Origin of the sequence: Maritimibacter dapengensis (genome assembly GCF_019218265.1) — a bacterium.
GTDB lineage: Bacteria > Pseudomonadota > Alphaproteobacteria > Rhodobacterales > Rhodobacteraceae > Maritimibacter > Maritimibacter dapengensis.
Map to the genome: position 1 here is coordinate 96302 of NZ_JAHUZE010000004.1, position 451784 is coordinate 548085.

General features: G+C 61.0%; 458 protein-coding genes, 5 tRNA genes, 2 pseudogenes and 2 riboswitches (2 of these 467 running past the window's edge). Of the genes and pseudogenes, 247 read left to right on the forward strand and 218 right to left on the reverse strand.

Translation table 11 applies throughout. From position 1 onward, the window contains the following. The 7 genes from KJP28_RS15630 to KJP28_RS15660 all read right to left on the reverse strand — a co-directional run. Positions 1–131, reverse strand: the 5' end (the start) of a protein-coding gene (locus KJP28_RS15630; RefSeq protein ID WP_218393568.1) for an AAA family ATPase. It extends 1114 nt beyond the left edge of the window; only the first 131 of its 1245 coding nucleotides appear in the window; the start codon lies at positions 129–131; its stop codon lies off the left edge, out of view. Positions 132–193: 62 nt separating this feature from the next. Next, positions 194–610, reverse strand: coding sequence for an alternative ribosome rescue aminoacyl-tRNA hydrolase ArfB (arfB, locus tag KJP28_RS15635; RefSeq protein WP_218393569.1), 417 nt, complete (start codon positions 608–610; stop codon positions 194–196). Between the two features lie 356 nt (positions 611–966). Continuing rightward, positions 967–1608, reverse strand: coding sequence for a queuosine precursor transporter (locus tag KJP28_RS15640; RefSeq protein WP_218393570.1), 642 nt, complete (start codon positions 1606–1608; stop codon positions 967–969). Between the two features lie 67 nt (positions 1609–1675). Next, entirely contained in the window at positions 1676–2605 is a 930-nt protein-coding gene (locus KJP28_RS15645) for an esterase-like activity of phytase family protein (RefSeq protein WP_218393571.1), read from the reverse strand. Further along, positions 2578–3411: a penicillin-insensitive murein endopeptidase gene (gene mepA / locus KJP28_RS15650; RefSeq protein WP_255552460.1), complete on the reverse strand. Its 834-nt coding sequence runs from the start codon at positions 3409–3411 to the stop codon at positions 2578–2580. Before mepA ends, KJP28_RS15645 begins: the two co-directional genes overlap by 28 nt. A 116-nt stretch (positions 3412–3527) precedes the next feature. After that, positions 3528–4901, reverse strand: coding sequence for an MFS transporter (locus tag KJP28_RS15655; protein ID WP_218393573.1), 1374 nt, complete (start codon positions 4899–4901; stop codon positions 3528–3530). A 72-nt stretch (positions 4902–4973) separates the two neighbouring features. Further along, positions 4974–5507 (reverse strand): acyl-CoA thioesterase, encoded by a 534-nt coding sequence (locus tag KJP28_RS15660; protein ID WP_218393574.1) that lies wholly within the window; start codon positions 5505–5507, stop codon positions 4974–4976. Positions 5508–5630: 123 nt separating this feature from the next. Here KJP28_RS15660 and KJP28_RS15665 point away from each other — a divergent pair, with 123 nt between their 5' ends. The 3 genes from KJP28_RS15665 to yaaA are packed head-to-tail and all read left to right on the forward strand — an operon-like array spanning position 5631 to position 8788. Then, the gene (locus tag KJP28_RS15665) at positions 5631–5918 is read left to right on the forward strand and encodes a YggT family protein (RefSeq protein ID WP_218393575.1); all 288 of its coding nucleotides are present in this window, start codon (positions 5631–5633) and stop codon (positions 5916–5918) included. A gap of 36 nt (positions 5919–5954) precedes the next feature. Then, complete coding sequence (recQ, locus tag KJP28_RS15670; protein WP_218393576.1) at positions 5955–8021, forward strand: DNA helicase RecQ; 2067 nt, start codon at positions 5955–5957, stop codon at positions 8019–8021. Then, on the forward strand, positions 8015–8788 hold the full coding sequence (yaaA, locus tag KJP28_RS15675) for a peroxide stress protein YaaA (protein WP_218393577.1): 774 nt from the start codon (positions 8015–8017) through the stop codon (positions 8786–8788). Before recQ ends, yaaA begins: the two co-directional genes overlap by 7 nt. Here yaaA and KJP28_RS15680 read toward each other — a convergent pair. Continuing rightward, positions 8773–11088, reverse strand: coding sequence for an ATP-binding protein (locus KJP28_RS15680; protein ID WP_218393578.1), 2316 nt, complete (start codon positions 11086–11088; stop codon positions 8773–8775). The two genes, yaaA and KJP28_RS15680, sit on opposite strands and share 16 nt — an antisense overlap. Positions 11089–11227: 139 nt before the next feature. Between KJP28_RS15680 and KJP28_RS15685 the strand changes: the two genes are divergently transcribed. Together KJP28_RS15685 and pbpC are read left to right on the forward strand one after the other, a co-directional pair. Continuing rightward, positions 11228–16657: an alpha-2-macroglobulin family protein gene (locus tag KJP28_RS15685; protein ID WP_218393579.1), complete on the forward strand. Its 5430-nt coding sequence runs from the start codon at positions 11228–11230 to the stop codon at positions 16655–16657. Then, positions 16654–18699, forward strand: coding sequence for a penicillin-binding protein 1C (pbpC, locus tag KJP28_RS15690; protein ID WP_255552434.1), 2046 nt, complete (start codon positions 16654–16656; stop codon positions 18697–18699). Before KJP28_RS15685 ends, pbpC begins: the two co-directional genes overlap by 4 nt. A gap of 111 nt (positions 18700–18810) precedes the next feature. Here the strand turns inward: pbpC and KJP28_RS15695 are convergent, their stop codons facing one another. Further along, positions 18811–19434: a ribonuclease T2 family protein gene (locus KJP28_RS15695; protein WP_218393580.1), complete on the reverse strand. Its 624-nt coding sequence runs from the start codon at positions 19432–19434 to the stop codon at positions 18811–18813. 124 nt (positions 19435–19558) lie between these two features. Between KJP28_RS15695 and KJP28_RS15700 the strand changes: the two genes are divergently transcribed. Together KJP28_RS15700 and KJP28_RS15705 are read left to right on the forward strand one after the other, a co-directional pair. Continuing rightward, positions 19559–20305, forward strand: a complete 747-nt coding sequence (locus KJP28_RS15700) for a DUF1013 domain-containing protein (protein ID WP_218393581.1) — start codon at positions 19559–19561, stop codon at positions 20303–20305. Positions 20306–20413: 108 nt separating this feature from the next. Further along, positions 20414–20974, forward strand: a complete 561-nt coding sequence (locus KJP28_RS15705) for a DUF4453 domain-containing protein (RefSeq protein WP_218393582.1) — start codon at positions 20414–20416, stop codon at positions 20972–20974. A 21-nt stretch (positions 20975–20995) separates the two neighbouring features. Here KJP28_RS15705 and KJP28_RS15710 read toward each other — a convergent pair whose 3' ends face one another. After that, positions 20996–21919, reverse strand: coding sequence for an AEC family transporter (locus KJP28_RS15710; RefSeq protein WP_218393583.1), 924 nt, complete (start codon positions 21917–21919; stop codon positions 20996–20998). 37 nt (positions 21920–21956) lie between these two features. Then, the gene (locus KJP28_RS15715) at positions 21957–23606 is read right to left on the reverse strand and encodes a Y-family DNA polymerase (RefSeq protein WP_218393584.1); all 1650 of its coding nucleotides are present in this window, start codon (positions 23604–23606) and stop codon (positions 21957–21959) included. Between the two features lie 193 nt (positions 23607–23799). On the opposite strand from KJP28_RS15715, the gene KJP28_RS15720 reads away from it, so the two are divergent. Beyond that, complete coding sequence (locus KJP28_RS15720) at positions 23800–24228, forward strand: c-type cytochrome (protein WP_218393585.1); 429 nt, start codon at positions 23800–23802, stop codon at positions 24226–24228. A 51-nt stretch (positions 24229–24279) separates the two neighbouring features. Here the strand turns inward: KJP28_RS15720 and KJP28_RS15725 are convergent, their stop codons facing one another. The 3 genes from KJP28_RS15725 to KJP28_RS15735 are packed head-to-tail and all read right to left on the reverse strand — an operon-like array spanning position 24280 to position 25503. Beyond that, positions 24280–24900, reverse strand: a complete 621-nt coding sequence (locus KJP28_RS15725) for a LysE family translocator (RefSeq protein WP_255552435.1) — start codon at positions 24898–24900, stop codon at positions 24280–24282. Positions 24901–24952: 52 nt separating this feature from the next. Continuing rightward, positions 24953–25222: an I78 family peptidase inhibitor gene (locus tag KJP28_RS15730; RefSeq protein WP_218393586.1), complete on the reverse strand. Its 270-nt coding sequence runs from the start codon at positions 25220–25222 to the stop codon at positions 24953–24955. Next, entirely contained in the window at positions 25219–25503 is a 285-nt protein-coding gene (locus KJP28_RS15735; RefSeq protein ID WP_218393587.1) for an I78 family peptidase inhibitor, read from the reverse strand. Before KJP28_RS15735 ends, KJP28_RS15730 begins: the two co-directional genes overlap by 4 nt. A 101-nt stretch (positions 25504–25604) precedes the next feature. Between KJP28_RS15735 and KJP28_RS15740 the strand changes: the two genes are divergently transcribed. The 4 genes from KJP28_RS15740 to mbfA all read left to right on the forward strand — a co-directional run bounded on the left by KJP28_RS15740 (position 25605) and on the right by mbfA (position 29263). Next, the gene (locus KJP28_RS15740; RefSeq protein WP_218393588.1) at positions 25605–26735 is read left to right on the forward strand and encodes an S-(hydroxymethyl)glutathione dehydrogenase/class III alcohol dehydrogenase; all 1131 of its coding nucleotides are present in this window, start codon (positions 25605–25607) and stop codon (positions 26733–26735) included. A gap of 39 nt (positions 26736–26774) precedes the next feature. Further along, positions 26775–27497, forward strand: coding sequence for a heme-dependent oxidative N-demethylase family protein (locus KJP28_RS15745; RefSeq protein WP_218393589.1), 723 nt, complete (start codon positions 26775–26777; stop codon positions 27495–27497). Positions 27498–27505: 8 nt separating this feature from the next. Beyond that, on the forward strand, positions 27506–28207 hold the full coding sequence (locus KJP28_RS15750; RefSeq protein ID WP_218393590.1) for an NYN domain-containing protein: 702 nt from the start codon (positions 27506–27508) through the stop codon (positions 28205–28207). Between the two features lie 75 nt (positions 28208–28282). After that, the gene (gene mbfA, locus KJP28_RS15755) at positions 28283–29263 is read left to right on the forward strand and encodes an iron exporter MbfA (protein ID WP_218393591.1); all 981 of its coding nucleotides are present in this window, start codon (positions 28283–28285) and stop codon (positions 29261–29263) included. 2 nt (positions 29264–29265) lie between these two features. On the opposite strand, the gene KJP28_RS15760 is transcribed toward mbfA, so the two are convergent. Genes KJP28_RS15760 through KJP28_RS15775 form a run of 4 tightly spaced genes read right to left on the reverse strand, consistent with a single transcriptional unit; the run spans position 29266 to position 32245 of the window. After that, positions 29266–30177, reverse strand: a complete 912-nt coding sequence (locus KJP28_RS15760; protein WP_336245354.1) for an OmpA family protein — start codon at positions 30175–30177, stop codon at positions 29266–29268. Between the two features lie 37 nt (positions 30178–30214). Next, positions 30215–30781 (reverse strand): peroxidase-related enzyme, encoded by a 567-nt coding sequence (locus KJP28_RS15765; protein WP_218393592.1) that lies wholly within the window; start codon positions 30779–30781, stop codon positions 30215–30217. 1 nt (position 30782) lies between these two features. After that, positions 30783–31523, reverse strand: a complete 741-nt coding sequence (locus tag KJP28_RS15770; RefSeq protein ID WP_218393593.1) for a GNAT family N-acetyltransferase — start codon at positions 31521–31523, stop codon at positions 30783–30785. Beyond that, the gene (locus KJP28_RS15775) at positions 31520–32245 is read right to left on the reverse strand and encodes a competence/damage-inducible protein A (protein WP_218393594.1); all 726 of its coding nucleotides are present in this window, start codon (positions 32243–32245) and stop codon (positions 31520–31522) included. The genes KJP28_RS15770 and KJP28_RS15775 overlap by 4 nt, the downstream gene beginning before the upstream one ends. Before the next feature lie 247 nt (positions 32246–32492). On the opposite strand from KJP28_RS15775, the gene sfsA reads away from it, so the two are divergent. Further along, positions 32493–33200, forward strand: coding sequence for a DNA/RNA nuclease SfsA (gene sfsA, locus KJP28_RS15780; RefSeq protein ID WP_218394021.1), 708 nt, complete (start codon positions 32493–32495; stop codon positions 33198–33200). Here the strand turns inward: sfsA and KJP28_RS15785 are convergent. Then, positions 33197–33841 carry a hypothetical protein gene (locus KJP28_RS15785; RefSeq protein ID WP_218393595.1) on the reverse strand — a complete coding sequence of 215 codons (645 nt, stop codon included), beginning with the start codon at positions 33839–33841 and terminating at the stop codon, positions 33197–33199. The two genes, sfsA and KJP28_RS15785, sit on opposite strands and share 4 nt — an antisense overlap. Positions 33842–33968: 127 nt before the next feature. Here KJP28_RS15785 and map point away from each other — a divergent pair, with 127 nt between their 5' ends. Then, positions 33969–34775, forward strand: coding sequence for a type I methionyl aminopeptidase (gene map / locus KJP28_RS15790; RefSeq protein ID WP_218393596.1), 807 nt, complete (start codon positions 33969–33971; stop codon positions 34773–34775). Between the two features lie 9 nt (positions 34776–34784). Here the strand turns inward: map and KJP28_RS15795 are convergent, their stop codons facing one another. Next, positions 34785–35645, reverse strand: a complete 861-nt coding sequence (locus tag KJP28_RS15795; RefSeq protein WP_218393597.1) for a DUF2189 domain-containing protein — start codon at positions 35643–35645, stop codon at positions 34785–34787. Between the two features lie 232 nt (positions 35646–35877). Here KJP28_RS15795 and KJP28_RS15800 point away from each other — a divergent pair, with 232 nt between their 5' ends. Further along, complete coding sequence (locus KJP28_RS15800; RefSeq protein ID WP_218393598.1) at positions 35878–36795, forward strand: oxygenase MpaB family protein; 918 nt, start codon at positions 35878–35880, stop codon at positions 36793–36795. On the opposite strand, the gene KJP28_RS15805 is transcribed toward KJP28_RS15800, so the two are convergent. The 3 genes from KJP28_RS15805 to KJP28_RS15815 form a co-directional block, all read right to left on the reverse strand. After that, the gene (locus KJP28_RS15805; protein ID WP_218393599.1) at positions 36796–37440 is read right to left on the reverse strand and encodes an HAD family hydrolase; all 645 of its coding nucleotides are present in this window, start codon (positions 37438–37440) and stop codon (positions 36796–36798) included. 68 nt (positions 37441–37508) lie between these two features. Next, positions 37509–38081 carry a 16S rRNA (guanine(966)-N(2))-methyltransferase RsmD gene (gene rsmD, locus KJP28_RS15810; protein WP_218393600.1) on the reverse strand — a complete coding sequence of 191 codons (573 nt, stop codon included), beginning with the start codon at positions 38079–38081 and terminating at the stop codon, positions 37509–37511. Further along, positions 38078–39286 carry an NAD(P)/FAD-dependent oxidoreductase gene (locus KJP28_RS15815; protein WP_218393601.1) on the reverse strand — a complete coding sequence of 403 codons (1209 nt, stop codon included), beginning with the start codon at positions 39284–39286 and terminating at the stop codon, positions 38078–38080. Before KJP28_RS15815 ends, rsmD begins: the two co-directional genes overlap by 4 nt. 82 nt (positions 39287–39368) lie before the next feature. On the opposite strand from KJP28_RS15815, the gene KJP28_RS15820 reads away from it, so the two are divergent. The 3 genes from KJP28_RS15820 (at position 39369) to KJP28_RS15830 (ending at position 42319) form a co-directional block, all read left to right on the forward strand. Next, positions 39369–39857: a peroxiredoxin gene (locus KJP28_RS15820; RefSeq protein ID WP_218393602.1), complete on the forward strand. Its 489-nt coding sequence runs from the start codon at positions 39369–39371 to the stop codon at positions 39855–39857. A gap of 150 nt (positions 39858–40007) precedes the next feature. Further along, on the forward strand, positions 40008–40349 hold the full coding sequence (locus tag KJP28_RS15825; protein ID WP_218393603.1) for a hypothetical protein: 342 nt from the start codon (positions 40008–40010) through the stop codon (positions 40347–40349). Next, the gene (locus tag KJP28_RS15830) at positions 40346–42319 is read left to right on the forward strand and encodes a pyrroloquinoline quinone-dependent dehydrogenase (protein WP_218393604.1); all 1974 of its coding nucleotides are present in this window, start codon (positions 40346–40348) and stop codon (positions 42317–42319) included. The genes KJP28_RS15825 and KJP28_RS15830 overlap by 4 nt, the downstream gene beginning before the upstream one ends. A 6-nt stretch (positions 42320–42325) precedes the next feature. Here KJP28_RS15830 and KJP28_RS15835 read toward each other — a convergent pair whose 3' ends face one another. The 7 genes from KJP28_RS15835 to KJP28_RS15865 form a co-directional block, all read right to left on the reverse strand. Beyond that, the gene (locus KJP28_RS15835) at positions 42326–42712 is read right to left on the reverse strand and encodes a DUF302 domain-containing protein (protein WP_218393605.1); all 387 of its coding nucleotides are present in this window, start codon (positions 42710–42712) and stop codon (positions 42326–42328) included. Positions 42713–42767: 55 nt separating this feature from the next. Beyond that, the gene (locus tag KJP28_RS15840; RefSeq protein WP_218393606.1) at positions 42768–43934 is read right to left on the reverse strand and encodes a GNAT family N-acetyltransferase; all 1167 of its coding nucleotides are present in this window, start codon (positions 43932–43934) and stop codon (positions 42768–42770) included. Between the two features lie 30 nt (positions 43935–43964). Beyond that, positions 43965–44729 carry a glycerophosphodiester phosphodiesterase family protein gene (locus KJP28_RS15845; RefSeq protein ID WP_218393607.1) on the reverse strand — a complete coding sequence of 255 codons (765 nt, stop codon included), beginning with the start codon at positions 44727–44729 and terminating at the stop codon, positions 43965–43967. Next, positions 44726–45187, reverse strand: coding sequence for a RidA family protein (locus tag KJP28_RS15850; RefSeq protein WP_218393608.1), 462 nt, complete (start codon positions 45185–45187; stop codon positions 44726–44728). The genes KJP28_RS15845 and KJP28_RS15850 overlap by 4 nt, the downstream gene beginning before the upstream one ends. A gap of 95 nt (positions 45188–45282) precedes the next feature. Beyond that, the gene (locus KJP28_RS15855; protein WP_218393609.1) at positions 45283–46668 is read right to left on the reverse strand and encodes an HlyD family type I secretion periplasmic adaptor subunit; all 1386 of its coding nucleotides are present in this window, start codon (positions 46666–46668) and stop codon (positions 45283–45285) included. After that, on the reverse strand, positions 46668–48416 hold the full coding sequence (locus KJP28_RS15860) for a type I secretion system permease/ATPase (protein WP_218393610.1): 1749 nt from the start codon (positions 48414–48416) through the stop codon (positions 46668–46670). The genes KJP28_RS15855 and KJP28_RS15860 overlap by 1 nt, the downstream gene beginning before the upstream one ends. Positions 48417–48487: 71 nt before the next feature. Then, the gene (locus KJP28_RS15865; RefSeq protein WP_218393611.1) at positions 48488–50701 is read right to left on the reverse strand and encodes a transglycosylase domain-containing protein; all 2214 of its coding nucleotides are present in this window, start codon (positions 50699–50701) and stop codon (positions 48488–48490) included. Positions 50702–50969: 268 nt separating this feature from the next. Between KJP28_RS15865 and KJP28_RS15870 the strand changes: the two genes are divergently transcribed. Together KJP28_RS15870 and KJP28_RS15875 are read left to right on the forward strand one after the other, a co-directional pair. Continuing rightward, a complete protein-coding gene (locus KJP28_RS15870; RefSeq protein ID WP_218393612.1) occupies positions 50970–51308 on the forward strand; it encodes a P-II family nitrogen regulator in 339 nt (112 codons plus the stop codon). Between the two features lie 28 nt (positions 51309–51336). Next, on the forward strand, positions 51337–52659 hold the full coding sequence (locus tag KJP28_RS15875; protein WP_218393613.1) for an ammonium transporter: 1323 nt from the start codon (positions 51337–51339) through the stop codon (positions 52657–52659). 55 nt (positions 52660–52714) lie between these two features. Here the strand turns inward: KJP28_RS15875 and KJP28_RS15880 are convergent, their stop codons facing one another. The 4 genes from KJP28_RS15880 to KJP28_RS15895 form a co-directional block, all read right to left on the reverse strand. Then, positions 52715–53281: a hemerythrin domain-containing protein gene (locus KJP28_RS15880; protein ID WP_218393614.1), complete on the reverse strand. Its 567-nt coding sequence runs from the start codon at positions 53279–53281 to the stop codon at positions 52715–52717. Between the two features lie 238 nt (positions 53282–53519). Then, positions 53520–54704, reverse strand: a complete 1185-nt coding sequence (locus KJP28_RS15885) for an amino acid aminotransferase (protein WP_218393615.1) — start codon at positions 54702–54704, stop codon at positions 53520–53522. A 31-nt stretch (positions 54705–54735) separates the two neighbouring features. After that, positions 54736–55593: a 3-mercaptopyruvate sulfurtransferase gene (gene sseA, locus KJP28_RS15890; RefSeq protein WP_218393616.1), complete on the reverse strand. Its 858-nt coding sequence runs from the start codon at positions 55591–55593 to the stop codon at positions 54736–54738. Positions 55594–55657: 64 nt separating this feature from the next. Next, entirely contained in the window at positions 55658–56236 is a 579-nt protein-coding gene (locus KJP28_RS15895) for a TetR/AcrR family transcriptional regulator (protein WP_218393617.1), read from the reverse strand. A gap of 49 nt (positions 56237–56285) precedes the next feature. Here KJP28_RS15895 and KJP28_RS15900 point away from each other — a divergent pair, with 49 nt between their 5' ends. Further along, a complete protein-coding gene (locus KJP28_RS15900; protein WP_218393618.1) occupies positions 56286–56720 on the forward strand; it encodes a VOC family protein in 435 nt (144 codons plus the stop codon). On the opposite strand, the gene KJP28_RS15905 is transcribed toward KJP28_RS15900, so the two are convergent. The 9 genes from KJP28_RS15905 to KJP28_RS15945 form a co-directional block, all read right to left on the reverse strand. Further along, the gene (locus tag KJP28_RS15905) at positions 56717–57775 is read right to left on the reverse strand and encodes a permease (protein WP_218393619.1); all 1059 of its coding nucleotides are present in this window, start codon (positions 57773–57775) and stop codon (positions 56717–56719) included. The genes KJP28_RS15900 and KJP28_RS15905 overlap by 4 nt on opposite strands. Next, positions 57772–58140 (reverse strand): ArsR/SmtB family transcription factor, encoded by a 369-nt coding sequence (locus tag KJP28_RS15910; protein ID WP_218393620.1) that lies wholly within the window; start codon positions 58138–58140, stop codon positions 57772–57774. The genes KJP28_RS15905 and KJP28_RS15910 overlap by 4 nt, the downstream gene beginning before the upstream one ends. Before the next feature lie 184 nt (positions 58141–58324). Beyond that, entirely contained in the window at positions 58325–58768 is a 444-nt protein-coding gene (locus KJP28_RS15915; RefSeq protein ID WP_218393621.1) for a YaiI/YqxD family protein, read from the reverse strand. Continuing rightward, positions 58765–59595, reverse strand: a complete 831-nt coding sequence (fghA, locus tag KJP28_RS15920) for an S-formylglutathione hydrolase (protein WP_218393622.1) — start codon at positions 59593–59595, stop codon at positions 58765–58767. Before fghA ends, KJP28_RS15915 begins: the two co-directional genes overlap by 4 nt. Before the next feature lie 77 nt (positions 59596–59672). Continuing rightward, complete coding sequence (gene rlmN, locus KJP28_RS15925; protein WP_218393623.1) at positions 59673–60857, reverse strand: dual-specificity RNA methyltransferase RlmN; 1185 nt, start codon at positions 60855–60857, stop codon at positions 59673–59675. A gap of 114 nt (positions 60858–60971) precedes the next feature. Then, positions 60972–61493, reverse strand: a complete 522-nt coding sequence (locus KJP28_RS15930; protein WP_218393624.1) for an invasion associated locus B family protein — start codon at positions 61491–61493, stop codon at positions 60972–60974. A gap of 187 nt (positions 61494–61680) precedes the next feature. Further along, a complete protein-coding gene (gene serB, locus KJP28_RS15935) occupies positions 61681–62559 on the reverse strand; it encodes a phosphoserine phosphatase SerB (protein WP_218393625.1) in 879 nt (292 codons plus the stop codon). Positions 62560–62615: 56 nt separating this feature from the next. Then, on the reverse strand, positions 62616–63302 hold the full coding sequence (locus KJP28_RS15940; protein WP_218393626.1) for a flagellar hook capping FlgD N-terminal domain-containing protein: 687 nt from the start codon (positions 63300–63302) through the stop codon (positions 62616–62618). A gap of 17 nt (positions 63303–63319) precedes the next feature. Then, positions 63320–64930, reverse strand: coding sequence for a flagellar hook-length control protein FliK (locus KJP28_RS15945; protein WP_218393627.1), 1611 nt, complete (start codon positions 64928–64930; stop codon positions 63320–63322). Between the two features lie 120 nt (positions 64931–65050). Between KJP28_RS15945 and KJP28_RS15950 the strand changes: the two genes are divergently transcribed. The 3 genes and pseudogenes from KJP28_RS15950 to KJP28_RS15960 form a co-directional block, all read left to right on the forward strand. Then, on the forward strand, positions 65051–65347 hold the full coding sequence (locus KJP28_RS15950) for a rod-binding protein (RefSeq protein ID WP_218393628.1): 297 nt from the start codon (positions 65051–65053) through the stop codon (positions 65345–65347). Further along, positions 65334–65687 (forward strand): flagellar protein FlgN, encoded by a 354-nt coding sequence (locus KJP28_RS15955; RefSeq protein WP_218393629.1) that lies wholly within the window; start codon positions 65334–65336, stop codon positions 65685–65687. Before KJP28_RS15950 ends, KJP28_RS15955 begins: the two co-directional genes overlap by 14 nt. Before the next feature lie 227 nt (positions 65688–65914). Further along, a pseudogene (locus tag KJP28_RS15960) lies at positions 65915–66055 on the forward strand (flagellin N-terminal helical domain-containing protein); the annotation flags it as partial. Here the strand turns inward: KJP28_RS15960 and KJP28_RS15965 are convergent. The 6 genes and pseudogenes from KJP28_RS15965 to KJP28_RS15990 form a co-directional block, all read right to left on the reverse strand. Next, positions 66016–67323 (reverse strand): annotated as a pseudogene (locus tag KJP28_RS15965) (flagellar hook protein FlgE); the annotation flags it as partial. The pseudogenes KJP28_RS15960 and KJP28_RS15965 overlap by 40 nt on opposite strands. 93 nt (positions 67324–67416) lie before the next feature. Next, positions 67417–68262, reverse strand: coding sequence for a flagellar motor protein MotB (locus tag KJP28_RS15970; protein WP_218393630.1), 846 nt, complete (start codon positions 68260–68262; stop codon positions 67417–67419). Positions 68263–68374: 112 nt separating this feature from the next. Continuing rightward, positions 68375–69148, reverse strand: a complete 774-nt coding sequence (dapB, locus tag KJP28_RS15975) for a 4-hydroxy-tetrahydrodipicolinate reductase (protein WP_218393631.1) — start codon at positions 69146–69148, stop codon at positions 68375–68377. 4 nt (positions 69149–69152) lie between these two features. Continuing rightward, positions 69153–70256, reverse strand: a complete 1104-nt coding sequence (locus tag KJP28_RS15980) for a THUMP domain-containing class I SAM-dependent RNA methyltransferase (protein WP_218393632.1) — start codon at positions 70254–70256, stop codon at positions 69153–69155. Between the two features lie 98 nt (positions 70257–70354). Further along, entirely contained in the window at positions 70355–70729 is a 375-nt protein-coding gene (locus tag KJP28_RS15985; protein ID WP_218393633.1) for a SpoIIAA family protein, read from the reverse strand. Between the two features lie 94 nt (positions 70730–70823). Then, positions 70824–71411: a TetR/AcrR family transcriptional regulator gene (locus KJP28_RS15990; RefSeq protein ID WP_218393634.1), complete on the reverse strand. Its 588-nt coding sequence runs from the start codon at positions 71409–71411 to the stop codon at positions 70824–70826. A 70-nt stretch (positions 71412–71481) separates the two neighbouring features. Between KJP28_RS15990 and KJP28_RS15995 the strand changes: the two genes are divergently transcribed. Further along, positions 71482–71907 carry a VOC family protein gene (locus tag KJP28_RS15995; protein WP_218393635.1) on the forward strand — a complete coding sequence of 142 codons (426 nt, stop codon included), beginning with the start codon at positions 71482–71484 and terminating at the stop codon, positions 71905–71907. 70 nt (positions 71908–71977) lie between these two features. On the opposite strand, the gene KJP28_RS16000 is transcribed toward KJP28_RS15995, so the two are convergent. Continuing rightward, complete coding sequence (locus KJP28_RS16000; RefSeq protein ID WP_218393636.1) at positions 71978–72631, reverse strand: peroxiredoxin; 654 nt, start codon at positions 72629–72631, stop codon at positions 71978–71980. 246 nt (positions 72632–72877) lie between these two features. On the opposite strand from KJP28_RS16000, the gene KJP28_RS16005 reads away from it, so the two are divergent. Both KJP28_RS16005 and KJP28_RS16010 read left to right on the forward strand, forming a co-directional pair. After that, positions 72878–74326, forward strand: a complete 1449-nt coding sequence (locus KJP28_RS16005; RefSeq protein WP_218393637.1) for an aldehyde dehydrogenase family protein — start codon at positions 72878–72880, stop codon at positions 74324–74326. Positions 74327–74481: 155 nt separating this feature from the next. Then, positions 74482–74856: a DoxX family protein gene (locus KJP28_RS16010; RefSeq protein WP_218393638.1), complete on the forward strand. Its 375-nt coding sequence runs from the start codon at positions 74482–74484 to the stop codon at positions 74854–74856. Here KJP28_RS16010 and KJP28_RS16015 read toward each other — a convergent pair. The 4 genes from KJP28_RS16015 to KJP28_RS16030 are packed head-to-tail and all read right to left on the reverse strand — an operon-like array spanning position 74853 to position 78055. After that, positions 74853–75182, reverse strand: coding sequence for a DUF1491 family protein (locus KJP28_RS16015; RefSeq protein ID WP_218393639.1), 330 nt, complete (start codon positions 75180–75182; stop codon positions 74853–74855). The two genes, KJP28_RS16010 and KJP28_RS16015, sit on opposite strands and share 4 nt — an antisense overlap. Continuing rightward, on the reverse strand, positions 75179–76087 hold the full coding sequence (gene era / locus KJP28_RS16020; RefSeq protein WP_218393640.1) for a GTPase Era: 909 nt from the start codon (positions 76085–76087) through the stop codon (positions 75179–75181). Before era ends, KJP28_RS16015 begins: the two co-directional genes overlap by 4 nt. Positions 76088–76140: 53 nt before the next feature. Then, a complete protein-coding gene (locus KJP28_RS16025) occupies positions 76141–77403 on the reverse strand; it encodes a M24 family metallopeptidase (protein ID WP_218393641.1) in 1263 nt (420 codons plus the stop codon). Positions 77404–77431: 28 nt separating this feature from the next. Next, the gene (locus tag KJP28_RS16030; RefSeq protein ID WP_218394022.1) at positions 77432–78055 is read right to left on the reverse strand and encodes a TetR/AcrR family transcriptional regulator; all 624 of its coding nucleotides are present in this window, start codon (positions 78053–78055) and stop codon (positions 77432–77434) included. Positions 78056–78141: 86 nt separating this feature from the next. Between KJP28_RS16030 and KJP28_RS16035 the strand changes: the two genes are divergently transcribed. Both KJP28_RS16035 and KJP28_RS16040 read left to right on the forward strand, forming a co-directional pair. Beyond that, positions 78142–78645: a GFA family protein gene (locus KJP28_RS16035; RefSeq protein WP_218393642.1), complete on the forward strand. Its 504-nt coding sequence runs from the start codon at positions 78142–78144 to the stop codon at positions 78643–78645. Between the two features lies 1 nt (position 78646). Next, entirely contained in the window at positions 78647–78940 is a 294-nt protein-coding gene (locus KJP28_RS16040) for a DUF6958 family protein (protein WP_218393643.1), read from the forward strand. Here the strand turns inward: KJP28_RS16040 and KJP28_RS16045 are convergent. Next, positions 78928–79821, reverse strand: coding sequence for a DMT family transporter (locus tag KJP28_RS16045; RefSeq protein WP_218393644.1), 894 nt, complete (start codon positions 79819–79821; stop codon positions 78928–78930). The genes KJP28_RS16040 and KJP28_RS16045 overlap by 13 nt on opposite strands. Before the next feature lie 223 nt (positions 79822–80044). Here KJP28_RS16045 and KJP28_RS16050 point away from each other — a divergent pair, with 223 nt between their 5' ends. Further along, entirely contained in the window at positions 80045–80626 is a 582-nt protein-coding gene (locus KJP28_RS16050; RefSeq protein ID WP_218393645.1) for a thermonuclease family protein, read from the forward strand. Here KJP28_RS16050 and KJP28_RS16055 read toward each other — a convergent pair. Together KJP28_RS16055 and rnc are read right to left on the reverse strand one after the other, a co-directional pair. Further along, positions 80623–81045: a group III truncated hemoglobin gene (locus KJP28_RS16055; protein ID WP_255552437.1), complete on the reverse strand. Its 423-nt coding sequence runs from the start codon at positions 81043–81045 to the stop codon at positions 80623–80625. The genes KJP28_RS16050 and KJP28_RS16055 overlap by 4 nt on opposite strands. A 41-nt stretch (positions 81046–81086) precedes the next feature. Next, complete coding sequence (gene rnc / locus KJP28_RS16060; protein ID WP_218393647.1) at positions 81087–81767, reverse strand: ribonuclease III; 681 nt, start codon at positions 81765–81767, stop codon at positions 81087–81089. A gap of 134 nt (positions 81768–81901) precedes the next feature. On the opposite strand from rnc, the gene KJP28_RS16065 reads away from it, so the two are divergent. Genes KJP28_RS16065 through KJP28_RS16075 form a run of 3 tightly spaced genes read left to right on the forward strand, consistent with a single transcriptional unit; the run spans position 81902 to position 84179 of the window. Further along, positions 81902–82759 carry an ABC transporter ATP-binding protein gene (locus KJP28_RS16065; RefSeq protein WP_218393648.1) on the forward strand — a complete coding sequence of 286 codons (858 nt, stop codon included), beginning with the start codon at positions 81902–81904 and terminating at the stop codon, positions 82757–82759. After that, on the forward strand, positions 82756–83454 hold the full coding sequence (locus KJP28_RS16070) for a fluoroquinolone export ABC transporter permease subunit (RefSeq protein WP_218393649.1): 699 nt from the start codon (positions 82756–82758) through the stop codon (positions 83452–83454). The genes KJP28_RS16065 and KJP28_RS16070 overlap by 4 nt, the downstream gene beginning before the upstream one ends. Continuing rightward, positions 83451–84179, forward strand: coding sequence for a hypothetical protein (locus KJP28_RS16075; RefSeq protein WP_218393650.1), 729 nt, complete (start codon positions 83451–83453; stop codon positions 84177–84179). The genes KJP28_RS16070 and KJP28_RS16075 overlap by 4 nt, the downstream gene beginning before the upstream one ends. Positions 84180–84209: 30 nt before the next feature. Here the strand turns inward: KJP28_RS16075 and lepB are convergent, their stop codons facing one another. Genes lepB through KJP28_RS16090 form a run of 3 tightly spaced genes read right to left on the reverse strand, consistent with a single transcriptional unit; the run spans position 84210 to position 85857 of the window. After that, entirely contained in the window at positions 84210–84995 is a 786-nt protein-coding gene (gene lepB / locus KJP28_RS16080) for a signal peptidase I (protein WP_218393651.1), read from the reverse strand. Between the two features lie 54 nt (positions 84996–85049). Next, positions 85050–85451 carry a holo-ACP synthase gene (gene acpS / locus KJP28_RS16085; protein WP_218393652.1) on the reverse strand — a complete coding sequence of 134 codons (402 nt, stop codon included), beginning with the start codon at positions 85449–85451 and terminating at the stop codon, positions 85050–85052. 1 nt (position 85452) lies between these two features. After that, the gene (locus KJP28_RS16090; RefSeq protein ID WP_218393653.1) at positions 85453–85857 is read right to left on the reverse strand and encodes an ABZJ_00895 family protein; all 405 of its coding nucleotides are present in this window, start codon (positions 85855–85857) and stop codon (positions 85453–85455) included. A gap of 277 nt (positions 85858–86134) precedes the next feature. On the opposite strand from KJP28_RS16090, the gene KJP28_RS16095 reads away from it, so the two are divergent. Continuing rightward, positions 86135–87034, forward strand: coding sequence for a LysR substrate-binding domain-containing protein (locus KJP28_RS16095; protein ID WP_218393654.1), 900 nt, complete (start codon positions 86135–86137; stop codon positions 87032–87034). Here the strand turns inward: KJP28_RS16095 and KJP28_RS16100 are convergent, their stop codons facing one another. The 6 genes from KJP28_RS16100 to folK all read right to left on the reverse strand — a co-directional run bounded on the left by KJP28_RS16100 (position 87035) and on the right by folK (position 92076). Further along, complete coding sequence (locus KJP28_RS16100; protein WP_218393655.1) at positions 87035–87481, reverse strand: hypothetical protein; 447 nt, start codon at positions 87479–87481, stop codon at positions 87035–87037. After that, positions 87478–88221, reverse strand: a complete 744-nt coding sequence (locus KJP28_RS16105; RefSeq protein ID WP_218393656.1) for a pyridoxine 5'-phosphate synthase — start codon at positions 88219–88221, stop codon at positions 87478–87480. The genes KJP28_RS16100 and KJP28_RS16105 overlap by 4 nt, the downstream gene beginning before the upstream one ends. Beyond that, positions 88218–88862 carry a DUF2062 domain-containing protein gene (locus KJP28_RS16110; protein ID WP_218393657.1) on the reverse strand — a complete coding sequence of 215 codons (645 nt, stop codon included), beginning with the start codon at positions 88860–88862 and terminating at the stop codon, positions 88218–88220. The genes KJP28_RS16105 and KJP28_RS16110 overlap by 4 nt, the downstream gene beginning before the upstream one ends. A 20-nt stretch (positions 88863–88882) precedes the next feature. Next, the gene (locus tag KJP28_RS16115; protein ID WP_218393658.1) at positions 88883–91006 is read right to left on the reverse strand and encodes a RelA/SpoT family protein; all 2124 of its coding nucleotides are present in this window, start codon (positions 91004–91006) and stop codon (positions 88883–88885) included. Positions 91007–91029: 23 nt separating this feature from the next. Continuing rightward, positions 91030–91386 (reverse strand): DNA-directed RNA polymerase subunit omega, encoded by a 357-nt coding sequence (gene rpoZ, locus KJP28_RS16120; protein ID WP_218393659.1) that lies wholly within the window; start codon positions 91384–91386, stop codon positions 91030–91032. A 135-nt stretch (positions 91387–91521) separates the two neighbouring features. After that, on the reverse strand, positions 91522–92076 hold the full coding sequence (folK, locus tag KJP28_RS16125; protein ID WP_255552438.1) for a 2-amino-4-hydroxy-6-hydroxymethyldihydropteridine diphosphokinase: 555 nt from the start codon (positions 92074–92076) through the stop codon (positions 91522–91524). Positions 92077–92217: 141 nt separating this feature from the next. Between folK and KJP28_RS16130 the strand changes: the two genes are divergently transcribed. Then, complete coding sequence (locus KJP28_RS16130; RefSeq protein ID WP_218393661.1) at positions 92218–92799, forward strand: LabA-like NYN domain-containing protein; 582 nt, start codon at positions 92218–92220, stop codon at positions 92797–92799. Positions 92800–92862: 63 nt separating this feature from the next. Here the strand turns inward: KJP28_RS16130 and KJP28_RS16135 are convergent, their stop codons facing one another. Next, a complete protein-coding gene (locus KJP28_RS16135) occupies positions 92863–93207 on the reverse strand; it encodes a VOC family protein (protein WP_218393662.1) in 345 nt (114 codons plus the stop codon). A gap of 26 nt (positions 93208–93233) precedes the next feature. Then, positions 93234–93743, reverse strand: a complete 510-nt coding sequence (locus KJP28_RS16140; protein WP_218393663.1) for an anthrone oxygenase family protein — start codon at positions 93741–93743, stop codon at positions 93234–93236. 87 nt (positions 93744–93830) lie between these two features. On the opposite strand from KJP28_RS16140, the gene KJP28_RS16145 reads away from it, so the two are divergent. From KJP28_RS16145 to rnhA, 5 genes are all read left to right on the forward strand, one after another. Continuing rightward, positions 93831–94427, forward strand: a complete 597-nt coding sequence (locus KJP28_RS16145) for a TetR/AcrR family transcriptional regulator (protein WP_218393664.1) — start codon at positions 93831–93833, stop codon at positions 94425–94427. A 122-nt stretch (positions 94428–94549) separates the two neighbouring features. Further along, entirely contained in the window at positions 94550–95182 is a 633-nt protein-coding gene (locus KJP28_RS16150) for a TetR/AcrR family transcriptional regulator (RefSeq protein ID WP_218393665.1), read from the forward strand. A gap of 90 nt (positions 95183–95272) precedes the next feature. Continuing rightward, entirely contained in the window at positions 95273–96235 is a 963-nt protein-coding gene (gene ispH / locus KJP28_RS16155; RefSeq protein WP_218393666.1) for a 4-hydroxy-3-methylbut-2-enyl diphosphate reductase, read from the forward strand. Positions 96236–96275: 40 nt separating this feature from the next. Continuing rightward, positions 96276–96863, forward strand: a complete 588-nt coding sequence (locus KJP28_RS16160) for a class I SAM-dependent DNA methyltransferase (RefSeq protein ID WP_218393667.1) — start codon at positions 96276–96278, stop codon at positions 96861–96863. Then, complete coding sequence (gene rnhA / locus KJP28_RS16165) at positions 96856–97305, forward strand: ribonuclease HI (protein ID WP_218393668.1); 450 nt, start codon at positions 96856–96858, stop codon at positions 97303–97305. Before KJP28_RS16160 ends, rnhA begins: the two co-directional genes overlap by 8 nt. Positions 97306–97377: 72 nt before the next feature. Here the strand turns inward: rnhA and KJP28_RS16170 are convergent, their stop codons facing one another. Continuing rightward, the gene (locus tag KJP28_RS16170) at positions 97378–98379 is read right to left on the reverse strand and encodes a glutathione S-transferase family protein (protein ID WP_218393669.1); all 1002 of its coding nucleotides are present in this window, start codon (positions 98377–98379) and stop codon (positions 97378–97380) included. A 303-nt stretch (positions 98380–98682) separates the two neighbouring features. Here KJP28_RS16170 and KJP28_RS16175 point away from each other — a divergent pair, with 303 nt between their 5' ends. The 9 genes from KJP28_RS16175 (at position 98683) to KJP28_RS16215 (ending at position 106605) form a co-directional block, all read left to right on the forward strand. Beyond that, a complete protein-coding gene (locus tag KJP28_RS16175; protein WP_218393670.1) occupies positions 98683–98916 on the forward strand; it encodes a DUF6732 family protein in 234 nt (77 codons plus the stop codon). A 1-nt stretch (position 98917) separates the two neighbouring features. Further along, positions 98918–100114 (forward strand): sirohydrochlorin chelatase, encoded by a 1197-nt coding sequence (locus KJP28_RS16180; protein WP_218393671.1) that lies wholly within the window; start codon positions 98918–98920, stop codon positions 100112–100114. Then, the gene (locus KJP28_RS16185) at positions 100111–101037 is read left to right on the forward strand and encodes a hypothetical protein (RefSeq protein WP_218393672.1); all 927 of its coding nucleotides are present in this window, start codon (positions 100111–100113) and stop codon (positions 101035–101037) included. Before KJP28_RS16180 ends, KJP28_RS16185 begins: the two co-directional genes overlap by 4 nt. Beyond that, the gene (locus KJP28_RS16190) at positions 101034–101672 is read left to right on the forward strand and encodes a precorrin-8X methylmutase (protein WP_218393673.1); all 639 of its coding nucleotides are present in this window, start codon (positions 101034–101036) and stop codon (positions 101670–101672) included. The genes KJP28_RS16185 and KJP28_RS16190 overlap by 4 nt, the downstream gene beginning before the upstream one ends. Then, positions 101669–102871: a precorrin-6y C5,15-methyltransferase (decarboxylating) subunit CbiE gene (gene cbiE / locus KJP28_RS16195; RefSeq protein ID WP_218393674.1), complete on the forward strand. Its 1203-nt coding sequence runs from the start codon at positions 101669–101671 to the stop codon at positions 102869–102871. The genes KJP28_RS16190 and cbiE overlap by 4 nt, the downstream gene beginning before the upstream one ends. Next, complete coding sequence (gene cobI, locus KJP28_RS16200) at positions 102868–103569, forward strand: precorrin-2 C(20)-methyltransferase (RefSeq protein WP_218393675.1); 702 nt, start codon at positions 102868–102870, stop codon at positions 103567–103569. Before cbiE ends, cobI begins: the two co-directional genes overlap by 4 nt. Then, the gene (gene cobJ / locus KJP28_RS16205) at positions 103560–105392 is read left to right on the forward strand and encodes a precorrin-3B C(17)-methyltransferase (protein ID WP_218393676.1); all 1833 of its coding nucleotides are present in this window, start codon (positions 103560–103562) and stop codon (positions 105390–105392) included. The genes cobI and cobJ overlap by 10 nt, the downstream gene beginning before the upstream one ends. Next, positions 105389–106180: a precorrin-4 C(11)-methyltransferase gene (cobM, locus tag KJP28_RS16210; RefSeq protein WP_218393677.1), complete on the forward strand. Its 792-nt coding sequence runs from the start codon at positions 105389–105391 to the stop codon at positions 106178–106180. Before cobJ ends, cobM begins: the two co-directional genes overlap by 4 nt. 188 nt (positions 106181–106368) lie before the next feature. Next, positions 106369–106605, forward strand: coding sequence for a hypothetical protein (locus tag KJP28_RS16215; protein WP_336245355.1), 237 nt, complete (start codon positions 106369–106371; stop codon positions 106603–106605). Between the two features lie 3 nt (positions 106606–106608). On the opposite strand, the gene KJP28_RS16220 is transcribed toward KJP28_RS16215, so the two are convergent. Next, positions 106609–107784: a MalY/PatB family protein gene (locus KJP28_RS16220; protein WP_218393679.1), complete on the reverse strand. Its 1176-nt coding sequence runs from the start codon at positions 107782–107784 to the stop codon at positions 106609–106611. Between the two features lie 92 nt (positions 107785–107876). On the opposite strand from KJP28_RS16220, the gene def (KJP28_RS16225) reads away from it, so the two are divergent. Genes def (KJP28_RS16225) through fmt form a run of 3 tightly spaced genes read left to right on the forward strand, consistent with a single transcriptional unit; the run spans position 107877 to position 109798 of the window. Continuing rightward, positions 107877–108398 (forward strand): peptide deformylase, encoded by a 522-nt coding sequence (gene def / locus KJP28_RS16225; RefSeq protein ID WP_218394023.1) that lies wholly within the window; start codon positions 107877–107879, stop codon positions 108396–108398. A 3-nt stretch (positions 108399–108401) separates the two neighbouring features. Further along, positions 108402–108899 (forward strand): peptide deformylase, encoded by a 498-nt coding sequence (def, locus tag KJP28_RS16230; RefSeq protein ID WP_218393680.1) that lies wholly within the window; start codon positions 108402–108404, stop codon positions 108897–108899. After that, the gene (fmt, locus tag KJP28_RS16235; protein WP_218393681.1) at positions 108896–109798 is read left to right on the forward strand and encodes a methionyl-tRNA formyltransferase; all 903 of its coding nucleotides are present in this window, start codon (positions 108896–108898) and stop codon (positions 109796–109798) included. Before def (KJP28_RS16230) ends, fmt begins: the two co-directional genes overlap by 4 nt. On the opposite strand, the gene KJP28_RS16240 is transcribed toward fmt, so the two are convergent. The 6 genes from KJP28_RS16240 to KJP28_RS16265 form a co-directional block, all read right to left on the reverse strand. Then, complete coding sequence (locus tag KJP28_RS16240) at positions 109795–110547, reverse strand: molybdopterin-binding protein (RefSeq protein ID WP_218393682.1); 753 nt, start codon at positions 110545–110547, stop codon at positions 109795–109797. The two genes, fmt and KJP28_RS16240, sit on opposite strands and share 4 nt — an antisense overlap. After that, the gene (locus KJP28_RS16245) at positions 110544–111425 is read right to left on the reverse strand and encodes a cytochrome b/b6 domain-containing protein (protein ID WP_218393683.1); all 882 of its coding nucleotides are present in this window, start codon (positions 111423–111425) and stop codon (positions 110544–110546) included. Before KJP28_RS16245 ends, KJP28_RS16240 begins: the two co-directional genes overlap by 4 nt. Positions 111426–111532: 107 nt before the next feature. After that, entirely contained in the window at positions 111533–112105 is a 573-nt protein-coding gene (locus KJP28_RS16250; protein ID WP_218393684.1) for a cob(I)yrinic acid a,c-diamide adenosyltransferase, read from the reverse strand. A 2-nt stretch (positions 112106–112107) separates the two neighbouring features. Beyond that, complete coding sequence (locus tag KJP28_RS16255; protein WP_218393685.1) at positions 112108–112311, reverse strand: twin transmembrane helix small protein; 204 nt, start codon at positions 112309–112311, stop codon at positions 112108–112110. A gap of 63 nt (positions 112312–112374) precedes the next feature. Further along, positions 112375–113208 (reverse strand): SDR family NAD(P)-dependent oxidoreductase, encoded by an 834-nt coding sequence (locus tag KJP28_RS16260; RefSeq protein WP_218393686.1) that lies wholly within the window; start codon positions 113206–113208, stop codon positions 112375–112377. Positions 113209–113261: 53 nt separating this feature from the next. Further along, the gene (locus KJP28_RS16265; RefSeq protein ID WP_218393687.1) at positions 113262–113762 is read right to left on the reverse strand and encodes an SH3 domain-containing protein; all 501 of its coding nucleotides are present in this window, start codon (positions 113760–113762) and stop codon (positions 113262–113264) included. A 211-nt stretch (positions 113763–113973) separates the two neighbouring features. On the opposite strand from KJP28_RS16265, the gene KJP28_RS16270 reads away from it, so the two are divergent. Genes KJP28_RS16270 through KJP28_RS16280 form a run of 3 tightly spaced genes read left to right on the forward strand, consistent with a single transcriptional unit; the run spans position 113974 to position 119090 of the window. Continuing rightward, positions 113974–116427, forward strand: a complete 2454-nt coding sequence (locus KJP28_RS16270) for a DNA topoisomerase IV subunit A (RefSeq protein ID WP_218393688.1) — start codon at positions 113974–113976, stop codon at positions 116425–116427. A gap of 3 nt (positions 116428–116430) precedes the next feature. Then, the gene (locus KJP28_RS16275; RefSeq protein WP_218393689.1) at positions 116431–117618 is read left to right on the forward strand and encodes a DUF898 family protein; all 1188 of its coding nucleotides are present in this window, start codon (positions 116431–116433) and stop codon (positions 117616–117618) included. Next, positions 117615–119090, forward strand: coding sequence for a M48 family metallopeptidase (locus KJP28_RS16280; RefSeq protein ID WP_218393690.1), 1476 nt, complete (start codon positions 117615–117617; stop codon positions 119088–119090). Before KJP28_RS16275 ends, KJP28_RS16280 begins: the two co-directional genes overlap by 4 nt. Here the strand turns inward: KJP28_RS16280 and KJP28_RS16285 are convergent. Beyond that, positions 119064–120461 (reverse strand): cytochrome P450, encoded by a 1398-nt coding sequence (locus KJP28_RS16285; RefSeq protein ID WP_218393691.1) that lies wholly within the window; start codon positions 120459–120461, stop codon positions 119064–119066. The genes KJP28_RS16280 and KJP28_RS16285 overlap by 27 nt on opposite strands. A 98-nt stretch (positions 120462–120559) precedes the next feature. On the opposite strand from KJP28_RS16285, the gene KJP28_RS16290 reads away from it, so the two are divergent. The 4 genes from KJP28_RS16290 to KJP28_RS16305 all read left to right on the forward strand — a co-directional run bounded on the left by KJP28_RS16290 (position 120560) and on the right by KJP28_RS16305 (position 123765). Continuing rightward, the gene (locus KJP28_RS16290; protein ID WP_218393692.1) at positions 120560–121306 is read left to right on the forward strand and encodes a hypothetical protein; all 747 of its coding nucleotides are present in this window, start codon (positions 120560–120562) and stop codon (positions 121304–121306) included. A 159-nt stretch (positions 121307–121465) separates the two neighbouring features. Beyond that, the gene (gene tuf, locus KJP28_RS16295) at positions 121466–122641 is read left to right on the forward strand and encodes an elongation factor Tu (RefSeq protein WP_218393693.1); all 1176 of its coding nucleotides are present in this window, start codon (positions 121466–121468) and stop codon (positions 122639–122641) included. A gap of 163 nt (positions 122642–122804) precedes the next feature. Further along, the gene (locus KJP28_RS16300) at positions 122805–123344 is read left to right on the forward strand and encodes a GNAT family N-acetyltransferase (RefSeq protein WP_218393694.1); all 540 of its coding nucleotides are present in this window, start codon (positions 122805–122807) and stop codon (positions 123342–123344) included. 25 nt (positions 123345–123369) lie between these two features. Then, positions 123370–123765: a GFA family protein gene (locus KJP28_RS16305; RefSeq protein ID WP_218393695.1), complete on the forward strand. Its 396-nt coding sequence runs from the start codon at positions 123370–123372 to the stop codon at positions 123763–123765. Positions 123766–123774: 9 nt separating this feature from the next. Here the strand turns inward: KJP28_RS16305 and KJP28_RS16310 are convergent, their stop codons facing one another. Next, positions 123775–124578 carry an MmyB family transcriptional regulator gene (locus KJP28_RS16310; RefSeq protein ID WP_218393696.1) on the reverse strand — a complete coding sequence of 268 codons (804 nt, stop codon included), beginning with the start codon at positions 124576–124578 and terminating at the stop codon, positions 123775–123777. Between the two features lie 57 nt (positions 124579–124635). On the opposite strand from KJP28_RS16310, the gene KJP28_RS16315 reads away from it, so the two are divergent. Together KJP28_RS16315 and KJP28_RS16320 are read left to right on the forward strand one after the other, a co-directional pair. Further along, positions 124636–125016, forward strand: coding sequence for an MAPEG family protein (locus tag KJP28_RS16315; RefSeq protein WP_218393697.1), 381 nt, complete (start codon positions 124636–124638; stop codon positions 125014–125016). 63 nt (positions 125017–125079) lie between these two features. Next, a complete protein-coding gene (locus KJP28_RS16320; RefSeq protein ID WP_218393698.1) occupies positions 125080–126081 on the forward strand; it encodes a zinc transporter ZntB in 1002 nt (333 codons plus the stop codon). On the opposite strand, the gene KJP28_RS16325 is transcribed toward KJP28_RS16320, so the two are convergent. Further along, positions 126078–126920: a hypothetical protein gene (locus KJP28_RS16325; protein ID WP_218393699.1), complete on the reverse strand. Its 843-nt coding sequence runs from the start codon at positions 126918–126920 to the stop codon at positions 126078–126080. The two genes, KJP28_RS16320 and KJP28_RS16325, sit on opposite strands and share 4 nt — an antisense overlap. A 94-nt stretch (positions 126921–127014) precedes the next feature. Here KJP28_RS16325 and KJP28_RS16330 point away from each other — a divergent pair. From KJP28_RS16330 to nusG, 4 genes are all read left to right on the forward strand, one after another. Continuing rightward, positions 127015–127090, forward strand: a tRNA-Trp gene (locus tag KJP28_RS16330). A gap of 142 nt (positions 127091–127232) precedes the next feature. Beyond that, positions 127233–129752: a hypothetical protein gene (locus KJP28_RS16335; RefSeq protein ID WP_218393700.1), complete on the forward strand. Its 2520-nt coding sequence runs from the start codon at positions 127233–127235 to the stop codon at positions 129750–129752. Between the two features lie 77 nt (positions 129753–129829). Beyond that, the gene (gene secE / locus KJP28_RS16340) at positions 129830–130027 is read left to right on the forward strand and encodes a preprotein translocase subunit SecE (protein WP_218393701.1); all 198 of its coding nucleotides are present in this window, start codon (positions 129830–129832) and stop codon (positions 130025–130027) included. 285 nt (positions 130028–130312) lie between these two features. Next, positions 130313–130846: a transcription termination/antitermination protein NusG gene (gene nusG / locus KJP28_RS16345; protein WP_218393702.1), complete on the forward strand. Its 534-nt coding sequence runs from the start codon at positions 130313–130315 to the stop codon at positions 130844–130846. Positions 130847–130932: 86 nt separating this feature from the next. On the opposite strand, the gene KJP28_RS16350 is transcribed toward nusG, so the two are convergent. Next, complete coding sequence (locus KJP28_RS16350; RefSeq protein WP_218393703.1) at positions 130933–131556, reverse strand: YdeI/OmpD-associated family protein; 624 nt, start codon at positions 131554–131556, stop codon at positions 130933–130935. A gap of 232 nt (positions 131557–131788) precedes the next feature. Here KJP28_RS16350 and rplK point away from each other — a divergent pair, with 232 nt between their 5' ends. The 3 genes from rplK to KJP28_RS16365 all read left to right on the forward strand — a co-directional run bounded on the left by rplK (position 131789) and on the right by KJP28_RS16365 (position 133810). Beyond that, positions 131789–132214, forward strand: a complete 426-nt coding sequence (gene rplK / locus KJP28_RS16355) for a 50S ribosomal protein L11 (protein WP_218393704.1) — start codon at positions 131789–131791, stop codon at positions 132212–132214. 1 nt (position 132215) lies between these two features. After that, the gene (gene rplA / locus KJP28_RS16360) at positions 132216–132914 is read left to right on the forward strand and encodes a 50S ribosomal protein L1 (protein ID WP_218393705.1); all 699 of its coding nucleotides are present in this window, start codon (positions 132216–132218) and stop codon (positions 132912–132914) included. Between the two features lie 215 nt (positions 132915–133129). Continuing rightward, positions 133130–133810, forward strand: coding sequence for a hypothetical protein (locus KJP28_RS16365; protein WP_218393706.1), 681 nt, complete (start codon positions 133130–133132; stop codon positions 133808–133810). A gap of 69 nt (positions 133811–133879) precedes the next feature. Here KJP28_RS16365 and KJP28_RS16370 read toward each other — a convergent pair whose 3' ends face one another. Then, on the reverse strand, positions 133880–134599 hold the full coding sequence (locus KJP28_RS16370) for a dimethylsulfonioproprionate lyase family protein (RefSeq protein ID WP_218393707.1): 720 nt from the start codon (positions 134597–134599) through the stop codon (positions 133880–133882). Positions 134600–135050: 451 nt separating this feature from the next. Here KJP28_RS16370 and rplJ point away from each other — a divergent pair, with 451 nt between their 5' ends. The 19 genes from rplJ (at position 135051) to KJP28_RS16465 (ending at position 158557) form a co-directional block, all read left to right on the forward strand. Further along, positions 135051–135563, forward strand: coding sequence for a 50S ribosomal protein L10 (gene rplJ, locus KJP28_RS16375; protein WP_218393708.1), 513 nt, complete (start codon positions 135051–135053; stop codon positions 135561–135563). A 72-nt stretch (positions 135564–135635) separates the two neighbouring features. Beyond that, positions 135636–136013: a 50S ribosomal protein L7/L12 gene (rplL, locus tag KJP28_RS16380; RefSeq protein WP_218393709.1), complete on the forward strand. Its 378-nt coding sequence runs from the start codon at positions 135636–135638 to the stop codon at positions 136011–136013. A gap of 245 nt (positions 136014–136258) precedes the next feature. Then, positions 136259–140410: a DNA-directed RNA polymerase subunit beta gene (rpoB, locus tag KJP28_RS16385; protein WP_218393710.1), complete on the forward strand. Its 4152-nt coding sequence runs from the start codon at positions 136259–136261 to the stop codon at positions 140408–140410. A 51-nt stretch (positions 140411–140461) separates the two neighbouring features. Beyond that, positions 140462–144709, forward strand: coding sequence for a DNA-directed RNA polymerase subunit beta' (gene rpoC / locus KJP28_RS16390; RefSeq protein WP_218393711.1), 4248 nt, complete (start codon positions 140462–140464; stop codon positions 144707–144709). Between the two features lie 153 nt (positions 144710–144862). Continuing rightward, positions 144863–145882, forward strand: a complete 1020-nt coding sequence (locus KJP28_RS16395) for a TRAP transporter substrate-binding protein (protein WP_218393712.1) — start codon at positions 144863–144865, stop codon at positions 145880–145882. A 65-nt stretch (positions 145883–145947) separates the two neighbouring features. Beyond that, complete coding sequence (locus KJP28_RS16400) at positions 145948–146496, forward strand: TRAP transporter small permease (protein WP_218393713.1); 549 nt, start codon at positions 145948–145950, stop codon at positions 146494–146496. After that, positions 146493–147785 carry a TRAP transporter large permease gene (locus KJP28_RS16405; RefSeq protein ID WP_218393714.1) on the forward strand — a complete coding sequence of 431 codons (1293 nt, stop codon included), beginning with the start codon at positions 146493–146495 and terminating at the stop codon, positions 147783–147785. Before KJP28_RS16400 ends, KJP28_RS16405 begins: the two co-directional genes overlap by 4 nt. Beyond that, positions 147785–148264, forward strand: a complete 480-nt coding sequence (locus KJP28_RS16410; protein WP_218393715.1) for a MarR family winged helix-turn-helix transcriptional regulator — start codon at positions 147785–147787, stop codon at positions 148262–148264. The genes KJP28_RS16405 and KJP28_RS16410 overlap by 1 nt, the downstream gene beginning before the upstream one ends. Continuing rightward, entirely contained in the window at positions 148261–150075 is a 1815-nt protein-coding gene (locus KJP28_RS16415; RefSeq protein WP_218393716.1) for an AMP-binding protein, read from the forward strand. Before KJP28_RS16410 ends, KJP28_RS16415 begins: the two co-directional genes overlap by 4 nt. Then, entirely contained in the window at positions 150072–150878 is an 807-nt protein-coding gene (locus tag KJP28_RS16420; RefSeq protein WP_218393717.1) for an enoyl-CoA hydratase/isomerase family protein, read from the forward strand. The genes KJP28_RS16415 and KJP28_RS16420 overlap by 4 nt, the downstream gene beginning before the upstream one ends. Before the next feature lie 51 nt (positions 150879–150929). Next, complete coding sequence (locus KJP28_RS16425; RefSeq protein WP_218393718.1) at positions 150930–151787, forward strand: glycosyltransferase; 858 nt, start codon at positions 150930–150932, stop codon at positions 151785–151787. A 330-nt stretch (positions 151788–152117) separates the two neighbouring features. Next, positions 152118–152489: a 30S ribosomal protein S12 gene (gene rpsL, locus KJP28_RS16430; RefSeq protein WP_150446916.1), complete on the forward strand. Its 372-nt coding sequence runs from the start codon at positions 152118–152120 to the stop codon at positions 152487–152489. Between the two features lie 12 nt (positions 152490–152501). Beyond that, positions 152502–152972 (forward strand): 30S ribosomal protein S7, encoded by a 471-nt coding sequence (gene rpsG / locus KJP28_RS16435; RefSeq protein WP_218393719.1) that lies wholly within the window; start codon positions 152502–152504, stop codon positions 152970–152972. A gap of 23 nt (positions 152973–152995) precedes the next feature. Next, positions 152996–155119, forward strand: coding sequence for an elongation factor G (gene fusA / locus KJP28_RS16440; protein WP_218393720.1), 2124 nt, complete (start codon positions 152996–152998; stop codon positions 155117–155119). 83 nt (positions 155120–155202) lie between these two features. Beyond that, a complete protein-coding gene (tuf, locus tag KJP28_RS16445; protein WP_218393693.1) occupies positions 155203–156378 on the forward strand; it encodes an elongation factor Tu in 1176 nt (391 codons plus the stop codon). Positions 156379–156458: 80 nt separating this feature from the next. Continuing rightward, entirely contained in the window at positions 156459–156767 is a 309-nt protein-coding gene (rpsJ, locus tag KJP28_RS16450; RefSeq protein ID WP_044028221.1) for a 30S ribosomal protein S10, read from the forward strand. A 13-nt stretch (positions 156768–156780) separates the two neighbouring features. After that, the gene (rplC, locus tag KJP28_RS16455; protein WP_218394024.1) at positions 156781–157650 is read left to right on the forward strand and encodes a 50S ribosomal protein L3; all 870 of its coding nucleotides are present in this window, start codon (positions 156781–156783) and stop codon (positions 157648–157650) included. Continuing rightward, positions 157647–158264, forward strand: a complete 618-nt coding sequence (gene rplD / locus KJP28_RS16460; protein ID WP_218393721.1) for a 50S ribosomal protein L4 — start codon at positions 157647–157649, stop codon at positions 158262–158264. The genes rplC and rplD overlap by 4 nt, the downstream gene beginning before the upstream one ends. After that, positions 158261–158557, forward strand: coding sequence for a 50S ribosomal protein L23 (locus KJP28_RS16465; protein ID WP_218393722.1), 297 nt, complete (start codon positions 158261–158263; stop codon positions 158555–158557). The genes rplD and KJP28_RS16465 overlap by 4 nt, the downstream gene beginning before the upstream one ends. 76 nt (positions 158558–158633) lie before the next feature. Here the strand turns inward: KJP28_RS16465 and KJP28_RS16470 are convergent, their stop codons facing one another. The 3 genes from KJP28_RS16470 to KJP28_RS16480 are packed head-to-tail and all read right to left on the reverse strand — an operon-like array spanning position 158634 to position 159908. Continuing rightward, positions 158634–159056 carry an SRPBCC domain-containing protein gene (locus tag KJP28_RS16470; RefSeq protein ID WP_218393723.1) on the reverse strand — a complete coding sequence of 141 codons (423 nt, stop codon included), beginning with the start codon at positions 159054–159056 and terminating at the stop codon, positions 158634–158636. Positions 159057–159067: 11 nt separating this feature from the next. Beyond that, entirely contained in the window at positions 159068–159571 is a 504-nt protein-coding gene (locus KJP28_RS16475; protein WP_218393724.1) for an SRPBCC family protein, read from the reverse strand. After that, the gene (locus KJP28_RS16480; protein ID WP_218393725.1) at positions 159561–159908 is read right to left on the reverse strand and encodes an ArsR/SmtB family transcription factor; all 348 of its coding nucleotides are present in this window, start codon (positions 159906–159908) and stop codon (positions 159561–159563) included. Before KJP28_RS16480 ends, KJP28_RS16475 begins: the two co-directional genes overlap by 11 nt. A 236-nt stretch (positions 159909–160144) precedes the next feature. Here KJP28_RS16480 and KJP28_RS16485 point away from each other — a divergent pair, with 236 nt between their 5' ends. Beyond that, entirely contained in the window at positions 160145–160891 is a 747-nt protein-coding gene (locus KJP28_RS16485) for a L,D-transpeptidase (protein WP_218393726.1), read from the forward strand. Positions 160892–160993: 102 nt separating this feature from the next. Here KJP28_RS16485 and KJP28_RS16490 read toward each other — a convergent pair whose 3' ends face one another. After that, positions 160994–161281, reverse strand: coding sequence for a hypothetical protein (locus KJP28_RS16490; protein ID WP_218393727.1), 288 nt, complete (start codon positions 161279–161281; stop codon positions 160994–160996). Between the two features lie 285 nt (positions 161282–161566). Here KJP28_RS16490 and rplB point away from each other — a divergent pair, with 285 nt between their 5' ends. From rplB to rplP, 5 genes are read left to right on the forward strand one after another with little or no spacing between them, the layout of a single operon-like run. Continuing rightward, positions 161567–162409, forward strand: a complete 843-nt coding sequence (rplB, locus tag KJP28_RS16495; RefSeq protein WP_218393728.1) for a 50S ribosomal protein L2 — start codon at positions 161567–161569, stop codon at positions 162407–162409. A 3-nt stretch (positions 162410–162412) separates the two neighbouring features. Next, positions 162413–162691 (forward strand): 30S ribosomal protein S19, encoded by a 279-nt coding sequence (rpsS, locus tag KJP28_RS16500; protein WP_218393729.1) that lies wholly within the window; start codon positions 162413–162415, stop codon positions 162689–162691. Between the two features lie 3 nt (positions 162692–162694). Further along, a complete protein-coding gene (rplV, locus tag KJP28_RS16505) occupies positions 162695–163075 on the forward strand; it encodes a 50S ribosomal protein L22 (protein ID WP_218393730.1) in 381 nt (126 codons plus the stop codon). Continuing rightward, positions 163075–163782, forward strand: coding sequence for a 30S ribosomal protein S3 (rpsC, locus tag KJP28_RS16510; protein ID WP_218393731.1), 708 nt, complete (start codon positions 163075–163077; stop codon positions 163780–163782). The genes rplV and rpsC overlap by 1 nt, the downstream gene beginning before the upstream one ends. Before the next feature lie 12 nt (positions 163783–163794). Beyond that, on the forward strand, positions 163795–164208 hold the full coding sequence (gene rplP, locus KJP28_RS16515) for a 50S ribosomal protein L16 (RefSeq protein WP_218393732.1): 414 nt from the start codon (positions 163795–163797) through the stop codon (positions 164206–164208). Positions 164209–164352: 144 nt separating this feature from the next. On the opposite strand, the gene KJP28_RS16520 is transcribed toward rplP, so the two are convergent. Both KJP28_RS16520 and KJP28_RS16525 read right to left on the reverse strand, forming a co-directional pair. Beyond that, entirely contained in the window at positions 164353–164766 is a 414-nt protein-coding gene (locus KJP28_RS16520) for a hypothetical protein (protein ID WP_218393733.1), read from the reverse strand. Positions 164767–164927: 161 nt separating this feature from the next. Further along, entirely contained in the window at positions 164928–165548 is a 621-nt protein-coding gene (locus KJP28_RS16525) for a TIGR02466 family protein (RefSeq protein WP_218393734.1), read from the reverse strand. A gap of 284 nt (positions 165549–165832) precedes the next feature. Between KJP28_RS16525 and rpmC the strand changes: the two genes are divergently transcribed. The 15 genes from rpmC to KJP28_RS16600 all read left to right on the forward strand — a co-directional run bounded on the left by rpmC (position 165833) and on the right by KJP28_RS16600 (position 173818). Next, positions 165833–166039 (forward strand): 50S ribosomal protein L29, encoded by a 207-nt coding sequence (gene rpmC, locus KJP28_RS16530; protein WP_218393735.1) that lies wholly within the window; start codon positions 165833–165835, stop codon positions 166037–166039. 12 nt (positions 166040–166051) lie between these two features. Then, positions 166052–166282 (forward strand): 30S ribosomal protein S17, encoded by a 231-nt coding sequence (gene rpsQ / locus KJP28_RS16535; protein WP_218393736.1) that lies wholly within the window; start codon positions 166052–166054, stop codon positions 166280–166282. A 79-nt stretch (positions 166283–166361) separates the two neighbouring features. Further along, positions 166362–166730 carry a 50S ribosomal protein L14 gene (gene rplN, locus KJP28_RS16540; protein ID WP_007118848.1) on the forward strand — a complete coding sequence of 123 codons (369 nt, stop codon included), beginning with the start codon at positions 166362–166364 and terminating at the stop codon, positions 166728–166730. Beyond that, the gene (gene rplX / locus KJP28_RS16545; protein ID WP_218393737.1) at positions 166730–167035 is read left to right on the forward strand and encodes a 50S ribosomal protein L24; all 306 of its coding nucleotides are present in this window, start codon (positions 166730–166732) and stop codon (positions 167033–167035) included. The genes rplN and rplX overlap by 1 nt, the downstream gene beginning before the upstream one ends. Continuing rightward, positions 167035–167598, forward strand: coding sequence for a 50S ribosomal protein L5 (gene rplE / locus KJP28_RS16550; protein WP_218393738.1), 564 nt, complete (start codon positions 167035–167037; stop codon positions 167596–167598). The genes rplX and rplE overlap by 1 nt, the downstream gene beginning before the upstream one ends. 17 nt (positions 167599–167615) lie before the next feature. After that, positions 167616–167921 (forward strand): 30S ribosomal protein S14, encoded by a 306-nt coding sequence (gene rpsN / locus KJP28_RS16555; protein ID WP_218393739.1) that lies wholly within the window; start codon positions 167616–167618, stop codon positions 167919–167921. Between the two features lie 12 nt (positions 167922–167933). Then, positions 167934–168326, forward strand: a complete 393-nt coding sequence (rpsH, locus tag KJP28_RS16560; protein ID WP_218393740.1) for a 30S ribosomal protein S8 — start codon at positions 167934–167936, stop codon at positions 168324–168326. Between the two features lie 12 nt (positions 168327–168338). After that, entirely contained in the window at positions 168339–168872 is a 534-nt protein-coding gene (gene rplF, locus KJP28_RS16565; RefSeq protein ID WP_218393741.1) for a 50S ribosomal protein L6, read from the forward strand. A gap of 11 nt (positions 168873–168883) precedes the next feature. Continuing rightward, complete coding sequence (rplR, locus tag KJP28_RS16570) at positions 168884–169243, forward strand: 50S ribosomal protein L18 (protein ID WP_218393742.1); 360 nt, start codon at positions 168884–168886, stop codon at positions 169241–169243. A gap of 111 nt (positions 169244–169354) precedes the next feature. Further along, the gene (rpsE, locus tag KJP28_RS16575; RefSeq protein WP_218393743.1) at positions 169355–169933 is read left to right on the forward strand and encodes a 30S ribosomal protein S5; all 579 of its coding nucleotides are present in this window, start codon (positions 169355–169357) and stop codon (positions 169931–169933) included. 5 nt (positions 169934–169938) lie between these two features. Further along, positions 169939–170127, forward strand: a complete 189-nt coding sequence (gene rpmD, locus KJP28_RS16580; RefSeq protein ID WP_218393744.1) for a 50S ribosomal protein L30 — start codon at positions 169939–169941, stop codon at positions 170125–170127. A 202-nt stretch (positions 170128–170329) separates the two neighbouring features. Continuing rightward, positions 170330–171115, forward strand: a complete 786-nt coding sequence (locus tag KJP28_RS16585; protein ID WP_218393745.1) for an MBL fold metallo-hydrolase — start codon at positions 170330–170332, stop codon at positions 171113–171115. Positions 171116–171307: 192 nt separating this feature from the next. Then, positions 171308–171769, forward strand: coding sequence for a 50S ribosomal protein L15 (gene rplO / locus KJP28_RS16590; RefSeq protein WP_218393746.1), 462 nt, complete (start codon positions 171308–171310; stop codon positions 171767–171769). 100 nt (positions 171770–171869) lie between these two features. Next, positions 171870–173246, forward strand: coding sequence for a preprotein translocase subunit SecY (gene secY / locus KJP28_RS16595; protein WP_218393747.1), 1377 nt, complete (start codon positions 171870–171872; stop codon positions 173244–173246). Then, on the forward strand, positions 173243–173818 hold the full coding sequence (locus KJP28_RS16600) for an adenylate kinase (protein ID WP_218393748.1): 576 nt from the start codon (positions 173243–173245) through the stop codon (positions 173816–173818). Before secY ends, KJP28_RS16600 begins: the two co-directional genes overlap by 4 nt. A gap of 74 nt (positions 173819–173892) precedes the next feature. Here KJP28_RS16600 and KJP28_RS16605 read toward each other — a convergent pair whose 3' ends face one another. Continuing rightward, positions 173893–174288: a BLUF domain-containing protein gene (locus KJP28_RS16605; protein WP_218393749.1), complete on the reverse strand. Its 396-nt coding sequence runs from the start codon at positions 174286–174288 to the stop codon at positions 173893–173895. A gap of 332 nt (positions 174289–174620) precedes the next feature. Between KJP28_RS16605 and rpsM the strand changes: the two genes are divergently transcribed. The 4 genes from rpsM (at position 174621) to rplQ (ending at position 177094) form a co-directional block, all read left to right on the forward strand. After that, on the forward strand, positions 174621–174989 hold the full coding sequence (rpsM, locus tag KJP28_RS16610; protein ID WP_218393750.1) for a 30S ribosomal protein S13: 369 nt from the start codon (positions 174621–174623) through the stop codon (positions 174987–174989). A gap of 15 nt (positions 174990–175004) precedes the next feature. Further along, the gene (gene rpsK, locus KJP28_RS16615) at positions 175005–175397 is read left to right on the forward strand and encodes a 30S ribosomal protein S11 (protein ID WP_218393751.1); all 393 of its coding nucleotides are present in this window, start codon (positions 175005–175007) and stop codon (positions 175395–175397) included. A 112-nt stretch (positions 175398–175509) separates the two neighbouring features. After that, the gene (locus KJP28_RS16620) at positions 175510–176526 is read left to right on the forward strand and encodes a DNA-directed RNA polymerase subunit alpha (RefSeq protein ID WP_218393752.1); all 1017 of its coding nucleotides are present in this window, start codon (positions 175510–175512) and stop codon (positions 176524–176526) included. Between the two features lie 139 nt (positions 176527–176665). Beyond that, entirely contained in the window at positions 176666–177094 is a 429-nt protein-coding gene (gene rplQ, locus KJP28_RS16625; protein WP_218393753.1) for a 50S ribosomal protein L17, read from the forward strand. 53 nt (positions 177095–177147) lie between these two features. Here rplQ and KJP28_RS16630 read toward each other — a convergent pair whose 3' ends face one another. Further along, positions 177148–177339, reverse strand: coding sequence for a hypothetical protein (locus tag KJP28_RS16630; protein WP_218393754.1), 192 nt, complete (start codon positions 177337–177339; stop codon positions 177148–177150). A gap of 122 nt (positions 177340–177461) precedes the next feature. Here KJP28_RS16630 and KJP28_RS16635 point away from each other — a divergent pair, with 122 nt between their 5' ends. The 10 genes from KJP28_RS16635 (at position 177462) to KJP28_RS16680 (ending at position 187081) form a co-directional block, all read left to right on the forward strand. After that, positions 177462–178073 (forward strand): helix-turn-helix transcriptional regulator, encoded by a 612-nt coding sequence (locus KJP28_RS16635; protein ID WP_218393755.1) that lies wholly within the window; start codon positions 177462–177464, stop codon positions 178071–178073. Positions 178074–178184: 111 nt separating this feature from the next. Beyond that, a complete protein-coding gene (locus tag KJP28_RS16640) occupies positions 178185–179492 on the forward strand; it encodes a replication-associated recombination protein A (RefSeq protein ID WP_218393756.1) in 1308 nt (435 codons plus the stop codon). A gap of 30 nt (positions 179493–179522) precedes the next feature. After that, the gene (gene crcB, locus KJP28_RS16645; protein WP_218393757.1) at positions 179523–179900 is read left to right on the forward strand and encodes a fluoride efflux transporter CrcB; all 378 of its coding nucleotides are present in this window, start codon (positions 179523–179525) and stop codon (positions 179898–179900) included. After that, positions 179897–180949, forward strand: a complete 1053-nt coding sequence (locus KJP28_RS16650; RefSeq protein WP_218393758.1) for an RluA family pseudouridine synthase — start codon at positions 179897–179899, stop codon at positions 180947–180949. Before crcB ends, KJP28_RS16650 begins: the two co-directional genes overlap by 4 nt. After that, positions 180937–181611 carry an HAD-IA family hydrolase gene (locus tag KJP28_RS16655; protein ID WP_218393759.1) on the forward strand — a complete coding sequence of 225 codons (675 nt, stop codon included), beginning with the start codon at positions 180937–180939 and terminating at the stop codon, positions 181609–181611. Before KJP28_RS16650 ends, KJP28_RS16655 begins: the two co-directional genes overlap by 13 nt. Continuing rightward, positions 181608–182324: an ATP12 family chaperone protein gene (locus KJP28_RS16660; protein ID WP_218393760.1), complete on the forward strand. Its 717-nt coding sequence runs from the start codon at positions 181608–181610 to the stop codon at positions 182322–182324. Before KJP28_RS16655 ends, KJP28_RS16660 begins: the two co-directional genes overlap by 4 nt. 203 nt (positions 182325–182527) lie before the next feature. Continuing rightward, positions 182528–183544 (forward strand): amino acid ABC transporter substrate-binding protein, encoded by a 1017-nt coding sequence (locus KJP28_RS16665; protein ID WP_218393761.1) that lies wholly within the window; start codon positions 182528–182530, stop codon positions 183542–183544. 125 nt (positions 183545–183669) lie between these two features. After that, entirely contained in the window at positions 183670–184974 is a 1305-nt protein-coding gene (locus tag KJP28_RS16670) for an amino acid ABC transporter permease (protein WP_218393762.1), read from the forward strand. A gap of 1 nt (position 184975) precedes the next feature. Beyond that, entirely contained in the window at positions 184976–186277 is a 1302-nt protein-coding gene (locus KJP28_RS16675) for an amino acid ABC transporter permease (protein WP_218393763.1), read from the forward strand. Between the two features lie 12 nt (positions 186278–186289). Then, positions 186290–187081, forward strand: coding sequence for an amino acid ABC transporter ATP-binding protein (locus tag KJP28_RS16680; protein WP_272490530.1), 792 nt, complete (start codon positions 186290–186292; stop codon positions 187079–187081). Positions 187082–187090: 9 nt separating this feature from the next. Here the strand turns inward: KJP28_RS16680 and KJP28_RS16685 are convergent, their stop codons facing one another. The 8 genes from KJP28_RS16685 to yidD all read right to left on the reverse strand — a co-directional run bounded on the left by KJP28_RS16685 (position 187091) and on the right by yidD (position 194959). Continuing rightward, positions 187091–187633 carry a SixA phosphatase family protein gene (locus tag KJP28_RS16685; RefSeq protein ID WP_218393764.1) on the reverse strand — a complete coding sequence of 181 codons (543 nt, stop codon included), beginning with the start codon at positions 187631–187633 and terminating at the stop codon, positions 187091–187093. Positions 187634–187714: 81 nt separating this feature from the next. After that, a complete protein-coding gene (argB, locus tag KJP28_RS16690) occupies positions 187715–188578 on the reverse strand; it encodes an acetylglutamate kinase (RefSeq protein WP_218393765.1) in 864 nt (287 codons plus the stop codon). Positions 188579–188652: 74 nt separating this feature from the next. Then, on the reverse strand, positions 188653–189306 hold the full coding sequence (gene yihA / locus KJP28_RS16695) for a ribosome biogenesis GTP-binding protein YihA/YsxC (RefSeq protein WP_218393766.1): 654 nt from the start codon (positions 189304–189306) through the stop codon (positions 188653–188655). A gap of 7 nt (positions 189307–189313) precedes the next feature. Then, positions 189314–191149: a membrane protein insertase YidC gene (yidC, locus tag KJP28_RS16700; protein WP_218393767.1), complete on the reverse strand. Its 1836-nt coding sequence runs from the start codon at positions 191147–191149 to the stop codon at positions 189314–189316. 163 nt (positions 191150–191312) lie between these two features. Then, positions 191313–192809, reverse strand: a complete 1497-nt coding sequence (locus KJP28_RS16705) for a putative bifunctional diguanylate cyclase/phosphodiesterase (RefSeq protein ID WP_255552439.1) — start codon at positions 192807–192809, stop codon at positions 191313–191315. 139 nt (positions 192810–192948) lie between these two features. Further along, positions 192949–193815, reverse strand: coding sequence for a tRNA 2-thiocytidine(32) synthetase TtcA (gene ttcA, locus KJP28_RS16710; protein WP_218393769.1), 867 nt, complete (start codon positions 193813–193815; stop codon positions 192949–192951). A 52-nt stretch (positions 193816–193867) separates the two neighbouring features. After that, positions 193868–194701: a hypothetical protein gene (locus tag KJP28_RS16715; protein ID WP_218393770.1), complete on the reverse strand. Its 834-nt coding sequence runs from the start codon at positions 194699–194701 to the stop codon at positions 193868–193870. A gap of 12 nt (positions 194702–194713) precedes the next feature. Beyond that, the gene (gene yidD, locus KJP28_RS16720) at positions 194714–194959 is read right to left on the reverse strand and encodes a membrane protein insertion efficiency factor YidD (RefSeq protein ID WP_218393771.1); all 246 of its coding nucleotides are present in this window, start codon (positions 194957–194959) and stop codon (positions 194714–194716) included. A gap of 121 nt (positions 194960–195080) precedes the next feature. On the opposite strand from yidD, the gene KJP28_RS16725 reads away from it, so the two are divergent. Then, the gene (locus tag KJP28_RS16725; RefSeq protein ID WP_218393772.1) at positions 195081–195545 is read left to right on the forward strand and encodes a hypothetical protein; all 465 of its coding nucleotides are present in this window, start codon (positions 195081–195083) and stop codon (positions 195543–195545) included. Here KJP28_RS16725 and rnpA read toward each other — a convergent pair. Next, positions 195542–195946, reverse strand: a complete 405-nt coding sequence (rnpA, locus tag KJP28_RS16730) for a ribonuclease P protein component (RefSeq protein ID WP_218393773.1) — start codon at positions 195944–195946, stop codon at positions 195542–195544. The two genes, KJP28_RS16725 and rnpA, sit on opposite strands and share 4 nt — an antisense overlap. A gap of 23 nt (positions 195947–195969) precedes the next feature. Further along, positions 195970–196104, reverse strand: coding sequence for a 50S ribosomal protein L34 (gene rpmH / locus KJP28_RS16735; RefSeq protein ID WP_218393774.1), 135 nt, complete (start codon positions 196102–196104; stop codon positions 195970–195972). 271 nt (positions 196105–196375) lie between these two features. Between rpmH and KJP28_RS16740 the strand changes: the two genes are divergently transcribed. From KJP28_RS16740 to KJP28_RS16755, 4 genes are all read left to right on the forward strand, one after another. Further along, the gene (locus KJP28_RS16740) at positions 196376–197089 is read left to right on the forward strand and encodes a TVP38/TMEM64 family protein (RefSeq protein ID WP_218393775.1); all 714 of its coding nucleotides are present in this window, start codon (positions 196376–196378) and stop codon (positions 197087–197089) included. After that, a complete protein-coding gene (locus KJP28_RS16745) occupies positions 197086–198453 on the forward strand; it encodes a dihydrolipoyl dehydrogenase family protein (RefSeq protein ID WP_218393776.1) in 1368 nt (455 codons plus the stop codon). The genes KJP28_RS16740 and KJP28_RS16745 overlap by 4 nt, the downstream gene beginning before the upstream one ends. Before the next feature lie 16 nt (positions 198454–198469). Then, positions 198470–199891 carry a sensor histidine kinase gene (locus KJP28_RS16750; RefSeq protein WP_218393777.1) on the forward strand — a complete coding sequence of 474 codons (1422 nt, stop codon included), beginning with the start codon at positions 198470–198472 and terminating at the stop codon, positions 199889–199891. A 55-nt stretch (positions 199892–199946) separates the two neighbouring features. After that, positions 199947–200023, forward strand: a tRNA-Arg gene (locus KJP28_RS16755). 212 nt (positions 200024–200235) lie between these two features. Here KJP28_RS16755 and KJP28_RS16760 read toward each other — a convergent pair. The 4 genes from KJP28_RS16760 to KJP28_RS16775 all read right to left on the reverse strand — a co-directional run bounded on the left by KJP28_RS16760 (position 200236) and on the right by KJP28_RS16775 (position 202509). Continuing rightward, positions 200236–201297, reverse strand: coding sequence for a tyrosine-type recombinase/integrase (locus KJP28_RS16760; RefSeq protein WP_218393778.1), 1062 nt, complete (start codon positions 201295–201297; stop codon positions 200236–200238). Further along, complete coding sequence (locus KJP28_RS16765) at positions 201294–201545, reverse strand: helix-turn-helix domain-containing protein (RefSeq protein WP_218393779.1); 252 nt, start codon at positions 201543–201545, stop codon at positions 201294–201296. The genes KJP28_RS16760 and KJP28_RS16765 overlap by 4 nt, the downstream gene beginning before the upstream one ends. 163 nt (positions 201546–201708) lie before the next feature. Further along, the gene (locus KJP28_RS16770; protein ID WP_218393780.1) at positions 201709–202035 is read right to left on the reverse strand and encodes a hypothetical protein; all 327 of its coding nucleotides are present in this window, start codon (positions 202033–202035) and stop codon (positions 201709–201711) included. A gap of 96 nt (positions 202036–202131) precedes the next feature. Then, positions 202132–202509, reverse strand: a complete 378-nt coding sequence (locus KJP28_RS16775) for a hypothetical protein (protein ID WP_218393781.1) — start codon at positions 202507–202509, stop codon at positions 202132–202134. A gap of 556 nt (positions 202510–203065) precedes the next feature. On the opposite strand from KJP28_RS16775, the gene KJP28_RS16780 reads away from it, so the two are divergent. Continuing rightward, on the forward strand, positions 203066–204730 hold the full coding sequence (locus KJP28_RS16780) for a plasmid recombination protein (RefSeq protein ID WP_218393782.1): 1665 nt from the start codon (positions 203066–203068) through the stop codon (positions 204728–204730). Here KJP28_RS16780 and KJP28_RS16785 read toward each other — a convergent pair whose 3' ends face one another. From KJP28_RS16785 to KJP28_RS16815, 7 genes are all read right to left on the reverse strand, one after another. Beyond that, the gene (locus KJP28_RS16785; RefSeq protein WP_218393783.1) at positions 204731–205387 is read right to left on the reverse strand and encodes a DNA-binding protein; all 657 of its coding nucleotides are present in this window, start codon (positions 205385–205387) and stop codon (positions 204731–204733) included. Positions 205388–205569: 182 nt separating this feature from the next. Beyond that, on the reverse strand, positions 205570–207573 hold the full coding sequence (locus tag KJP28_RS16790; protein ID WP_218393784.1) for a 3'-5' exonuclease: 2004 nt from the start codon (positions 207571–207573) through the stop codon (positions 205570–205572). Beyond that, positions 207570–207977 carry a hypothetical protein gene (locus KJP28_RS16795; RefSeq protein ID WP_218393785.1) on the reverse strand — a complete coding sequence of 136 codons (408 nt, stop codon included), beginning with the start codon at positions 207975–207977 and terminating at the stop codon, positions 207570–207572. Before KJP28_RS16795 ends, KJP28_RS16790 begins: the two co-directional genes overlap by 4 nt. A 36-nt stretch (positions 207978–208013) precedes the next feature. Beyond that, entirely contained in the window at positions 208014–208475 is a 462-nt protein-coding gene (locus KJP28_RS16800) for a hypothetical protein (RefSeq protein ID WP_218393786.1), read from the reverse strand. A gap of 1 nt (position 208476) precedes the next feature. After that, on the reverse strand, positions 208477–211359 hold the full coding sequence (locus KJP28_RS16805) for a site-specific DNA-methyltransferase (protein ID WP_218393787.1): 2883 nt from the start codon (positions 211357–211359) through the stop codon (positions 208477–208479). Next, on the reverse strand, positions 211356–212069 hold the full coding sequence (locus KJP28_RS16810) for an NYN domain-containing protein (protein WP_218393788.1): 714 nt from the start codon (positions 212067–212069) through the stop codon (positions 211356–211358). The genes KJP28_RS16805 and KJP28_RS16810 overlap by 4 nt, the downstream gene beginning before the upstream one ends. A 130-nt stretch (positions 212070–212199) precedes the next feature. Beyond that, positions 212200–215211, reverse strand: a complete 3012-nt coding sequence (locus KJP28_RS16815; protein ID WP_418887939.1) for a BPTD_3080 family restriction endonuclease — start codon at positions 215209–215211, stop codon at positions 212200–212202. A gap of 702 nt (positions 215212–215913) precedes the next feature. Here KJP28_RS16815 and KJP28_RS16820 point away from each other — a divergent pair. From KJP28_RS16820 to KJP28_RS16865, 10 genes are all read left to right on the forward strand, one after another. Beyond that, entirely contained in the window at positions 215914–219003 is a 3090-nt protein-coding gene (locus KJP28_RS16820; RefSeq protein WP_218393789.1) for an AAA domain-containing protein, read from the forward strand. Next, positions 218975–220579, forward strand: coding sequence for a coiled-coil domain-containing protein (locus KJP28_RS16825; protein ID WP_218393790.1), 1605 nt, complete (start codon positions 218975–218977; stop codon positions 220577–220579). Before KJP28_RS16820 ends, KJP28_RS16825 begins: the two co-directional genes overlap by 29 nt. A gap of 12 nt (positions 220580–220591) precedes the next feature. After that, positions 220592–222595: an McrB family protein gene (locus KJP28_RS16830; RefSeq protein ID WP_218393791.1), complete on the forward strand. Its 2004-nt coding sequence runs from the start codon at positions 220592–220594 to the stop codon at positions 222593–222595. Between the two features lie 152 nt (positions 222596–222747). Beyond that, the gene (locus KJP28_RS16835; protein ID WP_255552441.1) at positions 222748–224100 is read left to right on the forward strand and encodes a hypothetical protein; all 1353 of its coding nucleotides are present in this window, start codon (positions 222748–222750) and stop codon (positions 224098–224100) included. Positions 224101–224414: 314 nt separating this feature from the next. Then, positions 224415–226475 carry a hypothetical protein gene (locus tag KJP28_RS16840; protein WP_218393793.1) on the forward strand — a complete coding sequence of 687 codons (2061 nt, stop codon included), beginning with the start codon at positions 224415–224417 and terminating at the stop codon, positions 226473–226475. A 501-nt stretch (positions 226476–226976) separates the two neighbouring features. Next, complete coding sequence (locus tag KJP28_RS16845) at positions 226977–227666, forward strand: NnrU family protein (protein WP_218393794.1); 690 nt, start codon at positions 226977–226979, stop codon at positions 227664–227666. 941 nt (positions 227667–228607) lie between these two features. Beyond that, entirely contained in the window at positions 228608–230215 is a 1608-nt protein-coding gene (locus tag KJP28_RS16850; protein WP_218393795.1) for an ABC transporter substrate-binding protein, read from the forward strand. A 182-nt stretch (positions 230216–230397) separates the two neighbouring features. Then, positions 230398–231354, forward strand: a complete 957-nt coding sequence (locus tag KJP28_RS16855; protein ID WP_218393796.1) for an ABC transporter permease — start codon at positions 230398–230400, stop codon at positions 231352–231354. A 12-nt stretch (positions 231355–231366) separates the two neighbouring features. Continuing rightward, positions 231367–232431: an ABC transporter permease gene (locus KJP28_RS16860; RefSeq protein ID WP_218393797.1), complete on the forward strand. Its 1065-nt coding sequence runs from the start codon at positions 231367–231369 to the stop codon at positions 232429–232431. 1 nt (position 232432) lies between these two features. Further along, a complete protein-coding gene (locus tag KJP28_RS16865) occupies positions 232433–234136 on the forward strand; it encodes an ABC transporter ATP-binding protein (protein ID WP_218393798.1) in 1704 nt (567 codons plus the stop codon). Between the two features lie 378 nt (positions 234137–234514). On the opposite strand, the gene KJP28_RS16870 is transcribed toward KJP28_RS16865, so the two are convergent. The 4 genes from KJP28_RS16870 to KJP28_RS16885 form a co-directional block, all read right to left on the reverse strand. Continuing rightward, complete coding sequence (locus KJP28_RS16870; protein ID WP_218393799.1) at positions 234515–235288, reverse strand: cyclase family protein; 774 nt, start codon at positions 235286–235288, stop codon at positions 234515–234517. 211 nt (positions 235289–235499) lie between these two features. Then, a complete protein-coding gene (locus KJP28_RS16875) occupies positions 235500–236300 on the reverse strand; it encodes an SDR family NAD(P)-dependent oxidoreductase (RefSeq protein WP_218393800.1) in 801 nt (266 codons plus the stop codon). Between the two features lie 58 nt (positions 236301–236358). Beyond that, on the reverse strand, positions 236359–236847 hold the full coding sequence (locus KJP28_RS16880) for a VOC family protein (protein ID WP_218393801.1): 489 nt from the start codon (positions 236845–236847) through the stop codon (positions 236359–236361). Continuing rightward, the gene (locus KJP28_RS16885; protein ID WP_218393802.1) at positions 236840–237454 is read right to left on the reverse strand and encodes a cupin domain-containing protein; all 615 of its coding nucleotides are present in this window, start codon (positions 237452–237454) and stop codon (positions 236840–236842) included. Before KJP28_RS16885 ends, KJP28_RS16880 begins: the two co-directional genes overlap by 8 nt. Positions 237455–237591: 137 nt before the next feature. On the opposite strand from KJP28_RS16885, the gene KJP28_RS16890 reads away from it, so the two are divergent. The 3 genes from KJP28_RS16890 to KJP28_RS16900 are packed head-to-tail and all read left to right on the forward strand — an operon-like array spanning position 237592 to position 239851. Further along, a complete protein-coding gene (locus tag KJP28_RS16890) occupies positions 237592–239184 on the forward strand; it encodes a phytoene desaturase family protein (RefSeq protein ID WP_218393803.1) in 1593 nt (530 codons plus the stop codon). After that, a complete protein-coding gene (locus tag KJP28_RS16895) occupies positions 239184–239426 on the forward strand; it encodes a hypothetical protein (protein ID WP_255552442.1) in 243 nt (80 codons plus the stop codon). The genes KJP28_RS16890 and KJP28_RS16895 overlap by 1 nt, the downstream gene beginning before the upstream one ends. Beyond that, on the forward strand, positions 239423–239851 hold the full coding sequence (locus KJP28_RS16900) for a nuclear transport factor 2 family protein (RefSeq protein WP_255552443.1): 429 nt from the start codon (positions 239423–239425) through the stop codon (positions 239849–239851). The genes KJP28_RS16895 and KJP28_RS16900 overlap by 4 nt, the downstream gene beginning before the upstream one ends. Positions 239852–239866: 15 nt before the next feature. Here the strand turns inward: KJP28_RS16900 and KJP28_RS16905 are convergent, their stop codons facing one another. After that, positions 239867–240994 carry a DUF3089 domain-containing protein gene (locus KJP28_RS16905; protein ID WP_218393804.1) on the reverse strand — a complete coding sequence of 376 codons (1128 nt, stop codon included), beginning with the start codon at positions 240992–240994 and terminating at the stop codon, positions 239867–239869. A gap of 147 nt (positions 240995–241141) precedes the next feature. Between KJP28_RS16905 and KJP28_RS16910 the strand changes: the two genes are divergently transcribed. After that, the gene (locus KJP28_RS16910) at positions 241142–241612 is read left to right on the forward strand and encodes a winged helix-turn-helix transcriptional regulator (protein ID WP_218393805.1); all 471 of its coding nucleotides are present in this window, start codon (positions 241142–241144) and stop codon (positions 241610–241612) included. Here KJP28_RS16910 and KJP28_RS16915 read toward each other — a convergent pair. Then, entirely contained in the window at positions 241609–242304 is a 696-nt protein-coding gene (locus KJP28_RS16915) for a TetR/AcrR family transcriptional regulator (protein ID WP_218393806.1), read from the reverse strand. The two genes, KJP28_RS16910 and KJP28_RS16915, sit on opposite strands and share 4 nt — an antisense overlap. Before the next feature lie 134 nt (positions 242305–242438). Between KJP28_RS16915 and KJP28_RS16920 the strand changes: the two genes are divergently transcribed. The 5 genes from KJP28_RS16920 to KJP28_RS16940 are packed head-to-tail and all read left to right on the forward strand — an operon-like array spanning position 242439 to position 247541. Further along, on the forward strand, positions 242439–243245 hold the full coding sequence (locus KJP28_RS16920) for an ABC transporter ATP-binding protein (RefSeq protein WP_218393807.1): 807 nt from the start codon (positions 242439–242441) through the stop codon (positions 243243–243245). 53 nt (positions 243246–243298) lie between these two features. Continuing rightward, entirely contained in the window at positions 243299–244270 is a 972-nt protein-coding gene (locus tag KJP28_RS16925; protein ID WP_218393808.1) for an ABC transporter substrate-binding protein, read from the forward strand. A 20-nt stretch (positions 244271–244290) separates the two neighbouring features. Further along, positions 244291–245061 carry an ABC transporter permease gene (locus tag KJP28_RS16930; RefSeq protein WP_218393809.1) on the forward strand — a complete coding sequence of 257 codons (771 nt, stop codon included), beginning with the start codon at positions 244291–244293 and terminating at the stop codon, positions 245059–245061. Then, on the forward strand, positions 245061–245837 hold the full coding sequence (locus tag KJP28_RS16935; protein ID WP_218393810.1) for an ABC transporter permease: 777 nt from the start codon (positions 245061–245063) through the stop codon (positions 245835–245837). The genes KJP28_RS16930 and KJP28_RS16935 overlap by 1 nt, the downstream gene beginning before the upstream one ends. A 15-nt stretch (positions 245838–245852) precedes the next feature. Next, positions 245853–247541 (forward strand): sulfatase-like hydrolase/transferase, encoded by a 1689-nt coding sequence (locus KJP28_RS16940; protein ID WP_218393811.1) that lies wholly within the window; start codon positions 245853–245855, stop codon positions 247539–247541. 13 nt (positions 247542–247554) lie between these two features. On the opposite strand, the gene KJP28_RS16945 is transcribed toward KJP28_RS16940, so the two are convergent. Then, complete coding sequence (locus KJP28_RS16945; protein WP_218393812.1) at positions 247555–248319, reverse strand: SDR family NAD(P)-dependent oxidoreductase; 765 nt, start codon at positions 248317–248319, stop codon at positions 247555–247557. After that, entirely contained in the window at positions 248319–249650 is a 1332-nt protein-coding gene (gene hisD / locus KJP28_RS16950) for a histidinol dehydrogenase (protein WP_218393813.1), read from the reverse strand. Before hisD ends, KJP28_RS16945 begins: the two co-directional genes overlap by 1 nt. Before the next feature lie 188 nt (positions 249651–249838). On the opposite strand from hisD, the gene KJP28_RS16955 reads away from it, so the two are divergent. The 4 genes from KJP28_RS16955 to KJP28_RS16970 all read left to right on the forward strand — a co-directional run bounded on the left by KJP28_RS16955 (position 249839) and on the right by KJP28_RS16970 (position 254140). Beyond that, the gene (locus tag KJP28_RS16955; RefSeq protein ID WP_218393814.1) at positions 249839–250750 is read left to right on the forward strand and encodes an SDR family oxidoreductase; all 912 of its coding nucleotides are present in this window, start codon (positions 249839–249841) and stop codon (positions 250748–250750) included. Between the two features lie 15 nt (positions 250751–250765). Continuing rightward, entirely contained in the window at positions 250766–251731 is a 966-nt protein-coding gene (locus tag KJP28_RS16960) for a fumarylacetoacetate hydrolase family protein (protein WP_218393815.1), read from the forward strand. Between the two features lie 139 nt (positions 251732–251870). Then, on the forward strand, positions 251871–253550 hold the full coding sequence (locus KJP28_RS16965; protein WP_218393816.1) for an FAD-dependent oxidoreductase: 1680 nt from the start codon (positions 251871–251873) through the stop codon (positions 253548–253550). Between the two features lie 41 nt (positions 253551–253591). Continuing rightward, positions 253592–254140: a TetR/AcrR family transcriptional regulator gene (locus KJP28_RS16970; RefSeq protein ID WP_218393817.1), complete on the forward strand. Its 549-nt coding sequence runs from the start codon at positions 253592–253594 to the stop codon at positions 254138–254140. Here KJP28_RS16970 and KJP28_RS16975 read toward each other — a convergent pair. Together KJP28_RS16975 and KJP28_RS16980 are read right to left on the reverse strand one after the other, a co-directional pair. After that, complete coding sequence (locus tag KJP28_RS16975; RefSeq protein WP_218393818.1) at positions 254137–255273, reverse strand: FAD-dependent monooxygenase; 1137 nt, start codon at positions 255271–255273, stop codon at positions 254137–254139. The two genes, KJP28_RS16970 and KJP28_RS16975, sit on opposite strands and share 4 nt — an antisense overlap. A gap of 101 nt (positions 255274–255374) precedes the next feature. Continuing rightward, complete coding sequence (locus KJP28_RS16980) at positions 255375–256280, reverse strand: LysR family transcriptional regulator (protein WP_218393819.1); 906 nt, start codon at positions 256278–256280, stop codon at positions 255375–255377. 93 nt (positions 256281–256373) lie between these two features. Between KJP28_RS16980 and KJP28_RS16985 the strand changes: the two genes are divergently transcribed. Next, positions 256374–257138, forward strand: a complete 765-nt coding sequence (locus KJP28_RS16985) for an SDR family NAD(P)-dependent oxidoreductase (protein WP_218393820.1) — start codon at positions 256374–256376, stop codon at positions 257136–257138. Between the two features lie 9 nt (positions 257139–257147). Here KJP28_RS16985 and KJP28_RS16990 read toward each other — a convergent pair whose 3' ends face one another. Genes KJP28_RS16990 through KJP28_RS17000 form a run of 3 tightly spaced genes read right to left on the reverse strand, consistent with a single transcriptional unit; the run spans position 257148 to position 259208 of the window. Next, positions 257148–257876, reverse strand: coding sequence for an SDR family NAD(P)-dependent oxidoreductase (locus KJP28_RS16990; RefSeq protein ID WP_218393821.1), 729 nt, complete (start codon positions 257874–257876; stop codon positions 257148–257150). Beyond that, positions 257873–258310, reverse strand: coding sequence for a Rieske (2Fe-2S) protein (locus KJP28_RS16995; RefSeq protein WP_218393822.1), 438 nt, complete (start codon positions 258308–258310; stop codon positions 257873–257875). The genes KJP28_RS16990 and KJP28_RS16995 overlap by 4 nt, the downstream gene beginning before the upstream one ends. Beyond that, the gene (locus KJP28_RS17000) at positions 258270–259208 is read right to left on the reverse strand and encodes a VOC family protein (RefSeq protein ID WP_218393823.1); all 939 of its coding nucleotides are present in this window, start codon (positions 259206–259208) and stop codon (positions 258270–258272) included. The genes KJP28_RS16995 and KJP28_RS17000 overlap by 41 nt, the downstream gene beginning before the upstream one ends. 175 nt (positions 259209–259383) lie before the next feature. On the opposite strand from KJP28_RS17000, the gene KJP28_RS17005 reads away from it, so the two are divergent. From KJP28_RS17005 to ggpS, 6 genes are all read left to right on the forward strand, one after another. Beyond that, a complete protein-coding gene (locus KJP28_RS17005) occupies positions 259384–260544 on the forward strand; it encodes an alpha/beta hydrolase family protein (RefSeq protein WP_218393824.1) in 1161 nt (386 codons plus the stop codon). A 196-nt stretch (positions 260545–260740) separates the two neighbouring features. Beyond that, positions 260741–261859: a GDP-mannose 4,6-dehydratase gene (gmd, locus tag KJP28_RS17010; protein ID WP_218393825.1), complete on the forward strand. Its 1119-nt coding sequence runs from the start codon at positions 260741–260743 to the stop codon at positions 261857–261859. Positions 261860–261861: 2 nt separating this feature from the next. Further along, entirely contained in the window at positions 261862–262800 is a 939-nt protein-coding gene (gene fcl / locus KJP28_RS17015; RefSeq protein WP_255552444.1) for a GDP-L-fucose synthase, read from the forward strand. Positions 262801–263099: 299 nt separating this feature from the next. Beyond that, complete coding sequence (locus tag KJP28_RS17020; RefSeq protein WP_218393826.1) at positions 263100–264221, forward strand: NAD(P)H-dependent glycerol-3-phosphate dehydrogenase; 1122 nt, start codon at positions 263100–263102, stop codon at positions 264219–264221. After that, positions 264218–265000, forward strand: a complete 783-nt coding sequence (locus KJP28_RS17025) for an HAD family hydrolase (RefSeq protein WP_218393827.1) — start codon at positions 264218–264220, stop codon at positions 264998–265000. Before KJP28_RS17020 ends, KJP28_RS17025 begins: the two co-directional genes overlap by 4 nt. Before the next feature lie 5 nt (positions 265001–265005). Next, positions 265006–266511: a glucosylglycerol-phosphate synthase gene (gene ggpS, locus KJP28_RS17030; RefSeq protein WP_218393828.1), complete on the forward strand. Its 1506-nt coding sequence runs from the start codon at positions 265006–265008 to the stop codon at positions 266509–266511. Positions 266512–266542: 31 nt separating this feature from the next. On the opposite strand, the gene KJP28_RS17035 is transcribed toward ggpS, so the two are convergent. Further along, positions 266543–267142 carry a LuxR C-terminal-related transcriptional regulator gene (locus KJP28_RS17035; protein ID WP_218393829.1) on the reverse strand — a complete coding sequence of 200 codons (600 nt, stop codon included), beginning with the start codon at positions 267140–267142 and terminating at the stop codon, positions 266543–266545. A 101-nt stretch (positions 267143–267243) separates the two neighbouring features. Here KJP28_RS17035 and KJP28_RS17040 point away from each other — a divergent pair, with 101 nt between their 5' ends. The 6 genes from KJP28_RS17040 to KJP28_RS17065 all read left to right on the forward strand — a co-directional run bounded on the left by KJP28_RS17040 (position 267244) and on the right by KJP28_RS17065 (position 272869). Further along, on the forward strand, positions 267244–268437 hold the full coding sequence (locus tag KJP28_RS17040; protein WP_218394030.1) for a substrate-binding domain-containing protein: 1194 nt from the start codon (positions 267244–267246) through the stop codon (positions 268435–268437). Positions 268438–268503: 66 nt separating this feature from the next. Then, positions 268504–269268, forward strand: coding sequence for an ABC transporter ATP-binding protein (locus tag KJP28_RS17045; RefSeq protein ID WP_218393830.1), 765 nt, complete (start codon positions 268504–268506; stop codon positions 269266–269268). Continuing rightward, on the forward strand, positions 269265–269978 hold the full coding sequence (locus KJP28_RS17050; RefSeq protein WP_218393831.1) for an ABC transporter ATP-binding protein: 714 nt from the start codon (positions 269265–269267) through the stop codon (positions 269976–269978). The genes KJP28_RS17045 and KJP28_RS17050 overlap by 4 nt, the downstream gene beginning before the upstream one ends. Continuing rightward, on the forward strand, positions 269975–270967 hold the full coding sequence (locus KJP28_RS17055) for a branched-chain amino acid ABC transporter permease (RefSeq protein WP_255552445.1): 993 nt from the start codon (positions 269975–269977) through the stop codon (positions 270965–270967). The genes KJP28_RS17050 and KJP28_RS17055 overlap by 4 nt, the downstream gene beginning before the upstream one ends. 10 nt (positions 270968–270977) lie before the next feature. After that, positions 270978–272033 (forward strand): branched-chain amino acid ABC transporter permease, encoded by a 1056-nt coding sequence (locus tag KJP28_RS17060; RefSeq protein WP_218393832.1) that lies wholly within the window; start codon positions 270978–270980, stop codon positions 272031–272033. After that, a complete protein-coding gene (locus KJP28_RS17065) occupies positions 272033–272869 on the forward strand; it encodes an alpha/beta fold hydrolase (RefSeq protein WP_255552446.1) in 837 nt (278 codons plus the stop codon). The genes KJP28_RS17060 and KJP28_RS17065 overlap by 1 nt, the downstream gene beginning before the upstream one ends. An 18-nt stretch (positions 272870–272887) precedes the next feature. On the opposite strand, the gene KJP28_RS17070 is transcribed toward KJP28_RS17065, so the two are convergent. Then, positions 272888–273883 carry an LLM class flavin-dependent oxidoreductase gene (locus KJP28_RS17070; RefSeq protein WP_218393834.1) on the reverse strand — a complete coding sequence of 332 codons (996 nt, stop codon included), beginning with the start codon at positions 273881–273883 and terminating at the stop codon, positions 272888–272890. Between the two features lie 21 nt (positions 273884–273904). Beyond that, on the reverse strand, positions 273905–274678 hold the full coding sequence (locus tag KJP28_RS17075) for a LytTR family DNA-binding domain-containing protein (protein WP_218393835.1): 774 nt from the start codon (positions 274676–274678) through the stop codon (positions 273905–273907). Between the two features lie 162 nt (positions 274679–274840). Here KJP28_RS17075 and KJP28_RS17080 point away from each other — a divergent pair, with 162 nt between their 5' ends. From KJP28_RS17080 to KJP28_RS17105, 6 genes are all read left to right on the forward strand, one after another. Then, positions 274841–276442 (forward strand): GMC family oxidoreductase, encoded by a 1602-nt coding sequence (locus KJP28_RS17080; protein WP_218393836.1) that lies wholly within the window; start codon positions 274841–274843, stop codon positions 276440–276442. A gap of 229 nt (positions 276443–276671) precedes the next feature. Then, positions 276672–277175 carry a type III secretion system chaperone family protein gene (locus KJP28_RS17085; RefSeq protein ID WP_218393837.1) on the forward strand — a complete coding sequence of 168 codons (504 nt, stop codon included), beginning with the start codon at positions 276672–276674 and terminating at the stop codon, positions 277173–277175. A 135-nt stretch (positions 277176–277310) separates the two neighbouring features. Beyond that, the gene (proC, locus tag KJP28_RS17090; RefSeq protein ID WP_218393838.1) at positions 277311–278126 is read left to right on the forward strand and encodes a pyrroline-5-carboxylate reductase; all 816 of its coding nucleotides are present in this window, start codon (positions 277311–277313) and stop codon (positions 278124–278126) included. After that, positions 278123–278461, forward strand: coding sequence for a tRNA-binding protein (locus KJP28_RS17095; RefSeq protein ID WP_218393839.1), 339 nt, complete (start codon positions 278123–278125; stop codon positions 278459–278461). The genes proC and KJP28_RS17095 overlap by 4 nt, the downstream gene beginning before the upstream one ends. Then, positions 278461–279414: a 2-hydroxyacid dehydrogenase gene (locus tag KJP28_RS17100; protein WP_218393840.1), complete on the forward strand. Its 954-nt coding sequence runs from the start codon at positions 278461–278463 to the stop codon at positions 279412–279414. The genes KJP28_RS17095 and KJP28_RS17100 overlap by 1 nt, the downstream gene beginning before the upstream one ends. A gap of 131 nt (positions 279415–279545) precedes the next feature. Beyond that, positions 279546–279974 carry a DUF1801 domain-containing protein gene (locus KJP28_RS17105; RefSeq protein ID WP_218393841.1) on the forward strand — a complete coding sequence of 143 codons (429 nt, stop codon included), beginning with the start codon at positions 279546–279548 and terminating at the stop codon, positions 279972–279974. Here KJP28_RS17105 and KJP28_RS17110 read toward each other — a convergent pair whose 3' ends face one another. Beyond that, positions 279975–280331: a metallopeptidase family protein gene (locus tag KJP28_RS17110; protein ID WP_336245356.1), complete on the reverse strand. Its 357-nt coding sequence runs from the start codon at positions 280329–280331 to the stop codon at positions 279975–279977. 174 nt (positions 280332–280505) lie between these two features. On the opposite strand from KJP28_RS17110, the gene gltX reads away from it, so the two are divergent. Next, entirely contained in the window at positions 280506–281831 is a 1326-nt protein-coding gene (gene gltX / locus KJP28_RS17115) for a glutamate--tRNA ligase (protein ID WP_218393843.1), read from the forward strand. Positions 281832–281968: 137 nt separating this feature from the next. On the opposite strand, the gene trpS is transcribed toward gltX, so the two are convergent. Beyond that, on the reverse strand, positions 281969–282988 hold the full coding sequence (gene trpS, locus KJP28_RS17120) for a tryptophan--tRNA ligase (protein ID WP_218393844.1): 1020 nt from the start codon (positions 282986–282988) through the stop codon (positions 281969–281971). Positions 282989–283060: 72 nt separating this feature from the next. On the opposite strand from trpS, the gene KJP28_RS17125 reads away from it, so the two are divergent. After that, the gene (locus KJP28_RS17125) at positions 283061–283759 is read left to right on the forward strand and encodes a rhomboid family intramembrane serine protease (protein ID WP_218393845.1); all 699 of its coding nucleotides are present in this window, start codon (positions 283061–283063) and stop codon (positions 283757–283759) included. 4 nt (positions 283760–283763) lie between these two features. Here the strand turns inward: KJP28_RS17125 and murJ are convergent, their stop codons facing one another. Genes murJ through KJP28_RS17140 form a run of 3 tightly spaced genes read right to left on the reverse strand, consistent with a single transcriptional unit; the run spans position 283764 to position 289262 of the window. Further along, positions 283764–285308, reverse strand: a complete 1545-nt coding sequence (murJ, locus tag KJP28_RS17130) for a murein biosynthesis integral membrane protein MurJ (RefSeq protein WP_218393846.1) — start codon at positions 285306–285308, stop codon at positions 283764–283766. Continuing rightward, complete coding sequence (locus KJP28_RS17135) at positions 285308–288091, reverse strand: [protein-PII] uridylyltransferase (protein WP_218393847.1); 2784 nt, start codon at positions 288089–288091, stop codon at positions 285308–285310. Before KJP28_RS17135 ends, murJ begins: the two co-directional genes overlap by 1 nt. After that, positions 288078–289262, reverse strand: a complete 1185-nt coding sequence (locus KJP28_RS17140) for a penicillin-binding protein activator (protein WP_218393848.1) — start codon at positions 289260–289262, stop codon at positions 288078–288080. Before KJP28_RS17140 ends, KJP28_RS17135 begins: the two co-directional genes overlap by 14 nt. Before the next feature lie 122 nt (positions 289263–289384). On the opposite strand from KJP28_RS17140, the gene rsmI reads away from it, so the two are divergent. The 4 genes from rsmI to KJP28_RS17160 are packed head-to-tail and all read left to right on the forward strand — an operon-like array spanning position 289385 to position 292517. Further along, positions 289385–290230, forward strand: a complete 846-nt coding sequence (gene rsmI, locus KJP28_RS17145) for a 16S rRNA (cytidine(1402)-2'-O)-methyltransferase (RefSeq protein ID WP_336245357.1) — start codon at positions 289385–289387, stop codon at positions 290228–290230. Further along, positions 290230–290580 carry a YraN family protein gene (locus KJP28_RS17150; RefSeq protein ID WP_218393850.1) on the forward strand — a complete coding sequence of 117 codons (351 nt, stop codon included), beginning with the start codon at positions 290230–290232 and terminating at the stop codon, positions 290578–290580. The genes rsmI and KJP28_RS17150 overlap by 1 nt, the downstream gene beginning before the upstream one ends. Before the next feature lie 60 nt (positions 290581–290640). Beyond that, positions 290641–291582 (forward strand): glutathione synthase, encoded by a 942-nt coding sequence (gene gshB, locus KJP28_RS17155; RefSeq protein WP_218393851.1) that lies wholly within the window; start codon positions 290641–290643, stop codon positions 291580–291582. Further along, positions 291579–292517 carry an alpha/beta hydrolase gene (locus KJP28_RS17160; protein WP_218393852.1) on the forward strand — a complete coding sequence of 313 codons (939 nt, stop codon included), beginning with the start codon at positions 291579–291581 and terminating at the stop codon, positions 292515–292517. The genes gshB and KJP28_RS17160 overlap by 4 nt, the downstream gene beginning before the upstream one ends. Here the strand turns inward: KJP28_RS17160 and KJP28_RS17165 are convergent. From KJP28_RS17165 to cobU, 4 genes are all read right to left on the reverse strand, one after another. After that, positions 292514–294028, reverse strand: coding sequence for a YifB family Mg chelatase-like AAA ATPase (locus KJP28_RS17165; RefSeq protein WP_218393853.1), 1515 nt, complete (start codon positions 294026–294028; stop codon positions 292514–292516). The genes KJP28_RS17160 and KJP28_RS17165 overlap by 4 nt on opposite strands. A gap of 53 nt (positions 294029–294081) precedes the next feature. Continuing rightward, on the reverse strand, positions 294082–294777 hold the full coding sequence (locus KJP28_RS17170) for a glutathione S-transferase (protein ID WP_218393854.1): 696 nt from the start codon (positions 294775–294777) through the stop codon (positions 294082–294084). Positions 294778–294854: 77 nt separating this feature from the next. Further along, positions 294855–295427: a histidine phosphatase family protein gene (locus KJP28_RS17175; protein WP_218393855.1), complete on the reverse strand. Its 573-nt coding sequence runs from the start codon at positions 295425–295427 to the stop codon at positions 294855–294857. Next, entirely contained in the window at positions 295424–295966 is a 543-nt protein-coding gene (cobU, locus tag KJP28_RS17180; protein WP_218393856.1) for a bifunctional adenosylcobinamide kinase/adenosylcobinamide-phosphate guanylyltransferase, read from the reverse strand. Before cobU ends, KJP28_RS17175 begins: the two co-directional genes overlap by 4 nt. Before the next feature lie 85 nt (positions 295967–296051). On the opposite strand from cobU, the gene KJP28_RS17185 reads away from it, so the two are divergent. The 5 genes from KJP28_RS17185 to KJP28_RS17205 are packed head-to-tail and all read left to right on the forward strand — an operon-like array spanning position 296052 to position 301641. Next, on the forward strand, positions 296052–296831 hold the full coding sequence (locus KJP28_RS17185; RefSeq protein WP_218393857.1) for a ChaN family lipoprotein: 780 nt from the start codon (positions 296052–296054) through the stop codon (positions 296829–296831). Positions 296832–296877: 46 nt separating this feature from the next. Then, positions 296878–298074 carry a bifunctional phosphopantothenoylcysteine decarboxylase/phosphopantothenate--cysteine ligase CoaBC gene (coaBC, locus tag KJP28_RS17190; protein ID WP_218393858.1) on the forward strand — a complete coding sequence of 399 codons (1197 nt, stop codon included), beginning with the start codon at positions 296878–296880 and terminating at the stop codon, positions 298072–298074. Continuing rightward, the gene (dut, locus tag KJP28_RS17195; protein ID WP_218393859.1) at positions 298071–298538 is read left to right on the forward strand and encodes a dUTP diphosphatase; all 468 of its coding nucleotides are present in this window, start codon (positions 298071–298073) and stop codon (positions 298536–298538) included. Before coaBC ends, dut begins: the two co-directional genes overlap by 4 nt. A gap of 1 nt (position 298539) precedes the next feature. Beyond that, positions 298540–299613: a HesA/MoeB/ThiF family protein gene (locus tag KJP28_RS17200; RefSeq protein WP_218393860.1), complete on the forward strand. Its 1074-nt coding sequence runs from the start codon at positions 298540–298542 to the stop codon at positions 299611–299613. Beyond that, positions 299614–301641, forward strand: coding sequence for a M3 family metallopeptidase (locus tag KJP28_RS17205; RefSeq protein WP_218393861.1), 2028 nt, complete (start codon positions 299614–299616; stop codon positions 301639–301641). A 29-nt stretch (positions 301642–301670) separates the two neighbouring features. On the opposite strand, the gene KJP28_RS17210 is transcribed toward KJP28_RS17205, so the two are convergent. From KJP28_RS17210 to KJP28_RS17220, 3 genes are read right to left on the reverse strand one after another with little or no spacing between them, the layout of a single operon-like run. After that, positions 301671–302576, reverse strand: coding sequence for a cation diffusion facilitator family transporter (locus KJP28_RS17210; protein WP_218393862.1), 906 nt, complete (start codon positions 302574–302576; stop codon positions 301671–301673). A 43-nt stretch (positions 302577–302619) separates the two neighbouring features. Further along, positions 302620–303591: a capsular polysaccharide export protein, LipB/KpsS family gene (locus tag KJP28_RS17215; RefSeq protein ID WP_218393863.1), complete on the reverse strand. Its 972-nt coding sequence runs from the start codon at positions 303589–303591 to the stop codon at positions 302620–302622. 26 nt (positions 303592–303617) lie between these two features. Next, the gene (locus KJP28_RS17220) at positions 303618–304127 is read right to left on the reverse strand and encodes an SH3 domain-containing protein (protein WP_218393864.1); all 510 of its coding nucleotides are present in this window, start codon (positions 304125–304127) and stop codon (positions 303618–303620) included. Between the two features lie 131 nt (positions 304128–304258). Between KJP28_RS17220 and KJP28_RS17225 the strand changes: the two genes are divergently transcribed. The 5 genes from KJP28_RS17225 to KJP28_RS17245 all read left to right on the forward strand — a co-directional run bounded on the left by KJP28_RS17225 (position 304259) and on the right by KJP28_RS17245 (position 309888). Next, the gene (locus KJP28_RS17225; protein WP_218393865.1) at positions 304259–305245 is read left to right on the forward strand and encodes a 2-hydroxyacid dehydrogenase; all 987 of its coding nucleotides are present in this window, start codon (positions 304259–304261) and stop codon (positions 305243–305245) included. A 48-nt stretch (positions 305246–305293) separates the two neighbouring features. After that, positions 305294–305962: a hypothetical protein gene (locus KJP28_RS17230; RefSeq protein WP_218393866.1), complete on the forward strand. Its 669-nt coding sequence runs from the start codon at positions 305294–305296 to the stop codon at positions 305960–305962. Between the two features lie 114 nt (positions 305963–306076). Further along, positions 306077–308578, forward strand: coding sequence for a GcvT family protein (locus tag KJP28_RS17235; protein WP_218393867.1), 2502 nt, complete (start codon positions 306077–306079; stop codon positions 308576–308578). Positions 308579–308647: 69 nt separating this feature from the next. Further along, the gene (locus KJP28_RS17240; RefSeq protein WP_218393868.1) at positions 308648–309016 is read left to right on the forward strand and encodes a GFA family protein; all 369 of its coding nucleotides are present in this window, start codon (positions 308648–308650) and stop codon (positions 309014–309016) included. Continuing rightward, positions 309013–309888 carry an oxygenase MpaB family protein gene (locus KJP28_RS17245; protein ID WP_218393869.1) on the forward strand — a complete coding sequence of 292 codons (876 nt, stop codon included), beginning with the start codon at positions 309013–309015 and terminating at the stop codon, positions 309886–309888. The genes KJP28_RS17240 and KJP28_RS17245 overlap by 4 nt, the downstream gene beginning before the upstream one ends. 12 nt (positions 309889–309900) lie before the next feature. Here the strand turns inward: KJP28_RS17245 and KJP28_RS17250 are convergent. Together KJP28_RS17250 and trxC are read right to left on the reverse strand one after the other, a co-directional pair. Then, positions 309901–309976, reverse strand: a tRNA-Ala gene (locus tag KJP28_RS17250). A gap of 55 nt (positions 309977–310031) precedes the next feature. Further along, positions 310032–310478: a thioredoxin TrxC gene (gene trxC, locus KJP28_RS17255; RefSeq protein WP_218393870.1), complete on the reverse strand. Its 447-nt coding sequence runs from the start codon at positions 310476–310478 to the stop codon at positions 310032–310034. Between the two features lie 170 nt (positions 310479–310648). Here trxC and KJP28_RS17260 point away from each other — a divergent pair, with 170 nt between their 5' ends. Continuing rightward, positions 310649–311839: a geranylgeranyl reductase family protein gene (locus KJP28_RS17260; protein ID WP_218393871.1), complete on the forward strand. Its 1191-nt coding sequence runs from the start codon at positions 310649–310651 to the stop codon at positions 311837–311839. 3 nt (positions 311840–311842) lie between these two features. Here KJP28_RS17260 and KJP28_RS17265 read toward each other — a convergent pair whose 3' ends face one another. The 4 genes from KJP28_RS17265 to gcvT all read right to left on the reverse strand — a co-directional run bounded on the left by KJP28_RS17265 (position 311843) and on the right by gcvT (position 317815). Then, on the reverse strand, positions 311843–312832 hold the full coding sequence (locus KJP28_RS17265; protein ID WP_218393872.1) for a class I SAM-dependent methyltransferase: 990 nt from the start codon (positions 312830–312832) through the stop codon (positions 311843–311845). A gap of 75 nt (positions 312833–312907) precedes the next feature. Continuing rightward, the gene (gcvP, locus tag KJP28_RS17270; RefSeq protein ID WP_218393873.1) at positions 312908–315754 is read right to left on the reverse strand and encodes an aminomethyl-transferring glycine dehydrogenase; all 2847 of its coding nucleotides are present in this window, start codon (positions 315752–315754) and stop codon (positions 312908–312910) included. A 579-nt stretch (positions 315755–316333) separates the two neighbouring features. Beyond that, positions 316334–316693, reverse strand: coding sequence for a glycine cleavage system protein GcvH (gene gcvH / locus KJP28_RS17275; protein ID WP_218393874.1), 360 nt, complete (start codon positions 316691–316693; stop codon positions 316334–316336). A gap of 18 nt (positions 316694–316711) precedes the next feature. Further along, the gene (gene gcvT, locus KJP28_RS17280; RefSeq protein WP_218393875.1) at positions 316712–317815 is read right to left on the reverse strand and encodes a glycine cleavage system aminomethyltransferase GcvT; all 1104 of its coding nucleotides are present in this window, start codon (positions 317813–317815) and stop codon (positions 316712–316714) included. A gap of 88 nt (positions 317816–317903) precedes the next feature. Next, a riboswitch (glycine riboswitch) is annotated at positions 317904–317965 on the reverse strand. A 4-nt stretch (positions 317966–317969) separates the two neighbouring features. Continuing rightward, positions 317970–318059, reverse strand: a riboswitch (glycine riboswitch). A gap of 71 nt (positions 318060–318130) precedes the next feature. On the opposite strand from gcvT, the gene KJP28_RS17285 reads away from it, so the two are divergent. From KJP28_RS17285 to KJP28_RS17295, 3 genes are all read left to right on the forward strand, one after another. Then, positions 318131–318697, forward strand: coding sequence for a gamma-glutamylcyclotransferase family protein (locus KJP28_RS17285; protein WP_218393876.1), 567 nt, complete (start codon positions 318131–318133; stop codon positions 318695–318697). A gap of 225 nt (positions 318698–318922) precedes the next feature. Then, positions 318923–319783: a branched-chain amino acid aminotransferase gene (locus KJP28_RS17290; RefSeq protein ID WP_218393877.1), complete on the forward strand. Its 861-nt coding sequence runs from the start codon at positions 318923–318925 to the stop codon at positions 319781–319783. A 172-nt stretch (positions 319784–319955) separates the two neighbouring features. Further along, on the forward strand, positions 319956–320411 hold the full coding sequence (locus KJP28_RS17295; RefSeq protein ID WP_218393878.1) for a universal stress protein: 456 nt from the start codon (positions 319956–319958) through the stop codon (positions 320409–320411). On the opposite strand, the gene KJP28_RS17300 is transcribed toward KJP28_RS17295, so the two are convergent. Continuing rightward, positions 320404–321294, reverse strand: a complete 891-nt coding sequence (locus KJP28_RS17300; protein ID WP_218393879.1) for a DMT family transporter — start codon at positions 321292–321294, stop codon at positions 320404–320406. The two genes, KJP28_RS17295 and KJP28_RS17300, sit on opposite strands and share 8 nt — an antisense overlap. 105 nt (positions 321295–321399) lie before the next feature. Between KJP28_RS17300 and KJP28_RS17305 the strand changes: the two genes are divergently transcribed. The 8 genes from KJP28_RS17305 (at position 321400) to ychF (ending at position 327366) form a co-directional block, all read left to right on the forward strand. Next, positions 321400–321957, forward strand: coding sequence for a NifU family protein (locus KJP28_RS17305; RefSeq protein ID WP_218393880.1), 558 nt, complete (start codon positions 321400–321402; stop codon positions 321955–321957). Beyond that, positions 321947–322540: a tRNA (adenosine(37)-N6)-threonylcarbamoyltransferase complex dimerization subunit type 1 TsaB gene (gene tsaB / locus KJP28_RS17310; RefSeq protein WP_218393881.1), complete on the forward strand. Its 594-nt coding sequence runs from the start codon at positions 321947–321949 to the stop codon at positions 322538–322540. The genes KJP28_RS17305 and tsaB overlap by 11 nt, the downstream gene beginning before the upstream one ends. After that, positions 322537–322950, forward strand: a complete 414-nt coding sequence (locus tag KJP28_RS17315) for a GNAT family N-acetyltransferase (protein WP_255552448.1) — start codon at positions 322537–322539, stop codon at positions 322948–322950. The genes tsaB and KJP28_RS17315 overlap by 4 nt, the downstream gene beginning before the upstream one ends. A 91-nt stretch (positions 322951–323041) precedes the next feature. Then, on the forward strand, positions 323042–323839 hold the full coding sequence (locus KJP28_RS17320) for a purine-nucleoside phosphorylase (RefSeq protein WP_218393882.1): 798 nt from the start codon (positions 323042–323044) through the stop codon (positions 323837–323839). 3 nt (positions 323840–323842) lie between these two features. Then, positions 323843–324295, forward strand: a complete 453-nt coding sequence (locus tag KJP28_RS17325; RefSeq protein ID WP_336245359.1) for a methylated-DNA--[protein]-cysteine S-methyltransferase — start codon at positions 323843–323845, stop codon at positions 324293–324295. 47 nt (positions 324296–324342) lie between these two features. Further along, the gene (locus KJP28_RS17330; protein WP_218393883.1) at positions 324343–325260 is read left to right on the forward strand and encodes a sulfite exporter TauE/SafE family protein; all 918 of its coding nucleotides are present in this window, start codon (positions 324343–324345) and stop codon (positions 325258–325260) included. After that, positions 325260–326024, forward strand: a complete 765-nt coding sequence (locus KJP28_RS17335; RefSeq protein ID WP_218394034.1) for a TIGR02186 family protein — start codon at positions 325260–325262, stop codon at positions 326022–326024. The genes KJP28_RS17330 and KJP28_RS17335 overlap by 1 nt, the downstream gene beginning before the upstream one ends. A gap of 244 nt (positions 326025–326268) precedes the next feature. Further along, positions 326269–327366: a redox-regulated ATPase YchF gene (gene ychF, locus KJP28_RS17340; protein WP_218393884.1), complete on the forward strand. Its 1098-nt coding sequence runs from the start codon at positions 326269–326271 to the stop codon at positions 327364–327366. Positions 327367–327369: 3 nt separating this feature from the next. On the opposite strand, the gene KJP28_RS17345 is transcribed toward ychF, so the two are convergent. From KJP28_RS17345 to KJP28_RS17360, 4 genes are all read right to left on the reverse strand, one after another. After that, positions 327370–327606, reverse strand: a complete 237-nt coding sequence (locus KJP28_RS17345; RefSeq protein WP_218393885.1) for a YdeI/OmpD-associated family protein — start codon at positions 327604–327606, stop codon at positions 327370–327372. A gap of 7 nt (positions 327607–327613) precedes the next feature. After that, positions 327614–328267, reverse strand: a complete 654-nt coding sequence (locus tag KJP28_RS17350) for a sugar transferase (protein WP_255552449.1) — start codon at positions 328265–328267, stop codon at positions 327614–327616. A gap of 247 nt (positions 328268–328514) precedes the next feature. Then, positions 328515–329849: a polysaccharide biosynthesis/export family protein gene (locus tag KJP28_RS17355; protein WP_255552450.1), complete on the reverse strand. Its 1335-nt coding sequence runs from the start codon at positions 329847–329849 to the stop codon at positions 328515–328517. Positions 329850–329985: 136 nt separating this feature from the next. Beyond that, positions 329986–331350 carry a phosphohexomutase domain-containing protein gene (locus tag KJP28_RS17360; RefSeq protein WP_218393886.1) on the reverse strand — a complete coding sequence of 455 codons (1365 nt, stop codon included), beginning with the start codon at positions 331348–331350 and terminating at the stop codon, positions 329986–329988. A 380-nt stretch (positions 331351–331730) separates the two neighbouring features. Between KJP28_RS17360 and KJP28_RS17365 the strand changes: the two genes are divergently transcribed. Next, positions 331731–331820, forward strand: a tRNA-Ser gene (locus tag KJP28_RS17365). A 380-nt stretch (positions 331821–332200) separates the two neighbouring features. Here the strand turns inward: KJP28_RS17365 and clpA are convergent. Both clpA and gloB read right to left on the reverse strand, forming a co-directional pair. Beyond that, a complete protein-coding gene (clpA, locus tag KJP28_RS17370) occupies positions 332201–334525 on the reverse strand; it encodes an ATP-dependent Clp protease ATP-binding subunit ClpA (protein ID WP_218393887.1) in 2325 nt (774 codons plus the stop codon). 154 nt (positions 334526–334679) lie between these two features. Further along, the gene (gene gloB / locus KJP28_RS17375) at positions 334680–335447 is read right to left on the reverse strand and encodes a hydroxyacylglutathione hydrolase (protein WP_218393888.1); all 768 of its coding nucleotides are present in this window, start codon (positions 335445–335447) and stop codon (positions 334680–334682) included. A gap of 108 nt (positions 335448–335555) precedes the next feature. On the opposite strand from gloB, the gene KJP28_RS17380 reads away from it, so the two are divergent. From KJP28_RS17380 to KJP28_RS17405, 6 genes are all read left to right on the forward strand, one after another. After that, a complete protein-coding gene (locus tag KJP28_RS17380; RefSeq protein ID WP_218393889.1) occupies positions 335556–336311 on the forward strand; it encodes a class I SAM-dependent methyltransferase in 756 nt (251 codons plus the stop codon). 263 nt (positions 336312–336574) lie between these two features. Beyond that, positions 336575–337141, forward strand: coding sequence for a F0F1 ATP synthase subunit delta (locus KJP28_RS17385; RefSeq protein ID WP_218393890.1), 567 nt, complete (start codon positions 336575–336577; stop codon positions 337139–337141). Positions 337142–337145: 4 nt separating this feature from the next. Further along, positions 337146–338684: a F0F1 ATP synthase subunit alpha gene (atpA, locus tag KJP28_RS17390; protein WP_218393891.1), complete on the forward strand. Its 1539-nt coding sequence runs from the start codon at positions 337146–337148 to the stop codon at positions 338682–338684. A gap of 29 nt (positions 338685–338713) precedes the next feature. Continuing rightward, the gene (locus KJP28_RS17395; protein WP_218393892.1) at positions 338714–339595 is read left to right on the forward strand and encodes a F0F1 ATP synthase subunit gamma; all 882 of its coding nucleotides are present in this window, start codon (positions 338714–338716) and stop codon (positions 339593–339595) included. Between the two features lie 19 nt (positions 339596–339614). Then, a complete protein-coding gene (atpD, locus tag KJP28_RS17400) occupies positions 339615–341057 on the forward strand; it encodes a F0F1 ATP synthase subunit beta (protein ID WP_218393893.1) in 1443 nt (480 codons plus the stop codon). Positions 341058–341109: 52 nt separating this feature from the next. Then, positions 341110–341520, forward strand: coding sequence for a F0F1 ATP synthase subunit epsilon (locus tag KJP28_RS17405; RefSeq protein WP_218393894.1), 411 nt, complete (start codon positions 341110–341112; stop codon positions 341518–341520). A gap of 95 nt (positions 341521–341615) precedes the next feature. On the opposite strand, the gene KJP28_RS17410 is transcribed toward KJP28_RS17405, so the two are convergent. After that, complete coding sequence (locus KJP28_RS17410; RefSeq protein ID WP_255552451.1) at positions 341616–342185, reverse strand: DUF760 domain-containing protein; 570 nt, start codon at positions 342183–342185, stop codon at positions 341616–341618. 64 nt (positions 342186–342249) lie between these two features. Next, positions 342250–342915 (reverse strand): DUF1194 domain-containing protein, encoded by a 666-nt coding sequence (locus KJP28_RS17415; protein ID WP_255552452.1) that lies wholly within the window; start codon positions 342913–342915, stop codon positions 342250–342252. Between the two features lie 291 nt (positions 342916–343206). Here KJP28_RS17415 and KJP28_RS17420 point away from each other — a divergent pair, with 291 nt between their 5' ends. The 3 genes from KJP28_RS17420 (at position 343207) to KJP28_RS17430 (ending at position 345184) form a co-directional block, all read left to right on the forward strand. Continuing rightward, positions 343207–343473: a hypothetical protein gene (locus tag KJP28_RS17420; protein ID WP_218393895.1), complete on the forward strand. Its 267-nt coding sequence runs from the start codon at positions 343207–343209 to the stop codon at positions 343471–343473. A gap of 70 nt (positions 343474–343543) precedes the next feature. After that, a complete protein-coding gene (locus tag KJP28_RS17425; RefSeq protein WP_218393896.1) occupies positions 343544–344749 on the forward strand; it encodes an MFS transporter in 1206 nt (401 codons plus the stop codon). Positions 344750–344824: 75 nt separating this feature from the next. After that, complete coding sequence (locus tag KJP28_RS17430; RefSeq protein WP_218393897.1) at positions 344825–345184, forward strand: H-type lectin domain-containing protein; 360 nt, start codon at positions 344825–344827, stop codon at positions 345182–345184. Between the two features lie 42 nt (positions 345185–345226). Here the strand turns inward: KJP28_RS17430 and KJP28_RS17435 are convergent, their stop codons facing one another. After that, on the reverse strand, positions 345227–346240 hold the full coding sequence (locus tag KJP28_RS17435) for a ribose-phosphate pyrophosphokinase (protein WP_218393898.1): 1014 nt from the start codon (positions 346238–346240) through the stop codon (positions 345227–345229). A gap of 255 nt (positions 346241–346495) precedes the next feature. Between KJP28_RS17435 and KJP28_RS17440 the strand changes: the two genes are divergently transcribed. Continuing rightward, the gene (locus KJP28_RS17440) at positions 346496–347314 is read left to right on the forward strand and encodes an alpha/beta fold hydrolase (protein WP_218393899.1); all 819 of its coding nucleotides are present in this window, start codon (positions 346496–346498) and stop codon (positions 347312–347314) included. Here the strand turns inward: KJP28_RS17440 and KJP28_RS17445 are convergent. Both KJP28_RS17445 and KJP28_RS17450 read right to left on the reverse strand, forming a co-directional pair. Beyond that, positions 347304–348353 carry a threonine aldolase family protein gene (locus KJP28_RS17445; RefSeq protein ID WP_218393900.1) on the reverse strand — a complete coding sequence of 350 codons (1050 nt, stop codon included), beginning with the start codon at positions 348351–348353 and terminating at the stop codon, positions 347304–347306. The genes KJP28_RS17440 and KJP28_RS17445 overlap by 11 nt on opposite strands. Then, on the reverse strand, positions 348353–348805 hold the full coding sequence (locus KJP28_RS17450) for a YcgN family cysteine cluster protein (RefSeq protein ID WP_218393901.1): 453 nt from the start codon (positions 348803–348805) through the stop codon (positions 348353–348355). Before KJP28_RS17450 ends, KJP28_RS17445 begins: the two co-directional genes overlap by 1 nt. 480 nt (positions 348806–349285) lie before the next feature. Between KJP28_RS17450 and KJP28_RS17455 the strand changes: the two genes are divergently transcribed. From KJP28_RS17455 to KJP28_RS17480, 6 genes are read left to right on the forward strand one after another with little or no spacing between them, the layout of a single operon-like run. After that, positions 349286–350860, forward strand: coding sequence for an ABC transporter substrate-binding protein (locus KJP28_RS17455; protein WP_218393902.1), 1575 nt, complete (start codon positions 349286–349288; stop codon positions 350858–350860). 56 nt (positions 350861–350916) lie between these two features. After that, on the forward strand, positions 350917–352005 hold the full coding sequence (locus KJP28_RS17460; RefSeq protein ID WP_218393903.1) for a M24 family metallopeptidase: 1089 nt from the start codon (positions 350917–350919) through the stop codon (positions 352003–352005). Then, positions 352005–353012, forward strand: a complete 1008-nt coding sequence (locus KJP28_RS17465; RefSeq protein ID WP_218393904.1) for an ABC transporter permease subunit — start codon at positions 352005–352007, stop codon at positions 353010–353012. Before KJP28_RS17460 ends, KJP28_RS17465 begins: the two co-directional genes overlap by 1 nt. Position 353013: 1 nt before the next feature. Further along, on the forward strand, positions 353014–353931 hold the full coding sequence (locus KJP28_RS17470) for an ABC transporter permease subunit (protein ID WP_218393905.1): 918 nt from the start codon (positions 353014–353016) through the stop codon (positions 353929–353931). Between the two features lies 1 nt (position 353932). Beyond that, on the forward strand, positions 353933–354907 hold the full coding sequence (locus KJP28_RS17475; protein ID WP_218393906.1) for an ABC transporter ATP-binding protein: 975 nt from the start codon (positions 353933–353935) through the stop codon (positions 354905–354907). Next, positions 354904–355854, forward strand: coding sequence for an ABC transporter ATP-binding protein (locus tag KJP28_RS17480; protein WP_218393907.1), 951 nt, complete (start codon positions 354904–354906; stop codon positions 355852–355854). Before KJP28_RS17475 ends, KJP28_RS17480 begins: the two co-directional genes overlap by 4 nt. Here the strand turns inward: KJP28_RS17480 and KJP28_RS17485 are convergent. The 4 genes from KJP28_RS17485 to KJP28_RS17500 all read right to left on the reverse strand — a co-directional run bounded on the left by KJP28_RS17485 (position 355851) and on the right by KJP28_RS17500 (position 360439). Further along, a complete protein-coding gene (locus KJP28_RS17485) occupies positions 355851–356456 on the reverse strand; it encodes a sugar transferase (protein WP_218393908.1) in 606 nt (201 codons plus the stop codon). The genes KJP28_RS17480 and KJP28_RS17485 overlap by 4 nt on opposite strands. Next, complete coding sequence (locus tag KJP28_RS17490; protein WP_218393909.1) at positions 356443–357342, reverse strand: NAD-dependent epimerase/dehydratase family protein; 900 nt, start codon at positions 357340–357342, stop codon at positions 356443–356445. Before KJP28_RS17490 ends, KJP28_RS17485 begins: the two co-directional genes overlap by 14 nt. Then, a complete protein-coding gene (locus KJP28_RS17495) occupies positions 357339–358499 on the reverse strand; it encodes a glycosyltransferase family 4 protein (protein ID WP_218393910.1) in 1161 nt (386 codons plus the stop codon). Before KJP28_RS17495 ends, KJP28_RS17490 begins: the two co-directional genes overlap by 4 nt. Before the next feature lie 95 nt (positions 358500–358594). Next, positions 358595–360439 carry a polysaccharide biosynthesis protein gene (locus KJP28_RS17500; RefSeq protein ID WP_218393911.1) on the reverse strand — a complete coding sequence of 615 codons (1845 nt, stop codon included), beginning with the start codon at positions 360437–360439 and terminating at the stop codon, positions 358595–358597. A gap of 351 nt (positions 360440–360790) precedes the next feature. Between KJP28_RS17500 and KJP28_RS17505 the strand changes: the two genes are divergently transcribed. Next, positions 360791–362992 carry a right-handed parallel beta-helix repeat-containing protein gene (locus KJP28_RS17505; protein WP_218393912.1) on the forward strand — a complete coding sequence of 734 codons (2202 nt, stop codon included), beginning with the start codon at positions 360791–360793 and terminating at the stop codon, positions 362990–362992. 28 nt (positions 362993–363020) lie between these two features. Here KJP28_RS17505 and KJP28_RS17510 read toward each other — a convergent pair whose 3' ends face one another. The 17 genes from KJP28_RS17510 to KJP28_RS17590 form a co-directional block, all read right to left on the reverse strand. Continuing rightward, positions 363021–363761, reverse strand: a complete 741-nt coding sequence (locus KJP28_RS17510) for an SDR family oxidoreductase (RefSeq protein WP_218393913.1) — start codon at positions 363759–363761, stop codon at positions 363021–363023. Between the two features lie 23 nt (positions 363762–363784). Further along, entirely contained in the window at positions 363785–364954 is a 1170-nt protein-coding gene (locus tag KJP28_RS17515) for a winged helix-turn-helix domain-containing protein (RefSeq protein ID WP_218393914.1), read from the reverse strand. Between the two features lie 81 nt (positions 364955–365035). Further along, positions 365036–366487 carry an aldehyde dehydrogenase family protein gene (locus tag KJP28_RS17520; RefSeq protein ID WP_218393915.1) on the reverse strand — a complete coding sequence of 484 codons (1452 nt, stop codon included), beginning with the start codon at positions 366485–366487 and terminating at the stop codon, positions 365036–365038. Next, on the reverse strand, positions 366480–368063 hold the full coding sequence (locus tag KJP28_RS17525; RefSeq protein ID WP_218393916.1) for an ABC transporter ATP-binding protein: 1584 nt from the start codon (positions 368061–368063) through the stop codon (positions 366480–366482). Before KJP28_RS17525 ends, KJP28_RS17520 begins: the two co-directional genes overlap by 8 nt. Further along, a complete protein-coding gene (locus KJP28_RS17530) occupies positions 368060–368881 on the reverse strand; it encodes an ABC transporter permease (protein WP_218393917.1) in 822 nt (273 codons plus the stop codon). Before KJP28_RS17530 ends, KJP28_RS17525 begins: the two co-directional genes overlap by 4 nt. Further along, a complete protein-coding gene (locus KJP28_RS17535) occupies positions 368878–369825 on the reverse strand; it encodes an ABC transporter permease (RefSeq protein WP_218393918.1) in 948 nt (315 codons plus the stop codon). The genes KJP28_RS17530 and KJP28_RS17535 overlap by 4 nt, the downstream gene beginning before the upstream one ends. A 133-nt stretch (positions 369826–369958) precedes the next feature. Next, a complete protein-coding gene (locus tag KJP28_RS17540) occupies positions 369959–371428 on the reverse strand; it encodes an ABC transporter substrate-binding protein (protein ID WP_218393919.1) in 1470 nt (489 codons plus the stop codon). A 119-nt stretch (positions 371429–371547) separates the two neighbouring features. Then, entirely contained in the window at positions 371548–372225 is a 678-nt protein-coding gene (locus KJP28_RS17545) for a DUF1523 family protein (RefSeq protein ID WP_218393920.1), read from the reverse strand. 7 nt (positions 372226–372232) lie between these two features. Beyond that, positions 372233–372508, reverse strand: coding sequence for a hypothetical protein (locus KJP28_RS17550; RefSeq protein WP_218393921.1), 276 nt, complete (start codon positions 372506–372508; stop codon positions 372233–372235). A gap of 3 nt (positions 372509–372511) precedes the next feature. Further along, on the reverse strand, positions 372512–373873 hold the full coding sequence (locus tag KJP28_RS17555; protein ID WP_218393922.1) for a DUF6638 family protein: 1362 nt from the start codon (positions 373871–373873) through the stop codon (positions 372512–372514). After that, on the reverse strand, positions 373870–374562 hold the full coding sequence (locus tag KJP28_RS17560) for an HNH endonuclease (RefSeq protein ID WP_218393923.1): 693 nt from the start codon (positions 374560–374562) through the stop codon (positions 373870–373872). Before KJP28_RS17560 ends, KJP28_RS17555 begins: the two co-directional genes overlap by 4 nt. A 195-nt stretch (positions 374563–374757) precedes the next feature. Next, positions 374758–375090 carry a hypothetical protein gene (locus KJP28_RS17565; RefSeq protein ID WP_218393924.1) on the reverse strand — a complete coding sequence of 111 codons (333 nt, stop codon included), beginning with the start codon at positions 375088–375090 and terminating at the stop codon, positions 374758–374760. Next, positions 375087–375377 carry a hypothetical protein gene (locus KJP28_RS17570; RefSeq protein ID WP_218393925.1) on the reverse strand — a complete coding sequence of 97 codons (291 nt, stop codon included), beginning with the start codon at positions 375375–375377 and terminating at the stop codon, positions 375087–375089. The genes KJP28_RS17565 and KJP28_RS17570 overlap by 4 nt, the downstream gene beginning before the upstream one ends. A gap of 4 nt (positions 375378–375381) precedes the next feature. Continuing rightward, entirely contained in the window at positions 375382–377319 is a 1938-nt protein-coding gene (locus KJP28_RS17575; RefSeq protein ID WP_218393926.1) for an AAA family ATPase, read from the reverse strand. Positions 377320–377433: 114 nt separating this feature from the next. After that, entirely contained in the window at positions 377434–378576 is a 1143-nt protein-coding gene (locus KJP28_RS17580) for a hypothetical protein (protein WP_218393927.1), read from the reverse strand. Continuing rightward, the gene (locus KJP28_RS17585; protein ID WP_218393928.1) at positions 378569–378787 is read right to left on the reverse strand and encodes a hypothetical protein; all 219 of its coding nucleotides are present in this window, start codon (positions 378785–378787) and stop codon (positions 378569–378571) included. Before KJP28_RS17585 ends, KJP28_RS17580 begins: the two co-directional genes overlap by 8 nt. Continuing rightward, positions 378788–379867, reverse strand: coding sequence for a hypothetical protein (locus tag KJP28_RS17590; protein WP_218393929.1), 1080 nt, complete (start codon positions 379865–379867; stop codon positions 378788–378790). Positions 379868–380009: 142 nt separating this feature from the next. Between KJP28_RS17590 and KJP28_RS17595 the strand changes: the two genes are divergently transcribed. Beyond that, on the forward strand, positions 380010–381299 hold the full coding sequence (locus KJP28_RS17595; RefSeq protein WP_218393930.1) for an acetylornithine deacetylase/succinyl-diaminopimelate desuccinylase family protein: 1290 nt from the start codon (positions 380010–380012) through the stop codon (positions 381297–381299). 80 nt (positions 381300–381379) lie between these two features. On the opposite strand, the gene KJP28_RS17600 is transcribed toward KJP28_RS17595, so the two are convergent. The 4 genes from KJP28_RS17600 to KJP28_RS17615 form a co-directional block, all read right to left on the reverse strand. Continuing rightward, on the reverse strand, positions 381380–382855 hold the full coding sequence (locus tag KJP28_RS17600) for an inorganic phosphate transporter (protein ID WP_218393931.1): 1476 nt from the start codon (positions 382853–382855) through the stop codon (positions 381380–381382). Positions 382856–382966: 111 nt separating this feature from the next. Next, on the reverse strand, positions 382967–383425 hold the full coding sequence (locus KJP28_RS17605; protein WP_218393932.1) for an NUDIX hydrolase: 459 nt from the start codon (positions 383423–383425) through the stop codon (positions 382967–382969). An 88-nt stretch (positions 383426–383513) separates the two neighbouring features. Beyond that, positions 383514–385928 (reverse strand): ATP-dependent helicase HrpB, encoded by a 2415-nt coding sequence (hrpB, locus tag KJP28_RS17610; protein WP_218393933.1) that lies wholly within the window; start codon positions 385926–385928, stop codon positions 383514–383516. 36 nt (positions 385929–385964) lie between these two features. Then, positions 385965–386615, reverse strand: coding sequence for a DUF3108 domain-containing protein (locus KJP28_RS17615; RefSeq protein ID WP_218393934.1), 651 nt, complete (start codon positions 386613–386615; stop codon positions 385965–385967). A 169-nt stretch (positions 386616–386784) separates the two neighbouring features. Between KJP28_RS17615 and meaB the strand changes: the two genes are divergently transcribed. The 3 genes from meaB (at position 386785) to KJP28_RS17630 (ending at position 391748) form a co-directional block, all read left to right on the forward strand. Then, positions 386785–387771, forward strand: a complete 987-nt coding sequence (gene meaB / locus KJP28_RS17620) for a methylmalonyl Co-A mutase-associated GTPase MeaB (protein ID WP_218393935.1) — start codon at positions 386785–386787, stop codon at positions 387769–387771. 214 nt (positions 387772–387985) lie between these two features. Then, positions 387986–389815: an ABC transporter ATP-binding protein gene (locus KJP28_RS17625; protein ID WP_218393936.1), complete on the forward strand. Its 1830-nt coding sequence runs from the start codon at positions 387986–387988 to the stop codon at positions 389813–389815. A gap of 100 nt (positions 389816–389915) precedes the next feature. Continuing rightward, a complete protein-coding gene (locus tag KJP28_RS17630) occupies positions 389916–391748 on the forward strand; it encodes an ABC transporter ATP-binding protein (protein WP_218393937.1) in 1833 nt (610 codons plus the stop codon). Positions 391749–391830: 82 nt separating this feature from the next. Here KJP28_RS17630 and KJP28_RS17635 read toward each other — a convergent pair whose 3' ends face one another. The 6 genes from KJP28_RS17635 to KJP28_RS17660 are packed head-to-tail and all read right to left on the reverse strand — an operon-like array spanning position 391831 to position 398722. Further along, the gene (locus KJP28_RS17635) at positions 391831–392799 is read right to left on the reverse strand and encodes an NAD(P)H-dependent flavin oxidoreductase (RefSeq protein WP_218393938.1); all 969 of its coding nucleotides are present in this window, start codon (positions 392797–392799) and stop codon (positions 391831–391833) included. Positions 392800–392802: 3 nt separating this feature from the next. Then, on the reverse strand, positions 392803–393573 hold the full coding sequence (locus KJP28_RS17640; RefSeq protein WP_218393939.1) for an enoyl-CoA hydratase/isomerase family protein: 771 nt from the start codon (positions 393571–393573) through the stop codon (positions 392803–392805). A 9-nt stretch (positions 393574–393582) separates the two neighbouring features. Further along, the gene (locus tag KJP28_RS17645) at positions 393583–394710 is read right to left on the reverse strand and encodes a CaiB/BaiF CoA transferase family protein (protein ID WP_218393940.1); all 1128 of its coding nucleotides are present in this window, start codon (positions 394708–394710) and stop codon (positions 393583–393585) included. Further along, positions 394707–396854 carry a 3-hydroxyacyl-CoA dehydrogenase NAD-binding domain-containing protein gene (locus KJP28_RS17650; RefSeq protein WP_218393941.1) on the reverse strand — a complete coding sequence of 716 codons (2148 nt, stop codon included), beginning with the start codon at positions 396852–396854 and terminating at the stop codon, positions 394707–394709. Before KJP28_RS17650 ends, KJP28_RS17645 begins: the two co-directional genes overlap by 4 nt. 11 nt (positions 396855–396865) lie before the next feature. Then, positions 396866–398074, reverse strand: a complete 1209-nt coding sequence (locus tag KJP28_RS17655; RefSeq protein WP_218393942.1) for an acetyl-CoA C-acetyltransferase — start codon at positions 398072–398074, stop codon at positions 396866–396868. Between the two features lie 27 nt (positions 398075–398101). After that, positions 398102–398722 carry a TetR/AcrR family transcriptional regulator gene (locus KJP28_RS17660; RefSeq protein ID WP_218393943.1) on the reverse strand — a complete coding sequence of 207 codons (621 nt, stop codon included), beginning with the start codon at positions 398720–398722 and terminating at the stop codon, positions 398102–398104. A gap of 142 nt (positions 398723–398864) precedes the next feature. Here KJP28_RS17660 and KJP28_RS17665 point away from each other — a divergent pair, with 142 nt between their 5' ends. The 9 genes from KJP28_RS17665 (at position 398865) to KJP28_RS17705 (ending at position 409320) form a co-directional block, all read left to right on the forward strand. Next, complete coding sequence (locus KJP28_RS17665) at positions 398865–399740, forward strand: branched-chain amino acid ABC transporter permease (protein ID WP_218393944.1); 876 nt, start codon at positions 398865–398867, stop codon at positions 399738–399740. Between the two features lie 3 nt (positions 399741–399743). Further along, positions 399744–400841, forward strand: coding sequence for a branched-chain amino acid ABC transporter permease (locus tag KJP28_RS17670; RefSeq protein ID WP_218393945.1), 1098 nt, complete (start codon positions 399744–399746; stop codon positions 400839–400841). Further along, positions 400838–401614: an ABC transporter ATP-binding protein gene (locus KJP28_RS17675; protein ID WP_218393946.1), complete on the forward strand. Its 777-nt coding sequence runs from the start codon at positions 400838–400840 to the stop codon at positions 401612–401614. The genes KJP28_RS17670 and KJP28_RS17675 overlap by 4 nt, the downstream gene beginning before the upstream one ends. Next, positions 401611–402372 carry an ABC transporter ATP-binding protein gene (locus KJP28_RS17680; protein WP_218393947.1) on the forward strand — a complete coding sequence of 254 codons (762 nt, stop codon included), beginning with the start codon at positions 401611–401613 and terminating at the stop codon, positions 402370–402372. Before KJP28_RS17675 ends, KJP28_RS17680 begins: the two co-directional genes overlap by 4 nt. After that, positions 402363–404186, forward strand: coding sequence for an AMP-dependent synthetase/ligase (locus KJP28_RS17685; RefSeq protein WP_218394039.1), 1824 nt, complete (start codon positions 402363–402365; stop codon positions 404184–404186). The genes KJP28_RS17680 and KJP28_RS17685 overlap by 10 nt, the downstream gene beginning before the upstream one ends. A gap of 27 nt (positions 404187–404213) precedes the next feature. Continuing rightward, on the forward strand, positions 404214–405374 hold the full coding sequence (locus tag KJP28_RS17690; RefSeq protein WP_218393948.1) for an ABC transporter substrate-binding protein: 1161 nt from the start codon (positions 404214–404216) through the stop codon (positions 405372–405374). A gap of 84 nt (positions 405375–405458) precedes the next feature. Continuing rightward, positions 405459–406616, forward strand: a complete 1158-nt coding sequence (locus KJP28_RS17695; RefSeq protein ID WP_218393949.1) for an acyl-CoA dehydrogenase family protein — start codon at positions 405459–405461, stop codon at positions 406614–406616. Then, positions 406616–408163, forward strand: coding sequence for a long-chain-fatty-acid--CoA ligase (locus KJP28_RS17700; RefSeq protein ID WP_218393950.1), 1548 nt, complete (start codon positions 406616–406618; stop codon positions 408161–408163). The genes KJP28_RS17695 and KJP28_RS17700 overlap by 1 nt, the downstream gene beginning before the upstream one ends. Further along, complete coding sequence (locus KJP28_RS17705) at positions 408163–409320, forward strand: acyl-CoA dehydrogenase family protein (RefSeq protein ID WP_218393951.1); 1158 nt, start codon at positions 408163–408165, stop codon at positions 409318–409320. The genes KJP28_RS17700 and KJP28_RS17705 overlap by 1 nt, the downstream gene beginning before the upstream one ends. Here KJP28_RS17705 and KJP28_RS17710 read toward each other — a convergent pair. From KJP28_RS17710 to KJP28_RS17770, 13 genes are all read right to left on the reverse strand, one after another. Further along, the gene (locus tag KJP28_RS17710; RefSeq protein ID WP_218393952.1) at positions 409317–410534 is read right to left on the reverse strand and encodes an MFS transporter; all 1218 of its coding nucleotides are present in this window, start codon (positions 410532–410534) and stop codon (positions 409317–409319) included. The two genes, KJP28_RS17705 and KJP28_RS17710, sit on opposite strands and share 4 nt — an antisense overlap. Positions 410535–410638: 104 nt before the next feature. After that, complete coding sequence (hypE, locus tag KJP28_RS17715) at positions 410639–411682, reverse strand: hydrogenase expression/formation protein HypE (protein WP_218393953.1); 1044 nt, start codon at positions 411680–411682, stop codon at positions 410639–410641. Further along, positions 411679–412827 carry a hydrogenase formation protein HypD gene (gene hypD / locus KJP28_RS17720; RefSeq protein WP_218393954.1) on the reverse strand — a complete coding sequence of 383 codons (1149 nt, stop codon included), beginning with the start codon at positions 412825–412827 and terminating at the stop codon, positions 411679–411681. Before hypD ends, hypE begins: the two co-directional genes overlap by 4 nt. Beyond that, positions 412824–413120, reverse strand: coding sequence for a HypC/HybG/HupF family hydrogenase formation chaperone (locus KJP28_RS17725; protein WP_218393955.1), 297 nt, complete (start codon positions 413118–413120; stop codon positions 412824–412826). Before KJP28_RS17725 ends, hypD begins: the two co-directional genes overlap by 4 nt. A 1-nt stretch (position 413121) precedes the next feature. Further along, positions 413122–414588, reverse strand: a complete 1467-nt coding sequence (locus tag KJP28_RS17730) for a sigma-54-dependent transcriptional regulator (RefSeq protein WP_218393956.1) — start codon at positions 414586–414588, stop codon at positions 413122–413124. Then, positions 414588–415466, reverse strand: a complete 879-nt coding sequence (hypB, locus tag KJP28_RS17735; protein WP_218393957.1) for a hydrogenase nickel incorporation protein HypB — start codon at positions 415464–415466, stop codon at positions 414588–414590. The genes KJP28_RS17730 and hypB overlap by 1 nt, the downstream gene beginning before the upstream one ends. Next, on the reverse strand, positions 415466–415807 hold the full coding sequence (gene hypA, locus KJP28_RS17740; RefSeq protein ID WP_218393958.1) for a hydrogenase maturation nickel metallochaperone HypA: 342 nt from the start codon (positions 415805–415807) through the stop codon (positions 415466–415468). Before hypA ends, hypB begins: the two co-directional genes overlap by 1 nt. Continuing rightward, complete coding sequence (locus tag KJP28_RS17745) at positions 415800–416675, reverse strand: hydrogenase expression/formation protein HupK (protein WP_218393959.1); 876 nt, start codon at positions 416673–416675, stop codon at positions 415800–415802. The genes hypA and KJP28_RS17745 overlap by 8 nt, the downstream gene beginning before the upstream one ends. Next, positions 416675–417481: a [NiFe]-hydrogenase assembly chaperone HybE gene (gene hybE / locus KJP28_RS17750; protein ID WP_218394040.1), complete on the reverse strand. Its 807-nt coding sequence runs from the start codon at positions 417479–417481 to the stop codon at positions 416675–416677. Before hybE ends, KJP28_RS17745 begins: the two co-directional genes overlap by 1 nt. 8 nt (positions 417482–417489) lie before the next feature. Then, complete coding sequence (locus KJP28_RS17755; protein WP_218393960.1) at positions 417490–418323, reverse strand: hydrogenase expression/formation protein; 834 nt, start codon at positions 418321–418323, stop codon at positions 417490–417492. Positions 418324–418333: 10 nt separating this feature from the next. Continuing rightward, positions 418334–418762 carry a thioredoxin domain-containing protein gene (locus KJP28_RS17760; RefSeq protein ID WP_218393961.1) on the reverse strand — a complete coding sequence of 143 codons (429 nt, stop codon included), beginning with the start codon at positions 418760–418762 and terminating at the stop codon, positions 418334–418336. After that, positions 418759–419079 (reverse strand): HypC/HybG/HupF family hydrogenase formation chaperone, encoded by a 321-nt coding sequence (locus tag KJP28_RS17765; protein ID WP_218393962.1) that lies wholly within the window; start codon positions 419077–419079, stop codon positions 418759–418761. The genes KJP28_RS17760 and KJP28_RS17765 overlap by 4 nt, the downstream gene beginning before the upstream one ends. Next, complete coding sequence (locus tag KJP28_RS17770) at positions 419079–419690, reverse strand: HyaD/HybD family hydrogenase maturation endopeptidase (protein ID WP_218393963.1); 612 nt, start codon at positions 419688–419690, stop codon at positions 419079–419081. The genes KJP28_RS17765 and KJP28_RS17770 overlap by 1 nt, the downstream gene beginning before the upstream one ends. 333 nt (positions 419691–420023) lie before the next feature. On the opposite strand from KJP28_RS17770, the gene KJP28_RS17775 reads away from it, so the two are divergent. Together KJP28_RS17775 and KJP28_RS17780 are read left to right on the forward strand one after the other, a co-directional pair. Further along, positions 420024–420668, forward strand: coding sequence for a DUF1236 domain-containing protein (locus KJP28_RS17775; protein WP_218393964.1), 645 nt, complete (start codon positions 420024–420026; stop codon positions 420666–420668). 148 nt (positions 420669–420816) lie between these two features. Then, positions 420817–421572 carry a hypothetical protein gene (locus KJP28_RS17780; protein WP_218393965.1) on the forward strand — a complete coding sequence of 252 codons (756 nt, stop codon included), beginning with the start codon at positions 420817–420819 and terminating at the stop codon, positions 421570–421572. A gap of 88 nt (positions 421573–421660) precedes the next feature. On the opposite strand, the gene KJP28_RS17785 is transcribed toward KJP28_RS17780, so the two are convergent. The 9 genes from KJP28_RS17785 to KJP28_RS17825 form a co-directional block, all read right to left on the reverse strand. After that, positions 421661–423280: an ankyrin repeat domain-containing protein gene (locus tag KJP28_RS17785; RefSeq protein ID WP_218393966.1), complete on the reverse strand. Its 1620-nt coding sequence runs from the start codon at positions 423278–423280 to the stop codon at positions 421661–421663. Positions 423281–423550: 270 nt separating this feature from the next. Continuing rightward, positions 423551–424327, reverse strand: a complete 777-nt coding sequence (cybH, locus tag KJP28_RS17790) for a Ni/Fe-hydrogenase, b-type cytochrome subunit (protein ID WP_218393967.1) — start codon at positions 424325–424327, stop codon at positions 423551–423553. A 1-nt stretch (position 424328) separates the two neighbouring features. Next, a complete protein-coding gene (locus tag KJP28_RS17795) occupies positions 424329–424517 on the reverse strand; it encodes a hypothetical protein (protein WP_218393968.1) in 189 nt (62 codons plus the stop codon). Between the two features lie 13 nt (positions 424518–424530). Continuing rightward, a complete protein-coding gene (locus KJP28_RS17800) occupies positions 424531–426321 on the reverse strand; it encodes a nickel-dependent hydrogenase large subunit (RefSeq protein ID WP_218393969.1) in 1791 nt (596 codons plus the stop codon). 2 nt (positions 426322–426323) lie between these two features. Continuing rightward, the gene (locus KJP28_RS17805) at positions 426324–427412 is read right to left on the reverse strand and encodes a hydrogenase small subunit (protein ID WP_218393970.1); all 1089 of its coding nucleotides are present in this window, start codon (positions 427410–427412) and stop codon (positions 426324–426326) included. A 356-nt stretch (positions 427413–427768) separates the two neighbouring features. Continuing rightward, entirely contained in the window at positions 427769–429955 is a 2187-nt protein-coding gene (gene hypF, locus KJP28_RS17810) for a carbamoyltransferase HypF (RefSeq protein ID WP_218393971.1), read from the reverse strand. A gap of 100 nt (positions 429956–430055) precedes the next feature. Then, positions 430056–431474, reverse strand: coding sequence for a nickel-dependent hydrogenase large subunit (locus tag KJP28_RS17815; RefSeq protein ID WP_218393972.1), 1419 nt, complete (start codon positions 431472–431474; stop codon positions 430056–430058). Next, positions 431471–432463: an NADH-quinone oxidoreductase subunit B family protein gene (locus tag KJP28_RS17820; RefSeq protein ID WP_218393973.1), complete on the reverse strand. Its 993-nt coding sequence runs from the start codon at positions 432461–432463 to the stop codon at positions 431471–431473. The genes KJP28_RS17815 and KJP28_RS17820 overlap by 4 nt, the downstream gene beginning before the upstream one ends. Further along, complete coding sequence (locus tag KJP28_RS17825; protein WP_218393974.1) at positions 432460–433791, reverse strand: ATP-binding protein; 1332 nt, start codon at positions 433789–433791, stop codon at positions 432460–432462. The genes KJP28_RS17820 and KJP28_RS17825 overlap by 4 nt, the downstream gene beginning before the upstream one ends. Before the next feature lie 261 nt (positions 433792–434052). Here KJP28_RS17825 and rpmB point away from each other — a divergent pair, with 261 nt between their 5' ends. The 4 genes from rpmB (at position 434053) to KJP28_RS17845 (ending at position 437486) form a co-directional block, all read left to right on the forward strand. Then, positions 434053–434340 carry a 50S ribosomal protein L28 gene (rpmB, locus tag KJP28_RS17830; RefSeq protein ID WP_218393975.1) on the forward strand — a complete coding sequence of 96 codons (288 nt, stop codon included), beginning with the start codon at positions 434053–434055 and terminating at the stop codon, positions 434338–434340. Positions 434341–434600: 260 nt separating this feature from the next. Beyond that, positions 434601–434939 carry a hypothetical protein gene (locus KJP28_RS17835; RefSeq protein WP_218393976.1) on the forward strand — a complete coding sequence of 113 codons (339 nt, stop codon included), beginning with the start codon at positions 434601–434603 and terminating at the stop codon, positions 434937–434939. A 40-nt stretch (positions 434940–434979) separates the two neighbouring features. Beyond that, positions 434980–435450 carry a copper chaperone PCu(A)C gene (locus tag KJP28_RS17840; RefSeq protein WP_218393977.1) on the forward strand — a complete coding sequence of 157 codons (471 nt, stop codon included), beginning with the start codon at positions 434980–434982 and terminating at the stop codon, positions 435448–435450. A gap of 116 nt (positions 435451–435566) precedes the next feature. Further along, complete coding sequence (locus tag KJP28_RS17845) at positions 435567–437486, forward strand: calcium-binding protein (protein ID WP_218393978.1); 1920 nt, start codon at positions 435567–435569, stop codon at positions 437484–437486. Here KJP28_RS17845 and KJP28_RS17850 read toward each other — a convergent pair. Beyond that, positions 437476–438177, reverse strand: a complete 702-nt coding sequence (locus KJP28_RS17850; protein ID WP_218393979.1) for an NAD-dependent deacylase — start codon at positions 438175–438177, stop codon at positions 437476–437478. The genes KJP28_RS17845 and KJP28_RS17850 overlap by 11 nt on opposite strands. A gap of 72 nt (positions 438178–438249) precedes the next feature. On the opposite strand from KJP28_RS17850, the gene KJP28_RS17855 reads away from it, so the two are divergent. Together KJP28_RS17855 and KJP28_RS17860 are read left to right on the forward strand one after the other, a co-directional pair. Continuing rightward, entirely contained in the window at positions 438250–438687 is a 438-nt protein-coding gene (locus KJP28_RS17855) for a hypothetical protein (protein WP_218393980.1), read from the forward strand. Positions 438688–438728: 41 nt separating this feature from the next. After that, complete coding sequence (locus tag KJP28_RS17860) at positions 438729–439175, forward strand: low molecular weight protein-tyrosine-phosphatase (RefSeq protein ID WP_218393981.1); 447 nt, start codon at positions 438729–438731, stop codon at positions 439173–439175. On the opposite strand, the gene KJP28_RS17865 is transcribed toward KJP28_RS17860, so the two are convergent. Together KJP28_RS17865 and KJP28_RS17870 are read right to left on the reverse strand one after the other, a co-directional pair. Then, the gene (locus KJP28_RS17865) at positions 439172–439492 is read right to left on the reverse strand and encodes a hypothetical protein (protein ID WP_255552453.1); all 321 of its coding nucleotides are present in this window, start codon (positions 439490–439492) and stop codon (positions 439172–439174) included. The genes KJP28_RS17860 and KJP28_RS17865 overlap by 4 nt on opposite strands. A gap of 59 nt (positions 439493–439551) precedes the next feature. Continuing rightward, positions 439552–440499 carry a 1-phosphofructokinase family hexose kinase gene (locus KJP28_RS17870; RefSeq protein ID WP_218393982.1) on the reverse strand — a complete coding sequence of 316 codons (948 nt, stop codon included), beginning with the start codon at positions 440497–440499 and terminating at the stop codon, positions 439552–439554. Between the two features lie 206 nt (positions 440500–440705). On the opposite strand from KJP28_RS17870, the gene KJP28_RS17875 reads away from it, so the two are divergent. Then, entirely contained in the window at positions 440706–441908 is a 1203-nt protein-coding gene (locus KJP28_RS17875) for a glycerophosphodiester phosphodiesterase family protein (protein WP_218393983.1), read from the forward strand. A gap of 113 nt (positions 441909–442021) precedes the next feature. Here the strand turns inward: KJP28_RS17875 and KJP28_RS17880 are convergent, their stop codons facing one another. Then, entirely contained in the window at positions 442022–442180 is a 159-nt protein-coding gene (locus KJP28_RS17880; protein WP_218393984.1) for a hypothetical protein, read from the reverse strand. Positions 442181–442306: 126 nt separating this feature from the next. Here KJP28_RS17880 and lepA point away from each other — a divergent pair, with 126 nt between their 5' ends. The 9 genes from lepA to KJP28_RS17925 all read left to right on the forward strand — a co-directional run bounded on the left by lepA (position 442307) and on the right by KJP28_RS17925 (position 447098). Continuing rightward, on the forward strand, positions 442307–444109 hold the full coding sequence (gene lepA, locus KJP28_RS17885; RefSeq protein ID WP_218393985.1) for a translation elongation factor 4: 1803 nt from the start codon (positions 442307–442309) through the stop codon (positions 444107–444109). 19 nt (positions 444110–444128) lie between these two features. After that, positions 444129–444704, forward strand: a complete 576-nt coding sequence (locus KJP28_RS17890) for a DUF6308 family protein (protein WP_218393986.1) — start codon at positions 444129–444131, stop codon at positions 444702–444704. A gap of 250 nt (positions 444705–444954) precedes the next feature. Continuing rightward, positions 444955–445164: a dodecin gene (locus KJP28_RS17895; protein ID WP_218393987.1), complete on the forward strand. Its 210-nt coding sequence runs from the start codon at positions 444955–444957 to the stop codon at positions 445162–445164. Between the two features lie 39 nt (positions 445165–445203). After that, positions 445204–445581, forward strand: a complete 378-nt coding sequence (locus tag KJP28_RS17900) for a DUF4112 domain-containing protein (RefSeq protein WP_218393988.1) — start codon at positions 445204–445206, stop codon at positions 445579–445581. Between the two features lie 180 nt (positions 445582–445761). Further along, positions 445762–445983, forward strand: coding sequence for a hypothetical protein (locus KJP28_RS17905; protein WP_218393989.1), 222 nt, complete (start codon positions 445762–445764; stop codon positions 445981–445983). A gap of 74 nt (positions 445984–446057) precedes the next feature. Continuing rightward, positions 446058–446543, forward strand: coding sequence for a cytochrome b (locus KJP28_RS17910; protein ID WP_218393990.1), 486 nt, complete (start codon positions 446058–446060; stop codon positions 446541–446543). Further along, positions 446540–446716 (forward strand): CTP synthetase, encoded by a 177-nt coding sequence (locus KJP28_RS17915; RefSeq protein ID WP_218393991.1) that lies wholly within the window; start codon positions 446540–446542, stop codon positions 446714–446716. The genes KJP28_RS17910 and KJP28_RS17915 overlap by 4 nt, the downstream gene beginning before the upstream one ends. A gap of 80 nt (positions 446717–446796) precedes the next feature. Next, positions 446797–446973 (forward strand): CTP synthetase, encoded by a 177-nt coding sequence (locus KJP28_RS17920; RefSeq protein WP_218393992.1) that lies wholly within the window; start codon positions 446797–446799, stop codon positions 446971–446973. 48 nt (positions 446974–447021) lie between these two features. Further along, positions 447022–447098, forward strand: a tRNA-Arg gene (locus KJP28_RS17925). A 448-nt stretch (positions 447099–447546) separates the two neighbouring features. Here KJP28_RS17925 and KJP28_RS17930 read toward each other — a convergent pair. The 5 genes from KJP28_RS17930 to KJP28_RS17950 form a co-directional block, all read right to left on the reverse strand. Continuing rightward, positions 447547–449058 carry a tripartite tricarboxylate transporter permease gene (locus tag KJP28_RS17930; RefSeq protein ID WP_218393993.1) on the reverse strand — a complete coding sequence of 504 codons (1512 nt, stop codon included), beginning with the start codon at positions 449056–449058 and terminating at the stop codon, positions 447547–447549. A 9-nt stretch (positions 449059–449067) separates the two neighbouring features. Then, complete coding sequence (locus tag KJP28_RS17935; protein ID WP_218393994.1) at positions 449068–449526, reverse strand: tripartite tricarboxylate transporter TctB family protein; 459 nt, start codon at positions 449524–449526, stop codon at positions 449068–449070. Beyond that, entirely contained in the window at positions 449523–450461 is a 939-nt protein-coding gene (locus tag KJP28_RS17940; protein WP_218393995.1) for an alpha/beta hydrolase, read from the reverse strand. Before KJP28_RS17940 ends, KJP28_RS17935 begins: the two co-directional genes overlap by 4 nt. Next, complete coding sequence (locus KJP28_RS17945; protein WP_218393996.1) at positions 450458–451438, reverse strand: Bug family tripartite tricarboxylate transporter substrate binding protein; 981 nt, start codon at positions 451436–451438, stop codon at positions 450458–450460. The genes KJP28_RS17940 and KJP28_RS17945 overlap by 4 nt, the downstream gene beginning before the upstream one ends. Before the next feature lie 96 nt (positions 451439–451534). After that, positions 451535–451784 carry the end of an AraC family transcriptional regulator gene (locus KJP28_RS17950; RefSeq protein ID WP_218393997.1) on the reverse strand. 764 nt of this gene lie beyond the right edge of the window, so only the last 250 of its 1014 coding nucleotides appear in the window; the start codon falls outside the window, past its right edge — the gene reads right to left on this strand; the stop codon is at positions 451535–451537.

Here is a 451784-nt window from a genome sequence, read left to right on the forward strand (position 1 = left end):
AAGAATTCAAGCGCGTCTAACGCATTTGATTTTCCGCTAGCATTTGTGCCAATCAAAATTGTCAACTGATCGAAGTGCAGCTTCGATTCACGAAAGCTCTTCCAGTTTCGAAATGTGATATTGCGGAGCATCGTGCTTTATCCTTGGTCAGTGGCGCGAAAGATAGTGGTTTCTTGACCAACATAGCAATCCCTCACTCCTCCACCTTCCCCCTTAACGCCTTCACCTCCCCGCGCTTCTTCTTCGCGTCCACGCGCTTCCGCTTCTGATTGGCCGACACCCGCGTCGGGATGCGCCGCTTCGGCTTCTCGGTCGCCTTGCGGATCATCTCGGCCAGACGCTCTTCCGCGATCTCTCGGTTCCTGGCCTGTGAGCGGGTCTCCTGCACCTGGATGACCACGGCGCCGTCGGTCGTCCATTTCCGGCCCGCGATCCGTCTGAGCCGCTTCTTCACGGGATCGGGCAGGTTGGGGGAGCGTTCCGCCTCGAACCGAAGCTCCACCGCCGTGTTCACCTTGTTCACGTTCTGACCGCCGGGGCCGGACGCGCGCATGAATTGCTCGGTCAGTTCCCAGTCTTCGATGGTGATCTGTTCGGTGACGTTAATCATTTGCTTCGGTTTTCCATGCCGATACGAAGCCATACGCGATACATACGTGTTCCATACGTGATACATATGTGCGGGTTTCGCGGATGTCGCCCCGGTAACGATGCGTTCTGCGCGAATATCCGTAATCGAAAAGGGCCACCCGTTCTGGATGGCCCTTCGAGAAGTCTGGAGGTGGGGCCGGTTAGGTGGGTCATTCCACCAGCCTAGCCCGCAATCCATGCCGAGGGCTGCCCCGGCACGTCGCGACTACTTTGTCCCGGCACCTCGCACCATAGTTTCTCTAGACATGGACACCTCCTTTCAAAAAAGTTTCGATAGGTTGAGCCTGCCATAGATTTCGTGTCGGTCAACAAAAATTACGCAGGATTTGGTGAAAGTTTCGTAACGAGCACACGAAACGGGATAAGTGCCACCAAAGCGAGCGAAAGTTTGACGAGCCAGTCGGCGACGGCCAGCGAGACCCAGAGCGGAACCACGCCGCCGACCCCGAGGAACGGCACCGCTTCCCAGGCCCAGTTGATCTCCATGTTGATGTTTTCGCTGAAGAAACCGGCGAGCGAGGCGGAAAAGGCGATGGAGAAGAACAGGAACGTATCCACCGCCGACCCCACCAGCGTCGACGCCAAAGGCGCCGTCCACCAGCGCCCGTTACGAAGCCGATCGAACACCGCAACGTCCAGCAATTGTGCAGTCAGAAATGCAACACCCGACCCGATCGCCACACGAAGCGAAACGGCGGCATATTCATAGCCGTCGCCCTGCAGCATGATCTGGCTCCCAATGAGCGAACAGATGACGCCAACGACGAAGCCCACGAAGACCACGCGCCGCGCGGCCTGCGCCCCGTAAACGCGGTTCATAACGTCGGTCACGAGGAACGCGATCGGGTAGGTGAACGCCCCCCATGTCAGCCAGTTGCCCAGCAGGAATTGAACGAGAATGTTGGAGGCCACCACCACGGCAGCCATGGCGACGACGCCAGGAAGAAGTCGAGACATGTTTTCGGTCCGTTTTTACAAGGTGCTCGGAGACTTGGCCCTGCGCGCATCGCAGGACGGGCGGCGTTTAGTTGGTTTCGTTCTCGCGATCAAGCCCCGGCATCGGATCGACGACGTATTCGACGATTTCCGAGGCTTGGAAGAACCTGAAATTGTCGTCCGAGATCATGGTCAGGTGGATGATCTCGAACGCATCCTGCCATACGGCGAGACCTTCGAGATTGTCGTGCTGCCGCACCTCGGAGGTGAACAGCGTGACCTCGTTGGTCAACGCATCTTCGCCAAGGTCGAACCGGCGCACGCGTGAGGCGAAGCCGAGCTGGGACGAGGCGAGCCGCCGTTCCAGCAGGTAGAAGCGGTTGTCCGGGCCGATGTCCGCGCCGACGGGGAGGAAATCATCCCGCCGGGGCAGGGTGAAGGGCTGCTGCCACGCGCCATCGCGGTAACGGTAAACCGGAAAGGGGCGGTCGAGTTCGCCCGAACGTTCCGGCAGGGTGTAGAGCGCGCCGTCCGGCCCGATGGCGAGTGCTTCCATCGCGGAATTGTTCTGGAACCCCTCGAAATCGGGGTGACGTGGAAGCTCGGTCGCCTTGTCCGCCGCGGCATCGGCATAGACGTTGATCCGGTCTTCCGCCTCGAACGAGACATAGACGCGCCCGTCCGGTCCGACGGCAAGACCTTCGCTGTCGTTCCAATAGCGGGGAAATTCGCCTCCGTCCGTATGTGCCATCGACACGATCGGCCCGGCATCAACGCCGACGAGCCAGCCGCGGTCGTTGCGCAGGAGCCGGCCGGAAACTATCAGGCCGCGGTCTGATATGGCGGTGAAGCCGACCCCGTCCGGGTCCACGTCGAGCCCGGACCACCCGCCAAACGCTTCGTCCGCGATGGACCAGAGCGTATTCGAAGCGAACGTCGCCAGGGGCGCGTCCTGTGCGTAACTGAACGAGGCCCAGAGCCCCGCCGCGATTATTGCGAGGCCAGAACGGCGGCGCATTGCTGCGGCAGGTCCGCGAGGGTCAGTTCACGGCGAGGTTTCGGAGCGGGCGCGTTCGGGTCCGGCGGGGGCGGGTTCAGGATATTGTTCACCCATTGCTGTGCGTCTTCGCAGCCATCGCCGGGCGGCGGCGGATCCTGGTTCACGCAACCGGACATGCCGGGCGGGCAGGAAAGCCGCACATGGAAATGATAATGGTGGCCATACCAAGGTCGGATCTTGCGGAGCCAAGACCGGTCGCCGGTCTCGTCCTTGCACATCTGCACCTTGGCGCCGGGGAAGACGAAGATGCGCGCGACCCGCGGGTCAGACGCGGCGGCCTTGAGGACCTGATGGTGCTGCGCTGTCCAATTGTCGTTGACGTAGGCCCCGCGCGCGCGGCGGGTCGAGATCGAAGACAGGTTTTCACGTTCCGTCGCGGTGAGGTTCAGGCGCGAGGGCGGAAGCATCCAGATGTCTGCATCCAGCCCGATCTGGTGACTGGCGTGGCCGGTCAGCATCGGCCCGCCACGTGGCTGGCTCATGTCACCGACATATAGCCCTTCCCAACCCGGAAGCCGCGCGACCTTGGCCGACAGGGTCTGCACATAGTCGATCAGCGTCGGATGGCCCCAGTTGCGATTGCGGCTGAGGCGCATGGCCTGCCACGTCGGGCCGGTTTCCGGCAATTGCACCGCACCTGCGAGACAACCCTTGGAGTAAGACCCCCAGGATGCGCCCGTCTGTTGCGACCCGGAGCGCTTGGCCCCGAACAACCGCTTTGCCGGTTCGTTGGATGTCGAGATGATCTCCCGCGCGGCTGTCATGTTGTATTCGCTGGCGGGCGGTGCGTTGCCGGTCGCGGCGCGATTGGTCTCACCGCAGGATGCGAGCAAGGCGGTCAGGGCGAGCGGAAGGGCGACGGCACGAACAATCGGGCGGATCATGGGGTGGAATACTCCTCACCATTCGGTCGCACCCAGACTAGCAGAACCAGACCGAGAAGAAAGAGCAGGATCAGGGGCGATACGCCAAGACGCGCCGAGCCAGTGATCGAGGTCATCAGGCCGATCAGGGCCGGCGCGATGAATGACGTGGCGCGGCCCGACAGGCCATAAAGCCCGAAACTTTCTGTCGGGGAAACGGGATCTGCGTGCCGCACCATGAGCGAGCGCGAGGCGGCCTGAAGGATGCCGCCCATACCGCCGATGGCGACACCGGCCGAGAACATCACGATGTCGGGAAGTTTCGAGCCTTCGGCGAGCGCGACCCCGAAGAATTGCTCACGGTCCATGAAGACGATGGTGATGACGACCCCCATGAGCAGGATGATCGCACCGATAATGACGGGTTTGGGGCCGAGCGAGCTGTCGATCTTGCCGCCGAGCCACGAGAAGATCACGGCGGCGATGGCCGAGATGATCCCGAAGATGCCGATGGACGTCACTTGCCAGTCGAGCACCAGCGTCGCGTAGACGCCGCCGAAACCATAAAGCCCGTTGAGTGCGTCCCGGTAGAACATCGACGACAGCAGGAAGGCCGAGAGCGACCGGCGCTGCCCGAGCTTTGAGATCGAACGTCCGAGGAGCTTCATGCCCTTCGAGAAGGAGACCCGATTGCGCGGCATGTGGTCTTCGCGGACCCACAGGAAATAGGGGATCATGAAAACGGCGAACCAGATCGCGACGAAGGGACCGACCGCGCGGGTGCCTTCGGATGCTTCGGGGTCCAACAGGCCGAAGGCGGGGGGCAGGCCGATGATCGTGCGCCCGCCGCTCTGTTCCACGAGGAGCGCGAGTACGAAGATGAGCGACACGACCCCGCCGAGATACCCGAAGGCGAAGCCGGAGCCGGAGGTTTTGCCTACATCCTCTTCCGCCACGAGGCCGGGAAGCTGGCTGTTGATGAAGATGAGCGCGAATTCCGCGCCGATGAACCCGATGCCGAACATGATCAGCATGGCCCACATGTTCGAACCGTCCGGGTTCGTGTTCCAGAGCGACGCCGCGCCGAGGACGTAGAGGATCGAGAACGCCCAGATCCACGGACGCCGTCGCCCGGAACTGTCAGCCAGCGCGCCAAGGATGGGCCCGCCGAAGCCGATGATAAGGCCGGTGATGGTCAGCCCGGTCGACCAGACCGTCTGTGCCTGCGCATCGGCGAGTTGTTCCTCCAACCCGGCTTGCATGAAGAACGCGGTGGCGACGGTCGCGAAGAAGGGACCGAAAATGAACGTGAGAAGAACTGTGTGATAGGGTTGGCTGGCCCAATCGAACCAATACCATCCCCAGACCCTCCGGCTTTCCAGTTTGGTCATCCATGTCCCTCCCTTTGAATAGGTTATGGGGCGGATGTGACCGGTCTGGCAACCGGCAAGCGACGGCCTGCGCTACATTTCCGGGGGCCAGGGACGGTGGCGGTCAGCCTCGATCCAGCCGGTGACCCAGTCGGGCATGTCCGGTGACGGTATGTCTTCGATCCCCATCGCCGACAGGACGCGGGCCGGCGCAACGATGCCGTTCTTGTCCGTGACTGCGGACCGATAGAGCACGTGGGACGTGCAGGTGTCGCCCTTCCACATGCTTTGTTCGAGATAGATGAACTTGTCGTCCCATCCGAGCGCGCGCGAACGTGTCTCGACCCTGTCGAACATGCGCACGCGCTTTCGGTACATGACCGTCGCCCCCGCCATCGTCAGGCCCCAGCGATTGCGCGCGAGCGCCCGGATGAGGCCAACGCGCTGAGCCAGTGGGATGCGCCCGAGGTCGAAAATCGTCAGGGTCCGTCCGTTGTTCAACTCCATCCAGATGTCGAGATCCCAGGGCCAGCAGATATGGTGGCTCACATGGATATCGGTCAGCCCGAGCGGCTCGGACCGGGCGTGGACGACCATTTCCTTGATCATGCGCAGGAAGGGATACATCGCGTCACTCCTTTCCTCTGCATGTGCGAAAGGGTTACGCGGACGTCAACCGTTCCCTCGCGTCGCACTTGCACATCCGTGGTCGTGCCCCTAGGTCATGCGACGGACAATCAAGGACGGCCCATGCTTTCGCTTCTGCAAATTCTCTATGCGATTACCAGTGTGCTCTGGTTCATCGTGATCGTGCACATCATCATGTCGTGGCTGATCAACTTTCAGGTGCTCAACCTTCGTCAGCAATTCGTGGCGCAGGTCTGGTATGGGCTGAACCGGCTGGTCGACCCGGTCTATTCGCGTATCCGGCGGTTCCTCCCGGATATGGGCGGGCTGGATTTGTCGCCAGTCATCGTGCTTCTGGTGCTGTTCGCGATCCGCACGGTGATCCAGAACAACATGTACAACTTCTACTAGCTTGAGATTGGCGGGGCGGCTGGCTAAACCCGGCCCATGCTTCGTGACCCTGCGCCCCGCGACCTCGACCTCCTCAAATCCGTTTTCGGCTTCGACGCGTTCCGACCCGGTCAGGACGAAATTGTCGCCGCGGTAACGGCGGGCGAAGAGACGCTCTGCATCATGCCGACGGGCGGCGGCAAGTCGCTCTGCTACCAGCTTCCCGCGCTGATGCGCGAAGGCGTGACGCTGGTGATTTCGCCCCTCATTGCCTTGATGCGCGACCAAGTGAGGGCGCTTCGGGCGGCCGGGGTCGAGGCGGGCGCGCTGACGTCGGGCAATACCGAGGATGAAACGGATGCCGTGTTCTCGGCCCTGTCCGAAGGGCGGCTGAAACTCCTTTACATGGCCCCCGAACGGCTTGCGTCCGGCGGCACCGTGAACCTGTTGCGCCGGGCGGGTGTCAGCCTGATCGCCGTTGACGAAGCCCATTGCGTGAGCCAGTGGGGCCACGATTTCCGCCCGGACTACCTTCGGATCGGTGAGCTCAAGGCGGCGCTGGGCGTACCCGTCGCGGCCTTCACCGCGACCGCGGATACCGAGACGCAGGCCGAGATCGCCGGAAAGCTCTTCGGCGGCGCCGAACCACGCACGTTTCTGCGTGGTTTCGACCGACCCAACATCCACCTCGCTTTTGCCGTGAAAGACGGGCCGCGTGGCCAGATCCTCGATTTCGCGGGCGCACGCAAAGGCCGCTCCGGGATCGTTTACGCCGCGACCCGTGCGAAGACCGAAACGCTTGCGCAGGCGCTTCGCGAGGCGGGGCATGTTGCCGTGGCCTATCACGCGGGCATGGAGCCGGACCAAAGGCGCGAGGTCGAGCGGCGGTTCCAGACCGAGGACGGGCTGATCGTGGTCGCCACGGTTGCCTTCGGAATGGGGATCGACAAGCCCGACATCCGCTGGGTCGCCCATGCCGACCTGCCGAAAAGCATCGAAGCCTATTACCAGGAAATCGGTCGGGCGGGCCGTGACAGCGCGCCTGCGGAAACGCTCACACTTTATGGGCCGGACGATATTCGCCTGCGCCGAAGCCAGATCGACGAGGGGTTGGCTCCGCCTGAACGCCGTTCCGCCGATCATGCTCGGCTCAACGCGCTTCTGGGGCTTGCGGAAACCTCTGGATGCCGCCGCCAGAAGCTCCTCGCGTTTTTCGGAGAAGAGGCCGAGGGATGCGGGAATTGCGATACCTGTGATCGTCCGCCGGAAACCTTCGATGGCACGGTCCACGTCATGAAGGCGCTCTCTGCGGCGCTGCGCACAGGCGAAAATTTCGGTGCGGGCCACCTGATCGACATACTTTTGGGGAACGAGACCGAAAAGGTCCGGGCGCGCCGACATCAGGAACTTCCGACATTCGCCGTCGGGCAGGACCTTTCGAAAGGTCAGTGGCAGGCGGTCTTTCGGCAGATGATGGGGCTCGACTTCGTTCGTCCGGACCCTGAACGCCACGGCGCGCTTCGGGTGACGGAACGTGCGCATCCTGTCTTGAAGGGCGAAGAGGAGGTGATCCTTCGCCGCGACCTCGTATCGAACAAGAAATCGCGACCTGCGGTGAAGGCGCTCGTATCCGAGGAAGACGCGCCGCTTCTCTCCGCGCTCAAAGCCAAACGCCGGGCGCTGGCCGAAGCGCAGCGCGTGCCCGCGTATGTCGTGTTCACCGACCGGACCTTGATCGAGATGGCCGAAGCCCGTCCACAGACACTGGACGATATGGCGCGGATCGGTGGGATCGGGGCGAAGAAGCTCGATCGGTATGGCACCGCGTTCCTGGGCGTGATCGCCGGGGAAGTCGCTGATATGCATCCGGCCCGAAAACGGCTCGCCGGGAAAGCCTCGGGTGATCTTTACGACGCGCTTTCGCGTATCGCACTCGACCTTGCGCGGGGCGCGGACGGGACGGAAAAGCCGCTGTCGATGTCGCCCACGCTCCTGCGGCAGATCGCCGAGCGGCGACCATCGGACGCGGGGGATCTGGCCCGCATCAAAGGTATGGATGGGCCGCGCATGTCCCGGTTCGGGACGGCCATGCTGGAAGAAATAAGGGAGAGAAACGCATGTTGATCGTGGTGTCCCCCGCCAAGAAGCTGAACGAAACCGCGCCGTCCACGACCGGCGGTACCGAGCCATACTTTGCGGACGAAACCGCGAAACTGGTCGCCACCGCGCGACGGTTGAAGGCGGGCGATCTGATGAAGCTCATGCATATCTCGGAGAACCTCGGGAAACTGAACGCCGCGCGTTTCGCTGGTTTCGGTGAGGCCGAGGTGAAGCAGGCAATCGAGTTGTTCGACGGCGATACTTATACCGGGTTCGATGCGGCAAGCCTTGACCCGGATGCGATGGATTACGCGCAGGATCACCTGCGTATCCTGTCGGGGCTATACGGTCTGTTGCGACCCCGCGACCTGATCGCGCCGCATCGGCTTGAAATGGGCACCCGGCTCAAGACGCGTCGTGGCGGGTCGCTTTACGATTTCTGGGGCGACCGGGTTGCGAAACGTCTGAATGAAGAAGCCGGGGCGCTGGGCACCAAGACGCTCGTGAATTGCGCCTCGGTCGAGTATTTCACGGCGGCGGATCGCAAGGCTCTCAAGCTCGAGGTCGTGACGCCGAAATTCTTCGAGACGAAGAACGGCGAACCCCGGATCGTGAGTTTCTACGCCAAGCAGGCGCGGGGAGCGATGGCGCGGTTCGTCTGTGAAAATCGGTTGACCGAGCCTGCCGATCTCGCCGCGTTCACCGCAGGGGGCTACGAATACCAACCGGAATTGAGCAGCCCGTCCGAGCCGGTTTTCCTGAGGGGCGAGTTGGCTCAGGACGCCGCCTGAGCGGCCTCGTCTGGGGCAAGAGCAATCGCCGGCCTCGCGGCGCTTGGGCAGTTTTCCTGAAGTTCCGCCAAAATGCGATCTTTCGGAAACGGCTTCGTCAGGTGGGCGTCCAGCCCGTGTTGCATGATGTCCGTGCTGTCTCCGGCCATCGCATGAGCGGTCAGGGCAACGATGCGTGTCCGGGGAATGCCTTCGGCCTGTTCGAAGTCACGGATCGCGCGGGTGGCCTCTTTACCGTCCATTCCCGGCATTGAAATATCCATGAAAACGATATCAGGCCTGTGGGTGCGAAAACGCGTCACTGCTGACTCGCCGTCATGGGCGTAGATCAGGTCGATATCGCAGGATTTGACCAGCTTTGAGAACACGAACCGATTGGTCTTGTTGTCTTCGGCCAGCAGCACGCGCATCTGGCGCAGCTCAGGTTCCTTGGGTTCGGCGCTGTCCGGGCTGCTATCCTGGGCAAGAACGGCGGCGTCGATCGCGGAGGCGAGGTCCCGATCCGCACGGGCCTCGCGCTCGGCGGCTTCGACGAAGGGGCGGGCGATGTCGTCCGCTGGTTCCTCGACAATCTCCGATATCGGCGCATCGTCGTCCCGCTGCTCTGATCGGCGAGAGTGGAAGCCGGGCATGGCGGGTTCGGGCAGGCCGCACAGGATTTCCAGAAGGGCCGGACGGGAGTGGGGTTTGTGCAGGATGCGGCCATCAGGGCTTTCGGGAAGCAATGGCAGCATGGGGTCGGCCACCGTGACGACCGGTGCGGGCGCCGCGCGGCACAGCGCCTCTTCTTGACTGGCGCAGATGCGCTGGTCCACGAAAATCGCCTGAACCCCATCCGCCCGCGCCAAGCCTTCGTCTGCGGTCTCGGCGGTGCTCACGGCGATCCCAAGGGCGATCAGCCGCTTCTCCAGGATCGAGCGGTTCAAACCGTCGGACATCACCAGGAGCACACGAGCGATCCAGCCCGGAACCGGGGGCGTCTCTTCCTCTTCGACCATCGGGAAGCTGAGCGATATGCCGAAGCAGGAGCCGACGCCGGGTTCGCTTTCGACCCAGATCTCTCCTCCCATCAGTTCCACCAGTTGACGCGTGATGGCCAAGCCCAGGCCCGTGCCCTCGAACGAGCGGTTGCGCTCATCCTCGACCTGGCTGAACTCGCCGAACACATGGGCCTGCATATCGCTTGAGATGCCGATGCCGGTATCCTCCACGGCGATGTGGACGTGATGCCGAATGCCGTCCGGAACGCCCAGAACGCGCACCAGCACGTGGCCTTCGGTCGTGAACTTCACGGCGTTTCCGATGAGGTTGGTCAGGATCTGTCTCATCCGGACCGGATCGCCTTCGTACCGTGTGGGCAGGAACATGTCGTAATCGAGGTTGATCCTGAGGCCCTTCTCGCGGACCGAGGGCATCAGGAGCGCGATAACGTCGAGGATGGTTCGTTCGAGGTCGAAGGGCTCGACATGCAGGTCCATCTTCGAGGCCTCGATCTTCAAGTAGTCCAGAACATCATTGATGATCGTGAGGAGCGCGCGGCCAGACGAGCGGATGGTGTCGACATAAGTCGAAAGCTCTTCGTCCAGCTCGTGTTCGGCCATCAAGTCGGCCATGCCCACGACGCCGTTCATCGGTGTGCGGATTTCGTGCGACATGTTCGCAAGGAAAGCCGACTTCGCGCGGTTCGCGGCTTCGGCCCTGTCGCGGGCGTCGCGCAGAAGCGTTTGCCTGCGGATGGAACGCGTGATGTCCATGCCCATCGACACCGTGTCTCCGCCCGGTGCGCGGCGGTCCACAAGTCGCACGCTGGCCCCGTTCCAGAGCCGGATTTCCCGTGGTTCCGGCGCGTCGCACCGCCACCGTTCGAGCATCCAGTCGCGCCACTCCGGCGCGGACCGCTCGCCTATATCCACGACGCCTTCGGAAAGGGCGGCTTCGACGATCTCCTCATAAAACGCCCCGGGTCGAATGCACTCCAACCCGTCGAAGGGTGCGAGGTAAGCCGGGTTCGCGACGACCAGCCGGCTTTCGGAATCGAAGACCGCGAACCCATCCTGTATCGTTTGGATCGAAGACCAGAGCCGCCGCTTGGCGATGTCCACCTCGTGATTGACCCGCTCGAGATTGCCGCGCACTTCCACGACTTCTTCCCGTGTCTCGACAAGGTCCTCGGACAAGGTGATCGCGTGCCGCGATAGCATTCTGTTCGCGGCCGACAATTCTGCCTCTTTCTGCGCAAGACGCCGTTCCGCGGCCATCCGGGCGCGGCGTTCTTCGGTCAACAGGTCATCTGTCGGCATCGTGTGCTCCTGTCTTCGGTTTTTCCGACCATCCCCGAACAAGGTGAACGCGGGCTTAACGGATGCAGGCCCGAGGTGGGAATCGTTGCCAGCCCGAACCCTTCGGTGCAGCATGAGAGGGGCACAGGAGGATGGTCAGATGAGAAAATTACTGGTTTTCATTGCGGTATTCGGCGGCTTGGCGACGTCGGCGATGTCACAGGACCTTGTTCCGGACCGGAGACTGATCCTGAACCGGAACGTCGATTTCTACGGTTCGGACCTGCAATCCATCTTCGATACGACGCTCGAACAATGCGAATCGGCCTGCCTGTCGCAATCAGCCTGTTCCGCGATGACCTTCAACACGCGCAATGCCTCCTGTTTCCTGAAGCGCGAAGTGTCGGACCGCGTTGCCTACGACGGTGCATTCTCGGGCGAAGTGGTCGAAACGGACCCCGCCATTCTCGAAACAGCCGAGACCCGCGCGGATGAGTTGCGCGGTTTTCTGCGGGCCGCCGATTTCGATGCCGCAAAACGACGTGCCGAAGGTCTGACGAACGAGTTCGTGGCGGGGGGATGGGACCGCGACAACCTTGCCGATCTCGCGCTGGAGGCTGAGCGGAGTGCGAACTTCATCGGCGCGATGCGTTATTGGGGCGCTGCGACGGTCGTCGGGGACAATGGTGGCGACTGGTCGGAATACGGTCGCCTCGCACTGGCCGCCGGGAACGTCACCGATGACCGAAGCGAAAAGCGGAACCTCATGGCAGTCGCACTCGAGGCGTCCATCGCCGGATACCTGCGCCTCGAAAACCCCGGTCAGAGGGCGAATACCCTTCTGACGATGGCGCAGGCGCTGGAAAACCTCGGCCGTGGGCGCGAGACGGTGCCGGCGCTTCGGCTTGCGAACGAGATCGCGCCGCGTGACGACATTGCAGAAGCGCTCGATCGCGCCATCGGCATGTTCGGCTTTCGTGTGACCGAAACCGAAGTCACGTCCGACAACGTGCAGCCCGCGATCTGCGCGACCTTCTCGGAACCGCTCATCCAAACCGGCCACGACTATGCCGATTTCGTTCAGTCGGACACCTCGGGTCTGGCCGTTGAAGCCTCCGGCGATCAGCTTTGTATCAAAGGCGTCGAGCATGGAGGCCGCTATTCCATAACGCTCCGTTCGGGGCTGCCGTCCGGGTCGGGCGAGGAACTTGCGCAGCCTGTGCAGATCACCCAATACGTACGCGACCGGTCCCCCGCCGTTCATTTTCCCGGGCAGGCCTATGTCCTTCCGGCAACCGAGAATGCAGGGCTGCCGATCGTCGCCGTGAACACCGACGAAGTCGCGCTGTCGCTTCTGCGCATTTCGGACCGCAACCTGATACGCACGTTGCAGGAAAACGTGCTGGGCCGGAACTTCGATCAGTGGCAGGCGCGATACCTGACCGACCAGATGGCCGAAGAAGTCTGGACGGGGAAGGGCGTGGTCGCTTCGGAACTGAACCGCGATGTCACCACTCGACTGCCCATTGGCGAAGCGATTGCCGATCAGCCACCGGGCATCTACGCGCTTCAGGCTTCGGTGCCCGGAGCGGACCCCTACGCCAGCCCGCCTGCGGTGCAATGGTTCGTGATTTCCGACATCGGGCTATCGTCGCTGTGGGGGGCGGACGGTGTTCACGTGTTCGCGCGGTCGCTCGCAAGCGCCGAACCGATGGCGGGCGCGGAGGTCGACCTGCTCAATACCGCGAATGACGTGCTTGCGACCCTGACCACAGATGACATGGGATACGCGCACTTCGGCGCGTCGCTTGCGGCCGGTCAGGGGTCGTCCGCCCCCGCAATGCTCGTGGTGCGACAGGGTGAGGACGATATGGTCTATCTCTCGCTGAAGGGGCCGGAGTTCGACCTCTCGGACCGTGGGGTCGAAGGTCATCCCGCAGCGCCCCCTATCGACCTGTTCGTGACGACCGACCGGGGCGCCTATCGCGCGGGCGAGACCATATATGCCACGGCGCTCGCAAGGGATGGGGAAGCGGAGGCGATAGAAAACCTGCCGATCACCGCGATCCTGACACGCCCTGACGGGGTGGAATACACGCGCGACCTGTCGACCGGGTCCGTCGCTGGTGGACATGTCTTCGACCTGCCGGTCGGGGGCAACGCACCGCGCGGCACGTGGCGGATTGATTTTCATGCGGACCCCGAAGCACCTGCGTTGGCATCGACGACACTCCTGGTCGAGGATTTTCTGCCGGAGCGGATCGACTTCGACCTGACCCTGCCCGAGGGCCCACTCTCGCTGGACAGCGCGCCACAGATGTCGGTGGATGCGCGCTATCTGTTCGGTGCGCCGGGTGCGGACCTGCCCTATGAAGGCGACATCCGCTTGACGCCGGTGACGCAAATCGAGAGCCTGCCCGGCTACCGCTTTGGTCTGTGGCAGGACACGCCTCGCCCTCAATTCGGCTCCATCGTTTCGGGGCGCACGGACGGGGAAGGACTTGCGCAGGTGCCGCTGAGTTTTCCCGAAATCGAGTCTGCCGGTCGTCCACTTCTCGCCGATGTCACACTTCGCGTGAAAGAGGGATCGGGCCGCCCCGTCGAACGCTCGATCTCGCGCGCGGTCAGCGCAGGCGGTATGATGATCGGGATCAAGCCTGCCTTCGACGGCGAATTGCCCGAGAACAGCGAGGCGGTGTTCGATCTGGTCGCGCTCGCCGAGGATATGGCGGAAGTGCCGATGGAGGTCTCGTGGACGTTGAACCGCGTCACCACCCGGTATCAATGGTATTCGCGCGACGGGTATTGGGATTGGGAGCCGATCACCACCCGTTCGCGGGTCGATGGCGGTGCGCTGTCGCTCGATGGTCCGACGCGGGTGTCCGCGCCTGTGGAATGGGGGCGCTATGAGCTTGTTGTGAACCGCGAGGGCGGTGCCCACCTCGCGTCGTCGGTGGATTTCTACGCGGGCTGGTATGTGCCGGCCGACGTGTCCGAAACGCCCGATATGCTCGAAGTTTCGCTCGACGCTCAAGAATACGCGGTGGGAGACACGGCGCGGCTCAGGATCGTTCCGCGTGAGCCGGGCAAGGCGATGGTGACCGTCATGTCGAACAGATTGATCGACATGGTGCCGGTCGAAGTTGAGGGCGAAACCATCGTGGACCTTCCCGTGACCGAAGAATGGGGCGCGGGCGTCTATGTGGCGGCGACACTCGTCAGGCCGCTTGACGAGGCGCAAGGGCGCAATCCGACACGCGCACTCGGTCTCGCGCATGCGGGCGTCGATCCAGGCGCGCATCAGCTGTCTGCCAGCATCGACGCGCCGGAAATGGCGAAGCCGCGTGGGACCGTGGAAGTAAGCGTGGTCGTCGATGGACTTGCCGAAGGCGATACGGCCTATGTGACGCTGGCCGCGATTGATCAGGGTATTCTCAATCTCACAGGTTTCACCGACCCGGACCCATCCGATCATTATTTCGGCCAGAGAAGGCTCGGGATGGGGATACGCGATGTCTATGGTAAGCTTATCGACGGCATGACCGGCGACATGGGGCAGATCCGCTCGGGCGGCGATGCTTCGGCACAGATGCGGATGGAAGCCCCGCCCCCGACCGAAGAGCTGATGGCGCAGTTCTTTGGTCCCATCGAGGTGCAGAACGGGCGGGCGACCGCAACGATCGACTTGCCGGATTTCAACGGCTCAGTTCGGCTCATGGCGGTGGCCTGGTCGGAAACCGGCATCGGACAGGCGGGTGCGGATATGCTCGTGCGGGATCCGGTGGTTCTTTCCGCGTCCGTGCCGCGTTTCCTGGCACCGGGTGACCGCGCGCGGATGCTTCTGGAACTCACCCATGCGTCGGGACCGACCGGAGAGGTCGAGGTCACGGCGACCAGCGCCGGGCTTCAGATCGGCGGCGGTGTGCTGGCCGAAAGCGTGCGGCTTTCAGATGGTGCGACCGAACGCCTGTCTGTCCCGATACAGGCGGACACGGAAGGAACATACCGGATTTCAGTCGTGGTGACGCCGCCCGACGGCGAGCGCTTGACGAAAACCCTGACGATACCCGTTCAGTCGCTCGACCCGGACGTGGCGCGGACGTCGCGGTTCCAACTGGCCGCAGGCGACAGGTTCACCTTCACCAGGGATGTGTTCGACGATCTGCGACCGGGATCCGCCCGTGCGACGCTCGCTGCCGGTCCCCTGGCCCGGATTGACGCGCCGGGGCTGCTGGAACGTCTCGACCGCTATCCCTACGGCTGCACGGAACAGACGACATCGCGTGCGCTGCCGCTGCTCTACATGGGCGCTGTGGCCGAGGCGATGGGGCTCGCGGACCGCGACGATCTGCCGGCCCGGATCACCGACGCCATCGAGAACGTGCTGGCCAACCAATCCGCAAGCGGGAGCTTCGGGCTGTGGCGGGCGGGTTCAGGCGATCTGTGGCTCGATGCCTTCGTGTCCGATTTCCTGAGCCGGGCCCGTGCGCAGGGGTACGCCGTGCCGGATACGGCGTTCAGGACCGCGATGGACAACCTTCGAAACCGGGTGAACTACTACCCGGAATTCGACGAAGGCGGACGCGATCTTGCCTATGCGCTTTACGTTTTGGCGCGCGAAGGCGCGGCGGCGATGGGTGATCTGCGTTACTATGCCGATGTGAAGGGCGAGGCATTCGACACGCCGCTCGCGACCGCCCAGATCGGTGCCGCACTTGCCGCCTATGGCGATCCGACCCGTGCTGACAGGATGTTCTCGCAAGCGTCACGGCAACTGGCAACGGCGACGCCGGAAGGGCAGGTCTGGCGGGCGGATTACGGTACGAATCTGCGCGATACCGCGGCGGTGCTGACGCTCGCGGTGGAGGCCGGAAGCGACGTCGTCGACCGTGATGCCTTGACGACCCGTATCGCGCAGGCAGATCGTCATTGGTCCACACAGGAGGCGACATGGTCGCTCCTGGCCGCGAACGCGCTGTTGACGGATGCCGCGAATGCCGCACTCACGATCAACGGAGAGGCGATGGGAGGGCCGCTGGTCGAGGTGATGAACCCGGTGACTCTCGCCTCGCCCTGGCTGGTCGAGAATACCGGGAGTGCGCCCGTCGACCTCACCCTGACGACCTTCGGCGTTCCGCTCACGCCGGAGCCGCCAACGTCGAACGGCTACACCATCGAGCGACAGTATTTCTCGATGGAGGGTGAACCTGTTCGCGTCGATCAGGTCGCGCAAGGCGAGCGTTTTGTGACGCTGGTCACCGTGACGCCGCTGGGCGGTTCTGACGGCCGCCTGATGATCGCGGACCCACTGCCTGCCGGTTTCGAGATCGACAACCCGAACCTGATAAGAGGCGGTGATATCCGGGCGCTGGACTGGCTCGACCTGACCGCGACCACGGAAAGCACCGAGTTTCGGCAGGACCGGTTTCTTGCCGCGGTGAACTGGCAAGCCGACACACCGATCCGACTGGCATATATCGTACGGGCCGTGACACCGGGCGAGTTTCACCATCCGGCGGTTTCGGTCGAGGATATGTATCGCCCGGAATACCGCGCGACCGGATCGGCCGGACGGGTCGTGATCGAATGAGACTGCGCTGGGGCATAGCCCTAGTGGCCGCGATGTGGGGTGCTGCTGCGTCGCGGGACCGTGTGGACCATTGGGTCGACGCCACTGTTCTCCCGCCTCTCAAGGTGGAAACCTCGGATGAGATACTGGACCGGAACGGCGAACTTCTGCGCGCCTATACGGTGGCGGATGGTCGATGGCGACTGGCGGTTGAAGAAGCTCAGGTCGATCCGCTCCTCATCGAAATGCTGATCGCTTACGAAGACAAGCGGTTCCGCGATCATTCCGGTGTCGATGCGCGTGCTGCACTGCGGGCCGTCGCTCAGGCTGTCACACATGGAGAGATCGTATCGGGCGCATCGACGCTGACGATGCAGGTCGCGCGGCTTCTGGAGGATGGGCCGACCGGGACACTGGACGGAAAGCTTCGCCAGATCAGGGTGGCGCTCGCGCTGGAGCGCCAGCTGACCAAGGACCAGATCCTCGCACTCTATCTCGACCGCGCGCCTTATGGCGGGAATACGGAAGGGATCCGCGCTGCGACGCGAATGTGGTTCGCAAAAGAGCCGGTTCGACTGACGGTCGCAGAGGCTGCGCTGCTCGTCGCGTTGCCCCAATCGCCTGAGACGCGGCGACCCGACCGCCATGCGAAAGCTGCTGAAATTGCGCGGTCCCGGGTCGTCGAAAGGGCCCGGGCCGCAGGTATCCTGACGGACGAACGCGCCGCCACCGCGCGCGCCGCGCCCTTGCCATTGCAGCGTCGCGATATGCCTCGGAACGCCCCGCACCTGTCCGATCGCTTACGCGCGGAAGGGCCGGGATCGGACGGGCGCTTCGTCGCGACACTCGACCGTGGCGTGCAGCTTCGGCTGGAGACCCTAGCGGCGCGGGCTGTCGCGGATCACGGGGGCGGACGTCTTTCGATCGCGATCGTCGCCGTCGACCATCAAAGCGGCGAGCTCCTCGCGTCTGTCGGGTCGGCGGATTATGCGGCGGATGCCCGGCAGGGTTTCGTGGACATGACCCGCGCCGTGCGTTCTCCGGGATCGACGCTCAAACCGCTGGTCTATGCGATGGCTTTCGACGACGGCCTGGCCCATCCCGAAACCCTGATCGACGACAGTCCGATCGCTTTCGGACGCTACGCGCCCGAGAATTTCGACGGTGCGTTTCGCGGACCCGTTACGGTGGCGGAGGCGCTGCGCTTGTCTCTGAACATCCCCGTGGTCGCGCTGACATCGGAGATTGGTCCGGCACGCCTGTTCGCCACGCTCGAACGCGGTGGTGCCGCGCCCCGTCTTTCGTCCGGTGCGCCGGGACTCGCGATTTCGCTTGGCGGGCTCGGGGTTACACCGGAGGGACTTGCGACGCTCTATGCCGGACTGGCTTCTGGCGGTCGGGCCATGTGTCTGTCCCATCGCGCCGATCAGGCGCCTCCGGTTCCCGGCCGGCTCGTCTCGCCCGAAGCGGCCTGGCAGGTGGGGCATATCCTGACCTCCATCCCGCCGCCGCCCAACGCGCCGCGCGAACGGATCGCTTACAAGACCGGGACGAGCTACGGCCACCGCGACACGTGGGCAGTGGGATATGACGGGCAATACGTGGTGGTGGTCTGGATGGGTCGTGCGGACGGGACTCCGGTGCCGGGCGCGTTCGGCGCGGACATGGCAGCACCGATCCTGTTCGAGGCGTTTTCGCGTGTCTCGCCGCGCGTCACCCCCCTTGGCCCGCCGCCACCCGGTACCCTGATGATCAGCCATGATGCGCTCCCCGCTCCTTTGCGGGAGTTTCGTGCCCGCAACGCGGTCTTCCGCCACGCCAAGGGCAGCCCCGAACTGGCCTTTCCCCCCGACGGTGCGACGATCGAAACCGCGGGCGGCGCGGTTGCGGTCAAGATCCGCGACGGGCGTCCGCCGTTCACCGTCCTTGCCAACGGCGCACCCGTTATCGTGGCCAGCCATGCCCGCGAGACAATGCTGGACCTGTCTGCTCCGGGCCACGTCATGCTGTCCGTCATAGACGCCGACGGGCGCGCGGCCCGTGCGCGCGTCGAACTGCGGTGAGGCTGACAAGCGGAGCGGGCTGACGCCCGCACAGGGTTTGCGCGGTCCGGCCTACGGCCAGCCCGCGCGGGTTTTGCCTCGGGCGGGGATATTTCAGGACCGGAAACAGGGTTATCGGATCGGCTCCAGAAGGGCGCCCTGCATCGTGCAGTCGCGCCGCGTATCAGGGGCGCAGGGGCGCGGGGCGAGGTCTTTCGTGAGGCAGATGCGCGCCTCCTGGATATGGCCGGATTTGCAGGTGATCGTCACCATGTCCGGGTTCCAGTCCGGGTTGGCCTGAAGAAAGGCGTCTTCGATCACCTTCGCGGGGATTTCGAAAGCGCGGTCGATTTTGCGCAGCACCTCGGGCCGGTTCACGCGGCCGAAGGCATTTCGTGCAAGGTCGTAATAGGCAGGGGCCTCGAGCCCTGAGCAGACGCCATGCTTTTTCCACTGGTACCATGCCGCACCGCCCGCACCGAAGATGTCGGCCTGTGCGCGCGTCATCTGGCGCGAGGGCGCGCGGGCGGTTGTGGGGCAATAGGCGGGCCAGCCCTGTTCGTATTGTGGCCAGAGACCGTGGACGACCCAGCCGAAATCCTCTTCGCATTGCTCGGATCGCCGCGCGTCGCCTTCGAGCTTGCACCAGTTCGGCGACCACGACAGGGCGAGGACGTAATAGTCGAAATCTCCTGCCTTCTCACCATCGGCCCAGGCCGCTCCCATGCTCATGAGCAGGATCAACAAGACGCGCATTCACTCTTTCCTCATCCATTTTCCTGCACTATATAGCCGCCAAGTTTCCCGACAACGGTAGCCCAGCCTGAGACAGGCGCCCCTTTCCGGGGACCGGCACCGGCGTATCCAAAGGAGTGTCATCATGGACAAACCGATCATGGCAAAGGCGACCGCCGTCTGGCTCGTCGACAATACGACGATCAGCTTCAAGCAGGTCGCGGATTTCTGCGGGCTTCACGAGCTCGAGGTGCAGGGCATCGCCGATGGCGAGGTTGCGCAGGGCGTCAAAGGGTTCGATCCGATCGCCAACAACCAGCTTACGCAGGACGAGATCGAAAAGGCGCAGGCCGATCCGTCCCACAAGCTCAAGCTCAAGTTCAACCCGGCTGCGGTCGGCGAGGAAAAGCGCCGAGGTCCGCGCTACACGCCGCTGTCCAAGCGTCAGGACCGGCCGAATTCGATCCTGTGGCTGGTGAAATTCCACCCCGAGCTGACCGATGCGCAGATCGCCAAGCTCGTGGGCACCACCAAGCCGACGATCCAGTCGATCCGCGAGCGGACGCACTGGAACATTCAGGCGATGGAGCCGATCGACCCGGTTGCGCTGGGCCTGTGCAAGCAGACCGAGCTGGACGCCGCCGTGCAGAAGGCAGCGGCGAAGCGCGCCAAGGAAGGCGAGGCGATGTCCGACGACGAGCGCCGCAAGCTGCTCTCGACCGAGCAGTCGCTGGCCGCCGATGACGAGCCGAAGATCCCCACCGCCATCGAGGGGCTCGAAGCCTTCACGCTGAGCGGTAACGACGACAAGAAGGAAGAAGAGGCGACGCCGGATGCGGACAGTTTCTTCAACCTCCCCGACTCGGACGACGAGGACGAAGACGACAAGTAAGCCCGGCGCTTTCTTGCCGGTTTGGGCGCGGGCTTCGGTCCGCGCCCTTTTTTGTTTCGTGGACTCGCGCGCCCGCCTCGCGTTCAATGGGGCGAAGGAGACCACGTCATGCGCATCGTCCCGTTTCTCTTGATCTTGTCCGGACCGGCCTGTGCCGATACGGCTTGTGACGAAATGTGGTTCGTGCGGAACCTTGCGTTCGATCGAGCCGGTTATTGCTTCGGCTCCCGACTTGGCGCCGCGGTGTTCGACAATTCGGATTGCATCGGAACGCAGATCACGCTCGCGCCGGATGTGCGAGAGGCGACAGCAATGATCAGGGAGAGCGAAGCCTACCTCGGGTGCGACGTGAATACCGAAGCCACTGGGCTCGCGCTTTCCCGGATGCCGCTTCTCAGGCAGCTTTCCGATCTTCCGATCCCGACGGAATACGACGGGTCCGCCTGTCTTGGCTGGACCGGGCCGGACATTCCCTTGCGGTCAGGTCATGCCGTGGATGCGCTTGTCGTGGGTTCGGCGCAGGCCGGTTTGGACATCGTCTGGGAATACGAATGGCTCGAAAATCCCGGTTGGGAATTCATCTCGGTCTACCGCGATGGCGAAGTACTTGCGATGGGTTGGTCGAATACGCCTGTCGACATCGACCTGTGCACGCATCTGGCGGGGTGATTGCCCGAGCGGCGGAGGGGTCTAGCCGACCCAGGCGATTACCGCCGATACCGTGAAGATCGACAAGGCCGTCGAGATCAGGATCGAAGCGGAAACGCGCTGCGGCGCGACACCGTAATGCTGTGCGAGGATGTAGACGTTTCCGGCGACCGGGAGTGCGGCGGCGGCGATCATCACGCCGGCCTTGAACGGGTCGATTGTGAAGACGACCAGTGCCATGAGGGCGACTGCCGCCGGATGCAGCACCAGCTTGGCGAAGGATAGCCAGCCCGCGACACTCAGACGTTCCGCGGACTTGCCGGCGAGCGATGCCCCGATTGCGAAGAGTGCGCCGGGTGTGGCGGCCGCGCCAAGCAAGGTCAGCGCCTCGTTTGCGGGGCCAGGGATCGCCCAGCCGGTTGCTGACCATGCGAAGCCTGCGACGATTGAAACGATCATCGGGTTCTTCACGAGGCCCATCGCCACGGTGCCGAGGACCGCAGGGCTGACCCGTCCGTCCCGCGAACCCGTGATCAGGATCACGATGAGCGACGAGAATACGACGAGGTCCACGGCGAGGCAGAGCATCACCGGGCCAATTGCTTCCGGCCCGAACAGAAGCGTGAGCATGGGGATGCCGAGAAACCCGGTGTTGCCGATCACGGCGCATTGGGCCTCGACCGCGGCCTCCTCGACGCCGCGCTTTCTGAGCAGGGCGATGGTGGTGGCGACGAGATAGATCGCCGTCGTCCCGATCAGGTAGGCCCAGATATAGGGCCAGTCGAGCACGTCGCGCAGGTTCAGGTTCGCCGAGAACTTCAGGAGCATCGCGGAGAGCGCGAAGTAGAAGACGAACTTCGTGAGCGCAGCGGTTGCAGCCTCGGAGAAGAACCCCGTGCGCCCTGCAAGATAGCCGACGGCGATGAGCGAGAAGAAGGGCAGGGTCTGCAAGAGCACGTCGATCATGGACGCGCGTTAGCATGGGGAGCGTGGCGGGGGAAGATCAGGCGAACGCGCCGTGGCAGAACCAGCCGGGCGAGCGCGCCGCCCCGTGGGCGAAGTAGAGCCAGAGCCGTTCGCCCCGATCCGTTACCACCACCCAGTAATCGCGCAGGCCCGTGCGCCAGTCGGGGTCGTCCAGCCACCATTCCGGCGCGATGCGTTCCGGCCCGTGTGCGGCCCTGATCCCGTGGTCGCGCCCGCGCCAGCGGAAGCTTTCGGGCAGGCGGGGCAGGTCCGGGATCATCACCGGCTCGGGCGGCCAGAGCCGCAGCGGGCGTTCGGCTGCGGGTGCGCGCCACTCGGTCGAGGCGGGCGCGAAGGCGGCGGCGACCACCATACCGCCTTTCTCGGGAATATGGCTGTCGGCAGGATAGAGCCGGGTCAGAGATTCGAGCCCCAGCCGCGCCCCGATCCGCCCCATGAGATCGTCTAGCGCCGCGCCGTCGCCCCGGCTTGTCACACGTGCCCCTGCCTCGGCATGGCCGGCGTGCTGTTCGGCGTGGAGCGGTTCGTGGACACTGGCGATCATCCGGATCTGGTCGATCCCGAAATCCGCCTCGATGTCGGAGAGTTTGAGCGCGATCAGCGGACGCATCCGGTGCGGGTCGGCGGACGGGCGGGCAAGGCCGAGATCGAGCCATTGCATGGTGCGGTCCGTGCGCGAGAATTCGACCCGAAGCCGCCGCGCACCCCGACCCGCCCGCTCCAGCCGGGTCTGAAGCTCGGGCAGGAGACGGTCGATCACACCCATAAGGTCTTCTTCCAGCCCGATCGGGTCGGGCAGGCGCATCTTGACCGCGAAGCTCTGCGGCGGTCGGGCCGGCGAGACGGGTTCGGGTTCCACGCCCAGTGCCTGATCCAGTCGTCGCACGGTGTTGCGCCCGAAACGTCGGGCCAGCCCTGCGCGGGGCATGCCCAGAAGATCCTCGATCCGGCGCAGGCCGACACGGTTCAGCCCGGCCACCGCATCCGGGTCGAGCCGGAGGGCTGCGACGGGCAGGGGCGCGATGGCCTGTCGCGTGGCGCCGGATGCGGCAATGCGGGGCGGCGTGGCGGCGAGATGCACGGCGGGAGGCTGTCCGCCCCGCGTCCAGTGCCGCCGCTTGACCGCGCGGGACCGGGTGGCGCGGGCCTCCTGGTCGATGGCGTCGCCCGACAGCCCGCCATCCGCGCCGCGATGGGCGAAGCGGGCCAGCGCCCAGGCCGCGCCCAGCGTATCCGCCAGCCCCAGCCGCACGCTCAGCCCCAGCCGCGCGCACTCCCGCTCGATCTCTTCGGCCAGCGTTTCCTCGCCCCCGAACAGATGCGCGCAGCCGGTGATGTCGAGGATCAGCCCGTCGGGGGCTTCTTCGGCCACCCAGGGCGAGAATTTCCCGGCCCACCGGCGCAGCGTGGTCAGAAACCCCGCTTCAGCCACCGGGTTCGCGGGCCGCGCGGTCAGTTCGGCGCACATGGCGCGGGCGTCCCGAAGCGGCTGACCGGGGATCAGCCCCGCCGCGCTCGCCTCGTCATTCAGCGCGGTGATGACCTGCGCCCCGTTGCGATCCGCGACCACCACGAAAGGACCGGCAGGCAAGGCACGGTCGAGCCGCAGCAGGCGTTCGGCGGCGAGGCGGGGAAACCAGAGCGACACGTGGCGTTTGGTGGGCATGGCGGCAGCGGGCGTGAATGTTCACATTATGTTCTTTTACCGTCCCGGCCATGAAGGAGTCGAGTCCTCCGATGGTGCTGCGGGGCAGAAACCTGCCGTCACACGCCACTCGCGCGGATGTTATAATGATTTCACAAGATGTTCCCTAGGGTGGTCGGGAACGCAAAGCCACACCCAACAAACAGGGAAAGCCATGAGAAAAACCGTTACGATTACCACCGCCGCAGTCTTTCTGGGACTGAGCGGGTTTGCCATTGCACAAGACCAAGACCCGGTGAAAGCGCGCCAGGACACGATGAAGACCATCGGCGCGCAGATGAAGGTTCTCTCTGACATGGCCAAGGGCACGACCGCATTCGATGCGGACGCGGCCAATGCCGCGCTCGGGACGATGACCGAAGCTGCCGAAACGATTCCCGTCGTGTTCGAGACCGAATCCATCGAGGGCGAAACCGATGCCTCGGAGGATATCTGGGCGTATTGGGAAGACTTCGTTTCAAAAGCCGAAGCGCTGCACGAAGCGGCGATGGGCGCCGAAGTGACAGACGAGGCGAGCCTGAGTGCCGCGATGCAGGGCGTAGGTGGAGCCTGTGCGGCCTGTCACAAGCCCTACAAGCTCTGAGCGGAGAATACCGACGCTACAGGCCCCCGCCGTTTGGCGGGGGTTTTCGTTTCAGGGCAAAAGCATCCAGATCGCCACACCGGCAAGCGCAAGCCCGAGTACGACGTTCAGAACAGCCGCTTGCCGATCGTTGCGAAACACTGCGGCGAGCCGGTCGCCTATCAACGTCCAGATCACGAAGGCCGTGCAGTTGTTCAGGGTGAACACAGTGGAAATGAAAAGAACTGCGGCAAGGTTGCCGGAAAAGTTCGGGCCGAGGAACTGGCTGAACATCAACGCGATGATGGCATAGGCCTTGGGGTTCAGAAGCAAGAGCACGACGCCGTCTCGAAACCCGGCAGGTTGCGCCGCGCTCCCGTCTTCGATCGCGCCCGACCGGATCAGCTTTGCCGCGAGCCAGAGCACATAGGCCGCCCCGGCCATCCGGATGAAGGCGAACACGCCCGGAACGTTTTCGACGAGGGCGAGGAAGCCCAGCCCGATCGCGATGGTCACGAGCCATGTCGCCGCATGGTAGCCGACGTTCGCGGGCAGGGTCGCCCGAAACCCGAACCGCGCACCGTTGGCGGCGAAGAACAGATTGCCGGGACCAGGGCTGTACGCGAGCGGCGCGAGGAAGACGATGAGAGCGATGAACGTTTCGAGCATGAGGCGACCTTTGGTGGCCGCCATCATCGTCGGCAAATGCCCAGTCTATCGACCCGAAACCTGCGCATTCGCGCGGTCAGCCGCACCAGATCCGGGTGATCACTTCGTTCTCGTCCAAATCCACATTGAGCCGATCCGGGCGATAATCCTTCGTCACGGCATCGCCGGGACGGATGATCCGAAGCATCCGCCAATCGAAGGCGGTATGAGCGTATTTCTGACCGACGAAATCCTGAAAAGCCGGGGCGGGACAGACGCCGAGCTCTCCGGTCGGGTCATGGCGCACTACGGGGCCGGACGAGCACGCGGCGAGCAAGGCGAAGGCGGTGAGCGATAGTCGTTTCATCCGCAATAGACCCGCACGACTTCACCGGCCGCGTCAAGCTCGACGTTGATCCGGTCGCTCCGGTAATCCATCGTGAGCACATCACCGGGTCCGAAAATGCGTGCCTTTTGACCCGGCTCAATTCCAGCTTCCGCAACCGCAGCTTCGTCCCGACCAACGAGGCTCTGGTATTGCGAGGCGTTGCAGGCGTCGGGATCGGGTCCGCTCGCGGTCACATCGTCGTCCTCCTTGCAGGCAGCGAGAGGGAGCGCGAGGGCACAGGCGAGGATCAATCGTTTCATGCGTCCTAGATAATCCCTGACGGTTTCGTCTCAAGGTTTCTGTTTGCCCCAATGCTGAAAATCGCCCAATGTTCCAGCCAATTACAAGGGAGAGATTTGCGATGAAAACCCGTGCCGCCGTTGCCACCCAAGCCGGTAAACCGCTTGAGATCATGGATGTGAACCTCGATGGGCCGAAGGCCGGCGAGGTGCTTGTCGAGGTCAAGGCCACCGGCATCTGCCACACCGACGAATTCACGCTGTCGGGCGCTGATCCGGAGGGGCTGTTCCCGGCCATTCTGGGGCATGAAGGCGCGGGCGTGGTGATGGAAGTGGGCGAGGGTGTCACCAGCCTGAAGCCCGGCGATCATGTGATCCCGCTCTACACGCCTGAATGTCGCGAGTGCTATTCCTGCACGAGCCAGAAAACCAACCTCTGCACCTCGATCCGGGGCACGCAGGGGCAGGGCGTCATGCCCGACGGAACATCGCGTTTTTCGACGCTCGATGGTGATCCGATCCTGCATTACATGGGCTGCTCGACCTTCTCGAACCACACGGTTCTGCCGGAAATCGCGCTTGCCAAGGTGCGAGAGGACGCGCCGTTCGACAAGATCTGTTACATCGGCTGCGGCGTGACCACGGGGATTGGCGCGGTCATCAACACGGCCAAGGTCGAGGTCGGGTCTTCGGCCATCGTGTTCGGTCTCGGGGGCATCGGGCTCAATGTGATCCAGGGGCTTCGCCTCGCCGGTGCCGACATGATCGTGGGTGTCGATCTGAACAACTCGAAAAAGCAGATGGCCGAGAAGTTCGGCATGACCCATTTCGTGAACCCGAACGAAGTCGAGGGCGATCTGCTGCCCTACCTGCTCGACATCACGAAACGTCCGGGCGACGCGTTCGGCGGCGCGGATTACACGTTCGACGCGACCGGCAACGTGGGCGTGATGCGCACCGCGCTCGAAGCCGCGCACCGGGGCTGGGGCGAAAGCATCATCATCGGTGTTGCACCCGCCGGGGCCGAGATCGCGACGCGCCCGTTTCAGCTTGTGACCGGCCGGGTCTGGAAGGGCACGGCATTCGGCGGCGCACGCGGGCGGACCGACGTGCCGAAGATCGTGGACTGGTACATGGACGGCAAGATCGAGATCGACCCGATGATCACGCACACCATGGGGCTCGACGACATCAACAAGGGCTTCGACCTGATGCATGCGGGCGAGTCCATTCGCTCGGTCGTGACGTACTGACGTCTTGCCTCTTGCAGGGTTCCGGGTTCCGGTGAGCCGATGAGCGGTATCCTGCACGACCAGTTTCCCGACGACGCGATTGCGCACCCGCTTCCGGGCACGAGACCGCTTGCGCCCGGCGATTGGCTCCGGCGCGATGAGCGTTATGCGGAACAGATGGCGTTGCGCGACCGGCTTGTCTTGCAGCAGCGTGACAAGGTGATCGCGCAAACCGACGATGCGGTGGACGCGGTGGCGGAGCTTCTGTCGGTGGTGCTGGAGGACCTGGGTGTGCGTGGGTCCGACTACCGGCGCGCGGACGGTGTCACGGTGGGGATCGACCGCGATGATCCGTTGGGGACGCTCGGTCGGTTGGCGCAGGAAGATTTCATCGTCATGTTGCGCGGTGAAAACGAGCATTGGCTGGCCGCCGGGGTGCTGTGCTTTCCGTCGCTCTGGACCCTGACGCAGAAAATCGGCCGCCCCCTGACCGCAATTCACACGCCGGTCCCGGAGTATGACACGGCGCTTGCCACCCGTGTGCAGCGTCTTTTCGACCTCGTGCGGGTGGAGCAGCCTCTGGTTCGGTGGAACCATCTGCCTTACGAGACGGACCGCCTGCACAATCCGGCGCTCGAGTCGACCTCGCCCGAGGACTACCACGCGTCGGGCCCCCGGCCTTTTCTCCGTAAGGAACGGCAGGTCATCAAGCGCCTTCCCGAAACCGGCGCGGTCGTCTTTTCCATCCACACATGGCTGGTGCGCGCGCAGGATGCGGGTTAGGCAGGGTCATGGCAAATGACACCCCCCTTCTCGCCGTCCTGATCGACGCCGACAACGTGCCCGCCCGGTTCGCCGAAGCGATTCTCAAGGAAATCACCGCCTATGGTGAACCCGCGCTGCGCCGGGTCTATGGCGACTGGTCGTCACAACGGCTTGCCCCGTGGAAAGGCAAGGTGCAGGAGCTGGGCCTTGTCGCCCATCAGGAAAGCGCCAACACCAAGGGCAAGAATGCAAGCGACATCGGGCTGGTGATCGACGCGATGGACCTTCTTCACACGGGGCGCTTCGATGGCTTCGTTCTGGTCAGCTCCGACAGCGATTTCACCTCGCTCGCAAACCGTATTCGCGAGCAGGGGATGACGGTGATCGGGATCGGTGAGGGCAAGACGCCGGAAAGCCTGCGCAATGTCTGTTCGCGGTTCGTGATGATCGAGAATATCGTCGAAGAACCCGCCCAGAAGGGTGAGACGAAGAAGGGCAAGCGATCGGTGTCGGACGCGATCCCCCTTATTTTCAACGCGATGGAGAAGATCGACCAGGATGGTGAGTGGTTCCAGCTTGGCCAGATCGGTCAAACCATTCAAGCCGACAATCGCGATTTTGACACTCGGACCTACGGGCGGGCGAAACTGTCCGACCTGATCCGCGACACGAAACGGTTCGAGACCAAGCGCGAAGGCAACCATATCGTGATCCGCAGACTCGACTGAGGGCGATCCGCCGCATTGCCACGGCCACCAGTATCGGGCTAAATAGTTTAGAATTGTTCCAAACTATGGGTCATCATGTCACTCGGTATCCTTCAGTCGCGCCGCCGGTTTTCGGATTTATCCGAACAGGAAGTGCTGGCGCTCGCAATTTCGAACGAAGAAGAAGACGCGCGGATCTACCGCTACTACGCGGAGTCGCTGCGATCGGACTATCCTTCCTCGGCCAAGGTCTTCGATGGGATGGCCGAGGAGGAGGACGAGCATCGTCAATGGCTGATCGAAGAGCATAAACGGCGCTTCGGGGATGCGATTCCGCCAATCCGGCGCAGCCATGTCGCGGGGTATTTTGCGCGCAACCCGGCCTGGATCGTGGAGAATTTCGGGCTTGAGCGGATGCGAGCCGAAGCCAGCGAAATGGAGCGGCAGGCCGAGACGTTCTACCGCAAGGCCGCCGACCGCAGCACCGATGCGGGCACCCGGAAGCTGCTAGGCGATCTCGCGGCCGCGGAAGCCGGTCACACGCAGACGGCGGGTGATCTGGAGGCTGAGCATCTTGGCGGTGAGGCGCGTGAGGAAGAGGATCGGGAAGCCAAGCGGCAATTCGTGCTGACCTGGGTGCAGCCCGGTCTGGCGGGGCTTATGGACGGTTCCGTTTCGACGCTGGCACCCGTCTTCGCCACGGCCTTCGCCACGCGCGACCCGGCGACGACGCTGACCGTCGGCCTTGCCGCTGCCGTCGGGGCCGGCATTTCGATGGGCTTCACGGAAGCTGCCACCGACGACGGGGAATTGTCCGGGCGGGGCAGCCCGGTCAAGCGGGGCCTTTCGTCGGGGGTCATGACCACTCTTGGGGGCCTCGGACACGCGCTCCCGTATCTCCTGGGCGACTTCTGGAACGCCACGATCCTCGCGATCATCATCGTCGTGGTGGAATTGTTCGCAATCGTCTGGATTCAGAACCGCTACATGGAAACGCCCTTCATGCGGGCGACGCTTCAGGTCGTCGTGGGCGGGGCGCTCGTCTTCGCGGCCGGGGTTCTTATTGGGGGCGGCTGACGTTACTCGGTCGAAATCAGGATCGCCTCGACGCGGCGATTTCGTGTCCGCCCGTCGTCCGTCTGGTTCGACGCGATTGGCGCCAGATACCCGATTCCCTTCGCCTCGAGCCGGTCCGCGGCAACACCATATCGGGACACGAGACGTTCCATCACACTGATCGCGCGTTGCTCGGATATGGCGATATTCGCGGCGAGCGATCCCTCTGCATCGGTATGGCCGACAAGCGCAACGCGAGCGGATGGGTGCGCATCGAGATAGGTCGCTATCGCGGCGAGGCTGTCGTATTGCCCGTCACCGAGCGAAGCAGAGCCAGTCTCGAAGCTCAGGTCGGTCATGATGTACCGCCCGATCGTTTCCATCGCTTCGCCCAGTGAGCCTGTCGCTTCATCCGGCATCGCGGTCGGATCGGTCTTTGTCGAGGTCACGACTTCGGGCTGTGCTGCATCCGCAGGGGCGACGGAAATCACCTGCACATATGCCGAACTCGCGGACCGGCTGACGAAAATGGACGCATATTGTCCGGTGTCGCCGGGGATGCGCGCCGACAGGAACTGAAAATCCCCGAGGTCCACATGCATGTCCGGTTCGCCGATCACGTCGGTTCCGAAGCGAAAATCATACCCCCCGCAACTTGACGCGTCGCATTCGAACAGAACCTCGTATCCGTCATCGACGAGTTGCTGCCGCAGGGTGATCATGACCTGAAAGCTCGAAAGCCCGGTGCCGCCGATGCGCCATGCCCGACGCGTCACCTGCCCCTCGGCGGGTAAGGTGCGCAGCTCGTCACCATCGTGTGGCCCGATCGGGAGAGCGTAGCGGGCCTCGTTCTCGGTCTCTTCGAAGGTGGGGGTAGACCCGTCTGGCAAGGCGATTTCGGCTCCCGCCGGCATGCCGAGAACGGTAGCCGCCACGGCGCACGTCAGGAATGAAGCCGCCCGCCTGTGCACCTTAGCGGGCCTGCCCGTGGTATTCGTCGTTCGGTTGCATATCGGTCGCCGCCGCGACCCGGTTGGACATGTTGTAAAAGCCCGCGACCGAGGCGATGTCGAAGATATCCCGGTCGGAAAACCCCGCGTCGCGTAGGGCCGCCCGATCCGCCTCTTCGATCTTGGCCGGCGCTTCCGTCAGTTTTTCGGCAAACGTGAGCATGGCATGCTGCCGCGCGTCGAGCCCGGCGGCGCGGAAATTCATCACCATTGCTTCGCCCAGCTTCGGATCGCCCGACAATTGCCGGACGGCTGCTCCATGCGCGACGAGGCAATACCAGCACTTGTTCACCGACGAGACGACGACCGCGATCATTTCGCGTTCGAGTTTGCTCAGCCCGCTGTCACCCAGCATGAGGTCGTTATACATGGCCGTGAACGCGTTGAGTTTGTCGATGTCGAACGCGTAGGACCGCAACACGTTGGGGACCATCCCCAGTTTTTCCTGGCAGATATCGAAGTATTTTTGCGTGCTCTCCGGCAGCGGCTCCACCTGCGGCAGGTCGAGTGCCATGATGTTCTTGGGCATGTCAGCTTTCCTTCGCATGAACGCGATAGTGATAATGCCCCCGAAGCGTCATGCCAAGCGAGGCATAGAGCGGGTTCGCGGCGTGGTTGCCCCGCGTCACCGCAAGCGCAGTGACCGGCGCGCCGTGGTCATGCGCCCAGATCGCGGCCTGTTTGAGAAGCTGCCGTGCCACACCTCTGCGCCGTTCGCTCGGCATGACGTGCAGGGCGTGGATCATGGCGATTCCGTCATGGATCGCCACGAACGCCGCGCCCCCCGCGTAATCGGCACGACGCGCAATGATCCCGGCTTTGGGCTGCGGCGCGCGATCCATGATTGCCTGACGTTCCGGGCCGATCCCGTCGGCCTCCCATATCTCGCGAATCTTGTGCAGCGGCGGCCACATGGCATAGCCGCCCCCCATCGGGATTTTTCCATCGCCGGACAGCGTTTTGGTCGGAACGGCATAGAGGTTCGTCGTGTCACGAACGTCGTAGCCATGATGTTCCAGCATGGCATCGAGACTGTCTTCGCCATCTCTGACCATGAACTGCGGCACCTGCCCCAAGGCGCGCATGGCGGCTTCGGCGGCGGGGAGGTCGGCCTCGGTGACTGGCCAATCCTCGGTTGCGGACGACACCCGGTTTCCGCCGCCCTGACCCTCGCGGATTGTCCAGGCGCCGACCCGCGAGATCCCGGCTGCAGGCCAGGTCGCAAGCAGCGCATCCGTCAGGGCGCGGGCATCGGGGAGGGTGGGCGTCATGGGTTGGGAAACTCCTCGCACAAAGCGATCATGGCAGCATCGACGCTGGCTCCGTCTTGCCCGCGGATCACGATGTTGGTTCCGAACGCACCCTTGTCGTTGAACGGATATGATCCGATCGACACGTCTGGATAGGTCTCGGCCAGTTTGCGCAGGGGGCCTGCAACTTCGCCTTCGGGCCGGTCGATGCGCAAGGTTTGCGACAATAGGGGCGCGCCGCCCTTGATCCCCGGAAGAACGCTCGCGACCATCGCCTCGAACACCGCCGGGACGCCGGCCATGACGTGCACGTTGCGGATCGTGAAACCGGGCGCGATCGAAACAGGGTTGTCGATCAAGGTCGCGCTGTCGGGAATCCGCGCCATCCGCATCCGCCCTTCCGTGGCCTCGACCCCACGGCTTTCGAAATAATCCATCAGGAGCTTACGCGCGTCATCGCGGATGTCGATATGGTCACCGAACGCCTCGGCCACACTGTCTGCGGTGATATCGTCATGAGTCGGGCCAATCCCGCCAGAGGTGAATATGTGATCGTAGCACCCGGACAAATCGCGCACCGCCTGAACGATGGCCGCCCGGTCATCGGAGACGACCCGCGCCTCGCACAATTCGACGCCATGCTGGGTCAGTTCCTTGGCCAGGTGGTTCATGTTGGAGTCGCGGGTGCGCCCGGAGAGGATTTCATCCCCGATCACGATCATGGCGGCGGTTGGGTTGGTCATGGCGATGTTCCGTGGTTTTTCCGTGTCAGGGTAGAGCGTTTTGGAACGCTTCAAAAGAGAGTTGTTGGGCACCGAGAAAACCGACCGCGTTAACGAAGTGATTAACGTGCCCTCGGCGTAGTTCCGGAAAATTTTTTGAAAACAACGTTTTGGCCTGTGCGGGAGATTCCGGGATTCTAGAATTCTAGAATCGTGGGATATTTGGTGCCCCGTGGACAGAGATGAAGTTTCCCGCCACTTTGCCCGCATGGAATTTCTCACGCCGCTCGTTCCCGCGACCCTCTCTCGACGTTACAAACGGTTTCTCGCGGATTGCCGCCTCGCCGATGGCACCGAGATCACGGCGCATTGCGCGAATCCCGGGTCGATGATGGGGTTGGCGACACCCGGCGCTCGGGTCTGGCTCGAGCCGAATGACGACCCCAGGAAGAAGCTGAAATACGGTTGGAGGCTGATCGAGCAGGAGAGCGGGCATTTTGTCGGTGTCGACACGTCCTTGCCGAACCGGATGCTGAAACGCGCGCTCATCGACCGCGAAATTCCGCCGCTCGCGCCCTATGGCACTGTGCGTCCGGAGGTGAAATACGGCGAGGCGAGTCGGATAGATTTCCTTCTGAGAGAACCGGGGTTGCCGGACGCTTACATCGAGGTCAAATCCGTCACGCTCAGCCGCGCTCAAGGGCTGGCTGAGTTTCCCGACAGCGTGACGGCACGGGGCGCGCGACATATGGCAGAACTGTCGGCGATGGCGCGCGCCGGGCATCGTGCGGTGATCTTCTACCTCGTTCAGCGCACCGATGCCGTGCGGGTCGGAATCGCGAGGGATATCGACCCGGCCTATGCCGAAGCCGTGGATGCTGCCATCGCCGCAGGTGTCGAAGTCATCGCTTATGGGACGAAGATTGACCCGACCAGCATCTCACTTGGCACGGCGCTGCCGTTCGAGCGGGCTTAATCGGCGTCCGGCGCGTTGGGCACCACGTACCCGGGATGTTGAGTGATCGTCGTCACGCGCGTTTCGGCCTTCGGTGTTGCCGTTTCCGCCCAGCTTTCGATGAGCCCACGTTCTTCGGTTCGCAGGCGATTGCCGGTCTCGGTGTCTACGAACAGCACGTAGTCGCTTTCCCACCAACTCGCACCGCCTGCGGTTTCGACGCGGTAGCGATAGCTGTATTTCCGGGCCACGCGCCCGTCGATCTCGACCTCGCCATCGCAGGCCATATCGGCAAGGTTCGTGCGCACCACGTCGTTCATGGCGCGGCCGATTTCGATGGCGTCGCCAGATGCGGGATAGCCCATGTCCTGCCACGGGCCGTCCCAGCCCGGTCCCTGAAAATAACCGCCGTCATAGGACAACAGGAACATGCCGCCGTTTTCCGAGACGACGCGGTTCGCATTTTCCCACCGTGCGATGTTGGCTGGTGTTTCTGTCCCATCGGGCGCGATCCAGACGACGCGGTGTTCCTGTGGTGAAAGCTCGGCAGGGTCGAACAAACCGCCGATGTCGTACATCGCCCTGATTTCGTCCTCGCAAGCGGCGACGGCGGGGAGCGTCGCGCAGGTGGCGACGATCCATACGATGAGGCTCCGATACATCTGGTCATCCAATTCATGTGAAGAATGCAGTTACTCTATCCGCGAACACGGTGCAGGCAAGCCTGGGGCGCGTTGTCACCAGCGGAAATTGGGCCTATCTAGTGCCAAGACAAACAGGAGTACCTCCGTGGACCAGAAGACCCGTGTGACCCGAGAAGGCATCCGCCTTTACGCCCCCGACGATTTCGCCGGGATGCGTGCGGCCGGCAGATTGGCTGCCGATATTCTCGATCGGATCATCCCGATGGTTCAACCGGGCGTGACCACCGGCGAAATCGACGCGGCGATCGAAGATATGGTGAACGAAGCTGGCGCGACCTCGGCGACCATTGGCTACAAGGGCTACAAGCACGCGTCCTGCATTTCCATCAATCACGTCGTCTGTCACGGCATACCGTCCGACAAGAAGCTGAAGGATGGGGACATCCTGAACATCGACGTGACCGTGATCGTCGATGGCTGGTACGGCGACACCAGCCGCATGTTCGTCGCCGGAAAGCTTCCACGCAAGGCGGAGCGGCTGATCGACGTGACGCACGAGGCGCTGATGCGCGGGATCGAAACGGCGAGGCCCGGCAACACGTTCGGCGACATCGGGTTCGCGATCCAGAGTTTCGTCGAAAAGAACCGCATGGCCGTGGTGAGGGATTTCTGCGGGCACGGGCTTGGACAGGTGTTTCACGCGCCGCCGAACGTTCTGCACTACGGACGGCCAGGCACCGGTCCGGTTCTGCAGGAAGGCATGTTCTTCACCATTGAGCCGATGGTCAATCTGGGGCGGCCGGAAACCAAGGTTCTTGCCGATGACTGGACGGCGGTCACGCGGGACAAGAGCTTGTCGGCCCAGTTCGAGCATTCCATCGGAATCACCGCCGACGGCTGCGAGGTCTTCACACTGTCGCCCGCAGACAGATTCCACCCGACCTACGGCTGAAGCGGCCCCTCAGTCGAAGCTCACGGCGGCGCGATAGAGATGCCATGTTGCGTGGCCCAGGATCGGCAGCACCACGATCAACCCGATGAAGAGCGTCGCCACACCGAAGGCGAGAAGTAGGGCGACCAGCGCGCCCCATACGAGGACCGGAACGGGATTCCGAGCGGCGACCCGCAGCGAGGTCGACACTGCAACCGGCAGTCCGACCGGGCGATCGACCAGCATGGGCGCAGCGACGATCGTGGTGACGAGGGCGATCAGGGCGAAAACGAAACCCACGCCGGTGCCGACGACGAGCATTGTCCATCCAGCCTGTGTCGAGACGATTTCCGACAGGAATGCCATCAGGCCGCCCGACATCATGCCACCCATCGTCACCTCATGGATCAGGTCGGCGGCGAATATCCATGCGGTGAACAGGCCGAGGAGATAGGCGGACATTGTCAGGAGCGGTCCGAGCACCTTCGCGGACAACGCGGTGAACGCATCGGCCCAGTTGACATCTTCGCCGGCCTCCCGCCGTTTCGACATCTCATAGAGCCCGACACAGGCGACGGGGCCGAGAATGGCGAAGCCCGCGGCCATCGGCAGCAGGAGCGGCGCGAGTGCCGCGTTGAAAGCAAGACCGGCGATGAGCAGACCGATCAAGGGATAGGCGACGACCATGAACATCACATCCGTGCGCAAGGCGGCGAAGTCGTTCGCGCCAAGACGTAGCGCACGCGCGAGATCCGCAAGCCCGATGCGTTTGACGTGCGGTGCGGTGAGCGCGTGGCTCCCGATGGTTTCGATCCCTTTCTCCACGCTGCGGGCGCTCGAGCTAAGGGCGCCGATCGCGACGGTGATGGGGTTTCCGATAGTCTTGGACATAGGTTCCTCCCTTGGTCCGCAGTGATGGGGACCGAAGCGAGGCGTGGTGAGGCCGCGCCACGCGGGGCTTCGGCCATTGAAAACAGACTAACATGCGCGCCCCGTTTCCAATTTCACGTTTGCGAGAAAGCGTGCGCGGAAGAAGAACTTTTTTGACTTGCAGAGCCGTCACTCCAACCGCAGTCTGACCATCGGAAGGAGCGCCAGCGCAACGCACGCGAGGAGGCGCGCCATGAGCGAGAAAAAGTCTTATCTGGGATGGGATCTGGATTTCTCCAGACCACCCGGAGAACCGGCGTTTTGTGCGCCGGACAGCCTGACATGGTCGATCTACAAGAATCCGGTGGCGCTGGCCATCGGCGGGGTCGCCGCCGTACTCTTGGAATTCGCGGACGCGCGGATCAGATCCGGGGTTTGGAACCATTCTGTCTATCCCACGGACCCGTTGGGACGGTCGAAACGCACGGGAATCGCAGCGATGGTCGGTGTGTATGGACCCGCGAGCGCCGCCCGGCGGATCATCACTGGCGTCAACAACATGCACAGTCAGGTGGCAGGCACGACGCCTGAGGGTGAACATTATTCGGCGCAGGACACCGATCTTCTCGATTGGGTCAGCGCCACGGCACTTTTCGGGTTCCTGAACGGCTACGACCGCTTCGTGAGGCCGCTGAGCCATGTCGATAAATGCAGGTTCTATGCCGAGAACGCACCGATCGCGGCGATGTACGGGGTCAAATCGCATATCACCTCGCCGGAGGATTTCGACAGGATGCTGGACGAGATGTCCCCCCGGTTCGAGAGCCATCAGATCGTGTTCGATTTCCTCGATATCATCCGGTCCGGTCAGGCCGCGCGCGGTATTCCGAAACGGCTCTACCATGCGATAGCGAATGGTGCTGTGAGCCTGCTCCCCGGCGATGTTCGCGATGCATTGTGTCTCGGGTCGGACTTCGATCTCACCCGGCGTGAGCGTTTTGCCCTTCGCAGCGTCGGATGGATTGCCGAGCAGGTGCCGATCAGGTCATCACCCGCAGCCCGGTCTGCGGTCAGGCTGGGTCTTCCTCCGTCCTTCGCTTGGAAAAGCGAGGCGGCAAAAGCGCGGATTCTGGCCGGCAGGCCGCGTGACGATCTGATTGCTATGGCCTAGTCACAGCCCAAGGTGCGCGGCGATCTGGTCCATGGTGTCGAACACCGGGATGCCGAGAGCGACAAGTGGCGCGCGTGCGCCGCTCGCAAAGCCGATCGTGTGCATCCCGGCGGCAAGCCCGGCGCGGCACCCGGATGGGCTGTCGTCGATCACGGCGCAATCGCCCGGATCGACCCCGAGGGCTTCGGCGGCGGCAAGATAGACATCTGGCGCGGGCTTCGGCGCTTCAAGCTCTTGCCCGGAAAACAACGTCCCGTTCACCCGGCGCCAGACCCCCGGGTGCTGCGAAAGCGTGGTCTTCATCTTGCGCCGGGTACCGTTCGAACCGACCGCATAGCGGATGCCGGCGTCGTCCAGTTTGTCCAGTAACGCCTCGACACCGGCAAAGAGCGCCACATCCTGCGCCAGTCGCGCGTAGAGCGTTTCATAAAAACGATCGACCCAGTCGGGGCCGAAACCCACGCCCATCGTGCGTGCCTTTTCCGCGACTCCGGCGATGGTCCCACCGATGAAGGTCGCTTCCGCTTCCTCGCGATCCATCGGGCGACCATGTACGGAAAGCTCGTCGCACAGAAGATCGAAGGCGATCGGTTCGCTGTCGACAAGGACGCCATCGCAATCGAAGAGAACGGCTCTAGGGGACATCCGCACCACGTCTCGGTTCTTGGCCGCACAGCATCGCGTGAGCGGAGGTTGTGGACATTTCACTTCCGTCAATCATCCGCTTCCCCGGTTTCGCAAAGGGAAATGACCGTATCACCATAGCGACGCTGATCCAGAAGCGTGACGCCGATCGGAGGCGTGATCGCGGCACTGTCCTCCCAAACGATCAGAGCGCCGGGTGCGACCCAACCGCCTTCGAGCGCTGAGGTGAGGGCTTTTTCGCCCAGCCCCTTGCCATAGGGCGGATCGAGAAAAACCAGCGACGCGGGGGCGTCGGTGTTTGCTGGTAATCGGGTCGCGTTGCGTGAGATGATCTTGACGCGGGCCTCTGCGCGGCACTTTTTCACGTTTTCGCGGATCAGAGACTGCGCAACCCGTCCATCGTCGACGAAGGTCGCGTATTGCGCCCCGCGCGACAGGGCTTCGAGGCCAAGCGCCCCCGTTCCGGCGAAAAGGTCGAGCACCACGGCATCCGAAACCGGATCTCCGAACCGCCCACCCGCGAGCATTGAGAACAGGCTTTCACGCACACGATCCGTCGTAGGGCGCAGGTGCGCACCGGCATCCCCCTTGCCGACCGAGGCGAGGTTGAGCCCGCGGAAATCTCCGGCGATGATCCTCACGCTTTCAAGAGCGCCTTGAGCTCGGTGGCCGGGTCCGCAATGGCGGCCTTGTCCGGGCTTTTTCCCGCTTCGATCAGCCGTTTGCCGACCATGTAGCCGCGCGCATCGTTCATCGCATCGACGGCCAGGAGGTCGTTTCCGCGATAATACCAGAACGAGACGGCATCACCGTCGCGCCGCGTGACGATTTGGTCATATCCGGTGTTCAGCCCGGCGATCTGGAGCTTGGCGTCGTATTGATCCGACCAGAACCACGGCTTTGCGACGTAGGCCTTGTTCGCGCCCATCATGTTCTCGGCCACCAATTCAGCTTGATCGATGGCATTGCCGACGCTTTCGAGCCGGATGCGCTCGCCACGATAGGGGAACGAGGCGCAATCGCCCGCCGCGAATATCGCGGGGTCCGACGTGCACCCGTGTTCATCGGTCTTGATCCCGTTTTCGATCTCGAGACCGGCAATCTCTGCCAGCCTCGTGTCGGGCCGGATACCGACGCCAACGACGACGAAATCGACCGTAAGTTTCGAGCCGTCGGAGAGTTCGGCGCCCGAGACATGGCCATCGCCCGTCAGGGCCGCCAGCCCCACGCCTTCACGCAGGTCGACATTGTGCGCGCTGTGCAGGTCGCGGAAATAGGATGACGTTTCGGGGGCGGCGACCCGCTGCAGGATGCGTTCAGACATTTCGACGAGCGTGACGTTCATGCCTTTCTTGGCGGCAACTGCCGCGGCCTCGAGCCCGATATAACCGCCGCCGATGACGAGCACGTTGCGTCCCTCGGCAAATTCGTGCGCCATGCCATCAACATCCGCGAGCGTCCGCACGGTATAGACCCCGCCAAGATCGCCGCCGATCGCGGCCGGGAGCCGGTTTGGAACCGAGCCGGTCGTCAGGGCCAGCTGGTCGTAGTTCAGCGTTTCGCCATCCTCGAGTGTGACGGTCCTGGCCGCGGGATCCACGCTTTCCACGCGGGTCGACAGGCGAAGCGTGATGTCGTTGTCGGAATAGAAGCTCGCCGGTCGCAAGTAGAGCCGGTCAAGCGCCATTTCTCCGAGCAGATAGGCCTTGGACAGGGGAGGGCGTTGATATGGAGGTTCCGGCTCATCGCCGATCAGGGTGATCGAACCGTCGAAACCCATGTGGCGCAACTTGGCGACCAATGACGATCCGGCCTGGCCTGCACCGATGACGACAATGCTTTTCATGACGCAGCGTTCTCCCCTAACGTGTCGCTCGAGACCCTACAGTCCAGAACGGCCGAATGGCAAACGCGAACAGGAGAGTGAGATGGTTATTTCAGTTGGTGAAACGCTGCCCGATGCAACGTTGCTCAAGATGGGGGCGGAGGGGCCGACACCGGTCGCATTATCGGAGCTGACAAAGGGGCGGAAGGTCGTGATCTTCGGACTCCCGGGCGCTTATACCGGCACCTGCACGACGGCGCATGTCCCGAGCTTCATCCGGACGATGGACGCGCTTAAGGAAAAGGGCGTGGACCAGGTCATCTGCGTGTCGGTCAACGATCCCTTCGTGATGGGCGCGTGGGGTGAAAGCACGCAGGCGAGCCAGGCCGGGATCGAGATGCTGGGCGATTCAGAGTGCGGTTTCACAGAGGCCATCGGGATGCGGTTCGATGCACCGCCCGCCGGTCTCATCGCCCGGTCGAAGCGATACGCGCTGATGGCCGAAGACGGAGTGGTCAAGGTTTTGCATGCCGAGGAAAACCCCGGCGTTTGCGAAACCTCGGGCGGCGAGGCGATGGTCGACGCGCTCTGATTGTGCCTCGATGAACGGTGACGCGCCGGGGAGATCGTTGCCCCGGCGCAATTTTTTTTAAGATGCAGGCAACGATCTGCCGGGTGACGTGTTGATAACGAAAGGGACTGCGACAGCATGCCCTACCATTCGACACAAAGGACCCTGTCTATGGCCTACCGTTCCGGGCTCATCATCCTCGCACTGGCGGCGGCCGTTGCATTTGCGGCCGGGCTTTACGGATACTTCGCGCCGTTGACCGGCGTGACGGGCGTCTGGGGCCCGCTTCTGGCCGCCTTCGGCGCGTTCTGCATCGCGGTCGGCGCGCTCTGGTCGCTCGGCGCAGGTTCGGTCGCGGGGCGCGCCGCGCTCTTGCTGCTCGTGGCGCTGGCGATCGTGCTGACGCTGTTCGCCGCGATCCTGCTGCATCAGGAGGTCATGGTCGTCGCGCTCACGGTCGCTGCCATCTGTTGGTTCGTCGTCGTTGCAGCACCGAAAGGAGCGGACGCATGAGACATCTCGCCGTAACCTGTGCCGTCACGCTGGCTGCCATGCCACTCGTCGCACAGGACGCGCCCGAACCGGCCGCGCCTCAGACCGACGCGGCACCGAGAACGTCCGATGCCAGGCTGCCTGCGCCGCGCACCGATTGGACCGGTTTTCACGGTCAGTTGTCGGCGCAGAAATATTCGCCGCTCGACCAGATCAACCGCGACAATGTCTCTGAACTCGAACTCGCGTTCCGGATCGAAACCGGCGACGTCTCGGACGAGACCGGCGACAAACCGGCCTCGGTCTGGTCCGCCACACCGATCTACGCCAACGAAACCCTCTATCTCGGCACCCCGTTCTACCGTGTGCTGGCGCTTGACCCCGCTACGGGCGAGGAACGGTGGAGTTTCGACAGCCAATCGTCGCTCGAGGCGCTGACCCAGCCAGCGCTCAAAAACCGGGGCGTTTCTTATTGGGAGGCCGACCAGCCATCGGAGGGTGAGGCCTGTCAGAGGATCGTCTATCTCGGCACGATGGACGCGCAATTGTTCGCGCTCGATGCTGATACAGGCGAGCCGTGCACCGGTTTTGCCGAGGGTGGCGTGCTGGACGTGAACCAGTGGAACGACACGAACGACCGTTGGCCGCTCTCGCTTCTGCAGCCGCCTACGGTGGTGGGCGATCACGTCATCATCGGATGGGCTGGCAAGGACTGGGAATGGGCCGAAGCGCCGCCGGGGACCGTATTCTCCGTCGACGCCCGAACCGGCGAACTGGAATGGACCGTCGAGCTCTTGCCCGAAGACATACGCCAGCAGACCGGGACCGCGAATGTCTGGACAGCGATGAGCGCGGATGAGGAGCGGGGGTTGGTCTATCTTCCGGTGTCGTCGCCGTCTCCGAATTACTGGGGCGGCAATCGGCTTGACGATGTGCCCTATGCGACCTCGACGACAGCGGTCGATGTCGAGACCGGCGAGGTCGTCTGGTCCTACCAATATGTGCGACACGACGTCTGGGATTACGACACCAACGCCGCGCCGACACTGATGGACATCACCGTGGATGGCGAAGAGATCCCGGCGCTGCTTCAATCGACCAAGATGGGTCTTCTTTGGGCGCTCAACCGTGAGACCGGAGAGCCGATCTGGGAGGTGACCGAGCGCGACGTGCCGACCGACACGGAGATCGAGGGCGAGGTGCTGCGCCCGACCCAGCCGATACCGTCGAAACCTGACCCTGTCGTCGACCTCGACGAACGGCCCGAAGTCTGGTGGCTCGCTGATCTCGTGTCCTTCGGGGAATGCTCGCGCATTTTCGAGAACGCACGATATGAGGGCATTTACACGCCGCTGACGACCGAGGGCACCGGCACGATCGTCTATCCTGCCACCTTCGGAGGTCAGCAATGGGGCGGGATCGGGTTTGACCCGGAAAACCAGGTTGCGATCGTCAACTCGTCACGCGCCGTTCAGATTCTCGACATGTATCCTCGCGAAGAATACGAGGCCCAGGCCGGCGGGTCCGGCAACGAGCAGGGTTTTTATCCGCAGACCGGGGCCCCCTATGGTTTTGAACTCTACGTGCCGCTGAACTGGGCCGGGATGCCGTGCTGGGAGCCGCCTTATGGCGACATTCGCGCCATCGACATGACAACGGGCGAAACGCTCTGGTCTCGCCCGATCGGTGCGTCGCAACGCTACGGATTCTACATGCCCGAGAGCATGGGGTCGCCGACCATCGGAGGCCCTGCCGTGACGGCGGGCGGGTTGATCTTCATCGGCGCGACGATGGACCAGAAGGTGCGCGCCTACGACATCGAGACCGGCGAAGAGCTTTGGGAGGACGTGACCGAAGCCCCTGTGGTCGCGAACCCGGCGGTCTATGAACACGACGGCGTTGAATACGTGGCTTTCGTGTCCGGCGGCAACTCGATCCTGAAACCGACAGTGGGCGACATGGTTTCGGTCTATCGGCTCCCGCCGGGTTAGAGCAGGTCAGACCGCGTCGACGGCCTTGGCGAGCATGTCACGCACTTCGCGCGCCACGCCCTTGAGGTCGTCATTGTCGATTGCGCTCATCGAAGCGACCGGGTCGATGGCCGAGACCTCCACGCCGCCCGCGACTTTGCGCAGGATGACGTTGCAGGGGAGCATTGCACCCACGCGAGACTCCATACCGATTGCCTGCCAGGCCATTTTCGGGTTGCAGGCCCCCAGTATGCGATAGTCATCCATGTCCTTGTCGATCTTCTTTTTCATCGTCGCTTTGACGTCGATTTCCGTCAGGACGCCGAAGCCCGCCTCCTGCAAAGCGGCACGGGTGCGTCCATCGACGTCTTCGAAATCCGCGTCTTTGATCAGCCGGTCGATTGTGTAGCTCATGATGCTCTCCTGTTCACATTCCTTGGTGTGAATGTGGGGATCCTCATGCGCAGGGTCAATCGCTGCGTTTGAACGGGCCCATCGAGGTGAGGATTTCGATATCTTCGCCGACCATCCGCACTTCCTGCTCGACGAATTCCTCGACGGCCTGCCGAAGCCCCGGATGAGCGATCCAATGCAGCGAGTGGGTCGCGACGGGAACGTAGCCTCGCGCGATCTTGTGCTCGCCTTGTGCGCCGGCTTCGACGCGCGACAGCCCGTTCGCGATGGCGTAGTCGATGGCCTGATAGTAACACAACTCGAAGTGCAGCGCCGGGTGATGTTCGACGCAGCCCCAATACCGCCCGAACAACGCATCACGCCCGATGAAATTCAGGGCCCCTGCGATCGGCACGCCGTTCCGCAGCGCCAGGACAAGCAAGACGTCATCGCGCATGGTGTCCTGCACGTTGTCGAAAAAGGCGCGTGTCAGATAGGGAGAACCCCATTTCCGCGCGCCGGTGTCCTGGTAGAACTCCCAAAACGCATCCCAGTGCTCCGGGCGCAGCTCGTCGCCGGTGAGTTGCACGATCTCGCCGCCGAACGTCTGCGCAGTGCGGCGATCCTTTCGGATCGACTTGCGTTTGCGGGACGACAGCGTCTCGAGAAACGCGTCAAACGTCGAGAACCCTTCGTTGAACCAGTGATACTGCGTGCCGACCCGGTGGATGAGGCCCATCGCCTTGCCGGCTGCGGCCTCTTCCTCGGTGCAGAAGGTCGCATGGACCGAGGAAAGGTCGTTGTCCGCCGCGATCTGAACCGCCCCCTGCACCAGCGCGGCCATCGCGCGAGACTCTGACCCGCGTCGGGTCAAGAACCGCCGCCCGGTCACAGGCGTGAACGGCACGGCGAGTTGCAGCTTGGGGTAGTATGCCCCACCGGCGCGTTCAAAAGCGTGAGCCCAACTGTGATCGAACACATATTCGCCCTGGCTATGCGATTTCGCATAGGCCGGTGCGACACCGATCAACGTGGCTCCGTCCCAGGCCGTCAGGTATTGCGGCTGCCATCCGGTCCCCGGACCCACGGAGCCGGATCTTTCGAGCGCGTGAAGGAAACGGTAGGACGTGAACGGATCATCCGGAATATCGCGACCGAGAGGACAAGCGCATGCGTCCCAGTCGCCCGGCGATATGTCGTCGAGTGATCCAAGCAAACGTAACGTGAGAGCGGGGGAATCCATGGCTTGATGATGGGGTCGCAGCGCGTCCGGTCAAGCCGGGATCGTGGCCTCGTAACCTTCGAATGTCACGTTGTCGGCAATCTCACGCGCTTTTGTTTCTTCGTCGCGTGATCGGACCGTCCAGCACAGGATCGGAACGCCCTTCGACTTCAGGTCCCCGACACGTTCGGATCGCAGATCGCGGGCGTCATGGCTGATGAAACTGGCCCCGACCCTGTCGAAGTCCGGAATGCGGGCGAGCACGGTGCGGGTCGTCGCGTTCAGCACAGGCCAGTCTTCGGATGTGAAGGCGCAGGTCGTGAGACCGCGCGGGATATGCGGAGCTCCTTCGGCCAGCGCGCGCACCGCATGCGGGTTGAACGACATCAGCGCGACCGGACCCTCATAGCCGTCCAATGCGCGAATGACAGAGCTTTCCAAAGGGCCCACGTTCGGACCCATTGCGCCATCCTGATCCTTGATCTCGATGAGGACCGGCACCTTACCATCGACGAGCGTGAGCACCTCGGCCAGCGTCGGAATGCCTTCGTCCCGACCGATAAGCGGTATTTCTGCGAGGTCCGCGACCGACCGCATTCTGACCGGCCCCGTAACGCCAGTCAGGCGCTTGAGGTCATAGTCGTGAAACACCATTGCGACATTGTCGCGCGACAGTTGCACGTCGATCTCGATCCCGTAACCGGCCTCGATCGCTGCGGCGATTGCCGCACGGGAATTCTCGGGGCGGCCTGCCTTCACGTCGTGATAGGCGCGATGGGCGAGGGGGACGTTCAGAAACGCATCGGGGAGGGTCATCGGACCTCGAATATCCCCTCGATCTCGACCGCCGCACCGAATGGCAGCGACGCGGCCGAGACGGCCGAACGCGTATGTCGACCGGCATCGCCAAGGACGTTGACAAGAAAATCGGATGCACCGTTCACGACTTTCGGCTGATCGGTGAAGTCGGGAGTCGAATTCACGAAGCCTGTCAACTTGACCACACGACCCAGCCTGTCGATGTCGCCGTCGCAAGCTGCCTTGAGTTGTGCGAGCAGGTTGACCGCACAGACCTTCGCGGCCTCCGCTCCCGCGTCGACGTCCATATCCGCGCCGAGCTTGCCGGTGATGAGCGTGCCGTTCTCCATCGAGACCTGACCTGAGACGAACACCAGGTCACCGGTCTTGATCCATGGAACGTAATTGGCCGCAGGCGCGGGCGCGTCGGGAAGGGTGATGCCGATTTCCGCGAGGCGGGATTCGATCTGGCTCATGACGGGACTCCTTTTGCCTGCGACGCTACCGCGTTCAATCCTGACGAAAAAGCCCTGCTTTTCGATCGAAGAGATCCGGCGGCACGAACGACAGGTCAGCTCTCGCGAAACGCCTTGTTGAAGTAATCCGCAAGCGGTTTCACGAGATAGGCGAGTGGCGAGCGGTCCGCAGTGCGAAGATAGGCCTCCACGGGCATGCCCGGAATGAGCACCGTATCAGGGGGGAGCTTTTCGGCTTCGCCCTCGAGCAACTCGATTCGCGCCCTGTAAAAGCTCTGTCCGGTGGCTTCGTCCGAGAAAGCATCGGGCGATACGGTCAGAACGCGTCCCGTCAATTCGGGCGTGTTCCGGCTGTCGAGCGCGGAGAACCGCAACACGACGTCCTGGCCGGGATGTATCTCGTCGACATGAATCGTCTCGACCTGCGCTCCAATGATCAAGGGTTGATCCTGCGGCACGATATAAAGAAGCGGCTGGGCCGGCCGGATCACTTCGCGTTCGGCGAACACCTGCATCGCGTGGATCGCCCCCGAGAGCGGAGCACGGATGTCGAGGCGCCCAAGTCGCACGATGAGCGCGCGGCGCCGTTCTGCAAGTTCGAGTTCCTGGAATCCAAGGTCGCGAAGCGTGGCGATGGCCTCTTCACGTCTTTGCTGGCCAAGCTTCAGAATCTCGATCTCGGTCTCGGTCATCTTGCCTTCGTTCTGGGCAAAAAGTGCCGTGAGTTCGCCCTGGCTTCCGAGAAGCGCGGCCTTGTCACGTTCCAGCGCCAAGACCACGGAGGACTGCGTCAGGCGGCGTTCAAGAAGCGATCTCTTGTTCGCGAGTTCCCTTTCGATCAGGTCGAGTTGCTGTGACGTTGCGCTTTGCTGGGCCGAAATGCCTTCGTTCTGGCTGGCGATCTGGGCAAGACGCTTTTCGAGTTGCGAGACATTGGCGGACAGGCTTTCGCGCCGCTGTTCGAACAGCCGTTGCTGCCCGTCCATCAGGCTCTGCGCTTCGTCGGCGGTTTCCGATGCCTCCATCAACAGGTCGTCGAACACGATCGTGTTGGCTCCGTCACGTTCAGCCTCGAGCCGGCCGCGGCGGGCCATGAGCTCGAAGAGCTGGTTCTGCACGATGGTCAGTTCAGATTGGAGTTGCTCGGGATCGAGTCGAACGAGAATGTCACCGGCGTTCACGAGATCGCCTTCGCGCACCGTGATATTCTGGATCACTCCACCATCCGGGTGCTGGACGACCTGCCGGTTCTGCTCGGCCTCGATCGCGCCGGGCGCGATGATCGCACCGGCAATGTTGGTGGTTACCGACCATGTGCCGAAACCCCCGACCAGAAGGGCGATACCGATGAAGCCGACGAGAACGTGAAATTTTGCCGACCACGCTTTTGCAACGGTGTCTTCGCTATCCGCAGACGCGGCACGCCCGGTCTGGACCTTGTCGACTTCCGTCGGTTTGGGCCTCGTCAATTCGTTCGCCATCAGCTGACTCCGCCCCCCTGCCGCTGCGACGCGCTTTGTTCGATCTGCTGCGCGTTCTGCACGGTGCGGCGCAGCACTTCGTCGCGTGGTCCGAACGCCCTTGGCATGCCGTCGTCCAGCACGAGCAGTTTTTCACATTCCTGGATCGCTGATGGGCGGTGCGCCATGATGAGCACCGCCCCGCCGTTGGCCTTGACCGATCTCACCGCCGAGTTGAGCGCCTCGGTCCCTTCATTGTCGAGGTTGGCGTTCGGTTCATCGAGAACGAGGATGACCGGATCGTGATAAAGAGCACGTGCAAGGCCGATCCTCTGCAACTGTCCGCCTGACAGAAGCCCGCCTGCACCTTTGACCTTCGTATCGTATCCGTCGGGCAGACGGATGATCAGGTCATGCGCCGCAGCTTTCTTGGCCGCGGTTACCACCGCGTCATCGTCCGGAGCAAGCGACAGGCCCGCAATGTTTTCGGCAATCGTGCCATCGAACAGACGCACGCGCTGTGGCAGAAAGCCGACATAGCGTCCAAGCGTCTCCGGGTCGTATTGATCGAGCGACGCGCCATCCAGACGGATACGTCCGCCCGCGGGGTTCCAGACCCCCGTCAAAGCCCGTGCGAGCGTGGATTTCCCGGCGCCAGACGGGCCGATGACACCCATCGCTTCCCCCGGCTGGACATCGAAGCTCAGCATCCGAAGGGCTGCCATGTTGCCTCCCGGTGGCACGACCGTCAGGTTTTCGGCCGTCAGGATCGCGCGCGGGCGGGGAAGCGTGGTGCGCGTTGAGTCCTCGCCCACTTCCGCGAGCAGCATCGACAAGGTGCGCCAGCCGCGCCGCGCGGCCTGCACCAGCGGCCACTGGTTGATGAGCATATCCACAGGCGCAAGCGCACGGCCAAGAAGGATCGACGCAGCGATCATGACGCCCGGCGTCACTTCTCCCTGCAGAACGAGATACGCGCCGAGACCGAGCATCGCGGATTGCAGGAACATGCGGAACGTCTTGGACAGGGACGAGAATGCGCCCGACCTGTCCACGGAAAGGATCGAATCCGCGAGGGCCGCGTGCCGTGCCTTGTGCCAACGGCGGTAGGCCGCATCCGACATGCCGAGCGCGCGGACCATTTCCGCTTCGGAACGCAATTGCTCGGCGACGAGGTCGCTGTCCGTCGTCGCCTTGATCGCCAGCCGCGCCGGGGATGACGTGACGACCTGATTGAGGATGGTTATGCAGATCAGAACGACACCACCGACAAGCGCCAGTGCCCCGAGCCAGGGGTGGAAGATCAGGATGCCGGCCAGAAAAATCGGTGTGAACGGAAGGTCGAAGAGCGATGAGAAAACCGGTGAGGACAGGAGCCTACGCACCGACTCGAGCTCTTTGAGCCCGTTTTCGGAGCTATCCGAATTGCGATTGAGCATTGAATCGTAGCGTAAGACCGCACGGAAGACCCGCTTGTCCAGAGCGGCCTGAAATCTCGCCCCGACGCGGGCGAGAATGCGCCCGCGCGTGAAATCCAGAAACCCCATCATTCCGAACAGGAAAGCCATGAGCACGGTCAGAGCGATCAAGGTTTCGACCGATCGGGACCCGAGCACCCTGTCGTAGACCTGCAGCATGTAGAGCGGCCCGGTCAGCATCAGGATGTTCACGAAAGTGGAAAACAGTCCGACCGCCCAGAACAGGCCTCGGTTCCTGCGCATGACAGAGCGGAGTTCGTCACGGCCCTTTTGCGTCCGGTCCAGGCTCATACGCGTTCCGTTTTCCTACCCAATACTAGTCCTATAGCCGGGTGCGAGGGGCGAATCGAGCGTCCAGACCGCTAATTTCCGCGGAAAATGTTTCGAATGATGCCGATAAGGCTGTCCTCGGACGGTGCATTGCCCCGGGGCGTCTGCCGGTCGCGTCTCGGATCGAAGATCAAACGGTCCTCTCCGAAGATGCCGCCGTTCTGGTTTGGCGCTGCGACGATCTGCGGCTCGGTCTCGGGCCGGATCATGGGGAGTGGCTGCGCGGGTAGGTCGTCGTGAACCCGCACCATCGTCTCGCGCCAGATGTCGGCGGGCAAACCGCCGCCGGTAACGCCGGTCAGCGGCGAGTTGTCGTCGTAACCCATCCAGACCCCGGCAACGTAATCCGCGGTGAAACCCACGAACCACGCGTCTCGGGCCGAGCTTGTCGTGCCGGTTTTGCCCGCCGCCTCGCGCCCCGGAAGTTTCGCCCGCTGGCCGGTACCGCTCTCGATCACCTGGTTCATCATGTAGACGAGCTGTTCGTTGGCGGGCGTCTGGATCACACGTTTGCCGATGCCGCCCTCCTGCTCCATCAGAGGGGCGGTATCTCCGACGAGCGAGAGGCGGCGCAGACCGTAAGGTTCCACTGCTGATCCGCCATTGAGAATGCCTGCGAACGCCCCGGTCATCTGCAAAAGGGTCGTTTCGGATACGCCCAGTGCAAGCGCCGGCCCGGCGGCCATATCGCTTTCGATCCCGAAAAAGGAGGCGACCGTGCGCACGTTTTCGCGCCCGACTGCTTCGGAAAGCTTCACCGCCGGAATATTCAGGGAATTCTTGAGCGCGGTGGTGAGCGTGACGGGACCGTAGAATTTTCGCGTGTAGTTCTGCGGCGACCAGGGGCCGGAACCGGGGACGCTGATCGTCAGAGGCTCGTCGACAATCACATCGGAATAGGAATAGCCAAGATCCAGAGCTGCTGCATATATGAAAGGCTTGAACGCCGAGCCGGTCTGCCGCATCGCCTGCGTCGCGCGGTTGAAGCTGCCGGAACGCCCGCCAACCATTGCCCGCACGGCGCCATCCGCACTCATTACGACAATGGCCGCTTCCGCTTCGCTGTCCGGCGAGACCTTCGTCTCGAATATGTGCGCGAGGGCCTGTTCGGCATCACGTTGGATCTTGGGATCGAGCGTCGTCTGGATGATCACGTCTTCGGTCGTATCACGCGTGAGGAAATCGGGGCCGGACGCCATGACCCAGTTTGCAAACGCGGTGCCGATGGTTTCCTCGGCGTTCGTCGATAGTTTCGGCGGGGTGCGCCTTGCCGCTTCGGCCTCTTCGGCTGTCAGGAAATCCTGGTCTTCCATAAGTTTGAGCACGGTTTGTGCCCGTGCCCAGCTGCGTTCGTAATTCGCCGTGGGAGCAAACCGCGACGGAGCGGTCAGAAGACCCGCGAGGATCGCCGCCTCTCCAGGGCCAACCTCCGCTGCGGACCGGCCGAAATACTTCTGGCTCGCCGCCTCAACCCCATAGGTTCCACCGCCAAGATAGGCGCGGTTCAGGTAAATCGTGAGGATGTCGTCCTTGGAGTATTTCGACTCGAGCGCCAAGGCATAGATCGCCTCGCGCGCCTTTCGCTTGATAGAGCCTTCGCGACATTCAGCTTCATAAGCCGCCTCGCTTTCCCATCTGGACCGGTCGTAAGCCTCACCAAGGCAGGTGAGCTTCGCGACCTGCTGCGTGATCGTCGAACCGCCGTGACCCGAGAGCGGACCACGTCCTTCGGACATGTTGATACGGATCGCGCTGGCGATGCCACGCGGTGAGACACCGAAGTGCCGGTAGAACCGCTTGTCTTCGGTCGCGATGAAGGCGTTCTTCAGGTGAGGCGAAATCATCTCGGAGGTAACGAGCCCTCCGTATTGGTCGCCGCGCCAGGCATAGGAACTGCCGTAGCGGTCGAGCATGGTCACGGACCCCTGTGCCCGTCCGTCCACCAATGCCGAGATCGGCGGAATGTCGCGTGCTGTCATATAGACTGCGCCTGCGAGTCCGATACCCGCGATCACTGCGGCAGCCAATCCAAGCCGAAACACCAGTTTAAAGACGAATCCGACCGCGCGCAGCGGCAGGCCGAGGATCAGGGGTAAGCGCCGTTTTTGCCTTTTCGGCTGGGCTTTGCGTTTCGTCGTACGCCGTTTGGCCGCCGGTTTTGCCGCGGCGTTTTTCTTTGTTTTCTGGGGCTTGGAGTATCGTTTGTCCGCCACCAAAGGCGGACGCCGATTGCCGTTCTGTGCCATGGACCCGTTATCCGACCTGCTCTTTTTCCGGCAGAGTAACGACTCGGCCACCGTTTTGCGAGGGGCAAGGGTTCGACAACGGGAAATCGACCTTTCCGCAGAAGGTCAAAAAATAGGCATCGCACAAAACTTGTGCACAAAAAACCACCACAACACTCCAATCCGCGCTCTCGAACCCCCCGGTTTCCTTGTTGCACGGCGACGCATTGCGCTTGGTAGCGGTGTGATTTCGCGCAGGGGCAACCTGCATCAGAAAAAGGGGAATGACGTGAAACTGATCATTGCAGCGATCAAGCCGTTCAAGCTCGAGGAGGTCCGCGAGGCGCTGACCACCATCGGCGTGCGCGGCATGATGGTTACGGAAATCAAGGGCTTCGGCTCGCAGTCCGGCCACACAGAAATTTATCGCGGCGCCGAATACGCCGTGAACTTCGTGCCGAAAGTGAAGCTCGAGATCGTCGTGGACGATGCGCTGGCCGAACAGGTCGTCGAAACCATCGCCAAGACCGCCCAGACCGGCAAGATCGGTGACGGCAAGATCTTCACCATGGACGTGTCGGGTGCGCTGCGCGTGCGAACCGGCGAAACCGACGGGGACGCGCTTTAAGCGTCTGAGAACAGGGGAAAATCAAACCATGCAACTCAAGAAACTTCTTCCTTTCGTAGCCGCCGCGGCCTTCGTGCCCGCGATGGGCTTCGCACAGGATGCTGCTCCGACGGGTGAGGCCGCCGAGCACACAAAGTATATCCTGACCACCGTCCTCTTCCTGGTCGGCGGTTTCCTCGTGTTCTGGATGGCCGCTGGCTTCGCCATGCTTGAAGCCGGCCTCGTGCGTTCCAAGAACGTGACCATGCAGCTTACCAAGAACATCGCGCTCTTCTCGATCGCGGCGATCATGTACTGGCTCGTGGGCTTCGGCATCATGTATCCGGCCGAGTGGCTGGTCGAAGGCTGGCTCGGCCCGTTCTTCGCGGTCACAGCGCTCGAGCCCGTGGGCGTCGCACCTGCCGACACCGCGCTCGATTACGCCTCCGCCGGTTCCGACTTCTTCTTCCAGCTGATGTTCTGTGCGACGACCGCGTCCATCGTGTCCGGCACGCTCGCCGAACGCATCAAGCTGTGGCCGTTCCTGATCTTCGTTGTCGTGCTGACCGGCTTCATCTACCCGATCGAAGCATCCTGGCAGTGGGGCGGTGGTTGGCTGTCTGAAGCAGGCTTCTCCGACTTCGCCGGTTCCACGCTGGTGCACGCTGCTGGTGGCTTCGCCGCTCTCGCCGGTGCCATCGTTCTCGGCCCGCGTCTTGGGAAGTACAAGGATGGCAAAGTGATGGCGTTCCCGGGCTCGAACCTCGCCCTCGCGACGCTGGGTACGTTCATCCTGTGGCTCGGATGGTTCGGCTTCAACGGTGGTTCGCAGCTGGCCATGGGCACTGTGGGTGATGTTGCCGACGTGTCGCGCATCTTTTCGAACACCAACATGGCGGCTGCTGCCGGTGCCGTGTTCGCGCTGATCCTGACCCAGATCCTCTACAAGAAGGTCGACCTTACCATGGTGCTCAACGGTGCGCTGGCCGGTCTCGTGTCCATCACGGCCGAACCGCTCGCCCCGTCGCTCTTCGAAGCGCTCATCATCGGTGGGATCGGCGGTGTCATCGTGGTCTTCACGGTTCCGCTGCTCGACAAACTGAAGATCGACGACGTGGTGGGCGCCATCCCGGTGCACCTGATCGCCGGCTTCTGGGGCACCTTCATCGTGGCCTGGACCAACGACGGCGCCTCCTTCGGCACTCAGATCCTCGGCTTCGTGGCCATCGGTATCTTCGTCTTCGTCACGTCGATCATCGTCTGGTTCATCCTGAAGGCCATCATGGGCATCCGTGTCTCGGAAGAGGATGAGGTTCTCGGCCTCGACAAAGCCGAACTCGGCATGGAAGCCTATCCGGAATTCCTGAACTGATCTTCGGGACCATCTAAAAAAATACGGCCCCGGGCGGAAACGCCCGGGGCCTTTTCTATCCGCGAAGCCGATGTTCAAGCAGGATGGGCACCACGAGGTCTTCTTCGTCTCCGAGATGCCGGTCCAGAAACGCCTCGATCCGCACCGCGCCGTCATGAACGGCTCCGATCTCGTCCCGCGCCTGCGCCTCGTCGAGTTGAAGGAGCTTCAACGCACGGTTCGATACTCGCGTGAACCCATCCAGTGTCGCGTCCAGGGCGAGATGATCAGCTTCCAGAATGGCCAGGCCCTCGTCGAACCGCGCATCGGCTTCGGACAGTTCCGGGAAGAAGCTGAGGTCTTCAAAACGGTGATGCCCATGCAACGCCCGCACGAGGCGGTCACCATAGACCGACAGGCGCGGTGCGTAAGATGTCGCGTCGAAATCGCCGTCGAGATAATGCTCCGCGCCCGTTCTCAGAAGATAGGCCAGGTCACGAAACAACCTATGCGCCGCGATCCAGTTGCGCGTGGATCGTAAGAAGTGCGGATCACGCTCCCAACTGTCCCGCGGATGGTCTGCCAACAAAAAGCTCAACTCAGACGGAAGTGGTGTCGTGCGGGTTTCGGTGAATGGTATCATGGGGCCTCTCCTATCGACATCCAGATGGGGTCGGTGAACCGGGCCTGCATCTCTCTGTTCCCGCGCCGAAGCCCTGCGAAATCGCACAGAATCGCACAGAGACGCACAGAACTGGTCTTCATTGTTCCAAAAATACTTCAGGGGGTTCGGGGGACTGGTCCCCCGAATAGGCGACGCCGCGCCCCTTGGGGCGCGGCGTCGGTCGTGGCGCGTCAGCGCCGCGAAATCTCTTGTCAGGTCAGACGCGCGCGTCGACGATCGCGTCGGCAAGCGTGTCGACGCTATCCTTGTTCAGCCCGGCGATGTTCATGCGCGAGTCGCCGACCATGTAGATCCCGTGTTTTTCCCGCATGTGTTCGACCTGCTCCGGCGTGGCGCCGAGGCGCGAGAACATGCCGCGGTGCTCTGCGATGAAGTCGAAATTGTCGGAGTTGGTGCGCTGGCGCAGGGCGTCGGCAAGCTGCTTTCGCAGGCCAAGCATGCCGGTGCGCACCTCCTCAAGTTCCGTCTCCCACTCCGACCTCAGCTTGGGGTCGTCGAGGATCATCTGCACTACGCGCGCACCGTGATCGGGCGGGAACGAGAAATTCTGACGGTTCAGATGGGTCAGGTTGCCTTGGGTCACCTTTTGCTTCCCGGTGTCCTGCGACACGGCCATCAGAAGCCCCGTGCGCTCGCGATAGACGCCGAAGTTTTTCGAACATGACGCGGCGATCAGGGTCTCTGGCAGGGTGCTCGCAATTATCCGGGTGCCTTGCGCATCGGCTTCAAGCCCGTCACCGAAGCCCTGATAGGCGATATCGATGAGCGGAACGGCGTTTTTCTTGCCGATTAGATCGGCGACCTCTTTCCATTGTTCGATGGTCAGGTTCGCCCCGGTCGGGTTGTGGCAACAGCCGTGCAGGAGCACGACGTCACCTGCTTTGACGCCGTCCAGATCGGCCATCATGCCCGAGAAATCGACCGCGCGCGAATCGTTGTCGAAATAACGATACTCGGCCATGTTCATCTTCAGGTGCTTGATGATCGACGGATGGTTAGGCCAGGTCGGGGCAGAGAGCCAGATCGTCGCATCGGGGTTTGCCATTTTCACCAGTTCCAGCGCCTGATGAATGGCTCCTGTGCCGCCCGGTTGGGCTGCGCCTGACAACGTGTCGGCAGAGACAGCATCTCCCAAAACCAGCGAGGATAGCGCCTTCACGAAAGCCGGATCACCGCCGAGCGCGGTATAGCTCTTGGTCGTTTCGGCTTCCCACAACTGCTTTTCGGCGGATTTTACAGCGCGCATGACCGGCGTGTTGCCAGTAGGATCCTTGTAGACGCCCACACCCAGGTCGACCTTGGTTTCGCGCGGGTCCTCGCGATAGGCGACCATGAGGGCCATGATCTTGTCTTGCGGTTGTGCGTTCAGAAGTTCGAACATGGTTTTCTCCGGTTTCGGGCGTCACGCCCGGTCAGGCGTCGCCGGTGGCGACCTTGAGATCGTTGTACATGCCCCATTCCGCCCAGCTTCCGTCATAGACGGCGTGGCGGGGGGTCCCGAGGATTTCGAGGGCGAGGTCGAGCACCGCCGCCGTCACGCCGGACCCGCACGACGAGATCACGGGTTTGGCGGTGTCCACGCCCGCTTCTGTGAATGCGGCGCGCAACTGCTCTTCGTCTTTCATCGTGCCATCCTCGTTCAATAGCTCGAGGAAAGGAACGTTTCTGGAGTTCGGGATATGGCCCGAACGCAGACCTTCGCGCGGCTCCGGCGCTTCGCCCTTGAAACGGTCCGAGGCGCGTGCGTCGACGATCTGCCAGTCCCCCAGTTTGACGGCCGCTGCCACCTGGGTCACGTCCTTGACCATGTCGGCGCGGCGGCTGACCGTCATGTGCCGGTCCCGGATTACGGGCGGCATGTCTTCCACGGGTCGGTCTTCGGCGATCCATTTCGCGAGGCCACCGTCCAGAACCGCAACGTCGGTCTTGCCCATCAGGCGGAAGGTCCACCAGACGCGCGGAGCCGAGAACAGGCCTTTCGAATCGTAGACGACGACCTGGTGACCATCGCCGATTCCCATGGCGCGCATGCGCGACATGAATTTCTCCACCGGTGGCGCCATATGCGGCAGGTCGGATCGAAGGTCGGCTATTTCGTCTATGTCGAAGAACCGCGCCCCGGGAATATGCGCCGCGTCATACTCGGCCTTGGCGTCGCGTTCATCGGCCGGCATGTGCCAGGACGCGTCGATGAGGCGCAGATCCGGGTCGTTCAGATGGTCCGCGAGCCATGCGGTCGAGACCAGGGTCTTCGGGTCGTCATAGGCCATGCTGTCTCCCCTCGTTCAACGTCAACTGCCTAGCGCCGGGGACGCAGGGAGGCAAGGGGGGCGCTCATGTGAGCAGGCGAAGCGCCGTTCGGGCGAGACTCTTTGCGAAATCGGCGTCGAGTGGTTCATGGCCGGCGAGGAGCCGATAGAGGATCGGGCCGTAGATCATGTCGAGCACGGTTTCCAGAGCGGCGGGCGGCGATATCTCTTCCCGTTTCACAGCGGACAGGACCATGTCGCGCCCTGCGTCCCGCGATGACAGGATCACGCGGTTGCGGAAGGCACGGGTAAGCTCGCTGTCGGGATCGGCGCTTGCCAAGGCGAGCGCGATCTGGCGGCCACGCGTCGAGGCGAACGTGGCGACGAGCGTCTCCAATTGACGCGTCAGCGTGTCGGCCAGGGTGTTGGCAGTGCTGCTTTCAGGCTCTTTTTCGGGCAGAAGCGAAGCCATGGCCAATTCCGACTTGTTCGCCCAATTGCGATATATCGTCGGCTTTCCCACGCCCGATTTCGCGGCAACGGCTTCGATCGTCAGCCGTCCGAAGCCCTCCTGCATCAGAATGGTCCTGGCAGCAGAGAGTGCCTGGTCGCGCTTGGCCTTTGACGGTGGGCGCCCGCGAGGTTTCGGATTTGCTTGACTCATTTATTTACGAAACGTAACGTAATTCTAGAGTGGACGCAAGGAGCCTGCCATGTCCCTTACAGCTTACATCGTCTGCAAAGGCGCTGCCGATGCGATCGAGTTCTACAAGGCCGCGTTCGGAGCGGTCGAGGATTTCCGCATGACCGATCCTTCCGGCGATGGCCGCCTGGGGCACGCCGAGTTGGACATAGGCGGGGGGCGCTTGATGCTGGCGGACGAATACCCTGATTTCGGGGCGATCTCGCCAGACACGCTTGGCGGCACGCCCGTATCGCTGCATCTCGTCGTCGATGATGTGGATGCTGTCGCGGCGGCAGCGGACAGGGCAGGCGGGACGATCCTCAGACCGCCGACCGATCAGAGCTTCGGGGAGCGCAATTGCCTCGTTCAGGACCCGTTCGGGCATCGTTGGTTCCTGGCTCAGGTGACGGAAGACCTGTCCGGGGAAGAGATGCAGAAGCGCTGGGACGACGAGGCGGGTTAGACGAATGCCTGAAATGCCAGCCCGGCAAGCACGGCGCCGACCATTCCCAATGCGAGATAAAGCAGGAAGACGTGCGTTTTGACCAACGCCCAGATCGCTGCCATCGCTGGCACGCAGCTCACCGCGCCCGCCACCATGAATGCCATCGCGGAACCAGCGCTCATCCCCTGTTCCATGAGACCGGACAAGAGCGGGGGCGCAGCATAGGAATTGAGGTACGCAGGCATCCCGACAAGCGCAGAGAGCGCGATGGGACCAATGCCTTCGCCGCCGACGGTGCTCGCAATCCAGTCGGCTGGCAGATACCGGACAAGTAGCGCCTGAAGCACGTATGCGAAGGCCAGCCATTTCACGAGGAAAAGAAGGTTGTCCCATCCTTCTGTCCGGAACGTGGCAAGCCTGTCGGCATCCTTCCAGATCGGCCAATATGCCTCGTCATCGACTGAACTGGGGGCGCAGCAGGAAGACGTCGACCAACTGGACGCTGCGGCCCGCACCGAACGCGGTTTGGCCACGTCCTTCAATCCTCCCGCGCGCGATATCGCCATGGTGACGAACCCGCCGAAGAGCCCGAGGCCCACCGCCGAAACTGCTTTGCCGACGGCGAAAGACCAATCTAGTGCGCCTGCCGTGACGACAAGCGATCCGGGGTCGATCAAGGGTGAGGCGAGCCAGAAGGCCATGATCGCTGCAATCGGGGCGCCAAGCGCGATGAGGCCGGCGATGAACGGAATGACTTCACAGGAACAGAAGGGAGCGAGCGCACCGAACGTGGCCGCGAGTAGGATGGCGGGCACTTCGCGGCCCTCGAACGCGCGCCCGATCAAAGCTTCGGCGCCAGAGGCCTTGAGATAGGCGACCAGCGCGACGGCGATGAGGATGAAGGGCAGGGTATGAACGAAGGAACCGAGCGCCTCTAACGAAACAGGCAAGAAAGCTGTTGTGTCGAACACAGCGACCGCCGCGAGGCACAGCGCCGAAATGGTCCAGGGCGAGCGCAGATGCCTGGCGAAAGTCCCGATCGTCGTGATGCCGAGAGCGGTACTGTCGGTCATGCCACCGCATCCTCTTCGGCACATGCGCAGGTGTCGTCGCATCCGTCACTCGCGCAACTTTCGCCGCAATCGTCGGAGCACACGTCTGCGCAGCATTCTTCGAGAATGTAGTCCGCCAGTGCTCTGAGTTGATCGAAATCGGCCCGATTGATCGTCTCTCTGCCGCGCTTTTCCTGTGTCACGAGCCCGCCGCCGACCAGCGACCTGATGTGGTGGGCGAGCGTCGTGGGGGCGATCCCGGTCTTGTCCCGGATGTCCGAGATGTTCAGGCCGTCCTCTCCCGCGCGCACGAGAGATTTCAGGACGGCAAGGCGAGCTTCTGATCCGATCGCGGAAAATCCGGCTGAGGCGAGGGCGGGGGTCATGGCGATTCCTTTTAACTATAAAACTAGTTTTATAGGTATTTTTGCGAATGGCAAGACAAAGGCCGCAAGTATTCCGGGATTCTAGAATTCCAGAATCCCGGAATCTCTAAGGTGTTGCTAAAGATAGGTTTTTCCTGCTGTCGTTAACGAAGAGATTAACGAAGTATGCTTTCAATGTGGGTTTTCAGGCAGTCGCGGCCCGGATTGCGCGCTCCAAGCCGTCGCGAAAACGGGCTCTGTCCGACTTCGAGAATGCTTTGCCTCCGCCCTGCCTGAAGGGGTCTGCGGCGCGCAGGTCGGTCATCAAGTCGCGTGTGGCGAGGGCCTGCCCGATATTGGCCTGAGTCAAAGCATCGCCGTTGTGTTTGATGACATGCGCGCCAGCCTCGACACATTTGGCTGCCAGCGGGATATCTCCCGTCACCACGACATCTCCGGGTCCGGCGCGTTCGGCGATCCACTTGTCGGCTTCGTCCGGACCATCGGCGACGTAGACGACTTCGACCAATGGATTGTCGGAAGGACGCAATCCGCCGTTGCAGACATGTTTCAATTCCGTCTTGTGCCGCACCGCGACCGCTTCGGCTTCGGCTTTCACCGGGCAGGCATCCGCGTCGACGTAGATCACGCGTAAAGTGCCTCGGCATGGAAGGCGACATGTTCTTCCATAAACGACGACACGAAAAAATAGCTGTGGTCGTAGCCCGGTTGCATCCGGATGACCGACTGCTGACGGGCCTGACCGACGGCTTGCATCAAGGTCTCGGGCATCAGGAGGTCTATGAACTGATCCTTGGTTCCTGTGTCGACGAGCATTGGCCCGTCGAACCCGCGTTCGCGCATGAGAAGCACTGAATCGTGCGCGTCCCACGCATCCTGATCGTCACCCAGATACGCCCCTAGCTGCTTTTGGCCCCAGTCCGAGGCGGTGGGATGGCAGATCGGCGAGAATGCGGACACGGACCTGAACCGCTCCGGCAGGGTCATGGCGATGGTCAACGCGCCGTGGCCGCCCATGGAATGACCCGTGATCGCCTGCCGCTCCGGGTCGAGCGCGAAGTTTTCGAAAAGCAGTGCGGGGAGATCTTCTGTCACGTAATTCCACATGCGATAATGCTGAGACCAAGGTTGCTCGGTCGCGTTCACATAGAAACCCGCGCCCTTACCCAAATCGTAAGCCTCGTCGTCCGCCACGCCTTCGCCGCGCGGTGACGTATCAGGGAAGACCAGCGCAAGGCCCTGTTCCGAGGCCCAGGCTTGCGCCCCGGCTTTCGTCATCGCGTTCTCATGTGTGCAGGTCAGGCCCGAGAGATACCAAAGCACCGGCACGGGTCCGTCGCGCGCTTCCTCGGGGAGAAACAGCCCAAAAGTCATGTCGGTCCCGGTGGCGCGGGAGGCGTGGGAATAGACCCCCTGAACCCCTCCGAAACAGGCGTTTTCAGATACCGTTTTCATCGCCAACCCTCGCTGCGTCATTCCATTGGGCCGACGCTAACGGGGTCGCCTGTAGGGGGCAAGCAATTGGGCTTAAGTCAGAGACCTGCCTCTTTCGCGATCTCGGCGCGAGTTTTGCGCGCGCGTTCGGTCTCGGATTTGAGCTGGCCGCAGGCCGCCATGATGTCCTCACCCCGCGGGGTGCGGATGGGCGAAGCATAGCCAGCCTTGTAAATGATGTCCGCGAACCGGCGGATGCGGTTGTTGGACGAGCGTTTGTAGGGCGCGCCGGGCCATTCGTTGAACGGGATCAGGTTGATTTTCGCGGGAATGCCCGCGATCAGCTTGATGAGTCGGTGCGCGTCCTCGTCACTGTCGTTCACCCCGTCGAGCATCACGTATTCAAAGGTGATGCGCTCGGAATTCGAGAGTTTCGGGTATTCCCTGAGCGCCGCCAGAAGCTTCTCGATGTTCCACTTCTTGTTGATCGGAACCAGCTTGTCGCGGGTTTCGTCGGTCGTGGCGTGGAATGAAATGGCGAGCTGGCAGCCGATCTCGTCGCCCGTCCGCGCAATTTCCGGCACGACACCAGAAGTCGAGAGCGTGATGCGCCTGCGGCTGAGGCTGATCCCCTCGCCATCCATCGCGATCTTCATCGCGTCGCGCACCGCGTCGAAATTATAAAGCGGCTCGCCCATGCCCATGAGCACGATATTGGATACGAGCCGGGGCTGCTCGCCCATGCCTTTGCCGGCAGGCACCCAATCCTCGAGGTCATCGCGGGCCATCATGATCTGGCCCACGATTTCGCCAGCAGTCAGGTTACGAACGAGCTTCTGCGTTCCGGTGTGGCAGAATGAACAGGTCAACGTGCAGCCGACTTGCGATGAGACGCAAAGCGTTCCGCGATCCTCTTCGGGGATGTAGACCACTTCGACCTCGTGTCCACCGGCGATCCGAACGAGGTATTTTCGCGTGCCGTCCTCGGAAATCTGGCGCGACACGACCTCGGGCACGCGGATCTCGAAATGCTCGGCCAGCGTCGTGCGATAGTCCTTGGACAGATTCGTCATGTCCGCGAAGTCGCGGACGCCTTTCTGATAGATCCACTGCCAAAGTTGGCCGGTGCGCATTTTGGCCTGCTTCTCGGGCGTGCCTGCGGCGATCAGCGCCTCGCGAAGCCCATCACGGGTCAATCCGACAAGGTTCAGCTTACCCACCGAAGCGCCTTCGGTGCGGGGGATCGTCAATACGTCCTGAGTGATCGGTGCCGAGGCAGCCATGTCGCGCGAGTCCTTTGGATAGTTGCGCCCCATATAGGGGTTCTGCGCCCGAAATCAAAAAAGAAAACGCCCCGGACAGCCGGGGCGCGTTCGGTCGTCTGCGTTTGGATCAAGTTATTTGCAGCGAGCGCCCGCATCGTCCACGGCAGCGGTGAACCCCATCAGCGAGAACGTGTCTTCCGTGCGGGTTCCACGGCTCGAATTCCCGACGAGAACCGCGTTGGCGCCGGACTTCATCGCTGTCACGATCTGCTGGTCCGCTTCCGGTCCGGCCGACCACGCCCATTCACCATCGGTGAATAGGTCGAACGTGTCGTCACCTATGGTGAGTTTGACGGTCGATCCGTCAGCAAACGGATAGCCGCCGGTGAAACTGACTTCGCCGGTTCCGTTTTCGCTACGGTAGGAGACGAAGAGGAGGATGTCGCCACGGCGCACCGCGACCGATCGGCCCTCTTTCGTATTCACCGTCTGTTTCGGCTTCGAAACGCTCCAGCATTCTTTCGGGTCGCCGTCGACGAAGACGCTCCAATCGGTGTTCGCTGCAACGCGGTTCGTGCTTTCCTGAGCCGTGGCGGTCGTCGCGACCAATGCCAGCGCGATGATGCCAAGGCCCCGTTTGATCCGTAATGTCATGTCGTAAACAGCCTCCAGCTGCTCTGCCTCTGTGTCCCGGGCCCCCAACCGTCTGATGCGGTTTTTCATGGGCCGTAGACCTGTTTCAACCTTCTGGTGGCACATTAGCGTGTTTCCGCGCGATTTTGAAAGCCCTGTTGGCGGAAAATCGCTGTCCGATATGGGTTTGCCAGCCTTTTGGCGCGGCTTATCCAGTCACGAATTCGTCAGCATGGTAGCCCTGGATGTACAGAAGAGCGGTGAGATCGCCGTGGTTGATGCGGATGTCGCATTGTGCCGCGACAGTAGGTTTCGCATGAAGCGCGACGCCGGCGCCGGCGAGGCCGAGCATACCCAGGTCGTTCGCGCCGTCCCCGACCGCCATCACCTCCGCGTGAGACAGACCGAGCCGAGCCGATATGTCTTCGAGTGCCGCAACCTTCGCGGCCCGACCAAGGATGGGTTCCGCGACTTGACCGGTAAGCGCTCCATTTTCGATGCCAAGCGTGTTGGCCCGGTTTTCATCGAATCCAAGCTGCGCTGCGACCTGTTCGGTGAATGCTGTGAACCCGCCCGAAACGAGCGCAGCATAGGCACCGTTCGCCCGCATCGTTGCGACGAGTTCGCGGCCCCCGGGCATAAGGCTGATGCGGGTTTTCAGAACGTCGGCGATCACGCGTTCGGGCAGACCGGCAAGAAGACCGACGCGTTCGCGCAAAGCGCCTTCGAAATCGAGTTCGCCGTTCATTGCGCGCGCGGTGATGTCCGCCACCCGCTCGCCAACCCCGGCCTCATCTGCAAGCTCGTCGATGCATTCCTGCTGGATCATCGTGCTGTCCATGTCGGCAAGCAGCATCATTTTCCTGCGGCCCTCCGAGGGCTGGACGACCAGGTCGATGCCGAGCGCCTGCATGTCCTCCCAGACCGTCCATCGGTTGTCGGGGCAGGCTGGCATGTCGAACTCGGCGGCCTCGCCGCGTGAGAGCCAGCGCGCGGCGCTGCCGCCCCACGCAGAGGCAAGGGTTTCGACCAGGCTGGTCTCGAGTGCACCGCTACCGGGTGCCGCGATCAGGGTTGTGGTGAACATTAGCCCCTCCGATTGTCATGCTCCGACTACCCGGATCGCATGGGAAGGGAAAGACCTCAGCCCTGTGGCGAGCGCAGGGCGTCCACGTCCGAGGCCGAAACCTCGTCGCCTCCGTCGAGCACGAGGATCGTCTGGCCGTCCTCGACCCGGGCTTCGACGACTTCGGAATAGACCGCCATCTGCTCTTCCGACAGAAGTCCGGTGGCGTTGTAGGATTGCATGTGGAACGTGTAGTTCCCTTCCGGGACCAACTGCCCGGTCGGCCCAAGACCGGCCCATTCGATCGGTTCGTTCGTCAATGGGATCTGGACACGGTCGATCTGTTGCCCCGCCGCGTTGCGAACCACCATGAAGGCTTCTGTCGCGCCCGAGGGCACCGCAGGCGTGACTTCTATCGGTTGCAGGTCGAAATGGGCGGGTGAAACAGCCCGCGCTTCCATCCCGACCCAGCCAACGAGGTCGGACATGCCCATGACGCCGAGCTGGTTCTGCAAGGCTTTGAGCAAGTCATTGGTCTGCACCTGTTGCTCGACGCCCGAGAAGGTGGCGAGTTGCACGGCATAATCGGTGCTCTCGATCGGATTCAGCGGATCCTGATTTTCCATCTGAACCGTCAGCATTTTCAGGAACGTTTCGAAATCCGAGGAGATCATGTTGCCGTTTGCGGCACCGCTCGTCGTCTGAACGTTGGACGTCGCCGAAGCACCGTATGAAACGACACTGTTCGTCTGGCCAATATCCATTTCGTACTCCTTTCATGTCACAGCCTGAGGTCGATACCACCGGACGGATGGCGCGACCTCCGCAGGTTTGCACCCGTCACGTCTGCCGGATCGCTGACAGCAGGTTGAAGAATTTCGACCCGCGCCTTCTGCCCGGTGTCCTCGCGCGGGCCGTCTCGCCCGTCGCCCCCCCCGAAATCAAACGCGAGATTGCTAAAACCCATGTCTCGCAATTCCTGCTCGAGCAGGTCGAGGTTTCGGCGGATCAGTTCGAGCGTTTCCGGGCGGTCCGCAGATAGCGAAACGTTCATTGTGCCGGCGTCCTGGGTGAATGAGAGGCTAAGGCGGCCAAGCTCTTCGGGCCGCAACGTAACCTCTACTCGTCCGTCCGCTGGCATCCGCACGATATCCGCAACCTGTGATACGACATGACGCGCGGTCTCGGGACGGGCCAGAGTGACCGCATCGACGAGCGACGACTGCGCCGCGTTGTTGCGGCCGCTCTCTCCCATCGGCAAGTCGACCACGAAAGACTCGACGTCCGTCCTGTTTGTCGTGTGCGCCAGATCCGGTCCCGGTCCAACGGCCGTTTGCATCACCGTGGCCTCGCGCAATGCAGGTGTGACCAGCCTCGCCTTGCCTGTTTTCGGCTCAGGGCTGGTCCGCGCGCTGTCTTGCGTATCATCGAACGCGGACGCAGATCGCACGGGCGTGTCACCATCGGGCTCCACGGCCTCGGGAGGTTGGATTGGCACCGACGTTCTGGAAACCGACGTGTCCGGCTTTTCAGCCGCAACCGTGGTTTCGGAGGGAGAGGAGAGGTTGGGCGCGGGATCCAGCATGTCCATCGCGGGTGCAGACGAAATTGGTTGCAACGGCTGTTTGAGTTCATTTGTCGAAGGCGCCTTCTCTCGAATGTTACCCATCGCTGCTGGCGCTTCTTCGGTTTGTTTGGTTGCGATCGTTCTGACTTCTGCCGAATTGCGCGGGTGCAGAGGTATTGGGTCGTTCGAAAAAACGTGCTTGTCCACAACCGCGATACCACGCAACGTGTCCGAAGAGCCCGTACGGTTTTCACTGGGTTCGTTTACCGCCACGGCAACCGCCCCTTCCGTTGCAGGTTTCTCAACGAGGTTGGATGGCGGTCTCATAGTTCGCTCCAGGTCATTTCGACTCTTGGCGCCACTGGAGTCAGGGGCCTTGTTCGAGAGTAGTGAGGTGTCGGCCGTCCGGGCGGCGTCCTGACCCCCTATTGCCTCAACATAGCTACCCTGCTGCGCCTCGGACGTGGCATTTGCCGACCCGTCGCCAGCTGCATCAGGCCAGCTCACTCCGGCACGTTCCGACGGCACTGCCGCTTCCGATACTGATTTCGGAGAAGTTGACGCAGCAAATGGTATTCCTCCAGCTTTGGAAGCATCGACCTCCATTGACTTGCGCGGAGTGTCCGCCCGAGGCGTCTCGAAGACCTCGTTGCCCGAAGGCTCCGAACCGTCAGCGGGTCTCTCTTTGGGTTCTTCGAAGCGTTCGGAAAAAGAACTCTGCGCTTCTGGTCGGGCGGTCTTGGCAATATCGGGACTATCCGGTGTGTGGCTAACCTTTTGCGGCGTTTTGGAGTTCGACGGTGCCGCAAAGGCAAGGTGGGACATGTCCATTTCCACTCCAGGTGTTCTGACGCTGAGTGCCGGTATTATTGGTCGATCCCGTTACCAAAATCTTTACCGATGCAGATCATTGTCGGGAAAACATACCCAATTCGAGCGATCGCCATGGATCCCATATTTCCGACAGTCCCTTTGCTTGCCCCGACCGGAAGCGAAACAGCTGATGTTGATGCGCGGCTCCGGGCAACGGCGAAAGAGCTCGAGGCCAGCTTTCTCGCGGAAATGCTCAAATCCGCCGGGCTCGGCGAGATGCCCTCGGCATTCGGAGGTGGACCGGGAGAAGAGCAATTCACGTCCTTTCTTCGGTTGGAACAGGCTCGTCAGATGACCGAATCCGGCGGTATCGGGCTTGCCGAGACGATTTTCGAAGCGTTGAAGGAGCGAAACGATGGGGCTGTTTGAACGAAAGGACGCGGTCGAAGCGTTTCGTGACCTGTTGGAAAAGGAGCGGAGATTCATTCTGACCGGCAACATCGAAGGAGCAGAAGGTCTGACGCGCGAGAAAAAACGCCTCATCGGGCGCATTGCGACGACAGGGGCCGATGTCGAAGCGCTCATGTCGCTTCGTCGGAAGGCAGATCACAACAACCGTCTTCTGGAAGCCTCCGCCAAAGGGTTCAAAGCGGTCGAAGACCAGCTCCGCAACCTCACATCTGCGTCCGTTTCACTCAACACGTACGGATCCGACGGGCACCGCTCGCCACTTGGGCGCGGGGGGCCGGATGTCGACAAAAAGGCTTGATTTCTGCGCGAAACCTCCACGCTTTCGCCTAAAATACGACACATTCGCAGTGAACATCTTCACCGTTCTTTTAGCACTTCAGCCTCACGGTGCACTCGCATCCTGAGGGGGTGGCGCGGATCGCAAAGTCAAGATCCGCAGAGGTCAGAATGACTCTTGAACCCGCTCTGAGCGGGCGGACCTCTAAACCCGGCGGGAATCGCCGCTTGACTGAAGGAAAAGACGAAATGTCCTCCATTCTGACGAACTCCAGCGCCATGGTCGCGCTGCAAACTCTCAAATCCATCAACTCGAACCTCCAGACGACGCAGTCGGAGATCTCGACCGGCAAATCCGTTGCTTCGGCCAAGGACAACTCGACGGTTTGGATGACCTTCGCGTTCGAGGAATAGGCCCGTTGTGTCTGGATCAACGAAGTCAACTCGCCTGCTACGTCCGTGGTCGATCCTTCCCGGGTAAAACCGATGACTTCGCCGGTCGGACCATCACCCGCATCCCAAAGGAAGAAGGAGCCGGATTGGGGGGAGACCTGATAAGTCTGGTTGGAATGGGAAATCAGCCCATTCGGGTTGGGAACGTCGACAAGGGGCACCTGATAGATCGTGCGCGTGAAACCAGTGTCGTAAGTCGCGGTGATATAGCCGTTCACGTCGATCTCGACGGACGTCAGGTTGCCAACGGGCGAGCCGTCCTTGGTGATGGAAACCGGTGCGAAGCTATCCGAAAGCTGGGTCAACCCGTTCGGATCGCCAAGCGCACCGATGGTCAGTTCCATGGGTCCGCCGTTGACCGTAAGCGCGATGACACCCGTAGAGCTGTCGTAGGCTCCGCCTGAGGCCACCGTTACGGCAGCGAGTGTTCCGCCATTCGCGCGACTGTCGTCGAATTCGAGGATATACTCACCGATCACCGCGCTGGAGGACGCGCTGTCCTCAATGGTCATCGTCCAGATGTTCGATGGCGGGTCGCCGGCCGTCGCCGGAACTGTCGGGGTGAAGGTCACATCCAGGCTTTCCGAAGTCCCGAGATTTCCGAAATACTCGATCGACAATGGCAAGTCGTCGCCCGCGGCCCCGTATTCAGTGTCCGTCGCCGGAAGGTTCACGCCAAGGTTCATGCGGGTCGTCGGGTCCCCGGCCTGTTGATTGACCTGGACGATGACGGGTTCGAGCGCCGTTACCGTATCGCGTGGATAAGTCCCGACGTTGCCGTCAGCATCGGCGGGCCACCCCATGAGCACGAGACCAGTCTCGGTCTTCAAGACCCCGTCTTGATCAGTGCGGAAAGAACCGGTCGTTGTGACGAGCATTGGCTTGTCTTCGCTGTTCGAAGTCAGGAAAGCCTCTTGCGTAACGGGAAGCATGCCGCGCCCGGAAATCGCGATATCGAGTGGATTCGATGTGGAAATCAGGGGCCCGTTTTCATCGATGAGACGTTGTGTGGTTGCGCGCACGCCGCCTGCGGAATAGGTGCCTGCCCCCGCAATGCCGCCAATCACGAGGCTCTCGAAGTCAGCCGTGGCGCGTTTGTACCCATATGTTGCCGAATTCGCGATGTTATCGGAAATCGTCGACAGCCGCGTCGCATTGGCGTTGAGCCCGGCGACACCGGCGCTCAAGGAAGATGAAATTGTCATGGTTGCACCTTTCTGCTGCCACCTCATTCCCGGTCCCTTCTAGACCGTCCGAATTAAGCGGCGCTTAATACCTAAAATGCCCCCTGTTTACTCTCAGCGTCGGGAACGGAGCAGGATCAATTCGATCCTGTTGTTACGCAATGCCATGGGATTTCGCGCTGCTGGCTTGCGGTCGGCATGACCGGTGACCCTCTGAATGCGAAGCGGGGGCAGGCCGCCGGCTTCCAACATGCGGCGCACTTCGTCGGCGCGCTGACTGGACAGCTCCCAGACCTCGCTGTTCACCTTCACCACCGGCTCGGCTCTCGTGTGACCGGTGACAGCGACACCGTTCCGGACCAAAGCGAAGGTCCGCGCCATCATCGACACCAGCTGTTCCATGACCTCGGTCGGGTGCGCCGTGCCTTGATCGAACAGTGTTTCACCCTCGAGATCGAACAGCTCCACCACGAGGCCTTCATCGGTCAATTCCGTTACAACGTGCCGCTGAAGCAGATCGGAAACCACGCTCTCACCCGTCTTGCCGCTCAAAGCTTTCTCGATCTCCTCAAGCGCTCTCGCCTCGGCGGCCTGGTCCACGTCGTTGCCGTCGCCCTGACCACCGTCCGGCGCCTCGGACGAGGCATCTTCAGCCAGGCTCGGCATCCCGCCCTGGCCGGTTTGCGCCAGGCTTTCTTCCGTGAACACGCTGTCACCGCCAAAGGCACCGTCACCGCCGCCCGATATTCGGTTCACGGGGATCGTCGGGCTGAAGTAATCCGCAATCCCTTTGCGTTGTTTCTCGGTCGTTGCGTTCAAAAGCCACATCAGCATGAAGAAGGCCATCATCGCGGTCACGAAGTCGGCATAAGCCACCTTCCATGCGCCACCGTGGTGACCATCGCCACCACTCTTCTTGACCTTCTTGATGATGATGGGCGCATTGGCTTGCGCGCTCATCCCACCACACCTCTATTTTCACCCGTGGCCAGAGTTACGCCCCCGGGGTTAACGTGCGGTTAGAAAATAAGATTGTCAGCAGATTTCCTGCGAGGTGGTTAACGCGACACGGTTACAGAAGCTGATCCAGCCCCCGCGTTACACCGACCAGATCGACAACGCGCCGCGCTGCGAGTAGGGTGCCGGGCACGAGAATATCTGCGGAATGGCTGTCTGCGTCATGGGTGATCGTCAGCCGCGAATTGCCATTGGCAAAGGTGCTTGTCACTGTCGCCGAATAGCTTGGCATCCTGAGTGAATGAACCTGCACGCCGTTGATCGTGCCACCCCTTAGCCCCGGCTCTCCCTTTACGCTGGAAGGGTCAACTTCGTGGGCGGGCTTCTTCACATCTCCCATCCGCTCCGCCAATTCCCGCGCCGTTCCCGTGGGCGCATCGGTTTTCTTGGGCCGCGAGTAGTCGATGATCTCGAACCAATCGAGGTACGCGGCGGCGATGAGCGAGAACCGAGTCATAAGTGCGGCGGTCAGCGCGAAATTGCCCGACGCGACGACCCCGACGCCCTTGGCGCGCGCCGCTGCGTCGATGTGTTCGAAATCGTCGGCTTTCAGCCCCGATGTTCCGATCACCACATGGCGACCAGCCTCGATCGCAGTAAGAGCGTTTTCCTTGACCACCGACAGCGCGGTGTAGTCGATCAGGACGTCCCAATCCGCGCCGGACAGCGCATCCGAAACGCTTGAATAGCAGGGAGCGCCAAGTATCGACTGGCCGGCGTGAGACCGGGATACGCATGCGGACAGTTCCATGTCCTCGGCGTCCACGATGCCTTGTGCGATCACGCTGCCAGACAACCCCGTCGCCCCGGCCATGCAGACCTTCATCATACGCTCACCCTCCGATTTTGCCCTGATAAAGCTTAACCTTGAGCCCGCCATTGTCGATCACAGGCCCCGACGTGAGGTCCAGCCCGGTTGCGTGGGCAAGCTTCGCATCGGTTGTGACGATGCCGACACGCCAGCCGCCGAAATGCTCCCGCAACCGAGCGCCGAGCGCGGAATAAAGCCCGATCAGCGACCCAGGCTTGCCGATCCGGTCGCCGTAGGGCGGGTTCACGATGACGAGGCCGGGGGTTGTGGTCGGGGCGGTGAGTGCCGACACGGGCTGGCACGAAAGCGAAATCGCGTCGGACAGCCCATGGGCCGCTGCGTTCGCGGCAGCCCCTTTGATGGCCCCCTGATCACGGTCGTAGCCGTAAAAATGCGCCGGGGCAGGGCGGGAAGGTTCAGGGCGGATCAACCTTGCGAAGGCGTCTGCGTCGAAGCTCGGAAACGACTGGAAAGCGAAGCCCCGACCGCGCCCCGGTTGCAGGCCCGCCGCTGATCCAGCCCCTTCCAAGAGGAACGTGCCGGATCCGCACATAGGGTCCACCAGCGGCTCCGACCCATCGTACCCGCAGGCCCGCAGGAGAAGCGCGCCAAGGCTTTCGCGAAGAGGGGCCTTTCCGGTGAACCCCTTTTGCCCGCGCTTGTGCAGACTCTCGCCGGAGCTGTCGAGCGACAGGGTGACGAGGTTCCTGTCGATGCGCACCTTGAGCGTCACCTCGCCATGGGTTCCGACCTCGCAGCCAAGTGATCGTTCAAGCGCGGTCTCGAACCGCCCCTTGACCGCACCCGCGTGATACAGCTTCGACTTGTTGGTCGCCGCTTCGACCCGCACCGGAACATCGGGCGTCAGCCAGTCGGCCCAGGGAAACGCCTTAGCCTCGGCCTCGAGCTGGTTGAAATGCACCGCGCGAAATGACCCGATCCTGACGAGAACGCGCACCGCGCCCCGCAGTTCAAGGTTGGCGCGCCAAACCTCGGGCCACGGGCCGCGCATGGTCACGCCGCCTTCTTCCTTCTTGCCCCGCTCAAACCCGAGCGCGTTGACCTCCTGTGCGAGGTAACGTTCAAGCCCCGGCGGGCACACGCCAAAGAAGTCGAGGTCGTCCATGCCCCCGCTTTAGGGCAAACTCAGCGATTGCAAAAGGTGTGGCTTCGCCGCGCAGGCCTTGCGCCCGCCTTTCGGCGGACGCGGTACGACCAGGCTGGTCAGGCTGCGGTTTTCTGCATGCACCAACTTTGCGCGGCGTCCATATCGTCCGCCCCGAACCGACAGACTTTAGTGCCGGGCAGCCACGGACCGACGAAATCGACCATCGCGCCGACCCACTCCTTGTTCGATACCAAGGCGATCCGATCTATCCGCCCAAGCTTGCCGAGCAGCTTCAGCTCCAGACCCAAATCCTCGCCGATTGCGTCATCGGTGATATCGGTCCACGCGGTCATGTCGACGATGATGCTCATTTCCGGCGTGTCGTTGAACGCGCTTGCGAAGGTATCCTTCAGAGGCGCGATGTCGTCCCGCTCCACGGTGCCGTGAAGTGTCAGGATCATGGTGTTGCCAAGCATTTCAGTGTGAATCATGGCTGGCCTCCTTTCGCAGGAAAAACGCGTAGAGCGGGGCAGTTGTTCAGATGATTTCGCCTTTTATGCAGCATCGGTCGAAACCCGCCGAAGCTCAGCGGGCCGCGAGGTCGAGCAAGCGTGTGATCGCGCGCAGATACACGTCGGGCGAGGCCCCGTTGGCGATGGCGAGAGCGGCCCTGTCGAACCCGGCAGCCAGAATGTCGGCGATCGCTTCGACCTCCTCGCCCGGCTCTTCGCTCGCCATGAGGTCGAACAGGCCGTCCCTCAATGACGCGGCACTCGTTGATCGGTCGATCTCGGCCATCTCCCGGTCGCCAAGCTGGGCGGGCCCGTCGCGCAGGAGGAGTTGAACCCTTCCTTCCCGAGACATGGCGTCGAAATAAGCGCGCGCACCGGACAATAGCGCCTCACGCGGCGTCTCTGCGCGCTCGGAGACGCTTTCGATCTCGTCCGCCACCGCCTGCGCCTCGGCTGTCACCACAGCGCGGAACAGGTCGGTCTTGTCCTCGAAATGATGATAGAGCGCGCCGCGCGTCACGCCGGCATCGCGCACGAGGTCGGGCGTTGCGGTTCCGGCGAACCCCTCGGACACGAACCGGGCGCGCGCGGCAGCGATCAGGCGCTTACGCGTCTGTTCGCGCCGGGCGGCATTGGAGGCGGCTTTCTTGTCGACTTGCATGACATGCACTCTGTATGTTACCTAGTAAAAATACACAATGTATGTTTCAATCTTTCGTAGGAGAATTGCCATGAAATGCACGCAGTATTACCCCGTCATCATGACAGGCGACGTTGCTGGAACTGTCCGGTTCTGGTGCGACATGTTCGGGTTCACGCCACTCTTCGAAGCGGATTGGTATGTCCACCTCCAGATGAAGGATGATCTCGCCGTCAACCTCGCCGTGCTCATGGGTGATCACGAAACCATCCCTGCGATTGGGCGAGGGCGGGTCAGCGGGCTCCTCCTGAATTTCGAGGTCGACGATGTGGATGCGGTGCATGCCGCGTGCGTCGCGCAGGGCCTGCCCATGCTGCTGGACATCCGGGATGAGGAATTCGGCCAGCGTCACTTCATAACACAGGACCCAAACGGGGTTCTGATCGACGTCATCAAACCGATTCCGCCAAGCGCCGCATTCGCGGAGCAATACGCCGAAGCGGCTCTCCCATCCTGAAGTGACAGCGAAAAAAAGCCCCGGCGCATCGGCCGGGGCTTTCTCGTCAAAGTCGCTTTATGCGCGTGGATCAGGCGGGGTCTTTGATCGTGCGCAGGTAAGGCAGCTTGATGTCCACGTCGCCAAACTTGGCTTTGGCGTCCTCGTCGGATACCGAGAGGGCGACGATCACGTCCTCGCCCGGCACCCAATTGGCCGGCGTGGCGAGCGGTGCCCCGTCCGTCTTCATCACCGCGTCCAGCGCACGCAGCACTTCGGCGAAGTTGCGGCCCACCGACATCGGATAGGTCATGGTCAGGCGCAGTTTCTTGTCCGGCCCGATGATGAAGACCGAGCGCACGGTGGCGCTGTCGGCCGGTGTGCGGCCATCGGGCATGTAAGCGTCTGCCGGCAGCATGTCGAAGGCCTTGGCCATCGCCAGCCCCTCGTCCGCCACGATCGGGAAGCCCGCCTTGGCGCCGCCATAGCTTTCGATGTCACCTTTCCATTTCTTGTGATCCTCGACCCCGTCGATGGAAATGCCGAGCACTTTCACGCCGCGCTTGTCCCATTCGTCGGCAAGCTGGGCGACGGCCCCGAACTCGGTCGTGCAGACCGGCGTGAAGTCCTTGGGGTGCGAAAAGAAAATCGCGTAGGAACCGTCCACGAAATCGTGGAGGTCAATCGCGCCCATGTCGGTCTCGACCGTGAGGTTCGGAATTTCGTCGTTGATACGCAGGCCCATGATAAAAATCTCCCGTCTGCAGTTACGTTTGGATTAGAGATACGCCTCGCGCGGGATAAGAAAACCCCCCTGCGGCAGAATAGCCTACCGATTTTGTCGATCCGCCCGGAACAGGGTTTCTCGCTCTTCATCGGCGGATTGACGTAGCGGCAGAATTGGGGTCGCTTGTTCTTCCGGGGACAGGGTGACAGAGTGTCGCCAAATCGCCCGACCGCTCGGTCGGCTAAACTGCATCGGGAGGCATCCATGCTCGAGAAACGCGAATTCTACATCAACGGGGAATGGGTCACGCCCAGCGAAGCCCGCGACCACCAAGTCATCGACCCCTCGACCGAAGAACCCTGTGCCGTCGTGTCGCTCGCCAACGAGGCGGATGTGAACAAGGCGGTCGCGGCCGCAAAGGCCGCGTGGCCGGACTGGGCCGCGACGCCACCGGAGGAGCGCATCGCGCTGGTCGAGAAATTCTACCAGATCTACAAGTCCAAGGCCGAGGAACTGGCCCAAGCGATTACTTCGGAAATGGGTGCGCCGATCGACCTCAGCCGTGCGGCGCAGGTGGGGGCCGGTATTGGCCATACCAAGGCGTTTCTCGCCGCCGCCAAGGATTTCCAGTGGATCAAACCCCTTGGCGATCACGCGCCGGACACGATGATCGTGCACGAGCCGGTGGGTGTCTGCGCGCTCATCACGCCGTGGAATTGGCCTATGAACCAGATCAGCCTCAAGGTCATCGCGGCCGCCATCGCGGGCTGCACGATGGTCCTGAAACCCTCCGAGGAGAGCCCGATCAACGCGATGATCTTCGCAGAAGCGATGGATGAGGCGGGCTTCCCGAAAGGCGTGTTCAACCTCATCAATGGCGACGGTGCCGTGACCGGCAATGCGCTCACCGGCCACCCGGACGTGGACATGGTCAGCTTCACGGGGTCGACCCGCGCGGGGGCGATCATCTCCAAGAACGCGGCGGACAGCGTCAAACGCGTCCATCTCGAACTCGGTGGGAAGGGCGCGAACATCGTCTTTGCCGATGCCGACGACAAAGCAGTGAAACGCGGCGTGATCCAGATGATGAACAACTCCGGGCAGAGTTGTAACGCGCCGAGCCGGATGCTTGTCGAGAAGTCGATCTATGACGAGGCCGTGGAAACCGCCGCCAAGACCGCCGAGATCATCGCCGTTGGTGATAGCCATGAAGAGGGGCGACACATCGGCCCTGTGGTGAACGAGGCCCAGTGGAACAAGATTCAGGGTCTGATTCAGAAGGGCATCGACGAAGGCGCGCGGCTGGTTGCGGGCGGCCTGGGCCGTCCCGACGGAATGAATCGGGGCTATTATGTCAAGCCGACCATCTTTGCCGACGTGAACAACGACATGACCATTGCGCGGGAAGAAATTTTCGGGCCGGTGCTCACCATGATCCCGTTCGAAAACGAAGCCGAAGCCATCGAGATCGCCAACGACACCGTCTATGGCCTGACCAATTACGTGCAGACGCAGGACGGAGCCAAGGCCAACCGCGTGGCACTCAAACTGCGCTCCGGCATGGTCGAGATGAACGGCAACCCGCGCGGCGCCGGTGCGCCCTTCGGCGGCATGAAGCAGTCGGGCAACGGGCGCGAAGCCGGAGTCTGGGGCATCGAGGACTTCCTCGAGGTGAAGGCCATAGGCGGCTGGAGCCTCGACGCGGCGGAGTGATCGCACCTGAAAGGAGCGCGCTGTCGCGCGCGCAGGATATGCAGGGGGCCCCGAGGGGGCCCCTGAGGATTGGGGCCTTGCCCCAAACCCCAAAGTATTTCCCGAACAATGAAACGGATCGGCGACTTGTGCCGTAGCTTTCGATAGGAGGTGACATGGACGACTGGCTGAACCTCGCGGGACGCGTGTTGATCGCTTTGATCTTCTTCGGAGGTTTCGCGCAGAAGATCGGAGACCCCGGCCCTGTGCAGGGCATGATCGAAGGCATCGGCCTTCCTGGCTGGATGGTCTGGCCTGTGGCCATCTTCAACCTGGTCGCCGGGATTGCCCTTCTGACCGGGCCGTGGGTTCCTGCTTGGGCGCTCGTTCTTGCCGGCTACTGCCTTTTCACCAGCTATTTCCACTGGCAGCTTCGGGCCGATCCCTGGCAGGTGTCGATCATGGTCAAGAACTGGGCGATCGCGGGCGGACTTCTGATCCTCGCAGCACAAGGCCCGGGGCGGCTCGTGCTCTTCGGACGTGGCGGCTAGTCGAGACCCGGCTCATCCAGCATGTGACGCCCGCGTGCGTCTTCGACCTCGATCACCCAGAGGTCCGGGTCGAAACCGCGCTGTTTCGCGATGCTTTCATCCACAGCGCGTTCGTCGCCTTCGGAGAGCACAACCCAGGTCCGCGCGCCCGTCATCAGGTCCACAGATCGTTGAAACGCCTTTGCCTGTCCGTCCATCGTGGCGAGTTTGACCAGCACGGCGCCCGCCGTGTCATCGCCCCGTGCCACGACATAAACCCCGATCCCCTCGGCCTGAAGCCGCGCGAGATAGGCCGACACCCAGAGGCCAGAGGCCAGCCGGGTCACGAATTGCCGTCCCGGAAATCCAGCCCCATCTCGGAGTAGCGCTCTTTTTCCTCGAGCCAGTTGGGGCGCACCTTGACCTGAAGAAACAGGTGGATCTTGCGCCCGAGGAATTCCTCTAGCTCGGCACGCGCCGCCTGACTGACCGCTTTGATCGTCTCGCCCTTCTTGCCCAGGATGATCCCCTTGTGCCCGTCTCGGGCGACGTAGATCATCTGATCGACCCGGGCCGAGCCGTCCTTGCGCTCCTCCCAATTCTCGGTCTCGACCGTGAGCTGGTACGGCAGTTCCTGATGGAGACGCAGCGTGAGTTTCTCACGCGTGATCTCTGCCGCGATCATGCGGACCGGAAGATCTGCGATCTGGTCTTCGGGATAAAGCCACGGTCCTTCGGGCATCTGGTCCGCAAGCCATGTCTTTAGGTCCGCGACGCCATGGCCCTTCTCGGCAGAGATCATGAACGTCTCCGCGAAGTCGAAGGCTTCGTTCATCTGTTTGGTGATCTGAAGCAGCCCCTCGGACGGAACCTTGTCGATCTTGTTGATCGCAAGCGCCACCTTCCGGTTCGGCGCGACCTGTGTGAGGTTGGCGAGAATTTCCTTCACGCCCTTGGTGACGCCCCGATGCGCCTCGATCATCAACACGATGACATCCGCGTCCGCAGCACCGCCCCAGGCCGCCGCGACCATGGCGCGGTCGAGCCTGCGTTTGGGCTGGAACAGACCCGGCGTGTCCACAAGCACGATCTGTGCGTCACCCTCGAGCGCCACGCCGCGAATACGCGCGCGGGTGGTCTGCACCTTGTGGGTGACGATCGACACTTTCGCGCCAACCAGGTGGTTGGTCAGCGTCGATTTGCCCGCATTGGGCTCGCCGATCAGGGCGACGAATCCGGCTCTCGTGGTCATGTCTGCATACTCCGATTGCGGCGGAGATAGTGTATCCCGTGGCCTGTGACCAGTCAGACCTCGCGCGCGAGCAGCGATTCCTCGAAAGGAAAGCGTGACATGACCTCGATCCCGGTCTCGGTGACGAGGACCTGTTCCTCCACCTTCACGCCTTCGCCGGTCTCGCCGCCGATGAAGCTTTCCACGCAGATCACCATGCCCGGTTCGATGACGCCGTCATAGCCGGCATCGGGAAAATCGCCACGGTGATAGAGGTAAGGATATTCCCCGGTCATGCCGCAGCCATGCGCCGAAAGGTAATAGCGGTGCTTGTAGAATTTCTCGGGTATGTCCCAAGCGGCCTCGGCATAGTCGCGGAAGCTCAGGCCAGGTTTCAGGATCGCCATGTTCGCGTGCACTTGCTCATAAGCCGTCTGGTAGAGTTCGCGTTGGGCGTCCGTCGGTTTGCCGGGGCCGGAATGGAAGGTGCGCGAGAAGTCCGAGTAGTAGCCGTGACAGCCGACGACATCGGTGTCCAAAGCGATCAGCTCGTTTTCGCCGATCTCACGGTTGGAGCTTTCCTGATACCAAGGGTTGGTGCGCCCGCCTGAGTTCAAAAGGCGTGTCTCGCAATAATCCGCGTTCTGTTCGATGACTGATTTGTGCAGCACAGACCAGAGCTGGTTTTCGGTCACGCCGGGACAGATCGCATCTCGCATTTTGCCGACTGCGACCTCGGTCGCACGCAGGCTCGCGTAAACGCATTTGATCTCTTCCGGCGACTTGATCGCGCGCGCCATTTCAACCGGCTCCTGCGCATCGACAATGCGGCGACCCAACATGTGAATAGCGATGGCGACGCCCGCATTCATGCGCTCCATGGCGAGCACGGCGTCCTTGCCCGCCAATTCGGTCACGAGCGCATCCATCTCGGTGGCCCAGTCGATTTCGCGTTGCGCGATATGCGGGCCGGCGGCGACGAAACTCGCGGTTTTGGCCGGGCGCACCTCGTCCACCGTCTCATAGCCTTCGCCCAGGTGCTCGGCACCCGTGAATTCGAACAGGATGGAACGGTTCTGGGTGAGGACGAGATAACGGGACGGCGTGTTGCGTGAGGTGAAAACCTGCATGTTCCGGGTGCCGGTCGCATAGCGGATGTTGACGCTGTCCGAGAGGATCATCGCGCCGATGCCACGCTTCTCCATCTCGGCGCGAACCCGTCCGAGACGATAGAGACGCACGGCCGCGAGGTCGATGCCTTCGCTTTCGGGTGCCCGGTCTAGGAGCGCGATACCGTGCAGGTCGCTCCTCTCCGCATGCCAGTCGAAATTCGCCATGCCGCTCTCCTCGATTCGTCAGGCGAGGCTAGTCTCGAGTGGCAATCGCGGCGAGGAAAATCTGCGTGCACTCGTCGGCGTGGCGCTCTTGTTCTTCCAGCGAGGGCAGGGCGGCATCGCCAAGCAACATCGCCTCGGACGTCGGGCCGCCCATGACGAGCCAGTTGAATTGGGCCGCGAGCCGCGCCGGGTCGCCGGCTTTGGCTTCGCCCGACGCCTGATAAAGGACGAGAGCCTCCGTCAGCATGGCTATGGAAGCGGCAGGGCCATGGGTCCACAGGCTTTCCGCAAGCTCGGGAAACCGCGGCAACTCGCCGATCACGAGCCGCCGGATTTGCATGAGCCGGGGCGTCATCGCGATACGAAGGTTCTCCCGCGCATAAGCACGCAGATATTCCGGCAGAGGCGTGTCGGGTGACGGTGTCTTGACCATGTCGGAATGCATGTCCGTGGACGAGCCGACCATATGCGCAACGACGGAGAGGAAAAGCGCCTCCTTCGACGCGAAATGGGCGTAGACCGTCTGCTTGGACACCCCCGCCGCTTCGGTCACAGCATCCATCGACGTGCCGAGATAGGCATGTTCAAGGAACAGCCTTTCGCCAGCGGCGAGGATCTTTTCTCGGCTCTTGGTGCGACGCGTCTGGGTCATGTCGGTCAAAGGATAGCTACTCGCATTTGAAAAATCAAACTAGACGGTCTAGTTTGATTACAGAATCGCAGAAAGAGGAACCACTGATGACTGTCGCAAGCTGCACATGTGGAACGGTCCGGATCGACGTCACCGGCAACCCGATCATGACGGTGGAATGTGGATGCACATCCTGCCAGACGGCGGGGCAGGCTTTCGGCGACACGCTCACCGAATATGGCACTACGCCTTACACGATGGTGCGCAAGGATCGGGTGACGTTGTTGGCCGGTGGTGAAACGCTCGTCGCGAAAAGGCTCACGCCGGACAGCGCGACGCGCCGCGTTGTCGCCGGGTGTTGCGGGGTACCGATGTTTCTCGACTTCAGGCACGGTCATTGGTTGAGCTTTTACACGGACCGTTTGCCCGAGGCGGACCGACGCTCGCTCGACCTGCGCACGATGACAGGTGATCTCCCGAACCGGAATGCTTTGCCGAACGATGCCCCGAACCCGAAAAAACATACCGCGGGTTTTATGATAAAACTGCTTGGAGCGTGGGTTGCCATGGGGTTTCGCAACCCGAAGATCGACTGGGTCAAGGAGGGCTGAGATGGCCGACGACAAGATCGAAGTGCGCAACATCAACTCGCCGGATCACATCACGCGTGTGGATCGGGTGAAATACGAGGATATGAAGCAAGCGCTGCTCAAAGTGCTGCCGGACGAGGCTCCCGGCATGAAAGTTGCCGACGCGCAGGACGCGTTGAAGCCACATCTGGATCAGAGCCTGTTTCCCGGTGGCGCCAAATCCGGCTGGTGGCTCAAATGCGTCCAGCTCGACCTCGAATTCAAGGGCGAGATCAAACGGGCCGAAAAACCGCCTGTGCGCCTTTATCGGAGCTGACCGCTCGCTTTGGGCGTCGAAGCCTTTCGGCCCGAACGAACGAGTGTGTAAATGCCGGAGCCCACGATCAGGATCGCGCCCGCGATGGTCAGCGCGTCCACACGCTCGCCGAAAGCGATATAGGCGATGATCAGCGCCACAAGAAGCCGCGAATACCGAAACGGGGCGACCACGCTGACCTCGCCGGACCGCATGGCGACGGACAGCGAATTGTAGGCGACCGTGCCGAAACAGGCTGCAAGGGCAACCGCGCCCCACGCCGCGACCGGTGGATCGACGGGAAGGCGTGGATCGAACCCCCAGATGATCAACCCGGCGATAGTGCTGACGAGGAACCCGAGCGTTCCCAATTGCCGGACCGAGATATGCGGCGGAGCTGCGCGGGTTGCGAGGTCGCGCCCTGCGAAACCGAGCATTCCGATCACCGGGAGGATGACCAATGGTTCGAACACGCCCGGAGCGGGGCGGAGGATCAGAATGACCCCTGCGAAGCCGATCAACATCGCAATCCACCGCCGTGGCCCGACCTTTTCTCCGAACAGAACCGCCGCTCCCAACGTGACGACAAGCGGCGTGGCTTGCAGGATCACCGAGGTCAGTGACAGGGACACGAAGGCAATGGACAACGTGTAGAACAACCGCCCCACCACCTCGATACCCGAGCGAACCATGAGCCCCTGCGACAGGAACTCGCGCGGAAACGGGCGCTCGCCCGCGCGCAGCGACAGCACGACACAGATCGTTGCGGCGATTGCACCAAACAGCATGAACGCCAGCCCTCGCGGGATCGTTTCGAAGGCCGCCTTCAGGAAGGCATCCTCGGCAGCGAATGCGCACATCGACAGCACCATGAAGACCGCGCCGCGCAGGTTGGGAGACATGTCTGGGCCTTTCGCCTGAGAACCGACGTGCGAGCCATATCCCAACCGCCACGATAGCAAAAGGTGCGGCTGCGCTGCGCAGGGTTTGCGCCGCGCCGGGGGCGCGCCGCGGTGGCGAGAGGGCCAGCCCTCTCGCGCTCTCCCGGGATATTTCGAGACCGGAAACCCCAGACGCCACATTTTGTTCGTTTTCGGGTGGTAGCTCGGTTCCTGGAGTTACGTTATGGAAGTCATTCTCGGCGCAATCATTCTGGTCGCAATCTTCGGCGCGCTCGTCAAATCAAGGCAGGGCACGGCGAAGGGACGGTCACATCCGCCCCCGGCAAGATCGCCGCAGAGACCGATTGCGCCCAAGCCAAGCGCGCCCAAGCCAAGCGCCCCTGAACCCGCAGCGCCAACCTATTGCGCTGACAACCCGATCATCGGAACCGCCTATGTCATCGACGGCGATACGATCATCATCAACAAAACCCGCATCAGGCTTTTCGGGATTGACGCACCGGAAATGGACCATCCTTATGGCGCGAAGTCCAAATGGGCGATGGTGGCCTTGTGCAAAGGGCAAAAGGTGACGGCGGTTCCGGACGGCTCCCTGTCGCACGACCGTTGTGTTGCGCGTTGTTTTCTGCCCGATGGCCGTGACCTGTCGGCGGAACTCGTCAAACAGGGCCTCGCCATCGACTGGCCCAAATTCTCGGCGGGCGAATACCGCAGGTTCGAACCCGATGGTGTGCGCAGGAAACTCTGGCGCGCGCACAACCGTCAAACCGGGCGCTACGTGCCACCCGCGCAGCCCCGCGCCTAAAGCAGCTTCGGCGGCGCGCCGCGCACCGTGTCGCGCTCGGTCACCGCATAGCGCATGCCAGCACCGATCCGCTCCGCGAGCGCCCGCATCCGCGTGGCTTTTTCTTCCGGCAGAACGTCATGTGCCGTGCGTGCGAACAGATCGAGCCATGTCGAGAACATGCCGGGGTGGATGTCGCGGTTTTCTACATGCACGCGCATCGGGTTGCCATCGTAACTTCGGTCGATCCCGACCGCGTTGCGCCAGAACCCCGCGATCTTGGCCTCATGCGCGCGCCACGCGGGGCCGTCCTCCTGAGCGATGGCGCGGGCGAAAATCGGGCCGAGACCGGGGTGCGCCCGAATGCGGGCATAGAACTCGGCCACGAGGGCATCGATCTCTTCGGCGGTGATGTCGAACTTCGGGACGGGCGTGCTCATTGCAGACATATCGTGTAACCCTGCACGGGGAACAAGGGCGATCAGCCACTCAGCCGATCGAGCAGCGCCCGCGCCGCATCCTGTTCGGCGGCCCGTTTCGATTTGGCGCTCGCCTGCGCGACCTCTCCATTTTCGAGCCGCGCTTCGATGGTGAATTCGGGGGCGTGGTCGGGGCCGGACCGGGCGGTTTCGACATAGGCGGGCGGGGGCATTCTTCGCGCCTGCGCCCATTCCTGAAGCGCCGTCTTCGCGTCGCGCGCATCGGCTTCGACCGTCGCAACACGGTCACCCCAGAGCTTGCGGATCGTCGCCTCGGCCGCCTCGAAGCCGCCGTCAAGATAAACTGCGGCGATCACCGCTTCCATCGCGTCGCCCAGAAGCGCCTGTTTGCGCCGTCCGCCCGACATCATCTCCGATCGGCCCAGCTTCAGAACCGCCCCGAGGTCGATCTCGCGCGCCACGTCTGCGCAGGTCTCCTTGCGCACCAAGGCGTTGAATCTTGGGGCGAGCTGCCCTTCGCTGGCCGTCTTGTCCGCGGCCAGCACGGCTTCTGCCATGACGAGGCCAAGAACACGGTCGCCGAGAAACTCCAGCCGTTGGTTGTCCGGCCGGGTGGTTGAGGACATGGAGCCATGCGTCAAAGCCCGGATCAGAAGCTCCGGGTTCGTGAAGTCGTGGCCAAGGCGTTTGGCGAACGCAGTGAGATCGGCTGACAGTTTCATATCAGCGTGTGCATACTGCGCTCATCCGGGTCAGCCAAGGGGCTAATAATCGCCACCACCCATTGAACCTCATCGGGTCGGCGGCGCACCTTGCCCCAGACTTTGACCTTCGCGATACGGAAAGGCCGATACGAATGACCGATGTGCTCGAGGTCTCGGACCTCGCCTTCACCTATCCGGGCGCGCCCGACGCGACGCTTCAGGGATTGAACCTGTCCATTCGCGAAGGCGAGATTTTCGGGCTTCTGGGTCCATCGGGGTGCGGAAAGTCCACGACTCAGAACATCCTCATGGGGCAGATCGGCGGATACCGTGGCGACATTCGGATCTTCGATCAGGATCTGGCCGTGCTCGGCCGCGACTATTACGAACGGATCGGCGTGAGCTTCGAATTGCCCACGCTCTACCTCCGGCTGACAGCGCGCGAAAACCTCGCGTTCTTCGCCTCGCTCTACCGCTCGGACTGCATCGACCCGATCGAAGCCCTGAAACGCGTCGACCTCCAAGATGCGGCGGATCAGAAGGTCGGCGACTTCTCGAAGGGCATGAAGATGCGACTCAACCTCTGTCGCGCGATCCTGCATGACCCCGAGCTTCTGTTCTTCGACGAGCCGACCAGCGGTCAGGACCCGTCACGCGCCCGGATCACGCGCGAGCTGATCCTGTCGCTCAAGGCACAGGGCAAGACGATTTTTCTGACGACACACAACATGACGGAAGCCGCACAGATATGCGACCGGGTCGGGTTTTTGACGCGTGGCCACATACCGGTGGTTGGAAGCCCGGCAGAACTGATGCGCGATTATGGCGAGGGTGTCGTCGAAGTGACTCGAAAAAACGGCGCCGGGTTCGAGACCGAGACGTTTGCCAAAGACGGGCTGGGCCAGAACGCCGCATTTCTATCGGCACTGGATGACGGGTTCGTCTCGGTCCACAGCAAGGAAGCGACCCTCGAGGACGTGTTCGTCTCGGTCACGGGAGACGCCACATGACCGCCTTCGGTTCTCTCCTGGGCCATGACGCGCGGCTCCAGTTCCGTTACGGGATTTACTACGCCTACGCCTTTGTCGTTGGGTTCTACGTGGTCACGATCTGGTCGCTCGGCGCGGCGCTCCCTGGTTGGTTCGTGGGCCTTCTGATCTACACCGATCCGGCGGTGGTCGGCTTCTTCTTCCTCGGCGCTCTGATGATGCTTGAGAAATCAGAAGGTGTGCGTGCGGCTCTCGGGATCACACCGATGACCGCCTCGGACTATTTTTGGGCCAAGACAGTGACGCTTTCGACCCTGTCCGTCGTCGCCGTGCTCGCGATGTCGGTGGCGCTCCACAAAGGCGCAAACCTCCTCGTGCTCCTGCCGACCGTCTTTCTCACGTCGGTCTTCTACCTCGGCATTGGGGTTCAGGTGACGCGGCTGTTCTCGACGGTCACGTCCTATCTCATGGGGTCGATGCTGGTGCTGCTGCCCATCGTTTTGCCCGCTGGTCTCGCGTTCATCCCGGATATGCCGATATGGGCCATGCTGGTGCCGACCGCCGCCCAGTTCAAATTGATCCTTATCGGAACGAATTTCGGGGACGCGGCCTTCGGCGAGATCGTCCTCATGCTGACGGTCAGCGTCGTGGGCGCCGTGGCATCGGTCGCTGTCGCTCAACGCAGTCTGAAAGCCGATTTCGGGAGGGCGAAATGACAAGCCTCAGTATCTTCTCGCCGCGCAGGCTCGCTCAGCTTATCGCCAGTGACTGGACCAATACGCGCCGTGACCCGACGCTTCTTTTCGTCGCCCTGTTCGCGGCCATGCCGGCGCTCCTCATCTGGTATTTTCGGGCCGGGATCGACCGTTTGGGGGCCGACATGTTCGGATTGGCGGCCTTGTCTGATTGGATTGTCCCGATCGTGCTGACCTTGCCGCCCCTGATGCTGGGTTGGGTGATCGGGTTCCTGTTTCTCGAAGAGCGCGACGACGGACCGCTCGCGGCGATCTCGGTCACGTCGGTCGGGCGACAGGGGATGTTGGCCTACCGCGTCTCGCTCGCCTGGACGCTGTCGGCGATCATGACCTATCTCGGCGCGGTGCTGCTTCTGCCCGCCTCGGGGTTTGCCGTCCACCTCGCCCTCGCCGTGATTGTCGGGCTGGAGGCGATTATCGTCACGACGCTCTTGCCTGCCTTTGCCAAGAACAAGGTCGAGGGGCTGGCGCTGACAAAGCTATTCAACATCGGGAGCATCGTGCCTCTCGCGGCCCTGATCGCGTCGCCCGTCAAGTATCTGGCGGGGATCGTTCCGACCTTCTGGATCGGAGAGGCCCTCTATGCCGACAGCGCGCTCATGCCGCAGGCGGTCGCCCTCGGGATCGGCCTGTTGGTCCACGTCCTCGCGGTCGGCTTGTCGTTCCGCGTGATGAGGCGGAAATAGTGTCGCGCCTTCCGCCGGCGATCCGTCCGGTCAGTCGATTTTCTTGAAGAACCGATCGCCGCGCCACGTCCAGAAGAACAAGAGCCGCTTGCCCGCCGCCGAGAAGATTACCCGGTCCACGCGGCCCAACAGGTATTCTTCCGACACCATGCCAACACCGTTCGCCCGCTGGCTCACCCGGCTGTCGGTCGAGTTGTCGCGGTTGTCGCCCATGAAGAAGTAATGGCCTTCAGGTACCGTGAACACGTTGGTTTCGTCGAGCCGTCCCGGGCCCACGTTCAGGATCGAATGCTCGACACCGTTGGGGAGGGTTTCGATGTATTTTTCTTTCTCACAGGTCGCATCCTCGCCCAGGGCGAGGGGGCCGTTCGTGCAAAGCGGGATGGTGCCGAAACGCCCCTGCCGTTGATAGGGTTCGGTGAATATGCCGTCGCGCACCTGCGTCGCTTCTTCGCCGTTGACCGAAAGAACGCCATCCGTGACCTGGATCTTGTCGCCGGGCTTGCCGATCAAGCGCTTGACGTAATCGGTGTTGAGCGTCGGGTGACGAAACACCACCACGTCGCCCATTTCCGGCTCGCGGTCGAGGATTCGGCCCGAAATCGGGCACATGGCGAAGGGGCAGGAATACCGCGAATAGCCATAGGCCATCTTGTTCACGAACAGGAAGTCGCCGATGAGCAGCGTGTCTTTCATGGACCCGGTGGGGATCCAGAACGGCTGAAAAAACACCGAGCGGAACACACCCGCAATGAGAAGCGCCCAGAAAACCGTCTTGACGGTCTCCATGATGCCGTCCTGCTTTTTCTCTGCCATGCTGCCTGCCTCGTTATAGCACCTGTCGCTACATGGGCGGATCGGGAGGCCAAGTCAACCGATGGGCCGTGCCTCGATCAGGACGAAGGCCTGCGCCCAGGGGTGGTCGTCTGTCAGGGTCACGTGAATGATCGCCTCATGCCCGTCCGGCGTCATTTCGGCCAGCCGTTCGGCGGCCCATCCGGTCACGTGCATCACGGGCTGGCCGGTGGCAAGGTTCGTGACCGCCATATCCTTCCAGGAAATACCCATGCGCAACCCTGTTCCGAGCGCCTTGGAACAGGCTTCCTTGGCGGCCCACCGTTTCGCGTAAGTGCCGGGCGTATCGGCGCGCCGTTCGGCTTTTGCCTGTTCGATTTCGGTGAACACGCGGTTTCGGAACCGGTCACCGTGACGTTCGAGCACACCCGCGATGCGCTCGATATTGGCGAGATCGGTGCCTATCCCAAGGATCATGTCAGGCTTTCGTCGGAGCCAGCCGCAAACCAAGCCGGTTCAGGGCGAACTGGATCAATGTCAGGACGGCCCCCGCCAGAGCGATCTGCGCGACCGGCACGCCACCCGCGAAAATCCGGCCTTGCGTCGCCGCGACTGCGGCACCGAACAGCAGCAGATTGATCGCCAGCGCTACGGCGGTCAGCCGAAATGTGATCGACACGGCCTCGCGGCCGCGCGCCCGGTCGCCCGTCGCTTTAGCGAAAGACTGACCCTCCACGATCGATCCGACGAGCGGAGGGAGCGCTGCAGTGACACCGGCAGCGGGCGGCAGGTTCACGATCTGCGGCAGAAGGCTCGCCGCAATGGTCAACCCGCCATAAACCAGCGCGTAACGCAAAATGTTGATCCCGTTTTCCGCAGTCATTCCGTCCGTCCCGTTCTGGTGCGGCGACCCTAATTGCGGCTGCGGGCGGTGGCAATCACTTGCGCGGGCGAGGCAGATCGGCAAGCCCGGCAGGACCGAGCCGTGCGAGCGCGGGGTGATCCAGGGGATCCGGTTGGCCCAGCTTGCGGGGCGGTCTCGGGCGAAATGGTGATGGAAGGTGCCAAGTCATGTTGTATCCTTTCTTTTTAAAAAACGGTACACTGTCCAAGTTCAAAGAAATATGTAGATAGCGAATAGTCGATTTTAGGAAATCTAAATGACGGCCCTGAACAGGATACCACTTTCGGCGTTGCGCGCCGCCGATGCGGTCGCGCGGCTGGGAACGCTCGGGCAAGCGGCGGAGGAGCTTGGCATTTCGATCGGCGCGGTGAGCCAGAGGATCGCCAAGGCCGAGGCCACGCTTGGCGTTTCCCTGTTCCATCGCGATCCACGCGGCATGCGTTTGACCGAAGTCGGGGCCGCTCTCGCCCCCGATCTTGCCGCAGGGTTCGGCCACCTTGCGCGAGCCGTGGACTTGGCGAGCCGGGACAAAGCGCATACGCTCATCGTGTCCGTTGCGCCGATCTTCGCGTCACGTTGGCTGGTGCACCGTCTCCCGGGGTTCTATGCACAGCACCCTGATATTCGCGTGCGAATCGACAGCGCGGTTGGTCTCGTGGACCCGAACACGTCGGACGTGGACCTCTGCCTTCGCATAGGCCACGGCCCTTACCCGGAAGTGCGTGCCGAGCGCCTGTTCGACCAACGTGTCATGCCGGTATGCGCACCCGACATGGCCGAACGACTGAAGTCTCCTGCCGACCTTGCGAGTGTGCCGATCGTGCGTGACGTGAACGCCGCGTTTTCCTGGGCGGATTGGCTCGGCCCCGAAGGTCTGTCTGCCGAAATTCTGGGCCCCGGCCCGGAATTCTCTGACGGCAGTCTCGCCTTCTACGCGGCGATGGGCGGAGCCGGGGTCTATCTGACGTGGGAGACACTCGACATCGATGCGCTCAAATCCGGGCGCATCGTCGCGCCATTCGGAGAAAGGCGGCACAAGACGGGTCAGGCCTATTGGCTTGTCTCGGCCCGTGACTCTGCGCCGGGGATCGCGCAGCGCGCCTTTACGCGCTGGATGAAAGCGGAACTCCAGGCTGACGGGGTGAAACTGTGCTGATCACTCCCGCCCGAGCTGCACATTGGTTCCGATCTCGCCGGTTTCCTGGTTCAAAGAGAATTGCAGCATTGCGGGATTGGTGAAATCGGCACCTTCCGACACCCTGACGGGTACCGAGAACATCAGTCCGATCGCCGGGTCATACGCGGATTCGAGGGCGCCGAATTCGATCGTGGCGAACCCTATGCCATTCCAGGTGATGACCTTGCATTGACGATCCCCAAGTTCGCCCGCAGGTGGTGACAGAACAAGCAGGTGAAATCCGCCGGCCGCAGGTTCGACCGTGTCGAGTTTTGCCACCCTGACCTGACCCTCCGCGAAAACGGCGCTGTTCTCGGCCCAAGGTTCTGCGAGATTTCGGGCCTGGGATTGCCAGTCGCAATCGACCACATCCTGCGCCGCAATTGGCGTTGCGGCGAGAACGAAAGCCAGCAGTAAACCTTTCACGCGCGTGCCTCCTGCATCAGACGCTTCATTTCCGAGATGCTGTCTTTCAGCCCCCGGAAGATCGCTTCGCCTATCAGAAAATGACCGATGTTCAACTCCATCACCTCCGGAAAAGCCGCTACCGGTTTCACCGTATCATAAGTCAGCCCATGCCCGGCATGAACCTCGAGTCCGAGTGAATGGGCAAAGGACGCCATTTCGCGCAGCCGTTGCAGTTCGTCGTCGCGTTCCTTGAACTCGCCTTCGGAATGAAAATCGCAATACGCACCAGTATGGAGCTCGACAACCGCGGCGCCGATCCTGTTTGCGGCCTCGATCTGCGCCCGGTCGGCGGCGATGAAGATCGACACCCGGCACCCGGCGTCCCGCAGCGGCGCGATGAAATGCGCAAGCCGGTTTTCCTCGCGCGCGACCTCCAACCCGCCTTCCGTCGTTCGTTCCTCTCGCTTTTCCGGCACGATGCAGACAGCGTGCGGCTTGTGGCGAAGCGCAATGGCCTGCATCTCATCCGTCGCGGCCATCTCGAAATTGAGCGGCACGGTCAGCTCGGCTGCCAGTCGTTCGATGTCCGCGTCTCCGATATGGCGACGGTCTTCGCGCAGATGTGCCGTGATCCCGTCGGCACCCGCCTCTTCGGCAAGTTTCGCGGCGCGTACCGGGTCGGGATAGGCCGAACCGCGAGCATTGCGCACGGTCGCGACGTGGTCGATGTTGACCCCAAGGCGCAGATTGCTGCTCATGAATCGCTCTCCTTCACCCGTTTCGACTTTTCCGCCATGCGTTTTTCATAACGTTTACGGATCTGTTTGACCCGCCGCTTCTGATAGGCCGTTATGACCGGCTGCGACAAGGCATAGGCGAGCGCGGCGGCGAGAAGACCGGGAATTATTCCACCGACGAGGTATGGGAGAAAAACCCGGTCGTAAAACAGCGCGAGCCCGTCCCATTCGGCCTGACGTTCCGTGAACATCGCAAGGAAGTTGTGCCAAATTTCGCCGCTCGCCCGGCCGAATCCATCGACTACATGACCAAGCCGCACTTCCCGCGCCGGATGTCCAAGGATGAAAGCCCCGAACTGAAGCGACAGGCCCGCGATGACCGGAAACGTAAGAGGGTTTCCCACGAAAGTCGCCAGGATCGCCGCCAGGATATTCCCGCGGATCAGGAGTGTGAGGGCAACGGCCAACGCGATGTGGAGCCCGAAGAACGGTGTGAAGGTCACGAAGACGCCCGCCGCGATCCCGCGTGAAATACGGTGCGCCGGGTCCGGTAGGCGCCGCAGACGGTGCAGGACGTAACGCGATGCCCGATACCAGCCGCCGCGCGGATAGAAGAACTCCACGAACATCTGGAGGTATGAACGCGGTTTGCGTTTGAACACGTTCTGCCTCCCCTTTGGTCCTAGGGTGCCCGAGACAGGTCCCGGTACCGTTTGATTTCCGCCACGTCGCTTTCGGCTTCGAGAACCAGCATGACGGTATGCAGATGCTCGACGTCTCGTAGGTCCACATCCACCAGGATCTTGAAATAGTCCGGCTTGCGATCCACGAAGTGCAGATCCGAGATATTGGCCTTCTGCTCACCGATCAATGTGCAGATTCGACCCAGCACGCCCGCATCGTTCGCGATGGTGAGTTCCAGCGTTACCGCGTGCACTGCGGGATGCGTGCCGGAATGCCAATGAACATCCACCCAGCGCGAACCGTCGTCCTCGACTTCAGACAGTGCGAGGCAATCGATGGAATGAAGCATGACCCCTTTGCCACGATATGTGATCCCGACGATCCTTTCGCCCGGAACCGGCTGACAGCACAAGGACCGGGTGAAGCTCTGGTCCGGCTCCAGCCCGATCACCGCGCGCTCCACGTCGATCTCGTCAATTCCCCCCAGCGCGTTCGGATACAGCAGCGCCACGACGTCCCGGGCCGCAAGGTCGGCTGAACCAAGTCGCGCAAGGATTTCGTCGGCATCTGCCAGTCCAAGCTGTTTTGCGGCTGTCGTCAGGGCTTTGTCCGTTGCTTTCCGTCCGACGTGATCGAAAGCAACGCGCGCAAGTTCCCGGCCAAGCTTTATGAAACGCTCACGGTCTTCCACCCGCAGCCTGCGCCTAATGGCGCTCTTGGCCCGGCCGGTCACCACGATGTCGAGCCATGTGGCCTGCGGCGATTGCCCCTCGGCGGTGATGATCTCGATGGATTGACCGTTCTTGATCCGCGTCCAGAGCGGCACGCGAATATTGTCGACCCGTGCCCCGACGCAGCTATCGCCGACTCTCGTATGCACGGCATAAGCGAAGTCGAGCGGCGTCGCCCCGCGTGGCAGCTTCACCACTTCGCCCTTCGGCGTGAAGCAGAACACCTTGTCGGTGTACATCTCGAGCTTCACATTCTCGAGAAATTCATCGTGATCATCAGCGTTCTCGAACCGTTCGGTCAGGCTCGTGATCCATTTCGCGGGATCGACGGCGAAGGGGTTCTCCGCGCGTTCACCGTCCTTGTAGGACCAATGTGCGGCGACACCCGCCTCGGCCACTTCATGCATCTGCCGGGTGCGGATCTGGATTTCCACGCGTTTGCCGTCGCGCCCCGAAACGGTGGTGTGAATCGAGCGGTAGCCGTTCGATTTCGGCTGACTGATATAATCCTTGAAACGGCCAGGTACGGCCCGCCACCGCTGATGCACGGCACCGAGGACGGCGTAACAATCTTCCTCACTGCCTGTGATGACGCGGAACCCGTAGGTGTCGGACAGGCGCGAGAAGCTCTGGTCCTTTTCCTGCATCTTCCGCCAGATCGAATAGGGCTTCTTCGCGCGTCCGAAGACTTCGGCCTCGATCCCTGCGCGGTCGAGCTCTTTGCGGATGTCCTTCGTGATCTTCTCGATCACGTCACCGCTCTCCTGTTGCAACCGGATGAAGCGACGGATGATCGACGACCGCGCCTCGGGATTGAGAACGTGGAAAGCGAGGTCTTCCAACTCGTCCCGCATCCACTGCATCCCCATCCGGCCGGCAAGCGGCGCGAAGATGTCCATCGTTTCACGCGCCTTTTGCACCTGCTTCTCCGGGCGCATGGCGCGGATCGTGCGCATGTTGTGCAGGCGATCCGCGATCTTGACCAGGATGACGCGGAGATCCTTGGACATCGCCATGAAAAGCTTGCGGAAATTCTCTGCCTGCTTGGTCTCGGTCGAGGACAGCTGCAGGTTGGTCAGCTTGGTAACGCCATCCACGAGCTCGGCAACATCCGCGCCGAAGTGGGCGGAGATTTCACCATAGGTCGAGCCGGTGTCTTCGATCGTGTCGTGCAGGAGCGCAGTGATGATCGTGGAATCGTCTAGCTTCTGTTCCGCCAGAACATGCGCCACCGCGACTGGGTGCGTAAAGTAGGGCTCACCGGAGTGGCGGAACTGCCCCTCATGCATGCGCCGCCCGTAATCGAAGGCGGCGCGAATGAGATCCGAATTGGATTTAGGATTATAGGCGCGGACCTTTTCGACAAGCTCTTCAGGAGATAGCTCGCTCATGTCGGTCCGTCAGGTCCCCGGGATCAGCCCTGGCCCTGTGCCTCCATGAGCGCACGAAGCAGTTTCTCGTCGGTCATGTCGTCGTCGTCCGGCTTGTCCGGCGTTTCCTGACCCATGAGCAGCGCCATCTGGTCGTCTTCCGGCTCGTCGACTTCGATCTGGGTCTGGTTCGACTCGATCATCCGCTCGTTCAATTCGTCCGCAGTCTGGGTTTCGTCCGCAATCTCACGCAGCGCGACGACAGGGTTCTTGTCATTGTCGCGGTCCACGGTCAGCGGAGCGCCGGAAGAGATTTCGCGCGCACGATGTGCGGCAAGCATCACCAGGTCGAACCGGTTCGGGACTTTGTCGACGCAATCTTCAACCGTCACGCGGGCCATATGGGACTCCAATCTTCTCGGGGCGTGTGAACGGCCTACTTATGCGGCCCTTCGCACTTTGACAAGGGAAATCGGCGGCATTTCGCCTTTTCTTGAAGGGTTTTGCGCGCCTTTTGCGCCAACGCAAGGAAGGTGTCACGCTTCCAGTGGTCGCACGGCCTCGACATCGGATTTCGGGAGGTCGGCGAGCATCTCGCGAATCGTTTTACCGAGAAGCGGGTGGCGCCAGTCGGGAGCGACGTCAGCGGCGGGGACCAGCACGAATGCGCGTTCATGCATGCGCGGGTGTGGGAGGATCAGGGTCTCGGGGGCCAAAGTTTGCTGGTCTTTCGACGGAAGCGTTACCCATTCACGAAGCGTGGACTGGTCAGGAAGGACGATTTGGTCCATCGTCAGAAGATCGAGATCCAGGGTTCTGGTGGTCCACCTTACCTTGCGCTCGCGATCAAATTCCGCCTCGATTTCATGGAGGTGGCCGAGAAGATCGCTCGCAGAAAGGTCGGATTTGCACAGGGCCACGGCGTTAATAACGTCCGGTTCCGCACCGGCAGGCACGAAAGGAGAAACATACAGACGCGACCGGGCCACGACCTTCACAGGAGCCCGATCGAGCGAAGCCAGGGCAGCGCGTACGGTATCGGCCGGATCACCGGCTTTTGACGTTGCGTTACTGCCCAATGCGACAAGCAAGTTGCCTTCGCGTAAACTGGGATTTGAGGCTTGCGACAATTGTTTCGACCCTTATGTTCCGCGCAGATTCGTCAGTGCTCGTTTTTTTTTCCGCATACCACTCACGGCGTCACCGGCGAACAGAATTCGGAAGGATCAATTATGTTCTACAAAGATGAGCGCCTTGCGCTCTTCATCGATGGTTCGAACCTTTATGCGGCTGCAAAGTCGCTCGGTTTCGACATCGACTACAAGCTTCTGCGGCAAGAGTTCATGCGCCGCGGCAAGCTGTTGCGCGCGTTCTATTATACTGCGCTTCTGGAAAACGACGACTACTCGCCGATCCGCCCCCTCGTGGATTGGCTTCACTACAACGGTTTCACGATGGTCACGAAACCCGCCAAGGAGTTCACCGACTCCATGGGCCGCCGCAAGGTCAAGGGCAACATGGACATCGAGCTGACTGTCGACGCCATGGAAATCGCACCGCATGTCGACCACATCGTGCTGTTCTCCGGCGACGGCGATTTCCGCCCGCTGGTCGAAGGGCTTCAGCGCAAGGGTGTGCGCGTATCGGTGGTGTCCACGATCCGCAGCCAACCGCCGATGATCGCCGACGAGCTTCGCCGCCAAGCCGACAACTTCATCGAACTGGACGAGCTCAAGGATGTAATCGGACGTCCGCCGCGCGAGGACCAACGCGAACGGGTGTCGCGCGACCAAGAAGAGGACGAGGAAGCGTAAGCTTCCCGCACATGACACGAAGGCAAGGGCCCGGCCAAATGCCGGGCCCTTTGTTTATGGCGCTTACAGGTCGCAGTGGATGTGAAACAGGTGGCCGTTCTCGTCGCGGATTGTGAATTGCCGAAGCCCCCACGGTCGATCAGCGAGCGGGTCGACGATGTCGGCCCCCAGGTCTTCGAAATGTCGGGCGGCTTCGTCGACGTCCGTGGAAAACACCCACAGTTCATGTGGTTCGACCGGACCGTCGACTTCGCGAAAGAAAATTACGAGTTCGCCTTTCGACACCGCACCCAGCTTGCCCTTTACGGAATGCCAAGCGATGTCGAACCCCAAACTGTCCCGATAGTAGGCCTGCGCATTTTCGACATCCGGCACGGGTAGGGCGGGAACGGTCTGCGAAAGGTGCATCGAGTATCTCCTGAAACATCGCGAGCCTAGCCTCCGGCCCGTTCAGCACCAAGCCGAAACACTCCCCAGCCCGTCAGAAGCAGGACACCCGCCGAGACAACCGTCCGCAGCGTATTGAACATCTGCCAACGCCCGGAATACCCGGTCCATATCGCACGCGCCGCGTCAATATCGTCCGGCACGGCAGTATCCAGAAGCACCCGGTTCATGGGCACGTTCACCGCCACAGTCACCGCGAACGCACCAACGATATACATCGCGGCGGCAAGACCGAAGGCCCAGGCAGAGCGATCGCGCCCGGCAGTCTTGGCGAAGACAGCGGTCACGATTAGCGCGACAGGCGTTCCGAAAAATGCCGGAGCGAACACGGCGTTGCGCACACTGTCGTTCATCCCGTTCATCGCGGCGATCGCGATACGCGGGTCAATAGCGTCGAGCCCCCACATGGTCGAACAGACCCATGCGTAGAAAAACCCGAAAATAGCGCCGGCAAGCAACAGCGACAGGAACGCGATAGGTTTCAGCAAACTGGTCATGATCTACTCCGTGTTAAAACCGTAACTAAGTATACGCTTGAACAATCCGTATCCGTCGTTACGGTTTAGGTCAACGGGAGTCCTGCCATGCGCGAAGACAAGCGAGCGATGAAAAGAGAAATGATCGCCACGGCCGCCTATGCGCTGATCGAGGAGCGTGGCTATGCTGGCACCTCGATGTTGGCGGTCGCGAAAGCCGCGAAGGCCTCGAACGAAACGCTCTACAACTGGTATGGCGACAAACTCGGACTGTTCGCGGCTCTGGTCGAGGCCAACGCGCAAGTGGTCTCCGATGCGCTCGAGGCTGAACGCTCGGCGCATTCCGACCCGCTGGAAGCGTTGGAACGCACCGGTGCAGCGCTTTGCCGGATGGTTCTTGGCCCCCGGGCGATCGCGTTGAACCGTGCGGCTGCGGCAGACCCAACAGGCGCATTGGGCGAGGCTCTTGCCCGAAATGGGCGTGACAAGGTGGCCCCGCTTTTCTCCGGCCTCGTCAGGCAGGCAATCGACGCGGGTCGGATCAAGGGCGACGCAGGCGAGATTGCCGAGACCTTCATCGCCTTGCTGCTCGCGGATACGCAGATCCGCCGTGCCACCCATGCCACCCCACCGCCCGAACCTGGCAATTGCGAAGCCCGCGCTGCCAAGGCCACATCGCGGATATGTCGACTTTTCCCGGTCTGAACCGCCAAATGGATGGCTGAATCGTTCCTCCTTAATCCTTTTGTAAATCACACACGCCAAACTAAGGGGTCTCGTCGCGGCGTGGCTGCGCGCGCGCAGGAATCCGGAATCTGGAGTGTGAGGTGACGTTTGAGGGCGACATTTCGATCCGACGCGAGATCGTCGATGTGACCTTCGACCTGATCGAGGAACTGGGGTTTGAGAACGTGTCGCTCACCGCGGTTGCCGCGGCTGCGCGGGTTTCCCTCGGCACGGTCAAGAAATGTTATCGCGACCGCTTGGGGCTTTTCACGGCCCTGGTGCAAGCCAACACCGCTCACGTCACCGCAGCCGTGCAAACCACCGGTGAGAAGTTTCCAGATGCGATGACGGCTCTTGAAGAGGTCGGGACGGAACTCCTCTTCATGGTGCTCGGCAAACGCGCCGTGATGCTCCGCCGAGCTTCTGTCATAGATGGAAGCGGCGAACTCGGGCGGATCATCCTGGAAAATGGGCCCGAGGAAGTGAGCAGGGTCATCGACGCGCTCATGCTGCGCGCTATCGGAGAGCGTGAGGTCGCGGGAGAACCACGTGATCTGACCGAAACATATCTCGCGCTCATCCTCGGCAATATGCAGGTGTTCCGCATGAGCGGCACCATGCCGTCACCGGACCGCTGGACGTGTGCGGCCCGAGCGGTCACTGCGGTCGAACGGCTGGTCCTCATTCACCCGCCGATCCATCGCGCCCCGAGCATGGGTTTTGGTCCGAGTTGAAATCGGGCGGCGACCCGCGCATCCGTGAAGCCGAGCCCCTAGACCTCGCGCCCGGTCACCATTAGGTGTGGTTCCAACAGGAGCGCGTCCATGAATATCCAAGGCACAAAAGCCCCCCTGACACTTATCCTCGCCGCGCCGCGCGGGTTCTGCGCCGGCGTCGACCGCGCCATCAAGATCGTCGAAATGGCGATCGAGAAATGGGGCGCGCCGATCTATGTCCGGCACGAGATCGTTCACAACAAATTCGTCGTCGACTCCCTGCGCGAACAGGGCGCGGTCTTTGTCGAAGAACTCGAGGAATGTCCCGACGACCGCCCTGTGATCTTCTCTGCGCATGGCGTGCCCAAAGCGGTCCCCGCCGCCGCCGCGAAACGCGAAATGATCTACGTGGATGCGACATGTCCGTTGGTGTCCAAAGTGCATATCGAGGCCGAGCGGCATCACCGCAACGGGCTCCAGATGGTGATGATCGGCCACGAAGGTCACCCCGAAACTATCGGCACGATGGGTCAACTGCCCGAAGGCGAGGTGTTGCTCGTTGAAACCGTCGAGGACGTGGGCAAGATCACGCCCCGCGATCCCGAGAACCTGGCATTCATCACCCAGACCACCCTGTCGGTCGACGACACGATCGATATCGTCGCAGCGCTGAAGGACCGGTTCCCGGCGATCATCGGCCCGCACAAGGAAGACATCTGCTATGCCACGACCAACCGTCAGGAAGCGGTCAAGGCAATCGCGCCCAAGGTCGAGGCATTGCTGGTGATCGGTGCGCCCAACAGCTCCAACTCGCGCCGATTGGTCGAGGTCGGCGCATCCTCGGGCTGCGACTACAGCCAACTCGTGGGGCGCGCCGCCGAGATCGACTGGCGCGCGCTTGATGGCGCTCGGGCAGTCGGCATCACGGCCGGAGCATCGGCGCCCGAGGTGTTGATCGAAGAGGTGATCCAGGCCTTCAAGGACCGCTACGACGTAACCGTCGAAATGGTCGAGACCGCGACCGAAGACGTCGAATTCAAAGTGCCGCGCGTCCTGCGCGAACCGGCCTGACGATGGTCCTGTGCCTCGGAGGCGGGGCCGGATAGCCGACATGAGTGTCGATGCCGAAACCCTCGCGGTTTATGACGCGCGAAGCGCCGAATATGCGTGCATGGTCAGCGCATGGGACGCTCCCGGCCTGGACAGATTCATCGCATCTCTCCCGCAAGACGCTCACGTCCTCGATCTAGGCTGCGGCCCGGGTCTGGACGCGCGGCGGATGATGGAAGAAGGCGTCAGCGTCGACGCGGTCGATGCCAGCACTGCGATGGTGGCAGCGGCCCGCGAGATCGGTGTCCCGGCCCGGCGGGCGCCGTTCGACGACGTCGACGGCACCGACATCTACGACGGCATCTGGGCGAATTTTTCGCTCCTGCACGCCCACCGCGCCGATTTCCCGCGCCATCTCGCTTCACTGTGCGCTGCACTGAAGACCGGCGGGCTCTTGCATCTCGGGATGAAACTGGGCGAAGGGGAAAGCCGCGATGCCCTCGGGCGCTTCTATACCTACTACGGCGAGGACGAACTTTTGACATATCTGACAGATGCCGGATTGACCGTGCTGCACCAGGTCAGAGGGCAGGGCAAAGGTTTGTCGGGCGAAGCCTCGTCTTGGCTGTGGGTTCAGGCCCGTGGTTGATCTCGTCGCTCATACCGATGGGGCCTGCTCCGGCAATCCCGGCCCCGGCGGCTGGGGTGTGCTGCTTCAGGCCAAGGACGGCGACCGTGTCGTGAAGGAACGCGAATTATCCGGCGGCGAAGCGGACACGACCAACAACCGCATGGAACTCATGGCCGCGATCAAGGCGCTCGAAACCCTCGAGCGCCCCTCGACCCTGACCATCGTCACCGATTCCGCTTACGTTAAAAACGGTGTGACGGGCTGGATTCACGGCTGGAAGCGCAATGGGTGGAAGACGTCCAACAAGAAGCCGGTGAAGAACGTCGAACTCTGGCAACGACTCGATGAAGCCGCCCGCCGTCACGAAGTGACGTGGAAATGGATCAAGGGGCACGCTGGCCACGCCGAAAACGAGAAGGCCGACGAGCTCGCCCGCGAAGGAATGGCCCCCTTCAAATAGAACCGCGCGGCAATGTCGCGCGGCCCTTTCCATTCATCGTGCCGAAAATATGCCCGCCGGAGGCGTCGGCCGTCAGGCCGATTTCGCTTCGGGGAACTGGGTGTCGCGACCATGCGGCTGGGTCCAGTCGATATCCGGCCCGATCGGGATGATCCTGTACGGATTAACGCTCTCGTGACTGTAGTGGTAGTGACGGTGATAATGATCCGGTTGGTCGGTCTCGGCCACACCCGGCCACTGATAAAGCTCCCGCGCATAGGCCCACAGGTTCGGCATGTCGACAAGCCGGTTGCGGTTACATTTGAAATGCCCGTGATAGACGAGGTCGAACCTGAGAAGCGTGGTCAGAAGCCGCCAATCCGCTTCCGTCACCTGGTCCCCCGCCAGATAGCGTTGACGCGACAGCCGATCCTCGAGCCAGTCGAGCGAATCGAACAGGTCGGTCACAGCCGCGTCATAGGCCTCCTGACTGGTGGCGAAGCCCGACTTGTAGACCCCATTGTTCACCGTGTCGTAGACCCGCTTGTTCACCGTATCTATCACGCCGCGCAGGGCTTCGGGATAGAAATCCTGCCGGTCGCCCGTGATCTCGTCGAAGGCCGAATTGAACATCCGGATGATCTCGGCCGATTCGTTCGACACGATGGTGTTGCGCTCCGTGTCCCACAGGATCGGCACGGTCACACGGCCCGAGATTTTCGGATCGGCCTCGGTATAGACCTCACGCAGAAACGTCTTGCCCATCAACGTGTCACCGGTCGCGCCCGGGAAATCGTCGTCGAAGGTCCAGCCATCGTCCAGCATGTCGGGATGCACGACCGAGACGCCGATGTGATCCTCCAACCCCTTGAGGCTACGGAAAATCAATGTCCTGTGCGCCCATGGGCAGGCATAGGAGACGTAGAGGTGATAGCGCCCGCTCTCCGCGGGAAAACCGCCTTCACCGGTCGGACCGGGGGCGCCGTCTGGCGTGACCCAGTTGCGAAACTTGGTTTCCGACCGCTTGAAATCGCCGCCCTTTGAAAGCGAAGCGAGCGACGCCTTCTTCCATTCGCCTTTGTCGAGATGACCCATCGTGTTCTCCTTTCGCTATCGTTTTAGACCAACGTATCGGCGCGCAATACGGTTTCGTTGGCGCAAGTCTCGTGCGCGGGTGCACAATTTGCGCTTACCCCGGACGCAACCGTGCACCTCGCCCCATTGTCCCTCGTCGGGCTGTGCGGTATGGAAACCTCAGACGATGCCCCGAAAGGGGCCGGAGAGGCTGATCGCTGACGGATCGACCCATATCGGGGATCAACGGGCGGTGTCGTCGGGAATGTCCGGGGCTCCCGGACGGCTCGCACCTCTTCGCGCCCGAAGACAAGGACCGAGCCGATGAAAAAGCTCCTCACCTTCCTCCTCATGCTCTCGCCCTCGGCGGCGTATTCCCATGTCGGCCATCTCGGCGATGTCGCAGGCCACGACCATTGGGTCGCTGGCGTCGCCATCGGAACCGCCATCGGCGTGGCAATCTGGGGGGTGCTCGCGGGCAAAAAGGATCAGGAGGCTTCGGACGGAGCCGATGATGAGCCGAGCGCGGACCCGGACTCAGAACCACAGGACGCCTGACATGTCGAAAATCGGAGTTATGATCTGCGGCCACGGCTCACGCAGCCAGGCTGCCGTGGACGAGTTCAAGGTCTTGGCCGAAAAGCTGCCTGCCTTCTTCCCCGACGATTGGATGGTGGACTACGGCTATCTCGAATTCGCCAACCCTGTGATCCGCGTTGGGCTCGACAACCTGCGGGATGCGGGCTGCGACAAGATCCTCGCGGTGCCGGGAATGCTCTTTGCCGCGATGCATTCCAAGAACGACATTCCCACGGTGCTCAACACCTATGGGCGCGAGAACGGCATCGAAGTCTCTTACGGGCGCGAACTCGGGGTAGACCCGAAAATGGTCGCCGCTGCCGGAGATCGCATCCGCACGGCCATCGAAACAGCGAACACCGAACATGGCTCCGTCGCGCTTGAAGACACCTGCCTTGTCGTCATCGGGCGTGGCGCCTCGGACCCCGATGCCAACGGCAACGTCGCAAAAATCGCGCGGCTCTTGCAGGAGGGGATGGGCTTCGGCTGGCTCGAAGTCGGTTATTCCGGTGTGACCTTCCCGCTGGTCGAACCGGCGCTGCAACATGCCGCGAAGCTGGGATACAAACGAATCGTCGTTTTCCCCTACTTCCTGTTCACCGGCATCCTGATCGACCGGATCTATGGTTTCACCGACCGCGTGGCCGAGGCGCATCCGGAGATCCAGTTCGTCAAGGCGGGCTACCTGAACGATCACCCCAAGGTGCTCGAAACCTTCGCCGAACGGGTGACCGAACAATTGGGCGACGTGCCGCCCCCGAACTGCGGCACCTGCCCCTACCGCGAACAGGTCCTCTCCATCTCGGACGGCCACGTTCACATCCACGCCGAAGACCGCGCCGGTCACCCGGCCTTCTCGGACGTGCCACCACCGACCTGCGTGATGTGCAAATACCGTGTCGAAGTGCTTGGCTTCGAGGCCGAAGTGGGCGCGGTGCAGGAAAGCCACCACCACCACGTCGAAGGGCAGGGCGCCTCCGCTCCCGGCTCGAATGTCGAAGACTGCAATTTCTGCACGACGTTCTGCACCGGCGAATGCCGCCTGCACATGGCCGACCACCACCATCATCACCACCACGATCATGACCACGACCACGATCACGACCATCATCACCACCACGCCGAATATCCCCACGCCAAGCACCCGCACGGCCCAGAATCGGCCCGGAGCAAATGACGCTCTTCGATACCCACGTGGTCGTCGACTGGTCCGCGCGCTCACGCCCAAGTCCGGCACGACGCACGAAGGACGCGATCTTCTTCGCCGTCGTGCAGGACGGTGTCGCAGAATATCCCACCTACTGCCGCACGCGGCATGAAGCCCGCTCTCTCTTGCGCGATCTGGTGATCTCGGAAACCTCCGCCGGGCGACGCGCTCTCATCGGGTTCGATTTCCCTTTCGGCTACCCGGCAGGTGTGGCCGAACGCATCACCGGCCAGCCAAGCGCGCTTTCGCTTCTCGAATGGTTCGAGGACCAGGTCGAGGATGACGAGGGCAACCGCTCGAACCGCTATGTCGTGGCCGAACGGATCAACCGCCTCTACGATGGCATCGGCCCGTTCTGGGGGCGTCCCGCTTCGTGGAACCATCCGGACATCCCGACCCGCGCCAAAGCGCGGCATGGGGGAGACCACCCGCCGGAACGCCGCCTTGCCGACAATCGCGCCAAGGGCGCCAAGACGGTCTGGCAACTCGCCTATGCGGGGTCGGTCGGCTCTCAGGTCGTCGTCGGTCTGCCCACCCTCATGGCACTTCGCAACGATCCCGATCTGTCCGGCGCAGTCGCGATATGGCCCTTCGACACCGGTCTCGACCGGGGCGACGCACCTTGCATTCTGGCGGAAATCTACCCCTCGCTCCTGCAAAAACAGGCGCACGCGTCCAAGGGCGACGATGTGCTGGACGCGGCGCAGGTGCTCTGCTCGGCGCGCGCATTCGCGGAACTCGACCGCACGGGAAGCCTCGCACCGCTGTTTGCTGGCGCACCGGACCTCACCGATGAGGACCGCGCCACCATCATTCGCGAAGAAGCGTGGATCCTCGGTCTCGGCCATGAAACAGCCCTGATCGACGCCTGCTCAAGGAGCCTTGCAGCATGAGACCATACGAACGCGACCCCGCCGCGATCTACGCGCAAAGCTTCGCGATCGTCGAGAAAGAGGCTCGGCTCGACCGCTTCGCCCCCGGCATGGCCCAGCTCGCGACCCGCGTGATCCACGCCTGCGGGATGGTCGAAGTCGCGGACCGCCTCGCCTATTCCTCCAATGCCTTCGAAGCCGGACAAAACGCGCTCGCCAACGGCGCGCCAGTCCTCTGCGATTGCGAAATGGTCGGGGCGGGCATCATCCGCCGCTACCTGCCACGCGGAAACGACGTGATCGTGACGTTGAATGACGAGAGCGTTCGCGCCCGCGCGAAAGAGATCGGCAACACCCGCTCCGCCGCCGCCGTGGAATTGTGGGAACCGCACCTCAAGGGCGCGGTGGTCGCCATCGGCAATGCCCCCACCGCGCTCTTCCACCTTCTCGAACTGCTCGACGCGGGCGCGCCAAAGCCAGCCGTGATCCTCGGATTCCCGGTCGGCTTCGTCGGTGCGGCCGAGTCCAAGGCCGAGCTTGTCAACAATCCGCGCGGCTGCGACTTCGTCGCGCTTCGCGGTCGGCGTGGCGGATCGGCCATCGCCTCCGCCGCCGTCAACGCGCTCGCCGCCGGCCTACCGGAGATCACCCAATGACGCAAAGCTGGCTTCACATCGTCGGCATCGGCGAAGACGGGCTGGACGGCCTCACACCGGCTGCCCGCGCCGTGGTCGAGGCTGCCGAAATCATCATCGGTGGTGATCGCCACCATACGCTGTCGGATGCAATCACTGCCGAGCGCCTGTCCTGGCCCTCGCCATTCGACGCTCTGATCGACCAGCTTCTCTCGCTCAAGGGCAAGCGCGTCGTCGTGCTTGCCACCGGCGATCCGCTCTGGTTCTCGGTCGGCGCTCGTATTGGTCGTGCCATCCCACCCGGCGAGATTACCTATCACCCGCAACTGTCGGCCTTCCAACTCGCCTCGGCCCGCATGGGGTGGTCCATGGCCGATCTTGAAACGCTAACTGTGCATGGCCGCCCGGTCGAGCAGATGATCGCGTTCATCCAACCCGACGCGCGTCTCCTGATCCTGACCACCGGCTCCGAGACGCCGGGTCAGATCGCCCGCTTCCTGACAGAACGCGGCTTCGGGAAGTCTCCGATGACTGTGCTCGCCAGCATGGGCGGCGCTGACGAAACGCGGTTCGACGCACTGGCCGAGGACTGGAACCACGACGTTCCGCCCTTCAACACGCTCGCCGTGGAATGCATCGCCGCCCCGGATGCCGCACTCATGCCTCGTGTTCCCGGACTTGACGACACTCTGTTCCAATCCGACGGCACGATCACCAAGCGCGAAGTGCGCGCGATCACCGTGGCCAAACTCATGCCCATGCGCGGTGCGCTCCTGTGGGACATCGGCTGCGGCTCCGGTTCCGTCGCGATTGAATGGATGCGCGCGGCCCGCTACGCCCGCGCCATCGGGATCGAGCCACGCGCCGACCGACGCGCCATGGCCGCCGCGAACGCGCAGGCGCTGGGCGCGCCCCGTCTCGAACTGATCGAAGGCGAAGCCCCCGCGGTGCTTTCCGACCTCGAACGCCCCGACGCGATCTTCGTCGGCGGCGGCCTGAGTGAAGAGGTTTTCCGCACGGCGTGGGACGCACTCCGCCCGCTCGGGCGTTTCGTCGCGAACGCCGTGACACTCGAGAGCGAGAGCCTGCTCAACGATCTGCATTCCCGGCACGGCGGCGAATTGACCCGCATCGCCGTCGACCGCGCTGAACCACTGGGTTCCATGCGCGGCTGGCGACCGGCCATGTCGGTCACGCAATGGAGCCTCGTGAAACGATGACCGGCAAACTCATCGGAGTTGGCCTCGGGCCGGGCGACCCCGACCTGATGACGCTGAAAGCTGCCCGCGCCATCGGCACAGCGTCGGTCATCGCGTATCCCGCGCTTCCCGGCACCGAAAGCTTCGCGCGCCGCATCGCCGCCGACCTCATCGCGCCGGGCGTGCATGAAATCGTCATCGAAGTGCCCATGACGAAGCACCGCGAACCTGCTCAGGCGGCCTACGATCTTGGGGCCGAGCGCATTGCCGAAGCACTGGACACCGGACAGGACGTCGCGGTCCTCTGCGAAGGCGACCCATTCTTTTACGGCTCCTTCATGTATCTATTTGCCCGCCTCGCCGATCGCTACGATTGCGACGTGATCCCGGGCATCACATCTGTCTCCGCCGCCTCTGCCGCTCTGGGCCAACCTCTCGTCGCCCGCAACGACACGCTCGCGGTTCTCGCAGGTCCCATGGACTCCGACGAACTGGCCAAACGGATCGAAGCGGCGCAGGCCGTAGCGATCCTCAAAGTGGGTCGCCACGCGGGCCGCATCCGCGACGTGCTCACCGCACTCGGGCTCGTAGATCAGGCCCGCTACATCGAGCGCGCCACGCTTGCCGAGCAGCGCATCCTGCCGCTCGCGGACGCTCCCGATCCCGCCCCCTATTTCTCCATGATCCTCGTCGCGAAAGGTTCCGATCCATGGCTGTGACTCCTGTCGTCCTGTGCCTCAACCGCTCCGGCGAACCCACGGCGCACCGCATCGCCGCCGCGATCGGCGCGCAGGTGCATGGGCGCGAGGGCCGCGTGGACAAGGCCGACGCCTTCTTCCCGAACGCGCTCGACCATGCCCGTGACCTGTTCGCCGCCGGAACGCCCATCATCGGTGTCTGCGCCTCCGGCATCCTGATCCGCGCCGTCGCCCCGATCCTCGCCGATAAGCGCAACGAGCCGCCGGTTCTCTCCGTGTCAGACGACGCAAGCGTGGTCATACCGCTTCTGGGTGGTCATCGTGGCGCAAACCGCATGGCGACAGAGATCGCCGAAATCCTCGACGCAAAGGCCGCCGTGACCACCGCGGGCGACATCGCCATCGGCGTTGCTCTCGACGTGCCGCCTGCTGGCTACCGCCTTTCCAACCCCGAAGACGCAAAATCCGTCATGGCCGCGCTGTTGGCGGGCGACGGGCTGACGGTAAAGGGCGAAAACATCTTCGGGCTGGAGGACACTCGCGGCGCCGTGACGCTCTCTGTGACCGATGCCCCGGAAGCAGGCGACGCGAGCTGTCTCGTATACCATCCGCAAGCGTATGTTCTGGGCGTCGGCTGCGCACGAAACGCCGACCCTGACGAGCTGCGCGCGCTTGTCGATGACACCCTGAGCCAGGCGAACATCGCCCCCGGCGCGCTCGCTGCCATTGCAACGCTCGACCTGAAAGGCGACGAACCCGCCATGAACGCGCTCGCCCGCGACTTCGGCGTGCCCCTGCGCCTGTTCTCGGCACAAGAGCTGGAGGCGATGACGCCCCGTCTCGCCAACCCGTCCGACGTGGTGTTCGCCGAGGTCGGCACCCACGGTGTGTCGGAAGCCGCTGCGCTCGCCTGCGCCGGTGCGGGTGCGGCGCTGACGGTCGAGAAGGTCAAGACCGCCAACACCACCTGCGCGCTCGCCAAAGCCCCCGCGCCGATCATCGACCTGCCGGGCCGCGCCCGTGGCCGCCTGTCGATCATCGGCATCGGGCCGGGGCAGGCGACATGGCGAACTCCGGAAGCCTCGCGCCTGATTCAGGAGGCAAAGGAACTCGTGGGCTACGGACTCTACATCGACCTGCTCGGACCGCTGGCGGCGGGCAAGACCCGCACGGACTATCCGCTTGGCGGCGAAGAAGATCGTTGCCGCTATGCGCTTGAACAGGCCGGCAAGGGTAAGAACGTCGCGCTGATTTGTTCAGGCGATGCAGGCATTTACGCCATGGGCGCGCTGGTTTTCGAACTGCTCGACCGTGACCCCGACGCTTCCGGTGTCTCCGACGCGGCGCGGCGCGTGGAGGTGATCTCCACCCCCGGTGTGTCCGCGTTGCAGGGGGCCGCCGCGCGGGCAGGCGCACCACTGGGCCACGACTTCTGCGCCATTTCGCTGTCCGATCTGCTCACGCCACGCAAAGACATCGTGAAACGACTGAAAGCTGCCGCCGAAGGCGATTTCGTGATCGCTTTCTACAATCCGGTATCAAAGCGTCGCCGCACTCTTCTGGCCGAGGCACGAGACATTCTCCTCTCGCATCGTCCCGACGACACGCCCGTGTTACTGGCCTCCTCGCTTGGACGGCCCGAGGAAAACATACGCTACCGTAGGCTCTCGGAGCTAGATGTGGACGAAGTCGATATGCTCACCGTGGTGCTCGTCGGCTCGTCTCATTCCCGTCTCGCCCAGCTTGGCGAAGGCCCTCGCATGTTCACGCCCCGCGGCTACGCCCGGCGAATCGATGGCGATCTGGCCGAGGTCGGCAACCGACACCTGGAGGACACCCAATGACCGTCTATTTCATCGGCGCCGGCCCGGGCGACCCCGAACTCCTGACGCTCAAGGCGCAGCGCATCATCGGCGAATGCCCCGTGTGTCTTTATGCAGGGTCTCTGGTTCCGCCCGAAGTCGTCGCCTGTGCGCCTGAAGGTGCCCGCGTGCTGGACACTGCGGCCATGACGCTCGACGACACCCACGCCGAAATCGTGGCGGCCCACCAGAGGGGCGAGGACGTGGCGCGCGTCCATTCCGGCGACCCGTCGCTCTACGGCGCAATCGCCGAGCAGATCCGCCGCCTCCGGGCTGACGGCATCGACTACCAGATCGTTCCCGGCGTCCCCGCCTACGCCGCCGCAGCTGCCGCGCTGGGACAGGAGCTGACAATTCCAGAAATTGCGCAAAGCATTGTTCTGACACGCGTTTCGATGCAGTCGACCTCCATGCCCGAAGGTGAAACGCTCGAGAATTTCGCCCGCACCGGCGCGACCCTCGCCATCCACCTCGGCGTGCGCAACATGCGCGAGATCGAGCGCATCCTGACCCCGCATTACGGCGCAGATTGCCCGGTGGTGGTCGCCTACCGCGTCGGCTGGCCCGACCAGATGCTCATTCGCGGCACGCTCGAAGACATTCGCCTGAAGGTTCGCAAAGAGAAAATCACGCGCACTGCGCTGATCCTCGTCGGTCCTGCGCTCGGCAATGTCCGCGACTTCAAGGACAGCGCACTCTACGACCCTACGCAACCGCATGTTCTTCGTCCGGTGGTCGGAGTCGACCTGATCGAAGAAAACAACACCTGACCGGGAACCAATGTGTTTCGCCTCGGTTAACTTGACGGAAAACACATTTCCGCCATGATTGAAGGCCGGAGGGCAAGGTAATGGATTCAATTTCAAAAGAATTATTGGAAAATCTGCATAAAGCGCAGAAAGCAAAAGCGAAAAAACAAGCGCGGATGCGCGTCCAGGTCGGGGAGAATTCTTACCCCGTGCTCGACTATTCCGGCACCGGCTTCGCGCTCGACATCGAAGACGCGCCGCATCTGCGCGGCCTGGTCGATCTCTACGCGGGACCGAACCATCTCTATGAATGCCTGATCGTCGCGTCCGAGGCGGATGGGCCGCTGATGAGGTATGACTTCAAGCGCGCGACAGCCGCAACGGACAAGGCGCCTCTGGATTACGCCCGCGACCCGGACGCTCCGGTGGCACTCTTGCCGCGCTGAAGGCTACTGCAGATCCCGGAACGCGGCCCGCATCCGGCGACATGCGTCGATCACGACGGATCGGGGCGTGGCGAAGTTGAACCTGAGAAAGGCCTCGCCCCCGGTCCCAAAGCTCGGACCGTGGTTGACCGCGATTTTCGCGCCCGCCTCGACGCGCCGGGTGAAGTCCTGCCGACTCATGCCGGTTCGTGAGAAATCGACCCAGGCGAGGTACGTTGCCTCCATCTTCATGCTCCGAACGCCGGGGATGGAATTCAACCCAGCATCGAGCACGTCGCGGTTCCCGTCGAGATACGTCACCAACGCGTCGACCCATTTCGCCCCTTCCGGAGTATAGGCCGCTTCGGTCATGATCATGCCGAAGGAGTTGGGAGACATGCCCATCGCCGACATCTGCGCCGCGAATTTCGCGCGAAGATCTGGGCTCTCAATGATGACATTTCCGCAATGCGCCCCGGCGATGTTGAAGGTCTTCGTCGGCGCGGTCATCATCACAAGCCGGTCCGCGACTCCCTCGATCAGCGCCATCGGAACATGGGTGTGCCCGTCATAGACGAGATCGTGATGCACTTCGTCTGACACGAGGATCAGGTCATGACGCTTCGCAAACGCGGCGACGCCCTCCAGCTCTTCACGCGTCCACACCCGGCCACCCGGGTTGTGCGGCGAGCACAGGATGATCATGCGCTCCCGCCCGGTCATCTGCGCGTCCCACGCGTCGAAATCCATCGTGTAGCGCCCGTGATCCAACGACAATTCACATTCGACGACCTCGCGCCCTGACGCCCGGATCACGCGCGAAAACGCGTGATAAACCGGCGTCATCAGGACCACGCCGTCTCCCGGCTCGGTGAAGGCCTGAAGACACAGCGCCGTCCCGTTCACCAAACCATGCGTCGTGAACACCCAATTCGGCTCGATCTGCCAGCCATGCCGATGGCGCATCCACCATTCGATCGAGGCGAGATAGCTCTCGTCATCGCCGTAATACCCATAGACTCCGACGCGTCGCATCTCGTCCAGCGCCCGTTGGATCGGCGGGGCGGCCCGGAAATCCATATCCGCGACCCACATGGCGATGCCGTCTTGCGGCGAGACGCCGTAGAGCATCTCCATCTTGTCCCATTTGCCGGAATGGGTGCCGACGCGGTTGATGACCTGATCGAAATCGTAATCCATGTGCACTCCTTCATCGCGCGCCAAGCTAACCGCGCGCGCGGCAGGTGCAAGGTGACATTGCGCTTTTGTGAGGCGTGCCCTAAATGAACCGCATGACGACGAAGACGATCCTCATCCACCCCGATCCGCGCCTGAAAAAGGTGTGTGATCCCGTGGCCGACGTGTCGGACGAGCTGCGCAAGCTCGCCGACGATATGCTCGAGACCATGTATGACGCGCCGGGCATCGGACTGGCCGCGCCGCAGGTCGGCGTGTTGTCTCGGCTGATCGTTCTTGATTGCATCAAGGAGGAAGGCGATCCGCCACAGCCCATGGCGATGTTCAACCCCGAGATCCTCGCGTCTTCGGATGAGACCAACGTCTACGAAGAGGGCTGCCTGTCGATCCCCGACCAATATGCCGAAGTGACCCGACCCGCCGAAGTCTCGGTGCGCTGGCTGGATCGCAACGGCAATGAGCGCGAACAGGATTTCGAGGGCCTCTGGGCGACCTGCGTCCAGCACGAGATCGACCACCTGAACGGCAAGCTCTTCATCGACCACCTGTCGCCGATGAAGCGGCAGATGATCACCCGCAAATCCCAAAAGATGAAACGCGAACGAGCGCGGGTCTGACACATGGGGCATCGTCCCTTCGTCATGTGGCCCGACAAACGCTTGCGGACGCCCGCCGAAGAGGTTGCGACCGTCACCGACGAAGTGCGCGCGATCTGGGATGAGATGATTGAGGCGATGGACGCCATGCCCGGGGTCGGCCTTGCTGCCGTTCAACTCGGGATCATGAAGCGACTTGCCGTCGTCGACGCATCTGACGAACGCGGGAAGGCGGTGCGCATGGCCAACCCCGAAGTGCTGCACGCAAGCGTTCAGCTCCGCGAGCATCAGGAAGCCTCGCCGAACCTGCCCGGCGTCTCCGCCGTGATCTCACGCCCCCGCGCGGTGACCATCGCCTATCTCGATGAAACCGGGGAGCGGGTCGAGCGGGATTTCGTCGGGCTCTGGGCGACCAGCGTCCAACACCAGATCGACCACGTGAACGGCAGGATGTATTTCGACACCCTGTCGAAACTGAAACGCGACCGCTTGATCGCGAAGGCGCGGAAGGTGCGGCGATGAAGATCGTATTCATGGGAAGCCCGGATTTCTCGGTCCCGGTGCTCGATGCGCTCGTCGAGGCTGGCCACGAGGTCGTCTGCGTCTACTCCCAACCGCCCCGAGCGGCGGGGCGCGGGAAGAAGGATCGTCCGACCCCGGTTCATGCCCGCGCCGAGGCGCTGGGCATCGAGGTGCGCCACCCGTCCTCGCTCAAGGGTGCCGAAGCGCAGGCGGAGTTCGCCGCGCTCGACGCAGACGTTGCCGTCGCCGTGGCCTATGGCCTGATCCTGCCGCAGCCGGTCTTGGATGCACCCCGTCACGGCTGCCTGAACATCCACGCCTCACTCCTCCCGCGCTGGCGCGGCGCGGCCCCGATCCACCGCGCGATCATGGCGGGGGACGACAAGACGGGCGTTTGCATCATGCAGATGGAGGCGGGCCTCGATACCGGCCCCGTGCTCCTCAGACGCGAAACGAACATCGGCGCCGACGAAACCACCGGCAGTCTGCATGACCGTTTGTCGGCCATGGGCGCTCACGCCATCGTCGAAGCCCTTGCGTCGCTCGACGATCTCGTGCCTGAACCACAACCCGAGAACGGCGTGACCTACGCCGAGAAAATCGACAAATCCGAAGCCCGCGTGAATTGGGACCGGCCCGCCGCCGAGGTCAGCGCGCATATCCGAGGCCTCTCACCCTTTCCCGGCGCGTGGTGCGAAATGGACGGCGAACGGATCAAGCTTCTGGGCGCGCGCGTTGTCGATCGACAAAGCGGTGATCCCGGCAAGTCGCTGGGCCCTTTACTCATTGCCTGCCGGGATGGAGCGGTCACGATCACCCGCGCCCAGCGACCGGGCAAACGCGCGATGGAGGCCGACGAATTCCTGCGGGGTTTCGAGATGCCCGAGCGGGTGGACTAGATCCCGGCATACCATTCGTAGCCACGATCCTCCCAAAAGCCGCCTTTGCCGCCGCCAATCCCGGCAAGGCTTTCGACAAGCTCTATCTCCATGATGTATTTCGCATTCTTGTAGCCCAACTGCCGCTCGACGCGAAGGCGGATCGGGGCGCCGTGGCCCACCGGCAAGTCCTGATCGTTCATCCCGTAGGCAAGGATGGTTTGGGGGTGATAGGCGTCGACCATGTCGATGCTCTCGTAATAGAGAGACAGTCCGAAACGGTCGGCACAGCGGAACACCACGTATTTTGCATTGGGGTTCGGGCGCACCCGGTCGAGCAGGGCCGACAGGGGAACGCCGGTCCATTTTCCGATGGCGCTCCAACCTTCCACGCAGTCGTGGCGCGTGATCTGGGTGCGCGACGGCATGGATTTCAGCGCTTCCAGCCCGAACTGTCCGGGCTGTGCCACCAGCCCCGAGACCTTCAGCTTCCAATCCGCGAAACCGCTCGCCTGTGCAGCCTTCCATTCGTCCGTCGAGCCCGACGTATTGCCGTTCGTCCTGAAATCCGGTGACATTTCGGCCTCGGAATACTCCCGAACGAGCGCGTCTCGGCCGACAAGCCGATGCGTGTTGTAAGCAAGCGTTTCGCCACCTTTCAGGACAAGGTCGCGAAAATCGGAGCTGACGGCCAGACCGCCGAAAGCTCCGGCAATCGTCGTATAGCCCAGCCCAGTAATCAGGCGGCGGCGGGTTATCAAACGGCTCATGACCGGTCCTCCTTCGGCAGCCTGAACCACCCCGTCACCATGGATCTGATCTCGTTGATCGGTCCGGCGAGCACGACCATGATCAGGTGGATGGCGACGAAACCGACCAAGCCGAACGCGAAGATGAAATGAAGGGACCGCGCGGATTGACGCCCGCCAAACAGATCCAGCAGGATCGGCAACTTGGCGTTCAGGTTCGGTGACATTGTGAACCCGGTCAGGATGATGCCGGGAAAGAGCACGAGCAGCACGGCGAGATAAGTGAGTTTCTGCAATATGTTGTAGCGTGCCGCAGCTTCGCCCTTGGGAAACCGCAGGCGGGCATGGTTCTTGATGTCCTGCCAGACATGGCCGGGACTGAGTTCGCGGTTCACGGGCAACAGGTCACGGCGATGTGGTCCAAGGGCGCTTCCGACAAGATAAACGAACATCCCCACGGCCAGGACCCAGGCAAATGTCAGATGCCAGAGCCGCGCTCTTGCAAGGCTGTAGGTCGACGGTATCGTCGCCCACCAGGGAAAAGCCTGCGCCTGCAACTCCCCGTCGCGCGACGTCCAGACGCCAAGCACACCCGTCGTCGTCACGTCGACATTGCCGACACGCAGATAACCCCGCGCATCCTCGTTCCCGATTTCCAGCCAGGCATAATCGGGGTTGGCTCCGTATTGACCCCAGTAAAGGCGCGGGTGCGCATTGAAGATCATAAGCCCGGACATGAGCATGATGACGAAGGTGGCAACGGTGGTCCAATGCCACAGCCGGGTGCCGGTCGAATGGCGATACACGGTCTCGCCATGCTTGCCGGTTTCTCGGAGATCCTTTTCCTCGGCCAAGCCGCCCTCGCTTTCAGAGTATCCCGCGATTGGCGCGGCACTCATCAGGAACTAACGAGGCGGAGTGGGGAATAGTTTCAGCGTGTTACATCCGCCGAGGGTTTCGAACTGCGATGAGCCGCCCCGAACGGGCGCGCTATAACCCTCACGCATTAACGGTTCGCGCCAGGCACCCAGAGTACATCGGCCGCGCCGTCTTCGTTCGCGGCACGCGAAGCGACGAAGCACCAGTCGGACAGCCGGTTGAGGTATTTGATCGCCGCCGGGTTCACGTCTTCGCGCGTTGCGAGGTCCACTGCCAGCCGTTCGGCCCGGCGCGAGACCGTTCGCGCGAGGTGCAGATGCGCGGCGAGCGCGCTGCCGCCCGGAAGGATGAAGGACCGCAGCGGTTCGAGCGGCTTGTTCATCGCATCGATTTCCGCCTCGAGCCGCTCGACCTGCGCGTCGATCATGCGAAGTGGCGGGTACTCCGCCTTCGCGTCGTTGGCCATGTCGGGTCGACACAGATCCGCGCCAAGGTCGAACAGGTCGTTCTGAATGCGCGCGAGCGCCTCGTCCATTTCGCCGTCTGCATGAAGCCGGGCGAGTCCGATTGTCGCGTTGGTTTCGTCCACCGTGCCGTAGGCCTCGACCCTGAGATCGTGTTTCGACCGCCGCGTGCCGTCGCCCAGTGCGGTTTCGCCCTTGTCGCCGGTCCGGGTGTAGATCTTGTTCAGAACGACCATTCTCAGCCTCCTCGCCGGATCCAGACGAAGAGCAGGATCAGCGCGATCGCCACCGCCTGCGCATAGATCCGGTATCGCATGATCCGGTTGGCGTGTTTCTTGTTGAAATCCCCGCCCTTCGCGAAGCCGCCGATCCCCGTGAGCAGGATGATCGCAACCACGGCGACGGCCACGAGGACCACGATCAATAGCGGGTCTTGGAACATGTCACAGCCTTTCGTTTCGCCGTTACCTACACTACGCGCGGACCGGGGGCGAGGTTCAAACTGTCACGCCTTGGCGAGAAGCCAGTCTGCCAACCGGGTGGGCAGAAGCCGCCGCCCCCAATAGGCGACATATGTCGGAATGGTGACAAGGTAGCGTGGCCGCGGACGCGAGGCTTCGAGGGCTTTCACAAGCTTGGCCGTGACCGCCGAAGCGGGCCGTTCGAACGGGTCTTTCGCCTCCAGATTGCGGTTCAGCCGCGGGATGATCTTCTGTTCGTAGCCCGTCCGCCTGGCCGAGGCTTCCCAATCCACCCAGCGTTCGAAATGCGCCTTGGAATTCTTTCGGAAATCCGAAGTGATCGGCCCCGGTTCGATCAGCACCGCCTGTATGTTGTCGCCGGCCAGTTCCAGCCGGAGCGTATCGGCATACCCCTCCATCGCGAACTTGGTCGCCGCGTAAGGTGCGCGCCACTTGATGGTAGACAGGCCGAGGGTCGACGAACACATGACGATGCGACCATGCCCCTGTGCGCGCATGATCGGAATGACGCACCTGCACAATTCGTGCACACCGAAGAAGTTGGTCTCGAAGATTTCGCGCAGCGCGTCGAGCGGCAGGTCTTCCGCGGCGACCGGAAAGCCGTAGCCTGCGTTAGCAAAGATCGCGTCGAGCGTCCCACCCGTCCGATCCACCGCTTCCGCGACCGCCACCGCGATGCTCTCTGCGTCCGTGTGGTCGAGGCGAAGGCACTCGAAACCTTCGTCGCGGAGGCGCGATACGTCGGCGGGTTTGCGACAGGTCGCAAAAACACGCCAGCCCCGCGACCGAAGTCGGTGTGCCGCATCGTATCCGATGCCGCTCGAGCAGCCGGTGATAAGGATGGATTTCTGGGTCATGCCCCGCCTCGTTTGCACCCGACGCTAGACCGGGGGCAGGGCGGGCGCAACGCTCAGGGCGCGTCTTCGGTCAGGAACGAACCGGACATGAAACCGCGTTCGCCGGTCTCCAGAACTCGGATCGTGCGCCATCCGTCTCCTGCATCTCCCAAGTCTTCAACGGCGGTGCCATACCCCAGCGCGTTGATCACGCCATGCGACGTCGACGGCCCGCCCCGCACGTTCACCCGGTTGCCGGTCACGTAAAGGAATGCGACCTGTTCGGGAACCGGCGTGGGTTCGACCGAAGCCTGTACAAGCTCCGCCTCTGGCTTCTGGTCCACCGTCAGGGCCGCGGTCTGAAGCAAGTCTTCCGATGGCGGCTCTGCGGACGCGAGGAACACGGTCGCCGTCTCCGGGCTTGCGTCCGAGCGAAGCGCGGCGGCAAGGGCGTCGGCATGTTCGGATTTCGGTTTCGCGTCGGCCGTCCCCGGCATCAGCAAACCAGCGAACAGCTGAGACTCGCGACCGATCGTCGTGTCCGGCAGGCCTTCGTCGCGGCCGAAAAATGTCATTGCGGCCCCGAGGCCGACAACGGTTAAAACCGAAAGTCTGAAAACACCCAAAGTACCATCCCCTTAAAACCCTGAAATGCTAGCCCTTTGACGTTACGCGAACAATGATTCGCCAAAACATTCGAGCTTTCGTTGCTCACTTAACGCGCCCGATGTTCGGATTGTTCAATCCTGCTTTACGAAGAATCGCTCCCGGTCTATTTCAGAACCCATGAACGACATCGTGGACGATCCCGAAAACCCAGGCTCCGAGGTGGCCGAGCCGCTGCGCCGGGCCATTGGTGACCGCTATCTGACTTACGCGTTGTCCACGATCATGAACCGGGCGCTGCCCGATGCGCGCGACGGTTTGAAACCGGTGCATCGACGCATCCTTTACGCGATGCGCGAGCTGCGACTCGCCTCCAACGGGCGTTTCCGCAAGTCCTCCAAGATTTCCGGCGACGTGATGGGCAACTATCACCCGCACGGCGATGCGGCCATTTACGACGCGATGGCGCGTCTCGCGCAGGACTTCAACGTGCGCTACCCGCTCGTGGACGGGCAGGGGAACTTCGGCAATATCGACGGCGACAACCCGGCGGCCTCGCGATACACCGAAGCGCGGATGACCTCCGTCGCCGAAGCGATGCTCGAAGGTCTGGACGAGGACTCGGTCGATTTTCGCGAGAATTACGACGGCACCCTGCGCGAACCAGTCGTGCTGCCTGCCACCTTCCCGCATCTTCTGGCCAACGGTGCTGCCGGGATCGCGGTCGGCATGGCGACGAACATTCCGCCGCACAACATCGCCGAGCTCGTCGATGCCTGCCTGCACCTGATCAAGACGCCCGATGCCCGCGACGACACGCTCCTGAACTATATCCCCGGACCCGACTTCCCGACCGGCGGCGTGATCGTCGAGCCGCGAGAGAACATCGCCAACGCCTATCGCACCGGCCGTGGGTCGATCCGGCTTCAGGCCCGGTGGGAGGTCGAAGACCTTGGCCGTGGCCAATGGCAGGTGATCGTCACCGAAATCCCGTTCCAGGTTCAGAAGTCCAAGCTGATCGAGAAGATCGCCGAACTGATTCAAACCCGGAAAATCCCCGTTCTTGCCGACATCCGGGACGAGAGCGCGGACGACATCCGCGTGGTGCTGGAACCCAAGACCAAGAACGTGGACCCGGAAGTGCTCATGGGTCTTCTGTTCCGAAATTCCGACCTCGAGACGCGCTTTTCGCTCAACATGAACGTGCTGATCGACGGGCTGACGCCGAAAGTTTGCTCGCTCAAGGAAGTGCTGCGTGCCTTCCTGGATTTCCGGCGCGAAGTGCTGATCCGTCGGTCGCAGCACCGGATGGAGCGGATCGACCACCGGCTCGAAGTACTCGAAGGCTTCATTATCGCCTTCCTGAACCTCGATCGCGTGATCGACATCATCCGCTACGACGACGACCCCAAGGCCGCGCTGATGTATGAGGATTGGTCGCGACCGCATCAGGAGACGATTGCGCGCGCCACCTCCGAGAAAGACTACGTGTCGCCGCTGCTCGGAGTCGATGTCGATGCGCTGGAACTGCGCGACGATGAAAGCGCCGCGGCACCCGAGATCATCACCGACAAAACCGGGACGGGTGCGACGCCGAAACGCTTCGTGGGCCGTTCCGAGGGCCTGTCGGACGTGCAGGCCGATGCGATCTTGAACATGCGCCTGCGGTCCTTGCGACGGCTCGAAGAGCTGGAACTGATCCGCGAACGTGACGCATTGATGGAAGAACGCGCGGGCCTCGAAGACCTGTTGGATAGCGAAGACCTGCAATGGGGTCGCATTTCCGATGAGCTGAAGGACGCGAAAAAGAAATTCGGCAAGGACTACGAGGGCGGCGAGCGCCGCACCACCTTCGCCGAGGCGACAGAAGTGGCGGACGTCCCGATGGAAGCGCTGATCGAGCGCGAACCTGTGACCGTGGTCTGCTCGCAAATGGGATGGATCAGGGCCATGTCGGGCCATGTCGACCTCACCCGAGAGTTCAAGTTCAAGGACGGCGACGGCCCCCGCTTCGCCTTCCATGCCGAGACGACGGACAGGATCGTTCTGTTCGGTGCGAACGGGCGGTTCTACACGCTCGGGGCGTCGAACCTCCCCGGCGGGCGCGGTATGGGCGAACCCGTGCGTCTCATGCTCGACCTGCCCAACGATGTCGAAATCGTGGACATGTTCGTCCACGACCCCGAACGCCGCCTGATCGTCGCCTCGAACGAAGGCAATGGTTTCATCGTTCCGGAAACGGACGTGATCGCGCAGACGAAGAACGGCAAACAGGTGCTGAACGTCGGCGAGGGCGTGGCGAAGCTCGTGCGCAAGGTGTCGGGCGATCACGTGGCGGTCGTGTCCGAGAACCGCAAACTCCTCGTCTTCCCGCTCGACGAACTGCCCGAAATGGGGCGGGGCAAGGGCGTCCGGCTTCAGAAATACAAGATGGCGCGCGGGCGGCAAGGCACGCTCGACCTCGATGGCGGGCTCTCCGATCTGACGACCTTCACCCTGTCCGAAGGCTTGTCATGGGCGGCAGGCTCCGACCGGACCCGCACCGAGGTCGATATGACACCGTGGATCGGCAAGCGTGCGGGCGTGGGCAAATTGCCCCCGCACGGCTTCCCCAAGAACAACAGGTTCACCTGACCGATGGCGCTTGCGGACCTGACCACGACATACGCAGGCCGCAAAGGCGCGATGTTCAAACTGGCGCTCGTGACCGGTCTGTTCACCGTCCTGACTGCTGGCATCTACCGCTTCTGGATGAAGACCCGGATGCGCCGCTATTACTGGTCCGCGATCCGGCCCGGTGGCCAACCGCTCGAATACGTCGGTCTGCCGACCGAGAAACTGCTCGGGTTCCTCACCGCGGTCGTCTTCCTCGCTTTCTACATCGGGATCGTGAACTTGATCCTGATGTTCTTCTCCTTCTCGCTGTTCCAGGGCAACGCGCCGGCCTATGCCGTGTCGGTCGTCGGGGTGACCCCGCTCATCTTCTTCGCCCAGTATCGCGCCCGCCGCTACGTGCTCGCCCGCACCCGTTGGCGTGGCATCCGCTTCGGGCTTGAACCCGGCGTGATGGGCTTCATCTGGCGCTCTTTGCTCCACTGGGGCCTGACTGTGGCCACCTTCGGCCTTTGGTGGCCCGCCAAGACGTTCTGGCTCGAGAAATACCGCACCGACCGCACCTTTTACGGCACCCGACGGATGCATCAGGGTGGGCGCTGGTTCATACTCTACCCGGCCACGCTCCACATTGTCATCGGGGCGGCGATCATTGCGCTCACAGGTGTTCTGGTCTGGCAAATGGACGGGCCCGAAGCCGCCCCGCTCGGGGCCATCGGCTTTTTCTGGATGGTCTTCGGCTTCGCGCATTACAAGGCGCAGGCCTTCAAACGCCTGACCGAAGCGAAGTCAGGCGGCGACATCGGCTTTCGCACTGAGCCCCGTTCGGGCCGCGTGCTGGGCATCTACCTCGGCGGGATGGCAGCGATCCTCGGCATATTCACGGGTGCGCTTTTCGTGCTCGGGTTCGTTTCGGCGGGTCTTCTCGCAGCCTTCGGGTTCGCCGTGGAAAACTGGATCGAGGGCGAGGATCTGACGGCTATCCCGGCCTTCGTTCCGATCGTGATCGGCCTCGTGCTCTACTTCGGCGTCTTCATCTTCTATGGCGTCCTGAAGGAGGTGTTCATCACACTCCCGATGGCGCAGCACTTCTCGGAAGTGACCGAAATCACAAACCCCGCTTCTCTCTCTGAAATACGCCAGCGCGATCGCGACGAGTTTGCCGAGGCCGAAGGCTTCGCCGATGCCCTGCCACTCGGAGATGCGTTTTGACAGACGACGCGCAGCCAAAGGTCTATGCCACGTTCAGAATGGGCAACGCCAAGCGGGAAGAGCGTGTGTCGCTTGAGCTTTCGTCTTCCGCCCTGATCCTCGTGACCGATACGGGCTTCAGGCTCCCATGGGGCCTTCGTGGACTCGTGGAGGTGCCCGGGGAGGCCGGCTCTCTGACCGTCTCCGATGGCGCCGAAAGCCCCGCACGCCTGACAATCGACGACCCGGCCATCGCCTCTCACCTCCGCAGCGTCGCCCCGCAACTCGCCAGTCGTGACATTCCATCCGACAGCCACGAAGACGCGGCAGGCAAAGTCTTTGCGCAATTTGCGGATGGCAAGAGTGCCTTGATCCACCGCGTCATGCTCCAACTTTCCGACACCCATCTGGAAATCGTCCATTCGGACGGTGCCCGCCAGCAATGGGCACTGATCCACCTGCGCGCGCTCAGGGATCAGGCTTATTCAGACGGGTTGGTGGTCAAGGACGGTCACGGCACGACAGCGCGCCTGTTCATCGACAATCCCAATATCGCCAAACATCTCAGGCAGGTCGCGCCCGATCTCGACCAACGTGCACCGGTCACGAATTGGGGCCGGATCACCGGCTGGGCCGGTGGTGCCGTGGCGTCCGTCGCGCTTATCATCTTCGTTCTGGTCCCGATCATGGCCGACCAGCTCGCGACTTATCTGCCGCCCGAAGGCGAGGCGGCGCTGGGCGACGCGACATTCGAACAGATCAGAACGGCGCTCGGCGAATTCGACGCTCCGGTGAAGCTCTGCGAGGACCCCGAGGGGCGGGCGGCCCTGGACAAGATGGTGGCGCGGCTCAATCCCGACCCGGATCTTCCTTACCCCGTTAAGCTCGCAGTCCTGGACAATGATCTCGTGAACGCCTTCGCCCTTCCCGGTGGGCGCGTCGTTCTGTTTCGCGGGATGATCGACAAAGCCGAGAATCCTGACGAGATCGCTTCGATCCTCGCCCATGAATTTGGCCATGTCGTGAACCGCGATCCGACCCGCGACGCTTTGCGCTCTGCAGGGTCGATCGGTGTCCTTGGGCTCCTCTTCGGTGATTTTGCAGGCGGCACCGTGGTCCTCATGCTTTCGAACCAGCTTATCAACGCCAAGTATTCGCAAGCCGCCGAAGCAGGGGCGGACGATTATGCGCATGACCTGATGACCCGCGCCAACCTCGACCCCGGTGCGCTGGGCTCGATTTTTCAGAGATTGATGGACGAATATGGCGATGCCGAAGGCATCATGGCGCATCTCGCGTCGCACCCGAGCATGCGCGCGCGCATCGCGGCGGCGCAGCAGGCCGCGTCGGGCGGCGATTTTGGCCCGCCATCCATCACCAGCGCGGAATGGAACGCCCTGCGAGGCATCTGCGGTCCCCGGTCTGTGGACGACGAAGGACTGAACGAGGATTCGACTGACACGCCGTCAGGCGGTCTCAGCACCGACAATTGACGGATCGTGCGCAGCAGGTTCGAGAGGTTCTGCCTGTAGCCAGACGCCACCGCCCGGTCTCAGAGACAGGATCATGACCGGCTCCGGCTCGCGCCCCTCGACCGGATTGAACCTGAACCGGGACAAGAGCGTGGCGAGCACGATCACAGCCTCCTGCAACCCGAAATCCATGCCAAGGCATACGCGCGGTCCCGCGCCGAACGGCAGATAGGCGAAGCGGTCGATTGCTTTCGGGTCCGCGAACCTGTCCGGGTCGAAGGCGTCGGGCCGGTCCCAGACACCTTCGTTGCGGTGCAGCGCATAGAACGGCAACAGCATGACATCGCCCGGCCGCACTTCGCGGTCCCTGAGCTTGTCATGCGCCGTGGCGGTGCGCGACAGCATCGCGACCGGCGGATAAAGCCGCATGGCTTCCTGCACGATCTGCCGGATGTAGCCTAAGTGCGGCACGTCTTCCGCGGTTGCCGCCCGCCCGTTCAGAACCTTTCGCGCCTCCGCGCTGGCCTTCTTCTGCACCTCCTGATCGAAACCCACGAGGTAGAGCGACCATGACAGGGCGAGTGCGGTCGTCTCGTGCCCGGCGACAAGGAACGTCAACAGGTTGTCGCGAAGCTCTTCTGCGCTCATGGTGCGGCCGGTTTCCGGGTCCGATGCCCCGATCAGCAGGTCGAGAAGCGGGGGCGGGTCCGCCGCCTCTCGCCCCATCCGTGCACGCACAGCGGCATCTGCGGCGTTCCGCAATTCGGCGATCAGGAAACGTGCGACGGTCCTGCCGGGCCGTGGCACGACAGCCGGAACCTGAAGTATATCCAGGAACGATGCGCGTCCCGCTGTTTCCAGATAGCGGTCGATGGCCCGGTGCGCGACTTCACGCGGGATCGCCGTGTCTTCGGACATGGATACGGCCGCGATCACCTCGAACGCGGTCTGGAGCATCTCCGCGTGCATGTCGAGCGGACCGTTTGCTTTGGCCACCCTCACACAGGCCTCTTCTGCCGCTTGCGTCATCACGGGGGTCAATGCGGTCAGGTTTCGCGGTGCGAAAACCGGCATCGCCGCCCGCCGCTGCCAACGCCAGTGCGCCCCTTCGGCAAGGAATATCCCATTGCCGAGAGCTGGCCGCAGCATCGCCTGCGCCTCTTCCGATTTCGGGTAATCCTCGGCCGCGTCCTTGAGGATGCGGCGCAGCGAAGGCGGGTCCATCACCATGTGGAACCGCCGCACGACGTGCCCCGAAACGATCGGTTGCGTGAAGGCGATTTTCGGCAGAAGCGCCAGAGCATTGCGCTGCATCGCACGGACCCCGGCGAGAAACCCGCGCGGGCGGGAAGAAATCGGGACGGCGACAGGCAATTGATTTCGCGTCAACATGCCTGAAACTACTCGCCGAATGCCGCTCACGGCAAGCTCTCGAATTGAACTGAAGCGCGACAGCGGCTATCACCAAGCGAATCTTACGAGGAGTGACCATGCCCCGCCTATCCAAATTCGCCGCGATGGCCGCCGCCGCGCTCACGCTGACCGCCTGTGCGACGACCGACGATCTGGCGGACGTGCCCGAACCGATGGGCCGCTTTCTCCTCGGCCATTCCGTAACCGTTGTCGAGCAGCCGGAGATCGGGCCGTTCTCCCGCGAAGCGACCGACGAAGCCTGGGAAGAAGCGATCAATTTCGCGATGGAAGAGCGCTTCGGTCGGTATGACGGTGACAAGTATTTCCACATCGCGACCAAGGTGGACGGCTACGCGCTGGCAATGGTCGGCATTCCGCTCGTCTTCACGCCCAAATCCGTCCTCGTCGCGAGCGTGACGGTCTGGGACGACGAGAAGGGCACCAAGATCAACGAAGACCCCGAGATTTTCTCGGTGTCGGAAGAGCTTTCGGTCGAGCAACTCATCGGTACAGGCCTGACCAAGACCGCCGACGAACAGATGCTCTCGCTGTCACGTGCGCTGGCCAAGCGCGTTCACCAGTGGATGCTCGAGAACCCGGAATGGTTCGGCGACGCGTCCCTCATGGATCCGGCGACCACCTCGGCAGGCAAACCCGCCCCGACAGCCGGTACGATCCCGCCGCAATTCGCACGGGTCAAAGACGGCGAGCTCGAGGGCGGCGAGGAAGTCGGCGGCACGTCCACCGGCGTCCAGAGCGAGGTCGAAGGCTCCGGCTCGACGCAGACGACCGTCGGCGAAACCATGGTGGAAAGCTCGTCCTGAGCGACGGCTCGGGGCGTCCGGCGCCCCGGCCAATTCTCAAGGCACGCCACGGATGCATATCTTGCTTATCGGCTTGATTTTCCCCCAACCAGCGGCTAACGAGCCGGCGGTGTAATATTCCGGGTGCTGGGCACCCCCAACAAGACGAGGCGATGGCCAATGGCTAAGGAAAAGTTTGAACGCTCCAAACCGCACGTGAACATCGGCACGATTGGTCACGTTGACCACGGCAAGACGACGCTGACGGCGGCGATCACGAAGTATTTCGGTGACTTCCAGGCATACGATCAGATCGACGGTGCGCCGGAAGAGAAAGCGCGCGGGATCACGATCTCGACGGCGCACGTGGAATACGAGACGGATGCGCGTCACTACGCCCACGTCGACTGCCCCGGCCACGCCGACTACGTGAAGAACATGATCACCGGCGCGGCGCAGATGGACGGCGGCATTCTGGTGGTGAACGCGGCCGACGGCCCGATGCCGCAGACCCGTGAGCACATCCTGCTCGCCCGTCAGGTCGGCGTTCCGGCGCTTGTCGTGTTCCTGAACAAGGTCGACCAGGTCGACGACGAGGAGCTTCTCGAGCTCGTCGAGATGGAAGTCCGCGAACTGCTCTCCGAGTACGAATTCCCGGGCGACGACATTCCGATCATCGCGGGCTCCGCTCTGGCCGCCATGAACGGCGAGAACCCGGAGATCGGCGAGAACAAGATCCGCGAACTGATGGCGGCTGTCGACGAATACATCCCGACGCCGGAACGCGCCGTGGACCAGCCGTTCCTGATGCCGATCGAAGACGTGTTCTCGATCTCGGGCCGCGGCACGGTTGTGACCGGTCGTGTCGAGCGTGGCGTGATCAACGTTGGCGACGAGCTTGAAATCGTCGGCATCAAGGACACGACGAAGACGACCTGCACGGGCGTCGAGATGTTCCGCAAGCTGCTCGACCGTGGTGAAGCCGGCGACAACATCGGCGCGCTTCTGCGTGGTATCGACCGCGACGCCGTCGAGCGGGGCCAGGTGCTCTGCAAGCCGGGTTCGGTGACGCCGCACACGAAGTTCGAGTGCGAGGTCTACATCCTGACGAAAGACGAAGGTGGCCGTCACACGCCGTTCTTCGCCAACTACCGTCCGCAGTTCTACTTCCGCACGACGGACGTGACCGGCACCGTGACGCTGCCCTCGGGCACCGAGATGGTGATGCCGGGCGACAACCTGAAGTTCGAAGTCGAGCTGATCGCCCCGATCGCGATGGAAGAAGGCCTCCGCTTCGCCATCCGCGAAGGCGGCCGCACCGTCGGCTCCGGCGTCGTGTCGAAAATCGTCGCCTGATCGCTTTGACCCTGCGCCGGTGGTTTGACGCACGAGCACCGCAAGCCAGGGTTCCGAACGAGTAATCCGGAAAGGCCGCCTCTTGGGGCGGCCTTTTCATTTGCCTTTCACGTCATGTGCAGCGCCCTATGGCGAATGCCGGATCAGTTTGCAAAAATGTGGAATGGAAAAGTTCGACCCCGCCACCGCAATTCGGCAGTTTTCGACCGACCGCCTGGATGTGGCGCATTGGGATACCGCACTGGACCATCCCGAAACGCGCGCCAATCTGATGGACCAGATTGAAGCGCTTCTCACGCCACCTGTCCTTGCGCCGCTCCCGCCCCATTTCGCGTTCGACCGGAACAATGCCGACGACTGGATCGCCGCACGCCGTGAAACGAGCGAGGTCTACCTTGTCGAGCGTCGCGACCGTCCCGGTCTGGCTGGGCTGCTGATCCTCGCTGAAATCGCGCCACGTGAATTGTATCTCGGCTATCTCCTGGCGGAAGCCCAGTGGGGGCAGGGGGTCGGAGGCGAACTTGTACGCGGCCTCGTGTCGGTGCTCACGCGGCATCCTCCACTCGAAGTCTCGGCGCAGGTCGTGACCGAAAACATCGCATCCGCACGCCTACTGCTCGGCGCGGGTTTTCGCGAAACCGGCTCCGACGACGAGATCCGGCGCTTTCTCCTGACACTTTCCGACAGCACCCCCACGCTATGATCCCGGCATAAGACTGGAGATCATCATGACCGAGAAAACATACCACGGAAGCTGCGTCTGCGGCGCCTGCCGCTTCGAGGCACAGATGGACCTCTCGCAGGGGACGACGCGCTGCAACTGCACGGCCTGTCGCAAGCGGCGCACTTGGGCTATCACTGTGCCGCGCGACGCCCTGACCGTGACGCAGGGCGAAACAATCGGCTACCAGAAGGCGGTGGTCGACTACCGGTTCTGCCCGACCTGCGGCACGACCCTCTACGGGTTGGCCGACATCCCGGAAATGGGCGGGTCCACCGCGACCATCGCAATTGCTACGCTGGACGATGCCACGCCGGAGGAGCTGATCGCCGCGCCTGTGAACTGGGTCGACGGGTTGCATGACGATTGGTGGAGTACGCCCGACGAGGTGCGACATCTCTGACCCCGGTGCCTATTGCCCCGCGGCCAGAAGCATCGCCTCGCTGTTTTCGTCCACCGGGATCATCAGCTCGATCTCAAGCCCTTCGATGGCGGCCTCCCGCACCGACCCAAGATGGGCCGACATCGACGTCATGCGAAGCGGCACCCCGCCCGGCCCCCTGAACACGATCGGAAGCACAGGCCCACCTTCGCCTCCTTCCGCGATCCGCTCGGGCACATGCGCGAACGTGCCCGCCGCGCGTTCCCGGTCCAAAAGCGCTGCCAGCTTCGGCGCTTGGATCGCGGCGGCCTGAAGCCGGAAATAAAACATCATCGAGACGTCGTCCCAATTCAAAACGTTCTCCCGAAACGCAGGACTGAACATCACCTCGAACAGGGAGGCGCGCGTGTTCGCGGTCTCTCCCCCGAACATCGCGAACAAGGCATGACCGGCAGCATTGGCACGCAAGACGGTCCAGTCTTCGTCGAGCACGAAGCCTGCGAAAGGCCAATGGCGCAAAACACGGCGTTCAAGGCTGTCCAGAAGCTCGGTCAACTCCGCCGTGCCGAAATCGCGCCGCCGATAGGGGTTCTGCATCCCGGCCGCATCGAACAATGCCGCGCGTTGCAAAAGCGAAAGCGACAGGTCGGTGGCGAGCCGGATCACGAAGCTCGGAGACGGGCGCGACCGCCCGGTTTCGAGAAACGAGATATGCCGCTGGGTCGACCCGAGCGCCTCGGCCAACCCAAGCTGCGACAAGCCAAGATCGGCGCGCATGGACTTCAACGCCAGTCCGAAGGACGACTGCATCATACCCTCCAAGGGAATTGCCACGATTACCTCCGCTTTCTATCCCGAATGGGCAAAAGGACCAAACACAGGGAGACCCCCATGCTTACTTGGCTGCTCATTGGAACGCTCGTCTATGTCGTCACCTTCTTCGTGCCGAGTTTGTTCCTCGTCGGCGCACTCGGCGTCGGCAAATACCTCGGCTCGCGGGATGAGGAACCCGAAGCCTCGCCCGTTCACGGACGCGCCAAGCGTGCCAATCGGAACTTCAATGAGAACTACCCGGTCTTCATGGGGCTCGGCATCCTCGCGCTGGTGGTGGCCGAGGCGGATGTGGCAATGGCCACGACCGGCGCGATGATCTTCGTGATCGCCCGTGTCCTCTACCTCCCACTCTACATGGCCGCTGTGCCCGTGGTGCGCTCCCTCGTCTATATCGCAGGCCTTGTCGGGCTGATCATGATGGGGCTGGCGCTGATCTGAGACCGACCAGGACAGGGGGTCTACCCCCTTCCCAATCCGCGCGCGCTCGGCCAATCTGCCTCCATGTTCGACAACCATATCAAGTATGCCCATGTGCTGAACGGGGAAGAGCGAGGGCGGGAACTCGATGACGAGACCCTGCGCCACGTGCTCAAGGCCGACACGCTGGGCTGGGTCCATCTGGACGGCAACCACCCGGACGCGGCGGAGTGGATCACCGAGCATCTCGACTACCTCGATCCTCAGGCGGTCGAGGCGCTGCTCGATCCTGCCTCTCGTCCCCGCCTGACGCCTTTGGGCGACGGGCTGATGATCATTCTTCGCGTCATCAACTTCAACGAGGGCGAAGACCCGGAGGACATGATCTCGCTCCGTGTCTGGATCGACGCCCACCGCATCGTCACCGTATCCCTGCGCCGCGTGCGGGCTGTCGAACGGCTCGACGCGGCCCTGTCGAAAGGCGAGGGGCCGCGCACATCGGGCGAATTCCTGTCTCGGTTGATCGAGGACATCACGGGAAAGATCGGCGGGTTTCAGGCCGATCTCGACGAGCAGATGGAAGCACTCGAGGACCAGATCGTGCGCGAGGAGGATGACGGGCTGCGGGCCGAGGTCGTGAACCTCCGCCTGAAAGTCATCGCCGCCCGCCGCTTTATCGCGCCCCAACGTGACGTGATCCACGGCATCGCGGCCTCCCGCTCTCCCGTGATCGACGACGAAACCCACCGCGAGGTCGAGGAGGAAGCACAGAAGATGACACGGATCGTCGAAGACCTCGACGAGCTGCGCGAACAGGCGATGGTCCTGCGCGAAGAACTGTCCTCGCAACTGTCCGACCGCCTCAACCGCAACATGTTCGTCATGTCGGTCGTGTCGGTGATCTTCCTGCCCCTCGGGTTTCTCACCGGGCTTTTCGGGGTGAACGTCGGCGGCATGCCGGGGGTGAACGACGGCGACGCGTTCTACTGGCTTGTGGGCTGGCTCACCCTTCTCGTCGCACTGCTCGTGTTTTTCCTCTGGCGCGTCCGCTGGATCAGGTTCGGCGCACGCCGCCGCAGACTTTAGCCCGGGCGCGCCACCATCTGCCACGCGGCGCGTTTGCCGGGGGATCGCTCGACCGCGTCGATCAACTCGACCAGCCGGTCTTCCGTTCCGAACCGGGCGAACACTTCGCGCATGTCCAGAAGTGTGCGGATCATGTCGTCATCGGTGATCCCGTCCAGCCGTGCAGCGTCGAGCGTCTCGGCCTCCAGCACCTCCACGCAGCCGAAGATCAGCGCGTCGTCCGTCGCGTGGCCAACCGGCTCGAACACCGCGCCAAGCCGCGCCATATGCACCGCGACCCACGGCTCCCGCCAATGCAGCGCGCCGCGTTGAACCACGACCGATCCGGGACGCAAGGCGGGGTAGAACACCCGTGCGATCTCGTCGGTCGTCTCCGTCGATTTGGTCGCGTCGATGAACAACACCTCGATGGCCGCCTCGCGGTCCCAGGTCGCGTCTTTTAATTCCCCCGCATGGAGCATGATCGCGTCCCCCCACGGGGCCAACAAATCGGTCGCCACGCCTCGCGAGTCCTCTCCCTCGAACGGCGGCACGCCCTTTGAATAAAGGAATTGCGCCTTGTGCGCGTCCGATATTGCGAACCTGTCGAACGCATGGAAGCGCAGCGTCTTGCCCGCACCCCGCGCGCCTTCGGCCATCCGCGCCACCGGCCCACCGACGAAAGATCCGATGTCCACCAGCGCACCCCAGCCCGACGCCCACTCTGCCCCCAGCCAATGGCAAAGGAGCTGCTCTTCATGGGCCAGCATCGTCGGCACGCCCGCCGCCGCCCCGAGCCGTCCGGGTCCACCCGCGAGCCACGGCCCCTCCTCGAATATGGCGAAATCCGTCGATGTCATTGGCAAGCAGGTAGCACGCACCAACCTGCCGGAAAAGCTTGGCGAAAACCCCTTGAAAGCCACCCACCTTTGGCGTATCTCCTGCGCCGGTCCTAGGGGTATAGCTCAGCTGGTAGAGCGACGGTCTCCAAAACCGTAGGTCGCGGGTTCGAACCCTGCTGCCCCTGCCAATTTCCCACCAGATCGACAGCACGAACCGCGCCTCCTGCGACACGGTGGCACGCCGTTCCCCGCAAATATCCACTCATTGCCCCAATCATGCCGGATTTGGGCGTTCAATTTAGGCAAAACAAACCTGTGACGGGTCGTGTGATGCGCCTAATAATCCTGCTTTTTACGCTTCCCTGGTGGCTCTATTTTCCAATGGCGGCCGGTATTTTCTATATCGGCGACCTCGCATTCGACCAACAGGTCGACCGGCAGGCCAGATACACCGAGGCGCTTGCCCTGGGCATTCCCGAACTTGTGGATCTCAGCGAATATTCTGCGACGTCACATCGCAATCCGGCCTTCGAAGTCAACGTGAACGGCTGGATCAACACCGACTACAACTACAACCTGATCCAGCGCACGAACGGCGTGAAAACCTCAGAGCGGCACATGTATGTGCTTTTTGGCGAGGGCGACGGACGCGACAGCAGGATCGTGAAGGCAGCGATGCTTCTGACCCCCCAGGAGAAAGACACCTTCATCAATCGAATGGACGAGTTCGTTTCGGGTTCCCGAAACGGCGACCACACGTTTCGCTTCAACGGCTTCGCCTACGATACCGCGTCCATGAGCAGCATGGCCAACGAAGCGCTCGCGGAACAGGGCCTGACCAAGGGGGACGAATTCTTCTTCCTCGAGCCGTTTCTCAACGGACGCGAAGCGGCGCTGGCGCCGGTGGAAGATGGACCCGAGAACACGCGCCGGACCGCGCGTCTTCTGGCCGCTCTCGCGTTCCTTTATGGCATCGCACGAAAGGTCCTGAAGTCCAGCCCGAAACGTGCGACCGCCTCAGAGCCTGACCCGATGGAGGCAACCCGGTCTTATGCGCCCAAAGCCCCCGGCGGCGCCAACAAGGCGTATGACTACGATTACGCCTTCGCCGCCAAACAGCGCGACGTGGGCCTGTCACAGAATGTCACGCCCGACAGCCCGCTGGGACGTATCGCCATGCGCAACGCTCAGGCCCAGGCGCACGCGGAGCCGACCGCGCCCGAGCGGTTCGAGGCCGACACCTCCTCCCAATTCCTGTCGATGCGCGGCGAGTATGTCGAAACGCGCAAGCGGGGAGGCCCGCCGATCCGGCTCTTGGTTCTGGGCGTGATTGCCTGTGGCCTGTTCCTGCCGGCGGTGAAGGTCCTTGATCTGGAACTTGGCCTCAACACCGCGCCCACGGCCAACACCACGCAAGCGCCCATCGTGACCGAAGTGGCGAACGATCCCGCGCCCGACGGCGCCCCGATTGTCGAAAACGTGACGAACGATCCTGCTCTTGCAGCCGCGCCGGACGCCGCCACTCCCGTCGAGAGCGCGACAGCCGATAATCCGGTTGTCGAAACCTCCGGGGCAGGGGCCGAGTCCATCTTCGACAAGGTCACCGGGTTTTTCTCCCCCTTCCTCATCTTCGTAATCATCGCGGCGCTCTTCATCATGAAAGCCCGCCGTGACGCGACCGCTGCACAGAGAAAGCCCGCGGCCCGTGCACCCCTGACCTTCGCGCCCGATCCGGCCGAGGCGGAAGCGCAGCGCAAGGCCCGTGCGGCAACCCAGCCGGCCCTGCTTCATCCACATGACGCAGCGGCCAAACGACTCGTCGAAGAAAGCTGGACCGGGTTCATCCGCTCGGCCAAACGCAGCGCCATCGCCTATGGTGTGATCGGGGGCGGTGGTTTCGGCGTCTCGGTCCTGCTTGCATCGACCGGCGACGAGGTCTTCGCCGGCATCGTCAACATGTTTTCGACCGTCGGGCTTTTCCTCGCCACGCCAGTCGTGGGCATCGTCCTGCTCGTAAAATATCTGAAATACCGCGCGGCGGCGAAATCCGTTGGAACCGACATCATCGAACCTTCGGTCGGCCCGGCCCGCATCCCGGATGCGATACCCTCCATCGCGGCTTCTTCCGAGGCCGATTTCGAGCCGCAAACGCCGGTCGACGAAGAAGTGCCGTCGGCAAAGGTCGGCTTCGGCACACGTGTCGCACGTATGTTGGTCCTGCTCGCGTTCCTCGCGATCACCGGCCTCCTCGTCGCGCATCGCTTCCAGTTTGCCGAACATCCGCTTGTTGCGGATCGGCCTTTCGCCTTTCTGTTCGATGGCGAAGCCCTTGCCGCGCAACTCGGCATTTCGCAACTTGCCCTCTACGGCGGCGCAATCGCGGCCTTCGTCGTTCTGGGGCTGATCTTCGCTCGGTTGGCCAATGCCAAGGCGACCCCCCGACAATCTGAATCTGCTCGAACATCGCCGATGGCCGTCATGGCAATCGTCGCAGCCCTCGGTGTCCTCGGTTTCCTTGGATGGGAGTTCATGACCGCGAATGAAATCATGCCCTATCCGAGCGTCGGCGGTATCGCCGGGGCGCTCATCGGCGGAGCCTGGGGGGTGCGCCGGTTCAATGCGCGCAAAGCTGCGCAAACCGAGGTCACACATACCGGCCCCACCGCGATCCCGACCACGGCCAAGCCAGCGACCAAGGTGAGCGACACGCTTCAGGGCTCGCGCGCATGGGTGCGTCAGACCGCGCGCACCGCACCCGCGTCCGCGCGGCACGTCACCGTGAACCCACGCAAGAAAATGCGCGTCGACCCGTTCGAGAAGCTGGCGATGGAAGCACGCGGGCAGTTGTGACCGGCGATTTGGCCGTCATGACTTGAAAACCCGTCCGTCTTGGCGTATCTGCCCGCTGTTCGACAAAGGCTCAGATCATGGCAAAGACCAACCCGCTCCAGTTCATTCAGCAAGTCCGCTCGGAAGTGTCCAAGGTCGTTTGGCCCGGACGCCGGGAAGTGATCCTGACGACAGGCATGGTGCTGGCGCTCGCCATTCTGGTTGCGATTTTCTTTTCGCTCGTCGACTGGGGCATTCGCTCGGGCTTGACGGCCGTCCTGGAACTCTTCGGTTAATCTCACCCGCGACGCGCTGTCAAGGCAGGTGCGCGTCCCGGTAGAACCTTCCGTATGCGTATCTTTGCCATACGCTTTCCATACGTGTTCCATACGTAATACATACGTGGAATTTCTCCCGTCCCACCCATTGGTGCCCTAGGCTTGAAAAACCTTCCACGCGGGGGTAAGTGAAGCGCCATTCCCCCAGGCGTGCACCGATTCGAGTTGCACGCCGGTTTTTTATCTCCGGGGCAAAAGTTGAAAAAGGTCGCGCTGGCGGCCCGTTGGAACAGGAAAGATACGATGGCCAAACGGTGGTATTCCGTGAGCGTGCTCTCGAACTTCGAGAAGAAGATCGCCGAGCAGATCAAGACTGCCGTGGAAGAGGCGGGTCTGGAAGAACAGATCGACGAAGTCCTTGTTCCGACTGAAGAAGTTATCGAAGTCCGCCGCGGCAAGAAGGTCACGACCGAGCGTCGCTTCATGCCGGGCTATGTCCTCGTTCACATGGAAATGTCCGACGAAGGCTACCACCTCGTGAACGGCATCAACCGCGTCACCGGGTTCCTTGGCCCGCAAGGCCGCCCGATGCCGATGCGCGATGCCGAGGTCGAGGCGATCCTTGGCCGCGTCGAAGAAGGCGTCGAAGCGCCCCGCACGCTCATCACCTTCGAGATCGGCGAAAAGGTCAACGTCACCGACGGCCCGTTCGAAGGCTTCGACGGCATGGTCGAAGGCGTCGACGAAGACAACCAACGCCTCAAGGTTTCGGTGTCGATCTTCGGTCGCGCCACGCCGGTCGAACTGGAATACACGCAGGTATCAAAACAGGCGTAAGTTTCTGATATTGTTACATGAAGGCGCCGCGATTTCGCGGCGCTTTTCGTTTCGGGGTTCCGCTCATCTTCGAGCAGACCGTGCGTTCAGCGTTCCATAGCGCCTTTGCCTGCAAGGATTTTCGGACGAAATTTCTCGATCCGGGCAAAGCGGGTTTCGGGTTTCTTGGCCTGGTTCAGGTTGAACGCATAGCTCTTCTGCCGACCCGGTGTGAGGTCATAAAAAGCTTCCGCAAGTTCAGGGTCACCGTCCAGCGCCTCGATCAACTCGTCGGGCATTTCGACCACCGTCTCGAGTTTCGGCGGTTTCGTCCCACGCTCGGCATGGTCCATCAATTCGGCCAGATACGCCCGGATGGTCTCTTCCATCCGCGCCGGGCCGTCGTTGTCCGTGAAGTAGAGCACGTTGGAGATCCGGCTGTTCGGACCGCCCGGTTTCAACACGCCTTCGGGGTCTTTCAACAGACTGCCGTTCAGGAACGTGAACCGGAAATCCTCGCGAAACGCACCCATGAGCGCGATGTTTCGGTCGGCATGCATATAGCAGGGATGCGCCCATTTGACGTGTTCTGACAGCCCCATATCGAGGCAGATCTCGCGGAGCTTGTTCTGCCCCCCGGTCCAGAGTTGGATCGAACAATCAGGCGTGTCGAACCGGTCGCAGCGCCCGCAGCCGCGCGTGAAATAATCCTCGATGTCGGTGATCATCATGCCTTGTTCCTCGAAACCCGTATCCCGGACCCTACGCCCGGCGGGGATTTGGTTCAAACGAATCCCTTGCCATGCTGTCTCCAAGGGTCTAGAAGCCGCGCCACGCAGGGCAGCCGCGAGGTATGCCCTGTTATCCATTGTGGGAGGCGAGGCGGTCGCGACCGTCGGACCAGACCACGACGACATAGGCGGTGGATCGCGTTCCACCGTTGTTGAACAAAGGAGTTAGCCAATGGCTAAGAAACTTGCTGGCACGATGAAGCTGCAGATCCCTGCAGGTCAAGCCAACCCCTCGCCGCCCGTCGGCCCCGCGCTGGGTCAGCGCGGCATCAACATCATGGAATTCTGCAAGGCGTTCAACGCCAAGACGCAGGAAATGGAGCCCGGTGCGCCGTGCCCGACCGTGATCGAATACTATCAGGACAAGTCCTTCACGATGGACATCAAGACGCCCCCCGCGTCTTACTACCTGAAAAAAGCTGCCAAGCTGAAGTCGGGCGCGAACGTTCCCGGTCGTGAGACCGTGGGTTCGGTGACCCCGGCGCAGGTCAAGGAAATCGCGGAAGCGAAGATGAAAGACCTGAACGCCAACGACATCGAAGCTGCGATGCAGATCATCCTGGGCTCCGCCCGCTCCATGGGCATCGAGGTGAAGTAAGATGGCTAAGCTTGGAAAACGCACCACCGCTGCCCGCGAAGCATTCGCCGGCAAAGAAAACGTTTCCGTCGAAGAGGCCGTCGCGCTGGTCAAGGCCAACGCCAATGCCAAGTTCGACGAAACCGTGGAAATCGCGATGAACCTCGGCGTCGACCCGCGCCACGCCGACCAGATGGTCCGCGGCAAGGTCTCGCTGCCGAACGGCACCGGTAAAGAGGTCCGCGTGGCCGTCTTCGCTCGCGGCGACAAGGCCGAAGAAGCCAAGGCCGCTGGCGCCGACATCGTCGGTGCAGAAGACCTGATGGAAACCGTGCAGGGCGGCGAGATCAACTTCGACCGCTGCATCGCCACGCCGGACATGATGCCCGTCGTCGGCCGCCTCGGCAAAGTCCTCGGCCCGCGCAACCTGATGCCGAACCCGAAAGTCGGCACCGTGACCATGGACGTGAAAGAAGCCGTCGAAGCCGCCAAAGGCGGTGAGGTTCAGTTCAAGGTCGAGAAAGCGGGCGTGGTTCACGCCGGTATCGGCAAAGCCTCGTTCGATGAAGGCAAGCTGGTCGAAAACGTGCGCGCCTTCGTGGACGCCGTTTCGAAAGCGAAGCCGGCTGGCGCCAAGGGTTCCTACATGAAAAAGGTCGCCATTTCGTCGACCATGGGCCCGGGTGTCTCGATCGACGTGGACAGCGCCACCGGCAACTGAGCTGAGTTCAAAACGATTACGCAAGGGGCGGGCCGCGTGGCTCGCCCTTTTCGTTTTCGGGCGGCGGATTGTTACTGATGTCCCGTGCGAGCGCGGCGCAACTTCGCTCACTGAGCCGTGCTGCACAGTGTCGCCTTTTTTCAGCCAAGTCTTCGTCTCTCTTTGGTGACAATTCACGCAAGCGGTAGGTGAAACTGCTGAATGAGGAGGCATGAATGACCAAGACTTCGAACGTAATAACCAAGACCATAAAATCATCCGTCGCCGCGTTGGCGATGACGACGCTCGCGGCGATGCCGGTCGCGACCGGAGTCACAATGCTGAGCGCCGATGCGGCAGTCGCCGCGCCGAAAGAAGGAAAAGGCGGTAATCGTGGTGGTGGAAATCGCGGCGGCAACTCGAACCGTGGCGGGAATTCTTCGTCTGCACGTGAAGCCGGAAGCCATGGCTCCGATCGTGCCGCATCCGTCAAGGGCGGCGCGCGCGGTGTCATCGCGCGGGAACTTGGCAGTATGAACGCAGCCAATGCGAGCCCAACGGCGCTTGCCAATGCATCCCCGAATTCGATGCCGGGAAAGCTCTATACTTACCAACAGACTGGCGGGCTGACGATCGACGATATCACCGAGATCAACAATGCGCGGACCAGCTACAACACGCTCGTCTCGATGACCGAAGAAGACATCCTCGCAGCCTATGATGCGGATGGCGATGGCGAATTGTCGGACGAGGAAGCCGAGACCTACGACGCGGATCTCTCCGCTGCGAAAACCGATGTCGATACGCTGGAGTCGGAATTCGGTGACGCCTATGCGGCGCTGGCGGCAGTGAGGGACGGTTCGCTGACCCTGTCGGCCGCAGCGCTTGCAGAACTGAACGCGATGCTCGGTCTGTAAGGACAGGCCCAGCAGTTGAACAGGACAGGCGCGGCCTTCTGGTCGCGCCTGTTGCACGTCAGAAGTCACTCAGATGCCGTGTTCCACGCGCGCTTTGGTGGTCCGCGAGAATTTCATCCCTGGCGTGGCGAGCCGTTCGCCCGGTCCGATCCAGGCATAGGCGAGCAGGCAGGGATCGGTGCGGCCAGTGGTGATACGGTGTTCGGTGCCGGGCGTGTTGAGGATCAGTGAACCGGGCGCGTAGACGGCGGTCTGGTTTTCGGACCACGCGCCGCAAACCGAGATATAGCTTTCCTCGATCTCGTGATGCGAGTGCTGCGGGTAGGTCGTCTGGGGCGCGAACAGCACGAAACCGAGGATCAACCGCTCCGACATGATCGGCCCCTGCGGCCCCGCAATTTCGCAATACGCGTACTTCTTTTCCAGCGCGCGCGGCACTCTTTCGTAGCCGTATTCCCAGGTCAGCCGGTCAGAGACACGCTCCAGCGCCGTGCTCATGCCGATCATCGGCGTGCGCCGTCCAAGGTCGAAGGCGCGGGGCAGGTGGGCGGTGACAGGTTTGATGTCGGGGGTGCGGTTCTCCACGTCGGGGTTCGCGTCGAGTATGGCCGATATCGCTTCGCGCACCCTTTTTCGGTGCGACCGGATCGCCGTAGACCCGCCGTCGGACCCGTCACGATAGAGGAACTGGAACTCTCGCAGCAGGTAGATCCAGCTCGGGCTGTCGGCGAGGCGTTCCGGGTCCGGCGTCAGGTCGGGGGCTGCCCCAAGTTGATAAGGTTCGGACATCGCGCCTCTCCTTTCAGGTCTGCGTCCATCCGTTTCATCATGGCTGGCAGTCACGCATCTCGTCCACGAGCGACACGCAGACGTCGTTTTTTCGTGCATAAAGCGGGATTTCCGTGTAGTGTCGCCCTATCCCAAAGGCCACAGGCCGACGCGCGCCCGTATCACGGTTCGCGCGATTTAGGGGTTGGAAACCCTCTCGAAAGCGCCTATCTACCCCTCACGTGGACCAGCGTGCGATTCGTCGTGCGCTGTTTTGCGTTTCGTCCGAGACGGTGGGTGGCTGCAATCCTGTATCCATAATTCCTGCCTGAGACGGGAAAGACGAGATTTCTTCAGGCCGCTACGGCGACCTCGGAGCGACTTGGATGGACCCGTACGGACCCAATCATCGGGGTTCGCCCCGGTGCAACATGAGCCGGAGGGTCACACCCTCCATACTTGGAGTGAAACTGTGGATAGAGCCCAAAAAGAGAAAGTGGTCGAGGAACTCGGCCAGATCTTCGAAAGCTCTGGCGTCGTCGTGGTAGCCCACTACGAAGGTCTCACGGTTGCTGAGATGCAGGACCTGCGCGCGCAAATGCGTGAAGCGGGCGGGTCCGTGCGTGTTGCCAAGAACAGGCTCGCCAAGATCGCTCTGGAAGGTAAGCCGGCGGCTTCGATCGCTGAATACCTGACGGGCATGACCGTTCTCGCCTATTCCGAAGACCCCGTGGCTGCGGCCAAGGTCATGGATAAGTACGCCAAGGATAACGAAAAGCTCGTCATCCTCGGAGGTGCTATGGGCGAGGATGCACTGGACACCGCTGGTGTCGGCCGTGTCGCCAAGATGCCGTCGCGCGAAGAGCTGCTCGCTCAGATCGCGTCCATCCTTGGTGCACCCGCGTCCGGTATCGCCGGTGCCATTGGCGCCCCTGCTTCGAACATCGCATCCATCCTTTCCACAATCGAGGAAAAGGCTGCGTAAGCAATCTGGAGACCGACGTAGCGACATATCGCACTTCGTTGGAACACACCTACTAGAAACGGAAACAGTACAATGGCTGATCTGAAGAAACTTGCTGAAGAGATCGTGGGTCTGACCCTTCTCGAAGCCCAGGAACTCAAAGAGATCCTCAAAGAAGAATACGGCATCGAGCCCGCTGCTGGCGGCGCTGTCATGATGGCCGGCCCCGCTGGCGACGCCGGTGGCGACGCTGCTGAGGAGAAGTCGGAATTCGACGTCGTCCTCAAGTCGGCTGGTGGCAACAAGATTGCCGTCATCAAAGAAGTCCGTGGCATCACGGGTCTCGGCCTCAAAGAAGCCAAAGACCTCGTCGAAGCCGGCGGCAAGATCAAAGAAGGTGTCGAGAAGGCGGAAGCCGAAGACATCAAAGGCAAGCTGGAAGCAGCTGGCGCCGAAGTCGAGCTGGCCTGATCGGTCCGCTCTGCCGGGTTGCGATCCGGTGCGAAATCAAGGCTGGGTCCGGAGAAATCCGGGTCCAGCCGAACCTGTCTTGGCGAGGGCCTTCTGAAAGACCCTTCCCAAGGCGCGGTTCAAAGGATCGGGAAGGGGCCTGTGGGAAGGCTCCTAGAATGGATCCGAACCCCCGTTTCGAACGGCTCGCAGTCCGGTGCCCCGACGGACCTGCAAGTCAGTGAGAAAAGAAAGGTATCGACCTTATGGCTCAGACCTACCTCGGCCAGAAACGTCTTCGTAAATATTACGGCAAAATCCGCGAAGTCCTCGAGATGCCGAACCTCATCGAGGTTCAGAAGGCGTCCTACGACCTGTTCCTCAACTCCGGCGACCAGCCCGAGCCGATGGACGGTGAAGGCATCAAGGGCGTGTTCCAGTCGGTTTTCCCGATCTCGGACTTCAACGAGACCGCCACGCTCGAATTCGTCCGCTATGAGCTGGAAACCCCGAAATTCGACGTCGAGGAATGCCAGCAGCGCGACCTGACCTATTCCGCGCCGCTCAAGGTGACGCTTCGCCTGATCGTGTTCGATATGGACGAGGATACCGGCGCCAAGTCGGTGAAGGACATCAAGGAGCAGGACGTGTTCATGGGTGACATGCCGCTCATGACGCCGAACGGCACCTTCGTCGTGAACGGCACCGAGCGCGTGATCGTGTCCCAGATGCACCGTTCGCCGGGCGTGTTCTTCGACCACGACAAAGGCAAGACGCATGCTTCGGGCAAGCTGCTCTTCGCCTGCCGCATCATTCCCTATCGCGGCTCGTGGCTCGACTTCGAGTTCGACGCGAAGGACATCGTGCACGCACGGATCGACCGTCGCCGGAAACTTCCGGTCACGACGCTGCTGTATGCGCTGGGTCTCGATCAGGAAGGCATCATGGATGCCTATTACGAAACGGTCGATTACAAGCTGAAGAAGAACAAGGGCTGGGTGACCAAGTTCTTCCCCGAGCGCATCCGCGGCACGCGCCCGGCGATGGATATCGTCGATGCGAAGTCCGGCGAAGTGCTGTTCGAGGCTGGCAAGAAAGTGACGCCTCGCGCGGTCAAGAAGCTGATCGACGAAGGCGACGTGACCGAGATTCTCGTTCCTTACGATGCCATCGCCGGCCGTTATGTGGCCCGCGATATCATCAACGAGGAAAACGGCGCGATCTATGTCGAAGCCGGTGACGAACTCACGCTCGAATACGACAAGGACGGCGATCTGATCGGCGGTACCGCGAAAGAGCTGATCGACGCGGGCATCACCGACATTCCGGTGCTCGACATCGACAACATCACGGTCGGCCCCTACATCCGCAACACGCTTGCCGTGGACAAGAACATGAACCGCGACACCGCGCTCATGGACATCTACCGCGTGATGCGTCCGGGCGAGCCGCCCACCGTCGAAGCCGCGTCGACACTGTTCGATCAGTTGTTCTTCGACTCCGAGCGCTACGACCTGTCCGCCGTGGGCCGCGTGAAAATGAACATGCGTCTCAACCTCGATGCCGAGGACACGATGCGCACGCTCCGCAAGGAAGACATCATTGCCTGTGTTAAGGCGCTGGTGGAGCTTCGTGACGGGCGCGGCGACGTGGACGACATCGACCACCTCGGCAACCGCCGGGTGCGTTCGGTCGGCGAGCTGATGGAAAACCAGTACCGCGTCGGGCTGCTTCGTATGGAGCGCGCGATCAAGGAACGTATGTCCTCGGTCGAGATCGACACGGTCATGCCGCAGGATCTCATCAACGCGAAACCCGCAGCCGCGGCGGTGCGCGAATTCTTCGGCTCCTCGCAGCTCAGCCAGTTCATGGACCAGACCAACCCGCTTTCGGAAGTCACGCACAAGCGTCGTCTCTCGGCGCTCGGGCCGGGCGGTCTGACCCGCGAACGCGCAGGCTTCGAGGTGCGCGACGTGCACCCGACCCACTACGGTCGCATGTGCCCGATCGAGACGCCGGAAGGCCCGAACATCGGCCTGATCAACTCGCTCGCCACCTTCGCGCGGGTGAACAAGTACGGCTTCATCGAAACGCCCTACCGCAAGGTCGCGGGCGGCAAGGTGTCGGACGAAGTGCAATACATGTCCGCCACCGAGGAAATGCGTCACACCGTGGCGCAGGCCAACGCGCATCTCGACGAGAACGGCAAGTTCGTGAACGAGATGGTCAACACCCGCCAGTCGGGTGAATACACGCTGGCCCCCTCGGAAAGCGTCGACCTGATCGACGTGTCGCCGAAACAGCTGGTCTCCGTGGCCGCCTCGCTGATCCCGTTCCTCGAGAACGACGACGCGAACCGCGCGCTGATGGGCTCGAACATGCAACGTCAGGCGGTTCCGCTTCTGCGGGCCGAGGCGCCGCTCGTCGGCACCGGCATCGAGGGCAAAGTCGCCGTCGACTCCGGCGCTGCGATCCAGGCACACCGCGCCGGCGTGATCGACCAGGTGGATGCCACCCGGATCGTTATCCGGGCGACCGAAGACCTCCAGCCGGGCGATCCGGGCGTGGATATCTATCGTCTGCGCAAGTTCCAGCGGTCCAACCAGAACACCTGCATCAACCAGCGTCCGCTGGTGAAGGTGGGTGACACGGTCGGCAAGGGCGAAGTCATCGCCGACGGCCCGTCCACCGACCTCGGTGAACTGGCGCTCGGCAAGAACGTCGTCGTCGCCTTCATGCCGTGGAACGGCTACAACTACGAGGACTCGATCCTGATCTCCGAGCGCATCGCGCAGGACGACGTGTTCACCTCGATTCACATCGAGGAATTCGAAGTCGCCGCCCGTGACACCAAGCTCGGACCGGAAGAGATCACCCGCGACATCCCGAATGTCGGCGAGGAAGCCCTGCGCAACCTCGACGAAGCGGGCATCGTCTATATCGGCGCAGACGTCGAGCCGGGCGATATTCTCGTCGGTAAGATCACGCCGAAGGGCGAAAGCCCGATGACGCCGGAAGAGAAACTGCTCCGCGCCATCTTCGGCGAGAAGGCGTCCGACGTGCGCGACACGTCGCTCCGCGTGAAACCGGGCGATTTCGGCACGGTCGTGGAAGTGCGGGTGTTCAACCGCCACGGCGTCGAGAAAGACGAGCGTGCGCTGCAGATCGAGCGTGAGGAAGTCGAACGTCTGGCCCGTGACCGGGACGACGAGCTCGCCATCCTCGACCGCAACATCTATGCCCGCCTGCGGTCCATGATCGAAGGCAAGAAGGCCGTCAAAGGCCCGAAAGGCGTGAAGGCCGGGTCGATGATCGACGAGGCGCTTCTGGAAAGCCTGAGCCGCGGCCAGTGGTGGCAGCTTGCCCTCGAAGACGAGGCGGATGCGCAGCAGGTCGAAGCCCTGAACGCCCAGTACGAAGCCCAGAAACGTGCTCTCGAGCACCGTTTCGAGGACAAGGTCGAGAAGGTTCGCCGTGGCGATGACCTTCCGCCGGGCGTGATGAAGATGGTCAAGGTCTTCATCGCCGTGAAGCGCAAGCTTCAGCCGGGCGACAAGATGGCCGGGCGTCACGGGAACAAGGGTGTGATCTCGAAAGTGGTGCCGATGGAGGACATGCCGTTCCTCGCGGACGGTACTCCGGTCGACTTCTGCCTCAACCCGCTTGGCGTGCCGTCGCGGATGAACGTCGGTCAGATCCTCGAAACCCACATGGGTTGGGCCGCGCGCGGTCTTGGTCTGAACATCGACGAGGCGCTTGGCGAATACAAACGCTCCGGCGATCTGACCCCGGTGCGTGACGCCATGAAGCTGGCTTACGGTGACGACGTCTACGACGAGGGCATCTCGGACATGGACGAGGGCAGCCTCGTCGAAGCCGCCGAGAACGTGACCCGCGGCGTGCCGATCGCAACCCCGGTCTTCGACGGTGCCAAGGAGCCCGAAGTCAACGACGCGCTGACGCGTGCCGGCTTCGACACCTCCGGTCAGTCGGTGCTCTTCGACGGACGGACCGGCGAGCAGTTTGCCCGCCCGGTGACGGTCGGCGTGAAGTACCTGCTCAAGCTGCACCACCTTGTCGACGACAAGATCCACGCGCGTTCGACCGGCCCGTACTCCCTCGTCACCCAGCAGCCGCTCGGTGGTAAGGCCCAGTTCGGCGGTCAGCGTTTCGGCGAGATGGAAGTCTGGGCGCTCGAAGCCTACGGCGCGGCCTACACGCTGCAGGAGATGCTCACCGTCAAGTCGGACGACGTGGCAGGCCGCACGAAGGTCTACGAGTCGATCGTCAAGGGCGAGGACAACTTCGAGGCCGGCGTGCCGGAGAGCTTCAACGTGCTCGTCAAGGAAGTCCGGGGTCTCGGCCTCAACATGGAACTCCTGGATGCGGAAGGGGAGGACGAGGAGGAAGAGGTCTGATGACCTCGCCCCTCGCCCCCTACCTGACGCAACAGATTTGAGGAATTCAAAATGAACCAGGAACTGACAACCAACCCGTTCAACCCGCTGGCCAGCCAGAAGATCTTTGACGAGATTAAGGTTTCGCTCGCGTCGCCGGAGCGGATCCTCTCGTGGTCCTACGGGGAAATCAAGAAGCCGGAGACCATCAACTACCGGACGTTCAAGCCCGAGCGTGACGGTCTGTTCTGCGCCCGTATCTTCGGGCCGATCAAGGACTACGAATGTCTCTGCGGCAAATACAAGCGCATGAAGTATCGCGGCGTCGTCTGCGAGAAATGCGGGGTCGAAGTGACGCTCCAGAAGGTGCGCCGCGAGCGTATGGGCCACATCGAGCTGGCCGCGCCCGTCGCCCACATCTGGTTCCTGAAGTCGCTGCCCAGCCGCATCGGTCTCATGCTCGACATGACGCTGCGCGACCTCGAGCGTATCCTCTATTTCGAGAACTACGTGGTGATCGAACCGGGTCTGACGGACCTCGAATACGGTCAGCTCATGACCGAAGAAGAGTTCATGGACGCCCAGGACACCTACGGCATGGACGCGTTCACCGCGAACATCGGTGCCGAAGCGATCCGTGAAATGCTTTCGATGATCGACCTCGAAGCCGAGGCCGAACAGCTTCGTGCGGACCTCGCCGAAGCCACGGGCGAGTTGAAGCCGAAGAAGATCATCAAGCGTCTCAAGGTCGTGGAAAGCTTCATCGAATCCGGCAACCGCCCGGAATGGATGATCCTGACCGTGATCCCCGTGATCCCGCCCGAGCTGCGCCCGCTGGTGCCGCTCGACGGTGGCCGCTTTGCGACCTCGGATCTCAACGACCTCTACCGTCGTGTGATCAACCGGAACAACCGTCTGAAGCGCCTCATCGAGCTGCGTGCGCCGGACATCATCGTGCGCAACGAAAAGCGGATGCTGCAAGAGTCGGTCGACGCTCTCTTTGACAACGGTCGTCGCGGCCGCGTCATCACCGGCGCCAACAAACGTCCGCTGAAGTCGCTGTCCGACATGCTTAAAGGCAAGCAGGGCCGCTTCCGCCAGAACCTTCTGGGGAAACGTGTCGACTTCTCGGGTCGTTCGGTGATCGTGACCGGGCCGGAGCTCAAGCTGCACCAGTGTGGTCTTCCCAAGAAGATGGCGTTGGAGCTGTTCAAGCCGTTCATTTACTCGCGGCTTGAGGCGAAGGGGCTGTCCTCGACCGTGAAGCAGGCGAAGAAACTGGTCGAAAAAGAGCGCCCCGAAGTGTGGGATATCCTCGACGAGGTGATCCGCGAACACCCGGTCATGCTGAACCGTGCGCCCACGCTGCACCGTCTCGGTATTCAGGCGTTCGAACCCACGCTGATCGAAGGCAAGGCCATTCAGCTTCACCCGCTCGTCTGTTCGGCGTTCAACGCCGACTTCGACGGTGACCAGATGGCCGTTCACGTGCCGCTCTCGCTGGAAGCCCAGCTCGAAGCCCGTGTGCTCATGATGTCGACCAACAACGTGCTGTCGCCTGCCAACGGCGCGCCGATCATCGTGCCGTCGCAGGATATGATCCTCGGCCTCTACTACATCACGATGGAGCGCTCCGGCATGAAGGGCGAAGGCATGGTCTTTGCCGATGTCGAAGAAGTCCAGCACGCTCTGGATGCGGGTGCGGTGCATCTGCACACCAAGATCCAGGCGCGCATCAAGCAGATCGACGAAACTGGTCAGGAAGTGTTCCAACGCTTCGAAACCACGCCGGGTCGCGTGCTGCTCGGCGCGCTTCTGCCGCTGAACGCCAAGGCGCCGTTCGAGCTGGTCAACCGTCTCCTTCGCAAGAAAGAGGTGCAGCAGGTCATCGACACCGTCTACCGCTACTGCGGTCAGAAAGAATCCGTGATCTTCTGTGACCAGATCATGTCGATGGGCTTCAAGGAAGCGTTCAAGGCGGGCATTTCCTTCGGCAAGGACGACATGGTCATCCCGGACAACAAGTGGACGATCGTCGATGGCGTGCGCGAGCAGGTCAAAGAGTTCGAACAGCAGTACATGGACGGCCTCATCACCCTTGGCGAGAAATACAACAAGGTGGTCGATGCATGGTCTAAGTGTTCGGATCAGGTCGCCGATGCGATGATGGGCGAAATCTCGGCAGTGCGCGTGGATGACGCGGGCGCCGAAATGGAGCCCAACTCGGTCTACATGATGTCGCACTCCGGTGCCCGTGGTTCGCCAGCGCAGATGAAGCAGCTTGGCGGGATGCGTGGCCTGATGGCCAAGCCGTCGGGCGAGATCATCGAAACGCCGATCATCTCCAACTTCAAAGAGGGTCTGACGGTGCTCGAGTACTTCAACTCGACCCACGGCGCTCGTAAGGGTCTGGCCGATACGGCGCTGAAGACCGCGAACTCGGGTTACCTGACCCGTCGTCTCGTGGACGTGGCGCAGGATTGCATCGTGCGCGAAATTGACTGTGGCACGGAAAATGCGATCACCGCCGAAGCTGCCGTCAACGACGGTGAAGTCGTGGCGACGCTGGGCGAGCGCGTGCTTGGCCGTGTCGCGGCCGACGACGTGGTCGATCCGGCCACCGGCGACGTGATCGTGGCCAAGAACGAGCTGATCGACGAACGCAAGGCGGATGCCATCGAAGAGGCGGGTCTCGCCTCGATCCGGATGCGCAGCCCGCTGACCTGTGAAGCGGACGAGGGCGTCTGTGCCAACTGCTACGGTCGCGACCTGGCACGCGGCACGAAGGTGAACGTCGGCGAAGCCGTCGGTATCATCGCGGCGCAGTCGATCGGTGAACCGGGCACGCAGCTGACGATGCGGACCTTCCACATCGGCGGTATCGCCCAAGGTGGTCAGCAGTCGTTCCAGGAAGCCGGTCAGGAAGGCACGATCGAATTCCGCAACCCGAACACGCTCAAGAACGCCGCTGGCGAGCTCATCATCATGGGCCGCAACATGCAGGTGGCGATCATCGACGAGAACGGTGTTGAACGTGCGGCCTACAAGCCGGGTTACGGCTCGAAGCTCTTCGTCGAGGACGGTCAGAAGATCGCCCGCGGCGACAAGTTGTTCGAGTGGGACCCCTATACGCTTCCGATCATCGCCGAAGCCGATGCCACCGCGAAGTTCGTGGACCTCGTCACGGGTATCTCCGTGCGCGACGAGACGGACGATGCGACCGGCATGACGCAGAAGATCGTGACCGACTGGCGTGCCGCCCCGAAAGGGTCGGACCTCAAGCCTGAAATCATCCTTGTGGGTGAAGACGGCGAGCCGGTGCGCAACGATCAGGGCAACCCGATCACCTACCCGATGTCGGTGGACGCGATTCTGTCCGTCGAAGAAGGGTCGGAGGTCAAGGCCGGTGACGTGGTCGCGCGTATCCCGCGTGAGGGTGCGAAGACGAAGGACATCACCGGTGGTCTGCCGCGTGTCGCCGAACTCTTCGAAGCGCGTCGTCCGAAAGATCACGCGATCATCGCCGAAGTCGATGGTTACGTGCGCTTTGGCCGGGACTACAAGAACAAGCGCCGCATCACGATCGAGCCGTCGGATGAAAGCCTGGAGCCCGTGGAATACATGGTGCCGAAGGGTAAGCACATCCCGGTCGGCGAGGGCGACTTCATCCAGAAGGGCGAGTACCTGATGGACGGTAACCCCGCGCCGCACGACATCCTCGCGATCATGGGTGTGGAGGCTCTGGCCGACTACATGATCAACGAAGTGCAGGACGTGTACCGACTGCAGGGCGTGAAGATTAACGACAAGCACATCGAGGTGATCGTTCGCCAGATGCTGCAAAAGTGGGAGATCATGGATTCGGGCGAGACCACGCTGCTCAAGGGTGAGCATGTGGACAAAGCCGAGTTCGATGCCGCGAACGAGAAGGCAGTTGCCGATAATCGTCGTCCTGCTTCGGGCCAGCCGATCCTGCTCGGGATCACCAAGGCGTCGCTGCAAACCCGCAGCTTCATCTCGGCGGCTTCGTTCCAGGAAACCACGCGCGTGCTTACCGAGGCCTCCGTGCAGGGCAAGCGCGACAAGCTCGTGGGCCTCAAGGAGAACGTCATCGTGGGCCGCTTGATCCCGGCCGGCACCGGCGGGGCGACCATGAAAACCCGCCACATCGCGCAGGAACGGGACCGCAAGGTCATCGATCAGGCGCGGGCCGAGGCGGAAGCTGCGGCGGCGCTGGCCGCTCCGGCGGAAGAGGTCGATCCGTTCGCCCAGAGCGGTCTTGTCGAAACCCCGGAAGCGGGCGACGACGAGCAGCCGTAAGGCACATCGCGAAACGCATGTTGAAGCCCCGCCGGATCGGCGGGGCTTTTTCGTTTGCGGCGGTGCGGCGTATTCTTTCCTTGATTCATCGATATTGTTTGATATCCATCAATATTGAAACTCGCACCAACGCGGGTTCGCAGGGAGGAAATCATGAAACGCACTACCGTTGCGCTTGGCGCAATCCTGACCGCTATGGTCCCCGCAACCCTCACCGCGCAGGAGGTCACGCTCCGCCTGTCGCATTGGATCCCGCCGACCATCTCGCCCGCGACCAAAGGGGTCGACCCTTGGGCTGCATCCGTCATGGAAGCCTCGGAAGGACGCATCGAGATCCAGATCTTCCCGGCCCAGCAGCTTGGCCGCGCACCCGACCATTACGACATGGCAAAGGATGGCATCGTCGATCTGTCCTGGGTGAACCCCGGTTACACCGCAGGGCGGTTCCCGATCTACGCCGCCACCGAGCTTCCGTTCATGGTCGAGGATTCCATCGAGGGCGCGAAGGCGATCCACGAATGGTACATGGAATATGGGGCCGAGCAGGAAATGAGCGACGTCAAGGTCTGCTTCATTCACCCGCACGCCCCCGGCGCGCTCCACACGCAGGAAACCGTGACCGGGCCCGATGGCGTCTCCGGCAAGAACGTGCGCCCGGCGCACGCGACCATGGCTCGTTTCGTGTCTTTGCTTGGCGGCGGCCCGGTGCAGGTCCCCGCACCGGAAGTACGTGAAGCGCTTTCGAAGGGTACGGCGGAAGCTGTCACCTTCCCCTGGGGGTCGATGTACGACTTCAACCTGACCGAGGAAGTGCCCGTACACCTCGACATGCCGTTTTACATCTCGGCGCAGGTCATGGTGATGAACAAAGCGTCTTATGATGGCCTGTCCGACGAGAACAAAGCCGTGATCGACGACCATTGCACGCCGGAATGGTCCGGTCGGGTCGCTGCGGGCTGGCACGAAGACGACATGGCTGCGAAGGACAAGCTGCTGGCCGATGACAGTCAGACGTTCAACACGCCGTCCGAGGACGAGGTCGCGGCATGGCGTGAAGCCGCTGCGCCCCTGACCGAAGAGTGGAAGGAGGCCGTGTCGGCGAAAGGTGGCGATGCCGATGCCATCCTGGACGCCTACAAGGCCAAGCTCGAAGAATACGGCGCGGCCTACTGAGCCAGCCGGTGTGATTCAAAACGCGAAGGGCGCCGGTCGCCCTTCGCAATCCACGAGGCACATTCATGCAGAACGATCGGACCCCGGCTGGCCATGCCATGCGCCGGGTCATTCTTTTCCTTGAACGGATCGCGGGCGCGCTCCTGGGATTGGTGACGATCCTGATCGTCGCCTCGGCCATCGGGCGCTATGGCTTCGCCCGCCCCTTGCCCGACGCTTTCGACGTATCGCGGCTTCTTCTGGGTGTCGCGATCGGTTGGGGGCTTGCAAGCCTTGGTTTCCATGGCACGCATATCAAGGTCGACCTGCTTGCGCATGGCGTGGGCCTTCGGATGCGCAGGTGGATGAACGCTTTTGCCTGGGTCGTGCTCGCCGCGTTCACGGGGCTCATGTGCTGGAAGATCTGGGGCAGGGTGAATTCGGCGATGTCAGGCGGCGATGCGACCATGGACCTGCGGCTTCCCCACTGGCCGTTCTTCCTCGCCATCTGGATCGGTCTCATGGCTGCGCTGTTCACGACGCTCGTGCGCCTGTGGCTCATCGCACGTCACGGCACGGATCTTGGTGAATTCGACGGTATAGACGAAGAGTTGCTCGAGGATCAGAAACTATGAGCAACGAACTGATCGCGGGCGGCGGATTCGTCCTTCTCTTTGCCCTGATGGCGGTTCGTGTGCCGATCGGTATCGCAATGGGTATCGTCGGCGTCGGCGGTTTCGCCGCTGTGGTCGGCTGGACGCCGGCCTTCAACCTGCTCGCGCAATCACCCATCTCGACGATCACGGATTTCAATCTCACGCTGATCCCGTTCTTCGTCCTGATGGGGGTGCTTGCCACCAATTCCGGTATGTCTTCCGAGTTGTTCCGGGCCGGGCGGGCCTGGCTCGGCGGGTTCCGTGGTGGTCTCGGGCTGGCCTCGGTCGGCGCGTGCGGCGGCTTTGCTGCAATCTGCGGTTCGTCCGTCGCGACCGCCGCGACCATGACCAAGATCGCCTATCCCGAAATGCGGCAGGCCGGTTATTCCGACAAGGCCGCGACCGGTATCATCGCGGCAGGCGGAACTTTGGGCATCCTGATCCCGCCTTCTGTCGTGCTCGCGATCTATGGCTTCATCACCGAGACGGATATCGGGCAGCTATTCATCGCGGGGATCGTTCCCGGCATCCTCGCCGTGCTCATGTATATGCTGACGGTTCGCTTTTGGTACGGGCGCACATTGCCCGCCGCAGAGCCGTTTCGACTTCGCGAGGCATTTGCCGCCCTGCGCGGCGTCTGGGCCGTGGGGCTTCTGTTCGTCGCGGTGATCCTTTCCATCTACTTCGGGATCGTGACCGCGACGGAAGCCGCGGCTGCCGGCGCGCTTCTCACCGCGATCATCGGGCTGGCCCGCCGCCGGCTGACCCTTGTCACGCTGCTGGACAGTCTTGTCGAGGCGCTCCGCACGTCGGTTGCAATCTACGTCGTGCTGATCGGGGCCACTCTCTTCGGCTATTTCCTTGCCATCACGCAGGTGCCGCAGGATCTGACACAATTCCTGACCGAACTTGGTGCGGGTCGCTATGGAACGCTCGCGCTCATCCTGCTTCTGTTCCTCATCATGGGCTGTTTCCTAGACGCGATGGCGATGATCATCCTGATGGTGCCGATCGTATTTCCCGTCATTACCCAACTCGGCTTCGATCCGATCTGGTTCGGAATCGTCGTCGTCATGACGGTGGAGCTTGGCCTCATCACGCCGCCGGTCGGGATGAATGTCTATGTCATCAATTCCATTGCCAGCCGCGTCAGCCTGCCGACGATCTTCCGCGGCGTGTTGCCGTTCGTCACGGTCGACATCCTGCGACTGATCCTTCTGATCGTGTTTCCGGCGTTGGTCCTGTTTCTCCCGGAAAGCATGAACTGATGGCTGATGAGATCATCCGCGACGTGGCCGCGTTGGTCGAACCGCCCAGCCTGCGCGATTCGGTTTCGTACCGAATCCGGCTCTTGCAGATCGCGGCCTACAAGTCGTTCGAGGCCAAGGTCGAGGGTTTCGGGTCCGCACCGCGGTATTTCGGTCTGCTCAAAATCGTAGAGGCGAATCCCGGCATCCCTCAATCGAGGTTGGCCGAAGCGATTTTTCTTGATCGCTCGTCGCTGGTTCCGATCCTCGACGCACTGAGCCGCGAGGGCTGGATCGAGCGCAGGCCGTCCGAGCAGGACCGCCGCGTGCGGCTCGTCCTGTTGGCGGAGGGTGCGGGCACGCGGCTTGGTGAGCTTGAGTTACAGGTCAAGGCGCATGAGGCGGCGATGGCCGAGGGGCTGTCTCGCGAAGACCGGGCCGAACTCCTGCGCCTGCTTGGACGGTTGGACGAGAACCTGCGGAAGGAATTCGGTCCATGATTGCGAAACTCACTGATATCGAGGCGCTGGAAGCCAAAGGGTTCGACGCCGCATATCCGCAGAAAAGCCCGTGGGACATTCTGCGTCATCAAGCCGAGACCCGGCCCGACAAAGTGGCGATACGTTACCTCGTCGACGCGTCCGATCCGGCGCGGGACGAGGTTGTGACTTATGGTGATTTCGCCCGCCGGATCATGGGCGCGGCGAAACTCTTTCGTGGGCTGGGCGTGACGCCGAATGCATCGGTCGCAATCCTGGCGCAGCACACGCCCTCTGCACAAACCGCGATTTGGGGCGCCCAGATTGCGGGGCGGGCCTGCCCGATCAATCCGATGCTGAAGCCGGACCATATCGCAGGGCTGCTCGACGCCGCGAATGCCAAGGTTGCGGTCATCATGGGTGTGAACGGCGAACTGGATTATTGGTCCGCGCTCGTTCCGGCGTTGCGCGAGGCAGGCGTGACCATTCCCTTACTTGCCTGCGATGCGGATGCCCAATCACCGGGTGCGGATGGCGTGTTCGAGGAGATGATCCAGACTGCGTCGGGTAAGGATGTTCAGCCGGAGGGCGACGAGACCGCTCTTGCTGCCTTCTATCACACCGGCGGCACGACCGGGGCGCCGAAGCTTGTTCAGCATATGCGGCTGAACGAGGCGCATGTCGCGCGGTCCTGCGCGATCATGCACGATCTGACAGAACGAGATGTCGTCGTGAACGGGTTTCCGCTTTTTCATGTAGCGGGTGCTTTTGTGTATGGCCTCTCGACCCTGTCTGCCGGAGGAACGCTTATCGTGCCGGGGCGTCTGGGCATGCGTAATGCGGCGTTCATGGGGTCGATCTGGCAGCAGGTCGAACGATATGGCGTGACGATCCTCGGCGTCGTGCCGACGATCCTCGCATCGCTGAAAGCCACGCCCATCGACGCGGACATATCATCGCTCAGGTGGCTTTTGACGGGTGGTTCGCCGCTCCCGACCGAATTGGCGGACGCGGTCGAAAAACACACATCTGTCCCCGTGCGCAACATCCTCGGGATGACGGAATGCGCCGGTGCGATCGCGGTCGAACCCGTGCATGGAACCCGCACGCCCATGTCCTGCGGCCTGCGGATGCCGTTCTCCGAAGTGGCCGTGTTCGGCGAGACCGAAGGCGATGCCGACCCGTCGAAACCGCTTGGGCCGGACGAGACCGGGATCATCGCATTGCGCGGTCCGAACGTGGCGGCAGGGTATTCGGACCCTGCGCGTAATATTGGAACGTTCCTCGATGGAGGGTGGCTGGTGTCTGGCGATTTGGGGATGATCGACAACGAAGGGAGGCTCTTCGTCACCGGGCGCAAGAAGGACGTCATTATTCGCGGTGCACACAACATCGACCCGCAGATGATCGAAGACGCCCTGCTGGCGCACCCCGACGTGCTCACCGCCGCCGCCGTTGGGATGCCAGATGCTTATGCAGGCGAGTTGCCGGTGGTGTTCGCCGAGATGCGACAGGGGAGCCAAGCGGGCGAGGCCGAACTGATTGATTTCCTGCGAGACCGGATCGAGGACCCGGTGGCGCTCCCCAAACGGATCGGCACGGTGGACGAAATGCCGCTGACTCCGGTCGGAAAGATATTCAAGCCGACCTTGCGCGCCGAAGCGATCCGCTGGGCTGTCGGGCAGGCGGCCGAGGCGCTTGGTGTCGAGGCAGAGATAGCGGTGGACGAAAAGCTCTCGACCCGCGTGATGGTGCCCGGCGAAAGCGTGGACGCGATGAAAGACAGGCTCGCCGGGATGCCGATCAAACTGAGCGTCGAGGCCCGCTCGTGAACGTGCTTCTATCGGAAACCGACGACGGCATTTGCACTCTGACACTCAATCGCCCCGAGCGGCACAACGCGCTGTCTCCTGAGTTGATCTGTCGCCTCGCCGACACTCTGGAGGCGATGGCGCGTGACGACGAGGTCAGGGTGTTGATCTTGACCGGGGCCGGGGGGGCGAGTTTCTGTTCCGGCGGCGACCTCGCGTTGACGCTTCCGTTGTTGACCGGCGCGCGCGCCCCCGAGACCGAGTGGGACCGACGCATCGCGGCGGATCGTGATATCGTTTTCCGGGCGTCGTTCAAGGGCTGGCATTTTCCCAAGCCGGTGATTGCGGCGATCAACGGCCATTGCCTAGCGGGCGGATTTGAAATGATGCTCGGCACGGATATCCGCATCGCGGCGGATCACGCGCAATTCGGGCTGCCGGAAGTGAGGCACGCCCTAATTCCTTTCGCCGGTGCTCTGCCCGCGCTTCCCCGGCAGGTTCCCGAGGCGCTGGCCATGGAAATGCTTCTTACCGGAGACACGGTTTCCGCCCAGCGTTTGCAGGACGCAGGGCTCGTCAACCGTGTCGTCGCCGCAGATCAGGTGCTCGCGGCGGCACATGAGGTGGCAGCCAGAATTGCCTCGAACGGACCTTTGGCTGTCGCAGAGGTGAAGCGGGCCGTGGCACTGGCTAGGGGCCGGTCGGTTGAAGAGGGCTGGCAGATCGAAACCGATGCGATGGACCGGGTCATGGCGAGCGAGGATGCTCAGGAAGGACCACGCGCGTTCATCGAACGCCGGAAGCCAGACTTTCGCGGACGTTGACGCGCACGAAACAGCTTTCGCCAAAATCTGTGGCTCTGTATGAGTCGCACCATGAGCGATATTCACGACAGCACCGCCGAAGGTCTTCAGGTCCTCGGGTTGTGCCGGTTTTCGGTTCCCACCAAGGATGCATTTCAGACAACTCAGCCGACACAGGCCGAGAAACGCGCGTTCCTCTACGATCCCGCGCGGCTGGACTATCGCTTCGCCTGGTTCGAGAACATGCTTCTGCCGTCCATCGCGGCGCAACGTGACAAGGCGTTCCGGCTTATCGTCATGATGGGGCATGATTTCCCGGAGCCGTGGCGGTCGCGCATGGAAGGTCACATCGCAGCGCATCCGCAACTGGTGGCGGAATACGTTCCGTATTCCTTTCATCGTCGCAGAGTCGGGATCGTGATGGCGAAGCATAGCGACCCGAAGGCGGACGCGATCGCACAGTTCCGGCTCGACGACGACGACGCGGTGGCGATCGACTTTGTCAGATCGCTGCGTTCGGACTACCTGGATCTGGAAAGCTATTTCCATCATCAGGAGCGTATGGCGCTGGAATACGGGCGCGGTATGGTCGTGCTGGATCGCGGCGACGGTGCGCTGGGGCTGCGGCCGGTCGTAACGCATTTCTGGTCCGCAGCTCTCGCCATCTTCACCAGACCGGGTGATGGTCATCACCTGCTCGAGAAAGCACATTACCACACGTGGCGCAGTATGCCTGCAGTGTCGAACACCGACGAGTTCATGTTCCTGCGCGGCGAGCACGGGACGAACGACAGCAAGACCGCGCTTCCCTTTCAACGGATCGAGATGGACCGCGAGGACGTGATCGAGACGCTGCGCCTGAGGTTCGAGGTCGATCTGGAGGCGCTTCGTCGGGCGGTCGTCGCGGCACGCGACCCGGCGTCGGTTTAAGGACAGCGTGCCGGCTCGGGCCCGACTTGGCCGGGGGTGGCCGGTACCGCGCAAAAATCATGGTGCGGCGTTGACAAGGGTGGCGACTCCCCATATACGGCGCGCACCCGGACCAAGGGGGCACTGTGTCCTCGGGTGTCCGATATCAAAACTGAAGTGGCCACGATCCGGGCGAACCGCGCCCCGATCCTCTGAGAAACCCACCGCGTCGCCCCGGCATATGGGGGCGGGTGCGGTATCGTGCGTTTTATGGACGCATAAGACGCAGTTGAGATGAACCGGGGCGCGCGCCCCACGAACATAGTGTTGCAACACGGGGAACGAAGCCCAATGCCAACGATCCAACAGCTGATCCGCAAGCCGCGGCAGCCGAAACGCCGGACCAACAAGTCCATGCACCTCGAGGGGAACCCGCAGAAGCGCGGCGTCTGCACGCGCGTCTACACGACGACCCCGAAGAAGCCGAACTCCGCTATGCGGAAAGTCGCCAAGGTCCGTCTGACCAATGGCTACGAAGTCATCAGCTACATCCCCGGTGAAAGCCACAACCTGCAGGAGCACTCCGTCGTGCTCATCCGTGGCGGCCGTGTGAAAGACCTTCCGGGTGTCCGTTACCACATCCTGCGTGGTGTGCTGGATACCCAGGGCGTCAAAGATCGTAAGCAGCGTCGTTCGAAATACGGCGCCAAGCGTCCGAAGTAAGGAGAGACTTGCATGTCCCGTCGTCACGCTGCTGAAAAGCGCGAAATCCTGCCTGACGCCAAGTACGGCGATAAGGTCCTGACCAAGTTCATGAACAACCTCATGATCGATGGCAAGAAATCGGCCGCTGAAAAGATCGTCTACAACGCGCTTACCCGCGTCGAAGACAAGGTCAAGCGCGCCCCGGTCGAGATCTTCCACGAAGCCCTCGACAACATCAAACCATCGGTCGAGGTCCGCTCGCGCCGTGTGGGTGGTGCCACCTACCAGGTTCCGGTCGAAGTGCGCCCCGAGCGTCGTGAAGCGCTCGCCATCCGCTGGCTCATCACCGCCTGCCGTGGCCGCAACGAAAACACGATGGAAGAACGCCTCGCCGGCGAGCTGCTCGACGCAGTCAACGGCCGCGGCACCGCCGTGAAGAAGCGCGAAGACACGCACAAGATGGCCGACGCGAACAAAGCGTTCAGCCACTACCGCTGGTAACCACTCTTACAAGGGCCCATATCATGGCACGCGTATATCCCCTCGAACGCTACCGCAACTTCGGCATCATGGCTCACATCGATGCCGGCAAGACCACCACGACGGAGCGCATCCTTTACTACACCGGCCGGTCGCACAAGATCGGTGAGGTGCATGACGGTGCCGCAACGATGGACTGGATGGAGCAGGAGCAGGAGCGGGGCATCACCATCACCTCGGCTGCGACCACGACCTTCTGGCAATGGCAGGAAGATCCGACCGCCGAAGGCACGGACGACACCAAGTTCCGCTACAACATCATCGACACCCCCGGCCACGTCGACTTCACCATCGAAGTCGAACGTTCGCTTGCCGTGCTCGACGGTGCCGTGGCGCTGCTCGACGGTAACGCCGGTGTCGAACCGCAGACCGAGACAGTGTGGCGTCAGGCCGACCGCTACAAGGTTCCGCGCCTCGTCTTCGTCAACAAGATGGACAAGATCGGTGCCGACTTCTTCAACTGTGTGGAGATGATCAAGGACCGCACTGGCGCGACGCCGGTTCCGGTGAACTTCCCGATCGGCGCCGAAGACGCGCTCGAAGGGATCGTCGACCTGATCACCATGGAAGAATGGGTCTGGCAAGGTGAAGATCTGGGTGCCTCCTGGGTCCGTCAGCCGATCCGCGACGACCTCAAGGCGACCGCTGACGAGTGGCGTTCCCACCTCATCGAGCACGCCGTCGAAATGGACGACGACGCGATGATGGAATACCTCGAAGGCAACGAGCCCGACATTCCGACCCTGCGCAAGCTGGTTCGCAAAGGCTGTCTCGATCTGAAATTCGTCCCCGTTCTTGGTGGTTCCGCGTTCAAGAACAAAGGCGTTCAGCCGCTGCTCAACGCCGTGGTCGACTTCCTGCCGAGCCCGCTCGACGTTGTCGATTACATGGGCTTCGCGCCGGACGACGAAACCGAAGAGCGCAACATCGCGCGTCGTGCCGACGACGAGATGCCGTTCTCGGCGCTGGCGTTCAAAATCATGAACGACCCGTTTGTCGGCTCGCTGACCTTTACCCGGATCTACTCGGGCGTCCTGAACAAGGGTGACAACATCACCAACTCGACCAAGGGCAAGAAAGAGCGCATCGGTCGTATGATGATGATGCACTCGAACGACCGTGAAGAGATCGAAGAGGCGTTTGCCGGTGACATCATCGCGCTGGCCGGTCTGAAAGAGACCACCACCGGTGACACGCTCTGTGCCACGAACGCGCAGGTCGTGCTTGAAACCATGACCTTCCCCGATCCGGTCATCGAAATCGCGGTCGAGCCGAAAACCAAGGCCGACCAGGAGAAGATGTCTCAAGGGCTTCAGCGTCTTGCTGCCGAAGATCCGTCGTTCCGCGTCGAAACCGACCTCGAGTCCGGTCAGACGATCATGAAGGGCATGGGCGAACTTCACCTCGACATCCTCGTCGATCGTCTCAAGCGCGAGTTCAAGGTCGAGGCCAACATCGGTGCGCCGCAGGTGGCCTATCGCGAAACGATCTCGCACGAGATCGAGCACACCTACACCCACAAGAAGCAGTCGGGTGGTTCAGGCCAGTTCGCCGAGGTGAAACTCATCATCACCCCGACCGAGCCGGGCGAAGGTTACTCGTTCGAAAGCCGCATCGTCGGTGGTTCGGTGCCGAAGGAATACGTTCCGGGCGTCGAAAAGGGCATCAACTCGGTCATGGACTCGGGTCCGCTCGCCGGCTTCCCGGTCATCGACTTCAAGGTCGCACTGGTCGACGGTAAGTTCCACGACGTGGACTCCTCGGTCCTCGCCTTCGAAATCGCCTCCCGCATGTGTATGCGTGAAGGCATGAAGAAGGCCGGCGCGAAGCTGCTCGAACCGATGATGAAGGTCGAAGTCGTGACGCCGGAAGAATACACCGGCGGCATCATCGGCGACCTCACCTCCCGTCGTGGGCAGGTGTCCGGTCAGGAACCGCGCGGCAACGCCGTCGCGATCGCCGCCTTCGTGCCGCTGGCCAACATGTTCGGCTACATCAACACGCTGCGCTCGATGTCCTCGGGTCGTGCGCAGTTCACGATGCAGTTCGACCATTACGAACCGGTGCCGTCGAACATCTCGGAAGAGATTCAGCAGCAATACGCATAAGCAGCGGTGCGGGGGTAACCCCGCACCCTACCACCCCGTAGGGTGCGTGAGGTCACGCACCGCCAAAGATAAAGGAGGCCATCATGGCTAAGGAAAAGTTTGAACGCTCCAAACCGCACGTGAACATCGGCACGATTGGTCACGTTGACCACGGCAAGACGACGCTGACGGCGGCGATCACGAAGTATTTCGGTGACTTCCAGGCATACGATCAGATCGACGGTGCGCCGGAAGAGAAAGCGCGCGGGATCACGATCTCGACGGCGCACGTGGAATACGAGACGGATGCGCGTCACTACGCCCACGTCGACTGCCCCGGCCACGCCGACTACGTGAAGAACATGATCACCGGCGCGGCGCAGATGGACGGCGGCATTCTGGTGGTGAACGCGGCCGACGGCCCGATGCCGCAGACCCGTGAGCACATCCTGCTCGCCCGTCAGGTCGGCGTTCCGGCGCTTGTCGTGTTCCTGAACAAGGTCGACCAGGTCGACGACGAGGAGCTTCTCGAGCTCGTCGAGATGGAAGTCCGCGAACTGCTCTCCGAGTACGAATTCCCGGGCGACGACATTCCGATCATCGCGGGCTCCGCTCTGGCCGCCATGAACGGCGAGAACCCGGAGATCGGCGAGAACAAGATCCGCGAACTGATGGCGGCTGTCGACGAATACATCCCGACGCCGGAACGCGCCGTGGACCAGCCGTTCCTGATGCCGATCGAAGACGTGTTCTCGATCTCGGGCCGCGGCACGGTTGTGACCGGTCGTGTCGAGCGTGGCGTGATCAACGTTGGCGACGAGCTTGAAATCGTCGGCATCAAGGACACGACGAAGACGACCTGCACGGGCGTCGAGATGTTCCGCAAGCTGCTCGACCGTGGTGAAGCCGGCGACAACATCGGCGCGCTTCTGCGTGGTATCGACCGCGACGCCGTCGAGCGGGGCCAGGTGCTCTGCAAGCCGGGTTCGGTGACGCCGCACACGAAGTTCGAGTGCGAGGTCTACATCCTGACGAAAGACGAAGGTGGCCGTCACACGCCGTTCTTCGCCAACTACCGTCCGCAGTTCTACTTCCGCACGACGGACGTGACCGGCACCGTGACGCTGCCCTCGGGCACCGAGATGGTGATGCCGGGCGACAACCTGAAGTTCGAAGTCGAGCTGATCGCCCCGATCGCGATGGAAGAAGGCCTCCGCTTCGCCATCCGCGAAGGCGGCCGCACCGTCGGCTCCGGCGTCGTGTCGAAAATCGTCGCTTAACAAACCTCCGGGTTCGAAGAGGGCCACCGGATGAGCCGGTGGTCCTCCTATCAACTCCAACGCCTTGAAAGGCTAAGAAAATGCAAAGCCAGAACATTCGCATTCGGCTGAAGGCTTTCGATTACCGCGTGCTGGACGCCAGCACGCAGGAAATCGTGAATACGGCCAAGCGCACCGGCGCCCAGGTCCGTGGGCCGATCCCGCTGCCGAACAAGATCGAGAAGTTCACGGTTCTCCGTGGGCCTCACGTTGACAAGAAATCCCGCGATCAGTTCGAGATCCGCACGCACAAGCGCCTGCTCGACATCGTGGACCCGACCCCGCAGACCGTGGACGCGCTGATGAAGCTCGACCTCGCTGCCGGCGTCGACGTGCAGATTTCGGTTTGAGGAGGGCATGACCATGATGCGCTCTGGCGTTATCGCGAAAAAAGTCGGCATGACCCGCCTCTTCCTGGAAGATGGCAGCCAGGTGCCGGTCACGGTGCTGCAACTCGACGGCCTTCAGGTCGTCGCGCAGCGCACCGCCGAGAACCACGGCTATACCGCCGTTCAACTCGGCACGGGCACGGCCAAGGCCAAGCGGACCTCGAAAGCCATGCGTGGCGTGTTCTCGGCAGCCAAGGTTGCCCCGAAGCGCAAGCTGGCCGAGTTCCGCGTGGACCCGGAAAACCTCATCGGCGTGGGTGAAGAGATCACTGCGAACCACTACTTCGAAGGTCAGTTCGTGGACGTCTCGGGCACCTCGATCGGTAAAGGTTTTGCCGGTGCCATGAAGCGGCACAACTTCGGTGGTCTGCGCGCCTCGCACGGTGTGTCGATTTCCCACCGTTCGCACGGCTCCACCGGTCAGTGTCAGGACCCGGGCCGCGTGTTCAAAGGCAAGAAGATGGCCGGTCACATGGGTGCTGCCCGTGTCACCACCCAGAACCTCCAGGTCGTGAAGACGGACGCGGATCGCGGCCTCATCATGATCAAAGGTGCCGTTCCCGGTGCCAAGGGCGGCTGGGTCACCATCAAGGACGCCGTGAAGAAGCCGTTCCCCGAGAACGCGATCCTTCCGGCAGCCCTGAAGTCCGCCGCCGAGGAAGCTGCGAAGGCCGCTGAAGAAGCTGCTGCCGCCGCCGCTGCCGAGGCTGAAGAAGAAGCCAAGCGTCTGGCCGAAGAGCAGGCCGCTCAGGAAGAAGCCGCTCTGAAAGAAGCCGAAGCCGAAATCGAAGCCGACAAAGGTGAAGATGGTGGCGACGCCGAGAAGAAGGATGGCGAGGAATGAAACTCGACGTGATCAAACTGGACGGCGGGAAGGCCGGGTCGGTCGAGCTGGACGAAGCCCTGTTCGGGCTCGAGCCGCGCGCCGACATCCTTCACCGTGTGGTCCGTTGGCAGCGCAACCGCGCCCAAGCCGGCACCCACAAGGTCAAGACCCGCTCGGAAACCAGCTACTCGACCAAGAAGATCTATCGCCAGAAGGGCACCGGCGGCGCACGCCACGGTGACCGTAACGCGCCGATCTTCCGCAAGGGTGGTATCTACAAGGGCCCGACCCCGCGTTCGCACGCTCATGACCTGCCGAAGAAATTCCGCAAACTGGGTCTGAAGCACGCGCTCTCGGCGAAGGCCAAGGAAGGCGCGATCGTCGTGATCGACACCGCTGAAGCCGATGGCAAGACCTCGGCGCTGGCCAAGCAGGTCAAGAACCTCGGCTGGAAGCGTGCACTGATCATCGACGGGGCCGAAGTGAACGAAAACTTCGCGAAGGCCGCTCGCAACATCGATGGTCTCGATGTTCTGCCGTCGGTTGGCGCCAACGTCTATGACATCCTCAAGCGCGACACGCTCGTGCTGACCAAAGCGGGTGTCGAAGCTCTGGAGGCTCGCCTGAAATGACCGATAAAGCTGCACTCTACGACGTGATCCGCAAGCCGATCATCACCGAGAAATCTACGATGGCCTCTGAGGCGAACGCCGTGGTTTTCGAAGTGGCCATCGACGCGAACAAGCCGCTCATCAAGGAAGCGGTGGAGACGCTCTTCGGTGTCAAGGTGAAGGCTGTGAACACGTCCGTCACCAAAGGCAAACAGAAGCGTTTCCGCGGTCAGCTCGGCCGCCGCGCAGACGTCAAAAAAGCTTATGTCACCCTCGAAGAGGGCAACACGATCGACGTGACCACCGGTCTCTGATCGTAACAAGACCTAAGAATTGAAAAGCCCCCCGGCGCAGGTCGGGGGGCTTTTCTCGTTTTCGGGGCGCGCGGGTTCAGGCCGCTTCGGCGTGTTTCTTGAAATTGTTCAAGATCGACTGCCAGCCGACACGCTGCATCTCTACATCGTTTTCGGTTTCTGCGTCGAAAACCGTTGTCACCTCGGTCTTGTTGTTGCCGATCGCTTCGAAACTCGTGGTAACGGCGCGTCCGTCTTCCATGACATAGGTGAAGCTCTTGCCCGGTGTCAGATCGGTGTAGGTCGCGACGAATTCGAAACCGAAGCTTTTGTCTTTCGCTTCCATGCGCGCGGTATAGGTGCCGCCAATCTCCATCTCGTTCGAGGCGGATGGGCAGCACCAGTCGTCCGATGCGAAGTTCCACTGCGTGATGTGATCGGGGTCGGTGTATTTTTCCCAAGCCGTTTCGATGGGCGCGTCGACGACGGCGTGGATGGTGATTTTTTCGGGAGTTGTCATGTCGTTCTCCTTCATTTGGTAAGCTCGGCGAGAACTTCGTCGAGGGTTTCGAGCGTAGATGTCAGGCCTTCCTTCATGCCCATATCAATCACCTTCTGAAGGTCATCGGGCGAGGCATATTGAATGACGGTTTCAACCATTGTGCCTTTGGACGTATCGCTGAACGTCACGTCCCAATCAGAGATGGGCATGTCGGTGTTCGGAGCACCTGTTTCATCCGAAAAAGCGTCAGTCGTCGCATAATGAGTCTTTGGCGTGATGCTGGTGTAATCCGTGCGGCCCCAGTAATGCGTGTCATCCTGGTCGACCATGGCGTAGTGCCAGTGTCCGCCCTCCTGAAACTCCATGCTCTTGGTCTTGGTGGACAGCGGCTTCGGTGCGAACCATCGTTCCAGCAATTCCGGCTTGGTATGGCAGTCCCACACTAGCTCGCGCCTCGCCGCGAATTCTCGGCGAATGGTCATCTTGGCCGTGGTCGTGTCTGCGATGAATTGAAATTCGGGATCAGGTTTCATCTTTTTTTCCTTGTTCGAGGGTTCTCAACAATTCGTCGAGCCCCGCATAGCGCCCTTGCCAAAACGCCCGTTGCTCTTCGAACCAACGCTCGGCGGCAGTGAGAGTTTCCGGCTGGATCCGGCAGGTCCGGGTCCGACCATGTTTTTCCGATACGACCAGGCCGGCATCCTGCAACACGCCAAGGTGCTTCATGAACGCCGGGAGGCCCATGTCGAAGGGGCGGGCCAGATCGCTGACCGAGGCTTCGCCTTGCACCAGCCTTTGGACCACCGCACGTCGTGTCGGGTCGCCAAGCGCGTGGAAGACGGCGTCGAGTTCGGGACTTTTGTTTTCCATGTGGTGAAGTATCAGGTGAGTCGGATACTTCTGTCAATGGTGAAGTATTGAGCGTGTGGTTTCGGCCGGTCGGTCACACGCAGGTCATCGCGCGGGCTGTGTTCACGAGTGAGAGAGATGGAACCACCTGATATGGCACAAATAGCTCACTGTGCGCGTTGTCGCCTTACGTTGGCTTGATTGGACAAGCCTGCTCGCCGAAACTAACGCCTTCAGATTCGAAGAAAGATGCTGCCATGTTGACCCGCCGCCATTTCCTCATCACCACGACGGCGCTTTTCTCTGCGCCGATTGCGACCGCTCAGGACGCTGAAGATGAAACCGCAGTGGAGGCACCCGTTGGAACTCTCTCCGAGACGGACGCGGCGGAAGCGCCCGCTCCAACACCGCCGCGTCCGACCTCGAATCCGTCGAACTGGAACAGTTGGGATGCGCGTGTGACGCCAGCCAATTACGATCCTGCCACGTCGAACCCCTGGGGTCTGCCGTCGCGGTTCCTGCCCAAACGGGTCGAAGCCAATCCGGGCCTCACACCGGGCGATATTCATGTGGATGCTATCGCGCGGTATCTCTACCACATTCAGGGCGACGGGACCGCGATGCGTTATGGCGTGGCGATCGCCAAGGGAAATCTTTACGAGCCGGGTGTCTACCGCATCGGGCGAAAGGCGAAATGGCCGACATGGACCCCGACCGCCGCGATGGTGCGGCGCGACCCCGGCACGTACAAACGCCATAAGAACGGGATGAACGGTGGGCCGTCGAACCCGCTCGGGTCACGCGCATTCTATCTCTACACGGGCAATCGCGATACATACCTGCGCATCCACGGCTCGCCCGCGCCGCGTTCGATCGGGGGACGCGCCAGCTCTGGCTGCGTGCGCATGGTGATGGCACATATCATCGACCTCTATCCGAACGTCGCCGTTGGTTCGACCGCACATCTGCATCCGCCGGAAGATATGATCGCGGCGCGGTCGTAGTCGAGCGGACGCGGCGCCATGACCGGAAAAGGAAAAGCCCCGGCGAGATCCGGGGCTTTTCTCATGGTTCAAGACGATTGCGGTTACCGCTCGGTGAAGCGCTCAATTTGCTTCGGTCACGCTTGCCATCGACGACGTGCAGATCGGACGACCGTCGGCCGTGCGCAACGGAAGGTAGGTGCTTTCGACCGGGCCTCGGTGGAGATATACGTAGCAGCCTGTCGCCTCATCCACGCGCGCGGACGACAGGTTCTGGTATGGCGCCGCCATCGCCGCGATGTTTTCCGGCACGGTCGTCGAACTGGTCCCCGAGGGCGCAGGCGCCATGGTCGCGTCGCAGGCCGCGAGGGTGAGGGGCAGGGCGGCGAGCAAGAACAACGGTCTGGTCATATGGGTCTCCTATGCGTTGGAGGCAGGATGGGGTAAGAAACGGCAGAAGGCCAGCCGATAGCGAAGCCGGCTTGCAGCGCCGGCACGCCTGCAAATAAACGCCTTTGCCCTAGACTCACCACCGCATCCCCGCTATAGACGCGCAATCTTCGGCCTCGGATTCGTTCCGGGGCCGGTGATTTTTGGAATTCGGGCACCTTCGGGGGCCTATATCTCGGCCACCTTCGGGGGGCTACAAACAGACAGGCGGGGCAACCCGCCGCAAAGCAACGGAAGACAGAAAGCATGGCACTCAAGTCGTATAAACCGACGACGCCGGGCCAGCGTGGGCTGGTTCTGATCGACCGTTCGGAGCTTTGGAAAGGACGTCCCGTCAAATCCCTCACCGAGGGTCTGACGAAGTCGGGCGGCCGGAACAACACCGGACGGATCACCTCTCGCCGCCGTGGTGGTGGCGCGAAGCGTCTTTATCGCGTGGTTGACTTCAAACGTTCGAAGTTTGACATCCCCGCAACCGTGGAACGGATCGAATACGACCCGAACCGCACCGCCTTCATCGCCCTCATTCGTTACGAAGACGGCGAACAGGCCTACATCCTCGCGCCCCAGCGTCTCGCTGTCGGCGATACGGTGATCTCCGGCACCAAGGTCGACATCAAGCCCGGCAACACCATGCCGTTTCAGGGCATGCCGATCGGTACCATCGTTCACAACATCGAGCTGAAGCCCGGCAAAGGCGGTCAGATCGCCCGCGCGGCAGGCACCTACGCCCAGTTCGTCGGTCGTGACGGTGGCTACGCTCAGATCCGCCTGTCCTCGGGCGAGCTGCGCATGGTCCGTCAGGAATGCCTCGCCACCGTCGGCGCGGTTTCGAACCCGGACAACTCCAACCAGAACCTCGGCAAGGCCGGTCGCATCCGCCACATGGGCAAGCGTCCGTCGGTCCGTGGTGTTGCGATGAACCCGATCGACCACCCGCACGGTGGTGGTGAAGGCCGCACCTCTGGTGGTCGGACCCCGGTCACGCCGTGGGGCAAGGACACCAAGGGCAAGCGCACCCGCAACAAGAACAAGGCGTCGCAGAAGCTGATCATCCGCTCGCGTCACGCCAAGAAGAAAGGCCGTTAAGATATGGCACGTTCTGTCTGGAAAGGGCCTTTTGTCGACTCTTACGTCCTCAAGAAGGCCGAGAAAGTCCGCGAGTCGGGCAAAAACGAAGTCATCAAGATCTGGTCCCGTCGCTCGACGATCCTGCCCCAGTTCGTGGGCCTGACGTTCGGCGTCTACAACGGCCAGAAGCACATTCCTGTGCTGGTCACCGAAGAAATGATCGGTCAGAAGTTCGGTGAGTATTCGCCGACCCGTACTTACTACGGGCATGCTGCCGACAAAAAAGCGAAGCGGAAGTAAGTCATGGGCAAGGAAAAGAACCCCCGCCGCGTGGCTGACAACGAAGCTATGGCGAAACTCCGCATGCTTCGCACCAGCCCGCAGAAACTGAACCTCGTGGCCGCGATGATCCGTGGCAAGAAGGTGGAAAAGGCTCTGAACGACCTCACCTTCTCGAAAAAGCGGATCGCCGTCGACGTGAAGAAATGCCTTCAGTCGGCCATCGCCAATGCCGAGAACAACCACAACCTCGACGTGGACGAGCTCGTAGTCGCCGAGGCTTTCGTGGGCAAGAACCTCGTGATGAAGCGCGGTCGTCCGCGTGCACGTGGTCGTTACGGCCGGATCAACAAGCCGTTCTCGGAACTCACCATCAAGGTGCGTCAAGTTGAGGAGCAAGCCTAATGGGTCAGAAAGTCAATCCAATCGGCATGCGCCTTCAGGTCAACCGCACCTGGGATAGCCGCTGGTACGCCGACACGAACGAATACGGTGATCTTCTGCTGGAAGACGTCGCCATTCGTGAGTTCATCAAGGAAGAGTGCAAACAGGCCGGCGTCAGCCGTGTGATCATCGAGCGTCCGCACAAGAAGTGCCGCGTCACGATCCACACCGCACGTCCGGGCGTCATCATCGGCAAGAAAGGCGCGGACATCGAAGTGCTCCGCAAGAAGATCGCCAAGATGACCGACAGCGAACTGCACCTGAACATCGTCGAAGTCCGCAAGCCTGAGCTCGACGCTCAGCTCGTGGCCGAGTCGATCGCTCAGCAGCTCGAGCGTCGTGTGTCCTTCCGTCGTGCGATGAAGCGCGCCGCTCAGAACGCCATGCGCATGGGTGCCCTCGGCATCCGCGTCAACTGCGCCGGCCGTCTGGGTGGGGCTGAAATCGCCCGTACCGAATGGCTTCGTGAGGGCCGTGTGCCGCTGCACACCCTTCGCGCCGACATCGACTACGCACTGGCAGAAGCCAAGACCGCCTATGGTATCATCGGCATCAAGGTCTGGATCTTCAAAGGCGAGATCATGGAGCATGATCCGTCTGCCCGTGAGCGTCGGCAACAGGAACTCCAGGACGGTCCGGCCCCGCGTGGCGCCGGTGGCCGTCGCTAAGGAGGATATGAGATGCTGCAACCTAAGCGCACAAAATTCCGCAAACAGCATAAGGGCCGGATCAAGGGTCAGGCCAAAGGTGGTTCCGATCTGAACTTCGGCACCTACGGCCTCAAGGCTCTCCAGCCCGAACGCGTCACCGCGCGCCAGATCGAAGCCGCACGTCGTGCCATGACACGTCACATGAAGCGTCAAGGCCGTGTCTGGATCCGCATCTTCCCCGATGTGGCCGTCTCCTCGAAGCCGGTCGAAGTTCGGATGGGTAAAGGTAAGGGTTCGGTCGACTTCTGGGCTGCCAAGGTCAAGCCGGGCCGGATCATGTTCGAGATCGACGGTGTGTCCGACGAAATCGCTCGTGAGGCGCTTCGTCTGGCTGCTATGAAGCTGCCGATCAAGACCCGCACCGTGGTTCGCGAAGACTGGTAAGGTCATTGCCGGGCTGGAGCCCGGCCTGCGGGAAAGTATGAAGCCCCCGGCGTTTGCGTCGGGGGCTTTCTTTTTGGGGCGCCAAAAATGCTCGTCAGCAGTAGTGGAGATGCATCGTCTGCGAGTGCCTCCTGACTCTCGCTGTCAGGCGGTCGCCTGACGCATCCGCCAACTTGCGAGTCCAAGCCACGCAACGGAGACGACCATTGAAATGGCGCCTGCAAGGACCAGTGCGGGAGACGCGGAGAGGACGATCTCGGCAACAATTCCGATTGGCATGAGCATCCCGGCGAGCGCAAGCCATGACACCCATTTCGCGGAGGTCGCGCCGATTGGCAGTTTCAGCAGAAGAAACCCGATCATGACATTCATGAGCGCAAACAGGTTTCCGTGTACATGGGCGAGCCGTGCCTCGAAATGGGTTCCGAGGCCGTAGTCGGCGATCCACTGTTCCTTACCGGGCGCGAAATCACGCAGGTAGATCAGCAGGAATCCGTAAGCCATGAAAGCCGCAAGAAATAAAAGACCTGCGGCGATATTGGTTTTTCCGTGGTTCATGATGAACCCTCCCTTCCACATGCGCGGTCGGTCCGGGAGCGGCCCGACGACGCATGTAAAAGGGTAAGTGCTCGTCTGCGTCAGGATACTTGATGAAAGTCAAAACATATATAAAAAAACGAATATTAAAAATTCGCGCACAGGCACCGCTCTGGCCGCTGTCAGACCCACTTGTAATTGAAACTGACCGACACCCGGTCGTCCTCGGACATGTTCATCGGCACCTCGTGGCGCAGCCAGCTTTCCCACAAGAACACGTCGCCGACTCTGGGTTTGACGAAGATGAAGGTTTGCAAATCCTCCCGACCGCCTTTCTTGCGGGGCGGTGACGCCATCATGCGGGCGGAGCGGGGGTCTTCAAGCTTCAGAGCCGACGTGCCCTCCGGCATCGAGACATAGGTCGTGCCGGAGATCACCGAGTGGGGGTGAAGGTGCGAGCTATGGGTTCCGCCCTCTGGCAGGATGTTGATCCACAGGTCTTCGAGTTCAAGGTGACCATCGCCAAGGTCGAAGTCGAGCTCGTCAGCGAAAGCGGCCACATGTTTGTCGAGCGCCTCCTTGATCTGCGCAAAGACAGGGAAGCGCCAGGGCAGGTCGGTGAGCGACGCATAGGACGTGTAGCCGGGATACCCTTCGCGCTCGCACCAATCCTGTCCGGCTTCGTCATCTTCGGCGATTGAATAACACGAGGCTTCAAGCTCGTCCGGGTCGATGGGATCACCAAGGTCCGAGAGCTTGGCATGGTAGAGGCGGGTGACGAACAGAGATTTGATATCGGCCATGTTCGCCTCATACCTTCATTCGCAATGACGGTCCATTCCCAGCGGATCTTGGCATAGGCCGCTGAGTTTTCGGGCTTGGAATGAGGTCGAAACCGGGTTCGATGTTCGCGACCACGCAAAAAACGACGATTCCAGCGGTTAATCCAGACAGGGGGCTTGCTTTGCAGGGGCTTTGGTCGTATTTGGCCCCCTCATCACGAACTCCACCAGATTCGCGGTGACCCCTTTCGTGCGTGCACGGAACCACCCGGGGGGCCGTCTGGTGATGTGGAAAGGAAAAGGCGATGAACGCCCAGGAACTTCGCGACAAGAGCGCGGAACAGTTGAAAGATCAGCTGGCCGAACTCAAGAAAGAAGCCTTTAACCTGCGCTTCCAGCAGGCTACCGGCCAACTCGAAAGCACCGCCCGTATGCGAACCGTCAAGCGCGACGTGGCCCGTGTGAAAACCATTCTGAACGAAAAGGCAGCCGCTGCTGCCGGCGACGCTTAAGGAGCCTGATTGATGCCCAAACGTATCCTGCAAGGCACCGTGACTTCGGACCAGAACGCACAGACCGTGACCGTCCTCGTCGAGCGCCGTTTCAAGCACCCGCTGCTTCAGAAGACTGTCCGGAAATCCAAGAAATACCGGGCACACGACGAGAACGACACGTTCAAAGTCGGCGACACCGTCCGCATTCAGGAATGCGCGCCGAAGTCGAAAACCAAACGCTGGGAGGTCATCACCGCCTAATCGCGGCTGACAATCCAGTTCGATCGAAACCAGGGGGCTATGACGCCAGAGGCCAGCCCCACAGGTCAGGAGAAACCCTATGATCCAGATGCAGACCAATCTGGATGTTGCTGACAACTCCGGCGCCCGCCGGGTTCAGTGCATCAAGGTCCTGGGTGGTTCCAAGCGTAAATACGCGTCCGTTGGCGACATCATCGTCGTCTCGGTGAAGGAAGCCATCCCGCGCGGTCGCGTGAAAAAAGGCGACGTCCGCAAAGCCGTCGTCGTGCGCACCGCCAAGGAAGTCCGTCGTGACGACGGCACCGCGATCCGGTTCGACCGGAACGCTGCCGTGATCCTCAACAACAACAACGAGCCGGTCGGCACCCGTATCTTCGGGCCGGTGGTTCGTGAGCTGCGCGCGAAGAACTTCATGAAGATCATCTCGCTCGCTCCGGAGGTGCTCTGATGGCTGCGAAACTTCAAAAAGGCGACAAGGTCGTCGTGCTCGCCGGCAAGGACAAAGGCAAAGAGGGTGAAATCACCTCCGTGTCGCCGAAGACCGGCAAAGCTGTCGTGGACGGTGTGAACATGGCGATCCGCCACACCCGTGCGAGCCAGTCGAACCAGGGCGGCCGCCTTCCCAAGGCGATGCCGATCGACCTGTCGAACCTCGCTCTGCTCGACAAGAACGGCAAACCGACCCGCGTTGGCTTCAAGACGGAAGGCGACAAGAAGGTCCGTTTCGCCAAGACGACGGGAGACGTGATCTGATGCTGGACACTGCCAACTACACCCCGCGCCTCAAGGCAGCCTATCGCGAGACGATCAAGGCCGCTCTGAAGGAAGAATTCGGCTATTCGAACGACCACCAGATCCCGCGTCTGGACAAGATCGTTCTGAACATCGGCTGTGGCGCCGAGGCCGTTAAGGACTCCAAGAAGGCGAAATCGGCTCAGGAAGATCTCACGAAGATCGCTGGCCAGCTCGCCGTCACCACCAAGGCCAAGAAATCCATCGCAGGTTTCCGCGTTCGCGAGGAAATGCCGCTGGGTGCCAAGGTCACGCTGCGTGGCGACCGGATGTATGAATTCCTCGACCGTCTGATCACGATCGCCATGCCGCGCGTTCGTGACTTCCGCGGCGTGCCGGGGACCTCTTTCGATGGCCGTGGCAACTACGCCATGGGTCTGAAAGAGCACATCGTGTTCCCGGAAATCGACTTCGACAAAGTCGACGAAGTCTGGGGCATGGACATCATCATCACCACCACCGCGAAAACCGACGCTGAAGCCAAGAGCCTGTTGAAGCACTTCAACATGCCCTTCAACAGCTGATCCTTGGAGACCGAATAATGGCCAAAAAATCCATGATCGCGCGTGAAGCCAAGCGTCAGAAGCTGGTGGAAAAGTACGCTGAGAAGCGTGCCGCGCTGAAAGAAATCATCAACGACGAATCGAAGCCGATGGAAGACCGCTTCCGCGCCTCGCTCAAGCTCGCGAAGCTGCCGCGCAATTCCTCGCCGACCCGTCTTCACAACCGTTGCCAGCTGACTGGCCGTCCGCATGCGTATTACCGCAAGCTGAAGGTCAGCCGGATCGCGCTGCGGGACCTCGGCTCTAATGGCCAGGTTCCCGGCCTGGTGAAATCGAGCTGGTAAGGAGGGAAAGCAATGAACGATCCTATCGGCGATATGCTCACCCGTATCCGCAACGCGCAATTGCGCGGCAAGTCAACCGTCTCGACGCCGGCCTCGAAGCTGCGCGCCTGGGTTCTGGACGTGCTTGCGGACGAAGGCTACATCCGTGGCTATGAAGAAGGTAAGAACGAGCTCGGCCACCCGACGCTCGAGATCAGCCTGAAATACTTCGATGGCACCCCCGTCATTCGCGAGCTCAAGCGGGTCTCGACCCCCGGCCGCCGCGTCTACATGGGCGCCAAGGAGATCCCGCAGGTCCGTCAGGGCCTTGGTGTCTCGATTGTCTCCACGCCGAAAGGCGTCATGTCCGATGCAAACGCTCGTAGCCAGAATGTTGGCGGCGAAGTGCTTTGCACGGTATTCTAAGGAGGTCTGGTAATGTCTCGTATTGGCAAACGTCCGGTCGAGCTCCCCTCGGGCGTCACCGCGTCCCTGTCGGGTCAGACCGTTGAAGTCAAAGGGCCCAAGGGCACCCGCACCTTCACCGCAACCGACGATGTCACGATCAAGATCGATGACAGCGTCGTGACGGTGGAACCGCGCGGGAAGTCCAAGCGTGCGCGCCAGCAGTGGGGCATGTCCCGCACGATGGTTGCGAACATGGTTCAGGGCGTCACCGACGGCTTCAAGAAAGAGCTGGAGATCAACGGTGTTGGTTACCGTGCCCAGATGCAGGGCAACACGCTCAAACTCAACCTCGGCTACTCGCATGACGTCGATTTCGAAGCTCCGGAAGGCGTGACCATCACCGCTCCGAAGCAGACGGAAATCGTCGTGGAAGGTGCCGATCAGCAGCTCGTCGGCCAGGTTGCGGCAAATATCCGCGAATGGCGTGCTCCCGAGCCCTACAAAGGCAAGGGGATCAAGTACAAAGACGAGTATATCTTCCGCAAGGAAGGCAAGAAGAAGTAAGGACGCGAAAAATGGCAAACAGCAAACGAGACCTGTTTCTGAAGCGCCGTCTGCGCGTTCGGAACAAGCAGCGGAAAGTGAACCCCGGCAAGATGCGCCTTTCGGTTCACCGCTCGAACAAGAACATCAGCGTTCAGCTGATCGACGACGTGAACGGCAAGACGCTCGCCGCAGCCTCTTCTCTCGAGAAGGATCTGGGCATCGTCGGCAAGAACAACGTGGATGCGGCCTCGAAGGTCGGTGCCGCGATTGCCGAGCGCGCCAAGAAAGCCGGTGTGGAAGAATGCTACTTCGACCGTGGCGGCTTCCTGTTTCATGGCAAAGTGAAGGCTCTGGCCGACGCTGCGCGTGAAGGCGGTCTGAAGTTCTGATGACTTGAGAGGGGCGGGTGACCGCCCCTCCGATGATCCGGGGGTCCTTGTGGCTCACCAGGATTGATTTTGACGGCGCGCGAGCGCGCCACCTGATGAAGGAAATGCCAGATGGCAGAACGTGACAATCGCCGGAACAATCGCCGCGACCGCGACGAAACCCCGGAATTCGCCGATCGCCTGGTTGCGATCAACCGTGTGTCCAAGACCGTGAAGGGTGGTAAGCGTTTCGGCTTTGCAGCTCTCGTCGTCGTGGGCGATCAGAAAGGCCGCGTCGGTTTCGGCAAAGGTAAAGCCAAAGAGGTCCCCGAGGCGATCCGCAAGGCGACCGAAGCCGCCAAGCGCAACATGGTGCGCGTGCCGCTTAAAGAGGGCCGGACGCTGCACCACGACATCGACGGTCGCCACGGTGCTGGCCGCGTCGTGATGCGCACCGCTCCGCAAGGTACCGGGATCATCGCCGGTGGTCCGATGCGTGCCGTGTTCGAAATGCTCGGCGTTCAGGACGTGGTCGCGAAGTCGGTCGGGTCGCAGAACCCCTACAACATGATCCGCGCAACGCTGAACGGTCTCTCGAAAGAGCAGTCCCCGCGTTCCGTCGCGCAGCGCCGCGGCAAGAAAGTCGCCGACATCCTGCCCGCCCGTGACGAGGCGCCGCAAGAGTCGAGCCAAGTGGCTGAGGAGGCCTGAGAGACATGGCGAAAACCATCGTTGTCAAACAGATCGGCTCCCCGATCCGGCGCCCCGCCAAACAGCGCGACACGCTGAAGGGCCTGGGCCTCAACAAGATGCACAAGACCCGCGAGCTGGAGGATACCCCCTCCGTGCGTGGCATGGTCAATTCCATCCCGCACCTCGTCCAGATCGTGGAAGAGCGCGGATAAGATCAGTGGGTGGGTCTTATCCACCCTACCTTTGAATTTGAGAGCACCCCGGCCAGGTTTGACCGGGGTGTTTCGCTTTCCAGGCTCCCCATCGAGTGGATGGGATTCTCACCCCTCCGTGATCTACAGCCTAGGAATGTGAACGCAGCTTCGTCTCGCGCGTAGTACCCTGTAGCTAACAAAGCCAACAGGGAGAGACAAAATGCAGACGACGAGACGTACATTCCTCACCGGCGCGGCGGCCGCGACCGGTGCGATTACCATTCTGCCATATGCGAGCATGGCGGCGAGCCATTCGTCCAACATGTTCCAGACGGACGGCGGCGACATCTCCGTGCACCCGGTGTCCCACGCCTCATTTGTCATGGAGACGCCGATGGGCGTGATCTACGTGGACCCGGTCGGGGCTGCGGAGGATTATGCCGATTTCCCCGCGCCCGACCTGATCCTCGTGACGCACGAACATGGTGACCATTACAGCGCCGATGTTTTGTCAGCGATCAAGGGTGAGGCGCATCTCATCACCAACCCGGCGGTGAACGGGATGCTTCCCGAGGACTTGGCCGAAGGGGCCGAAAGCATCGGCAATGGCGAGACGACCGACTGGAACGGTCTGACCATCGACGCGATTCCAGCCTACAACATCACGGAGGGCAGGACGGATTTCCATCCCGAAGGGCGCGACAACGGTTACGTGCTGAGTTTCGAGGGCTTCCGGGTCTATGTCTCTGGTGACACCGAGGACACTCCCGAGATGCGTGCGCTCGAAGATATCGACCTCGCCTTCGTATGCATGAACCTGCCATTCACGATGGATGCCGAAGCAGCGGCGAGCGCGGTGTCGGAGTTCGCGCCGACATACGTATACCCGTATCACTACCGCGGCCGTGACGACGGCACACAGGATCCGGAGGACTTCGCCGCCATGCTCGAAGGCGATACCGAGGTCAAGATGGGCGGCTGGTACGGCGAAGGCGACATGGGCTGAGGCAGCGATCAAGTCAGATCAATGACCGCCCTCTGCTGAACACAAGCCCCGGTCGTTTGCCGGGGCTTGTTTCCTTTGGTTCAAGCGTCTATACGCGCCCGGTGCGGGAAACGCCCGCGCAGAATCAAATCAAGAAACGCCGTGGTTGGCCCATCTCGCTTCGCGGGCCACATCCGGCAAAGGAGAAGCGATATGAAACTCAATGAACTCCGGGACAACCCCGGTGCCGTCAAGAAACGTATGCGCGTGGGCCGTGGTCCCGGTTCCGGCAAGGGTAAGACCGCCGGCCGTGGTATCAAAGGTCAGAAGTCGCGTTCGGGTGTGGCCATCGCAGGCTACGAAGGCGGCCAGATGCCCCTTTACCAGCGTCTTCCCAAGCGCGGCTTCAACAAGCCGAACCGCAAGAAGTACGCTGTCGTGAACCTTGGCATCATCCAGAAATTCATCGACGCAAAGAAACTGTCCGGCGACATCACCGAGGACAGCCTTGTCGAGGCCGGCGTCGTTCGCCGCAAACTCGACGGTGTGCGTGTTCTCGCCAAAGGCGACTACAACGCCAAGGCGAACATCACCGTGACCGGTGCGTCGAAATCCGCGATCGAAGCCGTCGAAAAGGCGGGTGGCAAGCTCACCACGGCTTCTGCGGCAGAGTAACGCTTGTCGGGGGCGATCACGCCCCTTAGATATGCGCACGACCTATAGCGCCGCCGGAGCCGGGTACGGTCCGGCGGCGTTTTCCTGAACAGGGGGCCACATGGCATCTGCAGCGGAACAAATGGCAGCGAACCTCAACTGGGGAACGCTGGGCAAGGCGACCGAACTTCGCCAACGTATTTTCTACACGATCGGGCTTCTGATCATCTACCGCGTCGGGACCTATATCCCGGTACCGGGGATCGACGCAGGCGCGCTTCGCGATTTCATGGAACAGGCCGCGAGCGGCATCGGCGGCATCCTTTCGATGTTCACCGGCGGCGCGCTGGGACGTATGGGCGTCTTCGCCCTGGGCATCATGCCCTATATCTCGGCCTCGATCATCGTGCAGCTTCTGGCGTCGATGTGGGAGCCTCTCAAGCAACTCAAGAAAGAGGGCGAACAGGGGCGCAAGAAGATCAACCAGTACACGCGCTACGGCACCGTTCTGCTGGCCACCGGGCAGGCGTTCGCGCTGGCCAACAGCCTTCAGGCGGGCGATCTCGTGTCCAATCCGGGTGCGTTCTTCGTTGCGTCCGCCGTGGTGACGCTGGTCGGCGGTACCATGTTCCTCATGTGGCTTGGTGAACAGATCACCGCACGCGGCATCGGCAACGGTATCTCGCTCATCATCTTCGTCGGCATCGTCGCCGAGCTTCCGGCGGCTTTCGCCCAGTTCCTGAGCCAGGGGCGTTCTGGGGCGATCAGCCCGGCAGTCATCATCGGCGTCATCGCCATGGTCATCGCGGTCTTCGCCTTCGTCGTGTTCATGGAACGCGCGCTGCGCAAGATCCACATCCAGTATCCGCGCCGCCAGGTCGGAATGAAGATGTATGACGGCGGCTCCAGCCACCTGCCGATCAAGGTGAACCCGGCGGGCGTGATCCCGGCGATTTTCGCCTCGGCGCTACTGTTGCTGCCGACGACTTTGTCGACCTTCAACACAGACGGCAGCGCCGGCCCGGTCATGTCGACGATCCTCGCCTATTTCGGCCCCGGTCAGCCGCTCTACCTGCTGTTCTTCACGGTGATGATCGTGTTCTTCACGTTCTTTTACACCAAGGAAGTCGCGTTCAAGACCGAGGATGTGGCCGACAACCTCAAGAGCCAGAACGGGTTCGTGCCGGGCATTCGCCCCGGCCCCAAGACCGCCGAATACCTCGACTATGTCGTGACCCGAATCCTCGTGATCGGTTCAGGCTACCTCGCATTGGTGGCGCTCCTGCCTGAGATCGCGCGGAGCCAGCTTGCCATCCCGTTCTATTTCGGGGGCACATCGGTGCTTATCATCGTGTCCGTGACCATGGACACGATCACGCAGGTGCAAAGTCATCTGCTTGCCCATCAGTACGAAGGGCTAATCGAGAAATCGCAGCTGCGCGGTAAACGCGGTGGGAGCGCTGCGAAAAAGGGACGGAAGGGACCAGCCAGACGATGAATATCATACTTCTTGGACCGCCGGGTGCGGGCAAAGGCACGCAAGCGGCCAAGCTCGTGGAGGAGCGCGACATGATCCAGTTGTCGACCGGCGATATGCTTCGGGCGGCGCGGACATCGGGTACTGACATGGGAAACAAGGTCGCCGCGATCATGGACGCGGGCGAGCTTGTGACCGATGAGATCGTGATTGGTCTGATCCGTGAGCAGCTCGAAGGCGACAAGAAGGGCGGCTTCATTTTCGACGGCTTCCCGCGCACGCTCGCGCAGGCAGACGCACTTGGCGAGCTTCTCAAGGAGCAGGGTGAAAGCCTTGACGCGGTGATCGAAATGCAGGTCGAGGACGACGTGCTTGTCGGCCGCATCGTTGGTCGCGCGGAAGAGGCACGCGCTGCAGGTAAAGAAGCCCGTGCGGACGACAACGAGGAAAGCCTCAAGATACGTCTTATGGAATACTATAAAAAGACGTCGCCGCTGATCGGCTACTATTACGCCAAAGGTGACTTGCAGTCGATCGACGGCCTTGCCTCCATCGACGAGGTGGCCGGTTCGATCGCGAAGATTCTGGGCTGAGCGAACACGTCAGAGCTAAGAAAAGACCCTCCGAAGGTTGCGCCTTCGGAGGGTCTTTTCACTTTGATTGTTCCTCAAGCTGCGGTTTGGGCCAACTCACGCAACTTGCCAAGCATGGCAGACCAGACGATGTCATCACCGGCTTTCGGGTCCTGCATCGCTTCGATCTCGGCTCGGGGGATCGGGCCGGACCCCATTGCCCATGAGCCGAACGAGCGTTCGGCGGCGGGCTGTTTGGGCCATTCTGACGTGATCTCGTGGCGAGAGTCGCCACGGATCAGGTTCATGACGATGTCCAGCTTGTCCTCCTCACCTTCGAGGATCTGGAGGAAGGAGTGTTCGGTTCGAAACAAGAAACCTGTGAGACCCATTTCCTCATTGCGCGCTTGCGCGGATGCGAGGATGAGTGCGTCGCTCTCGTGCCCTTTCGGGTGTTTCGAGCGGCTGAGATACATAATTTGGCAGAGCATTTTGACTTTCGCGCGTTGTCTTTCTACGCTCACGCTACCGCGAGCTTCTCTGATGTCAAACGAGATGAGACGGTAACGGTCATTTGTATATTTATCCGCCAACCGTGCCACGCGCGTTAGGCGCGCCTTCGCGGTGGGCAACTTGACCTTGACGCGATGTCCAATCCCTCGTATTGCACCGCATCCCGAAAGGGAATCGGTGCATTTCGGGTCGCTCCCTGCATGCACCAGACCATAGTTTCAGCTGCGGCCCGCGGGGGATGAACCCGGCGGGCTTACGTTGTGAAAAAAGGTTCCGGAACTACGGAACCGCAACGAAAAGGAAAAGACACTTGGCACGTATTGCCGGCGTGAACATCCCGACGCACAAACGCGTCCCGATCGCCCTTACCTACATCACTGGCATTGGTCACACCTCTGCCAAAAGCATCTGCGAAGCCGTGAACATCGACCCGACCCGCCGCGTCAACGAGCTGTCGGACGCCGAAGTGCTCGCCGTGCGTGAACACATCGACGCCAACTACACTGTCGAAGGCGACCTGCGCCGCGAAGTGCAGATGAACGTCAAGCGCCTGATGGACCTTGGCTGCTACCGCGGTCTGCGTCATCGCCGCAACCTCCCTGTGCGCGGTCAGCGCACGCACACGAATGCGCGCACGCGCAAAGGCCCGGCGAAAGCCATCGCCGGCAAGAAGAAGTAAGGGAGGCTCAGAGCAATGGCACGTGATACCCGTCGCGGAGGCAAGCGTAAGGTCTCCAAGAACATCGCCGCAGGCGTGGCGCATGTGAACTCTTCGTTCAACAACACCAAAATCCTGATCTCGGATGTGCAGGGCAATGCGATCTCGTGGTCGTCCGCCGGCACGATGGGCTTCAAGGGCTCGCGCAAGTCGACCCCTTACGCCGCCCAGATGGCTGCCGAAGATGCTGGCAAGAAAGCCCAGGATCACGGCGTCAAGACGCTGGAAGTCGAAGTTCAGGGCCCGGGTTCGGGTCGTGAATCGGCGCTCCGCGCTCTGGCTGCCATCGGCTTCAACATCACGTCGATCCGTGACGTGACGCCGATTGCCCACAACGGCTGCCGTCCTCCGAAGCGTCGCCGCGTCTGAGGCCGTACTTTTATCGCTCGGGCTCCGGTTATCCGGTGCCCGAGTCCGTCATTTTTAAACCTCGGGCGTTTTGCCTTTCGGACATGGAGGCAGAACAGGAATGGAGGGACGCATGATCCACAAGAACTGGGCCGAATTGATCAAGCCGACACAGCTTCAGGTGAAACCGGGCAATGACCCGGCGCGCCAGGCTACTGTCGTCGCCGAACCGCTGGAGCGCGGCTTCGGTCTGACCCTCGGCAACGCGCTTCGCCGCGTGCTGATGTCGTCGCTGCAAGGTGCCGCCATCACGTCCGTGCAAATCGACAACGTGCTGCACGAATTTTCCTCGATCGCCGGTGTGCGCGAGGATGTCACCGACGTCATCCTGAACCTCAAGGGCGTGTCGATCCGCATGGAAGCCGAAGGGCCCAAGCGCCTGTCGATTTCCGCGAAGGGTCCGCAGGTCGTGACGGCTGGCGACATTTCGGAAAGTGCGGGCATCGAGATCCTGAACAAGGATCACGTGATCTGCCACCTCGACGAAGGCGCGGACCTGTTCATGGAACTCACCGTGAACACGGGCAAGGGCTATGTCTCGGCCGACAAGAACAAGCCGGAAGATGCGCCGATTGGCCTGATCCCGGTCGATGCGATCTACTCGCCGGTCAAGAAAGTGTCTTATGACGTGCAGCCGACTCGTGAAGGTCAGGTGCTCGATTATGACAAGCTGACGCTCAAGGTCGATACCGATGGCTCGATCACCCCGGACGACGCCGTGGCCTTCGCTGCGCGCATCATCCAGGATCAGCTTTCGATCTTCGTGAACTTCGAAGAGCCGGAATCGGCTGGCCGCCAGGACGAAGACGATGGTCTTGAGTTCAACCCGCTTCTGCTGAAGAAAGTGGACGAGCTCGAGCTTTCGGTGCGTTCGGCGAACTGCCTGAAGAACGACAACATCGTTTACATCGGCGACCTGATCCAGAAGACCGAAGCCGAGATGCTCCGCACCCCGAACTTCGGCCGCAAGTCGCTCAACGAGATCAAAGAAGTGCTCTCGGGCATGGGGCTTCACCTCGGCATGGATGTCGAGGAATGGCCGCCGGAGAACATCGAGGATCTCGCCAAGAAATTCGAAGATCAGTTCTGATCTTCACGGGCCGGGGCAACCCGGCCCGACGCACAAATGCCCGGGATTCCGGGGAATGACTGGGCAAAGGCCCCAAGGAGAGCCGGTGACACGCATCGCCGGCCAGACAAAGCAAAAACGCAAGATTAGGAGATAGAAAATGCGTCACGCGAAAGGCTACCGCCGCCTCAACCGCACCCATGAGCACCGCAAGGCGCTCTTTGCCAATATGGCTGGCTCGCTCATCGAGCACGAACAGATCAAAACGACCCTGCCGAAAGCCAAAGAGCTTCGCCGCGTGGTCGAAAAGCTCGTCACGCTGGGCAAGCGTGGAGACCTGCATGCGCGCCGTCAGGCTGCATCGCAACTCAAGCAGGATGAATACGTCGCCAAGCTCTTCGACGTGCTTGGTCCGCGTTACAAGGACCGCAGCGGCGGCTACGTTCGCGTCTTGAAAGCCGGTTTCCGTTACGGTGACATGGCTCCGATGGCGATCATCGAATTCGTTGACCGCGACGTTGACGCAAAAGGCGCCGCCGACAAGGCGCGTCTGGCTGCCGAAGAAGAAGCGGCGTTCGCCGAAGAGTGAACGCTATACTCTGAATTCCGAGAAGCCCCGCCCGAATGGCGGGGCTTTTTTCGTCATTGTATTCGATTGCTGCTGCCGGTCGTGTACCCCGGCAGGAGCGCGAGTGCTGCTTCGAGTAGTTCAAGTTTGGTGGGCTCGATTTCGGTCACGGGTTCGGTCATGCCAATAAGCTCGAGCAAAGATTTTCTCTCTTCCGCATCGAGGTTGTTCAACCAATTAATCAAGTCGGTGTCTTTCGGCCCCATTTCTTTTCCTTATTGAAAAACAGCTTGCACCCCTCTACCCACACAATTTAAAGTTGTTTTTGCTGGTTGCAATCACGATGTCAGCGTAAAGGCTGCATCGGTCTGAACTTCAGGGGACATCTATGACGGTGATGCTCGGTCTCGATCATGGCCTGGCGCAACTCTCGGACCTTGCGCCGCGAGGATATGCTTTAGGTTTGCACATTCGATTTGCGGCCGCGCATTTGATGATCCAGACCTATGATCCGAGGTGGACGCAACGATATACCGAGAACGGGTATATGCTTGCCGATCCGATGGTTTTTTGGGGTTTCGGTAATAATGGAACTATCCGCTGGAGCGAGATCGACCTACCTGACCCACATAATATCATGGGGCAGGCTGCCGATTTTGGTTTGAAGTTTGGTATTGCGGTAACGACTGGCCCTACATCATCGCGAACGATCGGCGGCTTCGCACGCGGAGACCGTGAATTTACGGATGGTGAAATGGAAAAGATACAGGCTCTGGTGGAGAAGCTGCATGAGCAATCGACACCGCCCGACAATCTGACGCCGGCACAACGCATGGCGCTGAGGTTGATCGCCAAGGGGAGCCGCCATGCAGAGGCCGCGGCGCTACTCGGAATATCCGAAAGCGCGCTGAAGGCGCGACTGCGCGCCGCCCGCGAGAGGCTTTTCGTGCGAACGACCGCCGAGGCGATCCAGCGGGCACAGGAATACAATCTGCTCTGACGCGCTGGCGCCTCTTTTTGGCGTATCGGTCGAAAGGCGAGGCGCGAAATTCGCGGCACCTGCATGCCCGTGGCGCTGGCGGCGTTCCTTGCAAGTGATTAAGTAGAGGTCATGGCTGATCTCTTCGACACCGCCGCACAGATGCCCGATACCGGTCCGAGGCCATTGGCAGATCGTTTGAGGCCGCAATCCTTGTCCGATGTCATCGGGCAAGAACAAGTGCTTGGTGCAGACGGTCCGCTTGGCGTGATGCTGTCGTCCGGTTCCCTCGGATCGCTCATTCTCTGGGGGCCGCCAGGCGTCGGAAAGACCACCATTGCGCGCCTGCTCGCCCATGAGACGGACCTTCATTTCGTGCAGGTCAGCGCAATTTTCACGGGCGTTCCTGATCTTAGAAAAGTTTTCGAAGCGGCCAAGTTGCGGCGTCAGAACGGCAAGGGGACGCTGTTGTTCGTCGATGAGATTCATCGATTCAACAAAGCGCAGCAGGATGGGTTTCTTCCGCATATGGAGGACGGAACCATCCTCCTCGTTGGCGCGACAACGGAGAACCCATCGTTCGAATTGAACGCTGCCGTTCTGTCGCGGGCACAAGTCATAACTTTGAAGAGACTTGATCATGGGGATCTCGAGCGGCTGGTACAACGCGCTGAGAAGGAGGTCGACCGCGCGCTTCCGTTGACCGGTGAAGCGCGGGAAGCACTGATTGAAATGGCGGATGGCGATGGACGGGCGCTTCTGAACATTGTCGAGCAAATCATGGCCTGGGAGGTGGACGGCAAGCTCGACCGTGACGCGTTGGCCACGAGACTCATGCGCCGAGCAGCGCAATACGACAAGTCCGGCGACGCGCATTACAATCTTATCTCGGCCTTGCACAAATCCATCCGCGGATCCGATCCGGACGCTGCGCTTTATTGGTTCTCACGGATGCTGGAAGGGGGAGAAGATCCGCGTTTCCTCGCACGTAGACTGACACGAATGGCGGTCGAAGATATTGGGCTCGCGGACCCTCAGGCGAATTCGATTTGCGTTGATGCCTGGGAAACATATGAACGGTTGGGTAGTCCGGAAGGCGAACTTGCCTTGGCTCAGGCGGTCATTTATCTCGCGCTCGCGCCGAAATCGAATGCCGGCTATGTGGCTTACAAGGCAGCACGCTCGGAGGCGAAGCAGTCCGGTTCTGCACCGCCACCGAAACACATTCTGAATGCGCCCACGAGCATGATGAAAGATCAGGGCTATGGAGCGGGATATGAGTACGACCACGATGCTGCGGACGGTTTCTCGGGCCAGAACTATTTCCCTGACGATATGAAGCGACCTGTCTACTACACACCTGTCGAGCGTGGATTCGAGCGGGAATTGAAGAAGCGCGTGGCATATTTCACTGGGTTGCGTTCCAAGCGGGGCGGTTGACATCGCGCGGCGCGCGCGGGACAGGAACATATGGTTCAGACACTTCTTACTGTGGCCGCAGGCGGCGCAATCGGTGCCAGCTTGCGTTACCTCACCAATATCGGCGCGACCCGCGCTTTCGGTCATGGATTCCCGACAGGGACCATGATCGTGAATGTATTCGGTTCATTTCTGATGGGCGTCTTGTTCGTGGTGATTGCAAAAAAAGGCGGACACGGCCTTGCCCCGTTCCTCATGACGGGTGTGCTGGGAGGGTTCACGACCTTCTCGGCGTTTTCGCTCGATGCGCTCACGTTGTTCGAGAGGGGCCAAACAGGAAGCGCAGCAGTCTACATCGCGCTGTCAGTCGGGCTTTCGTTGTTGGCGATCGTAGGAGGCGTGGTGGCCGCGAGGGTGTTGGTGCCATGAGCCGTGTGCAGACAATGACTGTCGGCAAGGGCGATGGCGACCAGCGACTGGACCGTTGGTTCCGGCGCCAGTTTCCGCATGTTTCGCAAGGACGCATCGAGAAGATGTGTCGAAAAGGTGAAATCCGCGTGGATGGTGGACGGGTAAAGGGATCGACGCGGCTCGAAGAAGGGCAGGAGGTGCGCATTCCGCCGCTGCCGGCACCTGACTCCGCACCGGCACCGACAATCGCCCGAGTCAGCGATGCGGACGCGCGCTTGATAAAGGGTGCGGTGATCTACCGGGATGATCATATCATAGCGTTGAACAAGCCTCCCGGTTTGCCATCGCAGGGCGGTTCGAAACAGAACCGGCACGTCGATGGATTGGCTGAAGCATTGCGCTTTGGGTTCGACGAAAAACCAAGACTGGTGCATCGGCTCGACAAGGATACGTCGGGCGTTCTTCTCTTGGCGCGCACACGCGCCGTAGCAAAAGCGCTTACGGATGCGTTTCGGCATCGAGACACCCGCAAGATATACTGGGCGGTCGTCGCAGGCGTTCCGAGCCCGCGCATGGGGACGTTGAAGTGGGGATTGGTCAAATCGCCGGGGCATGGCGGCCGTGGCGAAGGTGAAAAGATGCTGTGCGTTCATCCCGCAGAAATTGCCAACGTCGAGGGTGCGAAACGCGCCGAAACGGACTACGCAGTGATCGAAGCGCTTGCCCAGAGGGCAGCGTGGGTCGGACTTGTCCCCGTGACCGGACGGACCCACCAGTTGCGGGCACATATGGCCGAAATGGGCCACCCGATCATCGGTGACGGAAAGTACGGCGGGTCGGGTCAGGAAAACCTCGGAGATGGCTGGGGGGCGATGCTGGGTGGCGAAATCTCGAAAAAACTTCACCTGCATGCGCGGTCGATCGAGTTTGAACATCCGGTTACGAAACGTTTGCTTCGCATCGAGGCGGACCTTCCGGACCATATGTCCCGGACTTGGGAAAGCGTGGGATTCCGTTTGGAAGATGCGCCCGACGACCCATTCGAGGACGTGGAATGGCAGCGCTGAAGCTCGTCATCTTTGACGTGGATGGCACGTTGATTGATAGCCAGCATGCAATCGTCGATGCGATGCGGGCGGCTGCTGCGCATGTCGGTGCTGAAGCGCCACAAAGATCGGCGATCACACGGATCGTCGGGCGCTCGTTGGCCGAAGCGATCGAGGAGCTGTTTCCGACTTTGACAGAACACGAACGCGTCGAAGCAGCAGAGGCGTACAGACACGCCTATATGAGCAAGAGAGAGGCCTCGGGAACACCGCCGCTGTACGAGGGTGCTCGCGCGGCAATTCGCGACGTGTCCAACAGGCCAGACGTCCTTGTCGGAACCGCGACCGGGATGAGCCTTCGTGGCATGAAACGGGTCATAGAAGCGCACGATTTGCAGGATGTTTTCTCAACGATCCAGACGGCCGACGACCACCCTTCGAAACCGAACCCTGCGATGATTCTCGCCGCCTTGGACGACACCGGCGCAGATCCGCGCCTTGCTGCTTTTGTGGGTGACACCGTCTTCGACATGGAAGCAGGAGCGGCTGCCGGGGTCTTCACGATCGGGGTGACGTGGGGATATCACGAACCAGATGAATTGCGGGCGGCCGGAGCGAACGTTGTGATTGAACGCTTCGACGATCTGGTCCCGACCTTGGACGAATACTGGAGCACACGATGAGTGAATGGGCCCCCAAGCGGTTTTGGACCCAGACTGCTGTAGAGTCTCGTGATGGCGGTTTCGCGGTGCTTTTGGATGCTCGCGAGGTCAAGACACCCGCCAAGACGGCCTTCATCCTCCCGACACGGGATCTCGCGGATGCCGCCGCAGCAGAATGGGACGCGATTGAGGAGAGGATCGACCCGGGGAAGATGCCGGTAACACGGATGGCAAATTCGGCGCTCGACAAAGTGGCTACACAGCATTCGGAAGTTGCGGACCTTCTTGCCGCCTATGCCGACGCGGATCTTACTTGTTATCGGGCCGAGGCCCCGGTGGAATTGGTCGACCGTCAGGCAGTTGCCTGGGACCCGATACTTGATTGGGCTGCCGTCACCTTCGATGCTCGCCTCTCGCCGCGTACGGGCATCATGCACGCTCCTCAGGACGATGCGTCGCTCAGGCGATTGTCGCGTGAGGTCCACGCGATGGATTCCTTCCAACTGGCAGCATTCCACGATCTCGTATCACTCTCGGGCTCCCTGCTGATCGCCTTGGCGGTGACGCATGGCCTCCTCGACGCGCAAACGGCATGGGATGTGTCGCGCGTAGACGAGAATTGGCAGATCGAGCAGTGGGGCGAGGACGAGGAAGCTGCGGAACAGGCCGCGATGAAAAGGCAGGCATTTTTGGATGCAGCGCTGTTTTTTCGACTGGCCGATCAAAAAAACTAGTCGAGCTGACCCACATCCGCGTTAAAAAATCAATCAGGTCAATGACATGCCTGGTTCTAATGATTTTTGCCCGCCCTTGACGCCAATAGGTGAAATTGCCCAAACTCTCCGCATGGCGGGGCTTGCCCCCACCCTCGTATCGCTATCGGCCGGTTGGCCGAACCATAAAGCCCGAAACGGGCAAAACTCAGGAAGAGGTAAATATGAAAAATTCCGTTATTCTCGGCGCCCTGACTGTGGCCGGCTTCATGGCCGGTGCCGCACAGGCCGCGACGCTGGACGACGTGAAAGCGCGTGGCTCGCTCAAATGCGGGTCGAACTCCGGTCTGACCGGCTTCGCCGCGCCAAACGCCAATGGTGAGTGGGAAGGGTTCGATGTTGCCGTGTGCCGTGCGGTTGCAGCAGCCGTTCTTGGCGACCCACAAGCCGTCGAGTTTGTGCCGACGACGCCCAAGACGCGTTTCACGGCGCTGGCGTCCGGTGAAGTCGACATTCTGTCGCGTAATACGACCTGGACATTGACCCGCGACGTGGATCTCAAGTTCACATTCGTCGGTGTAAACTACTACGACGGGCAGGGCTTCATCGTTCCCAAGGCACTGGGCGTGTCTTCGGCCAAGGAGCTCGATGGCGCGACCGTCTGCATCCAGACCGGCACCACGACAGAGCTGAACCTCGCGGATTTCTTCCGCGTCAACAACATCAGCTATGAGCCGGTTCCGATCGAAACCAATGCTGAGGCGCAACAACAATACCTCGCTGGCGCCTGCGACACCTATACGACGGATGCGTCCGGTCTTGCCGCCACACGCGCCTCGTTCGAGGCACCGGGCGATCACGTGATCCTGCCGGAAATCATTTCGAAGGAGCCGCTGGGTCCGCTCGTACGCCATGGTGATGACGAATGGGCCGACATCGTGCGCTGGACGCTGAACGCGCTCATCGCCGCCGAGGAATTCGGCATCACGTCGACGAACATCGCGGAACTGTCGAACGGTACCGACAACCCGGAGATCAACCGGATTCTCGGAACCGAAGGCACAATGGGCGAAATGCTTGGCCTCGATGCTGAATGGGCCAAACGGGCCATCATGGCAGAAGGCAACTATGGTGAGATCTTCGAGAAGAACATCGGGGAGTCCACGCCAATCGGCCTCGCGCGTGGCTTGAACGCTCAGTACAAGGACGGCGGCCTGCAATACGCACCGCCCTTCCGGTAAGCCAGAGACGGGCGCGGGATCACCCCCGCGCCCTTTTCTTTTCAGGGACAATCACAAGAGTATTTCGGGCGCAGGACACAGCGAACAAGCTGTGCGGGAATGATCCGAAATGACGGGGAACCTTCATGGCCACGATGACCGATCCCGAGGGCGGCACTTTTCGTCCATCCATGTTGCTCTACGATAGCCGGTATCGCTCAGCCACGATCCAGATCGTAGCTTTGATCGGTTTCCTGCTCTTGATCGGCTGGTTGGTGAATAACACCGTTCAGAACCTTGCTGATCTTGGTAAATCCGTAGGTTTCGGGTTTCTCGGAGAACGCGCGGGATACGACATCAACCAGCGCCTACTCGAATACAGCTCAAACGACTCGCATCTGAGAGCTTCGCTTCTGGGTCTTTTGAACACGCTATTGGTTGCGGTTGCGGGGTGTGCCCTCGCGACAATCGTCGGCGTTGTCGTCGGGGTCTTGCGGTTGTCGAGCAACTGGCTCGTGGCACGGATCATGACAGTCTATGTCGAGATGTTCCGAAATGTGCCAGTCCTGCTGTGGATCGTCCTATCAATGGCGATCTTGATTGAAACCCTACCCCCTCCGTCGGCTTATCGAGGCGACGAACCTGCAGCGAACATGATCGTTGGCGAAAGCATCGCGCTGACAAATCGCGGGATCTACGTGCCGGAACCGTTGTTCGGACGAATGGACGAGGATGGAGGCTTTGTCTCGTGGCGCCATGGCCTTGGAGATGTATCGTTGTTCGGCGACGCGTCTTTGCGTTTCGACGTAAGCCTGGACCTCATCGCGATTTTGGCCACCCTTGTGGCAGGTCTTCTCGTGTCCGGCTTGATCAGGAAACGTGCCGACCGAATACAGAACGCGACGGGTCTTCGTCCCAGAACCTGGTACTGGCGCTGGGGGGTGGTTCTGATCCCGCTCGTCCTATTGCTCTGGGTGCTCGGGTTCTATCTTGGAAAGCCTGCTCTCCAAGGGTTCAACTTTCAGGGCGGCACGCACCTGCGCAATTCGTTCATCGCTTTGTGGCTCGCCCTGTCGTTCTATACCGCGGCCTTCATTGCAGAGATCGTGCGGGGCGGCATCCTCGCAATCTCACATGGGCAGACTGAAGCAGCGGCCGCGCTTGGCCTCAGGCAACGACGGATCATGTCACTGGTCGTCTTGCCTCAGGCGCTTCGAGTCATAATCCCCCCGCTCATTTCTCAATATCTGAACCTCACCAAGAACTCGTCGCTTGCCATCGCCGTGGGCTATATGGACCTGACCGGCACGTTGATGGGGATTACGCTGAACCAATCCGGACGCGAGCTCGAGACCGTGCTTCTTACCATGCTCATTTACCTGTTGATCTCGCTTTCGATCTCAGGCGCGATGAACATTTACAACAACTCCGTCAAGTTGAAGGAGCGTTGAGATGGCTGGCCTTTCCTACGTCCGCGTTGAAATGCTCCCCGAACGAGAGCCTCCGGTCTCGGAAGTCGGCTTGATCGGATGGCTGAAATCGAACCTGTTTTCCGGCTGGTTCAACACGATCCTGACGTTGATATCGCTCTATTTCATTTACGCGCTCGTCTCCTCGATCCTGCCGTGGCTCTGGTCCCCAACCTGGGCAGCGCAGTCTCTCAATGAGTGCCGTGAAATCGTTTCGGACCTTGGCAAGGAACATGGCGGTGCCTGCTACGGAGTGATCCGGGAGCGGTGGCAGCAGTTGCTCTTTGGCTTCTACCCCGATGAACTTCGCTGGCGGCCGATCTTGACGCTCATTTTGCTTTTCGTCGCGTTGGCGCCGGTGCTTTTCACCGAAGCGTTTCCCGCCAAAATGCTTTGGTTCACCGGGGCGTTCCTGTTCCTTGCGCCGTGGCTTATGTGGGGTGGCGTGATCTGGACGCCTTTGCTGGTCGCGGCGGGCCTTGTCATCGGCTTCTATGCGTTCAAGTTCTCTGCGGGCGCGATTGGTAATCTGGCGGCAATAATCCTGGCGATTGCCTTGCCGATTCTATGGTGGATGTTCGCCATCGGGCCGATTTCACAAGGTCTCGCCAGCATCATCCCGTTCGGCATCGAAGTGGTCGAGAGCCGTCTGTTCGGCGGCTTCATGTTGTCCGTGTGGATCGGTGTCGTCGCGATTGCCATATCTCTGTTTCTCGGCGTAGTGCTGGCGCTTGGGCGGCAATCCGAACTGATGATCGTAAAGTATCTTTCGGTCGGGTTCATCGAGTTCATCCGTGGCGTTCCTTTGATCACCTTGCTCTTTGTGGCGTCGACCTTGCTCAACATCTTCATGCCGCCAGGGACCAACTTCGATATCATTCTGAGGGTCATGATCATGGCGACCCTGTTTGCGTCGGCCTATATCGCCGAAGTCATCAGGGGTGGGCTGGCGGCCTTGCCGCGCGGGCAGTATGAGGCCGCCGATGCGCTTGGGCTGGATTACTGGAAATCCCAGAGGCTGATCATCCTGCCTCAAGCTTTGAAAATATCCATCCCAGGGATCGTCTCGACCTTCATCGGATTGTTCAAGGACACGACGTTGGTTTCGATCATCGGCCTTCTCGATCCAATCGGCCTTACAGGTTCTATTCGAGCCGACGCAAATTGGAATGGTATCATCTGGGAGCTATACGGGTTCATCGCGATCCTGTTCTTTATCTCGTGCTTCTCCATGTCCCGTTACTCCATGTGGCTTGAGCGCAAGCTGCGCAAAGGTCATCAATAAAGGATCAATGAAATGTCCACGCTCGAACTCGACACTCAGGTTGATGCGTCCCGGATGGAGATCTCGGATGAGGTGGCCATCGAAATATCAGACATGAACAAATGGTTCGGGACGTTCCATGTCCTTCGCGACATCAACTTGACCGTCAACCGCGGTGAACGGATCGTCATCTGCGGGCCATCTGGTTCGGGAAAGTCGACCCTTATCCGGTGCATCAACCGACTTGAAGAACATCAGGCCGGGTCGATCGTGGTGGATGGAACGGAGTTGAATTCGGACCTCAAGAACGTCGACAAGGTGCGCTCTGAGGTTGGGATGGTCTTCCAGCATTTCAACCTGTTCCCGCACCTCACCGTTCTTGAAAACTGCACGTTGGCGCCGATCTGGGTGCGCAAAGTGCCGCGGAAGGAAGCGGTCGAGCGGGCAATGCATTTTCTCGAGAAGGTTAAGATACCGGATCAGGCGATGAAGTATCCAGGCCAGCTTTCAGGCGGTCAGCAGCAACGGGTCGCAATCGCCAGGTCGCTGTGCATGATGCCACGCATCATGCTGTTCGACGAACCGACTTCGGCGCTCGATCCAGAAATGATCAAGGAAGTGCTCGACACGATGATCGAACTGGCCGAGGAGGGCATGACGATGCTCTGCGTCACCCACGAGATGGGTTTCGCGCAGGCCGTCGCGAACCGAGTGATTTTCATGGCTGATGGTCAGATCGTCGAACAGAACGAGCCGCACGAATTCTTCAATAATCCGAAATCGGAACGCACTCAGCAGTTCCTGAGCCAGATCATCGGACACTGATATCCGCGATTACGCGGCGGTTGCTTTTGCCGTCGCTTGTTCTTCCGCTGCGATAAGGTCGCGGGGGACCACGAAATCGACGAGCTTGCCGCTCCGCCACGTGATTTCGTCCCAGCTCTCCACGTCGAAATCGACGACGGATGTCGCACCTGTCGGGTAGCGGTCGAAGATATGCATGGCCGGAGGCGTATCGACGATCGCCTGCGCCATATAGGACACGCCCGGGTTGTGCGCGACGAGCATCACAGTCTTGCCGGAACAACCTTTGAGTATGTTCAACATTACATCCGGCTCGGCCAGATAAAGCGACGACGCGAAATCCGGCTCGGCCGTGAATCCCGCTTCGCGCGACATGAGCTCCCATGTCTCGCGGGTGCGCTCCGAGGACGAAATGACAACTTCGTCGGGTATGTAAACCTTGGCAGCGAGGAAGCGTCCCAATGCACTGGCCGAAGCACGCCCGCGCTTGTTCAGCGGTCGGTCGTGGTCAGTCATGAGGGGATCGTCCCAGCTGGATTTTGCGTGTCGCGTCAGGATCAGGCGCAAAGTCATGAATGTAGTCCTCCCGGGTGAGCGGACAACCTAGACCAGCGATCGACTCGCGACAAGCTGCACTGCAGCACGTTGGCGGGTTTACCCCTGACGGATGAGTGACCCCGGCCCTTGCTCGGTATAAAGCTCTAATAAACAAGCGTTTTCTATGCGGCCATCGAGAATGACCACGGCTCGGACGCCACCTTCGATGGCCGAAAGCGCGGTCTCGGTCTTGGGGATCATGCCGCCGCCAATCGTCCCGTCCGAGATCATCTCGCGAATTTGCAACGCGGTGAGTTCCGTCACCCAGTTTCCGTCTCGTCCTTTGACGCCCGGCACGTCGGTCAGAAGGAGCAGCCGGTCTGCTTTGAGTGCCGCGGCGATTGCACCTGCGGCGGTGTCGCCGTTCACGTTGAAGGTTTCACCGTCCCGACCGACGCCGATAGGCGCGATGACCGGGATCGTCTCGCTCTCCGCCAAGCGTTCTAGAACGAAGGGATCGACCTCGACCGGCGTGCCGACGAAACCGAGTTTGGGATCAGTCGGCTCGCAGACCATGAGGTTCGCATCCTTGCCCGACAAACCGACAGCGCGGCCGCCCTCGGCATTGATCGCCTGAACGATCCGCTTGTTCACGCGACCGGCAAGCACCATTTCGACCACTTCAATGGTGGCTTCATCGGTGACACGTTTGCCCCCGATCCATTCGCTCTCGACGCCAAGCTTCTTGAGCATGTCGTTGATCATGGGCCCGCCGCCGTGGACGACCACGGGGTTCACCCCGACATGCCGCATCAGCACGATATCGCGCGCAAAACTGGCCATCGCGTCGTCGTCGCCCATCGCATTGCCACCGAACTTGATGACGACTGTCGCGCCTTCATATCGTTGCAGGTAAGGCAGCGCCTCGTTCAATGTGCGCGCGGTGGCGATCCAATCGCGGTTCATGCTGAGCTTTCTCATAGACGATCCTCGGGTTCGAAACGTTGTTACGCGAGGGGTGGCGAGCGGGCAAGTACGGGTGAGCGGAGCTCACGTCAGCCAATTGAGGCGATGATTGCACGCAAGGTAGCAATACCGTCGCCCTTTTCCGATGAGGTCAGGACGATTTCGGGGAAGGCTGCGGGGTGTTTCGACAGCTTTTCGCGGACCTGCGCCAACACACGTTCGCGGTCTTTCGCTTTGACCTTATCGGCTTTGGTCAAGACCACCTGAAACGTCACGGCGGCGCTATCGAGCAGTGACAGGATCTCGTCATCCACACCCTTAATGCCGTGACGGTGGTCGATGAGTACGAAAGCACGGCGAAGCGTGGCACGGCCTTGCAGGTAGGATTTGAGTAGCCGCTGCCATTTTTGCACCTTTTCAAGTGGTGCATTTGCGTATCCGTAGCCGGGCAAATCGACGAGATATGGGCCGCCGGACGTGGTGAAATAATTGATTTCCTGTGTGCGTCCGGGGGTATTCGACGCGCGTGCAAGTCCTTTGCGGCCAGTGAGCGCGTTGATCAGGCTCGACTTCCCGACATTGGATCGGCCTGCGAAGCAGACCTCGATCCGGTCGTCGGGGGGCAGGCCCGACATGGCGACGACGCCTTTGAGAAACTCGGTCTCGCCGGCGAACAGCTTGCGGCCTGCCTCGCGGGTCAAGTCATCTGGCGGTTCGGCCAAAGGGAAGGGCAGAGACGCCATGATGCGGCTACTTTTCCTCTTTCGGCTTTCGCTTGAAGCTCGACTTGATGTTGCCGAAGATATCCGGCTTCGCGCCGTGGCTGCGCATGATCGTGTATTGCTGGATGAAGGTCAGCGTGTTGTTCGTGATCCAGTAGAGCACGAGACCCGATGCGAACCGCCCCAGCATGAACATGAAGACCCAAGGCATCCACGCCATGATCGTCGCCTGTGTCGCGTCTGCAGGCGCTGGATTGAGCTTTTGTTGCAGCCACATTGAAATGCCGAGCAGGATGGGCAGGATGCCAAGCGAAAAGAAGAAGAACCAACTCGTTGGGTCCGGTGCAGCATTCGGCAGAATGCCGAACAGGTTCAGGATCGACGACGGGTCGGGCGCGGAAAGGTCACGTATCCAGCCGAACCAGGGTTCATGTCGCAATTCGAGCGTCACGAAGACCACTTTGTAGAGTGAAAACCAGATCGGGATCTGCAAGAGGATGGGCAGGCAGCCCGAGGCGGGGTTCACCTTCTCGCGCTTATAAAGCTCCATCATTTCCTGCTGGACCTTCATCTTGTCGTCGCCAGCATTTTCGCGGATCTGTTCCATCTGCGGCTGGAGTTCTTTCATCTTGGCCATCGAGACATAGGACCGATAGGCGAGGGGGAAGAGAACCATCTTGATGACGAACGTCAGGGCGATGATAGACCAGCCCATATTTCCGATGAACGAATGCAGCCAATGCAGAACCGCAAAGATCGGTTTCGTCAGAAAAAAGAACATGCCCCAGTCGATCGAGTCGATGAACCGATAGATGCCCTCGTTGTTCTGATATTCACGGATCGTGTCCCATTCCTTCGCCCCGGCAAAGAGGCGCGTGGTGACCTCGGTCGTGGCGCCTGGCGCGACTTCGACGGTGGGGAGCCGTGTTTCCGTTTGGTAAATATCTGAACCGGGTAGGTATTTGACAGCCGACGTGAAGGGCTGACCGGACTGCGGAATAAGAGCGGTCTCCCAATAATGGTCGGTGAAACCGATCCAGCCATTTTCAGCGACCGACGACAACTCGACAGGGGCACGTTCATTCGGGTCCACGTCGAGATCTACGACATCGTCATAATCGATCTCCGACAGTTCGTCGTCGGTCTGCCGTATGACACCCTCATGGAGGATGAAGAAGCCTTTTAGATTCTGCGGTTCGCCATGCCTGGCGATGATGCCGTAGGGCGCAAGCCGCTGGGCCGTGTCCGTGGCATTCTCGACAGATTGGGTGACTGTGAACAGATAATCCTCGTCCACCGAGATGGTACGCCGGAACGTCATGCCCTGGGCGTTCTCCCAAGCCAGCGTGATCGGACTGTCCGGTGTAAGAGATTCGCCGGTCTCGAGGTTCCACTCGGTGAAAGCATCGGGCACGTCATCCGCGCCAAGACCGCCCCCGGGGACCCAGCCATAAAGCGTGTAATAGGCTGAATCCTGCCCTGCCGGTTTCAAGAGAGTCACGGTGTCGGACGAAGGGTCGAGCGAGACTTTGTAATCGGTCAGATGGAGGTCGTCGATCCGTCCCCCAATGAGTGAGATCGACCCTGAAAGCTTCGGCGTTTCGATCCGCACGCGGGGACTGTCTACAACGTCGCTGCCAGCATCCGGTGCCGGCGCGGCTTGTTCTGTGGGAGCCGTATCGACTCCCGAAGGTGGTGCCGCAGCACCGTCGTTTTCAGTGGTCGCTCCGGGTGCGAGTGTTTCGGCAACTTCTTCCGGTTGCGGGACCTCGCCCTCTTCGGGCGGGAAAAGGATTACCCAACCGGTGATGACGAGAAAACTCAGCACCGTTGCCAGAATAAGGTTCTTGTTCTGGTTTTCCATGGAGGCCCACCAATCGTTCTTTCGGGTCAGGTGGGTTCAAACGCCCGCCAGCGCAAACGTCAAGCAGTTTTCCCGTGATCGGACTGGCTTTCAACGTCCGATCTGACGATTTTACGAATGCCGTCACGGACGAACCAGACGGGATTTCCGGGTTGAAGTCTGCTTAGGCATCCCGCGCCCGCGGTCCGATGTCAGGGACAGGCGGAATTTTTGCATGGTGCGCAGCGATCCAGTCCGATGTTTCACAGAACCTCATGGGCCGGGCGATGGAATAGCCTTGCACGTGACCGCACCCCAATTGTGCAAGCATCGCGTGTTCGCCGTGCGTCTCTACGCCTTCGCCAAGTGTTTCCAAACCCAACCTTTCGGCCATGGTTAGGATCGCGGCAACCATGTTCTGTTGATCTCGGTCCGTATCGACCTGGCTAATGAACGAACGGTCGATCTTGATGCGAGTGACGTCGAACCGTCGTATGTTCGAGATCGAGGCGTGTCCAGTTCCGAAATTGTCGAGGTCGATACCACAACCAAGCCGCGATAACGCTGCGATGTTTCGCGTCGTCATGTCGTCTTCAGACTGCGCAACCACATTCTCGAGCACCTCTACGACAAGACGCGAGGGCGCCAGGTCGAATCGGTCGAGTTCCCATCTGATTTTCTCGAACAGCCGGGGATCGCGAAGTTCATCGGGAGAGAAATTGACGGCGACGTTCGGCACGTGAAGGCCCGATTGATCCCATGTTCTCAGCGCCGAGAGTGTGTGGAAGAGCATCACTTCTCCCAAACGCTCAAACAAGCCTGCTTCCGCGATTGCAGGCAGAAAGGCGGCAGGAGCGACCTGGCCTTTTTCAGGATGTTCCCAACGTGCGAGAGCCTCGAAGCCGGTCAGTTCGCCCGTGTGTGTCGACACCTGAGGTTGGAACCAAGGTTTGATTTCACCCTCGTCGAGCGCTCGAACGACTTCTTTCGTCAAATTATCGGGGACCGAAACGCGCGGCCTCATACCTTGCGAAAAAGCGCGTATTGAGCCCGGTCCGGCTTTCTGAGCCTCGTCCAATGCACTTTCGGCCGCATCCAGCAAACTCTCGCCTGTCTGGTCGGGCACTCTCGATGGCAACGCGAAGCCGACGCAGGCGGTCAGCAACACACGGGTCCCGTCGAGTGATATCGGTTGACCGAGAGCATCCTGCATGCGCCCGGCAAGCTGGATCATGCTTTCAAGATCGGTGCGTGGCGTCTTCGCGAGCGCCATTCCGAAACGCCCGGGTTTCAGCGCGGTAGTGATGTCTGCCTCGCGAAGCGTTTCGCGGACTCGATCAGCACAGGCTCGTAGTATTGTTTCCGCCCCACCATCGCCGAACTGCGCAGAGAGTGCCGCAGCGTTGTCAATTTCGATGACGACACAGACTGGCGGGTCGCCCAGCGCATTGGCCCCGTCGGACATGGCATCGTCCAGACAGGTCAAGAGACGATCGCGGCCGGGTAATCCGGTCACGTTGTCGCGTTTTGGCGCTTTTTCCCACGGGAATCGCAATGATCCTGTGAAGGCAAGAAGTGCCGGTGTCGTGACCGCGAAGACGAGAAGCGCGCCTTCACCGCCGAACCAATAAGCACCAAGCATGACTGCGGGAAGGAACGCCAAAGCATGAGGGCCGAACATGCCTTTCCTGAATCGCGCAAGAGCATTGCTTCGGTCCGTTGCTATTCTGAAACCCATCACGATTGTCCGCTGGTCCGTGCGGGGAACTTCCCCCGCTGGACCGGGACCATAGAATCGACGAGTCAATCAGCAGTTAACGTCAGTCGGTTCTTTCATGTTCATCGGGCTTAGGGCGCATGAGACCGGCGAAATCGAACAATTTCGGGTCAAGCAGATGCGATGGACGCGCGTTCATCAAAGCCCGGAACATGACCTGACGACGACCGGGAGCGTTTTGCTCCCATCCGTCGAGGATCTGTTTCACCTGCTGGCGTTGCAGGCCGTCCTGCGACCCACAGAGGTCGCACGGGATGATCGGGTATTGCATGTCTCTCGCGAATTTTTGGCAATCCCCTTCAGCGACATGGGCGAGTGGGCGATAGACGAACAGATCGCCTTCTTCGTTGATCAATTTTGGCGGCATGGTTGCCAGTCGCCCGCCATGGAAAAGGTTCATGAAAAACGTTTCGAGAATATCGTCGCGATGGTGTCCCAGAACCACGGCCGAACAACCTTCTTCGCGCGCGATGCGATAGAGATTGCCCCGGCGCAGTCGCGAACAGAGCGCGCAGAAGGTCCTCCCCTCGGGAACCTTGTCCATTACAATCGAATAGGTGTCCTGGTACTCGATCCTGTGCGGCACGCCCCGATCTTCGAGGAAAGCCGGGAGAACCGTTGCAGGGAAACCAGGCTGCCCCTGATCAAGATTGCAGGCGAGGATGTCGACTGGCAAAAGACCGCGCCATTTCAACTCGTAGAGCGCGGCAAGCATCGTGTAGCTGTCCTTGCCGCCCGATAGACAAACCAGCCATTTTGGTGTTTTCCCGTCGGCGCGGGTTTCGATCATGCCATATTGCTCGACCGCCTCACGCACGTTTCGGATGATCCGCTTGCGCAGCTTCTTGAATTCGGTGGTGGCGGGTGCCCCCCGAAACAGCGGATGGATATCTTCATTGTCGTCGAGCATATCCGCGTCTTAGGGCGCAGATGCGGGTGAGGCAAGCGGTGCAAGAGCAGTCTCAGGCTTTACGATTTGATCGTGCACCGTTCGCGAGCCGCTTACCGTCCGTGAAATACTTCTCTGCGATCGATCTGGATAGAAGCGGGGTGCCAGCAGCGAGGCGTTGGCAGAAGCGTTCCATCTTCGCGTCGAAATGGGTCTGCCTCGTTGCGTTCTGGCGCGGGGGCATTTTGACACTGTCCACTGTAACGCTTGCGCCAAGCGCGGTCAGGAGCTGCGTCGCGCCTTCGAGAGACGTGACGTCCGAGAGGTCGACTCTGTGGATGTGAACATCCGGGATGTCAGCGGTTAGCATCGCGTAGTATTCGGCCCGAGCGAACACCTCATGCACATACCAGAAAGCGCTCCCTGCCACTCCATGCTCCATGAACGGAGCAGAATTGACCAACACGTTGGGGTATCGCGGATCCAGAGCAAAAAGCCACGTATACCCGAAATTGGTGAATTCGAAGCGATTGACGTAGGACCAGAGGATCTTGAACGGGTCGCGGGTTAAGATGATCAGGTGGACCTCGCCCGCCTCCACGAGCGGAGTGATATTTTCGACCAATCCTGCTTTGAACAGGAAATGCGAGATCTCAGCGTAGCGAACGGTATCCGAAGCGGCGATACGTTCCAGTTTCTGAGCCCAGAAACGACGGACGTGGTCGACGTTGCCCACCGAGTTGAAGAACGTGAAATGCGATGCGTCGGGACTTTCGACTCCAATCTGAGTATAACCCAGGCGTTCGTGATGAACTTCGGCGTCGATCCAATTCAGCCGGAGAAGTTCGGTCAGGAAAACCGTTCCAGATCGCCCGGTCGTGAGCGGGAACACAAACTGGCGGGTCATACGCACCTCAGGTTATTCATCGTCCCTTCCGTTATTGGGCTCCGGCACGGGGTCAAATCCGGAACCGCCCAATGGATGGCAGCGTCCGATCCTCTTGGCTGCAAGCCAGGAGCCTCTGATCGCGCCGTGCTTCTCAAGCGCTTCGAGCGCGTAGGCGGAGCATGTCGGCTGGTAACGGCAGCTGTGACCGACCCAGGGGGACAGCAGGAGCCTGTAAGCGCGCACGGGCAGGGCAACGATGTGGGCGAGCGGAGTCATGCTGTGGATATAAGCTTTCTCCTTCCGCCGAGCCATAGTCCAAGTGACGCGCACATGCCGCACGGTTGACGGATTGGCCGCGTGCCGCCACGCTCATGGGACCTGTTGAGGGGCATGCGCGATGATGAACCTATTCCATTTCCTTCACTTGCTCTCTGCCGTCACTTGGGCGGGGGGCACGCTTTTCTTCGGACTGGTGCTGATGCCCGCTATGGCGCGAAGGCCTGCGGCAGAAGCGCAAGCGCTCTATGAAGGGATCGGCCGCTCGTCCGGTTTACTCATGGGGATTTCGGGTGTCCTGGTGCTCGTCACCGGCCCTTTGCGCGCCGTATTCGGTGGCGGGCTTACACAATGGTCCGATCTTTGGACCCCATATGGTCTGATGGTGATCTCGGCCTTCGTCATCGCCTTCGTCGCGTCTGGCGTGGACGGTGCCAGCCGGGGGCGTATGCGCCGCGCTTTCGAAGACCCGGCGACCTATCCCGAAGTGGCCGGAGTCGCGGCGCGCCGCAACGCTTGGGTCTCGGGGGGCGCGATGGTTGCGCTCATTCTCATCATGGGCGCTTTGGGTTTGGGGATGTATTAAGCGCCGTGTAGGCGTGACAGCGCCGTCTCGAGTTCCCACCGCATCGCGTCGAAGTCTCGTGAGACGGTTTCTCCGGGCCGCGCAACCAGCACGTAGTCCCAGCCAGGTCGCCCTTGTGCCGCGATCACGTCCTGCGCCAAGGCGCGCAGCCTCCGTTTCGCGCGGTTTCGAGCGACCGCGTTTCCGATTTTCTTTGAGGCGGTGAATCCGACCTGGATGTTCGGGTCGTCATCACTGCGGTTGCGACCTTGCAGCAAGAACCCCGGCGCGGGTGCCTTGCGCCCCTTGGCGCAGGCGAGAAAGTCGGATCGTTTGCGCAAGATCTGTAAACGCGAAACCGCCGGAGGCGTTTCCGTGGTCGCAACCTTGCGGTCGGTCCCGGGCGCCTCCGGCGGTGTCATGTTTCTTCGCCTGTGGCTGACGCTTACGCGCTCAGCGACTTGCGACCCTTGGCGCGACGCGCGTTCAGGATCTTGCGGCCAGCCTTGGACGCCATGCGCGCACGGAAGCCGTGGCGGCGCTTGCGAACGAGGTTCGAAGGTTGGTAGGTGCGTTTCATCGCCCGTCTCCGTCCAGTGTCTTTTTGCGTTACCGTGCCTCTTGGCATCTGCCGCGAAACACAAGCCCCCAAACCCGATGGAATCGGGGCGAAATCCGTTGAAGCCCGGTCTATAGGGGGCGTTTGGCGTCAAGTCAAACGTGCATTTGCGCTTTTTCGCAACACAAGGCGCTTTGAAACAAATCACCGCGCGGTATCAACCCACCGTGAAAGGTCTGGCGGGTCCGGGGCGGGTCGGTCATGGTGCGCCGAACCGGAGACAGGAGGGGCCATGAGAGCCGACAGGATCAAACGACTTGCGCCGATCGCGGTGATCCTCCTGGTCGCCGTGGTGGGCATCGTGTTCCTGCGCGACCGGCTTTCGTTCGAGACCCTGGCCGCAAACCGCGAAGCTCTCATCGCCCACAGGGACGCGAACTACGTGCTCTCTGCAATGGTGTTCGTTGTCGCTTACATTGCCATCGTCGGCTTCTCGCTCCCCGGTGCGACCATCGCGACACTGACGGGTGGCTTTCTGTTCGGAATCTTTCCGGGCGTTTTGTTCAACCTCGCCGGGGCGACTATTGGCGCAACGATCATATTTCTTGCGGCACGCTTCGGACTGGGAGAGCGATTGGCGGCGCGCATGGAAGCGGTCGAAGGGCGGATCGCGCGGCTCAAACGCGGGATCGACGAGAACCAATGGTCGGTCCTGTTTCTCATGCGTTTGCTCCCGGCCGTGCCGTTCTTCGTGGCAAACGTGGTCCCCGCGCTCTTGAACGTGCGTACGGGCGTGTTCGTCGTCACCACGGTCGTCGGCATCATTCCCGGCGCGTTGGTCTATACCTCTGTTGGCGCGGGATTGGGCGACGTGTTCGATCGTGGCGGCGCACCAGACCTCGGCGTGATTTTCGAACCTTACATACTCGGCCCAATCATCGGCCTTTGCGTGCTCGCAGCCCTTCCCATCCTGATCCGAACTTTCCGCAAGGGGGACGTCGCATGACCAAGATCAAGACCGATATCTGCGTCATTGGTGCCGGGTCCGGCGGCCTTTCTCTCGCGGCGGGCGCTGTCCAGATGGGCGCGAAGGTCGTGCTAATCGAAAAGGGCGAAATGGGTGGCGATTGCCTCAATTACGGCTGTGTGCCTTCTAAGGCTCTGCTCCACGCCGGCGCTGCGGGAATGGATTGGACGGCAGCCCATCATCACGTGAAACGGGCCATTGCCACCATTGCACCTCATGACGGCCAAGAACGTTTCGAGGGGTTGGGCTGCATCGTGATCCGCGAGCATGCCCGCTTTACGGGTCCCCGCGAGGTCGTGGCGGGCGACACAACGATCCGCGCGAAACGTTTCGTCATTGCCACCGGGTCGCGACCCTTCGTGCCGGAGGTTCCCGGGTTGGACGAGGTGCCGTATCTGACCAACGAAACGATTTTCGATCTGGTCGAAAAACCGACACATCTCATCGTGATAGGTGGCGGCCCAATCGGCATTGAGATGGCAACGGCGCATCGGCGCTTCGGATGTGATGTCACAGTGCTGGAAGGGGAAAAGGCGCTCGGCAAGGACGACCCCGAGGCGGCGGCACTCGTCTTGGACGCACTCCGCGCAGACGGCGTCGAGATAGTAGAGAACGCGAAGGCCGTGCGGGTGCGTGAGACAGGCGGCAAGGTCGAAGTTGTGACCGAGGACGGCGGTGTTTTCACCGGCTCGCACTTGCTGATTGCCGTTGGGCGTAAGGCCAATATCGACGATATGGGGCTAAAGGACGCCGGCGTGCGAACAGATGGCACAGCGGTCCACGTAAACGACCGGTTGCGAACGTCTAACCGCAGGGTCTATGCGCTGGGCGATGTGACGGGCGGGCTGCAATTCACCCATGTCGCAGGGTATCAGGGCGGGGTGGCGATCCGCCCAACGGTATTGCGCTTGCCTGCAAAGGCGCGCACCGATCATTTGCCCTGGTGCACATATTCCAACCCCGAGCTCGCTCAGGTCGGAATGACCGAGGCCGCGGCCCGAGAGACCTATGGCGGCCGTATCGACGTGCTGCGCGCAGATTTCGCAGGCAACGACAGAGCCGTCGCGACAGGGAGGACAGACGGGTTCATCAAGGTCATCGCGCTTAGGGGCAAACCGATCGGCGTGACCCTTGTCGGCGATCACGCAGGCGAATTGATCGCCCCTTGGTCGCTTGTACTTTCGAAGGGGCTGAAACTATCGGACATTTCCGGCATGGTGCTACCATATCCGACCCTAGCGGAAATTTCGAAACGCGCCGCAGGGAACTATTTCGCGCCGAAACTGTTTGAAAATGATAAGCTTAAGCGTGTGGTGCGGGTCATTCAGCGGTTCGTGCCTTAAACACGTCGAGGGACAAATGTTTCTGAACTCGCTTTCCGGCCGGTTCCTCATCCTGACCGCCGCATTCGTCATGCTGGCGGAAGTGATGATTTTCGTGCCGTCCGTTTCGAGGTTCCGAGAAGATTATCTCCTTTCGAGGCTCGAGCGCGCCCAGATCGCATCATTGGCACTCTTGGCCGACGACATGATAGCCCCTGAACTTGAAGCAGAACTCCTGGAGAATGCCGAAGTCTACAACGTCGTGCTGCGGCGCGATGAGGCGAGGGAGTTGATGTTGTCTTCCCCTGTTCCCGGCCCGGCCGCCGCCAGTTTCGACCTTCGCGACCCCGGAATGTGGGAATTGATGCGAGATGCGATGCTGCGAATGTGGCGTGCTGAGCCTGAGATCATCCGCGTCATCGGTGACCCAGTCCGAGAAGGTGGTCTTGTGATCGAAGTCACGATGGACACAGCGAAACTACGGATGGCCATGATTGATTATGGTCGTAGGATCCTGATCCTGTCGGCCGTCATCTCGGCGTTCACCGGCGTTTTGCTTTATCTGGCCGTGCAGCTTCTGATGGTGCGTCCGATCCGCAAGGTCGTCGATAATATGAAAGGCTACGCATCCGCACCAGAAGACGCGCGACAGATCATTGCGCCGCAATCCGAAATCGTCGAGCTGAGGGAAGCCGAAGAAGCGCTCCACGATTTGCAGGAGCAGCTTTCAAGCGCCCTCAAGCAGAAAGAGAGGCTCGCAGCCCTCGGCGGTGCAGTCGCGCGCATCAGTCACGATCTGCGAAACATCCTTACGACGGCCCAGCTGTTCGCCGATCGCGTTGAGATGAGTGAGGATCCTGGCGTTCAACGCGCCGTCCCCAAGTTGATGGGCTCGATCAGTCGAGCAGTGAACCTCTGCGAATCTACTCTGGCATTCGGACGTGCTGAAGAACCTGCGCCAAGGCTGGCTCGTTTTCCTCTCACGGATGTCGTGACAGATGTTGTCGAGAGTGAACGCCTCGCAGCGGGAGAGGACGACATCTCGTACGCGGAAGATGTGCCAAGCGAATTGCTTGTTCGTGCCGATCCCGAACAACTCTATCGCATTCTCAGGAACCTCGTGCGAAATGCGAGGCAGGCGATCCAGAGCACAGGTAAAGGTGGTGAAATACAGGTGTCCGGCGTGGAGACGCCTGAAGAATGGACCATCTTGATCGAAGATACGGGGCCCGGCCTTCCCAAAAAGGTGCAAGACATCCTTTTCCAACCTTTCGCCACGTCCGGCCGCAAGAACGGATCGGGTCTTGGGCTCGCGATCGCTGCCGAACTGGTGAAGAACCATGGTGGTCGCTTGGAACTCGACCGCACCGGTCCCGAGGGCACGGTTTTTGCCATTCACCTTCCTCGCGGATTGGAAACCCTCTCGGACACGGTCCGGCAGCCGCAGGCCGCACAATAATTCCCGATTGCCCCTTGCAATGCACCGCGAGGAAAGCTAAATCGCCGCCTACCGCGCTCTGGTAGCTCAGCTGGATAGAGTACTTGACTACGAATCAAGGGGTCGGGGGTTCGAATCCTCCCCAGAGCGCCAACCTCCCCACTAAAAGCTTTAGATAACAACGGGTTGTCTGAATCATTGTCTAAGAAATCAAGTGCCTTAGACAATTTGGAAAAACCGTGACGTGACCGCAGGGCGGTGCAAGGGCCTGATCCAAGGCGGATTTTTCTCTTGGGAGTCACCCATACGCAACGGCCCGACGCTGGAAGCGCCGGGCCGTGGTGCGGTAGGAGGAGCCGATTGATTTAGTAGAAATCTCCGGTGTCGAGCACGGAAACGGACAAGATTCGTTTCCGGTCCGCGCCCCGCGTGTAGCGCTCGACCTCTTTGAGGCTCTCGTGACCACTCCACGCCGAAATCTGGTGCACGGTCGCACCGTTCTCGGCGTGTTTGATCATCCGGCTTTTGCGGAGGCCGTGTGAGGTGAGCCCCTTCGGCAAACCTGCTTCTTGCACTGCCTCGGAGAACCAACCGGGTGCTGCCTTTGCGGATCGCATTGCACCATAGGCAGTCTGAAGAAACGTTTCGCAAGGCTCGTTCATAGCGCGAAGCGCGTTTTTGAAGTGCTGAAGATCCGCCTCGTCGGCAAATCGCGGAAGGTCGCGGTAGACCGGCACTGCGACGTCCCCTCCGGTTTTCTGTTGCGTGAACTCCAGCCAGCCGTCTTCACTGATGTCGCCCGGTCCAAGCGCCACGGCATCGGAAATGCGACAGCCGAGCCAGAAGCACAGCTCGAAAGCGAGACGATGTTTTGTCCCAATCGGCCAATGATCACGAAACTGTTTGACCTGAGGATTTGTCCAAGGTGTATGCCCGTCCGATTTCGGTGCTTTCACCTTTTTTGCGGATAGGCTGGGATCGTCTTCTATCAGCTCCAACTCTACGGCTGCGAATTTTCCCAAAGCCCGCCATGTCTTCAGGCGTTCGTTCGCCGGATTAGGAGCCATCGCCCGCATCATCGCCTTAATGTGTTTGCCTTGGATGGTTCGATAGTCCAGCCGAGCAATGGCGCCGTCCTTTTCTCGGAGCAGGCGAGCAATATCGGTGCGTCTTACGCCCTGATAACTCTCAGATAACGCGCGAAATTCATGCGAGTCCATGTAGCGTCGCGCGACGTCTTCGACCGAATTTTTGATCACGATGGATTTCGGCGCATCGCGTTTAATGCCGTTGCGCGCTTCAAACAACGCATCCAAGAAGTCGGGATGATCTTCGGGCAAGTGAGCAGGAAGCGGCGTGTTCGTCGCGCGATGGTAAACGTAGTAGGTGCCGTTCACATAGTAACGCTTTAGGCCGGGTTGCTTCATTCCGCCGCGATCCCGAATGCTGCGTCCGCTGCCTCGGTGGTTCGCCATTTTTCTTCCCCTTCGTATTTGAGAGAGTCCGCAAATGCGTCGAGATCACGAATGTCGAAGAGGCGGTTGCCACCGCATTCTTTCCGACCGAAATGGCCCTGTCTTGCCAGTTCCAACAGCTTGGACTCCGACATCCCGAGGTAGTGGGATGCGGCAGACGCCTGCATCAGGCGCGGGGCAAATGAGAAGTTCTTTGACATGTGATCGGTGTTCTATTGCGGTCACAGGAGGAGTTAGAAAAAATCCAAAGCCCTCCTAAACGAATGACCGAAAAAAGTTATCGGTTTTTCGTAACCTTTTGACGATGTTTCGTATTTTTCTCGATCCGGCGCCGTTTAGGACGCCGGATCTGCTTGCTTTCCGTCAGCTGCGCTGGAGATCCGTGATCCGCGCCGCATACCAGCGCAGTGACGCGTCGACCTCTCGGGCGTCGAAGTGATCGGGGAAGTCCGAGCCCATGGATCCGATCATCGCCAATAGTGTTTCGACCACTTCTTCGAGGACGATGCTGAGCGGGATGGTTCGCGCACCGACGGGGACTTTCGCAGAGGTTTCGACGCTCTTGCTTGGCTCGATGAAGGGGTTGGCGAACGCGGCCCGATAAAGAGCATTTAAGCCTTCGCCATGCTCTTCGATGAATGTGAGGACCTCAGCACTCTGCCTGTCGATGTCCTTTACGATGATATTCATGGAGTCATCTCCGTCCCAAGCAAGCGACGGCGTTGGCCGACTTTGTAAAACTCGTTGGGGTCAAGGCCGTCGCTCCAAGCAGAGCGACGGGGTGCGTCATGCGGCGAGATCGAGATCGATTGAGGGATGAAGCGAGGCGTAAACACTAAGTGCGTCGAGCAAGCTGTCGCTGAGCAAACAAATCTCTTCGACAACTGGGTCGGTTGGGGCGATCATCAAGAAGCGCCCCTGTGCCTCAGGGTCTTCATCGATTGCATCGAGAGAAAGGATGCGATGGAGTTGCACGAGATTGCGCAGCGTCCTCCTGTCCGGCTTCGTGTTTCTCGCCAGAGCTTCGACAATGTCATCGACGAGTTGCTTGCCCTTCTTTCCTGCGAGCAACACTGCCGCATTTCCGAATGCTTCAGGGGCTGATCCCAGCAGCTGGTGCAAAGATGATTGCGGCGTCGCGTAATTCACCATGTTGATTTCCATGATGGACTCCCATTTTTGGCACGGCACCTTGCCGGGCCTTCCTAAGGCGCGCTCTCAGCTGTCTGGCTGGCTCGAACCTCATCAGAAGGGCTCGAGACCGCCGACAGCTACGCGCCAATCTTTCCGGGAGAGGTCGAGGAGGGGGCGTCCCCCCTTTTCGCCACACGGCGTGTGAGCAGGTGGGGTTGCCGTCGGCGGGGAGGAGTGCGGAACGACCGCCCCAAGAGACGCCAGGGGGTATGCAGAGGGGGAGTGGCGAACGACGACCCTCTGCCCGTCGGAGACGCCGGAGAGGTCCAGGAAGGTGGCGAACACGCATCATGGTCTGGGAGGTTCAGGAGGGGCGACGCGCCCTAATGATCCCGCTGAAGGCGCGGGGTCCCGGGGCAGCGCCCCGGGCGAACGAGGTGCCGCCCGCAAGGAGGCCCCGCCGGTGCGGGCGGCTCTATAGTGAGTGAAGACCTCTCCGCATCCTTGGATTCGGAGATTGCGCGGCCACCGCGACCTGTTTCTAACTGCGACTTTGGAGCTGCGGTCCGGGGACTAAGTCCCCGCGATGGAAGACTTGGATCTGATCATATTACGCTTCGAACGCGCCACTGATTACGACATCGGTGGTGTCGAGGCACATGGCACAAAACGGCAAGGCAAAGAGAACATAGATGAGCTGCGTTCGGATCAAAATCGCTATCTTATCGGCGGAGCGAACCTCCGTGAGATCTGTGACAACCGGATCGTGGAGCTTCAGAAGCGAACGGCCGCGCTTCGTGTCGTGTCCTTCAAGAAGTCAAGGCACACAGCAAAAAGAAAAGTGTTGGAGAAAGCTCTCGAAACCGCAGGTGATGACAAGCATGAACTGGCGGAGCTTGTCGGTTGGCCCTGGGATCCAAAGAACACGAAGCCGTGGACCCAAGGTGTCTTGAGTGCGTCACCTGAGTTTTTCAACGACGACAACGGCAACTGGGACGACGCACAGGTTGAAGACTTTCTGACGTTCGCGAAAGCATACCTCGAGACCGAGTTCGGTCGTGAAGTGCTCTATGCACGAGCAGACCTTGATGAAAAGACGCCACATGTTCACTTCGTTGTCGCGCCGGAGCATGAGGAGCGGCGAACCAAAGTTCCGATGTTGAGCCACTCTCAGCATCGATTGTTCGGTCAAGTCGAATATGAGAAATCGAAAGATCCCGATGGCGACGAGCATCTTTGGCGCAAGCGAAGCTACGAGCTTTTCCAGGATCGTGTGGCAATGTTTGCGGAGGTCTACCAGATTGATCTTCATCGCGGCGAGCAGCGCGCCGCCGAAGATCGCGTCAAACGCCGTCGAGGCGAAAAGATCATCGGGCGCAAGCACACATCACCCGCTCAGGGGCGCGAGGTCGCGAAGCGGATGGTTGTAGACGCCGAGGAAAAGCTGCGCCGCGCGGAGCAGGCCAAAGCAGACGCGGAGCGCCTGAAACAGCAAGCCGAACGCGACCGCGTCGCTGCGCAGAAGGATCGAGAAACGGCTGCTCGGGAACGCGCAGCTCTTGATGCTTACAAGGCAGGCCTCGAGCGCGGCCTCGAAGCTCTCGATGATGATGAGATCGTCTACACGTCGGACGCCGCCGGAAGGGATGAGAAACTCCAGGATGGACCGAACATGTCGGATGACGGCGTCGTCCGGGATGGTCTTTGGAAGACCATTAAACCTGCCTATGAATGGCTACTCGGTTTCGCGCGAAAAGCGTTCGTGAAGGGCCGAGAGCTTGAAAAAGAGGCGGCCCGCAACCGAGCTGAAGCCAATGTTCTCTACGCAGTCGACAAAGAGCTCAATGGTCACGACGCAGTCGCACTCAAGCAAATGATGAGGGGCATAAACCCCGAGCAATATACCCGGAGCCACTTTCCCGATGCCTACCGGATTCGCGATACGACCAGCCAAGATGATGTAGATGCCCATTTTCAAGGCCTGCCCAACCTCACGCTCCGCAAACACTATCGACCGACCCTCGATGCGGCGCTTCTGACCGAGGAGCATGATCCTGGGGAGTCGAAGAGGTATCGGCGCGCCGCAGATGCGATTGAAGCGACCGCCACGATGCGGGGTTTCAACCTGGAAACCGGGCGTCAGCACATTTTGCGCGCGACAGACCCGGAGCAAACGCGCAAGTTCACAGATCAAGAGCCGGACCCGATCCGGATCCGGCTCTTCAACAGGCAACGGCAACGAACGCTGTGACTATTCAAATGGGAACTCAGGTGTTTCCGGTTCTTCATCCTGGGTCTTCTTCGAAGAACCCTTTTTCGAGGGTGCCTTCGGACCCGGCGTCACGCTGATCAAAGAAGCCTTCAGTTCGTCGAAGAAGGCCTGTCGCTCGGAAAGGCGCGCCTCCGCATCAGCGAGTTTTGCTGTCAAGTCGGCAACCAGATCGTCGAGTTCGGCGATCTTGCTGTCAGCTTCGGACACCTGCCTATTTGCGCCATCAAGCTTGGCTTCAAGGTCGGAAACAATGCTCTCGAAGTCATCGATCTCAACCCGATGCTCTTGTCGCAGGGTTTCCAATGTCTTCTTCATGTCGACCAGCTCTGCGTTCTGCATATCGCGCGTTTTCATCCAAAGGTCTTCGAGCAGCCGGTCATACGCTTCCCGAATTTCGTCGGGCACAGCCGTCATCGCCGAGAGCTTCGTCTCTCGCGCCGAATGCTTTTCTTTCAGCATCCGCGTCAGCGGAGTCAGGCGGGACATTGATGTGCCCACCTTCTCGTTCAGCTTTGTGTTCGTCGGCATTTTGCCTTGGTTCTTCTTCACGAAATCAAGGAAAGCGTCTTCAACGCGCTTCTCGAATTCGGCCTTGGTCTCAGCGCTCTTCGCGAGTTTCGGATCATGTTTCGACATGTAACGTCTCCAGAAAGGCGGTAACGATATTACCGGGTATTACCGCCCGCTCTTCGGACGGCTCTGGGGACGTAGGGAAGAAATCCTCAGGTCCAAAATGTTAGGTTTTCCGACTGCTTTCATCGTTGGCGGAGCGTTATGGCTCAGTAGTGAAGAGGCACCCGCAACGGTCTTGGACACTGTCATTCGGCTTTTCTTGCTTGGATCAAGTCCGACAAGAAATCCGAGAGCGGCTCTGTTCCCGACATCCAGAGAAAATCTCTGGCACGGGTTGCGGCGACATAGAGGAGGTGTCGTTCGGTATTCATGACCTCATCAAGCTGGCCTTCGTCACGCGCCGCCAACAGACGCGTTTCATCTGGCAAGACATCCTGATCGAGGAACGGGATAGCGACGGCCCTGAATTCAGCACCCTTGGCGTCATGCATCGGCATGATCGTTGCATGATTGGCCAAGCCCTCTGGGAGTTGAGCGATCATCGCATCCTGCCGAACCAGGATGGCGATCTCATCGGACGAAACGCCTTGATCCGCGATCGCTTCGACCCAGGTCGCCACCTCCCGTATTTCGTCACTCCGATCTGCAAAAGCGCGTAATTCAGGTGCCGGTCCGTCGAAGACTGACGTGACCCCCAAGCGCGCCTCCTCCGACCCGTCCGCTTCGACCAGCGTTTCTGGCAAGAGAAGGTCGCTGCGAAGCCGGATCTGGTGCGACGTTCGATAGTTGACCTTAAGGCTTCGCGACCGCCCTCTTACGTCGACCTTGGCAGCAGACCATGGGAACGGCGCACGGAAAATCCTTTGTCCAATGTCGCCTGCAAAGAAGAGACCGTTCAGCTGATTTCCCAGGGTGGACCCCAGTAGCAGAAGCTCCGCTACGGATATGTCCTGAGCTTCATCCACGAGTGCGTGGGTAAACGGGATTTCGCCGACTTCGCGAAGTTCGTGAGCGAGTTGGGTTTCCGTTTTTAGCCCCTTCGATATCAGCTCTTGGCGGACTTGGGCGAAGACGGCCCAAAGCGCGTCTCTGCGAGAGGCGGCCATCCGGAGCTTGCGTCCAAGTCTCGGCAGATCGCGATAGGTCTCTTGATCCGGCACTGCCCATGCATCGACAATCAGAGACCATTCGTCGAATAGGAACTCGGGATCGGCGCTGAGCCCCTGATCTTGCGCAGCATCCGCCAAGAGTGTCCGCAAAGTCTCTTCATCGACGAGCTCGCTGTCACCAAATCGCTCTGCGTGAAGCCTACCCACAAGCGGACCCAGCGCTTCGACATGAATTCTCTTTCGGGTGTCGCCGTTCGCGACAAGAGGAACCTTCTCATTCAAGGCGCGTGCAAGTCGACGATTGAATGTGGTCAGGAGCACCCGAGCATCCGGGTCTTTCGCAAGACGCGCCGCCCTGTGTAGGGCGACCACCGTTTTGCCAGTGCCAGCTGAGCCGATCACCCGAGCCGGACCATTGAAATCCCGATCCACGAATTCGCGCTGCGCCGGGTGCAGGAAGACGGACCATTTCTCCCACGGCGCATCTAAAGCCTCGCGCAACTCTTCGACATTGTCGACGACGCGGAAGCGCCGCAGTGTATCGGGGTGCTGCCAAGGATCCTGATCATCCGCAACGATCGGAGCAGGCGCGGGACGCGAGCCTGTTGCAGCAGCCAAGAGCGCGTCTGCGGCCTCTCCTGGCAGGCGATGGGCAATGTCGAGGATGGTGTCCTCGGTGGCATCCCGCACCGTATCGAGCCAGTCTTCGGGAACACCCCACGAAAGAAGCGTCTCGTCATGTTCGTCCGCGAAGAGGCGCGGCATTCGGACCGCCTCTTCGACATACCTTTGCACGACGATGTCTTCGACGCTCTCGCGGGCCTCAACGATTTGCACGACGCCGGTTTTCGGATGCGCCTCGATCCTCCGGGTTTCGGCCCATCGGTAGGCATCATCATGGTGACCAACCCAGGCGAGGAGCGTGTCGCCATCCTTCTTGTGGATGACCATCCGAATGTCGCGGTTCACCCGTGCGGTCCAGAAATCCGGATCTCGTGCGCGGTCGACACGGTGCGTGGAAAAGCCGGGAAGGCTCGGGTCCATCTGAAAGTCGAAGGCAGATTGCTTGACCTGCTTCTGCTCCTGCGGCGAGAGCTTGGCGAGCGCGTCGTAGAAGGTGTCGGCGATGCGGTGGGTCAAAAGTCACCCCCAACCCGAAAGACATTGGAGCCTGCTGCCCATCCATCTGGTGTGAACAACTGGTTCTCTGTGCTACCCAATAGGCGCGCCGCACGGACAGGTTCGCTGTCGACTTCCACAGTTCCGACCTCCAGCCACGCAGTGGGAACAGTTGGGCCTTCAAATTGATCAACCACTGAGATGTCTTGCGCCTTCTTCTCGTTAAGAAACACGAGGCCCGCAGTCTTCAGGTCATCGATGAAAAATTCTACATCCATCGGGTTCATGAAGCCGACACGCGCAATCTCGTTGTCGCTGCATAGCGTGCCATTCGGAACGAGCTCGAGGAACTTGTTCCAGCCAATAGTTTCGCTCACTCGATCAATTCGAACGATGACTGAGATTGCTTCGATCAGAACGGCCATTGTGCGACATCCCTCGTTGAAAATTGTTTCTTGAAATCAGAGAGCCTCTATCAATGTCGGCCCATGCGGGACGAAATTCGACACAAAAGCCTTATGAGAATTACGACCACTAAGAAGGTTCATTGGTATCGCTTCATCCTTGGTGAGCTCAACGAGACTATCCACCTCCCAAAAAACCGCCCAGTGGCCACGGTTGTCCGCATCGTATTGCTCTGTGGAAGTAGGCCGATAGGTCATGCCAGAGGGATGCGCGCCATTTTTGGAGTCTACATGGCCCAGATACCGGGCCGTCCATCGGACTTTTGGTGGACCGAATTTTCTCGAGTCTGACGCATAGATGTAGACATCGATTTCTTGGTCGCCAGCAATCTCACGAAGTTCATTGAACACTTGCCAAGCGTTGGAACCAAAAGCGACTTTCCCGGCACTCTTTTGAGTGTCGAGGGCTGAAATCAGATGCTCTTCCGGCACGGGCGCGAGCAAAGCAATTTGGTCCATTCTAAACCCCCAATACCTTCATCACCTCATCTCCGAGGTGGTTGATGACCTTCACCGCGATCCGCCCCGACTTGGGCCGCGTAAACGGCCGCGACACCGTTCGCTTCAGGCTCTCCCACGCCTCCTCGTCTACTTCGCCTTTCAGCGTCGTCTTGAGTTGTTTGTAGGGGATATCCGCCCCCGGGAAATACGCATGGCGCACGAAGAAGCTCTCTTCGTTGTAGTCCGTATCGATGAACCAGCAGGCGATGTCGTCGGGTTCGCTCGACACCACGTCTCCGGTTGCTGGTTTGAAGATGTCGACGCCGAGCAACTCGATGCGGAACTTGTCGCCGTCTGCGGTCAGCTTGATGTCCGGCTCGCCGAAGACGACGAAGAGGTTGCCGCCACCGGCTTTCAGGTCCCCTGCCATATGCAGGTCCGGGTTCATTCGCGCGTGCAACACGGGGATGCGGCCCAGTTTGCGGAACTCGGCCGTATGCGCGTCGAAGTTGAAGGCGCAGGCGATGACGATGTCGAAGCCCGCGTCCGCTGCCTCGCGCGCAGCAGCCACGAGGTCGGCGCGTTGCACGGTGCCGTATTCCGGGCCGATGAAGATGCCTGCGCGGCGCTCCGTGTCGCCCTCCATATACCGGCCTTCCGCGGCGAGCCATTCGCCGGGCCAGGCGGACAGGCTGGTGAAGTCGATCTTGTCTGACTTGTCGGCCTGCTGCACCCCGGCCTTGGTCAGGTTTTCCAAGATCGCGGTGCGGTAGTTTTCTGCCTCCTGCGCACCGGGGGCACGGGCACCCGTGGCGGCGTCGTGTTCCTCGATCAACTCGCCGTATTTGTTGACGGCTTGGGTGCGGTGGGGCGAGAGGCTTTCCACCGTGAACGGCCCCGCCACGCGGACGCGTTTCTTGTCCTCGAAGGGTTTGTCGTAGAGGAACTCGAAGTCGGCCTTGGCGGCGATGGAGGCGTCGATTTCCTTTTGTCGGGCGATGCGGGCCTCCCAGAAATCGGCCAGCGCTGTCTTGGCGGCCTCAGACCAATGCTCGGGTGCCTCGCGCGGGATTTCCCATTCCATGAAGCCATTCGCGGGCGCGGATTCGCCGGAGGGGAGGGTGACGTCTCCGGAGGCGGTGAAGTCGATCTCCTCGCCCTTACGCCCGCCGGTCTCGACCATGAACGGGGTCGGGTGGCCGGTGAGGGCGGTGTTGAGCGCTGCGCGGGCGTCCTCGACGGCGGGCTGCATCGTGTCCCAGATCGTGTCGATCTCGGTGTTGTTGGCGATGGATTTGAGCGTGATATGCGGCACGCGGTCATAGACGAAGCCATGTCGGATATCGCCGAAGGTGTCGTGGGTCGAGGGGGCGGAGCGTGTCACCTCGGCCTCTTTGCGCTGCCCCTCGGGGCTGTCGGCGAGCAGATACCAGGGGTATTTCGCCCCCATGATCCGGGCACGGGCCAGCGCCAGCGCCACGCGGGAGGTGTCGATGGTGATCCACCGCCGCCCCCATTGCTCGGCCACATAAGCGGTGGTGCCGGAGCCGCAGGTCGGATCGAGCACGAGATCGCCGGGGTCGGTGGTCATTAGGAGGCAGCGGGAAACGATCTTGCTGCCAGTTTGGACCACATAAACCTTCGGATCTGTAAAGCTGCCTGTTCCAGTATCCATCCAAATATTGGTGTGGGGGGAGAGTGGAAAGTCGTCGATGTATTTGTAATGCGCAATGGTCTTTCCACTGGGTTGGATCATCTGGGCTTTTTGCAGTCGATCCATACCAGTGACGTTCGTTCTCCAACCTCCGCGCGAAGGCTTGGAAAGGGTCCCGTGCAGCGGGTAGGCGAAAGTTGTTGTCGAGCTTCCACTGGCCGATGTCATGCTCGATAGACGATAGATTTTGGAGGCGCGTGGCAAAGAAGTAGGGTCGGCGATTTCCTCTTTCGTTAGGTTTCTTCGTGACCCGTCTGGCATAAGAACATGACGATAAACTTGTGCGGCCGATTTACCCTCGATCTTTTCATACCATGCCGGTCGGATTTTTAGCTGCCCCTTATTCTTTGCGTAGAAAACTATGAAATCGGATGCTGACGGCAAGAGCGAAGAGGTTTGGCTGCCTGACTTGAAAATCGTAATCTGACTGACAAAATTCTCCTCCCCGAACACCTCATCCATCAGCGCCCGGACCCGGTGGACGTTCTCGTCTCCGATCTGGACAAAGCAGGACCCGCTCTCGGTCAAAAGCTCCCTTGCCACCACAAGCCGGTCGCGCAGGTATTGCAGGTAGCTGTGGATGCCGTCGCGCCATGTGTCGCGAAAGGCCTTTACCTGCTCCGGCTCGCGCGTCAGGTGCTCGAGCTTGCCGTCCTTCACGTCGCGCGACGTGGTGCTCCACTGGAAATTCGAGTTGAACTTGATGCCATAGGGCGGGTCGATATAGATCGCCTGCACCTGACCCTTCAGCCCCTCGCGCTCGGCCAGTGACGCCATGACCTGCAACCCGTCGCCCAGGATCATCCGGTTCGACCAGCGTTTCTGGTGCCGGTAGAACTCGATCTCGGCCTCGCGGTCGTCGTCGGTGATCCCGAAGTGGTCGAAAAGGTCCGCGCCCCCGCCCTCGCCATTCCGCTTCCCGCCCGCGCGAAGGTCCTCGATGATCGCCTTGGGATGCACCTGCTCCTGCAAGTAAATCGGCGGCGCGTCCATCGTCACGGCGGCCTGATCGATGTCCTTGCCCCGCCAGATCAACTGCGGATCAAGGTCCGGATTGCGCCGCTCATAGGCGACCTTGATGGGCTTGGCGTCCTCCGGATCCATCATCGGCGCAAGCTCCGGCGTCGGGATGTTCACGCGGGTGTCGTCATGGGTGATCGGCGCGATGGGGGTTTTCTTGTCGGTCATGCTTTGGCCTTCGGTTCGGGTTTCGGCTGCGGCTTGGGGAAACCGCTACGCAGCCCGTCAATGTGTTCGAACAAGTTTTCGTCGACCTTACGCCATAGGGGATCGAGGACGAATTTTATGCCTTCTCTGCGCGCGAGCTTGGCTGCCGGCACGAAGTCACTATCGCCTGCGACCAACACGATCATGTCGGCTTGGCGTTTCAGAGTGATCGAGGCGATATCCAGACCAATTCGCATGTCGACGGCATTCTGGCGGAACGTCGGGCGGAAGTCGTCATCCGTCAGATCCGCGAAGTCTCGATTTTTCTTCAGTAGGTCGCGCAGAACGCTGGGCTTCAGTTCCCACAGGCTATCGGGGTCACGGCGAACTTCGCCCAGACGCACGGCCATATTGGATGTGCGACGAAGATTGTCGTGGAGAGCGAGGTGGAATTTGGCACGGTCTGTTTTTGCGTAGTCGATGCCTTTTGCGCTAATCGGCAGATGACCTTTGTCCAGATAAGGCCGCGCGTCGTAGTAGAACGAGCGGTAGAGGAGGGCACGCGGATGGGCTGCCCTTTCGATCTTGTTGATCTGTTTGAGGTGACTGGTGACCAGACGACTTATGTCACGGCAAACGGCAGCGGCATCTTCACGGTTCGTCGTGGGGCGAACGGTGCGCAGGCGTTTTAGGAAGTAGCCGCCATCTATCAGAATAGCGACCTTCGTCATAGCGTGGCCCAAATAAGGAAAGCCCCAAGGGGTCGGCGAGGCTCTGGATTTCGAGGAGCAACGCTTACTGCCGAGGGGCGGATAACATGAGAGATAGGGGCATATGCCCCAATATGCAACGAATTTCTCCTCATGCCGGCACCTTGCCAAGCATCTCATCAATTGCCGCGTTCAAGCCCGGCCCAAAGTCATTGACGTCCCGCAGTTCCGCAAAGCCCCAGCGCCCATAGGTGCCGATGCGGTTCACGGCGGGCACCCATTTGTGCCGGATCGTCTCGGCTTTCAGATGAGCGTCCTTGCCACGGTAGCCTTTAACCTCGACCACCAGCGTCGTCGGTTCCGGCGTGTCGAGGCGGATCAGGAAGTCCGGGCGATACATGCGCGGCTCGCCTTCCATGACATAGGGCACTTCCAGCCCGAGGTTGTGGTTCTTGGCGTAAAAGATCACGCGCGGATGCTCTTCGATCCGGGCCGCCAGTTGGTCCTCCCACTCGCTATCGGTGATGATCCAGTTGATATGGCTTTTGTCCGGGCGCGGGGCGAAGCGCGAGGCTTTGGTCGTGTTGAAGTTGACGCACAAAGTCGATCCGGTCGGATTGTAGGGGTCGAGCACCGCACGCATGATCTTGTCGCCGCCGGGCTTGTCGATCAGCGCCCCGAAGATCAGATCGCAGACCTCGTCCGCCAATTCCCGGTAGAGAAGTTGCGCGGGTTTAGTGTCGCCGGTGCAGACGAGGTGCCCTTCGGACAGCCACTGCATGACGATCCTCTTCGCTGCCGGGATCAAGTGCATGCGTGGCGCTTGGTTCGCATCGCGGAGTTTCTCGAACACCATGTGCTTGGCGACATGGTAGGCGATCGTCGATTGGCGGGTGGTTTCGAGGTAGTCGAGATTGAGAACCTCGGTCTCCCCCACGATCCCCTGCATCGTAACGACGGTCGCCGACACCTTTTCGGGCGAAAGGACATAGGGCTCCATCCCAGAGAAATCGACGTCGAGGCGATCCGAGGGCAGGTCGGCGACATAACCGTTCACATGGGGGAAAGTGATTTCCAGATGGTCGCGTTCCGGCGAAATGGCCCGAACGTTGACGACATCACGGGGTTGCTGCGGTGGAGCGACACGCGGCTGATCCGAGAAGTTCAGCCCGTCGATCCCCATGATGTCCGCGTATTCGGTGCGAAAGTGTTTCGTTTCCGGGTCGATGTCGTAGGACAGGCGGCGCAGTGCACGACCGATGACTTGTTCGCAGATCAACTTTGTGCCGAATGCGCGAAGCCCGAGGATGTGCGTGACATTGTTCGCATCCCACCCCTCGGTTAGCATCGACACGGAGACGACGCAGCGCACTTGTTCGCCGAGACGGCCCTTTTTCCCGACGGTGTTCATGACCTCACGAAGAATGTTTGCGTCGGTCAGATCCTCGGTCGCGCCGCCTCGCGCGGCCTGTTCCCGCCGGAAGGCTTCGATCTCCTCTGCGTGGGCATCGCGAAACGCTTTGTCGATGTCACCACCGGCCTCGAGCGTCGCGCTATCGATCAGAACCGTGCGGGGGCGCGACAGCCGCTCGCCATCGCTCGAAAAATTCGAAAAGAGATCGCATTTGCCGGGGATGGTTTCAATGACACCATCTTCGCTTTCGACCTCGTAACCCGCGACGTAATCGCGAAGCAGCTCCGAGTTCGTCGTGTTGTTGCACACGATGATGAAAACGGGCGGGATACCTACCCCCTCTTTCTCCCACAGCTCGTATGTCCGTTTGTAGTGACCATAGAGCGCGTCGACGGCCGTCTTGAGTTCCAGCGGAAGCTTCTGTGGATCCGGCCTAACCCCTTTGGACTTCTTGGGCATCTTCTTCCCGATGGCGTCCCAAAGGTTACGATAGAGGGGCTCCGGCTCACCAGGCAGATTGTCGGCTACAGGAACGCGCGGAAGTTTCACGATGCCGCATTCGATCGCATCCATCAGCGAAAAGTCGGAAATGACCCAAGGAAACAGCGTGCCCTCGACCCATCCTGATCCAGAGAGAAAGAATGGCGTTGCAGACAGATCGTAGACCGTCTGAACGCCAATCTGGCGTTTTGCAGCTTCCAGCCCCGAAATCCACAAACGGGCGGCTTCAGCGTTCTCTTCCGCCTCTTTTCGCGCGTCCCCAGTAAGCTTCGCCTGCTCAGCGTCCGGTTTTTCGCGGTAACAGTGATGTGCCTCGTCGTTGATCACATTGATCCGGCCCAAACCCATGAGATCCGGCATCACCCGCTGAAGCATCTGACCCTCAGTCTCGAGCGTCGTGACGGCATCCCCGTGGCCTTCGAGCGCGGCGCGCGTGCCCTTTGACAGAGATATCCTCTCCCGCAACTTGAACGCGTGGTAGTTCGTCAGAACGATCTTCGCGCGCTGCATGTCCTGCATAAGGTCGCCGGGAACAAGATTGATCCGCTCGTAGTAGTTTTCGGCGTCGTTCGGCAGGAGCACCCGAAGCCGGTCGCGGATGGTGATCCCGGGTGTGACGATCAGAAAACCGCGGGAAAACGTCTTGGAACTCGGACTTCGAACCGAATTCAAGGACTGCCAAGCTATGAGCATGGCCATGACCGTGGTCTTGCCGGCACCTGTCGCCAGCTTCATGGCAACTCGGAAAAGGTCCGGGTTGGCGTCTTTGTTCGCGGCTTCGAGCCGTGCTCGAACCTGTTTCCCGCGAGGACCCAGTTTGGGTGCGACCTCGGCCAGCCAGATCGCGGTTTCGACGGCTTCGAGCTGACAGAAGAAGGGGCGGATGACTTGCGTTTCGTCCTTCTGAATCGCTCGCCAGTGCTGGAGCAATCTTTGGGTGATGGGAGAAACCTGCCAGTCGTTCGGGTTCGGTAGCTGGCGCCAACTATCCACCTGAGAGCGAAGCTCGTTCACGAACTCGGTGACGTTGTATGCGGAGTCGAGACCGCCCAGCCCTGCTTCGCTGAGCTCCAGTTCGGATTGCGACGCACCGCGCGAACGCTTGGGCTTCGGCATCGCAGAAATCAAATCCGATCGGCGGCGAGATGAGATGATGCGATCCGTTGGGCGGCCTTCTTTGTCGAGTTCCCAATGCTGATCAGGCACGAAATATGGTGAATTCAAAATCGGCTGTTCAAAAAACGACACTGACCGCCTCCCTTTTTTCTGCACCAAATCAAATACTTTGACCCGTAGCAATATCTACTCGCTTGTTTCGTCCATCGGTTGAGGCCTCTGTTCAACTCTTTGAAGGATGGGTGTCTGACGATTGTGACCGCACTCGAGGCGCATAGCTCGCCTTGTCGACGTCGATCATCCCGCCGGTCTCATCAGCCTTGCTCACATTGATCGGCTCGTATGGGCCCTACGAACTCCTTACGATCTGTCATCGCGTCGCACTTGATCGGCTGATCATTTTGTTTCCTTGCCGCCAATTATTGTTCGCCGGAGTAGGTGGCGGCCTACGGCTGATACAGGAATTATCGTTGGATTGCAGCGCCGCCGGCGAAATCGCAGTTTTCTAAGAAAGGGAATTATTTTCGACTGTGAAATGGTAGGCTCGGCCTTGACTGGATGAATGAATATCAACGCTCCAGTATTCAAAAAAGTGTTTTGAGCCAAATGATTGCAGTTGGTCGTTGATTGTGTTTCTGGTCTCTCTTATGCAATCCGGGCTCGGAGCAGATGATCATATGCGTGAATCACAAGGTGATTCACGCAGAACGCTGAATATGTGGGGTGTCCGTGGACGAGTCGTCAATCCTGAGAACGATTAGAGCGTTTCCGCGCGGTCGAACCACAGAGGAGACACTGGTCATCGTCGGGGCCGGATTTAATCACGACAAGCGCATGGCTGCATTGGCTGAGATCGATCAGCTTATTCGTGACGGGAAAATTCGGAAGGATCGGACCGGTCGTTTGCTGGCCCATTTCGGCTCCTTGTCTATTGGTAGCTCCAAGGCTGAGGCGAGCACGACGATCGATGGAGAAGAGAACAGTATCCTCACAGCAGCACCAGCGCTGTTTTCTCAGATCGACGATCCCTCGGAAGAGCTCGCCGTGGAAGAAAAGGATACTACCAATATCGATCTCGGAGCTGTCTTGCGATACTGGCGTTCGGCGCTAAGAGCTGACCCTCGCGGAGCGACTACGCAGGTCGAAGACAAGCATGGCATTGAATGGACGTTGATCTCTGGTGCAGGCCCGATCGTTCCTGGTGAGGGAGCGACCGTCCAGATCCGCCTTTCACTCTCCGGCTTGCCCGCGACGTTTCAGGAGGCGCTCGTTCGACGAGAGGGGAATGAGAATGCCTTGGCTGTAGGTTGGCCATTGTCTGTCGCGCGACAGCGTGGTGTGCCGATTGTTCGGCCTATCGGGCTTCTTGCAGCAAGCTGGGAGCGTCAGGGCGACGACCTGATCCTGTCGCTTCATGCCGATGATGTCTTGGTGAATCCGGAATGGGTTCAGCAAGCCGCTCGTGCGAGTGGGTGGAACAGGAACGACCTTGCGGACGTGTTTCATTCCGACGACGGTGTCGGCCTCCCGGCGATCGAGTTTTTGGACAAACTGAAGGTCGCTGTCGCAAGTCAGATCAAAGGACGGATCAATGGAGAGGATCTGGTCTCGAGCTTGAACCTGAACTCGCAAGGTATCTTCGACGCGGCCGCAGTTTTCCTGCCGACAGACAGTTCGTTCGTTGCCGGTGCTGCGCGAAACCTCGATGAGATTGCCTCGTGGTCCGAGGATCGGATTGCTCAAACCGCCCTTGGCGCGGCGCTCGGTATGCAGGCCGAGGTGAAACCTGCGGCCGCGGCGATTGATGCGGGCCCCTTGAATCAAGAACAACTTCGTGCGGTTCGCGGGGCATGCGAAGCGCCTCTCACTGTCGTCACCGGGCCGCCGGGAACTGGCAAGAGCCAAGCGATCGTGTCGATGGCCGCGTCGGTTCTTGCCGCAGGTGGAAGCGTGCTTGTGGCTTCGAAAAATCATCAGGCGCTCGATGCCGTAGAGGACCGCCTCGGCAGTTTATCGTCCAACACTTCCTTCATGGTTCGAACATTGAACCCGAATGCCGAGATCGACGTCGGCTTTGCGGACGTATTGAAAGCCTTGATCGACAACGAGAATTCATCTCTTTCGTCCGATGTGGACGAGCTTGCGCTGGCGCGCCTCGTCGATCTTGCACGCCGCCGGGCGCAATCGTTGGATCAGATGGAGCGCGTGGCGGAGATCGAATGCGCTTTGACCGATATCTTGGAACGGATCGCTCTTAGGACCGATGCAGCGGGCGGGCGTCAGGAACAGACAGGTTCTGACGAAGCTGTGCAGGTAGATAAGGTAGCTATGTTGGTTCGGCTTTTGCGGTGGTTCCACGCGGTGACATCGAGACGGCCAGCGTCGATCGCAGAGGACGTTGACGACGCACGCCCCGGCTCGGACCTGATTGGGCTATCACTTTCGGACCTTAAGGCACGCCTTTCGGATTTGCGAGACGAGCTGGCCGAGCTTGGAAAGCCGGAGGACCCGATCACACTTGGCTCGGACATTCAGGAGATCATTCGGTCGTTGCTCCCCAAAATCCTGTCCAAGAGAGGTTTCGTTGCCGAAACGCGCCGTCGAGAGGTTGCGGAAGTCTCAGATGATTGGCAGTTCGCAGGGGGGAGGGGGCTGCCACCCGAGGAACTGTCTCAAGCAGTTGTCGAGCACCGTCCGCTATGGCTCGCGTCGGTTCTCGGCGCGCCAAAGCGCATCCCGCTCCACGACGGTCTGTTCGATCTGGTCATCTTCGACGAGGCGAGCCAGTGCGATATCGCGACCGCCATGCCGCTCTTTGCTCGGGCGAAGCGAGCGGTCGTCGTCGGCGATGATTTGCAACTGTCGTTCATTCCGCAATTGAGCCAAGCACAGGATCGAAACCTGATGCAGGCGCAAGGTTTGCCGATTGCTCGGATGGGCCGGTTTGCGCAAAGTCGTCGATCGCTGTTCGACTTCGCGTCACGTGCGCCGTGTGCCGAGCGGATTACGCTGCGCCATCAGTATCGCTCCGCTGGTCCTATCGTGGATTACATCAGCAGCACGTTCTACGGCGGTGTGCTTGAGACGTCCTACGATCCGGACCGCCTCGTCATGCCCAAAGGGGCCAAGCCCGGCCTGGCGTGGGAGGATGTTCCGGCACCCGCCGTTTCTGCGGGAGGCAACGTCAACACGGCCGAAGTCGCTACGATCTTGCGGCATCTGAAGAAACTTCTCGTCGACGAGGGCTATGAGGGGAGTATCGGGGTCGTCACGCCGTTCCGAGCGCAGGTGTTGGAACTGGAAAACGCGATCAACCGTGAGATTCCCGAGACCAAGCGTATCGCCGCCGAGCTCAAGGTCGGGACTGTCGACGGATTTCAGGGGCAGGAACGCGACCTGATCCTGTTCTCGCCGGTCGTCGGGCCGCGGAGTCCGCAATCCGGCATGACCTTTTTCCAGCGGGACAAGCGCCGTTTGAACGTGGCGATTTCGAGGGCGAGGGCGGTCGCGATGGTGTTCGGAGACCTCAATTTCGCGAGGTCCGGCAAATCGACGTCGCTACAACGGTTGGCCGCCTATGCGACTGAACAGCGCGGACGTTCGGGCGAGGGCGTCTTCGACAGCGATTGGGAACGAAAGGTTTACCACGCGCTCAAAGCGCGAGGCCTCAACCCAGAGCCCCAATTCGAGATCGCAGGAAGGCGCTTGGATTTCGCCTTGTTCGGGGCTGGTGGGATCAAGCTCGATCTCGAGGTCGACGGCCGCAAATGGCATCAGACCCCGGACGGACGCCGCAAGACGCAGGACTTGTGGCGAGATGAACAATTGAAGGCCATGGGCTGGCGGGTGCGCCGGTTCTGGGTGGATGAATTAGCCAAGGACATGGAGGGATGCCTTGACCGAGTCGAACAAGACCTTTCGTAAATCGAGCCGGAGCACGGTGATAGCGGCGACACTTGCCGGGGTCGCCGTTCTGGCCTCGGGGTATCTGATTTTCGCGGTGAATACACTCGACGAAAAGTATGGCCGGATCATTGACGATTTCGACCATTACAACGGGGAACTCCAATCGACCCGCGCGAGCGTGGCCGAGGTGCGAGACGAGTTCCAAGCCTTATCGGACCAGAAATTGAACCTCACCTCCGAGGTGGCGCAGGCCGAGGCCAGCCGTCGTAGTGCAGAACAACAGGAGGCGGACGCCCAAGCGCGGCTGGCTACAACTCAAGAACGGCTTGATGCCCTTCAGGAGCGGATGGCAGAGGCTGAAGACATGATAGCCACGGCGGAACGCCTGCGTCGCGAGAACGCCAGCGCCCAGTCCGATCAGGAAAAACTGCGTCGTGAAGTCGCAAGCCTGCAAGGTGATGTCGATGAGCTAACGTCGGCAAAACAGGTCGCGCAGTCCGACCTGGATCAGGTTCAGGACGCACTGGAGCGGGCGCGTCGGCAACGTGACGAACTACAGGACCAGATTGCGGACCTCGAGCCGAGGGTCTCAGACTTGAAGTCTGCCGAAGAAACCGTCGCTCGTCTCGAACTCGAACAGGAACGCCTGAGCAACCTGGTCGATGATTTGCGGGCAGATGAGTCCGCAGTCCGCGAAGAACTCGCCGGACTGACCGAGCGAAAGGACTCTGCCGAACAGAGCCTTGCTGATACGCGTGCCAGCCTATCGGGGGCCGCGACTAATCTGGCTGAGATCCAGGCGGATCTCGAAGAAGCGCAACAGCAAAAGGCAGAGATCGATGCGCGGATGGCGGGCGCGATGACGCTTGCCGAGGAAAACGAGAACCGCGCAGCCCTGGCGGAAGAGCGCCTGACAGATGCGAACGCGAGGCTGGAAGCTGTTATGACAAGCCTCCAAGCCGTCCAGCAAGATTTTGCCACTCGGAGCGCGCAGTTGGCGCAGTTGCGCAGTGAGGTCGAAACGGCCGAAACGACCCTGGCCGAGCTTGAAGCCAAGAGACAACAGGTCGCGAACTTGACCGCCGAGGTCTCGCGGTTGGAGGCGTCAAAAGCCGCGCTCGAGGGCCAGCTTCCCGATCTCGAAGCCCAGGTTCAAACTGCACGGGTCGACCTCGCGAGCGCATCCGATCAGAGGCAGGCACTGTCCGATGAAATCGTCGGGCAGCGCGCCAGGTTGGCCCAGCTATCTGAGCAGATCGGATCACTGGAGACTGCGATCGAAACGATGTCTACACGACGTGACAGTCTCGCCGCACAGATTGCCGAGGCCGAGGAAGCCGCGTCTCAGGCACAGGCGACGATCGAGGTGCAGAAGGCCGAGCAAGGTCGTCTGAAGGCCGCGATCGACGGTCTCGACAATCGCCGAGATGAAGCCAGCGCCGATATCGCGCGACGCCAGAAGGAATTGCAGCAGCTCCTGCAAGAGATCGCCAGCTTACGCGACACTGCGGCTGGCTCGTCTCCTGACACGCCTTCGCCAACGCCTGCCGCAGAACCGGCGCAAGAATCGCCTGCGACGACGAACGATCAGTAAGGACTTCCCAATATGTTGACTGCAACTACACTTTTGGTTTTCGTCGTCGCGGCGGTTCTCGTCCTCCTCGCAATCGTCATGCTGTTCCTCGCAAACCGCTATGATCAGGTGATTACTGCGCAGGGGCCGATCGCAACGATTGACGAACTCAAAGCACAGATAGACGGTAAGACGAACACGCTCGCAGATCTGGAAGCCGAGCTCGACAAACGCAGAGAAGCGATTGCCGTCGTGGCCGACGTGCAAGTGGAGGTTGAAGCGCTCCGACGACAGAAAGAGGAACTCCTTCTCGAATGGCAGAGCCTCGAGGAGCGTCGGAAAGAGGTTCAAGAATTCCGGTTGGAAACGGAACAAGCACAGGTCGAGCGATTGAACCTCGAGGCCGAGTTGGCGCCTATGCGGGAAGAATACAATGCTCTCAAGTCTCGCCTCGAGAAGGCCGAGGACCTCATCGCTCGTATCGAAAGTCTGACCCGCGAGCACGGCGAACTTTTGGACATGGTTCAGGGGATGCGCGACGAGTTGCGTCGGTTGGAAGAAGCGGAAGCGCGGGTTGCGGCTCTTGAAGAGCGTAGTCGCGACCTCGAGGCGGAGAATGCGCGTCTCGAAGGCCGCATGACTGCGCGGGAGTCCGAGATCGCGGAGGTCCAGAGCAGGCTTGGGCAAGAGCGCGAGGCCTTGGCCGCTGCACAGGCCGATCATGGACGCGCCGGGGCCGAGATCGCAGCAGCAGGTCAGGAACTGCGTCGCCAGCAAGGCGAACTCGAGGGACTCGCCGATACCCGAGCGAGCATGGAGGCCCGTCTGGCCCACCTTAGGGAAGAGATCGACAAGATTGATCCAAATAAGCCTTCGGCAGATCCTCTCCACGAACTCAAAGAGACGCCGCCGGTCATCCGTGCCATGCTCGACTGGCCCAAAGCACCGGTTCAGAACGAAGAGGATGCGATCAAGCGGGTCGAACGTCGTTTGCGCGCCAAGGGGCTGGATTATCCCGCCCGGACGTTGCGGGCCTTCCATACCTCCATGAAAGTCAACGAGACCACCCAGATGGCCGTGCTCGCCGGTATTTCCGGCACCGGTAAGAGCCAGCTTCCTCGGCAATATGCAGCAGGTATAGGGATCGGTTTCCTTCAGGTGCCGGTGCAGCCGCGCTGGGACTCGCCGCAGGATCTTATGGGGTTCTACAACTACATCGAGGGCAAGTTCCGTCCAACCGACATGGCGCGCGCGCTCTGGGCCTTGGATGAGCTCAACAACACGGACGCGATTGAGGATCGGATGATGATGATCCTTTTGGACGAAATGAACCTCGCCCGCGTCGAGTATTATTTCTCCGACTTCCTGAGCCGTTTGGAGAGCCGTCCGCAGCGCGGCGCCGTTGGTGATCGCAACGAACGCAAGGATGCGGAGATCGAGCTCGAAATCCCGAACATGGACCAGCCGCCACGCCTGTTCCCGGGATACAATCTTCTGTTTGCCGGCACGATGAACGAGGATGAGAGCACGCAGTCTCTGTCCGACAAGGTCGTCGACCGAGCGAACATCCTACGCTTTGCTGCGCCGAAGAAAATCAAGGACGGTCGCCCGGAAGGACCGATCGAACATCCGATGGCTCTTCCAAAGAGCACTTGGGACGGTTGGGTCAAGCCGAGTTCCAGCGTGGAGCGCGAGGCCAAGGTGACCGCCTCCTTGGACAAGATGGTCGATCTCATGCGAGACTTCAAACGTCCCTTCGGCCACCGTCTGGGTCGCGCGATCCTTGCCTACGCGGCCAATTATCCGCGCGTCGAAGGAAGCAATTGGCCCAACGACGCGATTGCCGATCAGGTCGAGATGCGGCTTTTGCCCAAGTTGCGCGGTGTCGACGTAGACGTGGCGTCGGGACAGTTCAACGAGTTGCGCTCCTTCGTCGAGCATGAGCTTGGGGATGATGCTCTTGCGCAGGCCATTGGCGACTCTTTGGAGCTTGCCGAAGGCACCGGGCAGTTCGTTTGGAACGGGGTGACGCGCTGATGCGATACCTGTCGCGACCCTGGTCGCCTCGGGCATTGGCGGAAGGGGCGTCCTTCGGTCCGAAGGATAGCCTCCTTGGTGCGTATGAAGGAGCGCGTCCGGGGAGACCTGCGCATGCCTTGCTCGGTCATGGGATGGTGCGGGGAACGGAGATGGGGACCGTCCTGTTTCCCTATCCCAAGCGTGATCATGCGGAAAACCCGCCGCGCGAAGGGTTTCCAGTTCGTCCCCGTCGCGGGCAGGAACCGACCAATGCGGCAGAGGAGGCGGGTGCGATCGCGCTTCGGCACATGAACGAAGTCATCGCGCGCATTCAGGAGTTGGAAGAAGCCCTGGAAGACCCTGCCAATGTCTGGTCGCGCTTGCGAGAGGCATGGCGTGCGGCGGAAGACGAGGCAAAGCCACGCATGGCCGAGATCGTCCGGCAATCTCGTCGGATGCAGCCCGTGCTTCAGGATCTGATCAAGAGGATCCGGCGGGTGCTTCGTCGTCACCGGGAGCTGACCCCGCTCGACCGGGTGCAGGAAATGGACCGCGCTTCGATGGTGTGGCTCAGTCGACAGCCCGGGCGCAGCATTGCTGAGCGGGCAGGATCCGCACAACGCATCCTCGCCACCGTTCGTCGCGAAAATTTCGACACGCTTGAGAACCGGGTGCTGTTCGCATACGCCAAACTCGCCTCCGAGTTGGCACGTGAATGGCTCCGCGAGCACCCGAGGGCGACGCGAAGCGATCGTTACATATCGGTCGATGCATTTCGCAAGGCGACACGATCTCTGGTAAAACTCCTTAGCGATCTTGGTGTGACCGAAGCTCAAGCAGGGATCACGCCCAATTACGTTCTCATGCAGGATCGGAGCTATCACGAGGTCCATGAGAATTGGATCAGGCTTCTCGAGCGGCAAAAGGCCGAAGATGACCTTTGGGCCTGGCAGGCTGAAACTTGGACCGATTTTGCGGTGGTCGCGATTATTCTCGCGATCGACGAGTTGGAAGAGGCTGAACTTGTCGCACAATCGCCTGTCGACTGGCATTACGAAGCTGTAGGCGGAAAGTGGTTTTCGCAGGATCGCCCCATCGCCGTATTCTGGCTGCGCGAGACCAATCGCGTCGTCGAAATCATGTCCCGACCCGAGGCTCCCGGAACGCTTCTGACGGTCGCGCGGGCACATGTCGCTTTGCGGATCACCGACCCGTCAAGGTCCGATCCCCCGCGGCGCGTGGCCGTTTGGACACCCCATGCGATGCTGCGGCTCGACCTCGAGGAGGCTGCGACAGAGGCCGCCAGCCTCTTGCAGCAACTTCAGCCTTTGGCCACTTCCGAGATTATGCGCGACGGCTTGATCATGACCCCGGCTTGGGGCCGGGCAGAGGCGGTGGAGGAAAAGCGGGGCAACGTCAGACTCAAGGCTATCGCACTGGGCCCATCAGGTGATGAGCTGTCGCGCGGCTTTTCCGAAGTTCGGGCCTTCGTGCGTAGCGAAATCTACAAAGGTGCGGCATGAGCGAACGCAAGCTTTGCGGTTACGATGTGAACGGTTGGCGTGACTTCTCCGCGCGCAATTGGAAGCTCACCCCCGGGGATGAAGAAGAGATCGGTCCGACCGAGATCATCGAGAACGGCCCGCTGACCAGTGCCGTGCTGATCGGGACAGCCGCAAAGGACCGCTGGATCGGCGGGCCGCAGGCGACGATTTCTCCGCATGGACTCGGCGATGGCTGGGGCGAAGTTGGGCGGGAGGAACGCCGAGTTTTAATCCGGTCACTTCTGGATCGGGACGACGTTCGACTGCCCCCCCTCGCGGCTGCCTTATCGGGGATGGGGCACGGCGCCTCGTTCAATGTCATTGCTATCGACGATACTCCGGCGAGCGACGAATTGGTGCAGGAGCATCTCTTGGCCGCATCCGGCGTTGCGCGCCTGAGAAACGTAATGCTCGTGTGGCGCCCGGTTCTCGCGGTCCTGCATGCTTTGGACCAAAAGCTGGTTTGTGAAGGCCAGACCGTTGGCGTCGTCACTCAGAGCGCCGAGGGCGTTTCGCTTCAGTCCTTCGATCTTCGTCCTGCGCATGGCAAGAGCACGCGCGTGGTGGCGCCGGAACGTCGTCGCACCGGGCGAAGTGTTTCGGGACCACTGGGGTTCTCCTCGCTCGTTCGGACTGCGCGGTATTTGGCGCTTGGGGAAGACGGGCTGTCGGCCCGGACCGCGCATCGAGCCCGCGCGCGCAGTGTCGGGAATTTCGCGCTCGGCCTGCCGGTGTCCCCCGAGGTCCTGCGTCAACAAAACGGCGACTGGGACTTGGTCGATCTCTCGGACGAGGTCTGGCCGACGGCGTTGACGCTCGACGAGACCTTGCCGGATTTTTCCGAGTGCGACGCGGTCTTGCTCGAAACCGTGGCAGAAGGCGCCGCCGCCGAGGCCCTGCACCGTGCCGTGGCGCAGGTGTCCAAGTCGCCACTCATCCGCCTCACACCGTATGCGGTGGCACGTGGTGCCCTTGTCGCGGCGCGCCGTCTCGGCTCAGGCGACCCTGTATACTTCGACTTCCTTCCCCGAATTTCGACGATCGTATTCAGTGGCAATTCGGCGTCGAACTTTGATTTGATCGACGCGAAAGAGACCTTGGAGGCGGGGCGCCTCTATCGAAGCCCGGTCCCGGCCGAGCTGGCCATTCCGGGAGGGCAGAACCAGATTTCGGTCTATCTCAGGAAAGACGCGGCTCCTTGGCCTCGCAAGGCAAAACTTGAGCTCGACAAACCGCTACGCTCGAATACGCCGGTATCGCTCTGGGTCGAACAGAAACCGGCGGCAGGTCGAGCCCGCATCCTGATGGAAGCGCGCGATCTCGGGCGTAGCTTCACGATCGATTGGGACGAGGCGACGGAAGAGAAACGTTCTTGGGAAGATATTATCGATAGTCAGCACGGCACAGTATCGGTTCCGTCCCGTCTGGTCTTGCCCTGTGGGCTGGACGCTTGGCATGACAGCGAACGTGCGGATGGTCTATTCACGCTTCTCGACAAAGAAACAGACCGCCGAAACCCGGATTGGGACACGCTCGCAGCGAAACTATCTCAAAGGCCGTTTGGGAAATACTGCATTTCGAGCGATGGCGATCTCCCCGACGAAATCGACCCTGAGTATGTTGAGCATCTCGATCGGCTAACGGAACGCGCCATCGACGTCACACAACGTCGTCTGCGTGGCGAGGTGGGACCAGGCACCGAAGACAATGCCGCGCTGAAGTTCTTGACGTGGCAGTTCAGAAGATGCCCTGAACCTGTGGCGGGTTGGTTGATCGACTGTATTGAAGCCGACGACCGGACACATCCTTTCGTGCACTATGCGGCAAGTTGGGTGCTGGTGTTTCAAGGGCTCGGTCGTATCATCAAAGATGAGAAAATCGAGCAAAAAGCGATAGAGACGCTCCTGTCCACGAAGATCGAGGATTGGGTGTGGAACCGTCAAAGCGCAGGGATGGCCTTCTTGCTCTCGCGGTCGGATACTGCACCGTTTCTCTTGAACCGTTATGATGTAGAACGCCTTGGGCGCCGAGCCATCGCGGACTTCAAACGCAACCTCCATGGCGAATACACGATGTTCAATTATGCGCCGTTTTTGATGGCTGGACTTCTGCGTTGGCGACGGAAGGAGCCGGCGGCACTGGTGGCTGGCACCGATCCGTTGGCCGACGAATTCCTCAAAATCATTCTTCGCGTCGAAGACGACATGACCGGTCGGGATAGATCCTCGCCTAATTTCGCACGACGCCGTTCCAAGTTCCTGCCAATCCTTAAGGATCTTAAGGCGGAGGTTCAAGGCAATGGGTCGAACCCAGACTTGCTTTTGGATATCTATAGCGTGAGCAGCAGCAAGTGATTGAACACCGTGGTTCCAATCTAATTGTCAAAGCGACGCCAGCTCAGCTCGCTTTTCGTATTGGAAGCAGTGACACAATTAGGACTGACGTTCGCTCCATTTCAAAGTGGTGATTCGAGATCAGGGTTCAATGTTATTCCACCACCTCCGGCAAGCTTGTGTAGCCCAGTGGCCCCGCTTCACCGCGCGAGGTGAAAGCTCCGCACCTCAGTTGATAGCTCAAACTGAGCAAAGTTGCGAGGATACGAAACGATCTGCGACCGCAGTTACCTGATCACTCAGTGCCACCTGACTTTCAAATTTGTCTTGACAGCTTTCCCGCCCAAATCCTTAGACAACCCTCCGCGTAACCCTTTGATTTCCAAAACCTCGGTTTTGTCTAAGAAATCCACAAGCTATTGAAAACAAAGGCCGGTGGCGATCCTCCCCAGAGCGCCATTATCCCAAGGTAAGCCACTGTTTTTCGTTGCGTCATGTCGCGGTTTTGGTAGTGGACTGGGCATGGAAGGTTGGGCGGAATACACACTGGCGATGATCGCGTTTTTGTCGAGCCATTTCGTGCCGCGCGTCGCGGATTTGCGAGGTCGGCTCATGTCCCGTATTGGGCGCCGAGCCTATTTCATTGTGTATGGAATCGTGTCGCTTTTACTCTTCGGATGGGTCATTTCGGCGGCCGGGCGTGCGCCCTTTATTGAACTTTGGCCACAGACGTCGCTGGCAAGATGGGCGCCGAACCTTGTCATGCCGATCGCACTGATCCTCGTTTCTGTCGGGATTGGAATGCGTCAGCCATTCACGCTCGGAAGCAGGCGCAATGCGGATTTTGACCCCGACGATCCGGGGATTGCGGCTATCAGCCGGCATCCACTCTTTCTTGCGCTTGCCATTTGGGCCATTTCTCATCTCCTGCCCAATGGCGACTTGGCCCATGTCATTTTGTTTGGTGCATTCGCCATGTTGGCCGTTTTGGCTATCCCTGCCTTCGACGCGAGGGCTCGGAGGGTATTGATGGGTGGGGCGGATCGTTTCTTCACGCAAACGGCGCTCCTTTCAGTTGCGCCTTTCACCGACCGCGATTGGCGGGCGCGTCATTTTGGGCGTTTTATGCGTCGGGCCGGCATCGGACTGGTAATCTGGGTGGGGTTACTAATGGCCCATGCTGCCGTGATCGGCGTCGCACCGTTTCCCTGAATTCTTGGCTGAAAGGCTTGGAGAGTTTTACCAATCTGAAGTTTTCGCGACGATCGGTTACTCACCATCGTACGGTGCTTTGGCTCATTCGATCCCGAGGTGGTTAACGGCCTGCAGTGCGCCATCAGGGCCAAACTGGGCGAAGAGCGACACTGCGATGGAAGGTGGCCCATGTTCCAGTAATGAACCGCCAAAAACGCTGCACGCGCATTTGACGACCGATGAGCCGATGATGAAATTCGGCTCACGCGCGAACTAGTTGAGCGGTTTATTGCGGCCGAGCAATGTCACACTTAGGGAAGCGAGTACTTTTCGACCGTTATCCGAAGGCTCCGGCCCTTCATACGACGTGTGTCGAACACCACCACGTCGCGAACGGAGCGTCAGTATGGCGTCGATCCTTTGCTTAGGTCGACATTTTGGGCCTGCATGATGATGGTCTGGTCTGCTGCTGCGGCCCCACAAAGACGCGCCAGAATACAACAAGCGAACCCGGTTGAGTCACGCACAATGCCTCGATCGTCTTTGAATGGGCACTCCGGCGAGATCGCTCGGTTGCTTTTTGTTCTGTCAAAGCTGAGGTTTCTTGGCGATCTGTCGATGTTTGCCCACTAGGCTGGCCGTGCCCGCATGGGGTCTTTTCATGGTGCCAGAACGACACGGCCAGCACCGTACCCATGCCACCTTCGCGTAAGAAAAACCGCTTCCCGGTTACGTTTACGTTTTCTCAAAGGCACTGCCCAAAGAGTGAAGGAGATCGTCCAAAAACGACATCACGTTATCTGTTTGGTTAAAAAAACCCTTGTGAGTGGGGTGGATACACGGGAAATTTCGTGTTCATGTAGAGCTATGTCGTTTTTGGACGATTACCCGGCGTACATTTGCCGGACGTTCACAGAGGATCTCGCGCCAAAGCGAGACGGAACCAACAGGGAGCCACTATGACAAAGAAAAACCAGGAATTGATCGAGCGGATCGTCGAGGGGGCCAAGAAGGGCCAGATCTCGCGCCGCGATTTCATGAATTACTCTGCCGCTGCGGGCCTGACGGTCGCCGGGGCGACGGGTCTGTGGACCAAGCAAGCCAAAGCGGCGCCGCAAGCCGGTGGTACATTCCGCTGGGGTATCCATGATGGGAACACCGGGGACACGCACGATCCGGGCACCTATGTGACACGGACGATGATCTTTCTCGCCCACACCCATCGGTCCTATCTGACCATGATCAATGGTGACGGCTCGCTCGGGCCGGACCTTGCGGACAGCTGGGAGGCGAACGAGGAAGCCTCGCAATGGACGTTCACTCTGAACTCCAATGCAAGCTTCCATTCGGGCAGGCCGGTAACAGCGAACGATGTTGTTGCCTCCTTCAACCACCACCGCGGGGATGCCTCGACGTCAGCGGCTAAAGCGCTACTGTCTGACGTCACGGACATCACGGCAGATGGTGAAAACACCGTCGTCTTCTCGCTTTCGGGCGGCAACGCGGACCTTCCGTGGTTGATGACAGACTACCACTTCGCCATTTGTCCGGCCAATGACGACGGCACGATCGACTGGAAATCGGGAGACGGTTCTGGCCCGTACGCTATCGATTCCGGCGAATTCGGCGTGCAGTTCAGCCTGACCAAACACGAAGGCTGGCATGGTGAGGGCGCTTGGTTCGACAAGGTGGAGATCCTGACGCTGAACGACCCGAACGCGCGTCAGACCGCACTGGTCACCGGCGACGTGGACGCCGTCAGCCAAGTCGACGTGAAAACAATGGCACTGCTCGAGCGGGACCCGAATATCCAGGTGTTCAACATTCCATCGGCCGGTGCGATCACGTTGCCGATGCATTGCGACACGGCTCCGTTCGACAATGTGGACGTGCGTAATGCACTGAAACTGTCGATCAACCGCGACGAAGTGATCGAAAAGATCATGTATGGCGCGGCGACCAAGGGCAACGACTTCCACCATTCGCCGGCCCAACCGTATTGGCCGGACGACATCCCGCAGCGCGATTATGATCCGGACCAGGCCAAATCGCTTCTGCAGAAGGCCGGGATGGAGAACCTGACGGTGAACCTGTCGACCGCCGACTCTGTTACGGCAGGCGCCGTTGACATGGCGGTGCTTTATGCTGAACACGCCAAGGCGGCCGGCATTACCATCAACGTCGTGCGTGAACCGAACGATGGTTACTACTCGGACGTTTGGCTGGTGAAGCCTTGGACGCTTGTGTCCTGGGGTGCGCGCCCGACGCCTGACGTGATGTACACTCTGGCTTACAAGAATGACGCGGCCTGGAACGAAAGCCGTTGGCAGAACGAGCGGTTCAACGAACTGCTCCTGCAAGCGAAAGCGGAACTCGACGAGTCGCTGCGTGCAGAAATGTATCGCGAAATGGCGATGCTGGCGCGCGACGATGGCGGCACTGTCATTCCGTTCTTCAACAACTTCGTCTATGGCGCGCGTGCTAACGTCGGCACGCCGGACGAACTGGCCGCAAGCTGGGAGAGCGATGGCGCTCGCGCAGCGAGCCGCTGGTGGTTCGAAAGCTGATCGGCTGAGAAACATTCGGCCCGGCGGGAGACCGCCGGGCCGTTTCAATTCGGACCGGCAGTTTCGGGCCGCTTGCATATGACAGGTGACACGTCGCCTTGCATCGCCCACACTGATCGGAACCGCAATAATTCAACGGCACGCCGAAAAGGCACCGCCGGACAACAACGGGGGAAGAACACATGGGCGATTTGACCCGGCTTGTTCTGAAACGGCTCGGCTACGGGCTTTTGACACTTCTCGTCGTATCCATCCTGATCTTCTTTGCCGTGGAACTCCTCCCCGGCGACGTGGCGGAAGCCGTGCTGGGTCAGGGTGCGACACCGGAAACCGTTCAGGCAATGCGCGATCAACTTGGCTTGGATCGGCCCGCAGTCATCAGGTATCTGGAATGGCTCGGCGGCGCGGTCACCGGCGATTTCGGCGTTTCTGCCGTGTCCGGGGACCCGGTCATGCGTGTGATCGGTGCGCGTTTTGTGAACACTTTGTTCCTTGCGGCATACGCGGCCGTCATCGCGGTGCCATTCGCCATCTTTCTCGGTGTTCTCGTCGCTCTGCTGCGCAACTCGGTTTTCGACCGGGTCGCGAACGTGATGACGCTCACCTCGATCTCGAGCCCCGAATTCTTCCTGGGTTACATCCTGATCCTCTATCTCGCAGTGAAACTGCCGCTCTTCCCGGCAATCGCGAGCCTTTCAGGCGATATGAGCTTCGGTGACTTGTTGCACAGAGCGTTTCTTCCAGCCCTGACGCTGGTTCTGGTCGTCACGGCGCACATGATGCGAATGACCAGGGCGGCAATCATCAACCTGCTGGCCTCGCCCTATATCGAGATGGCGCGGCTCAAGGGGGTTAAGCCGTGGCGGGTTATCGTGAAGCATGCGCTTCCGAACGCCTGGGCGCCGATTATCAACGTTGTCGCTCTCAACCTGGCCTACCTGATTACCGGGGTTGTCCTCGTCGAAGTGGTGTTTGTTTATCCGGGCATCGGCCAAGCCCTCGTGGATGCCGTTGCGAAACGCGATTTCCCGGTCGTTCAGGCCGCGTCGCTCATCTTCGCGGCGACCTTTATCCTGTTGAACCTCGCAGCCGACGTCGGCGCGATCCTGACCAACCCGCGTCTGCGGCATCCGAAATAAGGGGGGCGTGATATGAGTGCTTTCGTATTTGGCTATTATGCCTTTCTCATCCTTGCTTCCGTCATCCTCGCATATGTGGAGTGGCGCAAATGGTTCATGATGGTGTTCTCGCTCACGCTGATCTCGTTCGTGCTGGGCATCGTTGGTGGCACGCCCGCTCTGAGGGCGGTGGCGACTTTCGCGATCGTTCTGGCGGTAGCGGCAATGGTTTCTTACGCGTTCAAGGAATTCCTCATCCAGCTCGCAAAACCGAATCTGGCGAAGGAGTTGCGTACCGCGCCCCTGACGGCGGCCTTCGGGATGTTCGTGATCTTCACCTACGCGATTGCCGGCATTTTCGCCCCGGTCATTGCACCGCATGGCGAGGCCGAAGTGATCGCGGGTGCGTTCGCAGCACCTGATGCGAACATGCTTCTTGGTGCGGACCAATTGGGACGCGATATATTCAGCCGCATCATCTACGGCGCACGCAACTCGGTTGGACTTGCGTTGGTCGCGACCCTGGGCGCGTTCATCCTGGGTGCGCTCGCCGGTCTGCTCGCTGCCGTCAAAGGTGGCTGGTTCGACACGTTCATGGGCCGCGTGGCCGATGTGATCATGTCTATCCCGTCACTGATCTTTGCGCTCTTGATGCTGTCTATCCTCGGCACTGCGACCTGGGTCATCGTGTTCGTGGTTGCAATTATCTATTCGCCGCGCGTGTTCCGTCTGACGCGAGCTGTCGCGGGCAATATCGTGGTAATGGACTATATCGAAGCTGCCAAGTTGCGCGGCGAAGGTGACTGGTACCTGATCCGGCGCGAAATTCTGCCTAACTCGATGGCGCCTTTGATCGCGGAATTCGGCCTCGAGTTCTGTTTCGTGTTTCTGCTCATCGCTGGCCTCAGCTTCCTCGGTCTAGGCCTGCAACCACCGACCGCAGACTGGGGGTCGATGGTGCGTGAAAACGCGACCCTGATTTCCTTTGGCGACGTGACCCCACTGATTCCGGCGGCAGCCATCGCGCTTCTGACCGTGTCCGTGAACTTCGTCGTCGACTGGATGCTGTACCGGTCCTCCGGCCTGAAGGAGCAATAAAATGACCAAATTTTCCGAAAAGGACGTACTGCTCAGGATCAAGGATCTGCAAATCCAAGGCTACTCCGAAGAAACCTGGATCGACATCATCAAGGGTGTCGACCTCACGCTTCATAGGGGGGAGGTATTAGGTCTCATCGGGGAATCCGGGGCGGGCAAATCCACCATCGGGGCCGCGGCGATGGGTTATGCCCGCGACGGCACCCGGATCTCGGGAGGCTCGATCGAGTTCGACGGGATGGAGCTGACCACAGCGACCGAAGGCGAGAAACGGGCACTCCGGGGTTCCCGTATCGCCTATGTCGCGCAGTCGGCGGCGGCATCGTTCAATCCGGCACACAAGATCATTGATCAGCACACCGAAGCGCCGGTGCAATACCGAATCCAGAAACGGATGGCGGCGCAAGAGGACGCGATGGAGCTATATGAGCGCCTGCGATTGCCGAACCCGGGCGAGATTGGTTTCCGTTACCCGCACCAGGTATCCGGCGGGCAGTTGCAGCGGGCGATGACGGCGATGGCAATGTCTTGTCGTCCTGACCTGATCATCTTCGACGAACCGACCACAGCTCTAGATGTGACGACACAGATCGAGGTCTTGGCGGCGATCCGTGACATCGTGGATCAGTTCAATACGGCGGCGATCTACATTACTCACGACCTCGCCGTGGTGGCGCAGATGGCCGATACGATCAAGGTGCTTTTGAAGGGCGAGGAGGTCGAGCAGGCCTCGACCGAGCAGATGCTCAGCAACCCGCAAGAGGAATACACGAAATCGCTTTGGGCGGTGCGTAGCTTCCAGCGCGACCAGAAATCGCGTCCGACCGACGGTACGCCGCCGATTATCTCGGTCAAGAACATCGACGCTTCGTACACCGGCAGCGCGAAAGTGCTGGATGACGTGTCCTTCGATATCTATCCGGGCATGACCGTTGCAGTGGTGGGCGAGTCCGGGTCGGGAAAATCGACAACGGCGCGCTGCATCACGGGGCTATTGCCCCCGTCCAAAGGGGAGATCCTGTTCAAAGGCGAAAAACTTCCGGCGAAATACACGGACCGGAACAAAGATCAACTGCGGCAAGCTCAGATGATCTATCAAATGGCCGACACGGCGCTGAACCCCAAGGTGCAAATTCACGAGATCATTGGGCGTCCGGCGCAATTCTACTCCGGCCTCAAGGGCGGCGATCTGAAACAACGGGTGGACGAATTGCTCGATCTGATCGAGCTCGATCCGGCCAAATATTACTACCGCTATCCGCCCGAGCTTTCTGGAGGTCAGAAGCAGCGTATTGGCATCGCGCGTGCGCTGGCGGCGGAACCCGAATTCATCATCTGTGACGAGGTGACTTCTGCGCTTGACCAACTTGTCGCCGAGGGCATCCTGAAGCTGCTCGACCGGTTGCAGCAGGACCTTGGCCTTGCATACATGTTCATCACCCACGATCTCGCCACCGTTCGGTCAATCGCGGATGAAGTGGTTGTCATGCAGCAGGGCAAAGTGGTGGAGCAGGGACCGAAGGACGAGATGTTCACGCCCCCGCACCATCCCTATACCGACCTACTCCTGTCGTCGGTGCCGGAGATGGACCCGAATTGGCTCACGACCCTGCTCGAAGAGCGCGGAGTGGACAATGTCGGCGAAGCGGCGGACGTTAACCAAGACCCGCCCGATGGAAAGGCCGAGGACGAGCCAACCAAGTGACAATGCTTGCCCAAAGAAAAAGAAACCCCGGCGCACTGCGCCGGGGTTTCGCTATTCCGGTCTGGGTGCAGATCAGATAATGGCAGAAGCCGTGAGGCCGAGAACCGCGACGATACTGCCATACATGATCAGGAACCCCGGCAGGTTACCGCGGGCTTTGTATTCCTTGATGAGTTGATCGCGCGTAATCATCGCAACCTCCTTGCCATCGTCAGATGGCCGAATCCAGTTTCGCTTAAAGGCCCCGTAACGCGTTCGACCTGAGTCGATCAATCCCTTTTTTGCTCAAAATCTATGCAAGATGTGAAAACCCGCTGACCGTTCTGTGCATGACTCTCGTCCGTGTCGTTTCAAGACCATGAGTTGTCGTGTCCTGGCCTAGGTGTCGATCAACGCGATGGGTCGAACGAAACCTGCCGAGGCGTCCTTTATGTTCATCGGCATCGCGACGACCTCGAATCCGGTTGAGGGGATGGCTTCGAGGTTTCCGAGTTTCTCAATGTGACAATAGATCGTGTCGCGCCCGGCCTTATGTCCCTCCCAGAACAAGGACCAGTCACCGGTCTCCTGAATTCGCTCCATCTGACTCATCAAAGGGGCGTCCCAGCTCCAGGCATCGGTGCCGCAAACCCGCATCCCGCGTTCAGTCAGCCAAAGCGTCGCTTCGCGGCCCATGCCGCAACCCGCCGATACATAATCGTCCTCACCATATCGACCCCCAGCGCGAGTGTTGACCAGAACGATGTCGCCAGGCTGAAGGTCGTGACCGATCCGCAAAAGCTCGGCTTCGACCTCGTCCGGGGTGACGACGTGACCATCCGGAAACGATCTGAAGTCAAGCTTCACGCCCGGTCCCATGCACCATTCAAGCGGAACCTGGTCGATACGCCACGCCGGTTCGCCACCGTTCATGGTCGGGTGGTAATGCCATGGCGCGTCCATATGGGTGCCGGAGTGGGTCGTCATGCGTAGATTTTCGATTGCCGCGCCCTTGCCCTCGAGTTGCTTGTCGACCGGAATGCCGAATGCCGCCTCGAAGGTTCTGGCGCCTGCGTCGTGACCAACGAATTCGATCTCCGGCGTCATTCCCGGTGGGTCAGACGCGATCCCGGCCATGAGTGGAACGGACAAATCGACGATCTTGCGTGGCATGGCAACCTCCCTCTTCTTGTCTACAAGCTATGAGCCGTTGACATATCTGTCCAATGAATACCTGAGATACGACCTATATGCCCTCCCCATAGCTTGGATGGCGGGCAAATCGTTGCGGTGGCTTCAGTGGCCGCAACGCAAAAGAGCGATCGTTTCGGCTCAATGGCTAGTGTGCCGAGTTCGGTTCTTGGGACGTCAATATCGGTACTGGTTAACTCTGAAAGAACCGCGAGAGGCGGGCAAAACCAGGAATATGAACACTCGTCCCACCGTCGGCTGCAAACGCTTGCCCAGTGATATATCGTGCCTCGTCGGAGGCGAGAAACGCGACAAGATGTGCTATATCTGCGGGTGTACCGAGATAGGGTGTCAGGGTTTCCTCTTCGACAGTTTCGCGCAGTTCCCCCGGCAGGTACGACAAGGCTGCGGCTGTCCCGGTCAAGCCGGGCAAGACAGCGTTGGCCCGGATGCCACGCTTGCCGTGCGAGGTTGCGATGGAACGGGTCATTTGGATCACCGCCGCTTTGGACGAGCTATATGCGGCCTGTATCAAGTTGCCCTGAAGCGCGAGGTTCGAGGCGGTGTTTATGATGCAGCCTGAGCCTTGCGGTGTCATGACCTTCAGCGCCTCCCGGCAGGCGATCATTGTCCCCCGCGTGTTGACCCGATAAGTCGCGTCCCAGTCATCGGTCGCCATATGTTCGATATCGCCGTCGCGACGGGCCATCTCGGCCGTGAGCAATGCTGCATTGTTGTCGATAACATCCAGCCGACCGAAGTGATCCAGCGTCGTCGCGATCATCGCGGCAATGCTGTCTTCCGATGCCAGGTCGAGTTCGATCGCAATGGCCTGATTGCCAAGCTCATCAGCCAAGGCTCGGGCAGCGTCATGATTGAGGTCTGCCACCACGATCCGCGCGCCGTGTTTCCCCATGATCCGACAGACTTCCGAGCCGATCCCGCCCGCACCGCCGGTGACGATTGTGACCTTTCCATCGAGTGAATAGGACATGCTAGGTTCCTTTACGTTTTAAGGTTTTCGAGACGAACCCCAAGGACCCAATGGAAAATCAGTCTGGGAAATTTCCTGCGGTCACGATTTCGACGATGATGTCGTTAGGGTCGCGGAAGAAAAACGCTGCCGCGCGAGGGCGGGGGTCGTTTGGGCCGAGGGTAGGGTCGTTCTCAAACACCATCGGATCTCCCGGTTTTCGGACGATGCCGATTACCACGCAGTCAGAGCGGGCGTGCAATGCGTCCAGCGCGGCTTGGGCATCCGAAACGGAGAAACATGGGTGCTTTGTGCCTTGTTCGGCGAGGTCGGTATTGGGCGCTTTGCGGTGGTCGGGGACGGGCTCGGACCCTGCCTTTTGGAAGAACTCGAAGCGAAAGTTGTCCCGCCGCAGAAACACAAGGTGCGTGTCGATCGGCTCGATGTATTTCCGATCTTCCACCTCCATACCGAAGACTTCGCCGTAAAAGGTGATCGCGGCTTCAATGTCGTTTACGGAATAACCGACGTGATGCCATTTCAGATCCGGGAAGAGACAGTCAGACAAGACCATGCGCCTCTTTCAGCCGCTGATCGTGCCCCTCGAATGCCGTTTTCAGCTCCGGCTCGAACACACCATCTGTGAGGACAAAGAGCATACGCGTGATCGTGTTTGTCCGGTTGGTCCAAGCGTGGATCGTGCCGCGCTGGACCACCATGTCGCCCCGCTCTAGCACCACTTCCTCTTCGTCCAGAAGTAACACGATCTGGCCCTCCAGCACGATGCCGTAGTCGATGCTTTCCGTGCGGTGCATGAGCGGATGCCGCCCAGGGATGGTATGTTCGGCATTCTCAGCCAGTCCCACCTGCGCAAAGAGCGCCTCGGCTGTTTCCTTGTCGAAGCCCGGGCCGTCCTGCCCCTCGGGCGGGATGTCTACCATGCGTATGATCGTGCCATGCGGCGGCGGCGCGGTTTCGGCGTAGCGGTCTGTAGGTTCACTCTCGGTGGCTGTCACAGGCGCGGGCGATGCGTCCGTATGCCAGAGTTCGTGGAAGGCCAGCCCCGGCTGATGTGCGGGTCGGATGACGTTGGGGGGCGTGCCATCGGAGAGGATGATGGCTTTTCCAGTCGCGTCGTGACCAGTCACAACGCGACGAACATTCCGGGACGGCATGGGCAGGTTCCTTCTTTGGTCGATTGACCAACTTATTACGTTAATTGGTCATCTGTTCAAGGTAGGAACAGAAATGTGCCTTCTAGGCGGCCCGTTTTCGTGGCGCTAACCAGATGATGGCAGATAGGGAGGATCCAATGTCGGACTACGATGTTGTCGTGATGGGAGCGGGGCATAATCAGCTTGGTTGCGCGGCGTACCTTGCAAGAGCTGGCAAGAAGGTTCTGGTGCTCGAGAAAAAAGGATTTCCCGGCGGTGGCGCCGTAACCTTGGAACGCACGGCGCCCGGCTTTCTCCACAACAAGCATTCGATGATCCACGGGATGATTCAGGCGAACCCCATGCTCCTGAACGATGAGCTGGGCCTGAAGTCGAAATACGGCTTGGAATACATCCACCCCGATCCGCCTATGAGCCTTGTGCTCAAGGATTTCACCTATATGCGGTCATACATCTCCATCGACAAAACCTGTGAAGAAATCGCTCGGTTTTCACCCAAGGATGCAGAGGCATATCGCGAGTTCGTCGAGTGGGGTGGTAGGATGATGCCGATGCTGATGCAGGGCATGTTCAACGTGCCGATCCCGATGGGTGCCTTCCTGATGATGATGCAGGGGAGTGAGGACGGGCGCCGCCTCATCGACCTCATGTTCCGCTCGCCCCTTCAGATCGTGGACGAGCTGTTCGAAAGCGACCTGCTCAAAATATTCATTCTCAAATGGGCATCTGAAGGCATCCTTCAGTTCCCCGACGACATGGGAACGGGGTTGGGCGTGATGATCATGATCGTCATGACGCATTATTATCCGGTGGGCTTCGCGGTCGGTGGGTCGGGCGAATTGTCCCGCGCTTTGGTCGATTGCATCAAGGATCACGGCGGCGAGGTGCGGCTCGGGACCGAGATCAATTCGGTGATTGTAGAGAGCGGGCGCGCCGTGGGACTGCGTTCGACGGAGGGCGAAGAATTTCGTGCCAGGGACGCGGTGGTTGCGGCCATCCATCCGAACCTCTTGGGCGATTTCGTCACGGGGCTGGATGAGGCTATGCTGCGCCGTGCCTCCCGCGTAACCAACGCGCCCTATGCGCTGTTCAAGATTGACGCCGCGCTGGATCGGCCCGTTGAGGCCTTCGCCGGGCGGTTGCCGGAGGAGGTCTTCGGTACCGCAGCCAATACGATCCACGCGACGAACCTGCTCGAGTTTCTGGAGAACTTCGAGCCGCTGCGGCTTGGCCGTGTGAACACGACGAACCCGTTACAAGGGGGCGGTCCGATGGCGCTGCCGGGGTTCCAGCCGGAGGGGAAATCGGTCCTCTATATGACGAGCTATCAGCCTTATAACATCGAGCGGAACGGCCCCGGCGACTGGGATCGGATCAAGGAGGATGTGGCGGACAAGCTGCTTGAGACGCACAGCTATTTTTATCCGGGCCTCGAGGATGCCGTCATCGCGAGGGAGGTGGACAGCCCGCTCGATATGCAGCGTTGGTCTCCCGCTACTTTCGTCAATGGCGAGGTCCATGGCGCAGGGTTGCAACTCTTTCAGACCTCCGGCTTCCGCCCTACGCCCGAGCTTGCGCAATACGCGGTGCCGGGCTGCGAGGGGCTCTATCTCTGCGGGCCGTTCATGCATCCAGGCGGGGCGATTTTCGGAGCTGGGCGGCCCACGGCGATCAAGATCCTCGACGATATGGACATCGATTTCGACAGAGTCATCGCGGGGACCCTGTGATGAGCAAGACCAAGAGTGAAATGAAGATCTATGACGCGCAAGGTATGGCGTTGATGTCGGTGAAACGGCTGGAGCGCGACGGCAACGACCTCGTCATCCGGGGCAAGATTTTCGACGCCATGCCGATGGCCGCACGGTTGACGCCCGAGGATGCGCGGGCGGCGTTGAAGATGCTCGACCTGAAGACGATGTTGTTCCTTCTGACCATCTTGTTCCGCAAATCGTCCGACGAGCGCGGATGATGGAACGGGCGCGGTTCGATGACTACATCGCGCGATTCAACGCCCGCGATGCCACGGCCTTCGATGATTACCTATGCGCCGACATGGAAATGCTGAACGGGGCGCTGCGGTTCACGGGAGTGGAGGGGATGAAGCACCATTACGTCGATCTGATCTGGCCTCATTTCCGCGAGGAGCTGAACGCTGAGCGGTTCGTTTCCAATGACACCCACGTCGCGGTGCGGATGCGCACTGAGTTTAAAGCGCTTCACGATGCGGCCGACACTCTGTTCGGGCCAGTGGTGAAAGGGGAGCGGTTCACCTATCGCGGTCTCATAATGTACGACGTGCGCGACGGGAAATTCTCAACGATCACGGTGGCGTATAACAGTTTCACGAACACGAAGCCGGACGGGCAGGTGGTGGAAATGGGGCTACCGCACTAGGGCAGCCCCGCCTCATTACTTCGCTGCGTAGGCCTCTGCCTGCGATTTGATCAGGTCGATGACGTCACCTTGGGTGAGGAAGGCGTCGATCATGTGAAGCCCCCATCCGGTCGCGACATTCGGCCCGAGGAACAACTCACCGCCGATTTCGTCGGTGCGGGCGTCCTCGGGGTCGGCATTCACCGTGATCCCAAAATACTGCGCTCCGTTTTTGCTCATGCAGGCGCCGGAGACGAGACCGGGGGTGGAAACGTAAGGCGTCTCGACGTTGCCCGCGCTTGACCATGCCTCGACCGCCTTCGTCGTCGGCCCATAGATCGAGGTGAAGTAGCTGTCGAGTGTTTCGCGACCCAGTAGCTCGGCGGGGTTCACGCAGGCGTTCACCATGCCCTCTTGCCCCAAGTAGCCGAACTCCGCCCCCTGTGACGGCACATTGTCGGCCTTGAACGAGGTGAAGGCGACCGCGCATCCGGTCTGCTCTGCGCTTTCACAAAGCGGAATCGAGCCAAGCTCGCCACCGACGACTTCGTTCTCAGGCAACGCGATGTTGTAGCCCATGAGGATCGCAGACAGCAGGTTCTCTTGCGCGGGCTTGCCGTCGATCATCATCGGGATGACGCCTTTCAGCATGATGGTGCCCTGGCTGTGGCCGACCAACACGTAAGGACGGCCCTCGTTATGGTTTTCCATGTAGTGACCGAACGCAGCCGCAACGTCAGACGCCGCCAGACCCCAGTCGGCGCCGATATCCCCTCCGCTCAACATTGCGCGAAGACCAGCGAGCGTCACCTGTCGATACATCGGTGCATAGAGTTTGCAGACCTCTCCGAAGCGGGCGAACTGCTTTTGCACGGTCGAGACTTCGGCGGGATCAATGGACAGGTCCGAATTGCCTGTCGGGTCCATCGACACGGTCGGATAGACATAGAAGCAATCGACGCCGGGGTCTTCGGCGGCGGTGAACTCTTTGATGGTGATGCTGCCGTCAGGTGCTACCACCGAAGTGGTCAGATCGGTCTGACAGGCATCTTCGCGTCCGGGCAAACAGAGCCAGTTATCTTCGTTTCCATAGTCGGTTGCCTGCGCCGCAGCAGGGCTGGCAAGACAAACGAGCAATCCCGAAATGGCGATACGTGAAATCATTACTACCTCCCCGAGGGGCGTAAATGCCCCGCCAATCAAGCTAGACCGGTGCGGACAGGGATGTCCACATATTTGCGAAACATTGTTTTGCATTGCAGAACTGTACGGTGATTGACCTTGTTCGGGTTCCTTTGGCATGAACGGCGCATGTTGACGGCAGATGATCTGGCCAAGCTCTTGGCGATTGGCGAGGCAGAGGTTTTGGAAAGTGATCCAAGGCTTGCCGGTCTGGCAGCCCTGTCGGATGCGATGGGCGCAACGCCGCCAGACCGCGACGCCCCAGTGCGTGAGGTCATGGCGCGCCTAGGCGACAATTGGTCCGCGCTCATCCTCAAGGTTCTGGCAACTGGGACATATCGACATGCGACGTTGCGAAGGGTTATCGGCGCTCTGGCTTCTGAACAGGACATCTCGCAACGGATGCTGACGCTGCGGCTCAAGGCGCTGGAACGGGACGGGCTGATTACACGAAGGGAATCACGCTCTGTGCCGCCTCGTGTGGAATATGCATTGTCGCCACTCGGGCGAGACCTTGTGTCTGAGTTCGATCGGCTCTTGGGCTGGCTCGAAGCTCATAGCAGCCAGATCGCCGCCGCACGGGAGCGGTTCAAGGATTAACGATTCAGCGCTTCAAGGCCAGCTGTCGAGAATTCCAGGAGCGTTTCATATGCCGCGGCAAGGTCGGTGCTCGACGCTACGCCGCCGCTCAAGGTCGTGACCCTCGCGTTTTGAGAAACCGTGGCAAGCATTGCGTGAAGCACCATCGCAAAACCTCGGGCAAGTTTGGCCCGGTCGGCCAGTGGCAGCACTTGGTTCAAAGCACCAAGGAAGCGTTGACCGGTGTCGTCAAAATACCTTCGCAGCAGTTCAAGATGTTCGTCGCCTTCGGAAAGCCTCGATACGACGCGGAAATATGATGGCCAACCGGGTTCGCCTGACTGAGCCTTGTCAAACATCGGCCCCATGAACGCGTCGAGGATGGCGGCGGTGTCCGGAGCGACCAACCTGTCGAGCCGTGCGTTCCGTTCCGTGCCCAAGACCGCCGCTCTTCTTGCGACCACTACTTCAAACAGGTTGTCCTTTGAGCCGAAGTGGTAGGAAGCGAGCGCGAGCGTCACATTGGCCTCGCCGGTTATGTCACGCAGCGAGACAGCCGCCATGCCGCGCGCACCAAATAGCTTTTCGGCGGCGTTGAGAATTTTTTCTCGGGTTTCATCGCCGTTGGAGCGTGTGACTTTTTGTTTTCGTCTTGTAACGACTGTTTTATTACGTTCCTTATCCACCCGTTCCCCCGAGGTTTCTTGTGCCATGTATCGATATCTCCGATAGGTAGGCGCGAGAGATGCGATTTTGCACTAATTGGTCACTTGTATAATTAGGAACCCACGGACGCAATGCCGTGCCGCTGCGACTCGCAACCGCAGGCAAGGGCGGGGGAGGATAGATGTTCGATGACGGAAAGCGACCCGACGTAATGGCCGATATCCTGACCGTGACCGGCCTGGAAAAATCACTGGGCAAGGGGTCCGAGCGGCTCAAGATACTCAGCGGGATAGAGTTCACCGCCAAGCCAGGGGAGTTTCTGACCATCGTCGGGCCGTCTGGCTGCGGAAAGACCACGCTTCTCATGTCGTTGGCTGGACTCTATGAGCCCGATAGCGGTCAAGTGCTCTTTCAGGGGCACCATGTATCGGGACCGCCTGAAGGCCTTTCGGTCGTGTTTCAGGACTATTCCCGATCGCTTCTGCCGTGGAAGCGCAACTTGCAAAACGTCCTGTTCGCGATGCGGCGTCTCGACATGTCAAAGGCCGAAAAAGAAGCGTTGGCGCGTGAAATGCTGGAAGCGGTCGGTCTAATCGGGTTCGAGGACCGCTATCCTTGGGAATTGTCCGGCGGCATGCAACAGCGCGTAGCGATCGCGCGCGCGCTCGCAACCCGTTCAAAGCTCCTGCTGCTCGACGAACCTCTTGCGGCAGTCGATGCTCAAACGCGCGCCGATATGCAGGATCTTTTACTTCGGCTTGCCAAGCAGTTCAACAAGACCTGTATGCTCGTCACCCATGATGTGGAGGAGGCGGTCTATATGGCCGACCGTATCGTGGTGCTGTCGAACCGTCCGACCCGGGTGGTCGAAGAGATCGAGGTGCCACTCGCCAAGCCGCGCGATCATCTTGCAACCCGCGAGGACCCGGAATTCCTTCGCATCCGTCATGAGGTGATCGAACGTATTCGGAGTTTTAAGCAAAGCTGACCCGACGAGGTCGAGGCGGAGCCCCCGCCAATCATTCCTAGGGAGGAGAAAACATGAAAAAACGTAGCTTTTTGAAAGGTGTCGCGCTTGCGGCAGTGACGGCGGCGGCCCCGATTTCGGCACTCGCCATGGACACCGTGAAGGTGGCCTACATGAAAATTCCGCCGCTGGTGTCGATCAAATACGCCATCGACAGCGGAATCATGGAAGCGAACGACCTCAACATCGAACTGACCGTCGTCAACGGCGGACCGGAACTGATGACGGCGCTCGCGTCCGGGTCGGCCGACATCGGACAGACCGCAGCCGGCATCGCGCTTCTGGCGCGTTCCAAAGGCTTGCCCATTGCCGTCTTCGGAACGGGCGACACCGAACGTCAGCCCGACTACAACCACAATTGGCTGATCGGCACAGAAGAGGCAGGGACCACTGACCTCAAATCGCTCGAAGGCAAGACAATCGGCGTCGTCGCGAAGAACTCGCCCGCAACGCTCGCCTTCATGAGCCACATGGTAGCCGCCGGCGCCGATCCCAGCACCGTTGAATTCGTAGCGCTGCCGTTCCCGCAGCTGCCCTCCGCTCTCGAAGTCGGCAACGTCGACGCCGTGCATGTGGGCGAGCCGTTCCATGGCATGATCATGGGCTCGGACAAGATCAATGCGGTCGAACTCGCTAATGGCCTTATCCATTCCGAAGAGGGTGTGGAATACGCGCTCGGCGCATGGTTCGCTCAGGATAAATGGCTCGAGGAGAACGAGGAAATTGCCAAGCGCTTCCTCACGGCGATGGAACAATCCTACCGTGAACTGGTCGCCGACCGCTCCAAGGTGAACGCGATCCTGATGGCGGAATTCGGCATGCCCGAAGGTGCCGCTAATGCGACCCCGCTTCCGCTCAAAGCAAAAAGCTTCACAACCACCAATGAGCAGTATCAACCGCTGCTCGAACAGATGGTGTTGACCGGCATGATGGAAGAGGGCGCAATCGACCTCGACGACGCTGTGCGCGCGGTGGACTACAAATAAGCAAGCCAAGGGGCGGCACGATGTTCATGCTCGCAAGACGTGTTGTAGGTCTTCTGATTTTCCTGGTGATCTGGGAGATCGTGACCGCGACAGGGATCGTGTCGCCCGACTATATGCCCCGGCTCGCCGACATTGGCGCGGCGATCTGGGCCTTCGTGACCAGTGGTGACTTCTGGCGCAACTTCTTCGCCACGGTGCAGCGGATGCTGCTGGGCCTCTCCGTTGCGATCGTTCTGGCGATCTCCGTGGCTGTGGTCGCCGCCCGCTTCGCGCTCCTCCGTCGTGCGTTGGAGCCGATCACCGACGTCCTGCGCTCACTACCGCCGCCGGCGCTTGTGCCGCTTCTGATCTTCGTTCTCGGCATAACGCCTGCACTATTCTACTTCGTGATCATTTTCGGCTGCATGTGGGCGACCTATATCTCTGCCTCCAACGCGCTTTCCACGGTCGAGCCGGTTCAGGTGAACACCGCGCGCATCTACGGCCTCTCGGAATGGCAAATCCTGTGGCAGATCAGGTTGCCCGCCGCCATGCCTGAAATCTTCACGGGTATACGCCTGTCGGCCTCCGTTTCCCTTCTCGCCACCACTGCGACCGAGATGCTTCTGGGTGGCGATGGATTGGGCGCCATGATCTACAACGCGGGCTTCAGTCTTTTGTGGGACCAGATGTATGCGCTCATGTTCATCATCGGCCTGCTTGGCATTTTCATGAACCTTGCCGTTGCTGCCGCCCGTTGGCCGCTGGCCGGTTGGCAGACCCGTTACGCCTCGATGGGAGCGACCGCCTAATGGACAAGCTCATCAATGGCCGCATCAACTGGCCGGGGATCATCTTTATCCTACTCATCATCATGGTTTGGGAAATCTGGGCGCAGATCGCGGACAGTTTTTATTTTCCGAAGGCGAGCGCCGTGGCCATGACTATGGTTGAAGATTGGGCGAACCTCTGGGCCGCCACGCTCGACACTCTGCGGCGCGCCGCGATCGGGTTTGTGATCGCGCTGGTGACCATGCTGCCTCTGGGAATCGTGCTTGGCCGCATCCGCATGCTGGGCGAGATCGTGGAGCCGGTGCTGGAGTTTTTCCGTCCCCTTCCGCCCATCGCGGTCGTGCCACTTGCCATCATGCTCTTGGGTATCGGGGATGCCGCGAAGCTCGTGGTCGTCGTCTGGGGTGCCTCTTTCCCCATCGTCATCAACACCATCGATGCCGTGAAGGTGCAGGATCCAATGCAGGCGCGACTCGCCCGCTCGCTCCGCCTGACTACGTGGGAACGGATGACTTTGATCGACCTGCCGGCGGCTCTTCCGCGTATTTTCGCAGGGATCAAGCTGGGCATCACCGTAGCGCTTCTTCTGACGGTCGTGTCCGAGATCATCGTCTCGACCAACGGGTTGGGCGACTATCTGCGTGTGGCGCAGTCCGATTTCTCCATGACCCGTGTGATGACCGCGATCATCGTCATCGCAATCCTTTCCGTCATCGTGAACGGTGCTACCAACTGGGCGAACAAGCGGCTGCTCGACTGGCATTATCGCCGCTCGGCGTTGGCCGGACGTCAATAATTCTCGGAGACCCTCATGGCGAACGCAAAGAACATCCTATTCATCATGTTCGACCAGCTGCGCTGGGATTACCTGAGTTGCTATGGCCACCCGCACCTGCAAACGCCGAACATCGACCGTATCGCTTCGATGGGAGTGAGGTTCACCAATGCGCGTATCCAGTCGCCGCTCTGCGGGCCGAGCAGGATGTCGACCTATACGGGACGATATGTGCACAGCCATGGTGCCGCGTGGAACGGCTATCCCCTGCGCGTGGGCGAGATGACCATGGGCGATCACCTGCGAAAACTCGGGATGGACGCGGTGCTCGTTGGCAAAACTCATATGCAGGCCGACGCCGAAGGGATGCAGCGCCTCGGGCTGGAACCTGACAGTATCATTGGTGCGCGGCAGGCGGAATGCGGCTTCGATGCGTTTGAGCGGGACGACGGTCTGGCTTTTGAGAGTAATGCGGGACCCAATAGCCCTTTTGTCGAAACCCATTCGGCAGCCAAGTACAACACCTACCTCAAAGCCAAAGGTTATGATGGCGAAAACCCGTGGCACGACTACGCAAACTCCGGTTTGGACGACGATGGTAACGTGCTCTCCGGCTGGTTTCTCAAGTATTCCGACCAGCCCGCCAACATCGCCGAAGAGGATTCGGAGACGCCTTACATGACAAGGCGCGGGATTGAGTTCATCGAACAAGCTGGTGACACACCGTGGCTTTGTCACCTCTCGCTGATCAAGCCGCATTGGCCTTATATCGTGCCTGCGCCTTACCACGACATGTACGGGCCCGAGCACATGCTGGCGCCGGTGCGGTCCGACGCCGAAAAACAGACGGACCACCCGGTACTCGCCGGGTTACTGCAATGGATGGTGAGCCGGACCTTTGCGCGAGACGATGTTCGCGAAAAGGTTCTTCAGGCTTACATGGGCCTCATCAAGCAGATCGACGACCAGATGGGTGTCCTGTTCAAATTCCTAGAAGACACGGGCCGCATGGAAGACACGATGATCGTGCTGAATTCCGATCACGGCGACTACATGGGCGATCATTGGCTGGGCGAAAAGATGTTCTTCCACGACACGTCGGTGAAAGTGCCGCTGATCATCTACGATCCGTCGTCGAAAGCCGATGCGACCCGCGGAACGACGTCTGACGCATTGGTGGAAATGATCGATCTTGCCCCGACTTTTTACGAAGTGGCGGGCGGCGACGCGTCGGACGTGGACCACATCCTCGAAGGACAAAGCCTGGTCCCGATCCTGCACGGCACCGGTAACCCGGACCGCGAGGTGAGCTTTTGCGAGTACGATTTCGGGCACACGCCGCAAGCTGAAGCTATGAAACTCGCCCCAAATGACGCGCGCATGTTCATGGTCGCGACCCGCGACTGGAAACTTATTCATTTCGAGGGAGGCTTCCGCCCGATCCTGTTCGACCTTGCGAATGATCCGAACGAACTCGTCGATCTGGGCAAATCACCGGATCACGCGGAGCATATCGAGGCGATGTATGCCCATCTCCACGCCTGGGCGCTACGAAACTCGCAAAGGGTCACCGTTCCAACGAAACGTATCCTCCTCCGGCGCAAAAATATGGAAATTGGAAAGGTCGGTATCCTGATCGGCGTCAACGGGCCCGAAGACCTTCCACCGGGTGCCGTGGATCAATATATCGGGCGCAAAGCCGTGGACAAACGCGCGCCAACCTGAAGCTGGCTAGATGTCATTCTGCGGTCCAGCCACCATCGACCGTCAAAGTCGACCCGGTCATGAGCGCCGAAGCGTCTGAAGCAAGAAATACGATTGCACCCATAAGGTCGCTCACCTGACCGAGACGGCCAAGCTTGATTTTTTCCATCACGCGGGCAAGAAAAGCTTCGTCTTCGAAGAATGGAGCGGTCATAGGGGTCTCGATGAACGTCGGCGCGATAGTGTTCGAGCGTATTCCGTGCGCGGCGAGGTCGAGCGCAAAACCTTTGTTCATTCCTTCGATGGCGAATTTCGAGGCCGAGTAGAGTGAGCGACCGGGGCCAGAGACCTGCCCCATCTGCGATGACATGTGTATGAGCGAACCGGACTTGCCCGCCTTCATCAGTCCCAGCGCAACGGCTTTGGCGACGAAAAATGCGGATTTCAAATTGAGACCGAGTACAGCATCATAGTCACTCTCATCCACGTCCCATACCGGCTTGGGCCGATTGGTGCCGGCATTGTTCACGAGAATGTCGAATGGGCCCGCCGCCGAAACTTCGCGGGACACGGCGCTCAGGTCCGATACGTCGAGCGCCAGCGCATGCGCGCGCTGAGAACGGGCGCGAATGGCATTTGCCGCGGACTCGATTTCATCAGCGGAGCGGGCAACCAGCGTGACCTCGGCGCCTTGTTCGGCGAGCGCGGCTGCGGCGGCCAAACCTATGCCCCGGCCAGCGCCAGTGACCAAGGCGCGTTTTCCATCCAATCGGAAGGAAGGGGTTTCGGGTAGTTGCATCAGACTTTATCCTCGCCGGCCTTGGGTTCAGCGCCTTCGGCATATGGTACATTTTGGCCGCCGTATCTGCGCACTCGAACATTTGCCTGTTCCGCGTGGCCTTGAAATCCTTCCAACATGCAGAGCCGCGAACAGTACCGACCGACCATAGCGCTTGCCTCGTCGGTCACCACTTTCTGGTAGGTGTGGGTCTTGATGAATTTGCCGACCCAAAGCCCCCCAGTATAACGTCCGGCCTTCTTCGTGGGCAGCGTGTGGTTCGTTCCGATTGCTTTGTCACCGTAGGCCACATTGGTTCGGGGTCCGAGGAACAGCGCACCATAGTTGACCATCTTGTCGAGATACCAATCGTCCCGGTCGGTCATGACTTGCACGTGCTCGGAAGCGATGTCGTCGGCGACGGCCAACATTTCATCGTGATCCTCGACCACGATGACCTGACCAAAGGTCTCCCATGCCTTGCGTGCATGGCCTGCGGTAGGAAGGATCTCGAGCAATCGTTCCACCTCTGCCATGGTGTCGCGCGCCAATCGCTCGGACGTGGTCAGGAGAACCGCAGGGCTGTCCGGGCCATGTTCGGCCTGGCCCAGTAGATCGGTGGCGCAAAGCTCGGCGTCCACGGTCTCATCCGCGATGACGAGGGTTTCGGTCGGGCCAGCGAATAGATCTATTCCAACCCGTCCATAGAGCTGGCGTTTGGCTTCTGCGACAAAGGCGTTCCCGGGTCCTACGAGAATGTCGATCGGGTCGATGGTCTCGGTCCCGAGCGCCATTGCGCCAATTGCCTGAATACCACCGAGCGCATAAATTTCGTCCGCGCCAGCCATGTGCTGCGCCGCGACGATCGCCGAGGCGGGCCGCCCTTGATAGGGTGGAGCACAGGTAATGACCCGGGGCACGCCAGCGACCTTGGCGGTCAGAACCGACATATGCGCCGAAGCAAGCATGGGGTATTTGCCTCCAGGCACGTAACAGCCTGCGTTCTGGATCGGAACGTTCTTATGCCCGAGTATAACGCCGGGCATAGTTTCGACTTCGACGCCCTGAAGCGCAGCTTTCTGAATTTGGGCAAAGTTGCGCACTTGGGTTTGCGCGAACTCGATGTCGTGCAGGTCCTGCGCGCTCATCTCGTTCATGCATGCGTCGATTTCCTGAGGAGAAAGTCGATAATCTTCACGATCCCAATTGTCGAATTTGACCGAAAGGTCTCGGACCGCGGCGTTGCCTCGCGCCTCGATGTCTGAGAGCGTCGCTTCTACTATGCTGCGCACCTTTTCGTCGGCCGCCTTGACCACGCCGGGGTCCACACCTTCCTTGAGATATCGTGCCATGCTTGGTCCTCCCAACCTTTCCTTCACTTCGTTGAAACCGATAATTCACACAGTGTCTCATGGTTTCTGTCGATACCACCGGGCAGAAAATCCAATAGGAATCGCACCTTAGTTTCCTTGTCGCACATCTGACGGACCGATAATATTTGGTCGATCGACCAATTGAGATTATGAGGGATATCGGGAGGATGGAAGTTGCGGTGATCGGAGCGGGAGGTTTTGTCGGACAGCGACTGTCCGATCTCTTGCAGGCCGATCCGGAAATCACAAAGGTTTCTCTCGTAGACCGCATCGAAATACCCTCGAGGGAGGGAACGAAGGTCGAAACATTCAAAGGTGATTTCTCGGAAGAGGCACTGCGCGCCGAGGCGCTGGGTGGGGCCGACGCGGTGATACTTCTGGCCTCTGTCCTTGGGGGAGCTGCAGAGGCGGACTACAGCCTGGCCCGGAAAGTGAATGTCGAACAGACTCTCGATCTGTTCGAATACCTGAGTAACACCGCTGCGGGCACTCGTGTCGTGTTCGCCTCTACCATCGCCGTGTACGGAAAGCCTATGCCTGATCCGGTCACCGACTCCACGCCGTTCGACCCATCGATGATCTACGGTGCGCAAAAGTTGATGATGGAAGTGGCGTTGACCAATTTCACAAGGCGCGGCTGGCTTGACGGCGTATCAATCAGACCTTCGGGCGTCATGGCTCGGGACGGTGCTGATGCCGCACTGAAGTCAGCGTTCATGTCGCGGCTTTTCTGGTGTGTGAGAAGGGGTGAGGATATAGCGCTCCCGGTCGCGGAAGACAGCCGGACATGGATGGCCAGCGTCGACAACGTGGCCCGGAATTTCGTCCATGCCGCAAAGTTGCCGAAGCTCGGTGACACACGCGCTTTCACTCTGCCAGCCTTGGCTTTGACATTCGGCGACTTGGTGGCGGCCCTGCGCTGCAAGTTCCCGGAAAGCCGTTCTAGGATCACATATGAGCCCGACCCTGAACTCGTGGCTCTGTTTGGAAGCTATCCCGAATTGCAAACCGAAACCGCCGACCGGCTTGGTTTTTTGCGGGACGACACAATTGCCGATCTTATCGACGGTGCGATTTAAAGTAGGAGGATTATCATGAAGTTTGCGACGATCCCGGATGGGTCCAAGGATGGCCGACTTGTGGTGGTAAGCAGGGACCTGTCCCGGATGGCACCGGCTGAGGCCGTGCCAACGATGCAGGCTTTGATGGAGCGTTTCGACGAAGTCTCAGGTGCGCTCTTGCAGCAATACGATGCGGTCAACCGTGGTGACGGCGAGGCATTCGATCCTTCGTCCGCTCACGCGCCTCTGCCAAGGGCGTGGCAATGGCTTGACGGGTCGGCCTTCGACAGTCACGGGGCGCTTATGGACAAGGTCTTCAACATGGAAGGCAAGTTCAAGCCGGACTTTCCGTACATGTATCAGGGGGTTTCCGACCGGTTTTATGGGCCATGCGAGGACGTGAAATTCCCGACGGAGGACGATTTCATCGACTTCGAAGGCGAATTCGGGATCATCACCGATTCCGTGCCGCTTGGCACCACTGCTGAAAAAGCGCGCGGCCATATCAAGCTTATTGTCCAGATCAACGATTGGTCCCTGCGCCGCATCGCACCTCTCGAGATGAAGGCGGGATTTGGCTGGGTTCGGGCCAAGCCGGCTTGTGCGATGGCGCCTGTCGCGGTCACGCCGGACGAACTTGGCGACGCCTGGCGCGACGCCCGCGTTGACCTTCCTCTCAATGTCTGGTGGAACGGTGCCAAATTCGGCGCGGCAAGCGGCTATGCCATGTCTGTCGGTTTCGATGAATTGGTGGCGCATGCCGCGTATTCTCGCGACCTCGTTGCCGGAACGGTGATAGGGTCTGGAACTGTCTCCAATGAAACCTACCGCGAAGTCGGTTCGTCTTGCATCGCAGAGCGTCGCGGGATCGAGATGATCGACGAAGGCGAAGCGAAGACCAGTTTCATGCAGTTTGGAGATCGGGTGAAGATGGAAGTGTTCGATCCGGATGGTACCAGCATCTTCGGTAGGATCGAACAGACCGTCGTCAAAGCCTGAAGCAGTTCTGTTAGCTATTTGAGCGAAGTCGGCCGATCCGGGCCGACTTTTTTTCATGCCTGACTGGGCCGAGAATTTCCTTGACCGAGGTGCCGACAAGTGGACACTTGTGTCCACTTGATGCTGACGGGAGGAAGACATGACGGAATGGGACGAAAGCTTCGATGTGGTCGTGGTCGGCTCTGGCGCAGGCGGTTTCATGGGGGCGATCAAGGCGGCGACTGCCGGGCTGACGGTGCTCTTGATAGAAAAGGCCGATGTATGGGGCGGAACATCGGCTCTGTCGGGCGGTGGTGTCTGGGTGCCGAACAACCCGCTAATGGAACGCGATGGCGATCCAGACAGCCCCGAAGAGGCGCTGACTTACATGGAAGAAGTGGTCGAGGATGTCGGCCCAGCCTCATCTCGCATACGCAAAATCGCATATATCGCAAATGCCCGCCGCATGATGGAATTCGCAATGTCGCAAGGCTTCCAATGGGAGCGAGCGCGCTACTATCCCGACTATTACCCAGACCGACCGGGTGGCAAGATCGGCCGCATCGTCGAGGGCATGATCTTCGATGGTAAGACCCTAGGCGAGTGGCGGTCCTCCCAACGACGATCTTCACAGGGCGCGCCGGCAATGGCGTTCAAGACAGACGACGTCTACCTGCTTCCGCTCGCGACACGGACACCTAAAGCCGCACTTCGGCTCGCCACCATCCTGGCACGAACCGCCTGGTGGAAGCTGACGGGTCGCGAGCCGATGGCGATCGGTCAGAACCTTACTGCACAGCTTATGTCGATATTTCTGAAAACGACTGCCGAGCTTCGGCTTTCGACACCGCTCGTCGGGCTTGTGTCGGGCGGCGGCCGCGTTACGGGTGTGGTCGTGCGCGAAAATGGCCGTGACAAGCGTATCGAGGCGAAACACGGCGTCCTACTGGCTGCGGGCGGGTTCGCACATAACGAAGCTTTTCGTTCGGAACACCAGCCGGTCGACGGCACATGGTCGCTGTCATCCCCCGATGACGAAGGCGACGGTATCATCATCCCAATGGCGGATCTGCCGGTTGCAACCGCCCTCATGGATGAGGCGTGGTGGGGTCCGTCCACGCAAAATGCCGAGGGTGAAATGGGGTTCCCGGTTTGGGAGCGGTCTTTGCCACATTCGATCATCGTGGATCAGACCGGCGCGCGGTTTTGCAACGAGAGCGAAAGCTATGTCGATGCAGGGCGACGGCAACTCGACCGAAATGAAACCGTCTCCGCCATACCTGCCTGGCTCATTCTCGAAAATCGTCATCGCAAACGCTACATGTTCGGGTCCGCGCCGGGTGGACGGACGCCGCAACGCTGGTTGGATACCGGATTTTTCATCAAGTCGGAAAGTCTGAGCGACCTCGCCGAAGCCTGCGGCATCGACAAGGCTGGGTTATTGGCAACGGTGGAACGGTTCAACGGTTTCGCTGATCGTGGCGTGGACGAAGATTTTGGGCGCGGGCGGACCGCATACGACAACTACTATGGCGATCCCAGGGTGAAGCCGAACCCGAACCTGGGCCGGCTCGAACAAGGACCGTTTTATGCTGTGAAGATCTTTCCGGGCGATTTAGGTACCAAAGGCGGGCTTCTGACCGATGAGTACGCGCGAGCGATCGATACGGGCGGAAAGGTCATAGAGGGTCTATATGCCACTGGAAATAACACCGCGAGTGTCATGGGGCGGACGTATCCGGGACCTGGGGCGACGCTTGGACCCTCGCTCACGTTCGGCTTCATTGCGGCGAGCCATATGGCAGGTGAGGACGTGGATCTGCCGAACATTGGGGTGTAGTTGAGCTGCACTGAGGAGACGGCTAGACAGAAACCATGGAGATGAAATCACTTCGCGCCGATGGCGCTCGCAACCGCGAATTAATACTTGCCGCCGCAGCCAACGTCTTTGCGCTTGATGGGTTCAGTGTACCGCTTGACAAGATCGCGAAAGCTGCGGGCGTTGGTCGCGCTACGCTTTATCGCAATTTCGCCAGCCGTGAGGAGTTGGGTCTCGCCGTATTCGAACGCAACGTCGGGCGGCTCGAAGCATTGGCTGGCGAGGCGCCCCAATCTGGCGAGGGATTTCACCTGATCTTGTCGGCCCTGTTCGATGACATGGCAGCGCACGCGGCGCTCGGTCCTGCGCTCCAGGGTTGCGAAGACGACGGGTGTTTGCAGGATCTCCATGATCGAGTGATTGCGGTTCTGGATCGATTCCGAGTGGCCGGAATCCGTGATGGCTCGCTCCGCGAAGACCTGACGGAAAAAGACCTTGGTTTGCTGCTTAACACGCTCGGTGGCGGTTTGGGGCGCGGCGAAAGCACCCCGCGCGACGCGGATGCGAAACGGATCATGGATCTCCTGTTCGCGGGTTTGCAGCAAACCTAATAAGGTTGCGCGATCGCACCAAGAGACTGGCCCATGAGTGGCCCAATCTTGTCCATACCCGCACCTTCCTGTTCCAAGCGTCCGAGTTCTAACGAGTTGCCAACGACCATCTTGCCGCGCGGCAGGCGACGCGCCATGAACGCGCTCATCGCTTCGTCCCAGTTATCGGCGCGGTCGAGCTCTTCAACCAGCACGATCGCATCCTCGACCGCCATGCCGGCACCAGAAGCGAGGTGCGGAGTCGTTGCGTGGGCCGCATCGCCGATCAGCAAGACCCGTCCGACGTGCCAAGGTCCGTCAATCAATACGGATTCGAGCGGTCGGGCGAGAATTGGCGTTGCCTCGTCCATTGCATCTCTGATCTCGGCTAGTTCGCCGCCGAAAGGCGCGAGCAGGGCCTTCAGGCGGGGAAGAAGTTCTTCGTTTTTGTAGAACGGCTTGTCCTTCGCGTTCTCCAAGAGAAACATGTACATGCGGTCTTTGGCATAGGGTGTGAAACCGACTTTGACCGGACCCAAGAACATCTTCGCGGTCGTCCAGTGGGGAGGGAGCTCCATCTGTGCACGCCAGCAGACTTGCCCAGTGTAGCTTGGCTTGGGCGCGTCAGGCATGACGAGGTCCCGTACTTTCGAAAACAGCCCGTCGGCGCCGATGACCAGATCATACGTACCGGTGCTTCCATCGGTAAATGTAACGTGGACGCCTGCCTCGGTCTGATCCAGTTCAGTTACCGAAATGCCGGTGTTCATCGAGACCCCATTATCCCGCATTCTTTGGACCATCATATCGTGCAGAACCGGGCGCATGACGCCTCCTTCACCTGGGACGTCCGGCGAAAAAAGGCGTGGTGTCTGGTGCTCCTGCACCACATTGCCCATAGGGTCGCACATGATGAGGCCGTCATGAAGGTGGCCTTTGTTGATGAGGTCCTCGGCAAAGCCGAGATCGCAAAGCGCGCGTGCGGTCAGGGACGACAGAGTGACCCCCGTGCCTGCAGCCCCCCAGTTTTCCTCAATGTCAATCAGGTCCACTTTCACGCCACGTTCCGCCAGACGGATCGCAGCGGCGGGACCACCGACGCCACCGCCCACGACCAGAACGTTTTGAACGTGGTTTGTCAGATTACCTCCCATGCCGTCCTCCCTTGGCATTTCTCTTCCGCAGCACCCTAGAGAAGCGCCTGACCTCGGTGAAATAGAATGATTTAATGATTTGTATCGACCTGACCGATGGGTCAGCTATTCCGCGCCGCCGTCATTATTTTTTCCCGAACCCATGCCAGACACTCGTCGCTGTCAGAATACGTATGCCATTGGATCGCCTCGACGAGTTCAGGGATGTCGATCGGGCAGGGTATGATCCGAAGTGGCATCTGCGCGGCGAATATTTCTGCCATCGACCGATGCATCAGGGCGAGGTACTCGGTGCCCTCGATCAAAAAGGGTAAGGCAGAGAAACTACCAGCGATGACCGCTAACTTGCGTTCATTGGCGGAGCGATTCTTGATGAACCAGGCCTCATAAGACGGGGTATGGGTTTCGAACATGACAGTGGCGTGCTGTGCGGCAAAAAATTCCGCTTCGGTAATCGTGGTGCCGTGCGTCGTGTTGCCCTCCCATGCAACTACCACATAGCCGTCTGAAAACACTCGCTCGGACGGATGGTCCGGCGACACGTAAAGCTCTGGCATAACCAGCAATTCGACTTCACCGCGTTCGATTTTCTCGTGCGGCTTATGCGCGGGCTGCTGGATGTCGATCACAAGACCCGGCGCTTCGCGACCGATGTTGCGCACGGCGCTTCGCAGGCAAGAGATCGTGATAAAGTCCGACGCGATGATGCGGATGGTTCGCTGCACGGTTGCGGGGTCAAATCCGGGCGCTTGAATGATCGTGCCGTCGATCTGAACCAGCGCTGCCCGCACTTTGCCCGCCAGCGCCGTGGCCCTCGGTGTCAGAACCATTTTGCGTCCGACCTGGACCAGCAGCTCGTCGTCAAAATAGTCCCGCAGCCGGGCGAGCGCACCAGAAGTCGCTGACTGGCTCAGGAACAGTTTTTCCGCAGCGCGTGAGACGTTCTTTTCAGTTAAGAGAATGTCGAGCGCGACGAGCAAATTGAGATCCAGCCCTTTGAAACGCATGTTGCCTCCTATTTGTCTACCAGATCGAATCCATTTGTCTTATCGACTTCATAGATAGTTTTTATTGCGGCAGAAAGGGGTGGGGAGGATCAAATGACACCGATGGAAATCTTCGACCTGTCCGGCAAACGCGCACTCGTCACCGGAGGTGCTACGGGCATTGGGCGTGAAATTGCGCGAACGTTTACGGACGCGGGGGCCGAAGTTGTGATTGCGGGGAACGTGGAGAGCGATCTGGCCGAAACCGCATCTGAAATCGGGTGCCACGCGATCCCGGCTTTACTTGGAACACATGAGGCGGCGGACGAACTGTTCCGGGCAACAATCGACGAAATGGGCGGCGTCGATATTCTTGTCTCGAACGCAGGGGTTGAAGGCGGCACGACTGGGGTCGTGGGGCTGGACGAAGCAGAATACATGCGAACATTCGACGTGAACCTGCACGCTGCAACTTGGCTTTCTTCAGCAGTGATACCCGAAATGTCACGAAGTGGCGGCGGGTCGATCATCCTCATGTCGTCACTATCGGCGCTGCGCGGAAACAAGGCGATCGCGACCTACTCCATGACCAAGGCCGCGCTCGCCCAACTTGCGCGAAATATCGCCGTGGCGCACGGGCCCGAGAACATCCGGGCGAATGCCATCGCGCCCGGGCTCATCAAGACACCCTTCTCCGAAGGCCTGATCGCGGATGAGGCATTCATGAAGCGAAGATTGCAGGCCACGCCTCTGCGACGCTTCGGCGAAGTCTCCGAGATCGCCGCGACCGCGCTTTGGCTCGCGAGTCCGGGAGGTGCGTTTGTCACTGGACAGACGATCGTCGTCGACGGAGGCACGCTGGTTCACGATGGGTCCTGATCTCGCTTCTCACCAAGCGGTCGCGCCACCGTCGATGCGGAAATCCGCACCGGTCACATAGCCCGCTTCGTCCGATCCGAGATAAACGGCGAGATGCGCTATGTCTTCCGCCGTTCCCAACCGCCCGACCATCAGCTTGGCTCGAACGTTCTTCATGAGCGGCGTGTCGAGATGCTGACTGGTCTCCTCGGTAATCGTGAAGCCGGGTGCGATCGAATTCGCTCTGATGCCAAGGGGACCGCCTTCCATCGCCATCTGCCGGGTCATTGCTAGTACTGCGCCTTTGCCAGCTGTATGCGCGATCGCCGGCAACCCATCGAGCGCGACATGGGCGTTGGCTGACGAGAAATTCACGATCGAAGCGGCGCCCGACGCCTCAAGTAATGGCCACATTGCCCGAGTGACAAGGAACACGCTGTCGATCTCACCTTTCGTTGTCGTATGAAAGTCCGCAAGGTTCATGTCTGCAATGGGGGCAAAACGCACGATAGCGGCGGCATTGACCAGAATGTCCGCACCGCCCCATGCGGCACGCGCGGCCTGAACCAGATCATCGGCCCCTGTCTCGGACGTCAGATCGGCTGCCAATCTGCGCGGTGTCGAGAGGGTCTTCAATCCGCCGGGGTCGATGTCGCAGGCTAGAACCTCAGCCCCTTCTGCAACGTATCGCTCGGCAATCGCGCGTCCTATCCCACGTCCGGCGCCTGTGACGACTGCTCGTTTGCCAGCAAGTCTCATGGATGGTGCCTGCCGGGGCGCGGACGGAGGCCCGGACTATAAGGCTCCTCAAGAAACACCTGACCGTCAAGGATGGTGAGTGGAACGGGCGTCAAGGATTGACCGAGGCATGGACCAAGTACGCATTGACCCGAGGCAATATCGAACAAGGCACCATGTGCGCCACAGACGATCCGGCTGCGGTCACCGTTCAGAAACTCATTCTTTTTCCAGGCCATGCGCGCGTTTTCATAGTGAGGGCAATTGTTGCGCCAGCCATAGAGCACATCGCCTTGCCTCACGATGAACATCGTGTCGCGCCCCTCGCTTAGAGGATCAAAACCCCGGGAGTGCCCGTCCTCCAGATCGTCGAACCGACAAAGCGGGCTTTCGACGAACTGGGGTTGTCGGGTCTCAGTCTTTTGGCCCTGCACCGGGGAACCACTTTTCGACATTTTCGAAGAGAAACAATTGCGAGGCCTCTGCGGAAACGTCGATTTCCCTGGGGGCCCAATCGTCGTCGTGAATGTCCATGTCGGCATCGTACTCGAAATGGGTCATGAGCGGGCAATTGAAATACCAGAACCAGTTGGACCCAAACTTGTGCCGACCCGGGCCCCAGAAGCTTTCGTATCCTTTTTGAACCAGCCGTGAGCCTGCGAGCATCAGGTCCGTTGGCCCTTGCATATGAAATGCGAGGTGCTCGAGGCCTTGCATGTAGGGCGGGGTCGCCAGCATGAACAGAGTATGGTGGTCTTTGCAGGCCTGCGGCCGCAGAAATGGCCCAACGTTGGTGAAGCGATCCGTGACAACGAATTTCAATCGCTCCACATAGAAGGCTTCGTGCTTCGTCATGTCTGGCGTGAAATAGACGATGTGGCTTAGGGTGCGCGGCTTCGCCGGGGCATCCTGAAGCGCGCCGATCTTGTTCACGCCGCGCAAGGGCGCAGCACCGGGGCTGTTGATCAGTTCCGCCTCCAGATCCAGGTCGATCCGCCGTGTCACTTGGAATTTGAGTGCCATGTCAACGTCGTCGACAAGAGCGATTGCGCCGTTTCCGTCTCGAGTCACTTCCCGGTCGGTAGACAACTCAGCTTCAATTTCGTCCAGCACGCTTGCATCTTCGACGCCATAGATCGTCTGACGTAGCGTCGATCCCGATGGCAGTGGCTTGGGGAGTGAAGAATCATCGCGCGCGCGCACAGTTATCGCGGTGTTGTCGAGCGCGACGAAAGTACCGCCCTTGCCATCCTCCCAGTTTTCTTCATCCAGCCCGTAGTCGACTAGGAACGTGCGACAAGCATTCAAATCGTCGACGCCGAAGACCAGTTCGTCAGGTCCGATGATGCGCATGGGTATCCTCCCAATTTCATAAGCTCCACGCAATCTAGGCTGGACGAATGTATTGGAGAAATTGTTTGTCATCATCCACGCTATCCGCGAAATCAATAGTTAAGTCCGTGACATTCAATTTCCCATCGCACAGTTGCGCGCGTAGCGTCCGCTGGAAACTTTAGGAGGAACGCGCATGGCCTTGTTTGAATATTTCCCCAACTACGTCTGGAACCTGTCCCTTTCGATTGCGATGCAGTCGGGAGCTGAGCTGGGAGAAATCATCGACATGTCCAAGCCGCTGCTTGAGAAGGCGCAGGCGGGTGAAGATGCAGGAACCGCCGAGTTTCTGGCTGAATGGATGAAAAAGGCGAATGATCTGATTGCGCAGGCTGCGGACGACGAAGAAAAGAAAAGGCTCTTTTCGGCGGCTGATAAGCTGCGCCGCGCTTCGCTATATCTGCTGACGGCGGAACGGATGCAGGGACACGGACACCCGGGGCGTAAAGAAACCTTTTCTAAGGCACTGGAATGCTTCGATAAATATGTACGCTACAACCGTGAGAACTGTGAGCGGGTGGAAATTCCCTATGGTGAAAAGGTGATCCCCGCCTATTTCACGAAAGGCGCTGGGGTCGAGGGAGAAGGGCCCTGTGTGGTGTTTCTAAACGGGCTCGATTCCAACAAGGAACTGCTTTATTGGACCTGGCTCCCTCACGCACTCGCAAAGCGTGGTATCTCGACACTTTGTGTCGATCAGCCGGGCACCGGTGAATCGATCCGGCTTCAGGGATTGCACGCCACGCATGACAGCGAACGCTGGGGCACGCCGGTGTATGAATACGCCGCTGCTCGCCCGGACGTCGATGCGAACCGCGTCGGCTGCTCAGGTATTTCGCTCGGCGGATACTACGTTCCACGCGTCGTGGCGAACGAATCCCGATACGCCTCCGGGGCGGTTTGGGGTGCCAATCACAACTGGGCCGAGGTCCAGCGCAAAAGGATGAAACGCGAAGGCGAGAACCCGGTGCCGCATTACTGGAAACACGTCTGGTGGGTGTTTGACGCAGCCGACCAAGAGGATTTCCTCGAGAAATCGGCGGGCATGACGCTGGATGGGCAAATGGAAAAGATCAAGGTCCCGTTCCTCATCACCCATGGTGAAAAAGATCGGCAGATTGGCTTGGAGTACGCACATCAGAGTTTTGAGCAACTCGTCAACAGCCCCAAACGTGAGCTGAAGGTATTCACCGATTACGAAGGTGGCGTTGAGCATGTCGGGGCGGACAACATGTCGTTCGGTCGCTCGCTTATTGCGGACTGGTTCGCGGAAACCCTGGGCGGGCATACCGCCTGAGCCGCCTTCATTTGCTTTGCGCAGGGTGCGATGGCACCGCACCGCGCATGCAATTGCCGATTTCTTGGTGCCCCCTCTGGTCCTCGGCAGCAAATCGGGGCAAGAGCGGTGTGACTAATCCAGCGATACCATAAGGGTTTCCACGATATCATAGTCGTGTGTTGGAGGCAGATCCGCGAGCCGAGAGGAGCTGAACATGAAAAAGGCCTTGATCACAGGCATCACAGGACAAGACGGATCGTATCTCACCGAGTTTCTGCTCGAGAAAGGATACGAAGTACATGGGATCAAGCGTCGGGCCTCTCAGTTCAATACCCAGCGCGTCGACCATATTTACGAAGATCCCCATGAGGGCGATGTTCGGATGATCCTTCACTACGGAGACCTTACGGACACCTCGAATCTGACGCGTCTTCTGGCGGAAATCGGACCGGATGAGGTCTATAATCTCGGCGCGCAAAGCCATGTCGCCGTAAGCTTCGAAAGCCCTGAATACACAGCGGACGTAGACGCGATCGGCACCTTGCGTCTGCTCGAGGCAATCCGCTTTCTCGGCCGCGAGAAAGAGACGCGCTTCTATCAGGCTTCGACGTCGGAACTCTTCGGCAAAGTTCAAGAGATCCCGCAGCGTGAAACGACGCCTTTCTATCCACGCTCACCTTACGCCGTGGCCAAACTCTACGCCTATTGGATTACGGTGAATTACCGCGAAAGCTATGGGATGTATGCCTGCAACGGCATTCTATTCAATCACGAAAGCCCCCGGCGCGGTGAGACCTTCGTGACGCGCAAGATCACGCGCGGCTTGGCGAATATCGCCATGGGGCTCGAGGATTGCCTTTACATGGGCAACATCGACTCGCTTCGCGACTGGGGTCACGCCAAGGATTACGTGCGGATGCAGTGGATGATGCTGCAGCAGGACGCGCCCGAAGATTTCGTGATCGCGACCGGCAAACAATATTCGGTGCGTGAGTTCATCGAGTGGTCGGCGCGGGAATTGTCGATCGAGCTGGACTTTTCCGGGGAAGGCACCGACGAGATCGCGACAGTAAAATCAGTGGACAACAACGTTGCTCCGGCGGTGAAGCCAGGCCAGGTCATCATGCGGATCGACCCGCGTTACTTCCGCCCCGCCGAGGTCGAAACGCTGTTGGGTGATCCGGCCTATGCAAAACAGAAACTGGGCTGGGAGCCGGAGATTACCGCGCAGGAAATGTGCGAGGAAATGGTCGCGGAGGATCTCAAACACGCTCGCCGTGTTGCATTGCTGAAAGAGCACGGGCTGGATCTCCCGGTGTCGCTGGAGGGCTGATTATGGCTTGGGATATCTCCGGCAAACGTGTCTGGGTCGCCGGGCATCGCGGCATGGTCGGCGGAGCCGTCGTGCGCCGATTGGAGGCCGAAGACTGCGAGGTCGTGACCGCCGGGCGAGACGTCGTCGACTTGACCAGTCAGGCCGACGTGCGTGACTGGATGGCTGAGGCGCGCCCCGATGCCGTTGTCATGGCGGCGGCCAAGGTCGGCGGCATTTTGGCCAACGACACGCACCCGGTGGATTTCCTGCTGCAGAATCTTCAAATCGAAACGAACATCGTCGAAGCCGCACACGCTAACGATGTCGAGCGGTTCCTGTTTCTCGGGTCCTCTTGCATCTACCCTAAAATGGCGCCACAGCCGATGGCCGAAGAAAGCTTGTTGACAGGACCACTTGAGCCTACAAACGAGTGGTACGCCATCGCCAAGATTGCGGGCATCAAGCTCATGCAGGCCTATCGCAAGCAACATGGTCGTGACTGGATTTCGGCCATGCCGACGAACCTCTATGGCCCGGGCGACAACTATGATCTCGAAAGTTCGCATGTGCTGCCGGCACTCCTTCGCAAGTTTCACGAGGCCAAGCAGAGCGGCGCGGAAACTGTCGAAGTTTGGGGGTCAGGCGAACCTTTGCGCGAATTCCTGCACTGCGACGATCTTGCGGACGCGTTGGTTTTTCTGCTCAAGGAATACTCGGGCTACGACCATGTGAATGTCGGTTCGGGCGTCGAAGTTTCGATCCGCGATTTGGCCGAAACGATCGCTCGGGTGGTGGGGTATGAGGCCGAGTTGGTATTCGACGCGACCAAACCCGACGGCACACCGCGCAAGCTCATGGATAGCACCCGGTTGCACGAACTGGGCTGGAACAACGTTCGTTCGCTCGAAGAGGGTGTGAAGGACGCTTATCAACATTTCCTCGCAGCTGAAGCGCGTTGAGCACAAGGCGCGAACTTATTAGTCAATTGCATATTTTTTGTGCGAATTGAGTCGCGCGTCAGCAGGTTCCACCGATAAGACTCACGATTTCGTGGAACCCGATGCTGGGAGGCAGCGTTCGGTTGCCGACGTCGCGGGGAGGCCTATCCTCAAGACAAGACATCATCGCGCGCCCCGGAGATCCGGGCGGATAGGGGCCAGTCGCGGTGTCTCGGAGAGTGCGTTCGTGCTCCCTGGGCCGATCCGCCCCTCCGGTCGGCCGAGTAACTCCAATCCAAGGGTCGTATGACCCTGAGCAGATGAAAGACAGCGAACAGAAGCCGTCGTCATATCCATTTGCCCGAGTTGCCGTAATCGGCGCCGGGTCGTGGGGCACCGCCCTGGCCGCCGTTCTGGCTCGGTCCGGTCGCGACGTCACCCTTTGGGCGCGTCGCCGTGACGTTGCCGAGGCTATCAACGCAACAGGCGAAAATGCGCAATATCTGCCGGAGGTCCCTCTGCCGCCCGGCATTCGGGCGACATCGGTGATCGGCGAAGCGCTGACCGGTGCTGAAGCGGTAATCCTCGTCACGCCGTCCAAAACCCTGCGCGATATTTGCGACGCCGTTGCCCCGCATATTCCGAGTGGCATCCCGATCGCACTCGCCTGCAAAGGGATCGAGCGCGGTTCCGGGCTTTTGTTGTCCGAGGTCGTGTCCGAGGCACTTCCGGGTCATCCGGTCGGCGCGGTCTCGGGCCCGACCTTCGCACGCGAAACCGCGCTCGATCACCCAACCGCCGCCACGGTCGCATTCCCGTTCAGCTATGCCGACCGGCTCCTACCGAACGAAAGCCCGGCCGCCCGGCTCGCCATGTCGTTCTCGGGCAGCGGGTTTCGCCCCTACGTGTCGGACGACCTTGTGGGTGTCGAAGTGGGTGGCGCCGTCAAGAACGTGATTGCCATCGCCTGCGGGATCATGACGGGCGCAGGCTTCGCCGAGAACACCCGCGCCGCACTCATCACCCGCGGGATCAATGAGATGAAAGCTATGGCCGAGGCACTGGGCGGGCGACGCGAGACGGTGACGGGGCTTTCGGGTGCGGGCGATTTGACGCTAACATGTTCCTCGACGACGTCGCGCAACATGTCGCTGGGGTGCCAGTTGGGCGAGGGTCGCGCGCGCGCCGAATGCTTCGACGGGCGCCCGGTCGTGGTCGAGGGCGAGGTGAACGCGGTCTCTGTCGTCGATCTTGCGCGGCGGATCCGCGTGCCGATGCCGATCTGCGAAACGGTTAACGCGGTCCTGCATGAGGGCGCGGATATTGGGAAGAGTTTCTCGGCCCTTTGGACGCGTCCGCTCGAAGGTGAGCCGCGCACGCTCGACCTTTTTCTCGACCACCCTGAACCTACAGCGATACTCGGATTTGGAGATCGACATTGAACGAACTGACAACGCTCGAGAAACCACTCTCGGCGCGAGAATTCACTTTGGCCACCGACCTCGACGGCACGTTCTTGGGCGGCAGCGATGCGGCGCGGGGGCAGCTGTATGACTGGATTGAAGCGAACCGTGATAGCGTGGGGCTGATCTTCGTCACGGGTCGCGACCCAGACTTCATCGCTGGCATGTGTGTTGAGCGAGACCTACCTTGGCCAGACTACGTCGTAGGCGACGTGGGCACGACAATCGCGGAAGTGCACCGCCCAGAGATCACCCCGATCAATGTACTGGAACATGACATTTCTCATCGCTGGCAGGACGCCGGCGAGCGCGTACGCGCAGCTTTAGACGGGCAGCCGGGTCTTACGCTTCAGCCGACGGATTTTCGATATCGGGTCAGTTATGACCTCGACCCCGCGCAGTTCGATGACAGCGCAAAAGCAAAGGTCGAGGCATTGGATCTGGATTGGCTCATCTCCGACAATCGTTATTTCGACGTGTTGCCCAAGGGCGTGTCCAAAGGTCCGTCGATTCGTCGCCTCGTTGAGCATCTCGAGATGGACCTGTCCCGCGTGCTTGTCGCGGGCGATACGCTCAATGACCTGTCGATGCTCGCCTGCGGCCTTCCGGCGGTCGCGGTCGGAAACTCCGAACCCGATCTTCTGCGCCAGGTACGCGACCTCGATCATCTCTATCTCGCCGAAGCCCATGGTGCGGGCGGCATAATCGAAGCCATCGCAGCGCTCGGCCTTCACCCGAACCATCCCAAAGGAGCTTGACCCAAATGTCTTCGAACATCGTGATCGTCTATCACCGCCAACCCTATACGGAAGTGAAAGTCGACGGGAAAATCGAGTTCCACGAGAACAAGAGCCCCAATGGGATCGTGCCGACGCTGAAGTCGTTTTTCGGACGTTTCGACAGTGGGGCCTGGGTGGCCTGGAAAGAGGCCGAGGATCCGATGAACCCCGGCTTTGAGCGCCGTGTCGAGATTGAGGATGCGCATGGCGCATATACCGTCAGCCGCCTTCCGCTGACCCGTGAGCAGATAAAGAGCTTCTACGAAGTATCTTCGAAAGAGGCGTTCTGGCCGATCCTTCACGGCTTCAAGGAACGCTACAACTACGACCCGGTCGATTGGCCGACCTTCCGAGAGGTAAACTGGGCCTTTGCCGAGGCAGCCGCGCATGAAGCCGCTGACGGGGCTGTGGTCTGGGTTCATGACTACAACCTCTGGCTCGTGCCGGGGTATCTTCGCCGACTGCGGCCCGACCTGAAGATCAGCTTCTTCCACCACACGCCGTTCCCCTCGGCGGACATGTTCAACGTTCTGCCCTGGCGCAAGGAGATCATGGAGAGTCTTCTCGCCTGCGACGTCGTCGGTTTCCACATACCGCGTTACGTCGCGAATTTCGTTTCCGCCGCACGTTCGATGCTGGATGTGGATGTGACGAAAAGGCAAAAGGTGGACGATGACTTCGCCGCCGAATTCTCGGCCCTGACCGAAGTCAGCGTGCCCTCAGAGCTGCAATTTGGCGATCAAACAATCCGTGTGCAGGCGAGCCCGGTGGGGATCGACTTCGGGTATATTTCCGACGTCGCGGGACGGTCCGAAACCGATGAACAGGTGACCGGGATCCGTGCCGATCTGGGGGACCAGAAGCTTCTACTTTCGGTCGGACGCACCGATTACACGAAAGGCGGCATCGACCAACTTGAAAGCTTCAAAAGACTGCTCGAGGCCAAGCCCGAGTTGCGCGGCAAAGTTCGCCTGATGCACGTCTCCGTGCCAGCGAACAAGAACATGACGGTCTATGAGAACATCCAGGCCGATCTGGAACAGATGGCCGGGCAGATCAACGGACAATTTGGCTCGCTCGACTGGCAACCCATCGCGCTCATCTCGCGCGCGATCCCATTTACCGAACTTGTTGCATACTACCGTGCCGCCGACGTGGCGTGGATCACGCCGTTAGCGGACGGCATGAACCTTGTCGCCAAGGAATTTTGTGCCGCGCGGAGCGACGGTGACGGGGTGCTTGTGTTGTCGGAATTCGCGGGTGCGGCGGTTGAGATGGGTTCGGCACTGCTCACCAATCCGTTCTCGAACCGCTCGATGGACAGCGCGATCGAACAGGCTTTGTCAATGGAAGAACCCGAGCGGCGAGACCGTATGGCGGCGCTGCGCCGGGTGATTCAGACATATGACATCCAATTCTGGGCTGAGCATCAGATGCAGGCGCTGGGCGGCGAAGAGGCACGGTTGGCGTCGCTGCCTGCGGCGGAGTGAGCCTTAGACATCGACGAAGTTTCCGGCATTGTCAGCGGCCGACAATACGTTCGGGTGGCACACCTGACATGGCATGGAGCAATGCGTTGGTGTTGGTCACACCGAACTTCTTTTGAAGATTGGCGCGGTGGACCTCGACCGTACGTGGCGAGATGTCGAGCGCTCGCGCGATCTCTTTCGAAGTCAACCCTTCGGCCAAAAGGTTCACGACCTCGCCTTCGCGCTTGGTCAGCGGCTGGTAGGGGCGGTGCCCCGACAGGTCCGCGAAACTCCAGACGGCGCGGCCGAGCGGGTCGTTTTCGGGCGTAAGCGAATGTCCCCGCGTGCGGCACCAGAACAGGGAGCCGTCTTTACGCGCCATGACGCGTTCGTCCCAATAGGTGTTCGTGGTCCTGAGGTCCGCAACGCCGCGATCTCGGATCTTCACGAATTCGTCGCGTGAGGAATATAGCACTTCGAAGGATTGGTCGGTCAACTCGCCCGAGTCGTAGCCGAACATCCGTTCGAACTCAGGGTTGCAAGCCCGGATCACGCGGCTTTCGGTGACGACGAGGCCAACCGGCGCGTTCTCGAACACGAGACCCGCGAAATCTCCGGACGCGTAGGCGTCATCTATACGTATTTTCCCCAAGTTGCCGAAATCCCTGCGATTGACGAGGCTTGTGCCACGATATGAACGATCCCGTGTGACCACAAGCGCGCGGGGCCAAGGGAGGATAATCCATGAAACTCATGAAACGCGCCATGACCGCGTTTTCTGTCGCCGTTGCGATGGCCGGTCCGGCGGTCGCACAGGATGGCGACCCGGTCAAGATCGCACTCATCCACGGTATGTCCGGCAGCCCGCTGGAAGCCTTTTCCAAACAGACCCACACCGGCTTCGAGCTTGGCCTCGAATATGCCACGGGCGGCACGATGGAAGTAAACGGCCACCCGATTGAAGTGATTTACAAGGATACGCAGTTCAAACCAGATGTGGCGCGCGCCGTTCTTGCCGAAGCCTATGGCGACGACGAAGTGCTTTTGGCCGTGGGTGCTACCTCGTCCGGTGTGACCACCGGTATGCTGCCCATCGCAGAAGAATACGAGCGTATCTTGCTGGTCGAACCAGCCGTTGCAGACAGCCTGACGGGCCCGGAATCGAACCGCTACGTGTTCAAGACTTCGCGCAACTCGTCAATGGACATGCAGGCCCAGGCGCTTGCGCTGAAGCCTGATGAGAACCTCTATGTTGCCACGTTGGCCGAAGACTACGCCTTCGGTCGTGACGGTATCGCAGCGTTCAAGTCGGCACTCGAAGGGACGGGGGCGACTGTCGTCTCCGAGGAATACGTGGCGCAAGGCACGGCGGACTACACCGCTGTCGGCGAACGCCTGTTCAATGCACTCAAGGATCAGGATGGGCGCAAGGTCATTCTGATCTATGTTGCGGGGTCCGGCGACGCGCCCGGCAAGCTGCAAGCGATGGATCCGTCTCGTTTCGACATCGAACTGTCTTTCGGTGGCAATATCCTGCCCGCAATGGCCGGTTACAAGCGGTTCCCGGGCATGGAAGGCGCGGTGTATTATTACTACGAAGCCTTCGAGAACGAGATCAACGACTGGCTCGTGGAAGAGCACATGGCGCGCTTCGACGGGCCGCCTGACTTCTTCACTGCGGGTGGCATGTCGGCGGCATTGGCCGTGGTCAAGGCGATCGAAACCGCCGAAACGCTCGACACCGAAGGGCTGATCGCTGCTATGGAGGGCATGTCCTGGGATACGCCCAAGGGTGAAATGACCTTCCGCCCCGAAGATCACCAAGCGTTACAGAGCATGCTCCACTTCAAGATCCGTGTGGATGATGATGTTGAATGGGCGATTCCCGAAAAGGTGGAGATCATTACCCCCGACATGATGGACATCCCCGTCGGTCGCGAAAACTGATGTCTCCAGCTCCGGCCGGTGCCAGCGAACGTGCTGGCCGGGGCGACTGAACAGAACCTCAATCATATGATACACCCATCGCTTTCCACCCGTGATCTCACGATCCGGTTCGGCGGGCATACGGCCGTGAACGCCGTGACCTGCGACTTTCGCCCTGGCGAACTGACCGTCATCGTGGGCCCGAACGGTGCCGGCAAGACCACCTATTTCAACATGATCTCGGGTCAGCTTACACCGACATCCGGGAGCGTGGAGAAAGACGGGGTCGACCTCACACGAATGTCGGCAAGCCAGATCGCCCGACACGGCGTTGGGCGCGCGTTCCAGCTCACCAACCTTTTTCCGCAGCTCTCGGTCCTCGAGAACATACGGCTCGCCGTTCAGGCGCAGGCGGGCGACGGGCGTCGGTTCTTCACACCGGTCGCGAAGCTGAGCGAACTGACGGCACGGGCGGAACGCTATCTCGAAGCGACCAAGCTTAGCGACAAGGCCGAATTGCCTGCTGCCGCATTGGCCCACGGCGATCAGCGCAAGCTTGAAGTGGCGCTGCTCATGGCGATGGAGCCGGATATCTATATGTTCGACGAACCCACCGCGGGTATGAGCCTTGACCACGCGCCGGACGTGCTCGATCTCATCGCCGAGATCAAACATGACCACTCAAAGACGGTGCTTTTGGTCGAGCACAAGATGGACGTGGTGCGCGCCCTCGCGGATCGGATCATCGTGCTTCACAACGGCGAGCTTATTGCTGACGGCGATCCGGGTGAGGTTATGTCGAGCCAAGTCGTAAAAGATGTGTATCTAGGCAATGCTGGAGAGATGGCATGACCCTGCTTTCCATTAAGAATATGGACGTCTCGATCGGACAATATTCGGTTCTGCATGGCGTGACCTTCGACGTGCCCGAAGGCGGTGTGTTCGTCCTGCTTGGGCGCAATGGCGCGGGCAAAACTACGACGTTGCGCTCGATCATCGGGTTGTGGGACCGCCCGCCCGGGTCTGTCACCTTCCGCGGCGAAGACGTTTCGTCGCTCCACACCTCGGACATTGCGCGCAAAGGTATCGCCTTCGTACCCGAGAATATGGGTATATTCGGTGGTTTGACCGTGGCCGAGAACATGGTTCTCGCCACCGCGAGCGGTAAATTCGACCAGGCGCGGCTCACACGTGTTTACGAGCTTTTCCCGGCGCTCGAACAGTTCTGGGACAAACAGGCCTGGAGCCTTTCTGGTGGGCAGAAGCAGATGCTCGCCGTCGCCCGGGCCATAATCGAGCCCCGCGACCTGATCTTGATTGACGAGCCGACCAAGGGTCTTGCTCCGTCGATCATTCACGCGATGGGCGAGGCTTTTCGGGAAATCAGCCAGACGACGACGATCCTGCTGGTCGAGCAGAATTTCGCATTCGCCAAGAGCCTTGGGCGCGACATGGCGGTGATCGACGACGGGCGGGTGGTCCACACCGGCACGATGGCCGAATTCGCTGCCGACACCGCGCTTCAGGACCGCCTCCTGAGCCTTTCCGTGGAGGGTGCATGAACACGTTCGCAAACATGATCGACCGCGCAGGGGGCGTCTTCGTCCTTCCCGTCGCGATCGCAATCGTTGCCTTTTTCCTGATTGGCGCTCCCTCGTCCTGGCTTACCCTTACCGTCGCCGGGCTATCGATGGGTCTCATGATCTTTCTCATGGCCTCCGGTCTGTCGCTCGTTTTTGGCCTGATGGATGTGCTGAACTTTGGCCATTCAGCCTTCGTGAGCTTCGGTGCTTTCGTCGCAGCCAGCGTGTTGGCATGGCTCGGAGGTTGGCTCGGGGCCGACAGTATCATCCTGAACTCCCTCGCCCTCATCGCAGCCCTTGCAGCGGCTATCGTGTTCGGCGCTGCTGGGGGCTGGTTCTTCGAGCGCGTTATCGTGAAGCCGGTCTACAAAGATCATTTGCGCCAGATCCTCATAACCATGGGGGCGCTGATCGTGGCCGAGCAACTGATCCTCGCCACGTGGGGGGGCACGCCGGTGAACGTTCCTCGTCCGCATTTCCTTGAAGGAGCGATTATTCTGGGCGGATCGTCGCTCGAGGTCTATCGCCTGTTCGCGTTCGTGGTCGGCGCTTTGGTTTACGCGGGGCTCTACTATTTGCTGAACAAAACGCGCATCGGGCTTTTGATTCGCGCTGGCGTGGAAAACCGCGAGATGGTCGAGGCGCTGGGTTTCAAGATCGACCGGCTTTTCATCGGGGTCTTCATGCTTGGCTCAGCGCTCGCCGCACTCGGAGGCGCAATGTGGGCAGGATATGAGACGCTCATCACCCCGGCGCTTGGGGCCGAGATGATGGTGATCGTGTTCATCGTCGTCATCATCGGCGGGCTGGGGTCGATCCAGGGCACCCTTCTGGGCGCAATCGTCGTGGCGCTCATGCAGAATTACGTGGGTTACCTATCGCCCAAACTCGCGCTCGCATCGAACATGATCTTGATGATGGCGATCCTCCTGTGGCGGCCCTACGGCCTCGCCCCGGCGGTCAAATGAGGAGCGCGATATGAACCGCACACTCTCAGTCAAGATCATCGCGCTCACCATCTGGGGGTTGCTCCTGTTCTCGCCCTTCCTGTTCCAGGATGTGCGCCAGGTCGAGGTCGCTGCTCGGATCTGCGTCTTCATCGTGTTGGTGGCGAGTTACGATCTCCTGATCGGCTACACCGGGATTGTCAGTTTCGCGCACACAATGTTCTTTGGCCTAGGAGCATACGGCGTGGCCATCGCGATGAAACAAGGTGACAACACCTGGGGATACTGGATCGTGGGTGCGTTGGCGGGCGTACTTGTCGCGGCAGTGCTTGCGGTTCTGATTGGTCTGTTGTCGCTCAGAGTGAAGGCGATCTTTTTTGCCATGATCACGCTCGCCGCTGCTTCAGTGGCACTTGTGCTCGCGTCGCAACTGTCGTCGTTTACCGGTGGCGAGGATGGCATGACATATTCTTCACCGGACATATTCAAACCCGCGACCAAGCTATTGACCGATGACGAGGGCAAGGTTGCCCGGATCGCCGGCGTTCGCATGAATGGCAAGATCGCGGCGTATTACTTCGTCTTCTTTACCTCAGCGGTCATGTTCTGGGTGATGCTGCGGATCGTCGGTTCGCCCCTTGGCACGGTGCTAAAGGCCATTCGCGAGAATGAGGCACGGGCCGAGGGCATAGGCTACCGCGTCGTGGCGTACCGAACAGCGGTCTTCGTAATTGCTGCGACCACAGCAGCGTTGGCCGGTGCGGTCTATGCCGCCTGGCTCAAATACACAGGGCCGGATACCACGCTGTCCTTCGCCATAATGATCGACATTCTGCTGATGGTCGTGATCGGCGGCATGGGCACGATGTGGGGAGCCGCAATCGGTGCCACACTCATGGTGTTAGCGCAGTACTATCTGCGCGATTTGATGGAAGTCGCTTCGGATGCGACTAGCGCGATACCACTTCTGCCAGAGCTGCTCAGTCCGGATCGCTGGCTTCTCTGGCTTGGGATCATATTCATCCTGCTCGTCTACTTTTTCCCAGCAGGGATCGCAGGAACAATCATCCGGGGGCGAGCGAAATGATGCCACGCTCGGTTTTTCTGCCGCTCGGGACGCATGAACTTCATGTCACGGAATGGGGAGATGTGTCCAATCCAGCATTTGTCATGTGGCACGGTCTTGCCCGAAACGGACGCGATTTCGACGAACTGGCACGGGCTTTCGCGTCCGAGTATTTCGTGATTTGCCCGGATACGATCGGCCGCGGGTTATCATCTTGGGCGGTTGATCCGGACCGGGAATACACCCTCCCCAACTATGCACGCCTGGCAGGCGCGATGCTGGATCACTACGGCAAAAACGATGCGATCTGGCTCGGCACGTCCATGGGTGGCCAAATCGGAATGACGCTCGCCGCAGCCACCGACCGTGTGTCGGCCCTTATCATCAACGATATCGGCCCGATGGTTCCGGATGCCGCGCTGGATCGGATCGTGACCTACTCTTCCGAATTGCCAGTATTTTCACGCGTTTCCGAAGCCGAGGCTTGGCTACGGGAGGTCTACACGCCTTTTGGCCCCGCGGACGATCCTTTTTGGGCGCGGATGGCCGAGGCATCGGTAAGACGTTGCGCAGACGGACAACTCACGCTGCATTATGATCCACGTATCATCGACGTTCTGAACGCCGACCGGGAATCGACCGATCTGTGGGATATTTACGATTCGCTTCAAGTATCGACCCACGTGTTAAGGGGGCGGTCGTCAGACCTTTTGACCGAAGACATCGCCAGCGAAATGTTGACCCGTGGACCGCGCCCCGAGATAACTGTCTTTGACGAAGCGGGCCATGCGCCTTCGCTGACGCGCGCAAGTGATGCGGCGTTGATTTCGAATATCGTGTCGCAGCTTGCAGGATAGGCGGGCGCTCGCGATCGTTTAGGCAGCGGTCGCAAGGCGGCTCATGACCTCCGCGCCGATCTCGAACGACCGCAGACGTGCCCTATGGTCATGGATTCCGCTGGAAAATATGACCTCGTCGGGCCGATACCGGTTCAGCAACGCTTCGACCTGGCGGGCAACCTGATCGCGACCTCCAATTGCGGTGATCCGAAGGGCGTTGTTGACCATAGCGATTTCCTGTTCATTGGCTATTGTTCCGAAATCGTCGACCGGTGACGGAAGAGGACCGGGCGAACCTTTGCGAAGATTGATGAATGCCTGCTGCATCGAGGTTCTGAGCCGAAACGCTTCGTGCTCGGTATCAGCTGCGAAGAGGTTCACGGCGAGCATGAACCGTGAGCTATCCTCCTGACCAGGTTCAAATCTCGTTCGATACACGTGGATTGCATCATCCAGCGCGTCGGGTGCGAAATGACTGGCGAAGGCGTAGGGCAATCCAAGCTGGGCTGCCAACTGGGCGCCAAAAAGGGATGAACCAAGCATCCAGATCGGTACCTTTGTGCCAGCTCCGGGAATAGCCTTGATCCGTTGGCCCGCTGAGAGAGGCGCGAGATAGCTGATCAGCTCGACCACATCGTCCGGGAAGGTGTCGGCCTGCGACAGTATCCGTCGCAAGGCTCGCGCAGTCGCCATGTCGGTTCCCGGTGCTCGTCCGACCCCGAGGTCAATCCGCGGACCGTATAGCGTCGCGAGCGTTCCGAACTGTTCGGCGACCATTAACGGCGCGTGATTGGGAAGCATGATTCCGCCCGACCCGACCCGAATTTTGCTTGTGGCGTTTGCGACATGTCCAATCAGGATTGCGGTCGCAGAAGATGCTATTCCCGTAGAATTATGGTGTTCGGCAAACCAGTATCGATGGTACCCCCAACGCTCCGCGTGTCGTGCAAGATCGGTAGCATTGGCGAGTGCGTCAGAAGCACACGACCCTTCTGGAATGGGTGCGAGATCAAGAATTGAATAATGTGTCATACGTGTCTCCCGTCGCCCTCGTCAGGTGGGGCGGTCAGCGTCTTTGTTCAATGCTTCGAGCAATTGTGACACGTTCGGGCGGCTCACCGGGAGCACGTCACCGTTGACCAGACGCACCAGGTGCTTGCGCCCGTCGCGTTCGATACCATCGATAGCGTCGAGCGCCACCCAATGCGATCGATGGATTTGAAGGCCGGGGTAACCGTTGAGTTCCACAATGGCGTCGGACATGCGTTTCAGGATCCGTTCGCGACCGTTATCCGTGACTACGTCCAGATAGTGGTCGTTGGTGCTGATCGACAGCAGCTTCGAGCCGGGTTGGCCATCGAGGTGCCGCCAAAACAACGGCTCAGCATCCGTGCTTCCCGCGGTGGTCGTGGAAACTTCCTCGTGGTGCGGTACGCCGCTTTCTTCTGCTCTTGCACTACTCGCCCTTAATTTGGCGATCAACTGAGGCAAGAGGTAATACTCGGTCGCAGCGATGAAGAACGCGATCGTGGTAATTGGGGGCCATCTTCTCAAGATCCTGTCGACTGCGAAGGACTTTTCGAGAAGGAAGTAGTCCACCGATAGTAATGCGACCGATCCGAATGGCCCGGCCATGATAGCGCCCAGCGCGATACCGACGAGGGCGTGTTGTGAAGAAATACCTGGCAGCATCCGAACAACGCGAATGACGCAGATCACGGCGATGGATATCGCAGCAAGCGAAATCGGCCAGTAAACCGCGCGAGATCCAAGAGACATGGTGTCGAAAGTGGAAAACGGTCCGGTCACGACAGCAACGAGGCTCATGACCCCAATAATCGTTACCTTTCGCCGCAGAGACTTTCCCACATTTAATCAATACCCCTCCGTACAAGTTTTTTCAAATAATCAATGGTTAACGGTCGTGAACACAGTGTTGCCTTGGGGCCGTTTTCGGCCGATGTATCGGCAATAACCGGAGGGGACGGAATGGAATTTGGCGGCGATTGGGACTTCATCATTGTGGGTGCGGGGACGGCCGGCTGTGTTTTGGCAAACCGCCTGAGTGAAGATCCATCGACACGCGTGCTGTTGCTGGAAGCTGGGGGACGAGACACCTATCCTTGGATCCATGTTCCAGTTGGCTACCTCTATACGATGGGGAATCCGCGCACGGACTGGATGATGACGACAGGACCTGAACCGGGTTTGAACGGGCGCTCGCTCGCTTATCCTCGCGGCAAGGTCTTGGGGGGGTGCTCGTCTATCAACGGCATGATCTACATGCGTGGGCAGGCAGCGGATTACGACCAGTGGCGACAACTCGGCAATATTGGCTGGGGTTGGGACGATGTACTGCCATATTTCACGAAATCCGAAGACCATCACGACGGCTCAAGTGCCCTGCATGGACAAGGCGGCGAATGGAAGGTCCAGAAACAAAAGCTTAAATGGGATATCCTCGAGAGCGTACAACAGGCCGCGATCGAGTTTGGAATCCCTTTCGCACCGGACTTCAACGACGGGACCAATGAGGGCGTAGGATTTTTCGAGGTAAATCAACGGAACGGAGTGCGCTGGTCCACTGCCAAGGCATTTTTGAAGCCTGCTGAGGGTCGGCCTAACCTTCGAGTTGTGACCGGTGTACTGGCTGAACGCCTGATCCTCGAAGGGAAACGTGCTGTCGGTTTGCGCTGGTCAATGAACGGCGTGCCGCAGGAGGCGAGGGCGACGCGTGAAGTCATCCTGTCGGCTGGAAGCCTCAACTCGCCCAAACTCATGGAACTTTCGGGGATTGGCGACCCTGACGTACTTTCGAATTTCGGGATCGACGTCGCCCATGCTCTGCCAGGCCTGGGCAAGAACCTGCAGGATCATCTACAGATCCGGACGGCCTACAGGGTCAAGGGGGCCAAGACTTTGAACCAGCTTACGAATTCTCTGGTCGGCAAGGCGCGGATGGGACTCGAATACGCGCTCAAACGCTCCGGGCCGCTCTCCATGGCACCATCGCAGCTTGGTATTTTCACACGCTCGGACCAGTCGGTCGCAACTCCCGATCTTGAGTATCACGTGCAGCCCCTCACTACGGACAAGCTAGGCGAGCCATTGCATCCGTTCCCCGGCATTACAGTTTCGGTTTGCAACCTCCGGCCCGATAGCCGTGGCACGTCGCACCTGCGATCGACCGACCCCGCGACCCAGCCGGACATCCGCCTGAACTATCTGTCTGCCGAACGTGATCGTATGGTTGCGGTGCGCGCGGTGCAGCAGGCACGCGAATTGATGGCGATGCCCGCGATGGCTAAATACGAACCCGAAGAATTTCTGCCCGGGCCGACCTGCTCGACAGATGAAGACCTTCTGCGTGGGGTCGGTGACATCGCATCAACGATCTTCCACCCCGTCGGGACGACCAAAATGGGCGTAGATCCACTGTCGGTGGTCGCACCTAATCTCCGGGTCCACGGCATGGACGGTCTTCGGGTTGTAGACGCAGGCGTCATGCCAACGATCACGTCCGGCAACACCGCTTCGCCGACAATCATGATCGCCGAAAAAGCCGCCGACATGATACGCGCCCGCACCTGACCCGCGCCGCAACTGCGAGCGAATTGCGCGATTTGTGCAAGCGCCGAGTCCTCAAGCGACTCGATTCGTTAAGAAAACAATGATTTTCCTTTTTCTTCTTTACAGGAGTCAATGAATAACACACGATATGTTGTAGGGATGGGGCGCAATAGACGCCACACCCTGTACAGGCAACAAGCCTTTGCGTTTCTGCATCCGCGAAGGCTGAACCGGGCAGAAGGGGCACGTCATGGCGGCGACCGAGCATTACCTCGAATCCGAAGAACTGCATCCGATCGACATTGTTGAAACCCTCGCCGAACACCACGCTTGGGATTTCGACCGTGTGGGTGACGATCAGATCGCTATGGCGGTCGAAGGACAGTGGCGGACCTACTCCATCACACTTGCTTGGAGCCCATACGACGAAACGCTGCGGCTGATCTGCACTTTCGAAATGGATCCACCGGAGCAGAAGCTTCCGCAACTCTTCGAAGCACTGAACGCGACCAACGACATGGTCTGGGACGGCGCTTTCACCTACTGGCATGAACAACGTTTGATGGTTTTCCGCTATGGGCTCGTGCTCGCCGGTGGCCAGATGGCGGGACCGGAACAACTCGGGCGGCTCATCTCCTCCGCCGTGGGCAATTGCGAACGGTTCTACCCTGCCTTCCAACTGGTCAACTGGGGTGACCAGTCGGTGGCGGATGCCATGCAGGTTGCAATGGCGGAGGCTTACGGGCGCGCCTGAACTTCGATCAGGTTTCATACTGGCGACATCGGGGGGACTTCGGTTCCCCCGACTGCTGTCTAGACATCGCTTGCTGCTCCGCGTTGCACTTGTCGCTTCGCCCCCCTAACGTCCCGCTCAAAGACGGAGGGACGCATGAATATGAACGACATCGAAAAAAATGGCCTTGTCCTTCTGGGGTGTGGCAAGATGGGGTCCGCCATGCTCAAGGGCTGGTTGGACGGCGGGTTGCCACCCGCGTCCGTCTGGGTAAGCGACCCAAACCCATCCGACTGGCTCGTTGGTATCAAGGGCCTGAACCTAAACACTGATTTGCCTTCTGCGCCTGCGGTTGTGCTGGTGGCGGTGAAGCCACAGATGATGGCCGACGCGCTCCCCACACTTGCGGCGATGGGTAATGGGGAAACGCTTTTCATTTCGGTTGCGGCAGGAATCACCATTGCGACTTACGAAGAACTTCTTGGGTCCCGCACCCCGATCGTTCGAGCTATGCCCAATACGCCAGCCGCAGTCGGGCGTGGCATCACGGCGATCATCGGCAACGGATTGGCCACCGCGGACCACGCCGAACTCGCGGAGGCGCTGCTGTCGTCAGTGGGACAAGTTGTCCGGCTTGATAGCGAGGATCAGATGGGGGCTGTCACCGCGATTTCCGGCTGTGGACCGGCGTACACTTTCCACCTGATTGAAGCGATGGCGGCGGCGGGCACGGCAAAGGGTCTCAATCCGGATCTGGCCCTGACATTGGCACGGGCGACGGTGGCTGGTGCCGGGCATCTTGCCGAAAATTCGGAGGAGGACCCTAGCCAACTTCGCGTTAACGTGACGTCTCCGAACGGCGTGACGCAGGCGGCACTAGAGGTATTGATGAGCGACAGCGACGGCTTCCCACCTCTCCTTCTTAGAGCCGTCGAAGCGGCGATCAATCGTGATCGGGAGCTTGGAGAATGAATCAGATCGACTTTGACGACTTCCTCCGAGTGGATATCCGTAAAGGCACCGTCGTGAATGCCGAACCTTTCCCTGAAGCTCGAAAACCGGCGATCAAGCTCTGGGTGGATTTCGGTGATGCGTTGGGCATCAGGAAATCATCCGCGCAGATTACAAAGCACTACACACCGGAAGGCGTTATCGGAAAAGACGTCATGGCCGTGATCAACTTTCCGCCGCGCCAGATCGGCAAGTTCATGTCAGAGGTCCTCGTTCTGGGTGTGCCAGATGAGACAGGCGAGGTTGTCTTGTTGACCCCCGACCATCCAGTTCCTGACGGCGGTCGTTTGTTCTGATGGGTAAGGTACTTGTCACTCGCCCAATGCCGGACATCGTGATCGAACGCCTTACCCACGCGCATGATGTCTCCGTCCGCAAACACGTAGCACCGATGTCCTCGAGCGAAATGATTGCATCACTAAGGGATTTCGACGTGGTTATGCCGACACTCGGTGACGCGTACTGCGCGGATATTTTCGATGCGGTCGGGACACCTCGTTGCCAACTCCTTGCGAATTTTGGCGTCGGCTTCAATCACATCGACGTCGCGGCAGCTCACGGCCTTGGTATTCAAGTTACCAACACTCCCGGCGCAGTGACAGATGCGACGGCAGACATCGCTTTAACACTAATCCTGATGACCGCGCGCCGCGCCGGAGAAGGCGAGCGATTGGTGCGCCGAAATGGTTGGGACGGTTGGAATCCCATGCAACTTCTGGGTCAGCACGTTACCGGAAAGACGCTTGGTGTCGTCGGTATGGGCAGGATCGGTGAGGCCATCGCGCGTCGGTGTCACTTCGGTTTCGAGATGAATGTTGTCTTTCATAACCGCTCTTCGAAGGAACCCGGGTTTCCGGCCCGTCAACTCGAAACGATCGAAGCCGTAGCGAGTCAGGCTGATTTCCTCGTCGTCGCTGTGCCTGGTGGTTCTGACACTCGTCACCTGATCGACAAACAAGTCTTTGGCGCCACGAAACCCAATGCGATATTCGTCAACATCTCGCGCGGCGAAGTTGTGAAGGAAGCCGATCTCGTTGAAGCCTTGACGAAAGGAGAAATCGCTGGGGCAGGGTTGGATGTTTACGAGTTCGAGCCAGAGGTACCGGATGCATTGAAGTCGATGGAACAGGTGACGCTTCTGCCGCACCTTGGAACAGCGACTCTCGAAGTGCGTACTCAGATGGGCCTGATGGCGGCAAAGAATATTTTAACCTTCCTCGCTGAAGGCACTCTGCTTAATCCCGTCTGACATGCCGGGAATGATGAACCTTAGTTCGCTGGGACCGTTTCGCCTTTCCTTTCGTACACTCCTTCGCATGTGAGAATTGTGCTAAGTTCATTGAGCGAATGTTTTTTCGGATCGACTGGAGAGCGAAACAGATGCCGGAGAACAAAACACAACCGACCGATGCGCCTGTTCTGGACTTCATCTCATCAGTCGAGCCGCCCAGGCGACGCGAAGACGCTGCGACGCTCGATCAGATCTTCAGGGATGTGACTGGATGGGCGCCGCGAATGTGGGGACCATCAATCGTAGGTTACGGCAGTTATCACTATGTCTACGACAGTGGGCGAGAGGGTGATATGTGCGCGACCGGTTTTTCACCGCGAAAGTCGAACCTCGTGCTCTATATCATGCCAGGATATGCAGACTACGCGGACATTCTTGCAAATTTGGGAAAGCACAAGCTCGGGAAATCGTGCCTTTATCTGAACAAGATCGACGACGTGGACCAAAGCCTGTTGGGCGAACTGATCAGGCGAGGGCTCGATGACCTTGCGCAAAAATGGCCGGTTATACCAAGCTGATCATTCCCACCAGCGGTCGATCACAGCGATGTCGTCATCCGACCAACCGAAATGATGTGCAAACTCATGCACCACGACATGCGATACGAGTGCAAAGATCTCCACTTCCCCCCGTTCGACCCATTCGTCGAGGATCGCGCGCCTGAAGAGCCAAATCACATCGGGTCCGAACGGTTGGTCCATGGATGACTTTTGGGTGAGCGGCACGCCGTCGTAGAGACCAGTCAATTGGAATGGGTCATCGATCCGCAGGTCATCCAACATGTCCCGTTCGGCGAGTTCTTCGACCCGCAGAATGACTTCGCGGGCTGGTTTGCGAAACCTGTCCGGCAAAGCCTCGACTGCATCGAGAGCCATCGCTTCGATATCTTCCAAGGTTGGCGGGGTTTGGCTAGGTACATGCGCCGTTCCGGTCATGGGTCCTCACAGTTCGCTTATTTCCATCCGCGTGGATCAAAGACCATCCCATAGCACAGGATCATGGACAAAATCAGAGCAGTATGAAAAACGCTCCTCGCAAGGAGACCAACTATGACGATCACCCGTTTTGCGCCCTCACCCACGGGCTTTCTGCACGTCGGCAATCTACGAACCGCGCTGTTCAACTTTCTCATCGCACGTAAGGCAGGCGGCACGTTCATCCTCCGGCTCGATGATACTGATCCGGAACGTTCCAAGCAGGAATACGCGGATGCGATCATGGAGGACCTTGAGTGGTTGGGCCTGACGTGGGACCGGGTGGAGAAGCAGTCCGAACGGCTAGATCGGTATGATGCCGCGGCGGACGATCTGCGCACCAAAGGAAGGTTCTACGAAGCCTTCGAAACACCTACGGAACTGGAACTCAAACGCAAGAAACAGCTCAACATGGGAAAGCCGCCGGTCTATGACCGCTCGGCGCTACACCTCTCTGACGACGATAGGTCGAAGCTGAGAGCTGAGCGTGGCGACGGGGTCTGGCGATTCAAGTTGGATCACGAACGCATCGAATGGGTCGACGGCATACTTGGCGATATTTCGATCGACGCTGCCTCGGTCTCGGACCCGGTTCTGATTCGCGCCGACGGGCAGTACCTCTACACGCTCGCGAGTGTTTGCGATGACGTCGACTTCGGGATCACCCACGTGGTGCGCGGGTCCGACCACGTCACTAATACGGCCACACAAATCCAGATCATTAATGCGCTCGGTGGCAATGTGCCATCTTTCGCGCACCATTCGCTTCTGACCGGTCCTCAGGGCGAGGCGTTGTCGAAACGACTTGGAACGCTATCGCTGCGGGACCTGCGTGCGCGCGGTGTCGAGCCGATGGCGCTCATTAGCTTGATGGCACGTCTTGGTTCGTCCCAACCAGTTGAGTTGCGGTCAAACCTGGAAGAGGTAATAGCGGGTTTCGACCTTGCGAGCTTCGGCGCTGCGCCGACCAAATTCGACGAACAGGACCTTTTGCCGCTCACCGCGCATGTCAACGCGGCGAAACCGTTCGACGCGATCGCGAATGAGTTGCGCTCCCTCGGCGTGCCGGACGAACTCGCTCCGCGGTTTTGGGAGGTCGCGCGTGAGAACATCACTACTATCGACGATCTCGCGGGATGGTGGACGCTTTGTCGTGATGGGGCCGAACCTATGGTCTCGGATGAAGACGCCGAAATGATCGCGACGGCCATGCCGCTCTTGCCAGAGCCGCCTTATGACGACACGACTTGGAAGACGTGGACAGACGCGGTCAAAGAGGCGACCGGACGCAAAGGCAAGGGGCTTTTCATGCCGCTTCGCAAAGCGGTGACGGGTATGGAACGTGGTCCGGACATGTCGAACCTCATGCCGCTTCTGCAAAAAGTCCGCGCAAAGGGCTGACCCTTTGGTCCAACCATCAAGATCGATGGATTTTGGCTTACGGGTTGAAACTCTGTCAACGTGCCGAAAAATGCCGATGGGGGAGCATGGCTCTGGCCTCCATCTGTTTCGGCAATTGGCCTGTGCGCGTGCGAGCCCTAGCGCACGAACCCCATGATCTCGAATGTACGTGAAAGTATCGGTTCCGCAATTTCACTTGCGCGTTCGGCACCTTGTTTCATGATTGCGTCCAGCTCGTCCGGCGCATCGAGAAGGCGCTTCATTTCGGCTGACACCGGGGCAAGCTTTTCAACCGCGAGCTCTGCGAGGGCCGGCTTGAACTTACCCCAACCCTCACCGCCGAAATCACGCAACACATCTGCTGCATCGCATTCGGACAACCCCGCGTATATGTCGATGAGGTTCTTGGCCTCGGGCCGATCTTTCAATCCTTCGATATCTGTCGGGAGTGCTGCGGGGTCCGTGCGCGCCTTCTTGAATTTTTTCGCAATCGTGTCAGCGTCGTCGAGCATGTTTATTCGCTCCATATCGCTCTCACCCGACTTCGACATTTTTTTCGAGCCGTCCCGCAAGTTCATAACGCGCATCGCCGGTCCCTCGATCACTGGCTCCGTCATTGGGAAAAAGTCGACGCCGTAGTCGTGGTTAAACTTGGCGGCGATGTCGCGGGTCAGTTCGACATGCTGTTTCTGGTCTTCGCCGACAGGGACGTGCGTGGCGTGATAGAGAAGAATGTCGGCCGCCATGAGCGCAGGGTAGGCATACAGCCCAAGTGACACCTTCTCGGTGTTCTTACCGGCCTTGTCCTTGAACTGGGTCATACGGTTCATCCAGCCAACACGTGCGACGCAGGAAAAGAGCCATCCAAGCTCGGCATGACCCGGCACGCGCGCCTGGTTGAATAGGATAGATTTCGTGGGGTCGATACCGGACGCGAGCATTGCGGCGGCGACTTCACGCGTTGCGCGGCTTAAATCCGCCGGGTCCTGCCAGACGGTGACCGCATGCATGTCCACGACGCAATAGATCGTTTCGTAGGTGGGATCTTCCTGCATTTCGACCCAACGCTTGATCGCGCCAAGGTAATTTCCCAGGGTTAGGCCGCCAGAGGGCTTGATCCCGGAAAACACGCGCGGAGTGAAGGTCGGATCGGTCATGTCGATCTCCATGGTGGATTTCTTTGTCTGGCTCGCTTACCTAGGCCCGGAACTATCGTCAAGGAACGGGCAATGCCGACCGACTCGAACCAAAGCAACAGTACGGCCCCGGTGAACCCGCTTCCGCCTGTCGTCATCGCGCTTGCACTGGCCGTCGCTTTACCGGAGCTTCTGTTCACGTTCGCCGCACAAGGTTGGCTGGGTGACGAATTACTCAGCCTGCGCACATCCGCAGCCGAGGTCTTCGGCTTTTTCATTGCACGCGTCGATTGGATGATAGAGGCAGGCACCTTGCGCCTTGCCTATCTCTGGCCCTTTTTCACTTATCCCTTCATTCAGGCTGAGTTCATGCAAGCGATCTTCGTCGCGGTGTTTGTTCTAGCATTGGGCAAGATGATCGCCGAGGCCTTGGGACAAGCGGCGGTTTTGGTAATTTTCTTCGGTGGAAGCGTTCTCGGCGCGCTGGTCTACGCCGCTATCTCGGACAGCCAGATTCCATTGTTTGGGGGTTATCCGGGAGCATTCGCCCTAATCGGCGCGTTTTCTTTCACTCTCTGGCAGCGCCTCAGAGCGTCGGGCGGGCAGGTAAGGCAAGCTTTCGGTCTCTTCGGGTTGTTTACCCTCATACTTATTGGGTACGGCGTCTTCCTCTCTCCAGGCATAGTATGGATCGCGCAACTCGTTGGGTTGTGGGTCGGGTTCCTGATCGCGTATCCGTTTTATCCGGGTAATTGGTCACGCATCCTGAGCCGGATCCGTGCGCGGGGCTGACGTTTCAGGCCCCGCGTTTCAACATCGACTTAAGATCGCGAAAATTGACAGCTCCTAGCAGCTGAGCTGCTACGAAGTAGACCGCGATGCCCCAGATGATCAGAATGAAAAGCGCTGGAATTCGCAAACCGTCGATCCCGAACATCGGCCCCATCACGATGACGCCGCCCCAAAGTGCGACCCCCATAACAGCGCTCGACAGGATAATCCCCACTAGCCGGCGCCAAAACCGCGCATCAAACCGCGTGCTGTAACCCATCCGCGATGTCCCTACCCATAGTGCGGCAGTCATGGCCCAACTGGCCAGCGTCGTGCCGAATGCGGCTGCGATGAACCCGATAACCGGCGCGAGACCGATGGCAATAACCGCGTTCACGGCAAGGGACAAAAGCGCAAAGTAGAATGGCGTTCGAGTGTTCTCTCTCGCGAAATAGATTGGCTGAAGCACCTTTTGCATAACAAAGGCCGGCAGGCCAAAACCGTAGACCGTGACAGCGAGCGCGGTGTTGGCCGTATCGTCGGCTTTGAATGCACCCCTCTCGAAAAGGACGGATACGAGCTCCATCGGGATCACAACCAATGCCACCGCCGATGGAATCGTGAAAAGCATCGCGAATTCGCCAGCGCGGCTAAGGCTTTCTCGGCTTCCGGTTTCATCACCGGCTCGGAGTCGACGTGAGAGGTCGGGCAGGAGCACAATGCCGATTGCAATACCCACGACACCCAGCGGTAGCTGATACAGCCTGTCGGCCATAAAGAGCCATGCAATCGCTCCGTCAAAATACGAGGCGACTTGCCGGCCAACAATCAAGTTGATTTGGACAACACCCATCGCAAGTGCCGCGGGCCCCGCGATCATGGCTAGCCTTTTTAACTCCGGGGTGAAGCGAGGGCGACGTGGTATGATACGGTATCCAGCACGGCTTGCGGCAATCCAGACGAGTATGAGTTGAGCGATACCCCCGATCGGCACGACCCAAGTGAGCGTGAGCCCCATGTCGAGCCCAAGCCATCGTGCAAGCAGGATCGCGGTGACGAAGATAATGTTCAGGAGTACGGGCGCGGCGGCAGCGGCCGAAAAGCGCCCAATCGCGTTCAGCACGCCGGACAACAGCGCCGACAGTGAAATGAAGAAGATGTATGGGAAGGCAATTCGCCCGTAAAGCGTGGCCAAAGGCAGCCGCTCATCCGAAGCAAACCCGGATGCAAGCATCAGGACAAGTGCCGGCATGAAGATCTGAGCAACGACCGTCAGGACGAGGACGATGGTTGCCAGACCCGTGAACGCATCGCGCGCGAATTCGAGGGGGCCATCTCCGCTTTCAACTTTTTTTGAGAACATCGGCACGAAGGCCGTATTGAACGCCCCTTCTGCGAAAAAGCGACGAAACATGTTTGGAAGCGAAAAGGCGGTGTAGAATGCCTCGGCAACAGGGCCGGAGCCAAGAGCCGCCGCAAATCCCATGTCGCGGACGAAGCCGAGAACACGACTGAGCGCAGTCCATCCTCCTACGGTGAGGAAGCCCCGCAAAAGCTTGATCGGCTGCATTAACGGTCGGCCCTCTCCGCGCCTTGCGCGATTGCGTCACGCAGCTTTTTTTCGAGCGATTTCTGTTTTGCTTCTGAGTGGAATTTCAAACCGAACATATCTTTAACATAGAACGTGTCCACGACTTGCTCACCGTAAGTGGCGATCACTGCACTTGCGATATAAACGTGGTTGTCCGCAAGCGTTCGTGTCAGATCGTGAAGCAGGCCGGGTCGATCCCGCGTATCGACTTCGATCATCGTGTAGATGTCCGATCCCTCGTTGTCGAACGTAATATTCGTGGGCAGTTTGAAGGCTTTTTCTCGTTTCTTGAGCTTGTCCCTGTCTACCATGGCTTCACGCGCGATGACTTCACCCTTGAGCGTCTTGTGGATCATGTCCTCCAGCCGTTTCAAACGGGTCCGTTCGAAGGGGTGGCCTTCGTGATCCTGAACCCAGAATACGGCGGTCGCGAAGCCATCTTTCGAAGTGTAGGTGCGTGCATCCACAACGTTAGCGCCCACAAGTGCGAGCGCGCCCGCGAGACGCGAAAAAATACCTGGGTGGTCGGCCAGAACGAAGGCAGCCCGGGTGGCATCTCGGTCGTGATCCTGAGTCAGTTCGATGCGAATATCATCGGGTCCAAGGTCCTTTAGGAGCTTCGCGAAGACCATGTGTTCCGCGGTAGTAAGACCCTGCCAGTAGTCGTCGTAGTGGCGCCCCGTCTCGGTCCGGATGTCCTTGCGCTCCCAGTCGTCGAGCCGCTTTCGCAACTTTTTCTTCGCCTTGTCCGCGCGTGCGCCTGTCGAAAGCGCCTCGATTCCTTCCTCAAGTGCTTTCCGCGTCTCATTATAGAGCTCGCGCAACAACATGGCCTTCCAATTGTTCCACGTGCCCGAACCCACGCCACGAATGTCGCAGACAGTCAGCACAAGTAGGAGGTCGAGCCTTTTTTTGGATGTGACCGCTTTGGCAAAACCCCGCACGGTGCGTGGATCTGACAGGTCACGCTTCTGAGCCACGTCGGACATGAGGAGGTGATACCGCACCAACCATTCGACGGTTTCCACTTCAGGCTTGGTCAAGCAGAGTCGGGTGGCGATGGTGCGTGCCAGTTTCGCGCCGAGGATCGAGTGATCTTCTTCGCGCCCCTTGCCGATATCGTGGCAAAGAAGCGCGACGTAAAGCACCTTGCGGTTGACGCCGGCTTTAAGAATACGCGAGGCGACGGGCAAATCCTCGACACGTTCGCCGCGCTCAATCTCGGCAAGTGACGAGATGCACTGTATGGTGTGCTCATCCACCGTATAACTGTGATACATGTTGAACTGCATCATCGCCACGATCGGTTCGAACTCCGGGATGAATGCGGCGAGAACGCCCAATTCGTTCATTCTCCGCAGCGCCCGTTCCGGGTTACCATGCTTCAGGAGCAGATCAAGGAAGATCCGGGCCGCCTCTTTGTCCGACCGCATGTCGTCATCGATACTGTCGAGATTGGCCACAACGACCCTCATCGCGTCAGGGTGGATCAATACGCCCGTGCGTAGTCCTTCTTCGAACAATCGAAGCATGTTCAATTTGTCCGAAAGAAACTCGGCCTCGTCCGCAAACGTGAGACGACCGTTGTCCATAGCAAAGCCTGCCTTGACCTTCTTGCGTCGCTTGAAAAGGCCCGCGAGCATTGGCTCCTTCTTAAGGTGTTCGGCTTCGAGCTTTACCAGAAAAATCCGAGTGAGTTCGCCCACCGCGGTCGCATGACGGAAGTAGTCCTGCATAAAATGTTCGACCGCACGGCGACCGCCTTTGTCGACGTAACCCATACGAGACGCCACTTCGAGTTGCATGTCGAAGGTGAGTTGGTCGACGGGCCGGCCGGCAATCAGGTGTAGATGACAGCGGACACCCCAAAGGAAGTTGCTCGCTTCCCGAAACACTTCGTACTCTTCATCAGTAAAGAGTCCGAGGGCGCGCAATTCTCGGGCGCGCAGCACTCGATAGGTATATTTCGCGACCCAGATGAGCGTCTGGAGGTCGCGTAGTCCACCTTTGCCCTCCTTGACGTTCGGCTCGACGACGTAGCGTTGGCCGCCCTGTTTTCGATGACGGCTTGCCCGTTCTTCGAGTTTTGCTTCGATGAATTCCGGAGCTGTCGACTTAAACAGACCTTCAAACAGTTCGGAAGCCAGCTCTTGTGCAAGAGGCTCGTCGCCGTCGATGTAACGCACCTCGAGCATGGCGGTTCGTATCGTGAAATCTTCCTTGCCGAGGCGGACGCAATCTTTGATCGTGCGGGAAGAATGGCCAACCTTCATATGAAGGTCCCACAAGATATAGAGCATGCTTTCGATCACGCTCTCAGCCCAAGCGGTGATCTTGTAGGGCATTAAAAACAGAAGATCGACATCCGAGTAGGGCGCCATCTCGAACCGACCATACCCTCCGACTGCAAGCACTGCCATGCGTTCCGCCGTTGTTGCATTGTCGACCTGGTGGAGGCGTTCGGTCGCGACACGATAAACCGTTTGCACCAAGCAATCGGTGAGCCAGGCATAGGATTGAACCGTATCTCGCGCCGATTTCGGATGTGCGAGAAATTGTTCTTCAATCAAAGCACGTCCCGCGCTCTGCGCATCGCGAAGAACGTTTACAGTCGCTTTGCGAATAGTAGCAGCATCGCTTGTATCCTTGATACGAGCATCAATGGCATCGTGAACCGCCTCCCGGTCAAAAATCTGGTGCGCGGGTGCTATCAGGTCGTCGGGCGTATCCTGTCCGGTTTCTAGGAGATCAGAATCCGACACCGCCAAAACTTTTCGGAGCAGGGTCGATCACGACGACCTTCTGGTTCTGGACTTGGGCTATGGCTAGACCACGATCATTGGTACCGTCATTCCGCAGGCGAAACACACCACTAACGCCAACGAAACCCTGGCTCTGCGTCAAGGCATTGCCGGTTAGAGCATCTGCCTTGCCAGCCTTCACGAGAGCACCTATCGCCGCAACGCCATCATAGGCAAGGCCGGCGATCGGGTGAGGAGGAGCGCCATAAGCGGCTTCGTATCGCTGGCGGAATCGGGTCGATAGATCCGGGTCAGGAAGTGCAAACCAGCCGCCTTGCACGCCAGGAAGAGTGAGAGCGTTTGCGGGAATGTCCCATCGTTGGATACCCGCGAATTGGACGTCAGAAGAGCGGACGCCATTGTCAGGCAAGAGCCCGGTCACAAATGGCAAGGCGCCGTCGGTTCCAGAAGTGAAGAAGATCGAGTTCGCGCCCGAGCTTTTCACCGAAGAAGAGATTTGGGGCATTGCCTGAACGATACCGTTCTGGCTCAACTCGAACCCGACCGCGCCGGCCTGCGTTGCTCCAGACGTAGAGGCAATTGCTCTCGCAATCGAATCCCGCGCCAGCGTCTCGGCCGGGCTGTCCCCATATAGGATCATGATGTTGCCTTTGCCCTGGCGAGCAGCATAGCTCACCATACGGCGCGCAGTGTTTTCGAAAGTGTTTCCGAGGATAAAGACGTTGCCTCCTGCCACGTCTGGATTGTTCGAGAATGCGAGAACATTCACGCCACGTGACGCGGCAGCGACGCCGGCCGAAGCCGCATTCTGCGCGTAAACCGGCCCGAGAATGACCTTGGCGCCATCCGCAATGGCCTTCTGCGCTTGCGACGAAGCTTGTCCAGCGTTCCCAGCAGTGTTGTAGACACGCAAGTCGATCGCGACACCTTGCAGTTCGCTCATCGCCAGACGAGCGGAGTTCTCGAGCGACGCGGCGAGCGCGTTGTCGTTGGCCGAAGATGACCCGCCCGGTACCAAAAGCGCGACAGGTACCGGTTTGGAAGTGTCGATCTGCGGACCGCCTCCTCCAATTGTCGGGAGTCCGCCCCCGCAGGCAGCAACGAACAGGATGGACATCAGGGCAATGAACGTCGCCGTGGCCTTGCGGGCGCGGCGCAAAAAAGCAAACATAAGGTACATCCTCTTTCCGCTGGGAGCCGGTTTTTTCGCGCATTGACGGGAAGTTGAGACTCACCCCGCAACAGGCGGCATAATAAACGTCACGAAAGGCAGGTCCACCCTTGAAACCTAAGGTGACCCCTCTGGACCCGGGCCTATACCTCGTCGCGACGCCGATCGGCAACGCTAGAGACATCACGCTTCGCGCGCTGGATATCCTTGCCAGCGCCGACGTTATCGCTGCAGAAGACACCAGAACTGCGCGAAAACTGCTCTCCATTCACGGCATTGCTATCGATAAACGCCCACTCATTCCCTACCATGACCACTCCGGCCCGGACGGCCGCGCTGGGCTCATGAAACTTCTTTCTGAAGATCTCTCGGTGGCGCTTGTAAGTGAAGCGGGAACGCCTCTCATTGCGGATCCCGGTTACGCGCTCGCGCGAGAAGCTGGAGCGGCGGGCCATATGGTCACGAGCGCACCCGGCGCGTCAGCAGTGCCTACAGCACTGAGTCTTTCGGGCCTTCCGACCGACCGTTTCCTGTTCGCGGGCTTCCCACCAAGCGCCAAGAGTTCGCGACGGACATGGCTTATCGACCTGCTGGAAATTCCAGCCACTTTGATCCTCTACGAAAGCCCAAGACGCATTAACGATACTTTAGCTGATCTCTGTGAATTAGGAGCATCGGAGCGGCAGGTCGCACTCTGCCGTGAACTGACAAAAAAATTCGAAGAGGTGCGCCGCGGCACGCTCGCGGAACTGCGGCGTTCCGTTGAAGTGGGTGCGCCAAAAGGCGAAATCGTCCTTGTGGTGGACCGTGGGCGCGAGGAAGTCAGCAAGGAGGCTATGGAGGAAGCTCTGCGGAAAGCGTTGGAAACGATGCGCGTGAAGGATGCAGCTTCCACAGTTGCCGAAGCCTTCGGCCTGCCCAAGCGCCAAGTTTATCAGGCAGCCTTGGAAATAGGAAAGGGCCAGTGATGTCCGGGCGGTCCAACTATCTCGAGGGCTTGTCCGCGGAAGACGCCGTTGCGCGCGCGTACGTAAGACTTGGGCACTCTTTGGAGGCATGGAGATGGCGTGGGACACGCGGCGAAATTGATCTCATTTTCCGTTGTGGCGAAGCGTACGTCTTCGTCGAAGTCAAAAAGTCGCGCGATTTCCGGCGCGCGGCTGAGGCATTAGCGAGTGCTCAACTCGATCGGATTTGCCAGACGGCAGTGGAGTATTTGTCCAAACGCCCCAATGGTATGCAGGCCGACATGCGGTTCGATCTCGCAATGGTCGACCGCTCAGGACAGATCGAGCGGTTGGAAAACATCACTCTGTAGGCGACCATTGCCCTTTCTTCCGGGACGCGCCATGTAATGTGCAAATTTCGGGAGAGACCAATGACCATACAGGTCGCTTTTCAGATGGACCCCATCCAAGGCGTGGACATCGACGCCGACAGCACGTTCCGGATTGCCGAAGAAGCACAGGCGCGAGGACACGACTTGTTCTTTTACACACCCGACCGGCTTTGTTTTCGGGAGGGCAGGGTGACGGCGCGGGGTTGGCCCATGGAATTGCGCCGTTTGAAAGGTGACCATGTTACGCTCGGCGAAGAGAAAAAGGTCGATCTGTCAGATTTCGAAGTTGTTTGGCTGCGCCAAGATCCGCCGTTCGACATGGGGTACATCACAACCACGCACATCCTGGATCGGATCCACCCCGACACACTGGTCGTGAACGATCCGTTTTGGGTCAGGAACTATCCGGAGAAACTTCTCGTACTTGAATTCCCCGATCTCACACCTCCGACCATGATCGCCCGCTCTCTCGCCGACCTAAAAAGCTTCAAATCCGAGCACGGAGATATCATTCTGAAGCCTTTGTATGGGAACGGAGGCGCGGGCGTGTTTCGGCTCGATCCGAATGACCGAAATCTTTCGAGCCTCCACGAACTTTTTGCCGGCATAAACAACGAGCCGCTCATCGCCCAAAAATATCTCCCCGCCGTGTCGAAAGGGGATAAGCGCGTGATCCTCATCGACGGAGAACCGGTCGGTGCGATCAATCGTGTGCCCGCGGAAGGCGAGACGCGCTCTAACATGCATGTCGGCGGGCGTCCCGAGAAAGTGGAACTGACCGACCGCGATAGGGAAATCTGCGCACGGATCGGCCCTCTGCTTCGTGAAAAGGGCCAGATCTTTGTGGGGATCGACGTGATTGGGGATTGGCTGACCGAAATTAACGTCACCTCGCCAACAGGCATACAGGAACTCGAACGCTTCGATGGCGTGAATATCGCGGCGAAGATATGGGAGGCAATCGAGGCGCGCCTGTCGTGAGCATCCGTCTGCGTGCACTAGGTCTGGTTCTACGTATCTTCGTCAAGCCGGTGCTAAGTCATGCCCGAGATCCGGCCGCGAACCGTGAACTGCTAGAGAAGGGAGCGCGTCGGTTCTTCCGAATGCCACCTTATGCGCTTCAACGTGAGGCGCGACTGCAGGGGGGCGTAAGCGGCATTTGGGTATCCGCTCGGCCCGCGACGCGCCCGGTCCCGAGTGACCGTCTCATATTCTATGTTCATGGAGGCGGGTTCATAGCCGGTGCGCCGGAAACCCACGCCGCCTTACTCGCCAGACTGGCGTGGCTGACGGGTGTCGAAGTTTTCGCGCCACGTTATCGGCTTGCGCCCGAACATCCGTTCCCGGCAGGGATTGAGGATATCCGCGCCGCGTGGGAAGCGCTGTTGCAGCGCGGGTATTCGCCCGACCGAATTGTGCTCGCCGGCGACAGCGCCGGGGGTAATATCGCTCTTGCGTTGCTCGCTGAACTTTGCTCGCGTGGTCAGCGACCGGCGGGGCTATTCGCGTTGTCTCCTCATACGGATTTCACATTCCAAAGCCCCTCGATCAGGGAAAACGAGCATCGTGACACGATGCTGCCAGCCAACCGACGGAAGGATGTGGCGCGCTGGTACCTGAGCAGTGGTGATGTAAGCGACTGTGCAGCGTCGCCCATATTCGCGACTTTTCTCAATCCGCCTCCAGTCCTCCTCCAGTATTCTCAAACCGAAATACTTCGCGACGATGCGAGCCGCCTTGCCGCAATCCTCCGCGATGCTGGTGGTAATGTCGAAGAACAGGTTTGGCCGGACGCTCCTCACGTTTTCCAGATATTCGACGGTTGGGTGCCCGAGGCCCGGGATGCGCTCGAAGGTGTCGCGGATTTTGTCGCCAGAAGGCTTGATGTCACTCGGCCAGGAAAAAGCCGAACTTAGTCGATACGCATCGTCGTGATCCGATAGCTCAATGCCTCGGCGACATGGGGTTTGCGTACATGTTCCTCGCCGGCCAGATCGGCGATGGTCCGAGCCACACGTAGCACCCGATGATAACCACGCGCCGAAAGGCCGAAGCGGTCCGCCGCCTTGGCCAGCAAATCACGACCTTCCGGATCCGGGGCGGCGACTTCGTTCAACGTTTGGCCTTCCGCGTCAGCATTCAGGTGTAGGCCCTGAGCATCCTTGTATCGGTTGGCCTGGCGTTCTCGAGCGTGACGAACGCGTTCTGCAACCGATGCCGATGCTTCTCCGCTTGGCGCCATGTCCAGATCGGCAATAGAAACGGCCGGGACTTCTAACCTGAGGTCGAAGCGATCCAAGAGGGGGCCGGAGATTCTGCCGAGGTAGTCCTCGCCGCAGATCGGAGCCTTCGCGCAGGCCCGTGACGCGTCGGCGAGATAGCCGCAACGACAGGGGTTTGCCGCCGCGATCAACATGAAGCGGCAGGGATAGCGAACATGGGCGTTGGCTCGGGCAACGACGACCTCGCCGGTCTCGATCGGCTGCCGCAAGGTTTCGAGAACCGGGCGCGAAAACTCCGGCAGTTCGTCGAGGAAGAGCACACCGTTGTGGGCAAGGCTCACCTCACCAGGTTTGGCTCCCCGTCCGCCTCCGACAATCGAGGCCATAGACGCGGTGTGGTGGGGGTCGCGAAACGGCCGTGACCGTGATATCCCGCCCTCGTCAATCAATCCGGCAAGCGAATGTATCATCGAAGTCTCAAGTGCTTCCGATGGCGTAAGAGGTGGCAGGATCGACGGCATTCGCGCGGCGATCATCGATTTTCCCGAACCAGGCGACCCGGTCATAAGAAAATGATGCCGCCCTGCGGCAGCGATCTCCATGGCACGTTTGGCACGTTCCTGCCCCTTAACGTCGGAAAGATCACGAAACGTGCGATCTTCAGTGACTTCGCCTGGCTTTGCAGGGGAAAGTGGTGACTGACCGGTGAAATGCTGGATGACAGAGGCGAGCGTTGCGGCCGCGATGACCTTTGCCGTTCCGACCCATGCGGCCTCGGCGCCGCAGGCGCTCGGGCAAACAAGGGCACGTTCGGAATCTGCGGCCGCGACCGCTGCGGGAAGCGCGCCGATCACCGGAACAAGGCTCCCATCAAGAGACAACTCCCCGAGCGCCATGGTGCCCTCGATTTCTTCGGCCGGGATAACGCCAATTGCGGCAAGAAGGGCAAGAGCGATGGGTAGATCGAAATGTGACCCCTCTTTGGGCAAGTCTGCGGGTGAAAGATTGATCGTCACCTTCTTGGCTGGAAGCGCGATGGCCATGGCCGCTAAAGCCGCGCGTACGCGATCGCGTGCCTCCGATACCGCCTTGTCCGGTAATCCAACGATCGAAAACGCCGGCACGCCCGGCGACAGAGCACATTGAACTTCGACCGAACGCGCCTCCACACCTTCGAAAGCAACTGTGTAGGACCGTGCGACCATCCGCCTCTCCGTCTGACTTAACGAAGATTAAGCGCTGTATGGTTAGCGAAGTGTTAATGCGTAAGAGGTAAGGCTGGCCAATCGCGAGTCTTCAGGTCCAGAGCGTAGGGTACGGGATCATAGGATTTCTTCAGCCCCTCCTCGCGCCATTCGCGGAATGCCGCGTCATTCAGTGTCGCAGCAACGTATTCCTGTGCCTCAGTACCTACCGCTAGGGCATAGCCCGCGATCCGAGCCGCGACCGGCGCAAAGAACACGTCAGCAAGGCTGTAGGATCCAAAGAGCCATTGGCCCTTCTGACCATGACGCTCTCTTGCGTATGACCAGAGTTTTTCGATCCGGTCGAGATCGGCGCGGACCGGGTCCGAGGTAGTAAATCCTTCATACTGATGGAGAAGTTGCATCGGGCATTCATCGCGTAATGCCACGAAGCCTGAGTGCATTTCCGCAACCATCCATCGGGCCAATGTCCGTGCGGCGGGGTCTTCTGGCCATAGTCGTGCGTCTGGGTGGCGTTCCGCAAGGGTCTCGGCCATAGCCGCTGTGTCGCCAACTACCAAGCCCTCAGGTGTGCGCAGGACAGGGACGAGCCGCGCAGGGGCGAGATCGGCAAGGTCCTCGGTCATGGTCCCGTCATAGAGACCGACCATGTGAACTTCGAAGGGCAACCCGAACTTTCGCAGCATGAGCCAGCCGCGCAGCGACCAACTCGAAAATGTTTGGTCGCCGATATAGAGGGAATATGTCATGAGCTACCTTGTCCGTTGCGAAACGAAGGCTAACAGCAGCGGACTTTGCAGGGAAATTCCAAATTGTGCGCGTGCCATCACGGGAGGTGATTGATCGGTCCCGCCGTCCATCGTGCCGGCCCTATGGCAAGTTGGGTGACCGACAAATTGTCGATCCTGTGCGCCAAAACCCTTGTGACCGGCACTTCGAGTGCCCGACGGACCTGGCTCAGTATGACCCCAAAATGGGCGACCACGATCAATCCTTCGGGATTTTCCCGTACAAGCCGGTCTACGACCGGATTGACCCGGTGTTCGAGAGATCGCCAGCTTTCACCGCCAGGCGGTGCATTGTTCTCCGGATCGTCCCAGAAGGCGCGGGTACCGTCGGGATCTTCATCATGAAGCTCTTTGCCTGATCGCATTTCCCAAAAGCCAAAATTGAGTTCCCGCAGGTTTGGTTCGTTGGCAAGGCGCGGGCGACCTCGCTGTATCGCACTCGCGGTATCGGCGGCGCGTATCAGGTCCGACGAAACGATCGGGACACGCGGCAAATAGGTTGATAGACGGTGGAGCGCGGCGGTGTCTGAAAGGTCGGCGGGGATGTCGCTCCACCCCACCATCGCCTTACGATGTGTCGGTCCGTGGCGGACCCACCAGACCTTGGTCATGTGGAAAGTTCCGTCAGATCGCCTTTCAGAGCGAAGGGCAGCCCTGCCATGACCCCGACGACGTGCGATGCGCGCGCCGCGAGCGTTTGGTTCAGTCGCCCCTGCGCGGCACGGAACCGGCGTGCGAGCGCATTGTCGGGCACAATGCCAGCGCCGACTTCGTTCGTGACGATGACCACTTGTGCGGGACACGCTATGAGTGCGTTGAGTAAGCGTGTTTCCTGGCTCATGAGATCGGCTTCTGCGACCAGTAGGTTTGATAACCAGAGCGTCACGCAGTCCAACAGCACAACGCGACCTGTGCCGATATCGGAAAGCGCCAAGGCCACGTCAAGCGGGGCTTCGACCGTTGTCCAATGTGATGAACGACGAGCTTGATGTGCCGCGATCTTGAGCTTCATCTCATCGTCGAACGCCTGCGCAGTCGCGATGTAGGTCAACGGGAGCCCGGTGCTCTCGGCAAGTCGCTCCGCATAGGCCGACTTGCCGGAGGCGGCTCCTCCGATCACGAGCGTCAGGTCAGGCAGGCTCAAAGTCATGTGATTGACCTACCACCCACTCCAGCGCGATGAAAGCAACGTGAGCGGGCTTGCCGCGGGACGCGCTAGTCGCCAGAGTGCGCACATGCTCCATTTACTACCTTTCCTGCTCATTGCAACGCCGGCTTCAGCCGGACCCTTCGCCGAAATCGAGGCGGACATTTACGTGCTGGGCGAAGTGCATGACAACGCCGCGCATCATATGACGCAGGCCGAAGCGGTGTCGGACATCGCGCCGGCCGCGGTCGTCTTCGAGATGTTGACCGAAATGCAGGCGAGCGAGGTTCGTGGAGGCCGGCCGACTGACGCCGAAACGCTGGCCGAAGTTCTGCAATGGAGCAAAAGCGGCTGGCCGGATTTTTCTATGTATTATCCGATATTCGCGGCGGCCCGTGGAGCTGAGATATTTGGCGCGGCAGTTCCACGCGACGTGAGCCAGGCGGCCATGCAAGACGGGCTGGCTGAGAGTTTCGCAGGCGACGCCGAAATTTTCTCGCTAAAGGAGCCTCTCGGCGACGACGAGTTGGAAGAACGGCTTGCCTTGCAGCACGAGGCGCATTGCGGCGCGCTGCCGGAAGAATTGCTTCCAGCGATGGTGGACGTGCAAAGGCTCCGTGACGCTACCCTGGCACAGTCGGCGATCGAGGCGCATCGGGCGACCGGAGGTCCGGTCGCGATCATCACCGGAAACGGACACGCCCGCAATGACTGGGGGGTGCCATTCTACATAGCTCGGGCCGCTCCAGAACTGTCGGTCGTCACGCTTGGTCAATCCGAAGACGGCCTCGAACCGGATGGAGGGTTCGACATCATACTCGACGCGCCGGCGGCTTTACGCGAAGACCCGTGCGCGGCTTTCCAGTAGTGGACGCATCGGCGACAGCGGCGTAACAAGGGTCAAAGGAACCAACATGCTGGCAGGCAAACGCATTCTTCTGATCATCGGTGGCGGGGTAGCGGCGTTCAAGTCGTTGATATTGATCCGTCAACTCCGGGAACGCGGGGCCAGCGTGGTGCCCGTCATTACCCGCGCAGGCGAAGAATTCGTCACGCCATTGTCCGCATCGGCGTTGGCGGCGGAAAAGGTCTACACCGATCTCTTCGACCTCACGGACGAGGCCGAGATGGGACATATCGAGCTTAGCCGCGACGCTGACCTCGTCGTGGTGGCCCCTGCGACAGCCGATCTGCTTGGAAAAATGGCCAACGGATTGGCGGACGATCTGGCATCGACATTGCTTCTCGCCACAGACAAGCGAGTGCTTGTCGCCCCCGCGATGAACGTGCGGATGTGGGAACACCCGGCGGTCCAGCGCAATGCTGCTTTGCTGAAGGCCGACGGCGTTCTCTTTGCAGGGCCGACCGAAGGTGCAATGGCATGTGGCGAATTCGGTTTTGGTCGTCTGGTCGAGCCCGACGAAATTGCGGACGCAATCTCGGCAGCACTGTCCGCAGGCCCGCTTGCAGGGAAACACGTTCTCGTTACGTCTGGGCCGACACACGAGCCGATCGACCCAGTGCGCTACATCGCCAATCGCTCTTCGGGTGCGCAAGGTACGGCGATCGCGGCAGCGTTGTCGGCTCTCGGGGCGTCGGTCACATTCGTTACCGGTCCGGCAGATGTGCGGCCACCGGCCGGCGTCAATGTCGTCGCAGTCGAAACCGCACAAGAGATGCTTGGTGCCGTGCAAGTCGCGCTCCCCGCCGACGCCGCGATCTTTGCGGCCGCCGTTGCGGATTGGCGGGTGGCCAGTGCCAACGCCAGCAAGATCAAAAAGGATACGTCGGGCAGCCTGCCTAGCCTGGAGTTCGCAGAAAACCCCGACATCCTCGCCATTGTGAGCCAAATGGTCGATGGGCGCCCAAAGCTGGTCGTGGGTTTTGCCGCTGAGACAGACGATGTCGTGGCCCATGCCACAGCAAAGCGCGACCGCAAGGGCTGCGACTGGATCGTCGCCAACGACGTGTCGCCCGAGACCGGGATCATGGGAGGCTCCGAAAACGCGGTTGTTCTCATTTCCTCCGGCGGCGCAGAGGAATGGCCTCGGATGACCAAGGATCAGGTGGCGCGCAAGCTGGCAGCCCGTGTCGCAGAGGCGCTGACATGACACCGGTGATAAAGGTGATACGCGAGGAATGGGCTGACGACGGCGTCGCGGTCCCAGCCTACGAAACCTCGGGTGCGGCGGGCGCTGACCTACGTGCCAATTTGCCCATCGAACATCGCAGTGAAGGAATAACGCTCGCCCCCCTTGAGCGCCGGATCATCCCTACCGGTTTGAGGGTCGAAATCCCGCAAGGATTTGAAATGCAGATCCGTCCCCGTTCCGGACTTGCGTTGAACCACGGCATTTCGCTTCCCAACACGCCCGGTACGATCGACAGCGATTACCGTGGGGCGCTTGGCGTCCTGCTGATAAATCTCGGGACCGAGCCCTACACACTCCACCATAACGATCGGATAGCCCAAGCAATCATTTCGCCGGTGACTCAAGCGGCTTATGTAGTCGCGACTGAGATTTCCGAAAGTGGACGAGGCGACGGGGGGTTCGGTTCGACCGGACGAAACTGATATGTTCGTTCTTTTCGTCGCAATCGCGATCTGGGGAATCGGTCACGTGCTGGACCAGCCAAAGCGCCGTCGGGTCACCTTGATCGCCCTCTTGCTGGCAGTCGTACTGTTGACCCACGCGCTATTCCCATCGAACCACCCTTTACCGCGCCTGTTCGGAGGCAATTTTGCGGCTTGGGCCACCCTTGTCGGAGGCATTGCGCTCGTGGCGATCTACCGCGAGGGGCTGAAACGACTTCGCAACCATGCAGCACCGCAAGAGGTCAAGAAAGAAGGTTCATTCAGCGAAGCCGAACTCGGACGATACGCCCGCCATATTGTCCTGCGCGAGATCGGCGGGCCGGGGCAGAAGGCCTTGAAAGACGCGCGGGTTTTAGTGGTCGGGGCAGGGGGACTAGGGTCGCCCGCTCTGCTGTATCTCGCAGCGTCGGGCGTAGGAACCGTTGGCGTGATCGACGGCGACATCGTGGATAATTCCAACCTTCAACGCCAGGTCATCCACCGAGACGAAGATATTGGCACGCCCAAGGTTTTTTCGGCAGAGCGCGCGATGAAGGCGCAAAACCCTTACGTTGTCGTGCGGCCATACAACCGCCGCCTTACCGAAGACATTGCCGCAGATCTTTTTGCCGAATACGACTTGGTCTTGGAGGGGTGCGACAATTTTGAGACCCGTTACCTTGTCAATCGCATCGCCGCATCCCTGCGCATTCCCGTAATCGGAGGGGCATTGACCCAGTGGGAGGGGCAGATTTCGATCTGGCACCCGGCATCCGGCGCGCCTTGTTACCAATGCGTGTTTCCAGAAGCGCCAGATCCCGGCCTCGCACCTTCCTGCTCCGAAGCGGGGGTAGCCGGACCGCTCCCCGGCGTCGTTGGCTCAATGATGGCGGTCGAAGCAATCAAGTACCTGACGGAAGCGGGCGAGACGCTGGCGGGCCGGCTCCTGATATATGATGCACTCTATGCCGACTCGAGAATTGTGCGTGTGAAACCGCGTCCCGATTGCCCGGTTTGCGGCGCGAGACTGGACAAACCGGGTCCCGCGCTTAGCTCTTCCTTGAAGGAGATCTGAATGGCAAATCCGCTATTGGCCGACTGGACAGACCCCTACGAACTACCCCCGTTCGAAGCAATCCAGGACGACCATTTCCCCGAGGCGATGGATGCCGCCTTGTCCGAAGCGCGTGCAGCCGTAGATGCGATTGTGGCGCAAGAAGCGCCGCCCACGTTCGAAAATACCATCGAAGCACTCGAAATGGCTGACGCGACGCTGTCAAAGGTCGCAGGTGTGTTCTACAATCTGGTAGGCGCCGACGCGAACGAAGCGCGGCAGTCGCTGCAACGCGACCTGTCACCTAAGATGGCCGCATACTCGTCCGACATCCTGATGAACGAAGGCCTGTTCGCTCGCGTCGAAGCGCTTTGGCAGGAACGTGAGAACCTCGGCCTGACCGAAGAACAGGCCCGGGTCCTTATGCTGACGCGGCGAGGCTTCACGCGCGCGGGGGCTGAGCTGACGGGGGCGGACCGCCATCGGTACCGTGAAATCATGGAAAGGCTCGCCATTTTGGGTACCGGGTTCACCCAAAACCTCCTGGCTGATGAGCGTGAATGGTTTATGGAACTGTCTGAGAGCGACCTCGAAGGGCTCCCGGAATTTCTAATCGACTCTGCCCGCTCAGCAGGCGAAGAAAAGGGCGTAGGTGGCCCTGTCATCACGCTGTCCCGTTCCCTGATTACGCCGTTCCTCGCAGCATCGCCGCGCCGAGACCTGCGCAAGCGTGCATACGAAGCTTACACGGCACGCGGTGCGAACGGGGGAAAGACGGACAACCGTGCCATCGCTGCCGAGGTGCTGAAGTTGCGCGAAGAACGAGCCCGGCTCTTGGGTTACGACAACTTTGCAGCATACAAGCTTGAAACTCAGATGGCCGGGACCGCGGACCGCGTACGCGAGTTGCTCAACGATGTCTGGCGGCCGGCGCGCAACGCGGCCAATAACGACGCGGCGATCCTCGAACAAATGCTGCACGCCGATGGCGTAGCCGGCCCGCTCGAACCTTGGGACTGGCACTACTATTCTGAGAAACGGCGACAGGAAGAACACGATTTGGACGAGGCGAGGGTCAAGCCATTCCTGCAACTCGATCGGATGATCGAGGCCGCTTTCGCAACCGCTAACCGGCTGTTCGGGCTCAAGTTCGAACGCCTCGACACACCCGGGTATCACCCCGATGTTCGAACCTATGAGGTCACTCGTGGCGGAGATCATATTGCGATCTTCATGGGGGATTACTTCGCACGCGGGTCGAAACGCTCTGGCGCATGGTGTTCCGCGATGCGAAGTCAGAAGAAACTCGGTGGTGAGACGCGTCCAATTGTCGTGAACGTCTGCAATTTTGCCCGACCTGAGGCGAACAACCAAACGCTTCTTTCCTTTGACGATGCACGAACCCTTTTCCACGAGTTCGGCCACGCGCTGCACCAGATGCTTTCTGACGTGACGTACGAAAGTATCTCTGGAACGTCCGTTGCGCGGGATTTTGTGGAGCTTCCAAGCCAGCTCTTCGAGCATTGGCTCGAAGTGCCCGAGGTCCTGGCCGAGTATGCGACACACGCCGAAACCGGTGAGCCTATGCCACGGGAATTGCTTGACCGGCTTCTCGGCGCGGCAACCTATGACATGGGATTTGCCACGGTTGAATACGTCGCCTCCGCTTTGGTTGATCTCGAGTTCCATTCCGGCCCTGCGCCTGTCGACCCGATGCAAAAACAGGCCGAGGTGTTGGAAGACCTTGGAATGCCCCATGCGATCAGGATGCGGCACGCAACACCGCACTTCGCACATGTCTTTTCCGGCGACGGGTATTCGGCGGGTTACTATAGCTACATGTGGTCCGAAGTCATGGACGCGGATGCGTTCGAAGCGTTCTTGGAAGCCGGTTCCGCCTTCGATAAGGTCACTGCCCGTGCGTTCGAGGACAATATCCTGTCGCGCGGAGGGTCTGCTGAGGCACAAGATCTCTACCTCGCCTTTCGTGGCAAGATGCCCGAAATAGATGCACTCCTGAAGGGCCGAGGTCTAGTTGCTGCCGAGTAAATCCTCCAGTTGGGAAATATTGGGCCGAGTTAGGTACGGGAGGGGTCGTCCGGGTGAGGCTCGACCCCAACTGGGTCTTTGTGGATCAACACATCGGTGCCTGGAAAAGCACTAAGTATCTCCCGTCTCAACGCCGCTCCGATGGCATGCGCTTCGTCGAGTGTTTGAGCCCCGTCCAGTTCGATATGGAGGTTGACGAAGGTCACTGAGCCAGCGGTCCGCGTCTTGAGGTCATGATACCCATGCACGCCAGGGAACTCGCGCACCAGTGCTTCGATCCCCGCGATGGTTTCCTCGTCAGCGGCCCTGTCCATCAACGCATCGAATGCCTTGCGGAAGATACCGATGGCCCCGACTGCCAGCATGATCGCCGCACCGATGGCAACCACACTGTCGATGGTTTCCAACCCGAATGTGCGGCTGGCCCAAAGCGACAGGATGGCACCCAGCGCAGGCAACAGATCTCCCACGTAGTGCAGGCTATCTGCTGCAACCACGCGGCTTTTTGTTCGTTTCATCACGTAGCGTTGCCACAACACCAGCGCGAGCGTGAGGATAATCGACAGGACCATCGCGGCGATGCCTTGGCTTTCGTTGGTCAAAGGCACCGGCTCGCCTGCGAACAGGCGCATGATTGCGGCGTAACCGATCACCCCAGCCGAAAGCAGGATAAAAAGCGATTGGCCAAGCGCTGCGAGATCCTCAACCGAACTGTGTCCGAAAGCGTGATCTTCGTCTGCGGGCCGGGCTGCATAAATGATCGCGACCAACCCGCCGATCGAAACCATCAGGTCCATGGCGCTGTCTGCAAGCGAGGCGGCCACTGATAGCGCGCCGGTGCCGCCCAGGGCCCAGATCTTCAAAGCGACGAGGGTCAATGCGATGCTTGCCGAAGCGATACCGGCAGACAGGTTCAAGCGATTGTTTGCGTTCATCGCGCCACCGAAGTTTCGCAATCGGGATACAGTAGTCGGATCCTCAGATGAAAGCTTTTTCCACGATCCGGGTCCATGCGCGTTCGGCAAAATCCTCTTTCGCTTCTTCAAGCAGATGGCGATGCAAGTACCAGAAAAAGTACTTCTCGTAAGGGAAGTCGGCCATCGCTTCGACACCGAAATCAAGGGCTTCACACAGATCCTCTGCGGTCCGAGCGGTCAGCGTCGCCTGCCAATAGTCCGACTTCCCGCAGGTCACGACAGGCTTTTTTTGCATTAATGCTTCGAAGCCCGCTCTTGAATTCTGCGTCACCACTAGGTCCGCAGCGGCCACGAGATCATGTACCGATGCCTCCGAGATTTGGACGTTCGGGTACTCTTGGGCAACGGCGACGATGGCGCGTCGCATCGGTTTCGACTGCATCGGATGCATTTTCACGTAGATCACCTTCTGCGTCTCGTATTCGGCGATTGCACGTATCATTTGCTCTGTAGACAGGTAGTGCATTCGGATCGGCTGCTGCTCGATCTCTTGGCAGAATAGCGCGACCCGTGCCTTCGCCGGAGGCGGATCAAGCCGTGATGGCTGGTCGACAGGGGAGATATTGTGTTCGAGCTGCCAACTGGTGACGCCGTTGAAAAAGTACTCTGCGGCTTCCTTGTCGATCCGTTCCGGCGCGAACTGGCCGAATCTCAGCGTGGAGTTTGGTCCGATTCCCAGTTCATCAAGGTACCAGAACCCTCTCACCGGTCCGGCACCGACATGGAGTCGGTCAGGCGCGTATCCAGCGCGATCTCCGAACATGATATGTACGTAGCCCAGACTCTGGTCTCGCATCATGTCCGCGACTTTGGAGTTCGCACGAACCGCGCGGGTCGGTATCCCGTCGCGCAATGCACGTTCAGCCAATTTCGGAAAAAAGCCATCCCGTCCCATAAGGATATCCGAGAGCGCCTGGCTATCAGCATGAACGACAAGCATTCGGCGGTTCTGCTTCGCCAGCATCCGCGCCATAGAGGGTGTCGAGACCTCTTCCACCGCTAGTCGAACACTTCGTTTGGCTTGACGCCCCAGAGCGCGGATTTCTCCATCCATCCCCGATGTCCCTCAACCTTGACCTTGCACCAAACCGGTTCACACCGATCCAGGTATATTACGACGCCAGCTTCGAGCCGGGCCTTGATCTGCGCGTCGCTCGCATCGCGCGCTCGCACGGGTGCCAGGTCGCGCTCCACGATCCCGGTTCGTGCTCCTGAAATTAGGGAGTAGTGAATCCAGCCACCAACGCCATCCCGGTCACGGACTTGTCGCCAGTGGCCGAATTCGCCGACCACCGTGAGCGGCATACCGCGCCGTTTGAAAACCCAGTCGATCCGGTGGGTCAAGGATGGACCCCGTCGGACGTTGGCCTCGCCGACCTTCAACGAGACGAACCGCGGTATAGGGAGGTTCGTAACCGGCCCCCGCTCTGCCGCACGCGCTTCGGCGGCGGAGACGAGGAGTCCCACCACGAGAGCCGAAAACGCCAGGAACGCGCTTATACGTGTCATAACTACTGCCCGTGAACGCTTGTTGTATTTTTTTGCCGCGCAATTTTCTTTCGCGCTGACTTGTGCCTGTTTGCGTTCCCTGACACGATGCATCACGCGCGCTGAAAAAAGCAAGCCACGGGAGGCGATGGATGGCTCGGAAGCGGTTGAGTGTTGTCGTAACGCGACGGTTGCCTGAGGCAGTCGAAAAGCGCATGGCCGACCTTTTCGACGTCGAGTTAAACGAAACCGACGAACCAATGAGCCGCGACGCGTTGGCCTCTGCCATGAAACGCGCCGATGTTCTTGTTCCAACGCTATCCGACACGATTGATCAGGCGCTTCTGGCGCAGGCTGGTGAGCGGTTGAGGCTGATCGCGAATTACGGGGCGGGCGTCGATCATATCGACGTCGGCACGGCGCGGCAGCGGGGTATCCTCGTGTCGAACACGCCCGGCGTTTCGGCCGATGACACGGCGGACATGGCCATGGCGATGATCGTTTCGCTGTCACGCCGACTACCCGAAGGCGTGCGCCTCATGGCGGCAGGCACTTGGGAAGGGTGGTCGCCCTCGGCTATGTTGGGCCGCCGAATTGCGGGTCTCCGGCTAGGTATTCTCGGCATGGGCCGGATCGGACAGGCCGTGGCACGACGCGCGAATGCCTTCGGCATGGAAGTTCACTACCACAATAGGCGGCGACTACACGACGACATCGAAGCGGAATTGACGGCAAAATACTGGGAGAGTCTCGACCAGATGGTGAGCCGGGTCGATGTATTGTCGATCAACGCGCCACACACGCCCTCGACCTTCCACCTCATGAATGCCCGCAGGTTGAAACTCATGAAATCTGACGCGGTCATCATCAACACGTCGCGTGGCGAAGTGATCGACGAAAATGCGCTGACCCGAATGCTACGCGCCGGCGAGATCGCTGGCGCCGGCCTCGACGTCTATGAGAAGGGCAGTGAAGGAAACCCGCGGCTGCGCGAGCTCGAAAACGTTGTACTTTTACCGCATATGGGATCGGCCACGGTCGAAGGCCGGATCGAGATGGGCGAAAAGGTCATCATCAACATTAAGACCTTCGACGACGGCCACCGTCCACCGGATCAGGTCGTGCCGGGAATGCTCTGACCAGCGCAATCCGCTTGACCCTGCCACGCGGCGCGCCAAACTCGCCGCATGAAACGCGCCCTCATATTCGGCTTGCTCTCGCTCACCGCTTGCGCGCGACCACTGACCGAGAACGAAACGATCTTCGCTAAGAACCTGTTCGGCGACACTCTGCGCACCGATGAGGTGAGCATCATGGCGGGCGCAGGGCTGACGCCACTTCCGTGGCGGCCCAAGAACCCGGATCCTAGGGTGGATGCCGCCGCCGGAACGGTAGAACCCCGCAAGCCGCCCGACGATCTCTGTGTGCGCAAACCGAGCCCGCGCCCCTACTGGGACTGGCCAGCCGCATTCGTGCTCGACGACAACATCTACTTTTCCTACCGATGGTATCCGTTCGACGCCTTTGAGGGCATGCCCGAGACCGTGCCATTTCCCCATTCCGTCCTCATGGCGCATGAATTGGTCCATATCTGGCAATGGCAAAACCGCGACCGCACTGGCTATTCGCCGCAGGCGTCTGGCAATGAAAGCCTCAGATCAAAAGATCCGTACTACTACGCGAACCGCGACAGCGCCGACTTCTTCGCCTTCGGGTACGAGCAACAGGCCGCGATGATCGAAGATTTCGTGTGCTACGCGCTTTTCGACCCCGAGGACCCGGTTCTGGACGAACTAGCTCAGTTGCTTCGCCCTGTCCTTCCAGTTGACGGTTTCTTGGACAGCCTTGGGCGATGACACCTACTTAGCGGTGCCGTTGGTCGCTTTTGCACCATCAAGCGTCGGGCGAATTTGTCCTCCGATTCCGTATTGCGCCATTTTGATCGCGGACGAACAAGGGAGTCGTGTGCCATGACGAAACATGTGAAAGCACTGGTGGTCGGGGGCGGCGCAGTGGGCGCGTCGATCGCCTATCACTTGGCAAAGGCAGGTTGGAAAGACGTGGTGCTGTTCGAGCGCGACGAACTGACCTCGGGCTCCACATGGCACGCAGCCGGCCTCCTGCCTCTGTTCAACATGGGATATGCGACCTCGCATATCCACGACTACTCGGTGAAGTTCTACAAAACGCTCGAAGAAGAGACAGGTTTCGACGCCGGCTTCTTCGTGGTCGGCAACCTTCGCATGGCGCAAACCGATGAGCGGATGGACGAATACGAACTCTACGCCTCGACGGCCGAAACCGTTGGCATCCCGTACGAATTCCTCACGCCCTCCCAGATCAAGGACCGCTGGCCGCTGGTCCATACCGACGACCTGAAGGGCGCGCTGTATCACCCGACCGATGGCTACATTAACCCGGCCGATGTGACCATGGCGATGGCCAAGGGTGCGCGGCAGCGGGGCGTCGAGATCCTGCGCAAGCGGCAGGTGGACAGCTACGAATGGGCAGGTGACCACTGGATCGTCAAAGGCAGAATTACGGGCGAAAAGGGTGGCAACCTGATCGCCACGGAGGAAGAGTTCGAGATCCACGCCGAGCATGTCGTGACGGCCACCGGTAACCATGCGCAACGCACCGCTAAGCAGCTTGGCATCAAGATGCCTGCGATCCCTGTCGAACACCAGTTCATCGTTACGGAGCCCGACCCCGCGCTGGTGGAATACCGCAAGACCAATCCGCAGCACCCAGTGCTGCGCGATGCGGATGCCAAATGGTATGTCCGCGAAGAACGCGGGGGCTGGATACTCGGACCCTACGAGCGCAACGCGCCAGCGCGGTTCGAGTTCGGCGTGCCCGACAGCTTCCGCGCCGACCTCTTCCCGCTCGATCTGGACCGGATCGAGGAAGAATACATGTCGATGATTCACCGCATTCCGTCTTCGGAAACGGTGGGCCTGAAGGATGATTTCAACGGCCCGATCTGCTACACGCCAGACGGCAACCCGCTTGTAGGTCCGGCGCCGGGCCTGCGCAACATGTGGTTGGCAGAGGGTTTCTCCTTCGGGATCACGGCGGCAGGCGGCACCGGTTATTACCTCGCCCAGATGATGGTCGAGGGCGAGGCCGAGATCGACATGGCGTCGCTCGATCCGAAGCGATACGGGCAGGACTGGATGACCACCGAGTACGGTGCCCGCAAGAACGAAGAGTGCTACGAGCACGTCTACATCCTGCACCACCCTGACGAGGAGCGCGAAGCCTGCCGTCCGCTGCGCACCGGCCCAGCCTACGACCGTCAAAAAGCGCTCGGCGCGCAATTCGGTGTCGTGAACGGCTTTGAACGTCCGAACTACTACGGTCCGCTGGACGCGCCCGAGAACTTCGACCACGACGCACGATCCTTCCGTCGTGGTGGTTGGTGGGAATACGCCAAGGCCGAGGCCGAAGCGATCCGCAACGCCGCAGGCATGGTGGACGCGACCGCCTTCGCCAAGCACCGCGTGTGGGGACCGGGCGCAACCGCGTTCCTCGACTGGTTCACCACCAACAAACTGCCTAAAGTGGGCCGCATCAACCTGACATACGCCCTGACGGAAACCGGCACGACCCGCACGGAATACACGATTGTGCGCGAGGCCGAGGATAGCTACTACCTCGTCTCCGCAGGGGGGCTTCACGCCTATGACGAAGATTACCTTTACAAGGCGATCGAAGACAAAGAGGACGAGTTCGGGCGCATCAACCGCGAGGATGTGACCACGAAATACGGCGTCTTCGCACTCGCCGGACCCAACGCCCGCGACATCCTCAAGGAATTGATCGTGGACGCTGACCCGGACATGGCGCTGTCCAACAAACGCTTCCCATGGCTGTCGATGCGCAACATCGAATTGAAGATGTGCCCAGTCATGGCGATCCGCGTGGCCTATACCGGCGAGCTTGGGTGGGAGCTTCACCACCCGATCGAGATGCAGAACTACCTGTGGGATCTGCTCATGAAAGCGGGCGAGAAACATGGGCTGAAACCAGCGGGCGTGCGAGCGCAGAACTGGCTGCGTCAAGAGAAGAGCTACCGCGCCTTCGGCACCGAGCTTGGCCGTGATGCGACACCGCTGGAAGCCGGGCTGGACCGTTTCGTCGACATGGAAAAGGACTTCCACGGCAAGGAAGCGATGCAGGAAACAGGCATCCGTTCGATGTGCGTGACGCTTCTGATCGACGGACCCGAAGATGCCGACCCTTGGGGGCGCGAGGCGCTCTATGACGGCGACACCAAGGTCGGGCGTCTGACGTCGGGCGGCTATTCGGTCGCTTTCGGAAAATCCATTGGCATGGGCTACGTCAGCCCGGACAAGGCCGCGGTCGGAGCCAAGCTCAACGTCAAGATGCAGGGCCAGCTGTGGGACGCGGAAATCTGCGAAGACAGCCCACACGACCCAACCAACGCACGCATCCGACAAGACGGCTGAGGCATATCATGATACCCTCCGGACACGCGCCGGAGGGTCTGCCTTCGGGGAAACTCGGAGGCATTTCTATTGAGCGATACTATCTCCTGCTCCTGCCTTTGCGGCACCGTGACGTTCACGGTGACTTGGCCCGACCATGTGACCTCGTGCAATTGCTCGGCTTGCCGCCGCTACATGGCACTTTGGGCTTACGATCCACCCGGAACGCTGACCTTCACGAAGGGCGAGGGCGAAACCGTCGCATTCACACGGGGGGACCACGAGCTTGCCTTCCACCATTGTCAGACCTGCGGCGCCGTCACCCACTGGCAGGGAATCGTAAACGACCGACGCGCCGGGAATGTGAGACTCGCCGATGACCCGGATGTACTCGACCGGTTGCGCGTGCATTATTTCGACGGAGCCGACAGTTGGACCACGATCCGGATTGAGGGATGACGCCGATCACGGAAACCAGCGGTCTGGACCGCGACCCAGAGACCGAATACGCCGACATTGCGCGTTGGCTCGGTTCGATCGAGTTCGCGTGGGATATCGAGCGCGCGCTCGAATTCGCCCTGTTTCGCACATACGCCGTGCCGTCGATTTCGGGCCTGCTGGCACGAACAGGCAAGTTCGAGGCGGCACCGCGCAAACGGTACGATGATACCGAGCTTCTCTTGTCCGAGCCGATGGAGCACGGGCTGGACAGCGAGAGGGGTCGCGCGGCGGTGGAACGGCTAAACGCAATTCATGGGCGGTTTCGCATCTCCAACGAAGACATGCGCTACGTCCTGTCTACATTCGTTTGCGAACCCGTGCGCTGGTGTGCGGAAAACGCGAAGCGCAAGTTCAAGGACCATGAAGTCCGGGCATGGACGAATTACTACATAGATCTCGGAAGCCGCATGGGGATAACGGACCTACCAAGCGATTTCGCGGGCTTCGAGGCGCTTAACCGAGATTACGGGGCATCGCATTTTCAATTTGCTGAAACGAACAAGAAAATCGCAGATGCATCGGTCGAATTGCTTCTTGGTTTCTACTTGCCGCGCTCACTATTTCCGCTTGGCCGTCCCGTAATCCGAGCCATGATGGATGATCCGCTTTTGGAAGCGATGGGATATGAACCGGCTCCATGGTTCGTGAAGGCGATGGTACGCATTGCACTTGATCTGCGGGCAGCAGTGGTTCGCCTCCTCCCGCGACGGAGGCGTCCGCTTTTCCTGACGCAGCGCAAGCGACCGACCTATCCAGGCGGATACCTCATTTCGGAACTGGGAAATGGCCCCGAGCAGGGGAGCGTCCTCCGGCGTCAGGCTTCGAACTGACTGACTGGGATTTGGTGGAGCCGATCGGGATCGAACCGACGACCTCGTCATTGCGAACGACGCGCTCTCCCAACTGAGCTACGGCCCCAACGCGCCGGTATTTGGCGTTTTATGCGTTCAGTGTCAAGCGGGTATGGCGTCGTTCACGAGGTGACCTTGGCCTTCTGCCGCACGAAATCTTCAATCGCGTTTGCCGGGATCGCGCCCGCCTGTCGCGCGATTTCCTTGCCGTTCTGATAGAGGATCAACGCCGGTATGCCGCGGATGTTGTTCTTCATCGACACCTTGGGATAGTCCTCGGTGTTGATTTTCGCGAGGCGAGCGTTTGGTGCGAGCGACTGGGCGGCTTCCTGAAAGGCTGGCGCCATCATCCGGCATGGTCCGCACCACGGCGCCCAGAAATCCACGAGCAACGGCAGATCGTCGTTTTTCGCCGCCTTCGCCAGAACAGCAGGGTCCATCTCGCGAACCTTGCCGTCATTCATACGCGACCCGCACGTGCCGCATTTCGGCCCAGCGCCGATTTTCTCGCCCGGAACCCGGTTGACGATACCGCAGTTCAGGCAGGTCATTTTTAGAAATCGCGCCATATCTCAGCCTCATGAATTCATTTTCGTGAATGTGATATTAGTGGGATGAAGTTTCAAGCCCTTCGATGAACTCCGCCAATTTCGTCAGCTTATGGCATAAGACCTTCTCACTTTCCGACATTTCTCGTAGAACCCGGAAACGGTATGGGACGCGCAGGATAAAGACAGTCATGACCGATGAAAACTCCTTCGACATCGTTGTCATTGGTGCAGGGCCGGCTGGTGCGACCGCCGCCCGGCGCGCCCGTGATCTTGGGCGATCGGTGGCGTTGATCGACAAGGCCACATTCCCACGGCCCAAGCTGTGCGGTGCGCTCGTATCGCCACGATCGCACAAGGCCATCGCACGTCTGCATGACATGAAAATGCCGCAGGACATGTACCTCGTCTCCCACAAGTTCGGCCTGCACTGGGAAGGAAACGAAGAGCGTCTTCTGGAAGCGCCATACGAGCTGACCTATACCTATCGAACGATATTCGACGCTTGGTTACTGGACTCCGCGTTGAAGGCCGGGGCAGTCGACATGACCGGAACGCGTGTGGCCGAGTTCCTCGATGGCGAGAACGCGCTCCTGCTCGCGGACGGTCGCCGCATCGAGTATTCGGTGCTGATCGGTTGCGATGGCGTGGCTAGTCCGGTCGCCAAACATCTTTTTGGCAAGGCCTTCGATACGGAGAAAATCGGGTTCGCTTACGAAGTCGAAACCGCGAAGGGCTGTGAACCGGAAGCCCCAATGTCAATCGAATTCAATATAGTCCAGTGGGGATACGGTTGGAATTTTCCGAAAAAGGACAGCCGCACCATTGGTGTTGCAGGTGTACGAGGGCATGAGCAGGATTTGCGGGAACGCATGAATGCCTATTTGGTTCAAGAGGGCGTCGACCCTGCGACTGTGAAAGTCAAAGGCGCCCACATCCCCTTCGGCGATTTCCGTGAGAAACCGGGACGCGGAAATATATTGCTCGCCGGGGACGCAGCCGGTTTCGTGGATGCTATCACGGGTGAGGGGATCGCCCTGGCGATCGAAAGTGGTGGCGAGGCGGCCGAAGCCGCTGCCGAGGTCATCGCGGCCGGACGTCCGATGCGGGCTGACCGCGCCTACTTCAAGCGGATCAAGTATATTCAGGATGACCTGGAGAAAGTCCGGCGACTACGTGTCATCGCGTTCTCTTCGCAAATGCGCGACCTGTTCAAGCAAAAGGTTGGTACTTCAGCGCTCCTGCACGAGTCGATGTTCGATCTGCTTGCTGGCAACCTGACCTATGGCGAAATTGAAAGAAAGGTCGCAAAGCGCGCTTTCATGCGGGTCGCGAAGGGCATTTCTGCTTGGCCGTCAATCCTGTCACGAAAGACCGGCTGACGCTCATCGGGGCTTCATGCCGCGCACGAGATTGTACCGGACAATTCCTTTGTCCACATCTGGCGCTGTCGTGTCGCCGAATATTGCATAGGTGCCCAAGAAGCCGGACACTGCATTTCGCGAGAGATGTTTGGGCACGAACCGGTGCATGAGTCGGTAACGCCACTGAACCATGTAAAGCAGTGCAACCCGTCCAAGGCGTCGACAGGTTCCCATGCAAAGATGCGACAGATCGCGAGTTCTGATGCCGACCATGCCTGCTGATCTCATAGCCTCTTCCCACTCGCCTTCGGTGAAAAAACCGTCCGAAATCGCCATACATAGCTCATTGATCACTTCGGCACGCTGCAGATCTTCCGAAAAGTTTTCGAAATCCGGCTTGCGAAACACATCAAAGATCAGGAACACGCCGCCGGGGCTGAGGTGCTCCATGACCTGCTCGACGACCTCACTGGCATCCGAGGCGTAACAGAGCGTTTCGACTCCGAAGATGACGTCGAACTTCCCAAGTCCTTTGGGAATGTCCGTAAAACTGCCTTGCACCGCGCGAAAGTTGGAAAGATTTGAGCCGCGTTCATTGGCGGAGACCACGTGGTGCTGCATAAGGTCCAGCCCGACGACTTCGACGCTCGGCATTCGGCCGGCGACGAAGCGCGCGTTGAATGCCTGACCGCAACCCAGCTCAAGCACTCGGGTCGCACCAATCTTTTGCGCGTTTTGCACTACGGTGCGGCCCTGCATCTTGAGCCCGTCCGCTTTGTAATCATCGCCGTCCGCAAGCGCGACATGCATGGCGGCTCCACCACTGTAGCGCTCATAGCCCCATTTCGAATACTTGTAATATCCGGAAATCAGACCGTCTCGAGGTGCTCTCAGGTCTTCGAGCAGGTTCTCGATTCCGAACCTTTGGTCAATGAGGTCAAGCGCATCCGCCAAAGAATAATCTCTGATTGAAGGTTCAATCTTGCCCGTGAATCGGTTCTTCTCCGGCATTTTTCTATCCCGCCACGATGATTTCGCAACGACGCTATCCCGCGTTCGACCGGTTGGCCAGAAGCGAAAGGTCCGTCATTCGGCAGCGTCCACATAATCCTCAAGCGGCGGACAGATACAGACCAAATTCCGGTCTCCGTAAGCATTGTCGACGCGATTCACCGGTGGCCAGTATTTATCGACGCGGAAAGCGCCCGGCGGAAAACAGCCTTGTTCTCGGCTATAGGGTCGATCCCAGTCGCCAACCAGATCCTCGACTGTGTGAGGCGCGTTTTTGAGCGGGTTGTTGTTCTTGTCCAGCTCGCCAGTTTCAATCGCGTGAATTTCTGCACGAATCGCCAGCATCGCGTCGCAAAACCGGTCGAGCTCGGCCTTGGTTTCGCTTTCGGTTGGCTCGACCATCAGGGTTCCGGCGACCGGCCAGCTCATGGTTGGCGCATGAAAGCCAGCGTCCATCAACCGTTTGGCAATATCGTCTACAGAAACGCCCGCACTTTCTGCAAAAGGGCGCGTGTCGATGATACATTCATGCGCGACCAGTCCCGTTGGTCCCTTGTACAAGACATCGTAGGCCCCCCGAAGACGGGCCGCTATGTAGTTGGCATTCAGGATTGCGACCCTGCTTGCTTGCGTAAGTCCCTCCCCGCCCATGAGCAGTATGTATCCCCATGAGATGGGGAGGATTCCTGCCGAACCGAAGGTCGCTGCGGAAACTGCGCCAGTCTTGCCCTCAAAAGGGTCGGACGGCAGGTGCGGCTCGAGGTGCGCCTTCACGCCGATGGGCCCCATGCCTGGTCCGCCTCCGCCATGCGGGATTGCGAATGTCTTATGCAGGTTCAGATGGCTCACATCGCCGCCAAGTTCCCCCAATTTGACCAGTCCAACGAGCGCATTGAGGTTCGCGCCGTCGATATACACCTGTCCGCCATGCTGATGGGTGATCGCACAGACTTCGCGCACAGTCTCTTCGAATACACCGTGCGTAGAAGGATATGTGATCATCGTGGCGGCGAGCCGGTTGCCGGCCTCGCGCGCCTTCGCCTGAAAATCGCTCAGGTCGATATCGCCGTTCTGTGCTGACTTCACGACGACAACTTTCATCCCAACCATTTGTGCCGAAGCAGGATTGGTTCCATGTGCACTCATGGGAATAAGGCAGATATCGCGCTCTGGTTCGCCATTCGCGGCGTGATAAGACGCAATAGTCAAAAGGCCCGCATATTCGCCCTGTGCACCGGAGTTCGGTTGCATCGACATGGCGTCATAGCCAGTTATGGCGCACAGTTTCTCCTTTAGATCGTCAATCAGCTCATGATATCCCGCCGCCTGGTCTTTGGGTGCGCAAGGGTGCAGCATCGAGAACTCGCGCCATGAGATCGGCATCATTTCTGCGGCGGAATTCAGCTTCATCGTGCAGGATCCAAGCGGAATCATCGCGCGGTCGAGAGCGAGATCCCTATCGGCCAGTCGACGCATGTAACGCATCATTTCAGTTTCCGCGCGGTTCATGTGGAAGACCGGGTGGGTGAGGTATTCAGTTTGCCGAAGGATTTCGTCAGGAAGCCTGTATTCCATTGTCTGATCGTCGTCGCGTGCTTCGATTCCGAAGGCGCGCCAAACGGCTTCGATGGTCGCAGGGCGAGTCGGCTCGTCGAGCGTGATTCCGACTTTTGTTTTCCCGACTGGGCGCAAGTTAACGCCTTCGCGTTCTGCGGCGGCCAAAACGCCCTTTTGTAATAGTCCGACGTCGACGGTGATTGTATCGAAGAAAGCTTCGGGTTCGACTTTGAATCCCGCATCCTCCAGCTTCTTTGCCGTGCGAAGCGTCTTGCGATGAACGCGTTGCGCGATGGCCTTCAACCCCTCGGGGCCGTGGAAAACCGCGTAGAAACTCGCGATGACGGCCAAGAGAGCCTGCGCGGTGCAGACGTTCGATGTCGCTTTCTCACGGCGGATATGTTGTTCGCGCGTTTGAAGCGCAAGGCGGTAGGCTTTGTTTCCGCGAGCATCTACCGACACGCCGACGATACGTCCGGGCATGGAACGCTTGTAGGCGTCTTTCGTCGCCATGTAGGCCGCGTGTGGCCCACCGTAAGCCATAGGCACGCCAAAGCGTTGCGTCGAACCAACGGCAATATCGGCACCCATTGCGCCAGGTTCCTTGAGCAGGGTCAGGGCAAGCGGATCAGCCGCGACGATCCCAATCGCTTTGGCGTCATGAAGCGCCGCGAGTTCTGCAGTGAAGTCGCGCACATGTCCGTGGGTCCCGGGGTACTGGAATATCGCGCCGAAGACCTCCTCTGCGACAAGGTCGTTGGGGGCACCCACGATGACGTCGATCCCGAGCGGAGCAGCGCGCGTCTTCATCACTGCGATGTTCTGCGGGTGACACTCCTCATCTATGAAAAAGCTCGTCGCCTTGGATTTGGCGACGCGCTGAGCCATGACCATCGCTTCGGCGCAGGCTGTGGCCTCGTCGAGCAGGGAAGCGTTGGCCACTTCCAGACCCGTCAAGTCCGAAACCATGGTTTGATAGTTCAAAAGGGCTTCGAGACGGCCTTGGCTGATCTCAGGCTGATAGGGCGTGTAAGCGGTGTACCAGGCAGGGTTCTCCAAGATGTTGCGCTGGATCGCAGGTGGGGTGACTGTGCCGTGGTAACCTTGCCCAAGTAGAGATCGCATCACTGTGTTTTTTGCGGCCACGTTGCGCATCTGAAACAACATCTCGCGCTCCGAACGCGCCTTGCCAAAGTCGAGCGGTTCGGCTTGACGTAGGCTCTTTGGGATTGTCGCGTCGATTAATGCCTCGAGGTTCGGCATGCCGATCAATTTCAGCATTTCGGACATTTCGGAAGGCGACGGGCCAATATGACGCCGATTGGCGAAGTCGTAAGGGCGATAATCGGTCGGAGTGAACGGCATGTCCGTATCCTTCAATCGAGGTGTGTCACGACGTTTATGAGGTTCCCCCCAAGTCGCGAAAGTAGAAGCGGCGAATTCCCCATGGATCACTCACCGGACCATTGGCCGGCAGGATCCCACGAGTTGATAGGCGGGCGAGCGTTCCGCCGAAATTGTCGACTCCGACCTAAATGTTGGCAAATCCGGGTCTGTTGCATTCTCAGACGCCGTATGCATTTCGACGGTCAGATTGGAGCTTGTTTGTAGCGAAGCGATCCACCCCAGTTCATGGACCAAGTCGTTGTCGAACACTTCTGAATAGAACTGGGCGAGCCCCATCGGGGCCGACGCGGACAGATTGGGAACGATACGGACGACTGTCATTCCGTGACCTCGACGGCAGGTATTGCGAGTGAGGAGGCGAGGGTAGCCTCGTTCGGCACGCGGTCGATTCCGAGAGGTAAGTTTGCGGAGGTAACTGACATCGTAGTTCTACCAGATACCGCGACATGAACACAGATCATCCGCATTGTTCCGCCCAGATCGCTTCCGGCACCGCCGCTACGAACAGGTCGGCCCGGTCAGTTGGCCTCTCGTCTTTCACCCGATGAAGTCCTTGTAGGCTTTCTCGTCCATGTAGTCGTCCATCTGCTCCGGCTCTGAGGGTTTGATCTTGAAGAACCAGGCGTCGCCTTCGGGGTCCTCGTTAACCTTGCTCGGCTCCTTTATTATTGCTTCGTTCACCTCCAAAATCTCGCCGTCCAACGGGGCTAGGATGTCGGAGGCGGCTTTCACGCTTTCTATCACCACTACCTCGTCATCTTTTGAAACTTCAGTGCCAGCTTCGGGCAATTCGACAAAGACGATGTCACCCAGTTGCTCGGCAGCATGGGCGGTTATTCCGACGGTTACGATTCCGTCCTCGTCCAAGAGCCATTCGTGTTCTTCCGTGTATTTCATCAGGTCAATCCTGTTTGTTCAGCGTTTGAAAGTAGCGGGGCGAAAAGGCATGGGCACGACAGACACCGGAAGTCGTTTTCCACGCACTTCGCCATAAAGGTGAGTTCCACGCGTGCTGTATTTCTGTGCAACGATACCCATAGATACGGGAGCACCGACGGAAGGGCCGAAGCCACCGGAAGTGACGACACCGATTTGGTCTCCGCCTTCGTTTGCCGTGAACAGCGCGACCTCACGGCGCATCGGTGCGCGGCCTTCCGGGGCAAGGCCGACCCTGCAGCGTTCGGCGCCGAGGACGAGAGCTGAGAGGATTTGTTCTTCGCCAGGAAAACCGCCAGCCCGTGCGCCACCTTTGCGTCGGACTTTCTGGATCGCCCAGGACAGCGAAGCCTCGACCGGATTCAGGCCTGCATCCATATCGCTTCCGTGTAGCGGCAGACCGGCTTCCAGCCGCAGGCTGTCACGCGCACCCAATCCTATCGGTTCAACCTGCTCATGCGACAGCAATGCGCGGGCCAGGTCGTTGGCGTGTTCGTTCTTCACCGATATTTCGAACCCGTCATCGCCAGTGTACCCTGAGCGCGATATCCATAATGTGCCAAAATCGGTATCGAACGTGCCCATATCCATGAACCGCAGTCTGCTGGTATCCGGGGCGATCGTGCCGAGTACGTCTTCGGCGTCGGGCCCTTGCAGCGCGAGAAGCGCTCGGTCGTAGATCGGTTCCACGGCGTCGCCCAAATGTTTGCGGAGATATTTCGTGTCGGCTTCGGCATTCGCCGCGTTCACAATAAATAGGTAATGATCACCGCGGTTGGTGAACATCAAATCGTCGATGATCCCGCCGTGGTCGTTGGTCAGAAACCCATAGCGCTGGCGACCTTCGGGCAGTGCCGCGACGTCCACGGGCATCAGGGCTTCGAGCGCCTCGGCCCCTGCACGCACGATCAACTGACCCATATGGCTTACATCGAACAAACCCGCCGCCGCGCGGCAATGTAGGTGCTCTTTCATGACCCCCAACGGGTATTGCACGGGCATCTCCCAGCCAGCGAAATTCACCATCTTTCCGCCCAAGGCAAGATGCAGGTCTATGAGTGCAGTTTGCTTCAATTCCCCCAAGGTCGGCTCCCGGCAACTTCGATTCTACCGGGTCGCCCCCGGCATCAAAAGGGCATTCGTGCATCACGCGCGCGCCCTACGATGCCCCCTCTGTCCGTTCGCCTGAGATCGTTATCCCTTCGGCGGGCGCTCCTGCGCCACTCTCCAGAGTCCCTGACCCGCGCGGTCCTTTTGCCTGAGAGTTTTCCGGGGCGGTTGCTCCTTCGGCACCGATCGAGGGATCGGATTCTCCCAACGCGGTTATCGGCACGGTAGTCGGGCCAACCGTAGGACACAAGACTTGCTATTCCGGGCGTTGGCGCAAACATTTGTACCATGCCCGATCCGTACTTTTTTGGCTATGGTTCGCTTGTGAACCGACGCACTCACACCTATCCGAACTCGCATGCCGCGCGGGTGACGGGCTGGCGCAGAGCATGGCGAAAAAACGCGGCGCTTGACCGTTGCGTACTTTCGGTGGTGCCAGCGCCCGAAGATTATGTCGATGGGCTGATTGCGTCTGTGCCCGGATCAGATTGGGCCGCACTCGATGAACGCGAACGTCATTATTTGCGCCACGATGTTAGCCAAATGGTGCGTTACCCAATCGATAAAGCGCTAGACGTGGCCTTGTATGCCACGGACCCGCAGGTGTTTCTAAATCCCACTGAGGATGACATCGTTCTCCTGACTTACATCGACGTCGTGGTGCAGGGCTTACTCGCCGAATTCGGGCCGGTCGGGGTAGACCATTTTTTCGAGGCGACCCAAGGGTGGGAAATAACCGTGCTCGACGATCGTACTGCACCGATCTATCCACGGCATCAGAAACTCGTTGCCGAAGAAACCGCTCTCGTCGACGCTTGGATCTCACGCTTGGAGTTACGTGTCATCGGCCCGTGATGGGTCGGTGTCTCGTTGTCACGAAATGGAATCACAGCCCGGCTAGCGTGCCGATATCCGCGATTCCCGACCCTTCCCCTGGGTCCGCGGATGGCGCGCCTGTCCCTACCGATTCCTTTGCGCGCATTTTCTTCGCCCCCGGGTTTTACCGGGGGCACTTTTTTTGCCTTCTGGTCACCACTCCCGATCGCGCCTAGGGTCCGCCGGAAGCCAAGGGAGGAATGCATGGCAACCGGTACCAATCTACGGACCTATTTCGACGGCACGTGGCACGAGGGCGACATACCGGTGATGAGAGCCGGCGATCACGGCGCATGGCTTGGCACGACCGTTTTCGATGGCGCGCGCTACGTCGACGGGATGGCGCCAGACCTCGACGCGCATCTGTCGCGGGTGAACAGATCCGCAGAAGCCCTGATGATCAAACCGACGATGTCGTTGGATCAGTTACTCGAAATAACATGGGAGGGTCTGTCTCTTTTTCCAAAGGACGCCGCTGTTTACATTCGGCCGATGTACTGGGGGATCGACGGCGGCTATCTCGGCATTCTGCCAGAACAGTCCGCGACGGGATTCGCCGTGTCACTCGAAGAAATCCCGATGGCCGCGCAAGACGCCGCTATGACACTCACAACCACCCGGTTTCGCCGTCCCGTGATCGAAGACGCGGTGGTGAACGCGAAAGCAGGATGCCTTTACCCCAACAACGCGCGAATGCTGGCCGAGGCGCGCGCAAAGGGGTTCTCCAACGCGCTCGTCGCGGACGCGCTGGGCAACGTGGCCGAGACTGCTTCGGCCAATGTCTTCATGGTTCGCGACGGAGAGGTTTTTACGCCGGTGGCCAACGGCACATTCCTTTCCGGTATTACGCGTGCGCGCCATATCTCGAATTTGCGGGCCGACGGTGTGACTGTGCACGAAACGGTTCTGAGCTTCGACGATTTCCGTGAGGCGGATGAGGTGTTCCTGTCCGGCAACCTGAATAAAGTCACGCCAGTAACCGAATTCGACGGCACGATGTATCAGATTGGTCCGATCACGCGCAGAGTGCGCGAACTTTATTGGGACTGGGCAATGTCGAATTGAACACACCTTGAGCGCGCATTCTCTAGAGCAATTAAGTACGGCTGTGGGTGTTGCCCCAAGTACCAAACTGCGATGCTCCTCAACCTCTCGCTAAGGTACTTCCGACACGATGAAGGGCTGTTGCGCGAATTTCGGGCGTCATCCATGATGCGTCGTTGAGAGGAGAGCTCTTATGCGCAAATTTCTAGTGGTGCTCGATGACAGTCGTGAATGCCTGAACGCGATGCGATTCGCCGCCATGCGCGCCGCTAACACAGGAGGCGGTGTCGAAATACTGTCGATCATACCGCCGGAAGAGTTCAATCATTGGCTCGGCGTTGGAGCCGTCATGCGCGAAGAGGCCCGTGAGCGGATAGAGGCGCATTTCGAGGTCTTCGCAAAGTGGATGCGCGACAAACAGGGGATTGATCCCGAACTGGTCATCCGAGAAGGTGAAGCGGTCGACGAACTGCTAGCCCAGGTTCGAGACGATGCCGATATCGGTGTCGTAGTGCTTGGCGCTGGGGCAGGAAAAAAGGGTCCGGGTCCACTTGTGACCGCGCTGACGAAAGCGTCCGCAAACCTTCCCGTCCCTCTCACCATCGTTCCGGGCGAGATGTCAAAAGAGCGTTTGGAAAGTATCACCTGATCCGGGGCGTGGCCGGCTTGCGGCTTCGACCCCTGACCAACGCGACGACGTTGGACACTGCCAATGCAGAGATGACGACCGCACCACCGATCAGCGCCCAGACGCCGGGGTTTTCGCCGACGACCAGCCATGCGAGCAACGGCGCAAACACGCTTTCAACCAAGAGCAATAGCGCGACTTCGGCTGAAGGCAGGTACCTTGGCCCGATCGCCAGAAGCGCCGTGGAAAGCACGATAAAGAAACCGCCATGCAGAGCGACCCAGATCCAATCGTCCGATGGAACAGAGAAAGGGGAAGAGAAGGGCAGTAGCACCAAAGCTGCAGCCAGCATTCCGGGGGCGATGGCCGGGACCACGGAAATTGGTCTGAGACTTCGCGCAATCGTCAGCGCGATCGAAAAAACGACGACAAGTCCCATCGCAATAAGGTCACCGAGAAAGGACGCACCTTCCGTCTCTCCTGAGCCATACGCGATGATCCCTATTCCTATTGGCACCACCGCCATCGTGACGAGCGTGCGCCTTGCCAAAGTTTCGCCAAGAGCCACTCTGGAAAACAACGCAGCAACGATTGGCATCGCGGCGAGGATGAATACGACATTCGCTATCGAGGTGTGCGATACAGCGATTACAAATAGCGTTCCCGCCGCGCCGGAGCAGGCAGCATATACCCAGACCCGCACACCTGGCGCAAAGGTCTCGCGAAAAACGTTTGGTCCACCCCATATGAGAAGCGCGACGCCGGTCACGGTACCTGTCAGAAGTGCCTTCCAGAACGCCACTGTCACACCATCGGTAGCGATCAGTCGCACCATCAAGCTGTCAGGCAGAATGAACAACACTCCTGCGAAAGTAATGAGAAGGCCCTTGACGTGATCGCTCATGCCTCCACAAACCGTGACCGACAGTACGGAGCAAGTCTTTTCCGCTCTCCTTGACTTGGAATCATTCCAAGCTCATATGGGTAACAACAGAAAGGTTGATCCCAGATGTTTATTCAGACCGAATCCACGCCCAACCCGGCGACGCTGAAATTTCTCCCCGGCCAGACCGTTCTCGAGGCTGGCACAGCAGATTTTCCTAACGCGGATACCGCGAAGAAATCTCCCCTCGCAGGGCGCATCTTCGCGGTTGAGGGCGTGTCGGGTGTGTTTCTCGGAAACGACTTCGTGACAGTGACGAAATCCGAAGAAGTGGACTGGGATCACGTGAAGCCCGCCATTCTTGGCGCCATCATGGAGCATTTCCAGTCGGGAGCCGCGGCGATTGAAGGCGAAAGCCAAGCTGCACATGCCGAGCATGATGGGCCAGATGCCGAAATCGTTGGGCAGATCAAGGACCTTCTGGATACGCGCGTGCGCCCGGCAGTGGCGCAGGATGGCGGCGACATCACCTTCCACGGTTTCGAACGCGGCGTCGTGTATCTCCATATGCAGGGTGCTTGCGCGGGCTGCCCGTCCTCGACCCTGACACTCAAGATGGGAATCGAGAACTTGCTGAAGCATTACATTCCCGAAGTGACCGAGGTACGCCCGGTTGCGGTCTGACCCGGCTATTTTGGCGTTTGATACATCGGCCGCGCATTGCGCGGCCGCTTTGCTTGTGGCCGGCGAAGTGGTTACTCGATCAGAGGACATGGCGCGCGGGCAGGCCGAACACCTATTGCCGTTAATAGAAGCGACTCTCTCCGACTGCGATCGCCACTGGTCCGAACTCGATGCCATCGCGGTCGGAGTAGGTCCCGGCAATTTCACCGGAATTCGCATCGCCGTCGCCGCCGCGCGCGGGCTCGCGCTTGGGCTGTCGAAGCCTGCCATAGGTATCTCCTCGCTCGAAGCACAGGCATTCGGTACGCCGCGGCCATGCCTTTCTGTCGTAGATGGGAAACGCGGAATGGCCTACGTACAGGAATTTGATGGCGGGAGTCCGCAACTCATGGCGTGGGAGGATGTCCCTGACAGCCGGCCGAATGCAGGCACGCTCGAGCCGGAACGGCTTGTCGCCTGTATCGCTCGGCTCGCGGCGCAGCGACTTGCCGACACGTCGGATCACAAACGCCCGGCACCGTTATATATCCGAAGCGCGGACGCTGCCCCTGCTTCGGATCAACCTCCGAAGATCCTGCGATGACACCGGACATCTTGGCCGAAATCTATCGCGCTGCATTTCCGAGTTCGCGCCCCTGGTCCGCTGACGAAATCGTATCCCTGATCCAGCCGCCCGGTTTCGTGGTCACAGCGCCGGGCGGCTTTGCGATCGGTCGAAGCGCGCAGGGAGAGGCAGAGCTCATCACAATGGCCGTCGAACCAGCGTCTCAAGGACAGGGTGTCGGTCGGTCCCTTCTGTCGGAATTCGAGCGCGCGGTTGGGGTCGAAAAACTTTTTCTCGAAGTTGCGGCCGACAACATACCTGCGCTCGCACTCTATCGAGGCAGCGGCTGGTTCGAAACGGGTCGACGCAAAGACTATTACACTCGGCTTGATGGACAGCCCTGTGACGCGGTCACGATGTCAAAGACGCTCCATCCGCATTCGGTCTGAAAGCCCTCATACCGGCGGCGCGGCAGTTTCTTCCTCTGGCATCCTGACCTTTACGCCGTTTAGGGTGGGCCAACGTTTAGAGGAGATGAAAATGACCGCCGATGAACTCGCTGAACTCATCCGTTTTCGCGCGGGCAGCGCGCCTGTACGATTGGGGTTGATCCTCGGCTCGGGGCTCGGCCATCTCGCGGATGCGGTCGATGGTGAGGTGATCAGCTACAACGAATTGCCCGGTTTCCCGCAGCCCGGCGTTTCCGGGCATAATCCCAAGCTGGTGGTCGGGGAACTGCTCGGCCATCGTGTTGCCATATTCGGGGCGCGGGCGCATTACTACGAACACGGCAATGCCGCTGAAATGCGCCTGCCGCTCGAGACGTTGAAAGCGCTTGGGGCGACGGGACTTCTTCTGACCAATGCAGCCGGATCGGTGCGCGACGGTCTGACCCCGGGCAATCTGATGCTCATCACCGATCATATCAATTTCTCCGGTGCCAACCCATTGATCGGCGAGCCGACAGATCGGAGGTTCGTGCCTCTGGGAGATGCCTACGATATCGGGATGCAGGGCGCTCTGGCGGCCGCGGCTTCTGCAGAAGATATCCATCTCGAGACTGGAACCTACGCGTGGTTTTCAGGGCCATCTTTCGAAACACCGGCCGAAATTCGCGCGATCCGCACACTTGGCGCGGATGCAGTTGGCATGTCCACCGTGCCAGAGGTGATCCTCGCTCGTTTTTTCGGTCTCGAAGTCGCAGCGATTTCTGCCATCACGAACATGGGCGAGGGTATGTCGGATGAGAAGTTGTCGCATGAGCATACGAAGCAGAACGCTGTCGCCGGGGCCGAGAAACTCGAGCGCCTGATCCGCCGTTACCTGTCGGACCTGTGACCCGTGCCTGCGCTGTCGATGGACAGCCCTGTCGGACGTCTCACGGTAACTGAGACGGACGGCGCGATCACAGCGGTAGACTGGAATGGTAATGCACAGGACGAGACTGAGCTTTTGGTCGCCGCGCGCGACCAACTCCATCAGTATTTTGGGTCCGGATCTCACGTCATCGACTTGCCGGTCCGTGTTGCCGGCAGCACTTTCCTGATCGAAATCTGCGCAGCCATGTCTGCCATCCCGGCGGGCGAGACCCGCACTTATGGCGAGATCGCCCGAAACCTTGGCGTATCGGCTCAAGCGGCGGGGCAGGGATGCGGGGCGAACCCAGTGCCGATCATCATACCCTGTCACAGGGTCCTTGGTGCACGCGATTTGGGCGGCTACTCCGGTGCGGGTGGGATCGAGACGAAGGTCTGGCTGCTCAGGCACGAAGGCGCGGCAGGGCTTCTGATCTAGGGCGTTGACGTCTGGACAACCGCGGCGGGCTGTCGCACTCATGGAACATGCAGATCTACCTCCCCATCGCCGAGATTTCGGTCAACGCATTTCTCCTTCTGGGACTTGGCGGGATGGTGGGGATTTTGTCAGGCATGTTCGGGGTCGGTGGCGGTTTCCTCCTGACGCCACTCCTCTTCTTCATCGGCATCTCTCCCGCGGTCGCGGTCGCGACGGGCACGAACCAGATCGTAGCTTCATCATTTTCAGGCGTTCTCGCGCATTTGAAACGTAAGACCGTCGACCTCAAAATGGGGTGTGTCTTGTTAGGCGGGGGTTTGGTGGGCTCCGCGCTGGGTGTCCAGCTGTTTGCCTACCTCACATCCATCGGGCAGGTCGATCTTCTGGTTACTCTGGCCTATGTCGTTTTTCTCGGGATCATTGGCGCGCTCATGCTGATCGAGAGTCTCGGCGCTATACTGCGTACCAGAGGTGGGCGGACACCTGCACCTAAGCGCAGAAAACACGGGTGGGTCCATGCGCTACCACTGAAAATGAAATTTCGCACCTCTGGGCTCTACATCTCCGCGATACCGCCGATCCTCGTGGGCATGATGGTGGGCGTTCTGGCCGCGATCATGGGCGTGGGAGGCGGTTTCATCATGGTGCCAGCCATGATCTACATCCTTGGGATGCCGACCAAGGTCGTCGTGGGAACATCGCTTTTTCAGATCATTTTCGTCGCGGCCTTCACTACCACGATGCATGCCACGACGTCGCGCACGGTGGACATCGTGCTCGCGTTGCTGCTGATCGTTGGTGGCGTGATCGGCGCCCAGATCGGCACTCGCATCGGCATCCGGATCAAAGCCGAACAGACCCGGATACTTCTGGCACTTTTGGTCGTTGGCGTTTGTCTGAATCTCGCGATGGATCTTCTGGTCCGCCCAAGTGAGCCATATTCCATTACAGTGGAGGCCAATTGATGCGCATTCTGGCTGTACTCCTCGTCGCACTTTTTCTGCAATCCTTTACACCTGCGCGTGCCGAAAGCCTCGTCGCCGGGATGAGCCAGAATCTCGTGTCGATCGACGCGACTTTTGTCGGCTCCGAAATCCTGATCTTCGGGGCCGTCAAGCGTGAAGCCCCGATACCCGAGGGTGAAATGGGCGTTGTGATCGTGGTCGAAGGGCCGCGTGAGGCTGTCACGGTGCGCCGAAAAGAGCGCCGATACGGGATCTATCTGAACGCAGAGTCCATGGATTTCTATTCCGCCCCAAGTTTCTATGCCGTCGCATCCTCTGGCCCCCTCGATGAGGTTCTATCCGAGCTAGAGAACGTTGCGCGTCGCATTACAGTGGATCGGGCAGTATGGGGCTGGGCTTCGGCCGATAGCCCGGAAGAAGAGGAATTCGCTTCCGCCCTGATCCGACTGCGTGAAGATTCTGGGCTCTTCGCCGAGTCGGCCGATAATGTCACGTTCAAGCAGAAGACGCTTTTCGACACCGCGATCGAACTCCCAGCTAATTTAACGGAAGGGATCTACATCGCTCAGATATTCCTGACCCGTGAAGGTTCAATTGTCGCAGAATACGGGACGCTCGTGCAGGTGCGAAAAGTCGGACTAGAGCGGTTTTTGTATAACCTCGCGCAAGACCAGCCCTTTGCATATGCGATGCTGTCGCTCGCGATCGCCATCGCGGCCGGCTACATCGCGTCTGCTGCCTTTGTCTTTTTCTCGCGTTCCTGATGGTCCAGCCCACGGGCTGGATCCACCATGCGTTCGGTCAATCGTGACCATTCAGTGGATCGCAGAATCGCGGCGGTGCGCACTGAATGTCTGAGTTCTGGATGTCACCTCTGTTGGCAGCCGCACCTCGATGCGTCTGATACACCGTTAAACGCGTTCTGCTTCGCAGACACATGCTCGCGGCCCGTTGCGGGCGAGCGGTTTTGCACATAGAAGGCGCGGGACATTTCCGAAGGAGACAAGCATGGGCTTTCGCATGGGCATCGTTGGACTGCCGAACGTTGGCAAATCGACCCTGTTCAACGCGCTGACGCGAACTGCGGCGGCGCAGGCCGCGAACTTTCCGTTTTGCACCATCGAACCGAATGTTGGTGAGGTCGCCGTGCCCGACAGCCGGCTCGATAGGTTGGCCGAAATTGCCAAGTCCAAAGAAATCATCCCGACCCGCATGACATTTGTAGACATCGCGGGATTGGTGAAAGGGGCTTCCAAGGGCGAGGGGTTGGGCAACCAGTTTCTGGCAAACATACGTGAAGTCGATGCCATCGCGCATGTCCTGCGCTGTTTCGAGGACGGCGATGTGACCCATGTAGAGGGCCGTGTGAACCCGGTAGAGGATGCCGAAACGATCGAAACCGAACTGATGTTGGCCGACCTGGAGTCCATCGAAAAAAGGCTCCAGGGGCTCGTGCGCAAGGTCAAGAGTGGCGACAAGGAGGCGTTGCAGCAGGAGCGACTCTTAAAGGAGGCGCAAGCCGTACTCGAAAACGGAAAACCTGCCCGTGCGGTCGATGTCGATGCAGAGGACGCAAAGGCCTGGAAGATGCTGCAACTACTGACCACAAAGCCGATCCTTTACGTTTGCAATGTTGGTGAGGACGAAGCCGCAAATGGCAACGCACATTCCGAAGCGGTTGCAAAAATGGCCGAAGCGCAGGGCGCGGCATCCGTTGTGATCTCGGCCAGGATCGAGGAAGAAATCAGCCAGCTTGACGCAGAGGAACAGGAGATGTTCCTGAGCGAGCTGGGATTGGAAGAAGCAGGATTAGACCGCTTGATACGAGCGGGATATGAACTTCTGCATCTCGAAACTTACTTCACCGTAGGGCCGAAGGAAGCGCGCGCCTGGACCATCCGAAAAGGTACACTCGCACCTCAGGCAGCGGGTGTAATCCATGGGGATTTCGAAAAGGGTTTCATACGGGCCGAGACCATTGCCTTTGACGACTACGTGGCACTAGGGGGTGAGGGTCCGGCTAAGGAAGCAGGAAAGATGCGGGCCGAGGGAAAGGCCTACGAAGTGAAGGACGGCGATGTGCTCCACTTCCTCTTCAACGCCTGACGATCAAGCCTTGGGCCGCCATTCCATTCCCATGTAGCTTGTTCCGGCTTCCAGTTCCCGCAACATGACCGCAAGGCGTCCCTTTTTTGTGTCTTCACGCTTCGCACGGTTGATCCAGCCGAGGTAGTCGTTTCGCTGATAAGGTGGGCGTGCATCATATGCTTCACGCAAGCCGCGCAAATCCAAAGCGGCAGACACGAATTCCGGCATATCTTGAACTGGTCGCGTCAAGCCGCCCACGCTGGTCTCACTGGCCCTCGAAAGATGCGAGTGTGAAAACCGTGAGCCAAAGTATTTTCAGATCCATCCAGAGATTGGCTCGCTGGATATAGGCGAGGTCCGTCTGCGCCTTGAACCGGGTTTCTTCGACGCCTTGCACATAACCGAGAGTTACTTGGCTCAATCCCGTCAGTCCGGGCCGGACAGCGTGCCGAGCACGATATTCGGGGATGAGCGAAAGGAATTCTTCTGCGTGTTCCATGTAGTCCGGGCGCGGTCCGATCAATGCCATATCCCCGGTTAGGATGTTGATGAACTGCGGCAACTCATCGATCCGGGTCCTGCGTAGCAATCCGCCAAGAGGTGTGATCCGGTCACGTTCAACTGGGTCATTTGCGCCTCTGGTGACCTGAGCGCTGGGAACCATCGTGCGAAACTTAATGGCAACAAAGGGCTCCAGATCACGCCCCATGCGGGCTTGCCGATACATCAATGGGCCCCGGTTGAAAAACGGGTTGAGGACCAAGAGCACAAGTGAAACCACCGCGACCAACGGGAGGGCCAAAAGGCTGATCGCGAAATCTAGGATCCGTTTTGTGGTCCAAAACAACGATGACCCGCCCGGCCGGTTCGCCGAGGTCTTTTCAACCACATGGGTCGTCATCGTGATGTCAGTCGCCATGTTCTCTCCCGTTGAACATGCCATACGCGCGAAAGAAATGTCAGCGCACTGGATTGTATGCTTTTCGGCCGAACCTAGGGTAGGGCACACGTCCGAGCAAGGCTGCTGAAGCTAAAACTCGATCAATTCCTCGATAACCCCCCGAAATAACGGAATTTTAGGCGAGGTTTCGCTCGTTAGCGTCGAAAAACATCATGCTGGTTACCAATTCTGTAATGCATGGGTGGAGGATTCGTTCCCGCAATCCTCAAGGGAGCAGCACCGCGAGCGTCGTCGCGAGTTGTGCCATGACCCGGCCAGTCGCCACCAAAGGTTTCTCAGAAACGAACACGACATCATTCGGCCTGAGCTCGAACCGGGTTGCCAGCACGAGGTTGGCGGCATTGTAGGCGTCCAAGTGCCACGCCCTGATTCCAAGCCCGTCGCCCGTACCGCGCAGAACGTAGACTTCGCCGATGTTCCCTGACGCGTTCGGAACGCCTTCACCTTCCGAAAATAATGCGTCTGCAAGACTGGCTTTCCGTTCGAAAGGAAGTGTAAATCGGCTTTGCTGACCGACTTCGCCAGCAACATAAACATAATCGCGTTCAACCGCATCGAGATTGACAAGCGTGCCGTAGTTCGTCCGAGCCTCTGCGAGTTCGCCCTGCCTTATGCCGATCTCGGTTGAAAGTTGGTTCAGCGCATTGGTTCTTGCAGTTGAGCGAAGGTTTTGGAGCGCGATTTGCTGTGAGAAGTATCCTTGCGCCGATTCCAGATCGTAATCCGTATCGACGAAGATGTTATCGCCATCCGAAAGCGGCGTTCGTTGAAGTTCGGCGCGCGACAAATAGGCACGCAGCGGGATTTGATACAGTGAGCCGTCCCGATAAATCCGGATTGATGCATAGTCAGCGCTTTGCACGGTGACCCCCCCAGCCGCCGCAACGGCGTCAGAAAGGACTAATGGGGACAAAGTTATCGGAATGGTTTTTGGGGATTTGACCGCGCCACCTAGCGATATCCGTTTCGAATTGAACTCCGTCACCTCAAGCGAGAAACTCGGCTCGATCTGGGCATCGACGAGCGTTTGGAACAGAACTGCTTCCGCCTCTTGCAATGTGCGTCCGGCGATTTCGACGCGACCCACGTCCGGGATCGAAATTGAGCCGTCATCTTGTACGGTGTATCCACTTCGACGGTTCTGCGCAGCCAAAAGGCCTGACAGTTCCGAAACCGTAGAGCCGGATTGAGGCGTAGACAAAACCACTACATCGCCCACACCAATACGGTAGGGTCCCACCTTTTTCTGAGGCGGCAGGATCATCGCGGGATTTCCGGGTCTTGCTTGCTGGTCGAACGCAGGGCTGGGCAGCGACCCAAGATTTGCCACGCTACCATGCGTCCCCGCAGTCTGCGTAAAGATAGCGGGTAATGTGCGCGGCTCATAAGTCGAGGCATTTGCGCCATTCACGCTCTGCGCCGTAATCGGTACGATTTTGACATCACCGACCGCCGTGGCCTCCTCGACCACGACAGGAGTGCCGATCGCACCGCAACCCGCCAACGCTAGTGCCAGAACCATTTGGATGAAAGTCCGCAAGAGTGCCCCCGAGAGTTAATCGCCGGGAAGTGATGTACAACATATAGGATGGTAATTAAAGCCTAACTCAACCTTTAAGTGCATTCAGTCGATTGGTGCTGTCTCATCGAGTTGGGGTTGGATCAAGTGAATGCTTCTACCCCGCAATCAGGGCCCGAAGTTCCGCGACGCGGTCAGACAAGCTGGCATCTCCCCGCGTTTCTACGTTCAGTCGAAGAAGTGGTTCGGTATTGGAAGACCGAAGATTAAAGCGCCAGTCATCGAAAGACAGGCTCAATCCATCGGTCTCGTCCCGGCTCAGGGCCCGTGCGGCGAATGCCTCTTCGACCCTCGCTATCGCAGTCGGTGCGTCGTCGACACGGAAATTGATCTCACCGGACGACGGGAACGCGGCCTTTCGATCGGCCACCAATGCGGACAAACGCTCATCGCGTCTCGACATGAGCTCAATTACAAGCAGCCAAGGCACCATCCCACTGTCGCAAGCTACGAAATCGCGAAAATAATGATGAGCAGACATTTCGCCGCCATACACAGCCCCGGATTCGCGCATGGCTTGTTTCACGAAGGCATGGCCAGTGCGCGATTGCACAGCCCTCCCGCCGGCGGATTGAACGATGTCGAGCGTATTCCAGACGACCCGAGGATCGTGGACAATAGTGGCCCCCGTTTCTTTCGCGAGAAAGGCCTCGGCCAGAAGCCCGACGACGTACTCGCCAGCCACGAATGCTCCGGTTTCATCGAAGAAGAAACACCGGTCGAAATCCCCATCCCATGCAACACCAAGATCCGCGCCGCGGTCACGCACTGCGTCCGCGGTCACCGGTTGGTTCTCGTCCAGAAGCGGGTTGGGTATGCCGTGCGGAAAACGACCGTCAGGCGCATGATGCAGGCGCTCGATGGTCAAAGGTGCACCCCGATCGATAAGTGCATCCGCAATCGCGTCGAAAGTCGGCCCTGCTGCTCCATTTCCGGCATTCACCAAAAGCGTCAGTGGCTTCAAGTCGTCGACATTCACGAAAGACAGTACACGCTCGACATATGCGGCCCTCGCCCCATGCGCGTCAGACATGGAGCCCCCCCGCTTGTGGTTGGAAAGCGGGGCGGCTTCGGCGATTTTTTTTACCAAGCCTAGCTCCGTGTCAGGGTCAAGCGGTGCCGATCCGGCCTTCACCATTTTCATGCCGTTGTAGTCCATGGGATTGTGGGATGCCGTCACGCAGATCCCGCCGTCTGCATTGAAATGCGACGTGGCAAAATACATTTCCTCGGTTCCCGACAAGCCGAGGTCCAGCACGTCACATCCCTGCGCCATCAGGCCTTGGGCAACGGCAGACGCCAACTCTTCCGAGCTCGACCGAATGTCACGCCCAAGCACGACTCGTTTGGCATCGAGCGCCTTGGCGAAAGCAGACCCAATTCGCTCCGCAATGCTAGCATCGAGATCGACACCCAACCGACCTCGGATATCGTATGCCTTGAAGCAAGTCAGTTCGCTCATTCTCTGTTCCTCCACTTCATTGCAGATTATCGGGCGGACAGTTCCAGACCGAACGTGTGACCGCAAGCTTTTCCGATTCCTGGCGCTGAAGAACGATGTAGCGCAGACAAATCAAGAAGGGGTCTGTGAAGAAGATCGAGTGGTTGTCCCAGTTTCGACCGGACCCCGAAAGAAAATGACCTCTAGGCTGACCAGGGGCACACGAGAAAACCCTGTTCGAACGGAAAGAAGCAACAAATAGAACCAAGACGGACACAAATAACCTACAATGGCCTCGCACCACCCACTGCCAATCCCGCGTTTTTTTCGTGGGAGCAAGAAATTCGCCCAACCAAGATTTTACCTTGTTTCCCGCGCCCCATCTCACTAAACGGGTCGACGGAGACGTGGCCGAGTGGTCGAAGGCGCTCCCCTGCTAAGGGAGTAGGCGGGAAACCGTCTCGAGGGTTCGAATCCCTTCGTCTCCGCCACCACGCACTTGTAATCGCGTTATTGTAAGAAAAGGTGGCTCAATGAGTTGCCCTCTGCCGTGCGACATGCAGCGCACATCCGTTTTGGGCAGGACGGCGTTGAGTACTACGGCACAAGCACGCGGCTGACATTTGGGCAGAATGCTCATCACTCATCCCGAGCCGGACCACAGCCAAGTTCAACTTGATACAATACGTTCGCAATAAAAGAATGAGCTCCGATTACCGTAGTGACGACAGTCCTCGGATTTGCACCTGAATGGAAACATAAAATAGAGCTAGATTCTCCTGTCTCTCGTCTTGGCATCGCGACACTGCCTCGAACCAAGAACGAGAAAGGACCGGCGCGATGACCGGTCCTTTTAGTTTGTCACATCGCCTTATTCGGCGGTGAGAAGCGGTGGCTTCTTGCGGCTCGCGATCCGGGGGCTGCCCGGTTCTTCGATACGGAGGTCGATTTCGCCGTCCTTGACGCCGACCTGCACCACGCCGCCCTTTGCGAGCTTGCCGAAGAGCAGCTCCTCCGCCAGCGGCTTCTTGATGTATTCCTGGATCACGCGGGCCAGAGGCCTTGCGCCCATCTTGTCGTCATATCCCTTGTCGCCGAGCCATTCGGCGGCCTTGGGAGTGAGTTCGATGGTCACGTTGCGGTCCAGAAGCTGGGCTTCGAGTTGCAGGACGAATTTCTCGACGACGCGATTGATGACCTCCTTGCCGAGCGGGGCGAAGGAAATGACCGCGTCGAGGCGGTTGCGGAATTCGGGCGTGAACGTGCGTTCGATCGCCGCCGTATCCTCGCCATCGCGACGATCGCGGCCGAAGCCAATGGCGGTTTTCGCCAATTCCGTCGCGCCCGCGTTCGAGGTCATGATGAGAACCACGTTGCGGAAGTTCACCGTGCGACCGTTGTGGTCGGTGAGCTGGCCGTGGTCCATCACCTGCAACAGGATGTTGTATACATCCGGGTGCGCCTTCTCGATCTCGTCGAGGAGCAGCACGCAATGCGGGTGCTGGTCGACACCGTCGGTCAGAAGACCGCCTTGGTCGAAGCCCACATAGCCCGGAGGCGCACCGATCAGGCGCGAGACCGCGTGTTTCTCCATGTATTCCGACATGTCGAAGCGCAGCAGTTCGACGCCAAGCTGGTCAGCAAGCTGGCGGGCCACCTCGGTCTTGCCCACGCCGGTCGGACCCGCGAACAGGTAGTTGCCGATAGGTTTTTCGGGGTCGCGCAGACCGGCACGGCTGAGCTTGATCGCAGAGGACAGAGCGGTGATCGCGTCGTCCTGTCCGAACACCACGCGTTTGAGCGAGGCTTCGAGATCCTTGAGCACGGCCTGATCGTCCTTCGACACCGATTTCGGCGGGATGCGGGCGATTTTGGCGATGATCGCTTCGATCTCCTTCGGGCCGATGGATTTGCGGCGCTTCGATGCGGCGACGAGATGTTGGGCTGCGCCCGCCTCGTCGATCACGTCGATGGCCTTGTCCGGGAGTTTGCGGTCGTTGATGTAACGGTCCGACAGTTCCACCGCGGTCTTGATCGCGTCGTTGGTGTACTTGATCGCGTGGTGTTCCTCGAAGTAGGGTTTGAGACCTTTGAGGATTTTCACGGTGTCATCGACTGTCGGCTCGTTCACGTCTATCTTCTGGAACCGGCGGGAAAGCGCGCGGTCCTTCTCGAAGTGCTGGCGGAACTCCTTGTACGTGGTCGAGCCCATGCAACGCAGCTTGCCGCCCTGAAGCGCAGGCTTCAGAAGGTTCGAGGCGTCCATCGCACCACCCGATGTCGCGCCCGCACCAATTACCGTGTGGATCTCATCGATGAAGAGCACCGCGTCAGGGTGGTTCTCAAGTTCGGTGACGACCGCTTTCAGCCGCTCTTCGAAGTCGCCACGATAGCGGGTACCGGCGAGCAGCGCGCCCATGTCGAGCGAGAAGATGACCGTCTCCGAGAGTACCTCGGGCGTTTCGCCTTTTTCAATCTTCATGGCGAGACCTTCGGCGATCGCGGTTTTGCCCACGCCGGGGTCGCCCACGAGAAGCGGGTTGTTCTTACGCCGGCGGCACAGCACCTGGATGCAGCGCTCGACCTCGTGGTCACGGCCGATCAGCGGGTCGATGTCGCCCGCGCGCGCCTTCGCGTTCAGGTCGACGCAGTATTTGCCGAGCGCCGAATCCTTGGCTTCTTCGTCAGCGGCTTCGTTCGTCGCTTCTTCGAAGTCCGGGGTTCCGGAGACCGGGCGCGTTTCGCCGTAAGACGGGTCCTTGGCCACGCCATGAGCGATGTAGTTTACCGCGTCGTAACGGGTCATGTCCTGTTCTTGCAGGAAGTAGGCGGCATTGGATTCGCGTTCGGCAAAGATTGCGACGAGCACGTTGGCCCCGGTCACTTCGGTCCGGCCTGACGATTGCACATGGATCGCCGCGCGCTGGATCACGCGCTGGAAGGCGGCGGTGGGTACCGCTTCGGAGCCTTCGATATTGGTTTCGAACGCGCCGAGTTCGTCGTCGATATACTTGACGAGCGTCTGGCGGAGTTCCTCCAGATCCACGCTGCACGCCTTCATCACGCGGGCCGCGTCGGGCTCGTCGATCAAGGCCAGAAGCAGGTGTTCCAGCGTGGCCAGCTCATGCTGTCGTTCATTGGCATGAGCGAGCGCGGCATGGATGGCCTGTTCAAGCGTGTTCGAGAATGAAGGCAAATGGTCACTCCTCGTTCAGGGGTCGGGGGCGAGTGGTTCAGGCCCGTCCGCTCCGACCGTGGCCTCATATGTTTAAGGTTCGGTTTTCCGAGCGCATCTTCAAGGGTTTTTTAGCCAATTTTCGCTCACAGCGCGGTGATCGTGAGACAATGGCCTAGAAATTGTCCTTCGCACGTCGGATTTCGGCGAAAACCTCGGCATCGGCGGCATTCTCCATGCCGACCGCCTTCTTCATGCTGTCCACGTTAGCACGCAGGAATGGGTTTGTCGCCAGTTCCTCGGACAAAAGCGATGGCACCGTGAACTCGCCTTTTCCGCGGGCGGCGTTCACCGCATCGGCGCGATGAATCAGGTCCGCGTTCTGCGGATCCACCGACAGGGCAAAGCGTGCATTGGCAGCTGTGTATTCATGGCCCGAGCAGATCAGTGTGTCGCCGGGCAAACCCGCGAGTTGGCTCAGGGTCGACCACATCTGTTCGGCGCTGCCTTCGAACAGGCGCCCGCATCCGAGAGCCATGAGGCTGTCTCCGGTGAAGGCGGCCTTCGCGTCGGGGATATGGTAGGCGATGTGGCCGATCGTGTGCCCGTCTGCGGGCATCACGCGCACGTCGTGGCCCGAGAAATCCACAAGGTCGCCGGGCGTCACGGCACGGTCCAGTGCAGGAAGCCGCTCGGCATCGGCCTTGGCCCCGATCACACGCGCATCGTGTTCGGCCCGGAGCGCGTCCACCCCGTCGATATGGTCGCCATGGTGATGGGTTATGAAAATATCGGACAGGGTCCAGCGCCGTTCCTTCAACGCATCCGAAATCGGCGCGGCTTCGGGCGCATCGAAAAGCGCGGTGCGCCCCGTCTCGGTATCGTGGACGAGAAACGCATAGTTGTCGGAAAGGCAGGGGATCGTGACGAGTTCAAGCGGCATGACGTGAATATGGGGCAGGGGGGATCGCGGCTCAAGTGCGGTGGGGCGAATTCTTGCGCGAGTCGCTTTGCCTCTTTCCCTGCGCATGTGATGCGCTAACGTGCGCCCATGCATCTCGACGCGCAGGATCTACGTGCTTTCTACTATCGTTCCGCCCTTGGCCGGGTGGCGCAACGTCACATTCGCGAAGTGTTGCAGGCGATGTGGGCCGGAAACCTGAAAGGTGAAACGGTGGTCGGGTACGGGTTCGCGGTGCCGCTGCTTCGCCCGTTCCTTGGGTCGGCAAGACGGGTGATTGGGCTGATGCCCGCCGCGCAGGGCGTGATGGCCTGGCCTGCCGGCCTCCCCAACGTCTCGGTGCTGTGTGAAGAGGTGCTTTGGCCCATCGACACCGGCGTCGTCGACAAGCTGGTTATCATGCATGGGCTGGAAACCTCGTCGAACGCGCCCGCGCTTATGGATGAGGCGTATCGGGTGCTGGGGCCAGGCGGCCGGGCGGTGTTCATCGTGCCGAACCGGGCGGGGCTGTGGTCGCGTTCGGACAAGACGCCGTTCGGTTTCGGCCGACCCTACACCACCGGGCAGCTCGAATCGCAGCTCAAGGACCATGGTTTCGCCATCGAACGCCACACCGCAGCACTCTATCAGCCCCCGACCCATCGCCGGTTCTGGCTCAAGACCGGGCCGGTCTGGGAGAAGATCGGGCAGGGCGTGCCGCGGATCGTGGGTGGCGTGCTGTTGGTCGAAGCATCAAAACAGGTGCGAGAGAAACCGAAGTCCGGGCTAGGCGAAGCGGTGAAGCGACCGCTCTCGGTTCTTGAAGGATTGGGAGCGGCCGAGCCGAGCCCCTCCCGCCGGGTCTGAAATTCACGCCAAAAGATTCGGTCGTTTCGAGCGAAATGACCTTTCGCATCCCGATACGAACATGGGTGTTTGCACGTTTTCAACGCGCCTGCGCCCCATAATTCCAATGTTGGCGCAAAACCCGCGTAAGGATGTTGCGGGCCGGGGGATGCTCTGCTAGACCCCCGCTGAATTTCAGATGGCTCGTGGAAACGCGCGGCATCGAGAGGCCGCCCCTGACTGCCGCCCGGCAGCCACGCAAAGGGGCTAAAGACATCGGAAGGGTGGACGTGTCCGAACCAGCTTCGATCACTTCTGGGATTGCCCAGCGCTACGCCACGGCCGTTTTTGAACTGGCCAAGGATTCCAAGAAAATTGATGCCGTCGAACAGGACCTCGATCAACTCGAGACCGCCCTCGCCGACAGCGACGATTTCTCCGGTCTGATCTCATCGCCGATCTACTCGCGCGACGAACAGGCCGCAGCGATCACATCGATCGCTGACAAGATGAACCTGTCCGACGCCTTCAAAGGTGCGCTGGGCGTAATGGCGCAGAAACGCCGCCTGTTCATCTTGCCGCAAATGATCGGCCAACTCCGCGCAATGATCTCGGAGGACAAAGGTGAGATCGTGGCCGAAGTGACTGCGGCCAAAGAATTGACGAAGGCGCAGCAGGACAAACTTGCCAGCGCGCTCAAGTCTACCGTCGGAAAAGACGTCAAAATCAACCTGGCCGTCGATGAAAGCCTCATCGGTGGCCTTATTGTCAAAGTCGGGTCCAAGATGATCGATAGTTCGATCGCTTCGCGCCTGAATGCACTCCAGAATTCCATGAAAGAGGTCGGGTAAGAGAATGGGTATCCAAGCTTCCGAGATTTCTGCGATCCTCAAGGACCAGATCAAGAACTTTGGCCAGGAGGCCGAGGTAGCCGAAGTCGGTCACGTGCTGTCCGTCGGTGACGGTATCGCACGTGTCTATGGCCTCGATAACGTTCAGGCCGGTGAAATGGTCGAATTCCCCGGCGGCATCCGCGGAATGGCGCTGAACCTCGAATCCGACAATGTCGGCGTCGTGATCTTCGGTTCCGACCGCGACATTAAAGAAGGCGACACCGTCAAGCGCACGAACGCGATCGTCGACGTGCCTGTGGGCGACGAACTCCTCGGCCGCGTCGTCGACGGTCTTGGGAACCCGATCGACGGGAAAGGTCCGATCAAGTCCAAGCAGCGGGCCATGGCCGACGTCAAAGCGCCGGGCATCATCCCGCGAAAGTCGGTGCACGAACCGATGGCGACCGGCCTCAAGGCCGTGGACTCGATGATCCCGATCGGCCGTGGCCAGCGAGAGCTGATCATTGGCGACCGCCAAACCGGCAAGACCGCCGTGGCCCTCGATGCGATCCTGAACCAGAAAAGCTATAATGACGCTGCTGGCGACGATGAATCCAAGAAGCTTTATTGCGTTTACGTCGCAGTCGGCCAGAAGCGTTCGACCGTCGCCCAGCTCGTGAAGAAACTGGAAGAAACCGGTGCGATCGACTATTCGATCATCGTGGCCGCAACCGCATCTGATCCGGCTCCGATGCAGTATCTTGCCCCCTACACCGCAACCGCGATGGGCGAATACTTCCGTGACAATGGCCGTCACGCTCTGATGATTTACGATGACTTGTCGAAACAGGCCGTGTCCTATCGTCAGATGTCGCTTCTTCTGCGCCGCCCGCCGGGGCGCGAAGCTTACCCGGGCGACGTTTTCTATCTCCACTCCCGCCTGCTCGAGCGTTCGGCAAAGCTGAACGAAGACAGCGGCGGCGGCTCGCTGACGGCCCTGCCGATCATCGAAACCCAGGGCGGCGATGTGTCGGCGTTTATTCCGACCAATGTGATCTCGATCACCGACGGTCAGATCTTCCTTGAAACCGACCTGTTCTACCAGGGCATCCGCCCCGCCGTGAACACCGGTCTGTCGGTGTCGCGCGTTGGTTCGTCGGCTCAGACGAAAGCGATGTCTTCGGTTGCGGGACCTGTGAAACTATCGCTCGCTCAGTATCGCGAGATGGCTGCCTTCGCCCAGTTCGGCTCCGACCTCGACGCCTCCACCCAGCGCCTGCTGGCCCGTGGTGCACGCCTGACCGAGCTGATGAAGCAGCCGCAGTATTCGCCGCTTACCAACGCCGAAATCGTCTGCGTCATCTTTGCCGGCACGAATGGCTACCTCGACAAGGTCGCGGTGGACGATGTGAGCCGGTTCGAAGACGGCCTGTTGGCGCATCTGCGCACCAAGCATCAGGACCTGCTGGACGACATCACCAAGAACGACCGCAAGGTGAAGGACGAACTGGCCGACAAGGTCAAAGCCGCCCTCGACGAATTTGCGGAAGGCTTCGCGTAAGCAGTTGGTGACCCGGAAGGAGGCTGGCAATGCCAAGTCTTAAGGACCTCAGAAACCGGATCGACAACGTCAAGTCGACCCGGAAAATCACCAAGGCCATGCAGATGGTCGCGGCGGCCAAGCTCCGTCGCGCCCAAGAAGCAGCCGAGGCCTCGCGCCCCTACACGGAACGCTTCAACGCGGTTTTGGGCGGGCTGGCCAAGGCGTCTGCCGGGTCCGAAGCCGCGCCGCTTCTGTTGCGCGGCACCGGCTCGGATCAGACGCAGCTCGTCGTCGTCATGACAGCCGAGCGCGGCCTGTGCGGTGGTTTCAACTCGTCGATCGTGAAACTGGCGAAAACCCGTATCGAAGAGCTTCAGGCCGCAGGCAAGACGGTGAAGATCATCACCGTCGGCAAAAAAGGCCGTGAGCAGCTGAAGCGGGATTACTCGGACCTGTTCGTCGATCACGTCGATCTGTCGGACGTCAAGAACGTCGGCTACCCGGACGCACAGAAGATCGCCAGCGATCTGATTGCGCGTTTCGAGGCTGGTGAATTCGATGTCGCGACGATTTTCTACAACGTGTTCGAAAACGTCGTGAGCCAGATCCCGACGGCCAAGCAGATCATCCCGGCGGATTTCGAGAACGTCGAGACGGAGTCCGAGGAAACCGGCTACGTCTATGACTACGAACCGTCGGAAGAAGCTGTGCTCGCCACGCTTCTGCCGCAAGGCGTCTCCACGGCCATCTTCTCGGCGTTGCTCGAGAATGGCGCGTCGGAGCAGGGCGCGCGGATGTCCGCGATGGACAACGCGACCCGCAACGCTGGCGATATGATCGACAAGCTGACCATCGAATACAACCGTTCGCGTCAGGCCGTTATCACCAACGAACTGATCGAAATTATTTCGGGCGCTGAAGCGCTCTAAGGACCCGGAGAAACGAAACATGGCTAAAGCACCGAAAAAAGCCGCTGCCACCGGTAAGGTCACCCAGGTGATCGGCGCCGTCGTGGACGTGCAGTTCGACGGCGAACTGCCGGCGATCCTCAACGCTCTTGAAACCGACAACAACGGCAACCGCCTTGTTCTCGAGGTTGCGCAGCACCTCGGCGAGAACACAGTCCGCGCCATCGCGATGGACGCAACTGAAGGTCTGGTCCGTGGCCAGGACGTGAAAGACACCGGCGGGCCGATCTCGGTTCCGGTGGGCACTGCGACGCTCGGCCGTATCCTCAACGTGACCGGCGATCCGGTCGACGAGAAGGGCCCCGTCGAAGCCGACGAGTACCGCCCGATCCACGCTGACGCGCCCGACTTCGACGAGCAGGCCACAGAGGCCGAAATTCTCGTCACCGGCATCAAGGTCATCGACCTTCTTGCACCTTACGCGAAAGGCGGGAAGATCGGCCTCTTCGGTGGTGCTGGCGTGGGCAAAACGGTTCTCATCCAGGAACTCATCAACAACATCGCGAAAGTGCACTCGGGTCTGTCCGTGTTCGCCGGTGTGGGTGAACGGACCCGTGAAGGCAACGACCTCTACCACGAGATGATCGAGTCCGGCGTTTTGAACCCCGACAATCTTCCGGAATCCAAGATTGCGCTGTGCTTCGGCCAGATGAACGAGCCGCCGGGTGCCCGTGCCCGTATCGCGCTGACCGGCCTGACGCTCGCGGAGCAGTTCCGCGACGCGACCGGGACCGACGTTCTGTTCTTCGTCGACAACATCTTCCGCTTCACGCAGGCGGGTTCGGAAATGTCGGCACTTCTGGGTCGTATCCCCTCCGCTGTGGGCTACCAGCCGACCCTGGCCACCGACATGGGCGCGATGCAGGAACGGATCACCTCGACAAAGAACGGCTCGATCACCTCGATCCAGGCCGTGTACGTGCCCGCGGACGACCTTACCGACCCGGCACCGGCCACGACCTTCGCCCACCTTGACGCGACGACTGTGCTTAACCGCGCGATCTCGGAACTCGGCATCTACCCCGCCGTGGACCCGCTCGACTCCACCTCGCGTCTCATGGACCCGCTGGTGATCGGTGATGAGCACTACAAGGTCGCCCGTGACGTTCAGGGTATCCTCCAGCGCTACAAGTCGCTTCAGGACATCATCGCCATTCTCGGCATGGACGAACTGTCGGAAGAAGACAAACTCACCGTGGCCCGCGCCCGTAAGATCCAGCGTTTCCTCTCGCAGCCGTTCGACGTTGCGAAGGTGTTCACCGGCTCAGACGGCGTTCAGGTTCCGCTCGAGGACACGATCAAATCGTTCCGCGCGGTTGTGGACGGCGAGTACGACCACCTTCCCGAAGGCGCCTTCTACATGGTCGGCGGCATCGACGAGGTGATCGCCAAAGCCGAGAAGATGGCCGCGGACGCTGCGTAATCAGTCCTCCCCCGGCCCACGCCGGGGGGCGGCTCCGATCAGGAGACAATAAATGGCTGACATGATGCAATTCGACCTGGTGTCGCCGGAGCGCCGCCTGACCTCGACCGAGGCCAGCGCGGTGCAGATCCCTGGTGCCGATGGCGATTTCACGGCGATGGCCAACCATGCGCCGACTATTGCCACGCTGCGTCCGGGCATCGTGACCGTGCAAGGCGGTTCGGGTGACGAGAAATTCGTCGTCACCGGCGGCTTTGCCGAGGTGACGCCGGACGGGACAACCGTGCTCGCTGAGCGTGCCATGCCCGCAAGCGAAGTGACGCAGGACGTGATCGACGAATTCGTCGAAAGCGCCGAGGCCGCCCGCGACAACGCGACGCCGGAGATGCTCGACCAGCTGTCCAAGCAGGTTGGCGATATCGCATTGGTGGCGTCCGAGCTCCGACTTCAGGCAAAGCAATAAATCATCCGGTCTGACCGGGGGACAGTTTGGCCCTGCGTCTTTGGATGCGGGGCCGTTTTCTTTCGGGGGTGTTCGGTCGGTGCCAATGGCCCCGTCTATTGGTGACCGTCCATCATGCGTTCATGCACCGCCTGCATGCCGCGTTCTGCCATATCGCTGACTTCGGCGGCGTGGGTGTGGAGCGCAGCGACCAGTTCGGGGTCTTCCGAGGTCTGTATCACCACGATGCTGTCGTCGGTGACGTCGATCTCGCTATCGATCCCCTCGGCGCGCGCGAAGAAGATGTCCAGCGTTGGCGACTGGATGATGATCTGCGGGTCGTCCTTGGCTTCGACCCGACCGATCATGCCGACTACATGGCTCACGAGCGCATCCATTACCTCCGGGTCAGAGGACCGGGTTACGGATCGAATACCATTCGGCAGGTTTTCGACCTCGCGGCTCAGGGTCCTGAAGTTGCGGAACATCAGGGCCAATTCAGCGCTTTCTTCGGCGCTGGCATTCGCGCCGCGCAATCCGGGCATGGTGACTTCGTCATGCATCGCACCCGGCCCGCCATGGCCATGCATCATGCCGCCGCCATGGCTTTCGGCAAGAAGCGCAGGCGCTGGCAAGAAACCTATCACGAAGGCGATGGCGAGGTAGGGCGTTGATTTCCGTGTCATGGTCATTCTCCCGTTGGTCGCCCGAGATTATCCGGCCTAGTGGAATGTGCCAGCGACAAATCGGTTACCGGCGCACCTGGGCGAAAGCCATGACGCCGATTTCGCGCAGGAGTTTGCGCCGCATTGCACGTTCGTAATCCTCGAACCCGTCGGCCACCTCGACGAAGGCCCCAGGGCCGTGGATCACCCTCTCACGGTAATAGCTCGCGATATCGCTTCTCGGCTCTTCAATCACGAGGGCGTTCACGGTGATCCCGTCCATGTCCCATTCTTTGTAGGCCGTGGCTGGCGAGAAACCGTCATTGGACTCGCCGTCGCTGGAAACGTCGATGACCCGACGTGTGCAAGCCTCCGGTGCGTCACGCAGAAGTCCAAGTCCGTGGCTGAGCGCGAAACCCAGCGATGTCGGGAAGTCTTCAGCAAGTCTGCGGGTGCCGGCAATCGCATTCGCGGCTTCGAGCACGGCGGACTCGGTGTCGAGAAATGTCCAAGGGAATTGTTCGTATTGGTGACGCTTGCCGGACCACTCATAGGCAGTGAGCCAGATGCCGCCCTGTGCGACGATGGCTTGTGCCACCGCGTCGCTACGCAGCGCGGCGCCGAGACCTTTCTGTTGCAGTGCGAATTCGTCCGGATCGACGGAAGCGGACACATCAAGCGCCAGCACGAGGGCAAGTGAACAGGCTGAAGCCCCCTTGGCCAGAATGACCGCGCCAAGAGCGGCAGCCAAAGCCAGCCAACCCGGTGAACCTGTCAGACGGAATGTGATCGCGGCCTCCCTGATCGGAACGAATGAAACAAGATAGCACGGGCCGAGCCGCGGCCAAAATCACGGAAAGTTCTGTGTTCGGCCCAATACTCGCCCCAATCGCGGAAAATGGTTCGCGGCAGAATTTGGTTTGAAAGGATATGAACGATGCGGGTTCACACGTTTGCGGCCACAGCTGCTTCTCTTTGTTTCGTAACCACGAACTGTATCGCGCAACCCTATTCGACGTCGATGGCTCAGTGCGGTGGCCTGATGAGCGCGATGAAAAGCCACATGACCGACCCCGACAAGGCGGACAGGCTTCAGTTCGCTTCGAACGCGTGGCTGACTGCCGCCAAGGCACAAGCTGAGAGCGAAGGCGTGACGGATGCGGAGGAGGCGGTGCTCTCAGCGTTCAAGTCTATGCACGACGAATGGGCCGCGAAGGGCCTTCGCATGGCGTTCGGAAGTGAATTCAAGGATTGGGCCGCTTACTGCGGGAAATTCGCAAAAGCCCAAGGGATCGAAACCGGGCTCTGAACCTGTTCCAAAAAGGCTTGCCACACGCGGCGGGCCGCGCCACTGATCTTGCGTCTTGTGCGAGGTCGTTTTGGAAATCCGTGGATCTCTCTGGTTCATCCTCATCACCATCCTGATCGATGCGATCGGGGTGGGACTGATTTTTCCGCTCATGCCGGACCTGATGGCGCGGGTCGGAGCCGTGACGACCGGGTCGGGCGCGATTTGGGGCGGTATTCTCATGGCCGCCTATGCAGCCACTCAGTTCCTTTTCGCGCCGCTCGTCGGAGGCCTGTCGGACGCGTTCGGGCGAAAGCCGGTATTGCTCGTGGCCTTGGCTGCCCTTGCGTTCGACTACGTGTTGATGGCGCTTGCGCAGACGTTCTGGCTCTTGCTCATCGGGCGACTGGTCGCCGGTGTGGCCGGGGCGACGTATATCACCGCGACAGCCTATCTCGCCGATATTTCACCGCCGGAGAAGCGTGCTGCGAACTTCGGTTTGATCGGTGCGACTTTCGGGGTCGGGTTCGTGCTTGGCCCGGCACTCGGTGGTATCCTCGCGCAGGTGAGCGTGACGCTTCCATTCTGGACCGCCGCAATCCTGTCGGCGGCGAATGTGGTGTTCGGGCTCATCATACTCCCCGAAAGTCTGCCCCCCGAGAAGCGGCGTGCTTTGAGCGAGATCGCGATAAATCCGTTCGGCGCGATTCTGGATGCGTTGCGTCTTCCCGCGCTGACGATCCCGCTTGTCGCAATGTTCGTTTTCGAGTTCGCCAACATGGTCTACCCGACGCTTTGGGCGTTCTGGGGGCGCGAAGCTTTCGGATGGAGCGCCGCCGTAATCGGCACCTCGCTCGCCGCTTATGGGATCGGGGTCGCGCTGACGCAGACTGTCGTTATGCCACGGCTTCTCACCCGGTTCGGGGAGCACCGCGTTCTGATTTTCGCGCTGGGAACCGGGGTGATCGGGGCTGTGGGGTTCGGCGTGATCGGAGCGGCCTGGATGGTCGCGATCTTCTTGCCTATCGCCTGCCTGTCGGACATGGCGCCGCCCACGATGACCGCCATCATGGCCAATGCGACCGACGAGTCCCGGCAGGGATTGCTACAGGGGGTCATCGCCTCTCTTGGGTCGCTCGCCGCAGTGCTCGCGCCCCTGGTCATGACGCCGGTGTTTTTCGCCTTCACCGATTCTGCGGCGCGGGTTCACCTGCCCGGTGCGCCTTTCCTGCTCGCTGCGTTGCTCATGGGTGGGCTTCTTTCTCTCGTGTTCCGGTTCAACCCCCAGACCGCGTGAGCCGCAAGGCCTTGCAGTACTTGGGTATTTAGGGGCAAGTTGACCGGTGAGGGGCCCAGATAGTGAGCAAATAGAATGTGGCGCATCCGCACGCACCGAATGGGCATCGACCGGGGAACCAAGATCCTGTTCTCGGACTTCGTGACCGATGGCGCAATGTGGACCGGGGAGGGGGATCGCGAAATCCGCATGAAGATCCCGTTCAGCGAGTCTTTCACCTCTCCGCCAGCCGTCATGGTCGGGATGTCGATGTGGGACATCGACGCCGAAACCAACAGCCGGATCGACATCTCGTCCGACAATGTCACCGCCGATGATTTCGAGATCGTTTTCAGCACATGGGGCGATACGAAGGTCGCACGCATCCGCGCCGATTGGATCGCGTTCGGTGAGGTAGCCGACGAGGACGATTGGGACGACCAGGACCTGTTTTAACATTACCCCGACGATTGTCGGGGCGAAGGCAAGTGTTCGTGATCAGTTGTAGAGCGTTTCGTACAGCGGCTGAAGCGTCGCGTGTTCGAAGAGCGACGACACTGACGTGCCCCCCCAGATGTTCAGGATCGCCTGCGCGAAGATCGGCGCGGTGGGCACGACGCGGATGTTCTTGGCGGCCTTCACCTCGGGCGTGGGGGCGATGGAATCGGTGAGGACCAGGCTCTTCAGCTTCGACGCCGTGACCCGCTCGACGGCGGGGCCGGACATGACGCCGTGAGTGATGTAGGCGTGCACCTCCTCCGCGCCATGTTCGACCAGCAGGTCGGCGGCTTTGCAGAGCGTTCCGGCCGTGTCGCAGATGTCGTCGACGATGATGCAACGCTTGCCGGTCACGTCACCGATCACTGTCATTTCCGAAACTTCGCCGGCCTTCTCACGCCGTTTGTCGACGATGGCGAGGGGGGCTTCGATCCGTTTTGCGAGTTCGCGAGCGCGGGCCACGCCGCCGACATCGGGTGAGATGACCATGACGTCGTCCATGCAATCCTTGAAATGATGCGCCACGTCGAGGGCGAAGATCGGGGAGGCATAGAGGTTGTCCACGGGGATGTCGAAGAAGCCCTGGATCTGAGCCGCGTGCAGGTCCATCGTCAGAACGCGCTCAATCCCGGCCTGCGCGATCATGTTGGCGACGAGCTTCGCCGAAATCGGCGTGCGGGCCTTTGTGCGGCGGTCCTGTCGGGCATAGCCGAAATAAGGGATGACGGCGGTGATCCGGCCCGCCGACGACCGGCGTAGCGTGTCCGAAATGATGAGCAGTTCCATCAGGTTGTCGTTCGCCGGGCGCGAGGTCGACTGGATGATGAACATGTCCTCTCCGCGCACGTTTTCATGCACTTCAACGAAGACTTCCGCATCGTTGAACCGTTCCACGCGGGCGTTCACGAGCTTTACCGACGACCCCCGGTGGATCGACATGCGCCGGGCGACCGCTTCGGCAAGGTCGAGGTTGGCATTTCCGGAAATGAGCTTGGGTTCGGTGATCGCTGGCATGGAAATGTCCCCGGTTGTCCATGTAACAGAATCGCGACTGGGCGCGTGGGGACCGATTAGCACCCGATCCTTGCCATGGCTACACCGACAGAGAGGGACATCAAATGTGTTGCCGACCGTTGCCCTAATCTGAAGACAGCATGGACCTTTCTTGGTAAGGTTTGACCTCGAATCCCTGAGCGTTATTGTCACGCTATTCGAAAGTCCGGGCGAGCGACGCCGGGCCCATCCTGTTTATTCCGAGCAAGGTGTACCGTGAGCGAAGGTCTCCCCATAGAACGCATCGCTGGTTTCCCGACTCATGTGTCTCGTCTCGGAGCAGGCGTGCGACGTGCCTTGTTCATACATTGCACGCAGGCGCATCTCGGAGCCTGGACGGCCGTGCAAGCCTTGCTGCTCGACAAGCTTTCGATGACCTCCTTCGACAGACCCGGCCACGGAGAGTCCGCCGACTGGTATGGTGGTGACGATGCGGCGGCGCTCCATACTCTGACCACGAGCATTGCCGGGGCGCTGATCAACAAACGAGCCGACGTGATCGGTCACAGTTTTGGTGCCACGGTCGCACTGCGCCTTGCGATGGAACGACCCGAACAGGTTCGGGCGGTCGTATTAATCGAGCCTGTGATGTTTGCGGCGATAAGGTCAGGTCCGCACTTCGAGCGCGTCAATGCAACGATGCGGAACGTGAAGAACGCGCTCGACGGGGGCGATGCGATTGAAGCGGCCCGAATTTTTAACGATGCCGTAACTCCCGAGATGCCTTTTGATGAATTGCCGGAAGGTCGTCAGGTGCGTATGGCCACCCGGGCGCGGCTCGTCCTGACGGAGTGTGGTGTGACGCTCGATGATGCACCCGGGTTGCTGGACGCGGGCAGATTGGAAAAGGTCAAACAACCGGTCTTGCTTCTGGAGGGGTCCAATGCGCCGCCAGGAATTCGTGAAATCAACGACGTCTTGAGCGCGCGGCTTCCCAACGTGCAACGCGTCGTTGTCGTAGGGGCAGGGCACATGTCCCCTCTGACGCATCCCGAAAACATAGCCGGCGAGATCGCGACGTTTCTCAAGCTTTGAGGTGAGCGAGAAATGTGTCGATGGCAGCCTCTTCGGTCGACCAGTCGCACACGAAACGCGCGCCGAGTTGGGTGTCGAACGACGCCCCCTCCAAGGGCCCATCTACGAGATGATAAGAAGCGCCCGAATCGAAGGCAGCGGCATGGATCTTTGCCGGCAGTGTTGCAAATGTCATGTTCGCATCTGGCGACCACAGGAATTGGCCCATGTCTGCGGTGCGAAGGCCCGCGACGAGCCGCGCGTTGGCCGCATTCGCCCGGCGGGCCAGATCGAGCCAGAGGCCTTCCTCGAGATAAGCGGACATCTGAGCCGACAGGTACCTGTGTTTCGAAAACAGATGACCACCGCGCTTGCGACGCAGTTCGAATTCCCAAGCCTTCTCGGGATCGAAGAAGATGACGGCTTCTACACCCATGCAGCCGTTCTTCGTGCCGCCGAAACTGAGCACGTCGACACCTGCGCGCCAGCTCATCTCGGCGGGGGTGGCGTTCGTGGCGACAAGTGCGTTGGCAAATCTCGCGCCGTCGAGATGGAGAGGGAGGTTGAAATCCTGCGCAACTTTGGCAAGCGCTTCGATCTCTGCCACCGAGTAGACCGTCCCGCGCTCGGTCACGTTGGTCACGGACACCGGTCCACGTTGGGGTCCGTGCACACCTCGGGTGCCCTCGGCCTTTATGCTGACTCGAAGCGCATCGGGTGTCATGCGCCCGTCTTCCGTCGCAACGAGTGTCAGTTTCGCTCCGCCCATAAAGAATTCGGGTGCATTGCATTCGTCTTCGTGGATGTGGGCCGTGTCGCTGCAGAACACTGTCTGAAAGGGTTGCGTGTAGCTGGCGAGTGCGAGGGAATTGGCCGCAGTACCGGTCGCCACAAAATGCACGGCTGCTTCGGGCGCTTCGAAAACGTCACGGATCATGTTCACCGCGCGATCGGTCTCGGGGTCGGCGCCGTAGCTTCCGACATGCCCGGTGTTCACGCGGGACAGGGCCTCCATGATCTTCGGGTGCACGGGACCTGCATTATCGGATGCGAACTGCATCAGAGCTCCTCTTCGATCAGGTAGTCTTCCCATTCCTCTTCGGGAATTTCGAATTCCGGGACGGTCCAGCCGCGCACCGAGATCCCTGCGTCATGGACGCTGTCGGGATCTCCGGTCGCGAGCGGGTGCCAGGCGGGAAGGGGTTTGCCTTCGTGACGCAGCCGGTATGCGCAGGTGGTCGGCATGAAATAGGCGATGTCGGCCATATTGGCCGGGGTCAGCACGATACATTCCGGCACGAATTGCAACCGAATGTCATACTGCGCACAGCGGCAGGTGTCGTTGTCGAGAAGGCGGCAAGCGACGCGCGTGAAGGCGACTTCGCCGGTGTCTTCGTCTTCAAGCTTGTTCAGGCAGCATTTGCCACAACCGTCGCAGAGCGCCTCCCATTCAGGGGGCGTCAGGTCGGAGAGAGGGCGTTCCCAGAAGCGTTCGCGCAGTTGAGTCGTCATGTGCGGACACTCGCACCCGTGCACGGGATTGAAAAGCGAAGTCGCCACCAAGAGCTGCGCCCATGGCGGATTCATGCGACCGGGCGCAGGAGGTAGCAAGCGAGCATCGGAGAAAGGAGCCCTGCTGAAGCGCGTCGTGCAAAAAAGAGCGGAACCGCACGATGGACGGCCAGAATCTTTCGTGGAATCCGGGCGATACGACCATGTGACTGCTTAATAGTGGTGGGCAACCCCACTTCCGAGCGGCGATGCCGGATTTCTCCTTGCAGGTTTTTGACCCCTCGGTCAAAGTTGACGCGACGGCGGTGTTGAACAATCCGAGACAAATCGGACACCGTCTCGCGAAGGGGACGACAGAGCCCCGTTATCAGGGAGTGCGTTGCGGACAGGCCCGAGACCGGGTCCGTTCGTCGTGGTTTGGCAGCCGCATTCCCAAGGCAAGACGCCCAAGTAGCGTGAGACCCAAACAGGGAGTGTGAAATGTCTCTAAAGAAAATCATGGCAGCGACCAGCGTGGCGACGATGCTGATGTCCGGCGCGGCTTTTGCGCAATCGACGCTGGTCTATTGCTCGGAAGGCAGCCCGGAAGGTTTCGATCCGGCGCTCTACACCGCCGGGACGACGTTCGACGCGTCCAGCCACCCGATCTACAACCGTCTGACGGAGTTCGAGATCGGCACCACCAACGTCATTCCGGCCCTTGCTGAAAGCTGGGACGTCTCGGAGGACGGCACCGAAGTGACCTTCAACCTGCGGTCGGGCGTCAAGTTCCACTCGAACGACATGTTCACCCCGTCGCGCGACTTCAACGCCGACGACGTGATCTACTCGTTCGAGCGTCAGACGGTCGAAGGCTGGTCCGGCGAATACTTCACGGCGATGGGCATGGGCGATCTGATCGAGAGCATCGAGAAGGTCGACGACATGACGGTCAAGTTCCACCTGACCCAGCCTGAAGCGCCGTTCGTTGCGAACCTCGCGATGGACTTCGCCTCGATCCAGTCCAAGGAATACGCGGACGCGATGGAAGAGGCCGGGACGCCCGAGATGCTGAACCAGCAGCCGATCGGTACGGGTCCGTTCAGCTTCGTGGCCTATCAGAAGGACGCGGTGATCCGGTATGCCAAGAATGCGGATTACTGGAAGGACGGTGTGCCGAAGGTCGACAACCTCGTCTTCGCGATCACGCCGGACGCTTCGGTGCGTTACCAGAAGCTCTCGGCCGGCGAATGCCACATCATGCCTTATCCGAACCCCGCCGATATCGAGGCGATGCAATCGGATGAGAACATCAACGTGATGGAGCAGGAAGGTCTGAACGTCGGCTACCTTGCCTACAACACGATGCAAGAGCCGTTCGACAACCCGGACGTCCGCAAGGCGCTCAACATGGCCATCGACAAGCAGGCCATCATCGACGTCGTGTTCCAGGGCTCGGGCCAGATCGCGAAGAACCCGATCCCGCCGACCATGTGGTCCTATAACGACGCCATCGAGGACGATCCCTATGATCCGGAAGCCGCACAGCAGATGTTGGCGGATGCCGGTGTGTCGGATCTGTCGATGAAAGTCTGGGCGATGCCGGTGCAGCGCCCCTACAACCCGAATGCACGTCGCATGGCCGAGCTCATTCAGGAAGACATGTCGCAGATCGGCGTCGACGTGGAAATCGTCACCTTCGAATGGGGCGAATACCTTGAACGTTCGGCGGACGAAGAGCGCGACGGTGCGGTCCTGCTTGGCTGGACCGGCGACAATGGCGACCCGGACAACTTCCTCGCCGTGCTGCTGGGCTGTGACGGTGTGGGCGGGTCGAACCGCGCCAACTGGTGCCACGAGCCGTTCCAGGATTTGATCGCGGAAGCCAAGACGCTTCCGACCCAGGAAGAGCGTGCGGCGCTTTACGAAGAGGCACAGGTCATCTTCAAGGAGCAGGCACCTTGGGCCACGATCGCGCATTCGGTCGTTTACATGCCGGTGCGCCCGGAAGTGGAGGGCTACAAGGTCCATCCGCTCGGCGGCCACATCTTCAACGAGGTTTCCCTCGCTGAATAAGACTGACCCGATGGGGCGCTCTAAAGGCGCCCCATCGACCCCTAGAAAGGCCCCCCATGGACCGCTTCGACGCGCACCGAGCCATCGCCAGGTCGCTTGATACCGATGCGATCGCCCTCGTGCCGGGTGCGAATTTCGCCCGCGTCATGGGCGCAGATTTCGCTACGTCCGAACGCCCAACCCTGATCGTTATTCCCGTTGAGGGTGCGCCTGCGGCGATCATGCCCAATCTCGAACTTGCCTCTTTCGCCCAACTCGGTTTCGACGGAAACGTGTTCGATTGGCGAGACCAGGCAGGATATGACGACGCCTTCGCTGCGCTCGCGGCGCATGTGCCACTGACCTCGCTGGCCGTCGAAGGCCAGTCTATGCGGGTCTTCGTGCATCACGCCCTAAAACGCGCCTATCCCGATCTGTCCATCATCGACGGCGAGCGCGCCATATCCGGCCTGCGGCTGCGAAAGACGGACGACGAGATTGCAAAGATTGCCCGCGCCATCGAGATATCCGAGGCCGCTTTGGGCGACGTACTGGACGCCGTGTGCATCGGAATGACCGAGCGCGAGATCGAGAGCCGCCTGATTGCCGCTCAATTTGCGCATGGTGCGACCGGCATGGCGTTTTCACCCATTGTGGCGGCGAACACGAATTCGGCGATGCCCCACGCCCACGCCCGCGACTACGCGGTACAGGCTGGCGATGCGCTCTTGATTGATTTCGGGGCGATGTATGACGGGCTGTGCGCCGACATCACGCGCACGGTTTTCGTGGATCATGCCGACGATCATGCCCGCGAGGTCTATGACACGGTGCTCCGCGCCAATATCGCGGGCATCGACGCGACACGCGCCGGCGTGACGGCGCATGTCATCGACGATACCGTTCAATCCGTGCTGGAGGCTTCGCCCTGGCCGGAACGCATTCGCACCAAGACCGGGCACGGGCTGGGGCGACAGGTGCATGAGGAGCCGTATATCATGCGGGGCAACGAACAGCAGATGGAGGCGGGCATGGTCTATACCTGCGAGCCGGGGCTCTATGACATGGAGCTTTTCGGCGTGCGGATCGAAGATGACGTGTTGGTCACGGACGAGGGCAGCAAGGTTCTGACGTCGTTTCCAAAAGAGTTGCAGGTGGTCGGCTGATGCTTCGGTTCCTGATTTCGCGCCTTCTGACCTTCATTCCCACCTTCATCGGTGTCTGCATCATTTCCTTTGCCTTTATCCGCGTCTTGCCCGGCGACCCGATAGTGGTCATGGCGGGCGAGCGCGGGCTGAGCGACGAACGTTATCAGGAAATGGTCGAGCAATTCGGCTTTGACCGGCCCCTGATCGTTCAGTTCTGGGACTTCTTCACCGGGGTGCTACAGGGTGACCTCGGCACGAGTTTCGTCACCAAGCGGCCTGTGTTCGACGAGTTCTTCGCACTTTTTCCGGCGACGCTGGAGCTGTCGTTCTGCGCCATCGTCATCGCCATCGTGCTCGGGCTTCCGGCCGGTGTGATCGCGGCGGTCAACCGTGGCAAGTTCTTCGACCGGGCGTTGATGTCGTCCGCGCTGGTCGGGTATTCGATGCCGATTTTCTGGTGGGCGCTTCTGCTCATCATCATTTTCTCGGGCAACCTTGGCTGGACGCCGGTCTCGGGGCGCATCGACCTGCTCTATTTCTTTCCGCCGGTCACCGGCTTCATGCTGATCGACAGCCTTCTGTCGGGGCAGGACGGGGCGTTCACCTCTGCCGTGCGCCATCTGATCCTGCCCTCGATCGTGCTTGCGACCATTCCGCTTGCCGTGATCGCACGGCAGACCCGTTCAGCCATGCTCGAAGTGCTTGGCGAGGATTACATCCGGACCGCCCGGTCCAAGGGCCTCGCCCCGCCGCGCGTGAACGGGCTGCATGCGCTCAGGAACGCGATGATTCCGGTCATCACCGTGATCGGGTTGTCGGTCGGGATGCTTCTGGCCGGGGCGATCCTGACCGAGACGATTTTCTCCTGGCCCGGAATCGGCAAGTGGATGGTCGACAGCATCTATCGCCGCGACTACCCGGTGGTGCAGGGTGGGCTTCTGATGGTCGCCTTGATGGTGATGGTCGTGAACCTGATCGTCGATCTGACGTACGGCCTTATCAACCCGAAGATCAGGAAGCGCTGACATGGCTGACGTGAGTTCATCGACAAACACCACGCCGACCGACGCGGCCACGGCACGGCCCGGACGGTTCAAGGAATTCTGGCGCTACTTCAAGGAGAACCGCGGCGCCGTCATCGGTTTCTACGTGTTCGTGTTCTTTTTGATCGTTGCGATATTCGCGCCGCTTCTGGCGCCCTTCGACCCGTCATCGCAGAACCGGGCCGCGACGCTCGTGCCTCCGTTCTGGCAGAGCGGCGGCAACTGGACCTATCCGCTTGGCACTGACCCACTTGGCCGCGACATGCTCTCGCGTCTGATCCACGGGGCGCGGTATTCGTTCCTCGTCGGGACCGTTGTTGTGATCCTCGCGGCCACAGGTGGTATCCTCACCGGACTCGTCGCGGGCTTTGCCCCGAAATGGCTGGATACGATCATCATGCGGATCATGGATATCATCCTGTCGATCCCGTCACTGCTGCTCGCGCTCGTGCTGGTCGCCATTCTCGGGCCGTCGCTTCTCAATGCGATGATCGCAATCGCCATTGTCCTCCAGCCGCATTACGTGCGCCTGACGCGGGCGGCGGTCATGACGGAGCTGTCGAAGGATTACGTGGTGTCGGCCAAGGTCGCGGGCGCCCGGCTACCCCGTTTGATGTTCGTCACCGTGCTGCCCAATTGCCTCGCCCCGATCATTGTGCAGGCGGCACTGAGTTTCTCGAACGCGATCCTCGACGTTGCCGCGCTGGGCTTTCTAGGTATGGGGGCGCAACCGCCGACGCCGGAATGGGGCACCATGCTGGCAGAAGCACGCGAATTCATCCTGCGTGCGTGGTGGGTGGTGACCTTCCCCGGTCTCGCGATCCTCGTCACGGTGCTCGCGATCAACCTGATGGGCGACGGGTTACGCGACGCGCTCGATCCGAAGCTGAAAAGGAGCTGACATGTCTCTCCTGACGATCAAGAACCTTTCGGTCGATTTCGACACCGCAGGCGGAATGTTCCGCGCTGTGGACGGGGTGGACATCAACGTGGACCAGGGCGACATCCTCGCCATCGTGGGGGAATCCGGTTCGGGCAAGTCGGTCTCCATGCTGGCCATGATGGGTCTTCTGCCCTGGACCGCGACGATCACGGCGGACGAGATGAGCTTCGACGGGATAGACCTGCGCGACCTTGGCCCCATGGCGCGGCGCAAGGTGATCGGGCGCGACATGTCGATGATCTTCCAAGAACCGATGTCGAGTTTGAACCCCTGTTTCACGGTCGGATTTCAGATCAAGGAATCGCTCAAGATCCACCTCGACCTCGACCGGGCGGAGCGCAAGAAGCGTGCGATTGAATTGATGGAACTCGTCGGTATCCCCGATCCAGAGCGGCGGTTGAAGGCGTTTCCGCACCAGCTTTCAGGCGGGATGAGTCAGCGTGTCATGATCGCCATGGCGCTTGCCTGCAAACCGCGCCTCCTTATCGCGGACGAGCCGACGACGGCACTCGACGTGACCATCCAGGCGCAGATTCTCGATCTGCTTGCGGACCTGCAAAAGGAAACCGGCATGGCACTTATCCTCATCACGCATGACATGGGCGTGGTGGCGGAAACGGCGCAGCGGGTGCAGGTTCAATACGCGGGTCAGAAGGTCGAGGAGCAGGAAGTGCGCGGCCTCTTTTCCGACCCGCATCACCCCTACACGGCGGCGCTTCTCGCGGCTTTGCCGGAGCGCGCGACCGAGCGACACCTGCCGACCATTCCCGGTGTCGTGCCGGGCCAGTATGACCGGCCGCAGGGATGCCTGTTCTCGCCGAGATGCAAATTCGCCGATGACAAATGCCGCAAGACGCCTCCGCCGGTGCAACCGCCGGATCTGGGGCTCGCGCGATGTCACTATCCGATCACGCGGCAGGAGGACGTGGCATGAACGCGGTGGTAAGTGCCGAAGGGCTGGCGCGTCATTATGAGGTCGGGGGCGGGCTGTTTTCAAAACCCGGCGTCGTGAAGGCTCTGTCTGAGGCGACGTTCCAGATCGAGGCCGGGAAGACGCTGGCGGTGGTCGGCGAGTCGGGCTGCGGCAAGTCAACGCTGGCGCGGCTGGTGACCCTGATCGAGGAACCGACGGCTGGCAGCCTGAACATCGACGGGATCGAGGCGACGCCGGACAATTGGGACCGACTGCGCAGCCATGTGCAGATCGTGTTCCAGGACCCCTACGGGTCGCTCAATTTGCGCCACAGGATCGGTGCGATTCTCGAAGAGCCGTTGAAGATCAACCGCCCGGACATGCCGGCCAAGGAGCGGCAGGCCAAGGCGCGCGAGATGCTCGAGCTTGTGGGCCTACGCCCAGAGCATTTCGACCGCTTCCCGCATATGTTCTCGGGCGGGCAGCGCCAGCGGATCGCGGTAGCGCGCGCGCTCATGCTGGAGCCGAAGCTTCTGGTGCTCGACGAGCCGGTTTCGGCGCTCGATCTGTCGATCCAGTCGCAGGTTCTGAACCTGCTCCTCGACCTTCAGGAGCGTCTGGACCTCGCTTATCTGTTCATCTCGCACGACCTGTCGGTAGTTCGCCATGTGGCCGACGATGTGGCCGTGATGTATCTCGGCCGTCCCGTGGAATTCGGGACCAAGGAACAGGTCTTCTCGAACCCGCGTCACCCCTACACGAAGGCGCTTCTGTCCGCGACGCCATCGACCGAGCCCAATCCGGACAAGATGCGGATCAAGTTGGAAGGCGAATTGCCGTCGCCCTTGGCCGTGCCGGACGGGTGCCCGTTCGCGCCGAGATGCTGGAAAGCGAAGACGAAATGCCGGGAGCAGCGCCCGGAATTGATGGGCGAGCATCCGGCAGCGTGCTGGTATCCGGAGGGCTAGGACGAGCGTTTGGAAACGGTCTTGAGCATGATCCAGATGTCCATGCAGCACGACTGGTTCCGCTGGTAGATCAAGTCGAGACGGGCTTTCCGCGGCACGCAGCGACGGGAATAGACCGCGTCTGATTCATCGGCGGACTGGCAGTCGGCAAGCAGCTTTTCTTCATGCGCGTGAAAGACGAGCGACGCCAGCCCGGTTATCCCCGGTCGACATTGCAAGACCTCGGCATAAAGCCCGGGAAACCTGTTTACATACATCCTAAGGGGCGGTCGCGGGCCGACGAAGCTCATGTCGCCGCGCAGCACATTCCAGAGCTGCGGGATCTCGTCCAGACGGGCCGCACGAAGCATGGAGCCGGTTCGCGTGATCCGGGCGGACTTGTCTCCGCCTGAAACGCCATGATCCGATATTGCGGAACGCATCGTGCGGAACTTGACAAGGTCGAATCCCTCGCCGGTACCCTTCATTCTTTCCGAAACGTAGAACACCGGGAAACCGTCGAACAGAATTATGGCGACCGCGAGCGCAACCATGACCGGGAGCAACACGAAGGATAGAACGACCGCCAAGGCCAAGTCGAAAAGCCGCTTAGGAAGGGACATCTGTCATGCCAAGTCCAGCCCATTCGCCGATGATGGCCTTAGGATTCCAAGCACCGTGAGGCATAGGCGCGATCCGAGCGAGTTTGGCCGTATTCAGCACGATGTTCTGATGCGCATGTAGCGGTGCTGGAACAAACCTCCAAGGGATACTTCCGGCTTCGGCAAGATCTTCCATATGAACCGCTGATTGTGCAGCGACATTGAGTATAGGTGGCAAGGGGCCTTTATGTAATGCCAGCCGGACAAGTGATGCGGCAAGCGACACCGGGCCGATGTAGGAGCGAAACGGTCCCCTATCGTCTGCGAACCTGTGAATAATCAAGGGCCTGCCCGAGCCTGCATTTGCGAGTTTCAAGAGAAGCGCATCCGCACCTGCGATATTTCCGATTCTGAGGTTCGTCACTTCGACCTTGTCGGCACTCAGACTAAGCGCGGCTCTTTCCATGTCGACTTTCGCTTTCCCGTAAGGGTTCACAGGCCGGGTTTCGTCTTCCTCGGAGTACGGGGTGGATTTCCACGATCCGTACACACTCGATGAGGACGCAATCAGGACGCGGCGGATATTGGCGTCCAATGCGCCGGCGACGCAGGCCTCGGCAATCGTGCCGTTGTCTTCGAGATTGCCGCCCGATGCCGGTATGACGCCCGCCATGACGATCATTGCATCTATCGAGCCATAGTGTGAAACCCAGTCGCGCAATGGTTCGGTGCTTTCCAAAGGTGCCCAACGTAACTGCCCCGGCGTGTTCGCTTCCGCGCAGTCACGCACCTGGATTACGGTTCTGGCGCCTGGCGGGTAGCGCGTCCATGCCTTCGATATTAGCCGTCCCGCCCGTCCGGTGCTCCCCACGAGGAGCAATCGTGCGTCGGGACGGGTCCGGGTCATGATGCGATTGCCTCACGCCGTGCTTGGGGTGCTCCCCCACGCGCAAGGCCGAGGTGATCGAGCAGGATCGCGTTCACTCGTTCCACGTCGAAACGTGTCCGCGCGAGCGCGAGGCTGGCCTGCGCCATCCGTTCGCAATCATCCGGATGATCGAGGAGCCAGTGCATCCGTGCCGCAATCGCATCCGGGTCACGAACCGGCACCAGAAAACCGTTCTCTCCGTCAATGACTGTTTCCCGACATCCCGGGGCATCCGTGGTGATAACTGGGCGGCCTGTCGCCAGCGCCTCGAGCGTGGAACGCGGGACACCTTCGCGATACCGTGATGGCAGCACGAATACTCGGCAACCAGCTAGGAAAGGACGCACGTCCTCGACGTGACCGACGTATTCCAGGACGTCGCTTGTCCAATGCGCGAAAATGTCCGGGTCAATGGCGTCGGGCCCGCCGTCGATGAAACCCAGTAGCTGGAACCGCGCATACGGATGGGTCGTTCGTACCGCCAGCGCGGCTTGCGCGTATTCTTGCACACCCTTCGCACCAATGACGCGCGCAACCATCAGAAAAATGGGCGCATCAGGAAGAGGTGCGGGTCTGTAATGCTCGAGGTCGACGCCAGAACCGTCCACAAGTCCGGCCTTTCGCGGCTCACCCAGACACCCCGCGACCATAAAGTCGCGCAAGTCGTCATGGTTCTGAAAAATGACCGCTTCGTTTCGGTCGGTGGCGCGGCGATAAAGCGTGCGTGCGATACGCTTGACCAGCCTTGTTCGCGGGCTGTCGCCGTCGGATGCCGAAAAGGCAAAACCAAGGCCCGTGATCATGGCGACGCTGCGCACCCCCTCGGCATACGCCGCGAATGCGCCCCAGATATTCGGCTTGATCGCATACGTCAGTACGAGGTCCGGTTCGATCCGGCGGATCAATGCGCGCAGATCTTTCGCATAGGCGATGTCCGCGCGAAAGCCAGTGCCTTGCCGCGTCATGCGCGTTTCATGTGTCGTGCAACCCAACGCTTCGACCCGTGCCCGCGTGCTTTCGTCGAGATCGGGTGCCCCGGCATGAACCTCATGTCCCAATCCTCGCAATTCGCTTATGAGCGGCCCGCGGAAGTTCACGAGCGATGGCGCGTAAGCTGTGAGAATGAGCACCTTCATGGGCAAGAACCGCTCGTCTTGGTCCTGTGAACGGTCGCCGCTTCAATAGAAGTGCCGCGTGCCATTTTGGTATTTCTGCGAGGCATCCCCAAAGGTCAGGACGCCGGAACTGCTTCGCGGACCGGCGCTTTGTACCCGTCAACGAACCTGGTCACGAGGTCGCGAATGCCGTATTTGTCCTGCCCTTCCAGCATCGCGGAAAGCTCACGCACGAGTGACGCTGTTTCGATCTGGCTCAAGAACGTCTCCTCGGCACGCAGGATCAGGGGATGCGGAGTCTTGAGCAGGTTGTCGGCACCGATCAGAAGCTCCTCATAAAGCTTCTCGCCCGGCCGCAATCCGACGATCTGGATTTCGATGTCGCCTTTTCCGGTGTCCGGGTCGCGCACCGTCTGACCACTCATTTCGATCATCCGCCGCGCAATGTCGAAAATCCGTTTCGGCTTGCCCATGTCGAGAACGAAGACGTCTCCGCCCGCAGAATATGCGCCGGCCAACAAGACGAGCCGCGACGCTTCGGGAACCGTCATGAAATACCGTGTGACCTCCGGGTGTGTCACTGTGACCGGGCCGCCGCTCTGGATTTGGCGGCGGAAGAGAGGAACGACCGACCCCGACGAACCGAGCACGTTGCCGAACCTGACCATCGACAGTTTCGTTCGCGTGCTGCGCGTGGCGAGGTCCTGAAGAACCATTTCGGCCATCCGTTTGGTCGCGCCCATGATATTGGTCGGACGAACCGCCTTGTCGGTCGACACCAGCACAAAGCGTTCGATACCGGCCTCGATGGCTGCGAGCGCGACGTTTCGCGTTCCCAAGACATTGGTGAAAGCGCCCTCGACCTCGTTGTCTTCCACGATCGGCACGTGTTTGTAAGCAGCGGCATGCAAGATGACATCGGGGCAGGTCTCGCCGATGATCGATCTCACCCTTCTCGGGTCGGTGACAGAACCCAGTCTGGCGATAAGGTCGATATTGGCGTCCTTCGCCAGTTGCGCCAGTTCCATTTCAAGCGTGTAGAGGGCAAATTCGCTCTGATCGAACATGACCAGCCGATCTGGCGCGCATTTCAGGATTTGTCGGCAAAGCTCTGAGCCGATCGAACCGCCGGCCCCCGTCACCATCACCGACCGACCGGCGTAGGTTTTGGTGATATGCGGGTGCTCGAGATCGACCTGGCTCCGTCCAAGAAGCTGTTCGGCAGGGACGAGACTGATGTCCTTTTTACGACCTTGCAGGATGAGATCGACGAAGGACGGCATGACCTGGATCTCGGCGTCGAGTGACGACAGGTTGGCCACGATCGCCTTGAGTCGCTCGGGACTCGCAGACGGCATCGCGATCAGCACCCGGTCGATGCGATACCGTTGCACCAGGTCGGCAAGTCGCTCGGGTTCGCGCACCATCATGCCGGAGACGTATGTATGTTGAACGTGAGGATCGTCATCCACGAACATGACGGGAAGCATTTCGGACGACCGCTTCAATCCGTGGGCGAGTTGCATGCCTGCTCGCCCCGCACCGTAAATGATCGCCCGGCTCGCACGGACGCCATAGCGCAGTTTCAGGTCGATGAGATTCGCGAGAAGGAACCGATAGGTCGTCGCAAGTCCGAAGAAGAACACGCCTGTCCCCAAGGGAACGGAACGCGGAACAGGCGTTTGCGTCAGGAAGCTCGCGAACCCGGCGGCGAGGGCCAGCGCGACCGTCGTCGGCAGAATGTGCATCAAGAGCTTCGAGTGAAACTCGGACGCTTTGATGCGATGGAGCCGAAAACCGAGGATCGAGATTGCTGCGAAGACAAGATAGGCCCCGCTGAACAAGCCTGCCTGTCCCGTGTCGACATTCGGACCCAACGTGTCGGTACGCACCCAGAAGGCGAGTGCCAGGGCCGCAGACGCGGTCATTAAATCAAAGGTGAAAAGGATCGCGTGCTTCACTCGGCGAGGCAGTCTTGTCGCTGCCAAAGCGGGAGAAAGAAGCAATTTATCAAATACTTCAAACATCAGTAACTCCGCCCTCGCAACACATCTTATGCGTGAAATGAGCCATGGATCAAGATTACTTATGGTTGTATTTCCAAAAAATCCTAGTGGGGACACGCCGCTCTGCGACGAAGGCAGCGACTCGCAGCCTTCAGAACTCATTGACCCGTTACGACGAATAGTCAGCACGACTGGACCAACGGCCGGTGCGGTGATGCCCGTCACTTGTCACGCCCGTTGAGGGCTTCGACGGACCCGCAGGTCTTCCTCACCAGCCGCATTCGACCGTATCGAGAGGATAGGAAAATGGGAAAGATTTCGCTTCCGGAGTTGCATCACGCGACCGATGAACTTGGCGATCCGGTGCCACACGCTTTGATGTACGTTTACCGTGCCGGGACCGACAACCTTGCCCCATTGTTTTCGGATTTCCATCTGACGGTGACGCAGCCCAATCCCGTCCGGGCGAATGACTTCGGGATATTCCCGCCAATTCATGCGGTTGACGGCTACTATCGCGCGGTGGTCCTCGCACCTTTTGGCGAAGAGCTTCACTGCGCCGAAGATTTCCCCGTGGCGACCGCCGTGGAAACCAGCGGTGCGATTTCCGTCGCCGGACGCAAGTGGTTCGCGTCGGTCGAAGCGATGCTCGCAGATTCCCAGATGACGTATGAAACTGGGGCCGGAGACGACACCGTGAGCGCCGGAGAGGTGATTTCTGCAATCGACCGCGGTTACAGCTATCGAATTGTCGATGCATCCGCCACAGAATACCACCTTCTGACCGCAGGGGGTATCCGGCTCGAGGTGCTTCGCACGCCGGAAGGCGATTTTCACACCGCGATGTGGGGCGTGAAGCCGGGCATCGATGAAACCGCAAAGTTGCACAACGCTCTGGCGACCGCTGCAGGCGGGGTGCTCGTAATAAACAAGGTTTTGGGCGAAGTGGTTGGCGACACACTTACCCCTGCTGCAGCTACGCGACTCCGCTTGGAAAACGGCCTGATCTACAAGGTTCTGTCGGGCGCGACGCGCGGCATTCAGATCCTCGATCAGGACATTCATGTAGAAGGCTATGGTGCGACCATCCAGATGGACGGGTCGCAGTCGAGCCACGGTATCGCAGTGCTTGCAAGCTCGACTTCGACACCGCGTAACTGCACCGTTAGCGGCGTCCGCGTCATCGGAGCCGGGAACACTGGCGACGATTGTTTTTATATCGGGGGCGATCCTGCGACCAATTCCATCCCGCAAAATATCGCCCTTGTCGATTGTATTGCCGACGGCGACGCCGTGGCGCGAAATGGTCTTAGCATTGTCGCCGGGCGCGACATCCTCGTCGACAATTTCGAAGCCTTCGACGCCGGTCCCGCCTTCGGGCTCGGGATAGACGTAGAAGCGAACCGTTATATGGCGGACGCAACCAGCGCGCTTCGGAATATCCTGATCCGTCGCCCTCGCTGCCACGACAATCCACACAACTCGGGCATAGGCGTGGTGTTCGGGTCGGAAGTGACGATTGAAGACGCCGCATGCTGGAATAACGGAGGGTCCGGAATCATCACGAGCGCCGGAGGCACCAATTTCAAGGAAGGCATAGCACGTGTCGGCGACGTTCTCGGCATCAAGTCATTCGACACGGCGAACGGTTGGATCGAAGTGACCGACGGAACGGCAGGAAATCTGCTGACCGACGATCTCGACATTTATGAAGGCATGTACGTGTCACGCATTACCGTGAACGGAGCGACTTGGCCCGCGGAGATGTCGGCGGGCTACTACCAGATTGTCGAGATAGACCCGTCGCAATCGAAGATCCGGGTCGGCGTCGCTTCGGGCGTTGGCGAGATCGCCGGCTTCGCTGCGATCGGCACGGGGGAGCGGTCCTTCGACCCATGGGCGTCCGACCTGCGATTGAACGTTTACGGCAGGCCCGGCAACAACGACAAGATCCGCATTGAGCGTGCGCGCTGCTGGGACAATGCAGAGGATGGTATACAGCTTCAGACGTCTCGCGACCTCGTCTGCACGGGCTGCGATATCGCCACGCAACGCTTCGGGTTGAAAGTCACCTATTCCAGCAACGTGAGCGCGACCGAGAATGTCATGGTCCATACCGATCCGGCGGCATTTGGCCGTGGAATGCTGGTGACCGCTTCCAATTTCGTCTCGGATCGGAACGTGATCCGCAATTTCACCTACGAAGGCGTCTTTATGACCGGCGTGTCCGGCGCGGTCTGTGGCCGGGATCAGGTGACCAATTGCGGCGCGTCGAGCAACATCGCCTATCGCGTATACAGCTGCAACACCGGAACCTTTTCGCCGGTGATCCGCAGCGACGCGACACATGCCACAACCAAGGGCGTGGCGCTTGAGGCAAGTTGCAGCAATTGCGTCGGCAGCGGGATCATCGCACGGGGTGTCGGATCGACAAACGCGAACAGCTTTATCGGCGGCTCCAACACGGTCTGGCGCGATTGCATCCAGAAGGACGGCACGTTCCGCTGAGCCTCATGACCCGGCGCGAGACGCCGGGTCAGATACAGCGCCCGCCGTCCACTTCCATGGCAACGCCAGTCACCATGCCGGCCTCGTCCGAGCAAAGAAAACAGGCGGCGTTGCCCATGTCTTCCGGGGTCGAGAAGCGACCGAGCGGAATGGTCGAGAGGAATTTTGCGCGCATCTCTGGCGTGTCCTCGCCCATGAAGCTCGAAAGAAGCGGCGTTTCCCCCGCGACGGGGGCGAGCGCGTTCACACGCACGCCGAATGGCGCGAGTTCGACCGCCATCGTCTTGGTCGCCGTGATCATCCAGCCCTTAGAAGCGTTGTACCAGTTGAGGTTGGGGCGCGGGCTGAGCCCCGCCGTCGACGCGATGTTGAGGATCGCGCCCGACTGGGCGACTTTCATGCGTGGTACGATATGGCGAGCGGTGAGATAGACCGACTTTGCGTTCACGTTGAACACACGGTCGAACTCCTCTTCCGTCACCTCCTCCATCGGTTTCGGAAGATGTGTGATGCCGGCGTTGTTGACGAGAATGTCGATCCCGCCCATCTCGCGCTCCGCTGTGTCCGCCAGGGCTTCGACCGAGGCGCCATCAGCCACATCGACCCTGAGCGCGACGCCTCCCACATCGTCGGCGACCTTGCGCGCGGCTTCTTCGTTCAAATCGGCGATGAGCACCTCGGCACCTTCCGCCGCGAATTTTCGCACGATGCCTTCGCCAAATCCCGAAGCGCCGCCGGTTACGATGGCGCGTTTCCCTTCAAGACGCATGTGGTCCTCCCATTAGTCCGGCGTCAGGTTGCGCGTGTCTCGGGGCGAGGGCAAGCCCAAGTGACCCCGTCGAGACCGCCGAGGCGCGCGAAACGCGCGAGTTCCGCGTCGAGCCGGTCGACCCGGCCTTGTCCGAAACGCACACCCGGCTCGGTCCAGATCCCAGAGACGCAGAGCGTGTTGGTGGACTTGTCGGCTTTCGCCTGAAGCCGCCCCACGAAACGGTCCCCTTCGAGCAGCGGGTAGACGTAATAGCCGAACACCCGTTTGTCGGCGGGCACGAACATCTCGTTGCGATAGGAAAAGCCGAACAGCCGTTCGGTACGGGCGCGGTCTCGGAAGGCCGGGTCGAACGGATTGATGATGCGCAAGCGGTTCGACAGGGGCGGCTCGGTCGCGAGGCGAGTTTCGATATCAGGGGCCGCGCGGCTTGCATGGATGCGCCCGTCCCCGCCCTCGATCTCGACCGGGATCGTGTGGGCATCGGTCCAGGCACGCGCCTCGGCAGGACGGGCGAGATCCCAGAACCGGGCAACTTCACCATGGGTGGCGAAGGGCAGGTGGGCTAGCGCGCGAGCGTGGAGCGAATGCTCGCGGTCTAAATCAGAAGCGCCCCTGTCAATCGGGCCCAGAACCCGCTCGCCGAGGTCGTAGAATTTCACGAAATTCTCGCGGTGGCAGGTCGCCAGCGCGCCCGCGTACCACATCTGGTCCAACGCTTTCTTATGCGGTGGTCGCGCCCACATTTCGCGTGCTTCGACCTTGGTGTCGAAGGCATGGGTCGAGAGCGGGCCTTCCTGCGAGATACGGTCGCGTATGGCGTCGATCTCGGCCCGGCCCAGACCCGATTGATACCATGCCCCTTGCGCAGCCTTGTCGCCAAGTTCGTGAAAACGGCGGGTCCAGAGGGGAAGGACGGAACGCGGGATCAACGAGGCATCGTGCGTAAAGTGCTCGAACAGATCACGGTTGGCCAAGTGTCGCCAGACCTGCCCTTCGCGATAGGTCTGCGCCCGGCTCCACAGGATGTGATCCTGAGCGCGGACCACGTTGCGGATGGTGTCGATCTGAAGAAACCCCAACGCCTCGATGATCGCCATGACATCGGGCGCACGGGTCGGCGCGGCAGCGAGTCCGTGGGCATCGAGCCAAAGCGCCCGCGCCGTTCGGTTGTCAATCCGCAGGGGGGTCAAACGGCGCGCGGGCGAGGGGCCAGCCCCTCGCACTCCCCGGGATATTTGGAGACCGGAAACAGGGTGGCTGCGCGCGTCGGTTCAGCCATGCTTTGCCGCGACTGTCTTGAGCGTGGAGAACCCGTAGAGCGCCTCGAAGCCCTTCTCGCGCCCATGGCCCGATTTCCCGACCCCGCCGAAGGGCAACTCGACGCCGCCGCCCGCGCCGTAATTGTTGATGAACACCTGTCCGGCCCGGATCGCCTTGGCCATCCGCATCTGACGTGCGCCATTTTCCGTCCAAACGGAGGCGACAAGGCCATAGTCGGTGCCATTCGCGATAGCGACCGCCTCCTCCTCGGTGTCGAAGGGAATGGCGACCTGCGCGGGGCCGAAAATCTCATCGCGGGCGAGGGGGTGGTCGGGAGGGACATCGGCAAAGAGCGTCGCCGGCACGTAGTGGCCGGCCTCGGGGGCGCCCTCGGCGATCGAGCCAAGCCCTGCGACCCGGAGGTCTTCGCCCTTCTCCAAAAACCCTTTCACGATCTCTTTCTGCTTCGCCGAAATGAGCGGGCCAAGGGACCCGTCGCTGTCGGCGGGGGCTGAAACCATCGCGTCATAGCGCGCGCCCATCCGGGCCACAACGTCGTCGTAGACGCCACGCTGGATCAGAACCCGCGACGAGGCCGAACAGGTCTGACCCGCATTCTGGATACAGGCTCCGACGAGGAACGGGATCGCGGCGTCGATGTCGGCATCGTCGAACACGATCTGGGGCGACTTGCCGCCGAGTTCCAGCGTGACGGGGGTTACGTTCGTTGCCGCCGACGCCTGCACCAGAGATCCGACGCCCACCGACCCCGTGAAGCTGATGTGATGCACGCCGGGGTGCGCGGTGAGAGCGGCGCCTGCTTCTTCGCCAAGGCCCGGGACTACGTTCAGCGCACCGGGGGGGAGCCCCGCTTCCTCGGCGAGGGCGACGAAGGCGAGCGCGGTGAGGCAGGCTTCCTCCGCGGGTTTGAGAACGCAGGCATTGCCCATGGCGAGTGCAGCACCGACGGAACGTCCGATGATCTGCATCGGGTAATTCCAGGGGACGATATGCCCGGTGACGCCATGCGGTTCGCGCAAGGTATAGACGGTGTAGCCGTCGAGATAAGGGATCGTCTCGCCCATGATCTTGTCGGCAGCTCCGCCATAGAATTCCATGTACCGGGCGAGTGCCACGGCGTCATTGCGAGCCTGCGTCAGCGGTTTGCCAACGTCCGCCGCCTCGATGATCGTGAGTGCTTCTATTTTCTCCTGCACCAAGCGCCCGATGCGCGTCAGGATCCGCCCACGCTCCAGCGCCGTCATGCGCCCCCAGTCGCCGTCGAGCGCAGCCTGTGCGGCGGAAACGGCGGCGTCGATGTCTTCGCCCGTGCCGCGCGCGATGGTGCCGATCACCTCGCCGGTCGACGGGTTCTCGAGGTCGAGTTGCCCGCCACCTGTGGGCGCGCGCCATTCGCCGCCGATATGGACTTGTGTCGCGTCGTACCAAAGATGTTCACGCATGTTGGCCGTCCTCCTGCCAGTCGTCCGGAATACGCGGGGTCGCCGCGATCAGGGTTCGGGTGTAATCGTGCTGAGGGTCGGTGAAGACGGTTTCCGTCACGCCTTCCTCCACGATCTCGCCCGCGCGCATGACCATGACCCGGTCGGTGATCGACCGCACCACGGACAGGTCATGGGAAATGAAGATATAGCTCAAGCCGTGCTCGGCTTGAAGTCGCGCGATCAGGTCGAGCACCTGCGCGCGCACCGAGACATCGAGCGCCGAGACCGCCTCGTCCAGCACGATCAGGTCGGGCTTGGTGATGAGCGCACGGGCGATGGCGATGCGCTGCCGCTGACCGCCGGAAAACTCGTGGATATAGCGATCCATCGCAGAGGGGTCGATCCCGACATCGGTCAGAGCTTCCGCCACGCGCGCCCGGCGATCCTTGGGCGGCGAGGGCATGAGGTGGAAGGGCTCAGAGACGAGCCGTTCGACCGTCCAGCGTGGATTGAAGCTGCCATACGGGTCTTGGAACACGACCTGGATCCCGGCGCGCAGCGCATTGGGGAAATCCGGGCCGACCTCGCGCTCGAACGCTGTGATGCGGCCGCCCTGGATCGGGTCGAGGCCGAGGATCGCGCGGGTCAGCGTAGACTTTCCGCAGCCGCTTTCCCCCACCAGTCCGAGGCTTTCGCCTTTGCCCAATGTGAAACTCACCTCGTTCACGGCGCGAAACCGGCCCGGAGGCGCGAAGAGAGACGGCCGCGCGGTCGGGTAGTCGCGGACCACCGCATCGGCGGTCAGGATCGCGTCGGTGACGGGAAGGGGTTTACGGTCAGGTTGGTGAGAGGAGGCCGCGAACAGCGCCTTGGTATAGGGGTGGTTCATGTTGCGGAACAATGGCTCGGTCGCGTCCTGTTCGACGATCTCGCCCTCCTTCATAACCGCCACATGATCCGCCATGCCCGCGACCACGGCGAGGTCGTGGGTGATGAGCAGTAGCGACATGCCCTCCTCGTCCACGATTTCGTTGAGCAGGTCGAGGATCTGCGCCTGCGTGGTCACGTCGAGGGCGGTCGTCGGCTCGTCGGCAATGAGAAGCTCGGGGTGGAGCGCGATGGCCATGGCGATGGCGACGCGCTGACGCTGTCCGCCTGACAGTTCATGTGGGAAGCGTGTCAGCGGCATGTGCCCCAGACCCACGCGCGCGAGCTTTTCGCCCGCGATGCGCCGGGCCTCGCGCCGTTCGGCACGGCCATGGATGAGCAGCGTTTCGGCCACCTGGTCGCCGATCGTCTTGACCGGGTTGAGCGCCGTCATCGGCTCTTGAAAAATCATACCGATCCGATTGCCGCGGATGTCACACAGGCGGCGTTCGGACACATTCAGAAGGTTTTCGTCCCCCAGCCGCACCGCGCCGGAAACGTCCGATCCGTTCGGTAACAGTCCCATGATCGCCAGCGCAGTCATCGACTTGCCTGACCCGCTTTCGCCGACTAACCCCGTGACCTTCCCCGGCGCGATGGACAGGTCAATATCCCTCAGAATGGGCGTGCCATGAATCGAGAGCGACAGGGATTCCAGCCCGATCATGCGCGCGCTCTCCTGACCCGCGGGTCCGTCAGATCGCGCAATCCGTCGCCCATCAGGTTGAGGCCAAGCACCATCGCGACGATCGCGAGTCCAGGCAGGATGGCGAGCCGCGCGTCGGTGAAGATCATCGTCTGCGCTTCCGCAAGCATCCGCCCCCAGCTTGGCGTGGGGGGCTGTGCGCCGAGGCCGACATAGGACAGCGCCGCTTCGGCGAGGATTCCGAGCGAGAACTGGATCGTTCCCTGCACGATCAGGAGGTTCAGGATGTTCGGAAGGATATGCTCGACGCTGATCCGGACCCGGCCCTTACCCGCAACGCGCGCCGCGAGGATGTAATCCAGCGTCCAGATCGAAAGCGCACCACCCCGCGTCACGCGGGCGAACACCGGGATGTTGAAGATCCCGATGGCGAGGATAGCATTGACGGCCGAGGGGCCGAAGACGGCGGTGATCAGGATCGCGATGACGAGTGAGGGAAAGGCGAAGATCAGATCGTTGCCCCGCATGATGATCTCGTCGATCAGGCTCCCACGATTTGCCGCCGCCATGAGGCCAAGCGGGACGCCGACGGCCATGCCGATCCCCACCGCGACGATCGCGACCGCGATCGAGGTGCGCGCGCCGACCATCAGCATCGACAGCGTATCGCGCCCGAGGTGATCCGTTCCGAGCCAATAGGTCGGCGAAGGCCCCTGCAACTTGTCCGAGATGGTGAGGGTCGCCACGTCGTGCGGCACCCAGATGAAGCTCAGAAGCGCTGCGGCCACGAAAAAGACGCTCAGAACCGCGCCGATGAGGAGTTGGACAGGAAGCTTCATCTCCCGCGCCTCAGCCTGGGGTCGACCGCGGCATAGGCGACGTCGACGAGGAAGGTGACGAGGATCACCGCGAACACGAGCAGCATGACGAGGCTTTCGACCACGATCAGGTCGCGCTGGGTGATACCCTGAAAGATCAGCCGGCCGAGACCGGGGAGGTAAAAGACGTTCTCGATAATGATCGCGCCCGCGAGCAAAAACGAGAATTGCAGCCCGATGATGGTCAGTACCGGGATCATGGCATTTCGAAGCGCGTGGCGCACGGTGGCCTGCCTGCGGCTCAGCCCTTTGGCCCGCGCGGTGCGAATGTAGTCTTCGCCCAGCGTTTCGATCAGCGCCGAGCGCATGACGCGGGCGAGGATCGACGCTTGCGGCAGGGCGAGCGCGAAGGCCGGAAGCGTGAGGGATTTCACTCCGAGCCAGAAGCCCGCGTCCCAGCCGGGAAACCCGCCAGCCGAGAACCAGCGCAGGGTGACGGCGAAGATCAGCACAAGCAGCATCGCGAACCAGAAATTCGGGACCGCGATGCCAAGCTGCGTTGCTCCCATGATCGAATAATCCGCCGCACTGCCGCGCCGGGCGGCAGCGATAAGGCCCACGGGAATGGCGATCAGGGTAGAAAGCGCGAGGGCATAGAGCGCGAGCGGCAGCGACACCCAGAGCCGTTGCATGACGAGCTCAGAGACCGGCACCTTGTAGGTGTAGGAGAGGCCGAAATCCCCGGTCAGCATACCGCCAAGCCAGTCCAGATAACGCAGGGCGAGGCTGTCATTCAGGCCGAGCTGTTCGCGCAGGGCCGCCACGGCGTCTTCCGAGGCATTGATCCCCAACATGTACCGAGCGGGATCGCCCGGGATCACTTCGATGACCGCGAAAATCACCAGCGACGCGATCAGAAGGCTCAGGGTGAGCGAAACGAACCGGGTGAGAGCGAAGCGCAGCATGGGGGGAGGTTAGAGCGGGGGCAGGGCGGCGAAAAGCCGAAACATGCGCCATAGGGGCAAAGTCTCTAGCCGCGACGCCCGACGTGAAAAGGGGCGCCAAACAGCGCCCCTTTCTCGTATCATGTAACGTGCATCACTCGGTCCAGCGCACATCCGTCAGGTCGTTGGCCTGCGTGGGCGCGTTTTCCCAAAGCCCTTCGATATTGGCATTCGCGACACCGACCTTGGCAAGCTGGAAGAGGTAGGCGTTCACGAAATCATTCGCGATAGTTTCCTGCGCCTCCTTGTTCATGGCGGCACGGGCCTCCGGGTCGCTCTCCACCGCCAGATCCGCGATCAACGCCTGGAAGTCGGCGTTGTCATACTGGAAGTAGTAGTCGGGGCGGGCATAGATGTTGATGTCCGCCGGTTCCGTGTGGCTCACGATGGTCAGGTCGAAATCCTTGCCGGTGAACACCTGTTCCAGCCATTGCGCCCATTCGAGGTTGGTGATCTCGGTCTCGATCCCGACCTCGCGAAGCTGGGCTGCGATGATCTCGCCGCCACGGCGCGCATAGGTCGGCGGCGGCAGCATGAGGCGCAGCGATAGTCCTTCGGCTCCAGCCTCGGCGAGAAGCGCTTTGGCGGCCTCGGGGTCGTAGTTGGACGTCTCGGTGAGGTCGACGTAATCCGGGTTGTGCGGTGCGAAATGGGTGCCGATTGGGGTGCCGTAGCCGAACATGGCTCCGTCGATGATTTCCTGCCGGTTGATCGCATGGCTGATCGCCTCGCGCACCTTCACGTCATCCAGCGGCGCGACGGCATTGTTCATGGCGAGGATGGTTTCGCCCTCGGTCGAGCCCTCGATCACGGTAAAACGGGGGTCTGCTTCGAACTGGCTGACCAACTCGGGGGCCGGGAAGACCGGGAAGACGTCGATGTCACCCGCCATCATCGCGGCGAAGGCGGCGTTGCCGTCCGCGATGAACTTGAACGTGGCCGTTGCGAGCGCAGGGGCCTCGCCCCAATAATTCTCGTTCCGGCTGATCGTCACGTGATCACCCTGCACCCATTCGGTGAAGGTGAAGGGGCCGGTGCCGATCGGCGTCGTCGCGGCCTGTTCGATGGTCTCTTCGGCCACGATCACGGCGTCGCCCCAGGCCATGTTGAACGGGAAGTTGCCGTTCGGCTCGGACAGTGTCACGCGCACGGTCAACGGATCGACCGCTTCGACCTCGGTGATTCCCGCGAAAAGCGCCTTCTGCGCGTTCGTCGAATCCTCGGCGCGGGCGCGGTTCAGGCTGAACACCACATCTTCGGCGTCCATCGCGGTACCGTCATGGAACGACACACCGTCGCGCAGCGTGAAGGTATAGACGGTCCCGTCCTCGCTCACTTCCCACTCGCTTGCGAGCGCGGGCTGGATCGACCCGTCCGGGCCGAACCGGGTCAGACCCTCGAAGATGTTGGCATAGACCACTTCGTCGATTGCGGCGGCCGCGCCACCGGTGGGGTCGAGGTTCGGCGGTTCGAGCTGCATGCCGACGGTGATCGTATCCTGCTGGGCGAGCGCGGTGCCCGCCATGAGCGCCACGGCTGCGGCGGTGGTGAAAAGCTTGGTCATTGGGTCTCCCTCCTGGCGCCCCGTTCGGGGTCGGCACCATGAAACTACCCGAAGGGCGCAGGTGCAAGGCAATTTCCCGTGGAGCTTAGGTTAGAAGAAGAGGCGCAGAAGGTGTCCGATCACTTCCCGGTCCAGCTTTTCCACCAACGCGACACACGCCCGCGCCGCTCGTCCGCATAAGCGTCGACCTTGTCCCAGGCATCCCGGCCATCCTCGAGCCGTGGGTCAATGGCACGTTCGCGAAACTGCCGCCAGAAGGCGCGCATGAAGATGAACGCGGCGAAGAGTGCGATGAAGAAGAAGATGTTGAACCACGGGATGATCCGCACGTCCGGCCCGTCTACCGGCTCAATTGCGATCGCGTTCGGATAAATCGAGAAGAACCGATTGCGCCAGCCGTACCGCGTGACCACCACCCATTGCTCGTTCCCCGGGGCCGAGACATTGGCAAGCGCGGCGGCCTGAAGATCGGATGAATCGAACTTGAAATAAGGCGGCCAGATCCAGCCCGTATCCTCATTGCGATAGACGAAAACCCGCTCGGCATCCCGCCGGATCAGGCCGAGAAGCGCCTCGCGTTTCTTGACCGAGTTGATGAGCCGCACGTCCCGCGTGGCGAGGTTCTCGTTGGCACTGTCGGACTGCGCGTAGAACGGCCGGTTTATGGCCGAGAAATCCATGCGGATGACCTCGGTCCCGGTGATCCGGGCGATGTCGTGGCGTGGCAACACGTAGAGAAGGACGAGGCCGAGCGCGACCGCGATGATACCGAGAATGACGTTGCGGACAGTTCGCATGATGGCCTCAATTCGCGTTGGTAATATAGAGGATCACGCCCACGGCGAGCGCGGGCACGATGTAGATGAGCAAAAGGAGCTTGGGTCGGATCGAGTCGTTGTAGTCGATCATGCCTTGCGTGATGAAGGTCTGGCGCGCGGCTTTGTCGCCGCCGTCCGGATTGTCCTCGGCCCATTCCTTTTCAAGCTTCTCTCGCCGGACCGACCGGGAATACCACGCCACGGCGAGGTAGATTACCGAGAGAAACAGAAATCCGAAAACGATGAGCCTGAGCAATGCCATGCGTTACCTCCTGATGGCCCCCCAAGGCCCGACGATGTCGAGTATATCTTCTTTGGCCGCGGGTGAAACCGGCTTGGCCGACGGGGTCGCCGCCGGTTCCTCGCCTCCGAAAAGCGCATCCCGCGCCCCGGCCTTGTTCGCCGCGTAATCGCGGGCGAGAAAGTCGGCCACATATTCCTTCTTCGCGTCCGGCCAGCCTGCATAAGCGTCATAGAACGCCTGTTTGTGGCAGATGAAGAGCTGCCGGATGTCGAGCGGCGCAAGCTCGGACAGCATCTGGTTGATCAGGTCACGATCCGGGTGATCGGGCCGCGCGCGCAGCGTGTAGAAATAGCTCGCGTCGTCCGATGCGATCCGGGGCCATTTGCCACCGTTCAGCGCCCATCGGACAAGTTGATTGAGCTTCAGAAACTCTTCGGGCAGGTCCGATCCCATACGTTGGGCCAGCCGGTGCAGCGCCCGGTGATCCATCCCTTCGATCTCGATCCCCCGGCTGGTCGCCGCATCGACGAGGATGAAATCCATTTTCTGGCGCAGGATCGCCGCGCCATCGACGCCGCGCGCCTTGATGATCGGTTCGACCAACTCGTTCAGTTCCAGAAACGCCGCGACCCCGTTGCGATCCCCGAAATCCAACGTCGTCTCGATTGGCATGACGCCCAACTCATCCTTGTCGCCCACCGCGATCGCCGCAGGCTCGGCCACGTCGCGAAACACGTAAAGCCCGCCGAAATGCGCGGTCCAGAAGTTGTTCTGGGTGTAGGTGGGGCGTTCGAGGTCGATGGGCTGGCGCGTCACGTCGCCGGTCTTCTTGGCAAGCCCGATCATCTCGGCGATCAACACATCGTCGAACCAGGCGTCCTCCTCGGTCTGGAACCGCTCGATCCGGTCGGCGAGCTTGCGGGCATTCTCAACATGGCTCTGCGTCGTGTCCGCGCTGACGGTAATGGTGCGGATGTCGAGCAGGCGGGCCGGGTGCGAGACCTCGAACACCGAATTGTCCAGCTCGCCCGCGACGGCGTCATGGGCGGTCAGCGCGAATAACTTGGCCTCGTTCCCCTCGATGAACTGCCGCAGGATACCGCGCGAGGTCGAAAACTTGGCATTGAGCAGCGGCGCGGTCTTCTGCTCCACCGTAAGGATGATGAACATCCGGTTCACCCCGTTGGGGTTGAGATAAAGATGGTCGCCAAGCTCCTCCCCGATCTCGTAGGAATAGCCGGCAATGTCGATATGAAACTCGGAAAGCGCGGTCCGCTTGCCGGTGAGACTATTAAGCGCCCGGTTGTAGCGGTCGATCAAGGCGGGGCTGTCCACCCGGATCAGGTTGCCAAACATCAGACCGCGTTTGATGAGGCGGATCATGAGCGGATTCCTGGCTTGTTGAGGATGGACCTTAGATCGTTCACCGACAGTGGGGGCACTTCTCTATGCAGCATTGCATGACAGTTCGGGCATACAGGCACCAAGTCCTCGATCGGGTCTACGCGTCGCTCTGCACGCGTTTCTGATAGCGGCGAAACATGATGAACGTGAATGAAACCCTCACCTAGTTCGCCGAATGTCTCGCCGAAGTTCATGCCGCATACTTGGCAGTCGAGGCCATAATGTTCGAGACACAAAGCGCGTGCTGCAGAGTTGCGTTCTACGGCGCTCACGCTGACCGTTCTTCTTGAACCCTCCAAGAGCGGCTCAAGGACTGTGGGCACATCTGATGCCCATTCGTCAGGGAAGTAAAAAACCCCATCTTCTGAATAGGCGAAGTATGTACCTCGGTCATATACCAGTCGTCCGCTTTTCAGATTAGGATCAAACTCGGTAATCCTGACGGTCTCACTCTTCATAGTCGGGTCAATTAGCTCTTGTCCCATGGAGAAGGTCTTGAGCCGGTAACCGTCGTGAAGGACAAGTTGCGCGTATTCTTTCGCTTCGGCGAAGGCCGGTTGTTTCCGTCCGTTTGCGTATTCCCACTCGTCTTTGAGTATGACGCGCATAGTCGGTGTCGATGCGGTTTGCCAAGTGCCAAAGATCACGAGTTTTTCTTTGTGGTTCACAAAAGCCCAACTCCACCTCCAATTTCGGCATGAAGCTCCATGGGACTCAATGAAATTGCGGCGCGATGTATTGGACATTTAATTTCACCAGCGTTTCGCTTGCGAAACGATGAGCGCCCGACCGCCCCCACGGGCGGGCGCTTCGCGTCCACCCGCGGTCGGTCGCGCATCGTTTCTGTTCCACCTTTGCATCATTCAGCTCACCCCCCGCTCCCGACGCCAGCTCAAGAAAAACGCCCCCACATAGGCCACGATCACCAACAGCGTCGCGACCCAGCTCATCACGCCGAGGTTCCCGTCACAGACTGTCAGCGGGTCAAGCCCCGCCGCCTCGACCCGGCCCTTCACGATCACGGCGAGCCGCGCGCCGATCTGCAACACGGCAAGCGACACCACGATGGCCCCGAGGATCACCCAGACGTTCGGCTCCCGCATCCGGCCCAGAAACCGCCCGACGATCCACGCCGCGATACCCGCGCCGACCACCATCAGCCCGGCCACGAAAAAGAGATCGCTACAATCGCTCATGCCCGCTCCTTTCGCGCCCTGCGCCCCATGACGTAGCCGCCGATCCAGAACGGCGCGGTCAGACCCGATACGACCGCACCGACCAGCAGACCGGACAATCCCGGCTCGTTGAACCGGTCGCTGACGGGCACGCTGCCGTTCGTCGCCATGAACCAGAGCGCGACAGCCACCATGGGCAGACCCGCGATCGCCGATAGCGCACCCCATGGTGCGCCCAGACGCCCCGCGCCCAAGGCGAACACGCCAAGCGGCAGGCCGACGACCACGAAGATCAGGAAGAGGGTCACGATATCATCCCCCCTTGCTCTCAACGTAACGCCGCTTGGCCTCTTCGGTGAGGCCGAACTCCCGGACCATCTGCGCAATCGCCGCTTCGTCCGACTTGTCGGCATAACGAAACTCGCTGTCGGCGTATCGGTTGATCTCCTGGATCACCATTTCAATGGTGATCGGCTGGCGCAATTCCTCGATCATCCCCTTCTTCTCGTCATAGGATTTGAACAGGAACAGCTCCGGCTCTTCCATCCACTCGTCGGGAAGTTCGAAATCCATCGCGCGGACCTTCACCGCATCGGTGATGTTCTTGATCGCCCGGCCGGTAAAGCGCTCGTCCGCCTCCTGAATACCCTTCAGATAGGTGCCCAGCTTTGCGATGGTGTCGAGCTTGCCGATATCGCGCTCGACCCGCTCATAGACCCGGATCAGCCCGTCCTCGTGCGGGCGGGCGTGACCCTCGAAACTTGCGGCCACCGCTTTCTTGATCTCCTGCGCGGCATAAAGCTCGTGTTCGCCCAGCGGAATGTCGTGGTTCTTGCCCATGAGGAGTGCAAGGATGTCGATGTAATCGTCCCGCGTCTGTGGCCCGTCGACGAGGAACCGCGCCCCTGCGCGCTGGCGCAACGCGTCGTCCACCGCCTCCGGGTAGTTCGAGAACATGCCGAAGGTGCAATTGCCCCGCACCACGGTGTTGGCGCCGGCGAAGCTCTCCATCAGTACTGCGGTGATCTCGAGCTGACCCGCGCTCGACTGCCGATCCCCACGCTTGCCTGCAAGCTGGTCGATGTCGTCGATGGTACCGAAGCCGATCACGCCGGGGTCCAGCACGTTGTTGATGAAGGCCTTGGCATTCTGCGCCGACTTGCCCTGATAGCTGTCGATGCTTTCTGTCGACAGGTTCTGGTAACGAAACGGATATCCCGCCGCCTCGCAATAGCCGTGGATGAGCCCGGCCATCATCTGGATGAGCGTCGTCTTACCGGTGCCCGGCTTGCCGTCCCCCATGAAGGTGAAGATGAACCCGCCAAGCTCGGCAAACGGGTTGAGCTTGCGGTCGAAATCATAGGCCATGAGCATCTTGGACAGCTTCATCGCCTGATACTTGGCGATATGGTTGCCCACCACCTGGTGCGGTTTTTTGAACTGCATGGTGAGCGTCTGAGACTTGCCGCGCCGTGCAGGCACGAAGCCCGAAATGGTCAGGTCGTCCGCATCCACACGGTAATTCACCCCCGTGAACGGCTCCAGCCGCGGCGCGGTCTGGGCGCGCAGGGCGACCTTTTCCATGAGCTGTTCGGCATAAGCGAGCATGGTGGGAATGAGACGTTCTTCGTCACTGGCGAAGGTCGCAATTTCCTGATCAAGCTCCCACAGGGCGCCATGCAGCGCGGTCAATGCATTGTCGGTCAGGATCTCCTCGACCTCGCCGACTTCGACGGATACCTCGCCTGCCTGCCCGGACAAAAGAAACGACAGCGCATTCGCAAAAGAGCCGAGCACGATCAGCGCTTCAGCGGCCAGCAACTCGGAAAATTCGCCCGACTTGTCGCGGGGCAGGGCGCCCTCCAGATTTGCTTTCTTCAGCGCCACTGACCCGGTCGCCTGCGCATAGGTATCCCCCAGTGCCAGCGCGATGGCGAGAGCGCGGCGCAGCCCGTGCATCGCGCCCGCTTGCAAAGGCGACACGATCGGGTCGTCTCCGTCCACCGTCTCGATCCGATCCAGCAATCGCACCCCTTCGGGTCGCGCGGTCGAACGCGTCACCAGACCGGGCGTGGTCGAACGAAACCGCCGCGTGCGCGCCACGCCGGGCGAACGCTCGGCCGGGGTCGCGTCTTTCGCTTTGGCGAGGCGCGGGGTGTGATCGAACCCGTCCAAGAGCCCCGCGGCCGCATCGTAATGCGCTCGGATCTCTTCCTCGCGAAGCTCCATCTGATCGGCCGGCATCGACATCCCTGATCCCCTTCATCGTTTCCCAAATACTTCGGGAGGTCTGGAGGGCTGGCCCTCCAGAGGCCGCGCCAGCGGCCTTCCCCCGCGCGACCCGGTCCCGGACCGGGGCGCAATTCACCAATAACTCAGCACTTGACCCCCAGGGCTGACCACGAATTTTCGCACGTCGCGAAATCCCGGCGGGTTCTTCTCGGCCAACACCTGAAACGGGCGCTGCGGCAGGATCACGGCGCGGGTCAGCCGCGTGGCTCCGGTGTCCGCGCCCCGGCCCGAGAACGGATCGAGCGCGAAGACTTCGCGTTCGACGCGCCCGAACCAGCCTGACTTCTCGGTCTCGACCCGCTCGCTTTCCAGTTCCTCGACCGTCCAGGCCAGCGCCCAGTCCTCGCCCGCGGGCGCGCGCGCCTCGGCCAGCACGTCGCGCAGCGGGCCGGTCTGCCGGGTGAAGGCGTGGGAATACATCGGGCCGACATGGAACCGGCGCAGCCTTTTCGGGTGCAGGTCCGGAAAGTCCCGGTCGAACCCCGTCGCGATGGTGACGAGCTTCAGCCCGCCCACCGCCTGCGCGGAAAGATGCGCCTGAACTTCCGGCCAGCGGCTTTCGTCCTTGGGGAGCGCGGTGCGCCCCGTGTCTTCGACCTCCAAGAGGTAGATCGTCGGCAGGTTCAGACCGCTGTCATAAACCGCCCAATGCACAAGGTAGCGCCGGCGAACATCTCGGCCCTCGCCGGTGTTGCCGAGCCAGATCGCGTCGGCATCCATCTGCGGCCAGAAGAGTTCTCCCTTCGCCATCTCCTCGTAATAAAGCCGCTGGCTCATCGCATATTGCAGCTTGGTCGGGATGGTGAGGCCGCCGACGATCTCCTTTACCATCTGGTCCTTGAGCTTGCCCTGGCTCGGGAGCGTCTTGAGATGTTTGGTGGCCTGTGCCGCGTCCGACGCCATCTGCATCAACTCGGCATGGACCGGAAAACCGCTCTCCTCCCGGTCGAAGGTCAGCGTGCCAGGACCGATCCCCTCCATGCGGCCGGTCATGTGATATTTGTTGGCCAGCGCCCGGAATGTGTAACCCAGGGCGATGATGTAGCGTGCCAGAACCTCGACCTCGCGCTTGTTCAGAGCGCCTTCGGTCTCCATCACGCCAGCGACGCGGGCGAGATGCGCTGTGATCGCCTCGAATTTTTTGAAATACCTCCGCGTGACCCGCGTATCTTCAAGGTCCGTGTGGTCTTCGGTCAGGGCGTCGGTCTCAGGCATCGTCGGACTTCGGCTTATCCCACTTGCCAAGGCACATGAAGCGCACCATCGCCACGGTGATCGCGCCGATCACGAGGCCACGCAACATCCCCCCCATCCTGTCCTTGCCGAACGGAAGGCTATCACCCAGCACGACCATCGCGACCGAGGCCGCCAGCGGCACCAGAAGCGCCACGGACCAGCGAAAGAGTTTCGGGAGCTCGGCGATCATTTACGCCCCGTAGAGGTTCTTGTCGTGCTTTTCGACGATCTCGGCGAAACGACGGGCAAAGCGTTCGTCGGCCTTTGCCTTGGCTTCGATTACGTCGCGGGCGAAAACCATATGCTCTTCGTGAGCTTCCATCATATCGGCCATCTTCTGGTTCGTCGCGGTCCCGATCGAGGCCATGGCTGCCTGCGCTTCCTTGTCGGTCTGCACGCCGATCTCGTTGATCCGGTGGGCCACGTCCTGCTGCTGCGCGGTCTTGAGCGATTTCGACAGGGCGTCATAGAGCACCACGCGCTGCTTGGTGTCCGTCTGAAGCTTGTTGATGAGAACCATCTGCGTCGCGGCCTGGTTCTGAAGGCTGTCGACCCAGGTCTTGCCCTTCTCGATATAGCGCTCGAGCGTCTGGGAGCGGGCCAGTTTCACCTGCTCCTGCTGCACCATTTCGTTGTATTTCGCGTTCAGGTCGGCGAGCTCGCTTTCCAGCTTGGTGCGCGCGGCGGCGTCCTGTTCCACGGCGATCTTGTTTTCGAGTTCGATGATCTTCGGATCCATCGCCTGAATGTCGGCCTTGAGTGTCTCAAGCTCGCCCACCACCATCTCGCGCTCGTCCAGCGTTTCGGTGAGGTTGGTCTCGACCTTCGTTTTCTGCTCGTTCAGCATGTCGAGCTGACTTTGCAAAAGCTGGACGATCACATCCGACTTGCCGATCAGGTCCTGCAACTTGTCGTCGATCGAGGCGGTGCGCATCCGTTCCTGTCGAAGGCTTTCGGACCGATGTTTCGAAAATATGCCGACGAAGCTTTCCCAGCCCGTCTTCGATCGCATCTCGTCGAAATCCTTGGAGAACCCGGCCGTCACGTCGTCGAGCCCCATGATGAGTTCCGCAATATTCGCGTTCATCACCTGCGTATGGGCATGAACATCGTCAAGCGTTGCGTTCTCAATGTCGATCGCGATGTCTTCGCCCGTCTTCATCTTCTCACGGGCGGTCTCGATGCGGCTGGTCAATTCCGCGATCTTGGCCTGCGCCTCCTGCACCTGCGTCTGGCTTTCCTTAATCTGGGTGTCGAGATTGGCGGCCATGAGAACCTCAAAGTTAATAAGCGTAACATTATCCGATATTGGAAGCCTAGCGCGGTTGTTCAAGCCTGACCATCGCCAAATCGGGCGGTTCCGGCAGTTTTTCGGCGTTGCCGCGCACCTGTGGCTCGCTTAGCTTGACCGCATGGTCAAATCCGACACGTCTCTGCCCGATCTCGTTGCCGCGCGCGAAGCCGACCTTGTGGCGCTGTGCCAGGACCTCATTCGTATCCCCACGCTGAACCCGCCCGGCCTGCATTATCGCAATATCTGCGACATGCTGGGGGCGCGGCTGCGCGACGGGGGCTGGGACGTCGAGCTGATCCGGGCGGTCGACACGCCTGGCGACAGCGATACCTATCCGCGCTGGAACATGGTCGCGCGGTATGACAGCGGACGCCCCGGCGAAACGGTGCATTTCAACTCGCATCACGATGTGGTCGAGGTTGGCCACGGCTGGACCCGTGATCCGTTCGGGGGCGAGCTGGACAAGGGCCGCGTCTATGGCCGCGGCGCCTGCGACATGAAAGGCGGGTTGGCAGCCAGCGTGATCGCGGCGGAAGCCTTCGTCGCCGCGCATCCCGAATTTGCGGGCGCCATAGAGATTTCCGCCACGGCGGACGAAGAAACCGGCGGGTACGGCGGTGTCGCTTACCTTGCCGAATTGGGGCGGTTCGACCCCGAGCGTGTGCAGCACGTCATTATTCCCGAGCCGTTGAACAAGGACCGCATCTGCCTCGGACATCGCGGTGTTTGGTGGGCCGAGATCGAGACAAGGGGGCGCATCGCGCATGGCTCGATGCCGTTCCTTGGCGACAGCGCCGTGCGCCACATGGGAGCGGTGCTGGCCGAGATGGAGGCGACCCTGTTTCCGCTCCTGGCGTCGAAAGAGACCGCCATGCCCGTGGTGCCAGAGGGCGCGAAGAACTCAACGCTGAACATCAATTCGATCCACGGCGGCGAGCGCGAACAGGACCCCGGCTATACCGGCTTGCCGGCCCCGGTCGTGCCGGACCGCTGCCGCATCATCATCGACCGCCGCTTCCTGATCGAGGAGAACATCGAAGATGTGAAGGCGGAGGTCCGGGGGATGCTGGAGAAGATCAAGGCGACGCGGCCCAATTTCGAATACGAGGTCCGGGAGTTGTTCGAAGTCATACCGTCAATGACCGACGAGGACGCGCCCGTCGTCCGCTCCACCGCCGCCGCGATCGAACGCGTTCTGGGCCGGATGCCGGATTACGTGGTGAGCCCCGGAACCTATGACCAGAAGCATATCGACCGGATCGGGCGGTTGAAGAATTGCATCGCCTACGGGCCGGGAATTCTCGACCTCGCGCACCAGCCCGACGAATGGGTCGGTGTGCAGGACATGGTCGATAGCGCCGGGGTCATGGCGCTTGTGCTGGAAGATCTTCTGATTGCGCCGCGCTGACGCGCGTCGCGGGAATGAGGGGGCGCTGCCCCCTCAAACTCCCCGGGGATATTTCAAGACCGGAAAGACGGTTGTCACTACTAGCGGATCACCGCGTTCAGGATCGTGAAGATCACACCCGAGAGCAGCGCGGCGGCGGGGACGGTGATGATCCAGGCGGCGACGATGGTCATGAAATGCGACCGGCGAACGAGCTTGCGGCGGCGACGTTCCTCAGGCGGAAGTTCGAGGGCGGGCGTGGTTTTGCGAAATGTCCGGCGGCGTTTCTCGGTGTGGTATTCACGGTAGAACCCGACGCCGAAAACGCCGCCAACGGCGATGTGGGTCGACGAGACCGGAAGGCCGAGCCATGAGGCAACGATCACAGTGATCGCGGCGGCGAGAGCAACGCAGAAGGCGCGCATCGTATTGAGCTTGGTGATCTGGCTCCCCACCATGCGGATCAGCTTGGGGCCGAACAGCATAAGCCCGAACGAAATGCCGAACGCGCCGATCACCATCACCCAGGTCGGGATCGACACCTCGCCTGCGAAGGCACCAAGGCTTTCGGCATGGACGATCGCAGCGAGCGGCCCGACAGCGTTGGCGACGTCATTGGCACCGTGCGCGAATGACAGGAGTGCGGCCGAGATGACCAGGGGCAGGCCGAAGAGCACCTTGAGCGAGCGGTTGCGGTTCTCAAGTCCCACGGATTTTCGGCGGATGAACGGAACGGACAAGGCCCAGATGAGTACACCGACCACTAGCCCGATGATCAACGCGCTGCCGAGGTCGATGCTCACGATCTTTTTCAGCCCCTTGACCGACAGATAGGTGCCGAAGGCGCCGGCCATGATGCCGTTTAGGACAGGTACCCAACGGCGGGCTGCCGCGATCTTGTCATCGACATAGATGATGCGTGACTTGATGAAAGCGAGGAAAAGCGCCGCGATGGCACCGCCGAGCACGGGCGAGATCACCCAACTCGCCGCGATCTTGCTCATGGACGTCCAGTCCACCACGCTGAACCCGGCCGCTGCAATCCCCGCACCCATGACCCCGCCAACCACGGAATGGGTGGTCGACACCGGCGCACCGACCCACGTCGCAAGGTTCACCCAAAGCGCGGACGAGATCAGCGCCGCCATCATTGCCCAGATGAACACGCGCAGGTCGGACATGGCCGAGGGGTCGATGATGCCCTTGGAGATCGTCGAAACCACGTCGCCCCCTGCGAGAAGTGCGCCCGCGCTCTCGAATACCGCAGCGATCAGAATCGCGCCTCCCATGGTCAGCGCGTTCGCGCCGACCGCAGGGCCCATGTTGTTGGCGACATCGTTCGCGCCGATATTGAGCGCCATGTAGGCGCCGAACCCGGCAGCGACGATGACCACGAGCGTTCCGGGCTGAAACCCGAAAAACAGTGCCGCGATCAGCCCTGCGAGCACGATGAAGATCAGCGAAATGCCGAAGCCGACCATCGGGCGCGTGACGTATTGCGTGCCCCGTTCGAGGTAACTGAAACGTTCGAGATCCCGATCCAGCGTCTTCCACTGGTTGCCGCGAGCATCGCTCATCGCCGTTCCCCGCTGTTACTTTGCTGTTACATGGCCTTTACAATCGGCACGCGCCTATCGCACGGGGCCGTTCGATGCAACAGGGGGGTAAGTGTGTGAGGCGTTTTGCGCTCAGAAGTCGCGCAACAGCCCCTTCAGCCCCTCGTCTTCGACGAGATTGGCCGCGTCCGACGGCGACAGCCATCTGCGCTCGCGTTCGCCGGCTTCGGGATAAACGTCCGAGACATTCGCGACCTTGAGCGGATAGACATGCGTATCGCAGGGAATGGGCAAGCCCTCGTCACGGTCCTTCGTGTATTCGAACGTGCCGAGCGGCTTTTTCGAGATCTTGGCGGGTTTCACGCCGGCCTCTTCCCAGGCCTCGATTTCAGCAGCTTCCGAACCGCTCTTGCCGTCCATCGGCCAGCCCTTGGGCAGAATCCACCGGCCCGACCCACGCGATGTGACGAGCAGCACTTCCTTGCCCGCCTCCGTTTTCCGGTAACACAGGGCCGCGACCTGTAACTTGTTGGGTCGCCTGATCATGGGGCGCAGGACCTCATCCCACGCTTTGGCAAAAAAGGTCGTCATTCGAAACCGCCTGTATCGCTTATATGTTATTGAAACGTATAATTACGTGGATTGGTTCGATTTTTCAAGTTTTTGTGCACTTGACCAATCAACGCCTCGGTTTCGCCCGGCGGGTCGGCGAAGCGTCGACCGGGTCGTCAGGCCAAGGGTGCTTCGGGTAACGCCCGCGCATGTCCTTGCGGACGTCCTCATAGGATGTTGCCCAGAACGACGGAAGGTCCGTCGTGGTCTGTACAGGCCGCCGCGCCGGAGAAAGAAGCGTGACGCGAAGCGGTGTCCGGCCCACACGCGGATGCTCGGTGACGCCGAACATCTCCTGCAAACGGACCGCGATTTCGGGCGCTTCACCGCTGTAATCAATGGGAATTTTACTATCCAGCGGCGTCACGAAATGCGCCGGCGCCGCTTGGTCGAGCCGTTGCATCTGTCCCCAGTCGAGCATGGCGCGCAAGGCAGGCAGTAGGTCGAAGCCTTTCCAATCCGCCGCCGTCCTGACCCCGCCGAGATGCGGCAGCAGCCAATCCTCCAGTCGGTCCATCATGGCGTCTTCCGACATATCGGGAAGGTCCGCGTCACTCTCCCGCACCAATGCGACCCGGGCGAGGAACCGACGGGCAGCTTCCGACGGGGTGAGTCCCAACTGCCGCACACCATCGAGCATCGCGCGTGCCATCGCGTCGGGGTCGGCGTCCTTCCAGGTCCGGTCAGCCAGGACCACCGCGCCGAAACGCTCCTGTTCGCGAGCGATGACGCGGTTCTCGCGCTTCGACCATTCGCAGACTTGATGCCAGCCGATCTGCGCCCCATGAACGGCCCGCAACTCGGCCTCGGTGATCTCGATCGCCTGCCGGATGCGGGCCTCGCGCGGATTGCCATCGGTATCGGTCACCACGATCAGCCGTGCGCCTGCCATCGGGTCGTCCTCGGACAGCACCGCGCCCTTGCCGCCGGACAATACGTAGCGCGGCTGATCGCCTTTTCGCCGTAGGCCGACCCGGTCGGGATAGGCGAGCGCGGCCATTTCGGCGGGGTTCATCGGCGGAGCGTCCGGAGCGAGACGGGTAAGCCGCTTCGCCTCGGCCTTCACGCGCTCGACCACGCCCCGGTTCGCGATCGCCTCGCCGGGTCGGGCCAGCGCTTCGAGCCTCAGCGCCAGATCGACGGATGCGCTTCGGGGCAGGGGATCACGCTCCGCCATAAGCGCGGCGAGAGGTGCGGCGTCCCGGCCCGCGTGCATGAGCATATGACCGAGACGCGGATGCAGTGGCAGTCGTGACAACGCCTTTCCATGGGCCGTGATGCCGGTCGCGTCCAGCGCGCCCAGGTCTTCCAGCAGCGCGCGCGCTTCGTTCAGAACGCCGGGGTTGGGCGGGGTCAGAAAGGCAAGCTCCTTGCCGTCGCCCGCACCCCAAAGCGCCAATTCCAGCACGAGGGGGGCGAGGTCCGCGACCTCGATCTCGGCCGGCGGAAAGGCGGGCAGGGCACCTTCTTCGCCCTTGGTCCACATCCGGTAACAGGTGCCCTCGGCCACCCGTCCGGCGCGCCCCCGGCGTTGGTCGGCTTCCGCCCGGCTCACAGGTTCGGTGACGAGCCGCGACATGCCTGAACCGGGGTCGAACCGTGCCCGGCGGGCACGGCCCGTGTCGACCACGACGCGCACGTCCTCGATGGTGAGCGAAGTCTCGGCGATAGAGGTCGCCAACACGATCTTGCGCCCCGTTTCAGCGGGCCGGATGGCCGCGCGCTGGGCTTTCATGTCCATCGCGCCGAACAGCGGGTGGATGTGGCAATCGGCAGGCAAGCGAAGATCGGCGGCGACACGGCGGATCTCGCCCTCGCCGGGAAGGAAAACGAGCACGCCGCCTTTGGTTTCGGCCACCGCGCGTTCGATCAGCGCGGACGCCGCTGCCTCAAACCGCGTGCCGCTGCGAACCGGGGTGTCGAGCCATTTCGTCTCGACCGGAAAGGCCCGGCCTTCGGACCTGACGATGGGCGCATCGCCCAGAAGCGCCGCGACCGGCCCGGTGTCGAGCGTCGCCGACATCACGATAAGCGCAAGATCGTCCCGTAGTGCGCCGCGCACTTCCCAGGCGAGCGCGAGTCCGAGATCCGCGTTCAGGCTGCGTTCGTGGAATTCGTCGAAGACAAGAGCGCCGATGCCGGTCAATTCAGGGTCCGATTGCAGCATTCGTGTAAGAATGCCCTCCGTCACCACCTCGATCCGCGTCGCGTTGCCCACCTTTGCATCGCCCCGGATGCGGTAGCCCACGGTCTCGCCCACCGGCTCATTCAAAGTGGCGGCCATGCGTTCGGCGGCAGCGCGCGCGGCGAGACGCCGGGGTTCCAGCATGACGATCCGTCCCGCGATGTCGGACAGAAGCGCCAGCGGCACACGCGTCGTCTTGCCCGCGCCGGGCGGAGCAGCCAGAACCGCGCGCCCCGCTTTCGCAATCGCAGCGCGCAGGTCCGGCAGAACGCCGTCTATGGGAAGCGCATCGGACATGGTCCCGTTATGGGGCCAGCCCGGACGCGCCACAAGTCATTGCGGGGAAAGCGTGACAAGCCCGTAATCGGTGTCGGCCTGCGCTTCGCGGAACACGTAGCGGTCGCCCTGACGCTGATAGCTGATCGTGAAGTTGTAACCCTTGCGGAAGGAGAGCTGCTTTTGTGTATACCCCCGCGCCCGCATGAAACTGCCGGAACAATTGAGCGTGTCGCCGTTGCGCCCTGCCTCGTCGATACGAAGCCTGTTGGTGCGCTTGCCGTCATAAACGTTTACTGAGAGCTTGCAGCCCTGTTCAAGCGTCCGGTCCGCAAGTGCTGCGATCATGGCGCTGTTCGGATCGTAACGCCCATCTTCGTCCGTGAACTGGACCTCGTTGTTCGACTTGCGCTTACCGGTATTCATGTTCTCGATGAAATAGGCCGGGTCCAGTTGGCTGCCGGAGTGGCGTCCCCGCGACTGCATCGTGAATTTCACGTTGCGTACGAGCCCGGCCACGCCAGTCGTCTGGAATTGCGACGAGGCGTCGTAGACGCCGTTTCCGCCGTAGGATTCGCGAATGACAAGCGTACCGACAGAAAGGCCGCGCAACGCTACGCGAAGCTGAGTTGTATCCTGCGCGGCGGACGGCAGCGCTCCAAAAAGGAAAAACGGCAGGGCAAGCGCGAGTGCTGCTCTGGAAATCATGACGGGTCTATCTCCTAGCGTCCCCGGACGACCGGGGCGAATGGGCCAGCTTTCAATTCCGGGCTAGCATAACACCGATGAAACACGGGCTGACAAGTGCGTGACGGGGGATCGGCTGGACATTGCCAGACCCGCGCGGCATGACGGGCGAGAAGCAATTGAGGGCGTGATGTCGGGACAGGACGTGGAGCAATTGGCCAAACGCGTGGCGGCGGGCGAGCGGCGCGCTCTGTCTCGCGCGATCACCTTGGTCGAAAGCGGACGCGCAGATCACCGCGCCGATGCGGTGGCGCTTCTCGACGCGCTGAAGCCGGCCGGCAAACAGGCGCTCCGCATCGGGCTGTCGGGAACGCCGGGCGTCGGCAAGTCCACCTTCATCGAAGCCTTCGGCATGTTCCTGATCGAGCGCGGGTTGCGCGTCGCGGTGCTGGCCGTCGACCCGTCCTCGGCCCGCTCTGGCGGGTCGATCCTCGGCGACAAGACCCGGATGGAGGAACTGTCGCGCCACCCCGACGCCTTCATCCGCCCATCGCCGGCCCAGACCCAGCTCGGCGGCGTCGCGCGACGCACCCGCGAGGCCGTGTCGCTCTGTGAAGCGGCGGGGTTCGACGTGGTGCTCATCGAAACTGTCGGTGTCGGCCAGTCCGAGACGATGGTCGCCGAGATGTCGGACCTGTTCCTGCTGCTTCTCGCGCCTGCGGGCGGCGACGAATTGCAGGGCGTGAAACGCGGGATCATGGAAATGGCGGACATGATCCTCGTGAACAAGGCGGACGGCGATCTGAAAGCCACGGCCACGCGCACCTGTTCCGACTACGCCGGTGCACTCCGCCTCCTGCGCAAACGCCCTCAGGACCCCGAGGGGTATCCTTGTGCGATGACAGTCTCTGCGGTCACCCGTGACGGGCTCGCAAAAGCATGGGACGCGATGGAGCGGCTGGCCGAGTGGCGGCGCACGTCCGGCTATTGGGACCGCGCCCGCGCCGAACAGGCCCGGCATTGGTTCATGGAAGACCTGCGCGCTGGTCTGCTTGCCCGACTCGACCGCGATCCCGATATTCGGGAACGGATCGAGAAGCTCGGAACCGAGGTGGCACAGGGCGAAAAATCGCCCACGGTGGCGGCAGACGAGGTGCTCTCGGCCCTTGGAAAATAGGGTTCTCCGCGATGTCACGAAACATTCGCACCCGCCGACCGTGACAAACTGATAATCATCGGCTAAGAAATCTGCACCCATGACGGAGGTTCAGATGCGAATAATTCAGGTCCCCTACTTCGGCTGACACGCCCGGACCTGTCGGGCTGTCCAACGCCCGTACGCATCTTCTCTATTTCCAGCACATCGCTGTCCCGCCTCGAAAGGCACCGTCATGTTCCGTTTCTTTGAAACCCGCGTCGATCCGTTCGTATCTCACGATGACGCCACCCCGCCGGAGAAAATCTGGCCCTATGTGAAATCCCACCTGGGCAACTTCTGGCCCTGGCTGGGCTGGATGGCCGTGCTCGGTCTCATCGTCGCGGTGATAGAGACCGCGATCATCGCTTACATGGGGCGGGTCGTCGATCTGATCGAAGCAGGCGATCCGGGCACGTTCTGGGCGTCGCACGGGCTGGAACTCACGCTCGCGGGCCTTGCAGTGCTCTTCGTGCGCCCGGCGGTCATTTTCGCGAACTCGCTCATGCTCGAACAGATCCTCGCCGGTGCGATGCAGGATCAGGTGCGCTGGCGGGCGCACAAGCACCTGCTCGGGCAGTCTATGGGCTTCTTCCAGAACGACTTCGCCGGGCGGCTGACGAACCGGGTGATGCAACTCGGTCCGGCGGTCGAGGACAGCACCTTCATGTTCTTCGAGGCGATCTGGTACGCCACGACCTATGTCATCGCCGCCGTGATTATCGTCGGCGAAATGGACCTGCTCCTCGCCCTGCCGCTGATCGGCTGGGTGATCGGCTTCATCGCCTATACCCGCAACATCTCGATCCGCGTCGGGGCGGCCAGCGAGAAATGGTCGGATGCCCGCTCGCTCGTCACCGGGCGGATCGTCGATGCCTATGCCAATATCGAGACGGTCAAGCTCTTCGGCCACGGCGCGTCGGAGGAGCGCTATGTGCTGTCGGCGATGAAACGTCACCGGCTTCGGTTTCAGCGGTTCCTGCGGCTCATGTCGGAAATGGGCATTGGTCAGAACCTCCTGAACGGTGCTCTGATGGTCGGTATGCTCGGCCCCGCGCTCGCGCTCTGGACAGCGGGCCGGGTAACCGTGGGCGACGTGGCGGCGGCCTCGGCGCTCACGCTACGGCTGACGGGCATGTCCGGTTGGCTGATGTGGGTCACCATCCGGTTTTTCGAACATGCAGGCGTCATCCGTGAGGGGCTGCGCTCGGTCTCCGTGTCCCACACCGTGATCGATGGTCCTGACGCGCAAGCACTCAAGGTGAAGAAGGGCGCGATCCGGTTCGAGGATCTCAGCCACCATTACGGCAAGGGCAAGGGCGGTCTGGACCACGTGACGCTCGACATACCGGCAGGGCAGAAGGTTGGCCTCGTCGGACGCTCCGGGGCGGGCAAGTCCTCGTTGGTCAACCTGCTCTTGCGGTTCCGCGACGCCGAAGAAGGGCGCATCCTGATCGACGGGCAGGAGGTCGGCGCGGTCACGCAAGACAGCCTGCGCGCCTCGATCGGCATGGTCACGCAGGACAGCTCGCTTCTGCACCGTTCCGTGCGGGCGAACATCCTTTACGGTCGGCCGGAGGCAACGGAGCAAGAGATGTTCGCAGCCGCTCGCAAGGCCGAGGCCCACGACTTCATCCTCGATCTCGAAGACCCGCGCGGCGGGCGCGGCTACGATGCGCAAGTGGGCGAACGGGGCGTGAAGCTGTCGGGCGGTCAGCGGCAACGGATCGCCATTGCGCGGGTCATGCTGAAGGACGCGCCGATCCTTGTGCTGGACGAGGCGACCTCGGCGCTCGACAGCGAGGTGGAAGCCGCCATTCAGGAAACGCTCTACGGCATGATGGAGGGCAAGACCGTCATCGCCATCGCGCACCGGCTGTCTACCATCGCTGCGATGGACCGGATCGTCGTCATGGACGAGGGCCGGGTGATCGAGGACGGCACGCATGAAGAACTGCTGGCACAAGGCGGCACCTATGCCGGCCTATGGGCGCGGCAGTCGGGCGGGTTCCTCGCCGAAGCATGAACCAGGGACGCGCGGTAATCGTACATCGCGCGTCTTCCCAATGCGCCACGTCACGACAGGGTGACTTGGCGCACCCGATCACGGAGCCTAGATTGTCAGGATGCGCTTGAGCGATCTCATCGACCCATTCCGCCCCGCCGAGGGACCGCCACCCGGAACGCTCTTCGCGTTCGCGCGCTGGATTCTGAAAGGCGCATGGCCGGTTCTCGCCGTGGCCGCGTTGGCGTCCGCCATGGCCGGGGCGTCTGAGACCGGGACCGCATGGGTGCTGGGCCGGGTGATCGACGGCGTCGTCGAGACCGGCCGCGAGGACTTCTTCTCGGCCACCAACCTTGGACTATTCGCGCTGGGCCTGGGTTTTTTCGTGCTCTTGCGCCCAATTGTATTCGCTTTTTCCAACTTCATGACCTCGGTGGTCGTGACCCCCGCAATCTCGCCGTTGGTCATCATGCGCCTGCACCGCTGGATGCTCAGCCAGTCCGTCGATTTCTTCGACAACGACTTCGCCGGGCGGCTGGCGCAGAAACAGGCCCAGACCGCCAACGCGATGACGAACCTCGTCGTCGAGTCGATCAACGTGATCTTCTTCGCGCTGGCCTCTGTGGTCGGCGCGCTGGTGCTCGTGTTCTCCATTGACCCCTGGCTCGCCCCGATCATGCTGATCTGGTTCACCGCCTACGTCCTCGTCATCCGGTATTTCATCCCGCGTGTGCGCATCCGGGCCAAGGCCCGCGCCGCGACCCGTGCCGTCGTGACCGGCAAGGTCGTGGATACGATCACCAACATCCGCACGGTCAAGCTCTTCGCCAATGCGGGGCACGAAGACGACGGAGCGCTCACGGCGGTGAAGAACTTCCGCGCCTCGGTCATCCACTTCGGGCGCCTTGCCGCGACCTTCCGCCTGACGCTCATGACCTTGGCCGGGATGCTGCCCGTGTTCCTCGTCGGCGGCACGCTTTTCGCGTGGCAGGGCGGTAGCGCGTCCGAAGGCGACATCGTGGCGGCAGGCACGATCTCGGTCCGGCTGGCGCAGATGACCGGCTGGGTCAGCTTCGCGCTCATGGGGCTCTATCGCGACATCGGCGAGATCGAGGACGGGATGCGCACGCTCACCCCCGACCGCCGGTTGCGCGATGCGCCGGGCGCGACCGAACTTGCGCTTTCCGGCGGTGAAATACGTTTCGACAATGTCGGGTTCGCCTATGGCCGGATGAAGGGCGGGGTGCAGGGCATCGACCTGACCGTGCGCCCGGGCGAAAAGCTGGCCATCGTCGGCCCGTCCGGGGCGGGCAAGTCCACGCTCGTCTCGCTGCTTCTGAGGCTCTATGACCCCGAAGACGGGCAGATTACGATCGACGGTCAGGACATCGCCCATGTGACGCAGGACAGCCTGCGCCGGACCATCGGAATGGTCACGCAGGACACCGCCATGTTCAATCGCTCCGCCCGCGACAACATCCGCTATGGCCGCCCCGAGGCGGACGAAGAAGACGTGATCCGCGCGTCCGACCGGGCCGAAGCGTACGAATTCATTCAGGACCTCATGGATGCCGACGGGCGCGAAGGCTTCGATGCCCATCTGGGCGAGCGTGGCGTGAAGCTCTCCGGCGGGCAGCGCCAACGCATCGCCATCGCCCGCGCGATCATCAAGGACGCCCCGATCCTCGTGCTCGACGAGGCGACGTCATCCCTCGACAGCGCGGTCGAAGCGGCCATTCAGGAAACCCTCTACGACATCATGGAGGACAAGACGGTCATCGCCATCGCGCACCGCCTGTCCACCATCGCCCATATGGATCGGATCATCGTGCTGGACGACGGTCACATCGTGGAGGAAGGAAGCCACGACGCGCTGCTTGCAGCAGGCGGGCTATATGCCGACCTCTGGTCGCACCAATCGGGCGGCTTCCTGGGAGAAGCGGCAGCCGAGTAGTGCCGCAAGAGGTCCCGGCTCAAGGCCGGGACGCGGATCCCCGGTATCAGGCCCCGCCTTGAGCCGGGACCTCACCGTCGACTTACGACTTGCAAAGACCGGCCTTCGCCTCGTCGTACTCCGCTTCAAGCCGGGCGATCAACGCGCCCGCCTTGGGCACGTCCCGGATCACGCCGATCCCCTGACCGGACCCCCAGATGTCTCGCCACGCTTTCGATTTCTCGCCTGCCGCGACCTTGGAGACGTCGCCCTTTTCGCCGGTCAGGTTGTCGGGGTCCAACCCCGCCGCTTCGATCGACGGGCGCAGGTAGTTGCCATGAACCCCGGTGAAGAAGTCGGAATACATGATGTCCTGCGCGCTGCTCTCCACGATCATCTGCTTGTAACCTTCGACAGCGTTGCCTTCTTCCGTCGCGATGAACGCCGTGCCCATGTAGCCGCCATCGGCCCCCATCGCTTTCGCGGCAAGGATCGAGCGACCATGCGCCATGGCACCGGACAGAAACAGCGGCCCGTCGAACCATTCGCGGATTTCCTGCACCAATGCGAAGGGCGACAGGAGGCCTGCATGGCCACCTGCACCGGCGGCGACCGCGATCAACCCATCCGCGCCTTTCTCGATCGCCTTTTTCGCAAAGGCGTTGTGGATCACGTCATGGAGCACGACCGCGCCCACGCTATGCGCCGCCTCGTTGATTTCGGGCCGTGCGCCGAGCGAGGTGATCCAGATCGGAACTTCGTGCTTCATCAGGATCTCGACGTCGCGCTGAAGCCGTTCGTTCGTGCGGTGGGCGATCAGGTTGACGCCGAAGGGCGCGGCCGGTTTGTCCGGGTTCGCCGCATCCCACTCGGCAAGCTCCGCCTTGATGCGCACCAGCCATTCTTCAAGCTGGATCGGTTCGCCCTCTTTCTCGCGTGCGTTGAGCGCGGGGAAGGTGCCGACGATCCCCGCCTTGCATTGGGCAATGACCAGTTCCGGGCCGGACACGATGAACATGGGCGCACCGATAAGCGGCAGGCGCATCTTGTCGAAAGTTGCGGGCAGGGCCATGGATTAGGCTCCTTTGAAATTCGGTTTCCGTTTCTCGAAGAAGGCTTGCACCCCTTCGCGGCTGTCGGCGGACTGGATCAGTGCGGACTGCTCCTGCGCCTCCAACGTCACCGCTGTCTCGTAACTCGCCCCGTCCATCGCGCGAAGCAACCGTTTCGCTGCGGCACTTGCAAGCGGCGGACCTGCTGCGATGCGGGCTGCGAGTGCGGTGGTTTCATCGGCAAGTGCGTCATGGGCATGGGTCGCGTTGGCCAGCCCAAGCGCGACCGCCTCCTCGGCCGGGATCTTGCGGCCTTCCAGAATGGCCTGCATCGCACGTTTGTAGCCAAGCCCGCGATGCAAAAGCCACGTATTGCCGCCGTCGGGGATCAACCCGATCGCGGCGAAAGCCATGTAGATCGTGGCGCTATCGGCCATGGTCATCAGGTCGCAATTCATGGCGAGCGCCGCGCCGATCCCGGCGGCCGAACCATGCACCTGAGCAATCCAGATTTTCGGTGAGGTCGAGATCGCGGCCAGTATCGGCCGGTATTCCTGCTCGATCAGAAGCGTGATCGGGTTGTCGATCTTCTCCTGCAAATCGGTGCCGGCGCAAAAGCCCCGTCCATTGCCCGACAGGATCACCACGCGGATGTCGTCATTCGCGTGAATGTCCATGATCGCCCGTTTGAACCCGTCTCGCAGCGCCTTGTCCATCGCGTTGAAGGCCTCGGGGCGGTTCAGCGTGACACGCGCAATTGCGCCGTCCGTTTCGTAAAGGATCGGGTAAGCCATCATGCCTCCTCAAGTCAAAACGCCGTCGTCCCGCATCCGGGAAATGGCTTCGTCGTCATAACCCAGTTCGGTGAGCACGGCTTTGGTGTCGGTTCCGGGCGCATGTGGAGCGCTTGGCTCTGCGGTGCTGCTGCGCGAAAACCGCGGCGCAGGGGCGGCCTGCGTAACGCCTGCGACCTCGGTGAAGGTCCCGCGCGCGGCGAGATGCGGATGATCCGGCGCTTCGCTCCAAGTCATGATGGGTGACGCGCAAGCATCGGAGCCGTCGAATACGGCTGTCCACTCGTCGCGTGTTTTCTGCTTGAATACGGAGGCGTATGCATCGCGCCGCTCGTCCCAGGACGCCGTGTCCATCTGCGTCGCCATGTGATCCTCGGGCAGTCCCGCCAGCCGAACAAGCTCGGCATGGAATTGCGGCTCAAGTGGGCCGACCGCAATGAATTTGCCGTCGGCGCATACGTAGGTCCGGTAGAACGGCGCGCCACCGTCCAGAAGGTTCGCCTGTCGCGTCTCGCTCCAATGCCCCCGCGCGATCCAGCTGTGAACCAGCGCCATCATCGCCGAGGCTCCGTCCACCATCGCCGCATCCACGACCTGACCCTTGCCGGAGGTCTGGCGCTCGAACAGCGCCGCCATGATCCCGAACAGAAGGAACATGGTCCCGCCACCGTAATCCGCCGCGATATTGAGCGGCGGCGCAGGCGGGCGGTCGGCCTCGCCAATCGCGTGCAGAAACCCGGTGAGGCCGAGATAATTGATGTCGTGCCCCGCCGTCATGGCGAGAGGCCCGTCCTGTCCCCAACCGGTCATTCGCGCGAACACGAGGCCGGGGTTCAGCGCCGCACAATCCTCCGGCCCCAACCCCATGCGTTCCATCACGCCGGGGCGAAAGCCCTCGATCAACACATCGGACCCGGCGATCAGCTTCATCGCCGCCCCGACGCCTTCGGGCGCTTTCAGGTTGAGCGCGATGCTGCGTTTGCCCCGGTTGTTGATGTCGGTCGGGTCGGCCTTGCCAGACTTGCGGGTCACGAGCACGACCTCGGCACCGAGATCGGCCAGGAACTGACCGGCGAGAGGTGCAGGGCCGAGGCCCTGCATCTCCACGACTTTGAGCCCCGTGAGTGGACCGCTCATGCCGCTTTCGCCGTGTCGTCGCGCAGCCGGTCGAACATGCTGTCCGGCACTGCGAAACGCTCACCATATTTTTCGGCCAGTCCTTTCGCACGCGCAATGAACTGGTCGATACCTTCACCCTTGATGAATTGAATCGCGCCGCCGGTGTGGGCCGGAAAGCCGATGGCCATGATGCCCCCGAGGTTCGCTTCGACCTCGGTGTTGAGCACACCTTCGTCCAGGCAGCGCAACGTCTCGAGTGCCTGACGATAAAGGATGCGGTCGATGGCATCCTCCATCGGGATGTCCATGTTGCCCTTGGCGTATTGTCCAAGTCCATCCCACAGCGTGCGGTTGCCCTCGCCGTCGTAATCGTAAAATCCGCCGCCATATTGACGCCCGCCGCGCCCCATCTCGATCATCGGATCGGTAACATCGACGGTGGCGGTGTTGTGGTGGCCGAAATTCGAGTCGACGCCCAGCCGCTCATCCAACGCCTTGTGCGTCTTGCGCACCTTCTGGCTCAGGATCAGCGACACTTCGTCAAAGACCTGAAGCGGACCGACCGGCATACCGGCGAGCCATGCGGCCCGTTCGATGGCAGACGGCGCGAGGCCGTCGACCAAGAGCTGACAACCTTCGTCCATGAAGGTCCCGAAAACACGGGAGGTGAAGAAGCCGCGCGAGTCGTTCACGACGATGGGCATGTAACCGATCTGCTGCACGTAATCATAGGCTTTGCGCAACGTATCCTGCGAGGTTTTCTCGCCCATGATGATCTCGACCACCTTCATCTTGTCGACGGGCGAGAAGAAGTGGAGGCCAATGAAGCGGCTCGGGTCGGGGCAGCTTTCCGCGAGGATCGAGATCGGCAAGGTCGAGGTGTTCGACCCGTAGATGCCATCCTCCGACAGCATCGGCCATGTGTCGGCAATGACCTTGTCTTTGAGGTCGATATCCTCGAACACGGCCTCGATAATGATGTCCACGCTACCCGGTTCGGCATTCTCCGTCGTGGGCGTGATCGCATCCAGAAGCGCGGTCTTCTTGCCGTCGTCCATCCGGCCCTTGGCAATCGCCTTGTCGCAAAGCTTCTCAGAGTAGCCCTTGCCCTTCTCGGCATTGGCTTGATCCGTGTCCTTGAGCCGTGTTGCCAGCCCGCGTTTGGCATGAGCGTAGGCAATGCCAGACCCCATCATGCCTGCGCCCAGAACGGCGGCGGAACCGGCTTTCCACGGGTCCCCCTCAGGGCGGACCTTGCCGGACTTGATCGCGTTCATGCCGAAAAAGAACGTGCTGATCGCCGCCTTCGACTCCTTCGTTGCCATCAGCCCGATGAACCGCCGCGTTTCCATCCGAAGCGCCGCATCGAACCCCATCCGCATCGAATTCACGGCCACGTCGAGGATCTTTTCCGGCGCAGGCAGAAGCCCCCGTGTTTTCTGGTAGAGCATCGCGGACGAGGCAAGGATCGCCTGTTTCACCTTGGGATGCAGGGCATCGCCACCGGGGTAGCGGAAACCCTTCTCGTCCCACGGCTGGGTGGCGTTCTCGGGGTTCGCCTTGATCCAGTCCTTGGCTGCCGGCACCAGCGCGTCCCGGTCCTCCACGATCTCATCCACCATACCGACCGCGAGCGCGTCCTGCGGGCGCACCTGCTTGCCTTCGAGCAAATAGGGCAGGGCGGTGAGAAGCCCAAGCTTGGCGGTCAGCCGCACGACACCACCGGCGCCGGGCAGCAGGCCCAGCGTGACTTCCGGAAGCCCGACCACGGCGCGGGGGTCGTCCACCACGATCCGGTGGTTGCAGGCGAGGCACAACTCGTAACCGCCCCCTAATGCCGCGCCGTTGATCGCGGCCACGACCGGGACTGGCAGCCTCTCAAGCCGCCGATAGGTCGCCTTGTTCGCCTCGATGAAGTCGAAAGTGCTTTCGTCCACGCTTTCAGTCGCGAGAATGTCGTGCAGGTCGCCACCCGCGAAAAAGGTGGACTTTGCGCTTGCGAACACCACGCCGGTCAACCCTTCTTCGGCTTCCAGCTTGTCGCAGACCGCACGCATCCCCGGCTCGAAACGGGCGTTCATGGTATTCGCGCTCTGGCCTTGCATGTCCATCGTGATGGTGACGATGCCGTCCGCGTCTTTCTCGTAATTGAAATCTTCCATGATCCCCTCCCTCACACGCGTTCGATGATGCTGGCGATGCCCATGCCGCCGCCGACACACATGGTGATGAGCGCGCGTTTGAGGTTCCGGCGCTCCAACTCGTCCAGCATGGTCGAGACGAGGCAACCACCGGTGGCCCCCAGCGGATGACCCATCGCAATCGCACCGCCGACCACGTTCAGCTTTTCGTCCGGCACGTTGAGGTCTTTTTGCAGCCGCAACGCGACCGAGGCGAAGGCTTCGTTGATCTCGACAAGGTCGATGTCGTCGATTGTCAGCCCCGCCTTGGCGAGCGCCTTTTCCGACGCCGGGCCGGGGCCGGTGAGCATGATCGTCGGGTCCGTTGCGGTCAGCGCGATGGACAACACACGGCCGCGCGGTTCGATCCCGATATCGCGACCCGCCTGTTCGCTTCCGACCATGACGAGGCTCGCACCATCCACGATCCCGGAACTGTTCCCCGGCGTATGGACATGGTTGATCCGCTCCACCATTGGGTATTTCGCAAGTGCCACCGCATCGAAGCCGATCGAACCGGGCATGGCGAAAGACGCCTTGAGCGCACCGAGTTTCTGCATGTCCGTGTCCGGCTTGATGAAATCGTCACGCTCCAGAACGGCGATCCCGTTCTCGTCGCGCACCGGCACAACCGAGCGGTCGAACCAGCCGGAGTCGCGGGCATGGGCCGCGCGTTTCTGGCTCTCCAGCGCGAAGGCGTCCACGTCATCCCGACTCCAGCCCTCGATGGTGGCGATCAGGTCAGCCCCGATCCCCTGCGGCACGAACCCGGTGTCGAGCGCCGTTTCCGGGTCTTCACCGAACGGCCCACCATCGGCTCCCATCGGGACGCGGGACATGCTCTCGAAACCGCCGGCGCAGACTAGGTCTTCCCAACCCGACGCCACCTTGGCGGCCGCGGTGTTGAACGTATCCAGACCCGAAGCGCAGAATCGGTTGACCTGCGCACCCGGAACGGTCTCGTCCCACCCCGCCTTCTGCAGCGCGATCTTTGGCAGCACCGCGCCCTGTTCCATGACCGGGGCCACGCAACCCAGCATCACGTCATCGACGCGCGCAGTGTCGAGGTCGTGGCGGCTCTGCATCTCTTCCAGCAAAGTCGTGACAAGGTTGATCGGCTTCACTTCGTGAAGCGTTCCGTCCGCCTTGCCCTTGGATCTGGGCGTGCGGATCGCATCGTAGATATAGGCAGCTTCTGCCATCTTTCTTCCTCCCGTTTTGCCCGTCCGTCAGGCCGCGTCGAACACGGCCAGCCGGGGCAGGGGCTCCAACTCTCTTTGTGTGATGTCGCGCGCTTCGGCGCGTTCGATGCCGACCCCGCGCAGGATGATCTCGGCGGTATCGGACCCCGCCTCGCGCCATGTTCGCCGCCCGTCGATGACAAGACTCATCGCACCGAACGTCGCGCCTCCCGCCGTAGCGGTGATCGAGGCGACCTGGTCGCGATGGAAATTGAAGCGGCCCGAGACAAGCCCGCGCCGCAACTCTTCTGCGGGCATCTCGGCCCAGAAGCTTCCCAGCTTCGGTTCCATCATCGCGTAACGAGCGATGAAACGTCCCCAATGCGGGTCGTCATGCACCCGGCGCACGCAGAGCCGGATCGACGCCGAGAGTTTTTCGGCCGGATCGGACATGTCCACGCAGGCTTGCATGATCGATTCGCGAAACTCGCTCGCAACCGTGTCGCAGACCGAGGCAAACAGTTGCGCCGGGTCGTCGAGGTTGTTGTAGATCGTCCCCCGCGACAGCCCCGCCTCGCGTGCGAGGTCACTGACGGCCACGCTGCTTCCACCCTCTACGGCAAAGATCCGCATGGCGGCTTCGTGGATGCGTAGGGTGGCTGTGTTCATGACGTTTGCGTGTCCCGAAAAAATCACTGTTGACGTAAATTGAACACGAGTGTTTAATTCCTGTCAACAGCGTTCATCGCCGGCAGGGAGGTAACGGCATGAAACACCCGAAAGGGGGCGCGCAGGCGTCCGGGCTCCGCTGATGGAGCTCTTACAACTCATTATCGGCGGACTGGCCAACGGCTGCATTTACGGGCTCGTCGCTCTCGGTTTCGTGCTGATCTACAAGGCGTCCGAAGGCGTGAACTTCGCGCAAGGCGACATGATGATGCTGGGGGCGTTCGTCGTTCTCGGCCTCGGCAACTCGGCACAGATGGGGCTTCCGTTTCTTGTCGCTGTGCCGCTTGGGATCGCCATCATGTTCGGGGTCGGTTGGGGCGTCGAACGGGTGGTGGTGCGCCGCATTTTCGGCCAGCCGCAATTCGCGCTGGTGATCCTGACAATCGCGATGGGTTTCGTGTTCCGCTTCGTCGCGGGGTCGATCTGGGGGTATACGCCGCTGGTGCTGGAAACGCCGTTCGGCGGGCAGAACCTGCGCACCGGGGGCATCGTCATCTCGCTGGCTGACCTCGTAACCATCGGCGTGACCGTCGTGCTGACCATCGCACTCTGGGCCTTCTTCGCCTTCACCAAGATCGGTCTGGCCGCGCAAGCCGCGAGCCAGAACCAGATGGCGGCCTATATCGTCGGCGTCCCGGTGATGCGGGTGAACTCGCTGATCTGGGGGCTGTCCGGCGCGGTCGCCACCGTCGCGGGCGTGCTCTATGCCACACGCGGCGCGATCGACCCCAATATCGGGCTGCTCGGGATCAAGGCCTTCGCCGCCGCCGTGATCGGCGGGCTCGGCTCGCTGCCCGGTGCGCTCATCGGCGGGCTCATCATCGGCGTGGTCGAACCCGTTGCCGGCCGCTACGCCCCCGGCGAACTGGCAAAGATGTCGCCCTATATCATCATGCTTCTGGTGCTCGTGACACGCCCCGGCGGCCTCTTCAGCCAAATCCAGATGAAGAAGGTCTGAACCATGCGCGTCGTCTTCAAGAAAAGCTACGACCCGGATATCGACCTGCACGAACACGGCTGGTCGCGCGCCAAGATCGCCGTGCTGGCAGGCATCATGATCATCCTGCCATTCCTGGTCGGAAACTACTATCTCGCCGAAGCAGCGAACACGTTGATCTGGGCGCTGGCCGGCATGGGGTTGATGATCGCCGTGGGGCACACCGGGCAGGTGAGCCTCGGGCACGCGGCCTTTCTCGCCATTGGCGCCTACACCGATGCGGCGCTCATGAATGCTGGGTTGCCGTTCCTGCTCGCCTTCCCGGCGGCGGGGCTGGTCGCGGGCCTCTTCGGCGCGGTGATCGCCATTCCCGCCGTGCGCATGTCGGGCATCTACCTCGCCATCGCGACGCTCGCGGTCTTCGTCATCGTCGAGGAACTTGTCATTCTGCTGGAGCCAATCACCGGCGGGGTCGGCGGCATCATGGCCCCCTCCATTACATTCTTCGGGATCAGTTTTGACCGCTACGGCGCGCTTCAGAACTTCTACTGGTTGGTCCTCGGCGTCGTCGCGCTCGTTACATGGGGGTACGCAAACCTCATGCGTTCGCCGACCGGCCGCTCCTTCCTTGCCGTTCGGGACAGCGAAGTTTCGGCGCGGGCGCTGGGGATCAACGTCACGAAGACCAAGGCGCTGGCCTTCGGGTTATCCTCGGGCGTGACCGGGCTCGCAGGCGCGCTGATGGGGCATTACATCGGCTTCTTCAACTACGAGCTCTTCTCGATCTTCATCTCGATCAACCTGCTGCTGGTCGTCACCATCGGAGGCCTTGGCTTCATCCAGGGCGCGTTTCTCGGAGCGATCCTGATTACGGGAATGCCGCAGCTCATTGCGATCCTGCGCGATAATCTCAATGCCACGACAGGTATCGACCTCGGCTCGGTGCCCGGCCTCGACACGATGCTCTTTTCGGTGATCCTGATCCTGTTCATCATCTTCGAGCCGACCGGGCTATACGGCCGCTGGCTCAAGATCCGCACATGGTTCGAAATCTTCCCGCTTGCCCGGCGCGACATGTTCCGCCGCCAGAAATCCTATCTCAAGACGGAGCGCATGAAATGAGCCTGTTGGAGGTCAACGATCTGGCCGTTCACTTCGGCGGCGTGAAGGCCGTGGACGGCGTGTCGTTCTCCGTCGATGCAGGCGAGGTGTTCGCGATCATCGGTCCGAACGGGGCAGGGAAATCCACGATCTTCAATCTGATCAGCCGGATTTACGAACCCACCCGCGGCACCATCCGATTCGACGGGAAGGATATTACCGACTTGAAATCCCACGACATCGCGAGCCTCGGCATCGCGCGCACGTTCCAGAACATCGAATTGTTCGACCATTCCACCGTGCTCGCCAACCTGCTCATGGGCCGCCACACCCACCGCTCCACGAACTTCGTGCAGGACATCCTTTTTCTGCCCAAAGTGCGGCGCGAAGAGCGCGCGCACCGCAAACGGGTGGAAGAGGTGATCGAGTTTCTCGAACTCGAAGCCTACCGCAAAAAGATGATCGCGGGCCTCCCTTACGGCGTGCGCAAGGTCGTCGAAATCGGACGCGCGCTGGCCATCGGACCCAAGATCATCCTGCTGGACGAACCCGCCTCCGGCCTGTCTGTCGAAGAGACACAGGACGTTGCCTTCTGGATCGAGGATATGCGCCGCGACATGGGGCTGACCGTGCTAATGGTCGAACACGATATGAGCCTCGTGACCCAGGTCTCGGACCGTGTGCTCGCGGTGGCCAATGGCAAGCCGCTCGCCATGGGCACCGCGCAGGAGGTGCAGGCCGACCCGCATGTGCAGGCCGCCTATCTCGGCACACCCGAGGAGGACGCGGCATGACGGTGCTTTCGGTCAGGAACCTTGAAACCTTCTACGGCGCGATCATGGCCCTGCGCGGCGTGTCAATCGACGTGGAAGAGGGCGAGATCGTCACCATCCTAGGCGCGAACGGTGCTGGCAAGACCACGTTGATGAAAACCATCGCGGGGTTGATGGACCCGGAAAAGGGCCAGATCACCTTCTTGGGCGATCCCATAGCGGGTCTCGACCCCGACCGCGTGGTCGGTCGCGGAATCAGCCTCGTCCCCGAGGGGCGCGAAGTGTTTCCCTATCTGTCGATCGAAGAGAACCTTCGCATGGGCGGCTTCACCCGCAAAGGCGACCTCTCCGGCGATCTCGATCTGGTCTACCAGTATTTTCCCATCCTAAAGGAACGGCGGCGGCAGGCAGCGGGCTTTCTCTCAGGTGGTCAGCAACAGATGCTCGCCATCGGTCGCGGGCTGATGTCCGAGCCGAAACTCCTGATGCTGGACGAACCGTCGCTGGGCCTGTCGCCGCTTCTGACCCAAGAGATTTTCGGTATTATCGCCCGGCTGAACCGGGACGAAGGCGTGACCATGCTGCTTGTCGAGCAAAACGCCCATATCGCGCTCGAGACCGCGCATCGCGGCTACGTGCTCGAAATGGGCCGGATCGTGATGACAGGACCCTCCGACCAACTCGCCGCGTCGGACGATATCCAGGAATTCTATCTCGGGCGCACCGATGCGGGCGAACGCGGACAGAAACGGTGGAAAAGGCGCAAGACATGGAGATGAGCCGCGTGACACCCGAAGACCGCATCGCCTTCGACGGCCACGACACCATCGTGTCGCTCTGGGCCGCACGCTGTGCCCATTACGGGCCGCGCGTGGCGCATCGCGAGAAAGAGTTGGGCATCTGGCAGGAATATTCCTGGAACACTTACTACGACAGCGCCAGGAAGATCGGGCTTGCGCTGATGGAGCTGGGCGTGAGCAAGGGCGACCCGGTCCTCATCCTGTCCGAGGATCGGCGCGAATGGATCTATTGCGACATCGCCGCCGCTGCCATCGGCGCGATCCCGTCCGGGGTCTACACCACCGACAGCGCGGGGCAGCTTGCCTATCTCGCCAATGACTGCGCCGCCAAGGTGCTCTTTGTCGAGAACGACGAACAACTCGACAAATGGCTCGAAGCGCGCGGCGACATGCCGGGCATCGAAAAGGTCGTCGTGTTCGACCGCGAGGGGCTCGCGACCTTCTCCCACAAAAAGGTCATGTTCCTCGACGAGCTCTACGCCCTGGGCGAAAAGGCCGCGAACCCGGATCGGTTCGAAAAGGCGCTCGAAACCGTGCAGCCCGAAGACCCCCGGATGCTGATCTATACGTCCGGCACCACCGGCCCGCCAAAGGGCGCAATCCTGACCCACCGCAACATGATGTTTCAACTCGTCGCGGGCGAGCAGATGCTCGATTTCCACGAGACCGACGAACAGCTTTGTTTCCTGCCGCTCTGTCACGTTCTCGAACGGCTCGTCTCGGTCGAAGCGCCCATCGCCAACGGCTGCACCGTCAATTTCGCGGAAAGCCCGGAAACCGTGTTCGAAAACCTTCAGGAGGTGAACCCCGACACATTCGCAGGCGTCCCACGCATCTGGGAGAAGGTCTATTCTCGCGTGATGATCCTCCGGTCCGAGGCCGGGCCAATCGGGTCCAAGGCTTTCGACCTGGCGATGTTGCTCGGCAACAGATACGCAAAGGCCGACAACCCAGGTCTGGGGCTGAAGCTGGGCAAACTTGTCGCCGAATTCGCTGTGCTCCGAAACCTGCGCCGAATGCTGGGCTTCGCCAACGCGCGGCGCGTGACCTCCGGTGCTGCGCCCATCTCGCCGGAACTCATCGAATGGTTCGACGCGATCGGCGTCCCTTTGGTCGAAGGCTTCGGCATGACCGAAACCGGCGGCGTCGCGACTGTGAACACGGTGGACGACAACAATGTCGGCACAGTGGGCAAGCCGCTCCCCGGCGTGGAATTGAAGATCGACGAGACCGGCGAATTGCTCGTCGGCGGGCCTTGCGTCTTCAAAGGCTACTGGAACAAGCCCGAGAAAACTGCCGAGACGTTCACCGAAGACGGTTGGCTCAAGACCGGCGACATCGGGCGCATCGGCAATGACGGTGCGCTGACCATCACGGGCCGGATGAAGGACATCATCATTACAGCGGGCGGCAAGAACATCACTCCCGCCGAGATCGAGTCCAAGCTCAAATTCTCGCCCTATATTTCGGACGCCGTGGTCATCGGGGACAAGCGGAAATACCTGACCTGCCTCATCATGATCGACCAGGAAAACGTCGAGAAATTCGCCCAGGACCGCCAGATCCCGTTCTCGGATTTCGCGTCGCTCACCCGTGCGCAGGAAGTCCGCGACCTGATCGGCGGCGTCGTGTCCGAGACCAACAAGCAATTCGCGCAGGTCGAACAGCTCAAGGATTTCCGCCTGATCGACATCCTGCTCACGGCGGAGGACGAGGAACTCACGCCGACCATGAAACTCAAACGGAATTTCGTGAACGAGCGTCACGCGGCGCTCATTGACGAGATGTATTGATCGAAAGATCGCAACAGGGAGGAAAACATGAACACCATCAAAGCACTCGCGGCTGCGGCACTTTTCGCCACACCCGCCTTCGCTCAGACGCCGGGCGTCTCGGACGATGAGATCAAGATCGGCGGGGCGCACGACCTGTCCGGTATCTTCGCACCCTTCTCGGTCCCGGCTGTCGCGGCGGCGCAGGCCTATTTCGATCAGGTGAACGAGAACGGCGGCGTGCATGGCCGTCAGATCAACTACATCGTCGAGGATCACGGCTATCAGGTGCCGCGCGCGGCGCAGGCGGCGAACAAGCTGATCAACCGCGATCAGGTCTTCGCCATGCTCCTGAACCTGGGCACACCCCATAACCTCGCCATGTTCCAGTTGATGGAGCCGGAGGGCATTCCCAACGTCTCCCCGATCACTGCGGCCCGTCAGATGATCGACCCGCCTGCACCGTGGAAATTCGCAGGCACCTCGTCCTACTACGACGCGACGATTTCGGCGCTCACCTTCATGGCTGAAAACGAAGGCACGTCAAAAGTCTGCCTGATGATCCTGCCGACCGATTTCGGCAAGGAAATCGCGGAAGGCGCCTACAAGCTCGCCGAGGACGGCGTGATCGAAGTCGGCGAAGAGATCGGCCACAAGCCGGATGAGAGCGATTTCACCGGCGCGCTGGGCCGGGTCAAGGACTCGGGCTGCGATACGGTCGGCATGGCCCTGGGGATTTCGCAGGCGATCAACGCCATCGCCACCGCCCGCAAGCTTGGCATGGATGACCTGAAGTTCTACCTGTCCGGCGCTGGTTTCCACACTGTGGTCGCCAAGGGCCTTGCTCAGCAGGGGGTGATGGACGGCGTTTACTCCGGTGCCGGCTGGCAGGATCTCGAGGCCCGCGTTGGCGAGCCGGAAGTGGCCGAATGGATCGCGCAATACAAGGAAGCGACCGGCGAAGACTATCCCGGTACAGGCGCACTCCTGGGTCGGTCCGGAGCCGAGATCATGGTGCGTGGTCTCGAAGCCGCAGGCCCTGACCTGACACGCGAAAGCTTCATCGCGGCGATGGAAACACTGAACTACGAAGACCCGATAGGTGGCAACACGGTCGATTTCTCGGCCGAGGACCACACGGCGGCAGACGAAATTTTCGTCTCCCGCATCGAAAACGGCTCGTGGGTTCTGGTTCAAACCATCGAATGACACGACCGGCGGGGCGCTTTGCGGCGCCCCGCCACCCCGCCTCGCAACACAACCGAAAACGCCAAAAATCAGCCGGAGGTCCCGATGCTGACACGAACGATCTATGACGAAGAGCACGAGATGTTCCGCAACACCGTGCGGGCCTGGGCCGAGAAGGAAGTCTATCCGCACGCAGAGACGTGGCGCGAAGACGGCGTCGTGTCGCGCGACGTCTGGAAAAAAGCAGGCGACGAGGGCTTTCTATGCATGTTCGCCGACGAGAAATACGGCGGCCTCGGTCTCGACGATTTCCGTTACGACATGATCCTGTGCGAAGAGATCGGCCCGCGCGAGCCGGGGCTGTTTCTGGGCCTCCATAACCGCATCGTCGGACCCTACCTTCAGAAATTCGCGTCCGACGAACAACGCGACCGTTTCATGCAGGGCGTCGTCTCGGGCGAGACAATCCTCGCCATCGCCATGACCGAACCGGGCACGGGGTCTGACCTCGCTGGCATCAAGACCCGCGCGGTCGAGATGGACGACCACTGGGTCCTGAACGGCTCCAAGACATATATCTCCAACGGCTATCTCGCAGGGCTGACGCTGGTCGCCGCCCGGACCAATCCCGACAAGCCGCACGAGATTGGCCTGTTCTGGGTCGAAGATGGTATGGAGGGCTTTGATCGTGGCCGAAACCTGAAAAAGGTCGGGCTGGAAAGCCAGGACACCGCCGAATTGTTCTTCGACGACGTGAAAGTGCCGAAGGAAAACGTGCTGGGCGATCCCAAGGCCGGGTTCAAGACGATGATGATGAACCTCGCCGAAGAGCGCCTGATCGGCGCGGTCGGTTTCGTCGGGCGTGCCGAACACGCCTTCAACATCACGATGGAATTCATCATGGAGCGTCGCGCCTTCGGCAAGCCTATCGGCACGTTCCAGAACTCGCGCTTCAAAATGGCCTCGATGCGGACCGAGCTCGATGCCGCCTGGGCACTGACCGACCATTGCGCGGCAGCCCATATGAAGGGCGAATTGTCCGCCGAAATGGCCGCCGAGGTGAAGCTCTACACATCCGAGGTCGAAGGCCGCGTGGTGGACGAGTGTCTCCAGCTTCACGGCGGCGCGGGCTATATGGACGAATACGAAATCTCGCGCCTCTACCGTGACGCCCGGATCAGCCGCATCTACGCCGGCACCTCCGAGATCATGCGCGAAATCATCGGGCGGGGCCTTGGGCTGGACGACCGGCAGCGGAACTGATGCCCGGCCTGTCGCTCACCCAGCCCGTCGTCAAAGCCGCCACCGAACGCCCCGGGGAGACGTTCACGATCTTCGGGGACCGGCGGCGCACCAACGCGGACTTCGCGGACCGCGTGGCACGGTTCGCAGGCGCGCTGGTTGCAGGTGGCGTCACCAAAGGCGACCGGGTTGCGATGCTCGCCATGAACTCGGACCGCTATGTCGAATACGTCTTCGCGACCCTCTGGGCCGAAGGGGTGATCAATCCGGTGAATGCCCGCTGGTCCCCCGTAGAGATGGCCTATTCTTTTCAGGACAGCGGAACACAGGTGCTGCTGATCGACGACACATTCCTGCCGATCCTCGATGACCTGCGCGGCCTCGCGCCCGGTTTGCGGCGGATCATCTACGTCGGCGACGGAGAGACGCCGGACGGCTGCGAAAATTACGAGATGCTCATCGCGTCGCATGACCCGATCCTCGAGGGCGGTGCGGCGGGCGACGATATGGCAGCGCTGCTGTATACGGGCGGCACCACGGGGCGACCCAAAGGCGTCATGCTCTCGCACGAAGGCATCGCGACCTGTTCGCTCGCCCTGACCGCTGCCGCACCGAACGGAGGCGACAAGCCCGGCCTTCACGTCGCGCCGTTCTTTCACATCGGCGGGGTCGGCGTGATTTTTCAATTCGCCTTCCGCCGCGCGCCGCAGGTCATCATGCCCGCGTTCGAGCCCGGCGAGGCGCTGCGCCTCATCGAAGCCGAAAAGGTGGCCGACATATTCGTGGTGCCCACCATGCTGCGCGTCATCCTCGACCACCCGGACATGGCCACCCGTGACCTCACATCGCTCGTCTCGATCCGATACGGCGCGGCGCCCATCAACACCACGCTCCTGAACCGCGCGATGGATGCAATCCCCACCGCGGGCTTCATGCAGGTCTACGGTCAGACCGAGTTTTCGCCTGTCATCACCTGCCTCGCGCCCGATGATCATCTTGGCGAAGGCGCCGAGCGCCGTCTGACCTCTGCTGGCCGTCCGCTGCCCTCCGCGTCCGTTCGGATCGTGGATGAGAACCGCGACCCTCTGCCGCAAGGCGCGGTGGGTGAGATCGCCGTGCGGGGTGCGCAGACAATGCTCGGCTATTGGAACCGCCCCGAGGAAACGGCGAACACCCTGTCCGGCGGCTGGCTCTACACCGGGGACGCGGGGATGATGGATGAAGAGGGGTTCCTGCACATCGTCGACCGGGTGAAGGACATGATCGTGACGGGGGGCGAGAACGTCTATTCCGCCGAGGTGGAAAACGCGCTCGCAACCATGCCCGGCGTCGGGGCCTGCGCCGTGGTCGCACTCCCCGATGAACATTGGGGCGAGCGTGTTCATGCCGTGATCGTGCCCACACCCGGCGCGGCGTTCACGCTCGAAGCCGTTCGGGCCCACTGCAAACCACTCATCGCGGGTTACAAGGCGCCCCGCTCGATCTCCATCCTCGACGAACTTCCCCTCTCGCCCGCTGGGAAAATCCAGAAAAACGTTTTGCGCGACACCCTCGCGAAGGAGGCCTGATGCCGTTCCCCCGTGTCCATTTGGAAGAAGAGCACGAAATGTTCCGCGATCAGGTGCGCCGCTACCTGCGCGACAACATGGCCGGCAAAGTCGCCAAGTGGCGCGAACAGGGCCATGTCGACAAAGAGGATTTCCTCGCTTTCGGCAGGGAAGGGTGGCTGTGCCTCTGGGCAGACGAGGCATATGGCGGCCTCGGCATCCGCGACATCCGCTACGATCAGGTGTTGCAGGAGGAAACCGTGCGCTGGACCGACAGCGGGTTCTTCCACAACGCGCATTCCATGCTGGTCGGCCCCTATCTCGACCGTTTCGCCAACGACGAACAGAAATCGCGTTTCTTGCCCGGCGCTGTGTCCGGCGAAACGGTCATGGCTATCGCGATGACCGAACCCGATACCGGCTCCGACCTCGCCGCGATCCGTACCAAGGCCGAGGATCAGGGCGACCACTACCTGATGAACGGCTCGAAGACCTACATCTCCAACGGCATCATCGGAGACTTATTCGTGGTCGCCGCCAAGACCGGCGAGAAACGCGGTGAAATCGGCCTCTTCGTCGTAACCAGCGATATGGAGGGGTTTTCCCGCGGACGGCATCTCAAAAAGATGGGGCTTCAGGCGCAAGACACCGCCGAGATCCGCTTCGACAACGTTCGCGTGCCGAAGGAAAACCTCTTGGGCGAAGCGGGAATGGGCTTCGCCTACATGGCCGAATGTCTCGCCGTCGAGCGCACGATGAGCGCCATCGGCTCGCTCGCTCATGCCCAGGTCGCCTTCGACATAACGCTCGACTTCATCAAGGAGCGCACCGCGTTCGGCCAGCCTGTCGGCACGTTCCAGAACACCCGCTTCGTCATGGCCGACCTGCGTGCGCGGCTCGACGCGACGCAAGCCTGGCTCGACCAATGCGTCATGCTGGCCAACGCCGAGAAACTGACGCCCGAAGATGCCGCTGCCCTCAAACTCGTCACCTCCGAGCTTCAGGGCGAAGTCGTAGACGCCGGTCTGCAATTCCACGGCGGCGCGGGGTACATGGATGAATACGAGATCAGCCATATGTTCCGGGACGCCCGCATTGCGCGGATCTACGCGGGTACGTCGGAGATCATGAAAGAAATCATCGGGCGCGGTCTGGGTCTGGGTGACCCGCGCCGCTAGCGGTCGGTGGGGATGACCCACAGCGCAATGACGGCGACGCTCGCAACGATGACACTCGCCGTGGTCGCCGCGGGCAGGCCGATCCAAACAGTGAGCCCCGACAGCCCAAAGGCCAACGCCGAGGTCGAGGCAGTGTTGGCCAGCATCCAGATCGACATCACGCGCCCCCTGAGTTCGTCCTCGAGCCGCGACTGCACCCCGATCTGAAGCGAGACGCCCACGAAGGTCGATGCGAAGCCGACCAGCGACGCAGCGGGAAGTGTCCACTCGAAACTGGGCGCGTGGACAAGCCCGAGCGTGCCCACGAACCCCGCCCAGATCACCGCGAAGCGCAGCGGCCGGTATCGCAGAAGCCGGTTGCCTGCAACGACCTGAAAAATCGCCGCGACCAGCGCACCGCCACCGACCGCTGAAGTCAAAAGACCAAGCCCCGTCGCCCCCCGCCCGAACATCCCGTCCGCGACCAGAGCGAGGATTTCCGAAATCCCCCGGATCAGCCCGAGAGCCGCGACCGCGAGCAGGATCGAGCGTCGTATCGCCCACCGTTCCCACACCACGCGAAACCCCTCCGCCAGATCAGCGAGCAGCGCGCCGTGGCTCTCATGGTCGCCTTCGCGCGGACGTAAGGTCGGCGCGATCAGGGCATTGGGAAGGGCGAGCACCACGCCGATGAGCGACGTGGGGAAGGTTCCGAAAGCTGCAATCATCGCGCCGCCTAGCGCCGGGGCCAACAATCGCCCGATATTGAAATTGAGCGCCGCAAGCGCCACGACCGACCCGATCGCGGGGCGCTCGACCAGACGCGGACCCAGCGACTGGCGCACCGGGTGATAGGCCGACATGACGATCCCGAAAGACAGCGCCACGAAGAAAAGCGGAACGGCGGTCAGCCACCCCGCCGCGAGAAGCGCGGCGATCACCACCGGAACGGCGAGAAGCGCCAGCGTCACCCGCTGGAACGCGATCCGCGCCGACATCCGGTCGATCAATGCGCCGAAGAACGGCCCGAAAATGGCGATGGGCAACATGCTCGTCGCGGCGATGACGCCCACGAAGGTCGGCGAATGGGTCAGGTCCCAGGCGAGCCACGACATCAGGATGCGACTGATCCAGCCGCCATTGGTGCCGCAGACGGCGCCGACATAGAAGCGTCGGAATTCCGGATAGGCGAGGGCGCGTTCGCTTGCCTCCTGCGGGTCAGGGATCGTGGTCATGCCCCGCTTAGACGCCTTTGCGCAAAGCGTGGCAAGTCACGCAGCCAGCGCCCAGTGTGCGCAGATGCGCGGAACCGGGCGTTTCGGCCTGCGTTTGCGAGACGTCAACATATACGCGGGAGCTGCTCTCCGACCAGCATGTCCACGATCCTCGCGCCACCGAAAAGCGTGCGCATCGTGACCTGACCCGCGGGCGCAGGTTTCGCTCGTCCGATCACCGTCGCCCCTTCGCCTTCCGGCACCGATCGCATTGCCGCCAACGCGGCCTCCGCCTCGTCCTCCGGCACGAACAGCACCAACCGCCCCTCGTTGGCAAGGTAAAGCGGGTCGAGCCCGAGGATCTCACAGGTGCCTTTCACTTCGGCCCGAAGCGGGAGCGCGTCTTCTTCGATTTCCACAGCCACGCCAGCCGCCTCAGCGATTTCATTGAGCGCCGAGGCCAGCCCGCCCCGCGTGCAATCCCGCGCCGCGCGGACGTTCGGACAGGCCGCCTGAACCGCAGCCATGAGATGCCCCAGCCCCGCACAATCCGACACGAGGTCGGAGGACAGCGCCATGTCGCCCCGCGCGGCAAGAATGCAGGCGCCATGATCACCCAGCACCCCGTTCACGATGGCCACGTCTCCGGGGCGTACATTGCCTGCTTTCAACTCGACGCCGGGCGCGATCACGCCCACGCCGGTCGTCGTGATGAACACCTGATCCGCGGACCCGCGCCCGACGACCTTGGTGTCGCCCGTGACGATCCGAACGCCCGCCTTGTCCGCCTCGTCCCGCATCGTCGCCACGATCCGGCGCAAAAGGGCGATTTCCGTGCCTTCCTCGATGATGAACGCAGCCGACAGGTACAGCGGCGTCGCTCCGCCCACGGCAAGGTCATTTACTGTGCCGCACACGGCGAGCTTGCCGATATCGCCGCCGGGAAACTCGACCGGCGTCACCACGAAACTGTCGGTGGTCATGGCGAGCCGCGCCCCCGGAACCGCCAGCGCCTCGGCGGTGAGCCGCGCCTGGTCTTCCATCCCGTCCGGCTCGAACACATCGGTAAAGACGCTTTCGATCAAATCGCGCATCGCCTTGCCGCCGCCACCATGGGCGAGCGTCACGCGGCTGTCGCGCAGCACCTTCTGCCCGGTCACGTCCTTCATTCTGCAGCCTCCACCGCCGCGCGCCCGCCGCCGTATTGGTAGTACGCCGCACAAGCGCCCTCGGACGATACCATCAGCGCGCCCAGCGGCATTTCCGGTGTGCAGCCGAGCCCAAATTGCGGGCAGCCGGTGGGTTTGATGCGACCCGTCATGACCTGGCTACAGGCGCAACCTTCCGGCTCCTCGACCGACCGCTCGACCTCGGCCCCATAGCCGATCCCGAACTTCGCCTCAGCGTCGAAGGCCGCGTATTTCTCGCGAATGCGCAACCCGCTCTCGTCGATCTCGCCCAGCCCGCGCCACGCGAAGGAGGGGCGTTTCTCGTACACGTCTTCGATGGCGGCAAGGCTCACGGGGTTGCCATGTTCCGGCACGACGCGGGCGTATTGGTTCTCGACCACTGCGCGCCCGTCTCTGATCTGTTCCAGCACCATGAGCACCGATTGCAGCAAGTCCAGCGGCTCGAACCCGGCGACCACGATAGGCTTGCCGTAATCGTCGGCAATGAAATCGTATGGATGCGTTCCGATCACCATCGAAACATGACCCGGCCCCACGAACCCGTCGAGCACCATGTGCGGATCGTCCAGAAGCGCCTTGATCGGCGGCGGCACGGTGATGTGGTTGCAGAACACGGTGAAATTGGTCAGCCCCTCACGCGCGGCCTGTTGGATCGACAGCGCGGTCGAGGGTGTCGTCGTCTCGAACCCCAGACCGAAAAAGATCACCTCGCGCTCGGGGTTGCGGCGGGCAAGCTCCAGCGCGTCGAGCGGGGAATAGACCATGCGAATGTCGGCCCCGTCCGCCTTGGCCTGCAAGAGCGACTTTTTCGTCCCCGGCACCCGCATCGCGTCACCGAAGGTGGTGAAGATCACGTCCTCCTGTTCGGCCAGTTCGACACATTCGTCGACCCGCGCCATCGGCAGCACGCAGACAGGGCAGCCGGGTCCGTGGATGAACTCGACGCCTGCGGGCGTCAGCTTGTCCAACCCGTACCGGAAGATCGCGTGGGTGTGCCCACCACAGATTTCCATGATGTAGACGGGGTTCTCCGCCGTCGCGCCAATCTCGTCCACGACGCGGTCAATCGCGGCGAGCAGGCCCTTCGCCGCCTTGGGGTCGCGGAATTCCTCGACATATCTCATGCCCGTTCCTCCAGAGCCTTCGCGCCCTCGGCCATCGCCTCCAGCGTTTCCTGCGCCTCGCCGAGGCCCTCGAGCGCCTTCAGCGTTTCCGCGGCCTCTTGTTCGTCGATGATCGCCATGGCGAAGCCCACGTGGATCAGCGCGTATTCCCCGATCAGGTCACCGGGTGTCATGCCCGCGCCCAGCACCGGGGCAATGGACACTTCGCGCCGGACGCCTGACACATCGGCCATCGCCATAAGGCGGCTTTCATCGGTGATCTCGACGATCTGTCCGGGGATGCCTAGGCACATATCACGTCTCCTGATTGACCGGCGGGGCGATCCCGTAGCGGTCGAGTTTCGCGCGCAGCCCGACACGGGACAGGCCCAGTTCGGCGGCGGCGCGGGATTTGTTCCATTTCAGCCGGGTGAGCGTTTCGCGCAGGATGCGCATTTCGATGAGTTCCACCCGGTCCTTCAGTGTCCCGTCTCCCACCAACACCTGATCGGCCCGCCGATCCGCGCCCTCGTCCGAGGGCGCTGCCTGCAAGATATGGCGCGAGATCAGCTCCGGCCCCAGCACACGTTCCTGCCCGAAGATCAGCATCCGCGTCACCTCGTTCTCAAGCTCGCGGAGGTTGCCGGGCCAGTCGTAATTCTCCAGAAATCCCAACGCGGGTTCCGCAATGCCATGCACCGTCTTGCCATGGCTTTGCGAGGCTTCGAACAGCATGTTCTGGGCCAGCACGGCCACATCGCCGGGGCGCGCGCGCAAAGGCGGGACCGCGACCTCGGCGGTAGACAGCGCATAGTAGAGATCCGCGCGGAATCTGCCGTCAGCGACAGCGGCGCGCAGGTCGGTATGTGACCCGGTCAGGAGCCTCGTGTTCGTGGTCAACGTCTCGTGCCCGCCAAGCGGCTGGAACGCACCCTCCTGCACGACCCGCAGAAGCTCGATCTGAAGCTGCGGAGACAGCGTGTCGACACCGTTCAGGAACAGTGTGCCCCGGTCAGTCTTCTGCAAAAGCCCGACCTTGTTGGAGTTCAGCCCAGCAAACGCCCCGCGTTTTGCGCCGAATAGTTCGACCTGTATCATCTGCTCGGACAGCCCGGCGCAGTTCAATTCGAAAAAGGGCCGTTCCGAGCGCAGCGACGTGTAATGCATCGCCCGCGCGATCTGCACCTTGCCGACCCCCGGCTCGCCGACGATCAAGGCGGGCACGTCGAAGCTCGCATATTGCCGCGCGATGTCGATCACCTGGTTCATCGGGCTGTTGGGCGCGCGCAGCACGTTCTCGAACCCAAGCCCCTCGCGCAACGCCGCGCGCTGTTTCTCCAGCTTCGCATTGGCGGTATTGGCGAGGTACTTGCTCTCCAATGTCAGCCGGTCATGGTCGCGGCTCAACTGGAACAACCGCGCTGCGCCCTTGGCGACCATCAGAAGCTGATCGGGATGCCACGGTTTGGTGACGAACTGGTATATCCCGGCCTCGTTGATCGCGGCGATCATGTCGGTCGCCTCGGTGTAGCCGGTGATGATGATGCGCACCGTTTCCGGCCAGCGTTCGCGCACATCGGTCAGGAATTCGACGCCGGTGGTGCCGGGCATCCTCTGGTCGCAGAAGATGACCTGCACGTAATTATCCGCCATCAGCCCCTGCGCCTCATCCGCGCTGGTGGCGGTAAGGCAGTCGAACTCGTCCTCGAGCGCCATTTCCATGGCGCTGACCGAATGCGGCTCGTCATCGACCAGAAGGATCGTGGGGCGCGCCTCGGCCATCACTCTGCCGCCTCGGTCGCGGACTTTGCGGCCAGGTTGCCCCTCAGCCAGTCGATCCAGGCGTCCATGCCTTCGCCGGTCCGAGCCGAAATGCGGATGATCTCGATGGTCGGGTTGATGCGGCGCAGGTTGTGTTCATAGAGGTCGAGGTCCACGTCGCAATAGGGCGCGAGATCGACCTTGTTCAAAAGCGCGATGCGGCTGGCCGTGAACATATCGGGGTATTTCAGCGGCTTGTCCTCGCCCTCGGTGACGCTCAGGATCGCGACCTTGCAATCCTCGCCAAGGTCGAAGCCGGCGGGACAGACGAGGTTGCCGACGTTCTCGATGAACAGCATTGCGCCCTGCGGCAGGTCGAGATGCTCCATGGCGTGACCGACCATATGGCCGTCGAGGTGACAGCCCTTGCCGGTATTGACCTGCACCGCCGTCGCCCCCGTCGCCCGGATACGGTCGGCATCGTTCGCGGTCTGCTGGTCGCCTTCGATCACGGCGAGCGGCTGATCCCCCAGCGCCTCGATCGTCTTGCACAGAAGCGTGGTCTTGCCGGAACCGGGCGACGATACGAGGTTCACCGCAAAGGCCCCAAGGCCGATGAGCGCGTCCCGGTTCGCCGCTGCGTAGCGGTCGTTCTTCGTCAGGATGCCGGTCTCGATCTCGATCAGCCGCTCCTGGCTCATCCCGGCCACGTCGACACCTGCGGCCCCCTGGCCGAAGTGGATGTCGTCGCCGTGGTGATGCACGTGGGAATGGTCGTGAGGATGGTCGTGGCTGTGTCCATGATCGTGGGAATGGGAATGCCCGTGGTCATGAGAATGATCGTGACCATGCGCCTTGCTTTCGACACTCGTATCTCCGCATCCGCAAACCGTACACATTACGCCACCTCCAAATCCTTGATCCGCATTTCGTCGCCCCCGTCGGGCATGAGCTGAAGCGACCCGCAGAGCGGGCAGGGGTCCAGCCGATCCTCGATCTCCACCGTCTCACCGCAGCCGAAACAGCTTGCACGCCCCGGCAGGTCGATCATCACCAGTTCCGCGCCCTCCGCGGGCGAACCGCGCATGACCACGTCGAACGCAAACGCAAGCGCGTCCTTCTCGACACCCGCGAACCGTCCGATCTCGACCCGGACACGCGAGATGCGAGGCGCGTTGTGTTTCGCGGCGCTGTCCACGATGATCTCGCGCATCCCTTCTGCCAGCGACATCTCATGCATGGTTCAGCGCCCTCACTCCAATCTCGTGGCACGGGTCCAGAATATCCATGACGAGGCCGGACTTGCCAGCATCGCGCGCATTGAGCGCAGCAAACGTGATCTCAAGAATGCCCCCCGGTGCGCAGAGGTGATCGGTCGGGGTGATACGAGAGATGCCCGTGATCCGCCCCCGCTCTTGTCTGAGTGTCAAAGCATAGGTCCCACGCGAGGCAGGCACCAGCGCGACTCCGGCATCGGTCACGCGCGGCGCGGGCAAGGCGCCGCGGCAGGCGTCTGCCAGATCGTAGAGCCGTGCCACAGCCCGCCAGTAAAGATCGCGTCCCCGATCGACCTCGAGACTGCGTAGGACCGTGTGGCTCGCCTGCCGCCCGGCGACTGAGTTCTCGACCGCGACAGGCGACAGCGCCCATGTGTCGGTCAGGGCGGGCAGGGCGGCGGCGACGCCCGTGCCGGGCGGCAGAACGCGGTCGAGCGCGGCCAGCACAGGCGCGATCCCGCGACCCGTCCCGCAGGCGGCTTGAAACGAGCGCACCGTTTCGGGAAATGGCCCGTCGAACAATGCGCGGAGCAAACCCTCCCCCCCAGCCTGCCAGTGCGTGGGGAGCGGCAGAGGGGCGAGCCCCAGCTGCGCGGGCCAGGTGACAAAGAGTTTGAGCACGTGATCGCGAATGACGTCACCCGTCAGGTCGATCACAGGCGCGGGCAATCCGAGTGCCAGATGCGCCGCCGTCGCCTGTGCCGACCGGCACAGGTTGAACAGGCGCGGCAGCATCTCGGCTACCGCTTCAGGCGTCAGGCCCCGGATCATTTGCGCGATCGGCACACCCGCCGCGCGTGTGATCTCGAAATTGCCCACCCGTGCATTCATCACTCAGACAGGCCCCCGGTCAGAATCTGGCGGCGGGTCGGCTCCGAAATGACCGAGCGATCGTCGTCGAGGGCACCCTCTGCATTACCGTTTCCAGCCTCCTCAAGCGCGGCAATCTCGCTCTCCCGTGCCGCGCGAATGTCCTGCGCCCGGTCCGTTTCCGCCCGGTTCTCGTCCTTGAAAAGTTCCACCATCACAGCCTCGGCAACTTCGACCGCCTGCGCCTGCGTGTTGAAATCACCCATTGGCGAAAATAACGAACAGGCCTTGTAGCCCCCGATCATGTCGCGCCGATTATGGATGAATTCGTATTCGCCCGAGGGAAACGCAATGGTTTCCTTGTCACCCGCGACAAGCCCAGACCAATCCTCGTCCTCACCCGGAAGCTGCACGAGGTTCATGAACCACGGCGACATGAGCACGCCCAGAGGCCGCCCTTCGTGTATGCGCCAACCAACCGCCTGAACCCTCAGCGCCGCATTGACCAGCGGCACGTCTCGCATGGTGCCGTTCCAGACTTCGGTGAAATCGGCGACCAGCTTCGCGGTCAGGTCGTCGAGCAGCCGGATATCGGCCGCGGATTGGCTGCCGGGGTCTTCGGCCACAAGGAACTGGTCCTTGGGCGACGAACAATTCGGACAGGACCAATCCTCCGGTAGATCGACAAAGGCCGTGCCCGGTTCGATCTGCCGGAAATCGTCTCCCTCGGCGGGATCATAGGGCGTCCAGCACACTTTGCATTCCATGATCGCTTGCGGGCTGATCTTGTCGGCGGCCCCAAGATAGCTGCCTTCGAAACCTGTCATCTGCCCGCTCATCTGATGGCCTCGATCACTTCGACGATCCGCTCGCCGCTGTCTTTCAGATCCTCATCAGCGGCCAGAGCCACCTCGGGCATCTCGGTGACTTCGAACGTGTCGAGGATAAGCTGTTCGGTCGAATTGTAGAATTGGACCCGCCACAGATGTGGCGTGGCCTGTGCCGTGATCCGGCAATTGCCGTAACCGCGCGACAGGATCGTGACCGCGCCCTCGCCGAAAGCATCGGAAAGCCAGACAAGGTCCGGCTCCGTATGGGGCAGAAGCGTGAGGTTCACCACATGGGGCGCATCACCCACCTGCCATGACGCGGTCTTGTCGAACAGCTCGGTGATGAGCGCGGGGCCGTTCGCCAGACCCGGGATCATCGCGATCCCCGGACCTTCGCCCGGGCGGTGGGGCATATGCGCCTTTTCAAGCGCGACCGGCGGAACCTGACCCACGTCGATCCGGTCCACACCGACACCCGATACCATCCAGACGCCTGCGAACCAGCTTTCCTGAATGGCCAGAGCCGGTTGGCCCTGCACCTTCATTGCCACTTCGCCTTCGCCCATCGTTTCCGCGATGAAAGCGCGATTTTCGCGATCCAGCGTGGTGAGGTCGAAACGCGCCGGCGCCATGCCCTGCGCGACCCGCGTGCAGGCTGCCGCAATCTCGGCCAAGAGCGCCATGCCCGCCGCAACCCTCGTCGGTTCCTCGACGTCCGGGGTCGAGGGCGTGAAGGTCCGCATGTCCTGCGGCATCTGCATGTATTCGAGCGTCTCATCCTCGCCCAACGGCTGCGAGCCGGGGCCAAAACCGATGGGGGGCAGTACGAAGTCAGCCATTTTTGTCTCCTCAGGCGACGGTTTGCGGGGTGGGCATGGCAAGGATCTGCGGTATGCGCTTCATGTAATCGTTCCAGTCACGCACCTTGGGCAGGGTCGACAGGAAATACCCGTCACGGAAGAAAACGAGGTTCGGGGTGCGGTGAAATTCGATCGTCTCGCGCACCCATGTCTCGGCCTCGCCGGTCGCGACCGCACAATCGAACGCGCCCTGAAAGGTCATGCGCAACTCCGGCAACACGACTGCCACGTCGGGCGTCTCGAGATTGCGCTGGGCATCCCCGGGCAGAAACACCACGTGCACGCCCTCGGTCGAAATGAAGCCTTCGGCATCGGCAGGTGTCGTGAGAAGCGGATAGCCCTCGGTCTCGACAAGGCGGTCGACCAGCGGATGACCACAGGGGCCCTCGCTCTTATCCAGTGTGGTGAGTTGCGTCATGCAGTTGTCTTTCCTTCGCTCAGGGCAGCGGCCAGATGCAGCGGCAGACGCGGCCCGGTTTCTTCGAGATCGGCAAAGGCATCGCCCAGATCGCCTCCGCCCATGACCGACCGCAACCCGTCGAGCGCGGCCGAGATTTTCTGTGCGTCGTCTTCGGTGATGACCTCGCGGGCGGAGCCGAGGAAGGTCAGGAGCCATGTTCCCGGCTCGACTTCACCGACGAGCGCGAGGTCGATGGTCTCGGTCACGGTGCCGTCCGAGCAAAGCGCGGACATTTCATCGCGCCTGATCACCTGCATCGGCACCCCCACGCACATCAGGCGGTCTCTTTCGGATAGAACCGGATGTCGCCTTTGCGATGCGCTTCGGCTTCCGACGGGCGCCCGCCCTCATAGGCGTCGCGGGTGATCGACGGATCGGCGAGGTCATCGGTCGCATGGCGTCCTTCGCGCGCGACAATCCCGAGGGCTGCCAGTTTTTTCAGGGCAATCTCGATGGCCGGGTCGATCTGCGCCGCCACGATATCGCGTAGCCCCCCGCCGTAATCCTCAAGCTCTTCGGGCTGGCATCCGATCAGGATCAGCGTCTCGGGGCGGTATCCCATGAGCTCCGACGTCGCGATCACGTCCTGAAACCCGGTCTGATGGAGACTCATCTTCTTCGCGCCCATGAACGACGGAACCTCGTCGCCCTCGACCACCTTCATCTCGCCGGGGGCCATCCCGTAATCCACCGCGTCGAAGACCAGAAGGATGTCGGCCTCTTCGAGGAACGGGAGCAGATAGAGCCCCTGCGTCCCGCCATCCATGATCTTTACGTTGTCATGGAATGCCACGCGCGAGGCCAACCGTTCGACACAGCGGACCCCAAAGCCTTCGTCGGCCCAGAGAACGTTTCCGATACCCAGAATAAGCACGCGCGGTGCCATGTGCTGTCCCTCCCTGTCCAACCGGAATCCCTCTTTCCGGTGGGTTGTTCGGGTGAACGTAATGCGACCAGCACTCGAATGCGGCATTTTGTCGTGATGGCGAGGTGACTGGCTAAAACATTGCTTTTCAACGGGAAAGTCCGAGCGATTCATGCATTTCACTGAAGTGTTATGGAAGGCAGTAAGCCACAAGGCGACAAAATTGGAAAGTATCTTGCCGCATGCGCGGGGACTTGCCTAACTCCGAGTCACCCGGAACTCTGCCCGCTTCCGTCCGTTCTCCTGCCAAACCGGGGCACAACTGGCCTCGGACCTGACACAAGGAGAAAGACAATGAAACGCAACACCATTCTTCTCGGCTCCGCGGCTGCCCTGACGCTCGCCACCGGCGCGGCCTTCGCTCAGGAAGGCTCGGCCACCGTCACGACTGATCTGAACATGCGCATGGGCCCCGGTCCCGGCTTCAAGATCGTGCAGGTTCTGCCCGCGGACACGCAGGTCGACCTCAACGGCTGCATCCCGGCGGATGGCTGGTGCAAGGTGACGGCGAACGGCTCCACCGGTTGGGCCTATTCGCCCTACCTCGCCGTGGATCAGACCCCGGTTGCCGAAATCGAAACAATCGAAGTGATCGAATATGACAGCAGCGGCGAAAGCGCTGCGGCCTCGATCATCGGCGGCGGCACTGGTGCTGCGGTCGGCGCATTGGTCGGCGGTCCCGTCGGCGCAATTGTCGGCGGCGTAGCCGGCTCCACCGTGGGCGGCAGCGCGGTTCCCGAGGAAACCACCGTCTACGTGCGCGAGAACCCGGTCGAGCCGGTCATTCTCAGCGGCGAACCGGTTCCGGGCGTTTCGATCCCGCCAGAGGTGGATTTCTACGAGGTTCCGGCCTCCCCGACCTATTCCTATCTCAACGTGAACGGAGACACCGTGATCGTGGACAGCGAAACGCGCCAAATCGTTTCCGTCCTTCGGTAATCACTTCGTCACGAACCCTCACCAAAGGCCCCGCCGCAGTCGAAACCCTGCGGCGGGGCTATCTATTTGTCACAAGATAATGTGGCCTAAACCAGTTTGGGAACAATATGGGGCGTCCGGGCGTTGCCCGCGAAAGAAAGGAATAATCATGAGTGCGAGCATTCACTTCCTGCGACCCTATCACGAGGCCTTTCTCGACGAGATTCCGCTGATGTGGCGGCAACCGGGCGAGGCCCCGACAGGCATCACCATTCATATCCCCGACCTCGGTCAGCGCAAGGAAGACAACCTCGCGCTTCTGGACCGTCTCGCGGACGACGAAGGCCAGGTGGCGATCACCCTCGACCTCGCCCGCCACGGGCGGCGGCGCGACGACGACCAACTCGGCCTCGCGATCCGCGAGAACTACGCGCGGGTGCTCTGGACGCTTCTCGGGAACACCGTGTTCGACATCCCGACCGTGACGACTTGGGCGCGCCACCGCTTCGGCGATCTGCCCCTGTCGCTCTCTGGCATGGGGCTCGGCGGCGACGCGGCGCTTGCGGCCGCCCGCATGGTCACCAAGGTCGACCGCGTGACCTGCGTGGGCGGCTCCCCCGACTGGTCCGCTCCGCTCGACGGGTTCGATGAGGTGACAGGCGCGCCCGATGCCCGCGCGGCGATGTTCCGCCAGACGCTCGAACCGATGCGCAACCCGGCCGATTACGTGGGCCAGCGCATCCATTTCCTGAAAACCGCGCGCGACGGGCGCGCAGCCGCCATCGACACCTTCAAATCGCGCATTCTCGACCTCGCGATCGGGGAGGGGGGAGAGATCGTGACGACCACGCTCACCCCGCGTGAGGGGATCAACTTCTCCGATCCTCTCGTCTGGTGGCCCCACATGTCCCGAACTGCGGCCTGACGGAGTTGCCCGCTCCGAGGCGTGTTCTGCCCGCGCCTCACAGACCGCAAAGCCCCGCCGCGATGTCCCCGCGGCGGGGCGTTTTCATTTAACGATCCGCGCCCAGTAGCGTGTCAGTAACCGCATCCGAGAACCGCCGTCGCTCGCCGCCGACAAGAACCGCGCCCGGCATCTCCGGGTCGCGCGTCGCCCCGGGCATCCCGTGATCCAGAAGCGCCGAAGCGCAGCCCGGCCAGTCACCCTCCGCATGCGGTTCATTCACGGACGCCCAGCTCAGGGTGCCGCAGACGTTGTCCCCGAACCCGTGACGCTCGGTCCAAACGCTTCCCCGTTCCAAAAGGTACCGTGCCAACTCCGCATCGCCCCGAAACACCGCCTGATTGAGTGCGGACGCATTCCAGTCGCCGCCCTTCACGTCCAGCGGCCAGCCGAGATCGACCATGAGCTTCACGGCGTCACGCGCGCCCGCCTCGGCCAACTCCGGCAACAGGCGCAACCGGTCCTGGTCGAGACTGGCCGGAAGCCCTGGCCTTTCGTTCAAGATCTCCTGCGCCATGTCCGCGTCGGCGCGCGCGCAGGCGGCGACGAACCGATCCTCTATGGTCGATGGCGTGGCTCCGCCCGCTTCGGCCAGCAGGTCTGCGACTTCGGGCAAACCATAACGCAACGCCGCGACATGGGCGCTGACCCCGGCCTTGTTTTTCACTTTCGGGTCCGCGCCAGCGGCGAGCAGGGCGCGTATATGCGCGGGACTACGCCGCCTGCGGATCGCCCATAATATGAGCCTCCCATTGCGCAGTTCGTTGCTGTCCCCGGCATGGTCGACAAGGCGCTGAAACGTGTCGAGATCGTCGAAGTCGAGGGCGCGGAACAACGCGTTCGTCCCCTCGACCCACGCCCCCGCCTCCAACAGGAGCGGCGTGCAAACCGGGTTGTCCAACGAATGATAGAGCGACTCCCCGTCGTTCGGGTCCGCCCCCGCCGCGATCAGGAGGCGCGTGATCTCCGGGTCGAAATAGACCCCCGCTGCACCGTGCAGCGCCGAGACCTCCCACGTATCGGCGGGCATATCGGCGTTGACTTGCCAGCTTCGGCTCAGCCGTCTGTTCGGATCCGCGCCCGCCTCCAGAAGCGCGGCGACGGTCCGAACAAGCCCGGTGTGATACTCCGGCAATAACACGAGGCTCGACTGGCAGGCCGCGATCAATGGGGTCAGATTCAGCCGCCCGCCAGCCCGGTCGATCCAGCCGGGTTCGGCCTCGATCTGGCGGCGAACCGCCTCCACATCTCCGGTCGCGCAGGCGATCAGCGGATCGTCCGCGATCTGGTCGCCATGTTCGGCCAGCAGCCGCGCGGCGGTTGCGGGGCGTGCCCTGGAATTTCCACCAGCGATCTCACCGGCATAGACCGTGCCCAGGAAGCTGTCGGTCATCGCATCGGGATCCGTTCCAAGCCGCGCTACGACCTCCACATATCCGCGCAGATCTGCCCATGACGCGAAGCCGTATTCCCGTGCGAGGCAGGATTGCGCGTCGTGGAGCCTGAACGCCATCTCGCGCAGTGCAATGTCGGGGGTGTGCCGGGCCGCGGGCAGGGCGGCGGCGAACCGCGCGACCGCCTCGGCGTCACCGTTTCGATAGCCCGCCAGCAATTCCTTGGCCTGACGTTTCAATTGCCCCAGATCGGGACGAGAGGGTAGGGATGTCATGGAAAACCTCCGCGCATTATATGCCGACGACCCGCAATCCGGCTGCACAAAGGTTGAGGAAATCTTTGCGTGTAGATGCAAGTGGGCTCTGCCCTTCCCGCGGGTCCGGGTGCGGCTTGCACCGCAGGCCGAACGCTAGGCCGACACCTGCCACATGTCAAACCGAGCGGCCGACCCTCGCACACGTCGCCCGCCGCGCACCTGCCACCCGCCAAGAAAAAGGGGCGGCCCCTCGGCCCGCCCCTCGCAGTCTCGTCGCATGGCCCGAGGTCAGTCGATCTTGTCGTCCTTGAACGTCCGGTGGCCCGAAATCATCGTCGACACCATAGACTGCCGCGACATGATATCTTCGCGGATCGCGGCGTAGATGTGGATGATCATGAAGATGACGATGAACCACATCCCGATGTGATGCAGCGTGTGCAGCACCATCGAATTGCCGACCAGCCCCAGCACCCATCCGGCGACGGTATCCGCGAAGCTTCCCTGCCCCGCGCCCTCCGCATAAAGCGCCCAGCCCGTCACGATCATGAAGGTGATCCCGATGGTCATGAAAAAGAACATCGCGATCTGAGCAAGAGGATTATGGCCCACGTATTTCTTCGGCGTCTTCTCGATGAACGCGTACCATTTCAGCTCATGGAACATCTCGCGCCACCAGGCCTTCTTCCACACCGGCACGTAGAATAGCTGCTTGGCGTGGTGGTTGCCGACGAAGGCCCAATAGATGCGCCCAAAAAACCCGACCGTCATGATCATCCCGGCGGCGAAATGGACAAAGCGAATGTAGCCGAACAGGAACTGGTGCGTCGCTTCACCGATCTGCATCGACGGCGGCGGTGATCCGATCATGAAACCGGTCGCGATCAGCACGACAATCGCAAGAGCGTTGGTCCAGTGCCAGATACGCACCGGCGCTTCGTAGACATAGACGCTGGTGCGGCGGCGGATGCTCTCGATGTCTGCTTCGGTCGCATCCCCGGTCAGCCGCGAACTTTGCAGCGGCTCGATCCCCGGATTGGCGATATGGATGGTGTCTTCAGCCATGTCAGTCCTCCCGCTGGCCGAGCGCCTTGCGCACACCCCCTGCGACGATCACCGCAGCGGTCGCAAGACCGACCGCGATCACCACATGCGCGATGTCGTGACCCATCGGTCCCGCAGCTTCGGGGTGGCCGGGGTGGGCCATCGCGGTCGCCGGCATCCCGGCGACCATCAGGGTAATCAGCTTCTTCATCCTTCGTCCTCCCTTAGCGAACTTTGACGTCGGCCAGCTCGTCGCCGTCGGGCGACATGACATGGGTCGAACAGGCAAGGCATGGGTCGAAGCTGTGCAGGGTGCGCAGAATCTCGACCGGCTCTTCGGGCCGCTCCATCTTGGTGTTCATGAGGCTCGCCTCGAACGCGCCGATGTTGCCTTGCGTATCGCGCGGACTGCCGTTCCAGGTGGTTGGCACGACGCATTGATAATTCTCGATGCGCCCGTCCTTGACCCTGATCCAGTGACCCAGCGCACCGCGCGGCGCCTCGGTCATGCCCACGCCCTTGGCCTCGGCGGGCCATGTGGACGGATCCCATTTGGCCACGTTCGCCGTCGTCTCGTCGCCGTTCTTGATGTTGGTGAGAAGCTTGTCGAAGAAGTGCTTTTGCAGACGCCCGCAATATTCCGACTCGAGCGCCCGCGCCGCGGTGCGCCCGAGCGTGGAGAACAGCGCCTCGGTCGGAAGGTCCATGTCGCGCAGGAGGCCCGTCACCTGCTCGGTGATGTCCTCGTGCCCCTTGGCAAAACCCACGACATAGCGGGCGAGCGGCCCGACCTCCATCGCGTGACCCTTCCAGCGCGGAGCCTTGATCCAGGAGTATTTCCCGGCCTCGTCCAACTCCTCGATGTTGGTCTTGGTGCCCTTCGCATTCGGACCGAGCTCGAACCGCGGGCTGGTCTCGCCATCCCACGGGTGTAGCCCCACGCCCGGCTCGCCGTATTCGTACCAAGAATGGTCGACGAATTCCTGCACTTGCTCGGGGTCGCGCGGATCGACGTCATGCACGACCGACAGGTCGCCATTGATGATCGCGCCACGCGGCAGGTGAAGCTGCTCGGGGCTGAAATCGTTGGGATGCTCCGGGATGTCGCCATAGGCGAGACAGGCCTGCGACGAAAGACCGCCGCCATAAAGCCAATTCTTGTAGAACCCGCCAATCGCCTTCACATCGGGCAGATACACGTTCTTGTTGAACTCGATGCACTTGTTGATGATCGACTCCACCATGTTGAGCCGTTCCATGTTGATCGCGCCGACAGCACCTGTACCGTGGACGTTGATCGGGCAGGGCACACCACCCACCAGCCAGTTGGGATGCGGGTTCTTGCCGCCGAAGATCGTGTGAATCTTCACGATCTCCTTTTGCAGGTCCAGCGCCTCGAGGTAGTGGGTGGTGGCCATCAGGTCCGCTTCCGGCGGGAGGAGGTAGGCCGGATTGTCCCAATAGCCGTTCTTGAACAGGCCAAGCTGCCCCGATTCCACGAACTTTTTCAGCCGGTTCTGCACGTCCCGGAAGTAGCCGGGACTCGACATCGGATGGCTCGGGCTCACCGCCTGCTGCAACTCGCTCGTGGCCTTCGGGTCGGCCTTCAGCGCGTTGACCGGGTTCACCCAGTCAAGCGCGTGGAGGTGATAGAAATGGACGACATGGTCGTGGATTTGCAGGTTGAGCTGCATGATATTGCGGATCGAATTCGCGTTGTCCGGGATCTCGATCCCCAGAGCATCCTCGACCGCGCGCACGCTGGTCAGCGCGTGCGTCCCGGTGCAGACCCCGCAGATACGCTCGGTGAACGCCCAGGCGTCACGCGGATCGCGACCCTTCAGGATCACTTCGAGCCCCCGCCACATCGTGCCGGTCGACACCGCGTTGCGGATAATGCCTTCGTCGTCCACGTTCACTTCGCAGCGCATGTGACCCTCGATGCGCGTCACCGGGTCCACGACGATGCGCTGGCCGGAAGTGTCGAGGTCGAAACCGTTGGGAGTCGTCGCCATGATCAGACCTCCTCATTCCTGGATTGAGCTTTGTTCTGCGCGGCCTTGAGCGCGGAGATCGCGGCATGGGCGGCAACACCGGCCCCCACGACCCCGGCGGCAGCGAAGCCGACCTTGTCGGCATTCGCTTCGACCCCGAATTGGGTCAGGTCGGTCACGCGATCGTAAAAGGTTCCCTGGTCCCAGAACCCGTCTTCGGAACAGCCAATACAGCCGTGGCCCGACTGGATCGGGAAAGAGGTGCCTTCGTTCCAGCGCACGGTGGAACAGGCGTTATAGGTGGTCGGCCCCTTGCACCCCATCTTGTAAAGGCAATAGCCCTTGCGCGCGTTCTCGTCGTCCCAGGCCTCGACGAACTGTCCCGCGTCGAAATGCGGGCGGCGGTAGCATTTGTCGTGGATGCGCTGGCCGTAAAACATCGCCGGGCGACCCTGACGGTCGAGCTCGGGCAGGCGGTCGAAGGTGAGCATGTAGGTGATGACCCCGGTCATGACCTCCGCGATGGGCGGGCAGCCCGGCACCTTGATGATCGGCTTGTCGGTGATGACCTTGTGCACCGGCGTCGCCTGCGTCGGGTTGGGCTTGGCGGCCTGCACGCAGCCGTAGGACGCACAGGCCCCCCAGCTGATGATCGCCTTGGCGTCCTTTGCGGCGTATTTGAGCTTCTCGACGAAGGGCTTGCCGCCGGTGATACAGAACATGCCGTCCTCGTTCAGGGGCGGGTTGCCCTCCACGGCGAGGATATAGTTGCCCTTGTATTTCTGGATCGTATCCTCGAGCGCAGCTTCGGCGGCGTGTCCGGCGGCAGCCATCAGCGTGTCGTCGTAATCGAGCGAGATCATCGACAGAACCACGTCTTTCGCCAGCGGGTGCGCCGACCGGATGAAGCTTTCCGAACAGCAGGTGCACTCCAGCCCGTGAACCCAGATCACCGGCGTGCGCGGCTTGGTCTCCATCGCATGGGCGATCTTCGGCACGAAGCTTGGTCCGAGCCCGAGCGCTGCGGCGGTGAGCGAGCAATACTTCATGAACGAACGGCGGGTGATCCCCTGCCGACGCATCACGTCGTAGAAGGTTTCGATATCGGCCAAAAGTCCCTCCCTTGGTCCAGACGGGCCACTGGAGACGCACCCGTGGCAGGTTCTGTAGGGAAGATTCGCCGATGCGAGCCGGCGATTGTATGGGATTGCACACAATCGCGCGGATTATCCGTAAGCTAATGATAAAAAACCGTTTCCCGGCCCACACGGCGCAACATGCCGCGCGCGCATCCGAACAGGAGCTAACCGGGTGACCGGCCCGCCGGTCAACCAGTTGCCACCACACCGTCCCACGCTCCGGTCGACCGACGCGCGGCATTTCGTCTCTTTCCGGCCAGAAATATCCCAGGGGGTGCGGGGGACAGCGTCCCCCGCTTTTCGCGGCGGGGCAAAAGCCCCGGCGCACGTCAGATCTGCCGCGCAGCCGCCACCAGTGCCTGACCCAATGCCAGCCCGCCGTCGTTGGCCGGAACCCCGTGGTGCAGGAGCACCGGCACATCACCGAGATGCCGCATGAGCGCCGCCTGCAACAAAGCGTTCTGCATCACCCCGCCCGACAGAGCGACCGCCTCGGCCCGGCCCGTCTCCACCAGCGCCCGGGCCGATGCGGCAAAGGCCGCCACCAGCCCCTCGTGAAACCGCGCCGCGGCGACCTCGGGTGCCTCGTCCCCCTCGGCCCAGACCGCGAACATCGGCGCCGGGTCGATCACCGCGCCATCCTGTCCGAACGGATAGGGCGCGACCATACCGGCCCGCTCCGCCATCGCCTCCAGCCTCATCGCCGCTTCGCCCTCGTAACTCTGCCGCTCCACGCAAAGCCCCAATGCGGCCGACATCGCGTCGAACAACCGCCCCGCGCTCGACGAAAGCGGCGCGTTCACCCCCGCCGCCACAGCCTGCCGCACCACATCCACCGGATAGCCCGCAAGCAAAGCCTCCGCGCGCGCGCCAAGCCCCGCCTGATCCAGCCGCACGAGCAGATTGCGCCACGGCTCCCGGCTCGCATGATCGCCGCCGGGAAGCGGGGCAGGGGCCAGATGCGCCACCCGCTCGAAGTCGCGATAATCGCCCAGAAGCACCTCGCCGCCCCAGATCGTGCCATCGCGCCCCAGCCCAAGACCGTCCAGCACGATCCCGGCCACCGGCCCGCCCGCGCGAGGCCAGCCGTTCTCGCCCATGACGCTCGCCAGATGCGCATGATGGTGCTGCACGCGCTCGACGGGCAGACTCATCGCCTCGCCCGCCTGCGTCGCGCGGTAGCCTTCGTGCAGGTCCACCGCCACGATCTCCGGCGTATGATCGAACAGGTCGCGGTAATCCTCCAATGCGCCCTGATACGCCTCCCAGGTCAGCGCCTCGTCCAATTCTCCCAAGTGATGCCCCAGAAGCGCCTGCCCGTTCTTCGTCAGGCAGATCGCCGCCTTCATCTGCCCGCCCATGGCCAGAACCTGCGGCGCATCCGCGAACCCGTCAGGAAGCGGCAGCGTCCCCGGCACGCGCCCCCGCGCCCGGCGCAACACCATGGGGCCTTGGGGCGTCACCCGCTCCACGCTGTCATCGAGCCGTCGCACGATCTCCCTGTCATGCATCAGGAACCCGTCGACGAACCCACCCAACGTTTCCCGCGCCTCAGCGTTCCCGATCACCTGCGGCTCGCCCGACAGGTTCCCGCTCGTCATCACCAGCGGCCGCCCGACCGCGTCGATCAGCAGATGATGCAGCGGCGTGTAGGGCAGCATCCAACCCAGCCGCGACTGTCCGGGCGCCAACCCCTCGGGCAAGGCTTCGCCCTTCGTAAGCAGAACGATCGGCGCCGCCGCCTCACGCAGGAGCGACCATTCGGCACCGCTCACCTGCGCAAAGCGCGCCACCATCTCCTCGGTTCCCATCAAAGCGAGCGGCTTCGCGGGCCGCCGCTTGCGCTCCCGCAAAAGTTCCACCGCCCCGGCGTTGGTCGCATCGCAGACGAGGTGAAAGCCCCCCAGCCCTTTGACCGCCACGATCCCCCCGGACAGGATCACGCCCGCCGCATCGCCTTCACCCTCGAACCAGACCGTCGGCCCGCAATCCGGGCAGGCGATGGGCTGGGCGTGGAAGCGCCGGTCGCCGGGGTCTTCGTATTCCGCGCGGCAGGCGTTGCACATCCCGAAATCCGCCATGCTGGTGCGAGCCCGATCATAGGGCAGCCCCCGGATAATGGTGAAACGCGGTCCGCAATGGGTGCAATTGGTGAAGGCGTAGCCAGCCCGCCGGCCATCGCCCCTTATCTCGTCCAGACAGGCGGGGCAGGTTGCGGCATCCGGCACCACCCGCGTCTCGGCCCCCGGCCCACCCGAGGCCGCGATCTCGAAGCCCTCCTGAAGGTCGCCGTCCCAGTCCGACACCTCGACCGCGTCCACCCGCGCAAGCGGCGGCGCTTCGCCCCCGACCCGCGCCACGAAATCCTCGACTCCCTCCCCTCCGACAAAGACCAAAACCCCCTCGGCATCGTTCAGAACCCGGCCCCTCAGCCCAAGCTCACGCGCCAGCGTCCAGACGAAAGGCCGAAACCCCACGCCCTGCACCTGCCCGCGAATCCGAACGCGCCGCTTCATCGTGCCGAAAATATGCCGGGGGGGACGGAGACCCGTTTACGGGGCTCCGTGGGGGGCTGCCCCCCCACCTTGCGCGACCCGGCATCCGCCGGGGCGCAAGTCAATGCACCGTGCAGACCATGCATGGGTCGAAACTCCGCACGATATGCTGCACCGAAAGCGGCGTTTGCTCGCCCTCGGACAACGGCGCACCGACCAGTGCGGCCTCCAACGGCCCCGGCACGCCCCCCGCATCGCGCGGGCTGAAATTCCACGTGGTCGGCGCGACGATCTGGTAATTCGCGATCACGCCCCCCTCGATCCGCACCCAATGGCCGAGCGCCCCGCGCGCAGCCTCGACCAGCCCGACACCTCGCCCCTCGCGTGGGATCGTCACCGGCACCATGAACCGCGCATCGGTGTCGAGCGTGTCGACCCAGTGCTCCATCATCGTCTGCAACCGGGCGAGTTCCAGAAGCCGCCCGGCGACCCGTGCCAGCACCCCGCCATCCACCAGAGCACGGGCGAGCGGATGCCCGTCCACCACCTGCCGCGCGAGCGCCCCGGTCTCGAACGCAGCACCACCATAACGCGGGGCCTTGCACCAGCTATAGGCGGGGTCGGTCATGTCCTCATCCGGCATTGTGCGGCCCTCTTCGGGATGCGCGGTGTCCCCGATCATCCAGGCGTGGCTGACGTCCTCGGTGATCCGCGCGGTGTCGAGCGGCGCGACGGAGCCATCGAAAACCCCCTGCGCCATCGCCCGGCCGCCTGCCAGCGGATAGGCCCCGAACGACAGGTAACGCCCCGACCCTCGCCCCATCTCCGCCAGCCCCAGATCGGCCGCGATCTCAAAAAACAGGCCCGCATCGCCCGTATTCCAGCGCAAGAGCGCCTCGACGCTCTCCAGCGCGGCAAAATCTTCCAAAGGTGCCCCGAACATGACCTCCTCCAGATACCGGCGGAAACCGCGCAACGTGGCCCGCATCCGCACCTTTTCCGACGCCGTCGGCGTGCGCGTCACGCCGCCCGGCTGGATCGCGAGCGTATGGGGCCATTTGCCTCCGAGCGTTCCGACGATGTGGAAAAGCTCGGCCCGCGCCTCGACCGACCGGCGCACGGCGCTGCCTGCACCTGCGGTGAACCGCTCCACGGCGCGGGCGTGCCAATCGCGGCCCGCATATCCGTCCCGCGCGAAATCGGGCATGAAGAAGAGGTTGAAATGCGTCAGATGGTCGCCTGCATTTTCGGCGGCGTGCAGAAGCGCCGCGACCTGCGCGCCCATCGGCACCATCTCGGCCCCCGCCGCATCCGCGAGCGCAAAGGCCGCCGCCGCCGACTGGCTGATCGAGCAGATCCCGCAAATGCGCGGCGTGATGGTCAGCGCATCGCGCGGGTCCTTGCCCTGCATCATCACCTCGAAACCGCGATAAAGCGGCGAGTTCGCGCGCGCTTCGCGCACCCGGCCATCGGCGATGTCCAGCCGCACTTCGAGGTCGCCTTCGACCCGGTTGAAAGGCCCGACGATCAACTCGCTCATCGGCGCGGCTTTCGGATGCTCGGTGGCACTTCCACTCGGTCGCTGACCGCGTTCTCGCCGATCCGTCTCGGGGTCGCGGCCTTTGACAGGGATGCCAGTGCCATGAACCAGGCTTTCGGCATGTCGGTCGGCAGACCCACGGGTATGCCCGCGATCTTGGGCGTCTCGGTGAAGCTGTGGCTCGGTTCCTCGAATTCCGGCGCGGTGCAATTGATGCAGGGGTAGCCTGCGCGGGTGCACGACCCGGACCCGTTCCACGCGCGGATGTTGCAGTCGCCTACCGCTTGCGTGCCGATACAGCCGAGGTTCTCCATCATGCAGCCAAGGTCCGAGAGCTTCTCGGCACTCGCTTTGTATTCGTAGAATTCGTTCTTGGGGCAGGCATGGTGGACGAGGTGGTCGGCGTAGAACCGGGGGCGCGCGTAATCGTCGAGATCGCCGGGGCCAAGCGCGCCGTCCGCGAGAAGCATGAAAGTTTCCGTCACCCAGTCGGGATGAACAGGGCAGCCCGAGACGTTGACGACCGGAAGCCCGGTCGGGTCGCGGAAGGTGGGCGCAAGTGCCGCCCCCGCTTCGGCCCCGTCATATTGAACACCGACGGCGTCCGCCGGGTTGCCGCCTGCAGCGGTGACCCCGCCATAGGTGGCGCAGGTGCCGACCGCGACAACGTGCTTGGCGCGCGGGGCCAGCGACTGCACCCAATCGAGCATCGAACGGCCTGTGCCGCCGAGCATGTTGAACTTCCCGGTTCCCTTCGGACCGCGCAAAATCGAACCTTCTATGCACAGAATGTCCAGCGGTATGTCGCCCGCCTCGACCTTTTCCAATAAAAGGCGGGTTTCGTCGCCGGTCGCCTCCGACAGCGTGGGATGCCAGAGGATGTCGATCCCGACGCCCTCGAGCAGGTCGAACAGGTTGGGGTCCTCGGCGCACAGAAGCGACATTGTGCAACCGCCGCAGCCCGCCGCTTGAAGCCAGAGCAGGTTCATGCGCCGCGCTCCAACGGCAGGGTCAGGGTGAAGCGGGCACCCCTGCCGGTATGCTGGGCGAGCCGCAGGTCTCCCCCATGTTCTTCCGCGATCTTGTGGCTGATCGGCAGGCCCAGCCCCGTGCCCTTGCCGACCTCCTTGGTGGTGAAGAAGGCGTCAAAGACGGCGGCTTGAAGGTCATCGGGAACGCCGGGACCGTTATCTTCGACCCGGACGAAGGCCATACCGTCCTCGGTCCCGTAGGTGACGTCGATCACCGGGGCATCGGTGCCGTCCACCGCGTCGGCGGCGTTCTGAATGAGGTTCATCATCACCTGCTGGATATGCCCCTTTCTCCCGAAAGTGTCGAGCCGTTCGGGGCCGTGGCGGATGATTTTCGGCATCGACTTCACCCCGCGCGCGACCCAGTTGATCGCGGCTTCCGTTGTCCAGACGAGGTCGAAGACGCTCATCTCGCCCTGACCGTCGGCAGACAGCCGGCGCAGGTCCTCGACAATGTCGCGCACCCGCTCCGACCCGTCGCGCGCTCCGTCGAGCGCGGTGCGCAGCCGTTCCATCGCGCGGTCGAGCTTCAACGTGTCGCGCAGCGCGACCAGCGTTGCGCGATCTTCGCCGCGTTGAACCGCGTCGAAATACGTCTCGAGCTTGGCGGCCGATTTCTCCATCGCATGGGCATTTGCGTAGACGAAGGAAATCGGATTGTTCAGCTCATGCGCCACGCCCGCCAGAAGGCGGCCGAGCGAGGCGAGCTTTTCGTTTCGCACGAGGTGCAATTGCGCCTCTTTGAGCTGCCGGTGGCTCGCTTCCAGCTCCGAATAAGCCCGCCGCAACTCGCCCAGTGGCCGCCCCGTGATGACCGCACCGCGGGTGCGCCCCCGGTCGCCGATCCGGGGCGCGATGGAAAGGTCGAAGGGGGCCGGCGCACCGCGCGCAAGAAAGTCAGCCTCGATCCGTCCCGTCACCCGCGCGTCGATCGCCGCGCGCAGATGCGTCTCGACCTCGGCCCAGTTCTTCGGACAAACGAGATCGGACAACGAGGCACCCACGCCCCCCGCGCCAAGCTCTTCGAGCACCGAGCCCGACGCTTCCTCGATCGCGCCGTCCCGGTCCACGACGAGCACGAGGTCCGAGACGCTCGAGAACACAGACCCCATGAACCGACGCATCGCGTCGAGTTCGGCGTTGCGCGCTTCGAGTTCTTCCTGGTAGGCGACAAGCTCCTGGTAGGTCTTGTCGACCGCCTGCAACACTTCGGCCCATGCCGCATCGGGCAGGGTCGGGGCCTCGGTCGCGCCGGGCGTGTCGAACGGGTCGTCAAATCGTGCCACGCAAGGGACTATAGGGATGCGCCGGGGCTTTGGTAAGAGGCGTCGGGGCCGCAGATGCGGAGCTTGGCGCCGGATGGCGAAAAGCGGGCGCGACTCACTTGACGGAGGCCAGAAAACGGCCTAAAGCCCCCGGACGGAATTCAGGGCGCTGCTCGTGCGGCGCCCGTTTGTATTGACTGGCAAGTCCGTATGGCCAGACGCGCGACCGCGACGGGACGCGCAGAAAGCCCCGGAAACTGCCCGCTAAGTGAGGATGAACCCATGTCGCGCGTCTGCGAACTGACTGGTAAAGGCCCGATGACTGGCAACAATGTCAGCCACGCCAACAACAAGACCAAGCGCCGGTTTCTGCCGAACCTGAACGACGTGTCGCTCGTGTCGGAGACGCTCGGCCGCCCGATCAAGTTGCGCATCTCGGCATCTGCCCTGCGCACCGTCGACCACCGCGGTGGCCTCGACAAGTTCCTGGCCAAAGCCAAGGACGAAGAGCTGTCGGCGAAGGCGCTGAAGGTCAAGAAAGAGATCGCGAAGGCCCAGGCAACCGCCTGATCCATCCGATTTCGACGAAATCGAACACGGCCCCGCCCCGCGGCGGGGCCGTTTCTTTTGTGCGCCGTTGCCACAATGAGCGCGCCAGGGCGCGCGCAGGATGAGCGCCTGCGGCGCGGATGGGGGCTGTCTGCCCCCACCGTCACGTTCGCGGGACGCGAACGCGACGCCCCCGAAAGTATTTTTCGAACAATGAAGCCGTGACCGGTGCGGCGCAGGCGCATCTTGTGTGGCCTGCGATCCGGCGATACGACGGGTCCATGCGCGTCCTGCTTGCCATTGCCATGAGTCTCGTGCTCGCCCTCTCCGGTGCCGTCCTGGCCGGGGCGAAGGGGGCCTCGCATGATATCGGCATGGAGATCGTGATCTGTTCCGGGATCGGCATGACCACGATCACCATCGGTCCCGACGGTGAGCCGATCGAAAAGAGCGAAGTCTGCCCCGAGGGCCACTCCCTGCTGGCCGCCACGTTTATCACACCCGATATGCCGCAGCTCGAGGTAAGACTGCTTGCGGTCGCGGAACGCGTCACCCATGACCGCGTCGCGCCGCGGCATGAACTTTCGCCATCGGCACGCGGACCTCCTGTGACTGTCTGATTTTCAGCGAATACAGACACAAACATCCAGGAGAAACCAAATGAAACCCATCATCCTTGCGGCCATCGCCGCGTCTTTCGCCATGCCTGCTTTTGCCGACAGCGAAATCGCCATCTCCGACCCCTACGCCCGGGCCTCCGGCATGAACGCGATAGCGGGGGCCGCGTTTTTCGGAATCGCGAACAGTGGCGATGAAGACGACCGTCTGATCGCCGTGCGTTCCGACGTGGCCAAACGGGTCGAGCTTCACACCCATATCGAGGGCGAAGGCGGCGTCATGAAGATGGTCGAAGTCGAAGAAGGCTTCGCCGTTCCCGCAGGCGGCATGCACATGCTCGAACGAGGCGGAAACCATGTCATGTTCATGGGCCTCAACCAGAGTATTGAGCAGGGCGACATGGTGTCGGTCACGCTGGTCTTCGAAAAGGCCGGTGAGATCGCGCTGGAAATCCCCGTCGATCTCGACCGTCAGCCGGACATGAAACATGGCGACATGAACAATTCCAACTGATACTGGTCGCGCGAAGGCCGTGTTTCCTGACCCGTTAACGCTTTCATAACCGACAGCCTGTACCACTCAGGTCATGGTTAACGATCCGTGGCGGGTCAGGAAGGGTTGAACGCGTCATGAACACGCCGGTGAAATGGGGCGAGGAATTTCTCGCCAATGTCCTGACCGCCAGCACGCAGAACCAGCCGGCGGTCGTGGCGCTCGCCAATGGCGGTTTCGCGCTCGCCTATGGTGATTTCAGCCGAAGTACCGATGAGGGCACCGACTTGGACGATTTCGCGGTGCGCCTGCAGATCCACGACGCGCGCGGCGTGCTGACCACAGGCCCGATCCAGGTCAACCAGATTGCGACCGGGGCGCAACAGAACCCCAAAATCTTGAGTCTGGAGAACGGCGGCATCGCGGTGCTTTACGAAGACGGTTCCGAAGGCGCGGACACCGCCGGCGACGACAGCGATGCGGCCTTGAGGCTGAGTTTCTTTTCGCAGGACGGCACGGCGGGGCCGGGCGATCTCCTGGCACCGATGAGCACCTCGTCGAGCCAGACGCGCGGCGCATTGGCGGCACTGCCGAGCGGCGCCTTCGCCTTCGCCTATACCGATATCTCGGGTGCCTACGGCGATGGGGACGAGGCGGTGATGCTGTCGATCCGGGGCACATCGGGCGACGTGATCGTCCCGGATTTCCGAGCCAGCGTGCCAACTCTTGGCGCGCAGGAAGACCCGGCGCTCGCGACGCTTGCAAACGGCTCGATCGCGCTGGCCTATACCGATGCGTCTGGCGGTGACCCGGACATCCGGGTCGCGGTGTACGATCGCACCGGGGGGGCCATCGGCACCTCGGTCGTCGCCAACACCACCACACAGCATGAACAATTCGCGGCGGACATTGCCGGGCTCACGAATGGAACCTTCGTCGTGTCATGGACGGATGGATCGCGGACCGGCCTCGACCCGTCAAGCTACGGGGTGAGGGCGCAGATCTTTTCCAAGCACGGCGTGAAGCTCGGGGGCGAGTTTCTCGTCAATACCGCGATAACCTCGCAGCAAGCGTTCCCCGAGGTCGAGGCGCTCTCCGACGGCCGCTTCGTCATCGCCTGGCTGGATCGTTCGGAGGGGGTCGACAGCGGGCTGGACGACGCTTCGGGCGGGGCGATTAGGGCGCAGATTTTCGAGCCGGACGGGAGCCGGTCCGGCGACGAATTCCTCGTCAATACGGTGACCGCTGGCTTTCAATCCGATGTCACGATCACCGATCTCGGTGACGGACGGATCCTGTTCGCCTATCTCGACACGTCGATGGGGGTTCAAACCGATTTCGACGACACGACCTCGTCGATCCGGGCGACCATCTTCGACACGCGCGATGCGGGGCAGACGTGGATCGGCACCGAGGCGCATGAGCAATATGCAGGCACTGAATGGGACGACACCCTTCTTGGCAGGGCCGGAGACGACCTGCTCTTCGGCTATCATGGCGATGACCGGCTGGATGGCGAGACGGGTGATGACAGGCTGGTTGGCGGACAAGGGGGCGACACGTTGCTGGGGCGCGAAGGCCGCGACCACATCGAGGCAGGCGGTGGTCCAGACCGATTGCTGGGCGGGCGGGGCCGCGATTTCATGTTCGGGGGGGCCGGCCACGACATTCTGCGGGGGCATGAGGCCGGCGACTGGCTGCAAGGCGACGGCGGGCGCGATGTCCTGTTCGGCGGCGCCGATCCGGACGTTTTCGTCTATGCGACCGGGGCCGACAGCCGCGCGGGGGCGCTTGCGCGGGATCGGATCATCGGCTTCACGCCCGGCGAGGACCGTATCGTGCTGAGGCGCCTCGATGCGGATCTTCTGAGTACCGACAATGACGCGTTCGTCTTCATCGGGGAGGACGCTTTTTCCAACACGCCGGGCGAGTTGCGGGTCACGGTGCATCCCCGCTGCACGTTGATCCGGGGCGATACGGACGGCGATGGTGTGGCGGATCTCGAGATCCTCCTGCGCGGCCAGCACCAGCTCGACGCCTCGGATTTCATCCTCTGAGGCGCGTCAGCACCTCGCCCACCCAAAGCGGCACGATCTCACTCGCCGGGCCGTAACGGCCTTCGTCGAACAGCCCATAGGTGTCCGATGGTTCGAGGTTCAGTTCCAGCGTCGGCGTTCCAGCGGCGCGCGCCTCGCTCACGAACCCGGCGGCGGGATAGACGATTCCTGACGTCCCGATCGCCACGAACAGGTCCGCCATCAGAAGCCGGTCGTAGATCAGTTCCATCTCATATGGCATTTCCCCGAACCAGACGACGTCGGGCCGGGTCGCGGCGGTCGCGCAGGCGGGGCAGGGGTCGTCCACCGACATGACCTCCGGCGCGTCCCAGCGATGCCCACACGCCCCGCAAAGCGCTCGGTTCAACGCGCCGTGCATGTGGATCACGTCCCGCGCCCCGGCACGCTCGTGAAGATCGTCCACATTCTGCGTCACGAGCGTCAGCCGAACCCCGGCAGCAGCTTCGAGCCGCGCCAGCGCCTCATGCGCCGCATTCGGCGCGGCACCCCGGCAATTGGCCCGCCGCGCGTTGTAGAACTCCTGCACCAGAACCGGATTGCGCGCGAACCCCTCGGGCGTCGCCACCTCGTTCAGGTCGTATTTCGTCCAGAGCCCGCCCTCGTCGCGAAACGTGCCCAGCCCGCTTTCGGCCGAGATCCCGGCACCTGTCAGAACAACGATCCGTGTCATGGGGCAAGGGTAGGGCGCTTGACCCGTGCCGGTCCAGCGCGGAATATCGACCGAAAAGCGGAGGACATCAGAATGACGGAACGCGCAAAAGCACCCTGGCATCTGTGGGTGGTCGCCATCTTGTCGCTGTTGTGGAACGCGGGCGGCGGTTTCGATTGGGTGATGGCCCATTTCGCGCAGGAACAATACCTGGGCATGATGACCGAGGAACAACGCGACTGGTACACGAGCTTTCCGCTCTGGGCCGAAGTATTCTGGGCGCTGGGCGTCTGGGGAGCGATAATCGGCTCGGTGCTGCTGCTCGTCCGGTCCCGCCACGCAAGCCTCGCGTTCCTGCTCTCGCTGATCGGTCTGGTCGGAAACAGCCTCCATTCCATCGTGAGCATGGGCAACGCGCTGGTCGACATGATGGGACCGGGATCGATGATCTTCTCCGGCGCAATCGTCGTAGTCGCGGTGCTCTTGTGGTTCTACGCACGCGCCATGGCGCGGCGCGGCGTGCTCACCTGAACCGGCTTGGCGACAGGACCGCCACGCGCTAGCGTCCGGCCATGACCAAACGTATCCTCTTCGTCTGTCTCGGTAATATCTGCCGGTCGCCCTCCGCCGAAGGCGTCACCCGCGCACTCGCGGGCAGTCGCGACCTCATGCTCGACAGCGCGGGGACGTCCGGCTGGCACATTGGCGAGCCACCCTATGGCGAAATGCGGCGCGCGGCCGGTGCGCGCGGCTACGACCTCGACACGCTCCGCGCCCGCCAGTTCGCCCGTTCCGATTTCGAAAGCTTCGACCTGATCCTCGCCATGGACGACCAGAACCTCGCCGATATCGAGGCGCTGCGTCCGCCGGGCAACGATACCCCGGTCCGCCTGTTCACCGACTATGCGCCCGAAACCGGGGCCGACCATGTGCCGGACCCGTATTACACCCGCGATTTCGACGGGGCGCTCGATCTGGTGGAAACCTGCGCGCGCGGGCTACTGGCGAGCCTGGACTAACGGCAGAGCTCTGTCGCAGCCTCGCCGTACGACTTCCATTTGAGCCAGAACACTTCGTCCGCCGGATCGTCGGACGTTCGTGTCTCCTGGCTCGAATGAGGATCCTTGAAGAACGCCGCCCCGCGCTTCTGTTCTGCCGGTGTGAGAACCTGATCCGCGACCGCCTGGATACAGGCGCAAAGTGTCGCTGTGCGGGCCTGCCGTTCCGAGGCATTACAGGCCTGTTCGATGATCCCGGCATGCGTGAACGTTGCGCTCGACATGACGACGATCAGCGCCAGAAGCCCTGCCGACCTGGCCAAGGAAATGCGCAACATGGTCCCAGTTCCCTTCCCGAACGGCTGACACCATACCACATTGGCGAATGTCGGAAAAGTTAAACCGCAGTCAGCACAGCGGTCGCTGCAAGGGCCTCGACATCGGATATTGCACATAGCTCGGTGGCGTCCGTCATCACCGCGGCCGAGGCAGCGGCGCATCCCTGGACCAGCGCCGCCTCCGGCTCGGCATCACGGGACAGGGCAAGCGTGAAGGCACCCACGAAACTGTCGCCGGCCCCGACCTTGGATTTCACCGGCACGTCTTCGGTGTTGCAATGCCACCGTCCCGCGCGGGTGACGAGCACCGATCCGCCCGGACCCATCGCCAGCACGACCATCTCGGCCACGTCCCGCGCGATCAGGCTCCGCGCGAAATCCGCCACGTCTTCTCGTGATGGGAGCGCACGACCGGCCAGGGCCGCGCTCTCCGCTCCGTCGAGCCGCAGCACATGCTGACGCCCCGAGCCGACATTCATAAGCGCATGAAGCGGCGGCCCCGATGTGTCGAGGATCAACCGCGCGCCGCGCCCCACGATCTCGGCGGCGAGGTTGGTGGGGAAATGCACCGGCACCCCCGGCGGCTGGCTCCCGGACAGGACGACATAACCGCCCTCGGGCGCGACCTCCGCAATCGCCTCGATAGCCGCATGAGCCAATTCGGGCGACCAGCGCGGCCCCGGCATCACGAACCGGTATTGCTCCCCCGTCGTTTCGTCCGTCACGGCGAGCGATTGGCGCGTGTCGCCGGGGATCTCGAACGGCACCGGGTCCAGCGGCTCTTCGGCCAGCAGATCGCGATACGCTGCCCCGATATGGCCCGCCAATGCCACGAAAGCTTTCGCGCGCCCGCCAAGCTCGCCAATGGCCCGCGCCACGTTCACGCCCCCGCCGCCCGCGTCCCGCACGGCAGCGCGCAACCGGAGCTTTTCCTCCGGCACGACATGCGGGACCGAAGTGGAAAGGTCGAGCGCCGGGTTCAGCGTAACGGTCAAAATGCCTGACATAGCGCGACGCTATCCGCGCGCGGGCGAAGCGTCCAGCGTTACGCGACACGGGCGCGCTGTGCCGAACCTTGCCTGCCTCCCGCTGGCCGTCGCCCGCCGCAACCCTCCTGTCACGAAGCTATCACGCAGCATTCGCACGACTGTCACGCCCCTGTTGCGTTCAAGCCCAAGCTGTTGCCATCGCCAACCCTTAATCGGAGATAGATATGCTCTTGAGAACGACCGCACTCGCGCTTGCCGCGCTTCCCGGCGCCGCCCTCGCTGCCACGATCGAACTTGGCCCGCGCCCCTACTACCTGATCGACCGGATGGAAGACGGCGCGCTGAAGGACAAGTTGATGGCCTGCACGGATATGGACATGCAGGCCTCGCCTTTTTCCATCGGCCACCGTGGCGCGCCCCTGATGTTTCCTGAGCACACGGTCGAATCGAACCGCGCCGCTGCTCGCATGGGAGCCGGTATTCTGGAATGTGACGTGACCTTCACCGCCGACAAGGAACTGGTGTGTCGTCACGCCCAGAACGATCTTCACACCACCACCGATATTCTGGCCTCGGACCTCGCATCTAAGTGTTCGACCCCGTTCACCGGCGCGTTGGGTGACACCCCGGCATCGGTCGAATGCCGCACCTCGGACATCACGCTCGCCGAATTTCAAACCCTGACCGGCAAGATGGACGCGGGCAACGACCAAGGCGAGACGGTCGAAGCCTACATGGACGCGACCGCGGGCTGGCGCACCGATCTCTATTCGGCCATGGGCGGCACGTTGATGACCCATGCCGAGTCCATCGCCCTGTTCGACGAACTCGGCGCGGATTTCACGCCCGAGCTGAAAAGCCCCTCGGTCGAGATGCCGTTCGACGGGTTCAGCCAGGCCGATTACGCGCAGAAGATGATCGACGAATACAAGGACGCGGGCATCGCGCCGAACCGCGTCTGGCCACAGAGCTTCAACCTCGAAGACGTGCTCTACTGGGTCGAGAACGAGCCGGAATTCGGCGCACAGGCCGTGTTCCTCGTCGAATGGTCGGACGGGTTCGACGAACAGAACGCCGAGACATGGAACGAAGATTTCGCGGCCCTCGTCGAGCAGGGCGTGAATTATCTGGCCCCGTCGATAAACATGCTGGTCACCGTCAAGGACGGTGCGGTCGCAGCGTCCGACTACGCGAAGGCCGCGAAAGACGCAGGTCTGAACCTGATCACATGGACGCTGGAACGGTCCGGCCCGCTCACCACCGGTGGAGGTTGGTATTACCAATCCGTCGCTGACGTGGTCGACAACGACGCGGACTATTTCACCGTTCTCGACGTGCTGGCACAGGATGTGGGTGTCGAAGGCGTGTTCTCGGACTGGCCCGCAACCGTGACCTATTACGCGAATTGCATGGCGCAGGGCATGTAAACGCATTTCGCCCCGGTCGCACGTCCGGGGCAACCTCGTGGGGGAGGCGTGGCCTCTCCCATGTCATTCTCGTCCGGCCCTACGCCGTGCGGGGTCATCACCGGTCGACAGGCTCAGTCGTCCTTGTCCGATTTGCCGACGTCGCCCAAGGCCGCGCCGATCGCCGCGCCCATACCCGCGCCAATCGCGATCCCGGCCCCGACATTGTCCATCGCCACGCCGATGCCGGTGCCGATCCCGATACCGATAGCTATTGCAACACCCATATTCATGGTGCACCTCCTTGGAGTAGACATCGTGTCGCCCCCCGCGCGATGCAAATCCCTCAGCGGCACGCCGCCGACCGGATCACCTCAATTTCCATTGACCATTCCCCCCTTTGGCAGCATATCCCGCACATGACCACAGACCTCGCCCATATCCGCAATTTCTCGATCGTCGCGCATATCGACCACGGGAAATCCACGCTCGCCGACCGCCTGATCCAGGCCACCAACACCGTGGCCGACCGGGACATGAAAGAGCAACTGCTCGACGCCATGGACATCGAGCGCGAGCGCGGCATCACCATCAAGGCCAACACCGTGCGCATCGAGTACGAGGCGCTGGATGGCGAGAATTACGTGCTGAACCTGATCGACACCCCCGGCCACGTCGACTTTGCCTACGAAGTCTCGCGCTCCATGCGCGCTGTCGAAGGCTCGCTCCTCGTGGTGGACTCGACCCAGGGCGTCGAGGCGCAGACCCTCGCCAATGTCTATCAGGCCATCGACGCGAACCACGAAATCGTTCCGGTGTTCAACAAGATCGACCTGCCCGCCTCCGACATCTCCCGCGTGGCCGAACAGGTCGAGGACGTGATCGGCATCGACGCCTCCGGCGCGATCGCGGTCTCGGCCAAGACCGGCGAGGGCATCCGCGAAGTGCTCGAAGCCATCGTCAATACGCTGCCCGCCCCCAAGGGCGAGCGCGACGCGCCGCTCAAGGCGATGCTGGTCGACAGCTGGTATGACCCCTATCTCGGCGTCGTCGTGCTGGTGCGCATCATGGACGGCGTCCTCAAGAAGGGCGACAAGATCAAGATGATGCAGACCGGCGCGACCTATCCCGTCGACCGCATCGGCGTCTTCCGCCCGAAGATGGAAAACGCGGGTGAGCTAGGGCCGGGCGAAATCGGCTTCCTCACCGCCTCGATCAAACAGGTCCGCGACACCAAGGTCGGCGACACGATCACGCATGAGAAGAAGGGCTGCGAAAAACCGCTCCCCGGCTTCAACCCCTCCATCCCCGTCGTGTTCTGCGGCCTCTTCCCGGTCGACAGCAACGAGTTCGAAGACCTGCGCGACGCGATCGAGAAACTCGCGCTGAACGACGCCTCCTTCAGTTACGAAATGGAGACCTCCGCCGCGCTGGGCTTCGGCTTCCGCTGCGGCTTTCTGGGCCTTCTCCACCTCGAAGTCATCCGCGACCGGATCGAGCGCGAATATGACATCGAGCTGATCACCACCGCACCCAGCGTGGTCTACCACGTCTACATGAAGGACGGGACGATGCAGGAGCTGCACAACCCCGCCGACATGCCCGACATGACCGTGGTCGACCACCTCGAGGAACCGCGCATCAAGGCGACCATCATGGTGCCCGACGAGTTTCTGGGCGACGTGCTGAAACTCTGCCAGGACCGGCGCGGCATCCAGCTCGACCTGACCTATGCCGGCTCACGCGCGATGGCGGTCTATGACCTCCCGCTGAACGAAGTGGTGTTCGACTTCTACGATAGGCTGAAATCGGTCACGAAAGGTTACGCGTCTTTCGATTACCAGATGGAGGGCTACCGCGCCGACAACCTGGTGAAAATGTCGATCCTCGTGAACGACGAGCCGGTCGACGCCCTTTCGATGATGGTCCACCGCGACCGCGCCGAAACCCGCGGCCGGGCGATGTGCGAGAAACTCAAAGACCTCATCCCCCGCCACATGTTCAAAATCCCGATCCAGGCCGCCATCGGCGGCAAGGTCATCGCCCGCGAAACGCTGTCAGCCCTGCGCAAGGACGTGACCGCCAAATGCTACGGCGGCGACGCGACCCGGAAGAAGAAACTGCTGGAGAAGCAGAAGGCGGGTAAGAAGAAAATGCGCCAGTTCGGGAAAGTGGACATCCCGCAGGAGGCGTTTATTTCGGCGTTGAAGATGGATGGGTGATGACGTTCAGTGACATCACGTGAATGATTTTCCCAAAAATAGACCTGATCTCGGCGCGATGATAAATTATGTCGACGAGCGCTTGACCCAAAGTTTGGATAAAAGGATTGCGGCCTACATTGACCAATATCCTGCGCTGTTGAATCTGGGGCAAAAAGCACAAAGCGACGCAGATCTCAAAGCATTGGCGTTGGCTGTTTACGGATGGATGCCAACGACGCTGAAATCGTACCATTTTGATGGATTTGATGTTTCGTATGTCAAAGGGCTTGATGTGCAATCTGCTTATGATTGGCTTCGGAGTGAGGCCGAGCCAAAGGTGAATAACAGTTGGGTCGGATACAGTAAGTTTTTGCATATGTTGCGCCCGGACCTATTTCCGATTTGGGATAGTCATATCGCGCGTGCACTTGGCTTAAAAATGTATTCGACAAATAGATCTGGTATATACGCGAACTATTTCTACTGGGTTCATTTTTTTGCGTTACCAAAATACGGCACGGAACTGGCTCGCCTGGAAAAAGGCATCCTCGAAAACACAACCGAAATAAGACGATTGGAATTTGCGATCTTCAGCGCATACCAAAATATATAGTTTTGGTTTTGGACGCTGCTTTGAATTAGAGAGCGAGCCGTAGGGTGCGTGCTCGCACGCACCGCATCGCACTCCCGCCGCATCGGTGCGTGAAATCACGCACCCTACGTCATATTCATCCCATCCCACGAACCGCCCGTCCCGGCGCCCCGCCCCGGGACTGACCCGGGGCGGGGCGCGTCTCTCAAGACCGCACTCCTCCCACCCCCACCCGTGCTACACTCCCCCCACACCACAGGGAGGAAACACCATGTCTCATGTCTATCCGATCACCGAAGTCTATGGCTCGTCCGAGGAGAGTATCGACGATGCGATCCGAAAGGCGATCTCGACCGCGTCGAAATCGGTGCGCAATGTCGAGTGGTTCGAGGTGACCGAGATCCGGGGCCACGTGGCCGAGGGCGAAGTCGCGCATTTTCAGGTCGGGGTGAAGCTCGGGTTCCGGCTCGACCGCGACTGATGCGGGGAACCGGGCAGCGGGCCGCGTCGTTGGCGAAGCATGGAAAGATCGACCGCCCTTGCCCCGACCCCTGACGCCGCCCACGACCTCGCCCGGGTGGAGCGCGTCGCCTCATGGCTCGACACCCGATATGTCATTCCCGGCACGCAGGTTCGCTTCGGGCTGGACTCGCTCATCGGTCTGATCCCCGGTGTGGGCGACACCGCGATGCTGCTCCCCTCGCTCTGGATCATGGCGGTCGCCTACAAGCACGGCGTGCCGAAGCGGACCATCGCGCAGATGGGGTGGAATGCGGGCGTCGATTACGTTGTCGGGTCGATCCCGCTTCTGGGCGATCTCTTCGACCTCTTCTACAAATCCCACCGCAAGAACGCCGCGCTGTTGCGGGACGCGCTGGGACAGCGGACGCCGCGTTAGCATTTCCGGCGCAGGCCGACATACGGTCATCGTGCCATACGCTTTCCATACGTCTTCCATACGTGTTCCATATGTGGGCGTTGTCCAAGGGTCGGCCGCTTAACCTACCGTGCGCGAAGGGGCGGCCGCCCCCGGAACCACGGCGACACCTCGCGCGTTTCACGGGAAAGGAGACGTATCATGAAATATGGTTGGAAACTGCTTCTCATCCCGATCTGGGCGCTCTCGATCGCAGGTGCCGTCGTCATCGCAGGCCTGTCCATCGGAGCCATATCCTGGGTCACGTTTGCCGTCGCCGCGGTCGTCGGCCTGGTGCTCGGCATCCCCGCAGGTATCTGGAATACGAGGAAAATTCGCCGTGAAGACCCGAACTGGGAAAACGGTCGCTACGTGCCGGCCTGACCCTGCGGCAATTTTCCGCGACGGAAAAATCCGGGCATGGCGTATGATCCTGAACATGTTTCAGGAGACCCGCCATGCCCCAAGGCTACACCCGACTGCAGATCATTCTTCACTGGCTGATTTTCGCGCTGATCGCGGCGCAATTCATCTTTCACGACGCCATATCCGATGCGTTCCGAAGCTTGGTCCGAACCGGCGGTTTCGAAGCTAACCCATTGGTTTTCCAACATGTTCTGACCGGCATTCTGATCCTGATTCTGGTCGGATGGCGCTTCTACATCAAATCGCGCCGAAGTGCACCGACGCTCCCGGAAAACGAGCCCGCCCTGCTGAAACTTGCCGCCCACGGAACGCATATCCTGCTCTACCTCCTGATGGTCTTCGTGCCCATCACCGGGCTCGTCGCGTGGTTCAGCATCTCCCGCGGCGCCGGCGAGGTTCACGAGGTTCTGAAATCGGTCTTGCTGGTCGTCATTCTGCTCCATATCGCGGGGGCGCTGTTCCAGAAATTCGTGTTGAAATCCAATGTGATGGAACGAATGATCCGTCCGAATCCATGACCCGGCTCGTCCTCTTCCTGCACTCGATGATCGGGACGACCCTGGCGGGCGTCACGGTCGTCGTGGCGCTGGTTTCGGGGGTCTCCGGGCTATGGCCATTGGTCGGCGCGGCGGCGGCGGGATGGGTCGTCGGCTGGCCGATCGCCCGGATCGTGGCAAGACGCATTCAGTAACACGAATGACTTAGATCAAAGACAGTAAACCCCTAATCTCCATACAAGTTTTTCAAACGCGCGTGACAAAGGGGAAAGCCATGTTTCTGATTCTCGCACTCTATTTCGTCGCCGGCACATCGCTCGCCGGCATCTTCATCGTTGCCGCCCTCACCGCGGGCCTGACCACAGCCCAGCCCATCATCTGGGCCGCCGTCATCGGCTTCGTCGTCGCGGTTCCCGTTGTCTGGCTTCTCGCCCGCAGACTCCGCGCCTGACGTTACCGGTTGAACGGAAAGGGGCAGCGGGCTACGAGAAGGTCGTGCGGCCCCTTAGCTCAACTGGATAGAGCAGCTGACTTCTAATCAGCAGGTTCCGGGTTCGAGTCCTGGAGGGGTCGCCAATGTATTTAGATATTTGATTGATATTCACCGATCACAAAAAACCTACCGGCTGCCACACGGCTACAGCAATAGTCATGTCAATCCTCGACCCGATTTGAGCTGTAGATCGTTGTTGGGAAATGATCGCGGAGAACCAAATTTTTGGCTTTAATCGGGATCTGAAAGTGGCAGGTGTGATTTTAGATAAACTTGCCAGGCAAGTGTCTTGCGAGTGCACAACACTCGCTCAATGATTTCATATCTAAGGCATAGCATTTCCGGGGCTGAGATGGCCCGGCATCGACAGTGAGCTCTGAGTCAGCTTCGGACCGGACAGTCATGTCAAACGTTTCGACTGGCTGGTTTGCTGGTGATCTGCCCATTCGGCATAGCTGCGGCTCGGAAAACTAAGTGGTGGTCTGCTGCACGTATTCGGCCCCGCATGATTGGCAGCGAGACGGGCCGGCGTCACTCCATCTCGCCCTGAACAAGGCGTTGAGCTGCCGGACCTCTTCTGAAGTGAGCGACCAATGAAAGCCCAAGGATTACGAGCGCAAAGAGCCCCGCAACAAGAGCGATCGGTCTTGTCAAGAACACGCCAAAGTCGCCGTCTGACAACAAAAGAGTGCGACGCAGGTTCTCTTCCAACGGCGCGCCTAAGATCAACCCGAGCACCAACGGCACGACATCAAATCCCGCAAGGATCAATGCGAAACCGGCGATGCCGAAGATCAGGGTCAGCCAGAGGTCGAAAGTCGAGTTGCCGACACTCATCACGCCGATGCACGTAAAGAGTACGATTGCCGGAAACAGCAAGGGATAAGGAATCCGAAGCAACCGCACCCATATACCGATCAGCGGGATGTTGAGGGCAACGAGGATGACCATACCGATCCAGAAGCTCGCGATCAGGCCCCAGAACAGCTCTGGGTGCATTGTCATGACCATCGGACCGGGCTGAATCCCCTGGAGCATCATTGCCGCCAAGAGCAGTGCCATCACCGCGTCACCAGGAATCCCGAGCGTCAGAGACGGGATAAAGGCAGTACCGACGCCGGCGTTGTTGCAGGCTTCAGGCGCGGCCAATCCCTCGATGGCCCCTTTGCCGAACTCTGCGGGGCGTTTCGAAATCCGTTTTTCAATCGCGTAGGCGATGAACGTCGCCATGCCGCCGGAGGTGCCCGGCAGCGCGCCGAAGGCCGCGCCCAACCCCGAGCCGCGCAGCATTGCGGGCCAAGACCGTCGCCATTCCTCACGATTGGGAAGCTGGTCGCGCAGTCGCAGGCTTTGGTTCATCGGGGCAACAGACGCCTTTCCCACGCTCGAGATGACCTCGGTGAGCGCGAACAGCCCCATTGCGATGGGGATCAGACCAATCCCGTTTGAAAGCTCCGGCAGCCCGAATGTGAACCTTTGGAAACCAGTGTTCACATCGGTCCCGACGGTGGCGAGCAGCAAGCCCAAAAGGACCATCGAAATGCCTTTGATCGGCGACCCGCGACCGACGCTGGCGGCCGCGACAAGGCCTAGCATCATCAGCATGAAATACTCGGCTGGTCCGAACTTGAGCGCGAAGGCGGATAGCGCGGGTGCAGCGAGCATGAGGAGCAAGATGCCGACTGATGACCCCCATGCAGAGGCGATGCACTTGGTGAAAAGCGCGACGCCTGCCTTGCCCTGCTTGGCCATGGGGTAACCGTCGAGCACATCGACGGCCGCCGCCGGATGACCCGGAATCCCGATCAGGATCGAAGTGGTTCCCCCGCCGAAATCCGCACCAAAGTAAACGCCCGCGAGCATGATCAGGGCACCATCGACCGGAAGGTAATAGGTGAAGGGCAGCAAGAGCGAGATCGTGATCAACGCACCCAAGCCCGGCAAGACCCCGACGAGTGTGCCAAGCAAGACCCCAGCAAAACAATACCAGAGGTTCGCAAGGGTCAGAGCTTCTGAAAAGCCGAGAATGATGTGATCCAGCATCGTTGTGTCTCAGAATGGGAGGGCTGACAAAGGCATGCCCAATGCCACGATGAAGACGAGCCAGCTTAGGACGGAAAGCCCGATGGCCAACAAGACGAGCGTGCTGAGTTTCGTCTTGGGGTCGGCAAATCCGGCGACGACCACGGCCAGAAATGCACTTGGAACCAACCCCAATAGGCGGATCGTCAGGGCAAAGACCGCAACCGAACCGATCACGCATAGGATCGCGCGAAGATTGACGCGTGCGATCGCCCCCGGCTTGCCCCCTCGCATAAGCGCGGGAGCCGCGATGAGCGCCCCGCACAGTGCCAACGCCACGCCAAGTATAGTCGGAAAAAACCCCGGCCCCATATTGCCGAGCGACCCGAGATTGAGGTGCGTTCCTGCGCGAAGAGCTGCGCCGCCGCCAATCACGGCGAGGGCCAGCCCCCCCAGAATATCTCGGCTTCGCTCGGGCAAAAGGTTCATACGGTCGCCTCCGCGTGCACAATTTTTCTCAGGTGCGCACTCACCCGCACCATCGCTTCGTTCGCTGCATCGAAACGGTATTTGGTAAAGCCATGAGGCATACCCTCAAACACGTCGAGTGTGACTTTTGCACCGCCAGAACTGGCCTTCTCGGCAGCCGTCATCGCTTCGCTCAAGAGGCCTTCGACGCTGCCGACGATGATGTGCACCGGCGGCAGTCCAGAGAGATCACCATAGATCGGTGAGGCCCGCGGGTCGTCGCGTGGCGCAGCGCCCATGTAAATTGCGATCATATCAGAGCCCATGGCGCGTGTGGCGATGTCTTTGCCAGCGTTGAAGTCCCAACTTTCACCAGACAGGGTCAAATCCACAAAGGGGCTGATGCATGTCACGACCAAGGGCGGAGGGGCCCCTTCATCCCGCAGGGCAGCCGCCGCAGCCAGAACCAGACCGCCACCTGCGCTTTCGCCGACCAGCGCGAAACGTCGCCCTTCGGCCCCAAGCGCCTTGGCAACGGTCACTGCATCGTCAAACGCTGCGGGAAACGGATCCTCGGGGGCCTGACGATAGGCGACCGCAAAGACCGTGCAGCCCGTTCCCAGAGCGATCTCTTTCGCGTTGGCACGCCCAAGATCGAGGCTTCCACGGATATAGCCGCCCCCATGAAAGAACACGAGAACCACATCGCTAGCACCTTCGCCCGCGATCCATTCCCCCGGACAGCCACCCACCTCGCCCGGCGTGACGGTCAACCCCTCCGGTTCAGGGCGAAAGAACGGATTGGAGATCATGGTCGCGGTCGCGGCCCGGAGCGAGGCGATGTCGCCGCTGGCCCGGTAGCTGGTCGCGAAATTCACGTTCTCGAGCATTTTGCGCACGGTCTCGATATCCCCGCTCGTTGCGGGGATATCGTTACGCGTCAGACCGTCGGTCATTGATCGAGGCTCACGCCGAGGTCTTCGATCAGGGCTTTGGTCCCGGGTGTTTCCGCTTCGATGAAAGCCGCGAAATCGGCAGGCGTGCTTGCAATCGGTGTATAGCCATTGGGCACGGCGATCTCCGAGACGAACGCAGGGTCAGTGATGACGGCCTTGAAGCTTTCTTGGATCTTGGTCTTGATCTCGTCCGGGGTGCCGCCCGGCACCGCGATGCCGACGATGGCGTAGATGTCCAGATCGGGATAGCCGACTTCGGCGAAGGTCGGGACATCCGGCAGCGACGGCTGCCGCTCGTCGCCGTTCATCGCGAGCATCCGAAGTTTGCCGCCCTCGCCGAACCGCGTGGCGAGAACTGAACTGGCGACGGTCACATCGACCTGTCCGCCGAGCATGTCCTGTAACATCTGCCCTCCGTTGGAATAGGGCACGTGCTTCATGTCGAGCCCGGCAGCCTGAAGATACTTGGCCATGCCGAGGTGCATCATGTGGCCGACGCCGAACGAGCCGAAGGTGTGACTCGCGCCTTCGGCCTTCATCATCGCGTCGAAATCCTCGACTGTCTGAGCTTCCAGCCCGCCTCTCACGAGCAGGCCGAACTCGATCCGGAACAACTGGGACACCGGCTCCAGATCGGTCGCGGCATCATAGGGCAACTGTTTGTAAAGGATCGGGTTGTTCAGGAAAGTCGACTCGGTGCCGACGAAGATCGTGTATCCGTCAGGCTCCGCTTGCGCGACGGTATTGGCCGAGATGACTTCGTTCCCGCCGGGGCGCGTATCGACGACGACAGGCTGCCCCCAGCCCTCTTGCAGTTTTTCGGCAATCGCGCGGGTCACGGCGTCCATCGCAAAGCCGGGATAGGCGTGGATGAGCGTGACGGGTTTGGTCGGGTAATCCTGCGCGGCCGCGGTGAACGGGGCGGCGAAGCTCGCAGCGATCGCAATGCCCGCAAGACGGGTGATGGCACGTTTCATGAAGGTCCTCCTCTTGGTCGCCGTTCTCCTCCAGACCGGCGTGCTGGTAGAGGACCATAAAAGCAGCGGACTGCATTTTCTTGACATTTTGGGACATCACGCATCTTCGCGTTTCATCGCCCTCCGGCTCGCAAGGGGAGCAATTCCAAACGCACTCCGATACCAGCGACTGAAAACAGACGAGCTTTCAAAACCAATGAGATAGGTGATCTCGGTCAGTGACCTGTCGCTGGCAAGAACATATTGCTGCGCAAGCTCTCGTCGCACTTCGTCCAGCAGAACGGAAAACGTAAGACCTTCAACCGCGAGCCGCCGCTGCACCGTCCGCCGATCCATTTCGAGCAGA

Excerpts from the sequence above, each read along its gene's own strand:
- arfB (WP_218393569.1), bottom strand. The coding sequence starts at position 610 with ATGATTAACGTCACCGAACAGATCACCATCGAAGACTGGGAACTGACC.
- KJP28_RS15640 (WP_218393570.1), bottom strand. The coding sequence starts at position 1,608 with ATGTCTCGACTTCTTCCTGGCGTCGTCGCCATGGCTGCCGTGGTGGTG.
- KJP28_RS15645 (WP_218393571.1), bottom strand. The coding sequence starts at position 2,605 with ATGCGCCGCCGTTCTGGCCTCGCAATAATCGCGGCGGGGCTCTGGGCC.
- mepA (WP_255552460.1), bottom strand. The coding sequence starts at position 3,411 with ATGACAGCCGCGCGGGAGATCATCTCGACATCCAACGAACCGGCAAAG.
- KJP28_RS15655 (WP_218393573.1), bottom strand. The coding sequence starts at position 4,901 with ATGACCAAACTGGAAAGCCGGAGGGTCTGGGGATGGTATTGGTTCGAT.
- KJP28_RS15660 (WP_218393574.1), bottom strand. The coding sequence starts at position 5,507 with ATGTATCCCTTCCTGCGCATGATCAAGGAAATGGTCGTCCACGCCCGG.
- KJP28_RS15665 (WP_218393575.1), top strand. The coding sequence starts at position 5,631 with ATGCTTTCGCTTCTGCAAATTCTCTATGCGATTACCAGTGTGCTCTGG.
- recQ (WP_218393576.1), top strand. The coding sequence starts at position 5,955 with ATGCTTCGTGACCCTGCGCCCCGCGACCTCGACCTCCTCAAATCCGTT.
- yaaA (WP_218393577.1), top strand. The coding sequence starts at position 8,015 with ATGTTGATCGTGGTGTCCCCCGCCAAGAAGCTGAACGAAACCGCGCCG.
- KJP28_RS15680 (WP_218393578.1), bottom strand. The coding sequence starts at position 11,088 with ATGCCGACAGATGACCTGTTGACCGAAGAACGCCGCGCCCGGATGGCC.
- KJP28_RS15685 (WP_218393579.1), top strand. The coding sequence starts at position 11,228 with ATGAGAAAATTACTGGTTTTCATTGCGGTATTCGGCGGCTTGGCGACG.
- pbpC (WP_255552434.1), top strand. The coding sequence starts at position 16,654 with ATGAGACTGCGCTGGGGCATAGCCCTAGTGGCCGCGATGTGGGGTGCT.
- KJP28_RS15695 (WP_218393580.1), bottom strand. The coding sequence starts at position 19,434 with ATGCGCGTCTTGTTGATCCTGCTCATGAGCATGGGAGCGGCCTGGGCC.
- KJP28_RS15700 (WP_218393581.1), top strand. The coding sequence starts at position 19,559 with ATGGACAAACCGATCATGGCAAAGGCGACCGCCGTCTGGCTCGTCGAC.
- KJP28_RS15705 (WP_218393582.1), top strand. The coding sequence starts at position 20,414 with ATGCGCATCGTCCCGTTTCTCTTGATCTTGTCCGGACCGGCCTGTGCC.
- KJP28_RS15710 (WP_218393583.1), bottom strand. The coding sequence starts at position 21,919 with ATGATCGACGTGCTCTTGCAGACCCTGCCCTTCTTCTCGCTCATCGCC.
- KJP28_RS15715 (WP_218393584.1), bottom strand. The coding sequence starts at position 23,606 with ATGCCCACCAAACGCCACGTGTCGCTCTGGTTTCCCCGCCTCGCCGCC.
- KJP28_RS15720 (WP_218393585.1), top strand. The coding sequence starts at position 23,800 with ATGAGAAAAACCGTTACGATTACCACCGCCGCAGTCTTTCTGGGACTG.
- KJP28_RS15725 (WP_255552435.1), bottom strand. The coding sequence starts at position 24,900 with ATGGCGGCCACCAAAGGTCGCCTCATGCTCGAAACGTTCATCGCTCTC.
- KJP28_RS15730 (WP_218393586.1), bottom strand. The coding sequence starts at position 25,222 with ATGAAACGACTATCGCTCACCGCCTTCGCCTTGCTCGCCGCGTGCTCG.
- KJP28_RS15735 (WP_218393587.1), bottom strand. The coding sequence starts at position 25,503 with ATGAAACGATTGATCCTCGCCTGTGCCCTCGCGCTCCCTCTCGCTGCC.
- KJP28_RS15740 (WP_218393588.1), top strand. The coding sequence starts at position 25,605 with ATGAAAACCCGTGCCGCCGTTGCCACCCAAGCCGGTAAACCGCTTGAG.
- KJP28_RS15745 (WP_218393589.1), top strand. The coding sequence starts at position 26,775 with ATGAGCGGTATCCTGCACGACCAGTTTCCCGACGACGCGATTGCGCAC.
- KJP28_RS15750 (WP_218393590.1), top strand. The coding sequence starts at position 27,506 with ATGGCAAATGACACCCCCCTTCTCGCCGTCCTGATCGACGCCGACAAC.
- mbfA (WP_218393591.1), top strand. The coding sequence starts at position 28,283 with ATGTCACTCGGTATCCTTCAGTCGCGCCGCCGGTTTTCGGATTTATCC.
- KJP28_RS15765 (WP_218393592.1), bottom strand. The coding sequence starts at position 30,781 with ATGCCCAAGAACATCATGGCACTCGACCTGCCGCAGGTGGAGCCGCTG.
- KJP28_RS15770 (WP_218393593.1), bottom strand. The coding sequence starts at position 31,523 with ATGACGCCCACCCTCCCCGATGCCCGCGCCCTGACGGATGCGCTGCTT.
- KJP28_RS15775 (WP_218393594.1), bottom strand. The coding sequence starts at position 32,245 with ATGACCAACCCAACCGCCGCCATGATCGTGATCGGGGATGAAATCCTC.
- sfsA (WP_218394021.1), top strand. The coding sequence starts at position 32,493 with ATGGAATTTCTCACGCCGCTCGTTCCCGCGACCCTCTCTCGACGTTAC.
- KJP28_RS15785 (WP_218393595.1), bottom strand. The coding sequence starts at position 33,841 with ATGTATCGGAGCCTCATCGTATGGATCGTCGCCACCTGCGCGACGCTC.
- KJP28_RS15795 (WP_218393597.1), bottom strand. The coding sequence starts at position 35,645 with ATGTCCAAGACTATCGGAAACCCCATCACCGTCGCGATCGGCGCCCTT.
- KJP28_RS15800 (WP_218393598.1), top strand. The coding sequence starts at position 35,878 with ATGAGCGAGAAAAAGTCTTATCTGGGATGGGATCTGGATTTCTCCAGA.
- KJP28_RS15805 (WP_218393599.1), bottom strand. The coding sequence starts at position 37,440 with ATGTCCCCTAGAGCCGTTCTCTTCGATTGCGATGGCGTCCTTGTCGAC.
- KJP28_RS15815 (WP_218393601.1), bottom strand. The coding sequence starts at position 39,286 with ATGAAAAGCATTGTCGTCATCGGTGCAGGCCAGGCCGGATCGTCATTG.
- KJP28_RS15820 (WP_218393602.1), top strand. The coding sequence starts at position 39,369 with ATGGTTATTTCAGTTGGTGAAACGCTGCCCGATGCAACGTTGCTCAAG.
- KJP28_RS15825 (WP_218393603.1), top strand. The coding sequence starts at position 40,008 with ATGGCCTACCGTTCCGGGCTCATCATCCTCGCACTGGCGGCGGCCGTT.
- KJP28_RS15830 (WP_218393604.1), top strand. The coding sequence starts at position 40,346 with ATGAGACATCTCGCCGTAACCTGTGCCGTCACGCTGGCTGCCATGCCA.
- KJP28_RS15835 (WP_218393605.1), bottom strand. The coding sequence starts at position 42,712 with ATGAGCTACACAATCGACCGGCTGATCAAAGACGCGGATTTCGAAGAC.
- KJP28_RS15840 (WP_218393606.1), bottom strand. The coding sequence starts at position 43,934 with ATGGATTCCCCCGCTCTCACGTTACGTTTGCTTGGATCACTCGACGAC.
- KJP28_RS15845 (WP_218393607.1), bottom strand. The coding sequence starts at position 44,729 with ATGACCCTCCCCGATGCGTTTCTGAACGTCCCCCTCGCCCATCGCGCC.
- KJP28_RS15850 (WP_218393608.1), bottom strand. The coding sequence starts at position 45,187 with ATGAGCCAGATCGAATCCCGCCTCGCGGAAATCGGCATCACCCTTCCC.
- KJP28_RS15855 (WP_218393609.1), bottom strand. The coding sequence starts at position 46,668 with ATGGCGAACGAATTGACGAGGCCCAAACCGACGGAAGTCGACAAGGTC.
- KJP28_RS15860 (WP_218393610.1), bottom strand. The coding sequence starts at position 48,416 with ATGAGCCTGGACCGGACGCAAAAGGGCCGTGACGAACTCCGCTCTGTC.
- KJP28_RS15865 (WP_218393611.1), bottom strand. The coding sequence starts at position 50,701 with ATGGCACAGAACGGCAATCGGCGTCCGCCTTTGGTGGCGGACAAACGA.
- KJP28_RS15875 (WP_218393613.1), top strand. The coding sequence starts at position 51,337 with ATGCAACTCAAGAAACTTCTTCCTTTCGTAGCCGCCGCGGCCTTCGTG.
- KJP28_RS15880 (WP_218393614.1), bottom strand. The coding sequence starts at position 53,281 with ATGATACCATTCACCGAAACCCGCACGACACCACTTCCGTCTGAGTTG.
- KJP28_RS15885 (WP_218393615.1), bottom strand. The coding sequence starts at position 54,704 with ATGTTCGAACTTCTGAACGCACAACCGCAAGACAAGATCATGGCCCTC.
- sseA (WP_218393616.1), bottom strand. The coding sequence starts at position 55,593 with ATGGCCTATGACGACCCGAAGACCCTGGTCTCGACCGCATGGCTCGCG.
- KJP28_RS15895 (WP_218393617.1), bottom strand. The coding sequence starts at position 56,236 with ATGAGTCAAGCAAATCCGAAACCTCGCGGGCGCCCACCGTCAAAGGCC.
- KJP28_RS15900 (WP_218393618.1), top strand. The coding sequence starts at position 56,286 with ATGTCCCTTACAGCTTACATCGTCTGCAAAGGCGCTGCCGATGCGATC.
- KJP28_RS15905 (WP_218393619.1), bottom strand. The coding sequence starts at position 57,775 with ATGACCGACAGTACCGCTCTCGGCATCACGACGATCGGGACTTTCGCC.
- KJP28_RS15910 (WP_218393620.1), bottom strand. The coding sequence starts at position 58,140 with ATGACCCCCGCCCTCGCCTCAGCCGGATTTTCCGCGATCGGATCAGAA.
- fghA (WP_218393622.1), bottom strand. The coding sequence starts at position 59,595 with ATGAAAACGGTATCTGAAAACGCCTGTTTCGGAGGGGTTCAGGGGGTC.
- rlmN (WP_218393623.1), bottom strand. The coding sequence starts at position 60,857 with ATGGCTGCCTCGGCACCGATCACTCAGGACGTATTGACGATCCCCCGC.
- KJP28_RS15930 (WP_218393624.1), bottom strand. The coding sequence starts at position 61,493 with ATGACATTACGGATCAAACGGGGCCTTGGCATCATCGCGCTGGCATTG.
- serB (WP_218393625.1), bottom strand. The coding sequence starts at position 62,559 with ATGTTCACCACAACCCTGATCGCGGCACCCGGTAGCGGTGCACTCGAG.
- KJP28_RS15940 (WP_218393626.1), bottom strand. The coding sequence starts at position 63,302 with ATGGATATTGGCCAGACGAACAGTGTCGTTTCATACGGTGCTTCGGCG.
- KJP28_RS15945 (WP_218393627.1), bottom strand. The coding sequence starts at position 64,930 with ATGTCCCACCTTGCCTTTGCGGCACCGTCGAACTCCAAAACGCCGCAA.
- KJP28_RS15950 (WP_218393628.1), top strand. The coding sequence starts at position 65,051 with ATGGATCCCATATTTCCGACAGTCCCTTTGCTTGCCCCGACCGGAAGC.
- KJP28_RS15955 (WP_218393629.1), top strand. The coding sequence starts at position 65,334 with ATGGGGCTGTTTGAACGAAAGGACGCGGTCGAAGCGTTTCGTGACCTG.
- KJP28_RS15970 (WP_218393630.1), bottom strand. The coding sequence starts at position 68,262 with ATGAGCGCGCAAGCCAATGCGCCCATCATCATCAAGAAGGTCAAGAAG.
- dapB (WP_218393631.1), bottom strand. The coding sequence starts at position 69,148 with ATGATGAAGGTCTGCATGGCCGGGGCGACGGGGTTGTCTGGCAGCGTG.
- KJP28_RS15980 (WP_218393632.1), bottom strand. The coding sequence starts at position 70,256 with ATGGACGACCTCGACTTCTTTGGCGTGTGCCCGCCGGGGCTTGAACGT.
- KJP28_RS15985 (WP_218393633.1), bottom strand. The coding sequence starts at position 70,729 with ATGATTCACACTGAAATGCTTGGCAACACCATGATCCTGACACTTCAC.
- KJP28_RS15990 (WP_218393634.1), bottom strand. The coding sequence starts at position 71,411 with ATGCAAGTCGACAAGAAAGCCGCCTCCAATGCCGCCCGGCGCGAACAG.
- KJP28_RS15995 (WP_218393635.1), top strand. The coding sequence starts at position 71,482 with ATGAAATGCACGCAGTATTACCCCGTCATCATGACAGGCGACGTTGCT.
- KJP28_RS16000 (WP_218393636.1), bottom strand. The coding sequence starts at position 72,631 with ATGGGCCTGCGTATCAACGACGAAATTCCGAACCTCACGGTCGAGACC.
- KJP28_RS16005 (WP_218393637.1), top strand. The coding sequence starts at position 72,878 with ATGCTCGAGAAACGCGAATTCTACATCAACGGGGAATGGGTCACGCCC.
- KJP28_RS16010 (WP_218393638.1), top strand. The coding sequence starts at position 74,482 with ATGGACGACTGGCTGAACCTCGCGGGACGCGTGTTGATCGCTTTGATC.
- era (WP_218393640.1), bottom strand. The coding sequence starts at position 76,087 with ATGACCACGAGAGCCGGATTCGTCGCCCTGATCGGCGAGCCCAATGCG.
- KJP28_RS16025 (WP_218393641.1), bottom strand. The coding sequence starts at position 77,403 with ATGGCGAATTTCGACTGGCATGCGGAGAGGAGCGACCTGCACGGTATC.
- KJP28_RS16030 (WP_218394022.1), bottom strand. The coding sequence starts at position 78,055 with ATGACCCAGACGCGTCGCACCAAGAGCCGAGAAAAGATCCTCGCCGCT.
- KJP28_RS16035 (WP_218393642.1), top strand. The coding sequence starts at position 78,142 with ATGACTGTCGCAAGCTGCACATGTGGAACGGTCCGGATCGACGTCACC.
- KJP28_RS16040 (WP_218393643.1), top strand. The coding sequence starts at position 78,647 with ATGGCCGACGACAAGATCGAAGTGCGCAACATCAACTCGCCGGATCAC.
- KJP28_RS16045 (WP_218393644.1), bottom strand. The coding sequence starts at position 79,821 with ATGTCTCCCAACCTGCGCGGCGCGGTCTTCATGGTGCTGTCGATGTGC.
- KJP28_RS16050 (WP_218393645.1), top strand. The coding sequence starts at position 80,045 with ATGGAAGTCATTCTCGGCGCAATCATTCTGGTCGCAATCTTCGGCGCG.
- KJP28_RS16055 (WP_255552437.1), bottom strand. The coding sequence starts at position 81,045 with ATGAGCACGCCCGTCCCGAAGTTCGACATCACCGCCGAAGAGATCGAT.
- rnc (WP_218393647.1), bottom strand. The coding sequence starts at position 81,767 with ATGAAACTGTCAGCCGATCTCACTGCGTTCGCCAAACGCCTTGGCCAC.
- KJP28_RS16065 (WP_218393648.1), top strand. The coding sequence starts at position 81,902 with ATGACCGATGTGCTCGAGGTCTCGGACCTCGCCTTCACCTATCCGGGC.
- KJP28_RS16070 (WP_218393649.1), top strand. The coding sequence starts at position 82,756 with ATGACCGCCTTCGGTTCTCTCCTGGGCCATGACGCGCGGCTCCAGTTC.
- KJP28_RS16075 (WP_218393650.1), top strand. The coding sequence starts at position 83,451 with ATGACAAGCCTCAGTATCTTCTCGCCGCGCAGGCTCGCTCAGCTTATC.
- lepB (WP_218393651.1), bottom strand. The coding sequence starts at position 84,995 with ATGGCAGAGAAAAAGCAGGACGGCATCATGGAGACCGTCAAGACGGTT.
- acpS (WP_218393652.1), bottom strand. The coding sequence starts at position 85,451 with ATGATCCTTGGGATAGGCACCGATCTCGCCAATATCGAGCGCATCGCG.
- KJP28_RS16090 (WP_218393653.1), bottom strand. The coding sequence starts at position 85,857 with ATGACTGCGGAAAACGGGATCAACATTTTGCGTTACGCGCTGGTTTAT.
- KJP28_RS16095 (WP_218393654.1), top strand. The coding sequence starts at position 86,135 with ATGACGGCCCTGAACAGGATACCACTTTCGGCGTTGCGCGCCGCCGAT.
- KJP28_RS16105 (WP_218393656.1), bottom strand. The coding sequence starts at position 88,221 with ATGAGCAGCAATCTGCGCCTTGGGGTCAACATCGACCACGTCGCGACC.
- KJP28_RS16115 (WP_218393658.1), bottom strand. The coding sequence starts at position 91,006 with ATGAGCGAGCTATCTCCTGAAGAGCTTGTCGAAAAGGTCCGCGCCTAT.
- rpoZ (WP_218393659.1), bottom strand. The coding sequence starts at position 91,386 with ATGGCCCGCGTGACGGTTGAAGATTGCGTCGACAAAGTCCCGAACCGG.
- KJP28_RS16130 (WP_218393661.1), top strand. The coding sequence starts at position 92,218 with ATGTTCTACAAAGATGAGCGCCTTGCGCTCTTCATCGATGGTTCGAAC.
- KJP28_RS16135 (WP_218393662.1), bottom strand. The coding sequence starts at position 93,207 with ATGCACCTTTCGCAGACCGTTCCCGCCCTACCCGTGCCGGATGTCGAA.
- KJP28_RS16140 (WP_218393663.1), bottom strand. The coding sequence starts at position 93,743 with ATGACCAGTTTGCTGAAACCTATCGCGTTCCTGTCGCTGTTGCTTGCC.
- KJP28_RS16145 (WP_218393664.1), top strand. The coding sequence starts at position 93,831 with ATGCGCGAAGACAAGCGAGCGATGAAAAGAGAAATGATCGCCACGGCC.
- ispH (WP_218393666.1), top strand. The coding sequence starts at position 95,273 with ATGAATATCCAAGGCACAAAAGCCCCCCTGACACTTATCCTCGCCGCG.
- KJP28_RS16160 (WP_218393667.1), top strand. The coding sequence starts at position 96,276 with ATGAGTGTCGATGCCGAAACCCTCGCGGTTTATGACGCGCGAAGCGCC.
- KJP28_RS16170 (WP_218393669.1), bottom strand. The coding sequence starts at position 98,379 with ATGGGTCATCTCGACAAAGGCGAATGGAAGAAGGCGTCGCTCGCTTCG.
- KJP28_RS16175 (WP_218393670.1), top strand. The coding sequence starts at position 98,683 with ATGAAAAAGCTCCTCACCTTCCTCCTCATGCTCTCGCCCTCGGCGGCG.
- KJP28_RS16180 (WP_218393671.1), top strand. The coding sequence starts at position 98,918 with ATGTCGAAAATCGGAGTTATGATCTGCGGCCACGGCTCACGCAGCCAG.
- KJP28_RS16185 (WP_218393672.1), top strand. The coding sequence starts at position 100,111 with ATGACGCTCTTCGATACCCACGTGGTCGTCGACTGGTCCGCGCGCTCA.
- KJP28_RS16190 (WP_218393673.1), top strand. The coding sequence starts at position 101,034 with ATGAGACCATACGAACGCGACCCCGCCGCGATCTACGCGCAAAGCTTC.
- cbiE (WP_218393674.1), top strand. The coding sequence starts at position 101,669 with ATGACGCAAAGCTGGCTTCACATCGTCGGCATCGGCGAAGACGGGCTG.
- cobI (WP_218393675.1), top strand. The coding sequence starts at position 102,868 with ATGACCGGCAAACTCATCGGAGTTGGCCTCGGGCCGGGCGACCCCGAC.
- cobJ (WP_218393676.1), top strand. The coding sequence starts at position 103,560 with ATGGCTGTGACTCCTGTCGTCCTGTGCCTCAACCGCTCCGGCGAACCC.
- cobM (WP_218393677.1), top strand. The coding sequence starts at position 105,389 with ATGACCGTCTATTTCATCGGCGCCGGCCCGGGCGACCCCGAACTCCTG.
- KJP28_RS16220 (WP_218393679.1), bottom strand. The coding sequence starts at position 107,784 with ATGGATTACGATTTCGATCAGGTCATCAACCGCGTCGGCACCCATTCC.
- def (WP_218394023.1), top strand. The coding sequence starts at position 107,877 with ATGACGACGAAGACGATCCTCATCCACCCCGATCCGCGCCTGAAAAAG.
- def (WP_218393680.1), top strand. The coding sequence starts at position 108,402 with ATGGGGCATCGTCCCTTCGTCATGTGGCCCGACAAACGCTTGCGGACG.
- fmt (WP_218393681.1), top strand. The coding sequence starts at position 108,896 with ATGAAGATCGTATTCATGGGAAGCCCGGATTTCTCGGTCCCGGTGCTC.
- KJP28_RS16240 (WP_218393682.1), bottom strand. The coding sequence starts at position 110,547 with ATGAGCCGTTTGATAACCCGCCGCCGCCTGATTACTGGGCTGGGCTAT.
- KJP28_RS16245 (WP_218393683.1), bottom strand. The coding sequence starts at position 111,425 with ATGAGTGCCGCGCCAATCGCGGGATACTCTGAAAGCGAGGGCGGCTTG.
- KJP28_RS16250 (WP_218393684.1), bottom strand. The coding sequence starts at position 112,105 with ATGGTCGTTCTGAACAAGATCTACACCCGGACCGGCGACAAGGGCGAA.
- KJP28_RS16255 (WP_218393685.1), bottom strand. The coding sequence starts at position 112,311 with ATGTTCCAAGACCCGCTATTGATCGTGGTCCTCGTGGCCGTCGCCGTG.
- KJP28_RS16260 (WP_218393686.1), bottom strand. The coding sequence starts at position 113,208 with ATGACCCAGAAATCCATCCTTATCACCGGCTGCTCGAGCGGCATCGGA.
- KJP28_RS16265 (WP_218393687.1), bottom strand. The coding sequence starts at position 113,762 with ATGACATTTTTCGGCCGCGACGAAGGCCTGCCGGACACGACGATCGGT.
- KJP28_RS16270 (WP_218393688.1), top strand. The coding sequence starts at position 113,974 with ATGAACGACATCGTGGACGATCCCGAAAACCCAGGCTCCGAGGTGGCC.
- KJP28_RS16275 (WP_218393689.1), top strand. The coding sequence starts at position 116,431 with ATGGCGCTTGCGGACCTGACCACGACATACGCAGGCCGCAAAGGCGCG.
- KJP28_RS16285 (WP_218393691.1), bottom strand. The coding sequence starts at position 120,461 with ATGTTGACGCGAAATCAATTGCCTGTCGCCGTCCCGATTTCTTCCCGC.
- KJP28_RS16290 (WP_218393692.1), top strand. The coding sequence starts at position 120,560 with ATGCCCCGCCTATCCAAATTCGCCGCGATGGCCGCCGCCGCGCTCACG.
- tuf (WP_218393693.1), top strand. The coding sequence starts at position 121,466 with ATGGCTAAGGAAAAGTTTGAACGCTCCAAACCGCACGTGAACATCGGC.
- KJP28_RS16300 (WP_218393694.1), top strand. The coding sequence starts at position 122,805 with ATGGAAAAGTTCGACCCCGCCACCGCAATTCGGCAGTTTTCGACCGAC.
- KJP28_RS16305 (WP_218393695.1), top strand. The coding sequence starts at position 123,370 with ATGACCGAGAAAACATACCACGGAAGCTGCGTCTGCGGCGCCTGCCGC.
- KJP28_RS16315 (WP_218393697.1), top strand. The coding sequence starts at position 124,636 with ATGCTTACTTGGCTGCTCATTGGAACGCTCGTCTATGTCGTCACCTTC.
- KJP28_RS16320 (WP_218393698.1), top strand. The coding sequence starts at position 125,080 with ATGTTCGACAACCATATCAAGTATGCCCATGTGCTGAACGGGGAAGAG.
- KJP28_RS16325 (WP_218393699.1), bottom strand. The coding sequence starts at position 126,920 with ATGACATCGACGGATTTCGCCATATTCGAGGAGGGGCCGTGGCTCGCG.
- KJP28_RS16335 (WP_218393700.1), top strand. The coding sequence starts at position 127,233 with ATGCGCCTAATAATCCTGCTTTTTACGCTTCCCTGGTGGCTCTATTTT.
- secE (WP_218393701.1), top strand. The coding sequence starts at position 129,830 with ATGGCAAAGACCAACCCGCTCCAGTTCATTCAGCAAGTCCGCTCGGAA.
- nusG (WP_218393702.1), top strand. The coding sequence starts at position 130,313 with ATGGCCAAACGGTGGTATTCCGTGAGCGTGCTCTCGAACTTCGAGAAG.
- KJP28_RS16350 (WP_218393703.1), bottom strand. The coding sequence starts at position 131,556 with ATGATGATCACCGACATCGAGGATTATTTCACGCGCGGCTGCGGGCGC.
- rplK (WP_218393704.1), top strand. The coding sequence starts at position 131,789 with ATGGCTAAGAAACTTGCTGGCACGATGAAGCTGCAGATCCCTGCAGGT.
- rplA (WP_218393705.1), top strand. The coding sequence starts at position 132,216 with ATGGCTAAGCTTGGAAAACGCACCACCGCTGCCCGCGAAGCATTCGCC.
- KJP28_RS16365 (WP_218393706.1), top strand. The coding sequence starts at position 133,130 with ATGACCAAGACTTCGAACGTAATAACCAAGACCATAAAATCATCCGTC.
- KJP28_RS16370 (WP_218393707.1), bottom strand. The coding sequence starts at position 134,599 with ATGTCCGAACCTTATCAACTTGGGGCAGCCCCCGACCTGACGCCGGAC.
- rplL (WP_218393709.1), top strand. The coding sequence starts at position 135,636 with ATGGCTGATCTGAAGAAACTTGCTGAAGAGATCGTGGGTCTGACCCTT.
- rpoB (WP_218393710.1), top strand. The coding sequence starts at position 136,259 with ATGGCTCAGACCTACCTCGGCCAGAAACGTCTTCGTAAATATTACGGC.
- rpoC (WP_218393711.1), top strand. The coding sequence starts at position 140,462 with ATGAACCAGGAACTGACAACCAACCCGTTCAACCCGCTGGCCAGCCAG.
- KJP28_RS16395 (WP_218393712.1), top strand. The coding sequence starts at position 144,863 with ATGAAACGCACTACCGTTGCGCTTGGCGCAATCCTGACCGCTATGGTC.
- KJP28_RS16400 (WP_218393713.1), top strand. The coding sequence starts at position 145,948 with ATGCAGAACGATCGGACCCCGGCTGGCCATGCCATGCGCCGGGTCATT.
- KJP28_RS16405 (WP_218393714.1), top strand. The coding sequence starts at position 146,493 with ATGAGCAACGAACTGATCGCGGGCGGCGGATTCGTCCTTCTCTTTGCC.
- KJP28_RS16410 (WP_218393715.1), top strand. The coding sequence starts at position 147,785 with ATGGCTGATGAGATCATCCGCGACGTGGCCGCGTTGGTCGAACCGCCC.
- KJP28_RS16415 (WP_218393716.1), top strand. The coding sequence starts at position 148,261 with ATGATTGCGAAACTCACTGATATCGAGGCGCTGGAAGCCAAAGGGTTC.
- KJP28_RS16425 (WP_218393718.1), top strand. The coding sequence starts at position 150,930 with ATGAGCGATATTCACGACAGCACCGCCGAAGGTCTTCAGGTCCTCGGG.
- rpsL (WP_150446916.1), top strand. The coding sequence starts at position 152,118 with ATGCCAACGATCCAACAGCTGATCCGCAAGCCGCGGCAGCCGAAACGC.
- rpsG (WP_218393719.1), top strand. The coding sequence starts at position 152,502 with ATGTCCCGTCGTCACGCTGCTGAAAAGCGCGAAATCCTGCCTGACGCC.
- fusA (WP_218393720.1), top strand. The coding sequence starts at position 152,996 with ATGGCACGCGTATATCCCCTCGAACGCTACCGCAACTTCGGCATCATG.
- tuf (WP_218393693.1), top strand. The coding sequence starts at position 155,203 with ATGGCTAAGGAAAAGTTTGAACGCTCCAAACCGCACGTGAACATCGGC.
- rpsJ (WP_044028221.1), top strand. The coding sequence starts at position 156,459 with ATGCAAAGCCAGAACATTCGCATTCGGCTGAAGGCTTTCGATTACCGC.
- rplC (WP_218394024.1), top strand. The coding sequence starts at position 156,781 with ATGATGCGCTCTGGCGTTATCGCGAAAAAAGTCGGCATGACCCGCCTC.
- rplD (WP_218393721.1), top strand. The coding sequence starts at position 157,647 with ATGAAACTCGACGTGATCAAACTGGACGGCGGGAAGGCCGGGTCGGTC.
- KJP28_RS16465 (WP_218393722.1), top strand. The coding sequence starts at position 158,261 with ATGACCGATAAAGCTGCACTCTACGACGTGATCCGCAAGCCGATCATC.
- KJP28_RS16470 (WP_218393723.1), bottom strand. The coding sequence starts at position 159,056 with ATGACAACTCCCGAAAAAATCACCATCCACGCCGTCGTCGACGCGCCC.
- KJP28_RS16475 (WP_218393724.1), bottom strand. The coding sequence starts at position 159,571 with ATGAAACCTGATCCCGAATTTCAATTCATCGCAGACACGACCACGGCC.
- KJP28_RS16480 (WP_218393725.1), bottom strand. The coding sequence starts at position 159,908 with ATGGAAAACAAAAGTCCCGAACTCGACGCCGTCTTCCACGCGCTTGGC.
- KJP28_RS16485 (WP_218393726.1), top strand. The coding sequence starts at position 160,145 with ATGTTGACCCGCCGCCATTTCCTCATCACCACGACGGCGCTTTTCTCT.
- KJP28_RS16490 (WP_218393727.1), bottom strand. The coding sequence starts at position 161,281 with ATGACCAGACCGTTGTTCTTGCTCGCCGCCCTGCCCCTCACCCTCGCG.
- rplB (WP_218393728.1), top strand. The coding sequence starts at position 161,567 with ATGGCACTCAAGTCGTATAAACCGACGACGCCGGGCCAGCGTGGGCTG.
- rpsS (WP_218393729.1), top strand. The coding sequence starts at position 162,413 with ATGGCACGTTCTGTCTGGAAAGGGCCTTTTGTCGACTCTTACGTCCTC.
- rplV (WP_218393730.1), top strand. The coding sequence starts at position 162,695 with ATGGGCAAGGAAAAGAACCCCCGCCGCGTGGCTGACAACGAAGCTATG.
- rpsC (WP_218393731.1), top strand. The coding sequence starts at position 163,075 with ATGGGTCAGAAAGTCAATCCAATCGGCATGCGCCTTCAGGTCAACCGC.
- rplP (WP_218393732.1), top strand. The coding sequence starts at position 163,795 with ATGCTGCAACCTAAGCGCACAAAATTCCGCAAACAGCATAAGGGCCGG.
- KJP28_RS16520 (WP_218393733.1), bottom strand. The coding sequence starts at position 164,766 with ATGAACCACGGAAAAACCAATATCGCCGCAGGTCTTTTATTTCTTGCG.
- KJP28_RS16525 (WP_218393734.1), bottom strand. The coding sequence starts at position 165,548 with ATGGCCGATATCAAATCTCTGTTCGTCACCCGCCTCTACCATGCCAAG.
- rpmC (WP_218393735.1), top strand. The coding sequence starts at position 165,833 with ATGAACGCCCAGGAACTTCGCGACAAGAGCGCGGAACAGTTGAAAGAT.
- rpsQ (WP_218393736.1), top strand. The coding sequence starts at position 166,052 with ATGCCCAAACGTATCCTGCAAGGCACCGTGACTTCGGACCAGAACGCA.
- rplN (WP_007118848.1), top strand. The coding sequence starts at position 166,362 with ATGATCCAGATGCAGACCAATCTGGATGTTGCTGACAACTCCGGCGCC.
- rplX (WP_218393737.1), top strand. The coding sequence starts at position 166,730 with ATGGCTGCGAAACTTCAAAAAGGCGACAAGGTCGTCGTGCTCGCCGGC.
- rplE (WP_218393738.1), top strand. The coding sequence starts at position 167,035 with ATGCTGGACACTGCCAACTACACCCCGCGCCTCAAGGCAGCCTATCGC.
- rpsN (WP_218393739.1), top strand. The coding sequence starts at position 167,616 with ATGGCCAAAAAATCCATGATCGCGCGTGAAGCCAAGCGTCAGAAGCTG.
- rpsH (WP_218393740.1), top strand. The coding sequence starts at position 167,934 with ATGAACGATCCTATCGGCGATATGCTCACCCGTATCCGCAACGCGCAA.
- rplF (WP_218393741.1), top strand. The coding sequence starts at position 168,339 with ATGTCTCGTATTGGCAAACGTCCGGTCGAGCTCCCCTCGGGCGTCACC.
- rplR (WP_218393742.1), top strand. The coding sequence starts at position 168,884 with ATGGCAAACAGCAAACGAGACCTGTTTCTGAAGCGCCGTCTGCGCGTT.
- rpsE (WP_218393743.1), top strand. The coding sequence starts at position 169,355 with ATGGCAGAACGTGACAATCGCCGGAACAATCGCCGCGACCGCGACGAA.
- rpmD (WP_218393744.1), top strand. The coding sequence starts at position 169,939 with ATGGCGAAAACCATCGTTGTCAAACAGATCGGCTCCCCGATCCGGCGC.
- KJP28_RS16585 (WP_218393745.1), top strand. The coding sequence starts at position 170,330 with ATGCAGACGACGAGACGTACATTCCTCACCGGCGCGGCGGCCGCGACC.
- rplO (WP_218393746.1), top strand. The coding sequence starts at position 171,308 with ATGAAACTCAATGAACTCCGGGACAACCCCGGTGCCGTCAAGAAACGT.
- secY (WP_218393747.1), top strand. The coding sequence starts at position 171,870 with ATGGCATCTGCAGCGGAACAAATGGCAGCGAACCTCAACTGGGGAACG.
- KJP28_RS16600 (WP_218393748.1), top strand. The coding sequence starts at position 173,243 with ATGAATATCATACTTCTTGGACCGCCGGGTGCGGGCAAAGGCACGCAA.
- KJP28_RS16605 (WP_218393749.1), bottom strand. The coding sequence starts at position 174,288 with ATGCTCTGCCAAATTATGTATCTCAGCCGCTCGAAACACCCGAAAGGG.
- rpsK (WP_218393751.1), top strand. The coding sequence starts at position 175,005 with ATGGCACGTGATACCCGTCGCGGAGGCAAGCGTAAGGTCTCCAAGAAC.
- KJP28_RS16620 (WP_218393752.1), top strand. The coding sequence starts at position 175,510 with ATGATCCACAAGAACTGGGCCGAATTGATCAAGCCGACACAGCTTCAG.
- rplQ (WP_218393753.1), top strand. The coding sequence starts at position 176,666 with ATGCGTCACGCGAAAGGCTACCGCCGCCTCAACCGCACCCATGAGCAC.
- KJP28_RS16630 (WP_218393754.1), bottom strand. The coding sequence starts at position 177,339 with ATGGGGCCGAAAGACACCGACTTGATTAATTGGTTGAACAACCTCGAT.
- KJP28_RS16635 (WP_218393755.1), top strand. The coding sequence starts at position 177,462 with ATGACGGTGATGCTCGGTCTCGATCATGGCCTGGCGCAACTCTCGGAC.
- KJP28_RS16640 (WP_218393756.1), top strand. The coding sequence starts at position 178,185 with ATGGCTGATCTCTTCGACACCGCCGCACAGATGCCCGATACCGGTCCG.
- crcB (WP_218393757.1), top strand. The coding sequence starts at position 179,523 with ATGGTTCAGACACTTCTTACTGTGGCCGCAGGCGGCGCAATCGGTGCC.
- KJP28_RS16650 (WP_218393758.1), top strand. The coding sequence starts at position 179,897 with ATGAGCCGTGTGCAGACAATGACTGTCGGCAAGGGCGATGGCGACCAG.
- KJP28_RS16655 (WP_218393759.1), top strand. The coding sequence starts at position 180,937 with ATGGCAGCGCTGAAGCTCGTCATCTTTGACGTGGATGGCACGTTGATT.
- KJP28_RS16660 (WP_218393760.1), top strand. The coding sequence starts at position 181,608 with ATGAGTGAATGGGCCCCCAAGCGGTTTTGGACCCAGACTGCTGTAGAG.
- KJP28_RS16665 (WP_218393761.1), top strand. The coding sequence starts at position 182,528 with ATGAAAAATTCCGTTATTCTCGGCGCCCTGACTGTGGCCGGCTTCATG.
- KJP28_RS16670 (WP_218393762.1), top strand. The coding sequence starts at position 183,670 with ATGGCCACGATGACCGATCCCGAGGGCGGCACTTTTCGTCCATCCATG.
- KJP28_RS16675 (WP_218393763.1), top strand. The coding sequence starts at position 184,976 with ATGGCTGGCCTTTCCTACGTCCGCGTTGAAATGCTCCCCGAACGAGAG.
- KJP28_RS16680 (WP_272490530.1), top strand. The coding sequence starts at position 186,290 with ATGTCCACGCTCGAACTCGACACTCAGGTTGATGCGTCCCGGATGGAG.
- KJP28_RS16685 (WP_218393764.1), bottom strand. The coding sequence starts at position 187,633 with ATGACTTTGCGCCTGATCCTGACGCGACACGCAAAATCCAGCTGGGAC.
- argB (WP_218393765.1), bottom strand. The coding sequence starts at position 188,578 with ATGAGAAAGCTCAGCATGAACCGCGATTGGATCGCCACCGCGCGCACA.
- yihA (WP_218393766.1), bottom strand. The coding sequence starts at position 189,306 with ATGGCGTCTCTGCCCTTCCCTTTGGCCGAACCGCCAGATGACTTGACC.
- yidC (WP_218393767.1), bottom strand. The coding sequence starts at position 191,149 with ATGGAAAACCAGAACAAGAACCTTATTCTGGCAACGGTGCTGAGTTTT.
- KJP28_RS16705 (WP_255552439.1), bottom strand. The coding sequence starts at position 192,809 with ATGTTCGGCCCTCATGCTTTGGCGTTCCTTCCCGCAGTCATGCTTGGT.
- ttcA (WP_218393769.1), bottom strand. The coding sequence starts at position 193,815 with ATGCTCGACGACAATGAAGATATCCATCCGCTGTTTCGGGGGGCACCC.
- KJP28_RS16715 (WP_218393770.1), bottom strand. The coding sequence starts at position 194,701 with ATGACCCGCCAGTTTGTGTTCCCGCTCACGACCGGGCGATCTGGAACG.
- yidD (WP_218393771.1), bottom strand. The coding sequence starts at position 194,959 with ATGACTCCGCTCGCCCACATCGTTGCCCTGCCCGTGCGCGCTTACAGG.
- KJP28_RS16725 (WP_218393772.1), top strand. The coding sequence starts at position 195,081 with ATGATGAACCTATTCCATTTCCTTCACTTGCTCTCTGCCGTCACTTGG.
- rnpA (WP_218393773.1), bottom strand. The coding sequence starts at position 195,946 with ATGACACCGCCGGAGGCGCCCGGGACCGACCGCAAGGTTGCGACCACG.
- rpmH (WP_218393774.1), bottom strand. The coding sequence starts at position 196,104 with ATGAAACGCACCTACCAACCTTCGAACCTCGTTCGCAAGCGCCGCCAC.
- KJP28_RS16740 (WP_218393775.1), top strand. The coding sequence starts at position 196,376 with ATGAGAGCCGACAGGATCAAACGACTTGCGCCGATCGCGGTGATCCTC.
- KJP28_RS16745 (WP_218393776.1), top strand. The coding sequence starts at position 197,086 with ATGACCAAGATCAAGACCGATATCTGCGTCATTGGTGCCGGGTCCGGC.
- KJP28_RS16750 (WP_218393777.1), top strand. The coding sequence starts at position 198,470 with ATGTTTCTGAACTCGCTTTCCGGCCGGTTCCTCATCCTGACCGCCGCA.
- KJP28_RS16760 (WP_218393778.1), bottom strand. The coding sequence starts at position 201,297 with ATGAAGCAACCCGGCCTAAAGCGTTACTATGTGAACGGCACCTACTAC.
- KJP28_RS16765 (WP_218393779.1), bottom strand. The coding sequence starts at position 201,545 with ATGTCAAAGAACTTCTCATTTGCCCCGCGCCTGATGCAGGCGTCTGCC.
- KJP28_RS16770 (WP_218393780.1), bottom strand. The coding sequence starts at position 202,035 with ATGAATATCATCGTAAAGGACATCGACAGGCAGAGTGCTGAGGTCCTC.
- KJP28_RS16775 (WP_218393781.1), bottom strand. The coding sequence starts at position 202,509 with ATGGAAATCAACATGGTGAATTACGCGACGCCGCAATCATCTTTGCAC.
- KJP28_RS16780 (WP_218393782.1), top strand. The coding sequence starts at position 203,066 with ATGGAAGACTTGGATCTGATCATATTACGCTTCGAACGCGCCACTGAT.
- KJP28_RS16785 (WP_218393783.1), bottom strand. The coding sequence starts at position 205,387 with ATGTCGAAACATGATCCGAAACTCGCGAAGAGCGCTGAGACCAAGGCC.
- KJP28_RS16795 (WP_218393785.1), bottom strand. The coding sequence starts at position 207,977 with ATGGCCGTTCTGATCGAAGCAATCTCAGTCATCGTTCGAATTGATCGA.
- KJP28_RS16800 (WP_218393786.1), bottom strand. The coding sequence starts at position 208,475 with ATGGACCAAATTGCTTTGCTCGCGCCCGTGCCGGAAGAGCATCTGATT.
- KJP28_RS16805 (WP_218393787.1), bottom strand. The coding sequence starts at position 211,359 with ATGACCGACAAGAAAACCCCCATCGCGCCGATCACCCATGACGACACC.
- KJP28_RS16810 (WP_218393788.1), bottom strand. The coding sequence starts at position 212,069 with ATGACGAAGGTCGCTATTCTGATAGATGGCGGCTACTTCCTAAAACGC.
- KJP28_RS16820 (WP_218393789.1), top strand. The coding sequence starts at position 215,914 with ATGGCTGCATTGGCTGAGATCGATCAGCTTATTCGTGACGGGAAAATT.
- KJP28_RS16830 (WP_218393791.1), top strand. The coding sequence starts at position 220,592 with ATGTTGACTGCAACTACACTTTTGGTTTTCGTCGTCGCGGCGGTTCTC.
- KJP28_RS16835 (WP_255552441.1), top strand. The coding sequence starts at position 222,748 with ATGGGGACCGTCCTGTTTCCCTATCCCAAGCGTGATCATGCGGAAAAC.
- KJP28_RS16840 (WP_218393793.1), top strand. The coding sequence starts at position 224,415 with ATGGGGCACGGCGCCTCGTTCAATGTCATTGCTATCGACGATACTCCG.
- KJP28_RS16845 (WP_218393794.1), top strand. The coding sequence starts at position 226,977 with ATGGAAGGTTGGGCGGAATACACACTGGCGATGATCGCGTTTTTGTCG.
- KJP28_RS16850 (WP_218393795.1), top strand. The coding sequence starts at position 228,608 with ATGACAAAGAAAAACCAGGAATTGATCGAGCGGATCGTCGAGGGGGCC.
- KJP28_RS16855 (WP_218393796.1), top strand. The coding sequence starts at position 230,398 with ATGGGCGATTTGACCCGGCTTGTTCTGAAACGGCTCGGCTACGGGCTT.
- KJP28_RS16860 (WP_218393797.1), top strand. The coding sequence starts at position 231,367 with ATGAGTGCTTTCGTATTTGGCTATTATGCCTTTCTCATCCTTGCTTCC.
- KJP28_RS16865 (WP_218393798.1), top strand. The coding sequence starts at position 232,433 with ATGACCAAATTTTCCGAAAAGGACGTACTGCTCAGGATCAAGGATCTG.
- KJP28_RS16870 (WP_218393799.1), bottom strand. The coding sequence starts at position 235,288 with ATGCCACGCAAGATCGTCGATTTGTCCGTTCCACTCATGGCCGGGATC.
- KJP28_RS16875 (WP_218393800.1), bottom strand. The coding sequence starts at position 236,300 with ATGTCCTATTCACTCGATGGAAAGGTCACAATCGTCACCGGCGGTGCG.
- KJP28_RS16885 (WP_218393802.1), bottom strand. The coding sequence starts at position 237,454 with ATGCCGTCCCGGAATGTTCGTCGCGTTGTGACTGGTCACGACGCGACT.
- KJP28_RS16890 (WP_218393803.1), top strand. The coding sequence starts at position 237,592 with ATGTCGGACTACGATGTTGTCGTGATGGGAGCGGGGCATAATCAGCTT.
- KJP28_RS16895 (WP_255552442.1), top strand. The coding sequence starts at position 239,184 with ATGAGCAAGACCAAGAGTGAAATGAAGATCTATGACGCGCAAGGTATG.
- KJP28_RS16900 (WP_255552443.1), top strand. The coding sequence starts at position 239,423 with ATGATGGAACGGGCGCGGTTCGATGACTACATCGCGCGATTCAACGCC.
- KJP28_RS16905 (WP_218393804.1), bottom strand. The coding sequence starts at position 240,994 with ATGATTTCACGTATCGCCATTTCGGGATTGCTCGTTTGTCTTGCCAGC.
- KJP28_RS16910 (WP_218393805.1), top strand. The coding sequence starts at position 241,142 with ATGTTGACGGCAGATGATCTGGCCAAGCTCTTGGCGATTGGCGAGGCA.
- KJP28_RS16915 (WP_218393806.1), bottom strand. The coding sequence starts at position 242,304 with ATGGCACAAGAAACCTCGGGGGAACGGGTGGATAAGGAACGTAATAAA.
- KJP28_RS16920 (WP_218393807.1), top strand. The coding sequence starts at position 242,439 with ATGTTCGATGACGGAAAGCGACCCGACGTAATGGCCGATATCCTGACC.
- KJP28_RS16925 (WP_218393808.1), top strand. The coding sequence starts at position 243,299 with ATGAAAAAACGTAGCTTTTTGAAAGGTGTCGCGCTTGCGGCAGTGACG.
- KJP28_RS16930 (WP_218393809.1), top strand. The coding sequence starts at position 244,291 with ATGTTCATGCTCGCAAGACGTGTTGTAGGTCTTCTGATTTTCCTGGTG.
- KJP28_RS16935 (WP_218393810.1), top strand. The coding sequence starts at position 245,061 with ATGGACAAGCTCATCAATGGCCGCATCAACTGGCCGGGGATCATCTTT.
- KJP28_RS16940 (WP_218393811.1), top strand. The coding sequence starts at position 245,853 with ATGGCGAACGCAAAGAACATCCTATTCATCATGTTCGACCAGCTGCGC.
- KJP28_RS16945 (WP_218393812.1), bottom strand. The coding sequence starts at position 248,319 with ATGCAACTACCCGAAACCCCTTCCTTCCGATTGGATGGAAAACGCGCC.
- hisD (WP_218393813.1), bottom strand. The coding sequence starts at position 249,650 with ATGGCACGATATCTCAAGGAAGGTGTGGACCCCGGCGTGGTCAAGGCG.
- KJP28_RS16955 (WP_218393814.1), top strand. The coding sequence starts at position 249,839 with ATGGAAGTTGCGGTGATCGGAGCGGGAGGTTTTGTCGGACAGCGACTG.
- KJP28_RS16960 (WP_218393815.1), top strand. The coding sequence starts at position 250,766 with ATGAAGTTTGCGACGATCCCGGATGGGTCCAAGGATGGCCGACTTGTG.
- KJP28_RS16965 (WP_218393816.1), top strand. The coding sequence starts at position 251,871 with ATGACGGAATGGGACGAAAGCTTCGATGTGGTCGTGGTCGGCTCTGGC.
- KJP28_RS16970 (WP_218393817.1), top strand. The coding sequence starts at position 253,592 with ATGAAATCACTTCGCGCCGATGGCGCTCGCAACCGCGAATTAATACTT.
- KJP28_RS16975 (WP_218393818.1), bottom strand. The coding sequence starts at position 255,273 with ATGGGAGGTAATCTGACAAACCACGTTCAAAACGTTCTGGTCGTGGGC.
- KJP28_RS16980 (WP_218393819.1), bottom strand. The coding sequence starts at position 256,280 with ATGCGTTTCAAAGGGCTGGATCTCAATTTGCTCGTCGCGCTCGACATT.
- KJP28_RS16985 (WP_218393820.1), top strand. The coding sequence starts at position 256,374 with ATGACACCGATGGAAATCTTCGACCTGTCCGGCAAACGCGCACTCGTC.
- KJP28_RS16990 (WP_218393821.1), bottom strand. The coding sequence starts at position 257,876 with ATGAGACTTGCTGGCAAACGAGCAGTCGTCACAGGCGCCGGACGTGGG.
- KJP28_RS16995 (WP_218393822.1), bottom strand. The coding sequence starts at position 258,310 with ATGTCGAAAAGTGGTTCCCCGGTGCAGGGCCAAAAGACTGAGACCCGA.
- KJP28_RS17000 (WP_218393823.1), bottom strand. The coding sequence starts at position 259,208 with ATGCGCATCATCGGACCTGACGAACTGGTCTTCGGCGTCGACGATTTG.
- KJP28_RS17005 (WP_218393824.1), top strand. The coding sequence starts at position 259,384 with ATGGCCTTGTTTGAATATTTCCCCAACTACGTCTGGAACCTGTCCCTT.
- gmd (WP_218393825.1), top strand. The coding sequence starts at position 260,741 with ATGAAAAAGGCCTTGATCACAGGCATCACAGGACAAGACGGATCGTAT.
- fcl (WP_255552444.1), top strand. The coding sequence starts at position 261,862 with ATGGCTTGGGATATCTCCGGCAAACGTGTCTGGGTCGCCGGGCATCGC.
- KJP28_RS17020 (WP_218393826.1), top strand. The coding sequence starts at position 263,100 with ATGAAAGACAGCGAACAGAAGCCGTCGTCATATCCATTTGCCCGAGTT.
- ggpS (WP_218393828.1), top strand. The coding sequence starts at position 265,006 with ATGTCTTCGAACATCGTGATCGTCTATCACCGCCAACCCTATACGGAA.
- KJP28_RS17040 (WP_218394030.1), top strand. The coding sequence starts at position 267,244 with ATGAAACGCGCCATGACCGCGTTTTCTGTCGCCGTTGCGATGGCCGGT.
- KJP28_RS17045 (WP_218393830.1), top strand. The coding sequence starts at position 268,504 with ATGATACACCCATCGCTTTCCACCCGTGATCTCACGATCCGGTTCGGC.
- KJP28_RS17050 (WP_218393831.1), top strand. The coding sequence starts at position 269,265 with ATGACCCTGCTTTCCATTAAGAATATGGACGTCTCGATCGGACAATAT.
- KJP28_RS17055 (WP_255552445.1), top strand. The coding sequence starts at position 269,975 with ATGAACACGTTCGCAAACATGATCGACCGCGCAGGGGGCGTCTTCGTC.
- KJP28_RS17060 (WP_218393832.1), top strand. The coding sequence starts at position 270,978 with ATGAACCGCACACTCTCAGTCAAGATCATCGCGCTCACCATCTGGGGG.
- KJP28_RS17065 (WP_255552446.1), top strand. The coding sequence starts at position 272,033 with ATGCCACGCTCGGTTTTTCTGCCGCTCGGGACGCATGAACTTCATGTC.
- KJP28_RS17070 (WP_218393834.1), bottom strand. The coding sequence starts at position 273,883 with ATGACACATTATTCAATTCTTGATCTCGCACCCATTCCAGAAGGGTCG.
- KJP28_RS17075 (WP_218393835.1), bottom strand. The coding sequence starts at position 274,678 with ATGAGCCTCGTTGCTGTCGTGACCGGACCGTTTTCCACTTTCGACACC.
- KJP28_RS17080 (WP_218393836.1), top strand. The coding sequence starts at position 274,841 with ATGGAATTTGGCGGCGATTGGGACTTCATCATTGTGGGTGCGGGGACG.
- KJP28_RS17085 (WP_218393837.1), top strand. The coding sequence starts at position 276,672 with ATGGCGGCGACCGAGCATTACCTCGAATCCGAAGAACTGCATCCGATC.
- proC (WP_218393838.1), top strand. The coding sequence starts at position 277,311 with ATGAATATGAACGACATCGAAAAAAATGGCCTTGTCCTTCTGGGGTGT.
- KJP28_RS17095 (WP_218393839.1), top strand. The coding sequence starts at position 278,123 with ATGAATCAGATCGACTTTGACGACTTCCTCCGAGTGGATATCCGTAAA.
- KJP28_RS17100 (WP_218393840.1), top strand. The coding sequence starts at position 278,461 with ATGGGTAAGGTACTTGTCACTCGCCCAATGCCGGACATCGTGATCGAA.
- KJP28_RS17105 (WP_218393841.1), top strand. The coding sequence starts at position 279,546 with ATGCCGGAGAACAAAACACAACCGACCGATGCGCCTGTTCTGGACTTC.
- KJP28_RS17110 (WP_336245356.1), bottom strand. The coding sequence starts at position 280,331 with ATGGCTCTCGATGCAGTCGAGGCTTTGCCGGACAGGTTTCGCAAACCA.
- gltX (WP_218393843.1), top strand. The coding sequence starts at position 280,506 with ATGACGATCACCCGTTTTGCGCCCTCACCCACGGGCTTTCTGCACGTC.
- trpS (WP_218393844.1), bottom strand. The coding sequence starts at position 282,988 with ATGACCGATCCGACCTTCACTCCGCGCGTGTTTTCCGGGATCAAGCCC.
- KJP28_RS17125 (WP_218393845.1), top strand. The coding sequence starts at position 283,061 with ATGCCGACCGACTCGAACCAAAGCAACAGTACGGCCCCGGTGAACCCG.
- murJ (WP_218393846.1), bottom strand. The coding sequence starts at position 285,308 with ATGCAGCCGATCAAGCTTTTGCGGGGCTTCCTCACCGTAGGAGGATGG.
- KJP28_RS17140 (WP_218393848.1), bottom strand. The coding sequence starts at position 289,262 with ATGTTTGCTTTTTTGCGCCGCGCCCGCAAGGCCACGGCGACGTTCATT.
- KJP28_RS17150 (WP_218393850.1), top strand. The coding sequence starts at position 290,230 with ATGTCCGGGCGGTCCAACTATCTCGAGGGCTTGTCCGCGGAAGACGCC.
- gshB (WP_218393851.1), top strand. The coding sequence starts at position 290,641 with ATGACCATACAGGTCGCTTTTCAGATGGACCCCATCCAAGGCGTGGAC.
- KJP28_RS17165 (WP_218393853.1), bottom strand. The coding sequence starts at position 294,028 with ATGGTCGCACGGTCCTACACAGTTGCTTTCGAAGGTGTGGAGGCGCGT.
- KJP28_RS17170 (WP_218393854.1), bottom strand. The coding sequence starts at position 294,777 with ATGACATATTCCCTCTATATCGGCGACCAAACATTTTCGAGTTGGTCG.
- KJP28_RS17175 (WP_218393855.1), bottom strand. The coding sequence starts at position 295,427 with ATGACCAAGGTCTGGTGGGTCCGCCACGGACCGACACATCGTAAGGCG.
- cobU (WP_218393856.1), bottom strand. The coding sequence starts at position 295,966 with ATGACTTTGAGCCTGCCTGACCTGACGCTCGTGATCGGAGGAGCCGCC.
- KJP28_RS17185 (WP_218393857.1), top strand. The coding sequence starts at position 296,052 with ATGCTCCATTTACTACCTTTCCTGCTCATTGCAACGCCGGCTTCAGCC.
- coaBC (WP_218393858.1), top strand. The coding sequence starts at position 296,878 with ATGCTGGCAGGCAAACGCATTCTTCTGATCATCGGTGGCGGGGTAGCG.
- dut (WP_218393859.1), top strand. The coding sequence starts at position 298,071 with ATGACACCGGTGATAAAGGTGATACGCGAGGAATGGGCTGACGACGGC.
- KJP28_RS17200 (WP_218393860.1), top strand. The coding sequence starts at position 298,540 with ATGTTCGTTCTTTTCGTCGCAATCGCGATCTGGGGAATCGGTCACGTG.
- KJP28_RS17205 (WP_218393861.1), top strand. The coding sequence starts at position 299,614 with ATGGCAAATCCGCTATTGGCCGACTGGACAGACCCCTACGAACTACCC.
- KJP28_RS17210 (WP_218393862.1), bottom strand. The coding sequence starts at position 302,576 with ATGAACGCAAACAATCGCTTGAACCTGTCTGCCGGTATCGCTTCGGCA.
- KJP28_RS17215 (WP_218393863.1), bottom strand. The coding sequence starts at position 303,591 with ATGGCGCGGATGCTGGCGAAGCAGAACCGCCGAATGCTTGTCGTTCAT.
- KJP28_RS17220 (WP_218393864.1), bottom strand. The coding sequence starts at position 304,127 with ATGACACGTATAAGCGCGTTCCTGGCGTTTTCGGCTCTCGTGGTGGGA.
- KJP28_RS17225 (WP_218393865.1), top strand. The coding sequence starts at position 304,259 with ATGGCTCGGAAGCGGTTGAGTGTTGTCGTAACGCGACGGTTGCCTGAG.
- KJP28_RS17230 (WP_218393866.1), top strand. The coding sequence starts at position 305,294 with ATGAAACGCGCCCTCATATTCGGCTTGCTCTCGCTCACCGCTTGCGCG.
- KJP28_RS17235 (WP_218393867.1), top strand. The coding sequence starts at position 306,077 with ATGACGAAACATGTGAAAGCACTGGTGGTCGGGGGCGGCGCAGTGGGC.
- KJP28_RS17245 (WP_218393869.1), top strand. The coding sequence starts at position 309,013 with ATGACGCCGATCACGGAAACCAGCGGTCTGGACCGCGACCCAGAGACC.
- trxC (WP_218393870.1), bottom strand. The coding sequence starts at position 310,478 with ATGGCGCGATTTCTAAAAATGACCTGCCTGAACTGCGGTATCGTCAAC.
- KJP28_RS17260 (WP_218393871.1), top strand. The coding sequence starts at position 310,649 with ATGACCGATGAAAACTCCTTCGACATCGTTGTCATTGGTGCAGGGCCG.
- KJP28_RS17265 (WP_218393872.1), bottom strand. The coding sequence starts at position 312,832 with ATGCCGGAGAAGAACCGATTCACGGGCAAGATTGAACCTTCAATCAGA.
- gcvP (WP_218393873.1), bottom strand. The coding sequence starts at position 315,754 with ATGCCGTTCACTCCGACCGATTATCGCCCTTACGACTTCGCCAATCGG.
- gcvH (WP_218393874.1), bottom strand. The coding sequence starts at position 316,693 with ATGAAATACACGGAAGAACACGAATGGCTCTTGGACGAGGACGGAATC.
- KJP28_RS17285 (WP_218393876.1), top strand. The coding sequence starts at position 318,131 with ATGCCCGATCCGTACTTTTTTGGCTATGGTTCGCTTGTGAACCGACGC.
- KJP28_RS17290 (WP_218393877.1), top strand. The coding sequence starts at position 318,923 with ATGGCAACCGGTACCAATCTACGGACCTATTTCGACGGCACGTGGCAC.
- KJP28_RS17295 (WP_218393878.1), top strand. The coding sequence starts at position 319,956 with ATGCGCAAATTTCTAGTGGTGCTCGATGACAGTCGTGAATGCCTGAAC.
- KJP28_RS17300 (WP_218393879.1), bottom strand. The coding sequence starts at position 321,294 with ATGAGCGATCACGTCAAGGGCCTTCTCATTACTTTCGCAGGAGTGTTG.
- KJP28_RS17305 (WP_218393880.1), top strand. The coding sequence starts at position 321,400 with ATGTTTATTCAGACCGAATCCACGCCCAACCCGGCGACGCTGAAATTT.
- KJP28_RS17315 (WP_255552448.1), top strand. The coding sequence starts at position 322,537 with ATGACACCGGACATCTTGGCCGAAATCTATCGCGCTGCATTTCCGAGT.
- KJP28_RS17320 (WP_218393882.1), top strand. The coding sequence starts at position 323,042 with ATGACCGCCGATGAACTCGCTGAACTCATCCGTTTTCGCGCGGGCAGC.
- KJP28_RS17330 (WP_218393883.1), top strand. The coding sequence starts at position 324,343 with ATGCAGATCTACCTCCCCATCGCCGAGATTTCGGTCAACGCATTTCTC.
- KJP28_RS17335 (WP_218394034.1), top strand. The coding sequence starts at position 325,260 with ATGCGCATTCTGGCTGTACTCCTCGTCGCACTTTTTCTGCAATCCTTT.
- ychF (WP_218393884.1), top strand. The coding sequence starts at position 326,269 with ATGGGCTTTCGCATGGGCATCGTTGGACTGCCGAACGTTGGCAAATCG.
- KJP28_RS17350 (WP_255552449.1), bottom strand. The coding sequence starts at position 328,267 with ATGGCGACTGACATCACGATGACGACCCATGTGGTTGAAAAGACCTCG.
- KJP28_RS17360 (WP_218393886.1), bottom strand. The coding sequence starts at position 331,350 with ATGAGCGAACTGACTTGCTTCAAGGCATACGATATCCGAGGTCGGTTG.
- gloB (WP_218393888.1), bottom strand. The coding sequence starts at position 335,447 with ATGCCGCTTGAACTCGTCACGATCCCCTGCCTTTCCGACAACTATGCG.
- KJP28_RS17380 (WP_218393889.1), top strand. The coding sequence starts at position 335,556 with ATGCATCTCGACGCGCAGGATCTACGTGCTTTCTACTATCGTTCCGCC.
- atpA (WP_218393891.1), top strand. The coding sequence starts at position 337,146 with ATGGGTATCCAAGCTTCCGAGATTTCTGCGATCCTCAAGGACCAGATC.
- KJP28_RS17395 (WP_218393892.1), top strand. The coding sequence starts at position 338,714 with ATGCCAAGTCTTAAGGACCTCAGAAACCGGATCGACAACGTCAAGTCG.
- atpD (WP_218393893.1), top strand. The coding sequence starts at position 339,615 with ATGGCTAAAGCACCGAAAAAAGCCGCTGCCACCGGTAAGGTCACCCAG.
- KJP28_RS17405 (WP_218393894.1), top strand. The coding sequence starts at position 341,110 with ATGGCTGACATGATGCAATTCGACCTGGTGTCGCCGGAGCGCCGCCTG.
- KJP28_RS17410 (WP_255552451.1), bottom strand. The coding sequence starts at position 342,185 with ATGACACGGAAATCAACGCCCTACCTCGCCATCGCCTTCGTGATAGGT.
- KJP28_RS17420 (WP_218393895.1), top strand. The coding sequence starts at position 343,207 with ATGAGCGCGATGAAAAGCCACATGACCGACCCCGACAAGGCGGACAGG.
- KJP28_RS17430 (WP_218393897.1), top strand. The coding sequence starts at position 344,825 with ATGTGGCGCATCCGCACGCACCGAATGGGCATCGACCGGGGAACCAAG.
- KJP28_RS17435 (WP_218393898.1), bottom strand. The coding sequence starts at position 346,240 with ATGCCAGCGATCACCGAACCCAAGCTCATTTCCGGAAATGCCAACCTC.
- KJP28_RS17445 (WP_218393900.1), bottom strand. The coding sequence starts at position 348,353 with ATGCAGTTCGCATCCGATAATGCAGGTCCCGTGCACCCGAAGATCATG.
- KJP28_RS17450 (WP_218393901.1), bottom strand. The coding sequence starts at position 348,805 with ATGACGACTCAACTGCGCGAACGCTTCTGGGAACGCCCTCTCTCCGAC.
- KJP28_RS17455 (WP_218393902.1), top strand. The coding sequence starts at position 349,286 with ATGTCTCTAAAGAAAATCATGGCAGCGACCAGCGTGGCGACGATGCTG.
- KJP28_RS17460 (WP_218393903.1), top strand. The coding sequence starts at position 350,917 with ATGGACCGCTTCGACGCGCACCGAGCCATCGCCAGGTCGCTTGATACC.
- KJP28_RS17465 (WP_218393904.1), top strand. The coding sequence starts at position 352,005 with ATGCTTCGGTTCCTGATTTCGCGCCTTCTGACCTTCATTCCCACCTTC.
- KJP28_RS17470 (WP_218393905.1), top strand. The coding sequence starts at position 353,014 with ATGGCTGACGTGAGTTCATCGACAAACACCACGCCGACCGACGCGGCC.
- KJP28_RS17475 (WP_218393906.1), top strand. The coding sequence starts at position 353,933 with ATGTCTCTCCTGACGATCAAGAACCTTTCGGTCGATTTCGACACCGCA.
- KJP28_RS17480 (WP_218393907.1), top strand. The coding sequence starts at position 354,904 with ATGAACGCGGTGGTAAGTGCCGAAGGGCTGGCGCGTCATTATGAGGTC.
- KJP28_RS17485 (WP_218393908.1), bottom strand. The coding sequence starts at position 356,456 with ATGTCCCTTCCTAAGCGGCTTTTCGACTTGGCCTTGGCGGTCGTTCTA.
- KJP28_RS17490 (WP_218393909.1), bottom strand. The coding sequence starts at position 357,342 with ATGACCCGGACCCGTCCCGACGCACGATTGCTCCTCGTGGGGAGCACC.
- KJP28_RS17495 (WP_218393910.1), bottom strand. The coding sequence starts at position 358,499 with ATGAAGGTGCTCATTCTCACAGCTTACGCGCCATCGCTCGTGAACTTC.
- KJP28_RS17505 (WP_218393912.1), top strand. The coding sequence starts at position 360,791 with ATGGGAAAGATTTCGCTTCCGGAGTTGCATCACGCGACCGATGAACTT.
- KJP28_RS17510 (WP_218393913.1), bottom strand. The coding sequence starts at position 363,761 with ATGCGTCTTGAAGGGAAACGCGCCATCGTAACCGGCGGCGCTTCGGGA.
- KJP28_RS17520 (WP_218393915.1), bottom strand. The coding sequence starts at position 366,487 with ATGCGTGAACATCTTTGGTACGACGCGACACAAGTCCATATCGGCGGC.
- KJP28_RS17525 (WP_218393916.1), bottom strand. The coding sequence starts at position 368,063 with ATGATCGGGCTGGAATCCCTGTCGCTCTCGATTCATGGCACGCCCATT.
- KJP28_RS17530 (WP_218393917.1), bottom strand. The coding sequence starts at position 368,881 with ATGAAGCTTCCTGTCCAACTCCTCATCGGCGCGGTTCTGAGCGTCTTT.
- KJP28_RS17535 (WP_218393918.1), bottom strand. The coding sequence starts at position 369,825 with ATGCTGCGCTTCGCTCTCACCCGGTTCGTTTCGCTCACCCTGAGCCTT.
- KJP28_RS17540 (WP_218393919.1), bottom strand. The coding sequence starts at position 371,428 with ATGACCAAGCTTTTCACCACCGCCGCAGCCGTGGCGCTCATGGCGGGC.
- KJP28_RS17545 (WP_218393920.1), bottom strand. The coding sequence starts at position 372,225 with ATGCGAACTGTCCGCAACGTCATTCTCGGTATCATCGCGGTCGCGCTC.
- KJP28_RS17550 (WP_218393921.1), bottom strand. The coding sequence starts at position 372,508 with ATGGCATTGCTCAGGCTCATCGTTTTCGGATTTCTGTTTCTCTCGGTA.
- KJP28_RS17555 (WP_218393922.1), bottom strand. The coding sequence starts at position 373,873 with ATGATCCGCCTCATCAAACGCGGTCTGATGTTTGGCAACCTGATCCGG.
- KJP28_RS17565 (WP_218393924.1), bottom strand. The coding sequence starts at position 375,090 with ATGAGCGATTGTAGCGATCTCTTTTTCGTGGCCGGGCTGATGGTGGTC.
- KJP28_RS17575 (WP_218393926.1), bottom strand. The coding sequence starts at position 377,319 with ATGTCGATGCCGGCCGATCAGATGGAGCTTCGCGAGGAAGAGATCCGA.
- KJP28_RS17580 (WP_218393927.1), bottom strand. The coding sequence starts at position 378,576 with ATGCCTGAGACCGACGCCCTGACCGAAGACCACACGGACCTTGAAGAT.
- KJP28_RS17585 (WP_218393928.1), bottom strand. The coding sequence starts at position 378,787 with ATGATCGCCGAGCTCCCGAAACTCTTTCGCTGGTCCGTGGCGCTTCTG.
- KJP28_RS17590 (WP_218393929.1), bottom strand. The coding sequence starts at position 379,867 with ATGGCCGCCAATCTCGACACCCAGATTAAGGAAAGCCAGACGCAGGTG.
- KJP28_RS17595 (WP_218393930.1), top strand. The coding sequence starts at position 380,010 with ATGGTCAAATCCGACACGTCTCTGCCCGATCTCGTTGCCGCGCGCGAA.
- KJP28_RS17600 (WP_218393931.1), bottom strand. The coding sequence starts at position 382,855 with ATGAGCGATGCTCGCGGCAACCAGTGGAAGACGCTGGATCGGGATCTC.
- KJP28_RS17605 (WP_218393932.1), bottom strand. The coding sequence starts at position 383,425 with ATGACGACCTTTTTTGCCAAAGCGTGGGATGAGGTCCTGCGCCCCATG.
- hrpB (WP_218393933.1), bottom strand. The coding sequence starts at position 385,928 with ATGTCCGATGCGCTTCCCATAGACGGCGTTCTGCCGGACCTGCGCGCT.
- KJP28_RS17615 (WP_218393934.1), bottom strand. The coding sequence starts at position 386,615 with ATGATTTCCAGAGCAGCACTCGCGCTTGCCCTGCCGTTTTTCCTTTTT.
- meaB (WP_218393935.1), top strand. The coding sequence starts at position 386,785 with ATGTCGGGACAGGACGTGGAGCAATTGGCCAAACGCGTGGCGGCGGGC.
- KJP28_RS17625 (WP_218393936.1), top strand. The coding sequence starts at position 387,986 with ATGTTCCGTTTCTTTGAAACCCGCGTCGATCCGTTCGTATCTCACGAT.
- KJP28_RS17630 (WP_218393937.1), top strand. The coding sequence starts at position 389,916 with ATGCGCTTGAGCGATCTCATCGACCCATTCCGCCCCGCCGAGGGACCG.
- KJP28_RS17635 (WP_218393938.1), bottom strand. The coding sequence starts at position 392,799 with ATGGCCCTGCCCGCAACTTTCGACAAGATGCGCCTGCCGCTTATCGGT.
- KJP28_RS17640 (WP_218393939.1), bottom strand. The coding sequence starts at position 393,573 with ATGGCTTACCCGATCCTTTACGAAACGGACGGCGCAATTGCGCGTGTC.
- KJP28_RS17645 (WP_218393940.1), bottom strand. The coding sequence starts at position 394,710 with ATGAGCGGTCCACTCACGGGGCTCAAAGTCGTGGAGATGCAGGGCCTC.
- KJP28_RS17650 (WP_218393941.1), bottom strand. The coding sequence starts at position 396,854 with ATGGAAGATTTCAATTACGAGAAAGACGCGGACGGCATCGTCACCATC.
- KJP28_RS17655 (WP_218393942.1), bottom strand. The coding sequence starts at position 398,074 with ATGGCAGAAGCTGCCTATATCTACGATGCGATCCGCACGCCCAGATCC.
- KJP28_RS17660 (WP_218393943.1), bottom strand. The coding sequence starts at position 398,722 with ATGAACACAGCCACCCTACGCATCCACGAAGCCGCCATGCGGATCTTT.
- KJP28_RS17665 (WP_218393944.1), top strand. The coding sequence starts at position 398,865 with ATGGAGCTCTTACAACTCATTATCGGCGGACTGGCCAACGGCTGCATT.
- KJP28_RS17670 (WP_218393945.1), top strand. The coding sequence starts at position 399,744 with ATGCGCGTCGTCTTCAAGAAAAGCTACGACCCGGATATCGACCTGCAC.
- KJP28_RS17675 (WP_218393946.1), top strand. The coding sequence starts at position 400,838 with ATGAGCCTGTTGGAGGTCAACGATCTGGCCGTTCACTTCGGCGGCGTG.
- KJP28_RS17680 (WP_218393947.1), top strand. The coding sequence starts at position 401,611 with ATGACGGTGCTTTCGGTCAGGAACCTTGAAACCTTCTACGGCGCGATC.
- KJP28_RS17685 (WP_218394039.1), top strand. The coding sequence starts at position 402,363 with ATGGAGATGAGCCGCGTGACACCCGAAGACCGCATCGCCTTCGACGGC.
- KJP28_RS17690 (WP_218393948.1), top strand. The coding sequence starts at position 404,214 with ATGAACACCATCAAAGCACTCGCGGCTGCGGCACTTTTCGCCACACCC.
- KJP28_RS17695 (WP_218393949.1), top strand. The coding sequence starts at position 405,459 with ATGCTGACACGAACGATCTATGACGAAGAGCACGAGATGTTCCGCAAC.
- KJP28_RS17700 (WP_218393950.1), top strand. The coding sequence starts at position 406,616 with ATGCCCGGCCTGTCGCTCACCCAGCCCGTCGTCAAAGCCGCCACCGAA.
- KJP28_RS17705 (WP_218393951.1), top strand. The coding sequence starts at position 408,163 with ATGCCGTTCCCCCGTGTCCATTTGGAAGAAGAGCACGAAATGTTCCGC.
- KJP28_RS17710 (WP_218393952.1), bottom strand. The coding sequence starts at position 410,534 with ATGACCACGATCCCTGACCCGCAGGAGGCAAGCGAACGCGCCCTCGCC.
- hypE (WP_218393953.1), bottom strand. The coding sequence starts at position 411,682 with ATGAAGGACGTGACCGGGCAGAAGGTGCTGCGCGACAGCCGCGTGACG.
- hypD (WP_218393954.1), bottom strand. The coding sequence starts at position 412,827 with ATGAGATATGTCGAGGAATTCCGCGACCCCAAGGCGGCGAAGGGCCTG.
- KJP28_RS17725 (WP_218393955.1), bottom strand. The coding sequence starts at position 413,120 with ATGTGCCTAGGCATCCCCGGACAGATCGTCGAGATCACCGATGAAAGC.
- KJP28_RS17730 (WP_218393956.1), bottom strand. The coding sequence starts at position 414,588 with ATGGCCGAGGCGCGCCCCACGATCCTTCTGGTCGATGACGAGCCGCAT.
- hypB (WP_218393957.1), bottom strand. The coding sequence starts at position 415,466 with ATGTGTACGGTTTGCGGATGCGGAGATACGAGTGTCGAAAGCAAGGCG.
- hypA (WP_218393958.1), bottom strand. The coding sequence starts at position 415,807 with ATGCATGAGATGTCGCTGGCAGAAGGGATGCGCGAGATCATCGTGGAC.
- KJP28_RS17745 (WP_218393959.1), bottom strand. The coding sequence starts at position 416,675 with ATGAATGCACGGGTGGGCAATTTCGAGATCACACGCGCGGCGGGTGTG.
- hybE (WP_218394040.1), bottom strand. The coding sequence starts at position 417,481 with ATGACAGGTTTCGAAGGCAGCTATCTTGGGGCCGCCGACAAGATCAGC.
- KJP28_RS17755 (WP_218393960.1), bottom strand. The coding sequence starts at position 418,323 with ATGGCTGACTTCGTACTGCCCCCCATCGGTTTTGGCCCCGGCTCGCAG.
- KJP28_RS17760 (WP_218393961.1), bottom strand. The coding sequence starts at position 418,762 with ATGACGCAACTCACCACACTGGATAAGAGCGAGGGCCCCTGTGGTCAT.
- KJP28_RS17765 (WP_218393962.1), bottom strand. The coding sequence starts at position 419,079 with ATGTGCGTGGGGGTGCCGATGCAGGTGATCAGGCGCGATGAAATGTCC.
- KJP28_RS17770 (WP_218393963.1), bottom strand. The coding sequence starts at position 419,690 with ATGGCACCGCGCGTGCTTATTCTGGGTATCGGAAACGTTCTCTGGGCC.
- KJP28_RS17775 (WP_218393964.1), top strand. The coding sequence starts at position 420,024 with ATGAAACGCAACACCATTCTTCTCGGCTCCGCGGCTGCCCTGACGCTC.
- KJP28_RS17780 (WP_218393965.1), top strand. The coding sequence starts at position 420,817 with ATGAGTGCGAGCATTCACTTCCTGCGACCCTATCACGAGGCCTTTCTC.
- KJP28_RS17785 (WP_218393966.1), bottom strand. The coding sequence starts at position 423,280 with ATGACATCCCTACCCTCTCGTCCCGATCTGGGGCAATTGAAACGTCAG.
- cybH (WP_218393967.1), bottom strand. The coding sequence starts at position 424,327 with ATGGCTGAAGACACCATCCATATCGCCAATCCGGGGATCGAGCCGCTG.
- KJP28_RS17795 (WP_218393968.1), bottom strand. The coding sequence starts at position 424,517 with ATGAAGAAGCTGATTACCCTGATGGTCGCCGGGATGCCGGCGACCGCG.
- KJP28_RS17800 (WP_218393969.1), bottom strand. The coding sequence starts at position 426,321 with ATGGCGACGACTCCCAACGGTTTCGACCTCGACACTTCCGGCCAGCGC.
- hypF (WP_218393971.1), bottom strand. The coding sequence starts at position 429,955 with ATGAAGCGGCGCGTTCGGATTCGCGGGCAGGTGCAGGGCGTGGGGTTT.
- KJP28_RS17815 (WP_218393972.1), bottom strand. The coding sequence starts at position 431,474 with ATGAGCGAGTTGATCGTCGGGCCTTTCAACCGGGTCGAAGGCGACCTC.
- KJP28_RS17820 (WP_218393973.1), bottom strand. The coding sequence starts at position 432,463 with ATGAACCTGCTCTGGCTTCAAGCGGCGGGCTGCGGCGGTTGCACAATG.
- rpmB (WP_218393975.1), top strand. The coding sequence starts at position 434,053 with ATGTCGCGCGTCTGCGAACTGACTGGTAAAGGCCCGATGACTGGCAAC.
- KJP28_RS17835 (WP_218393976.1), top strand. The coding sequence starts at position 434,601 with ATGCGCGTCCTGCTTGCCATTGCCATGAGTCTCGTGCTCGCCCTCTCC.
- KJP28_RS17840 (WP_218393977.1), top strand. The coding sequence starts at position 434,980 with ATGAAACCCATCATCCTTGCGGCCATCGCCGCGTCTTTCGCCATGCCT.
- KJP28_RS17845 (WP_218393978.1), top strand. The coding sequence starts at position 435,567 with ATGAACACGCCGGTGAAATGGGGCGAGGAATTTCTCGCCAATGTCCTG.
- KJP28_RS17850 (WP_218393979.1), bottom strand. The coding sequence starts at position 438,177 with ATGACACGGATCGTTGTTCTGACAGGTGCCGGGATCTCGGCCGAAAGC.
- KJP28_RS17855 (WP_218393980.1), top strand. The coding sequence starts at position 438,250 with ATGACGGAACGCGCAAAAGCACCCTGGCATCTGTGGGTGGTCGCCATC.
- KJP28_RS17860 (WP_218393981.1), top strand. The coding sequence starts at position 438,729 with ATGACCAAACGTATCCTCTTCGTCTGTCTCGGTAATATCTGCCGGTCG.
- KJP28_RS17865 (WP_255552453.1), bottom strand. The coding sequence starts at position 439,492 with ATGTTGCGCATTTCCTTGGCCAGGTCGGCAGGGCTTCTGGCGCTGATC.
- KJP28_RS17870 (WP_218393982.1), bottom strand. The coding sequence starts at position 440,499 with ATGTCAGGCATTTTGACCGTTACGCTGAACCCGGCGCTCGACCTTTCC.
- KJP28_RS17875 (WP_218393983.1), top strand. The coding sequence starts at position 440,706 with ATGCTCTTGAGAACGACCGCACTCGCGCTTGCCGCGCTTCCCGGCGCC.
- KJP28_RS17880 (WP_218393984.1), bottom strand. The coding sequence starts at position 442,180 with ATGAATATGGGTGTTGCAATAGCTATCGGTATCGGGATCGGCACCGGC.
- lepA (WP_218393985.1), top strand. The coding sequence starts at position 442,307 with ATGACCACAGACCTCGCCCATATCCGCAATTTCTCGATCGTCGCGCAT.
- KJP28_RS17895 (WP_218393987.1), top strand. The coding sequence starts at position 444,955 with ATGTCTCATGTCTATCCGATCACCGAAGTCTATGGCTCGTCCGAGGAG.
- KJP28_RS17900 (WP_218393988.1), top strand. The coding sequence starts at position 445,204 with ATGGAAAGATCGACCGCCCTTGCCCCGACCCCTGACGCCGCCCACGAC.
- KJP28_RS17905 (WP_218393989.1), top strand. The coding sequence starts at position 445,762 with ATGAAATATGGTTGGAAACTGCTTCTCATCCCGATCTGGGCGCTCTCG.
- KJP28_RS17910 (WP_218393990.1), top strand. The coding sequence starts at position 446,058 with ATGCCCCAAGGCTACACCCGACTGCAGATCATTCTTCACTGGCTGATT.
- KJP28_RS17915 (WP_218393991.1), top strand. The coding sequence starts at position 446,540 with ATGACCCGGCTCGTCCTCTTCCTGCACTCGATGATCGGGACGACCCTG.
- KJP28_RS17920 (WP_218393992.1), top strand. The coding sequence starts at position 446,797 with ATGTTTCTGATTCTCGCACTCTATTTCGTCGCCGGCACATCGCTCGCC.
- KJP28_RS17930 (WP_218393993.1), bottom strand. The coding sequence starts at position 449,058 with ATGCTGGATCACATCATTCTCGGCTTTTCAGAAGCTCTGACCCTTGCG.
- KJP28_RS17935 (WP_218393994.1), bottom strand. The coding sequence starts at position 449,526 with ATGAACCTTTTGCCCGAGCGAAGCCGAGATATTCTGGGGGGGCTGGCC.
- KJP28_RS17940 (WP_218393995.1), bottom strand. The coding sequence starts at position 450,461 with ATGACCGACGGTCTGACGCGTAACGATATCCCCGCAACGAGCGGGGAT.
- KJP28_RS17945 (WP_218393996.1), bottom strand. The coding sequence starts at position 451,438 with ATGAAACGTGCCATCACCCGTCTTGCGGGCATTGCGATCGCTGCGAGC.